Origin of the sequence: Micromonospora sp. NBC_01655, assembly GCF_026339755.1 — a bacterium.
Taxonomy (GTDB): domain Bacteria; phylum Actinomycetota; class Actinomycetes; order Mycobacteriales; family Micromonosporaceae; genus Micromonospora.
Genome location: NZ_JAPEQF010000001.1, coordinates 5,326,527 through 5,787,899, shown reverse-complemented (window position 1 = coordinate 5,787,899; position 461,373 = coordinate 5,326,527). Strand labels below are relative to the sequence as shown.

Sequence of the window (461,373 nt, the reverse complement as noted above, 5' to 3'; positions counted from 1 at the left end):
GGTGCGATGCCGAAGATCGCGACCCACGAACGACTGCCTCGTCGCGCCGGGCAGGATGCTCATCCGCGAACCGTAGCCCGATCGCCCGTTGCCGAACCACCGGCTTTCTACGCGCTCACATGCGACGCATCAAGCGGCGCAGGACAGCCGGCCGCCGGCCTGTGTGGGAGGACTCTCTGTACGTCTATCAAGGCGGCGGGGTTTTCCTGCGAGGACTGAGGTCGACCGCCCAATGTGCGGGCGACGGCCGCGAACAGGGCTACTTTTCGTAGGTGCGTAGTCCGTTACCCATCGCGAAGAAGGTCGGGGCCCACTCGCCGATAAAGATGCCCCACCGGTCTGCACGCTCGATGCCAGCATGTTCGAACCGCTTGGAAAGCAGCCAGCTTGTGAACGCCAGGCCGACACTCACCATGCCGGCCACGTAGCAGTGTTCAGCCTTCAACCCCGAGTTGTGCAGATGTTCCAACATCGGTGACCAGTCCTTTCTCTGGTTCGTCCGCGCGGCACGACACCGCTTGAGCGCAGGCGGGTTACCCGGCGAAACCAGAGCTACACGCCTCAGGGGCACGGCGGCTCGTCCGGACCCATCCGACGAGAACCGTCGGGCCAGGCAGCGGCTTCCTCCTGGTCGCGTTTCCTCTTCTGCCCTACGGGTTCGTTGGAAGCGAATGGAACGGCGCGCCCGGGTCGCGGCGAGAGGTGGCTGTCGACAGCAACGCTGACAGCAACCGGCCGGGACCAGGGCAGCCGTCGACGGCTAGGCCCGGACAGCCGCCCGAGGTCGCGGATGTGCATGAACGCCGCCGGACGAAGCGCCAGAACTTACAAGCGAAGGATCGAAGACGCTTTGCGCTGACGACGGACATATGTGTGGCAGTATGCGCTGTGAGTGAGGTTCGGTGTACCGTCCGATGTGGCTGCTGGTCGGCTAGAGGCCGGCGAGGACGCCGGTCAGCCCTCTACCTGGGGAGCGCCGCTGATGTCTCGTCGCCCCATACCTGCTGATCCGTCGATCGGTGATCGCATCCGGGCCCGTCGTGAGCTGCGTGGCTGGAGCATCCGGCATGCGGCCAGTCGTGCGGGCATCTCCCACACGTCGTGGTCGCGTATCGAGCGTGGCCAGCAGCGTACCGACCGGTACATGGTCGTGGACCTGGCCGCTGCTCTTGAGTGCTCGGTGGTCGATCTGACCGGGCAGCCGTACACGCCTGCCGATCGGCAGCTCGACGCTGCTCGGATCGACGCGGAGCGGGTGTGGCGGATCATGATGGACACGCCGATGGCCGCCCGGCGGGGTGTGCCGGCCACCGTCGAGCAGGTGCGTCGGGAGGCCGGACTCGTGCGCGCCCTGTACGGCCGGTGTGACTATGCGGGTGCCCTGCGTCGGCTCGTTGACCTGGTGCCGGCGCTGCATGGTCTGATCGACCGGCGCGCGGCGTTGGTGGAGATGGTGCCGGTGTACGGCGTGGCGATGGGTTCGCTGCTCAACGTCAGCTATCCGGCTCACGCGTGGCTCGCGGCGGAGCGCTGTGCGGAGGCGGCCGGGTTGCTCGATGATCCGGTGGCGGCGGGGGTGGCGGCGGCCAACCGGGCGCGGGTGTCCGCCTACTCGGGGGCGTACGGGCCGGCGCGGGCGCTGTGTGACTCGGCGGGTGCCGACCTTGCGGGCAGCGGGGCGGATGGCGCTCTGGATGTGCTCGGCTTTCTGTATCTGGCGCGGGCGCATCATCTTGCCGGCCTGCATGACCAGGCGAGCGCCGAGAATCATCTTGCCGAGGCGGCGCGGATCGCCGCGCATACCGGGGAGACGGAGAGCTGGGATCTTGCCTGGGGTCCACGGAACGTGGCGCTGTGGCGGATGGCCTTTCAGCTCGACACGGGTCGTCCGGAGGCGGCGATGCAGACGGCCGCCGGTGTGGAGTTGGCGGGGCTGCCGGCGGTGCGCCAGGTGTACTTCTGGCTCGACATGGGCCGGGCCGCCGAGGCTGTCGGTCGGGACCGGGATGCGGTGCGGATGCTGCTCGCGGCGGAACGGGTCGGCCCGCAGCACGCCCGGTCGTCGACGTCGGCCCGGGAGACGGTGCGGTCGCTGCTGCGCCGGGGGGCGACCTCGCCGGAGCTGCGGGGCCTGTGCGAGCGGATGAGCATGACCGCACAGTAGCCGAGCGGTAGTGGTGCGTAGGCGTTCCAGTCCCCGCATGTGCTGTCCGTAGCGTCCTGATCACGGGCATGGCCGCACGAATCTGACCTGGTACGACTGCCGCCGCGCCCCTGAGCCGGCGCGGCGGTGGCGGTCCTTCCAAGAGCCCACCGCCGCGCCCCTTTCCGAAGGGGTTACAGGTGAGCGATACGCAGCGCGATCCAGGATCGAGCCGGGGTGAGCAGATCGAGGCGGCCGAGCGGGAGTCGGCGAAGCAACGAATCCTCGCGCAGGCCGAGGCGGATCGGATACCGGTGGAGGAGACGACGCGGGCGGTGCCGGATCGGCGGTGGCGTCGTGGACAGCGGTGAGCTGCCGATAGGTCGGCGGGTGGCGCAGTGGCGGGCACGGCGGCGGATGACGCAGCAGATGCTCGCCGACCGGTTGGGTAAATCCAAGAGTTGGGTGGACAAGGTCGAACGCGGGGTCCGTGCCCTGGACAGGTTCTCGGTCATTCAGGATCTCGCCGAGGTGCTGCGCGTGGACACGACGGCCCTGCTGGGTAGGGACGCGCGGCCGGCGACGAGCACCGGCGTCGAGGGCGTGGACGGCGTGTGGGCGGCGCTCGGCTGCTACGACATGTTCCCGGCGGGGCAAGGCCGGCGGCCGATGGTGCCGGTGCGTGAGTTGGGCCGGCGGGTGGAGCACGCGTGGTTGACGTACCAGCACGCGCACTACCCGCAGTTGGTGCGGCTGGTGCCTGACCTGATCGGCGGTGCCCGATCCGCACACACCGCCGCCGGGGACGAGGTGACGGGTCTGCTGGTGCAGGTGTACCGGGTCACGGCGTCGGTGCTGGTGAAGCTGGGCGAGCCCGACGTGGCGTGGCTGGCGGCCGACCGAGCGGTGACGGTGGCCGCCGGTGACCCGGTGTGGACGGCGGTGGCGGCGGTGCCACTCGGGCAGGCGCTGCGCGGGGCGGGGCGGGGCCGGCTGGCGAGCGCGGCGACGATCGCCGCCGCGCACCGGATCACCGCGACAGTGCCACACGACGCCTCACCGACCGAGTTGGCGTTACGCGGGACGCTGTGGGTCGAGGCGGCCCTTGCCGCCGCCTCTTACAGGGACGCGCGCAGCGTGGCGGAGTGGATCGGCCAGGCTGCCGAAATCGCCGAGCGGGTCGACGACGGCCAGGACCATCACCGCAGCGGGTTCGGGCCGGCAGCAGTGCAGGTGGCACGGGTCGCGGCAGCGGTCGAGTTGGGCGACGGCGGCGAGGCGGTCGTCCGGCACGAGGAGGCCGTCAGGATGAACGGGTGGCGGCGGCTGCCGGTCGAGCACCGGGCGGCACACCTGGTCGACGCCGCGCGGGCGTACCTCCAGGTCGGTGACCTGCTGCGGGCGGGCCGCGTCCTGACCGAGGCCGACCGCATCGCGCCGGCCGAGGTCCGGCTACGGCCGTTGGCGCGTACGGTGATTGCCGAGGTGGCCCGGTGCCGGCCGGTGCCGGCCGGTGTGGCGCACCTGGCGACAGCGATCGGCCTTACCCGATGACCGCGCCGTTCCTCTCCCTGGCTCAGATTCGCAACCGGCTGATCCTCACCGCCCGAGCGGTCCTCCGCGACCACCGATCCGGCCCCGACGGCCGCTGTCCGATCTGCCGGGTCCCAGACTGCCCGGTGGCCACCGCCGCCCATGACGTCCTCTGCACAGCCAAGGAAGTACAGCTGTGGAGTACAGCAACCGAGCCGACCACACCCGAGGGCGACGACCCTTAGAAGGCCGGATGACCTCGGACGCCACCCGATCCGACCGCCTCGCCGAGAGTTCGGGACGAAGAGGTCGCCGTTGCACCTCTAGGCGGGCTTCATGCCGGCCCGATCGTTCGAGGCGACCAGGCCGGAGTTGTGCTTGGGTATGTGGGTGATTCGCGCACAGGTGGTCCGGTGGGTGAATCCGGGACGGGCGGAGTGGTTCCTGCTCCTGGTCGCCCTGCTCGCTGGGGGGCTTGCCTGGAAAGCGGGTGCACCCATGTGGGCGGGCCTAACCTTGTCGCTCGCTATCGCCCTGTTGGTCCGGTGGATGCGGCAACGGGGACGCATCGAACGCGTTCTCATGCGATGGCTTCACCGCTATGAGGAACCACCCGGACCTTAGGTGCGTGCCGGTCGCGTGCCCGATAGAGCGGTCAACGAGGGGCAACATGGGTGGGTCGAGGGGCCAAACGATCACGCCCGTAGTTCACACCCGTCGATAGCCATCACTCATCGTGCAACTTGAACCGGTTCCCTTAGGGCAGGATGCGTCGACCGCGCACCATCACTAGCGACGTTGACCCTGTTGCTGTCGACAGCAACGGTGGCAGCAACCAGCCGGGACGAGGACAGCCGCCGGCGGCCGAGCGTGAGCCTTCGCCCGAGGTCGCGTACGCGGACAGACGTTGCCGGACGGAGCGCCCAGAACCTAAAAACGAGGGTCAGCTCGCCGGTTTCGGCGTCGGTGTGAGCCAGGCGAGGGGTTGGCCGGTCAATGCCGCGTCGGCGAGGTGGTGTGCGGAGTTGGTCTTGAGCGCGGCGCGGCTGCTGTCGATCCAGCGTTGGACGTTGTCGATGCCCTGGTGGCGGTATTCGACGGCCTGGACGAGGCATTCGAGTTTGTCGGCGTCGCGGGCGACGATGGCTTCGAGGGTTTCGCCGGCTTCGTACTCGGTGACGGCGGCGGTGATGGTGTCGGTGACGGCGGGTGGGCAGTCGGCGACCTGGTCTGCGGTGATAGTGGTGTTGGGTGCGGCGGTGAGGTAGCGCTTGGCGATGTGGGGCAGGTCGGTGGTGCGGGTTTCCTGGGTGTCGTGCAGGACGCAGAGCATGGTGACCCGGGCGGGGTCGGCTCCTTCCATGGCGGCGAGGATCATGCCGATCAGGGCCGTGCGGTGGGAGTGTTCGGCGATGGTTTCGGGGTGCTTGACTCCGGCGAACCACCAGCCGGTGCGAGCGGCGCGTTTGAGGACGCCGGCTTCGAAGATGAACCTCATCGCGGCGGCGTGCTGGTCGTCGCTCATCTGCCCGTCCCTGTGCCGGTGATGCCCTCTGTCCGCAGGCTGTAGACGATAGAGGTTAGTTCCTGGCGGGACTGCGCGGAGATCCGGTCGCTGTCGAGGATGGCGACGGCGCAATCGGCGAGGGCTTGCCCGGTGGCGAAGTGGTCGTGGACGAGTCCGCGCCGGGCGGTGAGCAGTGCCCACAGGTTGTGGATGTTGAGGTCGATGAACGGGTGGTTGGCGTCGAGGCGTTCGACCAGGTGCCGCAGAAGACGGGTGCCGCGCCAATCCTGACCGAGGTCAACGAGGTGCCGATCATCCTCACCGGCGTCGAGGAGGCGCTGGAGGAGGCCCGCGACGACGTACGGGCCGAGTTGTCGGAAGTCGCCGACCGGATCGCGGCAGGATGCGGCCGGCGCCGCCGGGTGGGTCAGATGCGATCGATGCGGCTCACCTCGCGGGCGTGATCGCCAGGCGAGCCAGGCTGGCGGCCTCTGCTGATGACCCACTCGGGGACCGGTCAACCGGCCCCGGGCGGCTGTCGGATCACGGTCAACGGGGCCCGCCGACACGAAAGAACCCTACGCTCTTGGTAGCGATCCCGGCACGCGTCGAAGCCGGGCCGGCGACCCCGTCATGGAGGTGTCCATGTCCCCGTTCGCCTCCCGTCCCCGCCGTCGTCCAGCCCTGCTTCTGATCCTCGGGCTGGTCCTAGGCCTGGCCGCCCCCACGGTGGTGGCGGCCCCCGCGTCCGCCGGGCCCAGCGCGCTGGCTCGTCCCTTCTGCACCTCCAGCGGGTTCTTCGAGCCGAACCCCGCCGACCCATCGATCGCCACGACCTACACCCTCATCGGAATCCGAAACAACGAAGGCTTCGCCTACCGGTACTGGATGGTGCAGGCGGGGACCAGTTCCAAGCCGTACTACCAGAGCAGCCTGGTGGCCAAGTGCAACGGCGTCAGCCTGGTCTCCAGCACGACGCTCACGACGACCAGCGCCTCCGGCACCATCCACTGCACCAGCAGCTCCGACATATCGTCACCGTTTCAGGTGTACACCGAGCGGTACGTCGGGCAACGCCAGGTCCCCACTCAGGGGGGAGTCTTCCCGACCGCCATGATCCGGTACTGGCATCGGGAGCAACTCCCCCTCGGCACGGCGATCTGGATCTACCACTCCAGCTACGTGGTGCGGTGCTGAACTCCCGTCCGCTCGCCCGGAAAGCACGATGCGGCCCCGACCTCCACCAGGGAGATCGGGGCCGCAGTGTGTCCAGGGCTACTCGTCGTCCGGGCCGGGCTCCACGACCACCGGCTCGTGCTCGCTGCTGCCAAGCCGGCGGCCGTTTGTCGCCTGCCCGACACCCGCCGCCACCGCCGATCGGTACGGTGCCGACGGTGCAAACCCTCACAGTGAGTCACCCGTGAGTCATGATCTTGAAATGGCATGTTGAACGCGCCTATTTCTGCCTACGTTCGTCAGGGCTCCTGCGCAGGTCAGAACGCATTTGGCCAGGTCAGGGCATAGGTCCGGCATTCATTCACACCGGAGAGGCCACTGTCACCGGGTCAGCAGTGCCAACCCACCCTAGTGATGAGTTGTCGCGCCCGCACCCGTCACACCTACGACGGGACACGACGAGGCGGAAGGATGACGTGATGAGCGCGGACACGCGGCTGGAGAGGCTGGGCGTGAGCGGCCTGGGCGAGGTCGACGAGCCGGCGTTCTCGGGGCTGGCGGAGCGGCACCGGCGGGAGCTGCACGTGCACTGCTACCGGATGCTCGGGTCGTTCGAGGACGCCGAGGACACCGTGCAGGAGACGTTCCTGCGTGCCTGGCGGCGGCGGGAGACCTTCGAGGGGCGGTCGACGTTCCGGGCCTGGCTGTACCGGATCGCCACCAACGCCTGCCTGGACCTGCTCGCCAAGTGCCGCCCGGAGCCTGCGACCGGCGGCGAGGTGCTGTGGCTGCAGCCCTACCCGGACCGGCTGCTCGACGAGCTGCCCGCGGGCGACGCGGACGAGCCGGAGACCGTCGCCGTCGCGCGGGAGACGATCGAGCTGGCGTACCTGGTCGCAGTCCAGCACCTCGCGCCGCGCCCGCGGGCCGTGCTGATCCTGCGGGACGTGCTCGGCTGGCCGGCGAAGGACGTCGCGGAGCTCCTCGGGGACTCCGTCAACTCCGTGAACAGCGCACTGCAGCGGGCCCGCGCCGGCATGCGGGAGCACCTGCCCGCCGAGCGGCAGGACTGGACCGGCGGTGAGGAGGACGCCGGGACGCGCGAGCTGGTGCGCCGCTTCACCGACGCCAGCGTGGCCACGGACATCGACGCGCTCGCCGCAATGCTGCGGGACGACGTCCGCTGCTCGATGCCGCCCGCGCCAGGCCTGGACGTCGGCCGCGACGCGGTGGTGAACAGCTGGGTCGAGGATGGATTCGATGGCATGAAGGGCCTGCGCGCGGTCCCCACCTCGGTGAACCGGCAGCCGGCCGTCGCCTTCTACCTGTGGCGGAAGCGGGAGGGCGCGTACCTGCCGCTGACGATCGACGTCCTGCGCGTCACCGGCGGCGCGATCACCGAGATCGTCATCTTCCACGACGACCAGTTCCCGCGGCTCGGGCTGCCGGAGCGACTGCCGGCCGACGGCACGGAGTAGTCCTGGTGTGGACGCTCGCGCTGCGCGGTGGCGCGGGTGTCGCGGTGGCCGCGGCCCAGCGGTGCGACGCGTTCGGCGTCGTCACCCGCGGGCGGGTGCAGCTGGAGTAGCGCGACGGCGAGCCCGGGCCGGTCCTCGGACGCGACGCCGGGTTCTGGCACACCCCCGTACGCCAGTTACCGAATGACGGAGGAACGACATGAACAGCACGAATGACACCGGGGTCGTCGCAGGCCCGGCATCGGGCCGGACCAGCCACACCCACCGACTCCGCAGGCTCGCCGGCACCGGCTTCATCGCCACGCTCGCAGCGATGGTGGCCACCACCCTCGCCGCCGCGCTTGCCCAGGCCGTTGGCGTCGACTTCGAGATCCCCGACGGTGGCGAGACGATCCCGTTGTCCGGGTTCGCCGTGGTGACCGGCTTCTTCTCGGTCGTGGGCATCGTCATTGCCGTCGCTCTTCTTCGTTGGAGCGCTCGCCCTGCCGCACGATTCGGGTGGGCGGCAGTGTCGCTGACCGCGATCTCGTTGGTCCCGCCCCTCCTCTCCGGGGCAAACACCGCCACCACCGCCGCCCTCCTCGGGCTACACCTCGTCCCTGCCACGGTGATGATCCCCACCCTGGCGCGGAGCCTCCGCACCCGGACCGATTGACGATCCCGCAACGGGACAACGCGCGGCGCAAGGGCGTGCGCGAAGAAGCACAGGGCACCGTGCGGGATGAAGACCGAACGCCATCCGCTTCGGCCGGGGCGCACCGCGTACCTACGCCTGAGGAGGGCTGCCACGCCGTAGCCGGCGGGGCAGGGAGCGTTCGGGGGAGGTTGGAAAAGGCTCAGTACTTCATGACGCAGTAGACGACAGTCGGGTTCGTGAACCGGTACCAGCGATTCCATTTGCGGTCCCGCGTACACCTGTTGCCGTTGGAGGCGCCGGGGACTATGTCAATGATGTGGACGGTGCCCTTGGCCTTGCATTTCGTCGCACCGACGACCCAGCCACTGCCCTTCGGGAACTTGTAACAGTAGTAGCGCACCAGGTGAAGTTCCAGACACAGCCGATAGCCGGCTTCGGTGATGTAGGCGGAATCAGGGTCAGCGCATTCGCCTTGGGAGTAGTCCATCGAGACCACCCGGTAGGTGCCACGGGTGCCGTTGCAGTTGCCGATGCCCTGAAAGCTGCCAGCCTCGCTGACTACGACGCACTGCCCGATCTTCGCCGGCGGCGGTGGTGGAGCCGCCTCGGTCGTGGGGGCAACCTGGGGCGGCGAGTCCGTCGGCTCAACCTGCGGAAGTGCCCCAGTCGTCGCTATCGGCCAGGGCGAGGATCTGGCCGCGGACTGGCCCTGCGGGCCGCTCCTGGACTTGAAGATGGACACCCCGACCACTGCGGCCCCGCAGACTCCGAGCAGGCACAGTGCCAGCGCTGCGGCGACCACACCGATGATGAGAGGCGTGTTGCTCTTCGCCGGCGTCGGTGGTGGTGCTGGCGGCTGCGGCGGTGCCGCCCCGGGGTTTGGTGGAGTCGCACCCGGTTGGTCGGGCATGCTCGGCGGCGGAGGCAACGTCACTCGCAGAGTGTCACATAGATCGGTTTCGGGTTCGCTCGCAGATGCCTCAAGTGGTGGGTGACCTCGGTCGGCGGGGGCCTGGCCGTCGTGGGGGTGCTGCTGCGCGCCGCCGACTACCGGACGTCACCGCCGTCGAGCGGTGCGGACGGGACGTCCAGCCCGGCGGCAGGGCGCCTGCGGGTCAGGGTGCTCCACCCCGGTAGCTGGCATCAGGGCTAGACCAGTATGGGCGACCCGGCGGCTGGCCCTGGGCGATGCCTGTGATCAGCGGAAATCGGGTGACGATCGGGATGCCTGTCGGGTTCGAGGTGTGGCCTCGACGGCCCGTACCTGGCCGGTGAGGTCTTGACGTAGCCAGGAGCAGCATGGATTCTCGTTACTGGCATAGACCAATCCTCAGACCCCGACCCGGGCTCCGGCCCCGACGGCCCGATCGGCTCCCTGTCGACCCGACGGACCGGCGGAGCTTGTGCCGGTCAGCCCCCGCATGCCACACCATCGCGCTCCGAGCCGGCGCGCACCGGCAACAGCTACCGACCTGGACCAACAAGTGGAGGTCGCGTGTTCCTTTCACGCTCATCCCGCGGCTGTCGCCGCGCTGTCACATTCGCCGCATCGGTCACGCTTGCCGTGGGCGTGCTGGCCCCCCTGCCCGCCAGCGCCGAGCGGCAGGCTCCCGGCCCCGCGGCTCGGATCCTCCCGGTGCCGCAGCAGATCGACTCGCGGCCGGGAGCCGTGGTGCTACCCGACAACATCGATGTCGTCGTGGGCGAGGCCGCCGACCCGGCGGCACAGACGGCACTCGTGGAGTTGCTCTCCGCGCACGGCGTCACCGCCCGGCTCGTGCGGCACAGTGACCTGGCGGCACGCGCACCGATGATCATCCTGGGCGGACCGCGCGAGACGCCGGCGAGCACCGATGCGCTGCGCGCCCTCGATGTCGCGGGTCCGGAGTCGCTGCCCGGCCAGGGGTACGTGTTGGCGGCTGGCCGCGACGAGCGCGGCCGGTCGCGGATCGTCCTTTCCGGTGTGGATGGCGCCGGCACCTTCTACGCGGTCCAGTCGCTCCGCCAACTGCTCGTACCCAAGGGCTCCCGGGTGTCCGTCGGCGGCGTGCAGATCCGCGACTGGCCGGGGTACCAGGTCCGTGGCGGTATGGAGTCCTTCTACGGACAGGTCTGGTCGCAGGACGACCGGCGCTCGCAGGTCGAGTTCCTGGCGCGGCACAAGATGAACCAGTTCTTCTACGGACCGGCGAACGACCTGCGCACCGGTTCCAACTGGGACTCGTTGTACGACGCGGCGGAACTGGCCCTGATGAGGGAGATCGTCGACCTGGCGAGGTCGCGTCATGTCGACTTCGTGTACCGGATCTCGCCGGAGGCGCCGATGGCGCCCAGTAGGGGGATCTGTCACGTGCGCGAAACCGATCGGGCCAAGCTGCTGGCGCGCTTCGAGCAGATGTGGGAGATCGGTGTCCGAAGCTACGTCATCGCCTGGGACGACGTGTCGGGCGACTTCGCCTGCCAGGAGGACCGGGACGCCTACCGTGGCGACCGGTCACCGCTCGCGGTAGCCCAGTCCGAGGTCACCAACTTCGTGCAGAAGGAGTTCATCGAGAAGCATCCCGGCGCCAGCCGCATGGTGACCGTGCCGACGGAGTACTGGGGCATGACGAAGACCCCGTACACGGACCGCTTCGACGAGTTGCTGAGCACCGAGGTCGACCTCTACTGGACCGGGCCGGCGGTGGTCTCGCCGAATATTACCGAAGCGGACCTCCAGGCCGCCCAGGACGTGTGGTCGCGGCACCGGATCATGATCTGGGACAACTACCCGGTCAACGACTACGCCACCAACCGGCTGCTGCTGGGCCCGCTGAAGAACCGCGCCGCCGGCATGGCGGACAAGACGATCGGCATCTCGTTCAACGAACTCGTCGGTTTCCAGGACGCCTCGCAGATCGCCCTCGGCACCCAGGCCGACTACGCCTGGAACCCGGGGGCCTACGACGCGGAACGCTCATGGACACACACCCTGCGGATTCTCGGCGGCGACGCGTACGAGGAGCTGAGGCTCTTCGCCGAGAACAACCGGGCCAGCGTCCTGGACGCCACCGCCCGGCCGGAGTTCGCGGCGCTCATCAAGTCTCTCATCGCTGACTACCGGGCCGGCCGACCCGTGAACGCCCAGCTCGACCAGGTCGACCGTGAGCTGCGCCGCCTTGAGGAGCTTCCCGCCTCGCTACGGGCAAAGCTCGACAACCCGGTTCTGCTCAAGCAGATCGGGCCCTGGCTGGACCGCGTCGGCGTGACCGGCCAGGCGGGCCGGGCGGCCCTGCGAATTCTCCGGGCCCAGGACAAGGGCTCCAGCGAAGCCGCCTGGCTGGCCCGACGGGACCAGTCGAGCGCCCGCCTCGTCCTCGACCGCACCTGGCACCAGATCAGTCCCGGTCCGGTCGACGATCTCCTGAGCTTCGCGGCGTCCGAGAGTGACGCCTACATCGGTGACCACTGGTACGGGGACCTCGGGGCCCCCTCCGGTGCGCCGGCCGCCGCACCGGGTTCCGGGTTGGGCAATCTGACCGACCGGCGCGACGACACGGCCTACGTGGCCGCCGGCGAACCACAGGCCGGTGACGCGATCACGGTCCCGATCACCAAGCCGCACCGGCTGTCGGCGGTGACCGTGGTGCAGGACGCGACCGCGCCCGCGGACGGCATGATCCAGGCGCTCGTCGACGGCACCTGGGTGGACCTCGGACAGCTCGCCGACGGATTCACCAAGGTGCGGGCCAAGGACGTCGCGGCCAGCGCGGTACGGATCCGGTGGACTCCCGGTAGCGTCGCGCCGCGCGTCTACGAGATCGTCCCGCACTACTCCGACGTGCTGCGCGGTCGAGTCTCGGTCGAACCGTCGGGCGCGCTCATCGCACCCGGGACGACCAAACGGTTCCAGGTCGCTCTCGAGGTGTTCGCCGAGGACCGGGTGCGGGGACGTGTCGTCGCCAGCGGCCCGGACGGCTGGACCGTCACCCCGGCGACGCAGGATCTCCGCGTGCGACCGGATGGTCGGACCATCGTCACGAGCGTGCCGGTTGCCGTTACCGTCCCGGCCGACGCGGCCCGGGGCCAGCACCAGGTGACGGTGACGTTCCACGACGACGCCGCGGCACCGGTGAGCCTGCCGCTGCCGATCATCGTGGGGGAGGGCAGCTATCCGGATTTCGTGACCCGGGCCAACCCGTCCGGCTACTGGAGGCTGGGCGACGCCGCCGATTCCAGGACAGCCGTCGACAGTTCCACCAGCGGGCAGAACGGAACCTACCTCGGCGCTTCGCCGGGTGCCGAGGGTGTGCTTGCCGGCGACGGCGCGGCCGACCTCTCGACCGGCTACGTCGACGTGCCGCGCGCCCCGCGTACGAACCTGACCGGCCCGTTCACGTTGGAAGCGTGGGTCAAGCTCGACACGCTCGTTCCGACGCCCGGACAGGCGATCATCGAGAGCTACACCGGGCCGGCCGTCAACGGGTACGCGCTGAGGGCGAGCAACGGTGTCCTGGAGGCGTGGTCGCTCGGCGCTCCGGGGAAGGGGTATGGCGTCGTGTCCGGCCGCACCCGGCTGACGCCGAACAAGTGGCACCATGTCGCTGCCGTGTTCGACGGATCGCGGCTGACCGTGTACCTCGACGGCCTCGCGGACAACAGTGTCGCGACGACGGTGGCCCCGGGCAGCGGCACGGCGAGCGTCAAGCTCGGTGGCCGGGGCGACGACACGTCCCAGCGGCTGCAGGGCGACCTCGACGAGGCGGCGATCTATGACCGCGCGCTGACGGCGGCCGAGATCCAGGAGCACTACTTCGCCGGAAACGGGTAGCCAGACCCTCCGGATGCGCGTCAGCCGCCCTGCGGCGGGGGGCTGACGCGCATCTGGATGGCGTAGCGGTCCCCGCGGTATAGCGACCGCCCGAACTCCACGACCTTGCCCATGTTGTCGACGGAAATGCGCTCTATCAGGAACGCCGGGCTGTCCTCGGCGACTTCGAGTCGTTTCGCCTCGGTGGCGGTCAGCCGCGCGATGGTGACGACCTGCCGTGCCGATTCGAGTCGCACACCGAAGGCGCGACCCAGGAGGTCGTAGAGCGAGTCGTCGCGCCCCAACACGTCGAGCAGGGTGGGGAACCGCGCTGCGGCGAGATTGGTCCGCTCCAATGCCATCGGGATTCCGTCCGCGGTACGGATCCGCTCGATGTAGTGGGTCGGCTCGCCCGGAGCGATGTCGAGGTTGGCGGCGACGGTGCGGGTGGCCGGGCGGGTACGACCGCGGTAGCTCTTGGCGCCCGGCGTCATGCCGCGCATTCGCATGTCCTCGCTGAAGGAGCGGAATATCTCCGAATGGGTCAGGGTCGGATGCTGCACGAAGGTGCCGCGTCCAGGGACCCGCCGGACCATTCCCTTCGTCTCCAGCGCGTCGATGGCGCCCCGGACGGTCATCCGAGCCACTCCGAACCGCTCGGCGAGGACCCGCTCGGAGGGGAGCAGCGCACCATCTCGTGAGTCCAGGACCAAGGCGGTGAGCACGTCGACGATGTGCTTGCCCTTGCCGCGGTTCTGCTCCGCCAGTAGCGACTCAAGCGCTCCGTCGCTCGGCTCGTGTCGCGTCCTTGGCACGAGTTCGTCTCCTTCCTGCGCGATTGACGCCATCGTACGGGCAACCGCGCCCACTTCGGGTGCGGTCGGCCTACCCGTTGACCGTTGGTCTATACCAGTATTACAGTCGAGCTCTCCGCCGGTCGGGTGGGGTGGCGACAACAACGATCGGAGATGTGGATGCCCAGGAAGTACGGTGTGTTGGGAGCGGCGGCGATGCTCGCCGTCACCCTCGCCGGGTGCGCACCAGACAGCGGCGACAGCGGCGGCGACGCCGTCAACCTGAAGGTCTGGGGATGGCGGCAGGAGGATGTCGCGGCCTACAACAAGATCTTCCAGAGCTATGAGGACGCTCACCCCGGTGTCACCGTGGAGTACGTCCCCTACAAGAACACCGAATACGACACAATTCTCAAGACAGGGCTCACCGACGCCAACGGCCCCGACGTGGCACAGCTCCGTTCCTATGGCCTCCTTCAGCCGCTGGTCGCCGCCAGCGGTCTGGTGCCCCTCGACGATCAGGTCAAGGAGTTGGCCGACTTTCCGAAACCGGTCCTCGACGGTGCCCGGGGCGAGAACGACGGAAAGGTCTACGGGGTGCCGTTCGCACTCCAGACCCTGCACGTGATCTACAACGAGAAGCTATTCGCCGATCACGGCATCACGGCCCCCACCACCTGGGCGGACATGATCGCGGCGTTCGAGAAGCTCAAGGGCGCCAACGTCATCCCGCTGGCGAGCACGGTCACCGACACCTGGATGCTGCCGATCCAGCACGAGATCTTCGGGGCCACGACGTACGGCGGTACCGACTACCTCAACAAGATGCTCACCGGCGGGGCGAAGTTCACCGACGGCCCCTGGGTGAAGTCGCTCGAGACCTGGAAGGGCACCAACAAGTACTGGCCACCGCAGTCGTCCGGGGTGAGCTACGCCGACGCACAGGCACTCTTCACCTCCGGCCGCGCCGCGATGTTCCCCGGCGGGATCTGGGAGCTCGGCGTGTTCGAGAAGGCCAACCCCGACCTGAAGATGGGCATCTTCAACGTGCCGCCCGCGCCCGGCGCGGCGGTCGACAAGACGCTCGTTCCTGGCTACGTCGACGGTTCGTTCGGGGTCTCGGCGAAGTCCCCCAAGCGGGAGGCCGCGCTGGGCCTGGTGCGGTGGATGGCGTCGGAGGAGTTCGGCCGGGCGTACTCCAACGAACTGCGTCAGATCTCCGCCGTACCCAATGTCCAGCCCCAGGACAACCTCCTGGCCCAGGCTCTGCGGGCGTACCAGGAGAACCCGAGCCCGTACGTCACCTACGCGTACTTCTCCGGTGGGTCACCCACGGGCTGGGACCTCGCCTCGGCGGCCTTCTCCGACTATCTGCTCGGGCGACGTGACGCCGCTGGCGCGGCCGGACACATCCAGCGAGGGGTCGATCAGTGGTTCCGGCCCAAGAACTGACTGTCCGTCCTGCCCGGCGGCGACGCCGCCAGGCAGGACGGACCTCACCGGGGTGGATCACGGCATTCTGCCTACCGGCGTTCGCTCTCTACGGCCTCTTCGTCGTGGTACCCCTGGTCACCGCCTTCTACTACGGGCTGTTCCGCTGGGAGGGCACCCGCCAGGCGGGCTTCGTCGGGTTCGGCAACTACCGGGAGATCCTCACCCGCTATCCGTTGAGCGAGGAGATAACCGCCGCGCTGGGGCACAACGTGCTCTTCTTCGTCGGCACCATGGCGATCCAGAACACCATCGGGCTGGGCCTGGCCGTACTCCTCCATCGAAACCCGTGGGGAAAGCGGTTGTTCCAGACCCTCTTCTCGCTTCCCTACCTGATCAGCCCGCTGATCGTCGGCTATATCTGGTCGCTCCTGCTGAGCCCCACCTTCGGCCCGATCAACCACGTGCTCAGAGCTGTCGGCCTGGACTCATGGGCCCGCCCGTGGCTCGGTGAGCCGGACGTCGCGCTGCCGGTACTGATCCTGGTCAACGCCTGGCAGTGGATCGGGGGGCCGCTGCTCATCTTCGGCGCCGCCCTGGCCGGTGTCCCCCGCGAGTTGGAGGAGGCGGCCGCCATCGACGGCGCGTCAGCCGCCCGGACCTTCTGGAGCGTCCGGTTCCCCCTTCTGATTCCGGCTGTCGGGGTGATCACCGTGTTGACGTTCATCGGGTGCTTCAACATCTTCGACCTCGTCTACGCGCTGGGCGGATCCGACGGCGGACCCGGAGGCGCCATGGACGTGCTGGGCCTGCTCTACTACCGGACCGCCTTCCAGGGCGGCAGCAACGCGATCGGAGAGTCCTCGGCGTTGGCCATGCTGATCTTCGTGCTCATCTTCGGGATCTCCGTCGCCCTGGAACGGGCGCTGCGCCGCCGGGAGGTCGCCTAGATGAACGCCCTGACGACCACCCCCCGTACGACGCCGGGAACCGCCAGCCGGTCCTCGGGACCGGACGGTGCCCGCCAGCGTTCGCTCCCCCGCGGCATCGGTGTCCAGGTCATTCTGTGGGCGTACGCCGGCATCGCCTTCGGCCCGCTGCTGCTGGTGCTGATCGGTTCGTTCCGTTCCAACTCGGAGATCCTTCGCGCTCCGGTCGGGTTGCCCGGTTCGCTTGACATGAGCAACTACATCCGCGCCTGGGAGACCGCGTCGATCTCGACGTACCTGATCAACTCCCTGGCGGTGACGGGCGCTTCGGTGGTGCTGTGTGTCGGCGTGTCGGCGCTGGCCGCCTACGCCCTGGCCAGGTGGAGATTCCGGGGACGCGCGCTGCTGGCGGCGTTCTTCCTGTCGGGTCTGATGATTCCCGCGAAGCTCGGCCTGCTGCCGGTGTTCTACATGTTCCAGTCGATGGGCCTGATCGACAGCCGGATCGGGCTGGTGCTGCTCTACGCGGCGAGCGGCGTCCCGTTCTCCGTCTTCGTGATCATGGGCTTCATGCGGGGGTTCCCCGGGGAACTGGAGGAGGCCGCGAGGATCGACGGAGCACACGAGGGACGCCTGTTCGTGTCGATCGTGCTGCCGCTGATGCGTCCGGCGCTCGCGGTGGTCACCGTCTTCCAGTTCGCGCCGACCTGGAACGACTTCTTCTATCCGCTGGTTCTGATGCGCAGCGGCGACAAGTACACGATCCCCGTCGGGCTGACCCGGTTCTTCGGTGAGTTCGCCGCCGATCGCGGCACCCTGTTCGCCGGGCTCGTGATCGCTCTGGTCCCGCTGGCCGTGGTGTTCGCACTGGCGACCAAGCAGATCGTCGCCGGCCTGACCGCCGGGATGTCCCGATGACAGCTACGATCACCATCGACGGCGGGAAATCACAGCTCAGGATGCTGCTGAGCACTCCAGAGGGTCGCCAGCTCGGGGTCGGGCCCGGCTTCGTCTACCGGCCCGGCGAGGACAGTGTCGCCCGGATCCTGGACTCCATCCGCGGCGCTGCGGACACCCTCACCCTCCCCGGCCAGGTGGCAGGGGTGCTCGCCGGGCTGACCGGCCTACCGGGGGAGCACGCCGAGCGTCGACGCCTCGCCTTCGCCATCACGAGGCTCCTCGGCGGTCCCGCCGCGGTCGTGGAGGACAGCGTCCTCGCCCACGCAGGCGCCCTCGGCGGTGCCGGCGTGGTCCTGTGCGTGGGAACCGGGACGACAGTCCTGGCGGTGGCCGCCGACGGAAACTACGCCCGGCTCGACGGGTGGGGTCCACATCTCGGGGACCGCGGCAGCGCGTTCGCCATCGGGCTGGCCGGGATGCGCGCCGCGACCGCGTCGTACGACCGGGTCGGGCCGAGGACCACGCTGGTCGACCGCCTCGTCGCGGCGCTCGGGGGTGGCGACCTGGCGGCGCTCCAGCGGTACTACCGGGACCCCGCCATGATCCCCCGCACGGCGGCCTTCGCCCTCGATGTTCTCGACGAGGCCGCCCAGGCCGACCCGGTGGCGAACCGCATCTGCGCCACGGCCGCGACTGATCTCGCTGACGCGGTGGAGGCGGCGACCGCCCGACTCCGCCTCAGCGGGGCGGAACGCCAGGTGTCGTACAGCGGACGGCTGCTGGCCCCGGGGAACGTTCTCCACCGGGCACTGTCCGCAGAACTCGACGCCAGGGGGCTGCCGCTGGTCAGCCCCAGGGCCGAGCCGCTTGAGGGCGGCCCCACGCTACTGCGCGGCGCCGGTCCCTACGCCCGCCTGCTGGCGGACCAGAACCCGGGTGGAGACGCGTGAGGGTCGGACACGGGACGGCCCGTTTCGCGGTCGTGCCCGGAGAACCCATGGGTGGTTACATCGACCGATCCCAGGGCGTCCAGGGCGTGCTCGACCCGCTCGAGGTCCACGTGGTGACCTTCGCCGACGACGGCCACCGGTTCGCGCTGGTGGTCGCGGACCTGATCTGCGTGAATGTCGACGTCGTCGACCGGATCCGGACCGCCATGCGGGGCATCGGTGTGTCGTCCTGCTGGGTCGCCGCCACGCACACGCACGCGAGCCCCGAGGCGGGCTGTTACCCCGGTGGTGGGGCCACCCCACGGCCCGTCGGCGACCGGCTCGTGGCCGCGTCACTCGGGGCCGCGCGCCAGGCCATGGCAGCCGAGCGGGCAGCCAGGCTCGGCGCCACCCGCACCCTGGTTCCCGGGCTCGCGGGTCGCCGAAACCTCGCGGACCCGCCACCGATGGACATTCCCGTCGACACCATCGTGGTCAGCGCGGGTACCGACGTGGTCGGCCTGATAGTGATCTCCCCGGTCCACCCGACCGTCCTGCCCGCCGACAACAACCAGGTGAGCGCGGACCTGAGCGGCGGCATCCGCCGGGCACTGTCCGCACCCGGCAGATGGGTGGTCGTCGCCACCGGCGCCGCCGGCGACATCAGTACCCGGCACACCCGCCAGGGACACGGGCGGCCCGAAGCGGACCGGCTCGGTGCCCGGGTGGCCAGCCGCGTGGAGCCGTCCCCACCTGCCGGCCACCACGCAGCGGTACCGGTGGTACGGCCACCGGTCTCGCGGAACGTCCGGCTACGGCCCAAACAGCCGGCAGAGCTCGACGTGCCCGACCGCCCGACCCCGCAGGTCGGAGACGATCGGATCCGCCTGGTCCTGCAACAGGGGCTGCGGATCGCGGAGGAGCAGGCCGCCCGCCAGCGCACCGAACCATATGTGGTCGAGGTCGCGGCGGTCGACCTCGACGGGGTCACGGTCGTCGCCGTGCCCGGCGAGTTGTTCCTGGAGCTGGGCGAAGCGATCCGCTCCGCGGCGGCGGACCAGGCTTCCGACGTCGTCGTCCTCGGCTACGCGAACGGCTACCTCGGCTACCTACCCGCCCGCGACACACCACCTTGCTACGAAACCTATGCCAGCCCGGTCAGCGCCGGCAGCGGCGAGATTCTCGTCGAGGCTGCCGTCGAGGCTGCCGTCGAGGCCGCCCGCGACCGTGACCGTTCCAGGAGGAACAGTGCCTGAACCCGCCTACGCCAACATCGCCCGAACCGCACTCGAACAGATCCTCGCCACCCAGCTCGGTGCCATCGAGTCGGCGGCCACCCTCGTTGCCGACGCGATCGCCGCAGGTGGTGTCCTGCAGGCGTTCGGGACCGGCCACTCGCGGATCGTCACCCTCGAACTCGCGGCGCGGGCCGGCGGTCTCGCGCCCGTCAGCATGCTGGCGGTCAAGGATCTCGTGATGTTCGGCGGCGCCGACCCGGGACCGATCCTCGACCCGACGTACGAGCGCGAGTCCGGCCTGGCCGAGCGGATCTACGCGCTCGCCGCGCCCGCCACGCGGGACGCCTTCCTGATCGTCTCCAACTCCGGCATCAACGCCGCCGTGACCGAGATGGCGGCGCTGGCCCGTGAGCGGGCGCATCCGATCATCGCCATCACCTCACTCGCGCACACCCGCTCCGCCGGGGCACGTACGACCCGGGGAGCCCATCTCGCCGACCTGGCTGATGTGGTGATCGACAACCAGGCCCCGGCCGGGGACGCGGCACTGGAGATCACCCCAGAGGTACGGATCGGGGCGGTCTCGTCGTTCACCGGGGTGCTCATCGCGCAGCTCCTCACCGAACTGGTCTGCCGCCGGCTGCTGGAGCGCGGCATCAACCCGCCGGTACATGTGTCCGCGAATCTCGCCTCGGGCGACGCGCGCAATGCCGCCCTTCTGGAGCGGTACCGCGATCGGGTCCGCCCGATCGAACCCTGACAGCAACTGCGTGGTCACGGAGGGGCGGGCATGCCGGAGGACCTGCCGGCGACGCCCCCCACGTCGGCTCGGCTGCTCATCGGGGGGCCGCGAGCGCGCGGAGGCCCGTCAGGTCGAGAACCGCGATCCGGCGGTACCCGGTGCGGATCAGTCTCTTTGCCCGCAGGGTCCGCAACGCCCGCTGGGTCGTGTCCGTCGCTGCTCCGACCAGGGTCGCGAGTTCGGCGTGGTTCAGGTCGACCCCGATGACGAGTTCGTCGTCGTCGGCCCGGCCGCAGTGCGCCGCGATGTCGGCGAGCACCCGGGCGAGCCTGACGTGCACCGGGTACGCGGCGAAGTCCACCCGACGGGTGTTCGCCCACCGTAGCCGCTCGCCCACGGTGGCCGTGACCTGTGCGGCCACCGTGGGATGGCAGCCGAGGTAGGCGAGGAAGTCCGCCTGCCTGATGACGGTGGACACCACGTCGCCGCACGCCGTCACGGTCGCGGTGCGACCCTGACCCGTCATGGCCCCGAACTCGCCGACGAGGTCGCCGGGCAGGCGGATCGCCAGCAGCCGCTCCGTCCCGTCCACGGCTGCGGTGACCTTGACGAAGCCGCGCCGGATCACCTCGACGTGGGTGTCCCGCGCCCCCTCGGTCAGCAGGCGCCGGCCGCCGGACACCGTTCGGGTGACGCCGAGGGCCAGCAGCTCCCGGCGTGTGCTGGAGGCGACCCGGTCCATGAACGACCCGGCGGACCAGGCTGCGTCGTCGTCCGGCGGTGCGGCAGACATGCGGTGTCCTCCCGATGTGTGGCGGGACAGATCCCGTCCTTTCCCGGAATACCGCTCGCCGGATGGGGATGCAATACCCGCATCGGACGGTCCGGCACGTCGAGGGGAGGGGACGTGGAGTCACATCGGGGGCGGTCCTGCCGCTGACAGCCTGTCGCACCTCAGCCCGCCGGTCACGGGACGCGCCCGACGACCGGCGGGCCGGCTGCGTGCGTCCGTCCGTCAGATGAGGGCGGGTGACGCAGGCCGGTGCGGCACGGATCGGAGGAGAGATGGCGACGACCGTCCGACCGCCCGGTCGAGCGGCCGGGCCCGCGGGCGCAGGCAGCCGGCGGGCGGCTGCGGGGCCGGGGTCACCGGCCGGCGGGCGGTGAGGCGGTGCGCCCCGACGATCCGACCAGCCCCGAACCCGCCCCGGTGCCTGGGAAGCTCTCGCCCGGGCAGCGGGAGAGCCTCCGGCGGCTCCTGGAGCGGGAGCTCATCGAGGCGTGGCGTGCCGCGAGGGCGGCGGGGGTGCCCCCGGCCGCCCTCGCGGCCCTGGTGACCGACCGGGCCCGGAGGCTCCGGCTACTGGTGGGCCGCACCGATGACGCGCAGCACCTCGTCGACGACGCGCCGGACGGCATCGGCGTCGGCGAGCAGGGTTGAGACCCACTCGTCGGGGCCCGGTGCGCCGTCGGGCGTCCGGTCGATCTCCTCGCTCCCGGTGCCCGTGCCGAAGACGGCGCCGAGGACCTCCACCACCGTGGCCACCGGGTCCGCTCCGGACCGCAGCCGTCGGCTGATCGCCGCCACGGCGGCGGACGCGAGGTCGGCCAACTGGGCCTCGGCGCGCTCCTGCGAGCCGACGGGCAGCAGTGGGCGGGGGTCCGCGACCCCGTCGCCCGGCGTGGCGAGGACCGGGGGGCGCTTGCCGCCGAGCGGACGCTCCACGTAGTCGGCGTACCAGCGCGGTCGCCGCCGCATGGCGGCCAGCACCCGGTCGACCTCCCGGGACACGGTCGGGCCGTCGCTGCCCGTCAGGTCGCCGGTCACCGACTCCCGCCGCTGCGCCCAACTGTCCAACGGCCAGAGCTGGGTGCCGGCGGTGGTGGCCACGCCGACCCAGGTGAGGATCTGCACGGCGAGGTCGGTCAGCCACGGGTCCCCGCCGAGTTCCGCGGCGAGCCACCCCGGCACCCGGGGGCGTTGCAGCGCGCCCCGGCGGCCGCGCCGGCGGCGGTGACCGTCGACGGTGGCGGCGGTGAGCCGGGCGGACACCCAGCGTTCCACGTCGATGATCGGCACCCTGGCGTTGGCGATCAGGTCGGTGACGACGGCCTCCACGTCGTCGTGGTAGCGGTCGAGGCAGTCGTCCGCGAGCATCTGGACCGCGCTCGCGCAGGCCCAGTGGCCCCGCCGGCGTTCGACCGGCCGGGTCACCCGGTTGAAGACGATCGGCCAGACGATGTCGTACGCGGCGCTGACGAGCCGGGCGCGGGCCGCGGGCGGCGCGGACGCCGCGCGGGCCGCCAGGTCTCCCCGGCGGGCCAGGTCGCGTAGCTCCCGCACCCCGGACCGTGGGCGAGCTGTCCCGCCCACCGCCACGGCATCGGCGGCGGCGCGTGGGGCTGGCAGTGCGGTCGTGCCATTCGCGTTCGTCATGACGCTCCTCCCGGAACAGGTACCGAGCTAGCGGGGTTGTGATCTGCAAATTGCAGATGGGTAAGGTTTTGCCGTTGATCGATACCAATGTGTCGGATGTGTGCACCGGGCGTTGCCCCCCGGCCGGTGGGGAGGCGGGTTCGTGGACCATGGACGGCGCTCCCGGACCGGTGGGGGCCGCCGCGACGTCCGGATTCGGCTGCGCCTGCCGGCCTTCCCGCCGCCCCGGCGTGTCCCCACGGGCGTCGGCGGTCCGATGTGGACACGACAGGTCGGCGGCCCGGGGCGGCGAACGGCCGGCGTGGCGGAACGCCTGCGGCGTCCGCCCGGGTGGCACCGACGATCTCCTCGCTCGAATACGACGTGACGCGCCCATACTCGTGCCGAGTACCGATCGGCACTGGCCAGACGATTGCCAATCTGCTGGCCAGATAAGGGTCGTGAAATGGACAGCCGGAGCCGGACGGGCCACGCCGCCGGCCGCGGACCGGTAGCCTCCCCACCGTCCTGACGGACCACCAGCAGAGAGGAGACGACCCTGCGTCCCGGGAGCGAACCCCGTCCCTCGTACGAGGACGGGCTCCGGCAGGAACTGCTCGAGCTGCGTCGGGGGCCCGGCCTGCAGAGCAGCCCCCTGCTGCGTCGCCTGGGGCCGCGACTGGCCGACCTGTGCGACATCTCGCCGGCGGAGCCGGACCCGGTGGTACGCGCGAAGGTGCGGGCCACCCTGCTGGCCCTGTCCGCCGACATGCCCACCGACCTGCGTCGGGCCCTCGTGCTGGCGTACGCGCTCGATCCCGAGCACTCCTACCTGCGGTTGGACCGGCGGACGGACCAACTGGCCCGCGAGCTGTCGTGCCAGCAGCGCACGGCGCGCCGCCGGATCGACGAGGCGGTGGCCCGGCTGGTGCGCGCCGCCGTCGCGGACGCCCCGTCCGACACGGGTCCGTCCTGGCACCTGCACGGCATGCACGCGCTGCTACGGCTCGACACGCCGTCACCCGAGCTCTACGAGACGCGGGACGTCGTGGCGATCCGGCCGGTCGGGGAGATCACCGTGCAGTTCAGCCTGCCCAGGCGGCCGGGCGACGACCGCCCGGAGCACGACGTCGCCGTCGACGTTCTCTACGGCGCCCGGATCCGGGAGGTGACCCGGCACAACGAGGGGCAGTTCTTCCGGCTCGTCCTCACCCTGCCCCGGATCCTGGCACCCGGAGAGCGGCACGAGCTGTGCCTGCACTACCGCATTCCGGCGGGCCAGCCGATCCGGGAGCACTACGTCTTCCAGCCGTTGGCGCCGTGCGCCCGCTGCACCGTGCGGCTGCGGTTCCCGCCCGGGGGCGGCCCCGCGCTGGTCTGGCGCCTGGACGGCGTGCCGCCGCGTTCCGTGGACGACCGCGCGCCGGGCGGGGACCGGCTCCGCCCGGACGGCGTCGGCGAGGTGTGGTCGAGCTTCGACGGCCCGCAACAGGGCTACGCGTACGGCGTGGCCTGGGCCGCCACGGGCGCGGACCGCTGACGGGGCGGCCGGGCGGCGACGACGTGCGGGCGGGACGGCGGCGCGGTCCGTCAGATAGGGACGTGGCGAGCTTCCCCACCCGGTCGCGGGCAGCCGGGTCCCGTACCCGAGACGTGGTCCGGCGGCCCACGCCACCGCCGAACCCGGCCGAGGGGACGACCCCCCGGTGAACCCCTTCGCGCTGTTCGAGGACGACACGGACGAGCCGGACGAGGTCGAGTTCGTCACCGACACGCACCGGCGCCGGTTCGTTGCCCTGCTGATCGACACCTCACGCTCGATGGGCGCCACCCAGAGCAACGGGGTGGTGGCCATCGACGCGCTCAACCGGGAGTTGTCCCGCTGGCTGCCGACGGTGCGCGCCGAGGGCCGCGGTCCGCTCCGGGACGTCGAGTTCGTGGTCATCACCTTCGGCGCGGGCGGGGTGGGCGTGGTGTCCGGCGACGGCACGCCGTCGGCCGAGGACGGCGGAGCCTTCGTACCCGCGTCGCGGCTGGAGCTGGCGCCGCTGGTGGCCGGGGGCGCGACGCCCATGGTGGAGGCGGTGGAGTTGGCGCTGTCACTCGTGGAGCGGCGGCGGCAGCACGTGCAGACGGTGCACGCCCAGCAGACCGGCGGCCCCCGGCTGATCCTGGTCAGCGACGGCGCGCCGACCGACGCGGAGGGCAACCCGACGGACGGCTGGCGGTCGCTCGCCCGACGGCTGGAACAGTGGCGCTCGACCGGGCGGATGCGGCTGTTCGCGTTCGGCGTGCCGGGCGTCGACGACGAGGTGATGCGGGCACTCGCCACCGCCAGCGGCTACTTCCCACTGGCGGACCTCGACCTGAGGAAGCTGCTCGACCTGATCCTCGTGGCCACGTCCGAACACGTCGACTTCGATCAGGTGCGCAGCCAGGTGTACGGGGACGAGTTCCGGTGAGGACGCGGTGGTCGGTCCTGGCCGGAAGCGTCGCGGGCGGGGCGCACGCCCGCGCCGGGGTGAGCGGCCAGGACGCGTACGCGGTGCGGGAGGTCGACGGGCTCCTGCTGCTCGTCGTCGCCGACGGGGCCGGCGGACGCCGCTGCGCCGCGGCCGGCGCGTCGTTGGTCGTCGCGCTGGCGACACAGGTGTTCGTCGCCCTCGTCCGGGACCGGCCGCCGGGGACCGCCGTCGCCTGGTCGGCCCTGCTGGACGCCGCGCGGGACCAGCTGTTCCGGCGGTTCCGGCGGGCGGCGCGGGCCCTGGCGCGGGCCGCCGGTGGGTTCCGTCCCGAGGATCTCGCCACGACGGTGACCGTGGTGGTCGCCCACCCGCCGTGGGTCGGCGTGCTCGCCGTCGGCGACGGTGTGGTCGTGGTCCGCACCGACGGCGACGACCTCGCCCTGCTGGCCGCCCCGCCGGACGTCGCCGGTCGGCCACCCGGCGCGACGGCGCTGCTGCCGACGGCACGGGCCGTGGCGGACACCCGCCGACTGGTCGCGCGGCTGCCCGATCTGACCGGGCTCGCCGTGTGCACCGACGGCCTGGACAGCCTCCTCGTCGAGTACGACGGGACCCGGCCCAGCAGGCCGGGCGCCGCCGCCTTCGGGCAGCTCTTCGCGCTGGCCGAGGTGGCCGACCCGGACCCGACGGCGCTGACCCGGCTGCTCTGCGGCCGGCGGGTCGGCGCGCTCACCGACGACGACCGGACCCTCGTGCTGGCGGTGCCCCGATGAGCCTCGACGTGTGGCTGATCGCCCCGGACGGCCGCCGGTCGGCCGCCACCCTGGGCGCGCCGGTCGGGTCGGCCGGCTCCCAGGGCCGGGTCTTCGGGCTGCGGGATCGGCCGGACACGGTGGTCAAGGTGCTGCACCGCGCGGACCGGGTGCACCTGGCCGACCGGCTGCGGATCATGCTCGCCGACCCGGCCGGATGGGCCGGGGGGGCCGGTCAGCCGCTGGTGGCCTGGCCGAGCGCCGCGGTGCACCGGCGCGACGACGGCCGGCTGCTCGGGTACGCCGCTCCCCGGCTCGCCCACCCGCGCTTCGTCCCGCTGCCGAGCCTGTTCAACCCGGCCGTCCGGGCCCGGATCCTGCCCGGCGCGACGTGGTCCTGGTGGCTGACCGTGGCGGAGGAGTTGGCACGTGTCGTGCACGTCGTGCACCAGCGCGGGCACGTGGTCGGCGACCTCGCACCGGCGAACGTCTTCGTCTCCGCGTCCGGGGGCGTCTGCCTCATCGACGCGGACGGCTGGCAGCTGCGCGACCCGGTGACCGGGGTGGACCTGACCTGCCCGTTCTCCCGGCCCGAGTACACGGCGCCCGAGCACCTGGCCGGGCCGTCGCGCAGCCGGGAGCCGGCCAGTGACCACTGGGCCCTGGCCGTGCTGGTGGCTCAGCTCACCTGTCTCGGCTTCCACCCCTTCGGGGGCGTGCCCCGCGAGACCGCCGGTCCGGTCGAGGAGGTCGACAACGTCCGGCTCCGCCGGTGCCGGCTGCTCGGCGCCGACGTCCGGGTGCCCGCCGCCGCCGTCCCGCCGGAGGCCCTGCCGGCGGTGCTACGCCGCCGGCTCGGCGATGCCCTCGACGCCGGGTACGCCGCGCCCGCCGCCCGTCCCGGCCCGCAGTCCTGGGCGGCGGCCCTCGCGTACGCCAGGGACAGCCTGGCGCCCTGCCCCGCGGTGGCGACCCACGTGTACCCGCGTGAGCGCCGTTGCTGCCCCTGGTGCCGGATGGTCGAGGCCGGGGCACCCGACCCGTTCCCCGGAGGTCAGCGATGACGACGACGATCGGGATCAGCCGGGTCGCCGACCGCACCGCCGTGCTCGGTCCCGGTCTGCGCGCGGTCGTCTGGGTCCGGGGCTGCCCGCTGCGCTGCGCGGGTTGCGTCGCGCCCGAGGACCTGCCCTTCACCGGCGGGACCACCCGCACCGTCGACGACCTGGCCGGCTGGCTCGGCGGCCTGCCGCCGGAGACCACCGGCGTGACGTTCTCCGGCGGCGAGCCGATGGCGCAGGCGGCGGGGCTCAGCGCGCTGGTGGACCGGATCCGGGCCGACCGCGACTGGTCGGTGATGTCGTTCAGCGGGTACCCGATCGAGCACCTGCGCCGGCACGGCGACTCGGACCAGCGGCGGCTGCTGGGGCAGCTCGACATCCTCGTGGACGGTCCCTACGTGGCGGCTCGCCACGCCGACCTGAGGTGGCGCGGCTCCGCGAACCAGCGGTTGCACTTCCTCACCGACCGGCACGCGCCGCCGGACCGGGACGTCTCGGCGGGGATCGAGCTGCACCTGACCGGCGACGGCGTCGAGTGGATCGGTGTTCCCCCGGTCGCCGACTTCCGCGCCGGGTTCGAGGCCGCCATGGCGGCCCGGGGAGTCGTGCTCGCGCCGTCCGGCGGTGCTGTGCCGCCGCCCGGCGATCCCGCGCCGACCGACGAGAGAGGCCGATGATGTCCGGAAGCCCGAAGTACACGACCGTCGCGCTCGACGCCGCCCGCCGGGCCCAGGTGGAGGCCGCCCGGCGGCGGCGCGAGGAGGAACGTCGGCGACGCCGGGAGGAGGCCCGCCGGCGGCGGCTCGACGCCGGCATCGCAGCCGCGACCGCGCGCAGGGACGCCCTGACGGCGCGGCTGCGCCACCTCGCCGACACGTCCCGGGCGCTGCCCCAGGGCGCCGAGGTGACCGCGGAGGCCGCCCGGGTCGCCGCGCTGCCCCGGCCCGCCGACGAGGCCGGGCTCACCCGGGCCAACGGGGAACTGCGTCGCGCGGAGCGCCGCGCGGACGCGTTGACCGCCGCCGTGGCGGGGGAGCTGACCCGCCGGGAGCACGGCCTTGCCCTGGACCTCGTCCTCGAACCGCTGCGCGAGCTGGTCGACGGCGAACGCCTCGACCCGGCCGGGCAGCGGGCCGTCGCGGCGCTGCGGGCCGAGGCGCAGGACCGTACCGGGGACACCCGGCGGTTCGCCGAGACCCACCGGCGGCTCGGCGAGGCCGTCGGGGCGCACCTGGAGACGGTCCGCGACCGGCAGGGCCACGTGCTGCGGCTGGCCACGGAGACCGACGAACTCGCCGGCCGGCTGACCGTCGTGCTGACCGACGCCGAGGCGGCGGGCGTCGCGGTGACCGAGGCGGCCGAGCTGCGCGCCGAGGTGGCCGACCTGCGCGGGGAACGGGACGCCGGGAACCTGAGCCGCTGGGAGCACCGGTTGGCCGGGCTGCGCCGCCGCGTCGAGGCCGTGACGGCCGACGTCGACGCCCGCCTCGACCGGCTGGAGCGGATGGCGGTCATCGTGGAGGCGGCCAGCGCCGCGCTGCCCGCCGCCGGCCTGCGGGTGGTGCCGGGCAGCCTGGCGGAGCGGGACGCCGCGGTGGTCTTCGTCGCCCAGCGCGCCGACGGTTCGGCCATCGAGCTCACCGTGCACGCCGATGACGGCCGGGGCAACCGGCTGGAGTACCGCGGCGACGGGGTCGACACGGTCGTGGAGACCTCGCCGGACGGCGCGAGTTCCCGCTGCGACCTGACCGAGGAACTGCTCGAACGCTTCCACGTCCAGCTCGGCCGGCAGGGCGTGGCCGCCGACGGCCTGTACTGGGAGGGCAAACCCGGCAGGCCCAGGCCACCCGCCCGGCAGGCCCAGGAGCGCGCCGGCCACGACGACCGGAGCCGGCAGTGAGCGACGCCTCGGCCGGTCGGCCCACGGCCCGTCCGGCCGCGGCCTGGCTGGAGCGGGTCACCGCGGAGATCGCCCGGGGCCGGCACGTGATCATCCACGGCAACGTCCGTGACCTGGTCCGCTGGGACCGGTCGTTCCAGCCGTTGCGTAACTCGGTCGCCGGGCTGCTGTCGGTCTTCGGCTACCAGCTGACCGGCTACTACGACCTGATCGACGGGTTGAGCTTCGCGGGCCCGGACGACGAGCGGGAGTTCCAGCGGCTGACCGCCGCGGGCGGCGAGCGGCCCGCAGCGCCCGAGCCGCCAACGTCGACCGGCCGGGCCGGCGCGGTCCGGAACCGGTTCGCCGCCGCGCTGCGCGACGCCCCGGCGCCGACGTTGAGCAACCCGTACGACGCGCTGGCCGCGATCCGCGCGGTGCTGCGGCAGGGCGCCACCTCGTCGGCGTTCATCGTCGACCTGGTCGATCTGATGCTCGCGCCGCCCGACCGCGGCGGGGACGCCGAGCGCCGCCTGTTGGGCACCATGGCAAAGGCGATGACCGAGGCGGCCCAGAACGGCCCGGTGCGCAATCTGCTCGTGCTGGTCGCCGACGACCTGGGCACCCTGCCGGCCTGGCTCTACCGGGACCGCCCGTACGTCCAGGTGATCGAGGCGGCGCTGCCGACCTTCGACGAGCGGCACGTGTACCTGCACCAGCAGGCCCGCCACTTCCACCAGGCGGCCGACGCCCGGCGGGCCTCCGACGACCTGAGGGTGCTGGCCAACCTCAGCGAGGGCATGGCGATCACCGAGCTGGACGGCCTGTGGCGGATGAGCAAGCTCCAGCGCATCCCGCTGGACGAGCCCCGGACGCTGATGAAACGCACCCTCTTCGGCCCCCGGCGCGACCCCTGGCGCCAGGTCCGGGACCGGCTCACCCGGTTCGCCCCCGCGGTCGAGGACCGGGTCGTCGGCCAGCCCGTCGCGGTCGAACGGGTCCGCCGGGCCCTGACGGCCGCCACCGTCGGCATCGACTTCGTGGCCGACCCGCACAGCTCCGAGTCGCGTCCCAAGGGCATCTTCTTCTTCGTCGGGCCCACCGGCGTCGGCAAGACGGAACTCGCCCGGGCCCTGAGCGAGTTCGTCTTCGACGACGAGACCGCGCTGGCCCGGTTCGACATGTCGACGTTCGCCGAGCCGCACTCCGCGGAACGGCTGACCGGAGCGCCGCCCGGGTACGTCGGCCACGAACGCGGCGGGGAGCTGACGAACCGGGTGAGCCAGCGCCCGTTCAGCGTGCTGCTCTTCGACGAGATCGAGAAGGCACACGCCTCGGTGTTCGACAAGTTCCTCCAGGTGCTCGACGACGGTCGGCTCACCGACGCGTTGGGCAACACCGCCTACTTCTCCGAGACGATCATCATCTTCACGTCGAACCTGGGGGCCGCCGAGACGTACGGCTGGCTGGACGGCGGTGAACTGCCCGACTACGACACGGTCACCGCGCACTTCGAACGCGCCGTGCGCGAGCACTTCACCACCAGGCTCGGGCGGCCTGAGCTGCTCGGCCGGCTGGGCGGCGGGATCACCGTCTTCGACATCCTGCGACCGGAGTTCGTCGATCGCATCGTCCGCAAGCTGCTGGCGCAGCTCACCGCCAGCGCCGGCCGGCAGGGCGTGCGGCTGACCGTCGACGAGGAGGCCGTCGTGCTGCGGGTGCAGGAGGTGATGCGCCGGCCGGAGGCGCTGCGGCTCGGGGTGCGCAGCATCCGCGACGTCCTGGACCGCCTGGTGCGGGACCCCCTGGTGGGGCACGTCTTCGACCATCCCGGGCAGGTGTCCCTGCACCTGTCGGTCGGGCCGCGCGGCACGGTGATCCGGGCCGCCTGACCTCGCCCGGTGGCTACGACCGCGCTGAGTCGCCGCCGTCGCGCAGCGGTGCCCAGAGCTGGGCGATGACGTGCGCGCCGCGCTGCCAGGCCGCGCCGACGACGCCGGTCAGGCCGTCCGAGAGCAGGCCGGCGACCAGCACGCCGGCCAGGGCGACGAGGATCGTCAGCCGCGCGGCGCGGTGGGCCGGTGGGAGCTGCTGCCGTCCGCCGTCAGTCAAGGCCGCCCCATTCCCGCGCCAGGATCCAACTCGCCGGCCCGTAACCGCCCTCCCGGCCCGGACATCGACCGGAGACCAGGAAGAAGCGCACCTCGCCGAAGTCGCGCTCGGCTGCCAGGACCAGGTTGTGCAGCCCGTTGTCCACCAGCCACGCCCGCACCCCGTCCGGTTCCCCCGGGCCGGCCGACAGCTCCCCGAGCAGGTCCGCCTTGGACACGACGAACGCCAGCCGGCGGCTTCGGGTGCGGACCCCGTACTCCTGCAACCGCTGCACGGTGGCGTTGTACGCGTCCTGCGGGTCGTGCGTCGCCGGGTTCGCCGCGGCGAAGACGTGCGGCGCGCCCTCGGCGTACTCGTCGCGCACCCGTTCTACCGAGAACGGGTCGAGGACGTAGATCAGCGAGCGGGCGTGGTCGAGGTAGGCCAGCCGGGCGTTCTGCTCCCGGTCGACGAGGTTCTCGCCCGCCGCGTCGAAGAGGTGTACCAGCACGACCCGCGACCGCAGGGCCAGCCGGAGCGTGACGGCGACGGGCGGGCCACCGGCATCCGTCTTCGCCGGTGACCCGCCGTCCCGCATGAGCCGGGCGTACATCTCGTGCCGCTGCCGGTCGCGCTCGTCGGGGAGGGACACCTCGGCACCGGCGTCCTGCCCGCCGTGGTGCAGCCCGACCAGCGCCGACATGATCAGCTGGGTCTTGCCGGCCGACGCGGGGCCGAACACGGGCATCCGGACGTCGGTGACCACTCCGGCGCCCGGCAGCAGGGCCTCCCCGCAGCTCGGGCAGTGGGCCTCCAGCCGGCGGCTGGAGGCGGCACGCAGGACGGTGGTCGGCAGCCGCCAGCCGCAGCCGCAGCGCCGCCACAGCACGCCGAGCCGGCCCGGCCGCAGGTCCCGGTGCAGGTCGTCGCCCGCCAGCCGGTCACTGGTCGGGTGCGGCCCGAGGCAGCGGTACGCGGGCACGACCGCCAGCTGGTAGCAGTGCCGGCAACTGGCCCGGGAGTGCCGCACTGCCTGCCAGCCCGCGTCCGCCCCCCGCAGCAGCCGGACCGCTGCCCCGCCGACCAGCCAGGCAGCCGCCGTGAGACCCGCCGTGACCAGCGCGACGCCCAGGACCCCGGCGGCGGCGCCCAGCGACACGCCGAGCTGGCCGGCGACGACCGGTACGTACAACGGCCACCAGGCCCGGTGGGCCCGCGCCCACGCCGCCGGCCGGGTCCAGACCCGACCGGTGATCGCGAGGGTCTGGTCCGCCACGGCGTGGACGTCGAGCAGCACCTGGGCGGCGAAGTACTGTGGCCAGGCCCGGTCGCGGCGGACGAAGGCCGGCGCCACCCGCCCCGGCAGGGCGCCCTGGCGGACCTGCTCGGGGGTGCGCACCGGGGCCCAGGACGCCCGGCCGAGCAGGACGACGCCGGCGAGCCCGAGCGCCAGGGCCAGGCCGCCGACCAGTCCGGCGCCCGCCGCGACGATGGCCAGCGGTGCGGAGACGAACACCAGGCACGCCACGCAGGCCGCCACGTAGATGAAGAGCCAGATGTACGGCATCGGTCACCGGCGCCCGAACGGGTGGGTCAGCCGGTAGCGCCGGCGCCGGTGGCGGTACGCCTCGGCGTGTCGCTGCCAGCCGTCCCGCCAGGCGCTGTCGAGTTGGCCGAAGTGCCGGCCGGCACGTTCGATCTGCTCGTCCTGGGCCCGGGTCAGCCAGTGCCCGAGGGCTCGTTCGAGCAGCGTCGCCTGTGGGGCCGCGGGCGGACCCGCGCCCGCGAGCAGGTAGTAGGACAGGACGGCGGGCGGCACGGCGTCCTCGTGGTGCAGCGTCTCGGCCAGCCGGGTGACGAGGGGCACCAGCAGGGTCGGGTGCCGGTCGAGCACCGCGTCCAGGGGCTGGAAGGCGACCAGCCGCGCCAGCACCGAGGCGACGTCGGCCTGCCGCATCTCCACGAGGCGGGGCGAGCACCCGCGCAGGCGCCGCAGCAGCGTCGCGGCGCGCTCACCGTCCGGGACCCGGCGCAACTCGGCGACGACGGCGGTCAGGGTGTCGTCGTCCTCCAGTTCCCCGCGCACCTGCGGGGTGGCCGTCATCAGCCCCTGGGCGAGCAGCGCCCGGCAGAGGTCGAGCAGCCGTGGGGTCGGCGGCGCGCTGCCGGTGACCTGCGCGACGAGCCGCCGGAACACCCACGCGCCCGGCCGGGCGCCCGCCGGCGCGAGGTCCCGCACCAGTTCCAGCTCGGCGGTCGTGGGCGGGGCCTGGCCCCACAACGCCCCCACCGTCCAGGAGAACCACCCGGGGTCGTGCCGGGCCTCGCGGAGGTGGCGCTCGACGACGGTGGCCCGGTTCTCGCCGCGTCGTACCGTCGCGCCCAGCACCGCCTCCGCCAGTTGCGGCGGCAACGTGCCGACGTGGGGGAGCAGCGGCTCCCGCCAGGTGTCGCCGATCTCGGCCTGGGCCGCCTCGCCGAGCAGGGCGCGTTCGCCCAGCAGGGCGATGAGCCGGTCGTGCAGCATGCCGGCGCACGGCCAGCCGCGAGGGCGGACCGCCCGGGGATGGTCCGCCCAGTACCCGACGAACGGCTCGGCGGCGTCCTGGATGTCGTCCCACCGCACGTCGACGCGGAACCGGGTGGCCACCCGCAGCAGGGCGGCGAACCGCAGCGGCGGCACCCCCGAGGTGAGGGCCTCGGTGAGGATCTGCCGAGCCTGGTCGTCGTGGTCCGCGTTCCACTCGCCGTTCGGCAGCGCGGGCAGTGGCCGATCCGTCACCACGCCCCGGGTCCGGGCGGCCTCGACCTCGCTGATCATGAGAGCGAGCCGGACCTCGGCGGCCCGACCGGGCACGAGGCCGTCGCAGCCGACCTCGTCGAGCAGCACCAGCACCTCCTGCGGCCACCGCTCGGGGGTCTCGGCGAACAGGTCGGCGACGTCGACGCCGTACGCGCGGCGCATCCCCGCCGGCCCGGTGCGCAACCAGCCCACGATGGCCTCGGCGTGCCGGGGGTCCGGTCGGCGGTGCAGGATGGCGGCCAGCCCGAGCGCGGCGGCGGCCTCGTCCGGCTGCCCGCCGCCGCCGGTGATCCCGGACTCGGTCGCGACGTGCAGGGCGTCCACCACGTCCCGGGGGTCCTCCGTCAGGAACAGGTCCACCCAGCGGCGGGCGGCGGCGGTCGGCGCGACCGGGGTGTGCGCGTGCCGGCAGAGGTCGAACACCACGTAGCCGAGTTCGTTGTCGACCCGGCCGGCCGAGCCGGCGAACTCCGGCAGCACCGCGACGATCGGCAGCGCGGAACGCGCCGGGTCGGTCGAGAACACCTTGAACCCCAACTCCAGCGCCCGCTCACGCGGCACGAGGAGGGTACCCGCGACGATCCACGACACGACCGACGCCGCGTCGTCGCCGACGAAGAGGACCCGGCGCCGGCCGGGCTGCCCGGCCTCGCCGAGGGCGCAGACCAGGGCGAGCAGCGTCACCGGCCCGTCCGGCTGGGCGAGCACGAAGTCCCGCGCGTGGGCGGGGGAGAGGGCGGCCCCCACCCCGTCGGTGAGCTCCACCGGCGCGCTGCGGGTCGTCGGCGCCAGCTCGGTCGACCAGAACGGCGCGCGGAACAGCTGCGCCGGCCGCAGGTCGTCGTAGCTGGCGGGGTCGGTGGTGACGATGGCGTGGGTGAGCTGGTTGCCCTCCCGGGTGCCGTTGGCCTCGCGACCCAGGTAGACCCCCGACGCCGTGGCCAGGAGGCCGCCGGACCGGATGTGCGCGAACGAGGGCGGGTACTGCGCGACGGGCCGTCGGTCGGCCATCCACGGCGACGGCGGCTCGTAGAGCAGGTTGTTTCTGACCAGGTCCTCCCCCGCGGCGGCCTCGTCGGAGGACCGGGCCTGGAACTGCAACCCCGCGCCGCCCTTGAGCCCCTGCCCCGGGCGGCAGTCGGTGTAGACCAACGTCTCGAACCGACCTGTCATCGGGCGGTCCTGGTGCGCGGCACCACGTTGAACTCGCTGAGCAGCCACAGCAGCGGCTCGTCCACCCGGAACGGCTGGACCCCGCGCGCGTCGACCCTGTTCTCGTCGTAGTCCGGCTCGGCCCCGAGGGCCGAGACGGTGAAGTAACGGAAGTTGCGGTAGTTGAGGGTGAGGTGGGTGTCGATGTCGTCCGCCCCCCATTCGTGCAGCAACGCGCGGACGTGCTCGTGGGTGACCCGCCCGGCCTGCTCGTCGTAGCGGGGACCGGGCACCGGACGGCGGACCAGGGGATGGTCCGGGCCCAGCACGTCGAAGAACGCGTCGATCTTCGCGAACGCCACCGCCACCGGGATCGTGATGTTCCGGCGGCCACCGAGCCGGTGGCTGATCCGCAGGTTCTCGGTCACCCGGCTGACCACGTCGACGGTGCTGGCGTGCGTGTCGACCGCCGACGCCGGCAGCCGGATCCGGTCCCGCGCCTGCGGGATCATGAACGGGTCGAGCAGCAGGATGAGGGCGTCGGCCGCGCCGAGGTAGCGCAGGTTGTCGACCGTGTCCTGGTCGATCAGGTCCTCCCCGGCGGTGTCGAAGAAGGACAGGAAGGTGGTCTCGTAGCCGGTGATCCCGCGGTTCTGTCGCCAGGCGAACACGATCGGCTCGCGCCGGCCGAACTCCGCCTGGCCGGTGCGCTGGTAGAGCCCGCCGTCGGGGAAGAGCTCGCCGGCCGGGTCGAGGAAGTCCCGGCCGCCGCCGGTCTCGGCCCGGAACTGGCTGTCGCCGACGAGCCGGACGTCGGCGCCGAAGCGCTGCCCCATGCCGTGTCGCAACTGGTACGACAGCACCTTGAGGTACACGCTCTTGCCGGTGTGCCGCGCGCCCGCCATGGCGATGAGCGGGCTGCGCCCCTCGCCGAACGTCGCCGGCAGCCGGCTGTGGCAGGTCGGGCAGACCTTCACCGCGGACTCGGCGCCGCAGTGCGGGCACGTCGAGGCGGTCACCGCCCGCAGGGCGCGACGGGGCCCCGGGAACGACGGCAGCACCAGTTCCTTGATGCCGATCTCCCGGTCCCTGGCCTCGTCCCACTGGGGCTTGCAGGGGTCGTTGCCCGGCGACCGGCGCCCCGTGCACCGGAACCACGGCGCCCGCAGGTCGATCTTGGCGTAGCAGTACGGGCAGGAGGGGGTGGTCATGTCAGGACACCTTCATCTCGTGGATCGGGTCGGTGACCCGGGCCCCGCTGGGCTGGATCACGAAGCACCGCAGCCAGTACGGCCTGGCCAGGCCGGAGGGCATCGCGAAGGGCATCTGCCACGGCGCGTCCGGCTGGAGGCAGAGACCGGTCACCCGGGCCACCACGGTGCCCTGCTCCGGTCGTACCGGCATGGCCAGGCCGGACGCGGCCACGAGGATCAGCTCTACCCCCTCGCACGGCTGGTCGACGTCGACGCTCAGCAGCCGCTTGCGGCTGAAGGGCCCGCCGGTGCGCTGGAGGTGGTACCCGATCGCCACGGGAACGCGGTCGACCGGCACGGACTCGGGCACGGAGAACGTCTCCCCGGCCGGGCCGCGCTCGACCGTCCGGACGGAGACCCGGCCGCCGGCGGAGGGGACCGGGATGCGGCAGCCCGACTCGGTGAACTGCCCACGGGTCAGTCGCCGGACCACCGGCGGGCCGTGCGGCGCCGTGAACGTGACCTCTGCCAGGTTCACCGAGGACGGCCACACCCAGGCGACGTTGACCTCGTCCCCGGTGCGGCGGGCGACGAGCTGCCGGACCGGTTCGGTCACCCCGAGCAGGACCGGCTCGCCCACCACGGCGGTACCGGTCGCCGCGTCGACGGTGAACGGCACGTACACGAACCGCCCGCTCGGGACGGTCACCTCCAGCAGGGTCTCCGCCCCCTGCTCCAGCCGGTCGCTGACCAGCGCCTCGCCGTACCCCTCCAGCTCCTCGCGGCGGATCCGCGCTCCCGCCGACCACGACGGGGGCAGCTCCGACCTGCGGACCGACACCGTGCCACCGGTGGGGGTGAGCCAGGCGAGGTGGACGGTCGCGGTCTGCGCGTCGACCGCGGTGACGTGGGCCCGCAGCCGCTCCACGTGCGGCGGGGCCGTGTCGCGCAGCGCCGCGTGGGCCACCACGAGCGGCGAGGCGACCTCCTCGCCGTGTTCGTCGCGGTACACCGTGACGATGCCGTAGTACCGGTCGGTCCTGCCGTCGCCGGTGTCGTCCGAGAGGCCGGTGCGGCCCGCGGCCACCGGCTCCCCGTCCTGCGGGGAGACCGGCGGCCGGCCGAGGGTGCGCCGCACCCGCACGCCCGCCGCGGCCGGGTGCGCCCGCCAGGCGCAGGAGATCTCGTCGGGGCGCACCCACACCTGCACGGCCACCACGGGCGGCACCACCAGGGTCCGCACCGTCGCCGGTCGGGACCAGTCCCCGCCGGTGCTGGCGAAGACGCCGTAGTGCAGGGGCCGGGCGGGCGGCGGGGCCCCGTCCGTCGCTTCCGTCAGGGGGCCCTCGGCGACCACCTCGCCGTCCGCGGACGAGCGGGGCGGCCGGTCGGCGCGGACCACCCGGTAGCGCACCTCCGCCGCCGGGGTGGGCGGCGCCGTCCAGGTCAGGCGGACACCGGTGTCCACGGCCCGCGCCGACAGGTCGCGCGGGGGCGGCGGCGCGAGCGCGCCCAGCCGGTCGGCGAGACCGTCGTCGTCACCGGCGATGCGCAGGGCCGAGCGCAGCAGTCGGGCCGCCTCCTCCTCGCGTTCCGTGCGGGCCGCCTCGTCGGCCGCCCGCCGTAGCGCCTCGACCTCGCCCAGCAGGGCGTCGACCTGACCGCGCAGCTCGTCGCGGTGCGGGTCGTCGGCCGGCAGCACCGCCAGGGCCTGCCGGGCCGCGAGAAGCCGCCCGTCGGCGACCAGGTCACGGATCCTGTCCGCCGGGCTGGCCTCGGGGTCCGCGTCGACCGGCAGGCTGGCGACCACCGACTGGGCGTCGCCCTGCGCCAACCCGGCGTCGGTGGCGATCGGCACCAGCATGCCGTCCGCGATTCCCCTGGCCCGTCCGGCCCGGAGCCGCTCGACGACCTGGAACACCGCGAGCGCCCGCAGGTCCACGCCGTCGCTGACGGCCCGCTCCAGCAGACCCAGGGCCTCCTTGCGGGTCCGGACCGCGGTGGTGTCGGCCAACCGGTTCGCCTCCTCCGCGCGGGCGCGCACCGTGGCCGCGTCGAGCGCCACCGCGTCCGGGCCGAGCAGCCGGAACGGCGCGCCGTCGGGGTGCACCACCTGGACGACGGTGGGCGCGCCGATCAGGTCCTGGAGCCGGACCAGCGCGCGGTACGCCGTGCGTTCCATGCCGGAGCCGGTCGGCAGCTCGACCGGATCCACCACCGCCAGGCCGGCGCGCCGGACCGCCTCGTCGACCTGACCCGGGTCCAGGCCCGGCCAGTGCCCGGCGATCTCCTTGAGCTGGCCCTGGGTGATCCGGCCCAGCGCGCCGTACGCCCGGGCGAGGTCCCGGGCGAAGCGCTCGGACTCGGCGCGGGACCCGCGGTCGTGCTCCTCGATCCGCTCCCGCCACCACCGTGGCTCGAACATGTCCTCGCCGTGCTCGGCGCGCAGTTGCTCGTCCCGACTGAACAGCTGCGCGCAGACCCGGGCCCCCGCGTCGACGCCGCCGGAACGCTGGTTCCACAGCCGCCGGATCGTTGTCAGGTGCTCGCAGAGCTGTGCCCGTGACATGTCCGGGGTGACCGCGTAGTGCCGGGCCAGGTCCGTGGGCGATAGCCCGCCGGGCCGGTCGCGCAGCGGCATGATCACGTCCCGCAGGTACGCGCGCTGGTCGAACGCCATCAGCTCAGCCCCGCACCGTGAGCGCCGCGACGACCTCCCGGGCCTGGTGCACCTCGTCCTCGCTGAGCACGCTGACCTGGACCTCGATGGTGAGTTCCTGCCCGGAGCCCGGCTCCACCGCGTGCAGCCTCAGCTCTCCCCCCACGCTCACGCCCATGCTGATGGCGATGGGCGAGTGCCTCGGCAGCGGGGGCAGGCCGCCGATGACGCCCGCGCCCCGGTCCACCGGCTTGTTCGCCGCCAGGTCGGGGCTCTCGGCGGCGCCGGCCTGCTCGTAGATCTCGATCCGCACGGCGGTCTGGCCGTCCTCGATGGTGCGGGCGTCCAGCTCGCGGCCCTCGATGGGCAGCGCCTCGTTCGCGTGGATGAGGTGCTCGACGTACATCCTGTCCGGCTGCGACCGCCAGTCGGGCGCCGAGGTGTCCTGCAACTTCACACCGAAGGACTTCGGCAGGACGGTGACGATCCGCCTGCTGGCGCTGGCGGCCAGCGACTCCTCGTCCACCCCGAGCGCCAGCGCCAGCGCCGACGCCCGCTCCTGCTTCTCCTCGGCGGTCGGCGCCGCGCCCTGCCCGTCCCACGCCCACAGCGCCCGGCTGAGCGCGAAGCGGGCCGCGCCCTTGGCCACCGCCAGGTCGGGGTCGTGCAGGCGCGGCGTCCAACCCCACTTCTCGGTCAGTCGCCGGGCCACGGCCGGCATCTTGCTGGAGCCCCCGACCAGCAGCACCTCGTCGATGGCCGCCGCCGGCTCGGCGATCCCCAGCTTGTCGCCCAGCGTGTGCAGGGTGCGCTCGGTGTACTCGACGGTCCGGTCGAGCAGGTCCCGCGTGACCTCCTCGAACGTCTCCCGGGTGACCTCCACGGACGTGGACGCGCCCGCGTAGCGCATCGGCACCCGGCGCGACGTCACGGTCGACAGTTGCCGCTTGACCTCCTCCGCGGTCAGCGCGAGGTCCTGCATGAACTCCTCGTCGAGGGTCGGATCGTCGGCCGGCCCGGCGTGGCCCACGAACTCGTCGACCAGGTACTGGACCAGGCGCGCGTCCCAGTCGGCGCCGCCGAGCTGCTGGTCGCCGTCGGTGCAGAGCACCTCGACGGTGTCCGCGTCGATCCGGATGACCGTGGTGTCGAAGGTGCCGCCGCCCAGGTCGTACACCAGCACCGTCCGGGTGGTCTCGCCGTCGAGGTCGTACTGCAGGGCGGCGGCGACCGGCTCGGGCACGACCTCGACGACGTCCAGGCCGGCGATCCTGCCGGCGTTGCGGGTGGCGTCCCGCTCCAGCAGGCCGAAGTACGCCGGCACGGTGATCACCACCTGGCGCACCGGACGCTTCGTGTAGTACTCGGCGTCCTGGGCAAGCTGCTTGAGGATCAGCGCGGAGATCGACTCAGGGGTGTACGTGGTGCCGTCGAACTCCCACTGCGCCTCCCTGCCCATGCTCCGCTTGACCCGTTCGACCACCCGGGACGGGTAGAGCCGGGACACGTTCTTGGCGGCCTCGCCCACCACCACCTCGCCGCTGCCCTCCTCGAAGTAGACGACCGACGGGGTGGTCTCGTTGTTGGTGATGACGTTGCGGACGACGGCGGGCCGGCCGGTCTCGTCGATGTACGACACGACCGAGTACGTCGTACCCAGGTCGATGCCGAAGAAGGTCAGGTTCTCGTCCGACATGGTGCTCCTGTCCGCTGGTCCGCTCGGGCTGTCACGGGTTGGGCGTGGGGTGGGTGGTGCTCGCGGGCTCCGGCCCGGTTGCGGCCGGGGCGGGATCCGGGTCGGGGAGCCAGCGGTGGACCCGGACCGCGGCGGGCACGACCGTGCGTCCGGCCTCGACGTCGTGATAGCCGTCCAGGACGACCTCGGCGACGGTCGCCTCCTGGCCGGGGTCGACGGCCGGCACCGTCCCGGTGGCCCGCTGCGTCGCCGGGTCGAACGCGGCGCCGGGCACCGGGGCCAGCACGGTGACACCACCCCGTTCGAGGGTCAGCTCAAGGCTGGCGGCATAGCTGCGCAGCATGTCCGCCGCCGCGGCGGCGTCGAACCCGGCGGGCAGTCCCGCGGCGGTGCGTAGCAGGTCGTGGCGCAGCCGCTGGAGGTCGGTCAGCAACGGGCGGAGCAGAAGCAGCCGTTCGCCGGCCCGCAGGCGCTGGTTCTCCTCGTGCAGCCGGTCGATGACCTGCTCGCGGGCCGCCGCGCGGTGGTGTTCGCGGGCGACCTCGGCCCGCAGCCCGGCGAGTTCGTCGCCCAGCCGCTGCGCCAGTTCGTCCAGCCGGTCCGGGCCCGTGGCGGGCTCCGGGGCGATCGCCTGCGGGCCCGTCGTCCCGACGGCGGGTTCCTCCTCGGCGGGACCCTGCGGTTCCTCGTGCACCCCGTGCTCCCTCCCTGGTCCCCTCCGCTGTCGCGGCGGGCGTCTCGGTCATGTCTGACGGACCGCGTCCGCCGGCGTCGGGCGGTCCCGTCCGTCAGGCACAGTCGACGGACGGCACGGGCGGAGGACGATCAGGTGGGCAGTGTTCGACGTACGGCCGCGGGTTTCCTGGCGACGCTCGCGGCGCTGGCCGCCGTGGGTCTGCCCGGCGGCCCGGTGACGGCGGCCCCGGCGACCGGCGACGAGGTGTACGCGGCGCTCGGCGTCAACCGGGTGGCGGGCGACTACGTGGTGCTGGTGGACGTGTCCCGTTCGATGCGCGAGGGCCGGCGGTACGAGCGGGTGAAGGCGTCGCTGCGGTCGTTCCTCGCCGCGCTCGCGCCGGACGACCGGATCGCCCTGGTGACCTTCGCCGACTCGGCGCGGGTGGTGCACGACGGCCCGGCCGGCCGTTCTCCCGACCAGGTCGTCGGCAAGCTGCCGCGCACCGCCGACGGGCGGCACACCGACATCGGCGCGGCGATCGAGACGAGCCTGCGGCTGTTGAACCGCCAGGGCACGCCGCAGATCGCCACGGTCGTCCTGCTCACCGACGGGCGGCACGACCCGCCGGCCGGCAGCGCGTACCCGTTCGAGCAGGGGTACGCGTGGAACCAGCTCGCCGGGGCCGGCCGGTCGTTGCGGAAGACCTCCCTGAACGCGTACGCCGTGCCCCTGGCGGGGTCGACCGGCGCGCCGCTGCTGGCCAGGGTCTACCCGGGCGCCCGGATTCTCGCACCCGCGTCGATCGACCGGCTGGGCGCGCAGCTTGAGCAGCCCAAGTCCGCAGCTCGCGCGGCGAAGGCCCGCAGCGTGCTCGGCGACGACGCGGCCCACGGCATCCAGGTGACCTGGCCCGCCGCCACCGGCCGGCTCGACGGTGGCCGGACCCGGCTGGAGGTCCGGCTCCGGTCGACCGCCACGAGAATCCCGCTGGTGGTCGATCACCTCGCCGTGCGCAGTGACCGGCCGGACCTCCGGGTCACGGTGCCGGCCGGCCCGGTCGAGCTGCCCCCGGGCGGCACCGCGACCGTGCCGGTGACCGTCGAGTGGGACCCTGGACCCCGCCGGGTGGCGCCACTGTCCGAGGTCACGGCGAGCACGACGCTGAGCCTCAGCGGTGACGTGGGTTCGCCGTGGGCGGACGTGCTGACCGGCGATCTCGGGCTGGCCTTCCCGCCGCGACTGGACGGCGGGGTGACGAGCGTGTCCCTCTCCGCCCAGCGCGGCAGCCTCGGGTGGTGGGTCGCCGGCGGCGTCCTGCTGCTGGCCCTGGCCGGGGTCGGGTGGTGGGGGCGCCGGCGGCGGCTGAGCCCGCCCCTGGCCGGGACGCTGCGGGTACGCGCACCCGGCGGAGAGGAGCGCGAGCTGCCGCTGGCGGGCCGTCGGGCCGCGCTCACCGCCGGATCGGCGGGGCTGCCCGGGTACGGCGAGGTGACCGCGTCGCGTTCCTCCGCCGCGTCCGCCGAGATCCGCCTGGTGATCCGCTACTCCCCGGACGGCTCGGCCGCCGGCCGGCAGGCCGGCACCTGCGGCCCGGGCGAGACCGTGGAGCTGGGCGGTGCGGCGTTCACCTGGCGGCCCGCCGCGCCCGGGCGACGCGGCGGGGTGGCGAGCGTCTCGGGGACGGCACGGTGACCGGCGTGGACGCCCGGCGCGAGGACGCGGTCGACGAGTTGCGGGAAGCCGACCTGCTCGCCCACGGTGAACTGGTCCCGGCCGGGGAGCGGGCCCCGGACGGGGGGTTGGCCGCCGCCCCGATCCCGGTGCGCTGCGGGCGGCCCCTGCTGTACCCCGTGCCCGTCGGGGACCTGCCGGTGTACCTGCGCCGCCGGGCCGAGGCGACGGGCGGGTCGTACGTCGGGGCCCTGTTCGCCTTCGACCTCGACGCCCTGCCGAGGGGGCAGCGGTACACGGCCGCGTGGTTCGAGGTGACGCTGGCCGACCTGCGGGCGCTGGCCGCGCGGCTGGACGGCGACGGCGGTGCCCTCGGCCTGACCTACCTCGCCGACGACGCCGAGCCGGCGTCGGCGACCGCGGCACACGTCGTGGCGGCGACCCGGACCCGCCCGGGCTGGTTGCGCAGGCTGGCGAGCCGGGCGGGAACGCCCCGCGCCCACGTCTTCGGGATCCACCGTCACGAGTTCGGCTGGGCGTACGAGGACCCGCGCGGCGAGCTGCTGGTGCCCCGTGCCCACGGCATGCACGCGCTGCTGGAGTTGCCCGCCGGGACGACCCGGGTCGCCGGGACCCTCGACGTCCGGGTGCGGGTCGCCGGTGGCCGGGAGCGGTACGGCGCGGGCCTGCGCGAGTCGGTGCGGTTCGACGAGACGCTGTCCCCGGGCTGCCCCGTGGACGGCGCGGCGGTCCGGCTGTGCATGGCCGCCGACGTGTCCGGCTACAGCAGGCGCAGCACCACCGCCGCGGAGCAGGTCCAGCGGGACCTGGTCGCACTGCTGTCCCGGGTGCGGCGGGCGGCCGGGGTGCCGGACTCCGACGTCGCCCCCCAACCGCAGGGCGACGGCCAGTTCACCGTGCTGCCGGTCGGCATCGACGAGGCCGTGGTGATCTCCCGTCTGGTGCGCGGCCTGGAACGGCACCTGCGGGAGCTGAACACCGGCCGGGCACCGGCGGACCGGCTGCGGCTGCGGGTCGCGCTGCACCGGGGGCTGGTCAAGGCGGCTGCCAACGGCTGGGTCGGCGTGGCGGCCGTCGCGGTGCACCGCATCCTGGACAGCCCGCCCCTACGCGAGGCGTTGGCCGCCCGGCCGGCGGTCGACTTCGTCCTCGGCCTGCCCGACGTGCTGTTCCAGGACGTCATCGCGCACGCGACCCAACCGCCCCTGCCGGCGGACTTCGCCCCGGTCACGGTGGACCTGCCGGCCAAGGACTTCGTCGAACACGGCTGGTTGTACGTCGGCCCGGGGGCGGCCGGATGAGCACCCTGTACGCCCTGCTGGTCGGCATCGACAGGTACCGCTCACCGGGGGTGCCGGACCTGCGCGGGTGCCGGACCGACATCGACGACGCCCTGGCCTACCTACAGAGCCGCACGGCCCCCGGCGTCGACCTCGACGCGCTCGTGCTGTCCGACGGGCAGGCCACCCGGGCGGCGGTGATCGGGGCGCTGCGGTCCCACCTCGGTCGGGCCCGCTCCGCGGACACCGCCCTGTTCTGGTTCAGCGGTCACGGGTCGCAGGCTCCCGCCCCGCGGTGGTGGTACGCCGAACCGTCCCACCTGGTGCAGACCCTGGTCTGCGCGGACAGCCGGCACGGCGGCGTGCCCGACCTGCTGGACAAGGAGCTGTCGATCCTGCTCGACGACGTCGCCCGCCGGGCGGGACACGTGGCCGTGGTGCTCGACAGCTGCCACTCCGCGGGCGCCACCCGGGAACTTGAGGACCGGGAACCGGGCGCGCGGGCCCGCGCGGTGGAGCCGATGCCGGCTCCGCCGGCGCGGGAGCTGCTGCCGGAGCTGACGGGCGGCGAGCCCGCCTCGCCGCCCGCGCCGGAGCACGTCGTCCTGGCCGCCAGCCGGTCGCACGAGGCGGCCCAGGAGATGGACCTGGGCGGCCGGCGGCGAGGGCTGTTCAGCTGGGCGCTGCTGCGCGCCCTCGGCCGGCTCGGCCCGACGGCGACGTACCGGGACCTGCTGATCGCCGCGCAGGCCGAGGTGGAGCGGAACGCGTACCGGCAGGTGCCGCAGCTCGTTCCGCCCGGTCGCGGCATCGCCGACCGGCCCTTCCTCGGTGGCCGCCTCGCGCCGCCGCCGTCCGGCCTGGTGTTGCGGTATGCCCGCGACGGGTGGGAGGTCAACGCCGGGAGCTGTCACGGTCTGCCCCCGGCCCCCGACGCCACGGCGGGCGCGGTCCGCGTCGCCGTCGTCGGCGGGCCACCGGCGCGGGAGGCCGAGGTCGTCCAGCTGCTCGCCGAACGGAGCCTGGTGGAGCCGGTGGGGTGGCGGCCCGAGCCGGACAGGCAGTACCGGGTGGTGCTCAGCCGGGTGCCGCTGCCGGCGACCACCGTGGCGGTGGACGGCGCGGACCAGGACCGGGCCACCGCCGCCGCCCTGCTTGCCGCGCTCGGCACGGCCGGGCCGGACGGCGGGCCGTCACCGCACCTGCGTCCGGTCGACCCGGCGGGCACCGAGACGGTCCCGGAACTGCGGGCACGGACGCCGAGCCCGGGCGTGGTTCGGGTGGAGGACCAGCACGGCGTCCGGTTGACCGGGGACCTGACCGGCGTCGTCGGCGGCGGGGCGCGGCGGGCCGTCCGGGCGCTGGAGCACATCGCCCGGTGGCGGCAGCTGCGCGACCTCACCAACCCGGTGACCGGGTTGGCAGGCGCGGTGGCCGTCGAGGTGGTCGCGGCGCGACCGGGGGAGACGATCGCGCCGCTCACCCGCCCGCCGGTCGAGGCGGACGCGGACGGCGTGGTCAGGCTCCGCTACGAGCCCGGCCCGGCCGGGTGGGTGCCGCCCACTGTCTTCGTCCGGCTGCACAACCGCAGCGACCGGCGGCTGTTCTGCGTCCTGCTGGACCTGACCGAGCGGTTCCGGGCCCACGCGAACCTGTTTCCGGGCGATTACGTCGCCCCGGGCGGGCGCACGGCGGCCCGGCGGGGACGCCGGGTGGTGGCGTCCCTGCCGGCCGGCTCCGTGGTCGAACCGGGGAGGCGGGCGCGGGACTGGCTGAAGTTGGTGGTGGCGGAGGAGCAGTTCAGCGCGGAGCCGTTCGAGATGCCGGCGCTGGACGACCCGCGCGGCACGGCCCGGGGGCCGCTCGCCGTCCAGGGCTTCCTCGGTCGCGCCGTCCAGCACCGCGACCTGGTGGCGTCCGCCGAGGACGGCGCGTACGACTGGGCGACCGTCACCGTCCCTCTCGTGATCGAGGTGCCCGGACCCGGGGACTGAGCCGGCGGCGCCGGCCGGCTCAGAGCCCGTGGTAGACCATGGCGCTGCGGTACTCCGGGTCGGCGAGGGCCGGGCCGGTGACGTCCATGGGGGCCGGTGTCAGCCCGGCCGGCGTCCTGCGGTCCGGGGACGCCAGCCACCGGCGCACCGCGCGGACCGCTGCGGCCGGCCGTAGCCCGCCGCGGACCAGCCCGGTGTGCAGGACGGCCAGCATCAGCGTGGCGACCGGGCGGGGCACCGGCCGGGCCCAGCCCACCACTCCGGTGAAGCCGGCAGCCAGGAACGCCTCGGCGAGCGGCCCGGACCCGTCGCCGGCGGGCGGCAGGATGACCAGGCCGCCCTCGGTCGCGGTACGCGTCGTCCGCCCGGTGATCGCGGCGGGGTCCAGGTCGGCCGGCCCGGCCAGCTCCAGCGCCCCGGTGACGCTGACGCCGCAGGTCAGGTGCAGCATCGACGCGTCGAGGCGGCGGCGTACCTCCTCCGGCGTGCCGGGGCCGTCGCTGCCTCCGTCGGCGCGGCCCAGGACGACCGCCCGGGGGTAGAGGCGGCGGCACAGGCGCACCAGGCCGGCCTCGTCGTGACCGCCCCGGGGGTCCACCACGAGCACCGGGGCCTCGGTGACCCGGAGTGGGACCCGCCCGGCCAGCTCGCCCGCCTGCCGGGCGGAGGCGACGTGGGAGATCACGGCGTCGTCGTCGGGCAGGGGCTCGGCGCCGACGACCACGACCCGGGGCGGCAGGGCCCCGTCGGGGCGGCCGTCGCGGAACCTGCCGTCGTCGGTGTGCAGCAGCAGGCGCGTCCCGTTCGGCCGGGACCAGGCCAGCGCCTGGACCCGGACGCCGCGCAGCGCCCGCGCCACCGGGACGAACCGGTCGTGGAGGGCGTCGCCGACCCGCCCCTCGGGGTTGCGCCCGTCGAGGAGCCTCGCCAGGTCGACGGCGAGCGGAACGGCGCCGGACGGGTCGGCGGGCAGGGCGTCCGCGGCGGTCGACAACGTCACGGCGGCGGCCCGGACGTCGTCGTCGACGTCCCCCCACCCGTCGTCGGCGTCGTCGCGCCCGCGCAGGTACAGCGCCACGGCCAGCACGGTCCGGTCGGCGGCGGTGGCGGCGGCGCCCGCCGCGTGGGTGACGGAGGTGGCCAGTCCCACCAGGTCGTCGACCAGCCCGGCCGGTGGCGGCGGCGCGTCCGGGCGCAGCAGGGCCGCGAGGGCGGCGTGCGGGTCGCCGCCGCCCGCCACCCGCTCCCGCAGGGCACGCCGCAGCGCCGCCAGGTCGACGGGCGCCGCCGACCGCCGGGCGCGGTCGCCGGCGCTGGGCACCGGCTCCGGCCCGTGCAGGACCGTGACGGGGAAGTCCAGCGGGTCCACGGTGGCCGTCGCCCGAGCGCCGGGGAGGTTCGGCAGCCGCGGCATCCTGCCGGCTTCCACCCCGTCCGCCATCCGTCGCTGTACCTCCTGCATCGTGGCCATCGCCCGCATCACCGGCCCGAAGTCGATCGCGGTGCCGGTGAGGAGGCCGGCGTCGAGCCCGCCGAGCAGGTCCCGTACCGTCTCGGCGCACGTCAGCATGGCCCGCGCTCCCTCGGCGATCTCCGCACCGAGCAGGTCAGCGGCCAGCACCTGCTGAAAACAGTCGATCGCCCGTTCCGCCTCCGCGCGGGCTGGCCGGTGGTCCGCTCCCGCCAGCAGGGTCGACGTTTCGAGCGACTGCAACCCGCGGACGACCGCGGCCAGGTAGAGCTGGCCCAGGTTCAGCCGCGCGACGCACGTGAACACGGGTGGCAGGTTGGTCGCCGCGACCCCTTCCTCCAGCAGCCCGATCGCCCGCTGCCGGTCGCTCTCCGGCCCGCCGTGCATGGCCTGCCGGGTGCCGAGGAACCAGCCCAGATGGCTGGCGACCTGTGCCCGCATCGGGTCGCCGGGCCGGAGATGGCCGTACGCCTCGGCCAGGCAGTCGATCGCCTCGTCGAGCGCGGGCAGGCCGACCGGCTGCCCGGGCCCGGCACGCCAGTACCGGTCGGCGAGGATCTGGAAGAGCTCGAGCAGCGGGCGCGTGCGGGCGGTTCCGGTCAGCCGGGTCAGCCGGGCCCTCAGCTCCTTCTCGGTGTCCTCTGCCACGGTCTCCCTCTCCTGCACGGAGCCACCATCCGGCGGCTCACCATCCCCAGTGGACGAAGCCGGCCCAGGCGGCGACATGGGCGAGCTCCTCGTGGTGCAACTGCTGGCGTAGCCGCGCCGGCATGCGGTCCGGGAACGACCGGTCGGGGTCGAGCATCCAGATCTGCGCCCGCCGCAGCGCCTCCCACACGGGCAGCCCCTCGGCCATCACGTGGTGGTGGAACATGTACATCAGCACCGAGGTGGCCCGGTCGGGGATCGCCCACTGGGTCGACAGCACCGACCGGACCCCGCCGGCGAGGAACGCGGTGCCCAGGCTGTACGCCTCGTCGTACCCGTTGATCGCCAGGCCGGTGCGGCAGGCGGCGAGCACGATCAGGCCGATGTCGCGTTCCGGGGACCGTGCCGTCAGCTCGACCAGTTCCTCGGCGGTCAACCGCCCGCCGCCGTCGAGCAGCAGGTAGGAGGTGGCGGACTCCGGGTCGGTGTTGATGACGCCGTGGCAGGCGAGGTGCAGCACGGCGCCGGAGCCCGGGCCGGTGCTGGTCAGCCAGTCCCGGACCTCGTCGACGCTGCCGGGCCCGGATCTGCTCGTCGAGCCGTCCACCCGCCGGCCGACGTACCTTCCGCCGGGGTAGAAGGACCGGTGGATGGCGTACGCCTCGGCCCGGGCAGCGGCCAGGTCCGGCGCCACCCCACCGGTGTCCGGGTCCCCCACCACCAGGCCGACCGGCGTGGGCGGCACGGGGGCGAGGGCGGCCGAGTGGCAGAGCATGCGCGCGGACGCGGCCTGCGAGAACGCGACCAGTTGCACCGCGTAGGTGCCGTCCGACCGGCGGGCTGCCTGCCACGGGAACCGGGCGAGTTCCCCCATCGGCACCAGGACCACCCGTGGCGGCCGGCCGGCGTCGGGACGGGCGAGCGTGGGCAGGTACCGCTCCACCAGCGGGCCGATCGCCGCCCGCCAGGCCCAGTCGCACATCGAGTCGAGGCTGGCGGCGAAGTCGGTCGGGTCGTCGAGGGCGGTCAGGTCCCGGCCCGGGTCCGCGATGACCGCGTCCCGCCGGGCCAGGGCCGTGAGGTACCGCTCGACGTCGAGGTCGTTGCGGACGTGCAGGTTCGGCAGGGCGATGTAACCGGTCGGTCCCCGCTGTGGTGCGATGACCGCGAAGCCCGGCACCGGCCTGTTCCCCGGCACCAGGTAGACGAGCGCGTCGGCGTCGAGGGCGGCCAGGGCGGTGCGGATCTCGTCGAGACCCGGCGCGTCCAGCAGCGCCGCGCCGCCACCCGGGGCGGCGAGCACGCTCAGCACCTCGTGGCGCAGGCCGGTCGGGAGGCTCTCCGCCGAGCCGGACGCCGTAGCCTCCCGCCAGCGGCGCGCGAGGTCGGGCCGGTCGGCGTCGTCGAGGCGGCGGGGGATGTTGCCGACCTCGGTGGCCGCGTGGAGGGCGAGTCCCCGGCCGGCGTCGAGGGCCCGGATGGCGTTGTCCGGGTCGTTGAACATGAGGCACTGCCGGGCGACTTCGACCGCGTCCCGTGCCGCCCGGCGCGCGGCGAGGTTCGCGGCCGGCAGGTCGGACTGGAGCAACACCTTCCAGGCGTGTTCCTGGAGCCCCTCCAGGGCCGCCTTGTGCGGGTCCGGCACGGCTCCGCGCCGCCGCCGGGTGTACGACAGCATCTCGTTGATGGCCGCCCACATCGGGTGCGCCGGCCCGCCGGCCAGCGTTCGCGCCTGTTCGAGCAGCCCGTCCGCCTCCTCGACGTCCCGGGTGGAGCTGGTGAGGTCGCCGCGGTGGTACAGGGCGACCGCGAGCCCCAGCAGGTGGCCCGCGCGCTTGGGGCTGTCGGGGTCGGCGAGGGCCACCGCTGTGCGGAGATGTTCGATGCCCTGCTCGACGCGGGCCAGGTCGGCCCCCCAGCCGGAGTAGACGGCCGCGCCGCCGACGCCCCCGTGGTACGACGCCCGGCCCTCCGCGCCGAGTTCCGGCCGCAGCGTCAGGTCTGTCATGGCGGTGAGTTGCTCGTCGGTGAGGGCGGGTGCCGGGGCGTTCGGGTCATCGCGGTACATTCCGGCCAGCGGACCGAAGAAAGTCGTAACCTCCTCGAAGGCGTCCCGCAGCGGGTCGTCCGGTGGCAGGTGCTCGACGGCCTGCCGGAGCTGGTCGATGGACGGCCGCAGGTCCTCGTCCCGATGGCTCGCCCCGATGACGTCCACGATTCCGGCGAAGGCGTCCCCGAGGTGCGCCATGGCGGGGATGCTGGCCAGTTGGTCCCGGAGCCGGCGCGCCTCGTCCGGGAAGCGCCGCAGCACGGCCTCGTCGCCGTTGTCGAGAGCCCGCAGGTACGTGAGCATGGTCCGGACCGAGCCGAGCAGCGGCGCGGTCGCCGGGTTGTCGTCACCGCCGACCTGGTCGAGGAGGGTGCCCAGCTCCGTGAGCATCGCCCGGTCGTCCACCACCTCTCCGTCGGCGCCGGCCCGCAGCAGCGCGATGGAGCGGGCGGCCGCGCGCACCTGTGGCCAGTCCGCCGTGTCGGGCGGGTGTCGTTCGGCGATCTCCAGCAGGCCGGCGATCTGCCGGATCCGGTCCCGGTCCGTAGGCGAGACGGACCTCAGGACCGCGGGCAGCAGGTCGGCCGCCAGGACGCCCCGGACGGCCAGCCCGGCGGGGAGCCGGTGCAGGTCGGCGATCGCCGCGTCCAGGTCACCCCGCCCGAAGGCCGCCCGGCTGATGGCGACACACCGTTCGGTGATGCCGGCCGCCTCGTCCACGGTTCCCCCTCGCCACGCTCCGCCCCGACTACCGGACCTGACGGACGGCAGGCGTCGGACGGGCTCCCGGACGGAGTCGAATCCGTCCGGGAGCCCGCTCGGTGACATATCGGTGGTGGGGCGGAAGCACCGGTTGCTGACCGGCAGCCGGCCGGTCAGGAGAACTTGATCGAACCCGCCCGGTTGCCCCACCCGTCGCCGATGTTGGCGAGCTTGGGCGACTGGTCGATCCAGGTCGACGAGGCGCCGGTGAAATTGATCCCGTCGAAGAGCTTGACGTCGCACTGGTGGTAGGTGTGCACCGAGCTGATCTTGTTGTTCAGGTCGCCCACCGCGGTGCTGCGCAGGTCGTCCCACTGCCACTCGGCGTCGTAGGTCGGCGTGCACTCCCGGGCCTGGCTCCAGGCCAGCACCGTGCCGGTGTAGTCCGCCCCGGTGTAGGTACGGGCGATGACCAGACTGGCCTGGGCGCCGACCGCGCGCAGCGCCCGGTCCTCGCTGCTCGCGCAGGTCATCGCCCCGGTGTCGAGGTTGACCGCGCAGTTGCGCTGCGGCGCCGCGGCGGCCGGTGCGGCGAACACGCCGAGCAGGCCCAGGGTGCCGAGGGCCGTACCGGTCGCGGTGACCATTCGTGCCTTCATTGTCTTTCTCCCTCGTCTCGGAACGGGTGCGGATCGTCGGACGACGCCCCGTGTCCATTGCTAGTCGCCGGTCCGTTTGACCAGGACGCCCACGGGCCTGGGTCAATCAACTCCGGACAATGCGTGTCCACCGGCGGCCACCCGACAGCCGCCTGGCCAGGCTGGACAGCGTTGGTAACGATGAATCGGATTGCTCGGAGAGCTGGGTGAAGGGGAGTTGAGTGGCTCGTCAGGAGAGACCCGTCGATCCGACCGCCGGCCCGGTGCAGGCCCTCGCCTACGAATTGCGCAAGCTCCGCGCCGAGGCGGGCAACCCCACCTACCGTCAGCTCGCCAGATCCGCCGGCTACGGCGCGACGACCCTGTCGGAGGCGGCCGGCGGAGCCCGTCTGCCGACCCTGGAGGTGCTGCTGGCCTACGTGGGCGCGTGTGGGGGCGACCCCGACGAGTGGCGGCGGCGTTGGCACGAGGCGGCGGCGCGGGCGCGCCCGACGGAGCCCGTTCGGCAGGCGGCCGGGGAACGGGACGGCCACCCGGAAGAGGGCGGCGGCGCGGGCGCGCCGGGCCCGGACCGGCCGGCGGTTGCACCGTCCGCCGGGCGGCAGCCCGGGAGCGGGACGCCCCGGCCGCGCCGGAGGTGGGTCGTACCCGTCGTTGCCGTCGCCGCCGCGATCGGCACCGTCGTCACGGTGGTCGACCTGCCGGACGACGTCCCGACGGCACCCGGCGCGGCGCGCTGTCCCGCCGTGCCGGACGGGACCGCCTTCACCGCGGTGACCTACGGGGGCGGCGCCCACGTGCGCGCCGGGGCCGCCCGGGACGCGTCCGTGCTGACCACCATCCCGCCGGACTGCACGGTCGGGTTCACCGGCTTCTGCGTGGGCGAGAAGGTCTACGACAACACCGGCGGCATGCCGGACGTGCGCTGGTTCAAGGTGGCCGGCGGCGGGGTCGTCTCCTCCGCGGTGTTGCACGGCAACCCGCCGCGTGACCTGCGGGCGTCGGACTGTCGCCAGGGGCGTCCGACCTCGACCGGCCTCGAACTGTCCGTCGTCACCGGGGCGGGCCGCTCCGGGGCCGTGACGTTGCGGGCCACCGGCAGGGACCTGTACGTCGTGGGCTTCACCACCTCCGCGGGCGACCCGGCGTCGCCCGGCGAGCGCACCTGGCGACAGGTCGCCCTGGCCGACGTGCGGGACCCGGCCGTCGGGGCGAGCGCCCGGCTCGACGCGCTGCCCGGCCCCTCGGCCCGTGGGCCGGTCGTCCTGGTCGCGGCCGCCTGCCTGGGCGGGGACAGCCCGACCGGCCTGGTGCGGGCCCGTCAGGTTCGGCCGGAGGATCCGCGCGAGGCGGTGCCGGTGACGCTCGACCAGCGGCAGCAGGCCGAGGCGGCCCGGTCCGCCTGCCGCTATCCCAGCCGGGGGTGAGGGGCGGCGGGCGTCACCGGGCTGTCACCGGCGGCCCACAGTTCCTGGCACACCGTGACGCTGGGGTGACGCAAGGCCCCGCAGACTCCATTCGCACAGGGCCGGCGAAGGAGACCTCATGATCGGAATGCGGCGGGTGCCCGGAGGCATGGGATGACGGGCGTACGCACGGTGCTCGCGATGCGCACCAGGGAAGGCTGCGAGGAGCGGTTCGAGGCCGAGTGGCTCTCGGCCGCCGAGCAGATCCGCACGCTCGACGGGTGCCTGCGTCAGGACCTGGTCCGCGACGCCGAGGACCCGCGCAGCTATCTGATCATCAGCGACTGGGCGGACCGGGACCGGTTGGACGCCTTCGGCCGCAGCGAGCAACGGGACCGGCTGCTGCGCGTGGTCCGTGAGCTTCGCGAGTCCGCGCAACGGCACACGTACCAGGTCCTGCACGTTCTGCGCAGCGATCCCGAGGAGTCGCGATGACCGAGAACCTCGTCCCCGCGGCGGAGCTCTACACCGACGAGTTCGCCGCCGACCCCTATCCCGCCTACGCCCGGCTGCGGGCGGACAAGCCCGTCTGCCCGGTCAGCTCGCCGCGGTTCGACTCGTACCTGATCAGCAGGTTCGACGACGCCCGGACGGCACTGACCGACCCGAGGCTGTCCAAGGACCTCTACGGCCCCGGCCAGCACTACCTGCGGATCTTCGGGCCGAACTCGGAGGGGTTGAACAAGAACATGCTCAACTCGGATCCGCCGGAGCACACCAGGCTGCGGCGGATCGTGTCGCAGGCGTTCGCGCCGCGCCGGATCGAGGCGCTGCGCCCCCGCGTGGCGGAGATCGTGGACACGCTGCTCGACCGGATCGTTCCGCGGGGCGGGTGCGATCTGATGCGCGACTTCGCCATTCCGTTGCCGATGCTGGTGATCAGCGACCTGCTCGGGATCCCCGAGTCCGACCACGAGCGGGTCCTCGACTGGACACAGGTGATCAGGACGTCCGGGTCCGCCAACCGCAGCCCCGAGAAGGACCGGGCCGCCGTGCAGGAGGCCCAGCTACGCCTGCACGACTACCTCGCCGACCTGGTGCAGGCCAAGCGCGCGCGCCCCGCCGACGACATGATCAGCGCGCTGATCGACGCCTGCGACCGCGACCGGGAGCTGTCCGAGCAGGAACTGGTCACCACCACCTTCCTGCTGCTGTTCGCCGGGCACCAGACCACCGCGGACTTCATCGGCAACGCGACGGTGGCCCTGCTCACCCACCCGGACCAGCTCGAACTGCTGCGGGCCAGCCCGGAGCTGCTGCCGTCGGCGATCGAGGAGCTGCTCCGGTTCGACGGCCCGCTACCGGTGGCCAGCCCTCGGATCGCCACCGAGGACGTCGAGTACCAGGGCGTGTGCATCCCGCGCGGGTCGGTCGTCGGCGTGGTGATCAACGCGGCGAACCACGACCCGGAGCACTTCGCCGACCCGGACCGGCTGGACCTCCGCCGCGAGCGCGCCCCGCACATCGGCTTCGGCTACGGCGTGCACTACTGCCTGGGAGTCTCGCTGGCCCGGATGGAGGCGCAGATCGGCATCGGGACGCTGCTGCGCCGGCTGCCGGGACTGCGGCTCGGGGTGCCGGTCGCCGAGCTGCGCCGGTTGCCGGCGGCGTCGCCGTTCCGTGGCCTGCTGGAGTTGCCGGTCCGGTTCGCCGCCTGACGCGCCCGGCGCGCCGGTCCGCCCGACCGGACCGTGCCCGGTCCCACCTCCACCCGGCCACCGTCCACCGGCCATCCGGTCACCGTCCATGGGGTTCACCGTCCACCGGGTCACCCGTCCACCCGGTCCACGTCCATCCACCTGAGGAGCAGCCATGATTTACCGGTCCGTGATCGTCTGCCACATCGTTCCCGGCAGCGAGGGCATCGTCGGCGACGTCTTCGGCTACTACGACAAGACGACCCGACCGCAGGATCTCGGGGTGATCGGCCGCACCCTGCTGTCGCTGGACGACCTGTACATCCACGTGATCGAGCGCAACGTGGACCCGAAGGCGTCGCTGGGCAAGGCCCGGGGGCTGCCCGCGTTCCAGCAGATCGCCGAGGCCATCGCCCCGTACGTGACGCCGTACCCGAGGAACTGGCAGAACCCGTCCGACTCCGTCGCCAAGGAGTTCTACAGCTGGGTACCGGCCGAGGGCTCGGTGCCCGCGTCGGAGTCGCCCGACGGGAACCTGACCGTCATCGTCGCCCGGATCAAGCCCGGGGCGGAACCCAACGTCGCCCGCGTCTTCGCCGAGTCCGACGCGGGGTCGCTGCCGGTCGAGCTGGGCGTCACGGGGCGCTGGCTGTACTCGATCGACGACGTCTACCTGCACCTGCTGGAGCGCACCGACGCGGCGTTCGCCGAGGCCATGCGGGAGAGCCACGCCAAGCCGGCCTTCGCCAAGATCATGGAGGACCTGAGCACGTTCATCACCCCGTACAGCCCGGAGACCTGGCGCGGCCCGGAGGACGCGGTGGCCAAGGAGTTCTACCGCTGGCGGGCCGAGGACTGAGACCGCGACCCGGGTGGCGTCCTGGCGTCGGCCCGGACGCCGACGCCACGGCGCGCCGGCCGAGCGGTGATCGCCGGCACGGCCTTGAAGAGTGGTTGGTTACTCACCAGTAAAGGGGGCGTGGCGGGGTCGGGTGCGCCGTGCCGGTCAGGGTCGTAGGCCCGCCGACAGCGTCCTGGCCCACGGCGCGTCGACCTGCTCGGCGCCCATGGTCACCACCGCGTTGCACAACGCGCCCCGGGCGAAGAGTTCCTGCACCTGCGCCTGGCTGCCGCCGGAGACGCTCCGGGCGTACTCGACCAGGCGGGCGTAGCCCCGCTGGACGGCCTGGCGGATCTCCGGCACCGAGACCGCCGCGCACTGGGCGTGCAGCTGCACCAGCAGCAGCTCCTGGTCCCGGATCAGCAGGACGTACGCGCCGGCCATGGCGGACAGGACGGCCTCGGGCGAGCTGCCCTCGGCCGTAGCCGCGCCCTCGCTCAGGCTCTCCCGGAACCGCTCGAAGCAGCGCTCGACGACCGCGGCGAACAGCGACTCCTTGTCCGGGAACAGCCGGTACAGGTACGCCTGGGAGATGCCGGCACGCTTGGCGACCTCGACGGTGGTGGTGCCGAAGTAACCCCGGGCCGCGAACGCCCCGATGGCCGTGGAGAGGACGTCCTCCCGCCGGTCCTCGGCGGTGGAGAGCGTCCTGGTGCGGGTGGTCAGTGACATGTGAGTAGCCAACCACACTCATCGTGCCCCGGCAAGCGGGTGCGGGTTCAGGGCCGTACGCAGTCCGTCGCCCCGTGCTGCCAGGAGTGGTCGTAGCGGCCGGCGACCTTCGTGACGAACTCGGTGACCGCCCGCTCGTCGAGGGTGTCGAGCCGCTGGAACCGTTGCCAGCCGCTGAGCCCGATGCCGTGGTCCAGGGCGGGGTAGGGCGCCACCACCACGTCGCGGGGATACCGGCGACCGAGGCGTTCCAGGGCGCGGACGTCGGCCGGGGAGACGTCCGGGGCGTACTGGACCAGGACGTGCCCGTGCTCCAGCGCGTGCACCTGCAACTCCTCCAGCACCGGCTCGCGGTAGATGCCGGGGGTGACCACGCGGGGGGAGTGCGGGCCGGAGGTCGGCGGCACCGTCCGGTACGCCGCGTGCGGCGCCCCCTCGTACGCTATGTGCCGGTTGCCCTCGAACGGCGCCGGCGTGCCGGGCACCCGGTCGCAGGAGAGGGCCTCGGTGTCGTCGGCCAGCCCGAGGACCACGCCGAGGCCGAGGCTCGACATGGTCAGCACGCTGAGGGTGGTGACCACGACGCTGACCAGCGTCCCGAGCCAGCGGCGGCTCACGCGGCGGCCCTCCTCGCCCGGACCCGGTTGCGGACGACCACCCCGAGCGGCAGCAGCACGTTGAGCGAGGTGAACAGCAGCAGCGCGATCCCCTCCCACCAGTAGGGGCTGGCGAACGGCGCGCCGACCAGCACGCCCGCCGCCCAGCCGAGGGTGACCTTCGCGCTCGGCCACAGGAAGTGCACGACGAACCAGGCCATCCAGACCAGCCCGGCGACGTAGAGCAGCCGGTACCAGCGGGACACCCGCAGGTCCCGGGCGTGCGCGTCGCGCAGGATCGCCGCCTCCCCGTCGTCGAGCCGGCGGACCAGGCGCTTGAGCGACAGCCGGGTGATCTGGTGCAGGTTCCGGCAGCCGGTCGCGGTGGCCATCACCAGGTACATGTCGGTGCGCAGGTAGGCCAGCGTCTGGAAGGCCAGCTTCACCGCCTGGCTGAACACCACCATGGCGAGGAACCGGACCATCCCCGGGGGCAGGTCGATCCAGCCGCGCGACCAGGCGAACCGGGGCGCGACCGCGCCGAACAGCAGCACGCAGTCGATCGCCATGCCGGCGAGGAACGGGCCGTAGCGACGCTCGGGCGGCAGCGCCCACAGCCCCGACAGGTCGGTCTCCAGCACCGGGAAGATTCCGCGCCGCTCGACGCGCAGCCGCGACGGCACGCCGACGGCGGCCCCGGCGAGGGCGTGCCAGACCTCGTGCACGATCGTCAGGACGATCACCACCACGTTGGTGATCAGCAGGCTGAGCACGATGTCGGGGAAGATGAAGGTGTCCTCGTACGTGGGCAACAGCGACGGCTCGGCGGCGAACATCGCCACCGTCGCGACGAGGCAGCCGACGTACCCCGTCCAGGCGGCCCGGCCGAACAGCGGCCGGACCACCCGGGCCGGGATCCGCGAGACCGACCAGTGCCGGGCGGTGGCCGGCGCGGCCTCCCCGGCGGTACGCCCGTCGATGATGCCCGCGTCGAGCAGCACCTCGACGAAGTCGAGGGCGTCGACCGCCTCCCCGGTCTCGCGTTCCACCTCGTCGGCAGCCTCGGCGACGGTCCGGCCGGCGGCGAGCAGCCGCACCAGCCGGGCCCCGACCTCGGGTACGACCACGAAGTTGCCGGTGGCCGGGTCGCCGACGACGTACTCGTCGGTGTCCTCCTCGCGGACGACGAGGTGGGCGACCCGGGGCCGGCTGTCGGCGTCGAGGGTGATCACCGCTCCTCCCCGATCCAGCCGCAGGTCCCGCACTTGTGCCCCGGAGTCGGGTTCACCACGTAGTGGTAGGTCAGGTCGGTCAGGCTCAGGTGGTACATCCGGCCGAGCGTGCTGGCGGGGATGCCGCCGAGGTGGTGCACCGCGTCCAGGGCGGCCAGGTGGCCGGTGAGGTTGGCCGACGGTGCGATCACCGCGTGCCCGGTGAACCCGAACAACTCCTCCGGCTCGGCGCCGTGCCGCTCGCGGAGCCGGTCGCCGACGCTCGGCAGGCAGGCCTGGCAGCAGGTGCGGCCCGGGACGAACAGGCCGACGACGGCCATCGGGCCGGCGTACTGGGCGATCATCCACGGGGTACCGGTGCGCAGGGCGGCGGCGTTCGTCCAGTCGCGGATGGTGTGCAGGGGTTGGTCGGCGCAGAGCACCAGCAGGTCGCGCCCGCGCATCAGCGTCATTACCGACTCGGTGGAGTCGACCCGGGTCTGCTCGCCGGTGACCGTCACGTAGGAGTTCATCCGGCGGAGGCGGTCGACCGCGACGGCGAGCTTCGGCGCGCCGATGTCGTCCTCGGTGTAGAGGAGCTGACGGGTCAGGTTGCCGGGCTCGACCACGTCGAAGTCGACGCAGTGCACGGCCCCGACCCCGGCGGCGACGAGGGATGCCGCGACGGCCGAGCCGGTGCCGCCCAGTCCGACCACGACCACGCGGCTCGCCTTCAGCCGGGCCTGGACGTCGAAGCGGGACGGGCGCGGGGTGAGGTCGACCCACGCGTGGTAGGTCAACGCCCGCTCGTAGCGGTCGATCTCGGCGGGGCTCAGGGTGGGCGGGGGCGGCGCGGCGGCGTCCTCGACGTATCCGGCGTCGATGATCGTCCGCATCGCGTCGGTCGTCTCGTCGGCGGTCAGGTCGGGTCGTTCGGTGAGCAGGGCGTCGACGATCTCCGCCCGGGTGCGGGTGCCGTCCATCAGGCGTAACAGCGACCAGAGAAAGCCGTCCTCGTCGTCGATCTCCGCCCCGATACCCATTTGTCGACCGCCGATGCTGATGAGCGTCGGAGTCAGTCGCAATGGTTTGTGAATGCCCTTGATCCGTGGTCGCAGCATGCCCGGAAACTCCTCCGCCAGGCCGGCCGGGACGCGAGGTGCCGCGCCCCGGCCGGATGTCCGATCAGCCGCAGAGGTCGTTGCGGCAGCCCGGTTCGATGATGGCGACGGTGGTCTCGAGCTTCTCAAGCTTGCGCACGAGGACCTTGGCCGGCTTGCGCTTCGTCTCGATCTTCTTGTCCATGGGCGGCCTCCAACGAATTGAGAGGGACTGACGCGGCGATCCCGCTCGCGTCGCCATCATTAGAGCACCCGCAAAAACCTTTGACAATATTTAACTGCGTCGAACTAATGTGATCGAACTGGGCTCAAACGGAGGTCTGCCGCCGCGTTCGGCGAATAGTCAGCTAAAGGCCCCGCGGCTGTCGGTGTCGGCGGTAATTCATGGTTTCCGGACAGGTCGTCCAGGTGGGACGAATGGAATTATGGGTGGTTGGCGGTCGGCAAAGGGTGAATGGCAGAGTTGGTCCACTGGAGCCCTTTTGCGGTGGATGCTGTGGACGGGGCGGCTGGTCGACGGGATTCCCAGCGGCGGCCCGAGTCCCTGCCGAAATCCGACGCGGTTGTCCGATCACGGGCAGCTACCAGGGCGTATTGATGACTACCATCAGTGGTGTCGCTCGTCCCGGGCCGGCTCGACGGCCGGCTACCTCGGGGAAGGTGTGCGCGATGCCGACAGAACCCGCCCGCAGCCCTTCGCTGAGCCTCACGCGGTCCAGGCTGATCACCGCGCTGGACGTCCGGCCCCGCTCCCTCGGCCTGGTCGTCGCCCCCGCCGGGTCCGGCAAGACCACCCTGCTCGCCCAGTACGCGGCCACCGGGCCCGGGTCCGTGGGCTGGCTGCGCGTCGTGCCGTCCGACGCGGACCCGGCGCGGGCGCTGCGCCGGGTGGAGGCGACGCTGCCCGACGGCGGTGCCGGCCTGCTGGTCGTCGACGACCTGCACCTGGTCGAGGGAACGCCGGGGGAGTCCGTGCTGCTGGACCGGGCCCTCGCCCTGGTGCGCGAGGGCGTCCGGGTGCTGGTCGGCACCCGCCGCATGCCGCCGCTGATCCTGACCCGGCACGAGTTCTCCGACAGCGTCGTCGTCGACGCCGAGCAGCTTCGGTTCCGCACCTGGGAGGTGGAGCGGCTGCTGCGCGACGTCTACCGGGAGCCGCTGCCGGCCGACGACGTGGCGGCCCTGGCCCGGCGGCTCGGCGGCTGGGCGGCCGGCCTGAAGCTCTACTACCTGTCCACCCGCAGCCAGCCGCTGGCCGACCGGCGCCGCGCGGTGGCCTCGCTGGGCGTGCGCTCGGCGCTGTCCCGGGACTACCTCACCCGTACCGTGCTGGCGGAACTCGCCCCCGACCTGCGCCGGTTCCTCGTCCACACCTGCGTGTTCGAGGTGCTCACGGCCCAGCGGTGCGACCGGCTGCTCGGCGGCGGCGACGGGCAGGCCGCGCTGGAGGAGCTGGAGCGCCGGCAGGCGTTCACCGTCTCCCACGACGGTGGCCGGAGTTTCGCGTACCACGAGGTGCTGCGCGCCCACCTGATCGCGGCGCTCGCCGAGGAGTTGGGGGAGCATGCGGCGCGGGCCTGGCACGCCCGCGCCGGCCGGCTGCTCGCCGCGGAGGGCGCGGTGCTGGAGGCGGCCCGGTGCTTCGCCCGCGCCCAGCAGTGGCCCGACGTGCACCGGCTGCTCGACACCGCCGGGGGCGACGTCGCCGTGCGGGGCCTCGACCCGTGGTCGGACGTGCTGCCCGCCTGGTTCATCGCCGAGGACCCGTGGCTGGTGCTCGCCGACGCCCGGCACCGGATCAACGAGGGCCAGCTCGCGGCGGCGGTGCCGCTGTTGCGCCGGGCCGAGGAGATGTTCGACGGCGAGCCGGCCCGGGCGCGGTGCCGCTCCCTGCGCGCCGACGTGACGGCCTGGCTGCCCGACGGCCCGCACTGGCGCGGGCACTGGTCCGGCTGGCTGCGCACGGCCACCCGGCGGCACCCGATGGTGGTCGTCGGCGAGGCGGAACGGCTGACCGGGGCGGCCGACCCGCTGGTGCGGGCGGGCGCGCTGCTGCTGGCCGGGCACGCCGGCGAGGCGGCGCGCGTGCTGGACCGGTGGACACCGTCCGACGCCGGCATGGTCGGGCTGGCCTGCCGGCTGCTGCGCGCCGCCGTCGCGCTGGCCGGCGGGGACCCGCAGGCGCCCGCCGCGGTCGCCGCCGTCGGCCTGGACGCCGACCGGTCCGGCCTGCCCTGGCTGGCCCGGCTGGCCCGGGCGGTGCCCGCGCTGTCCGGGGCGGAGGCCGACCTCAAGGAGGCCGCCGCCGTCGTCGAGGAGTGCGACCGGCTCGGGGACCGGTGGGGCGCCCTGCTCGCGGCCGGCTGCGCCGCGCTGGCCCGCTCCCTGCGCGGCGGGCCGGAGCCGGAGGAGGCCGGCCGGCTGCTCGACCGGGCGCGGGAGGTGGACAGCGGGGTGCTGGCCGCCTGGGCGCAGTCCCTGCTCGCGCTGGCCGCCGTGCGCGGCCGGCTGCCCGACGCCGATGTGGAGGTCCGTCGCGCGGAGAGCACCGCCCGGGCCGCCGGAGTGCCGGGGGCGCGGGTGCTCGCCCTCGCCGCGGGGGTGCCCGCCGGCCCCGGCCGGGCGGTGGGCCTGTCCGCCGTCCACGCCGCCGCCGAGCACGCCGGGCTGCCCCGTCCGGTGGTGACCGCCTGGGTCACCCCCGAGCGCGGTGCCGCACCGGCCGTGCCGGACACCGCCCCGCTGACCGTACGCTGCTTCGGCGGCTTCCGGATCTGCCTGGACGGCGAGCCGCTGAACTGGTCGCCACTGCGCCCCCGGGCCCGCGCCGTGGCCCGGATGCTCGCCATGCACGCCGGCCGGGCCGTGCACCGCGACCGGCTCCTCGACGCGCTCTGGCCCGACACCGACCCGGCCACCGCCACCCGCACCCTGCACGTCGCCCTGTCCAGCCTGCGCCGGTTCCTCGACACCCACCTGCCCACGGGCGACGGGGAGAGCATGCTGCACCGCGACGGGGACGCGTACCTGCTGGCGCTGCCGCCGGGGAGCTGGTGCGACGTCACGGAGTTCCGGCTCGCGCTGGAACGGGCGTCCCGCCCCGGGGCGACCCGGGACCCGCGCGCGCTCGCCGACCTGCGGGTCGCGGTGGCCGCGTACACCGGCGAACTGCTGCCCGAGGACGGCCCGGCGGAGTGGGTGGTGGCCGAGCGGGAGACGCTGCGCCGGCAGGCCGCGGACGCGGCGGCCCAGCTCGCCGAGGCCGCCCTGCGCGCCGCCGGCGCCGACGGGGCGGTCGCGACGGCGGCCCGGTGCGTCGAGATCGACCCGTGCCACGACGCTGGCTGGCGGCTGCTGATCGCGGCGCACGACCGGGCCGGCAACGCCGCCGCCGCCGAGCACGCCCGCCGCCGGTACGCCGACGTGCTCGTCTCCCTCGGCCTCGACCCGGCACCCGCGGAGACCGCGCCAGCGGGAACCACCGTCAGCGTCGACCGAAGAATTCCGCCTCCCCGATCGCCACGGCCGGATCCAACCCGGGCCCGTACGTCGAGCGGACCACCAGCCTGATCCGCACCACGTTCGCCGCCTCGACGGGGAACTGCTGCTCCCCGGGCTCGTCGCGCAGCTCGATGTCGGTCTTCTCCTGCTTGCCGTCGGCGTCGACGGTGACCACGGTGAGCCCGCGCGGCCGGCCGGCTTCGAGGAACGCCTGCCGCCGCTCGCCGACGCCCGGGGTGATGATGACGGTGAGCAGCCGCACGGGCTCGGTGAAGCGGCCCTCCACCCAGGCGCCGGCGGCCGTGCCGGTCGGCGCCCAGTAGCGGTTGCTCGCCCCGTCGGTGAGCCGGGCCGCGCCGGCACCCAGCTTCTCCGACGACGCGCTCACCGCCGCCGGGACGAGCGACGCCGGGTCCTCGGTGCGGTCGCGCACCGCCTCCACGGCCCGCCGCGCCAGGGGCGGCCCGGCCACCGCGAGCACGCCGACGAGGCAGAGCCCGAGCACGAGCAGCAGCAGCCGCCGGGCCGCCCCGGCGGCCCGGCGGTCCTTCCGGGCGGGGCGGCGGGGCCCCCGGCGGCGCACCCGGTCCCACAGCCGTCGCCACCGGTCCCGCAGCCGCTCCCACCAGGTGGCGCGCTCCGGCGCCGGCCCGACCGGGGCGGTCAGCGACTCCCCACAGAACCGGCAGATCCGGCGGTTCGGCGGGTTGCCCCGGCCGCAGTGGGCGCAGGTCAGCTCCGGCTCCGGCGGGCGGGACGCCGGGTCGACCGCAGCGGCCGGCCCCGGCGCCTCCCGGGTGGTGCTCGGTGCCCCGGGTTGCAGCGGCTGGGGCGTGCCGTCGCCCGCGCGGACCGGCTCGTGTCCGCCCGGCTCGTGCCCGCCCGGGCCGGGCGGGTGCGCTACGGGGGCCGGCGGGCCGGCGGTGGACGGCCCGGGGCCCGGCGGGGCCGGCACGGCCGGATCCGTCCGCGCGTCGGTGCTCCGGTCGGTCACCGGCCGGTCCCGGGTCACGGCCGGCCCCGGGGCGGGCGGCGGGCTGCCCTCGTCCCACAGGTACTCGCCGCAGGCCGCGCAGAACTGCCTGCCGTCGGCGTTGGCGGCGCCGCAGCTCGCACAGGTGATCATGACTCGATCTCCAGCGTCAGCCGGACGTGGGCCGGTACGGCGGACGCGACGACCTGCCGCACCAGCGCCTCGTCGGCCGCCCCGGTGACCCGGACCAGCACCCGTGGGGCCTCGTCCGGCGGCGGCCCGCCGGTCGGCGTCGCCGACCAGGTCACCCCGCCGTTGTCGGTGACCTCCACCCGCGCCCCGGTGGCCACCCGCACCGCCAGCTCGACGCCCCGGGCGGTCCCGCGCCACCGGTGCGCCTGCACCGCGTGCCGGACCACCTCCCGGCGCACGTCCGGCGCCCGGTCCCCGTCGACCGGCGCTGCCACCCAGCCGGCCAGCCAGTCCAGGAAGTCCGGCGGGGCCAGGTCCAGGTCGAAGTACGCGTCCAAACAGTCGAGCGTCAGCAGGACCGGTGCCAGCACCTCGTCCAGCCCGGCGGTGAACCGCTGCGCGAAATCGTCCTCCAGGTACACCGCGGGCAACTCCTGCCCGATCGGGTGAGGGCTCGCCAGCCCCGGCACCGCACCCCGCATGATCCCCTCCTGACCTCGACGACCCGCCCGTTCACCCGGTGACCCGCACCTGGTGGGCGTACGAGAAGGCGATGGCGTTGACGTCCAGCTCGATGCGCTGCACGGCCTCGCCGCGTTCCCCGGTGGTCGGATCGGCCCCGAACAACCGGACCTCCTCCACCAGGTCCACCCCGTCGACCCGCTGCAACACGGCGTGCAGCTCACCCGACTGGATCGGCCGGCCGAAGGGCCACCCGTCGCCGTCGGGCCCGCCCCGCACCGGGTCGAGGTAGTCGTACAAAGCGCGCAGCGCCCGCCGGCGCAGCTCCGCGTCGGACCCGCTCGCCCGAGGCCGGGAGCGGACCCGGGCGACCACCGTCACCCCCTGGTAGAACGGCGGCTCCACCAGCACCCGGGCACCCACGCAGCGGCGGGCGTCGAGGAAGGCCCGGATCCGGTCCAGCACCTCGTCACGGGGCCGCAGGGCGGCGAACCGGGCCGCGTCGTCCTCGGCGTCGCCGTGCTCACCCAGCGCCGGCACCACCAGCACCCGCACCGCCGCCGAGCCGTCGCCCGCCGGCACGCACTTCACCCGCAGCACCTCCGGCGCCGCCTCCCGGGCCAACTGCTCGTAGTCCTCGGCGGTGACCGCCCGTTCCCGGGTACGCAGGCTCAGCGGCCCGCGTACCGACGTCTCGGCCAGCGACTCGCCGTCGACGCCGCCGGTGGCCGCCGCCCGGTTGGTCACCGTGGACACGAACGGCACCGGGTCCCGCAGCACGCTCAGCGTGCGGGCGGCCACGTTGCCCCGCCGCCCCCCGCCCGTGCGGTAGGTCGGGATCCGGACCACCGCGCCCTTCGGCGGCACCGCCCCGTACCGGCGTACCGTGCCGTCGGCCTGCCGGACGGCCGGGCCGAAGCCGATCTCCCCGCTGGACCGGTCGACGCACACGTGCCGGTCCTGGGGCCCGGAGCCGGCGAAGCTCGCCACCTCCCGCCAGGTCTGCCAGCCCTCGGCGGCGCTCACCTCGATCCCGATCGCGCCGTCGGCGGCCACGATCGGCGCCCGCTGCACCGTGAACCGCTGCCCCGGCACCCCCTCGGACGCGCCCAGGGTCTCGCCGCTGATCAGCTCGGCGTGGCAGGCGCTCACGGTGCCGCCGATGGTGACCGCCTCCGCCCGGCCCAGTCGGGGCGGGGCGTGGAAGAACGGCTGCCCGGCGACGGCCTCGCGCAGCCGGCAGCGCAGCCAGCCGGCGCGGTGCCGGGCCTCCACCGACGCGGCGTGCCGCGCCGGGACGTGCACGACCACCTCGCCGGCCCGGTTCAGCGCGCCCGTGGTGTCCCGCTCCACCGGGCACTCCTCCCAGCCGCCCTCGGTCCACGCCTCCCACACCAGCGGCGGGTTCGTCGGGTCCACCCCGCGCCCGGCGACCACCCAGTCCATGGTGAGCAGCACGGCGCAGCCCGGCACCGCCCTGTCGAGGCCGAACAGCACGGCGTCGCCGGCCACCGGCGGGTCCGCGAACGCCGGGATCCGGTCCGCGCCGCCCAGGTCCCCGGTCCGGTCCGTCGGTCGCCCCCCGGCCGGCACGGTCAGCACCCGGACCAGCCGGCACGGCGGCACGGTCAGCTCGTGCAGCGTCTCGAAGGTCACCGGCTCCGCGTTCTCCGCGCGTACGGTCGCCACGTGCGTGCCGGCCGGGACGACGACCGGGGCGTCGCGGGGCGCGGACAGCCAGAACGTCACGTCCGTCGACGCCACCGCCGGCGGGAACGGGGCGATGCCGAGCAGGTCCAGGAACTTCACGTAGTGCCGGTCCGGCACCCGGTTGAGCCGGTACAGGAGCTGGTCCACCATGTACGCGAACGTCTCGATCAGGGTCACCCCAGGATCGGACACGTTGTGGTCGGTCCACTCCGGGCAGCGCCGCTGCACCAGGCGCTTCGCGTCGTCCACCAGGTCCTGGAAACGGCGGTCGTCGAGGTGCGGGGCGGGCAGGGCCATCACTCGGCTCCCGGTTCGTGCGCGGGGATGACGTAGAACGGGAAGACCAGGTTGCGCGGGTCGTTGTCCTGGCGCAGCCGGTACCGGATGTCGATGTAGAGAGTGCCCCGGGCCGCGTCGGCGAAGTCGACCAGCACGTCGTCCAGCTCGACCCGCGGCTCCCACCGCTCCAGCGCCAGCCGCACCTGGTACGCGACCTGGCCGGCGGTGGACGGGTCGGCCGGGGCGAACGCCAACTCGTGGATCGCGCAGCCGAACTCGGGGCGGCCCGGGCGCTCGCCCGGCGCCGTGCCGAGGATCAGCCGGATGCTCTCCACCACCTCCCGGTCCCCCCGGACCAGGGCGATCCCCCCGGTGGGATCGGTGCGCAGCGGGAACGCCCACCCGGCGCCGACGAAGTCGGTGGCCATCGGCGTCACCCGCCGATCAGCACGGTCGGGCAGCCGGCGAGGATCGGCGCCCCGCAGCCGGCCAGGTCGCCCATGCGGGCGGCGGGCCGGCCGCCGATGAGCACCGTCGGGCAGCCGGGCGGCAGCAGCGGGGACGGGGGGTGCGGCGGGGTGCCCGGGAAGGAGCAGGCGTGCAGGGTGCCCACGGTGGCGGCGGGCTGCCCGCCGATGAGGACGGTGGGCACCCCGGGGCCGCCGACCGTGCCCGGATGGGCGGTGGGGTCACCGACGCGAGCTGCTGGTGGCACGGCACACTCCCTTCACTCACGTACCGTCAGTTGATCCGGACGACGCCGCCGCGGACGGTCACCGGGCCGCTGGCGGTCAGCTCCGCGCCGCCCTGCCCGGCGACCTTCACCGTCGCGCCCTCCACGGACGCGCCGGCCGTGCCCTTCACCCGCACCTGGCCCTGGCCCTCGATACCGACGTCGCTCTTCGAGGTGACGGTGACCCGCTGCCCGGCCAGCTCCAACGACCCGGAGCCGGCGTCGAGGACGATCCCGTCCCTGGCCCGGACGCTCACCTTGCCGTCGCTGACGATCTCGATCTGCCGGCCGGTGCGGTCCAGCCGCAGGGTGAACTTCCGGTCCCCGGTGGCGAGCAGGATCCCGTCCGGGCCGCTGCCGGCCTCCAGCAGCTCCAACCGGTGCCCGGTACGGGAGACCAGGGCCCGCACCGCGATCCGGCCGCTGCTGCCGTCCACCGGGTCGGTGTCCAGCTTCGGCGGCGCGTCCGTGCCGTTGTGCAACCCGCCGAGGACGTACGCGGCGTCGAGGCTGCCGCCGGTGAACCCGACCAACACCTCGTCGCCCACCTCCGGCAGCAGCACCGCCCCCCGCTCCGCGCCCGCGCCGGGCTGCACCACCCGCGCCCAGCCGGTGGTGTACCTCCCGTCCAGCCACGGCAGGGTGAGCCGGACCCGGCCCAGCTTCTTCGGGTCCTTCACGTCGCTGACCACCGCCGGGACCAGTCCGTCGCCGACCCGGTCGGTCGCCGCCGCGCCGGCGGTCAGCCCGTACAGCGAGCGGTCGGAGCGGCCGGAGACGGTGAACGCCGTGGTGTAGCCGGCCTGCTCGCTGAACACGTGCCGGGTGCTGGTCAGCACGTACCTGCCCTGGAACGGCTCGCCGACGTTGGCCAGCGCCACCGCCGCGCCCGCCCGCAGCTTGGCGTTGCCCTTCGCCACCCCCTCGATCTCCGCGCAGCCGCCGCCGAGGTCGCCGGCCAGCGCGCCGGCCACCGCCCGCACCGCCGCGTCCGAGCCCAGGGTCGGGTCGGCGAGCAGGTACGGCGGGCTGCCCACCTTCCTGCCCAGCTCGGCCGGATCGGCGCCGATGCCGTCGGCGCCCGGCACCTTCGGGGTGGCGGTCGCGCTGACCGCCCGCTTCGTCGCCGGGTCCCAGCCCCGGACGGCCACCTCGGGCACCTGCGCGGTGGCGGTCACCCCGGCGCGCAGCGCGATCAGGTTCCGGTTGACCTCCAGCACCAGCTGGTCCTGGGTGGCCCGCGCCGACGGGTCGGGCGCGCCAGCCGGGGGCTGCGGCATCCGCAGGTGCAGCGCGCCGTCGAGCACCATCACCTGCGCGCCGACCAGTGCCGCGAGCCGGTGCAGGAACGCCCAGTCGCTGACGTTGTCCTGGCTGAGTTGCGCCTCCGGCTCGCCGCCGATCCCGCTCACCGGGTCGATCCGGCCCGCCTTCAGCCCGGCCCGCTGCGCCACCTGCCGCACGATGTCCGGCACGCTCATCCCCGGGTACGCGGCCACCCGCCGGCCGCGCAGCAGCCGGTGGGCCAGGTCCAGGCCGCGGACCTCGGTGAACGTGCCGGTGGCGTCCAGCTCGCACTCCACGGCGGTGACCTCGCCGGTGAGCAGCGGCGCGGGGCCGCCCGGGTCGGAGGTCTGCACGGTCAGCTTCACCGTGGCGCCGATCGTGAAGCCGCCCTTGGCCAGCACCGTCCGGCCCGGGTCCCGGTACCGCAGCACGAACCGGTCGGGCAGGTTGCGGCTGTCGTCGACCGCCGCGTACGTCAGCAGCGCGGCGATCTCCGCGGGCAGCGGGCTGCCGCCCACCTCGACGAGGAGCGCGTTGGCGAACTGCTCATTGGCCACGGGCACCGTCCGGGGCGGTCAGCTCCTCGAGGGCGGGCACCAGCAGGGTGGTGCCGGGGCGTAGCCGCATCGGGTCGTCGATGTCGTTGGCCTCGGCGATGTGCCGCCACAGCCCCGCCCGCCCGTATGCGTGGTGGGCCACCGAGTGCAGGGTGTCCCCGGCGACGACGACGTGGATGTCCCGGACCGCGAGGGCCCCGGAGGTGGGGTTCTGCCCGGGCTGCTCGCCCGAGATCTCCTCCAGGGCGACCGTGCACAGCGCCCGCACCGGCGTGCCGCCCGGGGTGAACAGGGTGTACTTCGCGTTGACGCTGGCCACGAACGCCGGGAAGCCAACCATCCCGCCCCAGTGGAACACCACCCACGGCGGGGAGCCCTTCTTCTGCTGCCGGCTCGCGTCGGTCGGCACGCAGCAGGCGAACAGCTCCTCCACCCGCTTCACCACCGAGCTGTCCATCGTGGCGGTGGCGTCGAAGAACATCTCCAGGGTCAGCTTGGCCGGGTCCGAGCCGGTGAACTCCGGCACGCCGCTCTTCTTCGCGTTGCGCTGCGCGTCCCGCTTCCACTTGGCGGTCTTCGTCAGCGCCAGCTCCTTCGGGTTGAACTGGAACGGGATCTGGCCCAGCTTCGGGCCGGGTGCGGCGGTGCCGCCGTTGCGGGGCGGCTCGTGCAGTTGCAGGTACGCGTGGGTGAGCTGCGGCGGCGCGCCACCGCCCCGACCGGCGGGGCTGCCGGCGGCGCTGAAGGTGACCGGGGAGGCGCTCACCGGGTCACCCCCCGGTCCCGGGGCCGAAGAAGCCGTGGTGGGCCAGTTCGAGGGTCTCGACGGCCACCTTCGGACTGTCCGGGCTGAGCTGCGGCCCCGTCCACTTGACGGGGATGACGTCGAGCAGGCCCCACCGGGCGATCACCGTGCCCTCCAGGGTGCGCGCCTCGATGGTGGCGGTCTTGCGGGTGATCCCGTTCGCCATCCCCGAGAACCAGCGCATCAGCTTCGTGCTGTCGGCGGTCACCGGGCGGGACAGCTTGACGTTGGAGAACTTCATCCGGGTCGGGAGCTGCCACACGTGCCCGTTGTTGCCGCCCTCCTCGCGCTGCTCGACGACGACCTCGCAGCCCAGCCCGTCACAGGTGTTGAACGCGCCGAGATCCTGGTCGTCGATCCTGACGACGAAGGCGATCGCGACGGCGACCTCGTCCTTGGCCATTCGTCCCTCCTGGTCCTGCGCGTGTCTCCCGGTCCCGGGCCCTTCTCCGGCGGTTCTCCCGGCCTCGTCAGCCCGGCCCGCCGAGCGCCCCGTGCCGCTCCCGGTCGAGGCGCAGCTCGGTCTTGAGCCGGCGCAGCAGCGGGTCGTACAGCTTTTTCAGCAGTTCCTCCGGCTCGGCCCCGCCGCCCGCGGCCCGCGGAGCGCCCGGCACGGCCGGCTGACCGGCCGCCGCCCCGCCACCGTCGGGCGGCGGGGCCGCCGCAGGCGGCGCGGGCGCGTCGACCGGGGGCGGCGGGGCGGCGTCGTCGACCGGTTCGGCCCGCTGCACGACCGGACCCGACAGCTCACCCATGGCATACGCGGACAGCGGCGGCCCGGGTGGCGCGGTGTCCCGCCCCGGGGGCCGGCCGGCCGACGGCGTGCCAGGAAGCGCGCCCACCCACCGCTGGACGGGCGGGAGCCCGCCGCCGGCCGCCGCGCTGGTCGAGCTGGCTGCGTCGGTCGACGCAGCCGTCCCCGGCGCGGTGGCCGGGTACGGGGCGGCCGGGGTCGGGGTCGGGTACGGGGCGGCCGGGTTCGGGTACAGGTCCACGGGGACGGCCCGCTCCGGGTCGGGTGTGGTGGCGGCCCGCCCACCGGCGGCCGTCGCCTCGTCCCGCTGCCAGGTCACCCGCTGCACGGTCGGCCGGTCGGGCAACGGCGCGACCGGGCCGGCCCCGGTCAGCAGCGGGGTCGGACGGTCACCGACGAGCCGGGCCACGACCAGGGGCAGGGGAGGGGGCGGGCTCCCGTCCGGGTCCACCCCTGCGGGGCCCGCGTCGCCGGTGGGGTCCGCCATGCCGCCGTCTCCGCCGACGAGGCCGGCGACGCCCGGTCCGCCGTCGGTCTCCCCGCCGGTCGTGGCGCCACCGACCGGGCTTGTTCCCCCGTCGTACGGGGCACCGGTGCCGGTCGACGCCTCGGCGTGCGGGACCGGTCCGGTGCCGGTCGTCGGCCCCTCGACGCGGGGGCCGGTCGAGGTGGCCGGCGTCGTCAGGCGGGCCACCACCGGCAGGTCGGGGCCGCCGGAGCCCACGTGTCCCGCCCCCGGGCCGCCGGCCGGATCCACGGCCTGAACGCCCGCCGCCGGCCCGCCCTGCGAGGAGGCGACGCCCGGGGGCGTCGACGTGGCCGGCCCGCCCAGCAGCGCGGCCACGCCCGCCTCCGCCGGCACGTCCCCGCTGGCCGTCGCCTCCCCACCGGGCGGCGGCCCCCCGGCGGACGGTGTCTCTCCGGCGGGCGGTGTCCCCCCGGCGGACGGCACGAACGTCTGGACGGGCGCCGGTGCTCCCGCACCCGGGTCTGCCGCGCCGCCAGCCCAACGGGCGGGCGGCGCGTCGCCGCGCGGCGTACCGGCGAGCGGCAGGCCCTCGGCGGGCGGCGGGGGACCGCCGGCGAGGTGCTCGCCCCCGCCGGCGGTCCCCGGCTCGGCCTGCGGCCCCACGGGGGAGGGGCCGAGACCGGTGGGGAATGCTTCCGTTCCGAGCCGGGAGACGGTGCCGGCCCCCTCGCCCAGAAGCGTGGCCGAGTCTCCCGCCGGCGTCACCTCTGCCGCGTCGGCCGGTCGACCGGCGGCCCCGGGCCCGCTGGCCGGCCCGCTGCCGCCGGCCGGCGACCGCTGGGCCAGCGGCGCGGCGGCCATCGACTGGCTGCCCGCCCGGCCGTCTCCGGCGGCGGCGTGCACCTGCTGGGGAGCCTCCCCGGCGGCGGTGCGTCGCACCTGCTCGGGACCTTCCCCGGCGGCGGAGCGTTGCACCGACGGGAAAGCGGCGTCGCCGGCCGGGCGGGACACCGGAGGGAGCACGGGGGACACGATCGGCTCGCCCAGCCCGAGCCGGCGGGGTGGCCTCGGGCCGGCCCCGACGAGTCGCTGCACGGGCAGGTCCGGTGCGGCCGGTCCGGTGCCGCCGGGGGTGCGGGGCCCGGCTGCCGACGCCGCGTCCGCCGTCGGGCCCGGGACGTCACCGCCGAGGGGTGATGTCGTGCCGGCCAAGGTCGTCACGTCGGCGTCGCCCGCCGTCGGGTCGTCCCGCCCGAGGGTGGGTGCCTCGGGTGAGGCGTCGTCGGGGCGGGCGGCCTCCGCCGTCGGGTCGGCCGGGCGGTCGACGGCGGGCAGGAGCAGCTCCTCCGGCGGCGGGGGCGCGGTCAGCAGCCGGCTGACCGTCACCGGCTCCACGGGCACCGCACGGCCCCGGGTCGGCACGGCCAGCGGGTGTTCCGGCGTCGGTGGGGTTCCCGGCGCGCCGGCGACCTGTCGTTGCAGGGCCGGTGCCGGCGTACGGGCGCCCGCCGACGGCGCCGCGAGCGGCAGCGGCCCGGGGTCGCCGCCACGCGCCCGGCCGACGGGCTCCGGGGCGGGCCGGGGCGGCTCGCTCACCGGCACGGCCGTCTCGTGCAGGACCCCGGCCGGCTCGGCGGCACCGACGAGGTGACCGAGGGGCGCCAGGTACGACGGGTTGCGCCAGGCGGCCAGCGCCCCGGTGAACGTGTCGGGCAGGTTCAGCCGTGGCTCGTCCGGGGTGACCCGCTGGAGCGGCGGGAGGCTCTGCCACGCCGGTGGCCCGTTCCGCAGGTGGGCCGGGGAGCCGTCCCCGGGCGATGCGCCTTCCCGTGATGCGTCTTCCCGCGATGCGGTCGCCTGGGACGCGTCAGAGGTCGTTGCGGCGAACCGCTCGACGGTGGGTGGCGCGGACGCGTCCGCAGTGGACCGTTGCGCGGTCCCCTGCGATCGCCGGCGCCACGGCCACATCGGGTCACCGTCCCTGGCTGATGCGGGTGTTGATGCCGGCGATCTCGGCCACGTAGCGCAGCCGCTCGCCGTGTTCGAGGTCGAGGATCTCGTCCAGCGACCAGTGGAAGTGGTAGGCGACGTACGCGACCTCGGAGTAGATGCGGTCGGCCGCGTACGTCACGATTCCCCCAGGCGCCCACCGGCGAGGTCCACGGCGAACCGGTGCCGGCACTCCGGACAGACCACGCTGGCCCGGGTGTGCCCCTCGCTGTTGATCCGCCGGTACATGTCCTGGAGGAACGCCAGGTCCGAGGCGAACAGGTCCTCCACCACGCCCGGGTGCACGTCCACCAGCGTGCCGATCCGGGTGATCACCCGGCTGAGCAGCACCACCGTGAGGTACGGCGGGTTCTCCCGCACCCGGTCGTCGCGCAGCGGCACCAGCTCGTCCCGGGCGGTCGCCAGCCGCATCACCCCGTCCCGGTGCACCGTGCCCGAGCCGTCGACGTAGCCGCGCGGCAGCTCGAACGGGAACTCCGTGCGCAGCGTCTCGCGGCGGGCGGCGACGGCGGGCGGCTCGGCCGGCTCCGAACCGGGCGGCGGGACCAGGGACGACGTACGGCGCATGGGGTTACTCGACCTCCATCGACTCGTACGTCACCACGAGCTTCTCGGTGAGCACGCTGGTGTCGCCGGCCTTGAGCGAGCTGATCTCCAGGCTCTTCGCCCACGCGTTGGTCAGCCGGTACCGCTTGATCGGGAAGCCCTCGTAGTCGAACACGATGATCGCGCCGCCCTTGCGGGCGTCGCTCATCTTGCCGAAGCGGCAGTCCTTGACCCACCGCTCGAAGCTGTTGTCCGCCGTCAGGCCCCGGGTCAACGTGACCTCGCCGGCCTTCGGCGCGCCCGGCGCCTTGCGTACGACGAACTTGCCGTCGGCGGTGTTCGACTTGTACTCGATGACGTCCTGTTCCATCTTGAGGCCGCTGACCTCGGTGATCTGGCGGATGATGATGCTGTCCACCTCTAGGCCGAACGAGTGGCCGACGGCGGAGTCGAAATCGGGGAGCGGCACGACTGCCTCCTGACGCTGCGGGGACTACTCGTTGACCAGGCTGGTGCCGCCGGACATCTGCGCCAGCTGGAAGATGACGAACTCGGCGGGCTTGACCGGGGCCACGCCGATCTGGCAGACCACCTGGCCGGCGTCGATGCCCTCGGCCGGGTTGGTCTCCCGGTCGCACTTGACGTAGAACGCCTCGTCGGGGGTGAGCCCGAACAGCGCGCCCCGCCGCCACTCGTTGACCAGGAACGCGCTGATGGTGCGGCGGATGCGGGCCCAGAGCGCGTCGTCGTTCGGCTCGAACACCACCCACTGGGTGCCGTTGAGGATCGACTCCTCCAGGTAGTTGAACAGCCGCCGCACGTTCAGGTACCGCCACGCCGGGTCCGACGACAGCGTGCGGGCGCCCCACACGAGAATGCCCCGGCCCGGAAACGCGCGGATGCAGTTGACGCCGACCGGGTTGAGCAGCTCCTGCTCCGCGCGGGTGAGCTGCGTCTCCAGGGCCACCGCGCCCCGGATCACCTCGTTGGCGGGAGCCTTGTGCACGCCCCGCGCGCCGTCGCTGCGCGCCCACACCCCGGCCAGGTGGCCCGACGGCGGCATGAACCGGTTGGTGCCGGTCACCGGGTCGAACACCTTGATCCACGGGTAGTACAGCGTGGCGTACTTCGAGTCGTAGCCGGCCTGGTCGGTGCGCCACTCCTTGACCTGCTGCGGGGACAGCCCCGGCGGCGGGTCCAGAATGGCCATCCGGTCGCCCATCAGCTCACAGTGGGCGATCACCGCGGACTGCACGGCCTTTACCGACTCCAGGTCGATCGCGCCGCGCTGGTAGGCCCCCATCAGGTCGGGCACCGCGACCATGGTCACCTCGTCGACCGCCTCCAGGCCGCCGAACCCGGTACGCTCCGCCGCGTCGCCCACGTACTCGTCGGCTGACACGGACTCGGGGGCGCCGCCGGTGGCCGGCGGGGCGGTCAGCGCCACCTCGCCGCCGCGCGGCCGGGCCAGTTGGCCGGTTGGGGCCGCCTCCTCGATGGTGATCAGCTTGGACCGCTCGCGGACCACCGTCACCACGTTGTCCTTGCCGCGCTTGGTGGTCACCGACTCGAACGTCTCGACCACCTGGCCGCCGCGCTTGACGACGAGGTTGAACCGGTCCTCGCCCGCGCCCTCCGGCGGGTCGGCGACCTCGACCGTCAGGTCGTCCGGGGTGCCCTCGGGCAGGGCGCGGGCCACCACCCGGTACGTGCCGAGGATCGCGGTCGGCTCGGGCGCCGCAGGCAGCGCCTCGTCGCTGGCCCGGTCGCCGCCCACCCGCACGATGTACGCGGCCCCGCCGCCCTGCATGAAGTACCCGTACACGGCGTGGCCGAGGTAGCAGTCCGGGGCGAACTCGCCGAAGATCTGCGAGTACTGGCTCCAGTTCGTCACCAGGGTCGGGGTGTTGAACGGCCCCTGCGCGGCGAAGCCGACGAACGCGGCGACCGCCGTGCCGACGCCCTCGATCGGGCGGGAGCCGGACTCCACCTCCTCGACGTACACGCCCGGCGCCAGGTAGTTGGGCATCACGCCTCCTCGTCCCTCGGGGGTCGAGTCGAGCGTCCCGCGTACGAGCGGGGGTTCACACGTCCGGCGGGCCGCTTGATCGGGTATCAGAAGGTGCACTTAAGGGCAGCCAGGTGGCGCTTTGGCCGTGGGAGACAACACCTGCGATGCGCAGGTGCCGGCAGCGCCGCGATAGCGGCTAGGTCGGACGGGGCGGACCAGAACCCTCACCCCCGTAGGCCCGTCGCTATCCCGCCGACCTGTCGTTATATACACGCCACTTCGCAGGGGGTGCGGAAGCGTACTCACGCCGCTACTCTCGGTGAGTTAGTTACTAGCCCTAGGGCGGTTCGATGACGGCGATTCGGCGGTGGAAATCCCGGGGAGTCAGGCCCTTTGGCAGGCATGGCCACCGCCCTCGCCTAGGGGAGGAGGACGACATGCGTCGTTGCCAACTATTCGGGCTTGCGGCCCCAGGGGTCGCTCGGGCAGCCCGTTCCGTGGTGGAGCCCGTTCCGTACGGCGAACGCCAGCCCTTCGCCGTCGCCCCCCTACACGAACTCGCCACAGCCGGCTAAGGGGCCCGAGATGGTTACGCACGCGGAACTGGTGTCGGCATTCGGCTCCCTCTGGGTCGAGACGATGCCGCCGGAGGTCGCCGAGCAACATTTTGCCAACCCCGACGACCGGCGGCTACTGACCGAGGTCGGCATGCCTCAGTCACTCCTGGGCCAGCTGTATTTCGGTAACGTCCGGACCGACTCGCCGCAGACCATCAGCCAGTTCCTCGACACCGGGACTCCGGACATGTTCCCGACAGAGGTCCGGGACGACATCGTGATCGCTGCGGGCATGGGCGGCGTCGCCTGTATGTCGCGGGCGGACAACCGCATTTACTGGTACGAGCCGGGCAGCAGTGAGAGGAAGTTCGGGCTGGTCAATACATCCCTTGAGCGCTTCCTTGAGACGGCGTACCAGCTCCGGCTGAAGTTCAAGGGCCTCGACCTGCTTTACAGCGAGGACGAGGACGAGATGGCGGAAGAGATCGGGGATGCGGTACGCCGCCTGGTAGGGGAGATCCGCGACATCGAGCCGGCGTCCTTCGACAGCCCGGCCATGTTCTGGCAGCACGTGGTGCTCTTCGCGGTGGAGACCCTCGCGTCGCAGGGGTGATTGTGGATTGGTCAGCGGCCTCCGACGTAGCCGTGGTTGACCACCCAGGAGTCGTCCTTCTCGCTCACGCCAGCGTTGTCCACCCTCGCGAGCACCTTGAGCAGCTCGTCGTTCTTCCTCTTCAGCACCTGGAGGAACAGCTTGCGAGCCACCTGGTCCTCCTCGGTCATCGCCTTGTTCTCCTCTTCGGTCAAGGGCCGGTCGACACCAGCTTCCGCTGCGGTGAGTGCCTTGATCGTGATCCCGTGGGCCCGCAGGATCGCCAGACCCGCCATGCCATGGGACTCCATCGGCCTGATCCGGAACCATTCGCGCCGCACGTCGTCGGGTACCGTGACCTTGTCCCACTTCGCGGTCCGGCGCGTGGTCTCCTCGCCCATCGCCTTCTGGGTACGAGGGACGCCGGAGAACATTTTCTTCTTATCGAGTTCCTTGGCCTCCTTGCCCTTCTCGGCGGCCTTCGCCTTCTGGATCTCCTCGAACTCCTGGAAGGTCTGTACGGCCTCCGCGGAGATGAGCTCATCGAAGATCCTCCGGTATCGCTGCTTGATCTCCCCGGTGAAGACCACGGCACCCTCGTATAGCGCGCTGGCCAACACCACCGTGGACAGGTTCTGCGTCCTCGGCCTCAGGTCCCGTTCGACGAAGTCGGCGATGTAGGTGGCGCAGTTGACGCAGGGGCTCCGGTTGATCTCGTAACGCAGCGACATCGACGGGACGGACTGTTTGTCGGTCGGGATGTCCGGCAGGTCCGTGTTCTTGTAGTAGAGCGTCAGGTGCTCTTCTGCGTGTGCGCCCCGCACCTGGTGTGCTTCGCTGTGATCCTTCAGCCGTCGAGAGCTTGCCGCCTTGACCACCGAGACGTCGTCCTTGTCGTAGGCAGTCCACTTGAACACGCCGCGGGCCACCGTCGGCGGGTCCGGCTCCCTCTTCGGCTTCTTGTTCTCCAAGATGTTCTTCAGCTTATCGGCCGTCTCGTTGCTGGTCTTCTTGGCCGTTTCCTGGGCCCTGGTCCAGACCCGTAGTTCCTCCCGGGTCCAGCCCAGCGCGTGCTCGTCTCCTTTGACCCTGGCGGGCAGGTGGATCAGTTCACTCTCGCCCTCCGGGTTGACCTTGGCGGACACGCGGAACTGGTGCTCGCCTGCGCGTTCCATGCGCAGGGATTTCAGGCCCTGTGGCGCGTACTTGCGATGAACCTGCTCCAGGATGCCGTGCATCTCGTCTGGGGTCGCGCCAGCGATCAGCCTGCTTCGGGCCTCGGCAGACGCCGCCTTCGCGGTCTTCGCCTTCTGCTCCGGGGTGCCGCCGTCTTTGCCGGGCTTGTTCTTGTCCTTGCCCTTGAGCTTGGCCCAGAGCTTCCTGCCCAGCGCGACGATCTTCCCGACCACCCAGTCGACGGCCTTCATGACCGGCTTGCTGAGGGCCTTGAAGAACTTCTGGACCTTCTGTGCGATCCCGCCGACGCCCAGCACCGCCGCGAGCACCCCGATGAGCACGGGCACCGACCGCGCCAGGGCCTTCTCGATCAGGGCCGGCACCCCGCCCGTCCCGCCGCCCGCGATCGCGATGATCGCGTCGAGCACGGAGTTGACGAATTCGATGATCTGGGCGCCCTGGGTCACGATGAACGTGACGAAGTCGATGATCATCTTGACCGCGCGGACGAACGCCGAGGCGGGGTTGAGCAGGCTGATGATCCAGGTGATGCCGGCCATCAGCACGGTCGGGATCAGGTACTCGCTGATCTTCGAGAACAGGTTGGCCTTGAGGTCGCCGACCTTGTCCTGGATCTCCTCCCACAGCCCGCCGAGGCCCTGCGCCTGCACCTTCTGCACCAGGGGCACGGACTTCTCGACCGCGCCCATCGCCGGCTCGGGCACCCCGCGCTTGATGATCAGGCCCCGGATCGACGCCCAGGTCAGCCCGAGCAGTGAGCCGATCATCATGACGATGCCGCGCAGGTCGAACTTCGCGGGTAGTTCCAGCCCAGCCCCTGCCATCGCCCCGGTGAGCCAGCCGACCAGGCCCTTCTTCAGGTGCTCGCCGATGTTGGCCATGAACTGCCGCAGCCCCGCCCCGACCGCGGAGACGAGGTTGCCGAGGAAGCCGATCGGGTCCTTGATGATCGCCATGACCGCCTGCGCGGCCTTGGCCAGGACGCCGAGCAGCATGTCCTTGAGCTGCATGATCGTCTTGATGACCCCGGCGACGGCGTCGACGGCCTTGGCCACAAGGCCCTTGTTCTTCTCCTTCTCGGCCGCGATCTCCTCGTCGACCGACTTGAGCGCCTCGTTGTACTTCGACGCGAGGGTCTGCACCAGCTCGGTGCCCTTGCTGTTCACCGACTCGGTCAGCTCGTCGAACTTCCCGGCGAACTCGCCGGCCGCCTCCTTCCCGATCGCCTGGAGATCGGCGGGGAGTTTCTTCACCTCGGCCTGCAACTGGTCCCGGCCGGTGGCGATCCGCTGCTTGGCCCGGGTCAGCTCCGCGCCGATCACGTCGGCGACGCCGGAGATGACCTGCTGCATCCGGTCGACGTAGCCCTTGCGGGCGGTGACGAAGATCTGGTTGGCCTCCTCGGGCAGCCCGGCGAACTTGTCCTTTATCCACCGGCCCTTGCCGAGCAACCCCGAGTACCGCTTGTCCTTGTAGGCGTCCATCAGCCGCGTGTGCTCGGCGGTGAACGCGTCCCGGGCCGCCTTCTCGCCCGTGCTGAACTTCTCGTCGACCTTCTTGTCCAGGCCGGACAGGATCTCCTCGACGTCTTTCTTGGTGGCGTCGAAGACCTTCTGCAGGGTCGCGGTGACCTTCTCCCGCTTCGCCTCGTCGGCGGACTTGGCCTGCTCCTTGCCCGCCCCGACCGACTGCCCCGCCTGCTTGCGGTCCCCGGCGAGGGCGGTCATCGCCGTCGCCCCGGCGGCTCCCGCAGCCGCCTTCGCCCCGGACAGCGTCTGCGCCTCGGCCGCCCGCACCTGGCCCGGGGCGGTGGCCGCGTGCTGCTCGACGGCGTCCTTCTCCTTCAGCGCCCCGGTGAACTCCGGCTCGTTGGACTTCGCGAGCTGCTCCTCGGTGACCTGCGCCTCGGCCATCTGCTGGTCGACCTGCTTCGGCCCGCCGGAGAGGTCGGTCGCCGCCGGCGGCGCCTTGTCCGGTACGGCCTTCGCCGGGTCCGGTGTCCCCGGGGTGGCCGGTGGCTTGTCCGCCACCAGGGGGGTGACCTGCTTGTCCTTGGCCTGGGAGGTGTCCGGTGGGGCCTTCGTGGTGGTCTCGATGGCGTTCGCCGACGCCTTCTTGCCGTCGGTGACCTGACCCTGCACCTGGCCCTTGACCGCGTCGGCCTTGCCCGATTCGCCGAACTTGTCGGCCTCGTCGAGGTTCTTCGGCGCCTGCGCCGCGATCGCCTCGTTGACGGCCCGCACGAACGCGGCCTTGTCGAACTCGCCCGGCTTGGCGGCGTTCATCTTCTCCGCGTTCGCCGCCTTGCCCTGGGCCTCCCGGTCGTCCTGCGGCGCCTTCGCCGCGCCCTGCGCCTTCGACGCCTCCGCAGTCGCGGGCGGGTGCGCGCCGAGCACCTGCTGCTTGCCCCGCACGTCCGCCTTCAGCGCGGCGAACTTCGGGTCGGCCTGCGGCCCGGGGCGGTGCACGGGGCCGGCGTCGGTCGCCAGCCGCTGCACCGGTACGTGGACCGACGGGTCGACAACCTCCGGACCGGTACCACCGGTCGCTGGTGCCGTCGTCGGCTGGACCGTTGCCGAGGAGGACGACGATGTCGAACCCGTCTTCGATGCCCTGCCGCTGGAAGTCGATCGGGCGGTGGTCGCCGATCGACGCGCGGTCGATCCAGCCGCCCTGCGCTGCGCCACCAGGGCGGACACCGCCCGGTTGCCGGCTGCCGCCTGCAACCGCTGAGCCACGGCCGGGCTCAATGGGCGTGCCCCGGTGCCTCGGTGTGTTGCGGTCGTGGCGTCCGAGTCATCAGTCGGCCGGGTCGGTGCAGGCGCTGCCGGGCGTACCGGAGCGCGTTCCGCACCTCGTTCCTCGGCCGGCGCCTTCACGCTGCACCTCCCGGGCCGGGCATGCCACCGTCAGTTCACCGTGAAAACGAGTGTCCGATACTTGGAGTCACTGGTCACTGACCGTGCGGCTTCCTGGGAGTGCCGCGAAAGTTGCCCGATGGGGCAGCGCTTGCGTGGTGGAACCGCGGCGATTCGCGAGGCATGGTCGACGGCCAAAGGCGTGGACGACGTAACCGAAGATCCCTAGCATCGTCGATGCGCTGCGTCATTTCGGGGTTCGCAGGCATACGGGGAGAGGTCTGTCGCTATGGATTGGTCATTAATGGGCCGGAGGTTGGCTACCGCCGTGGTGGCGGTGGTCGGTGCCGGCGGACTCGCCGTCGTGTCGGCCGCTGGAGCAGTCTCCGCGGCTCCCCACCATGAGACTCAGCTACCGATGCAGATCGGCTACACCGACTCCAGCGACGCGCAGGTCGCCTACGAGTGGGAGGGCGACACCAACGCCCCGCTGGGTACCTGGCAGGACGGGGCGAGTCAGCTCCACACGTCTCGGGTCTACGCCACCTTCGACCTGACCGGCTTCACCGCCCGGCGGACGATCGGCGGCAAGCTGTACCTCCGCGAGCAGAGCGCGGCGGAGTGCCCGAGGCGGGCCATCGAGGTCTGGCGTACCGCAGCGGTGACGCAGACGCCGACCTGGGCGGGTGCACCGGCGGAGATCGAGAAGCTGGACGAGGCGGGTGACTCGCCGTACTGCCCGGTCGATCTGGCGTTCGACATCTCGGCGGCGGCCCTCGACGACGCCCGTGAGGACGACGGGCGGATCACCATCGAGCTGCGGGTGTCGGCGCAGTACGAGAGCGACCTCAGCTATGGCCGCCAGCTCAACTGGTACAAGCGGTTGCAGTTGAGCGTCACCTACAACTCGTTGCCGGCGGTTGACGACGACCACCTCTACAACGGCGGCTTCCCGTGTCGGGAGCAGGCCCCCTACCCGGCGCTGCCGGCCCAGCGCGCGACCCTCCAGGCCGTCGGAAACGACGCCGACGACTTGGACAGCCTGCGGCTCGACGTCGGTGCCTGGCCGGTCGGCGACCCGGCGGCACGGGTCGAACTGAGCCAGGAGCACGGTCGGTCCGGCCGGATCATTACGGTCCAGGTGCCGGACACCGCGCTGGTCGACGGGACGACGTACGCCTGGCAGGCCCGGACCTCCGACGGCCTGGACACCTCCGCCTGGTCCCGGACCTGCTACTTCACGGTCGACCGTACGGTGCCGCCGGCTGCCCAGGTGACGTCGGCCAACTATCCGACCTCGGACACCGGCCTGACCCCGCTTGGCGAGCCGGGGGTGTTCACCCTCTCCGGTGGCGGCGACCCCGACGTGGTCGGCTTCGCGTACGCCTGGGAGTCGATTCCCGTGTCCGGGTGCAGCTATGGCGACCTCGGCCAGCTGGTCTGCCCGGACCCGCTGACCGTACCGGGCACCGTGCAGACCGACGTTCCGGGCGGTTCGGCGACGCTGACGCTGAACCCGCCCCGGGACTTCCTCAACACGCTGGTCGTGCGTTCGCTCGACCGGGCGGGCAACCGGTCGGCCGAGACCCGCTACGAGATCCGGGTGCCGGACACCGACCCGACCGTGACGGTGGTGGGCGACCAGCCCGACTGGGGTGACGAGGCGACCGTCCGGATCACGCCGCACGCCGGGGTCGCTCCGGTCACCGAGTACGAATACCTGCTGACCGGGGGCACGAAGCAGACCGTCCCGGCCGGCCCGGACGGCAGCGCCACGGTCACCTTCACCGCCGACGAACCGACGGGTTACCAGCTCACGGTACGCAGCCGCAGCGCGAACGGTTGGGTGTCCTCGGAGGGGTCGTGGTCGTTGCGCTTCAACCACCAGCCGCCGGGCGTCTCCTCCACGGTCTACCCCGGCCTGCAGGCCTCCGGCGGCATCGGTGTGCCGGGGACGTTCGTCTTCTCGCCGCCGTCCAACTGGGACGAGGTGAGCGAGTACCGGTACAAGTTCACCGGTGACTCGGCGTACCAGACGGTGGCGGCGGGCCCGGACGGTACCGCCTCGGTCACCTGGACCCCGCTGTCGAGGGGGATCAAGACCGTCAGCGTGTACGCCGTCCGCCCCGACGGGAAGCAGAGCTACTTCGCGAAGTCGTACGCCTTCCGGGTCGCCTGACGGGCCTGCCCCGATCGGCACGATCGGCGTGACCGGGACGGCCGGCGAGGTCAGGAGGTCGAGGGCTCCTCTTCCTCCTCCTCGCCGGCCTCCTGCCGCTGCACGTACGTCTGCGCCGACTCGTCCTCCTCGGACATCTCCTCGGCGCGCTGCACCTGCGGGTGGTCGTGCCCGTCGTGCTCGACCGCCCGCTGGACGGGGGCGGCGGCCGCCGGGGCGGGGGTGGCCGGAGTGGACATCAACCGGTCGGCGTTGGTGACGGCCTCGCGTTCGAAGCGGTCGGACGGGTCGCTGACCTTCACGCCGCCGCCGTTGTCGGTGCCGTCCACCGGGCCGCTGCGCTGCTGCACGACGTGGGTCAGCTCGTGGGCGAGCATGTGCTGCCCGCCAGGCGATGCCGGGTCGTAGCTGTCGCGCTGGAAGACGATGTTCGACCCGACGGTGTACGCCTGCGCGTTGACCGACTTCGCCGACTCGTGCGCCGCGCCGTCGGTGTGCACCCGGACGTCGCCGAAGTCCTGCCCGCCGAACCGGGCCTCCATGTCGGCCCGCACGTCGGGCGCGAGCGGCGTCCCGCCGCCGGAGTTGACGACGTTGTGCACCGGAGAGCGTTCCGGCTCCAGCAACTCGCCGACGGCCTGGTTGCCGACCGCCCGTTGCAGCCCGAGCAGCCCGGACGCGCCGAGCACGTCGGGCCGGCCGGCGGTGGCGGCGGAGTACGTCAGGTGGTCGGTGTCGCGCTCGGGGCCGGACGGCCGATCACCGGCCGGGCGTACCGACGCCTCGGAGTCGAATTCACGGTGTCCGCGCATGGTTACCCCCTGTGGCCGGGTGTCCCTCGACCGTGCCCCGAGGCCGTTCACTGCGACAGCGTCAGCCGGACCCGACAGAAGGGCAGGTCCCGGTGCCCGAAAGGGCAGGACGGCCGGTCAGAAGCCCGCGGGCGGCAGAGACCGGTCAGCCCACCGCGAGGGGCAGCCAGCGGCCGAACTCGCTCTCCAGGGTCAGCCGGCCGAGCTTGCGGTACTCCCGCCCGACCGCCCCGATCAGCTCGGCCATCCCCACCGGCCGGCCCGCCCCGGCGGCCAGGTACCCGGCGGTCACCGCGGCCGAGCGGATGTGCCCGCCGGCCAGCTCGAACGCCTCGGCCAGGAAGCCCAGGTCCACGTCGGGGGCGCGGGGCACCCGGTCGCCGAGGCAGCGGTCCCACAACGCCTTCCGGGCCGCCTCGTCGGGCACCGGGAAGTCGACCACCACGTCCAGCCGGCGGGTGAACGCCTCGTCCAGGTTGGCCCGCAGGTTCGTGGCGAGCACCGCCAGCCCGTCGAAGGTCTCCATCCGTTGCAGCAGGTACGCGCTCTCGATGTTGGCGTACCGGTCGTGGGCGTCGCGGACCTCCGAGCGCTTGCCGAAGATCGCGTCGGCCTCGTCGAAGAGCAGCACCCCGTTGACCCCGGCCGCCTCGCCGAAGATCCGCTCCAGGTTCTTCTCCGTCTCGCCGACGTACTTGTCCACCACCGTGGCCAGGTTGACCGTGTACAGGTCCAGCCCGAGGCTGCCCGCCACCACCTCGGCGGACATCGTCTTGCCGGTGCCCGAGTCCCCGGCGAACAGCGCGGCCACCCCGTGCCCTCGCCCGCCGCCCGGGCGCATCCGCCACTCGCGCAGCACCCGGTCCCGGTGCCGGGCCCGCCCGGCCAGCTCGTGCAGCAGCGACAGCGTCGCCGGCGGCAGCACCAGGTCGTCCCAGCCGACCTCCGGGACGATCCGCCGGGCCAACCGCTCCAGGCCGGCCGCGTTCTGGGTACGCGCACCCGCGCGCAGGTGCGCCGCGCCGACCGGCTCGTCGGTGGCGGCGGCGAGCTGGACGGCGACCGAGGCGGCCCGCCGGATCGCCGGGGCGCCGAGGACGAAGTGGGCGGTGGCGGCGGCCGGGTCGAGCCCGTCGGCGAGCTGGCCGGGCAGGGCGGCCCGCCACACGGCGGCCCGCTCGGCGGCGCTCAACGGCACCACGTCGACCTGCACCGGTGCGACGGCCGTCCACGCCGGGTCCCAGGGCTGCGTCCCGTACGCCAGCACGGGGACGGTCCCGGCGGTGAGCCGGGACCAGAGCGCCCACGGCTCGCCGCCCCGCACCGGCCCGACGACCAGGCCCGCCCCGGTGAGCAGGGCCTCCCGGACCAGCACGGTGGCCAGCTCCGCCGCCTGCGGGTCGGCCGCGAGCCGGGGCAGGTCGACGGAGAGCGCGCCACGCCCGGCGAAATCGAGGGCGGCCACCGCGAGCGCCAGGGCGCTGCCGCCGGGCTGCTCCCGCAGGTACGCCAGCCGCGCCCCGGCCCGGCCGAGCTGCCTCGCGCCGGGCGGCGGCGGCCCGACCGCGTCCACCGGCTCGGCGAGTCCGGCGAGGGACGGCTCCGGGGCGTCGGCGCCGAGCAGCCAGCCGCCCACCCGGTCGGGCACCCACAGTCCCCGGCTGAGCACCGGCCGGTCGGGGGAGTCCACCCGCAGCAGCGCCACGTCGATCAGCGGCGCCCCGGCGGCGAGCCGGAGCCGGGCCGGCGCGGCGGCCTCGGGCAGCCCGCACAGCCGCAGCGCCAGCCCGACCGAGGGCCGGCGGCGGGTCACGTCGTCGTTGAGGTACCCGTAGAACAGCTCGAACCGGCTGTCCACGTCCGGGGCGAGGGCCACCAACAGCAGCGCCTCGTCCAGCGGGGTCAGCCCCGCCGCCCGGGCCAGCGCCGCCAGCCGGTCCGGGCCGGGCTCCCGCCCGGTTCCGCCGGTCCCGCCCGGGGTCGGCCCAGGCCCGGCCGGCGCCGTCTCCTCGGGCCCAACTGTCGGCCCCGATCCGGCCGACGCCCTTGCCGAGGCGTCGGCCGGATCGCCCGGCCACGGGGCGAAAGGCTCCCGGCCGGCGGCGAGGGCGGCGTCGACCGCCTCGTCGGACAGGTACAGCCCCCGGAACGGGTCGTCGGGCTGCGGGTCGGCCTCCCGGCGGGCCGCCACCGCGGCGCGTACCGCCAGCTCCACCCGCTGGAGGCGGCGCAGCAGTGTCGGCGAGTCCCCGGCCACGGCTCTCAGCCCCCGGCTCGGGCCGGCCGGTGCCCGACCCGGTCCCCGGCGGCGTCGTCGCGGGTGTTGTCGGCGACCTCGGCGACCAGGCCCTCGCGGGCCGGCGGGCCGGCCTCCACCACCCGGCCGCTGTCGACGGGAGTGCTGATCACCACGTCGAGCGAGGGCTTCAGCTCCCCGCCGAGCGCGGTCCACACGTCGGCGAACGCCCGGTCCTCCGGCGGCGGCAGCGCCACGGTCATCGGCACCGGCATGCCGATCGCGGCCACCGAGCCGGTCAGCACCGCCGGGGGCAGCGCGTCGAGGCGCAGGAAGCACAGCAGCAGCGAGGAGAGCAGCCGGTGCTCGTCCTCGGGGCGCTGCGTCCACGCGGTGACCAGGTAGGACAGCTTGACGTAGCGGGGCGGGGCGACCCGGCGGGCCACCTGGCCGCGCTCGTCGTACTCGTTGACCAGGCCCCGGGACCGGCGGCGCAGGTCCTCCCGGATGTCGTAGAGGTAGACGTTGACGGTGGGGGCGTTGCGCCGGGCCGCCCACTCCTTCGTCGGCGCCTCCAGCACGATGTCCACGCCGGACCCGGGCAGGGCCTCGTCGCGGACCAGCCGGCGCAGCGCGTCGTCGATCTCGTGGATCACCAGGTCACCACCTGCCACGGAAGGGCGGGTCTAGCCCGCGCGGCACCACCAGGAACGGCTCGGTGGCGCGCACCGACCCGAAGGCGGGGCCCCTGTCCCGCGCGGCGGCGAGGTCGCGCGGGCCCAGCTCGTCCTTGCGCAGCACCAGCACCTGGGTACGGAAGCTGCCGTCCGCGTCGACGGTCACCGTGTCGGGAGTGGCGGTGATGCCCGGCTGCCAGCGCAGCCGCACCGTCGCCCCGGGCGGGAAGCCGGTGCCCACGGCGGCGGTCACGAACCCGGGCGGCCCGATCGCCGGGTCGACGCGCAGCCGCGGCGCGACCACCTGCACCGGCGCCTGCGCCGTGCGGGTCGCCGACACCTCCCGTACGCTCGCGGTCAGCCGGCCGGCGACCGTCGCGGTGACCGCCGCCTGCGCGGGCAGCACGACTCTGACCACCTGCTGGCCGCCCGGGCCGAGCGTGCCGAGCAGGCAGAGCCGGCGGCCGGCGCCGCAGCGCGGGTCGGCGCTGACCGGCGGCAGCAGCGGGGCGGGCGGGGTGACGTCCAGCCAGACGTTGTCGGCCGGCAGGAGGCTGGCGTTGCGCACGGTGAAGGTGACGGGGACCGGGTCGCCGCCCACGTAGGCCGGCTGGTTGCCGACGGAGACGGTGAGCGCGAGGTCCGGCGCGGGCAGGCGCTGGAACGCCGGCTCCGAGCCGACCTGCCGGACGACCGTCGTCGGCGGGCCGCCCGCGCCGGGCAGCACGACGATGTCCGGCGGCTCCTCGGACCCCTGGAGGGTCACCGCGATCCGCCGGCCGTCCGGGGACCACGCCGGGTCCGCCACCGAACGGCCGTCCCGGTCGCCGGCGGCGAGCGGATGCCGGGCGGCGGAGCCGTCGGGCGCGACCACGCACAGGTCGGCGGGGCGGCTGCTGTCGGCGAACGCGATCGCGGTCCCGTCCGGGGACCAGGCCGGCGACCGGTCCGTCTCGCGGGCCGGGCAGCCGTCGCCGATCCGGGCGCTGAGGTCGGTCTGGTCGGTGACGGTCAGGGTGCCGGTGAGGCCGCCGTCGAGCCGGGCGAGCCAGATCCGGGTGCCGGTGAGCTGCGGGTCGGACACGATGATCAGTGCCGTGTCGGCGCCGGTGCGGCCGGCCCGGTCGGTGGCCCGGCAGGTCACCACGGTCTGTCCGATCGGGAACCGCGAGCCCGACGGCGGCTCGCAGCGCACGGGCAGCGGCCGGCCCGCCGCGTCCACGGCCGTGGCCTGGTAGGTCACCTGGGCGCCGGTCGGCCCGGTCGGGGCGACCTGCACGTCGTCTACCCGGACCAGCGGCAGGCCGGGCTGCGTGACCCGGACGATCAGCTCCTGCACGGCGTCGGACCCGGCCTCCGGCGGGTCGAGGTCGAAGCGCAGCGTGCAGCGCAGCACGGAACCCGGGACCGCCCCGGGCGAGACGGAGACGGTCTCGGTGAACCGGGCCGGCGTGCCGGCGTCCACCCGGGCCGGGTCCGGGTCGAAGGCGACGGAGAGACCGTCGTCGCAGGTGGCGCTCGGCCTGACGGTGACCTTCAGCTTCCCGATGGCCTCGATGATGGCCGTGATCATCTGCCCCGGGTCGCTGTTGGCCGTGAGCAGCCCGCCGGTGGCCTCGGTCAGCCGGCCGGCCGCGCCGTCGTAGTTCAGCCCGCGCTCGAAGTCCGCGCCGGCGATGGGCACGCCGATCAGCGCGATCCCGGCGGCCTGGAGGGCGCGGGTGAGGTCGCCCTCGTCGATCGTGCCCTCCGCGGGCGGCAGGAGGGTCTTGTCCACGCTGTCGGTGTCGCTGATCAGCACGACGATCCGGCTGCTGTCCGGCCGGAACCCGATCCGGTCGTTGCCGGCGAGCTGCCGCAGCGCGTAGAACCAGTTCTCCGTGCCGTACGGGCTCTGCGCGGTGAGCCGCCGCACGGCGGCGTCCACGGCCGCGTCGTCGGCGGTCACCGGCTGGCGGGGCAGGTACATGTCCGGGTCGTACTCCCCCTCGCTGCCGCGCCCGCTGAACGTGGCCAGGCCGAACCGGGCGTCCGGCTGGCTCGCCCGCACGCTGTCGACCACCTCGGGCAGCCGGTCCTTGAGCTGGTCGATCACGCTTGCCCCGCCCTCCCCGGGCTGGGACATCGAGGCGGTGTCGTCGACGAGGAAGACGATGTCCGGTCGGGGCGGGATCGGCGGGGTGGGCAGCGACTGCTGCACGGTGAACGAGGTGCCCGGCAGCGCCGGCCGGTCCACCCGCGGCACCGCCAGGTCGCTGCGCCGGGGGGTGGCCAGCCGGGAGAACGCGAGCCGCCGGCCGTCCGGCGACCAGGCCGGCTCGGTGTCGCGGCCGATCAGGTGCGGGGGCATCGGCACCTCGGCGAGCAGCCGCCCGTCGGCGACCGCGACGACCAGGATCCGCGAGGGTTCGTCGGTGTCCGACGGCTGCCGGGTGAACGCGACCGCCTCGCCGGTCGGGGACCAGGTCGGGTCGGTGTCCCGGTCCTCCTCGGCGGTGCCCGGCGGGGCGAGGGCGCGCGGGTCGGCGCCCGAGGCGTCGGCGACGACGATCCGGGCCCCGCCGCCGGGCTGGTCGGCGCTGTAGGCGAGCCGGGTGCCGTCGGGACTGAACGCCGGCCCGGTCTCCGACAGGCCGGGCCGGGCGGTGTGGTCGCGGCGGTCCCCGCCGGTGGCGTCGGCGGTCCACACGTCGCTGGTGTCGGCCCGCTCGGTGGCCGTCCAGATCAGGTCGCCACCCCGCCAGGCGGGCTCGTGCTCGGGCAGCGGACCGGCGGCGACCGGGGTCACCCGGCCGGCCCGGGCGACGTACACGTCCCCGGCGGGGTCGTCGCGGGCGGAGGTGAAGGCGATCCGCGCGCCGTCGGGGGACCAGGCCGGCTCAGCGGCGTCCCGGGGGCCCGGCACCGCGCGGGTCACCGGGCCGCCGCCGGGGGCCACGGTGGCCACCGTCCGGAAGCCCGGGGCGCCCGCCGGCGCGAACCGGGTGGTGGTGAAGGCGATCCGCGCGCCGTCCGGGGACCAGGCGGGCTGCCCCTCGGCGGCCGGGCCGTCGGTCACCCGGACCGCGGCACCGCCCCCGGCCGGCAGCACCCAGACGTCCCCGGCGGGGTCGGCCCGGGTGCTGCCGAAGGCGATCCGGACCCCGTCCGGCGACCAGGTCGGCCAACTGTCCTCGGCCGGGTGGTCGGTGAGCCGGCGCAGCCCGGAACCGTCGACCCGGACCACCCAGATGTCGGCGTTGCCGGCCCGGTCGCTGGTGAACGCGACCTGCCGGCCGTCGGGGGACAGGGCGGGGTGGGCGACCGTGCCCGGGCCGCCGACCAGCCGCACCGGCGACCCGCCCGGGCGGCGCAGGTAGAGCCCGCCGCCCCGGTCGGCGCCGCCGGGGGCGGCCCGCCGCCCGACCCAGACCAGCTCGCCGGCGCGCGCGTCGACGTCCTGCTCGGCGTCGCCGCGCTCGCCCCCGGACAGCAGCGGACGGGGCTCGGCGCTGCCGGCCACGCTCACCACCAGGGTCGGGCGCTCCTCGCTGCGGTAGCCCAGCCGGTAGCCCACCTCGGCGGCCGGCGGGGCCGGCGCCGGTGCGGGCGGCGTGGGCGCGGGCGGCGCGGGTGGCGCGGGCGCGGCGAACGCCGGCCCGGCCACCAACCCGAGCACCATGACTCCCCAGCGGCGGTTGCCCCAGCGCACGACACCTCCCCGTGGTCACCCCTGTCCCCACCGTGGCCACCCCCGGCGGGGCGGGTAGCGGCGGTCGGTGCCGGTCTGTGGGCAGCACGGCCTGCCCGATGGGGCAGCGCGGCTCAGATCAGGCCGTTGCGCAGCGCGTACGCCACCGCGTGGCAGCGGTTGCGCAGGTGCAGCCGGTTCGTCACGTCGTGCAGGATGTTCTTGATCGTCCGCTGCGAGTAGGACAGCTTCGCGGCGATCTCGGCGGTGTCGAAGCCGTCGGCGACCAGGCGCAGCACCTCCACCTCCCGGTCGGCCAGCCCCGAGAAGGTCAGCCCGCGCGGCCCGAGCACCTCCCGTTGCAGCGCCCCGACCTGCTGGAGCAGCCGGCCGAGCAGGTCCGGCGGGACGGCGCCCTCGCCCGCCGCGGCGGCCCGGACCACCGCGACGAGGCGGTCCGCGCTGGCCTCCGACCGGCGGACGATCCCCGCCACACCGTGCTCCACCGCGGCGACCAGCCCGGCGTCGTCGACCTGGGTCACCACCAGCACCAGTGCGGGCGTGCCCCGGCTGCGCGTCGCGCGCAGGGTCCGCAGGGACGATTCGTCGATGCCGTCGGTGATGATCACCGCCACCTCGGCCCGGTCGGCCTCGGCCTCGTCGAGCAGCAGCACCTCCGGACGGGGCCGAAGCTGACTGACCACGCCGGCGCGCGAGATGACGTCGGTGGAGGACAGGTGGACTGGTACGCGTCGCATGAGCACCCCCGAGTGCGCTCGGTCGGACGATCGGTGACGCCGAGTATCGCCCCCGGCACCAATCGTGCAGTCAACGTGGGCTCAACGGCCCTCCCGCGTTGCCCCAAGGTCTTCCTCCACGGCGGATTGAGCGGGCGGGCACGCACCTAGAGTCGCGCCATGACCACCGACGCGAACCTGGACACCGACCTCGTCGAGGTCAGCCCGGGCAGCGAGGCGAGCTGCCGGCTGGAGGTCCGCAACACCGGCCCGATCGTCGAGTCGTACGTGCTGGAGCTGCTGGGCGACGCCGCCGGGTGGGCCCACGCCGAGCCGGACACCATCTCGGTCTACCCGGGCTCGGCCGAGACGGTCGCGATCCGCTTCCAGCCACCCCGGTCGCCGCAGGTGGTGGCCGGTGAACGGCCCTTCGCCGTGCGGGTCACCCCGGCCGAGAACCCGGACGGCCAGGTCGTTCCGGAGGCCACGGTGCGGGTGCTGCCGTTCGCCGAGATCGCCCCCGAGATCCTGCCGCGCACCTCGCGGGGGCGCTGGGGTGGCCGGCACGAGCTGTCGGTGTCAAACCTGGGCAACACGCCGCTCGGGCTGGCGTTGGCCGGCAGCGATCCGGACAACCGGCTGCGCGTCGCGGTCCGCCCCTCGCAGCTCGCGGTGGCCCCCGGCGAGGCGGCCTTCGTCCAGGTCCGGGTCCGCGCGCGCCGGCTGCGGTGGCGGGGCCATCCGGTGACGCTGCCCTTCCAGGTCGCGGTCGCCTCGGAGGAGACGCCCCCGGCCGCCCTGGACGCGGCGACCGTGCAGGAGCCGCTGCTGCCGCAGGGGGTGGGTCGGATCCTCGCCGCGCTGGTGGTCCTGGCGCTGCTCGGCGCGGGCCTGTGGTACGCGCTGCTGCGGCCCACGGTGAAGTCCCTGGCCGAGGAGGTCGCGCAGGAGCAGGTGGCCCCGGTGGCGCAGCAGGCCAGCGCCGCTGACAGCCGGGCCCAGCAGGCCGACGACAAGGCCCAGCGGGCGCTCGGCGGCGCGTCCGCCAGCCCACGGCCGTCGGGGCCGACCCCGAGCAACCCGCCGCTGCCGCCGTCGCCCAGCGCGACCGCGCCCGTGCCGGGCATCCCGGCGGGCGGGCAGTCGTTCAGCCGTCGGCTCTCGGTCACCGCCGCGGGCGGCGCCACCCGCACCGACCAGTACACCGTGGCGTCCCGGCGGGTCTTCGTGCTGACCGACATCTTCCTGCAGAACCCGCAGGGCGACGAGGGGCGGCTGGAACTGGTGGTGGACGGGACGACGGTGCTCACCGTGGCGCTGAACAATTTCCGCGACCTCGACTACCACATGGTGTCGCCGATCGAGGTCCGCGCCGGCCGGGTGATCAGCCTGCGGGCCACCTGCCGGAAGGCGGGCAGCACGCTCGACGGCGCCGGGGGCGGCGGTGGCCAGTGCCGCGACTTCGCCCTGCTCAACGGCTACACCCGCCCCGCCGGCTGACGACACCGGGTCGACCGGCGCGCCACCGGTCCGCCAGCGGGCAGGTGGCGGACTTCGACCCGGCTTCGGGACGCGTCGGCTAGCGTCGCGGCATGGAGCAGATGCTGGTCACCGGCGGTGCGGGGTTCATCGGTGCCAACTTCGTCCACCGGGTGTTGGCCGTCCGGCCGGATCTGCGGCTGACCGTCCTCGATGCGCTCAGCTACGCCGGTAACCGGGGCAACCTCGCCGAGGTGGCCGACCGGATCACCTTCGTCCGTGGCGACGTCTGCGACGGCGACCTGGTCGACGCCCTCGTCCGGGACTGCGACACGGTGGTCCACTTCGCCGCCGAGTCCCATGTGGACAACTCCCTCCAGGACCCCACCCCGTTCCTGCGGACCAACGTCGAGGGCACTTTCGTGCTGCTCGAGGCGGTCCGCCGGCACGACCGGCGGCTGCACCACGTCTCCACCGACGAGGTGTTCGGCAGCCTGCCGCTGCACGGCGGCGGGGCGTTCACCGAGGAGACCCGGTACGACCCGTCGAGCCCGTACTCGGCCACCAAGGCGGCCTCGGACCTGCTGGTCCGGGCCTGGACCCGGTCGTACGGGGTCCGGGCGACGCTGTCGAACTGCGCGAACAACTACGGGCCGTACCAGAACGTGGAGAAGTTCCTGCCCCGGCAGATCACCAACGTGCTGCTCGGGCAGCGGCCGAAGCTCTACGGCACCGGCGAGAACGTGCGGGAGTGGACCCACGTCGACGACCACAACGACGCGGTGCTGGCGATCCTCGACGCCGGCAAGGTCGGCGAGACGTACCTGATCGGCTCCGGCGCGCAGTGGAGCAACCGGGCCCTGGTGGAGCTGACCCTGACGCTGCTCGGCCGGCCCGCCGACGACTTCGACAGCGTGCCGGACCGCCCCGCCCACGACCTGCGCTACGCCTGCGACAGCGGGAAGATCCGCCGGGAGCTGGGCTGGCGGCCCCGCTGGGCGGAACTGCCCGACGGGCTGGCCGCCACCATCGACTGGTACCGGCGCAACGAGTGGTGGTGGGGGCCGCAGAAGGCCGGCACCGAGGCCCGCTACGCGGCCATCGGGCGCTAGCCGGCCGACGGCCCCGGCCGGCCTCGATCGCCCGGTTCTGCCGGGGAGCCAGGACTGACCTCAGCGCAACGACCGATCGCGTCGACCCCGCAGGCCGATCGCGCCACCGACGCGCTGCGCGAGGCGGGCGAGGGCGACGGCCCGGCCGAGGTGAGGAGCTGGCGCAACCGGTGGACCATCGGCAGCGACGTCCAGGTACGGTACGGCCGGGACGACCGCTGGTACCCGTTCCGGAAGCGGTCGGGGCAATGGAGGCCGGCGGGGCCACCCGGCCCGGACCCGGCGGACGCCCTGCTCGACCTGCCCCGGGGCTGACGATCGGTGACGAGAACGGGCGCGGCCCGACGAGGAAAGGGACAGGCGGACGCGTCCGCGCCGGTCAGGCCGGGAGTACGCGTTCGAGTTCGGCCTCCAGCGGGTGCCCGAAGGCGTCGCGGTGGTCGTCGCCGAGCGGTCGGCCGAGGCTGCGGGTGCACCCCGTCGCGCAGCGCCTGGGCGTGCCGCGCCGCCGAACCGACCGGTACACCGTGGCGTCCCGGCGGGGCACCGCCCGGTCGGATACCGGACATGGTGCGGCCCACCCCCCGGCTGCTCTGCCATCCTGGATCTTCTCTCCGGTGTCCATCCGCGCCGGCCAGGCCCGGGCCGGCGAGCTGGAGGTGGCGCGGGCGGGGCGGACGGGGGCGCGGATGACCGTAGGTGTGGAAGTCGGCCGCAGGGCCGAGGCGTCGACCGCGACGCTGACCGGGAGCGCGGCCCAGCCGGACCGGGGCGGCCCGGCGCGCTGGCGGGACCCGCTCCGGACGACCCCCGCGCGGATCGTGGTCCACGGGCTCCTCCTCGCGGCCCTGCTCGTCGCCACGGCCGTGGTCGCGCTGCGCGCGGGCGGGCCGGCGACCACGCTGGGCGAACGGTCCGCCGCGACCGCCGCGCGGACCGGCACGAGCGCCCGCCAGATCTACGTCGGCCTGGCCGACGCCGACGTCGCCGCCAGCGCCGTCTTCCTGCTGCCACCCGGCGCGGACCGGATGGCCGGGCTGAAGGCCGACTACCAGCGGAAGATCCACGAGGTCGAGCACGCGCTGAACGCCTCGATGGGCGCGGCGGTCGACGACCCGGACCGGCTCGCGAAGCTGGCCACGATCGCCGCCCGGTTGCAGGTCTACCAGCGCATCATCTCCGACGCGCTGGCGGTGGCCGAGGCCCGGGGAACGGTCGCCAGCCAGGGGGTGCTCGCCTCCGCGTACGCGCGGGAGGCGTCCTACTACCTGTCCACCCAACTGCTGACCGCCGCCCAGACCCTGTGGGACTACGACACCAGGCTGCTGCGGGAGGCCCGGGTCGACGCCCGGTGGTGGGCGGCAGCCTCCCTGCTGATGCCGTTGCTGACCCTGGCGGCGCTCGGGGCCGTCCAGTGGTGGCTGTGGCGGCGCACCCGCCGCCGGCTCAACGCCGGCCTGCTCGTCGCCTCGGCGGGCGTCGCGGCCGTCCTGGCCCTGGCCGTCGCCTCGTGGTCGCACTGGCCGGCGGCCGACAGCCGGTTCCCCGAGCTGGAGCGGGCCGTGGCCGAGCAGAGCGCCACCCAACAGCGGCTCGGCACCCTGCTGGCCGGCCGCGCGGACGTCTACCTCGGGCTCGGCGCCAGCGTCGACCCGGTGGGCCACCACGAGGACTTCGACGGCCGGAAGCTCTGCGACGTCCCGGACGGGGTGGACTGCGCCACCCTGACCGACGTGTGGACCGCCCGGCAGAGCCAGGAGCCGGACGCGTTCCGCCGGGCCATGGACGCGGTGCTGGACGCCGGGCCGGCCGGGAGGTCGTTCGACGCGGCGACCGCCACCCTCACCGCCCGGCTCGACGAGGGCGACAAGGTGGTCGCCGGGTACGTCGACCGCCTGCCGGCGACGCCGCGCCAGTTCGGCGGGCTCGCCGCGTGGGTCACGTTGCTCGCCGGCGCCGCGGTCGTCGGCGGGTTGCGGCAACGCCTGGCCGAGTACCGGTGAGACGGGCGGGGGAACCGATGACGACACAGGTGACGACACGATCGGCGGCCCGCCGCGGCGGCGGGCCGGTGGCCGCCCGGGCCGCGCGGGCCGGCGTCCTGCTGCTGGCGGTGGCGGCGTGCACGGCGGTTCCGCCGGACTCCACCACCGTCCCCGCCGCGGCGCCCTCGGGCGTGCAGCAGATCGCCGCCGGTGGTGAGCCGGCCAACGCCATCTGCACGGTGCGCAGCAGCTTCGCCCCGAGCAGCACCCCGCCGCGGGCGATCCTCGGCCGGGCGCCGGGGCAGGGCCTGGTCGCGGGCGTCGACCCGTCGGACGCCACGATGAGCCACTGGAACGCCGTGACGCAGCAGTTCGAGGGCTTCAACATCGACCTGCTGCTGGCGGTGGTCCGGGCCATCTGGCCGGGGGAGGAGCCGCGCAAGCGGCTCACCTTCAAGGTGGTGCCGCCCGGGCAGGGCGCCTTCGAGATGCTGGCGCCGGACCACCCGGACCGGGTCGACGTCATCGCCACCTCGCTGACGGCGAGCTGCGAGCGGGCGAAGCAGGTCGTCTTCTCCAACGACTACCTCGACTCGGGGCAGACGGCGCTGGTCCGGCGTGTCGACGGGCGGCCGGACGGGCCCCCGGAGTACACGGGCATCGAGCAGCTCGGCGGCCGTCGGGTCTGCGCGGCGGCGCGGACCACCTCACTCGCGGCGATCGCCAGCTACCGCACGGCCGACGGCGCGCACCCGGTGCCGGTGCAGGCCGCCCACGCGATCGACTGCCTGGTCATGCTGCGCCAGGGCCAGGTCGACGCGGTCAGCACGGACGAGAACATCCTGATCGGCTTCACCCGGATGGCACCCGACACCGTGTTGGTCACCGAGTCGCCCCGGGACAACGCCCCGTTCTGCCGCTACCACGACGGCAGGCGGCCGTGCACCTGGTTCACCGACGAGCCGCACGCCTTCGCGTTCGCCCGGGACAACCCGGACAGCGTCGAGCTGGCCCGGTTCGTCAACCACGTCCTGGAGTCCACCCGCGCCTCCGGGGCGTGGTCGGCGGCGCACCAGCAGTGGCTCGCCGACCACCCCGACCGGGGGCAGCCGACACCGGGCCCGCCGGTCACGTCGTGGCCGCCCGGCTGAGGGGCGGAACGTGATGCCGGACGGCGAACGGCTCGACGCGGTGCGGGCCGCGCACGGCCTGGTCGCCGAGTGGCTGCTGGAGGCGCAGGGGTTGATCACCGGGGAGTTCCACGCCCCGCTCGCCGGGGTCACCGCCGGGACGGAGAGCGCGGCCTGGGACGAGCTGCACGTGCTCGGCTGCCTGTCGCTGGCCCTCGACCCGATGGACGACGGCGCCGACCCGCCGGGCGCCGACCCGGCCGACTCCGGTGCCGTCCCCGACCCGGCCGGCCCCGGTGTCCGCCCCGGCCCGGCGGCGCTGCGCGACGACCGCCTCGCCCGGCTGCTCACCGACCCGATCGAGGTCACGTTCACCTCCGCGACGGGGGAGGCGGCCCGGGTCGAGTGGTTGCCCCTCGACGAGATCGTCGCGGCGGCCCGGGAACGCCGGGCCACGATCCGCCGGCTCGTCGACGCGTACCGGACGGCCGTGCGGTTCGTGGAGGCCGACCTCGACCGGCTGCGCAAGGAGGTCGCGGACCTGCGGCACCGGGCCGGGGTGGCCGGCCGGGGCGCGGCGCTGGACGTACCCGCCGCGCGGCTTGCCGGGCTGGAGCGGGAGGCCGCGGCGGACCCGGTGGGCTGCGCCCGCCCCGGCCCCTGGCGGGACGCGCTGGCCGGCCTCGCGGACGACCTCGCCGCCGTGCGCCGGGCGCTCGCCCCGGCCAGCGACGACCCGGACCGGCGGACGGCCGGGGAGCGGCGGCTGCGCTCGTCGGTGCGGCGCCTGCGGGAGCTGGCGGCCGAGGCGGCCCGGGAGGGGCTGGGCGACGGCGGCGACCCCCTGGCCGCCCTCGACGTCGACGGGCTGCTCGCCCGCGCCGCCGGGGCCCGCGCCGCGTCGCCCGGCGATCCGGCGGGCCCCGCCGCCGAGCTGGAGGCCGCCCTCGACCGGGCCGCCGACCTGGTCGACGCCGCCCGGCGGCGGCTGCGCGCCCGCTGCCACCTGGAACTCGGCGGGCGGCTGGAGGCGTACCGGCAGCGCGCCGCCGACGAGGACCGGGCCGAGCATCCCGACCTGGAACGGAGCTACCGCGAGGCGCGGGACAGGCTGCGCCCCGACCGCTTCGCCGTGACCGCTGCGAGCCGGGCGGTCCGCGCCTACCAGCAGGCCGTGAACGAGGTGACGCGATGACGCCGACGAGCCGTTCCTGCGCGGAACGCAACTGCCCCGGGGCGGTGGACCAGGACGGCTTCTGCCGGCTGTGGGGCCACCCGTGCGGCGGCGGCCCGCCGGGCGCGGACCCGAGGCCGCCCTCGGCCGTGGCCCCGCAGCCGTCGTCCCGGGTCCACCGGCCCGTCCCAGGGCCGCCCCGTGAGCTGTGGCGCCCCCGGGCCCGGCCGTGGGAGAGCCCGGCGTTCATCCCGTCGGCGCGGGCCCGGGACCCGCTGGAGGCGGTGCTGTCCCAGGCCGTCGTGCCCGAGCACTCCCGGTACTGCCCGCAGACGACGTGCCGGCGCCGGGTGCCCCGGGTCAGTGGGTACTGCCCGAACTGCGGCTCCCGCTACTCGTTCACCCCGCCGCTGGCCAAGGGCGACGTGCGGGCCGGCCGGTACCGGATCGAGGGCTGCCTGGGGCACGGCGGGGTGGGCTGGGTGTTCCTCGCCCGCGACGAGGACATGGACGGTAGCTGGCGGGTGCTGAAGGGGCAGCGCAACCCCGAGGACCGGGAGGCCGCGGCGGCGTTCGTCGGGGAACGGCAGGCGCTGATCGCGCTCAACCACCCCCGCATCGTCACGATCACCCACGCGCTGCGCCCCGAGTCCGACTCCGACGTCGGATACCTGGTGATGGAGTACGTCAACGGCGGCACCCTGGAGGACGCCCGCCGCACCATCGGACCGGACGGCGGCCCGTCGGCCGTCGACGTGCCGCAGGCGCTGGGGTACGGGGTGCAGATCCTCGACGCCTTCGAGTACCTGCACGACCAGGGCTGGCTGTACTGCGACCTCAAGCCCGAGAACGTCATGCTGATCGGCGGGTACGGCCCGGACGGCCCGCTCAAGCTCGTCGACTTCGGCGCGGCCCGGCGGATCGACAACACCGTCAGCCCGCCCTGGGGCACGGCGGGCTTCGAGGCCCCCGAGGTGCAGCGGCTCGGCCCGGCGGGGCCGAGCGTCCGCTCCGACATCTACACCGTCGGCCGTACCCTCGCCGCGTTGACCCTGGCGGTCAGCTCGGCGGACCTGCGTCCCCTGCCGGTGGGGCGGGACCTGCTGCGGCTGCCGCTGCCCGCCCCGCTCGACCCGTTCGCGCGGCTGCTGGCCCGGGCCACCGCGGTCGAGCCCGAGGAGCGGTTCGGCTCCGCCGCCGAGATGCGTGAGCAGGTCAGGGGGGTGCGGCGGCAGGTCCGCTCGGCCGCCGACGGCATCCCCCGGCCGACCCGGTCCACCCTGTTCAGCCCGGCGGCGTGCGCGTTCGCCCTGCACGCCGACGTCGACGCTCTCGACGTGGTGGAGATCGTGCTCGGCCTGCCGATGCCGCTGGTCGACGGCAACGACCCGGCCGCCGGTTTCCTCGCCTCGCTCGGCCCGGCCACCCCCGCCGAGCTGATCGCCCTGCTCGGCACCGCGCCCGAGCACACGGCCGAGGTCACCTACCGGATGGTCCGGGCGTACCTCGCCGCGGGCCGGGCGGACGAGGCGGGTCCGCTGCTCGCCGCCTTCCCCGACGACCTGCGCGACTGGTCGCTGTGGTGGCACCGGGGCCTGGTGGCCCTGGTCGGCCGGCACGGTGCGACCGCCCGGGACTGGTTCGGGCGGGTGTACGGGTGGCTGCCCGGCGAGGTGTCCGCGCGCCTGGCGTACGCGGTGGCCTGCGAGATCGCCGGCGACCACCCGACGGCCGCCGCGCACTACCGGGGGGTGTGGGAGACCGACCAGGGCGTGGTCGCCGCCGCCTTCGGGCTGGCCCGCTGCCTGTTCGTCACCGAGGGCCCGCGCCCCGCCACCGCCGTCCTGCTCACCGTGCCGGAGTCCTCCCGCGCCTCGACGGTGGCGGCGACCTGCGCGGTACGGATGCTGCTGGAGGCGCCGGAGGACGGCCACCGGCTCGACGCCGCCCTCGACGCCGCGGCCGTCGTGGAGAAGCTGCCCCCGTTCGCCGAACGCGACCTGGTCGAGGCGCACATCCTGCGGATCGCCCTCGGCAGCGACCTGGCCGACGGGCGGTACGCCGACCGGCGCCTGTTCGGCCACCGGCTCGACCCGGACACCCTGCGCCGCGCCTTCGAACGCACCTGCCGGTCCCTGGCCGGCCGCACCGGCGACCGGCGGGAGCGGATCGCGCTGGTGGACCTCGCCAACGCGCACCGGCCGGTGACCTGGTGGTGACCCGCGGCGCGCGCGCCGAGCCGGGAGCCGGCCGGGCCTCGGCCGGCGGACCCGACGAAAGGAGCCCCGCGTGACGGCACCGGACGGGCTGCGGCTCGACCTGACCGCCCACCACAGCGAGTACCTGCCGACCGACGGCGGGATCGTCGACGTCGTCGCCGCCGTGCGGGCCGGACCGGCCGGGGGCGACGCGCGTCACCACGGGCTCGCCGAGGTGATCCTGCTCGACTGCTCCGGTTCGATGGGCGCGCCGCAGACCAAGATGCGGGCCGCCCGCGCGGCCACCCTCGCCGCCGTCGACGCGCTGCCCGACGGGGTGGCGTTCGCCGTGGTGGAGGGCACCAGCAGGGCCACGATGATCTACCCCGGCGAGCGGCGGCTCGCGGTCGCGGACGAGGGCACCCGGGCCGCGGCTCGGCGCGCGGTACGCCGGGCGTCGCCGCACGGCGGCACCGCCATCGGCAAGTGGCTGCTGCTGGCCCGGGATCTGCTCGGCACCCGGCCCGACGCGATCGGGCACGCCATCCTGCTGACCGACGGCCGCAACGAGTCCCAGCAGCCCGCCGAGCTGAGGGCGGCGGTGGAGTCCTGCGCGGGCCGGTTCACCGTGGACTGCCGGGCCATCGGCTCGGCGGACGGGGTGCACGACTGGGACGGCCCGGAGTTGCTCGGCATCGCGGACGCGCTGGGCGCCAACCCGGTGGTGCCGGTGGAGGACCTCGACGGCCTCGCCGCCGAGTTCGCGACCGTGCTGGCCCGCGCGCTGGCCCGCCGGGCCGCCGACGCCCGGCTGCGGGTGCGCACCAGCGCGCTGGCCCGGATCCGCTTCGTCAAGCAGGTGTACCCGACCATCGCCGACCTCACCGGCCGGGGCGTGGCCGCCGGCGACCTCACCACCGACTTCCCCATCGGGGCGTGGAGCCCGGCCGACCGGCGCGACTTCCACGTCGCCCTGGAGGTGGACCCGATGACCCCGCAGGCCCGGCGGCGGATCGGCTGGCTGGGTGTCCGGGTCGACGCGGCCCCGGACGCCGCCGAGGTGCCCGTCGACGTGGAGTGGACCGACGAGATCGAGCTGTTCTCCCAGGTGCACGAGACCGTCGCCCACTACACCCACCAGCAGGGGTACGCCGAACAGGTGGGGCTGGCGCTGGCCGCGGCGAACGTCGGCCGGCTCACCGACGCGGAGCACCACCTCGGGCGGGCCGTGGCGCTCGCCCACGCCGGCGGCCACGACGACAAGCTGCGGCAGCTCGACCGGATCGTGGACGTGCGGGACGCCGCCACCGGCGACGTGCGCCTCAAGCCCCACGTCGACCTGCGGCGGTGGCAGTACTCGGCGGCGGTCGCGCCGCAGACGTCCTCCTGGGTGTCCGGGGAGCCGGGGGACGGCCCCGGGCGGTCGGATCCGCCGCCGTACCCGGCCCCCGAGCAGCGGGTGCCGCCGTGGGAGCACTGCGGCGAGCTGCACACCCGCCCGTACTGCGGTGAGTGCGGCAGCCACCACGAGTCGCCGGGCGGGCCGGCCCCGGTGGGCACGTGACCTGGGACTTCTTCGACAAGGTGGCCAGTGTGGTCAGCGGTTCGCTGGCGCTGGCCGCCGCCGTCCTGGCGGTCCGCCGCCACCTGCGCGGGCGGCCCGGGCGCGGCTGGTGGGCCGCCCTGAACCCGCTGTGGAGGGCCCAGTCGGAGGAGGCGATCGTCCACCCGCACCGGATCGCCGGTGGCTACGTCCGCCCCCTGTCGGAGGTGTACGTCGCCCGCCGGGCGGTCGCCCGGCTCGACCCCGCCGCCGGCCCCGTCGACGTCGGGTCGCTGCTCACCGGCCCCGGGCACGTGCTGCTGATCGGCGAGCCGGGCAGCGGGAAGTCGGCGCTGGTCCGGCAGGCGTGCGCGAACTCGGCGCGGTGGTGGCTCGCCGGGCGGGGCCGGTTGCGCCGGACCCCTCCCGGGCCGGTGGTGGTGGGCCTGCCGGCGACCGCGCTGGTGCACCAACCGCTGCCCGCCGCGCTCGCCGAGGCGTACCGCGACCAGGCACCCGGCCTGGACTTCGCGCGCGAGCCCGCGCCGGACCGGAGGTGGCTGGTCTGCGTCGACGGGGTCGACGCGGTCGCGGACCCGGACGACCGGGCGGAGGTGCTCAACCGCCTCGCCGCGCTGGCCCGTGCCACCGCGCCCCCGGCCGCGCCGGGAGCCGGGCCGTGGCGGGTCCTGGTGACGACCCGCCAGCTCGCGGAGAACGAGCTTGCGGTCCTGGACCCCGGGTACGCCGCGTACCACCTCGCACCGTTCACCGACCCGGACGTCGGACGGTTCGCGCACCGCTGGTTCCCGGACGCGGTGGCCGCGCGGCGCTTCCTGAACTGGGCCGACCAGCAGCGGGCCCGCCCCGCGCTGCGCAACCCCCTCACCGCCACCATCGCCGCCGCCCTCTGGCAGGCAGGGCTGGCCGGCCCGGACCCGGTGGCCGACCCGGCGGTGCTGCTGGACCGGTTCGTCGGCGCCCTGCTCGGCGGCGGGCGGGCCAGCTTCGACGCTACGTGCGACGCGCTGCGCCGGGCGGTACGCGGCGGGCCGGTCGCCGACTGGTTGACCGAGCGGCACACCGAGCTGGTCGAGGTGGCGGCGGTCGCCGCGGTGACCGGCGCCGACCCGGTCGCGGCGGTGGTCGACTGGTCGGCGGCACAGGCGCCGTACCAGCCGGACCGGGTGCTGCCGGACTGGGACCGGCAGGTGCGGCTGGTCCTGCTCGCCACCGGCCTGTTCTCCGACGCCGGGGCCGGCCGCGCGCCGGCCGCCCGGTCGGGCGCGGTGGGCGGGCCCGTCCCGGCCCCCGGCGCGCTGGCCGCGACCTGGCCCGGCCTGGTCGAGCACCTGGCGGCGGGCCCGCTCGCCCGCGACTGGAGCGCGCAGCGCTGGATCAGGGCGATGGCCACCACCTCCCAGCGGGGCGTCGGGCTGTGGGCGATGAGCCGGGCCACGGTCGCGCCGGGGTTCCTCCGGGACGTGGCGCGGGACCCGGCCGGGGCGATCGCCGCCGGGCACTACCTGGCCGCGGGCGGCGCCGCCGACCCGGTGGTCCGGTCCGACGTGCTGGCGGCGCTGCTGGCCCACTGGTCGCCCCGCCCGGGCCCGGTGGACGGCGTCGCCCCGGCGCTCGCCGCCGGACCGCCGCCGGTGCGTGACGTGCGGCAGGAGTGCTTCGCGTTGCTCACCACGCTGACCGCCGCCGCAGTGAACCGGGAACTGCTCCGGGAGGTCGCCGTCGACCCGCGCCGGCCCACCGTCGTCCGGCGGGCCGCCGCGCTGTTCTTCGCCACCCGGCGGCGTCAGCGGCCGTCCCGCACCGGGTGAGCCGGCGCCGGTGGTTCGTCCCGGCCCAGGTCGGTCAGCTCCCGCTCCGGCAGGCTGGCGAGGTGGGCGAACGTCGAGCGGCCCGCAGTCGCGCACCTCGCGCCCTGGACCAAGCTACGGTCGGCGGGGTGCCGGGCCGTAGGATTGCCGCACTATGCCCAGTGAGCGCCGAGGAAAGCCGGACCCCGCCCGCAGCCTGGCCATCCTCTGGCGCACCGCCGAGCCGACGAGCCGCAGCGTGGGCCCCGGGTTGAGTGTGGACCGGATCGTCCGGGCGGCGATCGAGATCGCCGACGCGGAGGGCATCGACGCCCTTACCATGCGTCGGGTCGCCGAGGCGCTGGGCGTCGGGACGATGTCGGTCTACACCTACGTACCCGGCAAGGCCGAGCTGCTGGACGCCATGGTCGACACCCTGTACGGCGAGATGAGCCGCCCGCCCGACGTCGCGGGCGGCTGGCGGGTCCGGCTGGAGCGGATCGCCCGGGAGAACCTGAGTCTCTACCGTGGCCACCCCTGGCTGCTGCGGGCCGAGACCAGCCGGCCGGTGCTCGGCCCGAACCTGATGGCCAAGTACGACTACGAGCTGACCGCCGTCGCCGACACCGGCCTCACCGACGTGGAGATGGACGCGGTGCTCACCCTCGTCCTGGGGCACGTCCGCAGCGCGGCGCGGGCCGTCCTCGACGCGGTGAACCTGGAGCGGGAGACGGGCCTGACCGACGGCCAGTGGTGGCAGGTGCACGCCCCCTGGCTGGCGCGGTTCGTCACCCCGGGCAGCTTCCCGACCGCGTCCCGGGTGGGCACCGCGGCCGGGGCGGCGCACGGCACCGCCCACGACCCGGAGTACGCCTTCGAGTTCGGCCTCCAGCGCGTGCTCGACGGCATCTCCGTGGTGGTCGCCGAGCGTGCGGGCGGGGCCGGCCCGGCCCGCTGACCCCGCCTGCACGGCATGGACGTTGCTCGACGTATTGAACCGGGCGGGCGGAGCGCGGATGCTGTAGGGCATCTACTCTCACCGATGTGTGGAGGCCCGGATGCGTCGCTTCCCCCTGCTCGCCCTCCTGCTCGTCGTCCCCCTGCTGGCGTCGCCGGCGGCTGCCCGGGCCGCCGAGCCGACCGTCGCCCCGCCGATCGCCGCCGCGCCGATCGCCATGGCCGCCACCGCTCCGGCCGGCACCGTGTGGGCCGTGGACCCGGCCACCGGCCGGACCACCGTGGCCGTGGACGACACCGTGGGCGAGAGCCAACTGGCCGCGTTGCGCACCCGGCTGGCCGGCACCGACGCCGTCATCCGCCGGGAGCGCGGCCGGCTCAGCACGCTGATCGCCGGTGGGCAGGCCATCTACGCCGGCGGGGGGCGCTGCTCGCTGGGCGCCAACGTCCGCAGCGGCAGCACCTACTACTTCGTCACCGCCGGCCACTGCACGTCGACCGCCGCCACCTGGTACGCCGACGGCGCCGGCAGCACGGTCCTCGGCTCCCGCGCCGGCACCAGCTTCCCCGGCAACGACTACGGGATCGTCCGCTACACCTCCTCGACGATCCCGCACCCGAGCGCCGTCTACACGTACCCCGGGACGCTGACCATCCTCGGCACCGCCACCCCCGTCGTCGGCATGGCCGTCTGCCGCAGCGGCTCCACCACCGGCGTGCGGTGCGGCACGATCACCGCCCTCAACGCCACGGTCAACTACGCCGAGGGTTCGGTCTCGGGGCTGATCCGCACCAACATCTGCGCGGAGCCCGGCGACAGCGGCGGCCCGCTCTACGTCGCCGCCACCGGCCGGATCCTCGGCATCCTCTCCGGCGGCAGCGGCAACTGCACCAGCGGCGGTACCACCTACTACCAGCCGATCAACGAGATCCTGGCCGCGTACGGGGTGACGATCCCGTGAGCCCGGGGCCGGGCGGCCGTACGCGGTGAAGTGCGGGTTCCCCGCGGTCAGCCTGGCCGCGCTGTTCCGGTCGAGGTTGATCCTGAATGCCCCGACGGGTCAGCGCCCGCGTAGGGGGCGCAGCGCGCCGCCCCACGCGACGACCTGGTCGAGCATCTCGCCGACCGCCTTGGCCTGCGCCGGGGCGGGCCGGAACTCGCGGAAGTCGACGAAGTCGGTGACCAGGGACAGCGCCACCTGGGACCGGACGTCGGCGACCTCGACCTGGGAGAGGACCAGCCGCAGGTGCTCCGCCGCCCGGGTGCCCCCGTGCACGCCGTAGCTGACCAGCCCGGCCGCCTTGTTCGTCCACTCCCGGTACAGGAAGTCGATCGCGTCCTTGAGCACCCCGGGCACCGAGTGGTTGTACTCCGGGGTGACGAACACGTACGCGTCGAACGCGGCGATCCGGGCGGCCCAGCGACGCACCGCCGGGTCGCTCGACGGGGCCATCGACGGCGGCAGCGGCGTGTTCAGGTGCGGCAGGGCGTGGTCGGCGAGGTCCACCAGCTCGGCGGTCGCGTCACCCCGCTGGGCGGCGATGTCGCGCACCCAGCGGGCCACCGCCTCCGCCTTGCGGCCCGGGCGGGTGCTGCCGACAACGACACCAATGCTGATCATGCTGGTTTCCTCTCGGAGAAGCGGCGGCCCGCGATCCGGGCCGACTCAGGGGGACGCGGTCAGGTTCCGGGCCGGTTCAGGGGGACGCGGTCAGGTTCCGGGCCAGCGCCACGGCGCCGTGCAGCGAGGAGAGCCCGCCCAGCGCGGCGGCCCGCACGGCCGGCGCCGGGCGGCCGGGCCGGGCCAGCCGGGCCACCTCCCGCGCGACCAGCCCGACGAAGCCCGGCAGCCCGGCGGCGAACCCGCCGCCCAGCACTGCCACCGACGGGTCGACCAGCTCGCCGAGGCTGACCACGGCCGCCGCGAGGGCCGTACCGCTCGGCTGGACCGCGTCGTGGGCCCACCGCCGGTCCTGCTCCAGCCCGTCGCGCAGCTCGGCGAAGCTCACCGCGGCGCCCCGCACGGCGGCGGCCCGGCGCAGTGTGGCCGGGCCGGAGGCGATCGCCTGGAGGCAGCCGTGCCGCCCGCAGTCGCAGCGCGGCCCGTCGACGGCGACGACCATGTGCCCGACCTCGGGCGAGCCCCGGCCGGCCCCGGGCAGCGGGCGCCCACCGAGCACCACACCCCCGCCCACCCCGGTCCCCACCCCGAGGTAGACGACGTCGTCCGCGCCGAGGTGCCGGGCCTCGGCGAGCGCCGCGAGGTCACCGTCGTCGGCCCAGGCGGTCCGGCTGCCGGGGAAGATCCGGCGCAGCGCCTTGTCGAGCCGCAGCCCGGCCCAGCTCGGCCGGCCCGGCCAGACGGTCACCCGGCCGGTCGGGTCGGTGGTGCCGGGCATCGCCACCCCGACCGCCGCCAGCCGCCAGCCGGACTCCGCGCGCAGCGCGTCGACCGCGTCCGCCAGCGCCGCCACGTCCGCCTCGGCGCCGCCGGCGGGCCAGGTCAGGGTCCGCTCGTACGCCCGCGACGCGACGGTCCCGGGCTGCTCGTACGCCCCCGGGTCGACGACCGGCGCGGACGCGGCCCGCTCGGCCCGCAGCGCGACCTTGGTGCCCCCGATGTCGACCCCGAGCACGCCGGTGTCGGTCCGTCCCGGCACCGGCGGTCAGCCCCGCAGCACGTGCAGCACCGCGACCGCGGCTGTCGCCAGCCCGAACACGGCGGGCATCGCCGCCACCGAGATCGGGTCCCGGGCGCGCAGGTGGAAGATCACCGCGCCGATCATCTGGAGGGTGAGGCCGATCGCCGCCGCGATCCCGGCCGGCGCCCAGTACAGGCCGAAGATCAGGCCGACGACCGCGGCCAGTTCCAGGTTGCCGATCACCTTGGTCAGCCCGGGGGAGACGCCGAGGTGGGCCATCCGCTCGCGCATCTGCGCCTGGCCGGTGAGCTTGGGGTAGGCCAGCGCGGCGAAGACCGTGGCCAGGATGACGCTGAGGACGATGATGGGAATCTGCACGTTCACTTCCTTCTCGGAGGGGGTCAGGGCCCGGCCGACCCTATCGGCCGGACGGCCGGCTGGCCCGGTACGCGCGGCGCCGGGCCGGGCCGGGCGGCGTCCTCAGTCGACGGTGGCGACCAGCGCGCGGGCGGCCAGCCGGTAGCCCAGCGAGCCCAGCCCGACGATGATCCCGCTGGCCAACGGGGCGAGCACCGAGTCGTGCCGGAAGCTCTCCCGGGCCCACACGTTGGACAGGTGGACCTCCATCCACGGCCGCGGATAGTTGGCCAGCGCGTCGCGCAGGCTCCAGCCCGCGATCATCAGGGCGCCCGGGTTCACGATCGCGCCCACCGTGTCGTAGTTCTCCTGCACGGCGCGGACCAGGGCGCCCTCGCAGTCGTGCTGCACCGCGACCACCCGCCAGCCCCGCGCCGCGACCTCCTCGCCGACGGCCCGCTCGATGTCCGCGAGGGTGTCGGTGCCGTAGATCTCCGGCTCGCGTCGGCCGAGGATGCCGAGGTTCGGACCGTTCAACAGCAGCACGTCGGACACAGCTCACCTCGCGGGAAGCGGCCCGGGTACGGCCACCTCGCGTGGCTGGCCCCCGCCGGGCCGGCGACAGATTCCCCGCAGTCTTACTACGCCGCCGGCCCCGCCCGCGCCGACCGCCCCCGGCCCGCCGTCGAACTAAGGGGTGGGTAGGGGCTGTTAGGGGAGGTGAGCCTCCTGCCGGGTCGGTTAGCGTCCACCGCGAGCCGATGACGCTGTCCGCTCAGACGGCGGCGTCCCCGCTCGACCGGCCGACCGGCGCAGGCCCGCCGCGGCGGGCGAGCCCGGGTCCGCGGGATGCGCGAAGCCGCCGCGGGACGGTCGGGAACCGCTGGTCATCCTGGATTGGGAAGTGGGAAGTCATGAGTGGTCAGCCGTCAACGGTGCCGGAGTTCCCCGAGTGGCCGCAGTTCGGTGACGAGGAACGAGCCGGCCTGGTCCGCGCCCTGGAACAGGGTCAGTGGTGGCGGATGGGCGGGAGCGAGGTAGACACCTTCGAGGCGGAGTTCGGCGCGTACCACGGCACGCCGCACGCGCTCGCCGTCACCAACGGCACCCACGCCCTGGAGGTCGCCCTGGAGGTGCTCGGCGTCGGGCCCGGCACCGAGGTGATCGTCCCCGCCTTCACCTTCATCTCGTCGTCGCTGGCCGCGCAGCGCCTCGGCGCGGTCGCGGTGCCGGTCGACGTCGACCTGGACACCTACTGCGTCGACCCGACCGCCGTCGCCGCCGCGATCACCGACCGCACCAGGGCCATCATGCCGGTGCACATGGCCGGCCAGTTCGCCGACATGGACGCGCTGGACAAGATCGCCGCAGATGCCGGGGTGGCGCTGCTCCAGGACGCCGCGCACGCCCACGGCGCCCAGTGGCAGGGCAAGCGGGCCGGCGCGCTCGGCTCGGTGGCCGCGTTCAGCTTCCAGAACGGCAAGCTGATGACCGCCGGCGAGGGCGGCGCGGTGCTCTTCCCCGACGAGGAGACCCGCGAACGGGCGTTCGTCGTGCACAGCTGCGGCCGGCCCCGCACCGACCGGGACTACCTGCACCGCACCACCGGCTCCAACTACCGGATGAACGAGTTCAGCGCCGCCGTGCTGCGCGCCCAGCTCGCCCGCCTCGACGGCCAGATCGAGGTGCGCGAGCAGCGGTGGCCGCTGCTGTCCAGCCTGCTTGCCGAGATCCCCGGCGTGGTGCCCCAGCGCACCGACCCGCGCACCGACCGCAACCCGCACTACATGGCCATGTTCCGGATCCCGGGGATCACCCTGGAGCGGCGCCGCGCCGTGGTCGACGCGCTCATCGCCCGGGGCGTACCGGCGTTCGTGGCGTTCCGGGCCATCTACCGGTGTGAGGGCTTCTGGGAGGCCGGCGCCCCCGACGAGAGCATCGAGGCGATCGCCGCCCGCTGCCCCAACGTCGAGCAGATCCACTCCGACTGCGTCTGGCTGCACCACCGCACCCTGCTCGGCACCGAGCAGCAGATGCACGACATCGCCGCCGTGCTGGCCGACGTCCTCGCCGAATGACCGGCCTGCCCCCGGCCGCCGCGCCCGACCGTCCGGTCCGGGTCGCGGTGGCCGGACTCGGCTGGGCCGGGCGGGAGATCTGGCTGCCCCGGCTCGCCGCGCACCCGGCCTTCGAGGTGACCGCCCTGGTCGACCCGCAGCCGGCCGTCCGGGACACCGCCCGCGACACCCACGCGGTGCCCTTCGCGTACGCCGACGTCGACGACCTGCCCGCGGGCGCGGTCGACCTGGTGGTGGTGGCAGTCCCCAACCACCTGCACGCCGCGGTCGCCGCCCGGTTGCTGCGCCGGGGCGTACCGGTGTTCCTGGAGAAGCCGGTCTGCCTCACCTCCGCCGAGGCGGAGCTGCTCGCCGCCGCAGAGCGCGACGGCGCCGCGGTGCTGCTGGCCGGCAGCGCCGCCCGGTGGCGGGCCGACGTGCGGGCGCTGGCGGAGGTGGCCGGCGGGCTGGGCCCCGTCCGGCACGTCGACGTGGCCTGGGTCCGCGCCCGGGGGGTGCCCGACGCGGGCGGCTGGTTCACCCGCCGCGACCTCTCCGGCGGCGGCGCGCTGGTCGACCTCGGCTGGCACCTGCTCGACACCGTCCTGCCGATGCTCGGCCCGGACACCCGGGTCACCCACGCCATCGGCAGCGTCTCCGACGACTTCGTCAACGACAGCGCCGCGCACGCCGCGTGGCGCAGCGAGGCCGGCACCGGGGGCCGGTCCCGCGGCGACGTCGAGGACACCGCCCGGGGGTTCCTGATCACCGACGGTGGCGCCTCGGTCGCCCTGCACGCCTGCTGGGCGTCGCACGAGGCCCTCGACCGCACCACGATCACCGTGCAGGGCGCCACCGGGTCGGCCACGCTGCGCTGCACGTTCGGGTTCAGCCCGAACCGGGAGCCGGCGCCGGTGCTCACCCGCACCCGCGCCGGCGAGACCGTCCGGCTGCCGCTGCCCGAGGAGGCGATCGGCGCCGAGTACGACCGCCAGCTCGACGCCCTGCCCGGGCTGCTCGCGGCCCCGGCCAGCCGGGGCGTGGCCGTCGCCGAGGCCCGCCGGACCATCGACATCATCGAACGGATCTACCACTCCGCCCGGCCCACCGAGCCGGAGCGGGAGCACGTGCTGGCGGGCCAACGCGACCGGTGAGAACCACCGGCGACCTCACTCGCTCCGGGGAGCAGCCATGAGCCATCCACCGTCCACCGTCGACGTGACCCGCCCGACGCCCGGCCGGGGCCCGATCCGCGCGGTCGTGTTCGACCTCGACGGCGTCATCGTCGACAGCTCCGCCGTCATGCGCGAGGCGTTCAGCATCGCGTACGCGGAGGTGGTGGGCGACGGACCGGCGCCGTTCGAGGAGTACAACCAGCACATGGGCCGGTACTTCCCGGACATCATGCGGCTGATGGGGCTGCCGCTGGAGATGGAGGAACCGTTCGTCCGGGAGAGCTACCGGATGGCCCACCTGGTGCCGCTGTTCCCCGGCGTCCGGGACACCCTGGAGGAGCTGCACGCCAGGGGCATCCGGATGGCCATCGCCACCGGCAAGAGCGGCCCCCGGGCCCGCTCGCTGCTCGACACGCTCGGCGTGCTGGGCCTGTTCGACCAGGTGATCGGCTCCGACGAGGTGGCCCGCCCGAAGCCCGCCCCGGACATCGTGCTCCAGGCGCTCGGCCACCTCGACGTGCCGCCGGCCCAGGCCATGATGGTCGGCGACGCGGTGATCGACCTGCTCAGCGGCCGGGACGCCGGCGCCACCACGGTCGCCACCACCTGGCACGGCGGGGACATCGCCGCGCTGCTCGCCGCCGGCCCGGACGTGGTCGCGCACGCACCGACGGACCTGCTGGCGTACTGCCCGGCGGCCCTCGTCCCCTGACTCGGCCGGGCTCGTGGCAGTCCAGCTCGTACCGGCCGACGTTCCCGGCACCGGGCGGGAGGTGATCGCCTTCGTCGACGCACCATGCTCCCGGGAGACAGGTTTGCCGGTCCTGCTCCTGCGAGAATGGGAGCCGCTGTGCGTGGAGGAGGTGAGCCGTGATGTCGAGCAACGCCGAGCAGATTCCCGAGAGCGCGGCACCCACTCGGGTCGGGCCTCACTCGACTCGTCAGGGCATGCCCGCATATCGGGGCGGAAGCGCGGGTCGGGGCCGGCGCCATGCGGCGTAGGCCATGATGCCGAACACGATCGGAAGTACCACCCCGACGACGGGGAATAACCACATGGAGTGATCGCCGGATTCGCGCACTCTCAGGCAAGGGCTGCTCCTGGCGTAATGAACGCCGACGTGCTCGCCAGTATGCACAGCACGGTTCGCATCGACCGTGACGCGCACGCGGGATTCACACGCTTCGCCGCTGTTCGTCGTGAACCGAACTGTCAGGAAGGTCCTGGCTCCGCTGTGCTCGACATCGACCACCTCGGCGGCTGTCTCTGATCCGCGAAGGTCGTCGGCGATCGACCAGATGGCCATCGTCATCCACACAATCGCGAAGATCAGACCGAAGGTCGAGAACAGCCCCAGGAGGGTCTTCCCTGGCAGCCGACGCTTCATGGCCGAGATCCTAGAACGTGTCCAACAGGGCACGTTCGTACGGCGTTCGACAAGCTTCTCCGCAGCCGGAGACCGACTGGCGGAGCGGGTCAGCCGAGCGGTGCCGGCCGGTTGACGCCGAGGAACCCCAGTGGCTGTTGACAGCAACGGCACTGGTCAGAGCCGGCCGAGGCAGGCGAACCGGCGAACGCAGGATCGATGTTGATCCACGCCGACGGAGTCGGGTGATGTCCTCGGCGCGGATCGTTACGCTCCCGAATCTGGCCGATGTACCGTCCGTGGTGGCGGTCCGTCCGGGTGAGGCGGCCACCGCCCCGGTCCGCTACCTGGGAAGTGGGCGAAGCCATGGCCATGAAGACCGACACCATCGGTGCCCGGATCCGGTACTGGCGGATGCGCCGTAGCGGGATGACGCAAGCTGTCCTCGCCGGACTCGCCGGCGTCAGCCAGTCCTACATCTCGCAGGTCGAGTCCGGCCGGAAGACCATCGACCGTCGTTCCACTCTCGTCGCCGTAGCCGCCGCTCTCCAGGTGACGGTGGCGGACCTGCTCGGCCAGGGCACGGAACCCGGCGACCCGGCGCGGGACAGCGCGGCCGAGTGCGTTCCGGCGATCTGGTCCGCGCTGATCGAGATCGAGGATGGTGAGCGCCGGCCGTCGACCCGTGGCAGGGACGAGTTGGCCGGCGACATCTCCCGTAGCGATCAGCTCCGTACCCGATCCAACTATCCGGCGATGGCCCGGCTGCTCCCCGGCCTCCTGCTCGACGCCGCCGCTGTCGACGGCGCCGTGCTCGCCCAGGTGGCCTACCAGGCTTCGACGTTCCTGCGGCACCTCGGCTACCGGCATCTGGCGCTCAACGCCGCACGGGTCGCGGTGTCGGCTGCCGAGGAAGTCGAGGATCCGGCGTGGATCGGGGCGTCCCGGTTCGCGTACGCGCAGAGCCTGCCGATCGAATCCGCGCCACTCGCGGCCCGGGCCGCCGACCGGTCGCTGGTCGGGCTCCAGGCCGATGCGGCCGACGAGCGGGTCCGACAGATGCTCGGCCAGCTCCACCTCTCGGCGGCGCTGACCTCGACCGTGAGCGGTCGTCCGGACGTCGCGCGGGACCATCTCGCCGAGGCGGCCCGGGAGGCGGCGACCCTCGGAGACCCGCCGGACGGGGCCGGCTTCAACGGGTGTGGGTTCGGGCCGACCAACGTGAAGCTGTGGGAGATGTCCATCGCGGCCGAGTCGGGTGAGCCCGGCCGGGTGATCGAGCTGTCCCGGACGGTTCGGCCGCAGGTCCTGGTGGCGACGAACCGCCAGATGTCCTACTGGCTCGACCTCGGCCGCGCGTTGGCCGACACCGGTCGCCGGGATGCCGAGGCGCTGGCCGCGTTCGTGCGGGCTGAGCAGGCCGCGCCGGTGCCATTCGCCCTGAACCCCCTCGCTCAGGGCGCGGTCGTGGCGATGGCGCAGCGGGCGAGGCGCCGCGCGATCCCGGACGACCTGCGGGTGCTGGCCGGCCGGATGGGCATCAACCTGCCGCCATAATCCTTGTTGGAGCAGGCCGAGGCGGATCGGATACCGGTGGAGGAGACCACTCGGGTGGGGGCGGCTGCCGGTCGAGCACCGGGCCGCGCACCTGGTGGACGCCGCGCGGGCGTACCTGCACGTCGGTGACCTGTTGCGGGCGGGGCGCGCCCTGGTCGACGCCGAACGGACCGCGCCGGCCGAGATCCGGTGCCGGCCGCTGGCGCGTACGGTGATCGCCGACGTGGCGCGCGGCGGCCCGATGCCGGCCGGCGTGGCGCACCTGGCCGCCCTGGTCGGCCTGACCCGGTGAGCGCGCCCTTCCGCTTTCCGGCCCAGATCCGCGACCGGCCCGCCAACGTCGGCGTGACGATGGCGGGCCGGGGCAGCGTCCGGCGGGACCGCTCAGCGAGCGTGGTCGACGCCCTCGGGGCCGGCTTCGAGGAAGCGCAGCATCTCGGCCGCCAGCATCTCGGCGACGGGGGCCGGGACCAGGTCGGTGCGGACGGTGACGCGCAGGAGGACGTCCCCGTTGCCGGGCAGCACCTCGACGAGGCAGGCGCCCGACCACTCCCGGGCGTACGGCTCGACGATCTCCTCGGTCCGGCAGCCCGGCAGCTCCAGCGGAAGGACGACGTTGTCCTGGTAGGCGAAGGAGGGCATGCTGTTGGCCACCTCGCGGGACATGTCGAGGACCGGGTCGGTGGTCATCTCCAGGAACGCGACGTCCTGGGCGGCCATCAGCTCGTCGACGGTCCGCTGGACGGCCCGGATCAGGTTCTTCTCCGGCCCGTCGAACCGGACCCGGAGGCAGTTGGAGCTGATCCGGCTCGTGAAGGTGGAGTCGAGGATCCGGCTGCCGCGCTGGGCGACGATCATCAGCAGGGCGATGTCGTCCTGCTGGTGGATGGCGCGGAGCGCGGTGGCGTAGGCGGCGGCGAAGTAGCTGGAGCGGCTGAACCGGTGTTCCCGGGCGGCGCGGTCCCAGCGTTCCAGCACGTCGGGGGTGACGGTGGCGATGTGCCCGGCCTTGGGGCCCCAGGTCGGGGTCTCCACCAGCAGCTCCTGGGGCCGGCCCTCGCCCTGGCGGGAGAGCCCGCGCAGTTGCCTGCGCCAGTAGGCCCGCTGTGCTTCGAGGTCGGCGGCCTCGCGTAGGCGGGTGTGCTCGTCGTAGAACTGGCGCAGGGTGGGTGCGGGTCGGTCCCATTCGGGGGTTTTGCCGGCCGCTCGGGCGGTGTAGGCGTGGCTGAGGTCGCGGACGAGGAGGGCGTGTGACCAGCCGTCGAAGGCGATGTGGTGGATGCCGATGCCGAAGAGGATGCGGTTGGTGGATTTTTCGCGGATGAGGGCGGCGCGCCAGTTGCGGCCCTGGGTGTAGTCGAGGGGTTGTTGTAGTGCTTCGGTGAGTTGGTTGAGTGCGTCTTGTTCGGTGGTGGCGTCGGTGAGTAGGCGGAGCTGGGGCATGCCGGTGTTCGGGGGGATGATGGCGACGGGGGGGTCGACGCGTCGGTAGCGGGCGCGCAGGGACTCGTGTCGCTTGTGGACGTCGCCGAGGGCGGCCATCAGGGCGCGCGGGTCCAGCTCACCCTCGATCCACCAGGTGGTCGGGCAGACCAGGTCGAAGGGGAGCCAGACGAACTTGCCGACCGACAGGGTCAGCGGGACGGGCTTGGCCGGGCCGGGGCGTCCGGTGACGGGCGGTTCCGGTTCGACGCTGGGGCGGCGGGGTGCGGTGGTGAGCCATTGGGCGAGTTGGTGTGGGGTGGGGGTGCGGTGGATTTGGGAGACGGGGACGATGACGTTGGCGGTTTCGTCGATGGTGGTGGCGGTGGTGGCGGATTGTAGGGAGGTGCCGCCGAGGTGGAAGAAGTTGTCGTGGGTGCCGACTTTGTCGAGGCCGAGGATGGTGGCGAAGATGTTGGTGATGAGTTGTTCTTCGTCGGTGGTGGGTGCGGTGTAGGCGACGTCGAGGTTGGGGCGTTGGGTGCCGGGTTCGGGGAGTGCTTTTCGGTTGATTTTGCCGGTGCCGCCGACGGGGAATCGGTCGAGGATCATGATGACGGCGGGGACCATGTAGGCGGGTAGGACGGTGGCGGCGTGTTCGCGTAGGTCGCTCACGGCGGGGGTTCGGCCGTTGTGGGTGGTGATGTAGCCGACGAGGCGGGCGATGCCGCGGTCTTCGCGGCGGATGACGACGGCGGTGTTGACGTCGGGGTGTTGTTCGAGGACGGCTTCGATTTCGCCGAGTTCGATGCGGATGCCGTTGACTTTGACCTGGTGGTCCATGCGGGCGAGGATTTCCAGGGCTCCGGTGGTGTTCCATCGGCCGAGGTCGCCGGTGCGGTAGGCGGTGCCGCCGCCGTATGGGTCGGTGACGAATCGTTGGGTGGTCAGTTCGGGGCGGTTGAGGTAGCTGTCGGCGACGCCGGCTCCGGTGATGAGGATTTCGCCGGGGATGCCCATGGGGACGAGGTTGAGGTGGTTGTCGACGATGCGGATCTGGCGGTTGGGCATGGGCCAGCCGATGGGTACGTATGCGCCGGCCCAGCCGGCTTTGGCGTCGTACCAGGTGCAGGCGACGGAGGCTTCGGCGGGGCCGTAGGCGTTGATGAGGCGGGCGCCGGCGGTCATCCAGCGTTGGGCCATGCGGGGTGGGATGGGTTCCCCGGCGAGGGTGACGCAGGACATGCTGGGGCAGTCGGCGGGGTCGATGGCGGCGAGGTTGGTGGGTGGGCAGAACGCGTGGGTGGTTTGTTCCTTGGCGATCAGGTCGGTGAGGCGGCGGGCGTCGAGGAGGTCGTCTCGGGAGCAGACCACGACGCGGGCGCCGGAGGTGAGGGCGGTGTAGATCTCGCCGAGGGCGACGTCGAAGACGGGGGCGCAGCAGTGCAGCATGCGGCTGTCCGGGCCGACGGCGCATTCGTCGCGCATCCAGGTGACGAAGTTGGTCAGTTTGTCGTGGGTCAGGACGACGCCTTTGGGGGTGCCGGTGGATCCTGACGTGTAGATGACGAACGCCGGTCCGGTGGCGTCCACCACCGGCAGGTCGGCTGTTTCGGCCGTCTCGATGGTGGGCCAGTCGTTGTCGAGGGCGACGACCCTAACGCCGTCGGGGGCGGGGATGCGGGGGGCGACGTCGCCGATGGTGAGTACGACCTGGGCGCCGTGGTCGGCCAGGAGCATCCGCATCCGTTCCGCCGGCCAGGACACGTCCATGGGCGTGTAGGCCGCTCCTGCCCGTAACACCGCCAGGGTGGCGATCAGGGTCCACATGCTGCGGTCCAACGCCAGCGACACCACGTCACCGACCCCGACACCGGCTGACCGCAGGTAGCGGGCCAGAAGTTCCGACCGGCGGGCCAGTTCCCCGTACGTGACGACCTCACCGTCGGCGACACCCGCGACCGCGTCCGGGGTGCGCCGTGCCCATTCCAGCACCAGTTCGTGGAGCGGCTGATCCGGCACCGGGCGCACCGGACCCCGACCCCACGCGAGTAGCCGCTCCCGCTCCGCATCGGACACCAACGGCAACCGGGACAGGGCAACCTCAGGCTCCCGCACACCTGCCCCGGTCAACAACGCGACCTGATCCACCAGGCCCCGCACCCAGTCCGCGGAGAACCCCTCCACCGCATAGTCCACCCGCACCCCGGAACCGTCCGAGGCCACACTCACCACCAGATCGACATCCACCACCGCCGGCCCCACCACGGCCACCGGACCGTCCACCAGACCCACCACCACCGGACCCACCACACCCGCACCCACCACCGGCGCAGCCCACGCCACACCCACCCGAGACACCAACTCGGCAAACCCCGGGTCGCCCGCCACCCCCATCCGCACCACCGATCCGCCCGAGGACAGGCCCAGTGCCACCTCCTCCTGGCCGGTGTACCGGGCCAGCACCCCGACGAGGCCCGCCAGCACCACCACCCCGGCCGGCTCCGGGCCCGCCAGCTCGGGCAACTCCAGCGTCCGCAGCTCCGACGCCGCCCGGGCCGGCCACACCAACGGCCGCCGCAGGTCACCCATCAGGTCGAGGGCCTCGAAGTCGGCACCGGGCCCGGCGACACCCGCAGCCTGGGCCTGACCACCAACGAACCCGACAGACATGAGCCAACCTCCGAATCAAAACCGGCGTCACCCGCACGGGTACGGCCGGGTCAGGAAATCCAGGAACTCCGTGGGCGCGGACGGCCGCGCCCACGGCACGAGGGGTACGGGTGAAACGTTCAGCCAGCGAGGTGGGCCGGCGCGGGCCCGGCTTGAAGGAAGCGCAGCATGTGTCCGTTCAGCTCCTCGGCGAAGCTGTACGGCAGGTAGTCGGTGCGGATGGTGACGCGCAGGAGGGCGTGGTCGGCGCGGGGCAGCACCTCGACCGTGAGGCCGTTGGGCACCTCCCGGGCGTACGGTTCGACGATCTCCTCGGTCCGGCAGCCGGGCAGTTCCAGCGGGTGCACCACGTTGTCCTGGAAGACGAAGGTCGGCAGGCTGGCCACCACCTCACCGGAGATCCCGGCGGACGGGTCGTTGGCGGTCTCCGCGAACGGGACGTCCTGGGCCCGCATGAGGTCGCTGATCGTCTCGTGGACCCGCAGGACGAGGCTGCCGTCCTCCGGCCCGTCGAACCGGACCCGGACGCAGTTGAGGTTGAGCCTGGTGGTGAAGGCGGAGTCGAGGACGCGGCTGCCGCGCTTGGCGACGACCATCAGCAGGGCGATGTCGTCCTGCTGGTTGACGGCGCGCAGTGCGGAGGCGAACGCGGCGGCGAAGAGGCTGGAGCGGCTGAACCGGTGTTCCCGGGCGGCGCGGTCCCAGCGTTCCAGCACGTCGGGGGTGACGGTGGCGATGTGCCCGGCCTTGGGGCCCCAGGCCAGCGCCTGTTCCAGCGACGCGTCGGCCGGGGGTTCGCCCTGGCGGGGCAGGCCGCGTAACTGCTCACGCCAGTACGCCCGTTGCGTCTCCAGGTCGGCGGCCTCGCGCAGGCGGGTGAACTCGTCGTACACCTGACGCAGGGTGGGTGCGGGTCGGTCCCATTCGGGGGTTTTGCCGGCTGATCGGGCGGTGTAGGCGTGGCTGAGGTCGCGGACGAGGAGGGCGTGTGACCAGCCGTCGAAGGCGATGTGGTGGATGCCGATGCCGAAGAGGATGCGGTTGGTGGATTTTTCGCGGATGAGGGCGGCGCGCCAGTTGCGGCCCTGGGTGTAGTCGAGGGGTTGTTGTAGTGCTTCGGTGAGTTGGTTGAGTGCGTCTTGTTCGGTGGTGGCGTCGGTGAGTAGGCGGAGCTGGGGCATGCCGGTGTTCGGGGGGATGATGGCGACGGGGGGGTCGACGCGTCGGTAGCGGGCGCGCAGGGATTCGTGTCGTTTGTGGACGTCGCCGAGGGCGGCCATCAGGGCGCGCGGGTCCAGCTCACCCTCGATCCACCAGGTGACCGGATTGACGACCTCCAGGGGCGACATCAGGCACTTAGCCACCTGCTGCGCGAGCGGAACCGGGCCGGGGCGCTGGCGGGCCTGACCGGCGGCCGGGCCGGTCTCGGTACGGCGGGGTGCGGTGGTGAGCCATTGGGCGAGTTGGTGTGGGGTGGGGGTGCGGTGGATTTGGGAGACGGGGACGATGACGTTGGCGGTTTCGTCGATGGTGGTGGCGGTGGTGGCGGATTGTAGGGAGGTGCCGCCGAGGTGGAAGAAGTTGTCGTGGGTGCCGACTTTGTCGAGGCCGAGGATGGTGGCGAAGATGTTGGTGATGAGTTGTTCTTCGTCGGTGGTGGGTGCGGTGTAGGCGACGTCGAGGTTGGGGCGTTGGGTGCCGGGTTCGGGGAGTGCTTTTCGGTTGATTTTGCCGGTGCCGCCGACGGGGAATCGGTCGAGGATCATGATGACGGCGGGGACCATGTAGGCGGGTAGGACGGTGGCGGCGTGTTCGCGTAGGTCGCTCACGGCGGGGGTTCGGCCGTTGTGGGTGGTGATGTAGCCGACGAGGCGGGCGATGCCGCGGTCTTCGCGGCGGATGACGACGGCGGTGTTGACGTCGGGGTGTTGTTCGAGGACGGCTTCGATTTCGCCGAGTTCGATGCGGATGCCGTTGACTTTGACCTGGTGGTCCATGCGGGCGAGGATTTCCAGGGCTCCGGTGGTGTTCCATCGGCCGAGGTCGCCGGTGCGGTAGGCGGTGCCGCCGCCGTATGGGTCGGTGACGAATCGTTGGGTGGTCAGTTCGGGGCGGTTGAGGTAGCTGTCGGCGACGCCGGCTCCGGTGATGAGGATTTCGCCGGGGATGCCCATGGGGACGAGGTTGAGGTGGTTGTCGACGATGCGGATCTGGCGGTTGGGCATGGGCCAGCCGATGGGTACGTATGCGCCGGCCCAGCCGGCTTTGGCGTCGTACCAGGTGCAGGCGACGGAGGCTTCGGCGGGGCCGTAGGCGTTGATGAGGCGGGCGCCGGCGGTCATCCAGCGTTGGGCCATGCGGGGTGGGATGGGTTCCCCGGCGAGGGTGACGCAGGACATGCTGGGGCAGTCGGCGGGGTCGATGGCGGCGAGGTTGGTGGGTGGGCAGAACGCGTGGGTGGTTTGTTCCTTGGCGATCAGGTCGGTGAGGCGGCGGGCGTCGAGGAGGTCGTCTCGGGAGCAGACCACGACGCGGGCGCCGGAGGTGAGGGCGGTGTAGATCTCGCCGAGGGCGACGTCGAAGACGGGGGCGCAGCAGTGCAGCATGCGGCTGTCCGGGCCGACGGCGCATTCGTCGCGCATCCAGGTGACGAAGTTGGTCAGTTTGTCGTGGGTCAGGACGACGCCTTTGGGGGTGCCGGTGGATCCTGACGTGTAGATGACGAACGCCGGTCCGGTGGCGTCCACCACCGGCAGGTCGGCTGTTTCGGCCGTCTCGATGGTGGGCCAGTCGTTGTCGAGGGCGACGACCCTAACGCCGTCGGGGGCGGGGATGCGGGGGGCGACGTCGCCGATGGTGAGTACGACCTGGGCGCCGTGGTCGGCCAGGAGCATCCGCATCCGTTCCGCCGGCCAGGACACGTCCATGGGCGTGTAGGCCGCTCCTGCCCGTAACACCGCCAGGGTGGCGATCAGGGTCCACATGCTGCGGTCCAACGCCAGCGACACCACGTCACCGACCCCGACACCGGCTGACCGCAGGTAGCGGGCCAGAAGTTCCGACCGGCGGGCCAGTTCCCCGTACGTGACGACCTCACCGTCGGCGACACCCGCGACCGCGTCCGGGGTGCGCCGTGCCCATTCCAGCACCAGTTCGTGGAGCGGCTGATCCGGCACCGGGCGCACCGGACCCCGACCCCACGCGAGTAGCCGCTCCCGCTCCGCATCGGACACCAACGGCAACCGGGACAGGGCAACCTCAGGCTCCCGCACACCTGCCCCGGTCAACAACGCGACCTGATCCACCAGGCCCCGCACCCAGTCCGCGGAGAACCCCTCCACCGCATAGTCCACCCGCACCCCGGAACCGTCCGAGGCCACACTCACCACCAGATCGACATCCACCACCGCCGGCCCCACCACGGCCACCGGACCGTCCACCAGACCCACCACCACCGGACCCACCACACCCGCACCCACCACCGGCGCAGCCCACGCCACACCCACCCGAGACACCAACTCGGCAAACCCCGGATCGTCCGCCACCCCCACCCGCACCAGCCCACCCGGCAGGAGACCAACCACGATCTCCTCCTGGGCCGTCCAGCGGGCCAGGACCGCCACGAGGCCCGCCACCACGACGGTACCGGCCGGCCCGGCACCCGTCGGCGCCGAGGACAGCGTCCGGTGCACCGAGGCAGCCCGGGCCGGCCACACCAGCGGCCGGCGCAGATCGCCCACCAGGTCCAGAGTTTCGACGGTCGCGGCCGGTCCGGCGTCGGCCGTGCCGTCTGCGGCCTGAGCACCAGTGAACCCGACAAACATGAGTCAACCTCCGATCGAAAGGGGTGACCGGGAGGCGCGTGGCCGGAACGGCCGGTCAGCCGAGGTGCCGTACGGCGGACGGCAGGTGGTGGACGCGGGGGTGCGGGCCGACGCGCAGCGTGGCCCCCGTGCGCCGGGATGCCCGACCGGCACGTGCTGGGCCCCGGTGGGCCGCGGACGGTCCGTGCGGCGGGCAGGCGACCGCCGGCTGGCTGGCTGTGCTGGTGGGTGTGCCGGGCCGCGCCGGTCCCGGCGCCGCGCCGTCGGGTGGACTCTGGACGGCTCGGAGGCCGGCGCCGGGCGTCCCGGCCGGAGCGTGCGGTCGTGGGGCACCGGCACCTCCCGTCCATCCGGGCGCCGCGCACCCGCGTGCGTCCCCGATCCGGTGCGGTGAAGGGAAACGACGACCCGACGGTGCCCGACCCTACGAAGACCGGCGGAGCGGCGTACACCCCTAGATGCACAGGTCGACCCCTAGTGGGGGCGGTGGCGAACGGGGGGTGCGTACTCGGCCGATCGGCTAATCCGGGTGCGAAGTATGCTGACTATGATCTTTCCGATCATGACCGCATCATGACGCAGTCGGTGACTGGTTAATCACACACCGCCTGCTTGGTGTGCATCGCGCCGAGGCAGCGCTGACCACAAGCCAGTTGCTACCTGGCCGGTCCAGCCTCGAACCGTCCGGCCGGTGCACACGGCCCGCCCGACTCTCGCGGCCGAGCGGACACATCAGGACCGGGACGCCACGCATTCGCCCACGTTCCCCGCTGCTCGTGGTGGTGGTGTACCCGGACTTCGTGCCATCCCCGAGGCCCCCTGTGGGCCGGCATGTCAGGAGATCCAATGGATGCGCCAATCCAGGTACCGGTGTTCGCTCACGACGGGGTGGTCCTAGCCCGGCCCCCAAGTCCGGTGGCGACCGCCGGTAGCCGTTATCTGGCCGGCGCGGGCGCCGGACTGCACAACGGGCTGGACATGATCACCGGTCTTCATCTCAGCCTGCCGCACCAGGCGGCGACCATCGCCAGCTCCGGAGCCAGCGCGGACAAGTCGCTACGCCTGCTCAGCCGCAGCGGCCTCAAGACGCCGAGCGACCTGCGTGAGTTCCGCAACGGCGAGCAGGCGGTACAGCTCGCCCGGGAAGCCGCCGAGCGGGGCGAGATGCTGGAGTTCCAGTTCCCCCCGCACGACCCGCAGTTGCGGGCCGCGTCGGTCCGGGTCTCGGCGGACCTGCTGGCCCGCCTCAACAACAAGACCGTGCTGGAAACCCTGGTCGCACCGGAGTACCTGCCCCGCCGGCAGGTCGCCACCCCCGCGCAGGTGCGACAGATCGTGCAGCAGGACCGCCGGCCGGCGGTCATCAAACCGGCCGGCGCCGAGGTGTACAGCGGGATCGCGATCTTCACCAGACGGTTGCGGGAGCGGCTCAACCGGTCACTGTTCAACCAACTGGAGCAGGTGAGTGATCAGTGGATCGTCGAGGAGGAGGTTGCCTTCCGGACGGTCTGGGGCCTCCAGTTCGGCGTGACCGAAAGCGGATCGGTGGAGTACTTCGGTGCGTCCGTGCACCTGCCGCAGCCCACCTCGACGTGGGTCGGATGTGTGATGGACGATGACCAACCGCCGGCGGAGCTGATCGAAGCGCTGACCGCAGGGGTCCGAAAGGCCAGTGCTCTCGGGTACCGGGGGTACTGCTCGTTCGACGCGGGGATCAGCCGGGACGGCGAACTGCGGGTCATCGACCCGAACTTCCGGGTCAGTGGGGCCACCTCGTCGCTGCTGCACCGCAGCTCGTTGCTGGGCCAGCACCCGTGCGCGATGACGACGTTCTTCTCCCTCGCGCCCGGAGTCGACGCCGAGCCGATCCTCGCCCCGTTCATCGATCGTGGGCAGCTCGTCGTGTTCATGCACTACGACCCGGCGGAGACGGACAACGGCCCGCATCCGGCGACCATCGTCGGCATGGTCGGCGCCGCGGACCGGTACGCCTGCGGCGTGCTGATCGCGCAGGTCCAGCGAGCGCTGGGTAGCTGACGGGTCACCCCCGGGCCGCGCCGGCGGCCCGGGGGCGCCCCTCCGGCGTGCGGGCCCCTTCCTACATCCGCGCGAGCGCGGCGCGGACGGCCGGTTCCGGGACGTCGGCGACCAGGTCGGGGCCGGCCGCGCCGTCCAGCACGAAGGACAGGCCGGCGGTGGCCTTCTTGTCCCGCCGCATCAGCGCGATCAGCTCGTCGTGGTCGACCCCGGCCGGCAGCGCGGTGTCCAGGCCGTAGCCGGCCACCACGTCGTGGTGTTCGGCCACCCGGTCGGCCCCGATCCGGCCGAGGACGCCGGCCAGCCGGCCCGCGAAGACCGTGCCGACGCCGACCGCCTCGCCGTGCCGCAACGCGAAGTCGGTGGCCCGCTCCAGCGCGTGCCCGAGAGTGTGGCCGTAGTTGAGGATGTGCCGCAGCCCGGCGTCGCGCTCGTCGGCGGCCACCACCCGGGCCTTGAGCGCCACGCAGGCGGCGATCTGCTCGGTCACCGGCCGGTCGCGCAGCTCGCCCGCGCCGATGAAGTGGGCCCGGGCGATCTCACCGTAGCCGTTGCGCCGCTCCCGCTCCGGCAGCGTCGTCAGGTACTCGGTGTCGCAGAGCACGGCGCGCGGCTGCCAGTACACCCCGACCAGGTTCTTGCCCTCCGGCAGGTTCACCGCCGTCTTCCCGCCGACACTGGCGTCCACCTGGGCGAGCAGCGAGGTCGGCAGGTGGATCACCGCGATCCCCCGGTGGTAGAGGCCGGCGGCCAGCCCGACCACGTCCGTGGTGGTGCCGCCGCCGCAGGAGACCACCGCGTCGGCGCGGGTCAGCCCGAACTCGGCGAACGCCCGGCAGAGCTGCTCCACCGTGGCCAGGTTCTTGTCGTGCTCGCCGTCGCGGGCCGGCACCACCCGGTGCGGCACGCCCGGGTCGGGCGTCCACTGCGCCGGCCGGGCCGAGACCACCACGACCCGCCGCGCGCCGATCCGCGCCACCTCCGCCGGCAGCCGGTGGCGCACCCCGGGGCCGATCAGCACCGGGTACGCGCGCTCGCCGAGCGGCACCTCGATGCGGGCCGGCTCGGTCCGGTCGGGTCCGGAGCGGTCGGACCGGGCCGGGGCGGGACGGTCGGTGCGGGTCGGGTGCATGCGGCTGCTGTCTCCTCTACGGGCCGGCGGGCGGGGCGGGTACGGCGGCGGGCGCCGGCGGGGTCGCCGCAACCGTGGCGGCCACCGGGTGGTCCCGGGTCATCGACAGCCGCAGCGCCAGCGCGGCCAGCGCGTCGACGTCCGGCCCGATGCCCCACCGCTCGTGGGTGAGCTGGGCGTGGTACGCCAGCAGGAAACCGGGCGGCGTCACCGGGTGGTCCCGGCCGACCACGTCCGTCACCCGGTCCAGATACCGCCGCCAGGCGGCGGCCACCTCCCCGGTCAGCGGCAGGTCACCGGCCGCCAGGACGATCTTCTCCGCCCCGGCGTCCGCCTGTGCGGCCAGGTCCCGCCGCTGCGCACCGGTGAGCAGCCGGCCGCGGTCCTGCCAGTGCAGGAACAGGAAGGTCAGCCGGTCGGCCGCTGGCACCAGCCCGGTCAGCTCCCGCAGGTGCGCCACGGCCAGCGGCAGCTCGACCCCGGCCAGCCAGGGGATGTCCCCACCGAGCAGGGCAAGGGCCAGGTCGCTGCCCGCGTGCGCGAGCGGGCCGCCCCGGGCGGCGTCGCGCACCGGGTACGGATCGGCGGGGCAGGCGCCCCGGCCGTCCGCCGGCAGCAGCCGCCGTACCGCGTCGAGGCCGGCACCGGTCGCGTGGAAGCCGAGCCGCAGCCGCGTCCCGGCCGGGGCGCCGATCCGGTCGAAGAACCAGTCCGCGGGCGGGTCGGCCCGGCGGGCGGCGGCGACCAGCTCGGCGACCACCGTTCCGAGCAGCTCGGCCACCCGGGCGTCCGGGCACCCGCCGGCCGGCACGGCCAGGTGGGTGAACAACCACGAGCGTTCCAACGACGGCACCTCGACTGACGGCGGACGGAGCACGAGCACGACGGTCTGCGGGGGTCGCCCCATCATCGGCCTGCGGTGCGTCCCGCCAGCGGATCGGCCCCCGGAACTGGGGACGACTTAGGGGGTGACAGGGGTAGGTCGTCGGCAGGGTGCTCGGAAGACTTGGGCCGTTACGGCGAGCGAGGTCTACGCCGCGGATGAGGAGTCTCGCCGACGGACGGAATGTGGTGACATGCTTCGGAGCGACCTGGTCCAGCCGTTGCCCGATCTGCTCAGGGCCCACGCCGACAGGTTCGGGGACAAGGTCGCGTTCCGCGACGACCGCCGCGCGGTCGGGTACGCCGCCCTGGAGGCGCGGACCCGTCGGCTCGCCGGACACCTGGCGGCGGCCGGGGTCGGGCGCGGCGAGCGGGTGGCCTTCTGCCTCGGCAACCGGGTGGAGACGGTGGAGACGTGGCTCGCCGTCACCCGGGCCGCGGCGGTGGGCGTACCGCTGAACCCGCGCAGCACCGACGCGGAGCTGGCCCACCTGCTCGACGACTCCGGCGCGGTGCTGGTGGTCATCGACCCGCAGCACCTCGACCAGCTCGTGCGGCTGCGCGCGGACCGCCCCGGCCTGCGGGTCTGGGTCACCGGGGACGGGCCCGCGCCCGACGGCGTCACCGCCTGGCGGGACCTGGCCGACGCCGAGCCCCCCGTCGACGCCCGGGACGACCTGGGCCTCGACGAGGTCGCCTGGATGCTCTACACCTCCGGCACCACCGGCCGGCCCAAGGGCGTGCTGTCCACCCAGCGCACCTGCCTGTGGTCGGTGGCCTCCTGCTACGTGCCGATCCCCGGCCTCACCGCCGAGGACCGGGTGGTGTGGCCGCTGCCGCTGTTCCACAGCCTCTCCCACATCGGCTGCGTGCTGAGCGTGACCGCCGTGGGCGCCACCGCCCGGCTCATCGACGGCTTCTCCGCCGACGACGTGCTGCGCGCCGTCGACTCCGACGCCGCGACCATGCTGGCCGGGGTGCCGGCCATGTACCACCACCTGGTCACCGCCGCCCGGGACACCGGTTTCCGGGCCCCGGCCCTGCGGATGTGCCTGGTCGGCGGGGCGATCACCACGGGCGCGCTGCGCCGGGCGTTCGACGAGGTGTTCGACGCGCCGCTGCTCGACGCGTACGGCAGTACCGAGACCTGCGGTTCGATCGCCATCACCCGGCCGGACTCGCCCCGGGTCGAGGGCTCCTGCGGGCGGCCCGTGCCCGGCGTCGAGGTGCGCCTGGTCAGCCCGCAGACCGGCGTGGACGTCCCGGTCGACGCCGAGGGCGAGGTGTGGGTACGCGGGCCGAGCGTGATGCTCGGCTACCACGGCCTGCCCGACGTCACCGCCGCCGCGCTGCGCGACGGCTGGTACCGCACCGGTGACCTGGCCCGCCGGGACGCCGACGGCAACCTGTTCGTCACCGGACGGCACCAGGAGCTGATCATCCGGGGCGGGGAGAAGATCCATCCGTCCGAGGTGGAGGAGGCGCTGCGCTCGGTGCCCGGCGTCGCCGACGTGGCCGTCACGGGCCGGCCGCACGACGTGCTCGGCGAGGTGCCGGTGGCGTTCGTCGTTCCCGGGCCGGAGGGCTTCGACCCGGCCGCCGGGTACGCGGCCTGCCGGGAGCGGCTCTCCTACTACAAGGTGCCCGACGAGCTGTACGAGATCGGCCAGGTGCCGCGCACCGCCTCCGGGAAGGTCACCCGGCGGCTGCTGCTGGACCGACCGGCCCGGCTGCGCGCCGTCAACGGCAGCCACCACGACCCGCTGAGCACCGTCACCTGGCGACCGCTGGACCTGACCGCCGTGCCGCCGGCCGCCCCCGCCGCGACGGCGGACCCGGCCGACCCGACTGCGGACCCGGCCGACCCCGCGCGAGCCCGCCGCTGGGCGGTCGTCGGCGCGGGCGGGGAGTCGCTGGTCGAGCCGCTGCGTGCGGCGTCGACGGGGGACCGGTTCGACGCCTACCCCGACCTCGCCGCCCTGCGCCGGGACCCGGCCGTGCCGGACGTGACGCTGCTGCTCACCGACGCCGCCCCGGTGGACCTGGCCGACCCCGGTGCCGTGCTGGGCCTCGCCGACCGGCTGCGCGAACGGCTCGACGACGACCGGTCCGCCGGTGCCCGGCTGGTGTTGCTGACCACCGGGGCGGTGGACGCGTCCACCCCGGACCGGGCCGACGACCCGGACCTCGTCCCGGCCGCCGCCGTCGCCTGGGCGGTGGGCCGCTGCCTCCAGGCCGCGTACCCGGACCGGGTCGTGCTGGTCGACGCGGACGCCGCCGCCGAGTCGCTGGCCCTGCTGCCCGCCGCCGTGGACACCGGCGCCGCGCAGGTGGCGCTGCGCGCCGGCACCGCCCGGCACCCGGTCCTCGGGCCGGCCCCGGCGCGGGCCCCCGCGCGGCCGACGCGGGTCGTCGACCCGGCCGCCCCGGTCCTGGTCGCCGGGGCCGACACGGTGACCGGCACGGCGCTGGCCCGGCACCTGGTCGGCGCGCACGGCGCCGGCCGGCTGCGGCTGCTGCCCGCCGGCTCCCCGGACGCCGCCGCCCTGGCCGCCCTGGTCGCGGAACTGACCGTCGCCGGTGCGGCGGTCACCGTGCAGCGCCCCGCCGACGCCGCCCCGCGCCCGGCCCACGCCGCCCCGGATCCCGCCGCCGCCCCGCACCTCGCCGACGTCGGCGCGTCCGGCGGCGGAACCGGCGCGCGGCACGCCGCGCCCGCCGCCGCCGACGAGCCGGTCGACGCGGTCTTCCTCTGCCCGTCCGCCGCCGACCTCGCGGACCCCGCCGGGGCCGCGCGGCTGGTCGCCCTGGCCGAGGCGCTGGACGCCCACGCCCGGCACGCCGCCGTCACCGCGTTCACCGTCCTCGTCCCGGCGGCCACGCTGCTCGGCGAAGCCGACCGGGAGCGGGCGGCGGCGGCCGTCGGTGCCCTGCACACCCTGGTCGCCCGCCGTCGCGCTGCCGGACTGCCCGCCCGGCTGGTCGGCACGGCGGCGGACCCGGCCGGCCCGGACCCGGCGGCGAGCACCGTCGCCCGGACCGACCTCGCCGCGTTCGACGTCGCGCACGACGGCGACGACCTCGTCCTGCTCGCCCACCCGGCCGACGCCGCGCACCCCGCCTGGCGGGGCCCCGCCGGGACCGGCCCCGCCGCCGAACGGGACGCCATCGAGCTGCGCCGCCGGGTGGCCGCGCTGACCACCGTGGAGGGTGACCGGCTCCTGCTCGACCTGGTCCGCGCCGCCACCGCCGAGGTCGCCGGCCTGCCCGGACCGGGCGCGGTCCGTCCGGGGCGGGCCTTCAAGGAACTCGGCTTCACCTCCGTCGGCGCGGTCGCGCTGCGCGACCGGCTGGCCCGTGCCACCGGGGTACGGCTCTCCGCCACCGCCGCCTTCGACCACCCGAGCCCGGACGCCCTCGCGCGGCACCTCGCCGCCCGGCTGCGCGGCGCCACCCCGGCCGCCGCCAGCGCCCCGGGCGGACCGGCCGGCGGGGTGTCGGACGACCCGGTGGTCGTCGTCGCCATGGCCTGCCGGCTGCCCGGCGGGGTCTCCTCCCCCGAGGAGCTGTGGGACCTCGTCGCCCAGGGTCGGGAGGGACTCACCGGGTTCCCCGCCGACCGGGGCTGGGACCTGGCCCACCTGTTCTCCGACGACCCCGACCAGACCGGCACCTCGTACGTGCGGGTCGGCGGGTTCCTGCCCGACGCGGCGGACTTCGACGCCGCCCTGTTCGCGATCAGCCCCCGCGAGGCGCTGGCGATGGACCCGCAGCAGCGGCTCCTGCTGGAGACCTCCTGGGAGCTGTTCGAGCGGGCCGGCATCGACCCCACCTCGCTGCGCGGCAGCGCCACCGGGGTCTTCGCCGGCGTCATGCACCACGACTACGCCGCCAACCTGCGCCAGGCCCCACCCGGTACCGAGGGGTACCTCGGCGTCGGCACCGCCGGCAGCGTGGTCACCGGCCGGGTCGCGTACGCGCTCGGGCTGGAGGGCCCGGCCGTCACCGTCGACACGGCCTGCTCGTCGTCGCTGGTGTCGCTGCACCTGGCCGCCCAGGCGCTGCGCGCCGGGGACTGCTCCCTCGCGGTGGCCGGCGGCGTGGCGGTGATGGGCACCCCGCAGGCGTTCGTCGAGTTCAGCCGGCAGCGCGGGCTCGCCCCCGACGGCCGGTGCAAGGCGTTCGCCGAGGGCGCCGACGGCACCGGCTGGTCCGAGGGCGTCGCCCTGCTGCTGCTGGAACGCCTCTCCGACGCCCGCCGCAACGGGCACCCCGTCCTCGCCGTGCTGCGCGGCAGCGCGATCAACTCCGACGGCGCGTCCAACGGGCTCACCGCCCCCAGCGGGCCCGCCCAGGAGCGGGTGATCCGCCGGGCGCTGGCCGTCGCCGGGCTCACCCCTGCCGACGTGGACGCCGTCGAGGCGCACGGCACCGGCACCCGGCTCGGCGACCCGATCGAGGCGCAGGCGCTGCTCGCCACGTACGGGGCGGACCGCGGCGACGCCGCCGCGCTGCGGCTGGGCTCGCTGAAGTCCAACCTCGGCCACACCCAGGCCGCCGCCGGCGCCGCCGGGGTGATCAAGATGGTGCTGGCCATGCGGCACGGGACGCTGCCGGCCACCCTGCACGTGGACGCCCCGACGTCCGAGGTGGACTGGTCGGCCGGCGCGGTCGAGCTGCTCACCGAGGCCAGCCCCTGGCCGGCGGTGGACCGGCCCCGGCGGGCCGGCATCTCCTCGTTCGGCATCAGCGGCACCAACGCCCACGTCATCGTCGAGGCGCCGCCCGCCGACCCGGAGCCCGCGCCCGGCGCGCACCGGGCCGGGCCGCGCGCGCCGAGCGCCGCCGAGGACCGCCGGCTGCCCGTGCCGTGGCTGCTCTCCGCCGCCACCGGCGAGGCGCTGCGCGACCAGGCGGCCCGCCTGCTGGGCTGGCTCGACGGCCCCGGCGCGGACGCCGACCCGGCCGACGTCGGGCACGCCCTGGCCACCACCCGCGCCGCCCTGGAACACCGGGCCGTGGTGCTGGCCGGCGACCCGGCCGCCACCCGGTCCGGGCTGACCGCGCTGACCCGGGGCGACGCGGACCCCGACCCCGCCGGCGCGCTGACCGGCCGGGTCGCCGACGGGCAGCTCGGCCTGCTCTTCGGCGGGCAGGGCGGCCAGCGTCCCGGCATGGGCCGGGGGCTGCGCGCGGCGTACCCGGTGTTCGCCGGCGCGTTCGACGCGGCCTGCGCCGAACTCGACCGCGCCCTCACCGGTCACGCCCCGCACCCCGTCGCGGCCGTCGCCCTCGCCGAGGCCGGCGGTGAACTGGCCGGCCTGCTCGACCAGACCCTCTACACCCAGCCGGCCCTGTTCGCGTTCGAGGTGGCGCTGTACCGGCTGCTGGAGTCCTGGGGCGTGCGCCCCGACGCGGTGCTCGGCCACTCCGTCGGCGAGTTGGCCGCCGCGCACGTGGCCGGGGTGTTCTCCCTCGCCGACGCGGCGGCGCTGGTCGCCGCCCGGGCCCGGCTGATGCAGCAGCTCCCCGGCGGGGGCGCGATGGTCGCCGTCGAGGCGGACGAGGCCGAGGTGGCCCCACACCTCACCGACCGGGTCGGGCTGGCCGCCGTCAACGGGCCGACCAGCGTGGTCCTCTCCGGTGACGCCGACGCCGTGCTGGCCGTCGCGGCCACCCTGCGCGCCGCCGGCCGGCGGACCAGCCGGCTGCGCGTGTCGCACGCGTTCCACTCGCCGCGCATGGAACCGATGCTCGACGCGTTCCGCGCGGTGGCCGCCGGCCTCACCTACCGCACCCCGCACCTGCCGGTGGTGTCCAACCTGACCGGCGAGCCGGTCGACCCGGCCCGACTCTGCTCGCCCGACTACTGGGTGGCGCACGTGCGCGGCACCGTCCGCTTCCTCGACGGGATGCGCGCCCTGCACCGACAGGGGGTCAGCACGTTCCTGGAGGTCGGCCCCGGTGGCGTGCTCACCGCGATGGCCCAGGACTGCCTCGCCGCCGACGCCGACGAGTTGGCCTTCGTTCCCGCCGTGCGGACCGTCGACGACGAGCCGGACGCGCTGCTGGCCGCCGTGGCGCGGCTGCACGTGCGCGGCGCCGCCGTGGACCCGGCCGCTCTCGCCGGCCCCGGCCCGCGCCGCCGGGTCGAGCTGCCCACGTATGCCTTCCAGCGCCGGCACTACTGGTTGCCCTACTCGGCGGTGGCCGGCGGCCCGACCGACGTCGGGCTGACCGACGCCGGGCACCCGCTGCTCGGCACGGTGCTGCCGGTCGCCGGCACCGGGCAGGTCGTCTGCACCGGCCGGATCGCCGCGGCCACCCACCCGTGGCTGGCCGCGCCCGCCGACGGCGTCCCGTTGCTGCCCGCCACCGCCCTGCTGGACCTGCTCACCCACCTCGGTGAACTCCTCGACCTGCCCACCGTGGCGCGGCTGCGGGTCCCCGAGCCGGTGCCGCTGCCCGCCGAGCTGACCGTCGACGTGCAGGTCACCGTCGCCGGGCCGGACGAGCACCTGCGCCGGGTGGCGCGTTGCCACGTGCGGGCCGCCGACGACCAGCCGTGGCGGGAGGTCGCCGAGGCGGTGCTCGCCCCGGCCGACCCCGCCGCCGGCCCGGCCACCGTCGTACCGGCGTGGCCGCCCGCCGGGGCCCGCCCCGTGGACCTGGACGCCCCGCAGCGCCGGGCGCTCGCCGGCGAGCTGGCCCGGGCCGCGTGGGTCGCCGCCGACCGGCTCTTCGTCGACGTCCGGCTGCCCGAGGACGCCCGGGACTCCGACGCCGACCGGTACGGCGTGCACCCGCTGGTGCTGGACGCGGCCCTGCGGCTGCTCCCGCTCGCCGACTTCGCCACCGTCGGAGCCGACGCGGACGCCGGCCCCGCCGCGCGGCCGATGGCCGTCGACTGGGCCGGGGTGCGCCTGCACGCCACCGGCGCGCACGCGCTGCGGGTCTGCCTCGCCCCCGCCGGGGCGGACGCGGTCACCCTCAGCGCCGTCGACGACTCCGGGGCGTCGGTGCTCGACGTGGACCGGGTGGTGCTGCGCACCGTGCCGCCGCCCGCCGACGGCGCGCCCCCGCCGGCCACCCCCGCCGGCCTGTACGCCGTCGACCGGCTGCCCGCCACCGCCCCGGCCACGCCGGTGCCCGCCTGGACCCTCGCCGACGGCACGCCCCCGGACGGGCCGCTGCCGCCGGTGCTGGTGCTGCGGGTCGGCGACGGCGACCCGGGGCGGCCGGTGCCCGACCGGGCGCACGCCGTCGGCCTCGACACCCTCGCCGTGCTGCGGCGCTGGCTGGACGACCCGCGCGCCGAGACCACCCGGCTCGCCCTCGCCGTGCGCGACGGCGACCCGGTGCACGCCCCGGTCGCCGGGCTGGTCCGGGTCGCCCAGGCCGAGCACCCCGACCGGTTCCTGCTGCTCAGCCTCGACGCGGGCGACGACGCGGCCGTCCGGGTGGCCCTGGCCGCCGGCCCCGACGAGCCCGAGGTGGCCGTCCGCGACGGCCGGGCCCTGCTGCCCCGGCTGCGCCCCGTCGAGCATCCCGCCGCCGGGCCCCTGCCGGCGCTGGCCGGCGGCACCGTGCTGGTCACCGGCGGCACCGGCGGCGTCGGCCGGCACGTCGCCACCCACCTCGCCACCGTGCACGGGGTCACCGAACTGGTGCTGCTCAGCCGCGCCGGCCGGTACGCCGACTGGATGGCCGCGCTCACCGACGCCGGGGTGACCGTCCGGGTGGTCGCCGCCGACGTCGCCGACCGGGCCGCGCTCGCCGAGGTGGTCGCCCCGCTCGCCGACCGCCTCGTGGCCGTCGTGCACGCCGCCGGGGCCACCGACGACGCCCTGCTCACCGGCCTCGACGAGGCCCGCTGGGAGCGGGCCCTGCGGTCCAAGGTGCACGGCGCGTGGCACCTGCACGAGCTGACCGCCGGCCTGGACCTGGCCGCGTTCGTGCTGTTCTCCTCGGCGTCGGCCATCTTCGGCAGCCCCGGCCAGGGCAACTACGCCGCCGGCAACGCGTTCCTCGACGCGCTCGCCGGGCACCGCCGCGCCCGGGGCCTGCCCGCCACCGCGCTGGCCTGGGGCCTGTGGGCCGAGGCGGACGGGATGGCCGGCCGGCTCACCCCCGCCGACCTGGCCCGCCTCGCCCGGGGCGGCACCCGCCCCCTGGACACCGCCGCCGGGCTGGCCCTGCTCGACGCCGCCCTGCACGCCGACCGGCCCGCGCTGGTGCCGATCGGGCTGGACCTGGCCGCCGTCCGGGCCTCCGGCGAGGTGCCCGCCCTGCTGCGGGCGCTGCTGCCCCCGCCGCCCCGCCGGGCCGTCAACGCCGACCCCGCGCCCGCGTCCGCCGCCGGATTCGCCGACCGGCTGGCCGGGCTCGGCGAGCCGGAGCGGGCCGCCCTGCTGCTGGACCTGGTCCGCGCCCGCAGCGCCACCGTCGTCGGGCACGCGGGCCCGGAGCAGGTCGAGCCGCGCCGCCCGTTCAAGGAACTCGGCTTCGACTCGCTGATGGCGGTGGAGCTGAGCAACCGGCTCTCCGCCGTCACCGGCGTCCGGCTCGCCCCGCACGCCGTGTTCAACCATCCCACCCCGGAGCTGCTCGCCGCGCACCTGCACGCCCGGCTGCTCGGCACCGCCGCCACCGAGGTCGCCGACGCGAGCACCGTCGCCCTCGACGAGCCCGTCGCGATCGTCGCCATGGCCTGCCGGTTCCCCGGCGGCATCGGCTCACCGCAGGAGCTGTGGCGGCTGCTCGACGGCGGCGGCGACGTCATCGGCGACCTGCCCACCGACCGGGGCTGGCCGGACCTGTACGACCCCGTCCACGGCACCCCCGGGCGGACGTACGTGCGCTCCGGCGGGTTCCTCACCGGCATCGCCGACTTCGACGCCGCGTTCTTCGGCATCAGCCCCCGCGAGGCCCTGGCCATGGACCCGCAGCACCGGCTGCTGCTGGAGACCTCCTGGGAGGCGCTGGAGGGCGCCGGCATCGACCCGGGGACGCTGCGCGGCAGCCGGACCGGCGTGTTCGCCGGCACCCACGGCCAGGACTACGCCGACCAGATCGCCCCGGGCGCCGTCGCCGACGACGGGGAGACCATCGCCGACGAGGGCCACCTGCTCACCGGCACCGCCGGCAGCGTGCTGTCCGGCCGGATCGCGTACTCCCTCGGGCTGGAGGGGCCGGCGGTCACCGTCGACACCGCCTGCTCGGCGTCCCTCGTGGCGCTGCACCTGGCCGCCCAGGCGCTGCGCCAGGGCGACTGCGACCTGGCCCTGGCCGGCGGCGTGTCGGTGCTGTCCAGCCCGGCCGGGCTGACCGGGTTCAGCCGCCAGCGGGGCCTCGCCGCGGACGGCCGGTGCAAGGCGTTCGCCGAGGACGCCGACGGGTTCGGCATGTCCGAGGGCGTCGGGATGCTGGTGGTGGAGCGGCTCTCCGACGCCCGTCGCCGGGGCCACCCCGTCCTCGCGCTGGTCCGCGGCACGGCGGTCAACCAGGACGGCGCGTCCAACGGGCTGACCGCCCCGAACGGGCCGTCCCAGGAACGGGTCATCCGGGCCGCGCTGAACGCCGCCGGGCTCACCCCCGCCGACGTGGACGCCGTCGAGGCGCACGGCACCGGCACCGCGCTCGGCGACCCGATCGAGGCCGAGGCGATCCTCGCCACGTACGGCCAGCGTCCCGCCGACGCCCCGCCGCTGCTGCTCGGGTCCGTCAAGTCCAACCTCGGCCACACCCAGGCCGCGGCCGGCGTCGCCGGGGTGCTCAAGATGGTCCTCGCCATGCGGCACGGGCGGCTGCCCCGCACCCTGCACGCCGAGCGGCGCACCTCCCGCGTCGACTGGGACTCCGGGTCGGTGGAGCTGCTCACCGAGGCCCGCCCGTGGCCCCGCGCCGACCGGCCCGCCCGGGCCGGGGTGTCCTCGTTCGGCATCAGCGGCACCAACGCCCACGTGGTCGTCGAGGCCGTGCCCGCGCCGGAGCCGGTCGCGGCGCCGGGGCCCGAGCTGCCCGGGGAACCCGGGGCGCTGCCCTGGCTGCTGTCCGCGCGTACCCCCGAGGCGCTGGCCGGGCAGGCCCGCCGGCTGCGGGACCACCTGGCCGAACGGGCCGACCAGCGGCCGCTCGACGTGGCCTGGTCGCTGGCCAGCACCCGGGCCGTGTTCGACTCCCGGGCGGTGCTGGTCGGCGCCGACCAGCACCGGATCGCCGCCGCCCTCGACGCGCTCGCCGACGGCCGGCCCGCCCCCGAACTGGTCCGCGGCGACGCCGGGACCACCGGCAGGGTCGTGTTCGTCTTCCCCGGCCAGGGCTCCCAGTGGCTCGGCATGGGGCTGGACCTGCTCGACCAGGCCCCCGTGTTCGCCGAGCGGATGGCCGCCTGCGACGCCGCGCTGCGGCCGTACCTGAACTGGTCGCTGCTGGACGTGCTGCGCCAGGCCCCCGGCGCGCCGAGCCTCGACCAGGTCGACGTGGTGCAGCCCGCCCTGTTCGCGATGATGGTGTCGCTGGCCGAGCTGTGGCGCTCGTACGGCGTGCGGCCCGACGCCGTGGTCGGCCACTCGCAGGGCGAGATCGCCGCCGCCTGCGTCGCCGGGGTGCTCTCGCTGCCCGACGCCGCCCGGGTGGTGGCGCTGCGCAGCCGCGCGATCCGGGCCCTGGCCGGGCACGGGACGATGGCCTCCGTGGCGCTGCCCGCCGAGGTGGTCCGCGAGCGGACCGCCCGGTACGGCGACCGGGTCGCGGTGGCCGCCGTCAACGGCCCGGCCGCCGTGGTGGTCTCCGGCGAGGAGGCCGCCGTGGAGGAACTCCTCGCCGAGCTGGCCGCCGAGCAGGCCCGGGTCCGCCGGATCGCCGTGGACTACGCCTCCCACTCGGCGCAGGTGGAACGGATCCGGGCGGAGCTGGCCGAGCTGCTGGCCGGCATCGCCCCCGGCCCGGCCGCCGTGCCGCTGTTCTCCACCACCGACCTGCGCTGGCTCGACGGCGAGGAGATGGGCCCCGACTACTGGTACCGCAACCTGCGCCAGCCGGTCGAGCTGCACCGGGCGGTGCTGGAACTGGCCGCCCACGGCCACGACACGTACGTCGAGTGCAGCCCCCACCCGGTGCTCACCGTGGGTATCTCCGAGACCCTCGCCGAGCACGACAGCCCGACCGTGGTGGTCGGCTCGGTACAGCGCGACCAGGGCGACCGGGGCAGGTTCCTGCTCTCGGTGGCCCAGCTCCACGTGCGCGGCGTCGGCGTGGACTGGCAGCCCGCCCTGGCCGGCGGCCGGCGGGTCGACCTCCCCACGTACGCGTTCGCCCACCGCCGCTACTGGCCCCGGCGGAGCGCCAACCCCGGCGACGTCGGCGCGGCCGGCCTGGACGCCGCCCGGCACCCGCTGCTCGGCGCGTCCGTGGCGCTGGCCGAGGCGAAGGGGCACCTGTTCACCGGCCGGCTCTCGGCCGCCGCCCAGCCCTGGCTGGCCGACCACCGGGTGCTGGACAGCGTGCCGGTGCCCGGCACCGGCCTGGTGGAACTCTGCCTGCGGGCCGGCGACGAGGTCGGCTGTCCCGTCCTCGACGAGCTGGTCATCGAGGCCCCGCTGACCCTGCCGGCCGACGGGGCCACCCAGGTCCAGGTGACCCTCGGCCCGGCCGACGACGACGGCCGCCGCCCGGCCACCCTGCACTCCCGGCCCGCCGACGGCCCGGCCGACGCCCCGTGGACCCGGCACGCCAGCGCCACCCTCTGCGCCGACCGGTCCGCCGGGTCGGACGCGGCGGGGGAGCTGACCGAGTGGCCGCCGCCACACGCCCGCCCCGTCGACCTGTCCGGCTTCTACGCCGGGCTCGCCGCCGACGGGTACGCGTACGGGCCGGCGTTCCAGGGGCTGCGCGCGGTGTGGACCAGCGGCGACGAGGTGTACGCCGAGGTGGAGCTGCCCGCTGACCAGCGTGCCGACGCCGACCGGTACGGCCTGCATCCGGCCCTGCTCGACGCCGCCCTGCACGCCGCGCACTTCGGCGGGCTCGCCGAGGCCGGGGCGGGGCAGCTCCTGCTGCCGTTCGCCTGGAACGGCGTCACCCTGCACGCCAGTGGCGCCGCTGCGCTGCGGGTCCGGCTGACGCAGGTCGCCCCGTACGGCATCGCGCTGACCGTCGCCGACCCGACGGGCGCCCCGGTCGCCGACGTGGCCGCCCTGACGATGCGGCCGATCGCCGCCGGCGAGCTGACCCGCGCCGACGACCGGGCCACCCGGGACGCCCTGTTCCGCCTCGACTGGACGCCCCTGCCGCCCGCCGACGACGCTCCGCCGGTCACCGCCGTGGCGCTCGCCCTCGACCCCGACGGCGTCGCCGTGCGTCCCGGCCCCGACGGCTTCGCCGTGCACCCCGGGCTGGACGCCCTCGCCGTCGCCGTCGACGCGGGCCTCGACCTGCCCGCGGCGGTGCTCGCCCCGCTGGGCGCGGCACCCGGCGCGCCCGTGCCGGCGGCGGCCCGACACGCCGCCGTCCACGCCCTCGAACTGGTCCGGCGCTGGCTCACCGAGCCGCGCTGGGCGGCGGCCCGGCTGGTGCTGGTCACCCGCGGCGCGGTCGCCGTGCACAGCACCGCCGAACTGGTCGACCCGGCCGCCGCGGCGGCGTGGGGCCTGGTCCGCTCGGCCCAGTCGGAGCACCCCGACCGGCTGGTGATCGTCGACGTCGACCGGGACGGGCTCGGCGCCGACCAGCTCGCCGCCCTGCTAGCGGCGGGTGAACCGCAGGCGGCGCTGCGCGGCGGCGTCGGGTACGTCCCCCGGCTGGCCCGCGCCGGCTCGGCGGGCGAACTCACCCCGCCCGCCACGCCCGCCTGGCGGCTGGACGCGCCGGTGCGCGGCAGCCTGGAGAACCTCACCCTGGTCCCGACCGACGCCGCCGACGCCGTCCTCGGCCCCCGCGACGTGCGGGTCCGCGTCCGCGCCGCCGGCCTGAACTTCCGCGACGTGCTCAACGCGCTCGGGCTGTACCCCGGTGACGCCGGGCCGCTCGGCGGCGAGGGTGCGGGCGAGGTGGTCGAGGTGGGCGCCGAGGTCACCGACCTGCGCCCCGGCGACGCCGTGTTCGGGGTGTTCGTCGGCTGCTTCGGGCCGCTCGCCGTCACCGATCGCCGGCTGCTCGCCCCGATGCCGGCCGGCTGGTCGTACGTGCAGGCCGCCTCCGTGCCGGTGGTGTTCCTGACCGCGTACCACGGCCTGGTCAACCTGGCCGGGCTCCGCCGCGGCGAGTCCGTGCTGGTGCACGCCGCCGCCGGCGGGGTCGGCATGGCCGCCGTGCAGCTCGCCCGCCACCTCGGCGCCGAGGTGTACGCCACCGCCAGCCCCGCCAAGTGGGACGCGCTGCGCGCGCTCGGCCTCGACGACGACCACCTGGCGTCGTCGCGCACCCTCGACTTCGAGGCCCGGTTCTTCGCGGCCACCGGCGGCCGGGGCGTCGACGTGGTGCTGGACTCGCTGGCCCGCGAGTTCGTCGACGCGTCGCTGCGGCTGCTGCCGCGCGGCGGCCGGTTCGTCGAGATGGGCAAGACCGACATCCGCGACCCCGGGAAGGTCGCGGCCGACCACCCGGGCGTCGACTACACCGCGTTCGACCTGACGCTGGAGAATCCCGACGAACTCCAGCGGATGCTCGTCGACCTGCTCGGGCTCTTCGAGCGGGGCGTGCTCGCTCCGCTGCCCACCCAGGTCTGGGACGTGCGCCAGGCGCCGGAGGCGTTCCGGTACGTCAGCCAGGCCCGGCACGTCGGCAAGGTGGTGCTCACCACCCCCCGCCCGTGGGACCCCGACGGCACCGTGCTGCTCACCGGCGGCACCGGCACCCTGGGCCAGCTCGTCGCCCGCCGGCTCGTCGAGACCCACGGCGCGCGGCGGCTGCTGCTGGTCAGCCGGCGCGGCGCCGCCGCGCCGGGTGCGGCCGACGCGGCCGACGAGCTGCGCGCGCTGGGCGCCGACGTCACCCACGTCGCCGCCGACGTGGCCGACCGGGACAGCCTGGCCCGGGTGCTGGACGCGGTGCCGCCCCGGCACCCGCTGACCGCCGTCGTGCACCTTGCCGGGGTGCTCGACGACGGGGTGGTCACCGCCCTCACCCCGCAACGCGTCGACACCGTCTTCGCGCCCAAGCTGGACGCCGCCTGGCACCTGCACGAACTCACCCGCCACCTCGACCTGGCCGGGTTCGTGCTGTTCTCCTCCGGCGCCGGGGTGTTCGGCGTGCCCGGCCAGGGCAACTACGCCGCCGCCAACGCGTTCCTCGACGCCCTCGCGCTGGCCCGGCGCGCCGCCGGGCTGCCCGGCCGGTCACTGGCCTGGGGCCTGTGGGAACAGGCCAGCGAGATGACCGCGAAGCTGGACCGCGCCGACCCCCGCATCACCGCCCGCGACGGGCAGCTTGCTATCCCCTCGGACCTGGGGATGGCCCTGTTCGACGCGGCGCTGCGGGCCGCCGAGCCGGTGCTGGTGCCGACCCGGATCGACGTCGCCGCCCTCACCGAGCGGGTCGCCCGTCCCCCGGCCCTGCTGCGCGGGCTGGTGCGGCGGGAGCGGCGCAGCGCCCGGTCGGCCACCCCGGCTACCGGCGGGCGGACCCTCGCCGACGAACTGGCGGCGCTGGCCGCCGACGACCGCCCCGGCCTGGTCGTCGACCTGGTGCGCGAGCAGGCGGCGAGCGTGCTGGGGCACGGCAGCCGGGCGGCGGTGGCCCCCAACCGGGCGTTCAGCCAGATCGGCTTCGACTCGCTGACCGCCGTCGAGCTGCGCAACCGGCTCGGCGAGGCGACCGGCCTGCGGCTGCCCGCCACGCTGATCTTCGACTATCCCGACCCGACCGCGCTGGCCGGCTACCTGCTCGCCCAGCTCGCCCCGGACAGCGGCCCGACGCTGCCGCCGGTCCTCACCGACCTGGAGAACCTGGAACGGTCGCTGGCCGAGGCGACCATCGAGGCGGAGCTGCACGCCCAGATCGGCTCCCGGCTGGAGGTGCTGATGGCCAAGTGGCGGGCCATGCGCACCGGGCCGGGTGACGACCCCGGCCTCGACCTGGACATCGACGGCGCCAGCGACGACGAGATCTTCGACCTCATCGACTCCGAGCTCGGGCTCTGACGACCTGCCGGCGGTCCGCCCGGACCGCCGGCCGGCCGGAGTCCCCGCCCCGACACCCGACCGACCACGCGAGGAACCGATACCGATGCTGATGACCGACGTCCTGATCGTGGGCTACGGCCCGGTGGGCGAGATGCTCACGATCCTGCTGGCGCAGCGAGGTCTCACCGTCACGGCCGTCGAACGCTGGGAGACCCCGTACGACTTCCCGCGCGCCGTGTCCTACGACGGCGAGGCGAGCCGGATCCTGGCCGCCGCCGGGGTCGCCGACCGCCTCGGCCCGGTCGTCGAGTCGTCCGGGGAGTACACGTTCCGCAACGGCTTCGGTCGGACCCTGCTGCACGTCAAGGTCACCGGCGACGGGCCGATGGGCTGGCCCGACTCGGTCTCCTTCTACCAGCCGGGCCTGGAGGCGGTGCTCGCCGAGCGGGGCACGGAGCTGCCCGGGGTCACCGTGCTGCGTCCGTACGTGGTGACGGCGCTGACCGAGCACGACGACCGGGTCGAGGTCACCATCGACGGGCCGGAGGGCCCGCAGGTCCGGGCGGCCCGCTGGGTGGTGGGCTGCGACGGCGCCAACAGCTTCGTCCGGGAACACCTGGGCAGCACGGTGACCGACCTCGGCTTCACCCACGACTGGCTGGTCTGCGACGTGGTGCCGAACGAGGCCCGCGAGTTCAAGCCCAACAACCTCCAGGTCTGCGACCCGGCCCGGCCCCGCACCGCCGTGTCCGCCGGCCCCGGGCACCGGCGGTGGGAGTTCATGCGGGTGCCCGGGGAGAGCCGGGAGGAGTTCGAGAGCGTCGACAGCGTCTGGCGGCTGCTCGGCCTGTTCGACATCACCACGGACAACGCCACCCTGGAGCGGTACGGCGTCTACACCACCCAGGCGTGCTCCGCCGACCGGTGGCGCTCCGGCCGGATCCTCATCGCCGGCGACGCGGCGCACGTGATGCCCCCGTTCATGGGGCAGGGGATGAGCTCCGGGTTCCGCGACGCGCTCAACCTCGCCTGGAAGCTGGACCTGGTGCACCGGGGCCTGGCCGACGAGGCGCTGCTCGACACGTACCAGCAGGAGCGCTGCGCGCACGTGCAGCACGCCATCAAGATGTCGATGGACTCCGGGACGGTGATCTGCGAGACGGACCGGACCGCCGCGGCGGGCCGGGACTCGATCATGCTGGCCGAGCTGCGCCGCCGGACCACCCGGGCCCGGACCCGGTCCCTGCTGGAGGCCCTGGTGGACGGCGTGCTGCACCGCCCGGACGGCGCCGCCGGCCCCGGCGCCGGTGAGCCGATGCCGCAGGGCCACGTCGAGGTCGACGGCCGCACCGGGCTCTTCGACGACGTCGTCGGCACCGGCTTCGCCCTGATCTGCGCCGAGGACCCCGCGGAACTGCTCGACGCGGACGCCCGGGCGTTCCTGGACTCCCTCGGCACCCGGGTCGTGCGGATCGTTCCCGCCGGCGCCCCCGGGGCCGCCGACGGGATGGCGGTCGAGGACCTCGACGACGTCTACCTGTCCCACCTGAAGCGGCACGACGCGGCGGCGGTGCTCGTCCGGCCCGACTTCTACGTCTTCGGCACGGCGGCCGACCCGGCCGCCGTGCCCGCTCTCGTCGACGACCTGCGTCAGCAGGTCGGGCGCGGCTGAACAGCAGCCGACCCACCCGGAAGGAGCACCATGCTCGACAACTTGAAGATCGCGGCGAGGGCCATCCGAACCGTCTTCACCGCCGACCCCGTCACTCGGGTCCGGCGTTTCTACGAGATCCAGTCCCCCGACGTGGAGTTCGCGGCCCGCCGCACCCACTACATGAACGTCGGCTACTGGTCGGACGGGGCGACCGACATCGACGACGCGGCCGAGGCGCTGGCCGGCAAGCTCGCCGACGCCGCCGGCCTCAAGCCGGACGACACCATCCTCGACGTCGGGTTCGGCTACGCCGACCAGGACTTCAGCTGGCTGCGCTCGGGCCGGGTCGGCAAGGTCGTCGGGCTCAACATCACCCCGCACCACGTCGAGTCGGCCCAGCGGCGGGCGCAGGAGGAGGGGCTCGCCGACCGGACCGACTTCCGGCTGGGCAGCGCCACCGAACTGCCGTTCCCCGACGGCACCTTCGACCGGGTGGTCGCCCTGGAGTCGGCCTTCCACTTCTACCCGCGCAGCGCGTTCTTCGCCGAGGCGCTGCGGGTGCTCAAGCCGGGCGGCGTCCTCGCCACCGCCGACATCATCCCGGTCAGCGAGAACGTGGTCCGGGCCGCCATCCAGTCGGGCCCGCTGAGCTTCGTCAAGTTCAGCATCCCCAAGGAGAACTGGCACGACCGGGAGACGTACGCCCAGCAGCTCGCCGACGCCGGCTTCGACCGGCCCGAGGTGCAGTCCATCAAGGACGACACCTGGGAGGGCTGGCGCAGCTACATGGCCGACCGGACCAACGACCCGGAGTTCCGCGCGGTCGTCAAGCCGGCCGTGCGCAAGAGCATGGCCGCGCACTGGAAGAACCAGGACCTGATGAAGCGCGAGCTGGCCAACCTCGACTACGTGATCGCGGTCGCCCACAAGCGCTGAGCGCAGCCACCGACGAGGGCCCGCCGACCGACCGGTCGGCGGGCCCTCGTCGTGCTGTCGAACCGGGTACGGCCGTCGGTCAGCGGGCCGGCGCGGAGGTCAGGGCCGTCGAGATGGAACGCAGCACCGCGGCCTGCTGGTCGGCCAGGAAGAAGTGACCGCCCGGGTAGACCTTCAGGTCGAACGGGCCGGTGGTGTGGGTCGACCAGGCGCGGGCCTCGTCGACCGTGGTCTTCGGGTCGTTGTCGCCGGTGAAGACGGTGATCGGGCAGCTCAGCGGCGGCCCGGGCCGGTAGGCGTACGTCTCGGCGGCCCGGTAGTCGCTGCGGATCGCCGGCAGCGCGGCACGCAGCAGCTCCTGGTCGCCGAGGATGGCGGCGTTGGTGCCGCTCAGCTTGCGCACGTCGGCCAGCAGGCCCTCGTCGTTCAACAGGTGCACCGTCTCCTCCCGGGGGCAGGACGGCGCGCGGCGGCCGGACGCGAACAGGTGGGCGGGCGAGCCGCCGTCCTGCTCGATCAGCCGGGCCAGCTCGAAGCCGACGCTCGCGCCCATGCTGTGCCCGAAGATCGCCACGGGCTCGTCGAGCCACGGCCGGAGAACGGCGTGCACCTCGCGGGCGAGTTCGTGGATGTCACCGATGCACTTCTCCAGGCGCCGGTCCTGCCGCCCCGGATACTGGATCGCCAGCACCTCCACCGTGGGGGAGAGGCTGCGGGAAACGGGGAAGTAGAAGCTGGCCGAGCCACCGGCGTGGGGCAGGCACACCAGCCGCCGGGCGCCGCCCGGCGCGGGGTGGAAGCGTCGCACCCACAGGCCGTTGTCGGTATCTGGCGTGGTCATCCTCTGCGGTCCTTCCGGCGGTGAAATCGCTGACGGGATCGGCGCGGACCCGGTCGAGGCGACGCTAATGCGGTGGACCGGGGCCGGACACCCCTAGCTGCCGCTACGCACGGTTAGGGGTTGTCCCACCTTACGCGCAGCCAATAGCTTCTCCCCGCAGATGGGGATCCTCGTGGCTCTCGGCCGAGCGAGCCGAACGACAGATACAGGTGTCGCCTGAGAACGACTGCGCATTCGTACCGTCGCCTACGTCGAGGCTCCGCCGTGCATCGCGATGGGCTGGGTTGATGGACACCGAAGACAAGCTCCGGGAGTACCTGAAGAGAGTCACCGCCGATCTGCGGCGAACCCGGCAACGCCTGCGCGACGTCGAGGCCGAGGCGCAGCAGCCGATCGCCATCGTCGGCATCGGTTGCCGGTTTCCCGGCGGGGTGCGCTCGGCCGAGCAGCTCTGGGACCTGGTCGCCGCAGGCGGTGACGCGATCACCTCGTTCCCAGCCGACCGGGGCTGGGACCTCGGGGCGCTCTACGACCCCGAGCGCGCCCGGCAGGGCACCTCCGCCGTCCGCGAGGGGGGATTCCTCCCCGACGCCGCCGACTTCGACGCCCGGCTGTTCGGGGTGTCCCCCCGCGAGGCCCTGGCGATGGACCCGCAGCAGCGGCTGCTGCTGGAGACGTCGTGGGAGGCCATCGAGTCGGCGGGCGTCGACCCGACCAGCCTCAAGGGCGGCCGGGTCGGCGTCTTCGCCGGCATGACCCACAGCGGGTACGCCCAGCCGCCCGAGGCGCCGCCCGCCGGGGTGGCGGACTACCTCGGCCTCGGGAACGTGGGCAGCATCGCCTCCGGCCGGGTGGCGTACACGTTCGGCTTCGAGGGACCGGCGGTGACGCTCGACACCGCCTGCTCGTCGTCGCTGGTCGCGCTGCACCTGGCGGTGCAGGCGCTGCGGTCCGGGGAGTGTGACCTGGCGCTGGCCGGCGGCGTGACAGTCATGCCGACCCCGGCGGTGCTCGTCGACTTCTCCCGGCAGGGCAACCTCTCCCCGGTGGCCCGGTGCCGGGCCTTCGCCGAGGCGGCCGACGGCACGGCGCTCGCCGAGGGCGTCGGAGTGCTGCTCGTGCAGCGGTTGTCGGATGCGCGGCGGGAGGGTCGGCCGATCCTGGCGGTGGTCCGGGGTACGGCGGTGAACCAGGATGGTGCGTCGAACGGGCTCACTGCGCCGAATGGTCCGTCGCAGCAGCGGGTGATCCGGCAGGCCCTTGCGAGTGCCGGTCTCTCCCCGGCGGATGTGGATGTGGTGGAGGCGCACGGCACGGGCACCACGTTGGGTGACCCGATCGAGGCGCAGGCTCTGCTGGCCACCTACGGGCAGGGTCGGGATGTGCCGTTGCTTCTGGGGTCGGTGAAGTCGAACATCGGTCATACGCAGGCCGCCGCCGGTGTTGCGGGGATCATCAAGATGGTCCTCGCCATGCGGCACGGGGTGGTGCCGGCGACTTTGCATGTGGATGAGCCGTCGTCGCACGTGGACTGGTCGTCGGGTGCGGTGGAGTTGGCGACGGAGCCCCGGGAATGGCCGGGGGTGGGGCGTCCGCGTCGGGCTGGGGTGTCGTCGTTCGGCATCTCCGGCACCAACGCGCACGTGGTCCTGGAACAGCCCGGGGACGAGCCCGAGGCCGAGTCGGCTTCGCCGGCGCGGGTGGTTCCCGGGGTGCCGGTGCCGTGGGTGGTGTCGGGGCGTTCGGAGCGGGCGTTGGTGGGTCAGGCGGCGCGGTTGGCGGCGTTCGCGCGGGGTCGGTCCGATGTGTCGGCCGTGGACGTGTCGTGGTCGTTGGTGTCGTCGCGGGCGGCCCTGGAGCACCGGGCCGTGGTGTGGGGCTCGCGCGTAGACGATCTCGTGGCGGGTCTGGACGCGGTGGCGGCCGGTGGCGCGGCGGTGGCGGGTGTGGTGTCGGCGGGTCGTCGGGCGGTGCTGTTCACCGGTCAGGGTTCGCAGCGGATCGGGATGGGCCGGGAGCTGTACGACCGTTTCCCGGTGTTCGCGGAGTCCTTCGACCGGGTGTGCGAGCTGATCGACGGCGAGCTGCCGGGCTCGCTGCGGGACGTGGTGTGGTCCGGCGGGCCGTCGGGCGCGCTGGATCGGACGGTGTTCGCGCAGGCGGGGTTGTTCGCCGTCGAGGTGGCGTTGTGGGAGTTGTTGCGGTCGTGGGGGGTGCGGGCGGACTTCTTCGCCGGTCATTCGGTTGGTGAGGTGACGGCGGCGTATGCGGCGGGGATGTTGTCGTTGGAGGATGCGTGCACGCTGGTGGCGGCGCGGGGTCGGTTGATGCAGGCGTTGCCGGCCGGCGGAGGCATGCTGGCGGTGGGCGCGCCCGAGGAGCGGGTGCGCGGGCTGATCGACGAGCTGGGCGCGGCCGTCGACGTGGCGGCGGTGAACGGTCCGGCGGCGGTGGTGGTGTCCGGCGCGGCCGACGAGGTCGGGACGGTGGCCGCGGCCTGCCGGGACCGGGAGTGGCGGACCAAGCCCCTCGCCGTGTCGCACGCGTTCCACTCCCGGCTGATGGAGCCGATGCTCGACGAGTTCGCGTCCGTGCTGGCCGGGCTGTCCTGGCGGCCACCGGCCGTGCCGATCGTGTCGAACCTGACCGGCGCCGTGGCGGACCCGGCGGAGATCGGCGACCCCGGCTACTGGGTGCGCCACGTCCGGCAGCCCGTGCGGTTCGCCGACGCGGTCCGCTGCCTGCGGGAGCAGGACGTCACGCTGTTCCTGGAGGTCGGCCCCGACTCCGTGCTGACCACGATGGCGCGGGACTGCGTCGAGGCCGGCGACGACATCCGGTTCGCCCCCACCATGCGGGCCGGGCGGCCCGAGATCGACACGGTGCTCGCCGCGCTGGCCGACCTGCACGTCGCGGGCGCGCGCGTCGACTGGGCCGCGTACCTGACCGGTACGGGGGCCCGCCCCCGGCGGACCGAGCTGCCCACGTACGCCTTCGACCACCAGCGGTACTGGCTCAACACCACCGACCCCGCCGACGTCGGGGCGCCCGGGCTCGGCGTACGCGCCGTGGACCACGCGCTGCTCGGCGCCGCCGTCACGGTGGCCGCCGACGACGCCCGGATCTTCGGCACGGAACTGTCCGCGCAGACCCACCCGTGGCTCACCGAACACGTCGTCTGGGACTCCGTGGTGGTCCCCGGCGCCGCCCTGGTCGAGCTGGCGCTGCACGCCGGCACCCGGGCCGGCTGCGCCGCGCTGGACGAGCTGACCCTCGAAGCGCCGCTGGTCCTGCCCGAGCAGGGCGCCCGGGCCGTGCAGGTGCACCTCGGCCCCGCCGACGACGAGGGCCGCCGGCCGGTCACCGTCCACTCCCGGGCCGCCGACGCCCCCGACGCGCAGTGGACCCGGCACGCCACCGGCTTCGTCGCCCCCGAGCCGCCGGACCGGGCCGAGGACCCGGCGCCCTGGCCGCCGGCCGACGCCACCGACGTCGCCGTCGACTCCGTGTACGCCGAGCTGTCCCGGCTCGGCGTCGAGTACGGCCCGCTGTTCCAGGGCCTCCGGTCGGTCCGGCGCTCCGCCGACGAGGTTTACGCCGAGGTGGCGCTGCCCGACGGCACGGAGACCACCGGATTCGGCGTACACCCGGCGCTGCTGGACGCCGCGCTGCACGTCGTCGGCCTGCTCGACGACGACCCCGACGCGACCGGGGCCCGGCTGCCCTTCGCCTGGACCGGCGTCACCCTCTCGGCGGTCGGCGCGACCGCCCTTCGGGTCCGGGCCCGGCGCAACGGAGGCGGGGTGAGCCTGACCCTGACCGACCCGTCCGGCGCCCCGGTCGCCCGCATCGCCTCGCTGGTGTCCCGCCCGGTCACCGCCGACCAGGTCCGCGCCGCCGGCCCGACCACCGACGCGCTGTACGACCTCGCCTGGCGGGACGTCCCGCCGGCCGACGCCACGCCGCACCGGGCGGTGCTGCTCGGCGGCGGCCCGGTCGGCCCCGCCGGCCTGCCCCGGTACGGCCTCGGCGAACTGGCCGAGGCGGTGGCCGACGGCCGGCTCGACCCGGACCTGGTGCTGCTGCCCGCGTACCGCGACGACGCGCCCGACCCGGTCCCGGCCGCCACCCGGGCCCGGCTGGCCGACGTGCTGGCCACCGTGCAGGGCTGGCTCGCCGACGAGCGCCTCGCCGACCGGCGGCTGGTCGTGCTGACCCGCGGCGCCGTCCCCGCCGGCGAACCCGGCCGGGTGACCGACCTCGCCGGCTCGGCGGTGTGGGGCCTGCTGCGCTCGGCGCAGGCCGAACACCCCGACCGCTTCGTCCTCGTCGACGCCGACGCCGACCTCCCGGTCGAGGCGCTGGCCCGCGCCGTGGCCACCGGCGAACCCCAGCTCGCCGCGCGCGGCGACCGGGTGCTGGTGCCCCGCCTCGCGCCCGCCGAACTCGACCCGGCGCTGGGTGCCGAACTACGCCCCGACGGGACGGTCCTGGTCACCGGCGCGACCGGCGCCCTGGGCGGCCTGCTGGCGCGGCACCTCGTCGCCGCCCACAAGGTCCGCCACCTGCTGCTGGTCGGCCGGCGGGGCACCGCCGCGCCCGGCGCGGCGGAGCTGCTCGCCGACCTGGCCGGGATGGGCGCGCAGGCCCGGCTGGTGGCCGGCGACGTGGCCGACCGGGACACCCTCGCCGCGCTGCTCGCCGGCGTGCCCGCCGAGCACCCGCTCACCGGGGTGGTGCACGCCGCCGGGGTGCTCGACGACGCGGTGGTGTCCGCGCTCACCACCGACCGGATCGGGTCCGTGCTGTCCGCGAAGGCCGACGCCGCCTGGCACCTGCACGAGCTGACCCGGCACCTGGACCTGCCGGTGTTCGTGCTGTTCTCCTCGGTCGCCGGCACCCTCGGCGGCCCGGGTCAGGGCAACTACGCCGCCGCGAACGCCTTCCTCGACGGCCTCGCCCACCACCGGCGGGCCGCCGGTCTCGCCGCGACCTCCCTGGCCTGGGGCCTCTGGGCCGAGGCCAGCGGGATGACCGGGAACCTCGACGCCGCCCAGCGCCAGCGGCTCAGCCGCAACGGCCTCGGCCCCCTCGGCACCGGCCAGGCGCTCGCCCTGTTCGACGCCAGCCTGCGGGGCGGCCGGCCCCACCTGGTGCCCGCGCTGCTCGACGTCGCCGCGCTGCGCCGCCAGTCCGCCACCGGACACCTGCCGGCGCCGCTGCGGGGACTGGTCCGCGCCCCGCGCCGGGCGGCCGGCGCCACCGCCTCCGGCGGCACCGGGCCGTCCTTCGCCGAGCGGCTCGCCGGCACGCCCGACGCCGACCGCGGCCGGCTCGTCGAGGACCTGGTCAAGGGGCAGGTCATCGAGGTGCTCGGCTACCCGTCGTCGACCGTCATCCCGTCCGGGCAGACGTTCACCGGCCTCGGCTTCGACTCGCTCACCGCCGTCGAGCTGCGCAACCGGCTCACCGCCGCCACCGGCGTCCGGCTGCCCGCGAGCCTGATCTTCGACTGCCCCACCCCGGCGGCCCTGGCGGACTTCCTGCTCGCCGACGTCGCGCCGGCCGCCCCGGCGTCGACCCTGCTGGCCGAGCTGGACCGGTTGGAGGCCGCGTTCGCCGCCGCCGGGCCGGACGACCTGGAACGGCTCGCCGCCGACGAGGAGACCCGCACCGCCGTCGCGACCCGCCTGAAGGCCCTGGCCGCCCGCTGGAGCGACGCCACCGGGGGACCCGGCGACGTCACCCAGGCCATCGACGATGCCTCGGACGACGAACTGTTCGACTTGATCGACCAGAAGTTCGGCCGCTCCTGACCACGAATCCGCCGCTTGCCCCTTAGCGACAGGTGATCTACCGATGGCGAACGAAGCCAAGCTCCGCGAGTACCTCAAGCGCGTCACCGCTGACCTGCACGAGACCAGCGAACGCCTGAGGGCCGTCGACGAGCAGAACCACGAGCCCATCGCGATCGTGGGGATGGCCTGTCGCTACCCGGGCGGGGTGCACAGCCCGGAGGCGCTGTGGCGGCTGGTCGAGGCCGGCGGGGACGCGGTGACGCCGTTCCCCGCCGACCGGGGCTGGGACGTGGAGAACCTCTACGACCCCGACCCGGAGGCGCACGGCAAGTCGTACACCCGCGAGGGCGGCTTCCTGCTCGACGCCGGCGAGTTCGACGCCGGCTTCTTCGGCATCTCACCCCGCGAGGCCCTGGCGATGGACCCGCAGCAGCGGCTGCTGCTGGAGGTCGCCTGGGAGGCCGTCGAGCGGGCCGGCATCGCCGCAGAGTCCCTGAAGGGCAGCCGGACCGGCGTCTTCACCGGCGTCATGTACCACGACTACGTCTCCCGCCTCAACGGCGTGCCCGACGAGGTCGAGGCGTTCGTCGGCACCGGCAACCACGGCAGCGTCGTCTCCGGCCGGATCGCCTACACCTTCGGCTTCGAGGGCCCGGCCGTCACCGTCGACACCGCCTGCTCCTCCTCGCTGGTCGCCCTGCACCTCGCCGCGCAGGCGCTGCGCTCCGGCGAGTGCACCCTCGCCCTGGCCGGCGGCGTCACCGTGATGTCCAGCCCGGACACGTTCATCGGCTTCAGCCGGCAGCGGGGCCTGTCCCCGGACGGCCGGTGCAAGTCCTTCTCCGCCGCCGCCGACGGCACCGGCTGGAGCGAGGGCGCCGGCCTGCTCCTGCTCGAACGCCTCTCCGACGCCCGGCGCAACGGGCACCCCGTGCTCGCCGTGGTCCGCGGCACCGCCGTCAACCAGGACGGGGCCAGCAACGGCCTCACCGCCCCGCACGGCCCCTCCCAGCAGCGGGTGATCCGCCAGGCCCTCGCGAACGCCCGGCTCACCCCCGCCGACGTGGACGCCGTCGAGGCGCACGGCACCGGCACCCGGCTCGGCGACCCGATCGAGGCGCAGGCGGTCATCGCCACGTACGGCCGGGACCGGCCCGCCGACCGGCCCCTGTGGCTCGGCTCGATCAAGTCCAACCTCGGGCACACCCAGGCCGCCGCCGGGGTCGCCGGCGTGATCAAGATGGTCATGGCGATGCGGCACGGCGTCCTGCCCCGCAGCCTGCACCTCGACGAGCCGTCCCCGCACGTCGACTGGACGGCCGGCGCGGTCAGCCTGCTCCGCGAGGCCCACCCCTGGCCGACCACCGCCCGCCCGGCCCGGGCCGGCGTCTCCTCCTTCGGGGTGAGCGGCACCAACGCCCACGTCATCGTCGAGGCCGCCCCTGTGGCGGAGCCCTCGGCCGGCCCCGAGGCGGAGCCACCGGCCGGCGACGTCACCGGCCCCGACCCGCTGCCCTGGGTCCTCTCCGCCCGCAGCGCCGCCGCGCTGACCGCCCAGGCGCGACGGCTGCGGTCCTGGCTCGCCGAGCACCCCGACGTCCCGCCGGCCACGCTGGGCCGGGCCCTCGCCACCGGCCGGTCCGCCCTCGAACACCGGGCCGTGCTGCTCGGCGCCGACCCCGACGACCTCCTCGCCGGGCTGTCCGCGCTGGCCGACACCGTCTCCGCCGGCACCGTCCCCGCCGGCACCGTGCGGCGCGGCGTCGCCAGCCCCACCCGCCTCGCCGTGCTCTGCACCGGCCAGGGCGCCCAGCGCGTCGGCATGGGCCGCCGGCTGTACGCCGCGTTCCCCGCCTTCGCCACCGCCTTCGACGCCGTCCGCGCCGAACTGGACCGGCACCTCGACCGGCCCCTCGACGCCGTCCTCGACGGCCCCGCCGAACTGCTCGAACGCACCGGGTACGCGCAGGCGGCCCTCTTCGCCGTCGAGGTGGCCACCTACCGGCTCGTCGAGTCCTGGGGCGTCGTCCCGGACTTCCTCACCGGCCACTCCGTCGGCGAGGTCGCCGCCGCGCACCTGGCCGGCGTGCTGTCCCTGCCCGACGCCGCCCGGCTGGTCGCCGCCCGGGGCGCCCTCATGCAGGCGCTGCCCTCCGGCGGCGCCATGGTGTCCGTCCGGGCCGGTGAGGCGGAGGTGCGTGCCCACCTGGCCGCCACGCCCGACGCGGCCGGCGCGGAACTGGCCGCCGTCAACGGCCCCGACTCCGTCGTCGTCTCCGGCGCCGAGGCCGCGGTGCTCGCCGTCGCCGGGCACTTCGCCGCACTGGGCCGGAACACCCGGCGGCTGCGGGTCAGCCACGCGTTCCACTCCGCCCGGATGGACCCGATGCGTGATGCCTTCGCCGCCGTGCTCGGGCAGCTCACCTTCGCCGCGCCCCGGATCCCGGTGGTCTCCACCGTCACGGGCACGGTGCTCACCCCGGAGGAGATCTGCTCCCCGGCGTACTGGCTGCGCAACGTCCGCGACACCGTCCGGTTCGACGCCGCCGTGGCCACCCTGCGCGAGCACGGCGTCGGCGCGTTCGTGGAGGTCGGCCCCGGCGGCGTGCTGTCCGCGCTGGCCCAGGAGATCGCCGGCGCCGACCAGGCCGCGTACGCGCCGGTGCTGCGCGCCGACCAGGACGAGGCCGCCACCGCCCTCGCCGCCGCCGCGACCCTGTGGACCCGTGGCGTGCCGGTGCGGTGGACCGCCCTGTTCGCCGGCCCGGCCGCGCCGGTGGACCTGCCCACGTACGCGTTCCAGCGCGACCGCTACTGGCTGCTGCCGCTGCCGCAGCCCGCCGACGTGACCGCCGCCGGGCTGACCCCCACCGGTCACCCGCTGCTCGGCGCGGTGTTCCGCTCCGCCGACGGCGACGAGGTCACCCTCACCGGCCGGTTGTCCGTCGAGACGAACCCCTGGCTGGCCGAGCACGCGGTGCGTGGCACCGTGCTGTTCCCCGGCACCGGCCTCGTCGAGCTGGCGCTGCGCGCCGGCGCGGAGGTCGGCGCCGACGTGCTCACCGAGCTGACCCTCCAGGCCCCGCTCACCCTCCCCGACACCGGCGGCGTCGACGTGCAGGTCGCCGTCGAACGCACCGGGGACTCCGGCGACGCGTGGCAGGTCACCGTGCACGGCCGCCGGTCCGGCACCGACGACCTGTGGGTCCGGCACGCCACCGGCCTGCTCGCCCCGGCCGACGACGCGCCGGCCGGCCCGGGCCTGGCCGACTGGCCGCCGGCCGGCGCGACGCCCCTGGACGTGGCCGAACCGGCCGCCCGGGCCGCCGAGGCCGGCTTCGCCTACGGCCCGGCCTTCCAGGGGCTGCGCGCCGCCTGGCGGGCCGGCGCCGACGTGTACGCCGAGGTGACGCTCCCCGAGCCGGCTGCCGACGAGGCCGACGCGTACGGCCTGCACCCCGCCCTGCTCGACGCCGCCGTGCAGGCCGTCGGGCTGGGCATCGTCGAGGCCGGCGAGGCCCGGCTGCCGTTCGCCTTCGTCGATGTCGCCGTCAGCGCCCACGGCGCGGACACCCTGCGGGTCCGGCTCACCCCGACCGCCCCGGACACCGTCGCCATGCTGGTCGCGGACGCCACCGGCGCGCCGGTCGCCCGGGTCGGCTCGCTGGCCCTGCGCCCCCTGCCGGCCGGCGACCTGACCCCCGCCGGGTCCCCGTGGCGCAACTCCCTGTTCCGCCTCGACTGGCCCCGGCACCCGCAGACCGGCGGCCCCGCCGACGGCCGCACCTGGGCGGTGCTCGGCGACCGCCCCGCGCCGCTGCCGGCCGACACCGCCGCCACCCGCCACCCCGACCTGCGCGCGCTGCTCGACGCCGGGGTGCCGGACGTCGTCCTGCTCCCGGTGGCCGGCCCCGCCGACGCCGACGCGGCCGGGACGCACGAACTGCTCGCCGACACCCTCGCCGTGCTCCAGGGCTGGCTGGCCGGGGACCGGGACACCGGCGGATCCCGGCTGGTGGTGCTGACCAGTGGAGCCGTCGCGGTCTCCGACGACGAGGACGTCGCCGACCCGGCCGCCGCCGCCGTCTGGGGCCTGGTGCGCTCCGCGCAGGCCGAGCACCCCGGCCGGTTCCTGCTCGTCGACGTCGACGACCACGACGCGGCGCGCTCCGCGTCCGCCCTCGCCGGCCTGCTCGACGGCGACGAACCGCAGGCGGCCGTGCGGGCCGGCGAGGTGCGGGTGCCCCGCCTCGCCGCCGCCGGCGAACCGGCGGCGCCCGCGCCGGCGCTCGACCCGGCCGGCACCGTCCTCGTCACCGGCGGCACCGGCGCGCTGGGCGCGCTGCTCGCCCGCCACCTGGTCACCCGGTACGGGGTCCGGCACCTGCTGCTCACCGGCCGGCGCGGCGCCGACGCCGACGGCGTCGCGGACCTGCTCGCCGACCTCGCCGACCTGGGCGCCACGGCGCGGGTCGAGGCGTGTGACGCGGCCGACCGCGCCGCCCTCGCCGCGCTCCTGGGCGGGATCGACCCGGCCCACCCGCTGACCGGGGTCGTGCACACCGCCGGGGTGCTTGCCGACCGCACCCTGACCTCGCTCACCCCCGACACGCTGGCGCAGGTGCTGCGGCCGAAGGTGGACGCCGTCCAGCACCTGCACGAGCTGACCGCCGGCCGCGACCTGGCCCTGTTCGTCACGTACTCCTCGGCGGCCGGGGTGACCGGCAGCCCCGGACAAGCCAACTACGCCGCCGCCAACGCCTTCCTCGACGCCCTCGCCCACCGCCGGCGGTCCGCCGGCCTGCCCGCCCTCTCCCTGGCCTGGGGGCCGTGGGCCGAGTCGGGCGGCGGCATGACCGCCGCCCTCGGCCGCGCCGACACCGACCGGCTCGCCCGCTCCGGCGCCCACCCCATCGCCCCGGCCGACGGCCTCGACCTCTTCGACGCCGCCCTGCGCACCGGCCTGCCGGTGGCGGTCCCCGTGGCGCTGAACGGCCCGGCCCTGCGTTCCCAGGCCGAGGCCGGCACCCTGCCCGCGGTGCTGCGCGGCCTGGTCCGGTCGCCCCGGCGGCGGGCCGCCCGGTCCGGCCCCGCCGAGGCCCGCACGCTGACCGAGCGGCTCGCCGGGCTGGACCGCGACGAGCGGGCCGCCGCCCTGCTGCGGCTCGTCCTGGACCAGGTCGCGGCGGTCCTCGGGTACGCCGACGCCGCAGCCGTCGAGGCCGGCCGCCCGTTCACCGAACTCGGGTTCGACTCGCTGACCGCCGTCGAGCTGCGCAACCGGCTCGGCGCGGAGACCGGGCTGCGGCTGCCCGCGACCCTCGTGTTCGACCACCCCACCCCGCTCCGGCTCGCCGACCACCTCGACGCCGAGACCGGGGGCGACGCCGGCTCGCAGCCGGCGCTGCCCGGCACCGCCGCCGCGCCCGACGAGCCGATCGCGATCGTCGGCCTGAGCTGCCGGTTCCCCGGCGGCGTGCGCTCACCGGAACAGCTCTGGGACTTCCTCACCGCCGGCGGGGACGGCATCACCGGTTTCCCGACCGACCGCGGCTGGGACCTCGGCGACCTCTACGACCCGTCCGGCGCCCGGCGCGGCAGCAGCTACGCCCGGGAGGGCGGCTTCCTGGTCGACGCCGGTGACTTCGACGCCGGCCTGTTCAAGATCTCCCCGCACGAGGCCCTCGCGATGGACCCGCAGCAGCGGCTGCTGCTGGAGACGTCCTGGGAGGCGATCGAGGACGCCCGGATCGACCCGCTCGCCCTGCGCGGCCGTCCGGTCGGGGTGTTCGCCGGCATGATGTACCACCACCACGCGTCGAGCCTGGTCGACGTCCCCGAGGCCCTCGACGGCCACCTCGGCGTCGGCACCGCCAGCAGCGTGCTGTCCGGTCGGGTGGCGTACTCGTTCGGGTTCGAGGGGCCGGCGGTGACGGTCGACACCGCCTGCTCGTCGTCGCTGGTGGCGCTGCACCTGGCGGTGCAGGCGCTGCGGTCGGGGGAGTGCGACCTGGCGCTGGCCGGCGGCGTGACCGTGATGGCCACCCCCGACACCTTCATCGACTTCTCCCGCCAGCGCGGCATGGCCCCCGACGGGCGGTGCAAGTCCTTCGCCGAGGCGGCGGACGGGACGGGTTGGTCGGAGGGCGTCGGTGTGCTGCTGGTGCAGCGGTTGTCGGATGCGCGGCGGGAGGGTCGGCGGGTTCTGGCGGTGGTGCGGGGTTCGGCGGTGAATCAGGATGGTGCGTCGAACGGGTTGACGGCGCCGAATGGTCCGTCGCAGCAGCGGGTGATTCGGCAGGCCCTTGCGAGTGCGGGTTTGTCGCCGGTCGACGTGGATGTCATCGAGGCGCATGGCACGGGTACGACGTTGGGTGATCCGATCGAGGCGCAGGCTCTGCTGGCCACCTACGGGCAGGGTCGGGATGTGCCGTTGTTGTTGGGTTCGGTGAAGTCGAACATCGGTCACACCCAGGCCGCCGCCGGGGTCGCGGGGATCATCAAGATGGTCCTCGCCATGCGGCACGGGGTGGTGCCGGCGACCCTGCACGTGGACGAGCCGTCGTCGCATGTGGACTGGTCGTCGGGTGCGGTGGAGTTGACGACGGAGCCCCGGGAATGGCCGGGGGTGGGGCGTCCGCGTCGGGCGGGGGTGTCGTCGTTCGGCATCTCTGGGACGAACGCGCACGTGGTCCTGGAGCAGGGCGACGACGAGCCCGTTGCCGCGACCGCCGGGGACGCGCCCGTCGCCGTGCCGGTGCCGTGGGTGGTGTCGGGGCGTTCGGAGCGGGCGTTGGTGGGTCAGGCGGCGCGGTTGGCGGCGTTCGCGCGGGGTCGGTCCGATGTGTCGGCGGTGGACGTGTCGTGGTCGTTGGTGTCGTCGCGGGCGGCGTTGGAGCACCGGGCGGTGGTGTGGGGTTCGGGCGTGGACGATCTTGTTGTGGGCCTGGATGCGGTGGCGTCGGGGCCGGCGTCGGCGGGTGTGGTGTCGGCGGGTCGTCGGGCGGTGTTGTTCACCGGTCAGGGTTCGCAGCGGGTGGGGATGGGTCGGGAGTTGTGTGACCGGTTCCCGGTGTTTGCCGCTGCCCTGGATGAGGTGTGTGCGCGGTTGGATGGGTTGTTGCCCCGGCCGTTGCGGGAGGTGGTGTTTGCGGAGGTGGGGTCTGTCGATGCGGGGTTGCTGGATCGGACGGTGTTTGCGCAGGCGGGGTTGTTTGCGGTGGAGGTGGCGTTGTGGGAGTTGTTGCGGTCGTGGGGGGTGCGGGCGGACTTCTTTGCCGGTCATTCGGTTGGTGAGGTGACGGCGGCGTATGCGGCGGGGATGCTGTCGTTGGAGGACGCGTGCACGCTGGTGGCGGCGCGGGGTCGGTTGATGCAGGCGTTGCCGGCCGGCGGGGGCATGCTGGCGGTGGCCGCGTCCGAGGCCGACGTGCTGGCCACCCTGGAGGGGCTGGCCGACCGGGCCGGGATCGCCGCCGTGAACGGGCCCACGGCCGTCGTCGTCTCCGGAGCGGTCGAGGCGCTGGACGAGGTGGAGCGGACCTGGCGGGAGCGCGGCGTGCGCACCCGCCGGCTGGCGGTGAGTCACGCGTTCCACAGCCCGCTGATGGAGCCGATGCTCGACGAGTTCGGCTCGGTGGTGGCCGGGTTGTCGTGGCGGGCTCCGGTCGTGCCGGTGGTGTCGAATGTGTCGGGTGCGGTGGCGGATCCGTTGGAGTTGGTGGATCCGGAGTACTGGGTGCGGCATGTGCGGCGGCCGGTGCGGTTCGCCGATGGGGTGGGTGCGTTGTGTGCTGCTGGGGTGGACACGTTCCTGGAGGTGGGTCCGGATGCGGTTCTGACGGCGATGGTGGCTGAGGTTGCCGGGGGTGTCGGGGTGCGTCGGGTGGCGACGTTGCGTCGGGATCGTTCGGAGGTGGAGTCGCTGTTGTCGGCGGTCGGTCGGTTGTTCGTGGCCGGAGTCTCGGTGGACTGGGGGGCGTACCTCGCGCAGGCGGGTGTCCGGCCGGCAACGGTCGACCTGCCCAGCTACGCCTTCGACCACCAGCGCTACTGGCTCAACGCCGCCTCGCGCTCCCACCGCCCCGCCGGCACCCGGCGCACCGCCGAGGACGACGCCTTCTGGCGGGCCATCGAAGCCGAGGACGTGACCGCCCTCGCCGAGAGCCTGGCCGTCGACGCGGACACCCCGCTCGCCGAGGTGCTCCCGGCGCTGTCCACCTGGCGACGCCGCCGGGAGACCGAGGCGACCCTCGACTCCTGGCGGTACCGGGTGGCCTGGCAGCCGGTCGTGGTCGACCCCACCCGGGCCGAGGCCACGGACTTCCTGCTGGTCGTACCCGCCGACGCCGACCCGTCCGTGGGCGACTGGGTGGCCGCGCTCGACCCCGCCCGGACCCGCACGGTCCAGGTCGCGGCCGGCCGCGACCGCAAGCGCCTCGCCCAGGACCTGAGCGACGCCCTGCCGGAACGGGACCGCGCCGGCACCGCCGTCCTGTCCCTCCTCGCGCTCGACGACCGGCCGTACCGGGAGACCGGGACCGTACCGGCCGGCCTCGCCGGCACGGTCGTGCTCGCGCAGGCCCTCGGTGATGCCGGGCTGGCCGCCCGGCTCTGGATCGCCACCCGGGGCGCGGTCTCCGTCGGCTCCCGCGACCCGCACGCCGACCCCGCCCAGGCGATGACGTGGGGCTTCGGCGGCGTGCTGCGCGCCGAGCACCCGCACCGCTGGGGCGGACTGGTGGACCTGCCCGAACGCCCCGACCAGGCGGCCGTCCGGACCCTCCGCACGCTGCTCACCGGCTCCGGCGCGGAGGACCAGGTCGCGCTGCGCCCCGCCGGCTGCTACGCCCGCCGGCTCGTCCGGGCCCCCTACGGCGACGGCGGCCCCCACGACTCCTGGACGCCGCGCGGCACGGTGCTGATCACCGGAGGCACCGGCGCCCTCGGTGGACACGTCGCCCGCGCCCTGGCCGCTGCCGGCGCCGAACACCTCCTGCTCGTCAGCCGCCGGGGCACCCAAGCACCGGGTGCCGGGGCGCTCGTCGACGAGCTGACCGCGCTCGGCAGCCGGATCACCGTGGCGTCCTGCGACGTGGCCGACCGCGCCGCGCTCGCCGACCTGCTGCGGTCGGTCCCCGACGACCTTCCCCTGACCGCCGTCGTGCACACCGCCGCCGCGCTCGACGACAACGTGATCGACGCGGTGACCGTCGACCAACTGGCCGCCGCGCTCCGGGCCAAGGTGGCCGCCGCCACCAACCTCGACGAGCTGACCCGCGCTGCGGACCTGTCGGCCTTCGTGCTCTTCTCCTCCCTCGCCGGCATCATGGGCGGGGCCGGCCAGGCCACCTACGCGCCGGGGAACGCCTTCCTCGACGCGCTGGCCCAGCGCCGCCGCGCCGAGGGACTCCCGGCGACCTCCCTCGCCTGGGGCCTCTGGGCCGACGGCGGGGTGAGCGCCGGTGAGTTCGAACGGCGCCTGGCCCGGGACGGATTCGGGGCCATGGCGCCCCGGACCGCCGTCGAGGCCCTGCCCGCGGCGCTCGGGCGCGACGAGACGTACCTCGTGGTGGCCGACATCGACTGGGCCCGGGTGGCCGCCGTCGCCGGCACCCGCCCCGACCCGCTCACCCGGGACCTGGTGGCCGACGCCGCGCCGGCCGCGCTCGCCGTCGCCGGCCCGGCGCCGACGTCCGCGCTGCTTGCCCGGCTCGCGGCGATGTCCGCCACGGAGCAGGTGCACGCGCTGCGCGACCTCGTACGCGGCGAGGTCGCCGCGGTGCTCGGCCACGACTCCGCGGACCGGGTGGCACCTGACCGGGCGTTCCAGGACCTCGGCTTCACCTCCCTGGCTGCCGTGGAACTGCGCAACCGGCTCGACGCGGCCACCGGCCTCACGCTGCCCAGCACCCTGGCGTTCGACTACCCGAACCCGACCGCCCTCGCCGGCCACATCCACGCCGAACTTCTCGGCGGGCAGGCCCTGCCCGCGCCGACCGTGGTCGGCGGGCCGGTCGTCGCCGACGACCCGATCGTCATCGTCGGCATGGGCTGCCGCTTCCCGGCCGGAGCCGAATCCCCGGCCGAGCTGTGGAACCTACTGGTCGGCGGCGTCGACGCGATGTCGGAGTTCCCGACCAACCGGCACTGGGACCTGGAGTCGCTGCGCGACTCCGCCGAGTCGTCGTACGTGAGCCGGGGGGCGTTCCTGCACGACGCGGGCGCGTTCGACGCCGAGTTCTTCGGCATCTCGCCGCGCGAGGCCCTCGCGATGGACCCGCAGCAGCGGCTGCTGCTGGAGACGTCGTGGGAGGCGTTCGAGGACGCCCGGATCGACCCGCTCGCCCTGCGCGGGGCCCGGGTCGGGGTGTTCGCCGGCACCAACGGCCAGGACTACGAGACCGTGGTGCGCCAGGCCGGTGAGGCGCTCACCGGGTACGGCGCCACGGGTGCCTCTGCCAGCGTGCTGTCCGGTCGGGTGGCGTACTCGTTCGGGTTCGAGGGGCCGGCGGTGACGGTCGACACCGCCTGCTCGTCGTCGCTGGTGGCGCTGCACCTCGCGGCCCAGGCGCTGCGGTCGGGGGAGTGCGACCTGGCGCTGGCCGGCGGCGTGACCGTGATGGCGACCCCGGGCGCGTTCATCGAGTTCTCCCGGCAGGGCGGACTGTCGGCCGACGGGCGGTGCAGGGCGTTCGCCGAGTCCGCCGACGGCACCGCCTGGGGCGAGGGCGTCGGCGTCCTCGTGGTGCAGCGGTTGTCGGATGCGCGGCGGGAGGGTCGGCGGGTTCTGGCGGTGGTGCGGGGTTCGGCGGTGAATCAGGATGGTGCGTCGAACGGGTTGACGGCGCCGAATGGTCCGTCGCAGCAGCGGGTGATTCGGCAGGCCCTTGCGAGTGCGGGTTTGTCGCCGGTCGACGTGGATGTCATCGAGGCGCATGGCACGGGTACGACGTTGGGTGATCCGATCGAGGCGCAGGCTCTGCTGGCCACCTACGGGCAGGGTCGGGATGTGCCGTTGCTTCTGGGGTCGGTGAAGTCGAACATCGGTCACACCCAGGCGGCGGCGGGTGTTGCGGGGATCATCAAGATGGTCCTCGCCATGCGGCACGGGGTGGTGCCGGCGACTTTGCACGTGGATGAGCCGTCGTCGCATGTGGACTGGTCGTCGGGTGCCGTGGAGTTGGTGACGGAGTCGCGGGAGTGGCCGGGGGTGGGGCGTCCGCGTCGGGCGGGGGTGTCGTCGTTCGGCATCTCCGGGACGAACGCGCACGTGATCCTGGAACAGCCGGGGTCGGATTCCGGGGTGGAGTCTGTCCCGGGGGTGGAGTCTGTCGTCGGGGTGCCGGTGCCGTGGGTGGTGTCGGGGCGTTCGGAGCGGGCGTTGGTGGGTCAGGCGGCGCGGTTGGCGGCGTTCGCGCGGGGCCGGTCCGACCTGGCGGCCGTGGACGTGTCGTGGTCGTTGGTGTCGGGCCGCGCGGCCCTGGAGCACCGGGCCGTGGTGTGGGGCTCGGGCGTGGACGATCTCGTTGTGGGTCTGGATGCGGTGGCGTCGGGTGGCGCGGCGGTGGCGGGTGTGGTGTCGGCGGGTCGTCGGGCGGTGTTGTTCACCGGTCAGGGTTCGCAGCGGGTCGGGATGGGCCGGGAGTTGTACGACCGGTTCGGAGTGTTCGCGGAGTCCTTCGACCGGGTGTGTGAGTTGGTCGATGCGGAGTTCGGTGGTGGGTTTGCGCCGTTGCGGGAGGTGGTGTGGTCCGGCGGGTCGTCGGGCGCGCTGGATCGGACGGTGTTTGCGCAGGCGGGGTTGTTTGCGGTGGAGGTGGCGTTGTGGGAGTTGTTGCGGTCGTGGGGGGTGCGGGCGGACTTCTTTGCGGGTCATTCGGTTGGTGAGGTGACGGCGGCGTATGCGGCGGGGATGTTGTCGTTGGAGGATGCGTGTGTGCTGGTGGCGGCGCGTGGTCGGTTGATGCAGGCGTTGCCGGCGGGTGGGGTGATGGCGGCGGTGGCGGCGTCGGAGGCTGTTGTGTGTCTGGTCATCGAGGTGACCGGTGCGGCCGTGGACGTGGCGGCGGTGAACGGGCCGGCGGCGGTGGTGGTGTCCGGGGCGGCTGACGAGGTCGAGATGGTGGTGGCCACCTGCCGGGGCCGGGGTTGGCGGACCAGGTCTCTCGCTGTGTCGCATGCGTTCCACTCCCGGTTGATGGAGCCGATGCTGGACGGGTTCCGCGCGGTGGTGGCGGGGTTGGACTGGCGGGTTCCGGCGGTGCCGGTGGTGTCGAATGTGTCGGGTGCGGTGGCGGATCCGTTGGAGTTGGTGGATCCGGAGTACTGGGTGCGGCATGTGCGGCGGCCGGTGCGGTTCGCCGATGGGGTGGGTGCGTTGTGTGCTGCTGGGGTGGACACGTTCCTGGAGGTGGGTCCGGATGCGGTTCTGACGGCGATGGTGGCTGAGGTTGCCGGGGGTGTCGGGGTGCGTCGGGTGGCGACGTTGCGTCGGGACCGTTCCGAGGTGGAGTCGCTGTTGTCGGCGGTCGGTCAGTTGTTCGTGGCCGGAGTCTCGGTGGACTGGGGGGCGTACCTCGCGCAGGCGGGTGTCCGGCCGGCAACGGTCGACCTGCCCAGCTACGCCTTCGACCGCACCTGGTACTGGGCCGAGCCGTCGACCTCGGCCGAGGTCGACACCCCGGCCACCGCCCTCGACGGCCGGTTCTGGGCGGCGGTGGAGTCGGGCGACCCGGGCCTGCTCGGCGGCGAGCTGGGCGTGGGCGCGGACGAGCCGTTCGGCGCGGTGCTGCCGAAGCTCGCCCAGTGGCGTCGGGACGCCCAGCGGCGTTCGACCGTCGACGGTTGGCGCTACCGCGTCGGGTGGCGCTCGCACCAGGTGGACGGGCGTACCGGCCTGACGGGCTCGTGGCTCGTGCTGATGCTGCCCGGCCAGGAGGAGCACCCTGCGGTCGCCGCGTTGGCGGCCCGGGGCGCCCGGGTCGTCCCCGTGGTGATCGACGCCGTGGACCGGGACCGGATCGCGCGGCAGCTCGCCGGCGCGGTGGACACCAGCGAGACCGTCGCCGGGCTGCTGTCCGTGATCTCCCTCGCCGGGGCCGGGGTGGCCGAAGCGTTGACGGTGGCCCAGGCGATGGCCACGACCGACATCGACGGTCGCCTGTGGTGGCTGACCAGCGGTGCGGCCTCCGTGGGCGGCTCCGACGACACGGAAGTCGACGCCACGGCCAGCTCCGTCTGGGGTCTGGGACGGGTGGTGGCGTTGGAGGAGCCGGGCCGTTGGGGTGGCCTGGTGGACCTGCCCGGCGTGGTCGACGAGTGGACGTGGGACCGGTTGTGCGGGGTGTTGGCGGGTGGCGATGAGGACCAGGTGGCGGTGCGGCCGTCCGGGGTGTTCGTGCGGCGGCTGGTGCGGGCCGGTGCGGACGCTGGCGGTGGCGGTGTGCGGTTGTCGGGAACCGTGTTGGTGACGGGCGGCACGGGCGCGTTGGGTGTACGGGTGGCCGAGTGGGCGGTGGGCGTCGGCGCGGAGCATGTCGTGCTGGTGTCCCGGCGCGGCGAGAGCGCGCCGGGGGTGGACAGCGCGGTGGCGGGTCTGCGGGGCTCGGGTGCGCGGGTGTCGGTGGTGGGGTGCGATGTGGCCGATCGTGCTGCCGTGGCGCAGTTGCTGGCGGGATTGGCCGAGCGTGGTGATCGGGTGCGGGCGGTGGTACACGCGGCCGGGGTGGCGCAGATGACGCCGTTGGGCGAGGTGGGCCCGGCAGAGCTGGCGGAGGTGCTGCGGGCGAAGGTCGGCGGCGCGGTGGTGCTGGACGAGCTGTTGGCGGGTGCGGACCTGGACGCGTTCGTGGTGTTCTCGTCGATCGCGGGCGTGTGGGGCAGCGCGGGGCAGGTGGGGTACGCGGCGGCGAACGCGTTCGTCGACGGGTTGGTGGTGTCGCGGCGGGCCCGGGGCCTGGCGGGAACGTCGGTGGCCTGGGGCCCCTGGGCCGAGGCGGGAATGGCGGTGGGTGAGGCCGGTGAACAGCTGAGCCGGCGGGGCCTGGTGAGCATGGCGCCGGAGCTGGCGGTGGCGGGGCTGGAACGGGCGCTCGCGGTGGGTGACGTGTCGGTGGTGGTGGCGGACGTGCGGTGGGACAGGTTCGCGTCGTCGTTCACGGCAATGCGGCCGAGTCCGCTGCTCACCGAGATCCCCGAGGCCCAGGCGGCACTCGCGGCGGCCACCCCGAACCCGGATGCCACCACCGACGGGACGTCCGCGCTGCGTGGGCGGCTCGCGGGCCTGCCGGAGGCGGAGGCCGAGGCATTCCTGCTCGACCTCGTACGGTCCCAGGTCGCCGCGGTGCTCGGCCATTCCGGCGCGCAGGCCGTCCCGGCGGACCGGGCCTTCCAGCGCCTCGGGTTCGACTCGCTCACGGCCGTCGAGCTGCGCAACCGGCTGACCGCCGAGACGGGCCTCACGCTGCCCACCACCCTCGTCTTCGACCACCCGACCCCGGCGGCCCTGACGGCCTTCCTGCGCGACACCGTGATCGGAGCGTCGGGCGACTCGCCCGCCGCCCGCCGCACCGCCGCGCTGGACGACGATCCGATCGTCATCGTCGGGATGGGCTGCCGCCTGCCCGGCGGCGTCGGCACGCCCGACGAGCTGTGGCAACTGCTCGCCGCCGGCCGGGACGGCATCTCGGAGTTCCCGCTCGACCGGGGGTGGGACGGCATCCTGGACAGCGGCATGTCCGACACGTCCTTCGTCCGCAGGGGCGGCTTCGTCTACGACGCCGGCGAGTTCGACGCGGAGTTCTTCGGCATCTCGCCGCGCGAGGCCCTGGCGATGGACCCGCAGCAGCGGCTGCTGCTGGAGACGTCCTGGGAGGCCATCGAGTCGGCGGGCCTCGACCCGACCAGCCTCAAGGGCGGTGCCGTCGGCGTCTTCGCCGGCGCCAGCTTCCAGGGGTACGCCAGCGGATCCGTCGGCCGGGCCCAGGAGGTCGGCGGGCACCTGCTCACCGGCAACGCGACCAGCGTGCTGTCCGGTCGGGTGGCGTACTCGTTCGGGTTCGAGGGGCCGGCGGTGACGGTCGACACCGCCTGCTCGTCGTCGCTGGTGGCGCTGCACCTCGCGGCCCAGGCGCTGCGGTCCGGCGAGTGCGACCTCGCGTTGGCCGGCGGCGTCTGCGTCATGGCCTCCCCGGCCACCTTCGCGGAGTTCTCGATCCAGGGCGGGCTCTCGGCCGACGGGCGGTGCAAGTCCTTCGCCGAGGCGGCGGACGGGACGGGTTGGTCGGAGGGCGTCGGTGTGCTGCTGGTGCAGCGGTTGTCGGATGCGCGGCGGGAGGGTCGGCGGGTTCTGGCGGTGGTGCGGGGTTCGGCGGTGAATCAGGACGGTGCGTCGAACGGGTTGACGGCGCCGAATGGTCCGTCGCAGCAGCGGGTGATCCGGCAGGCCCTTGCGAGTGCGGGTTTGTCGCCGGTCGACGTGGATGTCATCGAGGCGCATGGCACGGGTACGACGTTGGGTGATCCGATCGAGGCGCAGGCTCTGCTGGCCACCTACGGGCAGGGTCGGGATGTGCCGTTGCTTCTGGGGTCGGTGAAGTCGAACATCGGTCACACCCAGGCCGCCGCCGGCGTCGCGGGGATCATCAAGATGATCCTGGCGATGCGGGAGGGCGTCGTGCCGGCGACGCTGCACGTGGACGAGCCGTCGTCGCATGTGGACTGGTCGTCGGGTGCGGTGGAGTTGGCGACGGCAGCGAGGCCGTGGCCGGGGGTGGGGCGTCCGCGTCGGGCGGGGGTGTCGTCGTTCGGCATCTCCGGCACCAACGCCCACGTGATCATCGAGCAGCCCGGTCCGGAGTCGGTGGTGGAGTCGGTTCCGCCGGCGCGGGTGGCTCCCGGGGTGCCGGTGCCGTGGGTGGTGTCGGGGCGTTCGGAGCGGGCGTTGGTGGGTCAGGCGGCGCGGTTGGCGGCGTTCGCGCGGGGCCGGTCCGACCTGGCGGCCGTGGACGTGTCGTGGTCGCTGGTGTCGGGCCGCGCGGCCCTGGAGCACCGGGCCGTGGTGTGGGGCTCGCGCGTAGACGATCTCGTTGTGGGTCTGGATGCGGTGGCGTCGGGTGGCGCGGCGGTGGCGGGTGTGGTGTCGGCGGGTCGTCGGGCGGTGTTGTTCACCGGTCAGGGTTCGCAGCGGGTGGGGATGGGTCGGGAGTTGTGTGACCGGTTCCCGGTGTTTGCCGCTGCCCTGGATGAGGTGTGTGCGCGGTTGGATGGGTTGTTGCCCCGGCCGTTGCGGGAGGTGGTGTTTGCGGAGGTGGGGTCTGTCGATGCGGGGTTGCTGGATCGGACGGTGTTTGCGCAGGCGGGGTTGTTTGCGGTGGAGGTGGCGTTGTGGGAGTTGTTGCGGTCGTGGGGGGTGCGGGCGGACTTCTTTGCGGGTCATTCGGTTGGTGAGGTGACGGCGGCGTATGCGGCGGGGATGTTGTCGTTGGAGGATGCGTGCACGCTGGTGGCGGCGCGTGGTCGGTTGATGCAGGCGTTGCCGGCGGGTGGGGTGATGGCGGCGGTGGCGGCGTCGGAGGCTGTTGTGTGTCTGGTCATCGAGGTGACCGGTGCGGCCGTGGACGTGGCGGCGGTGAACGGGCCGGCGGCGGTGGTGGTGTCCGGGGCGGCTGACGAGGTCGAGATGGTGGTGGCCACCTGCCGGGGCCGGGGCTGGCGGACCAGGTCTCTCGCCGTGTCGCATGCGTTCCACTCCCGGTTGATGGAGCCGATGCTGGACGGGTTCCGCGCGGTGGTGGCGGGGTTGGACTGGCGGGTTCCGGCGGTGCCAGTGGTGTCGAATGTGTCGGGTGCGGTGGCGGATCCGTTGGAGTTGGTGGACCCGGAGTACTGGGTGCGGCATGTGCGGCGGCCGGTGCGGTTCGCCGACGGGGTGGCGGCGCTTCGGTCCGCGGGGGTGGACACGTTCTGCGAGGTGGGTCCGGACGCGGTGTTGACGGCGATGGTGGCCGAGGTGGCCGGTGACGGCGAGGTGCGCCGGGTCGCGGTGCTGCGTCGGGACCGTTCCGAGGTGGAGTCCCTGCTGGCGGCGGTCGGTCAGTTGCACGCGGCAGGGGTGTCGGTGGACTGGTCTGCCTATCTGGCGCAGGCGGGTGTCCGGCCGAGAGTGGTCGACCTGCCGACCTACGCCTTCGACCGGCAGCGCTACTGGCTGGCGGACCCCGAGCCGGCAACCGCCCCGGCCGCCGCGGGCGGGCCGTCGGACGAGCGGTTCTGGGCGGCGGTCGAGTCCGGCGACCTCGGCGTCCTGGGCGACGAGTTGGCGGTGGCCGCGGGCGAGTCCTCCGCGGCCCTGCTGCCCAAGCTGGCGCGGTGGCGCCGGGACGCCCAACGGCGATCGGCCGTCGACTCGTGGCGTTACCGGGTGGTGTGGCGTACCGCGACCCTGCCCGCCGCCGGCGCGCTCACCGGAACCTGGCTGGTGCTCGCGTCGCCGGGGCAGGAGGACCACCCGGCCGTGGCCGCGCTGGCGGCCCGGGGCGCGCGGGCCGTCCCGGTGGTGCTGGACAGCGTGGACCGGGACGCGGTGGCGCGACGACTGCGCGAGGCGGCCGGGCCCGACGGCCGGGTCGACGGCGTGCTGTCCCTGCTGTCCCTGGCCGCCACGGCCGAGCCGGGCGTGACCCCGGCCGCAGCCGAGCCGGGCGTGACCCCGGCCGCTGCCGCCGTGTCGGCGGCGCTGACGGTGGTCCAGGCCCTGACCGTGGCCGGCGTCGGCGGTCGCGTGTGGTGGCTGACCAGTGGTGCGGTGGCGGTGGGTGGTTCGGAGGCTGTCGAGAACGTCGACGGCGCTGCCGTGTGGGGTCTGGGCCGGGTGGTGGGTCTGGAGGAGCCCGGCCTGTGGGGTGGGCTGGTGGATGTGCCCGGTGTGGCGGAGGGGTGGGTGTGGGACCGGTTGTGCGGGGTGCTGGTGGGTGGCGCGGAGGACCAGGTGGCGGTGCGGTCGTCGGGGGTGTTCGTGCGGCGGTTGGTGCGGGCCGACGTGGGTTCCGGCGCGGGTACCGGCGTGCGGTTGTCCGGCACGGTGTTGGTGACGGGTGGCACGGGCGGCCTGGGGTTGCGGGTGGCGGAGTGGGCGGCGGAGGTGGGCGCGGAGCACGTGGTGCTGGTGTCCCGGCGGGGTGAGGACGGGTTGGGTACGGACGGTGCGGGCGTGGTGCAGCGGTTGCGGGGGTCGTCGGTGCGGGTGTCGGTGGTGGCGTGCGACGTGGCGGACCGGGCCGCGATGGCGGCGCTGCTGACGGGGTTGGCGGGGCGTGGTGATCGGGTACGGGCGGTCGTGCACGCGGCGGGGGTGGCGCAGATGTCGCCGCTGGGTGAGGTGGGCAAGGAGGAACTGGGCGAGGTGCTGCGGGCGAAGGTCGGCGGCGCGGTGGTGTTGGACGAGTTGCTGGCCGGTGCGGAGTTGGACGCGTTCGTGGTGTTCTCGTCCATCGCCGGGGTGTGGGGTTCGGCGGGTCAGGCGGCCTACGCGGCGGGGAACGCGTTCGTGGAGGGGCTGGTGGCGTCGCGGCGGGCCCGAGGGCTGGTGGGTACGTCGGTGGCCTGGGGCCCCTGGGCCGAGGTGGGAATGGCCGTCGGTGACGTGGGCGAGCAGCTCAGCCGGCGCGGCCTGGTGGCGATGGCGCCGGAGTCGGCGGTGGTGGGGTTGGCGCGGGCGCTGGAGGTGGGCGACGTGTCGGTGGTGGTGGCGGACGTGCGGTGGGACCGGTTCGCGTCGTCGTTCACGGCGTTGCGGCCGAGTCCGCTGCTCACCGAGATCCCCGAGGCGCAGCCCACGCCCGAGGACCAGCCCCCCGGCGACGCCGGGGGCGCGCCGTCGGCCCTGCGCGAACGGCTGGCCGTCGCGTCGGCGGCCGAGCGCGAGCGCATCCTGCTCGACCTGGTACGCGGCACCGCCGCGACGGTGCTCGGGCACGCCACGCCCGCCGCGATCAGGCCGGGCCGCGGATTCCTCGAACTGGGCTTCGACTCGCTCACCGCAGTCGAGCTGCGCAACCGGCTGACCGCCGAGACCGGTCTCGGCCTGCCCGCGACGCTGATCTTCGACCACCCCACCCCCGGTGCCCTCGCCGAGCACCTGCGGGCCGGGCTGGTGCCGGAGCAGCCGGCGCTGCCGATCGCCGCCGAGGTCGAACGACTCGACCAGCTCCTCGGCGAGGCGGCCGACCAGGTCGACGAGGCGGTCATCGGTCGCCTGGAGAACATGCTGGCCAAATGGCGGACCCGCCGGCCGGGCGGCACCGCCGTCCCCGCGCCGGCGGAGACCGCCGGGGAACTCGACACGGCCAGCCGGGAGGAGCTGTTCGACATCATCCAACGGGAGTTCGGCAAGTCCTGAGCACAGGGCGAGGACCACCGCCGCCCCGGGGCGGCGGCGCGGGCGGACCGGCACACAGGGCCGGCCCGGCGTAGGCCCACGTCAGCCCTAGGGGTGCCGACCTGCCGGCTAGGGGTGTGCCTGGCCGGGGCGGGCTTCGTAAGGTCGGACCACGTCAGGCCGTCTCGTCCTGCCTCGCGGCGGCCGATCGGCACGGATGTGGGTGCGCGCGGTACCCGGAATGGACGGAGGTCCGGGTGGCCGGATCGGGCCTGCCTCAGTTGCTCGCCATCAGCGACCTGCACGTGGTCTACAAGGAGAACCGGGCCGTCGTCGAGGGGCTGCGGCCGGAGGCCGACGGCGACTGGCTGATCGTCGCCGGCGACGTCGGGGAGTTCCTCAGCGACATCGAGTGGGCGCTGGGCCTGCTCAGCCGCCGCTTCGCGAAGGTGGTCTGGGTCCCGGGCAACCACGAGCTGTGGACGCCCCGCGAGGACCCGGTCCAGCTCCGGGGTGAGGCCCGCTACCAGCACCTGGTGGAGCTGTGCCGCAGCCTCGGCGTCGTCACCCCGGAGGATCCCTACCCGATCTGGGACCCGCAGGGCGATCCGGTGCTCGTCGCCCCGCTCTTCGTGCTCTACGACTACACCTTCCGGCCGCCCGGAACGTACACCAAGGAGCAGGCCCTCGCGCGGGCCCACGAGGTCGGCGTGGTCTGCACCGACGAGATCCTGCTGCACCCCGACCCGTACCCGACGCGGGACGCGTGGTGCCGGGCCCGGCTGACCCACACCGAGCGGCGGCTCACCGAGGAACGGAACGGGCTGCCCACCATTCTGGTCAACCACTTTCCGCTCGTTCGGGAACCCACCCGGATTCTGCGCTACCCGGAGTTCGCGCAATGGTGCGGCACCGAGGCCACGGCCGACTGGCACGTGCGCTTCGACGCCCGCGTGGCGGTGTACGGGCACCTGCACATCCCGCGGACGACCTGGTACGACGGGGTCCGTTTCGAGGAGGTCTCGGTCGGCTACCCACGGGAGTGGCGGCGCCGTGCCACGCCGCCCGGACGGCTCCGCCAGATCCTGCCGCCGGCCGTCCAGCACCGCGTCTGACCGGCCCCGTTCGTGCCGATTCCTGCGCTGGTACGCCCACCGCGACGGCCCGTCCGGGCCGGCCGATGAGGGGTCCGTTAGGGGTTGGGGGCGAGGTCGGCGCTCAGTACCGTCCACTCACGGTGGCGGGCATGGGTCGGCAGGGTGGTCGGTGCGGTGCCGCGGCGGGCGCTTGAACAGGTACGACAGGAAACAGAAACTGAAATAGGAATTGCGTCCATACGCCGAATGGTCATGTCTCCACCGAAGTGTGCGCGGAGTCGGGCCGACGGCGGTGGTGTGGTCAGCGAATCGGCAGATTCTGATCGATAGCAAGCTCTGGGCGGGTGGGTCATGGCGGACGAAGACAAGCTCCTCGAACACCTGAAGTGGGTGACCTCCGAGCTCCGCCTGGCGCGCCGGCGCCTGAGCGAGCTGGAGAACGAGGATTCGGAGCCGATCGCGATCGTCGGCATGGCCTGCCGGTTCCCCGGCGGGGTCGCCTCGCCCGAGGACCTGTGGGACCTGGTCGCCGGGGGCGTGGACGCCACCGGCACGTTCCCCGAGGACCGGGGCTGGGACCTGGACCGGCTCTACGACCCGGACCCGGACCACCAGGGCACCACCTACAGCAACCGGGGCGGCTTCCTGGCAGACGCCGGCCTGTTCGACCCGTCCCTGTTCGGGATCTCGCCGCGCGAGGCGCTGGCCATGGACCCGCAGCAGCGGCTCCTGCTGGAGGTGACCTGGGAGGTCTTCGAGCGGGCCGGCATCGACGCCGCGTCGCTGCGGGGCAGCCGCACCGGCGTCTTCGTCGGCACGGCCGGCCAGGACTACACGACCGTCCTGCGGCAACTGCCCGAGGGCACCGAGGGGTACGTCCTCACCGGCACCGCGGCGAGCGTCATGTCGGGCCGGCTGGCGTACTCCTTCGGCCTGGAGGGACCGGCCGTCACGATCGACACCGCCTGCTCGTCCTCCCTGGTGGCCCTGCACCTGGCCGGCCAGGCGCTGCGGGACGGCGAGTGCTCCCTCGCGGTGGCCGGCGGCGTGACCGTGCTGGCCACCCCCGGTGCCTTCGTCGAGTTCTCCCGGCAGCGCGGACTCGCCTCCGACGGCCGGTGCAAGGCGTTCTCGGCCGACGCCGACGGCACCGGCTGGTCCGAGGGCGTCGCCATGCTGCTCGTCGAGAAGCTCTCCGACGCCCGGCGCAACGGCCACCCCGTCCTCGCGGTGATCCGCGGCAGCGCCGTCAACCAGGACGGCGCCAGCAGCGGCCTGACCGCCCCCAACGGCCCCGCCCAGCAGCGGGTCATCCGGCAGGCGCTGGAGAACGCCCGGCTGACGCCGGCCGACATCGATGTCGTGGAGGCGCACGGCACCGGCACCCGGCTCGGCGACCCGATCGAGGCGCAGGCGCTGCTGGCCACCTACGGCCAGGGCCGGACGGCCGACCGTCCGCTGTGGCTGGGGTCCCTGAAGTCGAACATCGGCCACCCCCAGGCCGCCGCCGGCGCCGGCGGCGTCATCAAGATGGTGATGGCGATGCGGCACGGCGTGCTGCCGCCCACCCTGCATGTGGCACAGCCGTCCCCGCACGTCGACTGGTCGACGGGGACGGTGTCCCTGCTCGACACCGCCCGCCCGTGGGCCGGCGACGACCATGTCCGGCGGGCGGCCGTCTCGTCCTTCGGCATGAGCGGCACCAACGCCCACCTCGTCCTGGAGCAGGCCCCGGCCCCCGAGACGCCGCCGGACGCCCCCGCGCCGTCCCGCCGGCTCCCGGTCGCCCCGGTCCTGCTCTCCGCCGCGCACCCCGCCGCGCTCGCCGGCCAGGCCGGCCGCTGGGCCGACTGGCTGGCCGGCGCCGGGGACCTGCGCGCCGAGGACATCGCCTGGTCGTCGGTCACGTCCCGGTCGACCCTGGACAACCGGGCCGTGCTGGCCGCCGCCGATCGGGACGGCCTGTTGGCCGGGCTGCGTGCCCTGGCCTCAGGCGAGTCGTCGGGCGTGGTGGTGGCGGGTCAGGCGGCGGACCGGGGTCCGCTGGCGGTGCTGTTCTCCGGTCAGGGTGCGCAGCGGGCCGGGATGGGCCGGGAGTTGTCCGGTGAGTTCCCGGTCTTCGCCGCCGCGTTGGACGAGGTGTGTGGGCTGCTGGATCCGCTGCTGCCGCGCCCGTTGAGGTCGGTGTTGTTCGCGGCGGAGGGTTCCGCCGAGGCGGGCCTGCTGGATCAGACGGTGTTCACGCAGGCGGGGTTGTTCGCGGTCGAGGTGGCGTTGTTCCGGCTGGTGGAGTCGTTCGGTGTGGTGCCGGACTTCGTGGGTGGGCATTCGGTCGGTGAGATCGTGGCCGCGCATGTGGCGGGGGTGTTGTCGCTGGCGGATGCGTGTGTCCTGGTGGCGGCGCGGGGTCGGTTGATGCAGGCGTTGCCGGCGGGTGGCGGGATGCTGGCGGTGGGCGGGTCTGAGGCGGACGTGCTGTCGAGCCTGGACGGTTTCGCCGGCCGGGTTGGGATCGCGGCGGTGAACGGGCCGGCGTCGGTGGTGGTGTCGGGCGAGGTCCTTGCCTTGGACGAGTTGGAGGAGCTTTGGCGGGGCCGGGGGGCCCGGACCCGTCGGTTGGCGGTGAGTCACGCGTTCCACAGTCCGTTGATGGAGCCGATGCTCGACGAGTTCCGGTCGGTCCTCGGTGGCCTGAGTTTCGCCGCGCCGTTGGTGCCGCTGGTGTCGAACCTGACCGGTGGGCTTGTCGAGGATGATGAGCTGTGTACGCCGGAGTACTGGGTGCGGCACGTGCGGGAGGCGGTGCGGTTCGCCGACGGGATCACCGCCCTGAAGACCGCCGGGGTGGACACGTTCCTGGAGGTCGGCCCGCAGAGTGTCCTGACGGCGCTGGTGGCTGATGTGCTGCCGGCCGGCGGGGACGTGTTGGCGGTGGCGGTGCAGCGCCGGGACCGGTCGGCGGCGCAGGCGCTGCTGGCGGCCCTGGGCGAGTTGCACGTGCAGGGTGTGCCGGTGAGCTGGTCGAAGTGGTTCGCCGGCGCCGGGGCGTCCCGGGTCGAGCTGCCGACGTACGCGTTCCAGCGGGAGCGGTACTGGCCCGACGCGGTGTCGTGGCGGTCCGGCGACGTGTCCGGCGCCGGGCTGGGCGTCGCGGGCCACCCGCTGCTCGGCGCGGCGGTGCGCCTCGCCGGGGACGACGAGGTGCTGTTGACCGGGCGGCTCTCCGCCGCCACCCACCCGTGGCTGGCCGACCATGTGGTTGCCGGTTCGGTGGTGGTGCCGGGGACGGCGTTGGTGGAGTTGGCGGTGCGGGCCGGTGACGAGGTGGGCGCGTCGCGGGTGCGGGAGCTGACCGTGCTGACGCCGCTGGCGTTGCCGGCGTCGGGCGGGGTGCGGGTGCAGGTGCGCGTCGGCGCGGCCGACGCCTCCGGCTCGCGGTCCCTGACCGTGCACTCGCAGCCGGACGAGGAGGCCGACGGGGCCTGGGTCCGGCACGCCGAGGGCGTGCTGGAGGCCGCCTCCGCGGACGAGCCGGTGCTGGGGGAGTGGCCGCCGGCCGGCGCGTCCGAGGTGGACCTGACCGGGTGGTATGCCGCGCTAACCGGGCACGGTCTGGCGTACGGGCCGGTGTTCCAGGGCCTGCGCCGGGTGTGGACCGCGGCCGGTGAGGCGTACGCCGAGGTTGCCCTGCCGGAGCAGGTGGCGGGCGACGCGGCGGCGTTCGGGGTGCACCCGGCGCTGCTCGACGCGGCGTTGCACCCGGTGGCGTCGCTGCTGGCCGGTGAGGGCGGCGGGGCGCGGGTGCCTTTCGCGTTCGAGGGCGTGCAGGTGCACGCGTCGGGCGCGTCGGTGCTGCGGGTCCGGCTGACCCGCGAAGGCTCCGGCGTGCGCGTGGTCGCGGTGGACGAGTCGGGCGCGCCCGTGGTGTCCGTCGACTCGCTCGTGCTGCGGGAGGTGACCGGCGTGGCCGCCCCGGGCGCGGCGGCGCGGTCGCTGTTCGAGCTGGCGTGGCTGCCGGAGGAGATCACCCCGGCGGACGACCTGTCCGGCTGGGCGCTGCTCGGGCCGTCGGTCGCCGGGCTCGACCTGCCGGCCTTCCCCGACGTCGACGCGGTCGCCGCCGCGCGGGCCGAGTCCCCCCGTACCCTGCTGTGGGCGCCCGCCGCGGCCACCGGCGCCGACGTGCCGGCCGTGGTGCGCGCGACCACGAACGCCGCCCTGACCGTGGTGCGGTCCTGGCTCGCCGCCGACGCCCTCGCCGACGCGAAGCTCGTCGTGGTCACCCGGGGCGCCGTGGTCGCCCGGGACGAGGACCGGGTGACCGACCTGGCGGGCGCCGCCGTGTGGGGCCTGCTGCGCTCGGCGCAGTCGGAGCACCCCGACCGGATCGTCCTCGCCGACGTCGAGGGTCCGCTCGACCCGGCGACCCTCGCGGTGTTGGCCGGCGTCGCCGCCGACCCGGCGGCGACCGGCGGCCAGCTCGCCGTCCGCGCCGACGGGACGTTCGTGCCCCGGCTGGTCCGGCCCACGGCCGACGAGCTGACCCCGCCGCCGTCTGGGGCGTGGCACCTGGCGGCCGTCGCCCCCGGCACCCTCGACGGGGTCGCGCTGGTGCCGGCCGCCCCGGCCCCCCTCGACGCGGGTCAGGTGCGGGTCGCGGTGCGGGCGGCCGGGGTGAACTTCCGGGACGTGTTGATCGCGTTGGGGATGTACCCGGATCCGTCGGCGGTGATGGGTAGCGAGGGCGCGGGCGTGGTGGTGGAGGTCGGTCCGGGCGTGACCGACCTGGCCCCCGGCGACCGGGTGATGGGCATGTTCGAGCTGGGCTTCGGCCCGCTCGCGGTCGCCCCCCGGCAGCGCCTCGCCCGGATGCCCGCCGGCTGGTCGTTCGCGCAGGCCGCCTCGGTGCCCCTCGTCTTCCTGACCGCGTGGTACGCGTTGCGGGATCTGGCGGGGTTGCGGGCGGGTGAGTCGGTGCTGGTCCACTCGGGTGCGGGTGGGGTCGGTATGGCGGCGATCCAGTTGGCGCGGCATTTCGGTGCGACGGTGTTTGCGACGGCGAGTCCTGGTAAGTGGGGGGTGTTGCGGGGTCTGGGGGTGGATGCGGAGCGGATCGCGTCGTCGCGGACCACGGAGTTCGAGCGGGTGTTCGGTGCGGTGTCGGGTGGCGCCGGGGTGGATGTGGTGCTTGATGCGTTGGCGGGTGAGTTCGTCGACGCGTCGTTGCGGTTGCTGCCGCGTGGTGGCCGGTTCGTCGAGATGGGCAAGGCCGACGTCCGCGACCCGGAGACGGTGGCGGCCGAGCACCCGGGCGTCGCGTACCGGTCGTTCGACCTGAACGAGGCCGGCAGCGCCCGGATCGGGGAGATGCTGGCCGAGCTGCTGGCGCTGTTCGAGCAGGGCGTGCTGCGTCCGCTGCCGGTGCGGGTGTGGGACGTGCGGCAGGCCCGTCAGGCGCTGCGGCACATCAGTCAGGCGCGGCACGTGGGCAAGGTGGTGCTGCGGATCCCCGCCCCGGTGGACCTGGACGGCACCACGTTGATCACCGGCGCGGGCGGGACCCTGGCCGGGGTGGTGGCCCGGCACCTCGTGGCCAGCGGCCAGTCCCGGCACCTGCTGCTCGCCTCCCGCCGGCACCCCGACGACGCGGGCCGGGACGACTACGCCGCCCTGGTCCGCGAGCTGACCGACGCCGGCGCGCGGGTGTCCGCCGTCGCGGTCGACGTCAGCGACCCCGCGCAGGTCAGGGAGCTGATCGACCGGGTCGACCCGGCGCACCCGCTGACCGCGGTGGTGCACACCGCCGGGGTGCTCGCCGACGCCACCGTCACCTCGCTGGACGAGCGGGCCATCGCCACGGTGATGGCGCCGAAGGTCGACGCCGGGTGGGCGCTGCACGAGGCCACCGCCGACCTGGACCTCGCCGCGTTCGTGACGTTCTCCTCCCTCGCGGCCACGCTCGGCTCGCCCGGGCAGGGCAACTACGCGGCGGCGAACGCGTTCCTCGACGCCCTCGCCGCGCACCGCCGGCAGCGGGGCCTGGCCGCGACGAGCGTGGCCTGGGGCCTGTGGGCCACCACCAGCGGGATGACCGCCCACCTCGACGGCGACGACCAGCAGCGGCAGCGGCGGGTCGGGATGACCGGCCTGTCCGCGACCGAGGGCGCCGACCTGTTCGACGCGGCCCTGCCGGCGGTGTCGCCGCTGGTCGTGGCGGCCCGGTTGCAGGTCACCGGCGGCGCGTCGCAGGTGCCGCCCCTGCTGCGGCAGCTCGTGCGTGCCGGTGGCCGGCGGCGGGCCGGCGGTGCCCCCACGGCGGGGACCTCGTGGCGGGACCGGCTCGTCGGCCTGCCGGAGGCGGACGCCCGGCGGCTGCTGGTGGAGCTGGTCTGCGGGCAGGCCGCGGCCGTGCTGGGCCACGCCTCGGCGCAGGCCGTGCCGGCCGCCCGCGCGTTCAAGGAACTGGGTTTCGACTCGCTGACCTCGGTGGAGCTGCGCAACCGGCTGGGCGCGGCGACGGGGCTGCGGCTGCCCGCCACGCTCGCCTTCGACCACCCCACCCCCGCCCGGCTCGCCGAGTACCTGTTCGGGCAGCTCGGTCTCGCCGCGACCGACGCCGCCACGGCCGTGCGCGCCGTCGGCGCCGGCGCGACCGACGAGCCGGTGGCGATCATCGGGATGGCCTGCCGCTACCCGGGTGGGGTCGCCACCCCGGAGCAGCTCTGGCAGCTCGTCACCTCCGGCGCCGACGCGATCGGCGGGTTCCCCACGGACCGGGGCTGGGACCTGGACCGCCTGTACGACACCGGCAGCACCGTCACCGACCAGGGCGGCTTCCTCTACGACGCCGCCGACTTCGACGCCGGCTTCTTCAACATCAGCCCCCGCGAGGCCCTCGCCATGGACCCGCAGCAGCGGCTGCTGCTGGAGACCGCCTGGGAGGCCTTCGAGTACGCCGGAGTCGACCCCGACGGCGTCGCCGGCACCGCGACCGGCGTCTTCGTCGGCGCGGCCTCCTCCGGCTACGCCACCGGCGGGCGCGAGGACCTGGACGGCCTCGAGGGGCACCTGCTGACCGGCACGGCCGGCAGCGTCGCCTCCGGCCGGGTCTCCTACACCTTCGGGCTGGAGGGGCCCGCCGTCACCGTCGACACCGCCTGCTCGTCGTCCCTGGTCGCCCTGCACCTCGCCGCCCAGGCGCTGCGCGGCGGCGAGTGCGACCTGGCGCTGGCCGGCGGCGTCGCCCTGATGGCGCTGCCCGGCATGTTCTCGGAGTTTTCCCGCCAGGGCGGCCTGGCCCCCGACGGCCGGTGCAAGGCGTTCGCCGCGTCCGCCGACGGCACCGGCTGGTCCGAGGGCGTGGGCATGCTGCTGGTGGAGCGGCTGTCGGACGCCCGGCGCAACGGGCACCGGGTGTTGGCGGTGCTGCGGGGCAGCGCCGTGAACCAGGACGGCGCGTCGAACGGCCTCACCGCGCCGAACGGTCCGTCGCAGCAGCGGGTGATCCGGCAGGCCCTGGCCAACGCCCGGCTCGGCGTCGCCGACGTGGACGCCGTCGAGGCGCACGGCACCGGCACCATGCTGGGCGACCCGATCGAGGCGCAGGCGCTGCTGGCCACGTACGGGCAGGGCCGGCCGGCGGACCGGCCGCTGTTCCTCGGGTCGATCAAGTCGAACATCGGGCACTCCCAGGCCGCGGCCGGGGTGGCTGGCATCATCAAGATGATCATGGCGATCCGGTACGGGCTGCTGCCGTCCACCCTGCACGTGGACCAGCCGTCCCCGCACGTCGACTGGGCCGCCGGAGCGGTGGCGCTGCTCACCGAGCCGCAGCCGTGGCCGGCCGTCGACCGGCCCCGCCGCGCCGCCGTGTCCTCGTTCGGGATCAGCGGCACCAACGTGCACACCATCATCGAGCAGGCGCCCGACGACACCGCCCCGGCCGCCGCCCGGCCGAGCCACGCCCCGGAGCTGCCCGGCCTGGCCGGCCCGGTCGGCGTGCCCCTGCCGGTGTCCGGGCGCAGCCCGCAGGCCCTGCGGGAACAGGCCGCCCGGATCCGGGGGCAGCTCGCCGAGGACGCCGACCTGGACCTCGTCGACCTGGGGTTCTCGCTCGCCACCCGGCGGGCCCACCACCCGTACCGGGCGGTCGTGGTGGCCGGTGACCGGGACGCCGCCCTCGCCGAGCTGGCCGCGCTCGCCGGCTCCGAGGTGCCACCTGCCCCCGTCGACGGCGCGCCGAAGGTCGTCTACGTCTTCCCCGGCCAGGGCTCGCAGTGGGTCGGGATGGCGCTGGACCTGCTGGAGTCGTCCCCGGTCTTCCGGGACGGGATGCGGCAGTGCGCCGAGGAGCTGTCCCGGCTGGTGGACTGGTCGCTGGAGGACGCGCTGCGGCAGGCGCCCGGCGCGCCGCCGCTGGAGCGGGTCGACGTGGTCCAGCCCGCCCTGTTCTCCGTCATGGTGTCCCTCGCCCGGCTGTGGAAGGCGTGCGGGATCGAGCCGGACGCCGTCGTCGGCCACTCGCAGGGCGAGATCGCCGCCGCGTGCGCCGCCGGCGCCCTCAGCCTCCCGGACGCGATGCGGCTGGTCGTGGCGCGCAGCCTCGGGCTGCTGGCGATCTCGGGTCGGGGCGGCATGCTCTCCGTGCCCCTGTCGGCCGCCGACACCGGGCAGCTCATCGCGCCGTGGGCGGACACCCTGTCCATCGCCGCCCTCAACGGCGCCGCCGTGACCGTCGTCTCCGGCGCCGCGGAGTCCGTCGACGCGCTGCTGGCGCACTGCGCCGAGCGCGAGATCCGGGCCCGGCGGATCGCCGTCGACTACGCCTCGCACAGCGCGCACGTCGAGGCGGTCCGCGACGACGTGGTGGCGGCGCTCGGCACCGTCGACCCCCGGTCGACCGGCGTGACCTTCTACTCGACGGTGACCGGCGACCTCATCGACACCGCCCAGCTCGACGCCGACTACTGGTACCGCAACCTGCGCGAACCGGTCCGGCTCGCGCCGGTGGTCGACCGGCTGATCGCCGAGGGCTTCCGGGTCTTCGTCGAGGTCAGCCCGCACCCGGTGCTCAAGGTGGCGGTCCAGGACGCTCTCGACCGGGCCGCCGACCGGGGCGGTCCCGGCGTGGTGGTGGGTTCCCTGCGCCGCGACGAGAACGGCCCCCGGCAGATGCTGTCCGGCCTGGCGGAGCTGCACGTCGCGGGCGTCGGTGTGGACTGGGCGGGGGTGTACGCCGGGTCCGGCGCCGCCCCGGTCGACCTGCCCACGTACGCGTTCCAGCGGGAGCGGTTCTGGCCGGCGGTGGACCGCTCGTTCGGCGGCGACGTCTCCGGCGCGGGCCTCGGCGCGGCCGGCCACGGCCTGCTGGGCGCGGCGGTGCGGCTGGCCGGCGGCGACGAGGTGCTGTTGACCGGGCGGCTCTCCGCCGCCACCCATCCGTGGTTGGCCGAGCATGTGGTTGCCGGTTCGGTGGTGGTGCCGGGGACGGCGTTGGTGGAGTTGGCGGTGCGGGCCGGTGACGAGGTGGGCGCGTCGCGGGTGCGGGAGCTGACCGTGCTGACGCCGCTGGCGTTGCCGGCGTCGGGCGGGGTGCGGGTGCAGGTGCGCGTCGGCGCGCCCGGCGCGTCGGGCGCCCGGCTGGTGACCGTGCACTCGCAGCCGGAGGAGGACGACGACGCGGGCTGGGCCCGGCACGCGGAGGGCGTGCTGGAGGCCGCCTCCGCGGACGAGCCGGTGCTGGGGGAGTGGCCGCCGGCCGGGGCGTCCGAGGTGGACCTGACCGGGTGGTATGCCGCGCTGGCCGGGCACGGTCTGGCGTACGGGCCGGTGTTCCAGGGCCTGCGCCGGGTGTGGACCGCAACCGGTGAGGCGTACGCCGAGGTTGCCCTGCCGGAGCAGGTGGCGGGCGACGCGGCGCGGTTCGGGGTGCATCCGGCGCTGCTCGACGCGGCCCTGCACCCGATCGGCCTGCTGCTGACCGAGGGCTCCGGTGGGCCGCGGGTGCCGTTCGCGTTCGAGGGCGTGCAGGTGCACGCGTCGGGCGCGTCGGTGCTGCGGGTCCGGCTGACCCGCGCGGGCACCGGGGTACGGGTGGTCGCGGTCGACGGCGCGGGCGCGCCGGTCGTGTCGGTGGACTCGCTCGTGCTGCGGGAGATGACCGGCGGCGCGGCCTCGGGCGCGGCGGCCCGGTCGCTGTTCGAGGTGAGCTGGCAGGCCGAGGAGGTCACCCCCGTCACGGATTCCGCCGGCCGGGTGCTGCTGGGCGACGCGGCCGGGACCGCCGGGCCGGGAGCGGCCGGGTACCCCACCGTGGCCGACCTGGCCGCGGCCGTGGCCGCCGGAACGGCCGGCCGGCCGCGCCTGCTGCTGCTGCCGGTGACGATCCCGCAGCCGCCGGACGCCGAGGTGCCGGCGGTCGTGCGGACGGCCACCGCGCACGTGCTCGGCGTGCTCCAGTCCTGGCTGGCCGCCGGGGAGCTGGCGGACACCCGGCTCGTCGTGGTGACCCGGGGCGCCGTGACGGCCCTTCCCGCCGACGAGCTGCGCGACCCGGTGGGGGCGGCGGTGTGGGGCCTGCTGCGCTCGGCGCAGTCGGAGCACCCCGACCGGATCGTCCTCGCCGACGTCGACCGGGACCTCTCACCCGAGCTGTGGGACCTGCTGGCCGGCGTCGCCGAGGACCCGTCGACCACGGGCGGGCAGGTCGCGGTGCGCGGGGGCGAGATCCGCTCCCCGCGCCTGACCCGCACCGGCGCCTCGGCCGGCGACGACCTGACCCCGCCGGACGGGCTGTGGCACCTCGCCGCGACTGCTCCCGGCACCCTCGACGGGATCGGCCTCGCGCCGGCCGCCCCGGCCCCCCTCGACGCGGGCCAGGTGCGCATCGCCATGCGGGCGGCCGGGGTGAACTTCCGGGACGTGTTGATCGCGTTGGGGATGTACCCGGATCCGTCGGCGGTGATGGGTAGCGAGGGCGCGGGCGTGGTGGTGGAGGTCGGTCCGGGCGTGACCGACCTGAAGCCCGGCGACCGGGTGATGGGCATGTTCGAACCCGCCTTCGGCCCCCAGGTCACCGCGACCCGGAAACTGGTCGCCAGGATCCCGGCCGGCTGGACCTTCGCCGAGGCCGCCTCCGTGCCGGTGGTGTTCCTGACCGCGTGGTACGCGTTGCGGGATCTGGCGGGGTTGCGGGCGGGTGAGTCGGTGCTGGTCCACTCGGGTGCGGGTGGGGTCGGTATGGCGGCGATCCAGTTGGCGCGGCATTTCGGTGCGACGGTGTTTGCGACGGCGAGTCCTGGTAAGTGGGGGGTGTTGCGGGGTCTGGGGGTGGATGCGGAGCGGATCGCGTCGTCGCGGACCACGGAGTTCGAGCGGGTGTTCGGTGCGGTGTCGGGTGGCGCCGGGGTGGATGTGGTGCTTGATGCGTTGGCGGGTGAGTTCGTCGACGCGTCGTTGCGGTTGCTGCCGCGTGGTGGCCGGTTCGTCGAGATGGGCAAGACCGACATCCGTGACCCCCGCCAGGTCGCCGAACGCCACCCGGGCGTGACCTACCGGGCGTTCGACCTCAACGAGGCCGGGCACGACCGGATCGGGGAGATGCTGGCCGAGCTGCTGGCCCTGTTCGAGCAGGGCGTGCTGCGTCCGCTGCCGGTGCGGGTGTGGGACGTGCAGCACGCCCGGCGGGCGCTGCGGTACATGAGCCAGGCGCGGCACGTGGGCAAGGTGGTGCTGCGCATTCCCGCCCCGGTGGACCCGGACGGCACCACGTTGATCACCGGCGCGGGCGGCGCCCTGGCCGGCGTGTTCGCCCGGCACCTCGTCGCCACCGGCCAGTCCCGGCACCTGCTGCTCGCCTCCCGCCGCGGCCCCGAGGCGTACCGCGACCTGGTGGCGGAGCTGACCCGGCAGGGCGCCCGCGTCACCACCGCCACCGCCGACGTCGCCGACCCCGACCAGGTCGCCCGCCTGCTGGCGCAGGTGGACCCGGCGCACCCGCTGACCGCGGTGGTGCACACCGCCGGGGTGATCGCCGACGCCACCATCGGCTCCCTCGACGAGTCGGCCCTCGACAAGGTGCTGACCCCGAAGGTCGACGCCGGCTGGGCGCTGCACCGGGCCACCCGCGACGCCGACCTGGCCACCTTCGCGGTGTTCTCCTCGGTGGCGGCCACCCTCGGCTCGCCCGGGCAGGGCAACTACGCGGCGGCGAACGGGTTCCTCGACGCCCTCGCCCGCCTCCGCCAGCAGCAGGGGCTGCCCGCCACGAGTCTCGCCTGGGGACTGTGGGACACCGCCAGCGCGATGACCGCCCACCTCGGCGGCAACGCCCACCGCCGGGCGATCCGGGCCACCAGTGCCCCGCTGACCGAGGTCGAGGGCACCGCCCTGTTCGACCTGGCGCGGCAGTACGGCGGCGTGCACCTCGTACTCATGAACCTGCCGCCGGCCGCGGCCCGACCGGCCGCCGGCGCGGTGCCCGGCATGCTGCGCGAGCTGGTCCGCCCCACCGGACCCGTCCGGCGGACCGCCGGGCAGGCGGCCACCGACACCGCCTCGGAACGCGGGCGGCTGGCCACGCTCAGCCCCGCGCAGCGCCGCAGCCACCTGCTCGACCTGGTCGCCGCGAGCGTGGCCGCCGTGCTGGGGCACCGCTCCGCCGACAGCGTCGACGCCCATCGGGGCTTCAAGGAGCTGGGCTTCGACTCGCTGACCTCGGTGGAACTGCGCAACCGGCTGGCCACCGCCACCGGGCTGCGGCTGCCCGCCACCGTGGCGTTCGACTACCCCACCCCGGTCGTCCTCGCCGAGTTCCTCGACCGGGAGCTCGGCGGCGCGGCGGCGACCGCCCCCGTGGCCGTCGGCACGGCCACCGCCCTCGACGAGCCCATCGCGATCATCGGCATGGCCTGCCGGTTCCCCGGCGACGTGCAGACCCCCGAGCAGCTCTGGGAGCTGGTCACGGCCGGGGCCGACGTCATCGCGCCGTTCCCCACCGACCGCGGCTGGGACCCGGACGACCTGCGGATCGGCGACGACGGCAACGCCCCCCGCCAGGGCGGCTTCCTGCACGACGCGGCCGAGTTCGACGCCGGCTTCTTCGGGATTTCTCCCCGCGAGGCGCTGGCCATGGACCCGCAGCAGCGGCTGCTGCTGGAGACCTCCTGGGAGGCCTTCGAGCGGGCGGGGATCGACCCGCACACGGCCCGGGGCAGCAGCACCGGCGTCTACGTCGGCCTCATCTACCACGACTACGCGTCCCAGGCCGCCGACACCACGGACGAGCTGGACGGCTACGTCGGCAACGGCAGCGCCGGCAGCGTCGCGTCGGGCCGGATCTCGTACCTGTTCGGCCTGGAGGGCCCCGCCGTCACCGTCGACACCGCCTGCTCCTCCTCGCTGGTCGCCCTGCACCTGGCCACCCAGGCGCTGCGTCAGGACGAGTGCCGGCTCGCGCTCGCCGGTGGCGTCAGCGTGATGTCCACCCCCGGGATGCTCACCGAGTTCTCCCGGCAGCGCGGCCTCTCGCCCGACGGGCGGTGCAAGGCCTTCGGCGCGGGCGCCGACGGCACCGGCTTCGCCGAGGGCATCGGCATGCTGCTGCTGGAACGCCTCTCCGACGCGCAGCGCAACGGGCACCGCGTCCTCGCCGTGGTGCGGGGCAGCGCGGTCAACCAGGACGGCGCGAGCAGCGGCCTGACCGCCCCCAACGGCCCCGCCCAGCAGCGGGTGATCCGGCAGGCCCTGGCCAACGCCCGCCTCACGGCGGCGGACGTGGACGCCGTCGAGGCGCACGGCACCGGCACTCCGCTCGGCGACCCGATCGAGGCGCAGGCGCTGCTGGCCACGTACGGGCAGGACCGGCCCGCCGACCGGCCGCTGCTGCTCGGCTCGATCAAGTCGAACATCGGGCACGCGCAGGCCGCCGCCGGCGTCGCCGGGGTGATCAAGATGGTGCTGGCGATGCGGCACGGGATGCTGCCGTCGACCCTGCACGTCGACGAGCCGTCCCCGCACATCGACTGGGACGCCGGGGCGGTGGAGCTGCTCACCGAGACCCGCCGCTGGCCGGCCCTGGACCGCCCCCGCCGTGCGGCAGTGTCCTCCTTCGGGATCAGCGGCACCAACGCGCACACCATCCTCGAGCAGGCGCCGGCGGCGGCCCCCGCGGCCACTCCGGCGGCGACGGGCGAGGTCCCCGGCGGTCTCGTCCCCTGCGTCCTGTCGGCGCGCGACGCCGCCGCCCTGCGCGGGCAGGCCCGCCGGCTGCACGGCCTGGTGGCCGACCGGCCGGACCTGACCGTCGCCGGGATCGGGCGCGCGCTGGCCACCGGCCGGTCCGTCCTCGAACACCGCGCCGTCCTGCTGGTGCCCGACCGGGTCGGCCTGCTGTCCGCCCTGGACGCGTTCGCCGACGGGCAGCCCTCGCCCGCCGTCGTTGAGGGCACCGCCCGGGGCGGGCGCACCGCCGTGGTCTTCTCCGGCCAGGGCGCGCAGCGCGCCGGCATGGGCCGGGAGCTGTCCGCCGGGCACCCCGTCTTCGCCGCCGCGCTGGACGAGGTGTGCGCCCACCTCGACCCGCACCTGCCCCGCCCGCTGCGGGACGTGCTGTTCGCCTCGGCGGGCTCGGCCGACGCCGAACTGCTCGACCAGACCGTCTTCGCCCAGGCCGGCCTGTTCGCCGTCGAGGTGGCCCTGTTCCGCCTCGCCGAGTCGTACGGGATCGTGCCGGACTTCGTCGCCGGCCACTCGATCGGCGAGGTGACCGCCGCGTACGTGGCCGGGGTGCTCTCCCTCGACGACGCGTGCGCCCTGGTGGGCGCGCGGGGCCGGCTGATGCAGGCGCTGCCGGCGGGCGGCGGGATGCTCGCCGTCGCCGCCGACGAGGCGGCGGTCACCGAGTCGCTGGCCGGCCTGACCGACCGGGTCGGGATCGCGGCGGTCAACGGGCCGGCCGCGGTGGTGGTCTCCGGGGCGCTGGACGCCCTGGACGCCCTGGAGCGGACCTGGTCCGCCCGGGGGGCGCGCACCCGCCGGCTGCGGGTCAGCCACGCCTTCCACAGCCCCCTGGTGGAACCCATGCTGGCCGAGTTCCGGACGGTCCTCGACGGGCTCACCTTCCGCCCGCCGCTGCTGCCGGTGGTCTCCAACCTCACCGGCGGGATCGCGGACGCCGAGGAGATCAGCACCCCCGACTACTGGGTGCGGCACGTCCGGGAGGCCGTCCGCTTCGCCGACGGCGTCGCCTGCCTGCGGCAGCGCAACGTCGGCACGTTCCTCGAACTCGGCCCGGACGCGGTCCTCGCCGGCATGGTCCGCACCTGCCTGCCGGACGACGACCCGGCCACCTCCTCGGTCGCGGTCGTCGCGGCGCTGCGCCCCGGCCGGCCGGAACCCGTCTCGCTGCTGCACGCGCTGGCGGAACTGCACGTCCACGGCGTGCCGGTGACCTGGTCCACCCTGCTGCCCGAGGCCGGCGGCCACCCCGTCGACCTGCCGACGTACGCGTTCCAGCGGCAGCGGTACTGGCCCAACGTCGGCCGGCTGCGCGCCGGTGACGTGGCCGGCGCCGGCCTCGGCGCGGCCGGGCACGGGCTGCTCGGCGCGGCCGTCGACCTGGCCGGCGACGGCGAGGTCGTGCTGACCGGCCGGCTGGCGCTCGCCACCCTGCCATGGCTCGCCGACCACGCGGTGTCGGGCGCGGTGCTGCTGCCGGGCACCGCGCTGGTGGAACTCGCGGTGCGGGCCGGCGACGAGGTGGGCGCGTCCCGGGTACGGGAGCTGACCATCGCCGCGCCGCTGGTGATCCCGTCCTCCGGCGGCGTGCGCATCCAGGTCCGGGTGTCGGCGCCGGGGTACGCGCCGCAGCGCACCGTCACCATCCACTCCCGCCCCGACGACGCCCCCGACGCGGGCTGGACCCGGCACGCCGACGGTGTGCTGGAACCGGCGTCCGCCGACGAGCCGGGCGTCGGCGCGTGGCCGCCCGCCGGCGCCGACGAGGTCGACCTGACCGGCTGGTACGCGGCGTTCGCCGAGCGCGGCGTGGCGTACGGGCCGGTGTTCCAGGGCCTGCGTCGGGCCTGGACCGGCGGCGGCGAGGTCTTCGCCGAGGTCGCCCTGCCCGACGACGCGGCCGGCGACGCCACCCGGTTCGGCGTGCACCCGGCGCTGCTGGACGCCGCCCTGCACCCCGCCGCCCTGCTGTTCGAGGAGTCCGCCGCGCCCCGGGTGCCGTTCGCGTTCGAGGGTGTGCAGGTGCACGCCTCGGGTGCGCGGGTGCTGCGGGTGCGGCTGACCCGCGAGGGCACCGGCGTGCGGCTGGTCGCCGGCGACGAGGCCGGCACGCCGGTGGTGTCCGTGGAGTCGTTGACCCTGCGGGAGCTGATCGGCCGGGCCACTCCGGACGCGGCAGCCCGGTCGCTGTTCGAGGTCGACTGGCGGGCCGCCGAGGTCACCCCGGTCGTGACCGTGCCGGCGTGGGCGGCCCTCGGCGGGCCCGTCCCGGCCGACGCCGTAGGGCGGGCCCAGCGCACCGTCGCCGACCTGCTCACCGCGCTCGACGGCGGTGCCGAACCGCCGGGCCTGCTGCTGCTCCCGGCCACCGCCGGGCAGGAAGGGGCGGTGCCCGACGCGGTCGACGCCCTCGCCTCGGCCGTACTGGCGGAGCTGCGGGCCTGGCTGGCCGCCGAGGCTCTCGCGGAGTCGAGGCTGGTGGTGGTGACCCGGGGCGCGGTGGTGGCCCGGGACGGCGATGCGGTGACGGATCTGGCGGGTGCGGCGGTGTGGGGTCTGCTGCGGTCGGCGCAGTCGGAGCACCCGGGCCGGATCGTGCTGGCCGACGTCGACGGCGACGTGGACGCGGGCCTGGTGGCCGTCCTGGCGCGGGTCGCCGAGGACGCCGCGGGCGCCCAGGTGGCCGTCCGGGCTGGGCGGGTGTTCGTGCCGCGGCTGGTGCGCGCGCCGGCGCCGTCGATGCACGCCCCGCTCGTGGCGGACGCCGGCACCGTCCTGGTGACCGGCGGCACCGGCGCGCTGGGCGCCCTCGTCGCGGAGCACCTCGTCCGGACGCACGGCCTCCGGGCGCTGGTGCTGGCGTCCCGGCGGGGTCCGGCTTCCGCCGGTGCCGACGAGCTGGTCGAACGGCTGGCCGGGCTGGGCGCGACCGCCCGGGTGGTGACGTGCGACGTCACCGACCGGGAGCAGGTGGCCGGGCTGGTCGCGGACGTCACCTCGACGGGCCGGCTGGCGGGCGTGGTCCACCTGGCCGGTGTGCTCGACGACGGCCTCGTCGAGGGACTGACGGCCGACCGGTTGGCGGGCGTCCTGGCGCCGAAGGTGTCGGCGGGCTGGCACCTGCACGAGGCGACGGCCGGCCTGGACCTGGACCTGTTCGTGCTGTTCTCCTCGATCGCGGGGGTGCTCGGCTCGCCGGGCCAGGCGGCGTACGCGACGGGTAACGCGTTCCTGGACGCCCTGGCCGCGCAGCGCCGGCAGGCCGGCCTGCCGGCGGTCAGCCTCGCGTGGGGGATGTGGGACACGGCCGGGATGGCCGCGTCCCTCGGCGAGGCCGACCGGGCCCGGTCGGGGCGGGCCGGCCTGACCGCGATGAGCGCCGACATCGGCCTGGCGCTGTTCGACGCGGCGGTGGCCGTGGACCGGCCGACCCTGGTGCCTGCGGTGATCGACGTGCCCGCGCTGCGGGCCGCCGCTGTCGGCGGCGTGGTGCCGCCGATGCTGCGGGCGCTGGTCGGCACGACCACGGCGCGCCGCCAGGCGGGGCAGGGCGGCGACGGTCTGGCCGACCGGCTCGCCCGGCTCACCGAGGACGAGGGCCGGGCGCAGGTCGCCCTGCTCGTCCGGGGTCTGGCCGCGCAGGTGCTGGGGCACGACGGCGTGGAGGCGGTGCCGGCGGACCGGACGTTCCGGGACCTCGGCTTCGACTCGCTGGGCGCGGTCGAGCTGCGCAACCGGGTCAACACCGCGACGGGGCTGCGCCTCGGCTCGACCCTGGTCTTCGACTACCCCACCCCGCAGGCGCTGGCCGAGCACGCGTACGCCGAACTGGTCGGCACCCGGGCGGCCGAGGTCGAGCCGGAGTCGCAGGCGACGGTCGGCGGCGACGAGCCGATCGCGATCGTGGGCATGGCCTGCCGGTACCCGGGTGGGGTGGAGACGCCGGAGCAACTGTGGGCGTTGCTGGCCGGTGGCGGGGACGGGATCGGGGAGTTCCCGGCCGACCGGGGTTGGGACCTGGAGACCCTGTTCGACCCGGACGTGGACCGTCCGGGCACCTCGTACACCCGGCACGGCGGTTTCCTGTACGGGGCGGCCGAGTTCGACCCGGCCTTCTTCGGGATCTCGCCGCGCGAGGCCCTGGCGATGGACCCGCAGCAGCGGCTGCTGCTGGAGGCGTCCTGGGAGACCTTCGAGTCGGCCGGGGTCGACCCGCAGTGGTTGCAGGGCAGCCGGACGGGCGTGTTCGCGGGAGCGATCTACCACGACTACGCGACGCGGCTGATGGAGATGCCGGGGGAGACCGAGGGGTACATCGGCACCGGCAACTCGGGCAGCGTCCTGTCGGGTCGGGTGGCGTACACGTTCGGCCTGGAGGGTCCGGCGGTGACGGTGGACACGGCGTGTTCGTCGTCCCTCGTCGCGTTGCATCTGGCGGCGCAGGCGTTGCGCAGTGGTGAGTGTGATCTGGCGTTGGCCGGTGGTGTGACGGTGATGGCGACGCCGGGGACGTTCATCGAGTTCTCTCGGCAGCGTGGTCTGTCGCAGGATGGTCGGTGCAGGTCGTTCGCGGCCTCCGCCGACGGGACCGGCTGGTCCGAGGGCGTGGGTGTGTTGCTGGTGCAGCGGTTGTCGGATGCGCAGCGGGACGGCCGGCGGATCCTGGCGATCGTTCGGGGCACCGCGGTGAACCAGGATGGTGCGTCGAACGGTTTGACGGCGCCGAATGGTCCGTCGCAGCAGCGGGTGATCCGGCAGGCCCTGGCCAACGCCCGGCTCAGCTCGCAGCAGGTCGACGTGGTGGAGGCGCACGGCACGGGCACGACCCTGGGTGATCCGATCGAGGCGCAGGCCGTGCTGGCCACCTATGGTCAGGATCGGCCGGCGGACCAGCCGCTGCTGCTCGGATCGATCAAGTCGAACATCGGCCACACCCAGGCTGCGGCCGGGGTGGCGGGTGTGATCAAGATGATCATGGCGATGCGGCATGGTGTGGTGCCGGCGACCCTGCACGTGGACGAGCCGTCGCCGCACATCGACTGGTCGGCCGGTGCGGTGGCGCTGGCCACGGAGGCGATGCCGTGGCCGGCGGTCAACCGGCCGCGTCGGGCGGCGGTGTCGTCGTTCGGCATCTCCGGCACCAACGCACACGTGATCATCGAGCAGCCGCCCGCCGAGGTGGTCGAGGGCGAGGCGGCCGGGGACGCCGTGCCGCCGGTGGTTCCGGTGCTGCTGTCGGCGCGCGACGAGGCGGCGCTGGCGGCCCAGGCGGACCGGTGGACCCGGTGGCTCTCCGCCGACCAGCACCTCGGAGCGGTCGAGGTCGCCTGGTCATCGGTAACCACCCGACCGGCCCTGGAGCGCCGGGCCGTCGTCGTCGCGGCGCACCGCGACGACCTGCTGGCGGGGCTGACCGCCCTCGCCGCCGGGAACCCCTCCGGCGCGGTGGTCACCGGCTCCGCCGTGGAACGCGGACCGCTGGCGGTGCTGTTCTCCGGTCAGGGTGCGCAGCGGGCCGGGATGGGCTGGGAGTTGTCCGGTGAGTTCCCGGTCTTCGCCGCCGCGTTGGACGAGGTGTGTGGGCTGCTGGATCCGCTGCTGCCGCGCCCGTTGAGGTCGGTGTTGTTCGCGGCGGAGGGTTCCGCCGAGGCGGGCCTGCTGGATCAGACGGTGTTCACGCAGGCGGGGTTGTTCGCGGTCGAGGTGGCGTTGTTCCGGCTGGTGGAGTCGTTCGGTGTGGTGCCGGACTTCGTGGGTGGGCATTCGGTCGGTGAGATCGTGGCCGCGCATGTGGCGGGGGTGTTGTCGCTGGCGGATGCGTGTGTCCTGGTGGCGGCGCGGGGTCGGTTGATGCAGGCGTTGCCGGCGGGTGGCGGGATGCTGGCGGTGGGCGGGTCTGAGGCGGACGTGCTGTCGAGCCTGGACGGTTTCGCCGGCCGGGTTGGGATCGCGGCGGTGAACGGGCCGGCGTCGGTGGTGGTGTCGGGCGAGGTCCTTGCCTTGGACGAGTTGGAGGAGCTTTGGCGGGGCCGGGGGGCCCGGACCCGTCGGTTGGCGGTGAGTCACGCGTTCCACAGTCCGTTGATGGAGCCGATGCTCGACGAGTTCCGGTCGGTCCTCGGTGGCCTGAGTTTCGCCGCGCCGTTGGTGCCGCTGGTGTCGAACCTGACCGGTGGGCTTGTCGAGGATGATGAGCTGTGTACGCCGGAGTACTGGGTGCGGCACGTGCGGGAGGCGGTGCGGTTCGCCGACGGGATCACCGCCCTGAAGACCGCCGGGGTGGACACGTTCCTGGAGGTCGGCCCGCAGAGTGTCCTGACGGCGCTGGTGGCTGATGTGCTGCCGGCCGGCGGGGACGTGTTGGCGGTGGCGGTGCAGCGCCGGGACCGGTCGGCGGCGCAGGCGCTGCTGGCGGCCCTGGGCGAGTTGCACGTGCAGGGTGTGCCGGTGAGCTGGTCGAAGTGGTTCGCCGGCGCCGGGGCGTCCCGGGTCGAGCTGCCGACGTACGCGTTCCAGCACCAGCGGTACTGGCCCGAGTCGGTGGCCCGGACCCGGCGGACGGCCGGCGACGGCGCGGACGCCGAGTTCTGGACGGCCGTGGAGAGCGGCGACCTCACCGCCCTCGCGACCCAGCTCGGCGGCGACGGCAGCGACCTCGACACACTCGCCCCGGCCCTGCCGGTCCTGTCGACGTGGCACCGGGCCCGCCGGCAACGCGCCCTGGTCGACGGCTGGTCGTACCGGGTCATGTGGAAGCGGACCGACCTGGCCGCCACCCCGGCGGGCACCTGGCTGCTGGTGTCGCCGCAGGACGACGACCCGGTCACCGGCGCGCGGACCGAGGAGGCCGCCAAGGCCCTGGCCTCGGCCGGCGCCGACGTGCTCCGGCTGACCGTCGACCCGGTCCGCACCGACCGGGACGACCTCGCCCGGCGGCTCGCCGAGACGCTGGCCGACCGGACGGTCACCGGCGTGCTCTCCCTGCTCGGCCTCCGCGACCAGCCACACCCGGACAGCCCGGCGGTGCCCGTCGGCACGGCGGCCACCCTGCTGCTGCTCCAGGGGCTGCACGACACCGGGACGAAGACCCGGCTGTGGTGCCTGACCCAGGGCGCGGTCGGCACCGGGGACGGCGACGCGGTCCGCCGGGTCGCCCAGGCCGGGCTGTGGGGCCTCGGACTGGTCGCCGGCCTGGAACACCCACACCTGTGGGGCGGCCTCGTGGACCTGCCCGACGACGTCGAACCCGCCGGCTGGGACCGGCTGGTCCGGGTGGTCGCCGGCGCCGGGGACGAGGACCAGATCGCCGTACGACCCACCGGCGTGTTCGTCCGGCGGCTCGGCCGGGCGGCAGCCGCCGCCCCGGCCGCCGGGGAGCGCTGGCAGCCGTCCGGCACGGTGCTGGTCACCGGCGGCACGGGGGCGCTCGGCGCCCACGTGGCCCGCTGGGCGGTCGCCAACGGCGCCGCGCACGTGGTGCTGACCAGCCGCCGTGGCGAACGGGCCGCGGGCGCGGCGGAGCTGCGGGAGGAACTGGCCGCGCACGGCGCCCGGGTCTCGATCGTGGCCTGCGACGTCGCCGAGCGGGACCAGGTCGCGGCCCTGCTGGCCGAGCTGGACCAGGACCCGGCGCCGCTGACCGCGGTGGTGCACGCCGCCGGGGCCGGTGACGTCGGCCTGCTGGCCGAGACCGACCTCGCCGGCTTCGCCGCCGTCCTCGCCGGCAAGGTGGCCGGCGCGGTGCACCTGGACGAGTTGCTGGGCGACCGGCCGCTGGACGCGTTCGTGCTGTTCTCCTCGATCGCCGGGGTGTGGGGCAGTGGCGGACAGGGCGCCTACGCGGCGGGCAACGCGTTCCTCGACGCGCTGGCCGACCAGCGGCGGGCCCGGGGCCTCGCGGCGACGTCCGTGGCCTGGGGGCCGTGGGCCGACGGGGGCATGGCCGGCGTCGAGGCCCAGCAGGCGCTGGCCCGGCGTGGCCTCAGCGCGATGGTGCCGGACGACGCCGTGCACGCCATGCGGTACGCGGTCGGCCAGCCCCGGCCCACGCTGACCGTGGCCGACGTCGACTGGGCGGTGTTCGCCCCCGCGTACGCCTCGGCCCGCCCCCGGCCGCTGCTCGACGACCTCGCCGAGGCCCGGGAGGCGCTGCGCGCGCCCACCGACGAGCAGCCGGGCGGCGCCGCCGACGGGCTCCGGGAACACCTGCGCGGCCTGCCCCGCACCGAGCAGGCCCGGCACCTGATCGACCTGGTCCGCACCCACGCCTCGGCGGTGCTCGGCCACCCCGGCACGGACCGGGTCAAGCCCCAGCGGGCGTTCAAGGAACTCGGGTTCGACTCGCTGACCGCGGTGGAGCTGCGCAACCGGCTCAGCGCCGCGAGCGGGCTGCCGCTGCCGGCGACCCTCGTCTTCGACTACCCGAACCCCACCACCCTCGCGGAGCACCTGCTCGACGGGCTGCTCCCCGAGGCGCGGCGGTCGGACGGCGCGGACCCGTCGGAGTCGACGGTCCGGCAGGCTCTCGCGACCATCCCGCTGGCCCGGCTCCGCGACGCGGGCCTGCTGGAACTGCTGCTGAACCTCACCGACGCCGAGACCGGCGCCGCCGCCGAGTCCACCGACGAGAGCCTCGACCTCATCGACGAGATGGACGCCGACACCCTCGTCAAGTTGGCGCTTGACGGATCCGATTCCTGACCGTTGTCCCCAGTACGGAGCTTGTGATGTCTACGTCCGCAGACAAGGTCGTCGAGGCGCTCCGCGCCTCGCTCAAGGAGACGGGCCGCCTCCGTCAGCTCAACCAGCAGCTGACCGCCGCCGCGCGCGAACCGATCGCCATCGTGGCGATGTCCTGCCGTTACCCGGGGGGCGTCGCCACCCCGGAGCAACTGTGGGACCTGGTCGCGTCGGGCAGCGACGCCGTCGGCGGCTTCCCCACCGACCGGGGCTGGGACCTGGACAACCTGTACGACGCCGACGCCGACCGGGCGGGCCGCTCCACCACCCGCGAGGGCGGCTTCCTCTACGACGCGGCCGAGTTCGACGCCGGCTTCTTCGGCATCTCGCCCCGCGAGGCGGTCGCCATGGACCCCCAGCAGCGGCTGCTGCTGGAGACGTCGTGGGAGGCGTTCGAGTACGCGGGGATCGCGCCCGCATCCATGCGTGGGCAGAAGGTCGGCGTCTTCGTCGGCACCGCCGCCAACGGGTACGGGATGGGCCCGCAGACCGAGCTGGAGGGCACCGACGAGGGCTACCTGCTGACGGGCACGGCCACGAGCGTCGTCTCCGGCCGGATCGCGTACGCCCTCGGGCTGGAGGGCCCGGCGGTGACCGTCGACACCGCCTGCTCGTCGTCGCTGGTGGCCCTGCACCTGGCCTGCCAGGCCCTGCGCCAGGGCGACTTCGACCTCGCCCTGGCCGGCGGCGTCTGCATCATGGCCACCCCCAGCCCGTTCGTCGGCTTCTCCCGGCAGCGCGGCCTGGCCCCGGACGGCCGGTGCAAGTCCTTCGCCGCCGCCGCCGACGGCACCGGCTGGGCGGAGGGCGTCGGCCTCCTGCTGGTGGAGCGGCTGTCGGACGCCCAGCGCAAGGGCCACCACGTGCTGGCCGTCGTCCGGGGCAGCGCGGTCAACCAGGACGGCGCGTCCAACGGCCTGACCGCCCCCAACGGCCCCGCCCAGCAGCGGGTCATCCGGCAGGCCCTGGCCAACGCCCGCCTCACCACCGCCGACGTCGACGCCGTCGAGGCGCACGGCACCGGCACCGTCCTCGGCGACCCGATCGAGGCGCAGGCGCTGCTGGCCACGTACGGGCAGGACCGGCCCGCCGACCGGCCGTTGCTGCTCGGCTCGATCAAGTCGAACTTCGGACACAGCCAGTCGGCCGCGGGCGTCGCCGGGATCATCAAGATGGTGATGGCGATGCGGCACGGCGTCGTCCCGTCGACCCTGCACGTGGACTCCCCGACGCCGAAGGTCGACTGGTCGGCGGGCGCCGTGTCGCTGGTGACCGAGGCGCGGCCCTGGCCGGCGACCGGACGGCCCCGGCGGGCCGCCGTCTCGTCCTTCGGCATCTCCGGGACCAACGCGCACACCATCCTCGAGGAACCCCCCGCCCCGGACACCGACGCCGCAGCCGCCCCCGAACCGGCCGTCACCCTGCCGGTGGTGCCGGTGCTGCTGTCCGCCCGCTCCGACGCCGCGCTCGCCGGCCAGGCCGGCCGCTGGGCCAGGTGGCTGGCCGCCGACGAGGACCTGCGTCCCCTGGACGTCGGGTGGTCGTCGGCGGTGTCCCGGTCGGCGCTGGACAGCCGGGCCGTGGTGGCCGCGACCGACCGGGACGAGCTGCTGGCCGGGCTGCGGGCCCTGGCCTCGGGCCAGTCGTCGGGCGTGCTGGTGGCGGGCCAGGCGGCGGACCGGGGTCCGCTGGCGGTGCTGTTCTCGGGCCAGGGCGCGCAGCGCGCCGGCATGGGCCGGGAGTTGTACGGGGAGTTCCCGGTCTTCGCCGCCGCGCTCGACGAGGCGTGCGGGCACCTGGACGGCCTGCTGCCGCAGCCGCTGAAGCCGGTGCTGTTCGCCGAGCCGGGCACCGCGGAGGCTGGCCTGCTGGACCAGACGGTGTTCACCCAGGCCGGGCTGTTCGCCGTCGAGGTGGCGCTGTTCCGGCTGGTGGAGTCGTTCGGGATCGTGCCGGACTTCGTGGGTGGGCATTCGATCGGGGAGATCACGGCCGCGCATGTGGCCGGGGTGCTGTCCCTGGCGGACGCGTGTGCCCTGGTGGCGGCGCGGGGTCGGTTGATGCAGGCGCTGCCGGCAGGTGGCGGGATGCTCGCGGTCAACGCGTCGGAGGCGGAGGTGCTGCCGACGCTGGAGGGGCTGGCCGACCGGGTCGGTGTCGCGGCCGTGAACGGTCCGTCGTCCGTCGTGGTCTCCGGTGCGGTGGACGCTCTCGACGAGGTGGAGCAGCTTTGGCGGGGCCGGGGGGTGCGGACCCGCCGGTTGACGGTGAGTCACGCGTTCCACAGTCCGCTGATGGAGCCGATGCTCGACGAGTTCCGCAGCGTGCTGGCGGGTTTGACGTTCGCCGCGCCGGTGCTGCCGGTGGTGTCGAACCTGACCGGCGCGCTGGCGACCGCCGAGCAGCTCCGCACCGCCGACTACTGGGTGCGGCACGTCCGCGAGGCGGTCCGCTTCGCCGACGGGATCACCGCCCTGAGGACCGCCGGGGTCGACACGTTCCTGGAGATCGGCCCCCGCAGCGTCCTCACCGCGATGACGCAGGACGTCCTCGGTTCGCAGCCGGTCGACCCCGCCGACGACGCGACCCCGGTCGTCGCCGTGCCCGCGCTGCGCGCCGACCGCCCCGAGGCCCGGGCGCTGCTCGCCGCCCTCGCCGAGCTGCACGTCAACGGCGCGGCCGTCGACTGGCCCCGGATCTACGCCGACACCGGCGCGACCACGGTCGGCCTGCCCACGTACGCGTTCCAGCGGCAGCGCTACTGGCCGGAGCAGCTTCCGGTCTCCGTCGCCGGCCCGGTCAGCCCCGACGTCATCGACGTCGAGTTCTGGTCCGCCGTGGAGCGCTCCGACGTGGCGGCGCTGGCCGCGCAGTTCGGCGACGACGGCCTGGACGTCCTCGCCCCGGCGCTGCCGGTCCTGTCGTCCTGGCGTCGGGCGCGGCTGCGCGACGCCGTCGTCGACGGCTGGTCGTACCGGGTGGTGTGGAAGCGCACGGCGGCGCCCGTCGCCGCCGCGCCGATCGGCGACTGGCTGCTGCTGGAACCCGCCGGCGAACCGGCGGTGACCCAGTGGGCCGACGCGCTGACGGCGGCGCTCGGCGCCGCCGGCGGGACGGTCCACCGCCTGCCGGTGGATCCGCTGACCGACCGGGAGGGGCTGGCGGCCCGGCTGGCCGAGCTGCCGGCGGACCGCCGGTTCGCGGCGGCGGTGTCCCTGCTCGGCCTGCTGGACCGGCCGCACCCCGGCCACCCGGCGGTGCCCACCGGCACCGCCGCGACGGCGACTCTGGTGCAGGCCCTGCACGACGCCGACGTCGCGCTGCCGGTGTGGACCCTCACCCGGTGCGCGGTCGGCACCGGCGACGCCGACGGTGTCCGCAGCGTCGCCCAGGGCGGCCTGTGGGGCCTGGCCCGGGTCGCCGGGCTGGAACACCCCCAGCTCTGGGGCGGCCTGGTCGACCTGCCGGAGCGGCCCGACGCGGCCGGCTGGGACCGGCTCGTGGGCGTGCTGGCCGGGGCCGGCGACGAGGACCAGATCGCCGTCCGCCCCTCCGGCGTGTTCGCGCGCCGGCTGGTCCGCGCCGACCCCGCCGGGGTGGGGACCCTCGAACGCTGGCAGCCCTCCGGCACGGTACTGATCACCGGCGGCACCGGGGCGCTCGGCGCCCACGTGGCCCGCTGGGTGGCGGCCAACGGCGCCGCGCACGTGGTGCTGACCAGCCGCCGCGGCGAGCGGGCGCCGGGCGCGGCGGAACTGCGCGACGAACTGGCCGGGCTCGGCGCGCGGGTGTCGCTGGTCGCCTGCGACGCTGCCGACCGGGCGCAGGTCGAGGCGGTGCTGCGCGACATCGACGCGGACGTCGCGCCGCTGACGGCGGTCGTGCACGCCGCCGGCGTGGGCCAGCTCGCCATGCTGGCGGACACCGACCTGGCCGCGCTCGCCGCCGTCCTCGACGGCAAGATCACCGGCGCGGTCCACCTGGACGAGTTGCTGGGCGACCGGCCGCTGGACGCGTTCGTGCTGTTCTCCTCGATCGCCGGGATCTGGGGCAGCGGCGGCCAGGCCGGCTACGCCGCCGGCAACGCCTTCCTGGACGCGCTAGCCGAGCGGCGCCGCGCCCGCGGTCTCGCCGCCACGGCGGTCGCCTGGGGCCCCTGGGCGGACGGCGGAATGGCCAGCGGGGAGGGCCAGGAACTGCTGGCCCGTCGCGGCCTCACCGCGATGTCCCCGGCCCAGGCCGTGTACGCGCTGCGCAGCGCCGTCGGCCGCTCCGTGCCGTCGTTGACCGTGGCGGACGTCGACTGGTCCCTGTTCACCCCGGCGTTCGCCGCCGCGCGGCCCCGGCCGCTGCTCGACGACATCGCCGAGGCCCGGGCCGCCCTGCGCGGCACCGACGAGGAGCCGGCCGACGGGGCCGGCGGCGGCCTGCGGCAGCAACTGCTCACCCTGCCCCGCGCCGAGCAGGACCGGCACCTCACCGACCTGGTCCGGACGGTCGCCGCCACGGTCCTCGGGCACACCGGCCCCGAGCTGGTCAAGGCGAACCGGGCGTTCAAGGAGCTGGGCTTCGACTCGCTGACCGCGGTGGAGCTGCGCAACCGGCTCAGCGCCGCCACCGGGCTCTCCCTGCCCACCACCCTCGTCTTCGACTACCCGAACCCGGCAGCCCTCGCCGACCACCTGTCGGCCGCGCTGCGCCTGCACGAGGTCGACGCCGTGACCACCTGGGGACCCACCGGGCCGGTCGACGACGACCCGATCGTCATCGTGGGCATGAGCTGCCGGTACCCCGGCGGCGTGACCAGCCCCGGCGAGCTGTGGGACCTCGTCGCCACCGGCCGTGACGGCATCACCGGCTTCCCCGAGGACCGCAACTGGGACATCGCCCGGCTGCTGGCCGTCGACGCCGAGGGTCGGCCGGTGTCGCACACCCGCGAGGGTGGCTTCGTCCCCGGCGCCACCGGCTTCGACCCGGGCTTCTTCGGCATCTCGCCGCGCGAGGCCCTGGCCATGGACCCGCAGCAGCGGCTGCTGCTGGAGGCGTCCTGGGAGGCCCTGGAGCAGGCGGGCGTCGACCCGGACCTGCTGCGCGGCAGCCGCACCGGCGTCTTCGTCGGCGCCTCCCCGTCGGGCTACGGCACCACCGACACCCCGGAGGAGCTGGCCGGCTACCAGCTCACCGGGGGCGCGCACAGCGTCATCTCCGGCCGGGTCTCCTACACCCTCGGGCTGGAGGGCCCCGCCGTCACCGTCGACACCGCCTGCTCGTCGTCGCTCGTGGCGGTGCACCTCGCCGCCCAGGCGCTGCGCGGCGGCGAGTGCGACCTGGCCCTGGCCGGCGGCGTGACCGTCATGGTCACCCCCGGCGCGTTCGTGGAGTTCTCCCGGCAGGGCGGCCTCGCCCCCGACGGGCGGTGCAAGTCGTTCGCCGCGTCCGCCGACGGCACCGGCTGGTCCGAGGGCGTCGGCGTGCTGCTGGTCCAGCGCCTGTCCGACGCGCGGCGGCAGGGCCGGCAGGTGCTCGCCGTGCTCGCCGGCAGCGCCGTGAACCAGGACGGCGCGTCCAACGGCCTCACCGCGCCGAACGGGCCCGCGCAGCAGCGGGTCATCCGGGCCGCCCTGGCCAACGCCCGGCTCACCGTCGCCGACGTGGACGCCGTCGAGGCGCACGGCACCGGCACCACGCTGGGCGACCCGATCGAGGCGCAGGCGCTGCTGGCCACCTACGGGCAGGGCCGGCCGGCGGACCGGCCGCTGTTCCTCGGCTCGATCAAGTCGAACATCGGGCACGCGCAGGCCGCCGCCGGGGTCGCCGGCATCATCAAGATGATCATGGCGATGCGGTACGGGCTGCTCCCGTCGACCCTGCACCTCGACGAACCCACCCCCCACGTGGACTGGTCGGCCGGCGCCGTGTCGCTGCTGACCGAGGCGCGCTCCTGGCCCGACGTGGACCGCCCCCGCCGGGCCGCCGTGTCCTCGTTCGGGATCAGCGGCACCAACGTCCACCTGATCCTCGAACAGCCCCCCGCCCCGCCGGCCGGGGACGAGGCGGACGCCGGGGAGCCGACCCCCGCCGCCGCGCGGTCGCTGGCCCCGGTGCTGCTGTCCGCCCGCGACGGCGCCGCGCTGTCGGCCCAGGCGGACCGCTGGGCGGCCTGGCTCGCAGCCGACGAGAACCTCCGCCCGCTCGACGTGGCCCTCTCCTCGGTGGTGTCCCGCGCGACGCTGGACGAGCGCGCGGTCATCGCCGCGACCGACCGGGACGACCTGCTCGCGGCGCTGACCGCCCTCGCCGCCGGAGACCCCTCCGGCGGAGTGGTCGCCGGCACCGCCGGCCCGCGCGGCCAGTTCGCGCTGCTGTTCTCCGGCCAGGGCGCGCAGCGCGCCGGCATGGGCCGGCACCTGTGCGCCGAGTTCCCCGTGTTCGCCGCCGCGCTGGACGAGGTGTGCGGGCACCTGGACCCGCTGCTGCCGCGTCCGCTGCGGGAGGTGCTGTTCGCCGCCGAGGGCTCGGCGGAGGCCAACCTCCTCGATCAGACCGTCTTCACCCAGGCGGGTCTGTTCGCCGTCGAGGTGGCGTTGTTCCGGTTGGTGGAGTCGTTCGGTGTGGTGCCGGACTTCGTGGCCGGGCACTCGGTCGGTGAGATCACTGCCGCGCACGTGGCGGGGGTGTTGTCGCTGGCGGACGCGGCTGCCCTGGTGGCGGCGCGGGGTCGGTTGATGCAGGCGTTGCCGGCCGGCGGCGGGATGCTGGCGATCAACGCGTCGGAGGCCGAGGTGCTGCCGACGCTGGACGGGCTGACCGACCGGGTCGGCATCGCGGCCGTGAACGGCCCGTCGGCCGTCGTCGTCTCCGGAGCGGTCGACGCCCTCGAAGAGGTGGATCGGGCGTGGCGGGGCCGGGGCGTGCGGACGCGCCGGTTGACGGTGAGTCATGCGTTCCACAGTCCGTTGATGGAGCCGATGCTCGACGAGTTCCGCAGTGTGCTGGCGGGGTTGAGGTTTGCCGCGCCGTTGCTGCCGGTGGTGTCGAACCTGACCGGGGCGTTGGCCGACGGCGACGAGATCCGTACGCCCGGCTACTGGGTGCGGCATGTGCGGGAGGCGGTCCGGTTCGCCGACGGGGTCACCGCCCTGCGGGCGGTCGGGGTGGACACGTTCCTGGAGGTCGGGCCGCAGAGTGTGTTGACCGCGATGGCCGGCGACGTCCTGCCGGCCGGTGACGGTGTGTTGGCCGTCGCCGCCCAGCGCCGGGACCGGCCCGAGGCCCATGCCCTGCTCGCCGCCCTGGCCGAGCTGCACGTGCACGGCGTCCCGGTGACCTGGACCCAGTGGTTCGCCGGCACCGGGGCGACCCGGGTCGAGCTGCCGACGTACGCGTTCCAGCACCAGCGGTACTGGCTGTCGCCCGTCGGGCAGGCGGCCGACGTGTCCGGAGCGGGCCTCGGCGTGGCCCGCCACCCGCTGCTCGGCGCGACCGTGTCGGTGGCCGGCGAGGACATGGTGGTGCTGACCGGCCGGCTGTCGCTGTCGTCCCACCCGTGGCTGGGCGACCACGTCGTCTCCGGCGCCGTGGTGGTGCCGGGCACCGCCCTGCTCGACCTCGTGGTCCGGGCCGGCGACGAGGTGGGCGCGTCCCGCGTCCGCGACCTCACCGTGCTCGCCCCGCTGGTGCTGCCCGCCAGCGGCGGCGGAATGCGGGTGCAGGTCCGGGTCGGCCCGGTCGACGCGACGGGCGCCCGGCCGGTCACCGTGCACTCCCAGTCCGAGGAGGACCCGGAGGCCGGCTGGACCCGGCACGCCGACGGCGTCGTCGGCCTCCCCACCACCGACGAGCCCACCGTGGGCGCCTGGCCCCCCGCCGGCGCGGCCGAGGTGGACCTCACCGGCTGGTACCCGGCCGTGGCCGGGCACGGGCTCGCCTACGGGCCGGTCTTCCAGGGCCTGCGGCGCGCATGGACCGCCGACGGCACGGTGTACGCCGAGGTGGCCCTCCCCGACACGGTGATCGGGGACCCGGCCGGATTCGGCGTGCACCCGGCGCTGCTGGACGCCGCGCTGCACCCCGTCGGGCTGCTGCCCGCCGAGGCCGCCGGCGACGGCCCCCGGGTGCCGTTCTCCTTCGAGGGGGTGCAGGTCCACACCATCGGCGCGCGGACCCTCCGGGTTCGGCTGACCGCGAGCGGGTCCTCGGTGCGGCTGGTCGCCGTCGACGAGGCCGGCACGCCGGTGGTGTCGGTGGACTCCCTGACGCTGCGGGAGATGACCGCGGCGAGCACTCCGGACCAGGCGCACCGCTCGCTGTTCGAGGTGTCGTGGCAGCCCGAGCAGGTCGTCCCGGCCGACGCCGGGTACGGCTGGGCGGTGCTCGGCGGCGACGCCACCGACGGCACGCCGCTGACGTCGGGGTACCGGGACGTGGCGGCGGTGGTCGAGGCGGTGACGGACGCGACCGCCCCGGCCCCGGCGGCGCTGCTGCTGCCCGTGTCCCCAGCGACCGAGGCCGACGTGCCCGACGCCGACGTGCCCGACGCGGTGCGCGCCGCGACCGCGGCCGTGCTGCGCGAGGTGCAGGGCTGGCTGGTCGCCGACGCCCTCGCGGACTGCCGGCTGGTCGTCGTCACCCGTGGGGCGGTCGCCGCCCACCCCGACGACCGGGTCACCGACGTGGCGGCGGCGGCGGTCTGGGGCCTGCTGCGGTCCGCGCAGTCGGAGCACCCCGGCCGGATCGTGCTGGCCGACCTCGAACCCGACGCCGACCTCGGCCCGGAGCTGCTGGCCCTGCTGGCCGGGTTCGCCGCCGACCCGGGCGCGGGCGGGCAGCTCGCGGTGCGCGCCGGCACGGCGTACGTCCCGCGACTGGTCCGCGCGGCCGGCGGCGCGCAGGCCGCGCCGGTGGTCGGCACGGGCACCGTCCTGGTGACCGGCGGCACCGGCTCACTGGGCGCCCTCGTGGCCGAGCACCTCGTGACGGCGTACGGGGTGCGGTCGCTGGTGCTGGCCTCCCGCCAGGGCCCGGCGGCCCCGGGCGCGGCCGACCTGGTGGAGCGGCTGACCGGCCTCGGCGCCGCCGTCCAGGTCGCCACGGCCGACGTGACCGACCGGACGCAGGTCGACGCGCTGGTCCGCCGGATCACCGCCGACGGGCGGCTGGCCGGCGTGGTCCACACCGCAGGCGTCCTCGACGACGGCGTCGTCACCGGGATCACCGTGGACCGGCTGACGGACGTGCTGGCGCCCAAGGTCACCGCGGGCTGGTGGCTGCACGAGGCGACGGCGGAGCTGGACCTCGACCTGTTCGCGCTGTTCTCGTCCATCGCCGGCGTGCTCGGTTCCCCCGGCCAGGCCGCGTACGCCGCCGGCAACGCCTTCCTGGACGCCCTCGCCCAGCTCCGCGCCCAGCGGGGCCTGCCGGCGGTGAGCCTGGCGTGGGGCATGTGGGACACCGACGGCATGGCGGCGGCGATCAACGACACCGACCGGGCCCGGGTCAGCCGGGCCGGCCTCACCCCGATGACCGCCCCCGTCGGCCTCGGGCTGTGGGACGCCGCGCTGGCCCACGGTGGCGCCGCGCTGGTGCCGGCCGTGGTCGACCTGCCGGCCATGCGGGCGCAGACCACCGCCGGCCGGGTGCCGCCGATGCTGCGCACCCTGGTCGGCTCCACGGCGAACCGGCGGCGTCCCGCCGCCGGGGGCTGGGCCGACCGGCTCGCCGGGCTCGACCCGCAGGAGGCGCGCACCCAGGTCGCCCTGCTCGTCCGGGGCCTGATCGCGCAGGTCCTCGGGCACAGCGGCGCCGACCAGGTGCCCGCCGACCGGGCGTTCCGGGAGCTGGGCTTCGACTCGCTGACCGCCGTGGAGCTGCGGAACCGGATCAACACCGCGACCGGGCTGCGGCTGACGTCCACCCTCGTCTTCGACTACCCGACCCCCGGCGCGCTGTCGGACCACCTCTACGAGGAGCTGTCCGGGCAGGTCGCCGAGCAGCGCGACGCCGTGGCGACCGCGAACGTCGACGAGCCGATCGCGATCGTGGGCATGGCCTGCCGGTACCCGGGCGGCGTGACGAGCCCGGAGCAGCTCTGGCAACTGGTCGCCACCGGCGCCGACGGGATCGGCGAGTTCCCGGCCGACCGGGGCTGGGACCTCGACCGGATCTTCCACCCCGACCCGGACAACCCCGGGACGTCGTACACCCGGCATGGCGGCTTCCTGTACGGGGCGGCCGAGTTCGACCCGGCCTTCTTCGGGATCTCGCCGCGCGAGGCGGTCGCCATGGACCCGCAGCAGCGGCTGCTGCTGGAGGCGTCCTGGGAGTCGTTCGAGTCCGCCGGGGTGGACCCGGTGCGGCTGCGGGGCAGCCGGACGGGCGTGTTCGCCGGCCTGATGTACCACGACTACGCCTCCCAGGTGCAGGATCTCCCCGAGGGGGTGGGCGGCTACATCGGCACCGGCACGTCGGGCAGTGTGCTGTCCGGTCGGGTCGCGTACACGTTCGGCCTGGAGGGGCCGGCGGTCACCGTGGACACCGCCTGCTCGTCCTCGCTGGTGGCGTTGCACCTGGCGGTGCAGGCGCTGCGTTCCGGTGAGTGTGATCTGGCGTTGGCCGGTGGTGTGACCGTGATGGCGACGCCGGGGACGTTCATCGAGTTCTCCCGGCAGCGGGGCCTGTCGCAGGACGGTCGGTGCAAGTCGTTCGCGGCGTCGGCGGACGGCACCGGCTGGTCCGAAGGTGTGGGTGTGCTGCTGGTGCAGCGGCTGTCCGACGCCCGGCGGGACGGCCGGCGGATCCTGGCGGTGGTGCGGGGCACGGCGGTCAACCAGGACGGCGCGAGCAACGGACTGACCGCGCCGAACGGGCCGTCGCAGCAGCGGGTGATCCGGCAGGCCCTGGCCAACGCCCGGCTGACCACCGCCGACGTGGACGCGGTCGAGGCGCACGGCACGGGCACGACGCTGGGTGACCCGATCGAGGCGCAGGCGTTGCTGGCCACCTACGGTCAGGACCGGCCCGAGGACCGGCCGCTGTGGCTGGGGTCGATCAAGTCGAACATCGGCCACACCCAGGCCGCGGCCGGGGTGGCCGGCGTGATCAAGATGATCATGGCGATGCGCCACGGGACGATGCCGCGCACCCTGCACGTCGACGAGCCGTCCCCGCACATCGACTGGTCGGCGGGCGCGGTCGAACTGCTCACCGAGGCCCGCGAGTGGACCGCCCCGGGCCGGCCGCGCCGGGCCGCCGTGTCCTCCTTCGGGGTCAGCGGCACGAACGCCCACGTGATCATCGAGCAGCCGCCCGCCGAGGACCGGACGGAACCGGCGGACGCCGCCGTACCGCCGCTGGTCCCGGTGCTGCTCTCGGCCCGGACCGAGGCCGCCGTGGCGGCCCAGGCCGACCGCTGGGCCCGCTGGCTCGCCGCCGACGAGCCCCCGCGCCCGTCGGACGTCGGCTGGTCCTCGCTGGTCAGCCGGTCGACGCTGGAACACCGCGCGGTCGTCACCGCGACCGACCGGGACGAGCTGCTGGCCGGGCTGCGGGCCCTCGCCGCCGGCTCGCCGTCGGGCACGGTCGTCACCGGTACGGGATCGCCGCAGGGCCCGCTCGCCGTGCTGTTCTCCGGCCAGGGGGCGCAGCGCGCCGGGATGGGCCGGGAGTTGTCCGCCGAGTTCCCCGTGTTCGCCGCCGCGTTGGACGAGGTGTGCGGGCACCTGGATCCGCTGCTGCCGCGTCCGCTGCGGGAGGTGCTGTTCGCCGCCGAGGGCTCGGCGGAGGCGGACCTGTTGGACCAGACTGTGTTCACCCAGGCCGGTCTGTTCGCCGTCGAGGTGGCGTTGTTCCGGCTGGTGGAGTCGTTCGGTGTGGTGCCGGACTTCGTGGCCGGCCACTCCGTCGGGGAGATCGCCGCCGCGCACGTGGCCGGGGTGCTGTCCCTGGCCGACGCGTGCGCCCTCGTCGCCGCCCGTGGGCGGCTGATGCAGGCGCTGCCCGCCGGCGGCGGGATGCTGGCCGTCGCCGCCCCCGAGGCCGACGTGGCCTCCAGCCTGGACGGACGCACCGACCGGGTCGGGATCGCCGCCGTGAACGGCCCGTCCGCCGTGGTGGTCTCCGGCGACGTCGACGCCCTCGACGAGCTGGAGCAGGTCTGGACGGACCGGGGAGCGCGCACCCGCCGGCTCACGGTCAGCCATGCGTTCCACAGCCCGCTCATGGAGCCGATGCTCGACGACTTCCGGACGGCCCTGGAGGCGCTGACGTTCCGCGCGCCGCTGCTGCCGGTGGTGTCCAACCTGACCGGGACGGTCGTCGACCCGCAGGAGATCACCCGCCCCGACTACTGGGTGCGGCACGTCCGCGGGACCGTCCGGTACGCCGACGGGATCACCGCCCTGCGCGACGCCGGAGTGCACACGTTCCTGGAGGTCGGCCCGCAGAGCGTGCTGACCGCCATGAACGCCGAACTGCTGGCCGAGGGAACGCTGACGCTGGCCACCCAGCGGCGGGACCGGCCCGCCCCGCAGGCGCTGCTGCACGCACTCGCGGAGCTGCACGTCAACGGCGTGCCGGTGACCTGGCAGCAGTGGTACGCGGGCACCCGCCCGGAGCTGGTCGACCTGCCCACGTACGCCTTCGAGCACGAGCGGTACTGGCTCGGCGCCGGGCGGCCCCGCACCGGGGACGTCTCCGGCGCCGGGCTGGGCGTCGCGGGCCACCCGCTGCTGGGCGCCGCGGTCACCGTGGCCGGCGAGGACGTCGTCGTGCTGACCGGGCGGCTGTCGGTGTCGACGCACGAGTGGCTGGCCGATCATGCGGTTGCCGGTTCGGTGGTGGTGCCGGGGACGGCGTTGGTGGAGTTGGCGGTGCGGGCCGGTGACGAGGTGGGCGCGTCGCGGGTGCGGGAGCTGACCGTGGCCGCGCCGCTGGTGCTGCCCGCCTCCGGTGGGGTGCGGGTGCAGGTGCGCGTCGGCGCGGCCGACGCGTCGGGTTCCCGGGCCGTGACGGTGCACTCCCAGGCCGAGGGCGACCCGGAGGCGGAGTGGGTCCGGCACGCCGATGGCGTGCTCGAAGCACCCCTCCCCAACGAGCCGACCATCGGCGCCTGGCCGCCGGCCGGTGCGTCCGAGGTGGACCTGACCGACTGGTACGGCCTGTTGGCCGGGCACGGCCTGGTGTACGGGCCGGTGTTCCAGGGCCTGCGGCGGGTGTGGGCTTCCGGCGGCGAGGTGTTCGCCGAGGTGGCCCTGCCGGACGAGGCGGCGGGGGTGGCGGCGTCGTTCGGGGTGCATCCGGCGTTGCTGGACGCGGCCCTGCACCCGGTCGGGCTGCTGCTTTCCGGCGCGGAGTCGGGTGGTCCTCGGGTGCCGTTCGCGTTCGAGGGTGTGCAGGTGCATGCCTCGGGGGCGCGGGTGTTGCGGGTTCGGTTGAGCCGCGAGGGTTCCGGAATGCGGCTGGTTGCGGTGGACGAGTCGGGTGCCGCGGTGGTGTCGGTGGACTCGCTGGTGTTGCGGGAGATGACCGGCTTGGCCGCCCCGAACCCGGCCGCCCGGTCGCTGTTCGAGGTCGCGTGGCAGGCCGAGGAGGTCAGCGCGGCCGGCGACGCGGCCGGCTGGGCGCTGCTCGCCGTCGACGGGCTCCCGGCGGGCCTGGGCCTGCCCACCTTCCCGGACGTGGACGCGCTGCTCGCCACGGCCGCCCCCGCGCCGCGTGCGCTGGTGCTGCCGGTGCCCGCCGACGCCCCCGGCGTGGGGGTGCCGGAGTCGGTCCGGTCGGTGACGTCCGACGTGCTGGCGGTCGTGCGGGCCTGGCTGGCCGCCGAGGCTCTCGCGGAGTCGAGGCTGGTGGTGGTGACCCGGGGCGCGGTGGTGGCCCGGGCTGGCGATGCGGTGACGGATCTGGCGGGTGCGGCGGTGTGGGGTCTGCTGCGGTCGGCGCAGTCGGAGCACCCGGGCCGGATCGTGCTCGCGGATGTCGACGGTGACGTGGACGCGGGCCTGGTGGCTGTCCTGGCGCGGGTCGCCGAGGACGCCGCGGGCGGTCAGGTGGCCGTCCGGGCTGGTCGGGTGTTCGTGCCGCGGTTGGTGCGGGCGTCGGTGCCGGCGTCGGAGTCCTCGCTCGTGGTGGGTGAGGGCGCGGTACTGGTGACCGGTGGCACGGGTGCGCTCGGTGCGCTGGTGGCGGAGCACCTGGTGGTCGCGCACGGGGTGCGGTCGTTGGTGCTGGTATCGCGGCGGGGTCCTGACGCTGCGGGGGCGGGCGAGTTGGTGGAGCGGTTGGCCGGTCTGGGTGCCGCCGCCCGGGTGGTGGCGTGTGACGTGACCGACCGGGAGCAGGTGAGCGCGCTGGTCGCCGAGGTCGCCTCGGCGGGTCGGCTGGCGGGTGTGGTGCACACGGCGGGTGTGCTCGACGACGGTGTGGTGTCGGGGATCAGCGCGGAGCGGTTGGCGGGGGTGTTGGCACCGAAGGTGTCGGCGGGTTGGTTCCTGCACGAGGCGACGGCGGGCCTGGATCTGGACCTGTTCGTGGTGTTCTCGTCCATTGCCGGGGTGTTGGGTTCGCCCGGTCAGGCGGCGTACGCGGCGGGCAATGCGTTCCTGGATGCCCTTGCGGTGTATCGGCGGCGGGCCGGTCTGCCGGCGGTGTCGCTGGCGTGGGGGATGTGGGACACGGCCGGGATGGCGGCGTCGGTTGGCGAGGTGGATCGGGCGCGTTCGGCGCGGTCGGGTCTGCCGCCGATGAGTGCCGAGACCGGTCTTGAGTTGTTCGACGCCGGGTTGTTGACGGGGCGGTCGGCGTTGGTGCCGGCGGTGGTGGACGTGCCGGCGTTGCGGGCGGCGGCTTCTGGTGGTGTGGTGCCGCCGATGCTGCGGGCGCTGGTCGGCACGACCACCACGCGCCGCCAGGCGGGACAGGGCGGCGACTGGGCCAACCAGTTGGTGGACCTGGCTCCCGAGGAGGCCCGGGCCCAGATCGACGTGCTGATCCGGGGGCTCGTCGCGCAGGTGCTTGGTCATGGTGGGGCGGAGTCGGTGCCGGCGGAGCGGGCGTTCCGGGAACTCGGGTTCGACTCGTTGACGGCGGTGGACCTGCGTAACCGGTTGAACGCGGCGACGGGGTTGCGGTTGGCCTCGACGCTGGTGTTCGACTACCCGACCCCGGCCGTGCTCGCCGACCACCTCTACGAACTGGTCTCCGGTCAGATCACCGCCCGACGGTCCGCGGTGGTGACCGCGGGCACCGACGAGCCGATCGCGATCGTGGGCATGGCCTGCCGGTACCCGGGTGGAGTGGAGACGCCGGAGCAACTGTGGGCGTTGCTGGCCGCCGGAGGCGACGGCATCTCCGAGTTCCCGACCGATCGGGGCTGGGACCTCGGCAACCTCTTCGACCCGGACCCGGACCGCAGCGGCACCTCGTACACCCGACACGGTGGCTTCCTGCACGGCGCGGCGGACTTCGACCCGGCCTTCTTCGGGATCAGCCCGCGCGAGGCGGTCGCCATGGACCCGCAGCAGCGGCTGCTGCTGGAGGCGTCGTGGGAGTCGTTCGAGTCGGCCGGGGTGGACCCGCAGCGGCTGCGGGGCAGCCGGACCGGCGTGTTCGCGGGCGTGATGTATCACGACTACGCGTCCCGGTTGGAGGACCTTCCGCCGGACGCCGAGGGCTACGTGGGCACCGGCACGTCGGGCAGTGTGCTGTCCGGTCGGGTGGCGTACACGTTCGGGCTCGAGGGTCCGGCGGTTACGGTCGACACGGCGTGTTCGTCGTCGCTGGTGGCGTTGCATCTGGCGGCGCAGGCGTTGCGTTCTGGTGAGTGTGATCTGGCGTTGGCCGGTGGTGTGACGGTGATGGCGACGCCGGGGACGTTCATCGAGTTCTCCCGGCAGCGTGGTCTGTCGCAGGATGGTCGGTGCAAGTCGTTCGCGGCCTCCGCCGACGGGACCGGCTGGTCCGAGGGCGTGGGTGTGTTGCTGGTGCAGCGGTTGTCGGATGCGCAGCGGGACGGCCGGCGGATCCTGGCGATCGTTCGGGGTACCGCGGTGAACCAGGATGGTGCGTCGAACGGTTTGACGGCGCCGAATGGTCCGTCGCAGCAGCGGGTGATCCGGCAGGCTCTGGCCAACGCTCGGCTGACCACCTCCGACGTGGACGCGGTGGAGGCGCACGGCACGGGTACCACCCTGGGTGACCCGATCGAGGCGCAGGCGTTGCTGGCGACCTACGGTCAGGACCGTCCGGCGGACCGGCCGTTGTGGCTGGGGTCGGTGAAGTCGAACATCGGGCATACCCAGGCTGCGGCCGGGGTGGCGGGTGTGATCAAGATGATCATGGCGATGCGGCATGGTGTGGTGCCGGCGACGCTGCACGTGGATGAGCCGTCGCCGCACATCGACTGGACTGCCGGTTCGGTGGCGCTGGCCACCGAAGCGACGCCGTGGCCGGTGGTGAACCGGCCGCGTCGGGCGGCGGTGTCGTCGTTCGGGATTTCCGGTACCAATGCGCATGTGGTCATCGAGCAGCCGCCTGTCCCGGTGGTTGTGGGTGAGGTTGTTGGTCGGGTGGTGCCGCCGGTGGTGCCGGTGGTGTTGTCGGCGCGTACGGATGGTGCGTTGGCGGGGCAGGCGGGCCGGTGGGTGCGCTGGTTGTCCGCCGATGCGGCTGTGCGTCCGGTGGACGTGGCCTGGTCGTCGATCACCACCCGACCCGCCCTGGAGCACCGTGCCGTGGTCACGGCCGCCGACCGGGACGACCTGATCGCGGCGCTGGCCGCTCTCGCCGCCGGGGACCCCTCCGGCGTGGTGGTCACCGGCGCCGCCGGCCAGCGCGGTCAGTTGGCCCTGATGTTCTCCGGTCAGGGCGCGCAGCGCGCCGGCATGGGCCGGGAGCTGTCGGAGGCGTTCCCCGTGTTCGCCGCCGCGCTCGACGAGGTGTGCGGGCAGCTTGATCCGCTGCTGCCGCGTCCGCTTCGTGAGGTGCTGAACGGCTCACCGGGCTCCGAAGAGGCTGGCCTGCTGGACCAGACGGTGTTCACCCAGGCCGGGCTGTTCGCCGTCGAGGTGGCGCTGTTCCGGCTGGTGGAGTCGTTCGGGATCGTGCCGGACTTCGTGGGTGGGCACTCGATCGGGGAGATCACGGCCGCGCATGTGGCCGGGGTGCTGTCCCTGGCGGACGCGTGTGCCCTGGTGGCGGCGCGGGGTCGGTTGATGCAGGCGTTGCCGGCAGGTGGCGGGATGCTCGCGGTCAACGCGTCGGAGGCGGAGGTGCTGCCGACGCTGGAGGGGCTGGCCGACCGGGTCGGTGTCGCGGCCGTGAACGGTCCGTCGTCCGTGGTGGTCTCCGGTGCGGTGGACGGCCTCGACGAGGTGGAGCGGCTTTGGCGGGGCCGGGGGGTGCGGACTCGCCGGTTGACGGTGAGTCATGCGTTCCACAGTCCGTTGATGGAGCCGATGCTCGACGAGTTCCGTACCGTGCTGGCGGGGTTGAGGTTTGCCGCGCCGTTGCTGCCGGTGGTGTCGAACCTGACCGGGGCGTTGGCCGACGGCGACGAGATCCGTACGCCCGGCTACTGGGTGCGGCACGTCCGGGAGGCGGTCCGGTTCGCCGACGGGATCACCGCCCTGCGGGCGGTCGGGGTGGACACGTTCCTGGAGGTCGGGCCGCAGAGTGTGCTGACCGCGATGGCCGGCGACGTCCTGCCCGGTGACGACGGTGTGTTGGCCGTCGCCGCCCAGCGCCGGGACCGGCCCGAGGCCCATGCGCTGCTCGCCGCCCTGGCCGAGCTGCACGTGCACGGCGTCCCGGTGACCTGGACCCAGTGGTTCGCCGACACCGGCGCGCAGCGCGTCGACCTGCCCACGTACGCGTTCCAGCGGGAGCGGTACTGGCCGGCGGCCGGCCGCCCGAGGGCCGGCGACGTCTCCCGGGCCGGCCTGGGAGACGCCGAGCACCCGATGCTGGGTGCGGCGGTGGACCTGGCCGGCGACGACGAGATGGTGCTGACTGGCCGGCTGTCGCTGGACACCCATCCGTGGCTCGCCGACCACGCGGTCTCCGGCGTGACGCTCGTCCCCGGCGCCGCCCTCGTCGAACTGGCGGTACGCGCCGGCGACGAGGTGGGCCTCTCCCGGCTGCGGGAGCTGACCGTGGCCGCCCCGCTGGTGGTCCCCGACGCCGGAAGCGTGCGGATCCAGGTACGGGTCGACGGGCCTGCCGGCTTCCCGGAGCGGACCGTGACCGTCTACTCGCGCCGCGACGACGACGCCGAGGCGGGCTGGACCCGGCACGCGGACGGTGTGCTCGAAGCAGCCCTCCCCAACGAGCCGGGCATCGGGGCCTGGCCGCCGGCCGGCGCGTCCGAGGTGGACCTGACCGACTGGTACGCCGCCCTGGCTGGGCACGGCCTGGCGTACGGGCCGCTGTTCCAGGGACTGCGACGCGCCTGGACGGCCGACGGTGCGGCGTACGCAGAGGTGGCCCTGCCGGACGACGCGGCCGGCGACGCTGCGCGGTTCGGCGTCCACCCGGCGCTGCTGGACGCCGCCCTGCACCCGATCGGGCTGCTGCTTTCCGGTGCGGAGTCGGACGGCCCCCGGGTGCCGTTTGCGTTCGAGGGTGTGCAGGTGCATGCCTCGGGGGCGCGGGTGTTGCGGGTTCGGTTGAGCCGCGAGGGTTCCGGGGTGCGGCTGGTCGCGGTGGACGAGTCGGGTGCCGCGGTGGTGTCGGTGGACTCGCTCGTGTTGCGGGAGATGACCGGCCTGACCGCCCCGAACCCGGCCGCCCGGTCGCTGTTCGAGGTCGCGTGGCAGGCCGAGGAGAACGCCCCGGCAGGACAGGTCGCCGACTGGGCGCTGCTCACCGGTGACGGTGGGCTGGCCGATGAGCTGGCGGCCCGGAGTGGGCTGGTGACGTACCCGGACGTGGCGGCGGTCCTGGCCGCGGTCGCGGCGGACACGGCGACGCCGGCGGCACTGGTGCTGCCGACCCGTACCGTCCTCGGCCCGGCCGGTGACCTGCTGCCGGAGTCGGTCCGGTCGGTGACGTCCGACGTGTTGTCGGTCGTGCGGTCCTGGCTGGCCGCGGATGCTCTGGCGGGTTCGAGGCTGGTGGTGGTGACCCGGGGCGCGGTGGTGGCCCGGGACGGTGACGAGGTGACGGATCTGGCGGGTGCGGCGGTGTGGGGTCTGCTGCGGTCGGCGCAGTCGGAGCACCCGGGCCGGATCGTCCTCGCGGATGTCGACGGTGACGTGGAACCCGCGCTGCTCAGCGCGCTCGCCGGTGCCGCCGCTGCGGGCGGTCAGGTGGCCGTCCGGGCTGGTCGGGTGTTCGTGCCGCGGCTGGTGCGGGCGTCGGCGTCGGGTTCCTCGCTCGTGGTGGGTGAGGGCGCGGTGCTGGTGACCGGGGGTACGGGCGCTTTGGGTGCCCTCGTCGCGGAGCACCTCGTCCGGGCGCACGGGGTGCGGTCGTTGGTGCTGGTGTCGCGGCGGGGTCCTGACGCTGTGGGCGCGGTCGAGCTGGTGGAGCGGTTGGCCGGTTTGGGTGCCGCCGCCCGGGTGGTGGCGTGTGACGTGACGGACCGGGAGCAGGTGAGCGCGCTGGTCGCCGAGGTTGCCTCGGCGGGTCGGCTGGCGGGTGTGGTGCACACGGCGGGTGTGCTCGACGACGGGGTCGTCGAGGGGTTGTCGGCGCAGCGGTTGGCGGGGGTGTTGGCCCCCAAGGTGTCGGCGGGTTGGTTCCTGCATGAGGCGACGGCGGGCCTGGATCTGGACCTGTTCGTGTTGTTCTCGTCCATTGCCGGGGTGTTGGGTTCGCCCGGTCAGGCGGCGTATGCGGCGGGCAATGCGTTCCTGGACGCGCTGGCGGCGCACCGGCGGCAGGCCGGTCTGCCGGCGGTGTCGCTGGCGTGGGGGATGTGGGACACGTCGGGGATGGCGGCGTCGGTTGGTGAGGTGGATCGGGCGCGTTCGGCGCGGTCGGGTCTGCCGCCGATGAGCGCGGAGACCGGTCTTGAGTTGTTCGATGCTGCGCTGGCGGTGGGCCGGCCGGTGTTGGTGCCGGCAGTGGTCGACGTGCCGGCGCTGCGGTCGGCGGTCGCCGGTGGTGTGGTGCCGCCAATGCTGCGCGCGCTGGTCGGCACGACCACCACGCGCCGGCAGGCGGGACAGGGCGGCGACGGTTGGGCCGGACGGCTCGCCGGGCTCACCGAGGACGAGGGCCGGGCCCAGGTCGCCCTGCTCGTCCGGGGGCTCGTCGCGCAGGTGCTTGGTCATGGTGGGGCGGAGTCGGTGCCGGCGGAGCGGGCGTTCCGGGAACTCGGCTTCGACTCGTTGACGGCGGTGGACCTGCGTAACCGGTTGAACGCGGCGACGGGGCTGCGGTTGGCCTCGACGCTGGTGTTCGACTACCCCACCCCGGCCGTGCTCGCCGACCACCTGTGGTCCGAGCTGGCCGGCGTACGCCAGTCGACGGCGCAGCCGACCGCCAGCACGGTCGCCGGACTCGACGAGCCGATCGCGATCGTGGGCATGGCCTGCCGGTACCCGGGCGGGGTCGAAAGCCCCGACCAACTGTGGGAGCTGCTGGCCGGAGGCGGGGACGGGATCGGGGCGTTCCCGGCCGACCGGGGCTGGGACCTGGAGTCGCTGTTCGACCCGGACCCGAACAACAGCGGTACGTCGTACACCCGGCACGGCGGCTTCCTGTACGGCGCGGGGGAGTTCGACCCGGCCTTCTTCGGGATCTCGCCCCGTGAGGCCCTGGCGATGGACCCGCAGCAGCGGCTGCTGCTGGAGGCGTCCTGGGAGACGTTCGAGTCCGCCGGCATCGACCCGCAGCGGGTGCGGGGCAGCCGGACCGGCGTGTTCGCGGGCGTGATGTACCACGACTACGCGTCCCGGCTGATGGACGTGCCCGGCGAGGTGGAGGGTTACGTCGGTACCGGCACGTCGGGCAGTGTGCTGTCGGGTCGGGTGGCGTACACGTTCGGCCTGGAGGGTCCGGCGGTCACCGTGGACACCGCCTGCTCGTCGTCGCTGGTCGCGTTGCATCTGGCGGCGCAGGCGTTGCGTTCTGGTGAGTGTGATCTGGCGTTGGCCGGTGGTGTGACGGTGATGGCGACGCCGGGGACGTTCATCGAGTTCTCCCGGCAGCGTGGTCTGTCGCAGGATGGTCGGTGCAGGTCGTTCGCGGCGTCGGCGGATGGCACGGGCTGGTCCGAGGGCGTCGGTGTGTTGCTGGTGCAGCGGTTGTCGGATGCGCAGCGGGAGGGGCGGAACATTCTGGCGGTGGTGCGGGGCACTGCCGTCAATCAGGATGGTGCGTCGAACGGTTTGACGGCGCCGAATGGTCCGTCGCAGCAGCGGGTGATCCGGCAGGCCCTGGCCAACGCCCGGCTGACCACGGCCGACGTGGACGCGGTGGAGGCGCACGGCACCGGCACCACCCTCGGTGACCCGATCGAGGCGCAGGCGTTGCTGGCGACCTACGGTCAGGACCGGCCGGCGGACCGGCCGTTGTGGCTGGGGTCGATCAAGTCGAACATCGGGCATACCCAGGCTGCGGCGGGGGTGGCGGGTGTGATCAAGATGATCATGGCGATGCGGCATGGTGTGGTGCCGGCGACGCTGCATGTGGATGAGCCGTCGCCGCACATCGACTGGTCGGCCGGTGCGGTGGCGCTGGCTACGGAGGCGATGGCGTGGCCGGTGGTGAACCGGCCGCGTCGGGCGGCGGTGTCGTCGTTCGGGATTTCCGGTACCAATGCGCATGTGATCATCGAGCAGCCGCCTGTCCCGGTGATCGATGGTGAGGTTGTTGGTCGGGTGGTGCCGCCGGTGGTGCCGGTGGTGTTGTCGGCGCGTACGGATGGTGCGTTGGCGGGGCAGGCGGGCCGGTGGGTGCGCTGGTTGTCCGCCGATGCGGCTGTGCGTCCGGTGGACGTGGCCTGGTCGTCGATCACCACCCGACCCGCTCTGGAACAGCGGGCCGTCCTTCTGACGAACGACCGGGACGACCTGCTGTCCGCGCTTCGGGCCCTCGATCGGGGCGAGCCCTCCGGCGCGGTCGTCGCGGGTGCCGCCACCGGGCGGGGGCGGCTCGCGCTGCTGTTCTCCGGTCAGGGCGCGCAGCGCGCCGGCATGGGTCGGGAGCTGTCGGAGGCGTTCCCCGTGTTCGCCGCCGCGCTGGACGAGGTGTGCGCCGAACTGGACGGTCGGCTGCCGCGCCCCCTCCGGGAGGTGCTGAACGCCGCACCGGGGTCCGAGGCGGCGGGCCTGCTCGACCAGACCGTGTTCACCCAGGCGGGTCTGTTCGCCGTCGAGGTGGCGCTGTTCCGCCTCGTGGAGTCGTTCGGGATCGTGCCGGACTTCGTGGGCGGGCACTCGATCGGGGAGATCACTGCCGCGTACGTGGCCGGGGTGTTGTCCCTGGCGGATGCGTGCGCTCTTGTTGCCGCCCGTGGTCGCCTGATGCAGGCGCTGCCGACCGGCGGCGGAATGCTCGCCGTGGCCGCGGACGAGGCGGCGGTGGTCGAGTCGATCGCCGGACTGGCCGACCGGGTCGGTGTCGCGGCGGTGAACGGGCCGTCGTCCGTGGTGGTCTCCGGTGCGGTCGACGCCCTCGACGAGGTCGAGCAACTCTGGCAGGGCCGGGGCGTTCGGACTCGCCGGTTGACGGTGAGTCATGCGTTCCACAGTCCGTTGATGGAGCCGATGCTCGCCGAGTTCCGTACTGTGCTGGCCGAGCTGACGTTCTCGGCCCCGCTCCTGCCGGTGGTGTCGAACCTGACCGGGGCGTTGGCTGACGGCGACGAGCTGCGCACGGCCGACTACTGGGTGCGGCATGTGCGGGAGGCGGTCCGGTTCGCCGACGGGGTGACGGCCCTGCATGCCGCTGGGGTGGACACGTTCCTGGAGGTCGGTCCGCAGAGTGTGCTGACCGCGATGGCCGGCGACGTCCTGCCCGGTGACGACGGTGTGTTGGCCGTCGCCGCCCAGCGCCGGGACCGGCCCGAGGCCCACGCGCTGCTCGCCGCCTTGGCCGAGCTGCACGTCCACGGCGTCCCGGTGACCTGGACCCAGTGGTTCGCCGACACCGGCGCGCAGCGCGTCGACCTGCCCACGTACGCGTTCCAGCACCAGCGGTACTGGCCCGAGGCCCCGGCCCGGCAGCACACCGTCCCCGACGGCGGCGACGCCGACTTCTGGACCGCCGTCGAACGGGGCGACCTCACCGCCCTCGCCACCCATCTCGGCGACGACGCGGCCGTGGACGCCATCACCCCGGCCCTGCCGGTGCTCTCCGAGTGGCGCCGGGCGCGCACCCGCGACACGGCGCTGGACGGGTGGTCGTACCGGATCGGCTGGGAGCCGGTCCGGCCGGCACCGGCGACCGGACTGTCCGGGCGGTGGCTGGTCGTCACCGTCGGCGGCGGCGCCGACGCGGGCGTGGCGCAGACGCTGACCGAGGCCGGCGCCCACGTCGACACCCTGACCGTGCCACCGACCCAGACCCGGACCGAACTGGCCGAGCGGCTGCGCCGGATCGGCGCCGAGGGCTGGGCGGGGGTGCTGTGCGTCCTGCCCCGGCAGGACCGGCCGCTGCCGCACGCGCCCGGGGTCCCCGCCGGAACCGCGGCGCTGCTCACCCTCACCCAGGCGCTGACCGACACGGGCCTGCCGGGCCGGGTGTGGGCGCTCAGCCGGGCCGCCCTGCCGGTCTCGGCGGCGGAGCGGGTCGGCGACGTCTGGGCGGGGCTCGCCTGGGGCCTCGGCCGGGCCGTCGCCCTGGAGCAGCCCGACCGCTGGGGCGGGCTGGTGGACCTGCCCGCCCGAGCCGACCGCAGCACCCGCGCCGCGCTCGTCGCGGTGCTCGCCGACGGCACCCTGGACCAGGTGGCGGTACGCCGCAACGGCGTCTTCGCCCGCCGCCTCGTGCCCGCCGCCCCGCCCACCGGGCCGGGTTGGCGGCCGTCGGGCACGGTGCTGGTCACCGGCGGCACCGGCGCGCTGGGCCGGCACACCGCCCGGTGGCTGCTGGCCAACGGCGCCGCCGAGGTGGTGCTCGCCTCCCGGCGCGGCCCCGCCGCCCCCGGCGCCGCCGCGCTCGTCGCCGACCTCGCCGACCTGGGCACCGTGCGGGTGGTCGCCTGCGACGTCGCCGACGCCGAGGCCGTCACCGCGCTGGTCGGCGGCCTGCCGGAACTCACCGCCGTCGTGCACACCGCCGGCGCGTCCGGCGGCACCACCCCGGCGTACGGGCTGACCGACGGCGAGCTGTCGGCGACCCTGGCCGGCAAGGTGCTCGGGGCCGTGCACCTGGACACCGCCTGCTGGGGCCGGGACCTCGACGCGTTCGTCGTGTTCTCCTCCGTCGCCGGGGTCTGGGGCGGCGGCGGGCAGGCCGGGTACGCCGCCGGCAACGCCCTGCTCGACACGCTGGTCGCCGCCCGCCGGGCCGCCGGGCTGCCCGCCACCGCCCTCGCCTACGGGCCGTGGGCGTCCGACGGCATGGCGGCCGGGGAGACCGCCGAGGGCCTGCGCCGACGCGGTTTCGTCCCGCTCGCGCCCGAGGCCGCCGTGGCGGCGCTGGGCCGCTGGGTCAACGCCCCGGAGGCGGCGCCGGTGATCGCGGACGTGGACTGGTCCCGGTTCGTCGCCGCGTTCACCGCGGCCCGGCCGAGCGGCCTCTTCGACCGGGTCGCCCCGGCCGGCCCCGCACAACCGGACCCGCAGCCCGAGGACACCGGCGTCACCACCGCGCTGCGGTCCCGGCTCGCCGGGCTGCCGGCGAACGGCCAGGAAACGCTGCTGGTCGACCTCGTCCGGGCGGAGGCGGCGGCGGTCCTCGGCCACGGCTCCACCGACCAGGTGCCGGCCGGCCGCGCCTTCCGGGAGTTGGGCTTCGACTCCCTCGCGGCTGTGCAGCTACGGGACCGGCTCGGCCGGGTCACCGGGCTGACCCTGCCGTCGACCGTGGTCTTCGACCACCCGTCGGCGCTGGAACTGGCCCGCTTCCTGCGTACCGGACTGGTGGCCGGCGCGGCCGACGGCCCGGCCGACGGCCCGGCGGCCGGCGGCACCGTGGTCCGGCCGGCGGCCGACGAGCCGATCGCGATCGTGTCGATGGCCTGCCGCTTCCCCGGCGGGGTGTCCTCCCCGCAGGAACTGTGGCGGCTGCTGGCCGACGGGACGGACGCGGTGACGCCGATGCCCACCGACCGGGGCTGGGACCTGGACTCCCTGTTCGACAGCGACCCCGAGCGGGTCGGCACCAGCTACACCCGCAGCGGCGGCTTCCTGGCCGACGTGGCCGGGTTCGACGCCGCGTTCTTCGGCATCAACCCGCGCGAGGCCCTGGCCATGGACCCACAGCAGCGGCTGCTGCTGCACACCACCTGGGAGGTGTTCGAGTCCGCCGGCATCGACCCACAGCGGGTACGCGGCACCGCCACCGGCGTGTTCATGGGCACCAACGGCCAGGACTACGCCACCCTGCTGCTCGGCGCCCGGTCCCAGGTGGAGGGCTACCAGGCCACCGGCAACGGCGCCTCGGTGGTCTCCGGCCGGCTGGCGTACTCGTTCGGCCTGCACGGGCCGGCGGTCACCGTCGACACGGCCTGCTCGTCGGCGCTGGTCGCCCTGCACCTGGCCGCCCAGGCGTTGCGCTCCGGCGAGTGCGACCTGGCCCTGGCCGGCGGCGTGACGGTGATGTCGACGCCGGGGGCGTTCCTGGAGTTCTCCCGGCAGCGCGGCCTCGCCGAGGACGGCCGGGTCAAGGCGTTCGCCGCCGGCGCGGACGGCACCGGCTGGGGCGAGGGCGTCGGCGTTCTGCTGCTGCAACGGCTCTCCGACGCGCAGCGCGACGGTAACCGGATCCTCGCCGTGGTGCGCGGCAGCGCGGTCAACCAGGACGGCGCCAGCAACGGCCTGACCGCCCCGAACGGGCCGGCGCAGCAGCGGGTGATCCGGCACGCGCTGGACGTCGCCGGCCTGACGCCCGGCGACGTCGACGCGGTGGAGGCGCACGGCACCGGCACCACCCTCGGCGACCCGATCGAGGCGCAGGCGCTGCTGGCCACGTACGGGCACCAGCGGCCGGCGGACCGGCCGCTGTGGCTGGGCTCGGTCAAGTCGAACATCGGGCACACCCAGGCGGCGGCGGGCGCCGCCAGCCTGATCAAGATGGTGCTCGCCCTCCAGCACGAGCTGCTGCCGGCGACGCTGCACGTCGACGCGCCGACCCCGCACGTGGACTGGTCGTCGGGCGCGCTGGCGCTGCTCACCGAGGCCCGGCCGTGGACCGGGACGGACCGGCCCCGCCGGGCCGGCGTCTCCTCGTTCGGGATCAGCGGCACCAACGCCCACGTCATCATCGAGGAGGCGCCCGCGCCGCAACCGGCCACCGACCCGGACCGGTCGACCGACCCCGCCGCGACGGACGGGCACCGGGTCGACCCGGAGTCGGCCGCGGGCCGGTCGGCGGACCCCACCGGGCTGCGCGACCAGGCTGGCCGTTCGGCCGACCCGACGCCCCTGCCGTGGCTGCTCTCCGGGGCGGACCTGGCCGGGCTGCGCGGCCAGGCCGGCCGGCTGGCCGACCTGGTGGCGGCCGGTACGGGCGACCCCGCCCGGATCGCCTGGGGCCTCGCGGCGGGACGGGCCCACCTCGGCCACCGCGCGGTCGTGGGCGCGGCCGACGGGCCGACCCGGTCGGCGGCGCTGCGGGCGCTGGCCGCCGGCGAGCCGCATCCCGCGCTCACCACGGCCCGGCGCCGCTCCGGCGGCCTCGCCGTCCTCTTCTCCGGCCAGGGCGCCCAGCGCGCCGGCATGGGCCGGGACCTGTACGCCACGTTCGGGGCGTTCGCGGCGGCGCTGGACGAGGTGTGCAGGCACCTGGACGCGTTGCTGCCGCAGCCGCTGAAGCCGGTGCTGTTCGCCGAGGAGGGCACCGCCGAGGCGGGCCTGTTGGACCAGACCGTGTTCACCCAGGCCGGGCTGTTCGCCGTCGAGGTGGCGCTGTTCCGGCTGGTCGAGTCGTTCGGCGTGGTCCCCGGCCAGGTGGCCGGCCACTCGATCGGCGAGATCACGGCCGCCCACGTGGCCGGGGTGCTGTCCCTGGCCGACGCGTGTGCCCTGGTGGCGGCGCGGGGTCGGTTGATGCAGGCGTTGCCGGCCGGCGGCGGGATGCTCGCGGTCAACGCGTCGGAGGCGGAGGTGCTGCCGACGCTGGACGGGTTCACCGACCGGGTCGGTGTCGCGGCCGTCAACGGCCCCACCTCGGTCGTCGTCTCCGGGGCGGTCGACGCCCTCGACGAGATCGAGCGGGCGTGGCGGGACCGGGGCGTTCGTACCCGCCGGCTGACGGTGAGTCACGCGTTCCACAGTCCGCTGATGGAGCCGATGCTCGCCGAGTTCCGTGCCGTGCTGGCCGGGCTGACGTTCGCCGCACCGATCCTGCCGGTGGTGTCGAACCTGACCGGCGCGCTGGCCGAGGGCGACGAACTGCGCACGCCCGAGTACTGGGTGCGGCACGTGCGGGAGGCGGTCCGGTTCGCCGACGGGGTCAGCGCCCTGCGCGCCGCCGGGGCGGACACGTTCCTGGAACTCGGCCCGCAGGGCGTGCTGACCGCGCTCACCGCCGGCCTGCTCCCCACCGACTCCGACGGGACGGCCGTGGCGGCGCTGCGGGCCGGCGCGGACGAGCCGGCCGCGCTGCTCGCCGCCCTCGCCGCGCTGCACGCCAGCGGGCGGGACGTGGACTGGTCGGCGGTGCTCGACCCGCTGGCCGGGCCCCGCCCGACCCCCCGCGACCTGCCCGACCTGCCCACGTACGCGTTCCAGCCGCAGCGCTACTGGCCGACGCTGACCGTGGCCCCGGCCCCGGCCGCCGACCCGGTGGACGACGAGTTCTGGCGGGCGGTCACCGACGGCGACCTCGGCCGGCTCGGCATCGACCCGGACCAGCCGCTGCGCCAGGTGCTGCCGGAACTCGACTCGTGGCGGCGACGCCAGCACCGGGACGGCACCCTCGACGGGTGGCGGTACCGGGTCACCTGGCGGCGGCGGCCGATGACCGTCGGCAACCCGGGCACCTGGCTGGTGGTGACCCCACGGCAGCAGGACCCGGGCGGGATCGTCGCCGCGCTCACCGCCGCCGGGGCGACCGTGCACGTGCTGCCGGTCGACCCGGCCACGGTCACCCGCGACGCCCTGGCCGCCGACCTCGACCGGCTCGGCGCGGAGCACGGGCCGACGGGGCTGCTGTCCCTGCTGGCGCTGGACGACGCCCCGCACCCCGAGCAGACCGCCCTGCCGACCGGCCTCGCGGCGAACCTGCTGCTGGTGCAGGCGCACACCCTGCGGCCCGGCCCGGCCGTGCCGCTGTGGCTGGCCACCACCGGCGCCGTCGCCGTCGACGACGAGCCGGTCGCGCGGCCCACGCAGGCGACCACCTGGGGTCTCGGCCTGGTCGCGGCGCTCGAACACCCGAGGCACCTCGGGGGCGTCGTGGACCTGCCCGGCAGCCCGGACGAGGCGGCGTACGCGGCGCTGGCCACCGCGCTCACCAACGTCGAGGGGGAGGACCAGCTCGCGGTCCGGGGCACCGAGGTGCACACCCGGCGCCTCGTGCGGGACACCACCCGGCCCGCGGACACCGGTCGGGGCTACACCCCGCACGGGACCGTCGTGCTCACCGGCGGGGCGGGCGAACTGGCCCGGCACGCCGGCGCGTGGCTCGCCCGGCAGGGCGCCGAGGTGCTGCCGCTGGAGGAGCCGGCGGCCGGCAAGCTCACCGACCTGATGGAGCAGCTCGCCGCCGAGAGCCGGCCGGTCACCGGGCTGGTGCACGTCCCGGCGGAGACCGGGTCGGTGCCGCTGGCCGAACTCACCGTCGCGGCCCTGGCCGCGGACCTCGTCGCGACCGTGGGCGACATCCCCCGGTACGCCGACGAGCTGGCCCACCGGCCGGTCGACGCCTTCGTCCTGTGCACCTCCACCTCGGGGGTGTGGGGCTCGGGCGGCCGGGCCGGCCAGGCGGCCGGCGACGCGCTGCTGCACGCCCTCGCCGCGAACCGCCGGCACGGCGGGCTGCCGGCCACCGACGTGGCGTGGGGGCCGTGGCAGGACGACCCGGCGTCGCCGGAGCTGGAGCAGCTTCGTCGGCGTGGGCTGCCCGGCCTGCCGCCGGAGCTGGCCGTCGAGGCCCTCGCCCGGGCGGTCCGCGACGAGGCGACCGTCGTGGTGGCGGACGTGCGCTGGGAACGGTTCGTGCCGACGTTCGCCGCCATGCGCCCGTGCCCGCTGCTGACCGAGATCCCCGAGGCGCGCGAGGCGTTGCCCGCCGACGACGTCCGCCAGCCGGCGGACGACGAGGCGGCGGCGGCGCTGCGGGAGCGGCTGCGCCCGCTCGGCGCGGGGGAGCGCGAGGTGATCCTCGTCGACCTGGTGTGCGCGCAGGCGTCCAGCGTGCTGGGCCACGCCGACGGCGGGGGGCTGGAACCCGACCGCGCGTTCCGGGAGGTCGGGTTCGACTCGATGACGGCCGTGGAGCTACGCAACCGGCTCCGCGCCGCCAGCGGGGTGCAACTGCCCCCCAGCGTCGTGTTCGACTACCCGACGCCGATGGCGCTGGCCCGGCACCTGCGCGACCAGCTCGTCGACGACGGCACCGCGACGGCCGCGCCGCTGCTGGCCGAGCTGGAGCGCCTCGACGCCGTCTTCGCGGCTGACGCGCCGGACCGGCTGACCCGGCAGAAGCTGCTGGTCCAGCTCCAGGCGTTCGTAGCCCGGTGGGGCGACGACCGGGCGCCGGCCGAGGAGAAGCCCGTCGCCCAGACCCTCGACGATGCGACGGACGCCGAGATCTTCGACTTCATCCGGCGCGAACTCGGCGGCCCCGGAGGTGAGGTGCCTTTCGGCGAGACGCGCTGAGCACGGAGAGGAACGGGGCGGTCATGTTCAGGCCACCCCGAGGGTGGCTGCGAGTTGGATGATTGTGGCCGGGGCGTGCGGCAGCAGGACGACCTGTCGGGTGCGCGTACGCGTCCGGCGGGTCGCACGTCCCGGCCGAGCAGCACCGCCGTGTCGATGTGCAGAACGGCTGCGACGTCCCGGAGGGTGGATACCTTGCCTGGATCTGATCGCCCCGGCTCTGCGCCCCACCGTCCACCTGCTTCTCCTTCGATAGGGCGCGGCGGTGGTCGGCCTTGAGAGCACCGCCGCGCCGAAAGAAGGGCACGGCTTCCTGGCCGGAGCGGCACTTGCTCCATTGAGCCACGCCCTTACTGGACGTTTGTTTCGCGTTCGAATCAGTAACGACGGATTCACCTTGCGGTCCCGGTAGTACACGATGCCCGACCCAACCCGAAATAGACGTATCCCGTCCTGCTTGACCCTGACCGGAATCGGAGCATCTCACCCCGGGATCGTGTCTGGTTCACTTCCACCCGACATCGGCGGACAAGACGTCCGTTGAGGCAGCGCCCGAGCATCGTACGCATGGATCATGACCGCACGGCGAGCCTATCCGTCCGACCTGTCCGACGCCCGGTGGGCCCTGATCGCGCCCAGTCTGACCGCCTGGCGACAGGCCCGCACCGACGCCGGCGTCAGCGGCCGCGCCCCCACCCACGACCTCCGCAAGATCCTCAACGCCATCCTCTACGTCAACCGCACCGGCATCGCCTGGCGCTACCTGCCCCACGACTTCCCACCCCACGCGACCGTCTACGGCTACTTCGCCGCCAAGAGCAAGCAAGGCATCTTCACCGAACTCAACTACCACCTCACCGGCCTCGTCGGTGACCACGACGGCCGCACCACAGAGCCCACCGCGTCCATCATGGACAGCCAGAGCGTGAAGACCTCCACCAACGTCCCACTGTCCACACAGGGCACCGACGCCAGGAGGAAGATCGTCGGCCGCAAACGCGGCATCATCACCGACACCCTCGGCCTGCTCCTCGCCGTCACCGTCACCGCCGCCAGCGCCAGCGACAACACCATCGGCGCAAACCTGCTCGACCAGGCCACCGCCGCCTACCCCCAGCCTGGCCAAGACCTGGGTCGACGCCGGCTTCAAAAACCGTGTCATCGAACACGGTGCATTTCGGTATTGTCACATCCGTCCACCATCGTCGTTACGTTCGCCCTTCGCCAAACGCCCAGGTTTATCTCTCCGTGACGATCCGACTATCGTGAGTGAGAATTCCCGAAGAAAGAGAGGACCTCTCATGCCGTTGTCAGTGGCGGACCTCGCGGCGCCCGGAAACACACCGATCACGATCCTGTCGACGACCTTTCCGAACGTGTATTTGCGCATGGACGGCACCGGGGTGACGACCTGGAACGGGTCTGGCAGTGGGATCGTCAACTGTCAATTTGGCGCGGGACCCTACGAGAAGTTCAAGGTTCTCCCGCAGGCCGACGGCTCGTTCGCCTTCGCGTCGGCGACCTTTTCGAACGTGTATCTGCGCATGGACGCCGCCGAGTTGCCGCAGATCCCCGGGGGGCCGGGCGGTGGGACCGTCAACTGCCAGGTCCACGTGGGTACCCACGAGACGTTCAAGCTTCTCCCGCAGGCAGGTGGCTCGTTCTCCTTCGAGTCGACGTTGTTTCCGAATTCGTTTCTGCGCCTAGTCGGCTTCGGCGTGACGGCCTCCACCAACGGTGGCGGTGGGATAGTCAACTGCCAGTTCGGCGCCCCGGGTGGCGATCACGAAAAGTTCTTTCTCAACGTCGCCTAGCCACGGCCCCGTCAAGTCCCTGGAATACCTTGACTAAACGGCCCTGACCGGGCATGCCTGGTGTGGTGATGAGCGGATAGGGCTAATACTTCAGCAGGAGAACCCTTCTGACCTGCTGTGACGGTGTGGTTTTGCCCGTCGACAGTGAGCAGCCACCGTCGAGCCTGAGGTTGTTTGGACCAAACAGGATGCGGCGGTGGCTGCCGCTAAAGAGTAGACGTTCAGCGATGGGCCGCGTTGTTTGACGGGCTGATGGACACGGTCGGATCACGCTTTTCCCGGCCGGAACCACGGCGCCGGGTCCGGGACTTCGTGGCCGGGCTGCTGGCGCCGTTCCCGGTAAAGAACTGCTGGACGATCGCGGAACACGCGGGCGACACCGGTCCGGGCGGTATGCAGGAATTGATCGGCCGGGCCAGTTGGGATGACGCGTTGGTGCGTGCCGACGTGCGTGGCTTCGTTGCTGCTCGGCTGGGGCATCCGGACGGGATGCTGCTGGTCGATGAGACCGGTGATCTGAAGAAAGGTACGCACACGGTCGGGGTGCAACGGCAGTATTCCGGCACCGCCGGGAAGATAGAGAACTGCCAGCTCGCGGTGCACCTGTCGTATGCCTCACCGCTCGGGCACACCCTGCTCGACGTCGCCCTCTACCTGCCGAAATCCTGGACCAAGGACCCCGCACGACGGGCGGAAGCAGGAGTGCCCGACACCATCGGCTTCGCCACGAAACCGCAGCTGGCACGCCGCCTGATCGAGACAGCTGTGGCCGGCGGCCTGCCGTGCTGGTGGGGCGCCGGTGACGCTATGTCCAGGAGGCGATAGCCCTGCTCAGCTTGGCAGCCGACGACCTGGACACCGCGATGCGACGCATCCGGCTGCTGGCGTACGCGATCCTGGACGGCACGCTGATCCCGATCGACCGATGCCCTGGCCAGCGCGGATGTGATGACATTCGCCGACAAGGGCTACCAGGGCGCCCGTGGCAGCGTGCGCACCCCGTTCAAGCGGCACCGCTTCCGGCCGAAACTGTCACGCAGGCAGAAGGTCGTGAGCCGGGGCCCACGCGAAGATCCGCGCCCGCGGAGAACGAGCGATCGCCATGCTCAAGGCCTGGAAAATCCTGATCAAGCTGCGCTGCTGCCCACGCCGAGCCACCGCGATCGTCCAAGCCATCCTCGTCCTGCACCACGTCGAAACTAACCGCTACGCAGGATGAAAATGGCTCAGTGCACCCTCCCGATCATGTCGGAACCGAGCATATCGAGCAGGCGACCGACGCGCTGCGGGACCTGCTCGCCGTTGCTCAGGTGGTCCCGAGTAGCCCGGACTACAGAAAAACCCCAGGCCACCTCTGGTCGGGTGACCGGGGGTCTTTTGTCGTGCTGGTCAGCCGACCGGCCCGATCTGCTTGGCCAGGTTGACGAACGACTGCCAGTCGCCCGGCGTGAAGTTGAGGGTGCCGCCTTCGCGGTCCTTCGTGTCCCGGACCAGGACGATGCCCGGCAGATTGTCGGCGACCTCGACGCACGAACCGCCGTTGGAGCCGCTGCGGCTGCTCTTGCGCCACTTGGCGTCGGTCATGTCCATGTCTGCGCTGCTTCCTTGATCAGGTTCAGTGACTGCTTACGGGAGAACGCTTCGCCCCTGATCGCCTCCCACGTTTGCTGGAGGGTAACAAGGTCCTCTGCTTGGTCCACCACCTGCGCTCGCACCTGGTGATCGAGGTGGGCGACCACCGAGCCGTCGCCCAGTGTGCCCAGGATAAATCCACCCTGTAGGCCAGGGTAGAGCCCTGCGTCTTCACCCACCACGAGAATCTGTACGTGTGCCAGCTCGGCCATCTCAGCCAGGTGGGCGAGCTGCTCTTTCATCGCGGCGGGGTGACTCTTCATGGGTCGGCGCAGCACCATCACGTCGATGACGGCGACGAGCTGCACGGGCTTGTTGCTGAAGAGGATGGCGCTTCGTTCGGCCCTCGACGCTACGCGCTCCTCGATCTCGTCCGGAGCCAGCAGGTTGTGAGCCAGCGTGGCCCGCGCGTACGCCTCGGTTTGGAGCAAGCCGGGCACCCAGGCGTGCTCAAACCACCGTAGCGCGACTGCTTCGCGTTCCCAGTCAACCCATTTTCTCAGCCACTGCGGCTCGCGTCGCTTCAGGACATCGGGCCATAGGTCATTTATGTCCCGGCCCAGGATCGCGGCCACCGCCACACGTCGACGCGGTTGCGGTACACGTCCTGGGGAGATCCACCGCGCTGCGGTCTTCGGATCTACCCCCGTCTGAGCTGCAAGACTCTCTGCCGTCTCGCCGGCCTCGATCATGGCCGCTTGAAGTGCCTGGTTCATCCTGCCTCCAACATGGACGTCCCGAACAATCCTGAGCATATGGCAACGTCGTGTACTGATCCCGTCGCTGTCGGCAAGGTGTCGGGTAGTAGGCCCACCCCCAGGGGGAGGGCGTGGATGCCTCGTCGGACCCCGCCCACCCGACCCGGGTCGTTCCAGCGGCCGGGCCGCCCAGCCATTTCGACAGCGCAGGACGGAGGCACATGGGGCCCAGAAAAGACGAACCCGCCGAGCCGGTCGGGGGCGGGCCTTCTATCGGTGTCGGCGGCACCGGCGAGGGCGGTGCGATCTATCAGTCCCGGCGGAACCTGCTGACGCCGGCCGACGTCCGGTGGCAGGACTTCCCGCTGACCAGGTTCGGTTGCCGGGGCCTCGACCCGGAGGCCGTCGGCAGGTTCCTCCGCCGGGTCGAGGCCGACCTGGACGCCCTCTACCAGGAGGTCGTCGCCGCTCGGGACGAGGCCCGCCACCACCGCGACGCCGCGACCAAGCTGCAAGCAGAGCGCTGGCGTCCCCGCGAGCCGGGGGCGCAGCGGCCCCGCGGTGAGTACCGGCGTCCGCCCATGTGGCCGCCCTACTCACCCCGCCGGCAGGGCTGCCACCGCCAGCCGGGAGACGGGGGCGGCGATGGCTGACTACCCGGCGATCCACGGCCCGTCCAGACCGGACTGGAACTGTCTCGTCTGCGGCGGCCCCTGGCCCTGCCTGACCCGCAAGCGCCAGCTCAAGGAGCTGTGCCAGTGCAACATTCGCACGCTCGTGCGCTACATGGCCTCGTACCTGCCGGACGCCCACACGGAAATCACCGGCATGAGCACCACTGACATCACCGAACGCATTGTCGGATGGTGCGGCAGACCGTTGGAGATGTGGGCGGTCCAGGAACATCCGGCTGGCTCGGGAGATCAAGACCGGCACCGACGCTACCTACCCAATCAGAAGGCAGGCAGATATGGACGCCACGGATAGCGGCCCGGCCCAGAGCCGCAGTGAGCAGGCCGAGGCCGCCGAACGGGAGGCCGCGAGGCAACGCCTGCTTAAGCAGGCCGAGGCGGACCGGATACCGGTGGACGACACGACCAGGGCGGTGCCCGACCGGCGGTGGCGTCGTGACCACCCATGATCTGCCGATAGGACGCCGGATCGCCCAGCTGCGGGCCCGACGGCGGATGACTCAGCAGATGCTTGCCGACCGGCTCGGCAAGTCGAAGAGCTGGGTCGACAAGGTCGAGCGGGGTGTCCGTGCCCTCGACCGGTTCACGGTCATCCAGGACCTCGCCGCCGTGCTCCGCGTCGACCCGGTGGCGCTGCTCGGCCGCGATGCCCTACCGTCGCAGGCCGCCCGCGCCGCCGTGCATGGCGTCGACGGGGTACGGGCCGCCCTCGCCCGCTACGACACCGCCCTGACCGGGCCGCAGGTGCGGGCGGCACCGCCGGCGGGCGAGCTGGGCCGGCGGGTGCGGCACGCCTGGCTGACGTACCAGCACGCCGACTACCCGCAACTGCTGCGGATGCTGCCGGAGTTGCTCGGCGACGCCCAACACGCCCACTCCGCCCACGCCGACGGCGGGGACGGGGATGGCGCGGCGGAGCTGCTGGTGCAGGCGTACCGGATTGCGTCGTCGGTGTTGGTGAAGCTCGGCGAGGGCGACCTCGGCTGGCTCGCCGCTGACCGGGCCATGTCCGTGGCGACCGGCGACCCGCTGCTGGTGGCGGCGGCGGCCGTGCCGCTGGGGCAGGCGCTGCGCGTTCTGGATCGTCCCCGGCCGGCCCTGTCGGTCACGATCGCCGCCGCGCACCGCATCTCCCCCCGGGTGTGGCGCGACGGCCCGCGGCGGGACCCGGCGCTGCGCGGGACGCTGCTGGTCCAGGCCGCGCTGGCCGCCGCCGGGTTCGGCGACGAGCGCAGCGCACGGGAACTCATCGACCAGGCCGCCGGGATCGCCGACGAGACCGGCGAGGGCCACGGCCGGCACTGGACCAGCTTCGGGCCCACGGCGGTGGAGTTGGCCCGGGTGGCTGCCGCCGTCGAACTGGGTGTCGGCACCGAGGCGGTGATCCTGCACGAGCGGGTCGTCGGCGCGGACGACTGGCGACGGTTACCGGCCGAGCATCGGGCGGCGTACCTGCTCGACGCCACCCGCGCGTACCTCCAGCTCGGCGACCCCCTCGCGGCCGGACGCGCGCTGGTCGACGCGGACCGGACCGCACCGGCCGAGGTCCGGTTGCGGCCGGTGGCCCGTACGCTGCTCACCGACCTGACGCGCCACGGACCGGTCCCGGCGGACGTAGCCCGGCTCGCCATGGTCCTCGGCATCGGGTGATGACCGCCCGGCCCCTCCTCCTCCACTGGCCGGCAGGGTGATTGCGAAGTCGGGCGTGAGCGCTTTGATCAGGGAGTCCGGAGGGTCCTGGCGTGGGCGTCGCTCCACCACAGGTATGCCTACCGGCTCCTTTGGGGCTGAGTCGAATACGACATCACCCACGCCCGTCGCGATCGGCGATCGCAGGCGAACGGCCCGACGGGGTGGTGGGTGACGCGACGGCGGTGGCCCGCCCGGCGGTGATGACGTGGACGACTCAGCTCCATAGGCGGCGTACCACGGCATCGAGCCGCCGCGCCCACGGCTCCGCCCGGGCCACGGTCCCCGGCCGACCGGGGACCGCACCCGCGACAACGCAATGACCCTGCACCGGCCGGGCCGGACAGTGGTCTGTGAGAGGAACACTTCGTAGCAGAGTTCCACGTTCTCAGCACAGAGCGCTTCGTGCTCAGAAAATTGTGCGAATGGCTCACTGCACGACGTCATGCATCGTTACGCGGAATGGTTCAATGTGCCACAGTGGAAAGGCCGGCGGGCGCGTGGTGTCGACGAGAACGGCGAAGCCGGCCGGGGCGGGTGTCGCACCCGCCTGGCCGCCGGTCGACGGGCACCGGCCGGTGCCCGTCCGAGGGGCGCTTCGTCCCAGCCTGCAGCCCTGCTGCTAGGGGCACCGGTAGGGGCCCGCTAGGGGTTGGCAGCGCTGTCCGGGGCCAAATACCTTCCTCCGGTAAGTAAGACCTGGTGTGCGCTGCAGCGCTGTTTGTCTGGCAATTCGTGGTCGGCTTTGTGGGCTCTGGTCTTCGCGGCTTGAGGCGTCTGTGGACGGTATTGGGTCGCCTGGTTGTTCCGGCCCGAAGAGGTGGCGCTAATGGCGAATGAAGATACGCTACGGGAGTACCTGAAATGGGTGACGGCGGACCTTCACCAGACCAGGAGGAAGCTCGGCGAGCTTGAGGCTGCCAACCGTGAGCCGATCGCGATCGTCGGCATGTCCTGCCGCTTCCCCGGCGGGGTGCGCTCCCCGGAGGACCTGTGGGACCTCGTCGCCTCGGGCGAGGACGCCATCTCCGGTTTCCCGGCCGACCGGGGCTGGGACCTGACCCGGCTGTTCCACCCCGACCCCGACCACCCCGGCACGTCGTACGCCTCCGAGGGCGGCTTCCTCGACTCGGCCACCGACTTCGACGCCGGCTTCTTCGGCATCTCCCCGCGCGAGGCCCTCGCCATGGACCCCCAGCAGCGGCTGCTGCTGGAGACGTCGTGGGAGGCGTTCGAGCACGCCGGCATCGACCCGTCCGCGCTGCGCGGCCACCAGGTCGGCGTCTTCGCCAGCACCACCGGCCAGGACTACGTGTCACTGCTCCAGCAGCCGCCGCCCGGCACCGAGGGATACATCCTCACCGGCACGGCGGCGAGCGTGGTGTCCGGCCGGATCTCGTACGCCCTCGGCATCGAGGGCCCCGCCGTCACCGTCGACACCGCCTGCTCCTCGTCGCTGGTCGCCCTGCACCTCGCCTGCCAGGCCCTGCGCCAGGGGGAGTGCACCCTGGCGCTGGCCGGCGGCGCCACCATCATGTCCACCCCGTCCGCCTTCATCGGCTTCAGCCGGCAGCGCGGCCTCGCCGCCGACGGGCGGGTCAAGTCGTTCGCCGCCGCCGCCGACGGCACCGCCTGGGGCGAGGGCGTCGGCCTGCTGCTCGTCGAGCGGCTCTCCGACGCCCGCCGGCACGGGCACCCCGTGCTGGCCGTGGTCCGGGGCAGCGCCGTCAACCAGGACGGCGCGTCCAACGGGCTCACCGCCCCCAACGGCCCGTCCCAGCAGCGCGTCGTCCTCCAGGCCCTGGCCAGCGCCCGCCTCTCGCCCGAGCAGGTCGACGTGGTGGAGGCGCACGGCACCGGCACCACGCTCGGCGACCCGATCGAGGCGCAGGCGCTGCTCGCCACGTACGGGCAGGGCCGGCCGGCGGACCGGCCGCTGTGGCTCGGCTCGGTGAAGTCGAACATCGGCCACACCCAGGCCGCCGCCGGCGTTGCCGGGGTGATCAAGATGGTGATGGCGTTGCGGCACGAGACGGTGCCGGCGACGCTGCACGTCGACGAGCCGACCCCCAACGTGGACTGGACGGCCGGCGCGGTGTCGCTGGTGACCCGGGCCCAGCCGTGGGCCGCCGGGGAGCAGCCGCGCCGGGCCGGCGTGTCGTCGTTCGGGATGAGCGGCACCAACGCCCACGTGATCATCGAGGAGGCGCCGGCCGAGGCCGACCCGGCGGCGGACACCGCCCCCGACGGGGACGCCGGGCGCGGCGCGGCCACCACCGGCGCGGCCACGGCGGCCGGCGACGGACCCGCCCCGGTCACCGGCGCCGGCCTCGTGCCGGTGCTGCTCTCCGCCCGCGACACGGCGGCGCTCGCCGAGCAGGCCACCCGCTGGGCCGACCTGGTCGACGCCCGCCCCGAACTGCGGCTGCCCGACCTGGGCTGGTCGTCGGCCACCACCCGGGCCCGGCTGGAGCACCGGGCCGTGCTGCTCGCCGCCGACCGCGCCGACCTGCTCGCCGGGCTGCGAGCGCTCGCCGCCGGCCACGACGCGCCCGGGCTGGTCACCGGCGCCGGGCCGCGCGGCGGCCAGCTCGCGTTCCTCTTCTCCGGGCAGGGCGCGCAGCGCTGCGGCATGGGCCGCGACCTGGCCGACGCGTTCCCGGTCTTCGCCCGCGCGCTGGCCGAGGTCTGCGCCGAACTGGACCGCCACCTGCCCCGGCCGCTGGCCCCGGTGCTCTTCGCGCCCGAGGGCGACGAGGCCGCCGCGCTGCTCAACCAGACCCTGTTCACCCAGGCCGGGCTGTTCGCCGTCGAGGTGGCGCTGTTCCGGCTCCTGGAGAGCTGGGGGATCGTCCCGGACGTCCTGCTCGGCCACTCGATCGGCGAGCTGTCGGCGGCCCACGTCGCCGGCGTGCTGACCCTGCCGGACGCCGCCGTCGTCGTCGCCGCCCGGGGCCGGCTGATGCAGGCCCTGCCGGCCGGTGGCGCGATGCTGTCCGTCCAGCTCCCCGCCGAGTCGGTCCGGGCCGCCCTGACCGGCCTGGACGACCGGGTCGCCGTCGCCGCCGTGAACGGCCCCACCTCCGTGGTGGTCTCCGGCGCCGCCGACGCGGTGGAGGACCTCGAACGGCGCTGGGCCGACCAGGGGGTACGGACCAAGCCGCTGCGGGTCAGCCACGCCTTCCACAGCCCGCTGATGGAACCGATGCTCGACGAGTTCGCCGCCGTGCTGCGCGGGGTGGAGCTGCACCCGCCGACCCTGCCGATCGTGTCGAACCTGACCGGCGAGGTCGTCGACCCCGACGCCGTGCGCACCCCCGAGTACTGGGTGCGGCACGTGCGGGAGGCCGTCCGGTTCGCTGACGGCGTGGACCGGCTGTGCGCCATGGGCGTACGCACCTTCCTGGAGGTGGGCCCGAGCGGGGTGCTCACCGCGCTCACCCGCGACGTCCTCGCCGCCACCGGCCGGGACGAGGGCCGGGCCGCGACGGCCCTGCTGCGCCGCGACCGGGGCGAACCCGGCTCCGCGTTCGCCGCCCTCGCCGAGCTGCACGCCGGCGGGGTCGACGTGGACTGGGCCGCGCTGTTCGCGGGCACCGGCGTCGCGCGGGTGCCGCTGCCCGGGTACGCCTTCCGCCGCCAGCGGTTCTGGCCCGAGCCGCCGCCCGCCGCCGTCGCGGACACCGCCGCCGGCGACGACGACGGGTTCTGGGCGGCGCTGGAGGGCGCCGACGCCGAGACCCTCGGTGGCGAGCTGGGCGTCGACCCCGACGACGACGCCGTGCGTACCCTGCTGCCGGCCCTGCCGGTGCTCAGCTCGTGGCGCCGGTCCCGCCGGGAGCGGTCGCTGGCCGACGAGTGGTCGTACCAGGTGACCTGGAAGCCGGTGCCGGTCGCCGACCGGGACTCACCCGCCGGCCACTGGCTGGTCGTGCTGCCCGCCGCCGACGCCCCCGCCTGGGCCGCCGGGCTGGCCGACCTGCTGCCCGACGCCGCACCGCTGACCGTCGGCGCGGCCGACCTGGACCGGGCGGCGCTGGCCGCCCGGCTGCGGGAGGCCGCCGGGGAGCGGCCCGTCGACGGCGTGCTGCTCGTCGTCGCCGGCCAGGACCGGCTGCTGCCGGAGCACCCGGGCGTCACGCTCGCCGCCGCCACCGCCCTCGCGCTGGTCCAGGCCCTGACCGACCTTGACCTGGTCGCGCCGCTGTGGTGCGTCACCAGCGGCGCGGTCGCCGCGGCCCCCGCCGACGCGCTGGAGCACCCGCTACAGAACCAGGTCTGGGGCCTCGGCCGGGCCGCCGCCGTCGAGCAGCCGCACCGCTGGGGCGGCCTGGTCGACCTGCCGTCCACCGTGGACGCCGCCGTCGCCCGCCGGCTGGCCGCCGTGCTCGCCGACGGCGGCGAGGACCAGGTGGCCGTCCGCTCCGGCGGCGTCTGGGCCCGCCGGCTCGGGCCCGCCCCGGCGGCCGTGGACGACGTGCCCGCCGTCGACTGGAGCGCCGGCACCGTCCTGGTCACCGGCGGCACCGGCGGGCTCGGCGGCCACGTCACCCGCTGGCTGCTGGACCGTGGCGCCCGGCAGGTGGTGCTGGCCAGCCGCCGGGGCGCCGCCGCCCCCGCCGTGGCCGACCTGCTCGACCGGTACGGCGCGGACGGGCGGGTCACCGCCGCCACCTGCGACGTGACCGACCGGTCGTCGGTGGCCGCGCTGCTGGACTCGCTGCCCGGGCTGACCGCCGTCGTGCACGCCGCCGGCACCGACCAGCTCACCCCGCTGACCGACACCACCCTCGACGAGTTCTCCCACGTCGTCGCCGGCAAGGTGCTCGGCGCCCTGCACCTCGACGCCTGCCTCGCCGACCGCCCCCTCGCCGCGTTCGTGCTGTTCTCCTCCATCTCCGGGGTGTGGGGCAGCGCCGGTCAGTGCGCGTACGGGGCCGGCAACTCGCTGCTGGACGCCCTCGCGGTCAACCGGCGCGGCCGGGGGCTGCCGGCCACCGCCGTGTCCTGGACCGCCTGGGGCGGCGAGGGCGGCATGGCCGCCGAGAACGCGGCCACCGCGCAGCTCAACCGGATGGGCCTGCCCCCGATCGACCCGGAGCGGGCGCTCGTCGCGCTGGACCGGGCCACCCGCCGGCCCACCGGATGCGTCACCGTCGCCGACGTCGACTGGACCCGGTTCCACCCGGCGTTCACCGTGGCCCGGCCCAGCCCGCTGCTCGGCGACCTGCCCCAGGTGCGGGCCCTGCTCGACGCCGAGGAGTCCGCCGCGCCCGCGTCGGGCGGCGTCGCCGAGCCGCTGCGCCACCTGGCCGGCCTGTCCGCCGCCGACCAGGAGCGCGACCTGCTGCGGCTGGTCAACGAGCAGACCGCCGCCGTCCTCGGCCACGCCACCCCGGACGAGCTGCGCGGACGCCCGTTCAAGGACCTGGGCTTCGACTCGCTGACCGCCGTGGACTTCCGGGGCCGGATGAACACCGCCACCGGCCTGCGCCTGCCCACCACCGTCGTCTTCGACTACCCCACCCCCGCCGAGCTGGCCGCGCACCTGCGCGAACTGGTCTTCGGGGGCGACGCGGCCGACGCCGTGGCGGCCACCGTCGTGGACGCCGACGAGCCCGTGGCGATCGTCGGCATGGCCTGCCGGTACCCGGGCGGCGTCGGCGGGCCGGAGGAGTTCTGGCGGCTCGTCGCCGACGGCGTCGACGCCGTGTCGGCGTTCCCCACCGACCGGGGCTGGGAGATTCCCGAGGGCCTCGACGGCACCCAGGCTCCGGCCGGCGGCTTCCTCTACGACGTACCCGACTTCGACCCCGCGTTCTTCGAGATCTCGCCCCGCGAGGCGCTGGCCATGGACCCGCAGCAGCGGCTCACCCTGGAGGCGTCCTGGGAGGCGCTGGAGCGGGCCGGGATCGACCCCGGCGCGCTGCGCGGCACCCGCACCGGCGTCTTCGTCGGTGCCTCCACCTCCGGGTACGGCACCGGGCTGACCGAGGTCCCCGAGGGCGTCGAGGGGTACCTGATGACCGGCGCCGCGCACAGCGTGATCTCCGGCCGGGTCGCGTACACCCTCGGGCTGGAGGGTCCGGCGGTCACCGTGGACACCGCCTGCTCGTCGTCGCTGGTGGCGCTGCACCTGGCCGGGGCGGCGCTGCGCCGGGGCGAGTGCGACCTGGCGCTGGCCGGCGGCGTGGCCGTGATGGCCACCCCCACCGCGTTCCAGGAGTTCTCCCGGCAGGGCGGGCTGGCCTCCGACGGCCGGTGCAAGTCGTTCGCCGCCTCCGCCGACGGCACCGGCTGGTCCGAGGGCGTCGGCATGCTGCTGGTGCAGCGCCTCTCCGACGCCCGCCGCGAGGGCCGGCGCATCCTCGCCGTGGTCCGCGGGTCCGCGGTCAACTCCGACGGCGCGTCCAACGGGCTCACCGCCCCGAACGGCCCGTCGCAACAGCGGGTGATCCGGCAGGCCCTGGCCAGCGCCCGGCTCACCACCGCCGACGTGGACGTGGTCGAGGCGCACGGCACCGGCACCGTCCTGGGCGACCCGATCGAGGCGCAGGCCCTGCTGGCCACGTACGGCCAGGGCCGCGACGGCGGCGAGCCGCTGCTGCTGGGCTCGGTGAAGTCGAACATCGGGCACTCCCAGGCCGCCGCCGGGGTGGCCGGCGTGATCAAGATGGTGCTGGCCATGCGGGAGGGACTGGTCCCGGCGTCCCTGCACGCCGACGAGCCGTCGCCGCACATCGACTGGTCGGCCGGGGCGGTGGAGCTGGTCACCCGGAACCGCCCCTGGCCGGCCGTGGACCGGCCGCGCCGGGCCGCGGTGTCCTCGTTCGGGATCTCCGGCACCAACGCCCACGTGCTCGTCGAGCTGCCCGCCGCCGACGACCCCGACGCGACCCCCGCGCCCGCCCCCGACCCCGGACTGCTCGCCGCCGACGTGGTGGCGTGGCCGCTGTCGGCGCGCTCCACGGCCGCCCTGGCCGCGCAGGCCGCCCGGCTGGCCCGGCACCTGCGGGAGCACCCCGGGCTCGACCCGGCGGCGGTGGCCTGGTCGCTGGCCACCACCCGGTCGGCGTTCGACCGGCGGGCGGCGGTGCTCGGCGCGGGCACCCCGGACCTGCTCGCCGGCCTGGACGCGCTCGCCGCCGGCGCCCCCGCAGGCAACCTGCTCACCGGCGCCGTCGCCGGCCACGGGCCGGGCCCCGTGTTCGTCCTCCCGGACGCCCGCGCCGCCCTCGACGCGGCGGCCGGGCTGGTCGGCCGGTGCGCGGTCCTCGACGACGCGCTCGCCGACTGCCGCCAGGCCCTCGCCCCCTGGCTGGACGTCGACCCCGCCGCCCTGCTGACCGGCGCGGACCGGTCCTGGACCGACCGGCCGGAGCTGGCCCAGCCCGTCGCCTTCGCCGTCGGCGTGGCCCTGGCCGCCGTGTGGCGGCACGCCGGGGTCACCCCGGCCGCCGTGCTCGGCCACGCCGACGGGGAGGTCACCGCCGCCTGCGTGGCCGGCGTGCTGTCCCTGCCCGACGCGGCCCGTGTGGTCGCCCTGCGGGCCCGGGCCGTCGCGGACCCGGCCGACGGGGCCGCCGACCGCCTCCGCGCCGAACTGACCGGCCTCGCCCCGCAGCCGGGCACCGCCCGCCTGCTGTCGACCGTGACCGGGGACTGGGCCGACCCGGCGTCCCTGGGGGCCGACCACTGGGCCGACGGGGTCCGCCGGCCCGGGTCCCTCGACACCGCCGCGCGGACCGCCGTCGCGGCCGGCCACGTCACCTTCGTCGGGCTGTCGCCGGACCCGGCGTCGACCGCCGAGCTGACCGGGGCCCTCGCCGCGGCCGGCGCCGCCGCTCAGGTGCTGGACACCCTGCGCGGGGACGGCGACGGGCCCGCCCGGCTGCTGGCCGCCCTCGCCGCCGCCCACACCGTCGGGCTGCCGGTCGACCACCGCCGGGTCCTCGCCGGGGCCGACCCGGTCGACCTGCCCACGTACGCGTTCGAGCGGCACCGGTTCTGGCTGGAGCGCACCGGCGCGCACCGGGCCGTCCTGCCCGCCGTCGGCCTCGACGTCGTCGACCACCCGCTGCTCAGCGCCGTCGCCGAACTGCCCGGCGACGAGGGGCTGCTGTTCACCGGCCGGATCTCCCTGACCGCCCAGCCGTGGCTGGCCGACCACGCCGTGCTGGGCACCGTGCTGCTGCCCGGCACCGCGCTGGTCGAGCTGGCGTCCTGGACGGGCCGGCACGCCGACGTCGCGTCGGTGGCCGAACTGAACCTGGAAGCGCCCCTGGCGATCCCCGCCGAGGGCGGCGTCGACCTGCGGGTCCGGGTCGGCCCGGCCGACGACACCGGGCACCGCCCGGTCTCCGTGCACTCCCGGCCCGACGACGCCGCCGACGGGGCCCGGCAGTGGCAGCGGCACGCCTCCGGCCTGCTCGCCGCCACCGAGGACCCGGCCGACGCCCCGGCGGCGGTGTGGCCGCCCGCCGACGCCGAGCCGATCGCCCTCGACGGGCTCTACACCCGCCTCGCCGAGCAGGGCTACCACTACGGCCCGGTGTTCCGGTCCCTGCGCGCCGCGTGGCGCTGCGGCACCGACATCCTCGCCGAGGTGGCCCTGGACGCCGACGCGGCGACCGACACCACCGCCTTCTCGGTGCATCCCGCGCTGCTGGACGCGGCGCTGCACGCCATCGGCGCCAGCGTCGCCGGCGCCGACCCCGACGCCGCCCCGCCGCCCGCGACGGGCGGCGCCGACATCCGGCCGGGCCTGCCGTTCACCTGGACCGGCGTGACGATCCGGCCCACCCGCGCCCGGGAACTGCGGATCCGGCTCACCGCCACCGGCTCCGGGGCGGTCGCGCTGACGGTCACCGACACCGGCGCGGCGCCGGTCGCCGCCGTCACCGGCCTCGTCCTGCGGCCCATCTCCGGCGAGCAGCTCAGCGCGGCCCGTCGCGCCGCCACCCGGTCCCTGCACCGCCTCGACTGGGTCACCCCCGACGCGGCCCGCGTCGACGGCCCGTACCGGCTGGCCGTCCTGGGCGACGACTGGCCCGCCGCCGACCGGTCCCCGGACCTCGCCGCCCTGGTCGCCGGGGTACGCGCCGGCGCGGCCGTCCCCGACGCGGTGGTCGTCACCTGCGTCGGCCCGGAGCCGGACGAGCCGAACCCGGCCCGGCTGGCCCACCGGGTCAGCCATCGTACGCTCGCGCTCGCCCAGCAGTGGCTGGCCGAGGACACCCTCGCCACCGCCCGGCTGGTGGTGGTCACCCGCGGCGCCGTCCGGGTCGACGCGGGCGACCGGATCGCCGACCTGCCCGCCGCCACCGCGTGGGGGCTGCTGCGCAGCGCCCAGTCGGAGAACCCCGACCGGATCGTGCTCGTCGACGCGGACGACGACCGGACCGCCGCCGACCTGCTGCCGGCGGCGCTCGCCACCGGCGAGCCGCAGCTCGCGGTGCGCGCCGGCCAGCTCCGCGTCCCCCGGCTGACCCGGCTCGGCCCGCCGCCCGCCGACCGGCCCGACCCCGACCTGGCCGCCGGCACCGTCCTGGTGACCGGCGCGACCGGCGCGCTCGGCCGGCTGGTGGCCCGCCGGCTGGCCGACCGGCACGGCGTACGCCACCTGTTGCTGGTCAGCCGCACCGGCGGGGACGCCCCCGGCGTGGCGGCGCTCGTCGACGAACTCGCCGAGCTGGGCACGACCGCCCGGGTGGCCGCCTGCGACGTCACCGACCGCGACGCGCTGGCCCTGCTCGTCGACCAGCTCCCCGCCGACCGGCCGCTCACCGGCGTGGTGCACGCGGCGGGCGTGCTCGACGACGGCATCCTCGGCGCGCTCACCCCGGACCGGTTCGACGCCGTGCTCCGGCCCAAGGTCGACGCCGCCTGGCACCTGCACGAGCTGACCGAGAAGCTGGACCTGGCCGCGTTCGTGCTGTTCTCCTCCGCCGCCGGCCTGTTCGGCGGCCCCGGGCAGGCCAACCACGCCGCGGCCAACTGCTTCCTCGACGCCCTCGCCCAGCACCGGCACGACCGGGGGCTGCCCGCCACGTCCATGGCCTGGGGGCCGTGGGCCAACGACACCGGCGAGGGGCAGCCCGGGCACGTCGACGAGGACCGGATGAACCGGGGCGGCTTCGTCCCGCTCGCCGCCGAGGAGGGCATGGACCTGTTCAGCGAGGCGCTGCGCCTCGCCGACCCGGTGGTCGTACCGGTCAACCTCGACCTCGCCCTGATCGGCCGGCACGGGCCCGCCGCCGTGCCGCCGGTGCTGCGGTCGCTGGTCCGCCCGGCGACCACCGGTGCGGCCCGCGCCGCCGAGCGCGACCCGGCGGCGGCGCTGCGCGACACCCTCGCCGCCACCCCGGAGGCCGACCGCGACCAGGTGCTGTCCGACCTGGTCCGCACCCACGCCGCCGCCGTGCTCGGGTACGCCTCGATCCGGTCCATCGACGTCGAGCGCGGCTTCGTCGAACTCGGCTTCGACTCGCTCACCGCCGTCGAGTTCCGCAACCGCCTCAACGCGGCCACCGGCCTGCGCCTGCCGTCCACGCTGATCTACGACCGGCCCACCACGGCGGCCCTCGTCGAGCACCTGCGGGGCGCGCTGCTGGCCGAGCGGAGCACGTCCGCGCTGACGGTGCTCGGCGAGCTGAACAAGCTGGAGCACGTCATGCGGACCGTGGCCGACGGCGACGCCGACCGGGCCGCCGTCGGCGACCGGCTGCGCGAACTGCTCTCCCTGTGGACCTACACCGGCTCCGCCGCCCAGGACGCCACCGACGACGGCGAGAGCCTGTCCTCGGCGTCCGCCGAGGAGATCTTCAGCCTGCTGGACGAAGAACTCGGCGCGGCCTGATCCGGCATGTTCCGCACCCCGATTCCCGATACGGAGTGGCCCGATGCCCACTGAGGCTGAGTTCCTCGACTACCTCCGGCGCGCGACCGCCGACCTGCGCGACGCCCGTCGGCGGGTGCGTGAGGTGGAGGCCAAGGACCGCGAGCCGATGGCCGTCATCGGGATGGCGTGCCGGTTCCCGGGCGGGGTGTCCAGCCCGGCGGAGCTGTGGGACCTGGTCGACTCCGGTGGCGACGGGGTCGGGAACTTCCCCACCGACCGGGGCTGGGACCTGGAGCGGCTGTTCCACGTCGATCCGGACAATCCGGGCACCTCGTACACCAGCCAGGGCGGGTTCCTCTACGACGCGGCGCAGTTCGACCCGGGCTTCTTCGGCATCAGCCCGCGCGAGGCGCTGGCCATGGACCCGCACCAGCGGCTGCTGCTGGAGACCTCGTGGGAGGCGATCGAGCACGCCGACCTCGACCCGCAGCGGCTGCGCGGCAGCCGCACCGGCGTCTTCGCCGGGGTGATGTACCACGACTACGCGTCCCGGGTGCTGGACCTGCCCGACGGCGTCGAGGGGTACATCGGCACCGGCAACTCCGGCAGCGTCGTGTCCGGCCGGGTGGCGTACACGTTCGGCTGGGAGGGGCCGGCCGTCACCGTCGACACGGCGTGCTCGTCGTCGCTGGTGGCCGTGCACCTCGCCGTGCAGGCGCTGCGCCAGCGCGACTGCGACTTCGCGCTGGCCGGCGGCGTGACCGTGATGTCCACCCCGGGCACCTTCGCCGACTTCTCCCGGCAACGTGGCCTCGCCTCGGACGGGCGGTGCAAGTCGTTCGCCGCGTCGGCCGACGGCACCGGCTGGTCCGAGGGCGTCGGCGTGCTGCTGCTCCAGCGGCTCTCCGACGCCCGCCGCGACGGCCGCCGGATCCTCGCCGTCGTGCGCGGCAGCGCCGTGAACCAGGACGGCGCCAGCAGCGGCCTGACCGCCCCCAACGGACCCTCCCAGGAACGGGTGATCCGGCAGGCCCTGGCCAACGCCCGGCTCTCCCCGGCGGACGTGGACGTGGTCGAGGCACACGGCACCGGCACGACCCTCGGCGACCCGATCGAGGCGCAGGCGCTGCTCGCCACGTACGGGCAGGACCGGGGCGAGGGCGGGCCGCTGTGGCTCGGCTCGATCAAGTCGAACCTCGGCCACACCCAGGCGGCGGCGGGCGCCGCCGGCCTGATCAAGATGATCGAGGCGATCCGGCACGGCTCGATGCCGCGTACCCTGCACGTCGACGAGCCGTCCCCGCATATCGACTGGACCGCCGGCCAGGTCTCGCTGCTGACCGAGGCCCGCCCGTGGCCGGCGTCCGACCGGCCGCGCCGGGCCGCCGTGTCGTCGTTCGGCATCAGCGGTACGAACGCCCACGTCATCCTGGAGCAGGCCCCGGTCGACGACGCCCCGCCGCCAGCCGACGCCGCCCCGCCCGCCGGACCCGTGGCGCTGCCGCTGGCCCCGGTGCTGCTCTCCGCGCGCACCGCCGAGGCGCTCGCCGGGCAGGCCGCCCGGTGGGCCGAGCACCTCGCCGCCGCCGACGCCCCGCGACCGGTGGACGTCGCCGTCTCCTCGATCAGCCGCTCCGGCCTCGAACACCGGGCCGTCGTCCTGGCCGAGGGCCCCGACGACCTGCTCGCCGGGCTGCGTGCCCTGGCCGGCGGCGAGCCGAACGGCACCGTCACCACCGGATCGGCGTCCCCGCGCGGCCGGGTGGCGTTCCTGTTCTCCGGCCAGGGCGCGCAGCGTCCCGGCATGGGTCGCGAGCTGTCCGCCGCGTTCCCGGTGTTCGCCGCCGCGTTGGACGAGGCGTGCGGGCACCTGGACCCGCTGCTGCCACGCCCGCTGCGGGAGGTCATGTTCGCCGCGCCGGGCACGCCCGAGGCGGACCTGCTGGACCAGACCGTGTTCACCCAGGCCGGGCTGTTCGCCGTCGAGGTGGCGCTGTTCCGCCTCGTCGAGTCGTTCGGCCTCGCCCCGGACTTCGTCGCCGGGCACTCGATCGGGGAGATCGCCGCCGCGCACGTGGCCGGGGTGTTCTCGCTGTCCGACGCGTGCGCCCTCGTCGCCGCCCGTGGGCGGCTGATGCAGGCGCTGCCCGCCGGCGGCGGGATGCTTGCGGTCGGCGCCGACGAGGCCGCCGTCACCGCGTCCCTGGCCGGGCTGGCCGACCGGCTGGACATCGCCGCCGTGAACGGTCCCACCGCCGTCGTGGTCTCCGGGGACGCCGACGCCCTCGACGAACTCCAGCGGACCTGGACCGACCGGGGTGCCCCGACCCGCCGGCTGCGGGTCAGCCACGCCTTCCACAGCGTCCGGATGGACCCGATGCTGGCGGAGTTCGCGGCCGTCGCCGACAAGCTGACCTACCACCCGCCGACCATCCCGGTGGTGTCCAACCTGACCGGCCGGCTCGCCGAGCCGGAGCAGCTCCGCGACCCCCGGTACTGGGTGCGGCACGTCCGGGGCACCGTGCGCTTCGCCGACGCCGTCGACAGCCTGCACGCCGAGGAGGTCGGCACCTACCTGGAGCTGGGCCCGAACGGCGTGCTGACCGCGATGGCGCAGGGCTGCCTCGCCGACCGGCCCGGCGACGAGCCCGCGCCCCTGCTGGTCGCGGTGTCCCGGCACGACCGGCCCGAGCCGCAGGCCGCCCTGGAGGCCCTCGCCCAACTCCACGTCCACGGCCTGGCCGTCGACTGGACCCGCCTCCTCGCCGGAGCCGGCGGCGAGCGGGTCGACCTGCCGACGTACGCCTTCCAGCACCAGCGGTACTGGCTGGAGCCCGCCGGCCGGTGGACGGACGTCTCCGGGGCCGGCCTCGGCGCGGCCGGGCACCCGCTGCTCGGCGCCGCCGTGTCGGTGGCCGGCGAGGACATGGTGGTGTTGACCGGGCGGCTGTCGGTGTCGACGCACGAGTGGCTGGCCGATCACGCGGTTGCCGGTTCGGTGGTGGTGCCGGGGACGGCGTTGGTGGAGTTGGCGGTGCGGGCCGGTGACGAGGTGGGCGCGTCGCGGGTGCGGGAGCTGACCGTGGCCGCGCCGCTGGTGCTGCCCGCCTCCGGTGGGGTGCGGGTGCAGGTGCGCGTCGGCACGGCCGACGCGGCCGGCCTGCGGTCGGTGACCGTGCACTCCCAGCCGGAGGAGGACGCCGACCCCGAGTGGGTCCGGCACGCCGAGGGTGTGCTGGAGCCGGTGTCGGCCGACGAGCCCGTGCTGGGGGAGTGGCCGCCGGCCGGGGCGTCCGAGGTGGACCTCGCCGGCTGGTACCCGGCGGTGGCGGAGCGCGGCCTGGTGTACGGGCCGGTGTTCCAGGGCCTGCGCCGGCTCTGGACGGCCGGTGGCGAGGTGTTCGCCGAGGTGGCCCTGCCGGAGCGGGTGGCGGGCGACGCGGCGGCGTTCGGGGTGCACCCGGCGCTGTCGGACGCCGCCCTGCACCCGATCGCGCTGCTGTTCGAGGAGACGGCCGCGCCCCGAGTGCCGTTCGCGTTCGAGGGTGTGCAGGTGCACGCCTCGGGGGCGTCGGTGCTGCGGGTGCGGCTGACCCGCGAGGGCTCCGCGGTACGGCTGGTCGCCGTGGACTCCTCGGGCGCGGCCGTCGTCTCCGTCGACTCGCTCGTGCTACGGGAGATGAGCGGGGTGGCCGCCCCGAACCCGGCCGGGCGGTCGCTGTTCGAGGTGGCCTGGCAGGCGGCGGAGACCGCCCCGGCCGGGCAGGTCGTTGGGTGGGCGCTGCTGGCAGCGCAGCCGGGTCAGCTCCACAGCGCCGGCGACGAGGGCGTTGCCGGGCTGGCCGGCGAGCTGGCGGATCGGGGCGGGCTGGCCTCGTACCCGGACCTGGCCGCAGTGGCGGGCGCGGTCGCGGCGGGCGCGGCGGTGCCGCCGGCGCTGGTGCTGCCGGTGTCCGTCGCCCCCGGGGCGGCGGTCCCGGACGCGGTGCGCGAGGTCACGTCCGGCGTGTTGTCGGTCGTGCGATCGTGGCTGGCCGCCGACGCCCTCGCGGAGTCGAGGCTGGTCGTGGTGACCCGGGGCGCGGTGCCCGCCCGGGACGGCGACGAGGTGACGGACCTGGCGGGTGCGGCGGTGTGGGGTCTGCTGCGGTCGGCGCAGTCGGAGCACCCGGGCCGGATCGTCCTCGCGGATGTCGACGCCGACGCCGACGCGGCGGTGCTGGGCCTGCTCGCCCGGGTGGCGGACGAACCCCTCGCCACCGGCGGCCAGGTCGCGGTCCGGGCCGGCGAGGTCCTCGCGCCGCGCCTGGTGCGGGCGTCCGTGCCGGACCCGTCGCCCGTGGTGGGCGAGGGCGCGGTGCTGGTGACCGGTGGCACGGGTTCGCTCGGTGCGCTGGTCGCGGAGCACCTGGTGGTCGCGCACGGGGTGCGGTCGCTGGTGCTGGTGTCGCGGCGGGGCCCGGACGCTGCGGGCGCGGCCGAGCTGGTGGAGCGGCTGGCGGGTCTGGGCGCGTCGGTCCGGGTGGTGGCGTGTGACGTGACCGACCGGGAGCAGGTGGCCGGCCTGGTCGGCGAGGTGACGTCGGCGGGCCGCCTCGCCGGTGTGGTGCACACCGCCGGCGTGCTGGACGACGGCGTCGTCGAGACGTTGACGGCCGAGCGGCTGGCGGGTGTGCTGGCCCCCAAGGTGTCGGCCGGTTGGTTCCTGCACGAGGCCACCGCCGGGCTGGACCTGGATCTGTTCGTGGTGTTCTCGTCGGTTGCCGGGGTGCTCGGTTCGCCGGGTCAGGCGGCGTACGCGGCGGGCAACGCGTTCCTGGACGCCCTGGCCGTGCACCGGCGGCGGGCCGGTCTGCCGGCGGTGTCGCTGGCGTGGGGGATGTGGGACACCCCCGGGATGGCCGCGTCCCTCGGCGAGGCCGAGCGGACCCGTTCGACGACCAGGGGTGGCCTCGCCGCGATGAGCGCCGAGACCGGCCTGGCGCTGTTCGACGCGGCGGTCGCGGGGGACCGGTCGGCCCTCGTGCCGGCCGTGATCGACGTGGCCGCCCTGCGGGCCGCCGCCGGCACCGGCATGGTGCCGCCGATGCTGCGCGCCCTGGTCGGCGCGACCACCACCCGCCGCCAGGCGGGACAGGGCGCGACCTGGGCGACCCGCATCGCCGGCCTGGCCCCCGAGGAGGCCCGCGCCCAGGTCGACGTGCTGATCCGGGGGCTCGTCGCGCAGGTGCTCGGCCACGGTGGGGCGGAGTCGGTGCCGGCGGACCGGGCGTTCCGGGAGTTGGGCTTCGACTCGTTGACGGCGGTGGACCTGCGCAACCGGGTGAACGCGGCCAGCGGCCTGCGGCTGCCCTCGACGCTGGTGTTCGACTACCCGACGCCGCAGGCGCTGGCCGCCCACGTGCACGCCGAACTGGCCGGGGCCGGCAGCGGCGTCGCCGCGTCGGGCGCGCGGACCACCACCGGACTCGACGAGCCGATCGCGATCGTGGGCATGGCCTGCCGCTACCCGGGCGGGGTGGAGACGCCGGAGCAACTGTGGGCGTTGCTGGCCGGTGGCGGGGACGGGATCGGGGAGTTCCCGGCCGACCGGGGCTGGGACCTGGAGACCCTGTTCGACCCGGACCCCGACCGCCCGGGCAGCTCCTACACCCGGCACGGTGGCTTCCTGTACGGGGCGGCCGAGTTCGACCCGGCCTTCTTCGGCATCTCGCCGCGCGAGGCCCTGGCGATGGACCCGCAGCAGCGCCTGCTGCTGGAGGCGTCCTGGGAGTCGTTCGAGTCGGCGGGCATCGACCCGCAGCGGTTGCGGGGCAGCCGGACCGGCGTGTTCGCGGGCGTGATGTACCACGACTACGCCTCCGTCCTGATGGACGTGCCCGGCGAGGTCGAGGGGTACATCGGCACCGGCAACTCGGGCAGCGTCCTGTCCGGCCGTGTCGCGTACACGTTCGGCCTGGAGGGCCCGGCGGTCACCGTGGACACCGCCTGCTCGTCCTCGCTGGTGGCGTTGCACCTGGCGGTGCAGGCGCTGCGTTCCGGTGAGTGTGATCTGGCGTTGGCCGGTGGTGTGACCGTGATGGCGACGCCGGGGACGTTCATCGAGTTCTCCCGGCAGCGGGGCCTGTCGCAGGACGGTCGGTGCAAGTCGTTCGCGGCGTCGGCGGATGGCACCGGTTGGTCCGAGGGTGTTGGTGTGCTTCTCGTGCAGCGGTTGTCGGACGCGCAGCGCGAGGGTCGGAACATCCTGGCGGTGGTGCGGGGCACGGCCGTGAACCAGGATGGTGCGAGTAACGGCCTGACGGCGCCGAATGGTCCGTCGCAGCAGCGGGTGATCCGGCAGGCCCTGGCCAACGCCCGGCTCACCGCCGCCGACGTGGACGCGGTCGAGGCGCACGGCACCGGCACCACCCTGGGTGACCCGATCGAGGCGCAGGCGTTGCTGGCGACCTACGGTCAGGACCGTCAGGCGGATCGGCCGCTTCTTCTCGGGTCGGTGAAGTCGAACATCGGTCACACGCAGGCTGCGGCGGGTGTGGCGGGTGTGCTCAAGATGATCATGGCGATGCGGCACGGCCTCGTTCCGGCGACGTTGCATGTGGACGAGCCGTCGCCGCACGTCGACTGGGCTTCCGGCGCGGTCACCCTGGCCACCGAGGCCACCCCGTGGCCGGCCGTGAACCGCCCCCGTCGGGCCGCCGTCTCGTCGTTCGGTATCTCCGGCACCAACGCGCACGTGATCATCGAGCAGCCGCCCGCCCCCGTGATCGAGGGCGAACCGGTCGCGGCGCCGCGCACCGGCGTCGTACCCCTGGTGCTGTCCGCCGCCGACGGGCCGGCGCTGCGGGAGCAGGCCGCCCGGCTGCACGCCCACCTCGCGGCGCACCCGGAGATCGAGCCGGCTGACGTCGCGCACGCCCTGGCCACCACCCGGGCCGCGTTCCCGCACCGCGCCGTGCTGCTCGGCCGGGACACCACCGACCTGGTGCGGGCGCTGGACGCGTTCCGCCTCGGCGAGGACGTCCCGGCGGCCGTCACCGGCACGGCGCTGCGCGGCGGCGACCCCGTCCTCGTCTTCCCCGGCGACGCGGAGCAGTGGCCCGACGCGCTGGCCGACCTGCTGGACCGGTCGCCGGTCTTCGCCGAATCCGTCGCCGAGTGCGAGGCCGCCCTCGCGCCGTGGGTGGACTGGTCGCTCACCGCCGTGCTGCGCGGCGCGGACGCCCCGTCGCCGACCCGTCCCGGGGTGGCACAGGCCGCCCGGTGGGCCGTGGCGGTCGCGCTGGCCCGGTTGTGGCGTTCCCTCGGCGTACGACCCGCCGCCGTGCTCGGACACGGCGACGGGGAGGTCGCGGCGGCCTGCGTGGCGGGGGCGCTCTCGCTGGCGGACGCCGCGAAGGTGATCGCCCTCGGCAGCCGGCCCCCGGCCGCCGCCGACCCCGCCGACCCGGACGCCGCGCCGGACCGCCCGGCGGCTGGCCTGGCCGGGATCACCCTCCGGGCGGCCGAGGTGCCGCTGCACTCCGCGTCCACCGGGGTACCGGTCGACACCGCCGGCCTCGACGCCGCCGACTGGTACCCGGGCCTGCGCGCGGACGCCGACCCCGACGCCGCCGCGCGGGCCCTGCTCGACGCGGGGCACCAGGTCTTCCTGGAGGTGGCCCCCGGCCCGGCGCTTGCCGCCGGCCTCCGGCGCGCCGTGGCCGCCGCCGGGCACGACGCCGTCGTGGTGGACACCCTCCCCGCCGACGCCGCCGGCTGGCCCGCCCTGGTCGCCGCCCTCGCCGAACTGCACGTCCACGGCGCGCCCGTGGACTGGACGGCGGTCCTCGGCGCCCGCCCCGGCCCGGCCGTGGAACTGCCCACCTACGCCTTCCAGCGGCAGCGGTACTGGCCCCAGCCGACCGGCCCGGCCGGGGCCGCCGTGGCGGCCGGCGGGGACGACGCGGACCGGCACTTCTGGGCGGCCGTGGAACAGTCCGACCCGCGGGCGCTGGCCGCCGCCATGCGGATCGACGAGACGGACGCCCGGTCGCTCGACCCGGCGCTGCCGCTGCTGTCCTCCTGGCGGCGTCGCCGCCGCGACGAGTCCACCGTGGACTCCTGGCGGTACCGGGTGACCTGGAAGCCGCTGCCCACCCCCGCCGACGCGGCCCTGTCCGGCCGCTGGCTGCTGGTGGTGCCGGCCGGCCGGGCCGACCACCCGCTGGCCGTCGCTGCCGCCGCGGCCCTCGCCGAGGGCGGCGCGGACGTCGTCCGGGTCCCCGTGGCCGACCCGGACCGGGCGGCGCTGGCCGACCAGCTCGGGCGATCCGCCGGGGACGCCGCACCGGTCGGCGGGGTGCTCTCCCTGCTCGCGCTCGACGACGACGCGCACCCGGCGCAGCCGGTGCTGCCCGCCGGCCTGGCCGGCACGGTCGCGCTCGTCCAGGCCCTCGGCGACGCCGGCATCGCCGCCCCGCTGTGGTGCGCCAGCACCGGGGCCGTCTGCACCGGCCGGGCGGATCCGCTCGACCGCCCCGGCCAGGCGGCGGTCTGGGGCCTCGGCCGGGTGGTCGCCCTGGAACACCCCGACCGCTGGGGCGGCCTGGTGGACCTGCCCGCCGAGCCGGACGCCCGGGACCGGGCCCGGCTGGTGGCCGTGCTGGCCGGCGTCGACGCCGAGGACCAGCTCGCGCTGCGCCCGTCCGGGGTGTTCGCCCGCCGGCTCGTCCGGGCCCGCGTCGACTGGGCCCCCGCCGACGGCTGGCGCCCCCGGGGCCGCACCGTCCTGGTCACCGGCGGCCTCGGCTCGATCGGGGCGCAGGTGGCCCGCTGGCTGGCCCGGGAGGGCGCCGCCCGGCTGGTGCTGACCGGCCGTCAGGGCCCGGCCACCCCCGGCGCCGCCGAGCTGGCGGCCGAACTCACCGCGGCCGGCGCCACCGTCACCGTCGCCGCCTGCGACGTCGCCGACGCCGACGCGCTGCGGGCGCTCGCCGCCGAACTCGCTGCGCAGGGCGTCCGTGTCGACGCCGTGTTCCACACCGCCGGGGTGGCCCACGCCGGCCCGGTCGCGGCCCTCGGCCCGGCGGAGCTGGCGGACGCGCTGCGGGCCAAGGTGTCCGGCGCGGTGCACCTCGACGAGGTGTTCGGCGACGACCTGACGGCGTTCGTGCTGTTCTCCTCCGGCGCCGGCGTCTGGGGCGGCGGGCACCAGGGCGGCTACGCCGCCGGCAACGCGTTCCTCGACGCGTTCGCCGAGGACCGGCGCCGCCGGGGCCGGCCCGCCACCGCCGTCGCCTGGGGCGCCTGGGACGGCGGCGGCATGGTCGACGCCGAGGGCGCCGCGGACCAGATGTTCCGCTCCGGCGTCCGGGCGATGCGCCCCGACCTCGCGGTGTCCGTGCTGGCCGACGCGCTCGCCCACGACGAGACCACGCTCACCGTCGCGGACATCGCCTGGGACCGGTTCCTGCACACCTACACGCTGGCCCGCCCCCGGCCGCTGATCGGGGACGTGCCGGAGGTGGCACGGCTGCTCGCCGCCGCCCCGGCCGGCGACGCCCCGGCCGCCCACTCGCCGCTGCGCGCCCGCCTCGCCGGGCTCGCCGCACCGGACCGCCGCCGGGTGCTGCTGGACCTGGTCCGGGTGCACGCCGCGGCGGTGCTGCGGCTGCCCTCGGCGGAGGCCCTGGCGGCGGACCGGTCGTTCCGGGAGATCGGCTTCGACTCGCTCAGCGCCGTCGAGATGCGCAACCGGCTCGCCGAGGCGGTCGGTGAGACCCTGCCGGCGACGCTGGTGTTCGACCGGCCGACGCCCGGTGCCCTGGCCGACCACCTGGCGAGCCGGCTGACCGGCGACGACGCTCCGGCGGTCGCGCCCACCCGGGCCGCCACGGCCCTCGACGAGCCGATCGCCGTCGTGTCGATGAGCTGCCGGTTCCCCGGCGGCGTCGCCAGCCCCGAGGACCTGTGGCGGCTGGTCAGCGAGGGGCGCGACGGCATCGCCGAGTTCCCCGCCGACCGGGGCTGGGACCTGGAGGCCATCTACCACCCCGACCCGGACCGGCCCGGCACCTCGTACGTCCGGGAGGGCGGCTTCCTCGCCGACGCCACCGGCTTCGACGCCGCCCTGTTCGGCATCTCCCCGCGCGAGGCGCTGGTGATGGACCCGCAGCAGCGGCTGCTGCTGGAGAGCGCCTGGGAACTGTTCGAGCGCGCCGGCACCGCCCCCGCCGACCTGCGGGAGACCAGCACCGGGGTGTTCGTCGGCACCAACGGGCAGGACTACGCGACCCTGCTGCTCGCCGCGCGGGTCGAGACCGAGGGCTACCAGGCCACCGGCAACGCCGCCGCCGTCATCAGCGGCCGACTGGCGTACCACTTCGGCCTGCAGGGCCCCGCCGTCAGCGTCGACACCGCCTGCTCGTCCTCCCTGGTGGCGCTGCACCTGGCCTGCCAGTCGCTGCGGCAGGGCGAGTGTGAACTCGCCGTCGCCGGAGGCGTCACGGTGATGGCCACCCCCGGACCGTTCCTGGAGTTCGCCCGCCAGCGGGGGCTCGCCCTCGACGGCCGGTGCAAGTCGTTCGCCGGGGCCGCCGACGGCACCGGCTGGGGCGAGGGCGTCGGCCTGGTGCTGCTCCAGCGCCTCTCCGACGCCCAGCGCGACGGCCGACGCATCCTCGCCGTGGTCCGCGGCTCCGCGATGAACCAGGACGGCGCCAGCAACGGCCTCACCGCGCCCAACGGCCCCGCCCAGGAGCGGGTCATCCGGCAGGCCCTCGCCAACGCCCGGCTCGCCGGCGCCGACGTGGACGTCGTCGACGGGCACGGCACCGGCACCCGGCTCGGCGACCCGATCGAGGCGCAGGCGCTGCTCGCCACGTACGGGCGGGACCGGCCGGCGGACCGGCCGCTGTGGCTCGGCTCGGTGAAGTCGAACATCGGCCACACCCAGGCCGCCGCCGGCGTCTCCGGCGTGATCAAGATGATCATGGCGATGCGGCACGACCTGCTGCCGCCCACCCTGCACGTGGACGAGCCCTCCCCGCACGTCGACTGGTCCGCCGGGGCGGTCGCCCTGCTCACCGAGCCGCAGCCGTGGCCCGAGGTGGACCGGCCCCGCCGGGCCGGCGTGTCGTCGTTCGGGGTGAGCGGCACCAACGTGCACGTCATCCTCGAACAGGCCCCCGCCGAACCGGCCGCGCCCGCCGCCACCGCCCGGCCTGCCGACGGGGCCCCCGCCGGGCTGCCGGTGCTGCCCTGGGTGGTCGCCGCCGACGGCGCGGAGAGCCTGCGCGCCCAGGCCGCCCGGCTCGCCGACTGGCTGCCGCACCAGCCGACCCCCGACGTCGACGTCGCCCGGGGCCTGGCCACCGGGCGCTCCCCGCTGCGGCACCGCGCGGTGCTGCTCGCCGCCGACCGGGACGCCGCCCTCGCCGGGCTGCGGGCCCTCGCGGCGGGGCAGGACCACCCCGGCCTCACCCGGGGCGTCGCCGAGCCCGGTGGGGCCCTGGCGGTGCTGTTCTCCGGGCAGGGCGCCCAGCACGCCGGGATGGGCCGCCGGCTGTACGACACCTTCCCCACCTTCGCCCGCGCCGTGGACGAGGCGTGCCAGCACCTCGACGCGTACCTGCCCCGGCCGCTGCGCCCGGTGCTGAACGCCGAGCCCGGCACCGCCGACGCCGACCTGCTCGACCAGACCGTGTTCACCCAGGCCGGGCTGTTCGCCGTCGAGGTGGCGCTGTACCGCCTCCTCGAACACTGGGGGGTCCGGCCCGACTTCGTGGCCGGCCACTCGGTCGGCGAGATCGTCGCCGCGCACGTCGCCGGGGTGCTGTCCCTGCCGGACGCCTGCGCGCTCGTCGGCAACCGGGGCCGGCTCATGCAGGCGCTGCCCGCCGGCGGCGGCATGCTCGCCGTCGCGGCGGCCGAGGTCGAGGTCACCCAGGCCCTCACCGGGTACGCCGGGCGGGTGGCCGTGGCCGCCGTGAACGGGCCGACCGCCGTCGTCGTGGCCGGGGAGCTGGACGCGCTGACCGAACTGGCCGACCACTTCACCGCCCTCGGCGTGCGGACCAAGCGGCTTCGGGTCAGCCACGCCTTCCACAGCCCGCTGATGGAGCCGATGCTCGCCGACTTCGCGGCCGTCGCCGCGACCCTGGAGTACGCCCCGCCGGCGGTGCCCGTCGTGTCGAACCTGACCGGCACGGTCGTCGACGCCGACGAGCTGTGCACCCCCGACTACTGGGTCCGGCACGTCCGCGAGGCCGTCCGGTTTGCCGACACCGTCACCCACCTGCACTCCCACGGGGTGACCCGGTTCCTGGAGGTCGGCCCCGACACGGTGCTGACCGCCCTGACCGCCGACGCGCTCCCCGCCGACGCCCCGGTCACCGTCACCGGCGTGCAGCGGCCCGGCCAGGACGAGGTGTCCACCCTGCTCGGCGCCCTCGCCCGGCTGCACTGCCAGGGCACGGCCGTACGCTGGCCGGCGCTGCTGCCCGGCGCCGGCCCGGTGGACCTGCCCACGTACGCGTTCGCGCACCAGCGGTTCTGGCCCACCCTCCACACCGCCCCGGCCGACACCCCCGGCGCGGCCGGCGACGACACCGACTCCGCGTTCTGGCGGGCCGTGGTGGACGGCGACGGCGACGCGCTCGCCGGCCGGCTCGGCGTGGACCCGGACCGGCCGCTGCGCGACCTGCTGCCGGACCTCGCCGCCTGGCGTCGCCAGCAGCGGGAGGACACCCTCGTCGACGGCTGGCGGTACCGGATCACCTGGCGCCCCCAGCCGCTGGCCGCCGGGGCCCCCGGCGGCGACTGGACGCTGGTGCACACCGCCGCCGGCCAGGACGTCGCCGACCGGCTCGCCGCGCTCGTCGCCGCGCGCGGCGGCACGCCCCGGCTGCTCCCCGTCGACCCGGCCACGGCCGACCGGGCCGCCCTCGCCGGGCTGCTCGACGGCGTACCGCCGACCCGGGTCGTCTCCCTGCTCGCCCTCGACGAGCGCCCGCACCCCGACCGGCCGGCCGTCCCCGTCGGCCTGACCGCGAACCTCGCCCTGATCCAGGCCGTCACCGACGCCCTGCCCCCGGTGCCGCTGTGGCTGCTCACCCGGCAGGCCGTCGGCACCGGCGCCGACGATCCGGTCGCCAACCCCGCCCAGGCCACCACCTGGGGGCTCGGCCTGGTCGCCGCGCTGGAGCACCCCCGGCACTGGGGCGGCCTGCTGGACCTGCCGGCCACCCTGGACGATGCCGCCGCCGAGCACGTCCTCGCCGCGCTGACCGGCGCCGGAGGCGAGGACCAGATCGCCGTCCGCACTACCGGGGCGTACCTGCGGCGGCTCGCCCGCGCGCCGCGCGCCGACCGGACGGGCAGCCCCGGCTGGCAGCCGCCCGGCACCGTCCTGGTGACCGGCGGCACCGGCGCCGTCGGCCGGTACGCCGCCGGGTGGCTGGCCCGGCACGGCGCGCGCCGGCTGCTGCTGGTCAGCCGGCGCGGCCCCGACGCCCCCGGTGCCGACGAGGCGGTGGCGGAGCTGGCCGCGCTCGGCGCGCAGGCCCGCGTCCTGGCCTGCGACCTCGCCGACCGGGACGCGGTCGCGGACCTGGTCTCCGGCCTGAACGCCGACGGCGAGACCGTGCACGCGCTGGTGCACGCCGCCGGGGTGGGCCGGCTCAACCCGATCGCCGCGGTCAGCGGGGCGGAACTCGCCGACGTGGTGTCCGGCAAGATCGCCGGCGCCCGGCACCTCGACGAACTCCTCGACCCCGAGCCGCTGGAACTGGTCGTGCACTTCTCGTCCATCGCGGCCGTCTGGGGCGTCGGCGACCACGGCGCGTACGCCGCCGGCAACGCCTTCCTGGACGCGTTCGCGCAGTCCCGACCCGCCTCGGGCGCCCGGGTCCTCTCCGTCAACTGGGGACCGTGGGCCGGCGGGGGCATGGTGACCGACGCGCACGCCGCCGCGATGAGCCGGCGCGGGGTGTCCCTGCTCGACCGGGAACCGGCGATGGCCGCCCTGCGCGCCGGAATCGAGGGCGACGACGACGTTCTCACCGTCGCCGACGTCGACTGGGAGCGGTTCGCGCCCGTCTTCGCCTCCGCCCGGCCCCGCCCGCTGATCGGCGACCTCGCCGAGGTGGCCGCCCAGGCCGCCGCCGACCGGGCGGACGCCTCCGACGGAGACCAGGTCGCCGCCGAACTGCGCAAGCGGCTCGGCGAGCTGACCCAGGCCGAGCAGAACCGGGTGCTGGTCGACCTGATCCGCACCGCCGCCGGCGAGGTCATCGGCCACGACAGCCCGTACGCGGTGGAGAGCAGCCGGCCCTTCCGGGACCTCGGCTTCGACTCGCTGACCGCCGTCGAGCTGCGCGGGAAGCTGGCCCGGCTGACCGGGCTGAACCCGCCCAGCTCGGTGGTCTTCGACTACCCGACCCCACTGGCCCTGGCCGAGCACCTGCGGTCCGAGCTGCTCAGCGAGGCGTCGGTGGAGGCGCTGCCGACCCTGGCCGAACTCGACCAGTTGGAGAGCGCCCTCGCCCTGCGCGACCCGGACGACACCGGCCGGGTCCGGATCACCATGCGGCTGCACCACCTCCTCGAACGGCTCGGCGCCGCCGCGCCGCGCCGGGAGGAGGCCGCCGAGGTGGCGGACCGGCTGCGGGTGGCCAGCAACCAGGAGCTGTTCGACCTCATCGACCAGGACCTCGGGCTGTCCTGAGCCGCCCGGCACGGACCTGTGGGTGTCACGAGAAAGCGAGAAGTCATGGCGGACGAAGAGCGGCTGCGCGAATACCTGACGCGGGTCGTCGCCGAGCTGCAGCAGACCCGCCAACGGCTGCGCGAGGTCACCGCCGAGGAGTCCGAGCCGGTGGCGATCGTCGCGATGAGCTGCCGCTACCCGGGCGGCATCGCCTCGCCGGAGGACCTGTGGTCGTTCGTCTCCACCGGCGGGGACGCGATCGGCGGCTTCCCCACCGACCGGGGCTGGGACCTGGAGCGCCTCCAGCACCCCGACCCCGACCGGCCCGGCACCTCCACCACCAGCTCCGGCGGGTTCCTGCACGACGCGGGGAAGTTCGACGCCGCCCTGTTCGGCATCTCCCCCCGCGAGGCGGTCGCCATGGACCCCCAGCAGCGGCTGCTGCTGGAGGTCACCTGGGAGCTGTTCGAGCGGGCCGGCATCGCCCCGCTGTCGCTGCGCGGCAGCCGCTCCGGCGTCTTCGTCGGCACCTCCGGCCAGGACTACGCCGCCGTACTGCACCGCGCCCCCGGCGTCGAGGGGTACGTGCTCACCGGCACCGCCGCCAGCGTCGTCTCCGGCCGGCTCGCGTACACGTTCGGCCTCGAAGGCCCCACCGTCACCGTGGACACCGCCTGCTCGTCGGCGTCCGTCGCCATCCACCTCGCCTGCCAGGCGCTGCGCCAGCGCGAGTGCGGCCTCGCCCTGGCCGGCGGCGCGACCGTGCTGGCCACCCCCGGCCCGTTCGTCGAGTTCTCCCGCCAGCGCGGGCTGGCCGCCGACGGCCGGTGCAAGTCGTTCGCCGCGTCCGCCGACGGCACCGGCTGGTCCGAGGGCGTCGGCATGCTGCTGCTGGAGCGCCTCAGCGACGCCCGCCGCAACGGCCACCCCGTCCTCGCCGTGATCCGGGGCTCCGCCGTCAACCAGGACGGCGCGTCCAACGGCCTCACCGCCCCCAACGGGCCCTCCCAGCAGCGGGTGATCGGCCAGGCCCTGGCCGGCGCGCGACTGTCCACGGCGGACGTGGACGTGGTGGAGGCGCACGGCACCGGCACCGTCCTCGGCGACCCGATCGAGGCGCAGGCGCTGCTGGCCACGTACGGGCAGGAGCGGGGCGACGCCGCACCCCTGCTGCTCGGCTCGATCAAGTCGAACATCGGCCACACCCAGGCCGCCGCCGGCATCGCCGGGGTGATCAAGATGGTGCAGGCGATGCGGCACGGGACCGTACCCGCCACCCTGCACGTCGACGAGCCCACCCCGCACGTCGACTGGTCCACCGGCGCGGTCACCCTGGTCACCGAGCCGACCCCGTGGCCGGCCGTGGACCGGCCCCGCCGGGCCGCCGTCTCCTCGTTCGGGATGAGCGGCACCAACACCCACCTCATCCTCGAACAGCCCGAGGAACCCGCCGCCACCGACGAGCGGCCCGAACCGCCCGGCCCCGCGCCGGTGCTGCTCACCGGGCGCACCCGCACCGCGCTGCGCCGCCAGGCCGAGCGCTGGGCCGCCCACCTCGCCGCCGACTCCGGCCCGCGCCCCGCCGACGTCGCCTGGACCTCGGCGGTGTCCCGGTCCCCCCTCGAACACCGCGCCGTCGTCCTCGCCGACGACCCCGCCGGCCTGCTCACCGCCCTGACCGCCCTCGCCGACGACCGGCCCGCCCCCGGCCTGGTCACCGGCGTCGCCGCCGACCGGGGCGGCGTCGCGTTCCTGTACTCCGGCCAGGGCGCCCAGCGCGCCGGGATGGGCCGCGAGCTGGCCGAGGCGTACCCCGTCTTCGCGGCGGCCCTCGACGAGGCCTGCGCCCACCTCGACCCGCACCTGCCCCGGCCGCTGAAGCCCGTCCTGTTCGCCTCGCCCGGCACCGACGACGCGGCGCTGCTCGACCAGACCGTGTTCACCCAGGCCGGCCTCTTCGCCGTCGAGGTGGCGCTGCACCGGCTGCTCGGCTCCTGGGGACTGGCCCCCGACCTGGTCGCCGGGCACTCCATCGGCGAGATCACCGCCGCCCACGTGGCCGGCGTGCTCACCCTCGCCGACGCCGCCGACCTGGTCGCCGCCCGGGGCCGGCTCATGCAGGCCCTCCCGGCCGGCGGGGCGATGCTCGCCGTCGCGGCCGGCGAGGCCGACGTCGCCGCCTCCCTGGCGGGGCTCACCGACCGGGTCGCCGTCGCCGCCGTCAACGGGCCCGCCTCCGTCGTCGTCTCCGGCGCCGGCCCGGCCGTCGACGAGCTGGCCGAACTCTGGGCCGGGCGGGGGGTGAAGGTCCGCCGGCTGCGGGTCAGCCACGCCTTCCACAGCCCGCTGATGGAGCCGATGCTCGCCGAGTTCGCGGCCGTCGTCGCCCGCCTCGACCTGCGCGCCCCCACCCTGCCGATCGTGTCCAACCTGACCGGCGCGCTGGCCGACCCGGCGCTGCTGCGCACCCCGGAGTACTGGGTGCGGCACGTCCGCGAGGCCGTCCGGATCGCCGACGGCGTCCGCGCCCTGCGGGCCCACGGCGCCGGCACGTTCGTCGAGGTCGGCCCCGACGCGGTCCTCACCGCCGCCACCGAGGAGACGCTCGCCACCGTCGAGACCGCCCCGGACGTCGCCCCCGCCGTGGTCGTGCCGGTGCTGCGCCGGGACCGCCCGGAACGCCGCACCCTGCTCGCCGCGCTCGCCCGACTGCACGTCGCCGGCACGCCCGTGGCCTGGGCCGACCTCCTCGCCGACCGGCCCGGCCGCCTCGTCGGCCTGCCCACCTACCCGTTCGAGCAGCAGCACTACTGGGTGCCGGCCGAGGAACCGGCCGACCCGGCCGCCGCCGCGACCGGGCTGCTCGACCGGCGCTTCTGGGCCGCCGTCGAACGGGCCGACCTCGACGCCCTGCGCGACACCCTGGCCGTCGACGACGAGGCCACCGCCGAGTCCCTGCGCACCCTGCTGCCCGTCCTCACCGACTGGCGGCGGCAGCGGCAGGAACACTCGCTGCTCGACGGCTGGCGGTACCGGGCCGACTGGCAGGTCACCGCCGAACCGGCCGCCGGCCGACTCACCGGCACCTGGCTGCTCGCCCTGCCCGCCGGCCTCGACGACGACCCGTCCGCGCAGGCCCTCCGCGCCGCGCTCACCGCCGCCGGCGCCGAACCGCTGCCGCTGACCATCGCCCCCGACACCGACCGGTCCGCCCTCGCCGCCGCCCTCGCCGGCACCGACGTCGCCGGGGTCGTCTCCCTGCTCGCCTGGGAAGCGCCGACCGCCGACCGGGCCGCCCTGCCCGGCCTGGCCGCCACCCTCACCCTGGTCCAGGCGCTCGGCGACGCCGGGATCGACGCCCCGCTGTGGCTGGTCACCCGGGGCGCCGTCGCCGCCGCCTCCTACGACCGGCTCGCCGACCCCGCGCAGGCCGCGATCTGGGGCCTCGGCCGGGTCGTCGGCGTCGAGGCACCGCACCGCTGGGGCGGCCTGGTCGACCTGCCGACCCACCCCGACGACCGCGCCGCCGGCCGGCTCGCCGCGATCCTCACCGGCGCGGGCGGCGAGGACCAGCTCGCGGTACGCGGCCCCGGCGTCTTCGCCCGCCGCCTGGTCCGCGCCGCCGTCGGCGACCGCCCCCCGGTACGCCGGTTCACGCCCACCGGCACCGCGCTGATCACCGGCGGCACCGGCGGGCTCGGCGCCCGCGCCGCCCGCTGGCTCGCCGCCGCCGGCGCCGAACACGTGGTGCTGGCCAGCCGGCGCGGGCCCGCCGCCCCCGGCGCCGCCGAGCTGGAGGCCGAGCTGACCGCCCTCGGCGCCCGGGTCACCGTGGCCGCCTGCGACATCGCCGACCGCGCCGCCCTCGCCGCCCTGCTCGACCGGGTCGAGGCCGACGGCCCGCCCGTCCGCGTCGTCGTGCACACCGCCGGCGTCGCCCAGGCCACCCCGCTGGCCGCCATCACCCCGGCCGAACTGGCCGAGGTGACCGCCGGCAAGACCGCCGGCGCCACCCACCTGCACGACCTGCTCGCCGACCGGGAACTCGACGCCTTCCTCGTCTACTCCTCCATCGCCGCGACCTGGGGCAGCGCCGGCCAGGCCGGCTACGCGGCCGGCAACGCGTACCTCGACGCGCTCGTGCAGCAGCGGCGCGCCGACGGCCGGGCCGGCACCGCCGTCGCCTGGGGCCCGTGGGCCGACGGCGGCATGCACGGGGCCGACTCCGACCAGGGGCTGCGCCGCCGTGGCCTGCCCGCGATGGACCCCGCCGTGGCGATGGGCGCCCTGCAACAGGCCCTCGACCACGACGACGTCGCCGTCACCGTCGCCGACGTCGATTGGTCCCGCTTCGCCCCCGCGTACGCGTCGGCGCGGCGGCGACCGCTGCTCGACGGCGTACCGGAGGCACGGGCCGCCCTCGACGGCGGCGCGCCCGTCGACGACGGCGACGAGGGCCCCGCCGCGACCCTGCGTCGCCGGCTCACCGGGCTGACCGCCGCCCGACGCGAGGAGACCGTCACCGACCTGGTCCGGGAACTGGCCGCCGACGTGCTCGGCCACGACGGCGGGGCCGCCGCCGTCCCGGCCGGCACGGCGTTCCGCGACCTCGGCTTCGACTCGCTGACCGCCGTGGAACTGCGCAACCGGCTGGTCGCCGCCACCGGGCAGCCGCTGCCCACCACCCTCGTCTTCGACCACCCCAACCCGGTCGTGCTGGCCCGGCACCTGCTCACCGGCCTCCTCGGCGCCGCCGCCGCGCCGGCCCCGACCGCCGCCGCGACCACCGCGGACGACGACGAGCCGATCGCCATCGTCGCCATGGCCTGCCGCTACCCGGGCGGCGCCGACGACCCGGACCGGCTGTGGCAGCTCGTCGCCGACGGCGTCGACGCCATCGGCGACTTCCCCACCAACCGTGGCTGGGACCTCGACCGCCTCTACGACCCCGACCCGGCGCACCCCGGCACCACGTACTCCGACCAGGGCGGATTCCTCTACGACGCGGCGGATTTCGACGCGGCCTTCTTCGGCATCTCGCCGCGGGAAGCCTCGGCGATGGATCCGCAGCAGCGGTTGTTGTTGGAGGCGTCGTGGGAGGTGGTGGAGCGGGCAGGGGTTGATCCGGCGGGGTTGCGGGGTTCGCGAACAGGGGTGTTCGTGGGGACGAATGGTCAGGACTATGGGGCCCTGTTGATGGTGTCTGCTGCGGATGAGGTGGAGGGGTTCGCGGGGACGGGGAATGCGGCGAGTGTGGTGTCGGGTCGGGTGGCGTACGCGTTGGGGTTGGAGGGGCCGGCGGTGTCGGTGGACACGGCGTGTTCGTCGTCGCTGGTGGCGTTGCACCTGGCGGTGCAGTCGCTGCGCCGGGGCGAGTGCGATCTCGCCCTGACCGGCGGCGTCACCGTCATGGCCACCCCCGGCACGTTCGCCGAGTTCTCCCGCCAGCGGGCCCTCGCCGCCGACGGCCGCTGCAAGCCGTTCGCGGAGGCGGCGGACGGCACCGGCTGGGGTGAGGGCGTCGGTGTGCTGCTGGTCGAGCGGCTGTCCGACGCGCGCCGCAACGGGCATCACGTGTTGGCGATCGTGCGCGGCAGCGCGGTCAACTCCGACGGCGCGTCCAACGGCCTCACCGCGCCGAACGGGCCCTCCCAGCAGCGGGTGATCCGGCAGGCCCTCGCGTCGGCGCGGCTGTCCACGGCGGACGTGGACGTGGTGGAGGCGCACGGCACCGGCACCACCCTGGGTGACCCGATCGAGGCGCAGGCGCTGCTGGCCACCTACGGCCAGCAGCGGGGCGATGCCGCCCCGCTGCTGCTCGGCTCGATCAAGTCGAACATCGGCCACACCCAGGCCGCCGCCGGCATCGCCGGAATCATCAAGATGGTGCAGGCGATGCGGCACGGGACCGTACCCGCGACGCTGCACGTCGACGCGCCGTCGTCGCACATCGACTGGACGGCCGGGGCGGTCGCCCTCGTCACCGAGGCCACGCCGTGGCCGGAGACGGGCCGGGCGCGGCGGGCGGCGGTGTCGTCGTTCGGCATGTCCGGCACCAACGCGCACGTCATCATCGAGCAGGCCGACGAGCCCGCCGGTCCGAACGTCGTCGCCGTGGCCCCGGGCCTGGTCGACGCGGACGTGACGGTGTGGCCGGTGTCGGCCCGGTCGAAGGCCGCCCTCGCCGGCCAGGCCGCCCGCCTCGCCGCCCACCTCCGGGGACGCGGCGACCTCGACGCCGCCGCCGTGGCGTGGTCCCTCGCCACGACCCGGTCCGCGTTCGACCAGCGGTCGTCGGTCGTCGGGGCGACCGTCGAGGAGCTTCTGGCGGGCCTGGAAGCGCTCGCGGGCGGCCTGCCGGCCGCCGACGTGGTGACGGGCGTGGCCGCGTCCCACGGTGCCGGTCCGGTGTTCGTGTTCCCCGGGCAGGGCGCGCAATCGGCGCGGATGGCCGCCGGCCTGATCGGTCGGACGCCGGTGTTCGACGCGAAGCTGGCGGAGTGCCAGCGGGCCTTGGCCCCGTTCCTGGACGTGGATCTGGTCGCGGTGCTCACCGGCGAGGACGAGTCGTGGTTGGACCGGGTCGAGGTGGTGCAGCCGGTGCTGTGGGCCGTCGGGATCGCCCTGGCGGCGGTGTGGCGGCACGCGGGCGTCGCCCCGCAGGCGGTCATCGGTCACTCGCAGGGTGAGATCGGCGCGGCCTGCGTGGCGGGCATCCTGTCGCTGGACGACGCGGCGCGGACGGTGGCTCTGCGTTCGCGTGCCTTGGCGGTGCTGCGGGGTACGGGGGCGATGGCGTCGGTGGACCTGTCCGCGCAGGCGGTCGCCGAGCGGCTGCCGGGCTTCCCGGGGGTCGGGGTGGCGGCGGTCAACGGTCCCGGGACGGTGGTCGTCTCCGGCCCGCCGCAGCCCGTGGCGGACCTGGTGCAGGCGTGCACCGACGACGGCATCCGCGCCCGGCTGATTCCGGTGGACTACGCGTCGCACTCGGCGTCGGTGCAGGAGGTCGCCGAGCAGTTGCGGGCGGACCTGGCCGACGTGATCCCGCAGGCCGGCGACGTACGGCTGGTGTCCACGTTGACCGGGGACTGGGTGGATCCGGCGAGCATGACCGCCGACTACTGGTACGACAACCTGCGCCGGACCGTGCAGTTCGACGCCGCCGTGCGGGTCGCCATCGCGGCGGGGCACTCCACGTTCGTGGAGATCAGCCCGCATCCGGTGTTGACCATGCCGGTGACGGCGATCCTCGACGACACCGGCATCACCGGGCACACCCTGGGCAGCCTGCGCCGGGGCGACGACGACGCGACCCGGCTGCTGACCAACCTGGCCACCGCGCACGCCGTCGGCCTGCCCGTCGACCTCACGAAGGTCCTCGCCGCCACGGCCACCGTCGACCTGCCCAGCTACGCCTTCCACCGGGGCAGCTACTGGCTGGAGCCACCCGCCCACCGGGTCCGGGACGTCGGCTCCGCCGGCCTCCAGGACGCCGGCCACCCGCTGCTCAGCGCGGCGATCCCCGTCGCCGACGACCAGACGGTGGTGCTCACCGGCCGGCTGTCGGTGCGTACCCACCCGTGGCTGGCCGACCACGCCGTCGGCGGGGCGGTGATCGTCCCCGGCACCGGCGTCGTCGACATGGTGGTCCGGGCCGGCGACGAGGTCGACGCCGGCCACGTGGGCGACCTGACGCTGATCAGCCCCCTCGTGCTCCCGCCCGGCGGCGCCGTGCAGGTGCAGGTGCGCGTCGGCGCGCCGAGCGACACCGGCGAGCGGGTCGTCACCGTGCACTCCCGGCCCGAGTCCGACGGCACGGGCGAGTGGACCCGGCACGCCGAGGGCCTGCTGCTCCCGCAGCTTCCCGCCCCGATGGTCGTTGCGGGGCAGTGGCCGCCGGCCGACGCGGTCGAGGTCGACGCCGACCTCGACGCCTGGTACGCGACGATGGCCGAGGGCGGCCTCGGCTACGGCCCCGCCTTCCGGGGCCTGCGCCGGGTGTGGCGCGGCGCCGACGAGGTCTACGCCGAGGTGGCCCTGCCCGACTCCGCCGCCGCCGAGGCCCCCCGGTTCGGGCTGCACCCGGCCCTGTTCGACGCGGCCCTCCAGGTCAGCGGGCTCACCGCCCTGCTGGGCGAGGACGCCGCCGCCGGCACCGGCTGGATGCCGTTCGCCTTCCGCGCGGTCGGCCTGCACGCCCACGGCGCGACCCGGCTGCGGGTGCGGATGCGGTCGCTGGGCCCGGACACCGTCTCGGTCACCCTCGCCGACACCGCCGGCCAGCCGGTCGCCACCGTCGAGTCGCTGACCTTCCGCCCGGTCGCCGCCGGCCACGCCGACGAGGCCGCCGCGCTGCGCCGCAACGCGCTGTTCCACCTGGACTGGACGCCGCTGCCGCCGGCCGACGCGACGGCGGCGGCGACCCGCTGGGCGCTGCTCGGCGACGACACCCCCGGCCTCGGTGACGCGCTCGCCGCCGCCGGTCACCCCGTCGCCGGCCACCCCGACCTGGCGGCGCTGGTCGCCACAATGGAGCGCGGCGGGGACGTACCCGACGTGGTGGTGGACCTGGGGACCGACACGGACCCGGCGCGGGCGGCCGAGGCCGCGCACGACGCGGCCCGGGACGCCCTCGCCCTGGTGCAGGCGTGGCTCGGCGAGCCACGGCTGGACCGGGCCCGGCTGGTCCTGCACACCGCCGGCGCGGTCGGCGCGGCCCCCGGCGAGGCCCCCCGCCACCTGGCCGGCGCCGCCGTGTGGGGGCTGGTCCGGTCGGCCCAGTCCGAGCACCCGGGCCGGTTCACGCTGCTCGACACCGACGGGGCCGCCGCCTCCCTCGCGGCCGTCCCGGCGGCGGTCGCCTCCGGCGCGCCGCAGCTCGCGGTCCGCGACGGCGCGCCGTTGGCACCCAGGCTGGTCCGGGCCCGCGACGCCGGGGTGCTGCCGCTGCCGGCCGACGGCACGCCGTGGCGGCTCGACGTCACCGAGCAGGGGACGCTGGAGAACCTGGCCCTGCTGCCCGCCCCGGCGCAGGGCGACCTGCCGGCCGGGCACGTCCTCGTCGCGCTGCGCGCCTCCGGGCTGAACTTCCGCGACGTGGTGCTGGCGCTGGGCATGGTGCCCGACCAGGAGGTGCTGGGCAACGAGGGGGCCGGCGTGGTGCTCGGCGTCGGGCCGGGGGTCACCGACCTCGCCCCCGGCGACCGGGTGATGGGCATCTTCTCCGGCTCGTTCTCCTCCGTCGCGGCCACCGACCGCCGCCTGCTCACCCGCATCCCCGACGACTGGTCGTACGCCGACGCCGCCGCCGTTCCGGTGGTGTTCCTGACCGCCTGGTACGGCCTGGTCGAGCTGGGCCGGCTGACGGCGGGGGAGTCGGTGCTGGTGCACGCGGCGGCCGGCGGCGTCGGGATGGCCGCCGTGCAGATCGCCCGCCACCTCGGCGCGGAGGTCTACGGCACGGCCAGCCCCGGCAAGTGGCCGGCGCTGCGCGCCACCGGCCTCGACGACGCGCACCTCGCCTCCTCCCGAACCCTCGACTTCGCCGAGGAGTTCCGCGACCGCACCGGCGGGCGGGGCGTCGACGTGGTGCTCAACGCGCTCAGCGGCGAGTTCGTCGACGGGTCCCTGCGGCTGCTCGCCCCGGGCGGCCGGTTCGTCGAGATGGGCAAGACCGACAAGCGGGACCCGCAGCGGGTCGCCGCGGCCCACCCCGGAGTCAGCTACCAGGTCTTCGACCTCATCGAGGCCGGGCCGGACGCCATCGGCCGGATGCTCGGCGAGCTGATGGCGCTGTTCGCCGCCGGCGCGCTGCGCCCGCTGCCCCGGCGCACCTGGGACGTGCGGCGGGCCCCGGAGGCGTTCCGCTTCCTCAGCCAGGCCCGGCACGTCGGCAAGCTCGCCCTGAGTATCCCGCAGCCGCCCCGGCTCGACGGCACGGTCCTCGTCTCGGGCGCCACCGGCACCCTCGGCGCGCTGCTCTGCCGGCACCTGGTCACCGCGCACGACGCCCGGCAGCTCCTCCTGGTCAGCCGGCGCGGCCCGGACGCCGAGGGCGCCGACGAGCTGCTGGCCGACCTCAAGGCGCTCGGCGCGGACGTGTCGATCGTCGCCGCCGACCTGGCCGACCCGGACGCCGTCGCCGACGTGCTGTCCATGGTGGACGCCCGGCACCCGCTGTGCGCCGTCGTGCACGCCGCCGGGGTCCTCGACGACGGCACCGTCTCCTCGCTCACCCCGGACCGGCTCGACGCGGTGCTGCGGCCGAAGGTCGACGCGGCCTGGAACCTGCACCGGGCCACGTTCGGCCACGAGCTGACCGCGTTCGTGCTGTTCTCCGCCGCCGCCGGGGTGTTCGGCGGCCCGGGGCAGGGCAACTACGCCGCCGGCAACGCGTTCCTCGACGCCCTCGCCGAGCACCGCCGGGCCCTCGGCCTGCCGGCCGTCGCCCTGGCCTGGGGCCGGTGGGCACAGGCCAGCGGCATGACCGGGCACCTCGACGCCGCCGACATCCGCCGGCTCGACCGGGGCGGCATGGCCGCGCTGTCCAACGACGAGGCCCTGGCCCTGTTCGACGCCGGCTGGCGGTCCGAACGCCCCGTCCTCGTGCCGGCGAAGATCAGCACCGGGGCGGCGACGCCGGGCGCGCCCGTGCACCCGCTGCTTGCCGGGCTGGTCCGCGCCGCCGGCCGCCGGGTCGCCGCCGGGGAGGCCGCCGACGGGCAGGCGTTCGCCGCGACCCTGGCCGGCCTCTCCGACGACAAGCGGGTACGCGCCCTGCGCGACCTGGTGCTGTCGAACGTGGCCGTCGTCCTCGGCCACGGCGACCCGGCCGGCATCGAGCCGACCCGCGCGTTCCGGGAACTCGGCTTCGACTCGCTCACCGCGGTCGAGCTGCGCAACCGGCTCGGCGCGGCCACCGGGCTGCGGCTGCCGGCGACGCTGGTCTTCGACAACCCGACGCCGGCGGCGCTCGCCGCGCACCTGGCCGGGCAGTTCGCCCCGGCCGAGACGGCGGACCGGTCGGCGGTGGCCGGGCGGGAACTCGACCGCATCGAGGCGGCGCTCGCCGGCCTCGACCCGGCCGACGACGAGTTCCGCCGGATCACCGACCGGCTGCACGGCCTGCTGGACCGGCTGGCCGAGCGGCAGTCGGAAGCGGACGGCGACGACGACGACCTGGAGTCGGCCACCGCCGAGAACATCTTCGACCTGATCGACCGCGAGCTGGAGACGTCGTGACCACCAGCCGCAACGACCACGGCATGCCGAGTGAGGTGGGTCCACGGTGAGCAACGAGGACGAGAAGTACGTCGAGTACCTGAAGCGTACGACCTCGGAGCTGCGGCGCACCCGGCGGCGGCTGCGCGAGCTGGAGGACCGGGCGCAGGAGCCCATCGCCATCGTGGCGATGAGCTGCCGCTACCCCGGCGGCGTCTCCTCACCGGAGCAGCTCTGGGAGCTCGTCCGTGACGGCGGGGACGGCATCGGCCCGTTCCCCGCCGACCGGGGCTGGGACCTCGACCGGCTGTTCCACCCCGACCCCGACCACCCGGGCACCAGCTACGTCTCCGAGGGCGGCTTCGTCTACGACGCCGCCGACTTCGACGCCGACGTGTTCGGCATCTCGCCCCGCGAGGCCGTCGCCATGGACCCGCAGCAGCGGCTGCTGCTGGAGACGTCCTGGGAGGCGTTCGAGCGGGCCGGGCTGCCGCTGCCGGCGGTGCGGGGCAGCCGTACCGGCGTGTTCGTCGGGGCCGCGTCGCACGGCTACGACGGGATGATGGCCCAGGCCCAGGCCGAGAACGGCGAGGGGCACCTGCTCACCGGCAACGCCACCAGCGTCATCTCCGGCCGGGTCGCGTACACCCTCGGCCTGGAGGGGCCGGCGGTCACCGTCGACACCGCCTGCTCGTCGTCGCTGGTCGCCGTGCACCTCGCCGCGCAGGCGCTGCGTAACGGCGACTGCGAGCTGGCGCTGGCCGGCGGCGTGACGGTCATGCCCACCCCGGCGGTCTTCGTCGGCTTCTCCCGGCAGCGCGGGCTGGCCGCCGACGGCCGGTGCAAGGCGTTCGCCGCCGGCGCGGACGGCACCTCCTGGTCCGAGGGCATCGGCATGCTGCTGCTCGCCCGCCTCTCCGAGGCCCAGCGCCACGGGTACCCGGTGCTCGCCGTGGTCCGGGGCAGCGCCGTCAACCAGGACGGCGCGTCCAACGGGCTGAGCGCCCCGCACGGCCCCTCCCAGGTGCGGGTCATCCGGCAGGCGCTGGCCAACGCCCGGCTCACCCCCGAACAGGTCGACGTGGTGGAGGCGCACGGCACCGGCACCCGGCTCGGCGACCCGATCGAGGCGCAGGCGCTGCTGACCACGTACGGGCAGGACCGAGGCGACGCCGCGCCGCTGCTGCTCGGCTCGGTCAAGTCGAACATCGGCCACACCCAGGCCGCCGCTGGCGTCGCCGGGCTGATCAAGATGGTGCTGGCCATCCGGCACGGGATCGTCCCGCCCACCCTGCACGTGGACCAGCCGTCCCCGCACATCGACTGGACCGCCGGGGCCGTCAGCCTCGCCACCGAGGCGACCCCGTGGCCGGCCGTGGACCGGCCCCGCCGGGCGGCGGTGTCGTCGTTCGGGGTGTCCGGCACCAACGCGCACACCATCGTCGAGCAGGCGCCCGCCCCCGAGGCGGGCGAGGACGCCCCGGCTCCGACGGCCGACCGTCCGGTCGTACCGGTGCTGCTGTCGGCCCGGTCGCGGGCCGCGCTCGCCGCGCAGGCCGGCCGCTGGGCCGGGTGGCTGGACGCCGCCACCGACCCGCGCCCCCTCGACGTCGCCTTCTCGTCGGTCGCCTCCCGGTCCGCCCTGGACACCCGCGCGGTCGTCGCCGCCACCGGCCGGGACGACCTGCTCGCCGGGCTGCGGGCCCTCGCGGCCGGCTCGCCGGCCGGCACCGTGCTCACCGGTACGGGCTCGACCCGCGGCCAGCTCGCGGTCCTCTTCTCCGGCCAGGGCGCGCAGCGCGCCGGGATGGGCCGGGAGCTGTACGAGACCTTCCCCGTCTTCGCCGCCGCCCTCGACGAGGCGTGCGGGCACCTGGACCGGGCCCTGCCGCGCCCCCTGCGGGAGGCGCTGTTCGCCTCGCCGGGTTCGGCGGCGGCCGGGCTGCTGGACCAGACCGTGTTCACCCAGGCCGGCCTGTTCGCCGTCGAGGTGGCCCTGTTCCGGCTCGTCGAGTCGTTCGGGATCGCGCCCGACTTCGTGGGCGGTCACTCGATCGGCGAGATCACCGCCGCGTACGTGGCCGGGGTGCTCTCCCTCGAACACGCCTGCGCGCTGGTCGCCGCCCGGGGCCGGCTGATGCAGGCCCTGCCGGCCGGCGGCGGGATGCTCGCCGTCGCCGCGACCGAGGCCGACGTCCTGGCGTCGCTGGCCGGCCTGACCGACCGGGTCGGGATCGCCGCCGTCAACGGGCCCACGGCCGTCGTCGTGTCGGGCGACGCCGAGGCCCTCGACGAGGTCGAGCGGGCCTGGCGGGACCGGGGCGCGCGTACCCGCCGGCTCACCGTCAGCCACGCCTTCCACAGCCCGCTGATGGAGCCGATGCTGGCCCGGTTCCGCGCCGTGCTCGACAAGCTGACGTTCGCCGCGCCGACGCTGCCGGTGGTGTCGAACCTGACCGGCGCGCTCGCGGATCCCGACGAGATCCGCACGGCCGACTACTGGGTGCGGCACGTCCGCGAGGCAGTCCGGTACGCCGACGGCGTGCGGGCGCTGCGCGCCGCGGGCGTCGACACGTTCCTGGAGGTCGGGCCGCGCAGCGTGCTCACCGCGATGACCGCCGACGCGCTGTCCGGCGCCGAGGGCGTGCTCGCCGTCGCCGCCCAGCGTAAGGACCGGACCGAGGCCGCAGCCCTGCTCGCCGCCCTCGGCGAGCTGCACGTGCACGGCGTCCCGGTCACCTGGCAGCCGTGGTTCGCCGACACCGGCGCGACCCGGGTCGACCTGCCCACGTACGCCTTCCAGCACCAGCGGTACTGGCCCGATTTCGGCCCCGCCGCCGACCAGGCCGGGCCGGCCGACGGCACGGAGGGCGACTTCTGGGCGGCCGTGGAACGCGGCGACCTGCCCGCCGTGGCGTCCCACCTCGCCGTGCAGGACGACCCGGCCGCCGTCGAGGCGCTCGCCCCGGCCGTGCCCGTGCTGTCGTCCTGGCGCAGGGCCCGCCTCCGCGACGCCGCCCTGGACGCCTGGTCGTACCGCGTCGACTGGGAACCGGTCCGCCCCACCCCCGCCCCGGCCCTGACGGGCCGCTGGCTGATCGTCACCACCCCCACCCCCGCCGATCTTGCCCTTGCGGCCCCCGAGACGGGTGTTACGCGGCTCTCGTCGGGGCCCGAATCGCAAGATAGCGCGGAGCCGTCGGGGGTGGCGGGCGTGCTGGCCGGGGCGGGGGCGCGCGTTGACCGGCTTGTCGTCAGCCCCGACACGGCGCGGGGCGAGCTGGGCGAGGCGCTGCGGGAGTTCGGGGAGTCGGGGTGGGCCGGGGTGGTGTGCGTGCTGCCCGAGGGCGACGCGACGCTGCCGGCCGCGCCGGCCGTGCCCGCCGGCACCGCGCTGCTGCTCACCCTCACCCAGGCCCTCGCCGACACCGGCCTGCACGGCCGGCTCTGGTGCCTCACCCGGGGCGCGGTGGCCGTCGGCGGGGTTGAGCAGGTCGCCGACCCGGCGTCGGCCGCGGCCTGGGGGCTCGGCCGGGTCGTCGCCCTGGAGCAGCCCGACCGCTGGGGCGGCCTGATCGACCTGCCCGACCGGCCTGCCGACGGCACCCGGACCGGCGGGGCCGACCCGACCGGCGGGACCGCCGACCGCCTCGACCGGAGCACCGGCGACGCGCTGCTCGCCGTCCTCGCCGACGCCGGCCACGACCAGGTCGCCATCCGCCCGCAGGGCACCTTCGGCCGCCGGCTCGTCCCGGCCGCCGCGCCCGCCGGCCCCGGCTGGCGGCCGTCGGGCACGGTGCTGGTCACCGGCGGCACCGGCGCGCTGGGCCGGCACACCGCCCGGTGGCTGCTGGCCAACGGCGCCGCCGAGGTGGTGCTCGCCTCCCGCCGGGGCCCGGACGCTCCCGGCGCCGCCGAGCTGACCGGGGAGCTGGCCGAGCTGGGCGCCGCCCGCATCGTCGCCTGCGACGTGGCCGACGCCGACGCCGTCGCCGCGCTGGTCGCCGGCCTGCCCGGGCTGACCGCCGTCGTGCACACCGCCGGGATCGTCGACGACGGCGTCCTCGACGGCCTCGACGCGGCCCGGATGCAGGCCGTCCTCGCCGGCAAGGTCCGCGCCGCCCGGGTGCTGCACGACGCCACCGCCGGCCGGGACCTCGACGCGTTCGTGCTCTTCTCCTCCCTCGCCGGCGTCGTCGGCAGCGCCGGCCAGGGCAACTACGCGGCGGCCAACGCGTACCTCGACGCGTTCGCCGCCTGGCGGCGCGGTCAGGGGCTGCCCGCCACCGCGCTCGCCTGGGGCGCCTGGGCCGCCGACGGGATGGCCGCGGCCAGCGCCGCGCTGACCGCCCGGCTCACCCGCGGCGGCGTCAACCCGCTGTCCCCCGCCGAGGCGGTCACCGCGCTCGGCCGGCTCGTCAACTCCGCCGAGCCGGCCCTCACCGTCGCCGACGTCGACTGGGGACGCCTCGCCGCCTCCTGGGGCCGGCCCACCCCGCTGATCGCCGCCCTGCCCGGGGTGCCCGCCGCGCCCGCCGGCCCCGTCCGCGCCGTGGTCGTCGGCCGGTCCCTGCCGCAGCTCACCGAGCTGGTCCGCACCCAGGCCGCCGCGGTGCTCGGCTACCCGGCCGGCCAGCCGCTGCCCGAGCGCACCTTCCGCGACCTCGGCTTCGACTCGCTCACCGCCGTCGAGTTGCGCAACCGGCTCACCGCCGAGACGGGCACGACCCTGCCCGCGACCCTCGTCTTCGACCACCCCACCGTCGCCGAGTTGGCCGCTCACCTGCACGACCGTACCGCTGGCCACGCTCCCGGCGAGGTGGTCGCCGACGGCACCGACCTGCACCGCGAGCCGATCGCCATCGTCGCGATGAGCTGCCGCTTCCCCGGCGGGGTGTCCTCGCCCGAGCAACTGTGGGACCTGGTCTCCGGCGGCACCGACGCGATGACCCTGATGCCCGGCGAGCGCGGCTGGAACATCGCCGAGCTGTACCACCCCGACCCCGAGCACCTCGGCACCAGCTACGTCCGCGAGGGCGGTTTCGTCGCCGGGGCCGGCGAGTTCGACCCCGCCTTCTTCGGCATCAGCCCCCGCGAGGCCCTGGCCATGGACCCTCAGCAGCGGCTGCTGCTGGAGACCACCTGGGAGGCGTTCGAGCGGGCCCGGATCGACCCGACCGCGCTGCGCGGCAGCCGCACCGGCGTGTACGTCGGCACCAACGGCCAGGACTACGGCTCGCTGCTGATGGCCGCCGGGGGCGTCGACGAGAACTACCTCGCCACCGGCACCTCCGCCAGCGTCATCTCCGGCCGGCTCGCGTACTCCTTCGGGTTGCACGGGCCCGCCGTCACCGTCGACACCGCCTGCTCGTCGTCGCTGGTCGCCATGCACCTCGCCGCGCAGGCCCTCCAGGCGGGGGAGTGTGACCTGGCCCTGGCCGGCGGCGCCACCGTGATGGCCACCCCCGGCATCTTCGTCGGCTTCTCCCGGCAGCGCGGGCTGGCCGCCGACGGCCGGTGCAAGCCGTTCGCCGGGGCCGCCGACGGCACCGGCTGGGGCGAGGGCGTCGGCCTGCTGGTCCTCCAGCGGCTCTCCGACGCCCGCCGCGACGGCAACCCGGTCCTCGCCGTCGTCCGGGGCAGCGCCGTCAACCAGGACGGCGCGTCCAACGGGCTCACCGCCCCCAACGGCCCCGCGCAGCAGCGGGTCATCCGGCAGGCCCTGGCCAACGCCCGGCTCACCGCCGACCAGGTCGACGCCGTCGAGGCGCACGGCACCGGCACCACCCTCGGCGACCCGATCGAGGCGCAGGCGCTCATCGCCACGTACGGCCACGAGCGTCCCGCCGGCCGGCCGCTGTGGCTCGGCTCGATCAAGTCGAACATCGGCCACACCCAGGCCGCCGCCGGCGTCGCCGGCGTGATCAAGATGGTCCTCGCCATGCGGCACGGGGTGCTGCCGCCCACCCTGCACGTGGACGAGCCCACCCCGCACGTCGACTGGTCCGCCGGCAGCGTCGAGCTGCTCACCGCCGCCCGCCCCTGGGAACCGGCCGACGGCGTCCGCCGCGCCGGGATCTCCTCGTTCGGCATCAGCGGCACCAACGTGCACACCATCCTCGAACAGGCCCCCGCCGACGAGCCCGCCCCGGCCGCCGGCGGGCCGACCGGCGCCCCGACCGGGGAACTGCCCTGGGTGCTGTCCGGGCGCACCGCCGCCGCCCTCGCCGCCCGCGCCCGCGACCTGACCGCCCACCTCGCCGCCCTCGCCGACGCCGGGCCTGCCGACGCCACGCTCGCCGACGTCGGCTGGTCGCTGGTGGCCACCCGGGCGTCCCAGGACCACCGGGCCGTCGTCTTCGCCGCCGACCGGGCGGGCCTGACCGCCGCGCTGGGCGCGCTCGCCGACGGCCGGCCCGACCCGCAGACCGTCACCCGACCAGCCGGTACGCCGGGCGAGGTCGCCTTCGTCTTCCCCGGCCAGGGCTCCCAGTGGATCGGCATGGCCGCCGAGCTGCTCGACACTGCCCCCGTCTTCGCCGAGAAGTTCGCCGCCTGCGCCGAGGCGCTGCGCCCGTACGTCGACTGGTCGCCGACCGACGTGGTGCGCGGCGGGCCCGACGCCCCCTCCCTGGACCGGGTCGACGTCGTGCAGCCCACCCTGTTCGCGGTCGGCGTCTCCCTCGCCGCGCTCTGGCAGTCGTACGGCGTCCGCCCGGCCGCCGTCGTCGGCCACTCGCAGGGCGAGATCGCCGCCGCGCACGTCGCCGGCGCCCTCACCCTCGACGACGCGGCGGCCGTGGTCGCCCTGCGCAGCCGGATCATCGCCGGCATCGCCGGGGACGGCGGGATGGTCTCCGTCGCCACCACCGCCGACGAGGCCACCGGCACCATCGCCCGCTGGGACGGCCGGGTCGCCCTCGCCGCCGTCAACGGGCCCACCTCCGTCGTCGTCTCCGGCGACAGCGCAGCCCTCGACGAACTCGTCGCCCACTACGAGTCCCGCGAGGTGCGGGTCCGCCGGATCCCCGTCGACTACGCCTCGCACTCCGCGCACGTCGAGCCGCTGCGCGAGCAGCTCCTGGAACTCCTCGCCGGGCTGACGCCGCGCACCAGCGAGATCCGGTTCCGGTCCACGGTGGAGGGCGACTGGCTCGACACCGCCGGCCTCGACGCCGACTACTGGTACCGCAACCTGCGGCAGACCGTCCGCTTCGACGACGCCGTGCGCAGCCTGGTCACCGCCGGCTACCAGACCTTCGTCGAGGTCAGCGCCCACCCGGTGCTCACCATGGCCGTGCAGGAGAGCGTCGAGCTGGCCGCCGCCGATCCGGGCGCGGTGACCGTCACCGGCACGCTGCGCCGCAACGAGGGCGGCCTCGGCCGGTTCCTCCGCGCCGCGGCCGAGGTCTACGCCGGGGGTACGCCCGTCGACTGGCGGCCCGCGTTCGCCGGGCTCGCCGCGCGCCGCCGCGACCTGCCCACGTACCCGTTCCAGCGGCAGGTGTACTGGCCGCAGCCGGCCCCGGCGTCCGCCCCGTCCGCCTCCGCCGGCCCGGTCGAGGTCGACGAGGTCGACGCCCGGTTCTGGGCCGCCGTCGAGGCCGAGGACCTCAACGCCCTCGCCGCCGAACTCGCCGCCGACGCGGCCGACCCGCTGCCCGAGGCGGCCGTCGCCGACGTGCTGCCGGTCCTCGCCGCCTGGCGCCGCCGGCACCGTGACCAGGCCACCGTGGACTCCTGGCGGTACCGCGACGCGTGGCTGCCCGTCCCCGTCGACGGGACCGGCGAGCCCACCGCCGCCGGCACCTGGTGGCTGGTCACCGGCCCCGACGACACCGCCGTCGAGCAGGCCGCGTTCTGTCGGGACGCCCTCGACCGCCGCGGCGGCACCGTCGTACCCCTGACCCTGGCCGCCGAGCGGACGGACCGCGCCGCCCTCGCCGACCGGCTGCGCGACCTCGCCGCGGCGGGGCCGGTCGCCGGGATCGTGTCGCTGCTCGCGCTCGACGAGACGCCCGCCCCGGCGCACCCGTCCGCGCCGGTCGGCTTCGCCGGCACGGTCACCCTCACCCAGGCCCTCGGCGACGCCGGCGTCCGCGCCCCGCTGTGGACGCTGACCTGCGGCGCCGTCTCCACCGACCCCGCCGACCCGCTGCCGCACCCGGTGCAGCAGCTCGCCTGGGGCTTCGGCCGGGTCGCCGCCCTGGAACACCCCGACCGCTGGGGCGGCCTCGTCGACCTGCCCGACGAGCTGGACGACGCCGCCGGCCGGCGGCTGGTCCGCGTCCTCACCGGCGTCGACGGGGAGGACCAGGTGGCGCTGCGCCGGGTCGGCGCGTTCGGCCGCCGGCTGCTGCGCGCCCCGCTCGGCGACACCCCCGCCACCCGCACCTGGCGGCCCTCCGGCACCGCCCTGGTCACCGGCGGAACCGGGGCCCTCGGCGGGCACATGGCCCGCTGGCTCGCCGCCAACGGCGCGTCCCACCTGGTGCTGCTGAGCCGGCGCGGCCGGCAGGCCGAGGGGATCGCCGAGCTGGAGGCCGAGCTGGTCGGCCTCGGCGCCCGGGTCACCGTGGCCGCCTGCGACGCCGCCGACCGCGACGCGCTCGCCGCCGTCATCGCCGACGTGCCCGCCGAGCACCCGCTGACCACCGTCGTGCACACCGCCGCCGTCCTCGACGACTCGGTGATCAACTCGCTCACCCTGGAACAGGTCGACTACGCGCTCAGCGCCAAGGTCACCGCCGCGCTGAACCTGCACGAGCTGACCCGCGACCGGAACCTCGACGCGTTCGTCCTGTTCTCCTCGATGGCCGGGACCGTCGGCAGCTCCGGCGTCGGCAACTACGCCCCCGGCAACGCGTTCCTCAACGCCCTCGCCGAGCACCGGCGCGGCCTCGGCCTGCCCGCCACCTCCATCGGCTGGGGCGCCTGGGGTGGCGGCGGCATGGCCGAGGGCGACTTCGGCCGGATGCTGCACCGCCACGGCGCGCCCGAGATGCACCCCCGGCTCGCCGTCGCCGCGCTGCACCAGGCCGTCGAGCACGACGAGACGTTCCTGACCATCTCCAACATCGCCTGGGACCGGTTCTACGTGGCGTTCACCGCCACCCGGCCCGGGCCGCTGATCGCCGAGATCCCCGAGGCGCAGCGCCTTGCGGCCACCAAGGGCCTCGTCGAGGCGAAGGAGGCGGAGGAGGCCAGCCCGGCCGGGGCGTTCACCCGGATGAGCGCCGCCGAGCGCCAGCAGGCGCTGCTCGACCTGGTCCGCGACCAGGCGGCCACCGTCCTCAAGTACGACGGCGGCCAGGCCGTCGACCCGCACCACGCGTTCCGGGACCTCGGCTTCGACTCGGTGACCGCCGTGGAGCTGCGCAACCGGCTCGCCACCGCCACCGGGCTGCGCCTACCGGTGACCCTGGTCTTCGACTACCCCACCGCGACCGCGCTCGCCCGGCACCTGCACGAGGAACTGGGCGGCGGGGCCGAGGCCCCGGTGGAGACCGCCCCCGTCCCGCTCGGCGACGACGAGCCGGTGGCCATCGTCGCCATGTCCTGCCGGTTCCCCGGCGGCGCGACCGACCCGGAGCGGTTCTGGCAGATGCTGCACGCCGGCCGGGACGCCGTCTCCGACCTGCCCGGCGACCGGGGCTGGGACGTCGAGCGCCTGTACGACCCCGACCCCTATTCCACCGGCACCTCCTACGTCCGCAGCGGGGCATTCCTGTACGAGGCGGCGGATTTCGACGCGGGGTTCTTCGGCATCTCGCCGCGTGAGGCGTTGGCGATGGATCCGCAGCAGCGGTTGTTGTTGGAGGCGTCGTGGGAGGTGGTGGAGCGGGCAGGGGTTGATCCGGCGGGGTTGCGGGGTTCGCGAACAGGGGTGTTCGTGGGGACGAATGGTCAGGACTATGGGGCCCTGTTGATGGTGTCTGCTGCGGATGAGGTGGAGGGGTTCGCGGGGACGGGGAATGCGGCGAGTGTGGTGTCGGGTCGGGTGGCGTACGCGTTGGGGTTGGAGGGGCCGGCGGTGTCGGTGGACACGGCGTGTTCGTCGTCGCTGGTGGCGTTGCACCTGGCGGTGCAGTCGCTGCGCCGGGGCGAGTGTGACCTGGCGTTCGCGGGCGGCGTGACGGTGATGGCGACGCCGGGGCTGTTCGTGGAGTTCTCCCGGCAGCGGGGACTGGCCGCCGACGGGCGGTGCAAGGCGTTCGCGGCGGGCGCGGACGGTACGGGCTGGGGTGAGGGTGTCGGCGTGCTGCTGGTGGAGCGGCTTGCCGACGCGCGGCGCAACGGGCACCGGGTCCTGGCGATCGTGCGGGGTAGCGCGGTCAACCAGGACGGTGCCAGCAATGGTCTGACGGCGCCGAACGGTCCGTCGCAGCAGCGGGTGATCCGGCAGGCCCTCGCGTCGGCGCGGCTGTCCACGGCGGACGTGGACGTGGTCGAGGCGCACGGCACCGGCACCACGCTGGGTGACCCGATCGAGGCGCAGGCGCTGCTGGCCACCTACGGCCGGGAGCGGGGCGACGCCGCGCCGCTGCTGCTGGGCTCGGTGAAGTCCAACATCGGGCACACCCAGGCGGCGGCCGGCGTCGCCGGCGTCATCAAGATGGTGCTGGCCATGCAGGAGGGCGTCGTCCCGGCGACCCTGCACGTCGACGAGCCATCGCCGCACATCGACTGGTCGTCGGGCGCGGTGGAGCTGGTCACCGAGTCCCGCCCCTGGCCGGGAGTGGACCGGCCGCGCCGGGCGGCGGTGTCGTCGTTCGGCATCTCCGGCACCAACGCGCACGTGATCATCGAACTGCCCGAGGACCCGCCCGCCGAGCAGGCGGTCGAGGAGCCGGTCGGGTCCGGGTCGGGCCCGGGGCTGGTCGCCTCGGGTGCGACGGTGTGGCCGGTGTCGGCCCGGTCGCGGGCCGCCCTGTCCGGCCAGGCCGCCCGCCTGGCCCGGTACGTCCGCGCCCACGACGGCCTCGATGCCCCGGCGGTGGCGTGGTCCCTGGCCACCACCCGTGCGGTCTTCGACCAGCGGGCCGCCGTGGTCGGGTCGACGGTCGAGGAGTTGCTGGCCGGTCTGGACGCCCTGGGTGCGGGTTCCCCGGCGGGGAACGTGGTTTCCGGGGTGGCGGCGGGTTCGGGTGCCGGCCCGGTGTTCGTGTTCCCGGGTCAGGGTGCGCAGTCGGCGCGGATGGCGGCTGGTCTGGTGGGCCGGACCCCGGCGTTCGACGCGCGGTTGGCGGAGTGTCAGCGGGCACTGTCCCCGTACCTGGATGTGGATCTCGTTTCCGTCCTGACGGGTGAGGACGAGTCGTGGTTGGACCGGGTCGAGGTGGTCCAGCCGGTGCTGTGGGCCGTCGGGATCGCGTTGGCGGCGGTGTGGCAGCACGCGGGCGTGTCCCCGCAGGCCGTTATCGGCCACTCGCAGGGTGAGATCGGTGCGGCGTGCGTGGCCGGCATCCTGTCGCTGGAGGACGCGGCGCGGACCGTCGCCCTGCGCTCCCGGGCCCTGTCTGTGCTGCGGGGTACGGGGACGATGGCGTCGGTGGACCTGTCCGCCGACGCGGTCGCCGAGCGTCTGCCGGGTTTCCCGGGGGTCGGGGTGGCGGCGGTGAACGGTCCGGCCACGGTGGTGGTGTCGGGGCCGCCGCAGCCGGTGGCCGATCTCGTGCAGGCGTGCACCGATGACGGCATTCGGGCCAGGCTCATCCCGGTGGACTACGCGTCGCATTCGGTGTCGGTGCAGGAGGTCGCGGAGCAGCTTCGCGCCGACCTGGCCGACGTCACCCCGCGGGCCGGTCACACCCGTCTCGTGTCGACGTTGACCGGGGACTGGGTGGACCCGACGTCGATGGGCGCGGACTACTGGTACGACAACCTGCGGCGGACGGTGCAGTTCGACGCGGCGGTGCGGGTGGCCATCGCGGCGGGGCACTCGACGTTTGTGGAGATCAGTCCGCATCCGGTGTTGACGATGCCGGTGACGGCGATCCTGGACGACGCCGGGGTGGCCGGGCACACGTTGGGCAGCCTGCGGCGGGGGGACGACGATCCGACCCGGTTGTTGACGAATCTGGCTGCCGCGCACGCGATCGGCCTGCCCGTCGACCTGACGAGCGTGCTCGCCGGGACCGACGTGGTGCCGCTGCCCACGTACGCCTTCGACCGGGACCGGTTCTGGCCGACCGCCGCCGCCGGACAACCCGGGCAGGACGACGCGCCCACCGGCGTCGACTCCGCGTTCTGGGCCGCCGTCGAGCGGGAGGACCTCTCCGCGCTCGCGGAACTCACCGCGCAGAGCGCCACCGAGTCCCTCGAACGGCTGGGCGCGGCCCTGCCGGTGCTCGCCTCCTGGCGGCGCCAGCAGCGCGAACGGTCCACCCTCGACGACTGGCGCTACCGCAGCGTCTGGCAGCCGTACACCGGGACGCCCGTGAGCTTCCTCCCCGGCGCCTGGTGGGTCGTCGCCGACGAACGGCACGCGGCCGACGGCGAGACGGCGGTCGCCGAGCTGACCCGCCGGGGCGCCGAAGCCCGGCTGGTGGTGCTGCCCGAACGGCTGGCCGACCGGGCCGCCGTCGCCGAGCACCTGACCGCCGCCACCCGCACCGCCGACGGGGACACCGCCCCGGCGGACGGCGTCCTGTCGCTGCTCGCCCTCGCCGACGGCGCGGTCGACGACACCCAGCCGGTGCCGCCGTTCCTCGCCCGCTCGCTGGCCCTGATCCAGGCCCTCGGCGACCTCGACGTGTCCGCGCCGCTGTGGTGCGTCACCCGGGGCGCCGCCGGCACCACCCGGGGCGGGACCGTCGACCGGCCGGAGCAGTCGCTGCTCTGGGGCCTCGGCCGGGTCGTCGCCCTGGAACACCCCGAGCGCTGGGGCGGCCTGGTCGACGTGCCGGCCACCCTCGACGACCACGGCTGGGACCTGCTCTGCGCCGCCCTCGCCGGCCTCGACGGTGAGGACCAGCTCGCGGTCGACGGGGCCACCGTCCTCGTCCGCCGGCTGGTCCGGGCCCCCGCCGGCGCCCCCGCCGCCGACGCGCCCGACCACCCGGGCACCACGCTGGTCACCGGCGGCACCGGCGCGCTCGGCGCGGAGGTGGCCCGCTGGCTGGCCGCCCGGGGCGCCGAGCACCTGCTGCTGGTCAGCCGCCGGGGCGCGGACGCGCCCGGCGCCACCGAACTGGTCCGGGAACTGACCGAGGCGGGCACCCGGGTCACCGTCGCGGCCTGCGACGTGGCCGACCGGGCCGCGCTGGCGAAGCTGCTCGACGACGTGCCCGCCGACGCGCCGCTGACCGGTGTCGTGCACGCGGCGGGCGTCCTCGACGACGGGGTCCTGGACGGCCTCACCGCCGACCGGATCGCCACCGTGCTACGTCCCAAGGTGCTCGGCGCACTGCACCTGCACGAGCTGACCGTCGACCGAGAGCTGCGCACGTTCGTGCTGTTCTCCGCGATGGCGGGCCAGCTCGGCGCCGCCGGCCAGGGCAGCTACGCCGCCGCGAACGCGTACCTCGACGCCCTCGCCGAGCAGCGGCACCGGCAGGGGCTGCCGGCCGCCTCGGTCGCCTGGGGTCCCTGGGCGGCCGGCGGGATGGCCGCCACCGACCCGGCCGTGGAGGAGCGCCGCCGCCGTACCGGCGTGGCCCGCCTCGACACCGCGCCCGCCCTCGCCGCCCTGGAGCGGTGCGTGGCGCGGCGCGAACCGGCCACGCTGGTCGCGGCCATCGACTGGGCCCGGTACGTGCCGGGGTTCGTCGCCGTCCGGCCCAGCCCGCTGCTCGGGGGCGTCGCCGAGGCGCAGCGGGCCGTCGCCGAGCGGGCCGACGACTCCGGGGCGTCCCCCGAGTCGCTGGCCGCCCTGCTCGCCGGGCAGACCGACGCCGAGCGGCGCAAGACCCTGCTGGAACTGGTACGCGGCCAGGCCGCCGCCGTGCTCGGGCACGCCTCGATGGACGCCGTCGAACCGGACCGGGCCTTCCGGGAACTCGGCTTCGACTCGCTGACCGCGGTGGAACTGCGCAACCGGCTGGCCGCGGCCACCGGCGTCCGGCTGCCCGCAACGGTCGTCTTCGACTACCCGACCGCCGCCGGCCTCGCCGAGTACGTCCGGGCGGCGATCGTCGACGGCGGGGTGGTCGGTGTCGCGCCGGTCTTCGGCGAACTGGACAGGTTGGAAGCGGCGCTCACCGGCTCGGCGCCGGACCGCAGCGCCCGGATTCGGATCACCGAGCGGCTGCGGGCGCTGCTCGCCTCCCTCAACGAGGACGACGCCCCGGCGGGCGGCGGCGGGGACACCGTCGCCGAGAAGCTCCAGGACGCCACGCCGGACGAGGTCTTCGACTTCATCGACCGGGAGCTGGGGGTGTCCTGACGTGATCGCTGCTGCGTCGACGGGTCAACACAAGGAGTGCGCGGTCCATGGCTGACGAGGCGAAGCTTCTCGACTACCTCAAGCGGGTCACCGCCGACCTGCACCAGGTGCGGCAACGCCTGCGCGAGGTGGAGGCCGGCGAGCAGGAACCGGTCGCCATCGTCTCCATGAGCTGCCGCTTCCCCGGCGGGGTGCGGACGCCGGAGGACCTGTGGGAGGTCGTCGCGTCCGGCCGGGACGTGATCACCGACTTCCCGGCCGACCGGGGCTGGGACCTCGGCTCGCTGTACGACACCGACCCCGAGCGGGCCGGCACCTCGTACACCCGGCAGGGCGGCTTCGTGCCCGACCTGGCCGACTTCGACCCGGGCTTCTTCGCCATCTCCCCCCGGGAGGCCCTGGCGATGGACCCGCAGCAGCGGTGGCTGCTGGAGGCCTCCTGGGAGGTCCTGGAGCGGGCCGGCATCGACCCGCACTCGCTGCGCGGCAGTCGCACCGGCGTCTTCGCCGGCAGCACCGGCCAGGACTACGGCGGCGTGCTGATGGGCGCCGCGCAGGGCCTGGAAGGCCACCTGATGACCGGCAACGCCGGCAGTGTCGTCTCCGGCCGGATCTCCTACACCTTCGGGCTGGAGGGCCCGGCGGTCACCATCGACACCGCCTGCTCGTCCTCCCTGGTCGCGCTGCACCTCGCCGGCCAGGCGCTGCGCCAGCGGGAGTGCACCCTGGCCATCGTCGCCGGGGTCACCGCCATGTGCACGCCGGCCGCCTTCGTCGAGTTCTCCCGGCAGGGCGGCCTCGCCGAGGACGGCCGGTGCAAGGCGTTCGCCGCCGCCGCCGACGGCACCTCCTGGTCCGAGGGCGTCGGCGTGCTGCTGCTGGAGCGGCTGTCGGACGCCCAGCGCAACGGCCACCCGATCCTCGCCGTGGTGCGGGGCAGCGCCGTCAACCAGGACGGCGCGTCCAACGGCCTGAGCGCCCCCAACGGGCCGTCCCAGCAGCGGGTGATCCAGCAGGCGCTGGCCAACGCCGGCCTCGCCGCCGGCGGGGTGGACGTGGTCGAGGCGCACGGCACCGGCACCCGGCTCGGCGACCCGATCGAGGCGCAGGCGCTGCTGGCCACGTACGGGCAGGACCGGGGCGACTCGGCCCCGCTGCTGCTCGGCTCGGTGAAGTCGAACCTCGGGCACACCCAGGCCGCCGCCGGCGTCGCCGGGGTGATCAAGATGGTGCTGGCGATGCGGCACGGCGTCGTCCCGCCCACCCTGCACGTGGACGCCCCGACCCCCCAGGTGGACTGGGACGCCGGTGCCGTCGAGCTGGTCACCGAGACCACCCCGTGGCCGGCGGTGGACCGGCCGCGCCGCTCCGCGGTGTCGTCGTTCGGGGTCTCCGGCACCAACGCGCACATCATCGTCGAGCAGGCCCCCGCCGTCGAGGCCGCGCCGGCCGACGCCGCGCCGGCCGACGCCGCGCCGGCCGTCGAGCGGCCGGTCGTGCCGGTGCCGGTGTCGGCCCGGGACGCCGCGGCGCTCGCCGCGCAGGCCGGCCGCTGGGCCGCGTGGCTGGCCGCCGACCCGGACCTGCGCCCGCTCGACGTGGCCTTCTCGTCGGTCACCTCCCGGTCCGCCCTGGACAGCCGCGCCGTGGTGCTGGCGACCGGCCGCGACGACCTGGTCGCCGGGCTGCGGGCGCTGGCGGCGGGGGAACCGTCGGGCGCGGTGGTCACCGGCCAGGCGGCCGACCGGGGCCCGCTCGCGGTGCTGTTCTCCGGCCAGGGCGCGCAACGCGCCGGCATGGGACGGGAGCTGTACGGATACTTCCCCGGGTTCGCCACCGTGCTGGACGAGGTGTGCGTCGGGCTGGATCCGCTGCTGCCGCAGCCGCTGAAGCCGGTGCTGTTCGCCGAGCCGGGCACGGCCGAGGCGGAGCTGCTGGACCAGACCGTGTTCACCCAGGCCGGCCTGTTCGCCGTCGAGGTGGCGCTGTTCCGGCTCGTCGAGTCGTTCGGGATCGCGCCGGACCTGGTCGGCGGCCACTCGATCGGCGAGATCACCGCCGCCCACGTGGCCGGCGTGCTGTCCCTGGCCGACGCGTGCGCCCTGGTGGCCGCGCGGGGCCGGCTGATGCAGGCGCTGCCGGCCGGCGGCGGCATGCTGGCCGTGGCCGCGCCGGAGGCGGACGTGGCGGCCAGCCTGGCCGGGCTGACCGACCGGGTCGGCATCGCCGCCGTCAACAGCCCGTCGGCCGTCGTCGTGTCCGGCGCGGCCGACGCCCTCGACGAGGTCGAGCGGGCGTGGCGGGACCGGGGCGTCCGCACCCGCCGGCTGACCGTCAGCCACGCCTTCCACAGCCCGCTGATGGAGCCGATGCTCGCCGGGTTCCGGGCCGTCCTGGACACGCTGACGTTCGCCGCGCCGACGCTGCCGGTGGTGTCGAACCTGACCGGCGCGCTCGCCGCCGCCGAGGACATCCGCACCCCCGAGTACTGGGTGCGCCACGTCCGGGAGGCGGTCCGCTTCGCCGACGGGGTCACCGCCCTGCGGGCGGCCGGCGCGGTCACCTTCCTGGAGATCGGCCCGCAGAGCGTCCTGACCGCGATGGCCGGTGACCTCCTGCCCGGCGACGAGGACGTGCTCGCCGTCGCCACCCAGCGCAAGGACCGGCCCGAGGCCCACGCCCTGCTGGCCGGCCTGGCCGAGCTGCACGCGCACGGCGTCCCCGTCACCTGGCAGCCGTGGTTCGCCGACACCGGCGCGCGGCGGGTCGACCTGCCGACGTACGCGTTCCAGCACCAGCGGTACTGGCCGGAGGCCGGCGCCGGGTGGACCGGTGACGTCACCGCCGTCGGCCTGCGCCCCGCCCAGCACCCGCTGCTCGGCGCCGCCGTCGGCGTCGCGCACGCCGAGGGCTTCCTGTTCACCGGTCGGCTGGCCCGGCGCACCCACCCGTGGATCTCCGACCACGTCGTCTTCGACACCGTGCTGCTGCCCGGCACCGGCTTCGTCGAGCTGGCCCTCCAGGCCGGCGCGCACGTCGGCGCGGACCACGTCCGCGAGCTGACCCTGGAGTCGCCGCTGATCCTGCCGGAGACCGGCGGCGTCGACATCCAGCTCTGGATCGGCCCGGCCGACGAGACCGGCTGCCGGACCGTCTCCCTGCACTCCGCCGCGGACGGCGAGCCCGCCGAGGGCACCGGCGAGCGGCCCTGGACCCGCAACGCCAGCGGTGTGCTGGCCGGCGGACCGGCGACCCCGGGCGGCCCGCAGGGCTGGTCCGACCTGACCGCCTGGCCGCCCCCCGGCGCCACCGAGGTCGGCACCGACGACCTGTACCTGAACCTCGCCGCCCAGGGCTACGACTACGGCCCGTCCTTCATCGCGCTGCGCTCCGCCTGGCGGCGCGGCGAGGAGCTGTTCGCCGAGCTGGCCCTGCCCGAGACCCCGGCCGCCGAGGCCGGCGGGTACGGCCTGCACCCGGCGCTGCTCGACGCGGCCCTGCACACCCTCGGCCTCACCACGCCCGCCGGCGAGCCGTCCGGCGCGGACATGCCGCCCGGCTACGGCCGGCTGCCGTTCTCCTGGAACGACGTCGCCCTGCACGCGGCCGGCGCGGCGGCGGCCCGGGTCCGCGTCTCGCACACCGGCACCGACAGCGTCTCCCTGCTGCTCGCCGACGTCACCGGCGCGCCGATCATCTCCGTCGGTTCCCTCGTGCTGCGGCCCGTCTCCGCCGACCAGCTCCGGGTCGCCGGGGGTGGCGGCACCGAGTCGCTGTTCCGGATCGAGTGGGCCCCGCTCGCCCTGCCCGCCGGCCCGTCGACCGCCGGCTGGGCGGTCGTCGGCGACGCCGCCGGCCTCACCGACGCCGTCGCCGCCACTGGTACGGCCGTCGCGGCGTACCCCGACCTGACCGCCCTGGCCGCCGCGCTCGACGAGGGCGCGGACGCGCCCGCCGTGCTGGTCGTGCCGTTGCTCGACCCGCCCGCGTCGGCCGACGTGCCCCGGGTCGTCGCCGAGGTCACCCACCGGGTCCTCGCCATGCTCCAGCAGTTCCTCGCCGACGACCGGTACGCGGACTCCCGGCTGGTCGTGCTCACCCGGGGCGCCGTCGCCACCGCCACCGACGCCGACCTGACCGACCTGGCCGGCGCGGCCGTCATCGGCCTGCTCCGCTCCGCCCAGTCGGAGAACCCCGACCGGTTCGTGCTGGTCGACGTCGACGACGTGGCCGGCTGCGCCGCCGCCCTGGTCGCGGCCGTGGGCACCGACGAGCCGCAGGTCGTGATCCGCTCCGGCGTCGCCGCCGGGTCCCGGCTCACCCGTGTGCCGGCCCTCGCGGAGCCGCCCGCCGCCCCGTTCGACGGGGACGGGACCGTGCTGATCACCGGTGCCACCGGCACCCTCGGCCAGCTCATGAGCCGGCACCTGGTGACCGTGCACGGCGTCCGGCACCTGATCCTCACCAGTCGGCGCGGCCGGTCCGCCGGCGGCGTCGCCGAACTCTGCGCCGACCTGGAGGCGCTCGGCGCGACCGTCACCGTCGCCGCCTGCGACGTCGCCGACCGGGCCGCGGTGGCCGAGCTGCTCGCCGGCATCCCGGCGGAGCACCCGCTCACCGCCGTCATCCACGCCGCCGGGGTACGCGACGACGGCGTCATCTCCTCGCTCACCCCCGAGCGGATGGACGGCGTGCTGCGGCCCAAGGTCGACGCCGCCTGGAACCTGCACGAGCTGACCGTCGGCCTCGACCTGAAGGCGTTCGTCTCGTACTCGTCCCTCGCGGCCACCGCCGGCGGCCCCGGCCAGGGCAACTACGCCGCCGCCAACGCGTTCCTCGACGGGCTGGCCCAGCACCGAAAGGCGCGCGGCCTCGCCGCCCTCACCCTCGCCTGGGGTCTGTGGGCCGACCGCAGCGGCATGACCACCGAGCTGGACGACGTCCACCTCAACCGGATCTCCCGCTCCGGCGTCGCCGCCATGGAGGCGGAGGAGGGCCTGGCCCTCTTCGACGCCGCCTGCCGCACCCCCGACGCCGCGCTCGTCCCCGCCCGCCTCGACCTCGCCGCGATGAAGGCGCAGTTCGCCGGCGGCACCATCCCGCCGCTGTACCGGGCGCTGATCCGCACCCCCGCCCGCGCCGCCGCCGCGGCCGGCACCGGGGCGTCCCTGGTCCAGCAGCTCGCCGCGCTCGGCGACGCCGACCGGGTCACCGCGCTCGTCGAGATCGTCCGGGGCCAGGCCGCCGCCGTGCTCGGCTACCCCGACCCGGCCGCGATCGAGCCGCGCCGGGCGTTCAGCGAGTTCGGCTTCGACTCGCTCACCGCCGTGGAGATGCGCAACCGGCTCAACAACGCGTTCGGCATGCGACTGCCGGCCACCCTCGTCTTCGACTACCCGAGCCCGCACGACCTGGCCGTCCACCTCGGCACGGAGATCGCCGGCACCCCCGTCCCGGTCCGGCCCACGACCAGCACCGTGGCCGTCGGCGACGACGAGCCCCTCGCGATCATCGGCATGGCCTGCCGGCTGCCGGGCGGGGTGTGGTCGCCCGACGACCTGTGGCGGCTCGTCGCCGACGGCGTCGACGCGATCACCGACCTGCCCACCGACCGGGGCTGGGACCTCGACACCCTCTACAGCCCCGACCCGGACGCCAGCGGCACCTTCTACGCCCGGGGCGGCGGCTTCCTGGGCGGCGTCGACCGGTTCGACCCCGGCTTCTTCGGCATCAGCCCCCGCGAGGCGCTGGCCATGGACCCGCAGCAGCGGCTGCTGCTGGAGACCACCTGGGAGTCGTTCGAGTCCGCCGGGATCGACCCGGCCACCGTGCGGGGCAGCAGCACCGGCGTGTTCGTCGGCACCAGCGGCCAGGACTACGGCTCGCTGCTGGCGTACTCGCCGGAGGCCGCCGAGGGCTACATGCTGACCGGGATGACCAGCAGCGTCATCTCCGGGCGGGTCGCGTACACGTTCGGCCTGGAGGGGCCCGCCGTCTCCCTCGACACCGCCTGCTCGTCGTCCCTGGTCGCCCTGCACTGGGCGGGCCAGGCGCTGCGGCGCGGCGAGTGCGACATGGCCCTCGCCGGCGGTGTGATGGTGATGGCCACCCCGACCGCGTTCGTCGAGTTCTCCCGGCAGCGCGGCCTCGCCACCGACGGGCGGTGCAAGTCGTTCGCCGCGTCGGCCGACGGGACCGGCTGGTCCGAGGGCGTCGGCATGCTCCTCGTGCAGCGGCTCTCCGACGCCCGCCGGCAGGGCCGCCAGGTCCTCGCCGTGGTCCGCGGCTCCGCCATCAACTCCGACGGCGCGTCCAACGGCCTCACCGCCCCCAACGGCCCGTCCCAGCAGCGGGTGATCCGGCAGGCCCTGGCCACCGCCGGGCTCACCACCGCCGACGTGGACGTGGTCGAGGCGCACGGCACCGGCACCACCCTCGGTGACCCGATCGAGGCGCAGGCGCTGCTGGCCACGTACGGCCAGGACCGGCCCGCCGACCGGCCGCTGCTGCTCGGCTCGATCAAGTCGAACATCGGCCACGCCCAGGCCGCCGCCGGCGTCGCCGGGGTGATCAAGGTCGTGCAGGCCATCCGGCACGGGATCGTGCCCGCCACCCTGCACGTCGACGAGCCGTCCCCGCACATCGACTGGGCGGCGGGCGCCGTCGCGCTGGTCACCGAGGCCACCCCGTGGCCGGCCGTCGACCGGCCGCGCCGGGCGGCGGTGTCGTCGTTCGGCATCTCCGGCACCAACGCGCACGTGATCATCGAGCAGGCCGACGACGCGCCGGCGGAGCCGGTCGCCGCCCGGACCAGGGCCCCGGGGATGATCGACTCGGACGTGACGGTGTGGCCGGTGTCGGCCCGGTCGAGGGCCGCCCTCGCCGGTCAGGCCGCCCGCCTGGCGTCGTACGTGCGGGAGCGTGACGGCCTCGACCCGGCGGCGGTGGGCTGGTCCCTGGCCGCCACCCGGTCGGCGTTCGACCAGCGGGCCGCCGTGGTCGGGTCGACGGTCGAGGAGTTGCTGGCTGGTCTGGACGCCCTGGGTGCGGGTGCCCCGGCGGGTAACGTCGTCTCGGGTGTGGCCTCGGGTCACGGTGCGGGTCCGGTGTTCGTGTTCCCGGGTCAGGGTGCGCAGTCGGCGGGGATGGCCGCCGGTCTGGTGGGTCGTACGCCGGTGTTCGACGCGAAGCTGGCGGAGTGCCAGCGGGCGTTGACCCCGTACCTGGACGTGGATCTCGTCGCGGTGCTCACCGGTGATGACGAGTCGTGGTTGGACCGGGTCGAGGTCGTCCAGCCGGTGCTGTGGGCCGTCGGAATCGCGATCGCGGCGGTGTGGCAGCACGCGGGCGTGTCCCCGCAGGCCGTTATCGGCCACTCGCAGGGTGAGATCGGTGCGGCGTGCGTGGCCGGCATCCTGTCGCTGGACGACGCGGCGCGGACCGTCGCCCTGCGCTCCCGGGCCCTGTCTGTGCTGCGGGGTACGGGGACGATGGCGTCGGTGGACCTGTCCGCCGACGCGGTCGCCGAGCGTCTGCCGGGTTTCCCGGGGGTCGGGGTGGCGGCGGTGAACGGTCCGGCCACGGTGGTGGTGTCGGGGCCGCCGCAGCCGGTGGCCGATCTCGTGCAGGCGTGCACCGATGACGGCATTCGGGCCAGGCTCATCCCGGTGGACTACGCGTCGCATTCGGTGTCGGTGCAGGAGGTCGCGGAGCAGCTTCGCGCCGACCTGGCCGACGTCACCCCGCGGGCCGGTCACACCCGTCTCGTGTCGACGTTGACCGGGGACTGGGTGGACCCGACGTCGATGGGCGCGGACTACTGGTACGACAACCTGCGGCAGACGGTGCAGTTCGACGCGGCGGTGCGGGTGGCCATCGCGGCGGGGCACTCGACGTTTGTGGAGATCAGTCCGCATCCGGTGTTGACGATGCCGGTGACGGCGATCCTCGACGACGCCGGGGTGGCCGGGCACACGTTGGGCAGCCTGCGGCGGGGGGACGACGATCCGACCCGGTTGTTGACGAATCTGGCTGCCGCGCACGCGATCGGCCTGCCCGTCGACCTGACGAGCGTGCTCGCCGGGACCGACGTCGTGCCGCTGCCCACGTACGCCTTCGAGCACCAGCGGTTCTGGGTCGACCCGCCCGTGCACCGGGTGCAGGACGTCGCCTCCGCCGGCCTCCAGGACGCCGGGCACCCGTTGCTCAGCGCCACCCTCACCTTCCCCGACAGCGAGCGGATGGTGTTCACCGGGCGGCTGTCGGTGCGTACCCACCCGTGGCTCGGCGAGCACCGGGTGATGAACAACATCCTGCTGCCCGGCACCGCGTTCGTGGAGCTGGCGACGTACGCCGGCGAGCAGGCCGGCTGCCCGACCGTGGAGGAGCTGACCCTGCTCGCCCCGCTGGTCCTGCCCGAACTCGGCGCGCTCCAGGTGCAGCTGATGGTCGGCGACCGGGACGACGACGGCCGGCGCGGCGTGCAGCTCTACTCCCGGCCCTACCGGGACGGCTCGGACGAGATCCTCGCCGACGTGGCCTGGACCTGCCACGCCACCGGCCTACTCGCCCCGCAGTCGGCCGACGCGCCCGCCTTCGACCTGGGGGTGTGGCCGCCGCCCGGCGCGACCCGCGTCGAGTCCGACGACTTCTACTCGGGCATCGAGGCGACCGTCTTCGGGTACGGCCCGGCGTTCCGCGGCCTGCGCGCCGCCTGGACCCGCGGCGACGAGGTCTTCGCCGAGGTGGAACTGCCCGCCGACCACCACGCCGAGGCGGGCCGGTTCGGCGTGCACCCGGCGCTGCTCGACGGCGCGTTGCAGGCCATGTCGATCGGCGGCTTCCTCGGCCGGATGGGCGACGGCGCCGACGCCACCGTGCCCCGGCTGCCGTTCGCCTGGACCGGGGTCTCCCTGCTCGCCGCCGGGGCCACCGCCCTGCGGGTGCGGGTCGCCGCGGCCGGCGAGGTCGGGGTGGCCTTCCAGGTGGCCGACGCCACCGGCGCGCCGGTGCTGCACGTCGACTCGCTGATCATGCGGCGGGTCTCCGGCGACTCCCTCGGCGCGGCCCGCTCCGGCCGGCACGAGTCGCTGTTCCAGGTGGACTGGCCGGCGCTGCCGGTGCCCACCGGCCCGGTGCCGGCGGCCACCCGCTGGGTGGTGCTCGGCGGCGACGACCTCGCCCTCAGCGCAGCCTGCGAGTCGGCGGGCGCGCGGGTGCGTACCGACATCGACCTGGACTCCCTCGGCAAGCTGCTCGCCGGGGGCGAGCCGGCGCCCGAGGCGGTCGTCGTCCCGGTCGGCGGCCCCGACGACGACGAGGTGGGCCCGGTCCTCGCCACCCAGACGCGGGCCACGGCGCACCGTACCCTCGCCGCGTTGCGGACCTGGCTCGCCGACGACCGGTTCGCCGGGTCCCGGCTCGTCCTGGTCACCCGCGACGCGATCGCGGCGGGGGAGCAGCCGGCAATCAACCTGCGGCAGGCCCCGGTGTGGGGTCTGCTGCGCACCGCCCAGCTCGAACACCCCGACCGGTTGCAGCTGATCGACCTCGACGACGAGCCGGACAGCCGCGCCGCGCTGGCCGCCGCGATCGCCTCCGGCGAGCCGCAGCTCGCCGTGCGGGCCGGACAGGTCCGCACCCCGCGCCTCGGGCGGGTCCCGACCGGGACGGAGCCGCTGCCCGGCGGCATCGACCCCGACGGCACCGTGCTGATCACCGGCGGCACCGGCGTGCTCGGCCGGATCCTGGCCCGTCACCTCGCCACCACCCACGGCGTGCGGCACCTGCTGCTCGCCGGCCGGCGGGGCGCCTCGGCGGAGGGGATCGGCGACCTGGTCGCCGATCTCGCCGGCCACGGTACGGAGGTGACCGTCGCCGCCTGCGACGCCGCCGACCCGTACGCCCTGGCGGCGCTGCTCGCCGGGATCCCCGCCGCGCACCCGCTCACCGCCGTGGTGCACGCCGCCGGCGTCCTCGACGACGGGGTGCTGGAGTCGATGACCCCCGACCGCGTCGACGCGGTGGCCGTGCCGAAGATCGACGCGGCCTGGCACCTGCACCGGCTCACCGAGGGGCTCGGCCTCGCGGCGTTCGTGCTGTTCTCCTCGGCGGCGGCCACGCTGGGCAGCGCCGGCCAGTCCAACTACGCGGCGGCCAACGCCTTTCTCGACGCCCTCGCCGCGCACCGGCGGGCCCGGGGCCTCGCCGGCGTCTCCCTCGCGTGGGGCCTGTGGGAGCAGGCCAGCGGCATGACCGGTCACCTCGCCGACGCCGACGTGCGGCGCATCACCGAGCAGGGCGCCGCCGGCCTGGCCACCGCGCAGGCGCTGGACCTCTTCGACGCCGCCTGGCGGCTGGACGCGGCGGTGGTCGTACCGATGCGGCTGGACGTTCCGACGCTGCGGGCGCAGGCGGAGTCCGGCGCCCTCGCGCCGATGCTCCGCGCCCTGGTCCGGGTGCCGCTGCGGCGCTCCGTCGACGCCACCGGCGCCCGCGCCGGCGGGGTGTCGCTCGGCCAGCGGCTGGCCGGACTGGCCGGCCCGGAGCGGCTGAAGGTGGTGCTCGACGTGGTCCGGGCGAACATCGCCGCCGTCCTCGGCCACGCCAGCGCCGACGCGGTCGACCCCGGCCGGCTCTTCACCGACCTGGGCTTCGACTCGCTCACCGCCGTGGACCTGCGCAACCGGCTCAACGCCCTGTCCGGGCTGCGGCTGCCGGCGACGCTGGTCTTCGACTACCCGACGCCGACCGCGCTCGCCGAGAAGCTGACCAGCGAGATCGCCGCCGACGAGGCGCCCTCCACGCAGCCCATCTTCCAGGGCATCGACACCGTCGAGAGCCTGCTCAACTCCATCCCGCTCGATCCGGTGGCCCGGGACCGGTTCACCGCCCGGATGCAGGACCTGCTCGCCAAGGCGTCCGACGTGGCCGCCGGGCCCGCCGCCGCCGAGGACCGGCCCGATCTCGACTCGGCCAGCGACGACGAGATCTTCGACTTCATCAGCAAAGAGTTTGGAATCTCCTGAGATGACCGAGTTCCGGATCGAGGCAGGTGCGACCTCATGAGCGACGACAAGCTGCGGTACTTCCTCAAGCGGGTGACCGCCGACCTGCACGACACCAAGCGCAGGCTGCAGACCGTCGAGGCGCGCGACCAGGAGCCGCTGGCCATCGTCTCGATGAGCTGCCGCTTCCCCGGTGGCGTCCGGTCGCCTGAGGACCTGTGGGAGCTCGTCGCCGACGGCCGGGACGCCCTCACCGAGTTCCCGGGCGACCGGGGCTGGGACCTGGAGGCGCTCTACGACCCGGACCCGAACAAGCCGGGCAAGAGCTACACCCGGGTCGGCGGGTTCCTCGACGGCGCCGGTGACTTCGACCCGACCCTGTTCGGCATCTCGCCGCGCGAGGCCCTGGCCATGGACCCGCAGCAGCGGCTACTGCTGGAGACGTCCTGGGAGGCCGTCGAGCGGGCCGGCATCGACCCGCTGTCGCTGCGCGGCAGCTCCACCGGCGTCTTCGTCGGGCTGAGCACCTCCAACTACGGCATCGGGCTGCCGCACGTGCCCGAGGGCGTCGACATGTACCTCGGCACCGGCAACACCACCAGCGTCGCGTCCGGCCGGATCTCGTTCACCCTCGGCCTCAACGGCCCGGCCGTCACGGTGGACACCGCCTGCTCGTCGTCCCTGGTCGCCCTGCACCTCGCCGTGAACGCGCTGCGCCGGGGCGAGTGCGACCTCGCCATCGCCGGCGGCGTCACCGTGATGGCCACCCCCGGCGTCTTCGTCGTCTTCTCCCGACAGCGCGGCATGTCCGTCGACGGCCGGTGCAAGGCGTTCGCGGACGGCGCCGACGGCACCGGCTGGGGCGAGGGCGGCGGCGTGCTCGTCGTGGAGCGGCTCGCCGACGCCGAGCGCAACGGCCACCCGGTCCTCGCCGTGATCCGGGGCAGCGCCCTCAACCAGGACGGCGCGTCCAACGGACTCACCGCCCCCAACGGCCCCTCCCAGCAGCGGGTCATCCGGCAGGCCCTCGCCAACGCCCGGCTCGGCGCCGCCGACGTCGACATGGTCGAGGCGCACGGCACCGGCACCACCCTCGGCGACCCGATCGAGGCGCAGGCGCTCATCGCCACGTACGGGCAGGACCGCCCCGCCGACCGGCCGCTGTGGCTCGGCTCGGTGAAGTCGAACATCGGCCACACGCAGAGCGCCGCCGGCGTCGCCGGGATGGTCAAGATGGTGATGGCGCTGCGCAACGGCGTCATGCCGGAGACCCTGCACATCGACGCGCCGTCGCAGCACGTGGACTGGACCGCCGGGGCGGTGTCGCTGCTCACCGAGTCGAAGCCGTGGCCGGAACTGGACCGGCCCCGCCGTGGCGGCGTCTCCTCGTTCGGGGTGAGCGGCACCAACGCCCACGTGATCCTGGAGGAGTACCGGCCCCGCGTCGCCGGCCCGGACACCGTCGACGGGGAGGGGGCCGTCGAGGCCACCACCGTCGAGCCCGCGCACCGGCCCGGTCTGATCGCCTCCGACGCGACGGTCTGGCCGGTGTCGGCCCGGTCGAAGGCCGCCCTCGCCGGCCAGGCCGCCCGGCTCGCGCGGCACGTGCGCGAGCACGGCGACCTCGCCCCGGCGGCGGTCGGCTGGTCCCTGGCCACCACCCGGTCCACGTTCGACCACCGCGCCGCCGTCGTCGGCACGGCCGCCGAGGAACTGCTGGCCGGGCTGGACGCCCTGGCCGCCGGCCAGCCGGCCGGCAACCTCGTCACCGGTACGGTCACCGGCTCCGGCGCCGGTCCCGTCTTCGTCTTCCCCGGCCAGGGCGCCCAGTCGGCCCGGATGGCCGCCGGCCTCGTCGGCCGGTCCCCCGTGTTCGACGGCAGGCTCGCCGAGTGCCAGCGGGCCCTCGCCCCCCACCTCGACGTGGACCTCGTCGCGGTGCTCACCGGCGACGACGAGTCGTGGCTGGACCGGGTCGAGGTCGTCCAGCCGGTGCTGTGGGCCGTCGGGATCGCCCTCGCCGCCGTGTGGCGCGCGGCCGGCGTCGTCCCGGACGCCGTCGTCGGCCACTCGCAGGGCGAGATCGGCGCCGCCTGCGTCGCCGGCATCCTGACCCTCGACGACGCGGCGAAGACGGTCGCCCTGCGCTCCCGCGCCCTCGCCGTGCTGCGCGGCACCGGGACGATGGCGTCGGTGGACCTGTCCGCCGACGCGGTCACCGCCCGCCTGGCGGCCTTCCCGGGAGTCGGGGTGGCGGCGGTCAACGGCCCGGCCACCGTCGTGGTGTCCGGCCCGCCGCAGCCCGTCGCCGACCTGGTCGAGGCATGCCAGGCCGAGGGCGTCCGCGCCCGGCTCATCCCGGTGGACTACGCGTCGCACTCCGCGTCGGTGCAGGAGGTCGCCGAGCAGTTGCGCACCGACCTGGCCGACGTGTCACCGCAGGCCGGGCACACCCGTCTCGTGTCCACGCTGACCGGGGACTGGGCCGACCCGGCGTCGATGACCGCCGACTACTGGTACGACAACCTGCGCCGGACCGTGCAGTTCGACGCCGCCGTGCGGGTCGCCATCGCGGCGGGACACTCCACGTTCGTGGAGATCAGCCCGCATCCGGTGTTGACCATGCCGGTGACGGCGATCCTCGACGACACGGGCACCACCGGGCACACCCTGGGCAGCCTGCGCCGGGGCGACGACGACGCGACCCGGCTGCTGACCAACCTGGCCACCGCGCACGCCGTCGGCCTGCCCGTCGACCTGGCGAACGTCCTCGCCGAGACCGGGCTGGCGCCGCTGCCCACGTACGCCTTCGACCACCAGCGGTTCTGGCTGGACGGCAGCGGCGGCCCCGACCTGGAGAGCCTGCTCCAGCAGGCGGCGGCCGACCCGAGCGACGCCAGCTTCTGGGCCGCCGTGGAACGCGGTGACCTCACCGCCCTCGCCGAGACCATCGCCACCGAGGACACCCCGGCGGACCAGGCCCTCGACGCGCTGCTCCCGGCCCTGCCGCTGCTGACCTCGTGGCGCCGGCAGCGCCGCCGGCAGTCCGACATCGACGGCTGGCGCTACCAGGACACCTGGAAGCCGCTGACCGGCGTCGCCAATCGGGGCATGACCGGCACCTGGGTCGTCGTCCTGCCGACCGGCGACATCGTCGAGCCCTGGCAGGACGCCTGCGTCGAGGCGTTCACCGCGGCCGGCGCGACCCTCGTCCCGGTGCCCGTCTCCACCGCCGACGTCGACCGTGACCTGCTCGGCAAGTTGCTGCGGGAGGCGCTCGCCGCCGCGCCCGGCGGCGACGGCGGGGCCGCCGAGGTGGCCGGCGTGGTCTCGCTGCTCGCCTTCGACGAGCTGATCCACCCGCTGTACCCGTCCGTGCCCGGCGGCTTCGCCGCCACCGTCGCGCTGTTCCAGGCCCTCGGCGACGTCGGCCTGCGCGCCCCGATGTGGAGCGTCACCTCCGGTGCCGCGTCCGTCGGCCGGGCCGACCTGCTGCGCTCCCCGGTGCAGTCGCTGGTCTGGGGCTTCGGCCGGGTCGCCGCGCTGGAGCACCCGCAGCGCTGGGGCGGCCTCGTGGACCTGCCCGAGGCCGTCGACGAGCGCTCCGCCGGCCTGCTGGTCGCGGCCCTCACCACCGCCGGGGAGGAGGACCAGATCGCGGTACGCCCCGGCGGCGTGCTCGCCCGCCGGCTCACCCGGGTCCCGCTCGGCGACAGCCAGCCCGCGAACCCGTGGCAGCCGTTCGGCACGGCCCTGGTCACCGGCGGCACCGGCGCGCTCGGCGGGCACGCCGCCCGCTGGCTGGCCCGCAGCGGCGTGGAGAACATCGTCGTCGTCAGCCGGCGGGGCATGGCCGCGCCGGGCGCGCGGCAGCTCGTCGACGACCTCACCGAGCTGGGCGCCCAGGCCACCGTGGTCGGGTGCGACGCCTCCGACCGGGACGCGCTGGCCGACCTGATCGACGCGATCCCCGCCGAGTACCCGCTCACCACGGTCGTGCACGCCTCCGCCGTGCTGGACGACGCCATGATCAACGACATCCGGCCGGAGCAGATCGAGCGGGTGCTCCAGGCCAAGGTCGACGTCGCGTACAACCTGCACGAACTGACCCTCGACCTGGACCTGTCCGCGTTCATCATGTTCTCGTCGTTCGCGGGCAGCGTGGCCAGCTCCGGCGTCGGCAACTACGCCCCGAGCAACGCGTTCCTCGACGCGCTCGCCCAGCACCGGCGCGGCCTCGGCCTGCCCGCCACCTCCATCGCCTGGGGTGCCTGGGCCGGCGGCGGCATGGCCGACGGGCCGCTCGGCGAGCTGCTGCACCGGCACGGCGTACCGGAGATGACCCCCGAGGCGGCCATCGCCGCGCTGCACCAGGCCGTGGACCACGGCGAGGCGTTCCTCACCATCGCCGACATCGCCTGGGAGCGGTTCGCCGTCGCGTTCACCGCCACCCGGCCCGGCCCGCTGATCGGCGACCTGCCGGACGTCCGCCGGCTCGCCACCGCCGAGACGGTCGCCGGCGTGGCGGCCGGCGACGGCCCGGACACGTTGCAGGACCGGCTCGCCGGGCTGCCCGCCGCCGAGCGGCTCGCCGTGCTGCTCGGCCTGGTGCGCAGCCAGGTCGCCGCCGTGCTCAACTACGCGTCCGCCGAGTCGGTGGACGAGCACCGGGCGTTCCGGGAGCTGGGCTTCGACTCCGTCACCGCCGTCGAGCTGCGCAACCGCCTCGGCACGGCCACCGGGGTGGCCCTGCCGGTGACCCTGGTCTTCGACTACCCGACCCCGACGACGCTGGCGGAGTACCTCTTCGCCGAGGTCGCCCACGACGACGTGGTCACCCCGACCGCCCTCCTCGACGACCTCGACCGGATCGCCGACAGCCTCGACGTGGTGGCGCGCGACGAGGCGGCGCGGGTGCGGGCCACCGTACGCCTCCAGGCGATGCTCTCCCGGCTCGGCCAGGACAGCGGCGGCGCCGACATCGGCCGGCACCTCGACGACGCCACCGACGACGAACTGTTCGCGATGGTGGACAAGGACCTCGGCATTTCCTGACCCCGCTCCGGCTCTCTCCCGTCCCTCCCGAGGAAGCGGCACTCCGATGGCCAATGAAGACAAGCTCCGCGACTACCTCAAGCGGGTCATGGCGGATCTCCACGACACCCGCCGCCGGCTCAGCGAGGTCCAGTCCCAGGAACTGGAGCCCGTGGCGATCGTGGCGATGAGCTGCCGGCTGCCCGGCGGGGTGCGCAACCCCGACGAACTGTGGGACCTGCTGCGGGACGGCCGGGACGCCGTCGCCCCCTTCCCCGCCGACCGGGGCTGGGACCTGGAGCGGCTCTACCACCCCGACCCCGACCACCCGGGCACCTCGTACGCCCGGGAGGGCGGGTTCGTCGACGGGGCCGGGGACTTCGACTCCGCCTTCTTCGGTATCTCGCCCCGCGAGGCGCTCACCATGGACCCCCAGCAGCGGCTGCTGCTGGAGACGTCCTGGGAGGTGGTCGAGGCCGCCGGGATCGACCCGGCCACACTGCGCGGCAGCCGGACCGGGGTGTTCGTCGGCACCAACGGGCAGGACTACGGCACCCTGCTGATGATGTCGCCGGACGGCGACGAGGGGCACTCGATGACCGGCGGCGCGGCGGCCGTCGCGTCCGGCCGGGTGTCGTACACCCTCGGGCTGGAGGGCCCGGCTGTCTCCATCGACACGGCCTGCTCGTCGTCGCTCGTGGCGCTGCACCTCGCGGTGCAGGCGCTGCGGGCGGGGGAGTGCGACCTGGCCCTGGCCGGCGGGGTGACCGTGATGGCCACCCCGGGGCTCTACATCGGCTCCAGCCGGCAGCGCGCCCTCTCGCCGGACGGGCGGTGCCGGTCCTTCGCCGCCGCTGCCGACGGCGCCGGGTTCTCCGAGGGCGTCGGCTGGCTGATGGTCGAGCGGCTGTCGGACGCCCGCCGCAACGGCCGGCGGGTCCTCGCCGTGGTCCGCGGCTCCGCCGTCAACCAGGACGGCGCGTCCAACGGGCTGACCGCGCCGAACGGGCCGGCGCAGCAGCGGGTGATCAGCCAGGCCCTCGCCTCGGCCCGGCTGTCCACGGCCGACGTGGACGTGGTCGAGGCGCACGGCACGGGCACCACGCTGGGCGACCCGATCGAGGCGCAGGCGCTGCTGGCCACGTACGGGCAGGACCGGGGCGACACCGGCCCGTTGCTGCTCGGCTCCGTGAAGTCGAACATCGGCCACGCGCAGGCCGCCGCCGGGGTCGCCGGGGTGATCAAGGTCGTGCTGGCCATGCGGCACGGGATCGTGCCCGCCACCCTGCACGTCGACGAGCCGTCCCCGCACATCGACTGGACGGCCGGCGCGGTGGAGCTGACCACCGAGGCGCGGCCGTGGCCCGAGACGGGCCGGGCCCGGCGGGCCGCGGTGTCGTCGTTCGGCATCTCTGGCACCAACGCGCACGTGATCATCGAGCAGGCCGACGACGCGCCGGCGGAGCCGGTCGCCGCCGGGTCGGCTCCGGGGCTGGTCGCCTCGGGCGTGACGGTGTGGCCGGTGTCGGCCCGGTCGAGGGCCGCCCTCGCCGGTCAGGCCGCCCGGTTGGCGTCGTACGTGCGGGAGCGTGACGGCCTCGACCCGGCGGCGGTGGGCTGGTCCCTGGCCGCCACCCGGTCGACGTTCGAGCAGCGGGCCGCCGTGGTCGGGTCGAGTGCCGAGGAGCTGCTGGCCGGCCTGAACGCCGTCGCGGCCGGTTCCCCGGCCGGCAACGTGGTCTCCGGCGCGGCGGCGGGTCCGGGGGCGGGACCGGTGTTCGTGTTCCCCGGGCAGGGTGCGCAGTCGGCGCGGATGGCGGCCGGCCTGGTCGGCCGGACGCCGGTGTTCGACGCGAAGCTGGCCGAGTGCCAGCGGGCCCTGGCCCCCTACCTGCACGTGGATCTCGTCTCCGTCCTGACCGGCGACGACGAGTCGTGGCTGGACCGGGTCGAGGTCGTCCAGCCGGTGCTGTGGGCCGTCGGCATCGCCCTGGCGGCCGTCTGGCGGCAGGCGGGGGTGGTCCCGCAGGCGGTCATCGGGCACTCGCAGGGCGAGATCGGCGCGGCCTGCGTCGCGGGGATCCTGTCCCTGGACGACGCGGCGAAGACGGTGGCGCTGCGGTCCCGTGCCCTGGCGGTGCTGCGGGGCACGGGGACGATGGCCTCGGTGGACCTGTCCGCCGAGGCGGTCACCGCCCGCCTCGCGCAGTTCCCCGGCGTCGGGGTGGCGGCGGTGAACGGCCCGGCGACCGTCGTGGTGTCCGGGCCGCCGCAGCCGGTGGCCGACCTGGTGCGGGCGTGCACCGACGAGGGGCTCCGGGCAAGGCTGATCCCGGTGGACTACGCGTCGCACTCCGCGTCGGTGCAGCAGGTCGCCGAGCAGTTGCGCGCCGACCTGGCCGACGTGGCCCCGCGGGCCGGCGACGTCCGGCTGGTGTCCACGCTGACCGGGGACTGGGTCGACCCGGCCTCGATGGGCGCGCAGTACTGGTACGACAACCTGCGGCAGACCGTGCAGTTCGACGCGGCGGTGCGGGTGGCGATCGCCGCCGGTCACCGCGCCTTCGTGGAGATCAGCCCGCATCCGGTGCTGACCATGCCGGTGACGGCGATCCTCGACGACACCGGCGCCACCGGGCACACCCTGGGCAGCCTGCGCCGGGGCGACGACGACGCGACCCGGCTGCTGACCAACCTGGCCACCGCGCACGCCGTCGGCCTGCCCGTCGACCTCACGAAGGTCCTCGCCGCCACGGCCACCGTCGACCTGCCCACGTACGCCTTCGACCACCACCGGTACTGGCCGGCGCCGCCGCTGTTCCTCGCCCGCGCCGACGACGAGCCGGACATCGACCGGTGGCGCTACCGGGTCACCTGGAACGCCCTGCCCGACCTGCCGCTGGACCGGCTCGCCGGCACCTGGCTGGTCCCGGTTCCCGCCGGGCTGGACGAGGAGCCGCTGGTCCAGGACGTGCTCTCCGCGCTCGGCAGCGTCGGCGTGGACGCCGTACCCGTCGAGGTGGACACCACCGCCGACGCGGCGGCACTGGCCGACCTGCTGCGCGACGCGCTGCCCGACGAGGGACCCGCCTCGGTGCTGTCGCTGCTCGGCCTCGACGAGCGGGCGCACCCCGACCACCCCGCCACCACGCTGGGCGTCACCGGGACGGTCCTGCTGGTGCAGGCGCTCGGATCGCTCGACGTCGAGGCGCCGCTGTGGTGCGCCACCCGGCGGGCCGTCGCCATCGACGCCGGGGACCCGGCGCCGAGCCCGGCCGCCGCCGCCGTCTGGGGCCTCGGTCGCGCGGTCGCCCTCGAACACCCCGGTCGTTGGGCCGGCCTGGTCGACCTGCCGGACCTCCTCGACCCCTGGACCGGGGTGCGGCTCTGCGCGGCGCTCGGCGACAACGGCGGCGAGGACCAGCTCGCCGTCCGCGACTCCGGGGTCTTCGCCCGCCGGCTCACCCGGATCACCGAGCCCGAGCCGACCGCGTCCGGCGAGCCGACCGACGACGGCTGGCGGCTGCGCGGCACCGTGCTGATCACCGGCGGCACCGGCGGCCTGGGCGGGCACCTGGCCCGCTGGGCGGCCCGCTCCGGTGCCGCGCACGTCCTGCTGGCCAGCCGGCGCGGCCCGGACGCGCCGGGCGCCGCCGAGCTGGAGGCGGAGCTGACCGACCTCGGCGTACGGGTCACCGTGGCCCGCTGCGACGTCGCCGACCGGGCGCAGCTCGCCGACCTGGTGGCCACGGTCGACGGGGACGCCCCGCTGAGCGCCGTGCTGCACACCGCCGCCGTCCTCGACGACGGCATCGTGGACACCGCCACCGCGCAGCGCCTGCACACCGTCGCCGCCCCCAAGTGCCTCGCCGCCGCCCACCTGGACGAGCTGACCCGCGACCTGGACCTGGACGCCTTCGTGCTGTTCTCCTCGGTCGCCGGCACCACCGGCAACGCCGGGCAGGGCGCGTACGGGGCCGCGAACGCCTACCTCGACGCCCTCGCCGAGCGACGCCGGGCCGAGGGCCGGCCCGCCCTCTCCGTGGCCTGGGGCGCGTGGAGCGGGGCCGGCCTGCCCGCCGACAACGAGCGCGCCCAGCAGCGGCTGCGCCGGGGCGGCATGGTCGGCATGGACCCCGACCTGGCCGTCGAGGCCCTGGCCCGGGCGCTGCGCCGGGACGAGACCACCACCCTGATCGCCGACATCGACTGGGGCCGGTTCGCCCCCGCGTTCACCCTGGTCCGGCCCAGCCCGCTGATCGGCGACCTCGCCGAGGTGCGCGAGGCGGCCCGGGAGGCCACGCCGGAGGCCACCGAGGAGGAGCCGGCCGCCCCGTCGGGGGCGCTGGCCCGCCGGCTCGCCGGGCTCACCCCGGCGGAGCGTGCCGAGGCGCTGCTGGAACTGGTCCGCCAGTGCGCGGCGGCCGCGCTGGGCTACGGCGCGGCCGACGACATCCCGGCCACCCGGCCCTTCCGGGACCTGGGCCTGGACTCGCTGACCGCGGTCGACATGCGCAACTTCCTGGCCACCGCCACCGACCTGCGGCTGCCCGCGACGCTCGCCTTCGACTACCCGAACCCGACGGTGCTCGCCACGCACCTGGACGAGCTGCTCACCGGGGCCGTGTCGGACGTGGCCACCCCCGCACCGGCCGCCCCGGGCGTCGACGACGACCCGATCGCCATCGTGGCGATGAGCTGCCGCCTCCCCGGCGGGGCGGACGACCCGGAACGGCTGTGGCAGCTCCTCGCCGCGGGCGGCGACGCGATCGGCGAGTTCCCCACCGACCGGGGCTGGGACCTCGACCGGCTGTTCGACTCCGACCCGGAGAACGAGGGCACCAGCTACGCGAGCGAAGGCGGCTTCGTCACCGGGGTCGCCGACTTCGACGCCGGCTTCTTCGGCATCAGCCCCCGCGAGGCCCTGGCCATGGACCCGCAGCAGCGGCTGCTGCTGGAGGCGTCCTGGGAGGTCATCGAGCGGGCCGGCATCGACCCGCAGGCGCTGCGCGGCAGCCCCACGGGGGTCTTCGTCGGCACCAACTACCAGGACTACCGGAACCTGATGTACAGCGCCGAGGGCGCCGAGGGGCACCTGATGACCGGCAACGCCGGCAGCGTGCTCTCCGGCCGGGTGTCGTACACCCTCGGCCTGGAGGGGCCCGCCGTCTCGGTGGACACCGCCTGCTCCTCGTCGCTGGTCGCGCTGCACTGGGCCTGCCAGGCGCTGCGCCAGGCGGAGTGCTCGCTCGCCCTCGTCGGTGGCGTCACCGTGATGTCCACCCCCGGGGTGTTCGTGGGCTTCAGCCGGCAGCGGGGGCTGGCCCCGGACAGCCGGGTCAAGGCGTTCGCCTCCGCCGCCGACGGCACGAGCTGGGGCGAGGGCCTCGGCGTGCTGCTGGTCGAGCGGCTCTCCGACGCCCAGCGCAACGGCCACCCCGTGCTCGCGGTGATCCGGGGCAGCGCCGTCAACCAGGACGGCGCGTCCAACGGCCTCACCGCCCCGAACGGGCCCTCGCAGCAGCGGGTGATCCGGCAGGCCCTGGCCAACGCCGGCCTCACCCCCGCCGACGTGGACGCCGTCGAGGCGCACGGCACCGGCACCAGGCTCGGCGACCCGATCGAGGCGCAGGCCCTGCTCGCCACGTACGGCCGGGAGCGGCCGGCCGACCAGCCGCTCTGGCTCGGCTCGATCAAGTCGAACATCGGGCACACCCAGGCCGCCGCCGGGGTCGCCGGCATCATCAAGATGGTCCTGGCCCTGCGGTACGGCTACCTGCCGCAGACCCTGCACGTCGACGAGCCGACCGACCAGGTGGATTGGAGCGTCGGCGCGGTCGAGCTGCTCGACGAGGGCCGGATCTGGCCGGTCACCGGCCGCCCCCGGCGGGCCGCCGTCTCCTCCTTCGGGATCAGCGGCACCAACGCGCACACCATCCTGGAGCAGGCCCCCGAACTGCCCGTCCCGACCGAGCCGGCCGGGGACCCGGACCGGCTGCCGGTGGTGCCGGTGCTGCTGTCGGCGCGCACCGCGTCCGCGCTGGCCGCCCAGGCCGGCCCGTGGGCCGACCGGCTCACCGGGCCGGAGGCGCCGCCGCTGGTCGACGCCGGCTGGTCGTCCGTGGTGTCCCGGGCCGCCCTGGAGCACCGGGCCGTCGTCCTCGCCACCGACCGGATCGCGCTGCGCACCGGGCTGCGCGCCCTCGGCGCGGGCGAGGAGTCGCCGCTGGTGGTCACCGGCGCGGTCGCGCCCCGGCCGAAGGTGGCGTACCTGTTCTCCGGGCAGGGCGCGCAGCGGCCCGGAATGGGCCGCGAGCTGGCCGCCGCGTTCCCGGCCTTCGCCGCCGCCCTCGACGAGGCCTGCGCCGTCCTCGACCCGCACCTGCCCGGGCCGCTGAGGCCGGTGCTGAACGCCTCGCCCGGCACCGCCGACGCGGAGCTGCTGGACCGCACCGAGTACACCCAGCCGGCGCTGTTCGCCGTCGAGGTGGCGCTGTTCCGGCTGTTGCAGGCGTGGGGCGTGCGTCCCGACGTGGTCGCCGGGCACTCCATCGGCGAGTTCGCCGCCGCCCACGCCGCCGGGCTGCTCACCCTGGCCGAGGCCGCCGAGCTGGTCGCCGCCCGGGGCCGGCTCATGCAGGCGCTGCCGGACGGCGGGGCGATGCTCGCCGTCGCCGCCGCCGAGGCCGACGTGCTGGCCTCGCTCGGCGACCGCGCCGACCGGGTCTCCGTCGCCGCCGTCAACGGCCCTGCCGCCGTGGTGCTCTCCGGGGCCGGCGACGCCGTCGAGGAACTGGCCGCCGAGTGGTCCGCCCGGGGCGTACGCATCCGGCGGCTGACCGTCAGCCACGCGTTCCACAGCCCGCTGATGGAGCCGGTGCTCGACGACCTCGCCGCCGTCGCCGCCCGGCTGGAACCGCGGACCCCGACCGTGCCGATGGTCTCCACGGTCACCGGCGCGGTGGTCGACCCGGCCGAACTCGCCACCCCGGCGTACTGGGTGCGGCACGCCCGCGACGCCGTGCGCTTCGCCGACGCCGTCACGGCCCTGCGGGCCCAGGGCTGCACCGGGTACGTCGAGATCGGCCCGGACGGGGTGCTCACCGCCCTCACCCAGGCCGTCCTCGCCGAGGACGCCCCGGCCGGCGGCCGGGCCCCGCTGGTCGTACCCACCCTGCGGCGGGACCGGCCGGAGCCGGCCGCCCTGCTGCGGGCCGTCGCCGCGCTGCACACCCACGGCGTCTCCCCGGACTGGTCCGTGCTGTACGAGGGCACCGGCGCCCAGCCGATGGACCTGCCCACGTACGTGTTCGACCGGCAGCGCTACTGGCCGCAGCCGCCGGACTGGGCCGCCCTGGCCGCCGTCGAGGACGACAGCACCGAGGTCGAGCGCCGGTTCTGGGCGGCGGTCGAGGCCGAGGACTTCGAGTCGCTGACCCGCGAGCTGGACGTGGACCGCGACCAGCCGTTCGGGGCGGTGCTGCCGGCCCTGTCCGCGTGGCGGCGGCGCGGCCGGGAACGCTCCCTCGTGGACGGCGCCCGGTACCGGGTGGTCTGGGAACCGCTCGCCGGCCCGCCGACGGAGCAGGACAGCGGCCCCTGGCTGGTGCTGCTGCCCGCCGACCGGGCCGACGACCCCGACCTGAACTCCTGCACCTGGACCCTCGGCGGTGACGTGACCACCGTGCCCGTCGACACCGCCGCCGACCCCGACGAGCTGGGCGGCCAGCTCGCCGACGTGCTCGGCGAGGCGCTCGACGGGGCCACCGGGACCCTGTCGATCCTGTCCTTCCTCGGCCTGGACGACGCCCCGCAGGTCGAGCACCCGGCGCTGCCCCGCGGCCTCGCCGCGACCGTGCAGCTCCTCCAGGAGCTCACCGACACCGACGCGGCGGCCCGGTTGTGGTGCGTGACCCAGGGCGCGGTCGGCGTCGGCGACGGCGACGTGCCGGTCAACCCCCGCCAGGCGATGCTGTGGGGGCTGGGCCGGGTGGCCGCGCTGGAGCAGCCCGCCCGCTGGGCTGGGCTGATCGACCTGCCCGCCACCCTGGAGAGCTGGACGGCGATGCGCCTCGGTGGCATCCTCACCGGCGGCGTGGCGGAGGACCAGCTCGCCGTCCGCGACTCCGGCGTGCTGGTCCGCCGGCTCGCCCCGGCCGTCACCGCCGGGGAGCCCGCGCCGTGGCAACCCCGGGGCACCGTGCTGATCACCGGCGGGACCGGGGCGCTTGGCGGGCACCTGGCCCGCTGGGTGGCCGGCGCCGGCGCGGAGCGGGTGGTGCTGACCAGCCGGCGCGGGGCAGACACCCCCGGCACGGCAGAGCTGCTCGCCGAGCTGGAGGCCCTCGGCGTCTCCGGCCGGGTGGCCCGGTGCGACGCCGCCGACCGGGTCGCCATGACCGACCTCGTCGCCGAGCTGCGGCGGGAGGGCCCGCCGCTGCGCGCGGTGGTGCACGCCGCCGGGGTCAGCGAGGTGGTGCCGCTGGCCGACACCACCCTGGAGGACCTCGCGTACGTCGTCGCCCCGAAGCTGGTCGGCACCGAGTTGCTCGACGAGTTGCTCGACGGCGTCGAGCTGGACGCGTTCGTGCTCTTCTCGTCGATCGCGGCGGTGTGGGGCAGCGGCGGGCAGGGCGCGTACGCCGCCGGCAACGCGTACCTGGACGCGCTGGCCGAGCAGCGGCGCGGCCGGGGCCTGCCGGCCACCTCGGTGGCGTGGGGGCCGTGGACCGAGTCGGGCATGTTCGACGACGGGGCGCCGGAGCAGCTTCGCCGCCGGGGCCTGCGGGTGATGCCGCCGGGCGTGGCGATGGCCGGGCTGCGGCACGCGCTCGCCGCCGGGGACGTCTGCGTCACCGTCGTCGACGTCGACTGGGCCACCTTCCAGCCGCTGTTCACCGCGCTGCGGCCCAGCCCGCTGCTGGCCGACCTGCCGGCCGTGCGGGCTTTGACGGAGACCGTCGCCGACGGCCCCGCCCCGGCCGCGCCGGCCACCCGGGACCTGCTCGCCGGGCTGCGCGCGCTGCCCGGCGAGGAGCGACGGGCGGCACTGCTGGAGATGGTGCGGGTGGACGCGGCGAAGGTGCTCGGCCACTCCTCCGGCGACGTGATCGAGACCGACCGGGGCTTCCTCGACCTCGGCTTCGACTCGCTGACCGCCGTGGAGCTGCGCAACCTGCTCACCGCGGCGACCGGGCACGAGCTGCCCACCACGGTCGTCTTCGACTACCCGACCCCGGCCGGCCTGGCCGACCACCTCCACGAGGAGCTGTTCCCCGACGCCGGCGCGGCGGCCGGCGACGGCGACGGCGACGAGGCGTCCGTCCGCCGGGCGCTGGCCGCGATCCCGCTGGACCAGCTACGCCAGGCCGGGCTGCTCGACCAGCTTCTCCAGCTGGCCCACGCCGCGGGACCGGTCGCCGGCACGCCGGTGGCCGTCCCGGCCGCGCCGGAGGCCGAGATCCGCGAACTGGACGTCGCCGGTCTGGTCCGGATGGCCCTGGAAGGCTCCGACTCGTGACCCGGCTGGCCGCAAGGAGTCCCCGATGAGCGTCTCACTGGACGAGGTCGTCAGCGCGCTGCGCGCGTCCCTGCTCGACAACCAGAAGCTCAAGCAGCAGAACCAGCAGCTCGCCGCCGCGCTCAGCGAACCGGTGGCGATCATCGGGATGAGCTGCCGGTTCCCCGGCGGCGTGCGCTCGCCGGAGCAGTTGTGGGACCTGGTCGCCGCCGGGGCCGACGCGATGGCGCCGTTCCCCGACGACCGGGGGTGGAACCTCGACGCCCTGTACGACACCGACCCGGACAGCCGGGGCACCTCGTACGTGCGGGAGGGCGGGTTCCTCTACTCCGCCGGCGACTTCGACCCCGCGTTCTTCGGCATCAGCCCCCGCGAGGCGCTGGCCATGGACCCGCAGCAGCGGCTGCTGCTGGAGGCCGCGTGGGAGGCGTTCGAGCGGGCCGGGATCGACCCGACCACGCTGCGCGGCGCGCCCACCGGCGTGTACGCGGCGACCAGCAGCCAGGGCGACTACGCGGCCCTGCTGTCCGGGGTCGGCGGCGGCGTCGAGGGGTACCTCGGCACCGGCAGCGCCGCCGCCGTGGCCAGCGGCCGGATCTCGTACGCGCTCGGGCTGGAGGGCCCGGCGGTCACCGTGGACACCGCCTGCTCGTCGTCGCTGGTCGCCCTGCACCTGGCCTGCCAGGCGCTGCGGCTGGGCGAGTGCACCCTGGCGCTGGCCGGCGGGGTGTCGGTGATGGCCACCCCGACGGTCTTCGTGGAGTTCTCCCGCCAGCGCGGCCTGTCCAACGACGGGCGGTGCAAGTCGTTCGCCGCCGCCGCCGACGGCACCGGCTGGTCCGAGGGGGTCGGCATGCTGCTCGTCGAGCGGCTCTCCGACGCCCGCCGCAACGGCCACCGGGTCCTCGCCGTGGTACGCGGCAGCGCGGTCAACCAGGACGGGGCCAGCAGCGGGCTCACCGCCCCCAACGGCCCCTCCCAGCGCCGGGTGATCAGGCAGGCCCTGGCCAACGCCGGGCTGACCGCCGACCAGGTCGACGTGGTGGAGGCGCACGGCACCGGCACCACCCTCGGCGACCCGATCGAGGCGCAGGCGCTGCTGGCCACGTACGGGCAGGGTCGGCCGGCGGACCGGCCGCTGCTGCTCGGCTCGGTGAAGTCGAACATCGGCCACACCCAGGCCGCCGCCGGCGTCGCCGGCATCATCAAGATGGTCCACGCCATGCGGCACGGCATGCTGCCACCCACCCTGCACGTCGACCGCCCCACCCCGCACGTCGACTGGTCCGCCGGGGCGGTGTCCCTGCTCACCGAGGCGACCCCGTGGCCGGCGACCGGGCAGCCGCGCCGTGCCGGGGTGTCCGCGTTCGGGGTCAGCGGCACCAACGCGCACACCATCATCGAGGAGCCCGACCCCGCCGACGTGCCGCCCCCCGTCCCGGCCGGGACGCCCGCCCCACCGGCGCCGTGGATCGTCTCCGCCCGCTCCGCGCCGGCCCTCGCGGGGCAGGCCGGGCGGCTGCTGGAGCACCTGGCCGCCCACCCCGACCTGGCCCCGGCCGACGTGGCGTACTCGCTGGTCACCACCCGGGCGGCGCTGCCGCACCGGGCGGCCGTGACCGGCGCCGACGCCGACGCGCTGCGGGCCGGCCTGCGGGCCGTCGCCGAGGACCGGCCCGCCGCGGGCGTGACCCGGGGGGTGGCCCGCCCGGCCGGCAAGCTCGCCTTCCTCTTCACCGGCCAGGGCGCGCAGCGCCCCGGGATGGGCGCCGAGCTGCACCGCCGGTTCCCGGTGTTCGCCGCCGCCTTCGACGAGGTGGCCGCCGAACTCGACCGGCACCTGGCCCGCCCGCTGCGCGAGGTCGTCTTCGCCGACCCCGGCTCGCCCGAGGCGGCCCTGCTGGACCGCACCGAGTTCACCCAGCCGGCGCTGTTCGCGTACGAGGTGGCCGCGTACCGGTTGGTCACCGCGTGGGGGCTGCGCCCGCAGCAACTGCTCGGGCACTCCGTCGGCGGGCTGGCCGCGGCGCACGTCGCCGGGGTGCTGTCACTGGCCGACGCGGCGACCCTGGTGGCCGCCCGGGGCCGGCTGATGCAGGCCCTGCCCGACGGCGGGGCGATGCTGGCGGTCCGGGCGTCCGAGGCCGAGGTGGCGCCCCTGCTCGACGACCGGGTCGCCCTGGCCGCCGTGAACGGCCCCGCGTCGGTGGTGCTCTCCGGCGACGCCAACGCCGTGCTCGCGGCCGGCGAACGCCTCGCCGCGCAGGGCAGGCGGACCCGCCGGCTGCGGGTCAGCCACGCGTTCCACTCCGCCCGGATGGACGCCATGCTGGCCGACTTCCGGGTGGTCGCCGAGAAGGTCACCTGGCACCCGCCGAGGCTGCCGGTCGTCTCCGACCGCACCGGCGACACGCTCACCGCCGAGCAGGCCACCGACCCCGGCTACTGGGTCGACCACGTCCGGGACACGGTGCGCTTCCACGACGGCGTGACCACCCTGGCCGTTGCCGGGGTGGGCACCTTCCTGGAGCTGGGCCCGGACGCCGCGCTCACCGCGCTGGGCCGGGAGTGCCTGCCCGACGCCGACGCGGCGGCCTTCGTGCCGGTGGCCCGCCGGGACCAGCCGGAGGCGGCCGGGCTGCTCGCCGCCCTCGCCGCGGTGGACCTGCGGGGCGCGGCGGTGGACTGGCCCGCCCTGTTCACCGGCACCGACGCCGCCCGCGTCGACCTGCCCACCTACGCCTTCCACCACGAGCGGTACTGGCCGGAGCCGCCCGGGTTCCGCCTCGCCCCGCCCCCGGCGGCGGACGCCGTGGACGGGGACTTCTGGGCCGCCGTCGAGGCCGACGAGCCCGCCGCGCTGGCCGCTGTCCTCGGCCTCGACGGAGACCGGAGCGACGCCCTGGCCGAGCTGCTGCCCGTCCTCGGGGCGTACCGGGGCCGGCAGCGCCGCCGCACCGAGCTGGACGGCCTGCGGTACCGGGCCGGCTGGGCGCGGATCGCCCCGCCAGCCGCCCCCGCCCCGCCGGCCGGCCCCTGCCTCGTGGTCGCCCCGACCGGCGCGGACCCGGACGCGGTGCTGGCCGCGCTGCGCGCCGAGGGCCTGTCGCCGGTGCTGGTGCCCGTGGGCGACGACCCCGGTGATCTCGTCCTGCCCGCCGGGGACGCCCCGTCGGCCGTGGTGTCGCTGCTCGCGGCGGGCGGCTCGGCCGGCACCGCCGCGCTGGCCGGCACCGCCGCGCTGGTCCGGGCCCTGGGCGCGGCCGACCTCGGCGCGCCGGTGTGGTGCGTGACCCGGGGCGCCGTCGCCGTCGACCCGGACGACCCCGCGCCGGACGTCGCCGGGGCGTACGTCTGGGGTCTGGGCCGGGTGCTCGCGCTGGAGATGCCTCGGCTGTGGGGCGGCCTCGTCGACCTGCCGGCTGCGCCGGACGACGCCGCCCTCGCGGCGCTGGCCCGGCTCGTCGCGGCCGGGGGCGACGAGGACCAGCTCGCGGTCCGGCCCGCCGGGGTGTACGCGCGACGGCTGGAACCCGCACCGACCGGTCCCGCCGCCGCCGACGAGGACTGGCGTCCCAGGGGAGCGGTGCTGGTCGACGGCGCGGCCGGCGCGCGCGGACCGCACGTGCTGCGCTGGCTCGCCGACCGGGGCGCGCCGCACCTGCTGCTCACCGGGGCGGCCCTGCCCGCCGAGGCGGCGGCCGAGCTGACCGCACGGGGCGTCGAGGTCACCCCGATCGGCGAACCCGCCGCGCTGCCCGACCTGCTGGACCGGCTCGCCGCCGCCGGCCACCCGGTCCGCACGGTCGTCCACGTCGCCGACGCCGGCGGAGCGGGCGAGCCGGTCGCCGGCCTGGATCCGGCGGAGCTGGCCGCCGCCGTCGCCGCCCGCGTCGCCGCCGTGGAGCTGCTCGACTCCGCCTGCGCCGACCGGCCCGTCGACGAGTTCGTGGTCTTCACCTCCACCGCTGCCACCTGGGGTGGCGGCGGCGCGGCGGTCACGGCCGCCGTCGGCGCGGGCCTGGAGGCGCTGGCCGCGCGCCGCCGGGCCGCCGGCCGGCCGGCCACCGTGCTGGCCTGGGTGCCGTGGGCCGACGAGGTCGCCGAGCCGGGTCAGCTCCGCCGCCGGGGCGTCCGGCCGCTCGACGCCGAGCTGGCCGTCGCCGCGTTGCAGCAGGCCGTGGGCCGGGGCGACGACCAGGTCGCCGTCGCCGACATCGACTGGCCCGCGTTCGTGCCGGCCTTCACCGCGGTACGGCCCAGTCCGCTGCTGCGGGGCGTCCCCGAGGCGACGGCCGCCGCCGTGGCGGACGGGCCGGCCGGTGGCGACGCCGGCGACCCGGCCCGGGCGCTGCTGACCCGGCTGACCGGCAGCACCGCCGCGGACCGGCAGCGGATCCTGCTGGACCTGGTCCGGGCGCGGGTGGCCACGGTGCTCGGGCACGCCTCGCCCGGGGCGATCGAGGCCGATCGGGACTTCCTGGAGCTCGGCTTCGACTCGCTGACCGCCCTAGAGCTGCGCGACGCGCTGCGCCAGGAGACCGGGGCGGAGCTGTCCGCCACCCTGCTGTTCGACCACCCCACTCCGACGGCGCTGGCCCGGCACCTGCTCGGCCAGCTTCTCGGCGCGGGCGCGGCGGGCGACGCGGGAGAGGGCGCCGGGGAGGGCGGCGGCGGGTTGCTCGGCGGGCTGTTCAGCCAGCCCAAGGCCCGCGCGGACTCGGCCGGTTACGCCGAGCTGCTGGTCAAGCTCGCCCAGTTCCGGCCGTCCTTCACCGACCCCGGGCAGCTCTCCCGGCCGGCCGGGATCCTCCGGCTGGCCGAGGGCGGGGCCGGCGCGCCACTGGTCCTCTGCTGCACCATGTCGCTGCTCTCCGGCGCGCACGAGTACGCCCGGCTCGCGTCCGGCTTCCGTGGCCTGCGCGACGTGTGGGCGCTGCCCAATCCCGGCTTCGGGGTGGGCGAGGAGTTGCCCGCCGACCTGGCCGCCCTGCTGCGGGTGCACGCCGACACGGTGCTGCGCGTCGTCGGCGACGGCCCGTACGTGCTGGGCGGGCACTCCGGCGGTGCGATGGTCGCCAACGTGCTCGCCCGCGAGCTGGACCGCCAGGGCCGGCCGCCGGCCGCGGTGATGCTGATGGACACCTACCCCGCCGACAGCGAGGTGCTCGGCGGCTGGGTGCCCGAGCTGCTCGACGGGATGACCGACCGGGACAGCGCGTACACCCCGATGGACGACTGGCGGACCACCGCGTGGGCCGGGTACCTGCCGCTGTTCCTGGACTGGCAGCCCGCCCCGATGACGTCGGCGACCCTGCTGGTGCGGGCCAGCGAGCCGCTGGGCCAGTGGACGGGGGAGCCCGACGGCTGGCGGTCCCGGTGGCCGTACCCGCACGAGACGGTGGACGCGGTCGGCGACCACTTCAGCATGGTCGCCGACCGGGGCCCGGAACTCGCCGCGACCCTGCAGGGGTGGCTGACCGGGCGTGACCTCTGAGGGCGCCGTGCCCCTGCCGCCCCCCTAGCGCCCCCTATTCAAAGATAGATATCTGTCCCACAGATGACCCGGACGGGAGCATGACGAAGTGGACGAGGCAGTGGTGGTCACGGAGCTGGTCAAGCAGTACCAGCCCAACATGCCGCCGGCGGTTAACGGACTGAGTTTCGCTGTCGCCGCCGGTGAGGTCTTCGGTCTGCTCGGGCCGAACGGCGCGGGCAAGACGACGACGATCGGGGTGCTGACCACGCGGGTGCGGGCCACCTCGGGTCGGGCCACGGTCTGCGGTGCGGACGTGATCGGCGCGCCGGCCGTGGCCCGGCAGTTGCTGGCGGTCGTGCCGCAGCGGGTGAACCTGGACCGGGCGTTGACCGTCCGGCAGAACCTGGTGTTCCACGCGGCGTACCACCGGGTGCCGCGGGCCGAACGCAACCGGCGGGCGGACGAGCTGCTGGAGCAGATGGGCCTCAAGGAGATGGCCAACGCGCGCACCGACTTCCTCTCCGGCGGCCTGGCGCAGCGCACGATGATCGCCCGGGCGCTGATGCACTCGCCGAAGGTGCTCTTCCTCGACGAGCCATCCGGCGGCCTCGACCCGCAGTCGCGGCTGTTCGTGCACGACCGGATCGCCGAGCTGAAGCGCGAGGGGGTCACGGTCGTGGTCACCACCCACGACATGGACGAGGCGGAGAAGCTCTGTGACCGGGTCGGCATCATCGACCACGGCAAGCTGCTCACCCTGGACACCCCCGCCGCGCTGACCCGTACCCTGCCCGGCAGCAGCACGCTGACCCTCGTGGTCGGCGCCGGCGCGCCGGCCGAGGAGGTGCAGGCCGCGCTCGGCAACATCGCGGACGTGGAGCGGGTGGAGCAGTTGCGCGGCGGGGCGGGCGGCGGTATGCCGGCGTTCCCCGGGATGCCGCCGATGCCCATGCCGATGCCCGAGGCGCCGGCCGACCCGGACGCCACCCTGTCCTTCCGGGTCTACACCGGCACCCAGCCGGCCCACGCCGTGCCGATGGCGCTGAAGATCCTCAGCGACCTGAGCTGCGAGGTCCGCGACCTCAGCATCGGCCAGCCCAGCCTGGAAGACGTCTTCATCCACCTGACCGGAAGGGAACTTCGGTGAGCGTCACCGCCCCCGCCACCCCGTCCGCGCCGACGCCGGCGTTCGTGCCGCCCCGCTCGGTGCGCGGGCTGGACCAGCTCGCCACGTTCCGCGCGGTGCTGGCCCGCGACCTGTTCGTGACCGGCCGCGAGCTGGGCGCGTTCCTGGCCCAGGTCTTCATCCAGCCGCTGTTCATGCTGCTGATCTTCGGCAAGGTGCTCGGCGAGCTGGGATATGCCAGCAACGACTTCGCCAACGTGCTGCTGCCCGGCGTCATCGCGCTGAACGCCTTCCTGATCGGCCTGGAGAACACCGCCCTGCCCCTGGTGATGGACTTCTCCTTCACCAGGGAGATCGAGGACCGGCTGCTCTCCCCGCTGTCGATCCCCCTGGTCGCCTTCGAGAAGATCATCTTCGGGGCCATCCGCGGCACGATCGCCGGCCTGGTGCTGATCCCGATCGGCATGCTCATGCTGGGGGTCACCTGGCCCGTGCTGACGGCGCTCAAGGTGATGGTGGTGCTGGCGGCCGGCGCGCTGGTCGGCGCGGCCCTGGGCCTCACGTTCGGCACCCTGGTCCCGCCGCACCGCATCCAGATCATGTTCACCGTGATCATGACGCCGCTGATGTTCACCGGCGCCACCCAGTTCCCGCTGCGGGCCCTGGACTCCCTGCCCTGGTTCCAGGTGATCTGCTCGGTCAACCCGCTCACCTACGTCAGCGAGGCCACCCGGTCGCTGGTCGCCCCGCCCGGCGTCGAGTCGGTGCCGCTCTGGCTGGACCTGACCATCCTCGCCGGCGTGTTCGTCGTCGCCACCGCAATCGGGACCCGTGGCTTCATGCGCCGTTCGATGGACTAGCCACGCCGATGACAGCCGAGTACCTCACCGCAACGAGGGACGCGCTGCTGATCATCAGTACCGGCAGCTCCGGCCTGTTCAACCCGCTGGTCACCCTGGCCGGCGAACTCAAGCGCCGCGCCGTGCGGCGGATGTGGTTCGCCTGCACGGACGAACGTCGAGCCGACATCGAGGCCGTGCCCGGCGACGGGGAACTCCACTTCCTGTCGCTCGGGCCGGCCCGGCCCGAGGCGCGCCCCGACGACTGGGACGACGAGACCCGTCAGCGCATGACCACCGGTTCCCGGGCCGACAACTTCGCGGCCTACGTCGACGCCTCCACCGACTACGACTACCTGCACCAGCTCTACGAGCGCTGCCTGGACCTGGTCGACGAGGTGACCCCGGCGCTGGCCATGGTCGACTCGTTCGCCACGTTCGGCATGGACGCGGCGACTGTCCGGGGGGTGCCGTACGTCATCGGCGTCTCGGTGCCCCCGTCGAACTTCCTGCCCGACACCGTCCCGCCGACGTACCCGATGCCGCTGTCCGGGCTGCCGCTGAACATGGGCCCGAGCCAGCGGGCGGCGAACGCCCGCCACCGGGCGGCGATCGCGCGGGCCCTGACGGCACCGGAGCGGCTGGCCCGCAACACCGGCGAGGCCGACCGGCGCCGGGCCGCGGGCATCAGAAACCCCGAGCTGCGGCCCGCGCAGTACGCCGAGGCGGCCGAGGCGCTGGTCGCGTACACGGTCTTCGGGCTGGAGTACCCGTTCGTCACCGCGCCGGCGAACCTGCGGATGGTCGGCACGATGGTGCCCCGGGAACTCACCCCGGGCCCGGACGGCGCCGAGGTGCGCGCCTGGCTGGATGAGCACCCCTCGGTGGTGTACATCGGGTTCGGCACCATCATGCGGCCGTCGGAGGCCCAGGTGGCCGCGCTGGTCGAGGTCGTCGCGCGGCTCGCGCCGGAGCACCACGTGCTGTGGAAACTGCCCGCCGCCAGCCAGCGCTTCCTGCCACCGGCCGGGCAACTGCCGGCGAACCTGCGCATCGAGGCGTGGCTGCCCTCGCAGCTCGAGGTGCTGTCCCACCCGCACGTGCGGGTCTGCTTCAACCACGCCGCCGCGAACGCGATCCACGAGGCGGCCTGGTTCGGGGTGCCACAACTGGTGATGCCGTTCTGGCTCGACTGCTACGACGGCGCGGTCCGGGCCGTCGACGCCGGCGTCGCGCTCGCCGTCGAGCACGCCGACGTCCTCGACGTCGAGGACATCGAGGACAAGCTGCGCCGGCTGCTGGCCGAGCCGTCCTTCCGGGACCGGGCCGGCCTGTGGCGCGGGCGGTTGCACCGCGCCGGCGGGGTCGGTGCCGCCGCCGACCTGGTGCTGCGGCACCTCGACCGGCGGGCCGCCGAGGCGGCCACCGGCTGACCCGGGTACGCGGCGAAGGGGCGCCGGGCCGGGACGGCCCGGCGCCCCTTCGACCGTCCGGTCAGGACGCCGCGCCCTGCGTCTCCTCGGCCAGCGGCTCGGCGAACGCGATGAGCCGGGCCGGCAGGTCGGTGCGCCGCTTGACGTCCAGCTTCCGGTAGACCCGGGTCAGGTGCTGCTCGACGGTGCTCACCGTGATGAACAGCTTGCTGGAAATCTGCCGGTTGGTGTGCCCCTGGGCGGCCAGCGCGGCCACCCGCCGCTCGGCCTCGCTCAGCCCGTCGTCGGGCTCCTGCGCCTCGGGGCTCGCCTGGTACGCCGGCAGCCCGCCGCCCGGCTCCCGCCGGATCAACCGCTGCGCCAGCACCGACGCCCCGCAGTCCTGGGCCAGCTGGTACGCCCGGCGGACCAGCAGCCGGGCCCGCGCCGAGTCCCCGGCCCGTTGCAGGGTCTGGCCGGTGTCGCCGAGGGCCCGGACGAGTTCCAGCCGGTCCCCGCAGGCCTGTAGCAGGTTCACCGCCTCGGAGAGCAGCTTGCGCCGGTGGTCCGGGGCAGCGGTCGTGGCGAGCAGCCGCAGCGACCGCCCCCGGGTCCGGTCGTCGACCCCGTGGGCGACCCGGAGCTGCTCCTGCAACAGCTGGGTGGCCTGCGTCTTGTTGCCGACGCTGAGCTGCACCCGGGCCAGCTCCAGCCGCCACGGCGCCAGCCCGGCGACGTCGACGCCCCAGGCGCGCATCAGCTCGCCGCACCGGCGCAGGTCGGTGGTCGCCGCGTGCGGCCGGCCCATCGCCAGGTGGTGCCGGCCCCGGGCGGCCAGGTAGTGCACGCCCAGCGGGGTGCGGAGCATGCCGGTCGGCACGGGGTGGGCCAGCCACCGGTCGGCCTCGGCGAACCGGCCAGCCTCGGTCGCGCAGCCGATCAGCGTGGCCAGCGGGCCGGCGACCGCCACCCCCCACGCCGGGGCGGGCAGGTCCGCCAGCGCCGTGCGGGCCTGGTGCTCCGCGCCCGGCAGGTCGCCCAGGCGCAGCGCCGCCTCGGCCCGTACCGCCCGCACGATCGCCCGCCACACCGGGGCGTGCCGGGCCGCCGGCCGGTTGAGCAGTACGTCCCCCCAGACCGCCACCCGGTCGGACCGGCCCGCCCAGAGCAGCGCCAGCAGCGGGGCGGTGAGCAGGCCCAGCGCGCCGTCGTCGGTGTGGTGCCGTTGCAGCAGTTGCTCGGCGGTGGCCACGGTGTCGTTCTCGACGGTCGGCATCAGCGCCGTGCCGAGCACGGTCACCGCCTGCAACTGCGGGCTGATCGTCGTCGGCGCGGTCGCCGCCCGGCTCCAGGTGCTCGGGGTCTCCCGGACGGTGGCCAGGTGGTCGGGGTGGGAGAGGGAGACCAGTAGCTGCATCGCCCGCAGCCGGCCGGCGGTGCCGGTGGCGGCGCCGTGGTCGTCGTCGGGAGAGAAGCCACGGACCGCCTCGGTGGCCTCGTCCACCCGGCCCTGCCAGAGCAGGTACGGCACGGTGGACAGGGCCGCGGTGGTGGACCATCCGGCCGCCCGCGCGGTCTGCACCAGCTCGTTGAGGTGCCCGTTGACGGTCAGCGGGTTGACCTGCCACCGGGCGTTCACCAGCATCGCGGTGGTGGCGCTGCGCTGCTGCTCGTCCACCTCGGCGCGGCCGACCAGGCGCAGGCAGGCGGCGGCGAGGTCCGGGCGGCCCGAGGCCAGCGCCTGCCCGGCGGCGTCCTGGAGCACCGGCACCACCCAGGCGGCGTCCGCCCAACCGGCGGCGACCAGGTGCTCGGCGATCACCCCCGGCTCGGCGCCGTGCTCGTGCAGCACCTCGGCGGCGCGCTGGTGCAGGGCCCGGCGCTCCTCGGGGGACATGTCGGCCAGGATCGAGCGCAGGATGCGCGGGTGGCGTAGCTGGTCGGTCTCCATCAGCCCGGACGTGCGCAGCACCCGTACCGCCGGCACGGCGGACTCGGGCACCACGTCGAGGAGGTGACCGAGCAGCTCCGTCGGGGCCGGGCGGTTCAGCACCGCCAGCGCCTGGGCGACCCGGCGCACCCCCGGCTCGTGCCGGTAGAGGCAGCCGAGCACGGCCTGGTCGAACCCGTCGCCGGCGGCCGGGTCGGGGGTCGGGCCGTCAGCCGAATCGGCCCGGCACCGCTCGTCGATCAGGGCCCGGGTGAGCAGCGGGTTGCCGCCGGTCATGCTGAGGTAGCGCTCGGCCGCCTCCCGGGCGGGCGCGGCATCGGTGCCGTCGCCGACCAGCCGGGCGATGGCGTCGACGGTCAGCGGCGGCAGGCTGATCCGGGAGAAGTACGGCTGGCTGAGCAGCTCCGCCCGGAACAGCGGGTGCGACGGGCGCAGCGTCGACGCCTCGGCGAGCACGATCATGATCCGTGCGTGCCGCAGCCGGCGGGTGACGTAGAGCAGGCAGTGCAGCGAGGCCGGGTCCGCGTGGTGCACGTCGTCGACGGCGAGGACCAGCGGCCCGGACCTGGTCAGGTCGAGCAGCGCGGTGAACAGGCCGTGCAGCAGTGGCGCCCAGACCTGCTCCCCGGAGGCGACCCCCTCGGCCGCCTCGCCGCCGGGCTCCGGCAGCGGGACGGCGAAGGTGGCGTCCCGCATCAGCTTCTCGACCCGGTTCGCCGACTCCTGGTCCAACCGCGCGCTGTGGAACAGCTGCCCCAGCACCCCCAGCCGGAGACCGCGCTCCGCCCGCGAACCGGCCGCGTTGAGCACCCGCCCCCCGGCGGCCACCACCCACTCGTCGAGCGTCTCCAGCAGACTGGTCTTGCCGCTTCCCACCGCGCCCGTCACCAGCGCCACGTGTCCGCGTTGCTGCTCCTCACAGGCGCGGAACGCCCTCCGGAGCAAGGCGATCTGTTCGTCCCGCTGCACCAGCAACACTCGTGTCAGCCTCTCTCGTCTGCGATGCCGAACCGGATCACCGGTGCTGACCGACATCGCCCCCCCCAAGCCGAACAGCAGCCCCCTCACCGCGCCCACCCGTCGCACCGGGTAGGGGTGGGGTGGCACCGGGCCGCCGTGCCGGGTGGACCTCTGAATTCTCCTGCCGGACCGCGCTCCCCAGCGAGCGATCCGGAATGCTCAGGCGAGTCTGACAGCGGGGCGGGTGCGCGACAACGACCTTGAGACCCCATCGTTCGCGGCGTAAACCTACGGATCTCAATTGTTGTTAGGGGTTGCGGAACGGCCGTGAGGGGGTGTTCCCCGCCGGGGTGGGGAGATGGTGTCGCGACATGATGGACGGTCCGCGACGACACTGTGGCTCGATGTTGCCACACCGCCGCCGGCGCCTGCCAGACGTGACCCGTGGGCGAACGGCAGGGGTCGACGGGGCGACGAGCGATGCGCCGGCGCGCGGCGGGCCGGCCGACGAGAAAGGGGGGAGGGGCGGCGGGCTAGCGCGGCGGCTCGTCCGGGGTCGACGGCGCGGCGCCGTGCCCCGTCGGGGCCGGGCCCGGTCGGCCCAGGCGCAGCCGGACGGCGAGGTCGCTGCGGGAGCTGACGTCGAGCTTGCGGTAGATCCGGGTCAGCCGCTGCTCGATGGTGCTGACCGTGAGGAAGAGCTTCTCGGCGATCTCCCGGTTGGTGTGCCCCTGCGCGGCCATCGTGGCCACCCGGGACTCCGCGTCGCTGAGCCCGTCCACCACCGCAGCCTCGGAGGCTGCCTCGCCGGGCCCGCCGCCCCCGGCGGTGCGGCCGGGCCGCAGCAGCGGGATGCCGCACTCCTGGGCGAGGGCGCGGGCCGCGCGGGTGGCGTCGCGCGCCTGGCGCAGGTCGCCGGCCTCCTGGTAGACGTGGCCGAGGTCGCTGAGGCTGTGCGCGAGTTCCGCCCGGTCCCCGCACTGGCGCTGCAGCCGGACGGCGGCGCGCAGGTGCTGGACCCGGTCCGGCCCGTCCCCCGCCGCGGCCAGGACGCGCAACGCGAGCCCCCGGTACCGCACGTGCGTGGGCCGCAGCCGGGCCAGCTCCTCGCGGACCAGCTTCTCGGCCTGCGCGCGGCGACCCATCCGCAGCAGCGCCCGGGCCGACTCGGTCCGCCACGGGACGAGGGCGGGCAGGTCCAGCCGCCAGGACGTCATCAGCTGACCGCAGAGTTGGAAGTCGGCGAGGGCGGCCTCCGGGCTCCCGGTGGCCAGGGCGTACAGGCCGCGCGCGTGCAGGTAGTGCAGCCCGAAGGGCGTCTCGAACATCGTCTGCGGCACCGGGACCTGGAGGCAGCCGCCCGCGGCGTCGAGTTCCTCCATCAGGGTGAGGGCCCGCAGCCGGACGGCGAGCGGTATCCCGATCACCACGCCCCAGCCCTTGTGGGAGAGCTGGGTCAGCGCGGCGTCGGCGAGGTCCCGGGCCCGGGACAGGTCGCCGAGGCGCCCGGCGACCGCCGCCTTCACGGCGGCGATCATCGCCGCCGGGGTGGGCTGCCGGTGCGCCGCCGGGGTGCCGCCCAGCTTCTCGGACCAGTCGCCGGCCAGCTCCAGCCGGTCCGCGTAGACCGTCGCGACGAGGGCGCAGATGGCGGTCCACATGTTGCGCTCGTCGTCGAGCCTGTTGGTGGACAGCAGCCGCTCGGCGTCGTCGATCACCCCGGCGTCGCCCCGTTCGAGCACGGCGGTCAGCAGGCTCACGCCCTGGAGCCGCCGCTTGACCTTGGCCAGGGTCAGCGGGTCCCGGATGGCCGGCGCGGGCATCGGCCGGTTGGCCCCCACCCCGGGGTAGAGGGTGGACATCCACCCCTTGGTGATCGCCAGGGCCGCGGCGGAGCCGGGGTCGGCGCTGTCGGCGCGTTCACCGAGGTGGTGGACGAGCTCGACGGCCTTGTCGATCTGGCCGTGCCAGAGCAGGTACTGGATGGGGCTGGCGGCCTGCCGGCTGCTCAGGTGCCCCGCCCGGACCGCCGAGGCGACGCTGAGCAGGTGGGGGACCGCGGCCTGGGGGTCGAGCCGCCACTCGGCCCGGGCGAGGGCCGAGCGGATGCGGGCCCGCAGGCAGGCGTCGGTGCAGTCGCGGTTGGCCCGGCGCAGGTAACGCAGGGCGGTGCCCGGGTCGCCGTCGACCAGCGCCTGCTCGCCGGCGTCCAGCAGGGTCTGGGCCATCCACGGCTCGCCCAGCTCCTCGGTCCTGACCAGGTGGCGGGCGATGCGCTCCGGCGCGGTGCCGTCCTCGTGCAGCAGGCAGGCGGCCTGCCGGTGCAGTCGGGCGCGCTCCTCGGCCGTCATCCCGTCGAGGACGGCCTGGGCCACCACCGGATGGCGCAGCCCGTCATCGGTGATCAGGCCGCCGCTGGTCGACCCGTCGATCGCCCGCAGCGCCGACTCGGCCCGGACGTCGACGAGGTGGGACAGCAGGTTGCCGTGCAGCGGCTCCCCGGTCACCGCGAGCGCCCGGGCGGCCTTGAGCACCAGGTGCTCGCAGCGGTAGAGGCAGCTCAGCACGGCCTCCCGGAACGCCTCGCCCACCACCGGCCGGTCCAGTGGCCGTTCGGTGGCGGCCAGGTGGTCGTCGCCGAGCGCCTGCACCAGCAGCGGGTTGCCGGCGGTGACCTCGTGGCACTCGTCGGCGATGCTGCGGGCGACGGGCGCGCCGAGCCGGGCGGCGAGGAGCCGGTACGTCCCGTCGGCGGTGAGCAGGGGCAGGCGGATGCGGTGCAGCCGCGCGGGTTGCAGCAGCTCGGCGTACACCTCGGGATGCCACGGCCGGGTGCGGGGCGACTCGGTGAGCACGATCAGCACGGGGAGGCCGGCGATCCGCCTCGCCACGAAGTCCAGGCAGCGCAGTGACGGCATGTCGGCGTGGTGGACGTCGTCGACCGCGATGACCAGGGGGGCCCGCCCGGCCAGTTCGACCAGCGCGCCGCCGAGCGCGGCGGTGGTCCGGGCGGGGTCCTCCAGGTCCTGGTCGTCGGCGTCGCCCCAGGCGAGGGTGCCCCGGTCGAGCAGCCGGCCGAGGCGGTCGCGGTCGCCGTTGCCCAGCGGCGCGGCCCGGACGAGCTGACGGATGACCTCCAGCGGGACGGTGCGCTCGGCACGGGACGCGCTGGCGGCGAGGAAGCGGACGCCGGACCCGGCGACCCGCCGGGCGAACGCCTGTAGGAGCGTGGTCTTGCCCCCGCCGACCGGGCCGGTCAGCACGGTCAACGGCCGGTCGTCGGCGAGCCGGCCGGCTGGCCGGAGCAGGTCGGCGAGCCGGTGCTCCAGGAGGGCGAGCTGGGTGCACCGGTCGGTCAGCTCCATGGTCGTGGCCTCGGCAGGAGCGCAGGCTCCGCCGGCACCGGGTGCGCCACCTTCCCCGGGCTGCCGAGGGGCCTGACGAAATCGGAGACCGGCAATTTTCGACCCATTCCCGTATTGGCGAATATAGACGATCATCTCAGGCAGTGGGCGGGTCATCGACTAACCTGACTGTCCGGCGCCACCGAATCATGGCCCCACCAGCGTCATCGACAATTCTCGCCCCCTCGGACCCGTCCCCTCGCTATCGACCGCCGTGCATGCTGGGAGTATGGCAGTCCCAGAATTGGTCGGCAAGCCGGAAGTTGTAAAGGATAGGCAAACATCGGTTTGGCGTCGATGGCGGGGCGGCCCCCGTCATCGACGCGTCAACCGCGACGGAAAGTCGCCGGTCAAATTCGTAACGTGATGTGGTTCGCGGAAGCGGGTCGGTCGCGGGCGCTTTCGGCGCTTGCCGAAATTGCTGGGGAAGGTGTCGCGGCGTTCGGTGTCGGGGCCCACGTGGCCGTCGGGTCGGCTGGCCCGGCGTCCCGCCCGCCGGGCGCCGGCGCGGGGCGGGCGGCTCGCGCGAGGGGTGGCCGGCCGGATCCGCGTCCCGTATCTCGGGCGGCCGGCAGTGGTCCGAGCCGGCTGGCCCCCCGGCCCGGCTCGTCGTCGAGCGCGAAGTAGGCACAGTTCAGCGCCCCGATGGCGGGCTGCGGCGACGGCGGGGCGAGGCGGGCGGCGGATGCGGGCCGGGTCGGGTGCGCCGCTCGCGGACGCCGGTCCGGCCCGGGCTGACGGTGGTCGGCGTGCCCCTCGCCGCCGCTCCCGGTGCGCCTGTCGCGGTGCGGGACGACCCGCGCCCCGCCGACAGAAGGCTAAAAGAATTCGCATTCCGGTCGGCCGCCAGCCGCCTCGCGAGTGTGCGGTGGGTGCCGGTCGGCCCGCGTTCGAGGGTGGGGCGAACCGCGGGTGGAACGGAAGGATCCGCATCGGCGACGTCGCCGCGTCCTTGCCCGATTCGAACCTTTAACAGCGGATAGGTGAGATTGACGTTAATTAAGAATTATGTGGCCTCAATGGTTGTCCGCGCGCCGTGTTCACGCGGTTACCGGAGTTGCGGGCCGAGGCATTCCGTCAGTCGTCCCGGATCAACATACCGAATTTTGGCCGAACCTGATTCACGGATTCCACTGTGGCATTCGTCGCCAATTATTTCCCACCCGGTCCGGATCGCGCTCTCTTGGCCGTCCGTCGCGACGGAATACGTCACCGTCGCGTCCTCGCCCCGTCGCCGCCCGGCCCCGGCCCCGCCGCCGCCCCCCGGGCCGGCGCGGATCGCGTCCTACCTGGCCCATCGGCCCCTCAACCCCCGGCCACCCCGCCCGCCAGCGACGCATCGGACCGGCGCGGCTAGGGGTTGTGTTAAGCGAAAGGGCAGCCTAATTTCGGAGCACCCGCGCGGACGGCGGGGAAGGCCGGATATGGGGCTACGCGCACCCATGACGCGAAGGGTTCTGTGGCCGTGATGTCCCAGCCACTGCCGAGACTCCACCACGTCCCCGACAGGGGTTAACGGAGATGACACTGCTGCCGGCACTGTATGGTCACGGTGCCGATCGGGCCGACGCGGTCAGGGTTGCCGGGCGGAGCCTCTCCAGTGAAGCGCTGCTCGGCTGCGTGAACGCGGTCGCCGACCGGATCCGGGGCGCCGGCGCGGTCGCCGTCGACGCGACCCCCAGCCTGGAGGCGGTGGTCGGCATGGTCGGCGCCGTCCACGCGGGAGTGCCGCTGGTGCCCGTGCCGCCGGACGCCGACGAGCGGGAGCGCCGTCGCATCCTGCGCGAGGCCGGGGTGACCGTGGTCCTCGGCCCGGCCCGCCCCGGTGCCCTCGGCCTGCCGGCCGTCCCGGTCGACCTGCGGCAGCGATCCTCGACCCGGCAGCCCGAGCCGGAACCGGACGCCGACGCGGTGATCCTCTACACGGGAGGCACCAGCGGCCCGCCGCGCGGCGTGCGCATCTCGCGCCGGGCCGTCGCCGTCGGCCTGGACCTGCTGGCCGACGCGTGGCGGTGGACCGGGGACGACGTCCTGGTCCAGGGCGCCCCGCTGTTCCGGGCGTACGGCCTGGTGGTCGGGCTGCTCGGCGCGCTGCGGGTGGGCAGCCGCTTCGTCCACCTCGACCGGGAGGCCGTCGCCGGCCCCGGCGGCACCCTGTACCTCGCGGTGCCCGGGCAGTGGGCGAGGATCGCCCGGGACCGGCCCTTGGCGCGCGCCCTCGCCGGCGCCCGGCTCCTGGTCTCCGGGGACGCCCCGCTCGCGCCCGCCGTGACCGAACGTCTCCGGCTGCTCACCTCGCACTCGCTCGTCCAGGGCTACGGCACCACGGAGACCCTCATCGCGCTGGCCGGGCGGGCGGACGCCCCGACGGCCGCCGGCGCCGTCGGCGCCCCCCTGCCCGGGGTGGAGGTCCGGGTCCTGGGCCGGGACGACCTGCCGGTGCCGGCCGACGGCGAGTCGGTCGGCGAGCTGAGCATCCGTGGGCCGACCCTGTTCAGCGGGTACGTCGACCGGAGCGGGCAGCGCACCGGCACCGACGGGTGGCACGCCACCGGCGACCTGGTGAGCGTGACGCCGGACGGGTCGCACCGGATCATCGGACGACGCCGCACCGACGTGGTGCACGGCCGGGTCCGCAGCGTGTACGCCGGCCAGGTCGAGGAGGTGCTGCTGAGCTACCCCGGGGTCCACGACGCCGCCGTCGTCGGCATCCCGCACCGGCTCCTCGGCGAGCAGGTCACCGCGTACGTCGTCGCCGCCGAGGGGCTCACCGCGCAGGCGCTCATCGACCACGTCGGGCGGTACCTGTCGGCCTGCCAGCGGCCCCGGCGGGTGCACTTCGTCGACGAGCTGCCGCGCAGCGTGCAGGGCCGGATCAGGAAGTCGCTGCTGATCGCCGCAGGCTGAGCGCACCCGCGCCCCGGCCGGTGCGACGGACCGTCAGCCCTCCACCCAGCCGTGCCGCCGGGCCAGCGCCAGCATCCGGGCGCGTACCGCCACGATCTGGGCGCCAGTCAGGTCCGGCACGGCGGTCAGCAGGGCCTCGGTGGTCTCCGCGAAGAAGGTCCGCTCGGAGAGCACGTCGCACAGGCCCTCCTCGTCCTCCGTGCCCGCCGCGACCTCCCGGGCGCGCCCGGCGCCGGCCGTGGTGCTCCGCTCGGGAGCGCCGCCGGTCACCCGCACCGTGAGCGCCTTCGGACCGCGGTCACTGTCCACCGCCTCGTACTCCACCGGTACGCCGGGCACCATCGTCCACTTGTCGCCGTCCACGGTGTTCGCGTGGACGAACACGTCGTCACCGCCGTCGTCCGGGGCGATGAACCCGTAACCCCGCACCTCGTCGAACCGCACCACTTTGCCTCTGAGCATCGCTTTCCCGCATCCGTCCGACCACTCCGCACGCCTCGGCCACCGGGGCCGGTATCCCACAGACTGGCAGCCGACCCGGGCGGCGGGCACCCGTACCTTACCCCTATCGACCGCCCGAGGGGCGGCGCGGCGATCCGGCCCACCTACCATCGGCGGGTGATCGAGCAGATCCTGCCCCCCTCCGTGGCCGTGGCCGAGTCCTTCGACGATCCCGCCGGACTGACCCTGTTTCCCGAGGAGGAGGCGCTCGTCGCGAACTCGGTGCAGAAGCGGCGCCGGGAGTTCACCACCGTGCGGCACTGCGCCCGCCGGGCGCTCGGAGAGCTGGGCGTCGCGCCGGCGCCGATCGTCTCCGGCGCGCGCGGCGCCCCGGTCTGGCCGGCCGGGATCGTCGGCAGCATGACCCACTGCGACGGCTACCGGGCCGCGGTCCTCGGCCGGGCCGCGGCGCTCGCCACCCTCGGGGTGGACGCGGAGCCGCACGCGCCGCTGCCCGAGGGGGTGCTCGACGCGATCGCCCTGCCGGCCGAGCGGACCCGCACGGCCGCGCTGACCGCCGCCCGCCCGTCGGTCTGCTGGGACCGCCTGCTGTTCAGCGCCAAGGAGTCGGTGTACAAGGCGTGGTTCCCGCTCACCGGCCGGTGGCTGGACTTCGCCGAGGCGGACATCGTCGTCGACCCGGCCGGGACCTTCGTGGCCGAGCTGCTGGTGCCCGGCCCGGTGCTGGGCGGCGTACCGGTGACCGCCTTCACCGGCCGGTTCCTGGTGGGCCGGGGTCTGGTGCTCACCGCGATCGGCATCCCGGCCCCCACCGCCTGAGCGGGGCCGCCCGCCCGGCCGGTCAGTCGGCCGTCAGCCTCGTCTTCTGCACCTTGCCGAGGGCGTTGCGGGGCAGCGCGTCGACGAGCCGCACCTCGCGGGGACGCTTGTGTGCGGACAGCTGGCGGGCCACGAAGTCGATCAGCTCGGACCCGTCCACCCCGTCGCCCACCACGTACGCCGTGACCTGCTGGCCGAGGTCCGGGTGCGGGGTGCCGACCACGGCGGCCTCCCGGACGCCGGGGTGCGCCAGCAGGGCGTCCTCCACCTCGCCCGCGCCGATCCGGTAGCCGCCGCTCTTGATCAGGTCGGTGGCGGCCCGACCGACGATCCGGTGCCAGCCGTCCGGGTCGACGGTGGCCACGTCCCCGGTGCGGAACCAGCCGTCCGGGGTCCGGGTCGCCGCGTCGGCGTCCGGCCGGTCGAGGTACCCGTCGAAGAGGGTGGGCCCGCACACCTGGAGTTCGCCCATCGCGGTGCCGTCGGCCGGCAGCGGCGTGCCGTGCTCGTCCACCAGCCGGGTGCGTACCCCGGGCAGCGGCACCCCGACCGTGCCCGGCCGGCGGGGCCCGTCCGCGCGGGCGCTCACCGTGATCAGCGTCTCGGTCATCCCGTACCGCTCGACCACCCGGTGTCCGGTGAGCGTGGCGAGGTCGGCGAAGACCGCCGCCGGCAGGGCCGCGCTGCCCGAGACGAGCAGCCGCGCCGGGCGCAGCGCCCGCGCCGCGTCGGCGTCGGCGGCGATCCGGGACCAGACGGTGGGCACGCCGAAGTAGACGGAGCCGGCCGCCGCCGCGTACCGGTCGGGGCGGGGCCGACCCACGTGGTGCAGCCGGCTGCCCAGCCGCAGCGGCCCGAGCACGCCGAGCACCAGCCCGTGCACGTGGAACAGCGGCAGGCCGTGCACCAGCAGGTCGTCCGGGGTCCAGGACCAGGCGTCGGCGAGGCCGTCCAGGCAGGCGGCGACCGCTCCCCGGGAGATCACCGCGCCCTTCGGGGCCCCGGTGGTGCCGCTGGTGTAGAGGATCAGTGCCGTGCCGGCCGGGTCCGGCTCGGGGTGGACGGTGTCCGACTCCCGGTTCGGGTCGACCGGGACCACCGGCGGGCCGGCGGCGGCGACCGGCTGCGCACCGCCCGCCGGGACGAGCAGCGCCGCCGCGCCCGAGTCGCGCAGGATGTGGTCGCGCTCCATCGGCCCCGCGTCCGGCGGCACCGGTACGACGGCCGCGCCGGCGGACAACGCGCCCACCACTGCGACCACCGTCTCCAGGGTGGCGGTGGCCTCGACGGCCACCCGGTCGACGCCGCGCAGCTCGTCGGCCACCGCCGCGGCCCGGCGGCGCAGCTCGACCCAGGACACCGCCCGGTCGTCGACCCGCACCGCCCCCGGGCGCTCGTCGTCGGACTCTGCCAACCAACGCAGCAACGGCATGCTCTGGCCCCTCTCCAGCGGCTCGGATCCGGCGCCGACGCCACGCCGGACCGGCTCCGGTCCGCCGGCCCGGCCGGGTCGCCGGTAGGGTTCGCGTGGGCGCCGGTGCGGTGCGCGTCGTCGCCGGAGGCCCGGCACGGCGGGTCCCGGGACGACCCGACCGTAGTCGGGGTGCCCCCGGCCCGGCCACCCCTACCGGCCGCTGCCGGCCGTGTCGTCGACGTCCCCCGGGAGGTGCCGCCGGTGACCGGTGCGGCGGGAGGCCGGCGGAACGCGTCCGACCCGGTCCGGGCGGTCGTGTTCGACCTCGACGGCGTGCTGGTGGACAGCCTGGCCGTGGCCCGGGAGGCGTTCGTCCTCGCGTACGCCGAGGTGGTCGGCGACGGGGTGGCGCCGGTCGAGGAGTACTGCCGGCATCCGGGCCGGTACCTGCCCGAGGTGCTGGCGTTGCTGGGCCTGCCGGCGGCGATGGCCGGCCCGTTCGTTCGGGAGAGCAACCGGCTGGCGCACCGGGTGACCCCGGTCGACGGGGTGGTCGAGCTGCTGGGCGTCCTGCGCGGGCGGGGGCTGGGCCTGGCCGTTGCCACCGGCCGCAGCGGGGTGCGGGCCCGGGACCTGCTCGGCGCGCTCGGCCTGCTGCCGCTGGTCGATCACGTCGTCGGCGCGGACGAGGTGGCCCGGCCGAAGCCCGCCCCGGACACCGTGCGGCGGGCGCTGGAGCTGCTCGGGGTACGCCCCGGCGAGGCGGTGCTGCTCGGCGACGCGCCCGCCGACCTGGTCAGCGCCCGGGCCGCGGGAGTGACCCCGGTCGCCGCGCTGTGGGGCGAGTCCGACCCCGACGTCCTGCTCGCCGCCGGCCCCGACGTCGTGCTGTCCCGCTTGGCGGACCTGCTGCCGCTCTGCCCGCCGCCCGGTCCCGGGTCGCCCACCGGCCCGACCGGCGGCCGGTCCGGCGCGGCGACGGACACGTGCGGTGACCGTCCGGCACCCCTGTCGGGCGGGCCGGTCCCGTCCGACACCCCGGTTCGTCAGCCGATGGGTTGATTCGTGACTCAGATCCCCGGATGATGTCCGGCGTCGGTCGTCCGCTGGGCGGACCGACTTCGCGTACTGCAAGACACGCCGCGATCCCAGAGGGTCCCGCCCTCCCGACGGCAACCCGCACGTGACGGAGGACGACGCCCATGCCGGTCATCGAGGTGGAGCACCTGCACAAGCGGTACGGGGAGAAGGTGGCCGTCGACGACGTGTCCTTCACCGTCGAGCAGGGCGAGATCTTCGGCGTGCTCGGGCCGAACGGGGCGGGCAAGACGACGACCGTCGAGTGCGTACAGGGGCTGCGCCGCGCCGACGGCGGCTCCGTGCGGGTGCTCGGCCTGGACCCGATCCGGGACCGCACCGAGGTACGGCAGCGCGTCGGCGCCCAGCTCCAGGAGAGCCAGCTCCCCGACAAGCTGCGGGTCCGCGAGGCGCTGGACCTCTACCGCTCCTTCTACCGGCAGAAGGCCGACATCGACGAGCTGCTCGCCGACCTGGGCCTGACCGAACAGCGCAACACCGCCTTCCACAAGCTCTCCGGTGGGCAGAAGCAGCGGCTCTCGGTGGCCCTGGCGCTGGTCGGACGCCCCGAGGTGGCCATCCTCGACGAGCTGACCACCGGCCTGGACCCGCAGGGTCGGCGGGACACCTGGGACCTGGTGGAGCGGATCCGCGACCGGGGCGTCACCGTCGTGCTGGTCACCCACTTCATGGAGGAGGCGGAGCGGCTCTGCGACCGGCTGGCCATCATCGACACCGGCCGCATCGTCGCCATCGACACCCCATCCGGCCTGCTCACCCGCGTCGGCACCGAGCACCGGGTGCACTTCCGCCCGCTCGACGAGCTGGACGACTCGCTGCTCGCCGCCCTGCCCGAGGTGACCGGGGTCAGCCGCAGCGGCGACGAGGTGACCGTGACCGGCCCGGAGCAGGTGCTCCAGTCGGTGCTCGCGACGCTGGCGGAGCACAAGGTCCGGTACGCCGCCCTCCGGGTCGAGCAGCCCACCCTGGACGACGCCTTCGTCTCGCTCACCGGTCGCCACGCCGGTCGGGCCGCCGCCACCCAGCCGCCGACCGACAAGAGGTCCTCGTGAACGCCCTGACCAAGCTCATCGCCGTCGAGACGAAGCTGTTCCTGCGCGAACCGGTGTCGCTGTTCTTCGTCTTCGTGCTGCCGATCGGCCTGATGCTCGTCTTCGGGCTGCCCCAGCGGGAATCGGACACCGGCAGCGCCGGGCAGCACGGCGAGCTGACCTTCCTGCCGGCGCTGGCCCTGGCCCTCACCATCGGCATGCTGGCGCTGTTCACCCTGCCGATGGCGCTGGGCATCTACCGCGAGCGGCGGGTACTGCGCCGGCTCGCCACCACCCCGGTCCACCCCGGGCTGCTGCTGGTCGCGCAGGTCGTGGTGAACCTGGTGATGGGCGTGGCCGGCGCGGTGGTCACCGCGATCGGCGTCCGGTTCCTGCTGGACCAGTCGTCCCCGGCGAACGTGCCCGGCTTCGTGCTGGCCTTCCTGCTCGGCGTGGCCTGCCTGTTCGCCATCGGCCTGCTCATCGCGGCGCTCGCGCCGTCGGCAAGGGCGGCCCAGTCCATCGGTCCGGCGCTGTTCTTCCCGCTACTCTTCCTCGCCGGGGCCTGGCTGCCCCGCGACCAGATGCCGACGGTGCTGGCCCGGATCGGCGACTACTCGCCGCTGGGGGCCACGGTGGACACCCTCGCCGCCGCCTGGGCCGGCGAGAGCCCCGCGGTGCCGCAGCTCCTCGTCCTGGCGGCCACCGCCGTGCTCGGCTCCGTGCTGGCCACCCGCTTCTTCCGCTGGGAGTGACGAGCGCCCGGCGGAGTTGACGCGAGCGAGGGCCCTTCCCGCCCGGATGGCGGGGAGGGCCCGTCGTCTGTGCCCGCGCCGTCGCCGCCGACCCGGATCCCGCCCCGCCCCCGCTAGGGGTCGCTAAGGGTGTTCGGAAAATGTGACCTGGATTACGTTCGACGGGAACGGGGGCCGTCACCGGGGCTGCGGGAGGGCGTTCTCCCGCGAGCCGTTCCGTTGCCGCGGAACGGGGCGTCGCCCCCGTCGGTGACCCGCGCCGGCGACTGACGCGTCCGGGGCGGAGCGACAAGCGACGGAGGTCGTGCGATGACAGTTTCTTCCGATTCCGCCACCGGTGTCCGGACGGCGGACCGCATCGTCAACGAGGACGACCGGAGCACCTGGTCGGCGCAGGCGCCGATCGGCGGGGACGCCGCCAGCATCATCGACGTGGTGCTGGAGGGCGGCCCGACCAACCTCCCCACCGAGCTGCGCAGCCGCCGGATCTCCCCGGCGGAGGACAAGATCAAGGTACGCCACTACGGCGGGTACGAGCACTTCGAACGGGACTCCGTCAGGGTCGCCGACGAACTGCCCGTGGTCTTCCGCTGGACCGGCCGTACCAGGATCGCCGAGTAGCGGAAGGCAGCAGTTCCGATGGGCGTTCAGGATTCGCGGCTCGGCCCGCTCGTCACGGTCAGCGGCACGGCCGAAGCCCTCGCTTTCTACACCGACGTCTTCATCGCCCCGACCGATCCGCAGTTGGTGCTCAAGCGGGCCCCGGCGGCCGGGGCCGAGGTCGAGCCGGCCACCGAGTCGCCGGAGGTGGTGCTGCGGGACCCCGCCGGGCAGCGCTGGGCGCTCGTCGGCGCGACCCGCACCGGGTAGCGCCGGGCGGCGGCCGGCACCGCCCGGCCGCCGCCCGGCCCGCCCGCGACTCAGGGCCGGTCGGGGGAGAGCCGGTGGGTGAGCGCGGTGTGCCGCCGTCCGGTGCCCGCGGTCCGCACCGCGATGGCGAGGGCCTTGCGCGACCCGGCCAGCACCACCAGCTTCCGGGCCCGGGTGACCGCGGTGTACAGCAGATTGCGTTGCAGCATCGTGTACGCGCTCATGGTCACCGGCAGCACCACCGCCGGATACTCGCTGCCCTGCGACCGGTGCACGGTGATGGCGTACGCGTGCTGCAACTCGTCGAGTTCGTGGAACTCGTAGCCGATGTCCTCGTCCTCGTCGGTGCGCACGGTCAGCGTCTGGTCGTCCAGGTCCAGGGCGGTGACCACCCCCACCGTGCCGTTGAACACCCCGGCGGCGCCCTTGTCGTAGTTGTTGCGGACCTGGATCACCTTGTCGCCGATCCGGAACACCCGCCCGCCGTGCCGCCGCTCCGGGGCGCCCTCCCGGTGCGGGGCGATCGCCTGCTGCAACAGGGTGTTCAGGTTGCCGGCGCCGGCGGGGCCGCGCAGCATCGGGGTGAGCACCTGCACGTCGCGGGGGCGCAGGCCGAACCGGCGTGGGATCCGCCGGGCCACGATGTCGACCACCTGCTCGGCGGTGACCTCCGGCTCGTCGCTGGGGAACAGGAAGAAGTCGGGATGCTCGCCGAACACCGGGGCCTGCCCGGCGTTGATCCGGTGGGCGTTGACCACCACCCCGGACTCCTGCGCCTGCCGGAAGATGCGGGTGAGGCGGACCCGGGGCACGGTGTCGGCGGCCAGCACGTCGCGCAGCACCTCGCCGGCACCGACCGAGGGGAGCTGGTCGACGTCGCCGACGAGCAGCAGGTGCGCGCCGGGCGGGACCGCCTTGACCAGCTTGTTGGCGAGGATCAGGTCGAGCATGGACGCCTCGTCGACCACCATCAGGTCGGCGTCGAGCGGGTTGTCCCGGTCGAAGGTGGCGTCCCCGCCGGGGCGAAGCTGGAGCAGCCGGTGCACGGTGGTGGTCGGGTGCCCGGTCAGCTCGGTGAGCCGTTTCGCCGCCCGGCCGGTGGGCGCGGCCAGCACGATCTTCGCCTTCTTCGCCGCGGCCAGCTCGATGATCGATCGCACGGTGAACGACTTGCCGCAGCCGGGGCCGCCCGTCAGCACGGCCACCCGGGAGGTCAGCGCCAGCCGCACCGCCTGCTCCTGCTCCGGCGCCAGCTCGGCCCCCGTGCGGGCCCGCAGCCAGGCCAGCGCCCGGGTCCAGTCCACCCGGCCGAACGCCGGCATCCGGTCCACCGGGTCGCGCAGCAGCCGGACCAGGCTCGCCGCAAGGGCGGACTCGGCCCGGTGGAACGGCACCAGATAGACCGCCGGGATGATGCCGCCCTCGCTGCTCGGGTTCGGCACCGCCTCCCGGACCACGCCGTCCTCGGTGGCCACCAGGTCGGCCAGGCCGGCGGCGACCAGTTCCGCCGGCACCTCCAGGATCGCGGCGGCGTCGGCGACCAGGTTCGGCCCGGGCAGGTAACAGTGCCCGCCGTCGGCCGCCTCGGAGAGGGTGTACCGGATGCCGGCGCGCACCCGCTGGGGGCTGTCGTGCGGGATGCCCACGGCCTGGGCGATGCTATCGGCCGTCCGGAACCCGATGCCCCAGACGTCGGCGGCCAGCCGGTACGGGTCGTCGCGCACCACCGCGATCGACGAGTCGCCGTACTGCTTGAAGATGCGCACGGCGTGCGAGGTGGAGACGCCGACGCCCTGGAGGAAGACCATCACCTCCTTGATGGCCTTCTGCTCCTGCCACGCCAAGCCGATCGCCGCGGTGCGCTTCCTGCCCAGGCCGTGCACCTCGACCAGCCGGCCGGGTTCCTCCTCGATGATCCGCAGGGTGTCCACCCCGAAGGCGGTGACGATCCGGGCGGCCATCTTCGGGCCGATCCCCTTGATCAGCCCCGAGCCCAGGTAGCGCTCGATGCCCTGCACCGTCGCCGGCAGCACGGTGGTGCAGTGCTGCACCTCGAACTGCCGCCCGTAGCGCGGGTGCGAGCCCCACCGGCCGACCAGCCGCAGCCGCTCCCCGGGCTGCGCGCCGGGCAGCGGGCCGACCACGGTGAGCAGGTCGTCGCCGGAGCGGTCGGTGGCGACCCGGGCGATGGTGTACCCGGTCTCCTCGTTGGTGTAGGTGACGCGTTCCAGCACCGCCTCCAGCACGCTGCCCCGTGCCGGGGCGCCCGCGGTGTCGGCGGTCGGCGCGGACGGGTTGGCGGGCACCGGACGATGATGGCAGATCTCCCGTCCGGGGTGCCGTGGCGGCCCGCCGGCCCGGCCCGGGCCCGCGCGGGCGGGTCAGCGGCGGGCATCGCCCTGCTGGTGATGGGCCTGCGGCCGGCCGCGCCGGTCAGGGCAGCGGCCGGCAGACGCCCCGGGCGTGGTCGGTGACCGCCGCGCCGACCACGGTCGCCTCCAGCGGCAGCACCTCCAGGCAGCGCCGCACCGCGGCGGCCATCAGGGCGTTGGGCACCCGCATGGACAGCGTGCAGTGCGGCACCCAGCGCCCCGGCCGGTAGTGGTCGGCCAGCCCGACCTCGGCGGCGGCGAGCCGGTCGTGCACCAGCGCGTGATGGGCCAGCAACTCGGCGGTGGGGGCGGGCCCGAGCCACAGCACCCGCCCGACGAACTGCCCGGCGTGCTGGAACGTCAGCCGCAGCGGCGCCGCCACCACCGTGCCGGCGAGGGCCGCGACGACCCGCTCCGGGTCCAGCCGCGGGGCCACCGCCAGCGACACGTGCGGCCGGTGCCGCCGCTCCAGCAGGGAGCGCATGCTCTGCACCCCCTCGGACTCCAGCGCGTCCCACAGCACCCGGATGCGCCGGGTGGCGTCGGTGTCCAGATACAGCTCCAGTGCCGCGACCACGCCGTTCACCCTAGGGCCGAGGTTTGCCGGCCCGCTGACGCGGTACTGCGCCTGGGGAGTCCAGCGTCGAGGAGGACCGGGTGGACGTGAGAGATGTGCTGACCGAGACCTACGACCGGCTGCCCGGGCTGGTCCGCGGCGCTGTGGACGGCCTGTCGCCGGAGCAGCTACGTCGGGCGCCGACGACCGGCGCGAACCCGGTGGGCTGGCTGGTGTGGCACCTGACCCGGATCCAGGACCACCATGTGGCCGGCCTGCTCGACGTGGAACAGGTGTGGGTCACCGGGGACTGGGCGGGCCGGTTCGGGCTGTCCCCCGACCCGGACGACGTCGGCTTCGGGCACACCCCGGGGCAGGTCGGCACCGTCCGGCCGGAGAGTGCCCAGGCGCTGCTGGACTACTTCGAGGCGGTCGCCCAGCGGACCCGGGGACTCCTCGCCGGGCTGCGGCCGGCCGACCTGGACCGGGTGGTCGACGAGGCGTGGGACCCGCCGGTGACCCTCGGGGTCCGGCTGGTCAGCGTCGTCGAGGACGACCTTCAGCACGTCGGGCAGGCCGCCTACGTGCGCGGCCTGCTCGGGGCGGGCTGACCGGTCGGGGCCGCGCGACGCCGTGCGGCCCGACGCCGGTCACGGCACGATGACGGCGCGGCCCTCCAGGGACCCGTCCCGCATCTGCCGGTACGCGTCGACCGCGGCGTCCAGCCCGAACGTGGTGATCTTCGGCCGGACCAGTCCGCGCGCGCCGAGGTCGAGCACCTCGATCAGCTCGGGTCGGCTGCCCCAGTACGTGGTCTGGATGCTGACCTCGTACGGCACGGAGAAGAACGAGACCGGCAGGGTGCCGCCGCCGATGCCGACGATGGTGAGGTCCCCGACGGTGCGGGCGGCGGCTGCGCCGAGCGCCAACGTGGCGTCCCCGCCGACGAAGTCCAGGACCACGTCCGCGCCCCGGCCGCCCGGGGTGGCCTGCCTGATCTCCTCGGCGGTCCGCTCGCCGGAGCGCAGCGTCAGGTCGGCCCCGTACCCCTCGGCCAGCTTCAGCGCGTCGGCCCGGGTGTCCACCGCGATCACCCGGGCCGCCGTGGTGGCCTTGAGGATCTGCACGCCGACGTGCCCGAGTCCGCCGACGCCGATGACCACGGCGGTGCTGCCCGGCGGCAGCTTGTGCCACGAGCGCCGGATGGCGTGGTACGGGGTGAGGCCGGCGTCGGTCAGCGGTGCCGCCTGCACCGGGTCGAGCCCGTCGGGCAGCGGCACCACGTGCCGGGCGTCCGGGACCAACTCGTACTCGGCCATCCCGCCGTCCAGGCCGAGCCCTCCGCCGCCGCCCGGCACGGGCGCCCCGGCCAGGTTCTCGCAGTACGGGTCCACGCCGACCCGGCAGCGGGCACAGGTGCCGCAGCCCCACGGGCCGTAGACGGCCACCGGCTGGCCGACCTCCAGGCCGGTCACCCCGGCGCCGAGGGCGTGCACCCAGCCGGCGTTCTCGTGGCCGAGGGTGAACGGCGGGTTCCAGGGCACCGCGCCGGCCTCGAAGTCGTGCATCAGGTGCAGGTCGGAGTGGCAGGCGCCGGCACCGCCGATCCTCACCACCACCTGACCGGGGCCCGGCGTGGGCTCGGCCACCTCGACCAGCTCGGGTTCGGACTTCCAGCCCGGCAACCGCAGCGCGCGCATCCGTGTCTCCTGTTCCTCCGCTTCGGTCTTCCCGGGTCGGCTGCCCGTTCAGCGTCCGGGCAAACGACCGCGACCGCCCGGTGTGCGGCGGCCCCGCCGGTCCCGGCCCTGGTCCCACCGGGGCGAGCCGCCCGGGGCCGCTCCGGGCCGGGCGGGATTCACCCGGACCGGGTGAGTCCCGCTCACCCCCGGTCGGGGGACGCTGCGGTTGACACGTGCTGTGCGGGAGGGGGGGCGGCCGATGACCGCAACTGCGGCGGACTACCTGAGCCGGTGTGTCGCGGGCCGGCACGGCGACCTGCCGGAGACGACCAGCGGCACCCTGCGTCTCGACGTGCGCGACGGCGCCAGCACCGAGCACTGGTACCTCACCATCTGCGACCAGCGGGTCGAGGTGACCCGGTCGGGGGAGCCGGCGGACCTGGTCGTGGCGGGGGCGCGGGCGGCGTTCGACGCCCTCGCGGCGGGGCGGTCCCACATCGCCTCGGCGCTGCTGCGCAACGACGTCACCGCGCAGGGGAACCTGCGGCTGCTGATGACCCTGCGCCGGCTGTTCCCGGGCCCGCCCGGCGCCCACCACCCCCGGCACCTCCCGCCGGCCGGCCGGGACTGGCTCGACGGGGGCAAGTCCCGATGATGCAGGAATACGTGTACGTCATGGCCGGCAACGCGTTCGCGCTCGGCGACGCCCAGGGCGACATGACGGCGGACCCGCGGGTGCCGGTGGGCCTCTTCTCGTTCGACACCCGCTTCCTGTCCCACTGGGTGCTCACCGTCGACGGGCAGCGGCTCCACGCGCTGTCCCGCGACGACCTGACCTACTTCGAGACCCGGTTCGTGCTCGTCCCCGGCACCGCCAGCCACTACGTCGACGCCGACGTGTCGGTCATCCGGCACCGGTCCCTCGACGACAGCTTCAACGAGCGGATCACCGTGCTCAACCACTCGGCCGGGCCGGCCGAGTTCACGGTGCGGATGGAGATCGCCTGCGACTTCGCCGACACGGCCGAGATCAGGCAGCCGAGGCCCCGCCGGGTGGAGATCACCCCGCTTGGGCAGGAGGGCGAGCTGCGGCTGCGCTACCAGCGGGACCGGTTCTGCCGGGAGACGGTCGTCTCCTCCACCGCCCCCGTCGAGGTGGACGAGCGCGGGATGACCTTCCGGATCCGGGTGGAGCCGAACGGCTCGTGGACCACCAACCTGCACGTCGGCATGCTCATCCGGGGGGCCGTCGCCCGGGACCTGCGGGCCAGCCTGGAGGCGCACCGCAGGCGGGTGAGCCGGGACATGCGGGAGGACCTGGAGCGCTGGCGGGCCCGCGCCCCGGAGTTGGTCGCCGAGCACGACGACCTCCGCCGGGCCTACGAGGGCAGCCTGGCCGACCTCGCGGCGCTGCGGTACACGCCGCTGGCGCACGACGCCCCGCTGCCGGTGGGCGGCCTGCCGTGGGCGATGACCCTGTACGGCCGGGACGCCCTGATCACCTGCCTGGAGACGCTGCCGTTCACCCCCGAGCTGACGCCGGCCACCCTGCGCACGCTCGCCTTCGCTCAGGGCGGCCAGCTCGACGACCAGCACGACGAGGAGCCGGGCAAGATCCTGGTCGAGAACCGGTACGGCGAGAACGGTGTGTTCGGCGAGGCGGCCACCTCGTTGTACTTCGGGGCGGCCGACACCACGCCGCTGTTCGTGATCCTGCTCGACGAGTACGAGCGCTGGTCCGGCGACGTCGAGCTGGTGCGCGAGCTGCGCCACCCGACCCGGATGGCGTTGGACTGGATCGACGAGTACGGCGACATGACCGGCGACGGCTACCTGCGCTACCAGCGGCGCAACACCCGCAACGGGCTGGTCAACCAGTGCTGGAAGAACTCCCCGGAGGCGATCGTCGACCGCACCGGCCGACAGCCGGCCTTCCCCCGGGCCACCTGCGAACTACAGGGGTACGCGTACGACGCGAAGCTGCGCGGGGCGCGCCTGGCCCGCGAGTTCTGGGGCGACCCCGGGTACGCCGACCGGCTGGAACGGGAGGCCGCGGAGCTTCGGCAGCGGTTCAACCGGGACTTCTGGCTGCCCCACCGGGAGTACTACGCGCTGGCCCTGACCCCCGACGGCGAGCCGGTCGACGCGCTCGCCTCCAACATGGGGCACCTGCTGTGGAGCGGCATCGTCGAACCCGACCGCGCCGAGGCGGTGGCCCGGCACCTGGTCGGGCCGCGGTTGTTCTCCGGGTGGGGGGTGCGCACCTACGCCGAGCAGCAGCGACCCTACAATCCCGTCGGCGCGCACCTCGGCGCCGTGTGGCCGTCGGACAACGCGATCATCGCGGCCGGGCTGCGCCGCTACGGCTGCGACGAGGCGGCGGCCCGGATCACCACCGGGATCTTCGACATCGTGCGGCTGCTCGGCAGCCCGATCCCGGAGACGATCGCCGGCTACCGCCGCGACCTGACCCGGTACCCGGTCCAGCTACCGCACGCCGGCCGGCCGCAGGCGTGGTCGTCGGGGGCGCTGCTGATGCTGCTGGGTACCGTCCTCGGGCTGTCGCCGTGCGGGGACAACCTGTTGGTCGACCCGGCGCTGCCGCAGGGGTTCGGGCGGATCGAGCTGCTCGACATCCCGGGCCGCTGGGGGCACGCCGACGCGTACGGCCGGGACCGGGCGCTCGCCGGCCGGGGCAGCCGCCTTCGGCCGGGCTGACCCAAAGCGGGCCCCGTCGACGCCCGGGGCCCGCCGTTACCCGGAGAGGCGGCCGGCCGGCACGGTGGCCGGCGGCGCGCCGCCGGGGGTGTCGCCGCGGGGTCGGGCCCGCCGGGACAGGCCCCGGTCGACGCACACGAAGAGCAGCCCGAGCAGCCAGAACGCGAACGCGAAGAGCAGCGAGTTGAGCGCGACGCCGCCGTAACCGAGCTGCCCGGCGTCGACGAACGGGTACGGGTACCGGTGCACCACCAGGCCCCGGATCAGCGCGAACCCCAGGTACGCCAGCGGGAAGGCCAGCCACCAGGCGGCGTACCGTGCTCGCAGCCGGCCGCGCGGGTCGAACAGCGTCCAGTCGGCGACCGCCAACAGCGGCACGACGGTGTGCAGGAACTGGTTGCCCAGCGCCTCGCCGAGCGTGCGGTCCGGCTGGACCATGGCGAACGGGCTGGCCGGGTTGGCCAGCACCAGGTGGTACACCACCCCGGTGATGGTGATGTACAGCGTGACCGCGCCCTTGAGCACCGACGGTGGGTCGGGTCGGCCGTGCCCCGCCCGCCAGGCGGCGTAGCCGGCGAGGACGCCGACCGCGACGTTGCTCTGGATCGTGAAGTACGGCAGCAGCCCGGTGACCGTGGCCGGGCCGAGGGCGGTGAGCACGACACCGGCCAGCACGCTGAGCACGACGGCCAGCCGGAAGGCGACCGCCACGCGTCGACGCCGCAGACTCATCGGGGCAAGTCACCAGCAGGGAGCCCGGCCGGCCCCGTGCTCGCGGCCGAATCGGCCGGCGGCGAGGGATCGGCCGGCCGCGAGGGGCGGGCCGGCAGCGAGGGATCGGCGGGGACCGCCGGCACGGACGGCCTGCCCGGCAGCGGCGGCGTCGCCGGCAGTGCCGGCGACGCCGGCAGGGACGGGACCGCTGGCGGCGACGGGTGCTCCGACGGCTGGCCGGGAGGGCCGTCCGGCTGCCCCTGCCCACCCGGCGGGGCGGTCGCCGTGCCGGCCGGCCCGGTCGATGCGTCCGGCCCCGCCTCCGCCAGCGCCTCGGCGCACCAGCCCGTCACCCGGTCCCGGCCGCCGGCGGCTTTCACCAACTGCGCATACCGGGTCTGGGTCAGGGCCCGGTCCTGCGTGGCCTCGTCCCGCAACGCTCGGCAGAGGGTGAGCAGCCGGGCGGGCGGCACCTCCGGGGCGCGGGTGCCGGCCGGGGACGGCCGGGTGGTCGGTCCGCCGTCCGGCACGGGTCGACCGGTCGCCGGTGCGGGGGCCGCCGGCCGGTCGACCGTCCCGGCCAGCGGGGGCAGCGCCCCGTGCACGGCGGCGAGCGTGACCCCGCCGGTCGCGGCGACGGCCAGCGCAGCGAGGACGGCCTTCACGCCGAGCAGGCCGGTGAGCACGGTGCGCCGGGCACCCCTGGCGGGAACCGGTACGGCCGGTGTGCCGTGGGCCACCCGGAAGGCGCGCAGGGCGGCGTCCTCGCCGCGCAGTTCCTCGGGGCGGGGGGCGGCGCGGACGGCCGCCAGGAGCCGGACCAGCGCCTGGGGGCCCGCCTGGGGGCCGACGGCGGAACCGGCGAGCAACCGCTCGACGGTTTCCTGGTCCATCCGGTGTGCGTTCATCTCGTGTCCCTCAGCGCCACGGGCCGGCCGGGCGTCACATCGGAGCGCCCGGCCGGCCCGTGGGTCAGCGTGAGCCCGGCGGCTCAGCCCATCGTCTTCGCGCCGTCGATCGCCTCGCGCAGGATGTCGGCGTGCCCGGCGTGCTGGGCCGTCTCGGCGATCACGTGCAGCAGCACCTGGCGCACCGACCAGCTCGCCCCGGGCTCGAACCAGGGCGCCTCCGGCAGCGGGTGGGCCGCGTCCAGGTCCAGCGTGGCCACCAGCTCGTCGGTCGTGGCGGCCACCCGGGAGTAGTCGTCGAGCAGGGCGGCCAGGGTCTCCCCGTCGGCCATCCGGAAATGGTCGACCCAGTCGATCGGGGTGGCCTGCATCGCCTCGGCGCCGCCGACGGCGAACAGCATCCACCGCTGCTCGGTGACCGCGACGTGCTTGACCAGGCCACCGGGGCAGAGCTCGCTGACGGTGCTGCGCCCGGCGGCCTGCGCGTCGGTGAGGCCGTCGACGGTCTGCCGCAGGAACGCCCGGCGCTGGCGCAGGGTGCGCAGCAGGTCGGCCCGCTCGCCGGCGGGAAGCTGCTCGGTACGGGTCATGCCACCGTCCTTCGTGGTGAGGTCGGTGCCACCATAGGCCCGCCCACCGACAGCCTCGGCCCACGCGCCCGGTCGCGGGCGGTCCCGGCCCGGCTCCGGTTGCCGATCCGGCCGGGGCGCGGTCCACTGATCCCATGGGCGAGATCAGGGTGGGCACGTCGTCGTGGGCCGACCAGATGCTGCTCCGCTCCGGCTGGTACCCCCGCTCGGCCAACACCCCCGCCGGCCGTCTCCGGCACTACGCCGAGCGGTTCGGACTGGTCGAGGTGGACACGTCGTACTACGCGGTGCCGGCACCGGAGACGACCGCCGGCTGGGTGGCCGCCGCCCCGCCCGGGTTCACCTTCGACGTGAAGGCGTTCAGCCTCTTCACCGGCCATCCCACCCCGGTCACGACGCTGCCCCGGGACCTGCGGCCGGCCGGCGGCCCGGCCCGGATCCGGTGGCGGGACCTGTCCGCCGGGGCGTACGACGAGCTGTGGAGCCGGTTCCGGGCGGCGCTGGAGCCGATCGCGGCGGCTGGCCAGCTCGGCGCGGTGCTGCTCCAGTTCCCACCGTGGCTGGCCCGCAGCGCGGCGGCCGAGCGGCGCATCGTCGCCACGGCCGCGCGGCTGCGGCCCTGGCGGGTGAGCGTGGAGCTGCGGCACGGCTCGTGGTTCACCGAGGACGCCGTCCTGGGCACCCTGGCCCTGCTGCGGGAGCACGACCTCTCCTACGTCTGCGTGGACATGCCGCAGGGGTTCGTCTCGTCGGTGCCGCCGATCCTGGTCGCCACCGCCGACCCGGCCGTGGTCCGCTTCCACGGCCACAGCGCCGCCTGGGAGCGCGGCGACAAGCGGGACAAGTTCCGGTACGCCTACGGCGAGCGCGAGCTGCGGAACTGGTCGAAGCTGCTGGTCGAGCTGGCCGGCACCGCCGACGAACTGCACGTGCTGTTCAACAACTGCTGCGGCGACCAGGCCCAGCGCGACGCCGCCCGCCTGGTGGAGATCCTGGCGGAGGCGGGCGTGCCGGCCGGCGGGGCGCGGGTCAGCCGCGCCGGCTGATCCCCTCCGGGTGCATCCCGGTCGCCTCCTCGAGCGCGTTGTCCGGCAGGTCCCCGCCGGCGCTGTCGTTCGGGAACGCGCGCCGTGCCGGCGCCGGGTCGGGCGGCGCCGTCGGGCCCGCCTCGGCGACCGGCCGCTCCTCGACGGTGCCGAACCCGTGGCGTCCCGCGGGCGGGGTGGGTTCGGCGGGCGCGCCGGCCCGCCGGTCGCCGAGGCTTCCCTGCGGCACGGCGGTCTCCTCGCTGCCCTCGTCCATCGGGGAGTCCTCGCCGGCACCCCACGGCGGATCGGCGTCGAACCCGTCACTGGTGCCGAACGGGGCGGCGGACTCCGGTCCGCGTCCGTCCCCGCCGGTCGTCGATCCGTCCCTGCTCGTCATGGCCACCTCGCTGGTCGGGTCGGTGCTACGGGCGCTGATTGCCCGCCTGCGCGCCGCCCATGCCCCACCGGTCCGGTCGGGCACGGGCGGCGCGGTGGTCAGCGGCCGGACATGGCCATGTGCCGCCTGGCCGCGCCCAGGGCGGCCACCTTCCCCATCGTCCTGGGCGCGCTGGCCAGCCCACCGACGCGCCCGAGCATGCCCCGCAGGACCTGCCCCGGCTTCTGCTGCTCACCCATGTACGCGGTGACCACCACCAGCGCGCCGGTGAGCGCCGGGATGGCCCACTGGAGCATCTTCATCTGCCGCTGGCAGGAGGCCACGTTGGCCGGCGTCTGCGGATTCGGTTCGGTCGTCCCCTCGACGGACTGGCCGCCCGCCCGCTGTAGCCGCATGCCGAGCAACCGGCTGTACCCGGTGACCGCGAGCGCGCCGACCGTGAGAGCCGTCTTCACCGCGCTCATCCGGGCCACCCCGGACTGGGTGAGCACCCGGGGACTCTCGGTCGTCAGCTCGCCGACGGCGCCGGCCAGGTGCGCGCCGATCGCCGCGGCGTTGACCGGGGTCCACCGGGCCCACCCGGCCGAGGCCACCGGCAGTCGCTGGGTCGAGTCGTTGATCTGTGTCGCCGCGCCGTTGACGCCGAGCGCCCCCATCAGGGAGCCGCCGAACCAGGCGGCCAGGCCCAGGTCGTGCATCGAGCGCAGTGCGGTGTGCCGTTCGGACATCTGATCCCCTTCCACCGTACGGGTGCTGCGGCATACCCACCGATTCCGCAGGTACGCCCGGGATCGGGTGAACGGTGGCGCGGGAATCCCAGCGGACGCAGGACCTCGTCGAGCGGGGTCACCAGGTTGGCCGGCGGGTTCCAGCCGGTGCCGGGCGCAGCCCGGGCGGGATCAGCCGCGGCGGGGGAGCCCGGCGGCGAAGGCGGCCACCCGGGCGGCCACCGGCGCGGCGGCGCGTACCCAGACGAAGTGGTCGAGCGGGGCGCCGGCCTGCGCGGTCGTGTAGCGCTCGCGCGCGACGGTGGCCGCGGCGAGCTTGCCGCAGAGGTGGTCCAGGGTGGCGTGCGGGGTGTACTGGTCGTCGTCCACGCTCACCGCGAGGACCGGGACGTCCAGCGTGCGCAGCGCCGCCTCGACGTCCACCCCGTCGAGGGCGGGGAAGCGGCCGGTGCGGGCGGTGTGCGCCCAGTCCCGGATCACCCCGCGCGCCTGCCGGCCGCCGAAGCCCCAGCCCGGCCAGACGCCGAGCAGCCGGGCGGTCGCGGCGATCGCCTGGGTGTACGGCAGCACCCCGTACCTGCGGGGACTCGGGTACTCGCGCCAGTGCGGCATGCCGACGGCGACCAGGGCCAGCCCGTCCACGGCGTCCGTCCCGCGCAGGGCCAGGTGCAGCAGGGCGGCCTGGCCGCCGAGGGAGTGCCCGAGCAGGACCGTGGGCCGCCCGTCCAGCCTCGGCTTCAGCGCCGCGAGCACCGCGCCGACGTCGGCGGCCAGCTCCGCGTAGCCGTACCGGCAGGCGCGGCTCGGGGTCGGGGTGCTCGCGCCGGTGCCCCGCAGGTCGGCGACGACCACGGCGAGACCGGCCGCCCGCAGCGCGGCGGCGAACGGCCGGTAGTAGCGGGCCCGCACCCCCATCGCGGGCCAGATCACCACCACCGGGGCGTCCGCCGGGCCGGCGGGCTCGGGATACACCTGCACCCCGAGCCGGGCGCCGTCGACGTCGACGAACTCCTGCGTGTACTCCTCGGTCGCGCTCACCGGCCCAGCGTACGGCCGCAAGCTACCGGCGGGTAGTAAGGGTGCGCCGGGCGGGTCGCCGGTCGTCAGGCCGCCGCCGGAGCCGGTCGCGGAGACGACCAGGGGCACCGCGTCCACGGACGCGGTGCCCCTGGTGCCGGCCGGCGGTCAGCCGACGCTGATCGTTCCGTCTCCCGCGCGGACGCAGGCCACGGCGCGGGCGCTGGTGGCGGCGGCCCCGGTCAGGCAGCGGCCCAGCGCCTGGTGCCCGGCCACGTTGGGGTGCCACGACTCCTGGCAGGTCTGGAAGTAGCTCACGCAGGTGTTGGCGATCCGCTGGATGGCGATCTTGTCCTTGCCGGCGAGGCTGGTGACGAAGGTGCCGGTCGCGCCGTCCTGGAGCCGGATCGGCGTGGCGAGCGAGCCGGACGGGCTGGTCGGCTGCTCACAGAGCCGGGCGCCGTCGAACGCCCGCTGCACGTTCAGGTAGACCAGGTCGGCGCTCGGGAACTCACTGGCCAGCGTGGTGCGCACCGAACTGACCAGGCTGCCCAGCCCGGAGGAGAAGTGGTGCCCGGGCAGCAGGCTGGCCCGGTGGATCGGGCAGCCGGCCGCGTACCGCTCGGCCCCGAGGTCCCGGAACTTGTCCCGGTCGTCCTGCCGGCCGTCCTCCTCCCAGTAGTTCGAGGCGAGGTCGAACGGCAGCGGGTTGGTGTAGTCCTGGAAGACGATCCGGTGCTGGCCGTCGGCGTCGATCTGGTCGAGGGTGGTGAGAATCTGCCGTACGGCCGCGGTGGTCTCCGCGGTCGCGGCGCTGAGCTGCGTCGGGGTGGCCAGGTCGGCGTCGCTGCACGGCTTCTGCTCCACCGGCCCGCCGAGGTACGCCCAGAACTCCCACCAGCCGGTCCACGCGTCGGCGATGAACCGGTTGGCGCACTTCTCCGCCACGCTGCCGAAGGTGAACGAGCTGTTGTTCGAGCCCAGGCCCACCAGCACCAGGTCGATGTCGTGGGTCTGGCCCACCGCGCGGAGCTGGTCGAGCTGGGAGGCGACCGAGCGCCCCTTGGTCCGGTTGACCGACGCGTTGGCGATGTCGTACGGCTGCCCGCCCGAGCAGGCCAGGTTGAACCGGTCCTGGATGCCCGGCAGGTTGGCCTGGAACAGCGAGGCGTTGGGGGACCGGTGGCAGAAGTAGGCGTTGCTGTTCGGCGCGGTCCAGCCGGGGAAGCCCTGGCTGATGCCGTTGACGTCGACGACCGGGGAGTACGCCCCGGCCCCCTCGCCGCTGATGAAGCTGTCGCCGAGCGCCACGGCGGCGGTGGGGAGGCCGGCCACCGCCGGGGCGGGTGGCGCGACGGCGGTCGACAGCGCCGCCGCCGCGACGGTCAGCGCCGCCGCGAGCGCGGTACGACGGAACACGGACATCAGCGTCCTCCATCCATCCATGGAAAAATATGAAACTTTCTTCGAGACGGTGATCACATCACGGGCGTGTGACGGGCGTCAACGCCCAGCCATGCCTCCGCGGGTCGGACGGGGGCGCTCGCGGGTCCGGTCGGGCCAGGGGCCGGGCCCGGGGCGGGCGGGCCCGGGGCGGGCGGGCCCGGGGCGGGCGGGGCCGGGCGGGATGATTCCCGGGGCCGGCGGCGTTGGCGCAGGCGTGGGTGTCCTCCGGGTCGCCCGCGGGCAGGGCGGCCGGCAGCGGCGGAGCGACCCCGCACTGCGGGGTGCCGACGTCCTGTCCCACCTCCCGGTTAGGCTCGCTGCGGCGCGCCACGCGAGGTGATCGAGCCGGTGAGCGGCACCACACCGCCGAGACCTGGGAGTACGACCAGTTGACCGCACAGCCTGAGACGCTCTACGGGGCCGACGACCTGACCCACCTGGAGGGCCTGGACGCCGTCCGCAAGCGCCCCGGTATGTACATCGGCTCCACCGACAGCCGTGGCGTGGGTCACCTCGTCAACGAGATCCTCGACAACTCCACCGACGAGGGTGTCGGGGGTCACGCCACCCGGATCGAGGTGATCCTGCACGCCGACGGCTCGGTGCAGGTCGACGACGACGGCCGGGGCATCCCCACCGACGTGCACGCCAAGTCCGGCATCTCGGGCGTCGAGCTGGTGCTCACCCGGCTGCACGCCGGCGGCAAGTTCGGCGGCTCCGGCTACAAGACCTCCGGCGGCCTGCACGGCGTCGGCGCCTCCGCCGTCAACGCCCTGTCCCGGCGCTTCGACGTCACGGTCCGCCGCGCCGGCAAGACGCACACCATGTCGTTCCGGCACGGGGTGCCGGGGGTCTTCGACGGCCCCGGCCCCGACGCCCCGTTCACCGCCGGCCCGGGCCTCCAGGTCTCCGGCGCGATGAAGCGCGGCGCGCGCACCGGCACGTCGATCCGCTACTGGCACGACGCCCGGTACTTCGAGACCGGCGCGGCACTGGACACCGAGGCCGTCCGGCTCAAGCTGCGCAACACCGCGTTCCTCGTCCCCGGCGTGAGCTACCTGCTGCGCGACGAGACCGGCGAGGAACCGGTCGAGGAGTCCTTCCACTTCCCCGCCGGCCTGACCGACATGGTGGAGTTCCTCGCCCCGGCCGGCGACCGGCCGGTCTCCGGCACCCTGCTGGTCACCGGCGAGGGCACCTACCGGGAGAACGCCGCCGACGCCAACGGCGTCATGCAGTCCAACGTGCAGCGGCGCGCCGAGGTCGAGGTGGCGTTCCGTTGGGGCACCGGCTACGAGCGCACCGTGGAGTGCTTCACCAACACCATCCGCAACGCCCACGGCGGCACCCACCGCAAGGGCTTCGAGCGCGCCCTGGCCCGCACCCTCGCCGACGCGGCCCGCAACGCCCGGGGGCTGCTCAGGCCCAAGGAGGACACGCCCACCCTGGACGACGTCCTGGAGGGGATGACGGCCGTGGTGCACGTGCGGATCCCCGAGCCGCAGTTCACCTCGCAGACCAAGGACGAGTTGTCCACCGCCGGCATCACCAAGGTGCTCCAGGGGCTGATCGAGGCGCACCTGAAGGCGTGGCTGGAGGACCGCCGCACCAAGGCCGAGGCCCGCACGGTGCTCCAGAAGATCGTGGACGCGGCCCGGGTCCGGCTCACCCAGAAGCAGCAGAAGGACGCCGCCCGCCGCAAGACCGCCCTGGAGGGCGCGTCGATGCCGGCCAAGCTGGTCGACTGTCGCGCGGCGGGCATCGACCGCAGTGAGCTGTTCATCGTGGAGGGGGACAGCGCACTCGGAACGGGGAGACTGGCCCGGTCCGCCGAGTACCAGGCGCTTCTCCCCATTCGTGGCAAGATCCTCAACGTGCAGAAGGCGAACCTCCAGCAGGTGCTGGACAACGCCGAGTGCGCGGCGATCGTCCAGGTGCTCGGGGCCGGCTCCGGGCGCACCTTCGACCTGTCGGCGATGCGGTACGGCCGGGTCCTGATCATGGCCGACGCCGACGTGGACGGCGCGCACATCCGCACCCTGCTGATCACGCTGTTCGCCCGGTACATGCGCCCGCTGATCGAGGCCGGCCGGCTCTACGCCGCGATGCCGCCCCTGCACAAGATCACCACGAAGGGGCGCAACCCGCAGACCGTCTACACCTACACCCAGGCGGAGATGGAGGCGACGGTCCGGAAGCTGGAGAAGTCCGGCAAGCAGATCGTCACCCCGATCCCCCGGTTCAAGGGCCTCGGCGAGATGGACGCCGACGAGCTGTGGGAGACCACGATGAACCCGGCCACCCGGGCGGTCCGCCGGATCACCCTCGACGACGTCGACGCCGCCGAGCGGATCCTGGAACTGCTGATGGGGGAGAAGGTCGAGCCGCGCCGCAACTGGCTGATCGAGTCCGCCGACCGGGTCGACCGGGAGGCGATCGACGCATGAGGACCGCCCGCCGCCCGCCCGCTGCCCCCCGGGGACAGCGCCGCCCGACCGTGGCCCGCCGAGGAGAGAGCTGAACCATGGCACGCCGTAAGAACACCGGTCCCCGGGCGGACCTGGCCGCCTTCGACCAGGCCGGCGCGCGGGTCTTCGACAACCCGCTGGTCACCGAGGTCTCCGACTCCTACCTGGAGTACGCCTTCTCGGTGATCCACTCCCGGGCCCTGCCCGACGCCCGGGACGGCCTCAAGCCGGTGCACCGGCGCATCCTCTACTCGATGCACGAGGCGGGGCACCGCCCCGACCGGGCGCACGTGAAGTCGGCCCGGGTGGTCGGCGACGTGATGGGTCGGTACCACCCGCACGGCGACACCGCGATCTACGACGCGATGGTCCGGCTGGCCCAGGACTTCTCGCTCAACGTCCCGCTCATCGACGGGCACGGCAACTTCGGCAGCCCCGACGACGGCCCGGCCGCCGCGCGCTACACCGAGGCCCGGATGTCCCGGGAGGCGATGCTGCTCGTCGGCGAGCTGGGCGAGGACACGGTCGACGTCGAGCCCAACTACGACGGCTCGCTCACCCAGCCCACGGTGCTGCCGGCCGCGTTCCCCAACCTGCTGGTCAACGGGGCCTCCGGGATCGCGGTCGGGATGGCCACCAACATGATCCCGCACAACCTGGGCGAGGTCGTCTCCGCCGCCCGGTGGCTGATCAACCACCCGGACGCCGACCTGGACAGGCTGATGGAGTTCGTCCCGGGGCCGGACCTGCCGACCGGCGGCGTGCTGCTCGGCCTAGACGAGGTGCGCCGGGCGTACGAGACCGGGCGCGGCGTGGTCCGGATGCGCGGCCGGGTGGAGATCGGCCCCCTGGAGGGCAGCCGGGGCCGGCAGGCGATCACCGTCGTCGAGCTGCCCTACGGTGTGGGGGCCGAGAAGGTCATCGCCGCGATCACCAACGAGGTCAACAAGACCAAGCGGCTGACCGGCATCGCCGACGTGAAGGACCTCACCGACCGGGAGAACGGCACCCGGCTGGTCGTCGAGTGCAAGGTCGGGGTGAACCCGCAGGCGCTGCTGGCCGACCTCTACCGGCTCACCCCGCTGGAGCAGTCCTTCGGCGTGAACAACCTGGTGCTGGTGGACGGCCAGCCCCGGACGCTCGGGCTCAAGGCGCTGCTGGAGGTGTTCCTGCGGCACCGCTACGACGTGGTGACCCGGCGCAGCGCGTACCGCAGGCGCAAGCGTGAGGAACGGCTGCACCTGGTCGACGGCCTGCTGATCGCGCTGCTGGACATCGACAAGGTGGTCCGGCTGATCCGGGGCAGCGACGATGCCCAGGCCGCCAAGGACGGCCTGATGCGGCAGTTCAAGCTGTCCGAGATCCAGGCCGGCTACATCCTGGACACGCCGCTGCGCCGGCTGACGAAGTTCGACCGGATCGAGCTGGAGGCCGAGCAGGAGCAGCTCCGCAAGGAGATCGCCCAGCTCTCCACCATCCTCGACGACGAGAAGGTGCTGCGGAAGGTCGTCTCCGACGAGCTGGCCGCCGTGGTGAAGCAGTTCGGCACCGAGCGGCGCACCACCCTGGTCGACGGCGACCTCAAGGAGGTGCTCGCCGCGTCCGCGCCGGCCGGCCCCCTCGAAGTGGCCGACGACCCGTGCCAGGTGATCCTCTCCGCCACCGGGCTGGTCGCCCGGACCGCGGCCGAGTCGGAGGAGGCGTCCGAGGGGCGCCGCCGCAGCGGCCGGGTCAAGCACGACGCGGTACGCGCGGTCGCGCACTCCACGGCCCGGGGCCGGGTGCTGCTGGTGACCAGCGCGGGCCGGGCGTTCAAGATCGACGTGCTGCCGCTGCCGGTGCTGCCCGAGCAGGCGGGCACGGTGTCGCTGCGCGGCGGCATGTCCGCCGCCGAGCTGGTGCCGCTGGAGCCCGGCGAGACGGTGGTCGGCCTGGCCCCGCTCGGGGCGACGGCCGAGGGGGCGCCGGGGCTCGCGCTGGGCACCCGGCAGGGCGTGGTGAAGGTGTGCGCGCCGGACTGGCCGGTCCGCTCGGACGAGTTCGAGGTGATCGGCCTGCGCGAGGGCGACGAGGTGGTCGGGGCGAGCTGGCTCGCCGACGGCACCGAGACGCTCGCCTTCGTCTCCTCCGAGGCGTCGCTGCTGCGTTTCGCCGCGTCGCTGGTGCGCCCGCAGGGGCCCAAGGGCGGCGGCATGGCCGGCATCAACCTGCCGGAGGGGGTCCGGGTGGTCTTCTTCGGCGCGCTCCGCACCGACGACCCGGGGCACGGCGAGCCGATGGTGGTCACCTCCACGGGCGCGACGGTGAAGGTGACGCCGTTCGGGGCGTACCCGGCCAAGGGACGGGCGACCGGCGGGGTGCGCGCGCAGCGGTTCCTCAAGGGCGAGACGGACCTGGTGGTGGCCTGGGTCGGGTCGCGCCCGGTCGGCGCGACGGCGACCGGTGACCCCGTGGAGCTGCCCCCGGCGGACCCCCGCCGAGACGGCAGCGGCTTCGCCGTCATGCTCGGCCCCTCGGTAATAGGCCACCAGATCGAACGCGACTGACCCCCACCCCCGCACGTCCATGTTGATCAAGAGGTTTGCGTCGGCCCGGCGTTCCCGGGCGACGCGAACCTCTTGATCAACTTTGCTTGTGGGGGTGGCGCGCGGCCGGTCACGGGTGGGGTCAGAGTTCGGGTTCGGGGGCTTGGCGGGGCTGCGGGGTGGTGCCGCGGAGGCGGGCGATCAGGCGCATGCCGTGGTAGATGACCAGGGCGGCGGCGGTGCCGAGGGCGATGCCGTTGAACGAGAGGTCGCCGGCGGTGAGGGTGTAGTTCGCCGCGCCGACGATGAGGGCCACGGCGGCGGTCATCAGGTTGACCGGGTCGTGGAAGTCGACCCGGCTCTCGATCCAGATCCGGGCGCCGAGGACGGCGATCAGGCCGTACAGGGCGGTGGTCGCGCCGCCGAGCACCCCGGCCGGCACGGTGAGGATCAGCGCGCCGAACTTGGGGCTGAGCCCGAGCAGCACCGCCGCCACCCCGGCCACCCAGTACGCGGCGGTCGAGTACACCCGGGTCGCCGCCATCACGCCGATGTTCTCCGCGTACGTGGTGGTGCCGGAGCCGCCGCCGGAGCCGGCGAGCACGGTGGCCAGGCCGTCGCCGAGGAACGCCCGGCCCATGTCCCGGTCCAGGTTGCGGCCGGTCATCGCGGCGACCGCCTTGACGTGTCCGGCGTTCTCCGCGATCAGCACCAGGATCACCGGGATCACCAGCACGACCGCGCGCAGGCTGAACTGCGGCGCGTGGAAGTCGGGCAGGCCGACCCAGGCCGCCTCGCGCAGGGTGTCGACGGCCTTCGGGTCCAGGTCGCCGAGGGCGGCGGCGAGCAGCCAGCCGACCACCACGCCGAGCAGGATGGACAGCCGGGCCAGGAAGCCCCGGAACGCCACCGTGGCGAGCAGGATCGCCACCAGGGTGATCACCGCGATCAGTGGCTGCGCCTTGACGCCGGTGCCGCTGCCGCCGCCGTCCCAGGCCACCGGGGCGAGGTTCAGCCCGATCAGGGCGACGATCGCGCCGGTGACCACCGGCGGCATCAGCGCGTCGATCCAGCGTGCCCCGGCGAGCTGCACGACCAGGCCGACCACGGCCAGCGCGACGCCGGCGACCACGATCCCGCCGAGCGCGGGGCCGATGTCACCGCCGGCCTTCGCGGCCAGCACCGGGGCGATGAAGGCGAACGACGAACCCAGGTACGACGGCAGCCGGTTGCCGGTGAGCAGCAGGAAGAGCAGGGTGCCGATGCCGGAGAAGAACAGGGTGGTGGCCGGCGGGAAACCGGTGATCAGCGGCACGGTGAAGGTGGCACCGAACATCGCCACCACGTGCTGCACGCCGACCCCGAGGGTACGCGGCCAGGAGAGCCGCTCGTCGGGGTGGACCGCCGGCCGGACGGCGTATCCGCAGGGCACCCGCCCGGTGGCCGCGGGCGCGCCGGCCCCGGCGGTGCGCTGTCCGCCGTCGGGACCGGCCCGGGTCAGTCACCGGCGAGCACCGGATCCGGGGCGGTGTCGGGCTGGTCGGGGCGGCCGGTGGCGGGCAGCGCCGGATCCCGGCGGCGCTGCCGCACGGTGGTCGGCGCCGGGTGCGTCGGGCGGAGCGTGAGCAGGCTGCCGACCAGCCCGGAGAAGAGCACCACCACGCCGAGCGCGATGGCGGTGGCCGACGGCAGCACCACCCGGAGGGTCGCGAGCGGGTTCAGGTCGCCGAACCCGTCCAGCCCCCAGTGCCAGACGGCCGCGCCGGTGCCGGCGCCGCCCGCGGCGAGCAGCAGCAGGCCGACGGTGGCGCTGGTCTCCAGCCGCAGCAGGCGGACCCACCGGTCGGCGGCGCGCGGCGGGACCAGTCCTTCCTGCCGTCCGTAGATCTCGGCGAGGCCGCCGAAGAGCACGAGCTGCGCCCCGACCAGCACCATCAGGCAGGCGTAGACCAGGGAGGCGACGTCGAACCGGACCGGGCCGAGGGCCAGCGGGCCGGGGGTGAGCGCCCCCACGCCGACCAGCCCGAGCAGGGCCAGCGCCCCGCCCGGTCGGATCAGGGTCTTGCGCGGGGCGAACACCAGCAGGAAGCGCAGGTGCCGCCAGCCGTCCCGCCAGGTGCGCAGGTGCGGCGGGCGGGACCGGCCGTCGGGCGACAGGGTGGTCGGCACCTCGACGATGTCGTACCCGGCCAGCGCGGCGCGCACCACCAGCTCGGAGGCGAACTCCATGCCCGGCATGCAGAGGCCGAGGGCACGGATCCGCTCGGCGTTGAAGCCGCGCATGCCGCAGTGGAAGTCCCGTACGCCGGACAGCCCGAACAGCAGCCGCCCGAGCCAGCTCAGCACCGGGTTGCCCAGCCAACGGTGCAGGGGCGGCATGGCGCCGGGGGCGATCCCGCCCCGGAACCGGTTGCCCATCACCACGTCGTGCCCGGCGCGCAGCTTCGCGATGAACGGGCCGAGGTCCGACAGCGCGTACGAGTCGTCGGCGTCGGCCATGATGACGTACCGCCCGCGGGCCTGGTCGATGCCGTTGAGCAGGGCGCCCCCGTAGCCCCGGATCGGGGCGTGCACCACCCGGGCGCCGGCCCGCTCGGCGAGTTCCTGCGAGCCGTCGGTGGAGCCGTTGTCGGAGACCAGCACCTCGCCGACGACGCCGCACTCGTCCAGCGAACGCAGCGCCTTGCGGACGCAGGTCTGCAGGGTCTCAGCCTCGTTGAGGCACGGCAGCAGCACCGTGACCTCGATCTCCCGTTCGTTCGTCATGCTTCCCGTTGCTCTCTGCCGTGGTGGGTGCGAGCCGGTCCGGCTCGCGGTCGGCCGGCGTGCGCCGCTCCGGCCGGGTGGGGGTCGACCGCAGCCGCTGCCAGCCGGCCGCTGCGGCGATCGGCAGGAACGCCAGCGCCGGCAGCCCGTAGCGGAGGTCGAACATCGAGGTGGCGACCGAGAAGACCATGATCCCGACGCCGATCCCCGCGTACAGCAGCGCCACCATGGTCAGCCGCAGCCCGCCCCGGCGCGGCCACGCCGCCCCGACCAGCGCGAGCAGGACCATGGCGGCCACGGCTGGCGGCGGGGTGACGGCGTGCCGGCCGTAGGCGTGCAGGAACCGGCTGGCCGCGTTGGGCTCGACGTCCCGCGACGGCGCGGGCTGCCACTGGTAGCCGTCACCGGCGGTGCGCGGCACGCAGTCGTAGTCGGCCGCCCAGTCGGTCGGGGCGGGCTGCGGGCGCCACAGACTGGCCAGGCACGCCTCGGTCGGGCCGAGCCGGCTCGGCCAGAAGTAGCGGCCGGTGTCGGACGCCACGGCGGCCAGGTAGTCGCCCGGCTGCTGCCGGAGCACCTCGCGGGCGAACTCGTCGAGGTCCGCCGGCCGCTCGGCGGCGTGGATCGGGCTGGCCCGGTTCCAGATGAACCAGTCCGGCCGGTCGGGTCGCTGGCCCAGCGGCTGTGTCGGGCAGAGCTTGCGCAGCCCGGCGCGCAGCTCCAGCCGGTCACAGTCGGCTATCTGCGCGGTGCGTCCGTACAGGAACTTCCCGCCCTCCGCGCCGAACGCCTCCTTGACCGTGCCGGTGGCGGCGAAGGCCGTCCCGAACACGGCGACGATGCCCAGCAGGTACGCGGTCGGGGCCCGCCAGCCGCGCCAGGGCAGCAGGAGGAACAGCAGCAGCGCGCCGACGGCGACCACGCCCGTGGGGCGGGTGGCCATGCCCAGGGCGACCGCCACCCCGGCGCCCAGCGCGGCGAGCGGCCCGGGCCGCTCCCGCCGGACCAGCAGCAGCGCCGCGACGGCCAGCGTGGTGATGAAGAGGGTCTCGGTGAGCAGGTACTGCTCCAGCGTCAGCTGGGTGGCGTCGAGCAGCACCGGCGCGGTGGCCAGCGCGGCGACCCACGGCCCCACCCCGAGGCGGCGGCGCAGCAGCAGGTACGCCGCGACGCCCAGGGCGACCCCGGCGACGTGCTGGAGCGCCACCACCGAGGCGAAGGTTCCCGTCCACTCGAAGCCCTTGAGCAGCCACGGGAACGTCCAGCGCGGGGGCATGGCGGGCCACTCCCCAGACATCCGGACGTAGCTGCCCGAGTCGCCCTGGAACCACAGCGCCGGCGCGTAGGCGACCATGGCCGTGACGCGCAGTGCGATCCCCGCGGCCAGCAGGAGGACCAGCCCGACGTGGCGACGCAGCAGGGCGGCGAGGGCGCGGGCGGCTCCCACCCGCCGCGCGGTCGGGCGTCCAACGAGCACGAAAAGCTCCAGAGAAATGCGGAGAGTAACGAACGCGGCCAAGCTAGCACGGCCCGGGACGCCCATGGTTACTCGCAACCGGGCGACCACGTTACGTTTCTGGTCCGCCCCACCGGCCCGGGCGCCGGCGGAACGCGCGGGCCCTGCGACCCCTGGCCCGAACGGTCGCCACGGCGGGACCGACCCGGTACTCTCCGCTCCCTGTCCGGCCGGCGGACCTGGCGACGTGGGCACCGGGCCCGGCCGCGCGCGGGCGGACCCGGGCGGCACCGGGCGGACCCGGCGCGACGGCGTCGGACGCGGCCGGCGGTTCAGGCGACGCCGGCGGGGCGGAACTGGACGCTGACCCGGGGCCCGACGGGCCGGCTGGTCTTCGGGATCGCGTGCTCCCAGGTGCGCTGGCAGGAGCCGCCCATCACCACCAGGTCGCCGTGCCCGAGCGGGAAGCGCAGGCTCGCGCCGCCCCCGCGCGGGCGCAGCAGCAGCGGCCGGGGCGAGCCGAACGACACGATGGCCACCATGGTGTCGGTGTGCGCGGAGCGGCCCTGGGTGTCGCCGTGCCAGGCGACGCTGTCCCGCCCGTCGCGGTAGAGGCACATTCCCGCGGTCACGAACGGCTCGCCCAACTCGGGCGCGTAGTGCGCGGTCAGGGCGGCCCGCGCGGCGGTGAGCACCGGATGGGGGAGCGGCCGGTGGGCGGCGTACCAGCAGAGCAGCCGGGGCACGGCGACCTCGGCGTCGTACATCGTGCGGCGCTCGGCCCGCCACGGCACCTCGGCGAGCAGGGTGTCCAGCACCCGGTCGGAGCCGAGGACCCAGCCGGGCAGGTGGTCCACCCACGCGCCCCGGTCGAGCCGGTGCCGGCGCAGCCGCCCGGCGAGCGGGCCGAGCGCGGGCCCGTCGGCGGTGAGGTCGAGCATGGACGGCTGGTAGGCGGCACCGGACATGCTCCCATCCTAGCGGTGCGTTCGTACACCCGTACGAGTGTGGCGTCCCGTCACCTGCCGGTCACCTGCGGCACACGTGTCCGTCGCCGTCCGTCGCCGGAACGGCCCTAGCGTGGGTCCGCTCCGTCCGGCACCGGCCGGGCACCACCGGCGCCGCGAGGAGACCGTCCGTGCCGAGCCAGCTCACCACCGCCCCGGCCGCCGCGCCGGAGGGGGCCGCCCCGCCCCGTCGGCCGGCCCGGCCCGCCCTGCGGCTGGCCGGGTGGCTGGCACTCGCGTGGCTGGGGCCACTGCTGGCGTACGCCGTCGGCGCCGCCGGGGTGCTGCCGGTGGTGGTGTTCGGGCTGGCCGCCGGGCTGCTGCGGGCCGGCCGTACGCTGCTGGACCGGCTGGTGCTGGCCGGCGCGTTGCTGTTCGGCGCGGTCTGCGCCGCCGGGCTGCTCATCTCGGCCTGGCCGTGGGGCCTGCATCCGGTGCCGGTGGCCGGCGCGGCGCTGACCGGGCTGCTCGGGGTGGCGGCGGCGACCGGCCGACGGCCCCGGCTGCCCCGCCCGGAGGCCGCCGACCTGCTGGCGGTCGGGGCGGCGGTGCTGGCCGCGCTGGCCATGGCCGGGCCCTACCTGCGCGCCGGCGACCTCGCCGGGCGGCTCGCGTACGCGATGACCGGCGAGGACAACAGCCGGCACCTGGCCGCGGTGCAGGGCATCGGGGCGGTGGGCGGCTACCTCTTCACCGATCCGCAGGCGGCGGCCCGGACCACGCCGGAGGCGATGGTCTGGTACCCGCAGGGCTTCCACCTCACGGCGGCGCTGCTGGACGGCTTCCTGCGCTCCGGTGCCCCCGCGGACCCGGTGACCGCCCTGGACCACTACCTCGGCTGGGCGATCGGGGCGTGGGCGGCGCTGGTCCTGGCCGTGCTCTGGGCCGCCCTGCGGCTCGCCGGCCGGTGGCTCGACCTGCCCGGGACGCTGGCCCTGACCGGCGCGGTGACCGCCGCCTGCCTCGGCTCCGAGCTGGCCCGCTTCGTCGTCTACGGCTACCCGGGCGAGAGCGTCGGGCTGGCCGCGACGGTGGTGCTGGTGGCGGTGACCTGCCGTCCGCTGGCCCGCACCCGTACCCAGTTGTGCGTCGTCGGGGCGCTCTGCGTCGCGGTCGGCTTCGCGTACCTGATGTTCCTTCCGGTGGTGGCGGCGCTGGTGCTGGCCTGGCTGGTCCGCGACCGGGGCCGGCTGCGCCACCACCCGCTGCTGCTGGCGGCGGTGGCGCTGGCGACCGTCGCGCTGACCCCGCTGCCCGCCGTCGGCGGCCTGCTGCACACCGACCAGGTGGACAACGTGGCCACCGGCGGGGGCGTCTTCCCCCGCTACGACGCGTTCCTGGCGCTCGGCGGCCTGGTCGCGGCCGGCCTGGCCGGCGGCGGGCTGCGGCTGCCGGTGTGGCGGCGTTACGCCGGCGCGCTCGGCGCGGCCGTGGCCTTCGCGGCCGGTTTCCTGATCTACTTCCGGGCGCTGGGCACCGACCCCCGCTACTACTACGGCAAGACCCTGCACCTGCTGCTGGCGGTGCTGCTCGTCGGCGCGGGCGCGCTGACCCTGCTGCTGCCGGCCGGATGGCGACGGCCCCCCGGACGGGCCGGTGCCGCAGCGGCGGGGCGGGCCGGTGCCGGCGGGCGGCCCGGCCGGCGGTGGCACCGGCTCGACCGGCCGGCGCGGTTCCTGGTCGCGGCGGCGGTGGTGGCGGCCTGCGCCGGGCTGGCCGGCCTGCCCCGGGGCACCGGGATCTTCGCCCAGCCGTTCGGCGACCGGACCACCACCTGGTCGGCGGCCTGGTGGAGCGGGCTGCTGGACCGGCCGCGTCCGGCCGACGTGACCGCGCGGGCCCTGGCCCAGGCGCCGCCGCGCCCCGGCGCGGTCACCGTCGTGGTCAGCACACACCGGCGCGAGGGCTACCTGGCCACCCTGTTCCTGTCGACCCTGCAGGGCACGGCGGGGGCGTCCGGGCCGGCGGTGTACCAGCTTCCGCTGTCCGAACCGGCGCGCTCCGCGGCCCTGGTCGAGGCGGTGCCCGGCCCGGTCCGGTTCGTCGCCGCCGACCCGGCCGCCGCACGGATCGTCGAGGACCTGCTCGCCGCCCGCCCCGACCTGCGCCCCCGGGTAACCACCCAAACCCTGCACTGACCCACCCACCCCACCCCCGTTGCTCCGCCCCGGTGGCTCAGGTGATCAAGAGCTGTGTGTCATCACCAGGCCGGTTTCCTGACGCAAACCTCTTGATCAACGCGGGATGGTGGGGTGGGAGGGGAGGGGAGGAGGGCCAGGAGGGTGTCGGCTACGCGGGAGCGGCCGTGGCCGTCCACGGTGGACCAGGCGCGGGCGGCCAGGGCGGCCCGGCGCTCCGGGGAGGCCAGCAGGGCGCGCAGGGTCCGCGCGGCGTCGGCCCGCGCCGCCCGTCCGGGCAGGCCGGCGGCGGCCAGCGCGGGCAGCTCGCCCAGGCCGGCCACGATTCCCTCGGCCACCACCCGGTGGTACGACTCGCGCTGGTTGTCCACCACGCAGACCAGGGCCGCGGGCGCGCCCAGGCAGCACAGCTCCCAGGTGGACGTGCCGGCCGCGCTGACCACCAGGTCGGCGGCGGTGATCAGGGCGGGCAGGTCGTCGGTGGGCGGGATGGGCCGTAGTGCCTGCCCCCGGCCCGGGATCAGCGCCGCCAGCTCCGCCTCCACGTCGGCGCGGCCGACGACCACCGTCAGGTCCATCGGGTGGCCGGTGGCGAGCAGCACCCGGGCCAGCACCGGCGCAGCCCCGAACGCGTCGGTGCCGCCGAAGAAGGCGAGCACCCGGGGCCGGCCGGCCGGCGTCGGCGGGCGCGGCGCCGCCGGCCGCGCGGCCACCACGGCGTCACGCAGCAGGGGGTACGCCGTCCCGGCGAGCAGCCGGCCGGGCAGCGCCCCGTGCGTCGCCCCCAGGTTCTGGTCCAGGTACACGTCGGCGTCCTGCCCCCGGGTGTCGCCGTCGACGACCGCGAGGGTGACGACCCCCGCCGCCCGCAGCGCCCCCGCCCCGGCCGGGTCCAGCTCGTACGAGTCGAGCACCAGCACGTCCAGATCGTGCCGGCGCGCCGCCGCCACCAGGTCCTCGGGGCGTTCGGGGCCGGGGTGCAGCGGGACGCCCCGGTCGGCGAGCTGCCGCCGCGCCCAGCCGACCCCCTCGACCGTGCCGAAGAACTCGACCCGGGCGCCCCGGGCGAGGAACTCCTCGGCCAGGGCGAGGCAGCGCACCAGGTGCCCGACCCCCCGGGTCGGGCCGGCGTCGCAGCGCACCCCGACGCGTACCGTGCTCAGGACTCCTCCAGCCGCTTCTGCCGTACCGAGGCGTTCAGGGCGCGCAGGGCCGGTTGGCCGTCCAGCCAGTCGGCGAGCTTGGCCAGCGGGACGCTGACGTCGCCGAAGTGGTCGGTCACCGCCCGAACCAGCGCCCAGTCCTCCTCGGTGTCGAGGGTGAGCCGCAGGGCCGACCGGTCCGGGGTGAGCGTCACCCCGAGCACCCGGAACAGCTCCGGGTGGGTGTACGCGTACGAGGTTACGTGCACCCGGTGGTGGTCGGTGGCGATCCGGTGCAGCGTACGTAGCGTGTCGGCCCGGATGATCTCCACGTCCAGCCCGCGCGGCAGGGTACGGGCGATCGAGGTGCTGGCGTAGTCCAGCCCGGGCACGGCCCGGTACACGTCGGCGACCAGCCGGACGACCTCCGGGTCCAGCAGCGGACAGTCCGCGGTGAACCGCATGACCGCGTCTGCGGGGTGCGCCGCCAGCGCCCCGGCGAACCGGTCGAGCACGTCGTCCACGGCCCCCCGGTGGCAGGCCACGCCGAGCCGCGCGCACTCGGCGGCCACCGCGTCGTCGACCGTGTCGGTGCTGGTGGCCACGACCAGGTCGGCCAGCACCCCGCCGTCGGTGGCGGCCCGTACCACCCGGCCGAGCACCGAGCGCCCGGCCAGCAGCCGGAGCACCTTCCCGGGCAGCCGCGACGAGCCCATCCGGGCCTGCACGATCCCCACGATCCGGGTCACCGCTGCTCCTCCCCGGTGGGTCGTGGCCGCAGCGCGTCCGCGGCCCGCCGTCTCGCCGCGCGGGCCCCCCGCCTGGCCAGCCGGGCCGGGGTGACGGCCAGCCGGCCGACCCGGTAGCTGAGCGACCCGCTGAGCAGGTTGATGGTGGCGTCGGCCCGGCGCAGCGCCCGCTCCCGCGAGGTGAGCAGGTCCTCGGTCCAGCGCATCAGGGCCTGCAACCGGGTCAGCTCGGCCCGCTGGCGCAGCCACGCCTCGCGTAGCTGCTGGTGGCTGTCCGACCCGGGCGGTGGCGCGGTCGGTTCGACCGCGCGCAGCTCGTCGGCGAGCGCGGTGCGGGCGGCCCCGTCCAGCCCGCGCAGCGCGGCGGCGACCGCCGCCTCCGCGTCCACGGCCGCCGCCACCGTCGCCCGGTCCAGGTCGTGGCCGGCCGCCCCGGCGAGCACCACGGTCAGCCCGGCCACGTCGAGGGTGGACGACCACGGGTGGGCGTATCCGCCGGTGGCCAGGGCGGCGGCGAATCGCCACAGGCCCCGGGCCAGCGTCACGTCGACGGGCCACGGGTCGCTGGCCCGCCAACTCGCGTCGAGCACCGCGAAGGCCGGGGCCGCGCCGGCGACCACCACGTCGGTGTCGGCGACCACCACGTTGTCGGGGCTGGCCAGGGCGGTCGCCCCGGCGAGCCGGCCGGCGGCGTCGGCGTGCCCGGCGAGCCAGTCGGCGTAGCCGCGCAGCAGCCGGCGCAGGGTGTCCAGGTCGCGGCGCAGGCAGGCGTCGAGCAGTACGGTGCGCAGCAGCCGCCCCTCGGGCACCGGGCCGGTGTGGGCGGCCGGGTCCCGCCAGGCCGCCTCGCGGGTGGCGAACGGGGCGCCGGCCGCCGGCTCGACCGGGTCCGCGACCCGCCACCGCCAGCCGTCCGTCGCCGCCGTCACCTCCACCACGCCGAGCCCGGGTGGCCCGGTCTGCGCCAGCGCCACCGGCAGCCCGCCCGGCCCGCCCGGTTCAGCCGGTTCGGCCGGTTCGGCCGGTCCGGGCCCGGCCGGCCGGCCGGCGTCGGCGGGGGCCCGGTGGGCCAGCGCCAGCCAGCCCGGCGCGAGCGCGCCGGCCAGGCCGGAGTGCAGCGCGTCGACCGCCAGCCGGGCCGGGTCCTGGAGCACCGGCCGGCCGGCGTGACCGCCGGCGCACGCGCCGTGCAGCATCGCGTCGAGCAGCCCGCTGGTGGGCCGCCCGTCCAGCGCGGCGACGTCGACCAGCGCCGTCGGCGCCGCCGCGTCCGGGTACGCGGCGAAGCAGCCGCCCGGGCGCAGCCCGACCCCGGCCAGCCGGCCCCGGAGCTGGTCCAGGTTGGCCGGGCGGCCGACGTCCAGCGCCCCGCCGACCGCCCACTCGGCGTCGCCGCGCCCGGCGTACCAGGGGGTGGCGGAGACCATCCGGGTCAGCCCGGCCGGGTTGTCCAGCCGCAGCAGCAGGGTCCCGCCCGGGGCGAGCACGCCCACCAGCCGCTCCAGCAGCCCGTCCCAGCCGATTCGGGGCCCCTCCACCGACTCCACGGCGTCCAGCCCCGAGGCGGCCACCACCACGTCGAACGTCTTGCCGGTGGGCAGCCCGCCCGGGCCGCCGACCAGCACGCCGACCGACCGACCGCCGGCCCGCTCGGCCAGCGCCACCCCGTCCGGCAGGCTGCGCAGCAGCCAGGTCACCTCGGCGTGGGCCAGCCGGTCGAGCAGGGCGGGGTCGTGCGGGCCGGCGAGCAGCACCCGCGCGCCGGCCGGCACCAGCCGCGCGACGAGCGCCACCAGCGGGCCGCCGTCGGGCAGCCGCCGCTCGGGCAGGTCCGACCAGGCCAGCATCTCCCCGCCGGGCAGGGCGATCCGGGGCGGGGTCTCAGTGGTCAACGGGTTTCCTCCTGGAGGTTCGCCCAACCCAGCAGCTCGCGCAGCTCGGCCGGCGTGCAACGGTGGTCGGTGCCGAGTTCGGCGCGGGCGATCTCGACGGCGGTCGGCAGGTGCACCGACTCGCCGTGCAGTTCCGGCCACTGCCGGCGGATGCGGGCGGTGCCGCCGAACGTCGGGTCCTCGTCGGCGAGGATCATCGGGTCGCCGTAGACGGCGGGCTCGCAGCCGGCCGCGATTCCGTAGAAGATCGCGCTGGTCAGCCGGTTGGACGCCACCCGGCGGTGCCGGCGCAGCTCGGTGAGCTGCCTGTCGAGGAACAGCGGGTCGGTGTCGGACCACCAGTGGCCCCGGTAGCCGTGGCAGATCACCCGGAACCCGGCCCGCTCGTAGAGCCGGCGTACCCGGCGCATCCGGTGCTCGTGCCAGTAGAGGCAGACGGTGACGGGTCCGGGCTCGGTGTCCAGGATCCGGGCGATCAGCTCCCGGTGGTCGCCGCGTACGTGCTGGCCCTCCCAGCCGTGGAACGGGTACCAGATGGTGCCCTCCCGCTCCTGCGCCGGCGGCTCCTCGGGGCGCAGCGACAGCAGGTAGCCGAAGGGCGCGCCGGTCACCACGACGTTGCGCCGCCCCACCGACCAGGCCCGCCGCCGGGTCTGCTCCGACCACAGCAGGCTCGGCGTGCCCTCGACGTACGGGTGGCCGGGGGCGAGCCCGTCGCCGATGTTCCAGCCGTGTTGCAGGTACCCGTTGATCCGCGGCGGGTGCCCGTCGCCGAGCCCGCAGTAGCGGGCCAGTACGTGCGCGTGGCCGTAGAAGTGGTTCGCGTGGTGCATCCGGTCGGCTCCCCTCAGGCGGCGGCGCGCGCCGGGGCGGCGTGCAGGGCGGCGGCCAGGGCGTCGACCACCCGGTCCTGGTCGGCGTCGCCCAGGTCGGGAAAGAGCGGCAGGGAGAGCTGCTCGGCGTAGAACGCCTCGGCGACCGGGCAGGAGCCGCGCCGGTAGCCCAGGTCGGCGAAGGCCGGGTGCCAATGCGCCGGGAGGTAGTTGACCTGCACGCCGATCCCGGCGGCCCGCATCGCGTCGTACACGGCGCGGCGACGGCCCTCGCGCACCCGGACCGGGTACAGGTGCCAGGCCGGGTCCGCCCAGGCCCGCCGGCCGGGGACCGAGACGCCGGGCAGGTCGGCCAGGGCCTCGTCGTACCGGGCGACCAGCCGGGCGCGGCGGTCGAGGAAGTCGCCGAGCCGGCGTAGCTGGCTGCGGCCCAGCGCGCAGAGCACGTCGGGCAGCCGGTAGTTCAGCCCGAACTCGTGCACCTCCTGGTGCCAGCCGCCCTCGTCCGGCCAGCGCTGCCCGGCGCGGTCGCGTACCAGGCCGTGGTTGCGGAACCGACGGGCCCGCTCCAGCAGCGCCGGGCTCACGGCCGCGACCGCGCCGCCCTCGGCGGTGGTCAGGTTCTTGGTCGGGAAGAACGAGAACGTGGTCAGGTCGGCCAGCGACCCCACCGGCCGGCCGTGGTAGGCGGCGCCGATGGAGTGGGCGGCGTCGGCGAGCAGCAGCGCGTCGTGGCCGCCCAGGGCCGCGCGCAGCGCGTCGTAGTCGGCCGGATGGCCGGCGTAGTCGACCGCCGTGACCGCCTTCGTCCGGTCGGTGAGCGCGGCGGCGACCGCCGCCGGGTCCAGCGTGTACGTCTCCGGCTCGACGTCGGCGAAGACGACCCGCGCGCCGAGGGCGACGGCGGTGCTCGCGGTGGCCACGAAGGTCGTCGGCGGCACCACCACCTCGTCGCCCGGGCCGACCCCGGCCGCCGCGTACGCCACGTGCAGGGCGGCGGTGCCGTTGGACACGGCCGCGCAGCCGGCCCCGCCGGTCCAGCCGGCGAGGTCGGCCTCGAACGCGTCGACCTGCGGGCCGGTGGTGAGCCAGTCGCTGCGCAGGGCGGCGACCACGGCGGCGACGTCGTCGTCGGTGACGGACTGCCGCCCGTACGGGAGCATCGCCATCACGCGGCGATGCCGAGCATGTCGCGAAGCTGCTCTACGCCGAGCCACTCGTCGTTGCCGTCCGACTGGTACGCGAAGCCGTCCGGCACCGGCTCGCAGTGCGCCGGCGGCTGGTAGCCCCAGGTGGCGATGGTCGGCTGGACGATGAACCGGTCCGGGGTGCGCAGGGTCCGCCGGCTGTCGTCCGGGGCGATCATCTCCTCGTGCAGCTTCTCGCCGGGCCGAATGCCGATCTCGTGGGTGGTGGCGTCCGGGGCGACCGCCTCGACCAGGTCGAGGATCCGCATGCTCGGAATGCGTGGGACGAACAGTTCCCCGCCCTGCATCTGGTCGAACGAGTCCAGCACGAACTGCACGGCCTGGTCCAGGGTGATCCAGAACCGGGTCATCCGCTTGTCGGTGACCGGCAGGCTCTTGCCCTCGGCGGCGAGCCGGCGGAACAGCGGGACCACCGAGCCGCGGCTGCCCACCACGTTGCCGTAGCGCACCACGGAGAAACGGGTGGGGTGGTGGGCGGCGTAGTGGTTGGCCGAGACGAACAGCTTGTCGCCGACCAGCTTGGTGGCCCCGTACAGGTTGATCGGGCTGGACGCCTTGTCGGTGGAGAGCGCGATGACCTTCCGTACCCCGGCCTCGATCGCCGCGTCGACGACGTGCTGCGAGCCGGTGATGTTGGTGGCGATGAACTCCGAGGGGTTGTACTCGGCGGTGTCCACCTGCTTGAGTGCGGCGGCGTGCACCACGTGGTCCACCCCGTGCATCGCCCGGGTGAGCCGGTGCCGGTCCCGGATGTCACCGATGAACCAGCGCAGCCGCGGGTCGTCGCCGAGTTGCTGGCGCAGCTCGTACTGCTTCAGCTCGTCGCGGGAGAACACCACCACCCGGGCCGGGTCGGCCGTGGTGAGGACGTGGCGCAGGAAGGCCCGGCCGAAGGAACCCGTCCCGCCGGTGATCAGAATGGACGAACCATTCAGTTCGCTCAATTGGTGCTCCCGTGGTGAGTGGTTTTTGGCGCAGACCTCGGCCAGCGGTCGGATCGAGACGCTAGGCGCGGCGGGTTAACTCCCTGACGCCGCCCGGTGAACTCGCCAGGCGCAGCCGGTGAATGCCGAACGCCCTGCCGGGAAACAGTTTCCGAGCACCTCACGGCCCCGCGACCGCCTCCGGATCTTCGGCTATGCTCGCCGGGCACCGCTCTGGTGCCGACGAAAGACGGAGGAAGAAACGGTGGATCTGGAAGGGCTCGGTGTCGTTTTTCGGACGGCACTGGAACTGCCGGATGGCGTCCAGGTGAACAGCCTGGAATACCGCGGTGTCGAGCAGTGGGACTCCCTCGCGCACATGTCGCTGGTGGCCGCGATCGAGGACGAGTTCGGGGTCATGCTGGACACCGACGAGGTGATCGACCTCAGCTCGTTCGAGCGGGCGCGGCAGATCCTGGAGAAGCACGGTGTCGTCCTCACCGACTGACCCGGCCGGGGCCGGGCCGGTCCCCGCCGAGGACCGGCCGCCCCGGCACGTGCTGGTGACCGGGTCCAGCCGGGGCATCGGCCGGGCGGTGGCCCGCCGGCTCGCCGCCGTGCACGGGCGGCTGCCCGGCTCCGCCGACGAGGTCGCCGCCGCCCTGCCCGGCGGGCCGCACCTGGCCGTGCACGGCGACGTCGCCGACCCCGCCGGCGCGTCCCGTCAGATCAGGTCCCAGTCCAGCGCGGTGCCGCGCGGGACGTCCCGGCGGAACGTCCGGCCGAGCACCCGGTCCAGGTCGGCCGGGGGCAGCCCGCCCGCCGGCCGGATCGACCGGACGTTCGCCGCGGTCACCGGGTCGCCGGCGCGGACGTCGGCCACCACGTACAGCGACCGGCGGAAGCGCAGCCCCTCCCGCTCGGTGGGGGTGGGGCCGATGGTCGTGGTCCCCATCGCCGCCCACGCCCGCTCCGACTCCACCCGCAGCCCGGCCAGCTCGGCCGGCTCCAGCGAGAAGTCCGAGTCCACCCCGCCGTCGGAGCGGCGCAGCGTCACGTGCTTCTCGATCAGGCAGGCGCCCAGCGCCACGGCCGCGACCGGCACCCCGATGCCGGGGGTGTGGTCGGACAGGCCGACCGGCACCCCGAAGGTGTCGGCCAGCACCGGCAGCCGGCGCAGGTTGCTGTCCCGCGGCGGCGCCGGGTACGACGCCGTGCAGGCCAGCAGCACGATGCCGCCGGCCCCGGCCGCGCGGGCGGCCGTGACCGCCGCGTCGATCTCGCCGACCGTGGCCATCCCGGTGGAGATGACCAGCGGCTTGCCGGTGGCGGCCACCAGCCGGATCAGCGGCAGGTCGACCAGCTCCGACGAGGCGATCTTGTACGCCGGGGCGTCCAGCTCCTCCAGCAGCTCCACCGCCGTACGGTCGAACGGCGACGAGAAGACCGTCAGGCCGTGCCGGCGGGCCCGCTCGAAGATCGGGGCGTGCCACTCGTACGGGGTGTGGGCCCGCTCGAAGAGCTGGTACAGCCGCTCGCCGCCCCACAGCTCGTGGCCGCCGGAGATGCGGAACCCGGGCGTGTCCACGTCGATGGTGATCGTGTCCGGCGTGTACGTCTGGAGCTTCAGCGCGTGCGCGCCGCTGGCCGCCACCGCGTCCACGATCGCCAGCGCCCGGTCCAGGCTGCCGTTGTGGTTGCCGGACATCTCGGCCACCAGGAAGGGCCGCTCACCGGTGCCGACCGCGTGCGGGCCGATCTTGACTGTCGTCATGTTCCCCTGCTCAGTTCCGTCCACACCACCTGGTGCGGCGTGCCGTCGACGTCCCGCTCGTAGCGCCGGACGATCGCGAATCCGAGGCGCCGGTGCAGCGCCAGCACCGGCCGGTTGGTGGCCAGCGTCTCCCCGCCGAGGGTGCGCGCGCCGAGCACGTCGAAGGCGTACGCGACGGCCGCCCGCTCCAGCGCCAGCCACGCCGGCATGAGCTGCCGCCGCGCGTCCAGGCCCTCGACGTCCAGGTAGAAGCCCCAGGCCAGCGCCCTGTCCGGGGTGGTCACCCCGGAGAAGGTGACCACCCCGCAGGGCACCCCCAGGTGCTCGTGCACCAACAGCCGGCGATCCGGGTCGGCGCGTACCGCCGTCCACCAGGCGGCGTGCTCGGCCGGCCCGATTTCGTGCCGGGTGAAGCTGACCGCGCGGACCCGCGGGTGGTTGCGCCAGCGCCGGAGGGTCTCCAAGTCGGCGTCCCGGGGCTCGCGCAGCCCGCCGTCGGCCCGGTTCGCGGCCCCGCTCATCCCTTTCCCGCCAGCGCGCTGCCCTGCTCGGCGGCCTCCGGTGTGCCGCCGTGGCCGGGCGGCGTCGGCCCGGCCCCGGCGGGCTCCCCGACGGTCGCGGCCGGGCGCAGGGCGCCGGCGATCCGGTGGGCCCGGCGCAGGGTGGTGTACGCGACGTAGCTGTCCCGGGCGACGAGCCGGTGCTTCAGCCCGGCCACCCCGCCCGGCCGGGAGTAGCCGCCCGAGGGCAGGTACCGGCGGTAGTGCGCGGCCACCCGGCGGAAGAAGCCCCGGCGCAGCCGCGGGTGCACCCGGCCGTCGTTGCCCACCACCACCAGGTAATGGTTGATCATCAGCCCGAACAGGTCGGTCCTGATCCACTCCTCGGTGGCGTGCCGCCGCATCCACTCCTGCAGCCGCTCGTACTGCACGAAGGCGTCGAAGTGCCGGCCGCTGCGGGTGGAGGTGATCGCGCCGAGCCGGCCCTGCCGGTAGTGGTAGCAGACCCGGTCCAGCACGGCGATCCGGTCCGCGCCGATCAGCAGCGGGTGGCTGAACGGGATGTCCTCGTACCAGCCGGGATGGAAGCGCAGCCCCAGCTCGTCGAGGAACGCGCGGCGCACCACCTTGTTCCACGCGGTGTGCTGCACCCGCAGCAGCTCCGGCCGGTCGGCCAACCGGACGCAGCCGTCGACGCCGTGCAGCAGGTGGCTGCTCGCGTCGACCTCCGCCCGGCCGGTCTCGTGCATCCGCAGGTGGTCCACGAGCAGCACGTCCGGCTCGTCGCGGCGCAGCCGCCCCAGCACCGCCGGCAGGGTGCCCGGGGGCAGCCAGTCGTCGCTGTCGACGAACCAGACGTACCGACCCGTCGCCACCTCCAGACCGGCGTTGCGGGCCAGGCCGAGCCCGACGTTGCGGGTCAGTTCGACGACCCGCACCTGGGGGCGCCCGGCCGCGTACGAGCGCAGCATCTCCCCGCACCGGTCCGGGGAGGCGTCGTCGACGGCGACCAGCTCGACCTCGTCCGCCACCCCGGCGGGCAGCCCGCCGAGGACCGACTCCAGGCACTGGTACAGGTACGCCTCGACGCCGTGCACCGGGACGACGATGCTCAGCAGTGGGCTCCGCGTCGGCTCATTGACCACGCCCGACACGATCGACCGCCCGGATGGCCGGCCCCGGAACCTGACGTATCCGGCGGGCGTGGGGTCGCTGAACAGCCCCTGACGCAGGGTTAACGGTTGAGAATCTTGCGCATCCGGCCGCCCACCGCCGCCCGTACCCGGGTTCGCAACCGCTGGGCGTTCAGCTCCTCGACGTTCTCCCTGAGCTCCTGGTTCCGGTCGCGCAGCCACTGGATCCGGGTGATCAGCTCGTCCGGGTCGGTGGCCGTCTGGGGGCGGACCGCCGGGGGATAGCTCGTCTCGGCGACCTGCCGGTCGAAGCGCGCCGCGCTGTCGCCGTCGGCGAAGGAGTGGCCGAGGTCGTGCCGGGCCAGGAACGACATCATCGTCTCGAACCGGGCCTTGTGCCCGTTGTTCAGCGCGGTGTAGTCCGCCTCGTCGTAGAGCGCCACGGCGTCCACGTCGGCCGACACGTCCTTCATGATCCGGTGCGGGATGTCGAAGTACCGGGCCAGCTCCAGCGTCCGCGAGTCGTGCGCGAACAGGTAACCCGGAGTGCCGGCGATCAGCGCCGTGATGGTGCCGTGGATGCGGGTGCCGAAGTTGAAGTCGAACCCGGACAGGTAGTCCATCCAGGTCCACGGGTCGACGAACATCCGCACCTTGTCCTCGACGAAGAGCGGGTGCGAGGTGTGGATCGGGATGGCGGCCTTCTTGCCCCGCTCCTCCGGCAGGTCGCCGTAGAGCAGGGTGCCGAGGGTCTTCAGGTCCTGCGGGAGGTAGCGCAGGTTCGGGTAGCGCTGGTGGTGCGAGGTGATCACCTTCGCCATCGACTTGACGTACGGGGACACGGTCAGCGCCACCCGGTCCTCGACGGTGAGCGTCGCCTTGCGCTTCTCCACCCGCAGGCTGTCGCCGTGCAGGAACATCGACGGGCAGCCGATCACGTCGACCGCGGAGAAGCCGAGGCTGCGCAGGTACCCCTCGGTGATCTCGCCGCGCACGCCGATGCTGTGCGACCGGTCGAGCACCGCCTTCACGAACGCCTTCACCGCGTCGTCGATTGGCCGCAGGTACTCCCGGTCGCCCTTGACGTCGGTCTGCGCGCCGACGCCCAGCACCACCACCGGGATCTTCAGCCGTTCGATGAGCCGGGTCATGGTGACCAGCCGGTGGGCGTAGCTGCGCCGGAACGCGTTCGCCAGCGGCACCACGAAGACGTCGTAGCGCTCGTTGATCTCGTCCGCGTCGCGCGGGTTGGCCCGGAACTCCGACGAGGTGATCCGCGCCGTCGAGGTCTGCAGGATCTTGTGCGCCGAGTGGCTGAACACCAGGTTGCCGGTGTTGTCGCCGATCCAGTTGCGGTCGAACGTCTCCTCCGGCGAGTAGACGTCGAACGGGCCCTTCTTGGCCCGGAGCAGGATCCGCTGGTGCATCGGTACCGTCCTTCTCGTGGTGTCCGCCCCGTCGGGGGTGCGCCGGCGGGCGCCGACCCGGCCTGGCCCGACATGGTCGGGAGGCACGCATGTTGGTTCCGAGACCGCGATATTAGGCCATCGGACATCCGCGCTCGGCATTCGCGTCACCGGGCCGCCGCCGCCGCGGGGGCCGGGCGGGCACAGCGGGTAGGGTGCCCGGCGGGCGGCACCCACCGGCCCGCCGCGCCGCGGCGGCGCCGGCCGCCCCGGCGCGACACGAGGCGAGGAGGCACGGTGCTGGTGACCCTGCGGACGGACGGGCCGCCGGCATGACCAGCGCACCGACCGTCGTACGCCCCGAGCCGCCGGCCCGGCCCGCGAGCCGGCTGCCGTCGCTGACCGGGCTGCGGTGGGTCGCCGCCCTGCTGGTCTTCGGGTACCACGTCGGCACCATGCGGATCGTCGGCGAGCCCGACTACCAGGCGGTCGTCGACTGGCTGTTCACACTGGGCCTGTCCGGGGTGGAGTTCTTCTTCATCCTCAGTGGCTTCGTGCTGGTCTGGTCGGCCCGCGACGGGGAACGCCGGCGCGACTTCTGGCGCCGCCGGCTCGCCAAGATCTACCCCAACCACGTGCTGATGTGGGCGGTGGTGCTGCTGACCGGCGGCTGGGTGTTCGCCGACCCGGTCAACGTCCGTGCCGCGGTGGAGAACCTCCTGCTGCTCCAGGCCTGGGACCCGACCCCCGGCTACTTCTACAGCGTCAACTCGGTGAGCTGGTCGCTCTCCTGCGAGCTGTTCTTCTACTTCTGCCTGCCGTTCGCGCTGCCGCTGGTACGCCGGGCGCGGCCCGGGGCACTGTGGGCGGTGGTGGTCGCGGTGCCCCTGCTGATCGTGGCGCTCTGGCCCGGCCAGCGCCTGGTGCCGCAGGAGAGCACCTGGTGGTTCACCCAGATCTTCCCCGTCGTGCGGTCCCTGGAGTTCTGGATGGGCGTCGCCGCGGCCGAGCTGCTGCGCCGGGGGCGCTGGCGGGGCCCCGGCCTCACCGGGGCCAGCCTGATCTTCGTGGCCACCTGGGTCGTCGCCGCGCAGTGGATCCGCGCCGAGCTGTGGGCGGCGCTGCTCGCGGCGGCGTACCTGCTGGTCATCGCCGCCGCCGCCGACGCGGACGTGCGGGGCGCGCGGACGCCGTGGCGGTCCCGGCCGATGGTCTGGCTCGGCGAGGTCTCGTTCGCCTTCTACCTGGTGCACGTGTTCGTCATGGTCACCGTGCTGCGGCTGGCCGACCGACTCGGCGCGGGGCTGCCCGGCTGGTGGGGGCCGCTGGCGGCGGTCGGCTTCCTGCTGGTGAACCTGGGACTGGCCGGGCTGCTGCACCGGTGGGTCGAGATGCCGCTGACCCGCCGGCTCGGGCCGCCCCGCCGACCCCGACCGCCGGCCCCCGACGGCGGGACGACCCCCGGCGATCCGCCCGGGCCGGCGACGACGGCCGCCCCCACGCCCGAGCGCCCCCGCGAGTACGTCACCATCCCCGAGCCGCGCTGACCGGCCCGGCCCCCGACGGCCCGTCCCCGCGCCGAGCCGCGCTGACCGGCCCGTTCCCGCGCCGCCCCGCCGTTCGGCCGGGGCGCGGCCCGCGTGCCGGCGGCGGGCGGCCGGCGGGCCGGGGAAGAATCGGACGATCGGGGCGTCGCGACACGCCCCGGCAGCGGTGCGTCGTGCGGCCGGCTTCGGTAGCGTGAACGGGTGCTCTCCGTCGCGCCGACCTGTCCCCTGTGGTGGGTCGCGCGCTGGACCGCCCGGATGCTGACCAGCCTGGCCGTCGCGGTCGCCTTCTCGCTGGGCGCCGGGTCGCTGTCGTTCGACGCCGTGTCGCCCGCCGGGGCCGCCGCCGCTGGCGTGCCCGCGGCGGCCTGGTCCCCGGCCGGCAGCCCGCCCGTCCTCGGGGCACCCGACCCCGGCCCGGTCGGTCCCGGCCGGGCCGCAGTCGACACCCCGGCCGCCCCCGCGCACACCGACGCGGTCCCGGCCGGCCCGGCGGGGTGGTCCGTGGTCCACCCGGCCCCGGCGCACCGGATGCCCCTCGGCCCCGCCCCGGCGACCGCCGGTTCGCGCGCGCCGCCGCGCGGCTGACCCCGCCCGCGACACCGCCGTCCCGCGAACCTCACCACCGCACCCGTCCGTCCGGCCCCAGTGGCGCGCCCGCGCCCCGCCCGGCGGCGCGCGGAGCCCGCTTCCCGCATCCACCCCCGTGAGGTGCCGACCATGGACATCGTTCTCTATCAGTTCCTCGTCGAGGTGCCGCTGGCCGTCGCCATCTGGTCGGTGCTGCTCGTGGTGGCCCTCGGCGTGCTCACCTTCCTGGTCGCCCGCCCGCAGCGGGACCGGCCGGCGGTCGACCCCGCCCCGCCCGCCGCCGACCCGGTCGTCGAGGAGGCCGCCGACCTGCGCCGGTACGCCGAGGAGGTGGCGGTGGCCGCCGCCGGGGCGGCCCAGACCGCCCGCCGGCGGCGCGACGCGTGGCTGGTCGCCCAGGGCGCCCTGGACCGGGCCTGGCAGGCGTACGACGAGGCGGAGGCCGCCGCGCGGCGGTTCTCCGGCGGGTGGGCCCTGCCTGCGCCGCGCACCCCCCGCACCCCCGCCGAGTACGCCGCCCGGGAGCGCTGGCTGCACCACGCTGCCACGGTCGCCCACCTGCGCGGCGAGCTGTCCATCCGGCAGCTCTGCGACGTCTTCGCGCACCGGGGCGGCTGGGACCCCCGGCTGCACCCGGTGCAGCAGGAGGTCGTGCTGGCCCGGGCGGTGCGGGACGGGAAGCAGGCCGGCCACCGGGCGGCGGTGGCCCGGGAACGGGCCGCCTGGCGCGACGCCGAGCTGGCCGCCGAGGCCGCCCGGGCACTGGCCGCCGAGGCGTACGCCGCCGCGGAGCGGGCCAACCCCGTCCGGGTGCCCGCCCCCCGGCCCGCGACGGCGGCGGCCCGCCGCACCGTCCCGGCCGCCCGCTGGCGCCCGGCCCGGGTCGGCTGAACCCGGTCCAGCCCGGTAGCGAGAGCCGCCCCGAATTTCCTCGTGACGCCGGTCACGTCGCCGCGCAAACGGGCAGTCGACCCATTGCGTCCGATCGGCCGACACAACTCACCGACGATCACGACCGATCGTCCGGTTGTCGACCTCCGGCACCGGGGCGGCCGGCAATCCCATTGAGTCGCATCAGCTCCGAATGTGCTGCAAGAAAGTTGTTCGGGGAGGGTTTAAGCAGGTGGGACGGTGTTGGCAGGGCTCAGGCCGGCCAGTAATGTCGGCCCGTCCGGTGCGGTACCCGTTCGCAACAAGGCGACGCCGCGCCGACCCGCTCAATCGTGACCATCACGAACCGGGGACCCAGTGCACGTGTGGGGTGAATCCGCGGGCCACGGCCCGTGGTAGGGCGATCTTCCCGCCCGAATCCGTCAGCTAACCCGGTAGGCGGTGTCGGAAGGAGTGCCATCCTCGTGCAGCATGCCCCCACCCCTCGGTTGTTCCTCCACCACGGTTCCGTGGTGCCCGCGTCCGTAGCCCCCGGGCTGACGAGCTGACCGGCGCACCCACCCGTACGCCCGGCTGACCGGGCGTCTTCCCAGAGCGGTCCCCACCGGCCGCGGGCGTCTCGCCCGCACCGCCGTGCGACGACGCATGCCCGGGTGCCCCCGCTCTCCCCCATCCCCGTGGAGGAACACGTGAACGACCACCTCAAGCGGCAGTTGCGACGTCTCGCCACCGAGCGTCCGTACCAGGTCGTCGCCGGCTCGGCCGCGGCGCTCCTGCTGGCCTCCGGCACCGGCGTGTTGCTGGCCGGTGCCGACGACACCCCCGCCCCGCGGCAGACCACCAACGCCGCCGTGGCCGAGATCGCACCCCGCCTCGACGGCGCGGCCAGCCGCGCCCAGGCCCGGGTCGGCGCGACCGGGTCGCCCAGCGCCTCGCCGTCGCCGAGCGCCGCCTCGGCCGCGCCGAACCCCGACCTGACCACCAGGGCGGCCCCGAAGCAGACCGCCCCGAAGCCGGCCGCCCCGAAGCCGCCGTCGTCGAAGCTCCTCGACTACGACTACCAGGCGCAGACCACCTACTACTACTGCGGCCCCGCGGCGGTGCGCAACGCGCTCTCCGCCACCGGCGTCGCGAGTAACCAGGACGGGCTGGCCAGCCGCCTCGGCACCACCGAGATGGGCACCAACTCGGCCGCGGACACCACCCGGGTGCTCAACGAGATGGTCAAGGGCGACCCGTACCGGACCCGGATGATCCCGGGTGGCGCCGCCAACGCGGCCCAGATCGACCGGCTCCAGGCCGACGTGGTGCAGGCGGTCGGCGCCGGGCGCGGTGTCGTGGTGAACATCGCCGGCGACGCCACCGACGTCGACGGCGGCTGGCACTCCTTCCCCGGCGGCCACTACATCGCCGTCGTCGGCTACCGCAACGACGGCCGCACCGTGCGGATCGCCGACTCGGCCGACCCCGCCGTCCCGGCGTACTGGATCAGCACTGTCGCCCTGGCGCACTGGGCGGCGACCAGGGGCTACTCGGCCTGATCACCCTCCCCCCACCGGGCCCCGGCTCTCCCCGTGAGCCGGGGCCCGGTGCCGTCCCGCGCCGGCCCGGCACCGCCGCCGCCCGCCGCCCGCCGCCCGCCGTCGCCCGTCGGTATCGTCCGCCGGTGTCGTCTCCCGGTCCGGACGCTCGCCCGGCGGGCCGCGCGGTGCGACACTGCGCCGCATGACCGACGACACGGGTACCCGGCGCGTGGCGCTGCTGCTGCACGGCATGGGCGGCACGGGAGAGGTGTGGCTGCCCTGCGCGCCGCTGCTGGAGAGCCGCTGGCCGGGCCGGTGGCTGGCACCCGACCTGGCCGGCCACGGCTGGTCGCCGGCACTGCCGGCCTACACCTTCGCCGGCCTCGCCGACCGGGTCGCCGAGGTGCTGCGCCCCGGCGACCGGCTCGTGGTCCTGGGACACTCGCTGGGCGGCGTGGTCGGCCTCGCGCTGGCCGCGCGCGGCCGGGGCCTGCCCGTCGACGTGGTGGTCGGCCTCGGGATCAAGGCCGCCTGGTCGGCCGCCGAGCTGGACCGGGCCCGCGAGCTGGCGGCCCGCCCCGTGGCCTGGTTCGCCTCCCGGGACGAGGCGGCCCGCCGCTACCTGCGGGTGTCCGGCCTGGCCGGGCTGGTCGCCCCGGACGATCCCGTCGTGGACGGCGGGCTGCGCCGGGAGGGCGGCCGGTGGCGGCTGGCCATGGACCCGGCGGCCTTCGGGGTCGGCGCACCAAACCTGCCCGCCCTGCTGTCCGACGTTGACGTCCCGGTCGTGCTGGCCAGGGGCGAGCGCGACCCGATGGTCAGCGACGCCCAGCTCGGGGCGCTGGGCGTCCCGACGGTCACCCTGCCCGGCCTCGGCCACCACGCGCACGTCGAGAACCCCGCCGCCGTCCTGACCCTCCTGACCCCCCACCTCTAATGGGGAGGATCGTCGCGTTGATCAAGAGGTTTCCGTCGGCTCTGGGCGTGCTCCTGCGGCAAACTTCTTGATCAACGCGACGGGGTGGGGTGGGTGGCGCGGGGGGACGGGGGGGGTCCAGGCTGGGTTCAGCTCTCGGCGGGCCGCCGCCAGGAACGCCTCGGCGTACTGCTGCGCGGGGAAGTCGCCCAGGTAGCGGGAGCGGGTGGCCCAGCGGGCCGATGCCCTCGGGTCGGTGTCGAGCAGGTTGCCCAGCACCTCGTCGAGGTTGGCCGCGTCGCGGCGCAGCACGTAGCCCGAGCCGGCCAGCGGGAACCGCTCGACGAACCGGTCGCCGTCGCCGCCCATGTCCGTGACCGCGTACGGCTTGCCGGAGTAGAGGTAGTCCGAGATCACCCCGGAGACGTCCGAGACCAGCGCGTCGGAGCGGTTCACGCAGTCGACCAGGGACATCTCCCGGCTGGCCGCCGCGCCCCAGACGTGCTGCCGCCCGGTGCGGGCCCGGTCCGCGGCGAGCAGCTCCGTGAGCCGGGCGAGCTGCCGCGCCGACGCCGGGTTCTGCCCGGTGTACGGGTGGGCGCGCAGGATCACCGTCGCGCCCCGGGCCAGCAGGCCGCGCACGATCGTCTCGCCCACCGGCAGGGAGCAGTAGTTCGCGTCGGCGTGGTGCCCGGTCCAGGTCGGGGTGTAGAGGACCGTCGGATTCGCCAGGCCGGGGGTCGACTCCCGGCGTACCTCGATCGACTCGACCTGCGGGCGGCCGACGACGACGAACTTCTCCGCCGGGATGTCCACCCCGGCGCGGGCGTACCGGTCGATCGCGGCCGGACCGGCCACGAAGATCCGGTCGAAGATCGCCGAGACCGGGTTGGCGCTGGGCGCCTTGTCGCTGTCGCCGTGGTGGATCTGCACGTGGGTGAGCTGGGTGAACCGGATGCAGTGACTGTTCTTCGCCCCGTGGTTGACGTAGAACGCCACCTTGAGGCTCGGCACCAGCGCCTCGTCCATCGCCTTCAGGGTGGGGCAGTACACCACCGGGGCCGTGGTGGCCGCGGCGATCGGGGCGAGGAACTCCGGCTCCCGCACCATCACCAGGAACGGCCGGCCGATCCGCTCCAGGTACGGCAGCCACATGGTGACCTGGTACTCCGACCCCGGCGGGGCGGAGAAGTGCAGCAGGAACTCCGGCCGGTGCGCCCGCAGCGCCCCGGCCACCGCCCCGCCCCCGGCGCCCGGCCGGAGCCGCCGGCGGGCCAGGTCCAGCGCCACCGCGCCGGCGCCCGCCCCGACGGCCAGCGCCAGCAGCAGGGCGACGAACGCCGGCAGCACCAGCGCGGCGGCCAGCGCCACCGCGGCGAGCAGCACCAGCAGGGCGTCGCCCAGCCGGCCGGCGACCAGCGGGGTCCACGCCCGGACCGGGAGGTTGGCCGCCCGGATCTCCAGGTCCCCGGCCTGCCGCAGCGGCCCCACCAGCAGCACCAGCCCCAGCAGCACCAGGGCCGTGGCGGCCAGCGCCGGGTCGAAGCCGGCATCGAGCCGGCGGGCGTACCCGACCAGGATGCCGGCCGCGAGCAGCACCGACTCGGCGGTGCTGTCGGCGGACGGCCGGACCCGGCGCTCCCAGCCGGCGGCGGCCAGCGCCGCCACCGCGAGCGCCAGCCCCCAACCGGTCGCCCCGGTCAGCGCGAGGACGAGGAACGCCAGCACCGCCAGGCCGGTGGTCGCCGCCCGGGCGATCAGCTTCCTGACCAGGTCACCACGCATGTCGCTTCCGCTTCTCCCGCCGCGCCGGTGCCCGCCGAACCCGTCAGCCGGCCGTCGCCGGGGCAGCCGGCCTGCCGACCTGGCCGGGGACGGTCGCGGCGGGCAGCTCGCCCGGCGCCCGGCGCACGTCGATGACCTGCCCGGTCAGCTCGGAGACCAGCACGTCCAGCGAGGACTGGGCGACGGCCTCGGCGGCGAGCAGGGTGTGCTCCGGCTCCTCGCCGAACGCCTTGGTGCGCATCGGGGTGGCGGTGCGCTCCGGGTTGATGCAGTTGACCCGTACGCCGAACTCGGCCCACTCGTCGGACAGCGCCTGGGTCAGGTTGACCAGCGCGGCCTTGGTGGCCGAGTAGAGCGCGTAACGGGCCCGGCCCCGGGTGTACGAGCTGGAGGTGTAGAGCAGGAGCTGGCCCTTGGTCTGCTGGAGGTACGGCAGGGACTGCCGGGCGATGGTGACCGGGCCGACGAAGTTGACGTGCAGGACCCGGTCCATGGTCTCCTGGTCCATCTCCGCCAGCTCGCCCTTCTCGAGGATGCCGGCGGTGACCACCACGTGGTCGATCCGGCCGGTGGCCTCGAAGGCGGTCTTCAGCGCGGCCTCGACGTCGGCGGCCCGCTCGACGTGGGTGCCGGTGGTGGAGCGGCTGAACGGGAAGACCTGCGCGCCGTAGCTTCGGGCCAGCTCGGTCAGCTCGTGGCCGATGCCGTAGCTGCCGCCGAAGACGACGACGGTCCGGCCGGTCAGCTCCTCGGTGTAGCCGCGGTGGTCGGTCAGCCGGGGCGCCTGCGCGGCGGCGAGCTGGAAGAGCTTGTCCGCGAGGTGCACGTCGACCGGGTGGGTGACCTTGATGTTCTCGTCCGAGCCGTCGATCACCTTGATCGGGGTGCCGGGCAGGTAGCGCAGCACCACGCCGCAGTCGTCGGTGGCGGCGAAGTTCGCGTCGCCCTCGGCGATCCGGTACGCCTCCCGGATGGTGCCCGAACGGAACGCCTGCGGGGTCTGGCCCCGGCGCAGGGTGGAGCGGACCGGGATGTCGGTGATGCAGTCGTTCTCGTCGACCTGGACGATCGTGTCGGCCGAGGGGATCGCCACGTCCACCGCCGCGTAGGTCCAGAGCGCGTTCACGCACTCCCGGACGATCCGGCCGCTGAGCAGCGGGCGCACCGCGTCGTGGAAGAGGATGTTGACGTCGCCCTCGCCGACGGCGTCCAGGGCGATCCGGGTGGTGGCGTTGCGGGTGTCGCCGCCCTCGATGACCTTGCTGACCTTGCGGAAGCCGGCCTTGTCGACGATCTGCTGGGCGTCGGCGACGTGCCCGGTGGCCATCAGCACGATGATCTCGTCGATCTCGGGGGCGGCCTCGAAGACCGCCAGGGTGTGCTCGATGATCGGCTTGCCGGCGATCTTCAGCAGTTGCTTCGGGATACCCAGGCCGAGCCGGGTCCCGGTGCCGCCGGCCAGCACCACCGCCACTGTCCGCGAGGGCCGCCAGGGCACCGGGGTCTCCGGTGCGGCGTCCGGGCCAGTGGTGTGGTCCTGCGTCATTGCCGATCCTCACTCTCGGGGAATGCCAGAACAATGGGTGACGGCCGCGTGGCGGCCCGGTGAACCATAACGCGTCCACCGCGTCGCCCCCCAGGGACGACGCGGTGGGTCGGCACCCGCACGACGCCGTACGGATGCCGGAACCCTACTTGCCGTTGGAGAAGTCCTCGTACGCGCGCAGCACCTCGTCGGTCGGGCCGTCCATCCGCAGCTCGCCCGATTCCAGCCAGATCGTCCGCTCGCACGTGTCCCGGACCGAGGAGAGCTGGTGGCTGACCAGGAACACCGTGCCGGCGCTCTCCCGCAGCTCGCGGACCCGCTGCTCGCTGCGCTTGCGGAACCCCTTGTCGCCGGTGGCGAGCGCCTCGTCGATCAGCAGCACGTCGTGCTTCTTGGCCGCCGCGATGGAGAACCGCAGCCGGGCCGACATGCCCGAGGAGTACGTGCGCATCGGCAGCGAGGCGAAGTCGCCGCGCTGGTTGATCCCGGAGAACTCGATGATCTCCGGGGTCAGCCGCTGCACGTCGTCGGGGTGCATGCCCATGGCGAGGCAGCCCAGCGTGACGTTCCGCTCACCGGAGAGGTCGTTGAGCAGGGCGGCGTTGACGCCCAGCAGGGACGGCTGACCCTGGGTGTAGACCGCACCCCGGTTCACCGGCAGCAGGCCGGCGATGGCCCGCAGCAGGGTGGACTTGCCGGAGCCGTTGCTGCCGATCAGCCCGACCGCCTCGCCCCGGTACGCGGTGAAGCTGACCCCCTTGACCGCGTGCACCTCGCGGATGTTCGGCGCCGAGGCGCGGGACGCGATCCGCCGCAGCGCGGCCACCGGGCTGGTGCCGCCGCTGGCGCCCTTGTGCACCCGGTAGATCACGTGCGCGTCGTCGACCACCACGGTCGGGATGCGCTCGGTGATCCTGGGCAGCGTCACGGTGACGTCGTTGGACGCCTCGATGTGCTCAACCACGGCCGTACTCCTGTTCGCCGCGCCAGAAGTAGATGAAACCACCCACACCCATCACGACCGCCCAGCCCACCGCGTACGCCCAGAGCTGGGGCATCGAGGAGTTGAGCAGCGGCGCCCCCTCCAGCAGGGCGTGCCGGGCCAGCTCGATGTAGACCAGCATCGGGTTCGCCTCGACCAGCCTGGTCGCCCAGCCGGGCAGGTTCTCCTCGAACAGCGCCACGTTGTAGAGCACGCCGGAGCCGTACATCCAGGTGCGCAGCAGGAACGGCATCACCTGCTTGAGGTCGGCGACCTTGGCCCCCAGCCGGGCCACCGCCATGGTGAGCCCGGCGTTGAACAGCGCCTGGAGCAGCACCACCGGCACCAGCAGCAGCCACTCGACGGTGAGCGGCTCGCCGGTCACCAGCACGATGCCGACGAGCACCACCAGCGAGGCCAGCAACTGCTGGAACTGGGTGAGCATGACGGCCAGTGGCAGGCAGGCCCGGGGGAAGTGCAGCGCCCGGATCAGCCCCAGGTTGCCGGTGATCGACTGGGTGCCGTTCTGCACCGCGGTCTGGGTGAAGTTGAAGATGAACAGCCCGGCGGTGAGGTACGCGATGAAGTTCGGGATGCTGTTCTGCTTCAGCACCAGCCCGAAGATCAGGTAGTAGACCGCCGCGTTGGTCAGCGGGGTGAGCACCTGCCAGAGCTGCCCGAGCCGGGCGTTGCTGAACGAGGCGACCAGCTTGGCGTTGGAGTACGCGGCGATGAAGTGCCGGTACGCCCACAGGCGGCGGGTGTACTCCGCCAGGGACGGCCGTTCGCCGGCGACCCGCAGCCCGTGCCGGGCGGCCAGCTGTGCCTGGGACAGGCCGGCGTCGGGGTCGGCCAGCGCGGTGTTGGCCATGGGATGGGCGCTCCGATCTTGTCGTACCAACGGGATGCGCGCGACGACGGGATTCGAACTCATCGAGCGTGGCCGGTGCGTGGAGCGCCGCCTCGTCGCTGCGTGGAAGGTAGTCCATAAACACGTCGGGACGCAACCGTAGCGTCGTTGCGGTACATTGTCCCACGTGACCGCCGAGAAGAGTCTCCTGTGACACCCGAGAAGAGTCTGCCGTGAGCACCGAGAAGAGGCGGGCGCCGGCCGGCGCGGCGGTGCTCCGGGGCGAGATCACCACGGCCATCCGCCGGGCGCTGATGCAGGAGCTCGCCGCGGTCGGCTACGGCCGGCTCTCCATCGAGGCGGTCGCCCGCCGGGCCGGGGTCAGCAAGACGGCGATCTACCGGCGGTGGAGCTCCAAGCTGGAACTGGTTCTGGAGATCGTCGTCGCGGCGGCCGGCAGCAAGCTGCCGGCGCTGGACACCGGCACCCTGCGCGGCGACCTCACCCTGCTGTTCAAGCTGGTCACCCACGCCCTGAGCCACCCGCTGGCCTCGCAGATCATCCCGGACCTGCTGGCCGAGGCGGCCCGCAACCCCGAGATCGACGAGACCCTCCAGGTGGTGCTGCGGGCCAAGCAGCAGGAGATCGGCGGGTCGCTGGTCGCCCGGGCCGTCCAGCGCGGCGAGCTGCCCGCCGGCACCGATCCGGGCGCGGCCGTGGACCTCGTCGTCGGGCCGCTCTACTGGCGGCTGGCGATCGCCCGGTCCACCCCGACCCAGGCGTACCTCGACGTGCTGGTGGAGGCCGTGGCGGCCGGCCTCGGCGCGGCACCGGCCGTGCCGAGGCAGCGGGACGCCGCCCTGCCGGCCACCCCCGCCTGAGCCGCCCCGTGCCGCCCCCGGTCGCCGGCCGCGAGCCCGCCGGAGCCGGCGGCGCGGGTTCCGGCGGGCCGGCGGCACCCGGTCGGCCGACGGTGTGGGATTCCGGCGGGCCGGGCGGGGGTCAGCGGCCGGCGTCGAGCGGGAGCCGGGAGACGATGTGCCGGGCGATCTCCAGCGAGCTGGTCGCGGCGGGGGAGGGGGCGTTGAGCACGTGTACCTGCCGGTCCGCCTCGACGATCAGGAAGTCGTCGACCAGGCCGCCGTCGGGCAGGATCGCCTGGGCGCGCACCCCGGCGCCGGCCGGGACGATGTCCGCCGGGGTCAGCTCCGGCACCAGCCGGGCCAGGCTCGCGGCGAACTTCTTCCTCGACAGCGACCGGGCCACCTCGGTCAGGCCGTACCGGTAGTGCCGGCGGGCCAGCGCCCACAGCCCGCGGTAGGACAGCTCGTCCCAGACGTCGCGCGGGCTGACCCGGCCCCACGAGTAGCCCTCCCGGGCGGTGGCCAGCACGGCGTTGGGACCGGCGTGCACGCTGCCGTCGATCATCTTGGTCAGGTGCACCCCGAGGAACGGGAACTGCGGGTCCGGCACCGGGTAGATCAGCCCCCGCACCAGGTCCCGCCGCCGCAGGGTCAGCTCGTAGTACTCGCCCCGGAACGGCACGATCCGCACCGGCGTGGGCACCCCGGCCAGTCGGGAGATCCGGTCGGCGTGCAGGCCCGCGCAGTTGATCAGCACGTCGCCGACCACCTCGCCGGTGGTGGTGGTGACCACCACCCCGTCGGGCCGGTTGGCCACCCCGGTCACCTCGGTACGGGTACGCAGGTCCGCCCCGCCGGCGGCGAGCAGCTCGGCGAGCTTGCGGCAGACCGCGCCGAAGTCGACGATGCCGGTCGAGGCGACGTGCAGGGCGGCGACGGCGGCCACGTGCGGCTCGTGCTCGGCGGCCTCGGCCGCGTCGACCAGCCGCACCGGCAGGCCGTTGGCGCTCGCCCGCTCGTGCAGGGCGTGCAGCCGGGGCAGCTCCGCCGGGTCGGTGGCGACGATCAGCTTGCCGCAGATGTCGTACGTCAGCCCGTGCTCGGCGCAGAACTCGACCATCGACGCGCTGCCGGCCTTGCACATGGTGGCCTTCAGGCTGCCCGGCTTGTAGTAGACGCCGGCGTGGATCACGCCCGAGTTGTGGCCGGTCTGGTGCGCCGCCCAGCCGGGCTCCTTCTCCAGCACGGTCACCGAGTCGCCGGGGCGGTCGGTCACCAGCCGGTGCGCCACCGCCAGGCCGACGATGCCGCCACCCACGACCACGAACCTTGTCATCTCATCTCCCCTGCCGGGCGCCGGCCACAGATGGTAACGAAGTCGCCCGGCGCGCCCGATTCGCGTCCGACCCGTACAGGTGGCCTAGACTGCTGCGGGTCCAATTTCTCGGGGAGTCACATGTCTGAGGTCATCGCGCTCGGTCAGCCCACGGTCGGTGAGGCCGAACTCGCCGCCATCGCCGAGGTCTTCGCCTCCGGTTGGCTCGCGGGCTCCGGTCCCACCAGCCGGCGGTTCGAGGAGCGTTTCGCCGCCGCCGTCGGCACCCGGCACGCGCTCGCCACCAGCAACTGCGGGTCGGCGCTGCACCTGGCGCTGCTCACCCTCGGCGTCAAGCCCGGCGACGAGGTGATCGTCGGCGACTACACGTTCCCGGCCACCGGCCACTCGGTGATGTGGACCGGCGCGAAGCCGGTCTTCGCCGACGTCCGGCCGGACATCTGGACCGTCGACCCGGCCGCGGTCGAGGCGGCGGTCACCCCACGCACCGTCGGCATCATCGCCGTCGACGCCTTCGGCCAGCCCGCCGACTACGACGAACTGCGCGCCGTCGCCGACCGGCACGGGCTGTTCCTGGTCGAGGACGCCGCCTGCTCGGCCGGCGCGACCTACAAGGGCCGCCCCGCCGGCAGCCTGGCCGACGTGGCCACCTTCAGCTTCCACGGCCGCAAGGGCATCACCGCCGGCGAGGGCGGGGCGTACGTCACCGACCGCGAGGACCTCGCCGCGCACGCCCGCAAGCTGCACACCTACGGGGTGGAGGGCGCGCTCACCCGCGCCGAGCTGTCCCACCTGCCGATCCCGACCTTCACCGAGCTCGGCTACAACTACCGGCTCTCCGACGTGGCCGCGGCGATCATGATCGCCCAGCTCGACCGGCTGCCGGACCTGCTGGCCGCGAAGCGGCGCACCGCCGCCCGCTACGGCGAACTGCTCAAGGACCACGAGCTGATCACCACCCCGTATGAGGCGCCGGACCGCGAGCACCCGTGGCAGTCGTACGTGGTCACCCTCGACCCCTCGGTGGACCGCGGCGCGGTCGCCCTCGCGCTGCGCCAGCGCGGCGTGCAGTGCACCTTCGGCACGTACGCCTCGCACCTGCAGCCGCTCTACGGCCAGACCGACCCGTGCCCGGTGTCGGCGGACCTGTTCGCCCGGCACCTGGCCATCCCGATGCACGCCAACCTCACCGACGCCCAGGTCGAGACCGTCGCCGCCACCCTGGTCGACGTCGTCACCAGCGCGGCCACCGGCCGCTGATCCCCCCAGGAAGGACACTGTCCGCCATGTCGAAGCAGACCGTCTTCATCACCGGAGGCGCGGGCTTCATCGGCCTGCACGTGGTGCCGTTGTTGCTGGAGAAGGGCTACCGGGTCCGCATCTTCGACAACATGTTCCGGGGCGACCGGGACCGCGTCGCGGAGCTGGTGGCCACCGGCGACGTCGAGCTGATCGACCAGGACGTCCGCTACGGCGGCGCCGTGCACGCGGCCATGAAGGGCTGCGAGTACGTCATCCACCTGGCCGCCGTCTCGATCAACAAGAGCCAGGCCGACCCGCACGAGTCGATCGACATCAACATGGTCGGCAACCACAACGTCTTCGCCGCCGCCGCCGACCACGGGGTGAAGCGGCTCGTGTTCGCCTCCTCCGCCTCGGTTTACGGCGACCCGCAGAAGCTGCCGATGCACGAGGACGACCGGCTCGACCCGCTCACCCCGTACTGCATCTCCAAGCGGGCCGGCGAGGACCTGCTCGCCTTCTACCAGCGCAGCAAGGGCCTCAACTGGATCGCCCTGCGCTTCTTCAACGTCTACGGGCCCGGCCAGAAGCCGACCGCCTACTACACCTCGGTGATCAACCACTTCGTCAAGCGGCTGAAGAACGGCGAGCCGCCGGTCATCGACGGCAAGGGCGAGCAGTCGATGGACTTCATCCACGTCCACGACATCGCCCGGTCGGTGGTGGCCGCGATGGAGGCCGAGCAGGGCAACGTGCCGGTCAACATCGGCACCGGCCTCGACACCTCGGTCGCCGCCCTCGCCGAGATCCTGATCAAGGCGGTCGGGGTGGACGTGGAGCCGCAGTTCAACCCGCGCGAGGTGCTGGTCAGCCGCCGGGCGGCGGACATCACCCGGGCCCGCGAGGTGCTCGGCTGGGAGCCGACCATCGCCGTCGGGGACGGGATGACGGACCTGATCAAGACCGAGGTGGCGTGACCCAGCCGCCGTCCGCCGGGGGCCTGTCGTCGCACGGGCTCCCGGCGAACCCGTTCTGCGGCGGCGTTCGATGCCCGGAGACCGGTGCTTGGACCGGCGCGTCCATGGGTCGCGCGTCGACCGCCGGGCTGGCCTGAAGCGGACGGGTAGGCCGCCGTACGCGCGCCGCCGCCGCGTCCCGTGTCGATCAACCTCGACCGGAGCCCGTCGCCGATCCCTCCAGAGCTGCGGTAGCGTAGGCCGGCGTCGCCTCCCGGCAGATCCCCCAGCCCGCCCGTACCATCCACCGGTGGGCCCGGACCCCCCGCCCCCACACCGACCTCGACAGGAGTTACCGCTGTGCGGATCGCGGTCGTCAACAACTTCTTCCCCCCTCGACCAGGCGGGAGTTCCCACCTCGCCGCGGCGTTGGCGGAACGCTACGCCGCCGCCGGGCACGAGGTGCTCGTCCTGACGGCTGCCTACCGGGACACGCCGGCCGAGGAGGTGCGCGACGGTTACCGGGTTGTCCGGCTGCCGGCGATGCCGATGCCGAAGCTCGGTCTGTCCATCGACTTCGACATGGCCTTCGCCCTGGCCCGCCCCGGCAACCTGCGCCGGGTTTCCCGGCTGCTGGCCGAGTTCAAGCCGGACGTGATCCACCAGCACGGGCAGTTCTTCGACCTGAGCTGGATCTCCGGCTGGTACGCGCGTCGCCACCGGGTCCCGGTGCTGCTCTCCATCCACACCCGCCTGGAGAGCCCGGACCCGAAGTACGCGGCGCTGTTCCGGATGCTGGACCGGTTCATGGTCAAGCCCATCATCCGCCGGTTCCGGCCCCGCTACGTCATCATGGACGAGCTGGCCGCCCGTTACTGTGCGGAGCGTTACGGCGCGACCACGGCGGATTTCGACTACATTCCGGTCGCGGTGGAGCCGAGCCGCTTCGACAGCAGGCCGGAGACCGACGTGCGTGCCCGGCACGGCGTTGGCGATGTGCCGCTGATCGTCTCCCTGGGGCACGTGATCCCGCTGCGGGACCGGCTGGCCCTGGTGGAGGCGCTGCCGACCGTCCTGGCGAAGCACCCGGACACCAAGGTCATGATCATTGGTCGGGTCTACTTCGACGCGTTCGCGAGGAGGGCCGCGCAGCTGGGGGTCAGCGACGCGATCATCACCACCGGCGCGGTGCCGTCGGCGGACGTGCCGGCGTACTTCGCCGCTGCCGACGTGGTGGCCCACGACCTGCAGGGCGGTGGCTTCGGCACCGCCAGCCTGGAGGCGATGGCGGCGGGCCGGGCGACGATCGGCACGGTGACCGAGACCAACTTCCCGGCCGTGCACCTGCGCAACTGGGAGAACTTCGTGCTGGTCCGTCCGAACGACCCGGCCGACCTCGCCGACGCCGTGATCCGGCTGTTCGACGAGCCGGAGGAGCGGGAGTGGATCGCCAAGCGCCAGCGGGACCTGGTGTACTCGCACTTCACCCTGGACGTGGTCACTCGCAAGCACCTGGACGTGTTCGAGCGGATGGTGGGTGAGCGCGCGTGACGATGTTCTCCGACGACGAGCGCAGCAACCGCCTGCGCACGGCCATCCTCAACGACTTCGTCGGCGGCTTCCTCAACGACGTGGAGCGGGCCCGGCACCTCGGCCTGCCCGAGACCACCCGGATCCGCGAGCGGACGAAGATCGTCAGCCCGGAGAACCTGGTGATGGGCGAGCACTGCTGGATCGGGGAGAACACGGTCCTCGACGCCAGCGGCGGCCTGGAGATCGGCGAGCACACCAGCATCGGCCTGAACTGTCTGGTGTTCACCCACTCCAGCTGGCTGGCGAACATGATGCTGGAGAACCACTCCGGCAGCGACCTCATCGAGCGCAAGCCGGTGCGGATCGGCAAGGGTTGCTTCATCGGCGGCAACAGCGTGATCATGATGGGGGTCACCATCGGTGACTGCGCCACGGTCAGCCCGCTGTCGGTGGTGACCAAGGACGTTCCGGCATACAGTCTGGTATCGGGTAACCCGGCCCGGGTCTTCCAGCGGTACGACGAGAAGCACATCCAGGCCGAGGCCGAACGGGTCCGGGCGGAGAACGCCGCCCGTCGCGCGGAGGCGCAGGCGCGCGGAGAGACCCCGGTCTGGGGCTCGCCGGCCGGGCGCCGCGACGGGCAGTGACGACAACCCTCACTGATTCAACGGAGAAAATGCGATCATGACCCTCAACGACCGCCTGCGCACCGTCTTCGTGGACGCCCTGGAACTGCCCGAGGGCACCGACGTGGAGAACCTCAACTACCGCGGCATCGAGCAGTGGGACTCTCTGGGGCACATGACCCTGGTCGCCGCCATCGAGGACGAGTTCGACGTGCAGCTCGAGACCGAGCAGGTCATCGACATGAGCAGCTTCAAGGTCGCCCTCGACATGCTGCGGGGCCTCGGCGTCGATGAGTGAGCTGACCGGCCGGGTGGCCCTGGTCACCGGTGGTACGCGCGGCATCGGCCTGGCCACCGCCCGAGCGCTCGCCGAGGCGGGCGCCACGGTCGTCGTCACCGGCCGCGACGCCGCTCGGGCCGAGCAGGTGGGCAAGGAGTTCGGCGGGCACGGCGTAGGGCTGGACGTCGCGGACTTCGACGCGGTCGGCGCCACCGTCAAGCAGGTCACCGCGGCGCACGGCGGGCTGGACGTGCTGGTCGCCAACGCCGGGATCATGGAGAGCGGCCTGCTCGGGATGATGCGCGCCGACGACGTGCGCCGCACCCTCGACGTCAACGTGGCCGGAACGGTCGCGGCGGTCCAGGCCGCCGGCCGGGCGATGGCCCGCAAGCGCAGGGCCGAAGACGGCACCGAGCGGCGGGGCGGTTCCATCGTGCTGCTCGCCTCGGTCGTCGGGACGTACGGCGCGGCCGGTCAGTCGGTCTACGCGGCGTCGAAGGCCGCCGTGGCCGCGCTGGCCCGCTCCGCCGCTCGGGAGTTGGGCAGCCGGGGGATCCGGGTCAACGCCGTCGCGCCCGGGGTCATCCGCACCGACCTCACGGCGGCACTACCGGCGGAGGTGCTGGACCGGCAGGCGTCAGCCGCCGCGCTCGGCCGCCTCGGCGACCCGAAGGAGGTGGCGGACGTCATCCGGTTCCTCGCCGGCGACGCGGCCCGGTATGTGACGGGTCAGGTGCTCGGCGTCGATGGAGGGCTCGTGCCGTGAACCTGATCGCCCCGACCGCTCGGCTGATCGACGCCGCCACCGGAGGCGTCCTCGGGGGTGACGACCTCGCCGCCCAGGTGGAGCGGCACGCCACCGCGTACGCCGGTCTTCCGCCCGGGGTGGTCTTCGCCCGCAGCGGCACCTCGGTGGCCGCGGTGCTGCGGTATGTCGGTGCGCTGCGCGCCGACCGCCCGGTGGCGCCGCTGGACCCGTCGCTGGACCCGGCCGTGCTGGCGGACTTCGTCCGGCGCTTCGAGCCGGCCGTGGTGGTCGGCCTGGCCGAGGGCGGCGCCGGTGCCACCCCCGGTGAGCGGCCCAAGCAGTACCGCCACGTCGACGACCCGGCCCTCGGGTCGGTCTGGGTCCGCGAGCGGCCGTCGACCGACCAGCCCCACCCCGACCTCGCGGTGCTGCTGGCGACCTCGGGCTCGACCGGGGACCCGAAGTTCGTCCGGCTCTCCCGGGGCGCGGTGGAGTCCAACGCCGCCGCGATCGGGCGGGCGTTGGCCATCGGCCCGGCCGAGATCGCCCCGACCAGCCTGCCGCTGTATTACAGCTTCGGCATGTCCGTGCTGAACAGCCACCTGGCGGCCGGCGCGACGGTGCTGGTGGTCGACGGCGGGGTGCTGGCCCGCGAGTTCTGGCAGGCCGTGCAGACCCACGGCGCGACGTCGCTGGCCGGGGTGCCCTACAACTACGAGATGCTGCACCGGATCCGGTGGAGCCCGGCGAAGTACCCGTCGTTGCGTACCCTCACCCAGGCCGGCGGCAAGTTGCGCGACGAGATGATCCTCGCCTACCACGAGAAGATCGCCGCGGTCGGCGGCCGGTTCCACGTCATGTGGGGCTGCACCGAGGCCGCGCCGCGGATGAGCACCCTGCCGGCGGATGCCCTGCCCGACCGGGTCGGCTCGGTCGGCCCGGCCCTGGACGGCGGGTCGTTCGCCGTGCTCGGCGAGGACGGTGTGGAGACCGACCGCCCCGGTGTGGTCGGTGAGCTGGTCTACCGCGGCCCGAACGTGATGATGGGTTACGCCGAGAGCTCGGCCGACCTCACCCGGGGGGACGAGCAGGGCGGGACGCTGCGTACCGGTGATCTCGGCCACCTCGACGAGGACGGGTTCGTCTGGCTCCGCGGTCGTCTCAAGCGGTTCGGCAAGATCTTCGGCATTCGGGTCAACCTGCACGACATCGAGGAGATGGCCCGCGAGCAGGGACCAGTGGTGGCGGTCTCCGGTCCCGACAAGGTCGTCGTCTTCGTCGAGCAGCTCACCGACGACGCGGCCAGGGCGCTGGCCGGCCGGTTCTCCGAGCGGCTCAAGCTGCACCGGTCCGGCTTCGACATCCGTGCCATCGAGCGGTTGCCGCAGCTGCCCAACGGCAAGATCGATTACCGCTCCCTGGAGGCGCTGGTATGACTCTGTTCACCCTCGACCAGGCGGCCCGTGAGGCGAAGCTGCTGCCCGAGCTGGTTGAGCTGACCGAACACCACCGGGCCAACAGTCGGGAGTACGCCCGGCTGCTCGCCGCCCTGGGTCATCTGCCCGGCCGTCGGTACGACCGGATCGCCGACCTGCCCTGGCTGCCGGTGCGGCTGTTCAAGCACCACACGCTGAAGAGCATCCCCGACGACCAGGTCTTCAAGGTGCTCACCTCGTCCGGCACCACCGGAGACGTGAGCCGTGTCTACCTGGACAGGGACGCCGCCGGGGTCCAGCAGAAAATGCTCTCCGCCACGTTGAGCACGGTGATCGGGGCCAAGCGGCTGCCGATGCTGCTGGTCGACACGAAGGCGCTGTTCAAGAACCGCAACTCGTTCTCGGCCCGCGGCGCCGGAGTGCTCGGCCTGATGAACTTCGGCCGGGAGCACACCTTCGTCCTCGACGAGCAGGAGCAGCCCGACCTGGACGCGGTGCGTGTCTTCCTGGACAAGCACGGCGACCAGCCGTTCCTCATCTTCGGCTTCACCTTCATGACCTGGCTCTACCTCTACGAGCTGGCCCGGGACAACAAGTTCGACCTGAGCAACGGCATCCTGATCCACAGCGGCGGCTGGAAGAAGCTGGTCGACCGCGCGGTGGACAACGCCGAGTTCCGCCGCCGGTTCACCGAGGACACCGGCCTGACCCGGATCCACAGCTTCTACGGAATGGTCGAGCAGATCGGCACGACCTTCCTGGAAGGGCCGGACGGCGGCGGGCTCTACTGCCCCGAATTCTCCGACATCATCGTCCGGGACCCGCGCACCTGGGAGGAGGTGCCGGTCGGCACCCCGGGCGTGGTCCAGGTGATCAGCACGATGCCCCGGTCGTACCCGGGGCACATCCTGCTCACCGAGGACCAGGGCGTCATACACGGCATCGACGACGGCGTCTGGCCCGGCAAGCGCTTCTCCATCCTGGGCCGGCTACCCCGTGCCGAGGCCCGTGGTTGCAGCGACACGTTCGCGGAGGCGGCATGAGCAGCAAGGTCATCGAGCGGTTCCCGGCCGGCGGCGCGGTCGCCGTCGACGACCTGGTCACCGCCCTGCGCGCGGCCCCGGCCGGTGGTCCGCTGACCGTCGGCGACGAACGGGTGGTCGACTTCCTGGTGGCGTTCGCCCGGCGGCTGCTCCGCCCGGCGGTCGCCCGCCGGCACCCGGAGTTGGCCTCGCTCGGCTTCTTCCTACGTCGAGGGGAGATCGCCAAGGCACTCCACCGGGTGGCTGACGAGCCGGGTCAGCTGCGTTTCCCCCGGGGACTGGTCTTCCACGTCCCACCGGCCAACGTGGACACCATCTTCGTCTACTCGTGGGCGTTGTCCGCGCTGGCCGGTAACGCCAACGTCGTCCGGATCTCGTCCCGCTCGGCCGGGGCAGCCGACGTGGTGCTCGACGCGCTCAACGACACCCTTGCCGACGCCGCGGAGGCGGTCCGGCAGAGCCAGCGGATGATCACCTACGGCCGCGACGACGCGGTGACCGCCGCGCTCTCCGCCGCCGCAGACCTGCGGGTTGTCTGGGGCGGCGACCGTTCGGTCACCGAGATCCGCCGGCACCCCCTCGCCCCGCACGCCCGGGACCTGACCTTCCCGGACCGCTCCTCGTTCACCGTGATCGGTGCGGCGGGCTGGCTCACGGCGAACGAGCGGGACCGCGCCGCCGCCGCCCTCGGCTTCTACAACGACTCCTACTGGTTCGACCAGGCGGCCTGCGCCTCCCCCCGGACGGTGTACTGGGTCGGCGACCCGGCGACGGCCGAGGCCGCCCGCGCGGACCTGCTGGCCCGCCTGCGGACGGTGCTGAACGACAAGCGGCCGGAGGTCGACGCCGCGATGGCGGTGGAGAAGCGGGTGGCCACCTATGGCCTGGCCGTCGAGGGAGCGGCCACGGCCATCCACTTCGACGGCAACGACCTGGCGACCGTCGACCTGGCCGAGCCGGGGGCCATCCCGCGTCGCTGGCTCGGCATCGGGACGTTCCCGCAGGCGCGGGTGGAGGCCCTCGTGGACCTCGCGCCGGTGGTGGTCCGGCGGGACCAGACCGTCACCCACTTCGGGTTCAGCAGTGCGGAACTGGTCGCCTTCGCCCGGGCCCTCGGCGGTCGCGGAGTGGACCGGATCGTCCCGGTGGGCGACGCGCTGAACTTCGCCGCCACCTGGGACGGGTACGACCTGATGCGGGAGTTCACCCGCATCACCAGCGTCGTCACTCGCTGAAGTCCGCCGGACGACGAACGGGCCCGATCACGCCGGAGTGATCGGGCCCGTTCGTGCGTGCGTCGTGCTACTCGGTGGCTGGTGCCACCTGCGCCGGGGCACCCTGGCGCAGCTGACGCACCCCGGACAGGGCGGCCAGGCCGGCGGCGATGACGTCGGCGATGGTGAAGATGAGCCGGGACGCCAGTGCGATGCCCATGGCCGCGCCGACGCCGCCGCTGCCGACCAGGAACGGCGCCAGCGCGGCGACCAGCACGGCCTCCCGCACACCGAGCCCGGAAGGGGAGAGGAAGGCGAACATACCCACGGTCATCGCGATCGCGAAGGAGCCGATGCTGCGCAGCAGGCCCTCCATCCCCGGGGCGGCCTGGGCGTTGGCCAGCAGCCACAGGTGCACCCCGAACAGGCTGTAGCCCAGGGCGCTCCAGCCGACCACGCGCAGCACCCCCGGCCAGGTGAGCCGGTTCTCCAGGGGCGGCCGGCGCAGCACCTTCAGGGCGAGCTGGACGAGCATGGTGAGCACCCGTGGCACGGCGCAGACCAGCGCGATCGGGAACAGCCCCGCCACGATCCAGAGCGCCACCCGGACCGAGTCGGCGTAGCTGGAGTCGGTGGCGCCGGCGGCGTTCCGCAGCGCCGGCAGGCTCAGCAGCCCGAGGCCGAGCGCGGCGGTCACACTGAGGCCGACGGTGACCAGGGTGGCCAGGAAGGCCCGGGCCCGGGGCAGGCCGGCCCGCTTGCTCAGCTCGATCTGGAGCACGTACGCCCAGACGCTGCCCGGGACGTACTTGCCCAGCTGCCCGACCAGGCAGATCCGCAGCGCGGCGGTGACGGACACCCGGTGCTCCAGGTCGTCCACGGCGGCCCGCCAGGCCATCGTGTTGGCGACCATGCCCAGCAGGGCCGCCAGGACGGAGAGCGCCACCGACTGCCAGGCCAGGCCGAGCCAGGTGGAGCGGACCTGGGGCCACTGGTCGACGACGCTCCAGACCATCCCGGCGGCGATGGCCCCGATGACGACCACCCGTACACCCAGCGACAGCCAGCGCTTCAGCGGGCTGACCGGGACCGACGGGGCGGGGGACGCCGGCGCGTTCGTGACGGCGGCGTCCTTCCGCGCGGCGGTCTCTACCATGCGTTACCTGCCTCCGCGTCGCATTCACCCGTTGCCGGAATGGGGTGGTCAGAGCAAGGCACTACACTAGCCCAGGCTGCGCGCCCGCAGGCACCCGGCGCGCTCGATGCGGAATCCGTCGACGACGGACCACCTGTCCCGTCGAAGTCCGCCGCTGTTACCGTCTGCTCGCTGCCACCGATCCCCCAAGGAGAGACGCTGTGATCCCCATTTCCGTCGTCAAACTCGACGAGGCGGCCGAACAGCTGGCGGTCGAGGTGATCCGTTCAGGAGTGTTGGCACAGGGTCCGATGGTCGCCCGGCTGGAGCGCGAGTTCGCCGACGTCGTCGGAGTGGAGCACGCGGTGGCCGTCAACAACGGTACGACCGCGCTGGTCGCGGCCCTGGAGGTGCTCGACCTCCAGCCCGGTGACGAGGTCGTCACCAGCCCGTTCACCTTCGTCGCCACCTTGAACGCGATCCTTGAGGCCGGTGCCACCGCGCGCTTCGCCGACATCCGCGAGGAGGACTTCTGCCTCGACCCCGAGGCCCTCGGCGCCGCGATCGGGCCGCGGACGAAGGTCGTGATGCCGGTACACCTGTACGGCCAGCCGGCCGACATGGGTGGGATCGTGCCGCTGGTCGAGCGGCATGGGCTGGGCCTGGTCGAGGACACCGCGCAGTCGCTCGGCGCGACGATCGACGGGCGCGGCGCCGGCAGCTTCGGTCTGGGCACCTTCTCTCTCTACGCCACGAAGAACCTCACCACCGGTGAGGGCGGGATGATCACCACCAACGACGCCACCCTCGCCGACCGGCTGCGCGTGCTGCGCAACCAGGGCATGCGGCAGCGTTACCAGTACGAGGTGGCCGGCCACAACTACCGGCTCACCGACCTCCAGGCGGCCCTCGGCATCCCGCAGCTTGCCAGCTACGGGGACAACGTCAAGCGCCGCAAGGACAACGCCACCCGGCTCTCCGCCGGTCTGGCGGACGTGCCTGGCCTGCGGCTGCCGACCGAGCTGCCGGGCCGCTCGCACGTCTGGCACCAGTACACCGTGCTGGTCACCGACGCCGCGCCGGTCACCCGGGACGAGGTGGTCGCCCGGCTGACCGAGCAGGGCGTGGGCTGTGGGATCTACTACCCGAAGACGGTCTACGACTACGACTGCTACCGCGAGCACCCCCGGGTGGTCGCGGACCCGGCCCCGGTCGCCGACCGGGTGGTCCGGCAGTGCGTCTCCCTCCCGGTGCACCACCACCTCGCCGACGGCGACGTGGACCGGGTGGTCGAGGCCGTCCGCAAGGCGGTGGGAGCGTGACCGCCCCTGTGCGTTTTGCCCTGGTAGGCACGGGTGTGATGGGTTCCCTGCACGCCCGGGTCATCTCCCAGTCCTCCCGGGCCAGGCTGGCCCGCGTGATCGAGCCCCGGGAGACGGTAGGCCGGGATATCGCCGACCGGTACGGCGCCTCCTGGGCGCCGGACCTGTCCGACCTCTCCGACATCGACGCGGTGATCATCGCCGCCCCCACCGAGTTTCACCGTGGCCTCGCCGAGGAAGTCCTCGGCGCGGACAAGCCGCTGCTGATCGAGAAGCCGGTCTGCGGCAGCCTGAACGAGACCGAGGACATCGTCGCGATCGCCGAGAAGCGGCGACTGCCGCTGCTCTGCGGTCTGCTGGAGCGCTTCAATCCGGCCGTGCTGACCGCGTTCGCGCTCATCCACCGCCCGGTGCACCTCACCGTAACCCGGCACTCCCCGTACGCTCCCCGCATCCGCACCGGCGTGGCGTGGGACCTGCTGGTGCACGACGTCGACCTGGCGATCCAGGCGTTCGGCGGCCAGGAGCCGACCTCGACGCGGGGCGCGTTGGGATACTTCCACCCGGACTCCGTCGCGGGCGCGGAGGACGTCGCCGAGGCGGTGCTGACCTTCGGCAACACCGCACTGGCCAACATCTCGGCGAGCCGGATCGGTCAGCGCAAGGTGCGGACGCTGGTCATCAGCGAGGTGGACCGGCTGATCGAGGCGGACCTGATCCGCAAGGACGTCACGATCTACCGGCACGTGTCGCTGGACGCGGCGACGCCGGACGGCCGCGGATACCGGCAGCAGAGCATCATGGAGGTGCCCGAGCTGGTGTCGAACCGGGAGCCGCTGGCCGCCCAACTCGACCACTTCCTCGACATCCTCGACGGGCGCCTCGACGCGGACGTGGAGCGCCAGCGGCTGCTCCCCGCCCACCGCGCGGTGGCCGCTGTCATCGGGGACAACAAGGGTCACTGAGCGGTCCCACGCTGAAGGGCGTCGCCGACGACGTCGGCGACGCCCTTCAGCACGTCTGGGGTGGCGACGGTGACCCCGGCCGGGCCGGGGTCACCGGCCGGTCATCCGCCGGGGTTGGCGCAGGCGCGTCCCTCGTCGGTGACCTGGTAGATGTTGATACTCCCGAACCTCTGGACCAGTTTCACCCGGCCACTGGCGTCCAGCCGGGCCGGGGTGTAGTGCTTCTCCCAGCCGCCCGGTAGCACCCGGCCACCGCCGACGACCACGTACTCGACGCCGAACCGGTCCACCTCGCACCCCGCCGGGATGGCCGCCTCGTTGTCGACCAACCAGTTCCAGGCGTCCCAGCGGCGCTTGTAGTTCTGTACGTCAAAGACGGGCAGAGGAGGCAGCCCGAACAGCACCGGCGTGCCGTAGTCCACGTACGACCAGGTCATGAACTGCCGGTGCCGGTCATACGCCACGACCTTGCCCTGCGGCGTGTTCGCCGCCAACCACTCGTACGTGCGGACGTAGTTCTCGCCGACCGGGGCGCGGCGCTTGAACTCGCCCCGGATCGGGTGCCAGGTCTCCGGCAGCACGGCGAGCACGCTCAGCGTGACCAGCAGGACCGAGGCGGCCACCGCGGCCGGCACGGTCGACCCACGCAGCGTTCTCGCCCGCGTCACCAGGCGGGTCGCCAGCCACTGGATCGCCAGGCCGATGGCCACCGCGCCGGCCACCGCCAGCAGGCCGTACACCGGCAGGATCATCGAGCGCAACCGCTCCCGTACGCCGTACCAGAGGCCGGACACGAACATCGCGGGCGCCGAGTCGGAGCTGGTGGTCCACACCCCGACGGCGGTGAACAGGACACCGGTGAACAGCCACGGTCGGGCCCAGCGCAGCTGACGGAACACCAGGCAGAGCGGGGAGGCGATCAGGCAGGCAAGGGTGATGATCAGGCCGACCCGGATGGCCGGCACGCTGAGCTGGTAGTCCGCGCCCCCCGGGGGTGGAAAGCCCAGCAGAGCGTAACGCTGCTGGTCGGTGACCCAGTACTCGAACGCCTCGCCCCACCTGCCGAGCAGGGCGGGCTCGTTCTGCTCGCGTTCGCCGTTGGCGCTGGTCAATGCGTTGATGAACGGTATCAACGCGCCGATGCCGCCGACCACCGCAGCCACCACGCCGGCGGCCGCGTGGCGGACCGAGAACGGGTGGCGCAGCAGCACCAGCAGGCTCAGCGCCAGCACGGCGACGACGAGGACGTCGTAGGTGTGCGACATGATCAACCCGGCCCCGGACAGGCCGGCCAGCAGACCGAGCCGCACCGGGTGCGGGCCGCGCAACGCGAGCGCGCCGAGCAGGGCGATCCCGACCGCCATGGCCGGACCGGTCTGCTGGGTGATCCGGCCGGTGACCACCGAGTACCACAGCGGGCCGAGGAAGGTGGGGGCGAGCGCTGCGCAGGCCGCGACGACCGGGCGGCCGCCGAGCACCCGGACGCAGGCGTACACCCCGGCGACCAGGGCGAGCGGCCCGACCAGGATCGACCAGGCGGTCATCGCGACACTGATCCGACCGCCGGTCAGCTCCGTGGCCTGCGCCCAGGCGACGTTCGTGGCCAGCGGGTAGAAGGAACAGCCGACCGCTGGCTCGGTGGAGCCGGTGCTGCACGCCGACTCGATTGCCGCGTGGCCGGTGTCCAGGATGCGTCGGGTGAAGTAGCCGTGGTTCATCGCGTCCCAGCCGGGGGGCGCGATGAGCCGGCCGAGCAGCAGCCACCCGTACGCCACGCTGAGCACCGACGGGACCGCCATACCGAGCACGTCCGCCCAGCCGGGACGTGCCGGTCGCTGCCGGAGGCGGGCGAGCAGTGCGGCGCGGCGCGCGGACGCCGGAGCCGCCCCGCCGTCCTCGGCCCCGGTCTCCCGGCCCCCGGCGGGAGCGGGCCAGCCCCGGCCGAACAGCCGGGAGACCAGCACCGCCGCGCCGGCCAGCAGCAGTTCCACCACCAGCACTGCCGAGGCGCTGTCGGGCAGTCCCAGCTTGGGCAGCCACCCCATCGCGATCGTGGTCAGGCCGAGGGTCAGCGCCGGCGCCGTCGCCCACACCGCCCAGCGGTAGCGCCCGGGCGGCACGACGAAACCGAGCAGAGCCCCGGGTAGGACGGCCACGGCCAGGGCGACGAGACTGGTCAACACAGGTTCCCCTTCCGGCGGGCAGTCGCCGACGCCGATTTCGGCGGCAACACTATCGGAAAGAGCTGGAACCGACGTGCGGCCGACCGAGCGCCTCCGCCACGGATGCGGGGGCGGCGTCCCCGGCTGTGCCGGTTCGTCCCTCAGCGGACGGCTGACCGTTTTCGCGACGATGGGTCGGAAAGTCATGGGTTAACCCGAGCGAGGGCGTGCCGATCCCTCGCGTTAAGGTCGCAACGACGTTTCGGCTGCCGGCGATGACAGACTGGATCCAGGAAACCGAGATGGCACGTGACCTGAATGGTGGTGGACCGCCTCCCGTCAGGGCCGCGACCGTCCGACCGCGCGGTCAACCCGGGCGGGGCTCCCCGGAGCACTGCGGGACAGGCCCGTCAGGTGTCGCCGAGCGGGAACACGACCATGGCCCGCCGCCGGAAGCTCATCGGATGGGCCCAGTAGTGCCGCCGGCCAACGGGCTCCGCCCGTCGTTGACTTCATAGGGAGACTGATCCTTGTTCGGCTCGTTGCTCCAGCGGGTGGGGGTCGCTGCCCGCGGCGCCCTGCTCCTGTTGTCCTATCTGGTCATGCTCGCCGCCGGAACGTTGGGCTGGACCGCCGTGTTCGCCGTCTCCGGCGCGGCGGCGGCATTGGGCGAGTTCGCGCTCGCCCGATGGTCCAAGCCGTCGGAAGTCCTGTTGGAGAAGGTCGGCCTCGGCCTCGGCTACCGGCAGTTGGCCCGGGACCTGTCGGCCGTGCTGCTGGTGGCCGCCACGGTGGACCTCACCGCGGCGCAGCTCACCCTGGTCCTCCTGCTCCCGGCGGTGGTCTGGGTGATCTCGGTCTTCGCCGGGGCGCTGAACACGATGATCGACCGGCGTAACCCGGTCTCCGCGCTGGTGCGCAACATCGACCTCGGCCCCATGCGCTCGGCGCCGAGCCCGCCGCAGTGGGCGGCCGGGGTCGCCGGTGAGCGGCTCGCCATGGTCAACGTGCTGCTGGTGCCGGCGGCGCTGCTCTCGGCCGCCTGGGACGACGCCGCGCCGATGCTGGCCGGCGGCGCCGCCGCCGCGCTCTCCGCGGCGGTGGCCGGCGGCATCGTCGCGCTGACCTGGCTGCGCGGCCGGGGCACCGGCCAGAGCCCGCTGCTGCCCGCCGTGCAGCGGTGGCTGGACACCCACCGTCCGGAGGTGGCCGTCTACTTCGCCGGCCCGGCCAAGGACGTCTACCAGGCCAACATGTGGCTCGCCCCGACCGAGGCCCTCCAGCGGCGGGCGGTGGTGCTGATGCGCAGCCGGGAGGCGTTCGCGGAGCTGGCCGACACCCGGCTGCCGGTGATCTGCGTGCCGGCCGGCGTGGACTTCATGAACCTGGAGCTGGGCAGCGTCCGGGCGACCCTGTACGCGGCCAACGTCGGCGCCAACATCCACATGCTGCGCGAACCGGGCATGAAGCACGTCTTCGTCGGGCACGGCGACAGCGACAAGCAGGCCAGCGTCAACCCGTACAGCAAGGTGTACGACGAGGTGTGGGTGGCCGGCCTCGCCGGGCGGGAGCGGTACGCCCGGGCCGGCGTCGGGGTGCTCGACGCCGACATCGTGGAGATCGGCCGCCCCCAGCTCGCCGGCGTGCACACCTTCGGCGCGGAGTCGGTCGACCGGCCGTTCACCGTGCTCTACGCCCCGACCTGGGAGGGGTGGCTCGACGACGATCCGTACCACACCTCGCTGGTGCTGATGGGGGAGCGGATCGTCAAGGGGCTGCTGGCGGCCCGGCCGGCGGTGCGGCTGATCTACAAGCCGCACCCGCTGACCGGCACCCGGGCCAAGGAGGCCCGCGCCGTGCACGAGCGGGTGGTCGCGGCGATCCGGGCGGCGGGCGGCGACCCCGACGCCACCTCGCTGGACGGCACCGCCCACCTGGTGGTCACCGGCCGCACCCCGGCGCTGTTCGACTGCTTCAACCAGACCGACCTGCTGGTCAGCGACATCTCCAGCGTGGTCTCGGACTTCGTGCAGAGCCAGCGCCCGTACGTGGTGGCCAACCCGAGCGGGCTGCCGGAGGACGAGTTCCGGCGCAACTTCCCCACCTCGCGGGGGGCGTACCTGCTCTCGAAGGACTGCGGCGAGCTGGAGAAGATCGTCGCCCTGACCCGGGCCGGCGACGACCCGATGACCGAGGCGCGCCGCGAGCTGAAGATCTACCTGCTCGGCCCCGACGAGCCGAACCCGATGGAGCGGTTCCGGCAGGAGATCGGCCGGCTCTGCGGCTGACCCGCCCGCCGCACGAGGAAGGGGGACGGCACCCGCCGTCCCCCTTCGCCGTGCCGGCGCTCAGTCGCGGCGCGGCGGGTTGTCCACGTCGCGGGAGACGACCTCGCCCTTGGCGTCCACCCAGCCCTTGGGGCGGGCGGGATTGCCGGCGACCAGCTGGTACGGCGCGACGTCCCGGGTGACCACCGAACCGGCGGCGACCATCGCGTACTCGCCGACCTCGATCCCGCAGACCAGGGTGGCGTTCGCGCCGATCGACGCGCCCCGGCGCACGAGCGTCGGGGTGATGGTCCAGTCCGGGTTCTGCGCCCGGGGGCGGAAGTCGTTGGTGAACACGGCGCACGGGCCGACGAAGACCTCGTCCTCGATGGTCACGCCCTGGTAGACCGAGACGTTGTTCTGGATCTTCACGAGGTCGCCGACGGTGACACCCGCGTCGACGTACACGTTGCGACCGATCACGCAGCCGGCGCCGACCCGGGCGCTGGACCGGATGTGGGCCAGGTGCCAGACCTTGGTGCCGTCGCCCACCTGGGCACCCTCCTCCACGTCTGCGCTCGGGTGGACGAAGACGTCGGATCGGTCGGTGGTGTCAGTCATCGCTGCTCGCATCGCTCGGGGCGCGCCGTCGCGCCGGCGGGTGGCCGCGTCGGGCCGGCGGCGGGTGCCGGCCGCCCGAGCGGATCGGACTGCCGCGCCCGCCGGCGGGCTGCGCTCACCCCGGCCGGCGCGCGGACTCGGGTGAGCATAGCGATCCCTCAGCGGAGCAGTCGCGCCACCGCGTCGGCGGCCGGGACGTCCGCCGGCAGCGGGTGGGCCGCGGTCACGGCGGCCACCGGCAGCGTCCCGTACAGGTGCGGGAACGGCGCCCCGCCCCGGGACGGCTCCCAGCGCAGCGCCGCGCCGAGCGCCGCCGGGTCCACCGCGAGCAGGGTGAGCCCGGTGGCGCCGGCGAAGTGCCGCCGGGCGGTCTCGACGAGCTGGTCGGCGGCAGAGAGGTGGATGAAGCCGTCCTGGCGGTCCACCGCCGAACCGGCGAAGTGCCCGGCGTCCCGGGCGGCGTCCCACTCGGCCGTGGCCAGCAGCTTGTAGATCATCCCGGCAGCCTACGGCGACCGCGGCCCCCGCCGCCCGGGACCGGCCCGGCCCGGGCGCCCTCGGGACGACGGGGAGGGTCTGACCGGCCGGCCCTCCCGTCCGGGCGGCACTTCTGGGACCATTCGACGGTCGAGCACGAGGAACGGAGGTCCGGGTTGCGCATCCTGCTGGTCGAGGACGACCGACGGGTGGCCGCCGCCCTGTCGTCCGCCCTGACCCGCCGCGGCTACGAGGTGGAGCACGCCGCCACCGTCGACGCGGCGCTGTCCGCCGCGCCCTGCGACCTCGTGCTGCTCGACCTGACCCTGCCCGACGGCGACGGCACCGACCTGTGCCGGGCGCTGCGCCGGCGCAGCGCCCAGCTCGGCATCATCGCGGTCACCGCCCGGGGCGAGGAGCGCGACCGGGTCCTCGGCCTGCGGCTGGGCGCCGACGACTACGTGGTGAAGCCGTTCTCGATGGTCGAGCTCCAGGCCCGGATCGAGGCGGTGCTGCGCCGGGCCGCGCACGCCGCCCCGGAGCGGGACGTGATCCAGGCCGGCCCGGTCCGCATCGACGTCGCCGGTCGGACGGTCAGCGTGCACGACCGGGAGGTGACCCTCACCCGCAAGGAGTTCGACATCCTGCTCTCGCTGGCCCGGCAGCTCGGGGCGGCGGTGCCCCGGGACCGGATCCTGCTCGACGTGTGGGGCACCACCTGGGCGGACCGGCACACCGTCGAGGTGCACATCGGGTCGCTGCGCGGCAAGCTGGGCGACTCCCGGCTGGTGGAGACGGTCCGCGGGGTCGGCTACCGGCTGCGCGGGGAGTGAGGCGCCGGTGCGCCGTCGGTTGGTCATCAGCTACCTGCTGCTGATGGTGCTGGTGCTCATCGCGCTGGAGACGCCGCTCGCCACCACCCTGGCCACCCGGGAGACCGACGAGGTGCGCGCCGACCGGCTGGCCGACGCGACCCGGTTCGCCTCGCTGGCCGGGCCGGTGCTGCGCGGCGGCGTCCCCGGCCCGATCGGGGGCGAGCTGAGCAGCTACGACGAGCTGTACGGCATCGGCGCGGCCGTGGTCGACCGGGACCGCCGAACGGTGGTGGCCTCGCGCCGCTGGCAGGTCGGGCCGGGCACCGAGGCGGCGCTGGACAACGCGCTGTCCGGGCAGCAGTTCAGCGTCCCGGAGTCGGTGTGGCCGTGGACCGGCGGGCCGGTCGTGGTGGCGGTGCCCATCAACGACGGCGGTGAGGTGCTCGGGGCGGTGGTGATCGCCAGCCCGGCGGACGGGGTCCGGCGTACCGTCACCGCGTGGTGGCTGCTGCTCGCCGCGACCGGCATCTTCGCCGTGCTGGCCTGCGTGCTGACCGCGTTCGGGCTGGCCGGCTGGGTGCTGCGCCCGGTGACCGAGCTGGACGCGGTCACCCACGAGATCGCCGAGGGGGACCGGGGGGCCCGGGTGCAGCACCGGCTGGGCCCGCCGGAGCTGCGCCGCCTGGCGGTGAGCTTCAACGACATGGCCGACGTGGTGTCGGACGTGATGGACCGGCAACGGGCCTTCGTCGCGCACGCGAGCCACCAGCTACGCAACCCGCTGACCGCGCTGCGGCTGCGGGTGGAGGAGCTGGGGCCGAGCCTGACCGACCCGCAGGGGCGGGCCGAGCACCGGCTGGCGCTGGAGGAGACCGACCGGCTGGCCCTGCTGCTGGACGCCCTGCTCACCCTGGCCCGCGCCGAGCGCGAGGAGAACGAGCGGGTCACCGTGGACGCCGCGGCGGTCGCCGCGTCCCGGGTGGCCGCCTGGCAGCCGCTGGCCCGGCACCGGTCGGTCGCCCTGCGCCTGGCCCCGGTCGCCGGCCCGGTGTACGCCCGGACCGTGCCGACCGCCGTGGACCAGGCGCTGGACGCGCTGATCGACAACGCGGTCAAGTTCAGCGGCGCGGGCGGCGAGGTGACCGTGGACGTCGGGCCGGCCGACGACGGGGTGGCCCTGGAGGTCCGCGACACCGGCCCCGGCATGACCCTCGACCAGCTCGACCAGGCCACCGAACGGTTCTGGCGGGCCCCCGAGGTGCAGAACGTCGACGGCGCCGGGCTGGGGCTGACCATCGTCGCGGTCCTGGTCGACGCCTCCGACGGTCGGCTCACCATGCGCCCGGCGCAGCCGCGTGGCCTGGTGGCCGGCCTCTGGTTCCCGGCCGCCCCGGAGACCGAGGCCGCCCCCGCCCCCGCCCGGCTTCCGGGGGGCACCGCCGGGCCGGCCGGTGGGGCCGCGCCGGGCCGGGACGCCCCGCCGGCCGGCGGGGTGGCTGCGCCGGCCGGCTGACGGTCAGGGCTTGTTCGACCGGTACCAGTCGGCGGCCCCGGGATGCAGCGGCAGCGGGGCGGTGGCGATCGCCGAGCGGGGGCTCATCCGGCCCGCCGCGGGGTGCGCCGCGGCCAGCTCGGCCCGGCGTTCCATCAGCAGCCGGGTCACCTCCCGGACCAGCGGCGCCGGCAGGTCGGCCCGGACGACCAGGTAGTTCGGGTTCGCCACGGTGGTCACCGGCTCGACCAGGTACACCGAGCGGGGAATGTCCCGGGACACGTAGACCTCCCGGTAGCTGCGCCGCAGCGGCTCCGTCCACTCGCCCAGGTCGACGATCCGGGTGGCGCTGTCCGAGGCCAGCTCCTCGACGCCGCGCACCGGGAGCCCGCCGGAGAAGAAGAAGGCGTCGATCCGCCCGACGCGCAGCGCGGCGACCGAGCCGTCCAGCCCCAGCCGCTCCCTACGGACCGCGGTGCCGCCCAGTCGGGCGACCTCCAGCAGCCGGGTGGCGGTCACCTCGGTGCCGGAGCCGGGCGCCCCCACGGAGACCCGCCGGCCGCGCAGGTCGGCCACCGAGCGGACCGGGCCGTCGGCCCTGGTGACCAGGTGCAGCAGGTCGTCGTAGACCCGGGCCACGGCCAGCACCCGTGGCTGCTCCTCCCGGTCGGTGGGAAGCACGTCGGCCTGGGTGAAGCCCAGCTCGGCGTCCCCCGTGCCGAGCAGCCGCATGTTCTCCGCCGACGCGGCGGTGACCACCACGCTCGCCCGCACCCCGGGCAGTTCCCGGTTCAGGACGGCGGCCAGCGACTGGCCGAACGCGTGGTAGACGGCGGTGGGGCTGCCGGTGGCGATCCGGATCGGGATCGGCTCGCTCGGCGAATCCTGGCAGGCGGCGAGCCCGGGCCACGCCGCCACCAGCACCAACAGCAGCACCGCCACGCCGGCGGCGCGCGGTGGCACAGACCAGCTTCGGCTCACCCGGTGCACTCTGCGCCGTGCGGCGCTCCCGGCGCAAGCCCGCCGGCCGGCCGCGCTCAGCCGACCGCGGCCACCCCCGGCCCGGTCGCCGGGTCCAGGGCGACGCTGTGCAGGATGCGGTCCCGGTCCGGGCCGTCGGCCACGCTGACCACGAAGCAGCCCGCGCCGGGCCGTAGCAGCGCCGGCACCTCCAGCAGGGCGGCGCCCCGGACCAGCACGGCGGCCAGCTCCCGGTCGGTCAGCCGGATCCCGAGGATGTGCCGGCGCACGTGCCGGCCGCCGGCCAGCAGCGCAGCCCGCCAGGCCGAGGCGGCCAGCCGGGGACGCCACGTCCGGCGGGCCGTGGACGCGCCCGGGACGGGCCCGCCGAGCAGCTCCCGGCGGCCCTGCCGCCAGCCGGTCTCGACCAATGTCGCGTACGTCGCCCGGTGCTCGCGGGGCACCTGGAGCCGGTGCAGCTCGTAGCGGCGGCGCAGGCCGCCGGTGGCCACGTCGTGCCCGACGGGGATCTCCAGCCGGGCGAGGAGCAGGCGCATCCGGTGCGCCGCGTCCTCCCGGTTGAACTCGGCGGCCGGGCCGATGTGGGTGGGGCCCGGGGGCCGGCGTCCCGCCCCGGCCGGGGCGGCCGGCGCGGAGGTGCAGCGCAGCAGACAGGCCACCTCGAACGCGTCGGCGAGGGTCAGCCAGTCCAGCGGGGCCGGGGTCGCGCGAGGACGAGGCCGGTCGAGCAGCGTGGGTTCGGGGGCCACCACAGTCTCCTTGTCGGCGTCGGGGATCCCCTAACCGTGGCCTCCCGGGCCGTCCGGTGGTAGCCGTGGCCGCGAGCCTTGAGGAAATCTTGCGACAGTAGCCGACGACGACGTGTCCCGTGCGCGATCTGTCACAACTGCGTCACCACGAGGTCCACCGTCCGGGGCCGGCCGGCGGTCACCGACTGTTCCAGGACCGTGTACTTCAGGTCCCGCAGCGCGGTCACCAGCTCGCCGGCCCGGCGCGGCCGGGCGCCGGCGACGAGCAGGTCGCGGACCAGCCGGCCCTTGGTCGCCTTGTTGAAGTGGCTGACCACCGACCGGACCGGCCCGTCCGGGGTGTCCCGCTCGTGCAGCACCCGCACCGTCACCGTCCGTGCGGCCAGCTCGCCGCGCGGCGTCCAGGTCGCCGCGTACGCGCCCGAGCGCAGGTCCAGCACCGCGCCGCCGCCGGCCGCCGCGTCCAACGCCGGGGCCAGCTCCCGCCGCCAGTACGCCGACAGCGCCCCCACCCCGGGCAGCCGCGCCCCGATCGGGCACCGGTACGGCGGGATGCGGTCGGTGAGCCGCACCGCCCCCCACAGGCCGGAGCTGATCAGCACCGAACGGCGGGCCGCCCGCTGTGCCGTGGGGGGCAGCGTCGCCAGGTCGAGGGCCTCGTAGAGCACGCCGGTGTAGATCCGGCCCGCCGGGGCGGTGGCCGCCCGCTCCAGCCGGGCGTTGCGGCGCAGCTCACCGGCCAACCCCGGGGTCAGCCCCAGCGCGTCCAGGGCCGCCGCCTCGTCCGGCCCGGCGCAGAGGCCGACCAGTTCCGCCAGCACCCGCGCGCGGGCCGGGGCCAGCTCGGGCAGGGACAGCCGGGCCGGGTCCAGCCGCCGGCCCGTGCCGGCGTCGGCCTTCCCCTCCGAGGGCGGCAGCAGGATGAGCATCTCGGTACGACTCCTCGGTGCGGCGGCGCGCCGGCGAGCGCCGGTCCGGCCAGCGTACGGCCCGGGTCAGCGCCACGGCCGCACGGCCGTCTCCGGGTGGTACACGCGATAGCCACCCACCTCGGCGATCAGCGCCGGTGCGGCGCGCGCGCCCAGCAGCTCCCGCAGCCGCCGGTCGGCGGGGCCGTCGGCCGCCAGCACATACCCGGGGCGGTCGGCCTGCCCCACCTGCCGCCAGTACGGCCCGTACCGGTTCTGCCCCGGGGTCAGCTCCTCGTCGAGCACCCCGCAGAGCACCGCCTCGGCGGTGTTGAAGACCAGCCGGTTGCAGGTCCAGTATTCGCCGTACACCGCGCGCAGTCCGGCCCGGCGGACCGTGTCGGCCAGCTCCCGGGCCCGCCGCTCCTCGGCGCGCACCGGGCCGACGCCGGCGACGAACAGGCCGGTGGCGACCACCGCGGTGGCGGTCAGCCCGGCCAGCGCGGCGGTGGCCGACGCGCCGGCCAGCCGGCCGGCGGCCCCCGCCGTGCCCCGCCAGACGCCGACCGCCGCCAGCCACAGCGGCCACAGCACCACCGGCAGCGAGAGTTGGAGCACCGACAGGTAGCGGGCGTTGTTCAGCGGGTCGGTGGCGGCCAGCGGGCTGCGGACGTACGTCGCCAGGGTGAGGGCGGCACCCGCGACCAGGGCGAGCTGCGCGGCCGGCCCGGCCCGGTCGGCGGTCGGCCGACCCCGGTTGCCGGCGGTCGCGGTCGTGGAGGAGCCGGCGGCGGCCCGCCGGTACGCGACCAGGGCGAGCGCCCCGGCGGCGGCCAGCAGCGCCGGGTAGAGCAGCCCGAACCACTGCTGCCAGCGGGCGCAGCCGTCGGCCGGGCAGAGCCCGGTGGCCAGCGGCACCCCCTCCAGGAGCCCGCCGCGCAGCCGATCGAGCAGGGGCGGGGCCGCGCCGGTCACCGTGCTGATCCGCCGCAGCACCGACAGCGAGTCCTGCCCGGGCGGCGCGCGCAGGTTGTCGACGATCAACGGCGCCGTCCCGACGGCGAACCCGGCCGCCAGCAGCGCCCCGGACCAGCCGAACAGCTCTCGGCGCAGCACCCAGACCAGCAGCAGCCCGGCCACGGCCAGGTACGGCACGATCAGCCAGTCCGACCACACGGCCAGCCCGGCCACCAGTCCGGCCGCGCCCACCGCGAGCCGCCGGGCCCGGACCCGCCCGTCGGCCAGCCCCACGGCGACCAGCAGGATCAGCACCACCGCCGGTTTCACCTCGGGCCGCCCGCCCACCGCCATCAACTGGTCCCGGAGCACCCGCTCGGGGCCCAGCGCGAGCAGGCCGACGACCAGCACGGCGTGCCACGGCGCGCAGATCCGGCGGGTCAACCGGTACATCAGCCAGACGAAGACCGCCCAAAGCGCCAGCACCGGCAGCCGCAGCACCGGCCAGCTCGGGCCGGCGACGGCCACCAGCGGGGCCGCCAGGTACGACTCCGCCGTTCCCATGTAACGCTGCCCGTACAGGAAGACGGGGTGCTCCCGGCCGGCGGCGACGTGCAGCGCGGCCAGCCCGAAGGTCGCCTCGTCGCTGTTCGACACGGGCACGGTGAGCAGCGTGAGGAGCAGCCGGTAACCGAACCCGGCCAGCCCGAGCAGCAGCGCGACCAGCGCCGGCCGGTCGAGCGCCGGGCGCCGTCGCCCATGGAGTCGCACACGTGTCGACACGACCAACGCCCCCGTCGTCGTCCCGACCGGAGTATGTCACGTGTCGGGTGCAAGCGGGGCGAATCGGGCGGAGCCGGCAGCTCCTCGCCTTGCGTGGCCGTCTCCGCCGAGGTGTGGCAGGGTTGCAGCGTGCCACCGACACCCGCCGGCGAACTGGCCGTTCCGAACCTGCACCGGGCCGCGCGGATCGAGGATGCCGTGCACAACCTCGTGGAGCGCCGGCTGCGGCGCACCGGGTGGCAGACCAACATCGTCGCGTACGCCGGGTACGGCGCCCCCGGCTGGGCGCGGGTGCTGTGCCGGGTGCTGCTCGGCCGCCCCGACACCCGGTCCGGGCAGCGCCTGGAGAAGGTGCGCGGCTGGCGCAGCTTCGCCACCCTGCCCGCGAAGCACGTGACGGTCACCGTCGAGGCCGGCGGGGTGACGCACGAGGCGAAGGCCGACCGCAGCGGCTTCGTCGACACCGTGGTCGAGGCCAACCTGACGCCCGGCTGGTCGTCCGTGCGGTTGAGCGTCGCCGACGCCGAGCCGGTGGAGGCGCTGATCCGCGTCCTCGATCCGAACGTCCGGTTCGGCATCCTCTCCGACATCGACGACACGGTCATGGTGACGGCGCTGCCCCGTCCGCTGCTGGCCGCGTGGAACACCTTCGTCCTCGACGAGCACGCCCGCACCGCGGTGCCCGGCATGGCCGTGCTCTACGAGCGGCTGGTCACCGCCCACCCCGGGGCCCCGGTCCTCTACCTGTCCACCGGCGCGTGGAACGTCGCGCCGACCCTGACCCGGTTCCTGTCCCGGCACCTCTACCCGGCTGGGCCGCTGCTGCTCACCGACTGGGGGCCGACGGCCGACCGGTGGTTCCGCAGCGGCCGGGAGCACAAGCGGGCCACCCTGGCCCGGCTGTCCCGCGAGTTCCCCGACGTGCGCTGGCTGCTGATCGGCGACGACGGCCAGCACGACCCGGAGATCTACCGGGAGTTCGCCGCCGGGCACCCGGACAACGTGGCCGGGGTGGCGATCCGCCGCCTCTCGCCCACCCAGTCGGTGCTGGCCGGTAGCCTGCCCGCCCCGTCCGGCAGCTCGTCGTCCGGCCCGGTGGGGCAGAAGTGGCTCGCCGCCCCCGACGGCGCGGGGCTGTGGAAGCTGCTGCGCGACGCCGGCCTGGTCTGAGCTTCCTCGGCACAGCGGACGGGGCCAGCCCCGGCGCGCGCCGAGACCGGCCCCGGGTCAGAAGATCCGGGGTGGTATTCGGTCCCGCGCGCTCCGACGGGACCCGGCCGGACGGGCACGACTGGCGGTGTCGCGGGCGACGCCGCCGGCACCGTTGAGCTGTCAGGACTAATTGGTGATCAAGGTCCGGGCCGGGTCGGCGGCGAGGGTGCCGGTGCCGGGGGTGCCTGCGGTGAGGTTGGTGACCCGCCAGAGGACGGTGCTGCCACCGGCGCCGACGGTCCACAGGTCGGGCGTGCCGTCGTTGCCGACGTCGGCGGCGCGCAGGGTGAGGTTCGCGCCGGTGTTCCAGGACGTGGACAGCGCGTAGGGGGTGTAGCTGAGTGCGCCGGTGTCGGGGTCGACCGTGAGGTCGGTCCACAGGTGCAGGGCGCCGGTGGTGCGGTTCCACAGGAACATGGCGGTGCCGCCGGTGAGCTGGGCGGTGGCGATCGTCCAGTTGTTCCAATCGGTGCCGCCGGTGGGGGTGAGGGCGGTGGTGTGGAAGACGCCGAAGTATGCGGCGGGCGCACCGAGGCTGGGGTAATAGGTCAGGTGATGGCCGGTGGTGGCGTTGCCGCTGATGCCGATGAGGTCGGGGACCGGGGCGTCGATGCGGCGGGTGTCGCCGGCGTTGGCCAACTGGAGGGGTATGTTGCCGTCGGGGTCGAGGAGTTGGCCGGAGTAGATGCTGAACTGGTTGCCGCTGAGGTGGCTCTGGAGGACAGAGCCGTCGCCGTTGGCGGCCAGGACGCTGGCGCCGCCTGGATTGACGCCGGCGGGGTAGTAGACGAGGACGTCCTGGACCCCGGTGCCGGTGAACCGGCCGGTGAGGACCTGCGCCCCGTCGAAGTCGGCGGAGGTGTTGTTCCCGACCCCGTTGCCCAGGGCGCCGATGTCGGTCGCGGGGAGAGCGGAGCCGGCGGTGTTGCCGGGGGCCAGCCAGAGCCCGGAGGGCAGGCCGTGCGCCGCGCCCACGATGAGCAGGTCGGCGGCCCCGTCTCCGGTCATGTCGCCGTCGACGGCGGGGGGAGCGGGGTTCGAGTTGAACGTGACGTTGGTGGACTCGCCGAAGCTTCCGCCGGAGACGCCGGTCACGGTGAGGGTGTTGGTGAATCGGGTGGGTGCGATCACGATGGTGGCGTTGCCCTGGCCGTCCGCCGCGACATTGGCCGGCGGGCCGGCATTGAGTTGGTAGACGTACTGGCTCGGGGTGTCGCCGGTGGCGCTCTTGGCGACGGTGAAGGTCGCCGGCACGTGCACCGTCGTGGTCAGGTCTCCCGGGTGGGAGACGGTGGGTGCCCCGGGCGGGGTGGAGTCGAGGTTGACGGCGAGGGCCGAGCGCGCTGCCGCTACCGCCGGCCCGGCGGGAAGTGAGGTGGCCCCTCCGGCCGCGACGAGGCCGACGCCGATGCCGGCCGCGATGACCCTGATCCTGGACGTTCTCTCCCGAGGGATGCTTGCGGGCACGAAGGTTCCTCCCAGGTACGAGTCCGAGTGACGCGTTGACCTCGTTCGGTGGTCGCACCAGTGAACCACCTGACCCCGGTCGGTGAAAGTTGTGAAGGATACTTGCGCAACTGGCCGGCAGCATCGAACATTCTTTTCGTGCGCAGAGATTATGGTCGATTCCTTTCCGGCGCGGCGCTGACGGTGGCGCTGGCGCTCGGCGTGGCCGTCCCCACGGGCGCCCCCGCCTCCCCGCCCGCCACGCCGGACACCGTGCCGGTGGCCGCCCAGGCGGCCTGCGTGACCGATCCGGCCACCCCGAAACGGCAGCTCCGCGGCATGTGGATCGCGAGCGTCGCCAACATCGACTGGCCCAGCCGCACCGGGCTCACCGCGGCCGCCCAGCAGGCGGAGTACCGGGGCTGGCTCGACCTGGCCCAGCAGCGGCGGATGAACGCCGTCGTCGTGCAGATTCGCCCCACCGCCGACGCGTTCTGGCCGTCCACCTACGAGCCCTGGTCGCAGTGGCTCACCGGCACCCAGGGCGGCAACCCCGGCTACGACCCGCTGGCCTTCGCGGTGGCCGAGGCGCACGCCCGCAACCTGGAGTTCCACGCCTGGTTCAACCCGTACCGGGTCGCCAACCACACCGACCTGACCAAGCTGGCGGCCAGCCACCCGGCCCGCAGGAACCCGGGCTGGGCCGTCGCCTACAACGGCCAGCTCTACTACAACCCCGGCATCCCCGCCGTCCGCGCCTTCGTGCAGGACGCCATGATGGACGCCGTCAGCCGCTACGACATCGACGCGGTGCACTGGGACGACTACTTCTACCCGTACCCGGTCAGCGGGGTGGCCTTCCCCGACCAGGCCGCCTTCGCCCAGTACGGCGCCGGCTTCAGCAACATCGCCGACTGGCGGCGCAACAACGTCAACCTGCTGGTCCAGGAGATGCACGACCGGATCCGGGCGGTCAAGCCGTGGGTGAGGCTCGGCGTGAGCCCGTTCGGCATCTGGCGCAACGCCGGCACCGACCCGCTCGGCTCGCGCACCACCGGCCTCCAGTCGTACGACGCGATCTACGCCGACACCCGTCGCTGGGTGAAGCAGGGCTGGGTCGACTACATCGCCCCGCAGCTCTACTGGCACATCGGCCACCCCTCGGCCGACTACGCCGAGCTGGTCCGCTGGTGGTCGGAGACCGTGACCGGCACCGACGTGCAACTGCTCGTCGGGCAGGCCACCTACCGCGCCGGCGCGGCGGGGCAGGACGCGGCCTGGCAGGACCCGGCCGAGCTGACCGACCACCTGGCGCTGAACCGCACCCACCCGCGGGTCGCCGGCGACATCCATTTCAGCGCCAAGGACGTCCGCGCCGACCGGATCGGCGCCGTCACCCGGATGGCGGCCGACCACTACCGCCGGCCGGCGCTGGTGCCCGCCGGGCTGGGCGGTGTCGCGCCGGCCGCGCCGTCCCTCACCTCGGCCGTGCGTGGCACCGGCGGCGTGACCCTGACCTGGCAGCGCGGCGCGACCGGCAGCACGGCCGCGTACGCGGTGTACCGGCTCCCCGGCGACGGCGCGGTCGACCCCTGCGACCTGACCGACGCCCGTAACCTGCTCGGCACGGCCCGTGCCTCGGGCACCACCGGGACGTTCGTCGACGCCACCGCCGCGACCGGCTCGACCTACCGCTACCTGGTGACCGCCCTGGACCGGCTGCACCACGAGAGCCCGGCCAGCAACGCGCGGGTGGTCACCGGCACCGGCGGCACGTTCAGCGTGATCGTGGACAACGCCACCGTCGGCGGCTTCACCGCCGCCGCCACCTGGGGCACGTCGTCGTACTCCTCCGCGCGGTACGGCGCCGACTACCGGTTCGTCACCCCGCAGGCGGTCAGCGACCCGGCCTGGTTCAGCGCGACGCTGCCCGCCGCCGGCTCGTACCGGGTCGAGGTCTGGTACCCGTCCGACCCCGGCTACAACAGCGCCGCGCCGTACCTGGTGGCGACGGCCAACGGGACCGTGACGACCAAGGTCGACCAGCGGACCGGCGGCGGGCAGTGGCGGGTGCTGGGCACCTACGACTTCGTCGCGGGTACGCGCCAGGTCGTCGGGGTCAGCCGCTGGACCAGCACGTCGGGGTACGTCGTCGCCGACGCCGTACGGATCACCCGGCTCTGAGCCGACAGAGAAACTTCTCGTACGGTCAATTCCTTACCGGTCTGTTCGGCCGTAGGTGCCCTTCCGGGTGCCTACGGCCGAACGGCAGCAGCCGCGTAGGCGTCGACGAATTCGCGGGTGGTGGCCGTCGACCCTTGCGGCCGTCCCAGGTTCGACCGGAGCTGCGCGAGGTGACGGCTCACCCGCCCGGAGCTCACCTGGCCGATGGCGGGCAGCACGCTCATGCCGATGCGCGCTGCCTCGTTCACGTCGCCCTGTTTGTATGTCGCCTCCGCGAGCCGAGTCGTGTAGTAAAGCTGATTACGTCGGTGCGATGGGGAGAGATCCATCGTCATGGCGCGGAAGGACTGGGCGGCGCGTTCAGGGTTGCCCAGGACGAGGAAAGACGTGCCTTGGACGCCAGTCATCTCGTGGTCGGTCACGAAGCCAAGGAATGGCAGATCATCCTGATGAGTGCCGCGTTCGAACTCGCGGCGCGCCTTCGTCATCTCCCGGGTGAATCCGCTCGTATCGCCAAGGACCGAGTATGCGCGGGCCCTCCGCAGGTGCAGCAGCGTGGTCAGGCGGGGCGTGGCCCAGCCGGAGGACACCCGGAGGGCGGCCCGATTGCTGCGCCGCCCCGCCAGGGTCATTGCGTAGTCGGATTGCTCCTGGTCGCGGTGTCGATGAGGTCGTTGGGTCGTCGCACACCGCCACTGCAATGGGTAACCTGGGCGCGGGACCCGTCCGAAGGCGATCGGGTCGACCCCGTCAGGTTTCGCTGCCAGGTCCGGTCTGTCCTTCAGGGCCCGGCACCGGTCGGGCTCGACATCGACTGAGGAGACGGACATGGCGGTAGGAGTGTTTGCGGGCATCCCGGTGCGCGACTATGACAGCGCCCTGGAGTGGTACAAGCGGCTGCTCGGTGCTGAACCGGCCTTCTGTCCGAATGAGATCGAGGCGGTCTGGCAGTTGGCCGAGGATCGGTACGTGTACATCATCCAGGATCCCGACCGGGCCGGCGGAGCTGTCAGCATGATTTGGGTCGACGACCCAGTCGCCGAGGTTGCGAGGATCTCCGGACGGGGCCTGGAGCCGGTCGACGTTGAGAAGCACGACTCGGTCTGGAAGTACGTCTTCCACGACAGCGACGGCAACGAGACCGGAATCGGCGGAGACGTCTCGACGACCGGATGATCACCGGCTCCGCGCTGCAGGCGTGGTGACCTCGGACCACTCTTTCCCCGCCGCCGTTGGTGCGGTGGTAGCCGATCGCGGTTGTTACGGAGTGTGGCGATGGCGGCGGGCCCGGTGCCGGTCCGGGCTTGGTGTAGATCTTCACGGAACTTCATTCCGACCGGATTCTCGTGCCGTCAATGATTTTCCATGCATAGACATCTGGTGAAACTTCCCTCCAAGCGGGACAGTGAACGGCAACGATGCCTCACCCCTGTGGAGCTGCCATGGCCATGTCACCGCTGCGCGCCGTCGCCCTCGCGGGTGCCACCGCCCTCGTCCTCCTCGGCACCACCGCCCCCGCAGGGGCCGCCAGGTCGGCCGCCGGAGCCAGCACGGTCACCCACGACGAGCAGATCACCTGGCAGGGCTGGTCCGGCACCAACCTGTCAGCCGGCGTCACCGCCGGCACTACCGTCACCGCCGCCGGGCTCACCCTCGGCACCCCGGTCGGCACCACCGTCTACAAGGACCCGCACACCAGCATCAGGCGGACCTGGGCGTACGGCACCTGGACCTCGCCGCTGACCGAGGTCGGCTTCGGCGCCAGCGAGCTGGTCGCCTCCTGGAACGCCGATACCCCGGCCGGCACCTGGCTCCAGGTCGAACTCCAGGGCACCTACACCACCGGCACCCGCACCCCCTGGTACGTGCTGGGGCGCTGGGCCTCCAGCGACGCCGACGTCAAACGGACCAGCGTCGACAGGCAGAGCGACAGGACGTCCAGCATCTGGACCGACACCTTCGCCATCGACAACGCGAGTGCCGGGGTGCTGCTGCGGGCGTACCAGCTCCGGCTGACCCTCTACCGCGACCCGGCGCAGACCGCTTCCCCGCTGGTCCGCTCGGTCGGCGCGATGAGCTCGAACGTGCCGGACCGGTTCACCGTCACCCCCAGCGCCGGCCACATCGCCTGGGGCACCGAGCTGGCGGTCCCGCGCTACTCGCAGAACGTCCACGCCGGCCATTACACCCAGTACGGCGGCGGCGGTGAGGCCTGGTGCTCGCCGACCTCCGTCGAAATGGTGATCGAGTACTGGGGCCGGAAGCCCTCCGCCGCCGACACGTCCTGGGTGAACCCCAGCTATGCGGACCCGACGGTCGACCACGCCGCCCGGATGACCTACGACTACCAGTACAAGGGCACCGGCAACTGGCCGTTCAACACCGCGTACGCGGCCAGTTTCCCCGGGCTGGAGGCGAAGGTGACCCGGCTGCACTCACTCGACGAGATCGAGCACTTCATCGCCGCCGGCATCCCTGTGGTGACCAGTCAATCCTTCCTCGCCAGCGAGCTGACCGGGGCGGGCTACGGCACCGCCGGGCACCTGATGGTGATAGTCGGCTTCACCGCCACCGGTGACGTGATCGCCAACGACCCGGCCTCACCCAGCAACGACGCGGTACGGCACATCTACTCCCGGACGCAGTTCGAGCAGATCTGGCTGCGGACCAAGCGGACCACGGCCAGCGGCGGCACAAGCAGCAGCTCCGGCGGCATCGTCTACCTCGTCAAGCCGACCGGGGTGGCCTGGCCGCAGGTGACGGACTCCACCAACTGGTAGCGGCGGTCGGCGCCGTCGCCGTCGGGCACCGGCGCCGACCCTCCAAGGTAGCCACCGGGCTGGCTAGGAACGCCCGGCACCATCCGGTACCAAGCCGAACAACGGCGGCGCCCCGAGGCAGGCCATCTGGTGCTCAGTCGCGGCGCAGCCAGAGCACGCCGAGCGGCGGCACCCGCAGCGCCACGGACGCCGGCAGGCCGTGCCACGGCACGTCCTGCGCGTGCACCTCGCCCAGGTTGCCCACCCCGGACCCGCCGTAGTGGTGGGCGTCGGTGTTGAGCACCTCCGTCCAGGCGCCGGCGGCGGGCAGGCCGATCCGGTAGTCCTCCAGCGGCACGGCGGAGAAGTTCGCCACGCAGACCAGCGTCGCGCCGTCCGGGGCGATCCGCACGAACGACACCGTGTTGTGGGTGACGTCGTCGCCGGCGATCCAGCGGAACCCGGCCGGCTCGGTGTCCTGCGCCCACAGCGCGGGGGTGTCCCGGTAGACGCGGTTCAGGTCGCCGACGAGGCGTTGCACGCCGGCCCGCGCCGGGTCGTGCAGCAGGTACCAGTCGAGGCCGCGCTCCTCGCTCCACTCCCGGTCGTCGGCCAGCTCGCAGCCCATGAACAGGAGCTGCTTGCCCGGGTGCGCCCACATGTACGCCAGCAGCGCCCGTACGTTGGCCAGCCGCTGCCAGGTGTCGCCGGGCATCTTGGCCGCCAGCGAGCCCTTGCCGTGCACCACCTCGTCGTGGCTGATCGGCAGCACGTAGTTCTCGCTCCACGCGTACGCCAGCGAGAAGGTGAGCTGGTGGTGGTGGTGTTGCCGGTAGATCGGGTCCTTCGAGGTGTAGAGCAGGGTGTCGTGCATCCAGCCCATGTTCCACTTGAAGCCGAAGCCCAGCCCGCCGCCGGCCGTGGACCGGGTGACGCCCGGCCAGGCCGTCGACTCCTCGGCGACCAGTACCACCCCGGCGTGCCGCCTGTAAACGGTGGCGTTGACCTCCTGCATGAAGGCGATCGCCTCCAGGTTCTCCCGGCCGCCGTGCTGGTTGGGGACCCACTGGCCCTCGGGGCGGGAGTAGTCCAGGTAGAGCATCGAGGCGACGGCGTCGACCCGCAGCCCGTCGACGTGGAACTGGTCGCACCAGTACAGCGCGTTGGCGACCAGGAAGTTGCGCACCTCGCGGCGGCCGAAGTCGAACACGTACGTGCCCCAGTCGGGGTGCTCGCCCCGGCGCGGGTCGGGGTGCTCGTACAGCGGGGTGCCGTCGAACCGGGCCAACGCCCATTCGTCCTTGGGGAAGTGCGCCGGCACCCAGTCCAGGATCACCCCGATCCCGGCGGCGTGCAGGGTGTCGACCAGGTGCCGGAAGTCGTCCGGGTTGCCGAACCGGGAGGTCGGCGCGTAGTAGCCGGTCACCTGGTAGCCCCAGGAGCCGCCGAACGGGTGCTCCATCACCGGCATGAACTCCACATGGGTGAAGCCCAGCTCGGTGACGTACGCGGTGAGCTGCTCGGCCAGCTCCCGGTAGCCGAGGCCGGGCCGCCACGAGCCGAGGTGCACCTCGTACACGCTCATCGGCTCCTGGTGCGGCTGCCGCCGCGCGCGTCGCGCCAGCCAGTCGGCGTCGTTCCACTCGTACGTCGAGCGGTGCACCACCGACGCGGTGGCCGGCGGCACCTCCGCGTACGCGGCCAGCGGGTCGGCCTTGTCCCGCCAGTGCCCGTCGGCGCCCAGCACCCGGTACTTGTACCTCGCCCCGACCGGCGCGTCGGGGACGAAGATCTCCCACACCCCGCTGGAGCCCAGCGAGCGCATCGGCCAGCCGTCGTCCGGGCCCCAGCCGGTGAAGTCGCCGACCACCCGCACGCCGCGCGCGTTGGGCGCCCACACCGCGAACGCCACACCCCCGTCGCGGACCCGGGCGCCGAGCGCCTCCCACAGCCGCTCGTGCCGGCCCTCGCCGATCAGGTGCAGGTCCAGCTCGCCGAGGGTGGGCGGGTGGCGGTACGGGTCGTCGTGCACCGCGCCGTCGACCTCGACCCGGTAGTCGAGCACCGCACCGGGCAGGACGGCCGCGAAGACGCCGACGTCGTGCACCCGGGTCGCCGGGTGCCGCTCGTCGCCGACGAGCACGCTCACCGCCCGAGCGCCCCGGCGCATGGTGCGGATGGTGGTGCGCCCGTCGGCGGGGTGCGCGCCGAGCACGGCGTGCGGGTCGTGCACCGCGCCGGCGATTAGCTCGTCCATCGTGCGTCGTCCTTGTCAGCCGCAGCGGCGGGGGCGGTGCCCCCGGAGAGGTCGGCGGGCACGTCCCGCACGGTCAGGTCGGGCGCGGCCGGCGCGGCCGGCCGTTGCACGGTGAACACGTGCGCGGGTTGCAGGTACGGGTCGAGCCGGACCGCGTTGTGCTGCCCCCAGTCGTAGCTGGCGCCGGTCAGCTCGTCGTGCACGGTGAACCGCTCGTGCCAGTCGAGGCCCAGCGCCGGCATGTCCAGGGTGGTGTTGCCCCACTGCACGGCCTGCGAGTCGAACGAGCAGACCACGACCACCGTGTTGCCGGTCTCCGGGTCGCGCTTGGACCAGCACAGCAGCGCCGGGTTGTCGATGTCGTGGAAGACCAGGTTGCGCAGCCGGTGCAGGGCCGGATTGTCGCGCCGGACCCGGTTGAGGGTGGCGACGAACGGGGCCAGCGAGCGCCCCTGCGCCTGCGCGCCCGCCCAGTCCCGGGGGCGCAGCTCGAACTTCTCGTTGTCCAGGTACTCCTCCGCGCCGGGGCGGGCGGTGTGCTCGAACAGCTCGTAGCCGGCGTACATGCCCCAGGAGGGGGAGAGCAGCGCGGCCAGCACCGCCCGGATCTTGAACATCGGCGGGCCGCCGTGCTGCAACGTCTCGTGCAGGATGTCCGGCGTGTTCGGCCAGAAGTTCGGCCGCATGTGGTCGACCGAGGCGACCAGCTCCGCGCAGTACTCCCGCATCTGCGCCGGCGAGGTGCGCCAGGTGAAATAGGTGTACGACTGGGTGAAGCCGATCTTGCCGAGCCCGTGCATGATGGCCGGCCGGGTGAACGCCTCGGCCAGGAACAGCACGTCCGGGGCGACCCGCTTGACCTCCCAGATCAGCCAGTGCCAGAAGTCGAACGGCTTGGTGTGCGGGTTGTCCACCCGGAAGATCCGGATGCCCTCGCCGACCCAGTGCAGCACCACCCGCAGGATCTCCGCCCGGATGCCCTCGGGGTCGTTGTCGAAGTTCAGCGGGTAGATGTCCTGGTACTTCTTCGGCGGGTTCTCCGCGTACGCGATGCTGCCGTCGGCCCGGGTGGTGAACCACTCCGGGTGCTCGGTCACCCACGGGTGGTCCGGCGCGCACTGCAACGCCAGGTCCATCGCCACCTCCAGGCCCTGCTCGGCGGCGGCGACGACGAAGTCACGGAAGTCCTCCGGCGTACCCAGGTCGGGGTGGAGGGCGTCGTGGCCGCCCTCGGCCGCGCCGATCGCCCACGGCGAGCCGACGTCGTCCGGGCCGGCGGTGAGCGTGTTGTTGCGGCCCTTGCGGTTGACCCGGCCGATCGGGTGGACCGGCGGCAGGTAGAGCACGTCGAAGCCCATCGCCGCGACCCCGGGCAGCCGGTCCATGGCGGTGCCGAAGGTGCCGGAGCGGGCCGGCGCGTCGGCGGTCGCCGGGACCGCCCCCTCCGAGCGGGGGAAGAACTCGTACCAGGCGGAGAAGAGCGCCCGGGGGCGGTCCACCCAGAGCCGGTGCTCCTCGCCGGTGGTGACCAGCTCGCGCACCGGGTGCGCCCAGAGCAGGTCGGTCAGCTCCAGGGCCGGGGCGACCCGCCGGGGCAGCTCCAGCCGCTCGTCGCGCAGCGCCGCCACCGCCGCCGTCACCCGGTCGGCGGCACCGGCCGGGACGAGGCCCACGGCCGCCGTCAGCACCCGCGCGCCCTCGGCCAGGTCGTTGGCCAGCTCCGCCGCGCCCTGGCCGGCGGCGACCTTCTTGGTCACGGCGTTCTGCCAGGTCAGGTACGGATCCTGGAACGCCTCGACGGCGAAGGTCCACGCGCCGACGGCGTCCGGGCGGATGGTGGCGTGCCAGCGGTCCTGCCCGGGCTCGCCGGGGCGCATCCGGGTGAACGGCCGGGCCCGGCCGTCGGGGCCGAGCCAGACCACGTTGCAGCCCAGCGCGTCGTGCCCCTCCCGGTAGGCGCGCGCCGACACGGGCACCGCCTCGCCGACCACCGCCTTGGCCGGGTAGCGACCGCAGGAGACGACGGGGGAGACGTCTTCGATCGGAAACCGTCCAGTCACCCCGCCAACCTACTGTGCGAGATCGTCTCGCGCGCGGCCAAGCCGCCACCGGCACCCGCAACGGCTCACCCGGCCCGCGCCGGGAAGCGTCCGGGGCCGGCGACCGGATGCCCGGGCCGGAAGCGCGGCGCGGAAGCCCTTGGGAGGTTGGTCGACCTGGTGATCGGTGGCCGGCCGCCGATGGCGGCGGGTCCAATAGCAATGGCGACTACGCTGGCGTCAGCCGCTACCTCTCGCCGTAGTGGTACCGGCAGGCGATGATCCCGACATCCTCCTTGGTCACCCACTCGCCGACGTCCGCCGGCTTGCCGCGTCCGCCGATCGGCACGGCCAACTGCTCGACCCCGACTCCTTCGCGCCCCGGGCGATCTGCTCGTCGGGCAGCGGCGTGACGATGCTGCCGGGAGCGAGGACGTTGACCCGGATGCCGGCGCCGGCCCACTGCGGCGAGACCGCGCTGCGGCGCGCCCACCGCGTCACCGCCATCTTCGAGCTGGCGTACGCGAAGGGCGCCGAGCGTTTGCCGAAGCGCCCCAGCCCGGCAGCGCAGACCACGCCGTCGAGCCGGCCGCCTGCGGCCTGACGCCGAGACCGTCGGACGGGTACGCGAGGATGCGGCCATGTCGTACACGGACGGGTTCCAAGTAGACGTGGGACGGCTGGATCGCCGCCCGCGACGATCTGCTGGCGGATGCTTCGACCGTGTCCGGCACACCTGTCACTGCTGACCGACTCGAAAGGATCATGGCGATGGCCAAGGTTGTCTCCACGCTGTTCATCTCGGCCGACGGGGTGGCCGAGATCGACCCCGACTGGCACTTCCCGTACTTCGACGACAACATGGGCCGCGCCGTCGGCGAGGACTACGACACCGCCGACGTGCTGCTCATCGGCCGCGAGACCTACGACAGCTTCGCCGGAGCCTGGCCCGATCGCGAGGCCGCAGGAGGGGAGGACGCGGAGTTCGCCAAGCAGCTCGGAGACATGCGCAAGGTGGTCGTCTCCCGCCAGCGGCTGGAGTTCTCCTGGCGGAACTCCGAGCTGATCCAGGGCGATCTCGTCGATGCCGTAACCGTTCTCAAGGCCGACACCGACATCAGGGGCATCCTCATCCCCGGGTCGGTCTCCGTGGTGCAGCAACTGCTCGCCGCAGGGCTGGTCGACGAGTTGCGCCTGCTGGTGCATCCGGTGGCGGCGCGTAAGGGCCGCAAGCTCTTCGACGACGGCGACGTGCCGTACCACCTGCGGGTGGTGGCGACGGAGGCGTTCCCGACGGGCGCGATCCGCGTGATCTACTCGCCGACCGCCGCACCCGCGAAGGCCGGCTACGACGACGTCAAGGACCAGGTGCCCGCCGGGTAGCCCCCACCCCCTCGCGCTTGAGGCGTCCCCTTGATCGTCTGCTGAAAACTGACACGACACGCCGGCTGAGTTGTCGGTAAACAGCAGACGATCATGGACAGCCACGGGGCGGGCGGCGCCAGGCGGGGTCGCCGCCTAGCCCTTTCTTACGTCAGCGGCCCGTGCGGACTGCGACACGTATCATGTGTATTACGTATCAGGGAGGCCCGCGATGAAGTTGAACAGTAAAGGGCAGGTGACCGTCCCGGCCGAGCTGCGCGCCCGGCACAACCTGCACGAGGGTGACGAGGTCGACGTGATTGAGGAAGGCGGCGCACTGCGCATCGTGCGCGTCAGTGACGCCGAGACCCGTGGACGGCGCTTGGTCCGGCATATGCGCGGACGAGGCAGCGCACGAGAGGCGGAGAGCATGTCGACGGATGACCTGATGGACCTGCTCCGTGGCGAGTGAACGCATCCGGGCCGTCGCTGGCCGGGCGGCCGACACGGTCACCACCCTGGTCGACACCAACGTCCTGCTGGACATCTTCACCGAGGATCCGCACTGGGCTGACTGGTCGGGCGAGGCGCTGGCCGCCGCACGCGACGCCGGCGTCCTGGTGGTCAATCCGATCGTGTACGCCGAGGTGTCCGTGCGGTTCGCCCGCGTGGAGGAACTCGACGACGCCCTGCCCGCCACGGACTTCCTCCGCGAGGAACTGCCATACCCTGCGGGTTTCCTGGCGGGCAAGGCGTACGCGCGGTACCGCGGGCAAGGGGGCGCCAAGCGTTCGCCGATCGCCGACTTCTACATCGGCGCGCATGCTGCGGTCTGCCGCTACCGCCTGCTCACCCGCGACAGCAGCCGCTACCGTTCGTACTTCCCCACCGTGACGCTGATCGCGCCCGAGGAGTAGCCGGCGGTCAGCCGGTGGCCCTGACCGACCGGTAGAGGTCGAGGGTGCGGGCGGCGATGGCGTCCCAGGAGAAGTGCTCGACGGCGCGACGCCGCCCGGCCCGGCCCAGCTCGGCGGTCTTCGCCGGGTCGGCGAGCAGGGTGTTGATCGCGGCGGCCAGGTCGGCCACGAACCGGTCCTGGTCCAGCGGCCGGCCCGACCCGTCGGTGGCCTGGTCGATGGGCACGAGTAGCCCGGTCTCGCCGTCGGCGACGACCTCGGGGATGCCGCCCGTGGCGGTGGCCACCACGGCGGTCTCGCAGGCCATCGCCTCCAGGTTGACGATGCCCATTGGCTCGTAGACCGAGGGGCAGGCGAAGACCGTGGCGTGGGTGAGCACCTGGATCACCTCGTGCTTGGGCAGCATCTCGGCCACCCAGACCACCCCGGACCGGTTGGCCCGCAGCTCGGCCACCAGGCCCTCCACCTCGGCGGCGACGTCGGGGGTGTCGGGGGCCCCGGCGAGCAGCACGAGCTGGGTGTCGGCCGGCAGCTCGCGGGCCGCCCGTAGCAGGTAGGGCAGGCCCTTCTGCCGGGTGATCCGCCCGACGTACACGACGCTCGGGCGGGTCGGGTCGATGCCGAGCCGGTCCACCACGTCGGTGCCGGGGTCCGGGGCGTACTGGACGGTGTCGATGCCGTTGTGGACCACCCGCACCCGGTCCGGGTCCACCGCCGGGTACGCCGCCAGCACGTCCGCGCGCATCCCCGCGCTCACCGCGACGATCGCGTCGGCCGACTCGTACGCCGTGCGCTCGCACCAGGAGGACAGGGCGTAGCCGCCGCCGAGCTGCTCGGCCTTCCACGGCCGCAGCGGCTCCAGGCTGTGCGCGGTGACCACGTGCGGGACGCCGTGCAGCAGCTTCGCGGTGTGCCCGGCGAGGTTGGCGTACCAGGTGTGGCTGTGCACCACGTCGGCCCCGGCGCAGCCGGCGGCCATCTCCAGGTCGACGCCCATGGTGCGCAGCGCGGCGTTCGCGCCGGCCAGGCCGGCCGGTTCGGCGTACGCGGTGACGCCCGGCTCGGTGCGCGGCGCGCCGAAGCAGTGCACCCGCACGTCGGCGAGCCGGCGCAGTTCCCGGGCCAGGTACTCGACGTGCACCCCGGCGCCGCCGTACACCTCCGGCGGGTACTCGCGGGTGAGCAGATCGACGCGGAGCTGTGCCGTGGCCGGGGCGGAGTCGGTCATGCCCGCACCCTAGTGCAGAAGTCGGCCCGTACGAGTGGTGAAGTGGCACGCGGATCGCTAGCGTCTGTTCATGGCTGACAAGGTGCTCGCGATCGTCCTGGCCGGTGGGGAAGGCAAGCGCCTGATGCCACTCACCACGGACCGGGCGAAGCCGGCCGTCCCGTTCGGCGGGATGTACCGCATGGTCGACTTCGTCCTGTCCAACCTCGCCAACGCCGGCTTCATCAAAATCGTCGTGCTGACCCAGTACAAGTCCCACTCACTGGACCGGCACATCACCAAGACGTGGCGGATGTCGACCCTGCTCGGCAACTACGTCACGCCGGTGCCGGCGCAGCAGCGGCGCGGGCCGTGGTGGTTCGCCGGGTCGGCCGACGCGATCTACCAGAGCTTCAACCTGGTCCACGACGAGCAGCCGGACTACGTGATCGTCTTCGGCGCCGACCACATCTACCGGATGGACCCCCGGCAGATGGTGGACGACCACATCGCCTCGGGCGCCGGGGTGACCGTCGCGGGTATCCGCCAGCCGCTGTCGACGGCCGACCAGTTCGGGGTGATCGAGGTCGGCGAGGACGGCCGGCGCATCCGGGCGTTCCGCGAGAAGCCCACCGACGCGGCCGGGCTGCCCGACGCGCCGGACCAGATCTACGCCTCGATGGGCAACTACGTGTTCACCACGAAGGTCCTCCTGGAGGCCGTCGAGCGGGACGCGGAGGACAAGACCAGCAAGCACGACATGGGCGGCAGCATCATCCCGATGCTGGTCGAACGGGGCGAGGCGAACGTCTACGACTTCCGCGACAACGAGGTGCCCGGCAGCACCGACCGCGACCGTGGCTACTGGCGGGACGTGGGGACGCTCGACTCGTTCTACGACGCGCACATGGACCTGATCAACGTGCACCCGGTGTTCAACCTCTACAACTTCGACTGGCCCATCTACACCGAGCAGCCGCCGTACCCGCCGGCGAAGTTCGTCCACCAGTGGGGCGAGCGGGTCGGCCGGGCCGTGGCGTCGATGGTCTCGCCCGGCGCGGTGATCTCCGGCGGCCTGGTGGAGAACTCGATCGTCTCGCCGAAGGTGAAGGTGCACTCCTGGGCGCACGTCGACGGCGCGGTGCTGATGGAGGGGGTCGAGATCGGCCGGCACGCCGTGGTCCGCCGCGCCATCCTGGACAAGAACGTCGTCGTCCCCGAGGGGGCCGAGATCGGTGTCGACCTGGAGCGGGACCGGCAGCGCTACACGGTCTCCGACAACGGCATCGTGGTGATCGGCAAGGGCCAACGGGTCGAGCCCTGAGCCACGTGTGACCCCGGCGCTCGCCGGGAAAGAGTCAACGTCCGTCCCGTCCCTGGAGGTTGCGCAGTGGCCCACCCCCGTGCCGGTCAGCCCGCCGAGCCCGCCGACCTGGTCGACGTGCCCCGGCTGGTCACCGCCTACTACGCCGAGCACCCCGATCCGGACGATCCGGCGCAGCAGGTGTCCTTCGGCACCTCCGGGCACCGGGGGTCGAGCCTGCGCAACGCGTTCAACTCCGACCACATCCTCGCCGTCACCCAGGCGCTCTGCGACCACCGCCGGGAGCAGGGCCTCGACGGCCCGCTCTTCCTCGGCCGGGACACCCACGCGCTGTCCGCCCCGGCGGCCGTCGACGCGCTGGAGGTGCTCGCCGCCAACGGGGTCACCGTGCTGGTGGACAGCCGCGACGGCTACACCCCCACCCCGGCGGTGTCGCACGCCATCCTCGCCCACAACCGGGGCCGCACCTCCGGCCTGGCCGACGGCATCGTGATCACCCCGTCGCACAACCCGCCCGACGACGGCGGGTTCAAGTACAACCCGACCCACGGCGGGCCGGCCGACTCCGACGTCACGAAGTGGATCCAGGACCGGGCGAACGCGATCCTCGCCGCCGGGCTCAAGGAGGTGAGGCGGATCCCGTACGCGCGGGCCCGCGCCGCCGACACCACCGGTGAGTACGACTTCCTCGCCCGCTACGTCGACGACCTGCCCGCCGCGGTGGACCTCGACGCCGTCCGGGACGCCGGGGTGCGCGTCGGCGCCGACCCCCTCGGCGGGGCCAGCGTCGCCTACTGGGGGGAGATCGCGCAGCGGCACCGCCTCGACCTCACGGTGATCAACCCGACGGTCGACCCGACCTGGCGGTTCATGACGCTCGACGGCGACGGCAAGATCCGGATGGACTGCTCGTCGCCGAACGCGATGGCGTCGCTGATCGCCGCCCGCGCCGACTACCAGGTCTCCACCGGCAACGACGCCGACGCCGACCGGCACGGCATCGTCACCCCCGACGGCGGCCTGATGAACCCCAACCACTTCCTGGCGGTGGCGATCGGGCACCTGTTCCGCACCCGGTCGCAGTGGGGCCCGGCCGCCGCGGTCGGCAAGACCCTGGTCTCCTCCTCGATGATCGACCGGGTCGCCGGCGACCTGGGCCGGCCGTTGCTGGAGGTGCCGGTGGGGTTCAAGTGGTTCGTGCCGGGCCTGCTCGACGGGTCGGTCGGCTTCGGCGGCGAGGAGAGCGCCGGGGCGTCGTTCCTGCGCCGCGACGGGAGCACCTGGACCACCGACAAGGACGGCATCCTGCTCTGCCTGCTCGCCTCGGAGATCATCGCGACCACCGGCAAGACGCCCAGCCAGCACTGGACCGAGCTGGCCGAACGGTTCGGCGCCCCCGCGTACGCCCGGATCGACGCCCCGGCCAGCCGACAGGAGAAGGCGGTGCTGGCCAAGCTCTCCCCGGACGAGGTGACGGCGACCGAGCTGGCCGGCGAGCCGATCACCGCGACGCTGACCACCGCCCCGGGCAACGGCGCGGCGATCGGCGGGCTCAAGGTGACCACGGCCTCCGGCTGGTTCGCCGCCCGCCCCTCCGGCACCGAGGACGTCTACAAGATCTACGCCGAGTCCTTCCAGGGCCCCGACCACCTGGCCCAGATCCAGCAGGAGGCGCGGGAACTGGTCTCGGCGGTGCTCAGCCGGGCGTGACGGGCCGCAGCATCCTGGTGAACCGGGCGAAGCCGCCGGGGTCCAGCCCGTCCCGGACGGCCCAGGCCCGGGTGGCGCCGAGCGGCCCGGCGAGCGCCGTGGCGAGCCCGCCGGCCTCCGGGCCGGCGGGCACCCGCAGCGTCGGGCCGACCGCCCGGACGGTCACCGGGCCGGCGGCGGTGAACACCCGCAGGTCGCCGAAGCCGTAGGCGGCGCGGTGGGCGGCGAAGGCCGGCCAGTCGGCGAAGCGGAGTCCGGGGCCGGCTCCCACGGCGAGCGGCACCTCGGCCCAGGAGCTGTGCGACCGGCCGGCGAAGCCGAAGCGCCGGTACAGCCGGCGGGCGCCGACGTTGTCGCGCGACACGTCCAGGGCCAGCGCGGCGCACCGCAGCCGGCGGGCCAGCCGCAGGCCGTCGGCCAGCAGCGCGCCACCCAGGCCCGAGCCCCGCACCCCCTGGGCCACCGCGACCCCGTTGAGCAGCAACTGCCGACCGAGCCACCGCCAGTCCGCCACGGCCAGCACGTCGGCCCCGTCGCGCACGCAGCGCAGCAGGACGGTGCGGGCGCCGGCCGGCGGGGCCAGCGCGGCGGCCAGGAACGCGGCGTACCCGGGCGCGTGGTACGGCACCAGGCCCGCGCAGTCGGCCGGGATCGCCTCGGCCAGCAGCCGGGTGACCGAACCCAGTGCGGGGTCGGTGGGCCTGTCGAGGGCGGTGACCCCGACGGTGACCCCGGCGGCGGTCAGGAGGGCAGGCATGTGAGCTGCCGCTCCTGGTCGAAATCCAGCATGTGCGCGGACGGGTCGAGGACGACGCCGGTGCCCCGCAGCACCTTGCCGACTGTGCGGACCAGGATCCACAGGTCCAGCCGCAGCGACCACTCGTCGACGTAGCGGGTGTCCAGGGCGAGCCGGTCGTCCCAGCGGAGGGTGTTGCGTCCGCTGATCTGTTGCAGGCCGGTCAGCCCGGGCGGCATGAGGAAGCGGCGCCGTTCCTGGTCGGTGTACCACGGGTCGTAGCGGGGCAGCAGTGGTCGCGGGCCGACCAGGCTGAGGTCCCCGCGCAGGACGTTCCAGAGCTGGGGCAGCTCGTCGATGCTGAGCCGACGCAGGACGGGACCGACCCCCCGGCAGCGGACCCCGTCGGGCAGCAGGGCGCCGTCCGCGCCGCGCTCGTCGGACATCGTCCGCAGCTTGTAGATCCGGAACGGTCGCCCGTGCCGGCCGGTCCGAACCTGGCTGAAGAACACGGGCGAACCGAACTGGGCCAGCACGAGCAGCGCGGCGACCGCCACGACCGGCGTGGTGAGCACCAGCGCGGCCAGCACCAGCAGCACGTCGACGGCGCGCTTGACGCGCAGCCGGGCGGGCGAGGGCCGCCCGCTCACCGGACGGTGCCCGATCCCCGTGGTGTCGCCAGCTCCCGGTGAACGTTCACGTTCCGACCTCCAGGACTCGGGGGTGAACAGACCGAATCGTGTTTCTATCAGCCTTGGGAGGCTTTCATGTGATGTTTCCGATTTTTGCTCTCATGCCGGGTGCCGGTCCGGTATGCGCGGCGGGTTGTCGACCCCGGTGCGCCGGGCGGACGCGCGGGCGGCCGGGTCGTTGCGGGCCGCCGGGGCCAACCAGCGCCAGCACGCCGACCAGTGCCAACACGCCGGCGATCGCCAGCCGTGGGCCGCAGGTCGACCGGCCCGCGACGGTCACCTGGGGCGGGGAACGTCGTTGCAAGGTCGACGGGTCGGACGACGGCCGGCGTCGAGCGGACTCCGACGTCGGGAGGGGATGGTGGTGGGAATGCTCCGTGCGTTGTGGGCGTCGGTGCGGGACCGTCGGGCGGCGGCCCGCGACCCGGAGGGGTTCGCTAGGGCCATCGGCGTGGACCTGCGGGGCCGGGTCCGGTTCTACGGGATCAACCGGGCGATGTTCGGGTCCGAGCCGTGGCTGGTGTCCCTCGGCGACAACGTCTACATCACCGCCGGGGTGCAGTTCGTCACCCATGACGGCGGTACGCTCATCCTGCGCCGGGAGCATCCGGACCTGGAGTGGACGGCGCCGATCAGGGTGGGCGACGACGTGTACCTCGGGGTGCGCACGCTTGTCCTGCCCGGGGTGACGATCGGTGACCGGTGCGTGATCGGGGCCGGCTCGGTCGTCACCCGGGACATCCCCGCCAACAGCGTCGCCGTCGGCGCCCCCGCCCGGGTGGTGCGCACCGTCGACGAGTACCTGGACCGGATGCGGGCCAAGTCGCTGGGCTGCGGCCACCTACCCGCCCAGGAGAAGGCGGCGGCGATCCGGGAGATCTACGGTGTGCCGGCGCGCTGACCGGGCCGCCGCCGGGCGGGGGCGGGCCTGATGCGGCTGTCGGCCAGCCGTCCCGGCCCGGTCCTCGGCGGGCTGGCCCGTGCCCTCGACCGGCTCTGGACCCTCGGTTCCCGGGCCCGCCGGGCGGTGCGCGGCCTGGCGGTGGCCGGCCGGTTCGCCGCCCGGGGCGACGGCTTCGTCTTCGACCCGGACGGCGTCTACACGTACGAGACGATCGAGGTGGGCCGCAACGTCGACCTGGGACACCGGCCGGTCCTCATCGCCGCCCGGTCCCGGATCCGGATCGGGGACAACGTCATGTTCGGCCCGCAGGTCACGATCCGGGGCGGCAACCACCGGGTGGACCGGGTCGGCGTGCCGATGACCGCCGTGGGCAAGCAGCCCGGCGACGAGGCCCTGGACCGGGGCGTGACGATCGGCGACGACGTCTGGGTCGGCACCCGGGCCGTCATCCTGCACGGCGTGACGGTGGGCCGGGGCGCGGTGGTCGGGGCCGGTGCGGTGGTGACCCGTCCGGTGCCGCCGTACGCGATCGTCGCCGGCAATCCGGCGCGGGTGCTCCGGTTGCGCTGGCCGGTGGCGACGATCGCGGCGCACGAGCGCGCGCTCTACCCGCCCGGTCACCGGCTGACGCCGGACGAACTTGCCGCGCTGGCGGAGCTCGCCGGTGCTCCGTCGGCGGTGGACCCCGGGCCGGCGACGAACGCGCTGACGACCGGGGCCCACAACCGGTAGTCGAAGGACCCGGCCCGTTCCCGGGCGGCCCGGCTCATCGCCCACCAGGCGGCGTCGTCGAGGGCCAGGGCGCGGACCAGCCCGTCCCGGACGTCGTCGGCCGTGGGCCCGGCGAGCACCAGCCCCTCCCGGCCGTCCACGACGTACCGTCCCAGGTCGCTGGTGGAGTTCAGCAGCACCGGGCACCCGGCGGCGAGGCTCTCCGGCACCTTGGAGGGGAAGCCCGCCTGCGCGTACCCGGCCAGGGGCCGGACCAGCACGGAGAAGTGCGACCGGCGCAGCTCCTCAAGCACCCGGTCGCGGGGCACCCGGCCGAGGAAGGTGACCCGGTCGGCCAGCTCCGTCAGCAGGCCCTCGTCGAGGTCCGACAGGCTCGCGGCCCGGTCCCGGTCGAAGCCGGCGATCACCAGGCGGACCCGGTCCCGCTCGGCCCGGGGCAACCCCCGCATGCCCGCCAGCACCACCGACAGCAGGTCCTTCGGCCCGGCCGAGCCGGCGTAGAGCAGCCGGACCCCCTCGGCGATCGGGGGCGGCGCCGGCGCGGGGTGCTCGGCGAGGTCGACCTGCGGCGGCACGACCAGGGTCGGCCGGCCGCGCCGGACGAAGTGCCCGGCGATCGTCTCGGACACGGCGATCACCCGGTCGGCGAGCCGGCCGGCGAGGAACAGGCCCCACCGGTGCCGCAGGAAGTAGGGGGCGAGCCGGCCCCGGGGGAACTGCTCCGGGTCGTGGCGTTCCAGCACGTCCACCGTCACCCGGCAGCGTGTCGCGGATCGCAGCACCGCCCAGGTGGTGAGGTTCCACAGGCTCAGCGGCAGGTAGACGCCGGTCAGGTCGCGGGGCCGCACGCCGGCGCGCCGCAGCGCGGCCAGCATCCGCAGGGGCCGGGCGCGCCAGCGCAGCCAGCGCGTCAGCGGCCCGTGGGCGCCCCCGCCGATGGAGATCAGCCGTACGCCCGGCGGCAGGGGCGGGTCGGCGGGCGGCCGGGTCCCGTCGGCCGGCCAGTCGTTGACCACGAGGGTGGGCGTGCCGGGCGGGGTGGCGGCCCGGGCGAGCTGGAGCAGCCGATTGGACATCGCGTCGCCGTGCGGGAACCGGAAGGCGGCCAGCGCGAGCAGCCGTGGCGGCGCGGCACCGGGCGGCGGAGCGACGTCCTCTTCAGATGATGTCGGCATATTCCTGTCTTCGCGTGTCTGTAACTTGTGTCCCATAGGTCGGTTTAGTGTAGGCACTCCGGCGGCGCAGGGCCCGCCTCTTGCCTGGCGCGTCGATAGGAGCGGAAGTGGATCTGAGCACTGACCTCGCCGGTGCCGAGCGCGCGGGGCCCGGGACCCGTACCCGGCCCGTCGTCGTGCAGCACTCGGCCGGGACGCCGGGCGCCAACGGGCCGCTCACCGCCGTCGAACGGGTGCTCGGCTCCCGGCTGGCCGACCGGTACGACTTCGTCCGGATGCACCAGAGCAGCGGCAACGGCGCGCTCAACGTCGGCCTGCTGCGGGACTGGGTCGCCCTGCTGCGCCGGGTCCGCCCCGACCTGGTGCACGTACGCGGCCTGCAGAACGAGGGGTTCCACGGCGTCCTCGCCGCCCGGCTGGCCGGCTGCCGGCGGGTCCTGGTCACCGTGCACGGGACCGTGCGGGACCTGCGGCGGGTCGACCGCCCGGTGCGCCGCGCGCTGCTGGTGCGCGGCGCCGAGCCGCTGACCCTGCGGGCGGCCAGCCACGTCGCGACCGTCTGCGAGTACGCCGCCGGCCGGGACTTCCTGCGCGGCTGCGCGGACCGGTTCCTCGGCGTCATCCCGAACGGGGTGCCGGTGCCGGCCCGGCCCGAGGCGGCCCGGGACCGGGTCCGCGCCGACCTCGGGCTGTGCCCCGACGACCTGGCGATGATCGTGGTGGCCCGGCTGACCTGGGAGAAGGGCTTCGGTGTGCTGGCCGAGGCGCTGCGTCGGCTGCCGCCGGCCCCGGTCCGACCGGTGCTGCTGGTGGCCGGCGACGGCCCGGCCCGCGGCGACGTCGAGGCGGCCCTGCGGGCGGCCGGCACGGCGCGGGTACGGCTGCTCGGCAACCGCGCAGACGTGCCGGACCTGCTCTGCGCCGCCGACCTGTTCGTCTTCCCCACGCTGCACGAGAACCTGTCCAACGCCCTGCTGGAGGCGATGGCCCACGGGCTGCCGGTGGTGGCCTCGGCGGTGGGCGGCAACGTGGAGGTGCTGCGCGACGGCGGCGGGCGGTTGGTGCCGGCCGGCGACCCGACGGCGTTGGCCGACGCGCTCGCCGCGCTGCTGGGCGACGCCGGGACCCGGGCGCGGCTCGGCGCGCGGGCCCGGCGCACGGTCGTCGACCGGTACAGCCTGGACGCGATGCTCGGGGGGCTGGACTCGGCGTACCAGCGGATCCTGGCGGGCTGAGCGGTGCCGGCCGGCGACGCGGGTGACCGGGAGGCCCGGCCCGGGCAGCCGCCACGGATCGTCCTGCTCGGCTTCACGCTGTCCGACGAGGCGCTGGACCGGGCGATGGCCGGGGACGCCATCCACGCCACCCAGACCCACGCTTTCGCCTGGGGGGTGGTGAAGGCGTTGCGCGGCGCCGGCTGCCCGGTCCGGCTGCTGTCCGCCGCCCCGGTCTCCACCTACCCCCGCAACCCCCGGATCCGGTACCGGGCCGCCCGGTTCCGCCACGACGGGGTGGACGGGCAACTCCTCGGCTTCGTCAACCTGCTCGGCCTCAAGCACCTCACCCGGTTCGTCGCGGCCTGCCGGCGGGGCTCCCGGATGCTGCGGGAACAGCCCGCCGACGTGCTGCTGGTCCACGGGGTGCACACGCCGTTCCTCTGGGCCGGCGTGCTGCTGGGCCGGCTGCGCGGGGTCCGGGTCGTGCCGGTGCTGACCGACCCGCCGGGGGTGCCGCTGCCACACGAGGGCCGGCTGGTCCGGCTGCTGCGGTCCGTGGACGTCGCGTTGGTCCGGGCCGCGCTGCGCCGGTGCGCCGGCGTCGTCGCCCTGACCGGTCGGCTCGCCGAGGACTTCGCGCCCGGCCGTCCCTGGCTGGTGCTGGAGGGGATCTGCAACCCGCCGGTCGGGGTCCGGCCCCGGGTCGCCGTCGCCGCCGCCCGGCAGATCGGGTACGCGGGCGGGCTCAGCCGCGCCTACGGCGTGGACCGTCTGGTCGAGGCGTTCCACGGGCTGCCGGCGCCGGACCTGCGGCTGGGCGTCTTCGGCCGGGGCGAACTGGAGGGGTGGCTGCACGAGCAGGCGGCGCTCGACCCTCGGGTCGAGCCACCGCGGCTGCTGGACCGCGGCGACCTGGCCCGGTGGCTCGCCGGGGCAGCGGTGCTGGTCAATCCCCGGCCGGTCGACCAGCACTTCGTGCCGTACTCGTTCCCGTCCAAGCTCATCGAGTACCTCTCGGCGGGGGTGCCGGTGGTGACCACCCGGCTGCCCGGCATACCCGCCGACTACGACCCGCACCTGGTGTACGCCGACGACGACAGCGCCGCCGGTCTCCGGGACGCGATCCGGCGCGTGCTGGAACTGCCCCCGGCGGCGGCCGCCGCGCTCGGCGCGGCGGGGCGGACCTTCGTCGCCGAGACCCGGAGCCCGGCCGCGCAGGGCCGCCGGCTGCGGGCGTTCCTCGGCGCGCTCGGCCCCACGGGCGGCCGGATCGACGCCGGCGGCCACCGGGGCGGGCCCGCCGGCAGCCGACCGGCGGGCGCGGGACAGAGCGGCAGCCGCTGACCGTGCCCGCCCGGCGCGGGTGACGACCGCCGGCTGTCCCTTTTGCAGTAACTTGCCGGATCGGCGGTCGTTGTTCAGCGGGTGGCCCGGCTACGCGCCGGCCGCTCGGGGAGACCGACCAGTGGTGGGGGAGACCGTGAAGGTAGTGGTGACCGGCGGCGCGGGTTTCATCGGCGCCAACCTGGTTCGGGCGCTGTGCGAGGTACCGCAGGTGACCGAGGTGGTGGTGGTCGACGACCTCTCCACCGGCGCGGTGGAGAACCTGCTCGACGTGCCGGTCCGGCTGGCGCGGGGCACCGTCCTCGACCCGGACCTGCTCGACGGCGCCTTCGTGGGCGCGCAGAGCGTGGTGCACCTGGGCGCGCTGGGCTCGGTGCCCCGCTCCATCGACCGGCCGCTGCCCAGCCACCACGCCAACGCCACCGGCACCCTGATGGTGCTGGAGGCCGCCCGGCGGCACGGGGTGCCCCAGGTCGTCCTCGCGTCGTCCTCGTCGGTGTACGGGACGAACCCCGTCCTGCCCCGCCGGGAGACGCTGCGGCCGATGCCGGTCAGCCCGTACGCCGTGTCCAAGCTGGCCGCCGAGGCGTACGCCCTGGCCTACGCGTCCTGCTACGGGCTGTCCGTGCTGCCGTTCCGCTTCTTCAACGTCTTCGGCCCCCGGCAGGCGGCGCACCACACGTACGCCGCCGTGGTGCCGCAGTTCGTCGCCGCCGCGCTCGCCGGCCGGCCGCTGCGGGTGCACGGCGACGGCCGGCAGACCCGCGACTTCACCTACGTGGGCAGCGTGACGGCGGTGATCGTGGAGGCGGTGCTGCGCCGGGTGGCGGCGCCGGACGCCGTCAACCTGGCGTTCGGGGCCCGGGTGTCGCTGCTCGACCTCGTCGCCGAGCTGGGGGACGTGCTCGGCCGCCGGCTGCCGGTGGTGCACGAGCCGCCCCGCCCCGGCGACGTGCGCGACTCGCAGGCCGACTGCGGCCGGCTTCGGGAGCTGTTCCCCACGGCGCGCCCGGTGCCGCTGCGCGTCGGTCTGGAGGAGACCGTGGCCTGGATGGCCGGCCACGTGCTCGCCGAACACTAGTGCCGAACGTCCCGGCCGGACTCGCCGAGCGGAAGAGCCCCCCGCCCGGGGCCCACCGGCGCGCGCCCGACCGCACCCGCCGGCTCGTCACCGGGGTCTGCACCGCCGTGCTCGGCCGGCTGGCCGGGTTCGTGGTCCCGATCGTGCTGGTCCCGGTGACGCTGCCCTACCTCGGCATCGACCTGTACGGCCTCTGGATGGCCGTGGCCGCGCTCGCCGGGATGGCGGCCTTCGCCGACCTCGGCCTGGGCAGTGGACTGATGACCAAGCTGGCGCCCTGCCAGGCGGCCGGCGACCACGAACTGGCCCGCCGCTACGTCTCCAGCGCCTACCTGGCGCTGTCCCTGCTGGCGGTCACCCTCTGCGGCGCGCTCTGGCTGCTCGCCGACGCGGTGCCCTGGGCGTCGCTGTTCAACGCCACCGGCCAGGTCGCGCCCGGGCAGGCGAGGGCGATCGCCCTGATCTGCCTCACCGCGTTCGTGCTCAACGTGCCGCTGTCGCTGATCGTCCGGGTCCAGTACGCGTACCAGCAGGTCGGTCGGAGCAACCTCTGGCAGGCCGGGGCGGGCCTGGTCGGGCTGCTGGTGGTGCTCGGCATCGTCCGGGCCGGGCTGCCGCCGGTGGCGATCATCGCGGCCTCGGCCGCCGCGCCGCTGCTGGTCAACCTGCTCAACAGCCTCTGGTTCTTCTGGCGCGACGGCTCCCGGATCCGCCCCCGGCTGCGCTACGTCGACCCGCGCGCCGCCCGGGAACTGCTGAGCCTCAGCGGGCTGTTCTTCGTGGTGACCGTGGTGACGTCCGTCGCGACCAGCGTGGACACCCTGATCGTCGCCCACGCCCTCGGGCTGTCCGCCGTCGCCGCCTACGTGGTGCCGGCGAAGCTGCTCGGCCAGCTCGGCCAGCTCGTGGTGCTGGTGAACGTGCCGCTCTGGCCGGCCAACGGGGACGCCCTGGCCCGGGGCCAACTGGCCTGGGTGCGGCGGATCACCCGCCGGATGACCGTCGTCTCGGTGCTGGCCACCCTGCTGCCCACGGTCGTCCTGGCGGTCGCCGGGGAGCGGATCCTCGACGCCTGGCTGCCGGTGCCGATCGGGGGCGACCCGTGGCTGCTGGCCGGGCTGGGCGCCTGGTGGGTGGTGCAGGCGGCGCTCTCGCCGCGGTTCATGGTGCAGAACGCCGCCGGCGTGGTCACCCCGCAACTGGTCGGCTGGGCGGCGTTCGCCGTCCTGTCGCTGGTCGGCAAGTGGTACGCCGCCTCCTGGTTCGGGCTCCGGGCGGTCCCCTGGGTCGCGGTGGCCGGGTTCGCGCTCGCCGTCGTCCCCGCCGCCCTGTACGGCTACCGCAAGGCGCTGCGCCGGGCTGCGCGTCCGGCGCCGGAATGGAGATCCGATGGACAACTGGTGGGCTGAGGAGCATCCCCGGGTGCTGGTCGTCGGCGCGGCGGTGTTCGGCCGCGCCTCGGGCACCGGGATCACCCTGTCCAACCTCTTCGCCGGCTGGCCGGGGCAGCGGCTGGCCCAGCTCTACGCCGAGGACCGGGAACCCGCCACGGACGTCTGCCAGCGGTTCCTGCGGCTCGACCCGCGCTGCGCGCCCGTGGAGTACCACCTCTACCGCTGGCGGGCCCGGACCATCCGGGGGACGTCGTCGGGCGTGCCGGACCGGTCGGGCGTGGGCGGGGCGGGGGCCGGTGGGGCGGGCGTCGAGCCGGGGTCGCTGCGCGCCCGGATGCGGGCCGAGTTGCGGGCGGGCGTCGAGCCGGGGTCGCTGCGCGCCCGGATGCGGGCCGAGTTGCGGGCGGGCGTCGAGCCGGGGTCGCTGCGCGCCCGGATGCGGGCCGAGTTGCGGGCGTTCGTCGACCTCAGCCCGCTGCGGGTGCCGGCCGGGGCGCGCCGGTGGATGCGGGAGCAGCGCCCGCAGGTGGTGTACGCGACGCTGGGCAGCATCCGGCAGATGCGGCTGGCCGTGCTGGCGGCCCGGGAGTGCGGGGTGCCGCTGGTGCCGCACTTCATGGACGACTGGCCCAGCACCCTGTACACCGACCGGCAGACGCTCGGCGTCGCCCGGCGCGCGCTGCTCGCCGAGGTCCGGGAGGTGATCCGGCACTCGTCGTACGGCCTGGGGATCAGCGAGCCGATGGCGCGGGAGTACCAGCGCCGCTACGGGCTGGCCTTCGCGGCCTTCGGCAACTGCGTCGACCCGGCGGACTTCGCCGGCCGGCCGGGCCCGGCCCGCCCGGCCACCGACGGCGCGGTGCTGGACCTCGTCTACGTCGGCGGGCTGCACCTGGACCGCTGGCGGTCGCTGCGCCGGGTCGGCGAGGCCCTCGGCCGGCTCGCCGCCGACGGCCTGCGGGCCCGGCTGACCGTGCACGCGCCCGCGCAGGATCTGGACCGGTACGGCGAGCGGCTCGGGCTGCCCGGCGTCCGGCTGGGCCGGTCGCTGGCCAGCGACGAGGTCGCCGGGGTGCTGCGCCGCGCCGACGTGCTGGTGCACGTCGAGTCGTTCGCCGAGGAGCACTGCCACTTCACCCGGTACTCGCTGTCCACCAAGATCCCCCAGTATCTCGCCGCCGGTCGGCCGGTGCTGGGCTTCGGTCCGGCGGAACTGGCCTCGATGGCCCACCTGGACGCGGCCGGTGCCGGTGCCGTGGTCGGCGTGGACGATCCCGCCCGGCTGGCCCGGGAGGTCGCCCGGCTCTGCGCGGATCCCGCGCTGCGCGAGCGGCTGGGCCGGCAGGGGCTGGACTTCGCCGTCCGCCACCACCGGGCGGACCAGGTGGCCGCCCGGTTCGCCAAGACCCTGGCGCGGGCCGCCCGGGGGCCGGTCGGTCCCGCGCCGCAGCCCCGGCGCGACCCGGCCGGGCTGGCCCCGGGCGCCGAACGCGGCTGAGCGTTCGCGTCCCCCGATCCCGTCGGCCGGGGCGCGGGCCGGGCGGTGCCCGACGGCGGGTTCCGCCCGGGCTCACCCGCTGGCGGGCACCTCGGCTCTCGGTTGTCGTCCCGCGGTGGAGGCCTGCGGCGGCGCCGGGGCGCGGAGCGTGGGCAGCACGGTCAGCATGGCCAGGGCCAGCCAGGCGGCCGGCGACGCCTCCCACTGGCCGGTGAGCCAGATCGGCAGCATCAGCGCGGCGAAGCCGCAGACCAGCAGGCGGCCGACCGGCGCCGCGCGGGCGGTCGTCACCAGGGCGGCGGTGATCGTGCCGAAGTAGAGCAGCACGCCGATCAGCCCCAGGTCGTTGCCGACGGTCAACAGCAGGTTGTGCGGGCCGACGCCGTACGGGTTGGTCGCGATGAGCACTCCCGGCCCGGAGCCGATGAGCGGGTGCTCCGACCAGGTGGTGATGGCGTAGGGCCAGAGCCACAGCCGCCCGGAGATGTCGCCGGTGGCCCGGCCGTACATGCTGTCGAGCCAGGTCATCGTCCAGTCCGGGGTCCTGCCGAGCGGCACCAGGAAGAGGAGCCCGGGCCCGAGCAGGCCGAGGACGAGTACCGTCGGCCGGGGCCAGAACCGGGCCGCCAGCAGGGCGGCCAGGCCGAGCAGCACCCCGATCGCGGCGCCCCGGGAGCCGGTAAGCAGCATGGCCCAGAGCAGCAGCGCAGCGGCGGCCAGCGGCACCAGGCGCCACCGCCGGTGACGTGCCAGGGCGACGGTCACGAGCGCGGCGACCACGATCCCGGCGGCCAGCGTGTAGGCGGTGAGATTCACCTCCCGGCCCTCGACGCCGAACCGGTGGGCCACGTCGAGCACCTGTCCCCGCGAGCGGAGGTCCTCGGCCGCCCCGGTGACCACCTCCTGGGCGACGAACACGCACCCGGCGAGGAACGTCCCGCCCACCAGCAGCAGGTCCCGCCGGGTGCGCAGCACGTGCCGGCAGGCCACGAAGAGCAGGCAGACCGTCGCGTACCGGTAGGCCCCCATCACGGTGAGGTCCGGCCGGTCCGACCAGAGGTTGGTGTTGTACGCCCAGCCCGCGGTCGCCGCCGCCAGGGCATCCGCCCAGCGCGGCCGGGGCAGCCGGCCGCTGAGCAGCAGCGCCGCCACGGCCAGGGGGGCCAGCCAGTTGAACGACCACCAGGGCGGGCGGGCCGCCCAGAACGCGATCCAGCAGAGCAGGGCGACGCTGGGCAGGCCGCTCGGCCACGCGCGGAGCAGCCACGTGCCGGGTTGGCCCGCCGCCCGCCGCTGCCCCCGGCCGAACGGGACCGGGCCCGGCGGACGGTCCGCCGCCTGCGGCTGCCGTCCGGTGGCGGGGATGCGCGGGCCGAGTCGAGGTGGTGAGGTGGTCATCGGCGGGCGGACCGCCCCCGGGCGGCCACGGTCGGGCCCGCGCCGGCCGGGTGGCACCGGTCCGGCTGCGGTGGTCGAACTGGTGGCATGGTGCTCCTTACGCTGTCGGACCGCGCCGCCGCCCCGGTCGACTACTCCGCTGTGGAGCGTGACGTGACCTGGCGGGTCCGCATGGTCCGCGCCCTTTGTACCAGTTGCGACGCGACAAGGTGGGCGAATCGGGGGAACCGCCAGTGGTGGATGAGACCGCCGCGAACCCCGTTGGCGGGCTCGCCCGCGGCGAACTCGGAAGGTATTTTCCCTCCTTCTCATCCATTTAAGAGTGATTCGAGGATATAACCCGAAACGCGTACCTGTGGGTGTGGGGGCGTCGTTGACCCGGGTGCCGCACCGGAGCCGGCAGGCCCGGGCGGTCGCCCTCGCGGCCGACGCACCGCCGCGGCACGGGCGGGCGGGACGGGGAAAGCCGTCCGCCGGGCGTGACGAAAACGGGAGAGGCTATGGCTTTCACGACCTCGGGCCGCCGGGTGCTCATCACCGGCGGCACCGGTTCCTTCGGGCAGACCATGACGCGGCGACTGCTGGCCCGGGACGTGGGCGAGGTGCGCATCCTCAGCCGCGACGAGGCCAAGCAGGACGCGATGCGCCGGGCGCTCGGTGACGAGCGGGTCCGCTACCACGTCGGCGACGTCCGGGACCGGGACACGGTCGAGCGGGCGACCCGCGAGGTGGACTTCGTCTTCCACGCGGCGGCGCTGAAGCAGGTGCCGTCCTGTGAGTTCTTCCCGCTGGAGGCGGTCCGCACCAACGTGCTCGGCAGCGCCAACGTGATCGAGGCCGCCGCGCGCAACGGGGTCGGCTCCGTGGTGGTGCTCAGCACCGACAAGGCGGTCTACCCGGTCAACGCGATGGGCATGAGCAAGGCCCTGATGGAGAAGGTGGCCCAGGCCCACGCCCGTAACGACCCGCGCAGCGCCACCACGGTGTCCTGCGTGCGGTACGGCAACGTGATGTACTCGCGCGGCTCGGTCATCCCGCTCTTCGTCGAGCAGATCAAGGCCGGCCGGCCGCTGACCGTCACCGACCCGACGATGACCCGGTTCCTGATGTCGCTGGCCGACTCGGTCGACCTGGTCGAGCACGCCTTCCACCGCGCGCAGCCCGGCGACGTGTTCATCCGCAAGGCCGCCGCCGGGACGATCGCCGACCTCGCCGAGGCGGTCTGCCGGCTGTTCGACGTGCCGTGCAAGCTCGACGTCATCGGCGTGCGGCACAGCGAGAAGTGGCACGAGACGTTGGCCAGCCGGGAGGAACTGGCCCAGGCCGACGACTTCGGGGAGTTCTTCCGGGTGCCGGTCGACGGGCGGGACCTGAACTACGCGCTGTACGTCTCCGAGGGCGAGCTGGGCGAGGTGCCCCGGGAGGACTTCAACTCGGCCAACGCGCCCCGGCTCGGCGTACCGGAGATCATGGAGCTGCTGCGCACCCTGCCGGAGATCCGGGCGGAGCTGGCCCTGCGCGACCCGGTGCCGGCATGCTGAGGCTGGCCGTCACCGGCGCCGACGGCTTCCTCGGCTGGCACGTCCGGACGCTGCTGCGCGCGCTGGGCCGCCCGGAGCCCGTCGTCGTCACCCGGGCCGACCTGACCGACCCGGACGCCGTCGCCGCGAAGCTCGCCGGGGTCGACCGGGTGCTGCACCTGGCCGGTGTGAACCGGGGCGACCCCGCCCAGGTGGCCGCCGGGAACGTCCAGTTGGCCGCGCAGCTCGCGCACGGGCTGCGGCGCTGCCCCGCCCCGCCGGCGGTGGTCTTCGCCAACTCGGTCCAGGCCGGCAACGGCACCCCGTACGGCGACGCGAAGGCCACCGCGGCGGCGATCCTGGCCGACACCGGAGCCGCCCTCGACGACCTGCTGCTGCCCAACCTGTACGGCGAGCACGGCCGGCCCTTCTACAACTCCGTGGTCGCCACCTTCTGCCGGCTGCTCGCCTCCGGCGACCCGCCGCAGGTGCAGCTCGACCGGGACATGGAGCTGGTGCACGCCACCGACGCCGCCGCCCGGCTCGTCGGCGAGCCGGCCGGCGGGTCCTGGGACCCGGCCATGCCGGCGTTGCGGATCGGGGTGGGCGAGCTGGCCCACCGGCTGACCGGCTTCGCCGACGCCTACCGCCGGGGGGAGATCCCGCCGCTGCGGGACCGGCACGACGTGCGGCTGTTCAACACCTACCGCTCGCACGTCTTCCCGTCCGGCGTCCCGATGCCGCTGCCCCGGCGCTCGGACGCGCGGGGCGAACTGGTGGAGACGGTCAAGGTGCACGACGGCGGCGGCCAGAGCTTCTGCTCGGGCAGCCACCCGGGGGTGACCCGGGGGGAGCACTTCCACCTCGCCAAGATCGAGCGTTTCGTCGTGCTGCGCGGCTCGGCGGAGATCGCCCTGCGCCGGGTCGGCCACGCCGACGTCGTCCGCTTCGCGGTCGCCGGCGACGAGCCGGTCGCCGTGGACATGCCGACGATGTGGGCGCACCGGATCACCAACACCGGGCCCGGTGAACTGGTCACCCTGTTCTGGACCAACGAGATCTTCGACCCGGACCGGCCCGACACGTACCCCGAGCCGGTCGACCTGCCGGTCCTGGTGCCGAGCGCGGTGGTCGCCGGATGAGGGTCGGCCTGGTCAGCCAGTGGTACCCGCCGGAGGGCGCCTTCATCCAGGACAATCTCGCCGCCGAACTGGTCGCGCGCGGGCACGAGGTCAAGGTGCTCACCTCCTTCCCCAGCTATCCGTACGGCCGCCTCTACCCCGGCTACCGGCAGCGGTGGAACGACTGCGTCCGCACCGGCGGGCTGACCGTGCGCCGGGTGCCGTCGTACCCCAGCCACGACCGGTCCCCGGTGCGCCGGGCGGCCAGCTACCTGTCCTTCGCGGCGACGAGCACACTCGCCGGGGCCCGCTACCTCGCCGACGTCGACGTGACGTACGTCTACCACCCGCCGCCCACGTCCGTCGCCCCGGCCGCCCTCGGCCGGCTGCTGCGCGGCACGCCGGCCGTCCTGCACGTCCAGGACCCGTGGCCGGAGTCGGTGCGGCACTCGGGGATGGCCCCGCAGGGGCGCGCGGGCCGGCTGCTGGACGGGGCGATCGCCGCGGCCATGCGCCGGATCTACCGGTCGGTCACGGCCATCGCGGTGATCTCGCCGGCGATGGCCGAACTCGTCATCGAGCGCGGCGCGGACCCGGACCAGGTGCGGGTGGTCTGGAACTGGACCGACGACCGGCTGTTCCGGCCGGTGCCGGCCACCGACGCGGCCCGCGCCGCCATCGGCCACACCGGACGATGCACGATCATGTTCGCCGGGAACCTGGGGCTGCTCCAGGGGATCGAGACGGCGGTCCGGGCTGCCGCCGCGACCCGCGACCTCGTCGACCTGGTGCTGGTCGGCTCAGGAGTGCAGGAGGAGAGCGCCCGCCGGCTCGCCGCCGACCTCGGCGCCCACAACGTCCGGTTCCTCGGCCGCCGCCCGCCCGAGCGGATGGCCGAGCTGTACGCCGCGGCCGAGTACCAGCTCATCTGCCTGCGGGACGCGGCCGGCCTGCGGGGGACGGTCCCGTCGAAGCTCCAGGCGGCACTGGCCTGCGGCCGTCCGGTGATCGTCGCGGCGGGCGGCGACGCCGCCCGGCTGGTCCGCTCGTCCCGGGTCGGACTCACCTGCCCACCGGAGGACTGGCGGGCGCTCGCCGACCGGTTCGCGGCGGCGGCGGCCCAGCCCGCGGCCGAGCGGCTGGCGACGGCCGACCGCGCCCGCCAGGTGTACCTGGACCGCATGTCGCTACGGGTGGGAGTCGACCAGTTGGAGGACATCATGATCAAGGCCGCCGACCGGGGGAGGCGTCGATGACGCGCGTCATGACGGTGGTCGGTACCCGACCCGAGATCATCCGGCTGTCCCGGGTCATCGCCCGGCTCGACCGGACGGTCGACCACGTGCTCGTGCACACCGGGCAGAACTGGGACCCGACCCTCTCCGACGTCTTCTTCACCGAACTGCGGCTGCGCCAGCCCGACCGCTACCTCGGGGTGGACACCACCTCGCTGGGCAGCGTGCTCGGCGGCGTGCTGACCGGGGTGGAACGGGCGATCGAGGACCTTCGGCCCGACGCCCTGCTGGTGCTCGGCGACACGAACAGTTGCATCGCCGCGCTGATCGCCCGGCGGATGCGGGTGCCCGTCTACCACATGGAGGCCGGGAACCGCTGCTTCGACCTGAACGTGCCGGAGGAGACGAACCGGCGGGTGGTCGACCACGTGGCCGACTTCAACCTGGTCTACACCGAGCACGCCCGGCGCAACCTGCTGGCCGAGGGGCTGCACCCGCGGCGGATCCTGCACACCGGCTCGCCGATGCGGGAGGTGCTGGAGCACTACCGCGCCGAGATCGACAAGTCCGGCGTCCTGGAGCAGCTCGGGCTGACCCCCGGCGGCTACTTCCTGGTCAGCGCCCACCGGGAGGAGAACGTCGACGACGCCCCCCGGCTGGCCCGGCTCCTGGACTGCCTGCGGGCGGTCCGGGAGCACTGGGACCTGCCGGTGCTCGTCTCCACCCACCCCCGCACCCGCAAGCGGCTCGCCGAGCTGGCGCCCGATCCGGCCGATCTGGCCGGCATCACGTTCCACGAGCCGTTCGGCCTGTTCGACTACGTGCGCCTCCAGGCCCAGGCCCGCTGCACCCTGTCCGACAGCGGCACGATCAGTGAGGAGGCGGCGATCGTCGGCTTCCCCGCGGTGACGCTGCGCAACTCGATCGAACGCCCGGAGGCGCTGGACAGCGGCGGCATCCTGCTGACCGAGCTCGACCCGGACGCGGTCCGCGAGGCGGTGACGGTCGCGGTCGCCCAGGTGACGTCCGCGGGCGTGCCGTGCCCGGTGGACTACCAGGTCACCGACACCTCCCGCCGGGTCGTCAGCTTCATCCTCTCCACGGTGCGGCTGCACCACGGGTGGGCCGGTATCCGGCGCTGACGGCCCGATCGGGCCGGGGGCGGGTCAGCGCCCGCCGGCCCGGTAGGCGGGGAAGAACCCCCCGGCGCGCAGGTCGGCGGCCGGGCAGCCCAGGTGCTGGGCGCGGGCGGCGGTCAGCGCCGCGTACCGGTCCCGGTCGAGCACCGCCGCGCCCGTCCACCAGGGAACGAGGGCGCCGCCGAACGACGTCTTGAAGCGGAGCAGCCCGTCGTGGCCGCGCACCCCGCCGCCGAGGTGCACCCGGGTGCAGCCGGTCTCGGCGGCCCACTCCAGGATGCGCCAGACCAGCAGGTTGTTGGCGCCGTCGCGGGCCGCCGCCGGCTCCGAGCCGGCGAGGTGGTAGTGCGCCCGGTCCCCGTGCCGCAGCACGAGCGCCGCCGCGACGACCTCCCCGTCGGGGTCGCGTACCGAGACGAGCAGCAGGTTCTTGTCCAGGCCCGACGACAGCAGCCGGTAGTACCCGTCGGGGAACAGGTAGCGCTCGGCGCTGCCGATGCGGCGCATGGTCTGCTCGTACACCCGCCGGAACGGCGCGGCGGCGGTGAGGTCGAGGGCCGTGGCCGGCCGCAGCTCGACCGTCAGCCCCGCGTTCGCGGCCTTGCGGACGGCGGTGCGGGCCCGGCCCGCCATCGCCTCCCACACCCGGCGGGGACCCGCGTCCACGGCGACGGCCACGGTCTCGCCGTGCGGCGCCAGCCGCACCGTCCCGAGTGCCCGGACGGCCGCCACCGGCGCGGGATCCAGCGGCGAGAAGCGGAGGAAGAGGCTCACCAGGCCCTGGTCCCGCCAACAGGCCACGGCCCGCGCCCAGAACCGGGCCAGGTCGTCCGGCGGGCAGCCGGGTTCGACGTGCAGGCCGCAGTAGCCGTACGGGCTGATCCCGTCGGTCACCCCGTCGGCGACGGCCCGCAGCACGTACGGAAGCTGGATCCGCCGCCCCAGCCGGGCGCTGTACCAGGTGCCGCCCTGCGCCGCCGCGTCCGCCGTCCCGTAACCGGCGGTGAAGTAGACGTCGGGGCAGTCGGCGTCGAGCCGGCCGGCCCGCGGGCCCTGCCCGGTCAGCGTGAAGTCACCGGTCACCGGTGGTCCAGGAACCGTTCGACGGCCCCGCACACGCGGTCGATCTGCCGTTCGTCGAGCGCGGATCCGCTGGGCAGGATGAGGCCGGTGTCGAAGAGGCGCTCGGCGACGCCGGTGACCGACGCGGGCGCGTCGGCGTAGACCGGTTGCAGGTGCATCGGCTTGAACACCGGCCGGGTCTCGATCTCGTCGAGGGCGAGCGCGGCGCCGAGGTCCGCCGCCTGCCACCCCGCGCGGGCGGGGTCCACGACCAGCGTGGACATCCAGCAGTTGCCGCCGCCGTCGTCGTCGCCGAGCAGGCGTACGCCGGGCACCGTGGCGAACAGCTTCGCGTACCGTTCCCGCAGCAGCCGCCGCCGGGCCAGCATGCCGTCCAGGCGGTGCAACTGGCCGCGACCGATCGCCGCGAGCAGGTTGCTGGGGCGGTAGTTGTACCCGATCTCGGTGTGTTCGTAGTGGATCACCGGCTGGCGGGCCTGCGCGGCCAGGTACCGGCAACGCGCGACGAACGCCTCGTCGTCGGAGAGCAGCATCCCGCCGCTCGACGTGGTCATGATCTTGTTGTGCTGGAAGGAGAGGACGGCGGCGTGGCCGAACGAGCCGGCCGGGCGGCCCCGGTGGGTCGCGCCCAGGGACTCGGCCGCGTCCTCGATCACGGGCACCCCGGCCGCGGCGCACACCGGCAGCAGCGAGGTGTAGTCCGCGCAGGTGCCGAAGAGGTCCACGGACATGACCGCCCCGATGGGCCTTCCCGCCGCCCGCAGGCGGGCCAGCAGAGCGGCCAGCAGCGGCACGTCCAGGTTCCCGGTCTCCTCGTCGCAGTCCACGAAGACCGGCCGGGCACCGGTGTACGCGACGGCGTTCGCGGTGGCCGCGAAGGTCAGCGTCGGGACGATCACCACCTGCCCGGGGCCGACGCCGAGGCCGAGCATGGCCAGGTGCAGGGCGGCCGTTCCGGAGCTGGTCGCCAGCGCGGCCCGGATGCCGACCCGCTCGGCGGTGGCGTCTTCGAGGGCGGTGATGTCCGGGCCGAACGGGCCGACCTGCCGCGCCCGGAAGGCGGCCAGCAGGTAGGCCTCCTCCACCGGCCCGAGGTCGGGCGGGGACAGGTAGACGGGGCCGGCGGTCATGCCGCCACGGACCGGGCCGTGCGGGGCGGAAGGTCGGTACCGCTCCGCATTATACGGGAGGAATCCACGCTTTCTCCGTCTCTCGCCTGGACCGCATCAGAGTGGTCAGAACCGTTCTACCAAACGGGGGACCGGTGCCCGCCGCTTTCACGTATCGGCGAGCTCGCGCGGGTCGGACCGGCGGGCGGTAGAGTGCTGCCGGCCGCGCCGGGCGGTACCGGGCTAGGCGTGAGGGGACGGGCCGTGCTGCACCTCAGGGTGATCGCCCCGGCGGACCAGTCGTCGGCGGTGACCGACCTGCTCGCCGCCGATCCCGGCGTCACCCACCTGGTGGTGCTCCCCGGAACGGCCCGGCGGCCGAAGGGCGACCTGATCCTCTGCGACGTGGTCCGCGAGCGGGCCGACAACGTGCTGCACGAGTTGCAGCAGTTGGGCATCGAGGCGCGCGGCGGGATCGCCGCCGACGACGTGGAGCTGACCGTGTCCGAGGCCGCCGACCGGGCCGCCGAGGCCGCGCCCGGCAGCGGGGCGGACGCCGTGGTCTGGGACGAGGTGGCCGCGAAGACCGGCGAGCAGACCGAACTGTCCGCCACCTACCTGGTGCTCATCGTGGTGGCCACCATGATCGCCGGGATCGGGGTCCTGCTCGACCAGCCCATCCTGATCGTCGGCGCGATGGTGGTGGGCCCGGAGTTCGGCCCGCTGGCCGCCCTCTGCGTGGCCCTGCTGCGCCGCCGGCCGGCCGTCATCGGCCGCTCCGTGCAGGCTCTGGCGGTGGGCTTCCTGGCCGCCATGCTCGCCACCGTGCTCAGCACCTGGGCGCTGACCCTGGCCGGCCTGGTCAACCGGGAGCTGCTGCTCGCCGAACGGCCGCTGACCGACTTCATCTGGCGGCCGGACGCGCTGTCCTGGGTGGTCGGCCTGCTCGCCGGGATCGCCGGGATGCTGTCGCTGACCTCGAAGAAGTCCGGGTCCCTGGTGGGCGTCCTGATCTCGGTCACCACCGTGCCGGCCGCCGCGAACGTGGCCGTCGCCGTCGCGTACGGGGTGTGGCACGAGGCGGCCGGCTCGGCGCTGCAACTGCTGATCAACCTGTGCGCGATCGTGCTCGCCGGGCTGGCCACCCTGGCCGCGCAGCAGGCGTGGTGGTGGCACGTGGCCCGGCAGGTCCGGCGCCGCGCGGACCGGACCCGGCCGGCCGGCGGCTGACGGGTCCGCCCCGGGGCGGGTCACCAGTCGTCGCCGGCCGCCAGCCGCCGGGTGAGCAGGTCACGTAGCGGGACCGACTCGCCGTCCCGGCCTCCCTCGCCGACGATCAGGGGCGCCGGGCCGGGCTGCGGGTCGGCGCCGAGGAGCCGAGCCCGCAGGCCGGCCGGGACGGTCAGCAGGTACCACCGCCCGGCGGTGTCCACCGCCCGGGTACGGGCCCGGTCGACGTACCAGCCGGTGATCCGGGTGCGGTACCGACCCTGGCCCGCGTACGGCACGGCGGCGAGCCGGGTGGGCCGCAGCCCTCGTCGGGTCGCCTCGGCCGCGAACCAGGTCACGATCTCCGCTGCCTCGGCGCGCTCGGCCGCCCGCCGCCGCTCGTCCGCCTCGGCGTGCGCCCGCACCGCCCGCCGCTGCCGCTCCCGCCACTGGAGGTCGTCGTCCCCACCCATGCCGGCGACGGTACGCGCCGCGCCCGCCGCCCCGGCACCCGGCGGCGCCCGCCGGCCGCCGTCGCCGGGCGCTGCCGGGGCGGGCGGGTGTCGACGGCCCGTCGTCGGCGGCGGGCGCTGACGGGGCGGGCGGGTGTCGCCTTCATGTCACGCACATGGCGGTGTCCCGGCCCCGACAGCCCCCAATGTCACTGACCTGGAGTGGATCAAGGACGGGCGAGGGCCGGCGCGCGACCGGCGGGCCGGCGCGCGACCGGGCGGGCCGGCGGGCCGGCGGACCGGCGGCGCCGGATCGGGCCCCGCGACCGGTCAGGCCAGGCCGGCCCGGCGCAGCGCGTCGGCCATCGCCCCGTCGGCGGGCGGGGCAGTCCCGCCGCCCCGGCCCGGCCGCTGCTGCGCCCCGCCGCGCGCACCGCCCCGCCCCTGGCCGTCCCCCTGACCGCCGCGCCCCTGGCCGCCCCGGCCGCCGGAGGGCTCGCCCCGGCCGCCGCCCGACCGCTCGCCCCGGCCGCCGGAGGGCTCGCCCCGGCCGCCGCGCTCGCGCCGCGCGTCGTCCGGGCCGCGCCGCCCGGCCTCGGTCTCGTCCTCCAGCCGCAGCGTCAGCGAGATCCGCTTGCGCGGCACGTCGACGTCGAGCACCTTGACCCGGACCACGTCGCCCGACTTCACCACGTCGCGCGGGTCCTTGACGAAGGTCCGGGACATCGCCGACACGTGTACCAGGCCGTCCTGGTGCACGCCGACGTCGACGAACGCGCCGAACGCCGCCACGTTGGTGACCACGCCCTCCAGCACCATGCCGGGGGTCAGGTCGCCGATCTTCTCCACGCCCTCGACGAACGTCGCGGTCCGGAACTCCGGCCGGGGGTCCCGCCCCGGCTTCTCCAGCTCCGCCAGGATGTCGGTGACGGTGGGCAGGCCGAACGTGTCGTCGACGAAGTCGGTGGCCCGCAGGCCGCGCAGGATGGCGCTCTGCCCGATCAGCGAGCGCAGATCCTGGCCCGTGCGGGTGAGGATCCGCCGTACCACCGGGTACGCCTCCGGGTGCACGCTGGAGGAGTCCAGCGGGTCGTCGCCGCCGGGGATGCGCAGGAAGCCGGCGCACTGCTCGAACGCCTTGGGGCCGAGCCGGGCCACCTTCTTCAGCGCCGCCCGGGAGCGGAACGGGCCGTTGGCGTCCCGGTGCAGCACGATGTTCTCCGCCAGCCCGGCGCCGATGCCGGAGACCCGGGTCAGCAGCGGCGCGGAGGCGGTGTTGACGTCCACGCCGACGGCGTTCACGCAGTCCTCGACCACGGCGTCCAACGACCGGGACAGCTTCAACTCGGACAGGTCGTGCTGGTACTGCCCGACGCCGATCGAGCGCGGGTCGATCTTGACCAGCTCGGCGAGCGGGTCCTGGAGCCGGCGGGCGATGGAGACCGCGCCGCGCAGCGAGACGTCCAGCCCGGGCAGCTCCTGCGAGGCGTACGCGGAGGCGGAGTAGACCGACGCGCCGGCCTCGGAGACCACCACCTTGGTCAGCTTCAGCTCCGGGTGCCGCTTGATCAGCTCACCGGCGAGCTTGTCGGTCTCCCGGCTGGCGGTGCCGTTGCCGATGGCGATCAGCTCGACGCCGTGCGCCCCGGCCAGCCGGGCGAGGGTGTCGATCGAGGCGTCCCACTGCCGGCGCGGCTCGTGCGGGTAGATCGTGTCGGTGGCGACCACCTTGCCCGTGGCGTCGACCACCGCGACCTTGACCCCGGTGCGCAGGCCCGGATCCAGCCCCATGGTCGGCCGGGTGCCGGCGGGGGCGGCGAGCAGCAGGTCGCGCAGGTTGGTGGCGAAGACCCGCACGGCCTCCTCCTCGGCCGCCTGCCACAGCCGCGTCCGCAGGTCGGCGCCGAGGTGGATGAGGATCCGGGTGCGCCAGGCCCAGCGCACCGTGTCGGCCAGCCACCGGTCGGCGGCCCGGCCGTGGTCGGTGACCCCGAACCGGCCGGCGATCGCCGCCTCGTACCGGCTCGGGCCGGCCGGCGCCGCGTCGGAGTCGCCCTCGGCCTCCGGGTCCATCGTCAGGTCGAGCACGCCCTCCTTCTCGCCCCGGAACATCGCCAGGATCCGGTGCGAGGGCAGCTTCGGGTACGGCTCGGCGAAGTCGAAGTAGTCGGCGAACTTCGCCCCGGCCGACTCCTGGCCCTCGCGTACCCGGGCGACCAGCCGGCCCCGCGACCACATCTGCTCGCGCAGCGTGCCGATCAGGTCGGCGTCCTCGGCGAAGCGCTCGATGAGGATGGCCCGCGCGCCGTCCAGCGCGGCGGCGGCGTCGGCCACCCCCCGCTCGGCGTCGACGAATCCGGCGGCCCGCTCCCGAGGGTCCTGGGCCGGGTCGGCCAGCAGCGCCTCGGCCAGGGGCGCCAGCCCGGCCTCGCGGGCGATCTGCGCCCGGGTCCGCCGCTTCGGCTTGTACGGCAGGTAGATGTCCTCCAGCCGGGACTTCGAGTCGGCCGCCATGATCTGCGCTTCCAGGGCCTCGTCGAGCTTGCCCTGGCCGCGGATGGACTCCAGCACCGCGGCGCGGCGCTCGTCCAGCTCGCGCAGGTAGCGCAGCCGCTCCTCCAGGGTGCGTAGCTGGGCGTCGTCGAGCAGGCCGGTGGCCTCCTTGCGGTAGCGGGCGATGAACGGCACGGTGGAGCCGCCGTCGAGCAGCTCCACGGCCGCCCGTACCTGTCGTTCGGCGACGCCGAGCTCGTCGGCGATCCGCTGGTGCACAGACTGGGTCACGATCTGATCCGCCTTCTCGGGTGGGTTCCGTCCTGCATTGTGCCGCCCGCCCCCGACGCCGCCGCCCTGACCCGCCGCCCGCGCGCCGCCGCCCGGGTAGCGGGTGGCTGGTCCTGATCCCCACGGCTTCTTCAGCTTGGTCGTCAAGCTGAGCGGCGGGGTCGGTCAGGGCAGCGGGTCGGCGGTTCCGAGCGGCACCTGCGGCCGGCAACGGCGCAGCCGGGCCGCCGCGAGTCGCCCGCCGACGGCCAGCCCGTACCGGTCGACGGCGGCGAGTCCGTACGCGCTGCAGGTCGGGGTGTACCGGCACTGCCCCGGCCAGCGGTGCGACAGCCAGCGGCGGTAGCCGCGGATCGCGGCGAGACCGGCCCGGTCCAGCGGTCCGGGCCGAATACCGGCCGTCCGGCCCCGGCGGGCGGGTGCCTGGCCGCCGGCGGCGCCCGCGACGGCGGCGCCCAGGGTGAGCAGGGTGGAGTAGAGCCCGAAGTCGCAGCAGCCCGGGCTGCTGCTGCAAGGGTCGTCGCCACAGGAGTCCAGGGCCCCCTTGCGGCCCTTGCAGCCGGGTCCCTGACGACGCGCGCCGACCTCGCCGTGGCAGTGGCCCGTGGCATGGCAGTGGGTCGGCTTGCGGCAGGGGCAGGGCCCCCGGCCACCGGAGTCGCCGGCGCCGGTGATCTTCATGGGCGACATCATGCCTGGTCCGGGTAAGGCGTTCAGCCGGAGCCGCCCTGGTGGGCTCGCCCGACCCGTGCGGATCCACAAAACGTGACCGGAAACCCGGTGAACATCTGTGCACACCGCACTAGCGTGGTGATCATGGAACCTCCCGCTGACCCGCGGGCGCGGCGGCTGTTCGGCGGCAGCGCCCGGGCCCTCGGCGACCTCGCCGGCAGCCCGTTCCGGGCCGACCGGGACCGGATCGTGGCCTCGCCCTTCTTCGCCCGGCTGAACGGGGTCACCCAGGTGATCAGTCCCGGCGGCTCCGGGCTGCTGGTGCACAACCGGCTCACCCACAGCCTCAAGGTGGCCCAGGTGGCCCGGGCGATCGCCGAACGGCTCGCCGCCGACGAGCGCTGGCGGGACCTGCTGGAGAAGCTGGGCGGCTGCGACCCGGACGTGGTGGAGGCCGCCGCGCTCGCCCACGACCTCGGTCACCCGCCGTTCGGGCACCTCGGGGAGCGGGTGCTCGACCGGCTGGCCCGGCACCGGCTCGGCCTGGCCGACGGGTTCGAGGGCAACGCGCAGTCGTACCGGATCGTCACCAGCACCGAGATCCGGGGCGCGGCGACCACGGGCCTCGACCTGACCGCGGCGGTCCGGGCGGCCCTGCTGAAGTACCCGTGGACCCGGCTGGACCACCCGGACCCGCACCCCCGGCAGCTCGACCCGCCGCCCCGGGGCGCCGCCACCCCGCCCGACGACCCGGACAGCGGCTCGGCGAAGTTCGGCGCCTACCGCACCGAGCTGGACGACCTGCGGCAGGCCCGGGAGCCCTTCGCCGGGCGGATCGCCGACTGGCAGCAGACCGTCGAGGCGTCGGTGATGGACACCGCCGACGACATCGCCTACGCCATCCACGACGTGGAGGACTTCTACCGGGTCGGGGTGCTCCAGCAGGGCGCCGTGGCCGCCGAGCTGATGGCCTGGCAGCGGGAGAACGGGCACTTCCGCGCCGTCACCGGGCCGGCCCTGGCCGGGGCGGCCCGCCGGCCGGGGGCGGCGATCGAGCGGCTGCGCCGGCAACTGCACCGCAAGGACGGCTGGATCGCCGACGACGAGGCGTTCGCCGCCGCCGTGGAGCACGTCCGCGAGGAACTGGTCGAGGGGCTGCTGGCCATGCCGTTCGACGGCTCCATCGAGGCGGAGCAGTACGTGGCGCGGTTCTCCGCCCGGTGGACCACCCGGTTCGTCGACGCGATCACCGTTGCCGAGGACCCGTCGGTGCGCTCCGGGCACGTGCTGCTGGGCCCGGCGCAGTGGCACGAGGTGCAGGTGCTCAAGTTCGTCCACCACCGGTTCGTGCTGGCCCGGCCGGACCTCGCCCTGCACCAGCGCGGCCAGGCCCGGCTGCTGGACACCCTCGTCGAGGCGCTGTGGGAGTGGCTGCTCGACCCGGAGGAGGAGTCCCGGCTGCCGCGCCGGCTGCACGACCTGGTCGAGTTGGCCGAGGCGGAGTTGCATCCGCGCACCCCGGACCGGGTCGGCCGGGCCCGGGGGCGGGCGATCATCGACTTCGTCGCGCAGCTCACCGACGGCCAGGCGGTGGCGATGCTGGACGCCCTCTCCGGCCGCTCCGGGGCGCTGTGGACGGACGCCTTCGTGCTCTGACGGCGGGCGCGTCCCGCGCGGCGCGGGCGCTCAGGCGACCGACTGCCACCAGCCGTCGACCGCGGGCGGGTCGTCGACCACCACCCGCTCGCCGGGGCGGGGCACGGCCAGCCGCACGTCGCGGGCCTTCGCCTCGGCCCAGATCCGGTCCACCGGCTCCGACCAGTCGTGCAGGGCCAGGTTGAACGTCGCCCAGTGCACCGGGACGAGCAGCCCGCCGCGCAGGTCGAGGTGGGCGGCCACGGCCTCCTCCGGGAACATGTGGATGCTCGGCCACGCCCGGTCGTACGCGCCGATCTGCATCAGCGTGACGTCGAACGGGCCGCGCTCCGCGCCGATCTCGGCGTACCCGTCGAAGTAGCCGGAGTCGCCGGTGTAGAAGACCCGCCGGTGCGCGCCGGCCACCACCCACGAGCTCCACAGCGTGCCGTCCCGGCGCAGGCCCCGGCCGGAGAAGTGCTGGGCGGCGGTGGCGGTGATCGTCAACGGCCCGGCCCGGTGGCTCTCCGACCAGTCCAGCTCGACGATCCGGTGTTCCGGCACGCCCCAGCGCTCCAGGTGGGCGCCGACGCCCAGCGGCACCAGGAACGGCGCCGACTGCCCGGCCAGCAGCGCCCGCACGGTGGCCATGTCGAGGTGGTCGTAGTGGTCGTGGGAGATCAGGATCGCGTCCACGGCGGGCAACTCGTCGAGGCCGACCGGGGGCTCGTGCAGCCGCCGCGGCCCGACCAGCGCCGACGGCGAGCACCGGTCGCTCCACACCGGGTCGACCAGCACCCGGTGCCCCTCGATCTCGATCAGCGCCGACGCGTGGCCGTACCAGACGACGTTGAGTTCGCGCTCGGTCGCGGCGGGCGCGTCGGTCGGCCGCAGCAGCGGGACGGCGGCGGACGGCCGGCGCTTCTGCTTGCCGAAGATCAGCTCGCGGACCAGGTTGCGGTCGGGCGCGCCGGCCATCGTCCGGGTGCTCGCCGGGTTGTGGAAGGTGCCGTCGCGGAACTGCGGCGAGCGGGCCGCCCGCGCGGCGCGCGCCCCGGTCAGCCGCCCGCCCAGCGCCGCCGGCACGTCCCGCGCGACCCAGGCCAGGCCGGCGAGCGCGGCCAGCCCAGCCGCACCGCGCAGCCGCCGCCCGAGCGCCCGCTGCCCGGCCTGTTCCGCTGGTGCCCCCATCGTCGCCCGCCCCCTCCGCCGGTGTCCCGCCAGTACACGGTAGTCCGCCGCCGCACCCGCGCGCCGGGTGCCGGTCGGCTCGGCCGCGCGGGTGCTCGGGGGCTGGTCAGCCGCCGTTGCTCGGCCGCCGCACGGTCGGCCGGTAGCTGGCCCCGACGCCGCTCAGCCCGTCGATGGTGGCCAGGAAGCTGCGCCCCATCCGGGCCCGGGCCTGCACCGCCGGGTGGGTCGCGCCGAAGTTGTCCGCGTCGGCCTGCCCGTTGGCGAACAGGGCGTACGTCAGCACCGCCGCGCCGGCGGAGTCGAAGATCACCCCGGCCTCGTGCCGGGCGTCGCCGAACCAGCCCGCCTTGGTGGCGATCCGGGCCCGCTGCGCGGAGGACATCTCGCGCCGGATCCCGTCGGTGAACGCGACGGGGGAGCGCAGCAGCCCGAGCAGGAACGCCGTCGAGGACGCCGACAGCAGCGTGCCGGCGACCAGCGCCCGCAGCAGGTCGTGCGTTTCCCGGGGGGTGCTGGTGCCGAGGAAGAACCGGTTCGGGTTGGCCACCGGCTGCACCTGCGTGTTCGGGAAGCCCTTCGCCACCAGGATCTGGTTCAGCTCGACCGCCGGGCAGACCAGGCCGCAGAGCCGGACGGCGGTGTCGTCGGAGACGGTGAGCAGGTTGGCCAGCGCGTGCCCGAGGGTGACGCTGCTCGGGTACGCGCCGTCCAGGCTGAAGATCCCGTCCCCGCCGGGCACCACGATCGACGCCGTCACGTCGACCCGCTGGTCGAGCGTGAGCAGTCCCCGGTCGACCTTGTCCAGCACTGCCGTGGCCACCGCGATCTTGTTCACGCTGTACGCCTCGATCTGGGCGTCCGCCTCGTCGGCGACGGCCACCAGCGGGGCGCCGGACGGGTTGGCGACCGTCACGTACGCCTGCCAGTTGCCGCCGGCCCGGGCGGACTCCTGCGCGTACCTGGCAGCCACCCAGCTCGCGGCCTCGCTCGCGTTGGCCGCCTTCCGGGGGCGCAGGCCGGCGGCGGAGGCCGGCGTGCCGGCGCCGAGCACCGTGCCGGCGGTTGCCACCGTGCCGAGCCCCAGCGCGGCCCTGCGGTTCACCCTGATCGTCACTCGTCTCTCCCGTTGGTGGTCGCGGATCATCCGTCCCGCCACCCTAGGGGAAGAGATCGATTCCGGCAGGCCCCCGGAATCACTCATCATGACCGCCGGGTCACTGCCGAGCGGGCCGTGCTGGTCGGCCCGCCAACCGCCCGGAGCACCCCGGTCGAATCCGGTCGCCGCCCGTCGTGGGCGTCCCGCTCGCCCTGCCAGGTGGGTGCCGTCCCCCGGAGGCTCGCCCGGTCTGCTCGGCAGTCGGCGGAAGAGTTCCGGACATTGATCTATCGAGATGGAATATCTACGATCACTGCCGGCCGGTACCGGAGCGTCCGCCGGTCACCGCGCGTGAGCGAGCATCGGGAGACAACAATGAGCGACGATCCGGAAACGGGCCGCCTACTCGACGCGCCGGCTCGGCGCCGCACCCTTTTCACGGCGCTGGGCGTCGGGATCGGCGTCGGGGTCGTCGGCGTGCCCAGCCCGGCGCTGGCGGCGGTCGCCGGCTGGAGCAACCCGACGCTCGGCGCACTGACCTCCGGGTACAAGACTCCCAGCCGGCCCACCCACACGGGCTGGGACGTGGCGAACGACCAGGGCACCCCGGTCTACGCGACGGCGGACGGAACGGTCCGGGACATCAAGACCAACTCGTACCCGGGGGACACGTCGAGCGGTCCCCTGGCCGGTCGCACCGGCAACAGCGTCCACCTCAACCACGCCGACAGCTACTTCTCCTACTACGGCCACCTCCACCGGGTGCTGGTCGGCGTCGGCCAGCAGGTCAGCTGCGGACAGCTGATCGGCCTGATGGGCACCACCGGCAACTCCAGCGGCCCGCACCTGCACTTCGAGATCCACCGGCCCCGGCTGACCTCGACGGACCCCCGGGTCTTCCTGGCCAACCGGGGTATCACCCTCGGCGCGACGGCCCCCGTCGGCAGCACCGGCTACCCGAGCGTCAGCCAGGGCGCCTCGGGGTGGGTGCCCCGGGTGATCCAGTACCTGGTGCGGGCACGCGGCGTCTCCGTCGTCGTGGACGGCGTCTTCGGGCCGGCCTGTGCCTCGGCGGTCAGGTCGTTCCAGAGCGGTCGAGGACTCTACGCCGACGGCCTGGTCGGCCCGATCACCTGGACGGCCCTCGTCCTGCCCCTGCGGGAGGGCAACTCCGGCGACCTGGTCCGTGGCCTCCAGACCGCGCTCAACGCCCGGGGTGCGAGCCTCGTCGTGGACGGCGGGCTCGGTTCGGTCACCACCACCGCGGTACGCAGCTTCCAGAGCCGCAACGGTCTCGTCGCCGACGGTCTCGTCGGCCCGGTGACCTGGAGCGTGCTGATCTGAACCGCCGGTGACCGGCCGTCGCCCGCCGGGCCGGCACCGTCGCCCGCGGCCTGCCCGGAGACGGGCCGCCCGCCGGCCCTCGCTGGGTGCGGCGGTCGGCCCGTCGGGGCACGGCCGGGTCAGGAGCCCGAAGTGCCCCCGCCCTTGGCGGTGGCCGCGAGGTAGTCGCGGTTGAGCCGGCCGATGGTGTTCAGCGGGATGCCCTTCGGGCAGACCACCGTGCACTCGCCGGCGTTGGTGCAGCCGCCGAAGCCGGCCTCGTCGTGCGCGTCGACCATCCCGACCACCCGGGTGTACCGCTCCGGCTGGCCCTGCGGCAGCAGCGAGAGCTGGGTGAGCTTGGCGGCGGTGAACAGCATTCCGGAGCCGTTCGGGCAGGCCGCCACGCAGGCCCCGCAGCCGATGCACGCGGCCGAGGTGAAGGCGGCGTCCGCGTTGGCCTTGGCCACCGGCGTGGAGTGCGCCTCGGGGGCGCTGCCGGTCGGTGCGGTGATGTACCCGCCGGCAGCGATGATCTTGTCGAAGGCGCCCCGGTCGACCACCAGGTCCTTGATGACCGGGAAGGCGCGGGCCCGCCACGGCTCGATGTCGATCGTGTCGCCGTCGGAGAACTGCCGCATGTGCAGCTGGCACGCGGTGGTACCGCGCTGCGGACCGTGCGCGTCGCCGTTGATCATCAGGCCGCACATGCCGCAGATGCCCTCGCGGCAGTCGTGGTCGAACGCCACCGGCTCCTCGCCGGAGAGGATCAGCCGCTCGTTGAGCACGTCGAGCATCTCCAGGAACGACATGTCGGGGGAGACGTCGTCGACCTGGTAGGTCACCATCCGACCCTTGTCCTCGGGGCCGCGCTGGCGCCAGATGCGCAGGGTCAGGTTCACTTGTAGCTCCGCTGCGTCGGGTGCACGTATTCGAACTTCAGGTCTTCCTTGTGCAGCACGACCGGCTCACCGGTGCCGGTGTACTCCCAGGCCGCCACGTAGGCGAACCGGTCGTCGTCGCGCTGCGCCTCGCCGTCCGGGGTCTGGTGCTCGGCGCGGAAGTGGCCGCCGCAGGACTCCTCGCGGTGCAGGGCGTCGACGCACATCAGCTCGGCCAGCTCGAAGAAGTCGGCCACCCGGCCGGCCTTCTCCAGCGACTGGTTGAGCCCCTCGCCGTCGCCCGGGACCCGGACCCGCTTCCAGAACTCCTCGCGCAGCGCCCGGATCTCGTCGATCGCCTTGCGCAGGCCGGCCTCGCTGCGCTCCATCCCGCAGTGCTCCCACATGATCTGGCCCAGCTCGCGGTGGAACGAGTCGACCGTCCGATCGCCGTTCACCGCCAGCAGCCGCCGGATGCGGTCCTCGACGTCGGCGCGGGCCTCGACGGCCGCCGGGTGGCTGGCGTCGACCTTCTCCAGCGGCCCGGACGCCAGGTAGTGGGCGATGGTGCTGGGCAGCACGAAGTAGCCGTCCGCGAGGCCCTGCATCAGCGCGGAGGCGCCGAGCCGGTTCGCGCCGTGGTCGGAGAAGTTCGCCTCGCCGATCACGAACAGGCCGGGGATGGTCGACTGGAGGTCGTAGTCGACCCAGAGGCCGCCCATCGTGTAGTGCACGGCGGGATAGATCCGCATCGGGACCTGGTACGGGTCCTCGCCGGTGATCCGCTCGTACATCTCGAACAGGTTGCCGTACTTGGCCTCGATGGCCTTGCGGCCGAGCCGGTCGATGGCGTCGGCGAAGTCGAGGTAGACGCCGAGCTTGGTCGGCCCGACGCCCCGACCGGAGTCGCAGACGTTCTTGGCGGCCCGGGAGGCGATGTCCCGGGGGACCAGGTTGCCGAAGGAGGGGTAGATCCGCTCCAGGTAGTAGTCCCGCTCGCCCTCGGGGATGTCCCGGGGCGCGCGGTCGTCGCCCTCGGCCTTCGGCACCCACACCCGGCCGTCGTTGCGCAGCGACTCGCTCATCAGGGTCAGCTTCGACTGGTGGTCGCCGGAGACCGGGATGCAGGTCGGGTGGATCTGGGTGTAGCAGGGGTTGGCGAAGTACGCGCCCTTGCGGTGCGCCCGCCAGGTCGCGGTGACGTTGCAGCCCTTGGCGTTGGTGGAGAGGTAGAAGACGTTGCCGTACCCGCCGGAGGCGAGCACCACCGCGTCGGCCAGCTCGGTGCTGATCTCGCCGGTGACCATGTCCCGGACCACGATGCCCCGGGCCCGGCCGTCGGCGACGACCAGCTCCAGCATCTCGTGCCGGGCGTTCATCTCCACGTTGCCCAGGCCGATCTGCCGCTCCAGGGCCTGGTACGCCCCGAGCAGCAGTTGCTGGCCCGTCTGGCCTCGGGCGTAGAAGGTGCGCTGCACCTGCGCGCCGCCGAACGAGCGGGTGTCCAGCAGGCCGCCGTACTCGCGGGCGAACGGGACCCCCTGGGCGACGCACTGGTCGATGATGTTGACCGACACCTCGGCCAGCCGGTGCACGTTCGACTCCCGGGAGCGGAAGTCGCCGCCCTTGACGGTGTCGTAGAACAGCCGGTGTACCGAGTCGCCGTCGTTGCGGTAGTTCTTGGCGGCGTTGATGCCGCCCTGCGCGGCGATCGAGTGGGCCCGGCGCGGGCTGTCCTGGTAGCAGTACGACCTGACCCGGTAGCCCTGCTCGGCCAGCGTGGCCGCGGCCGAGCCGCCGGCCAGGCCGGTGCCCACCACGATCACCGTCAGCTTGCGGCGGTTGGCCGGGTTGACCAGCTTGGCCTCGAAGCGGCGACGGTCCCAGCGGGTCTCGACCGGGCCCTCGGGGGCCTTCGTGTCGGCGATCGGGTCGCCCTCGGTGAACAGATCCATGGTCAGGCCACCAATCCGGTGAGTACGGCGAAGGGGACCACCAGATAGCCGGCGCAGAGCGCGACGGCGAGGACCAGCGCGGCGGCGCGCGCCCGGCGCTCGCCCCTCGGGCTCTGCTGGCCGAGGCTGCGGAACGCGCTGAACGCGCCGTGGCGCAGGTGGAAGCCGAGCGCCACGATCGCCAGGGTGTAGAAGAGCGTGACGTACCAGCGCTGCGGGGCGAAGTCGGCGACCACGTTGCCGTACGGGTTGCCGGGAGCGCCCTGGGGGTTCAGGTGACCGGTGGTCAGGTCCAGGATGTGGTAGATCACGAAGAGCAGGATGATCACCCCGCCCCAGCGCATGGTGCGGGCCGCGTAGCTGCCCCGGACGGCCTTGCGGTGGGCGTACCGAACCGGGCGGGCGGCCCGGGCGCGCATCGCGAGCACGGTGGCGGCGGCGATGTGGCCCAGCACGGCCGCCAGCAGCACCGTGCGTTGCAGCCACAGGAACCAGGTCGACGGGAGCAGCGGCGTGCCGATGTCGCGCAGCCAGTGCGCGTAGTGGTCGAACGCGGTCTCGCCGGTGAAGATCTTCAGGTTGCCGAGCATGTGGGCGATCAGGAACAGCACAAGGAGGATGCCCGTCACCGCCATGACGGCCTTCAGGCCGACGTTGGAGCGGATGGGCGACCGAGTTTTCGTGAGTACCACCCGACCGACGCTAGGAGTACTTGGATTAGTCGTCCAATGCATCAACCTCGCAGTCTTGATAGCCATAGGCTATGTAGATGCAGCTCCATCAGCTCCGCTACTTCGTCGCGGTCGCAGAAGTGCGACATTTCACCCAGGCCGCCGACGTCGTCGGCATCACCCAGCCCTCGTTGAGTAAGCAAATTCACGCCCTGGAGACCGCCCTCGGGGCGCCGTTGTTCGAGCGGGTGCGGGGCAACATCGCCCTCACCGCCGCCGGCGAGGTGCTGCTCCCGCTGGCCAAGCGCATCCTCGCCGACGTCGAGACCGCCACCCGCGAGGTCCAGGAACTGGTCGGGCTGCGGCGCGGGCGGGTCCGCCTCGGCGCCACCCCGAGCCTGGCCACCTCCCTCGCCCCGCCGGTGCTGCGCCGGTTCCGCGACGCCCACCCCGGCGTCGACCTGCGGGTGGAGGAGAGTGGCTCGCAGGACCTGGTCCGCGACCTGCTCCGCGGCGACCTGGACCTGGCGTTGATCATCATGCCCGCCCACGGCGCGGATCCCGGGCTGCGCACCGAGGAGATCCTGCGGGAGAGCCTGGTGGTGGCCTCGCTGGACGAGGTCCCCGGCACCTCGGCGGCCGGCGACCTGCGCGTCACCGACCTGCGCGGCCAGCCGCTGGTCATGTTCCGCGAGGGCTACGACCTGCGCGACGCCACCCTCCAGGCGTGCCGGGAGGCCGGCTTCGAGCCCACCCTGTCCGTCGACGGCGGCGAGATGGACGCCGTGCTCAGCTTCGTCGAGGCCGGGCTCGGGGTGGCGCTGGTGCCCGGCATCGTGGTGGCCCGCCGCCCCGGCATCCGGGTCACCCGGCTGGCCCCGCCCGGGGTGCGGCGGACCATCGCGGTGGCCCGCCGGCGCGACGTCGTGCCCACCCACTCCGGGCGCGAGCTGCGCCGCATCCTGCTGGACTACGTGCACACCGCGATCGAGCTGGGCGACCTCCCGCCCGGGGTGGAACCGCGGTGAGCGACCTGGTCGGGGGAACGACCGCGACCATGCCGTCCGTTTGTGTCGCGCTTGAGTTAAATAGTCCTTAAGCGCGTTGTATGAGCCGCGTTGCTCCTGTTGGTCCCCTATGGTGAAGCCTTGCACCGGCTCGACGCCCCGTCGGCCTGTCGAAATCGAAGTCGAACGCGCGGGCTCGCGTGGCAGGGAGGCCACACCACATGAGGATCCTGGTTACCGGCGGTGCCGGCTTCATCGGGTCACACTTCGCCCGGAGCCTGCTCAACGGGCGGTACGTCGGCTTCGAGGACTGCCACGTTACGGTCCTGGACAAGCTGACCTACGCGAGCGACCGGAACAATCTGCCCGCCAGCCACCCCCGCCTGGCCTTCGTCCGGGGCGACATCTGCGACCGGCCGTTGCTCGCCGACCTGGTCCCCGGGCACGACGCGGTGGTGCACTTCGCCGCCGAGTCGCACGTGGACCGCTCCATCGACGACCCGGCCCCGTTCTTCGAGACGAACGTGATGGGCTCGCACCGCCTGATGGCCGCGTGCGCCCGCGCCGGGGTGGGCCGGGTGGTGCACGTCTCCACCGACGAGGTGTACGGGTCGATCACCGACGGCGCGTGGACCGAGCGCTGCGTGCTGGAGCCCAACTCGCCGTACGCGGCGTCGAAGGCGGCCAGCGACCACGTCGTGCGGTCGTACTGGCGCACCTACGACGTCGACGTGTCGATCACCCGGTGCGCCAACAACTACGGGCCCTACCAGCACGTGGAGAAGGTCATCCCGCGCTTCGTCACCAGCCTGCTCACCGGCGGGGACATCACCCTGCACGGCGACGGCGGCGCGGTCCGCGAGTGGCTGCACGTCGACGACCACTGCCGGGCCATCGCGCTGGTGCTGGGCAAGGGCCGCGCCGGGGAGGTCTACAACATCGGCGGCGACGTCGAGCTGACCAACAAGGCGCTGGCCGAGAAGATCCTGCTGCTCGCCGGGGCCGGCTGGGACCGGGTGCGGCACGTCGCCGACCGCAAGGTCCAGGACCAGCGGTACTCGCTCGACTACACCAAGATCTCCGACGAGCTGGGCTTCGAGCCACAGGTCCCGTTCGCCGAGGGGCTGTCCGAGGTCTTCCACTGGTACCGGGAGAACCGGGCCTGGTGGGCGCACGCGTACCCGGAGGCCCGCCCCGGCGGCCTGACCAACTCCGTGCGGGGGCTCCCGGTCGGCCGGGCGGTGCCGGCCCCGGTGCACTGACCCGGCAGCACCGCCGCCAGCACGCCGTCCCGCCGGCTCAGCGGCCCTCGGCGTCGTCCATCGCCCGGTAGATCCGCTGCTCGGAGACCGGATACGGGGTGCCCAGCGCCTGGGCGAACACGTTCACCCGCAGCTCCTCGATCATCCAGCGGATCTGCCGCACCGCCGCCGACCCCCGCCGGCTCGGCGGCAGCGCGGCGAGCAGGTCGGCGTACTCCTTCTGCACCACCGCGATCCGGTCCTGTTGCTGGCGGTCCCGCTGCGGGTTGCCCGGCAGCCGGTCCAGCCGCCGCTCGATCGCGGTCAGGTAGCGCAGCAGGTCGGGCAGGCGAGGGTACCCGGCCTCGGTGATGAAGCCGGCGTGCACCAGGCCGGAGAGCTGGGCCCGGATGTCGGCCAGGGCGGCCACCACGGCCAGGTTCTGGGTCCTGCCGAGCCGCTGCTCGACGGCGTACCCGGCGGCGAGGACCTGCCGGACCCGACCCATCACCTCGACCACGGTGTCCACCAGGTCGGCGCGGACCCGCTCGCGCAGCGCGCCGAAGCCCTCGGCGTCCCACGCCGGGCCGCCCGCGTCGGCGATCAGCTTGTCGATCGCCGCCCCGGCCGCGTCCTCGATGAGTTGCTGCACGCCGCCGTGCGGGTTGCGGCTCAGCGCCAGCTTCGCCTCGTTGGACAGCCGTCCCTGGAGGAACTTCGCCGGGGACGGCACGGTCAGCCGCAGCAGCCGCCGGGTGCCAGCCCAGTGCGCGGCGGCCTGCTCGGCCTCGGAGTCGAAGACCTTCACCCCGACCGTCGGCCCCTCGTCGACCAGCGCCGGGTACCCGGTCACCGCGTACCCCGCGCGGACC

The 461,373-nt window shown here is 74.7% G+C and carries 244 protein-coding genes, 5 pseudogenes and 1 riboswitch (2 of these 250 running past the window's edge); of the genes and pseudogenes, 135 read left to right on the top strand and 114 right to left on the bottom strand.

Annotation, left to right across the window (positions count from 1 at the left end; translation table 11 throughout):
* Both OOK41_RS32120 and OOK41_RS25380 read right to left on the bottom strand, forming a co-directional pair.
* On the bottom strand, positions 1 to 63 hold the beginning of the coding sequence (locus OOK41_RS32120; RefSeq protein WP_353962209.1) for a pentapeptide repeat-containing protein. 285 nt of this gene lie to the left of the window's left edge; 63 of the gene's 348 nt are visible here — the first part of the coding sequence; its start codon is at positions 61 to 63; its stop codon lies beyond the left edge, outside the window.
* Positions 64 to 259: 196 nt separating this feature from the next.
* Positions 260 to 472, bottom strand: coding sequence for a hypothetical protein (locus OOK41_RS25380; protein WP_266266973.1), 213 nt, complete (start codon positions 470 to 472; stop codon positions 260 to 262).
* A 543-nt stretch (positions 473 to 1,015) separates the two neighbouring features.
* Between OOK41_RS25380 and OOK41_RS25375 the strand changes: the two genes are divergently transcribed.
* The 3 genes from OOK41_RS25375 (at position 1,016) to OOK41_RS25365 (ending at position 3,697) form a co-directional block, all read left to right on the top strand.
* Positions 1,016 to 2,164, top strand: a complete 1,149-nt coding sequence (locus tag OOK41_RS25375; protein WP_266267976.1) for a helix-turn-helix domain-containing protein — start codon at positions 1,016 to 1,018, stop codon at positions 2,162 to 2,164.
* Between the two features lie 179 nt (positions 2,165 to 2,343).
* Positions 2,344 to 2,514, top strand: coding sequence for a hypothetical protein (locus OOK41_RS25370; protein WP_266266972.1), 171 nt, complete (start codon positions 2,344 to 2,346; stop codon positions 2,512 to 2,514).
* Positions 2,501 to 3,697, top strand: coding sequence for a helix-turn-helix domain-containing protein (locus tag OOK41_RS25365; RefSeq protein ID WP_266266971.1), 1,197 nt, complete (start codon positions 2,501 to 2,503; stop codon positions 3,695 to 3,697). Before OOK41_RS25370 ends, OOK41_RS25365 begins: the two co-directional genes overlap by 14 nt.
* A 922-nt stretch (positions 3,698 to 4,619) precedes the next feature.
* Here the strand turns inward: OOK41_RS25365 and OOK41_RS25360 are convergent.
* The gene (locus OOK41_RS25360) at positions 4,620 to 5,201 is read right to left on the bottom strand and encodes an HD family hydrolase (protein ID WP_266266970.1); all 582 of its coding nucleotides are present in this window, start codon (positions 5,199 to 5,201) and stop codon (positions 4,620 to 4,622) included.
* Positions 5,198 to 5,470 (bottom strand): annotated as a pseudogene (locus OOK41_RS31980) (transcriptional regulator); the annotation flags it as partial. The gene OOK41_RS25360 and the pseudogene OOK41_RS31980, both read right to left, overlap by 4 nt.
* A gap of 358 nt (positions 5,471 to 5,828) precedes the next feature.
* Between OOK41_RS31980 and OOK41_RS25350 the strand changes: the two are divergent.
* The 3 genes from OOK41_RS25350 (at position 5,829) to OOK41_RS25340 (ending at position 8,492) form a co-directional block, all read left to right on the top strand.
* Positions 5,829 to 6,380: a hypothetical protein gene (locus OOK41_RS25350; protein ID WP_266266968.1), complete on the top strand. Its 552-nt coding sequence runs from the start codon at positions 5,829 to 5,831 to the stop codon at positions 6,378 to 6,380.
* A gap of 458 nt (positions 6,381 to 6,838) precedes the next feature.
* Positions 6,839 to 7,837, top strand: a complete 999-nt coding sequence (locus OOK41_RS25345) for an RNA polymerase subunit sigma-70 (RefSeq protein WP_266266967.1) — start codon at positions 6,839 to 6,841, stop codon at positions 7,835 to 7,837.
* 313 nt (positions 7,838 to 8,150) lie between these two features.
* On the top strand, positions 8,151 to 8,492 hold the full coding sequence (locus tag OOK41_RS25340) for a DUF6069 family protein (protein WP_266266966.1): 342 nt from the start codon (positions 8,151 to 8,153) through the stop codon (positions 8,490 to 8,492).
* A 181-nt stretch (positions 8,493 to 8,673) separates the two neighbouring features.
* Here the strand turns inward: OOK41_RS25340 and OOK41_RS25335 are convergent, their stop codons facing one another.
* A complete protein-coding gene (locus OOK41_RS25335) occupies positions 8,674 to 9,276 on the bottom strand; it encodes a hypothetical protein (protein ID WP_266266965.1) in 603 nt (200 codons plus the stop codon).
* Between the two features lie 768 nt (positions 9,277 to 10,044).
* Between OOK41_RS25335 and OOK41_RS25330 the strand changes: the two genes are divergently transcribed.
* Positions 10,045 to 13,284 carry a beta-N-acetylglucosaminidase domain-containing protein gene (locus OOK41_RS25330; protein WP_266266964.1) on the top strand — a complete coding sequence of 1,080 codons (3,240 nt, stop codon included), beginning with the start codon at positions 10,045 to 10,047 and terminating at the stop codon, positions 13,282 to 13,284.
* Positions 13,285 to 13,304: 20 nt separating this feature from the next.
* On the opposite strand, the gene OOK41_RS25325 is transcribed toward OOK41_RS25330, so the two are convergent.
* On the bottom strand, positions 13,305 to 14,111 hold the full coding sequence (locus OOK41_RS25325) for a GntR family transcriptional regulator (RefSeq protein ID WP_117671990.1): 807 nt from the start codon (positions 14,109 to 14,111) through the stop codon (positions 13,305 to 13,307).
* A gap of 126 nt (positions 14,112 to 14,237) precedes the next feature.
* On the opposite strand from OOK41_RS25325, the gene OOK41_RS25320 reads away from it, so the two are divergent.
* The 6 genes from OOK41_RS25320 (at position 14,238) to OOK41_RS25295 (ending at position 20,244) form a co-directional block, all read left to right on the top strand.
* Entirely contained in the window at positions 14,238 to 15,509 is a 1,272-nt protein-coding gene (locus tag OOK41_RS25320) for an ABC transporter substrate-binding protein (protein ID WP_266266963.1), read from the top strand.
* Positions 15,510 to 15,613: 104 nt separating this feature from the next.
* Positions 15,614 to 16,438, top strand: a complete 825-nt coding sequence (locus tag OOK41_RS25315; protein WP_243640072.1) for a carbohydrate ABC transporter permease — start codon at positions 15,614 to 15,616, stop codon at positions 16,436 to 16,438.
* A complete protein-coding gene (locus OOK41_RS25310) occupies positions 16,439 to 17,335 on the top strand; it encodes a carbohydrate ABC transporter permease (RefSeq protein WP_117671994.1) in 897 nt (298 codons plus the stop codon). It begins immediately after the preceding gene.
* Positions 17,332 to 18,267: a BadF/BadG/BcrA/BcrD ATPase family protein gene (locus tag OOK41_RS25305; protein ID WP_266266962.1), complete on the top strand. Its 936-nt coding sequence runs from the start codon at positions 17,332 to 17,334 to the stop codon at positions 18,265 to 18,267. Before OOK41_RS25310 ends, OOK41_RS25305 begins: the two co-directional genes overlap by 4 nt.
* A 47-nt stretch (positions 18,268 to 18,314) precedes the next feature.
* Complete coding sequence (locus OOK41_RS25300) at positions 18,315 to 19,502, top strand: hypothetical protein (RefSeq protein WP_266266961.1); 1,188 nt, start codon at positions 18,315 to 18,317, stop codon at positions 19,500 to 19,502.
* On the top strand, positions 19,495 to 20,244 hold the full coding sequence (locus OOK41_RS25295; protein ID WP_207892880.1) for a sugar isomerase domain-containing protein: 750 nt from the start codon (positions 19,495 to 19,497) through the stop codon (positions 20,242 to 20,244). Before OOK41_RS25300 ends, OOK41_RS25295 begins: the two co-directional genes overlap by 8 nt.
* Before the next feature lie 76 nt (positions 20,245 to 20,320).
* Here OOK41_RS25295 and OOK41_RS25290 read toward each other — a convergent pair whose 3' ends face one another.
* The gene (locus OOK41_RS25290) at positions 20,321 to 21,019 is read right to left on the bottom strand and encodes a Crp/Fnr family transcriptional regulator (protein ID WP_117672002.1); all 699 of its coding nucleotides are present in this window, start codon (positions 21,017 to 21,019) and stop codon (positions 20,321 to 20,323) included.
* Between the two features lie 378 nt (positions 21,020 to 21,397).
* On the opposite strand from OOK41_RS25290, the gene OOK41_RS25285 reads away from it, so the two are divergent.
* Positions 21,398 to 21,667: a hypothetical protein gene (locus OOK41_RS25285; protein WP_266266960.1), complete on the top strand. Its 270-nt coding sequence runs from the start codon at positions 21,398 to 21,400 to the stop codon at positions 21,665 to 21,667.
* Here OOK41_RS25285 and OOK41_RS25280 read toward each other — a convergent pair.
* The gene (locus OOK41_RS25280) at positions 21,587 to 22,663 is read right to left on the bottom strand and encodes a hypothetical protein (RefSeq protein WP_207892881.1); all 1,077 of its coding nucleotides are present in this window, start codon (positions 22,661 to 22,663) and stop codon (positions 21,587 to 21,589) included. The genes OOK41_RS25285 and OOK41_RS25280 overlap by 81 nt on opposite strands.
* A 700-nt stretch (positions 22,664 to 23,363) precedes the next feature.
* On the opposite strand from OOK41_RS25280, the gene OOK41_RS25275 reads away from it, so the two are divergent.
* From OOK41_RS25275 to OOK41_RS25245, 7 genes are all read left to right on the top strand, one after another.
* Positions 23,364 to 24,182, top strand: coding sequence for a hypothetical protein (locus tag OOK41_RS25275; RefSeq protein WP_266266959.1), 819 nt, complete (start codon positions 23,364 to 23,366; stop codon positions 24,180 to 24,182).
* Positions 24,183 to 24,348: 166 nt separating this feature from the next.
* Positions 24,349 to 25,104: a hypothetical protein gene (locus tag OOK41_RS25270; protein WP_266266958.1), complete on the top strand. Its 756-nt coding sequence runs from the start codon at positions 24,349 to 24,351 to the stop codon at positions 25,102 to 25,104.
* Complete coding sequence (locus OOK41_RS25265; protein ID WP_266266957.1) at positions 25,101 to 25,880, top strand: protein phosphatase 2C domain-containing protein; 780 nt, start codon at positions 25,101 to 25,103, stop codon at positions 25,878 to 25,880. The genes OOK41_RS25270 and OOK41_RS25265 overlap by 4 nt, the downstream gene beginning before the upstream one ends.
* Positions 25,877 to 26,923: a hypothetical protein gene (locus OOK41_RS25260; protein ID WP_266266956.1), complete on the top strand. Its 1,047-nt coding sequence runs from the start codon at positions 25,877 to 25,879 to the stop codon at positions 26,921 to 26,923. The genes OOK41_RS25265 and OOK41_RS25260 overlap by 4 nt, the downstream gene beginning before the upstream one ends.
* Positions 26,920 to 27,597, top strand: a complete 678-nt coding sequence (locus OOK41_RS25255; protein WP_266266955.1) for a 4Fe-4S single cluster domain-containing protein — start codon at positions 26,920 to 26,922, stop codon at positions 27,595 to 27,597. The genes OOK41_RS25260 and OOK41_RS25255 overlap by 4 nt, the downstream gene beginning before the upstream one ends.
* Entirely contained in the window at positions 27,597 to 28,820 is a 1,224-nt protein-coding gene (locus tag OOK41_RS25250; RefSeq protein WP_266266954.1) for a hypothetical protein, read from the top strand. Before OOK41_RS25255 ends, OOK41_RS25250 begins: the two co-directional genes overlap by 1 nt.
* On the top strand, positions 28,817 to 30,691 hold the full coding sequence (locus tag OOK41_RS25245; protein WP_266266953.1) for an AAA family ATPase: 1,875 nt from the start codon (positions 28,817 to 28,819) through the stop codon (positions 30,689 to 30,691). The genes OOK41_RS25250 and OOK41_RS25245 overlap by 4 nt, the downstream gene beginning before the upstream one ends.
* Positions 30,692 to 30,704: 13 nt before the next feature.
* Here OOK41_RS25245 and OOK41_RS25240 read toward each other — a convergent pair whose 3' ends face one another.
* Genes OOK41_RS25240 through grpE form a run of 7 tightly spaced genes read right to left on the bottom strand, consistent with a single transcriptional unit; the run spans position 30,705 to position 41,087 of the window.
* Positions 30,705 to 30,911: a hypothetical protein gene (locus tag OOK41_RS25240; protein ID WP_266266952.1), complete on the bottom strand. Its 207-nt coding sequence runs from the start codon at positions 30,909 to 30,911 to the stop codon at positions 30,705 to 30,707.
* Positions 30,904 to 32,457 carry a hypothetical protein gene (locus tag OOK41_RS25235; protein WP_266266951.1) on the bottom strand — a complete coding sequence of 518 codons (1,554 nt, stop codon included), beginning with the start codon at positions 32,455 to 32,457 and terminating at the stop codon, positions 30,904 to 30,906. Before OOK41_RS25235 ends, OOK41_RS25240 begins: the two co-directional genes overlap by 8 nt.
* A gap of 3 nt (positions 32,458 to 32,460) precedes the next feature.
* Positions 32,461 to 34,866 carry a GTPase-associated protein 1-related protein gene (locus tag OOK41_RS25230; protein WP_266266950.1) on the bottom strand — a complete coding sequence of 802 codons (2,406 nt, stop codon included), beginning with the start codon at positions 34,864 to 34,866 and terminating at the stop codon, positions 32,461 to 32,463.
* On the bottom strand, positions 34,863 to 36,056 hold the full coding sequence (locus tag OOK41_RS25225) for a hypothetical protein (protein WP_207892882.1): 1,194 nt from the start codon (positions 36,054 to 36,056) through the stop codon (positions 34,863 to 34,865). The genes OOK41_RS25230 and OOK41_RS25225 overlap by 4 nt, the downstream gene beginning before the upstream one ends.
* A 1-nt stretch (position 36,057) precedes the next feature.
* Complete coding sequence (locus tag OOK41_RS25220; protein WP_266266949.1) at positions 36,058 to 38,718, bottom strand: fibronectin type III domain-containing protein; 2,661 nt, start codon at positions 38,716 to 38,718, stop codon at positions 36,058 to 36,060.
* Between the two features lie 4 nt (positions 38,719 to 38,722).
* Entirely contained in the window at positions 38,723 to 40,393 is a 1,671-nt protein-coding gene (locus tag OOK41_RS25215; RefSeq protein ID WP_266266948.1) for an Hsp70 family protein, read from the bottom strand.
* 31 nt (positions 40,394 to 40,424) lie between these two features.
* On the bottom strand, positions 40,425 to 41,087 hold the full coding sequence (grpE, locus tag OOK41_RS25210) for a nucleotide exchange factor GrpE (RefSeq protein ID WP_117672027.1): 663 nt from the start codon (positions 41,085 to 41,087) through the stop codon (positions 40,425 to 40,427).
* A gap of 135 nt (positions 41,088 to 41,222) precedes the next feature.
* Here grpE and OOK41_RS25205 point away from each other — a divergent pair, with 135 nt between their 5' ends.
* From OOK41_RS25205 to OOK41_RS25195, 3 genes are read left to right on the top strand one after another with little or no spacing between them, the layout of a single operon-like run.
* On the top strand, positions 41,223 to 42,764 hold the full coding sequence (locus OOK41_RS25205) for a vWA domain-containing protein (RefSeq protein ID WP_117672028.1): 1,542 nt from the start codon (positions 41,223 to 41,225) through the stop codon (positions 42,762 to 42,764).
* Positions 42,761 to 44,065, top strand: a complete 1,305-nt coding sequence (locus tag OOK41_RS25200; protein WP_266266947.1) for a hypothetical protein — start codon at positions 42,761 to 42,763, stop codon at positions 44,063 to 44,065. The genes OOK41_RS25205 and OOK41_RS25200 overlap by 4 nt, the downstream gene beginning before the upstream one ends.
* Positions 44,062 to 46,038 carry a caspase family protein gene (locus tag OOK41_RS25195; RefSeq protein ID WP_266266946.1) on the top strand — a complete coding sequence of 659 codons (1,977 nt, stop codon included), beginning with the start codon at positions 44,062 to 44,064 and terminating at the stop codon, positions 46,036 to 46,038. Before OOK41_RS25200 ends, OOK41_RS25195 begins: the two co-directional genes overlap by 4 nt.
* Positions 46,039 to 46,057: 19 nt before the next feature.
* On the opposite strand, the gene OOK41_RS25190 is transcribed toward OOK41_RS25195, so the two are convergent.
* The 3 genes from OOK41_RS25190 to OOK41_RS25180 all read right to left on the bottom strand — a co-directional run bounded on the left by OOK41_RS25190 (position 46,058) and on the right by OOK41_RS25180 (position 51,568).
* On the bottom strand, positions 46,058 to 48,175 hold the full coding sequence (locus OOK41_RS25190; RefSeq protein ID WP_266266945.1) for a hypothetical protein: 2,118 nt from the start codon (positions 48,173 to 48,175) through the stop codon (positions 46,058 to 46,060).
* A gap of 19 nt (positions 48,176 to 48,194) precedes the next feature.
* A complete protein-coding gene (locus OOK41_RS25185; protein WP_266266944.1) occupies positions 48,195 to 50,927 on the bottom strand; it encodes a CHAT domain-containing protein in 2,733 nt (910 codons plus the stop codon).
* 155 nt (positions 50,928 to 51,082) lie between these two features.
* Positions 51,083 to 51,568 (bottom strand): peptidase inhibitor family I36 protein, encoded by a 486-nt coding sequence (locus OOK41_RS25180; RefSeq protein ID WP_128763670.1) that lies wholly within the window; start codon positions 51,566 to 51,568, stop codon positions 51,083 to 51,085.
* 221 nt (positions 51,569 to 51,789) lie between these two features.
* Between OOK41_RS25180 and OOK41_RS25175 the strand changes: the two genes are divergently transcribed.
* The 4 genes from OOK41_RS25175 to OOK41_RS25160 all read left to right on the top strand — a co-directional run bounded on the left by OOK41_RS25175 (position 51,790) and on the right by OOK41_RS25160 (position 55,530).
* Positions 51,790 to 52,995, top strand: a complete 1,206-nt coding sequence (locus OOK41_RS25175; RefSeq protein WP_266266943.1) for a helix-turn-helix transcriptional regulator — start codon at positions 51,790 to 51,792, stop codon at positions 52,993 to 52,995.
* 153 nt (positions 52,996 to 53,148) lie between these two features.
* On the top strand, positions 53,149 to 53,469 hold the full coding sequence (locus OOK41_RS25170; RefSeq protein WP_117672041.1) for a putative quinol monooxygenase: 321 nt from the start codon (positions 53,149 to 53,151) through the stop codon (positions 53,467 to 53,469).
* Positions 53,466 to 54,692, top strand: coding sequence for a cytochrome P450 (locus OOK41_RS25165; protein ID WP_266266942.1), 1,227 nt, complete (start codon positions 53,466 to 53,468; stop codon positions 54,690 to 54,692). The genes OOK41_RS25170 and OOK41_RS25165 overlap by 4 nt, the downstream gene beginning before the upstream one ends.
* A 154-nt stretch (positions 54,693 to 54,846) precedes the next feature.
* Entirely contained in the window at positions 54,847 to 55,530 is a 684-nt protein-coding gene (locus OOK41_RS25160) for a TcmI family type II polyketide cyclase (protein WP_266266941.1), read from the top strand.
* A 147-nt stretch (positions 55,531 to 55,677) separates the two neighbouring features.
* On the opposite strand, the gene OOK41_RS25155 is transcribed toward OOK41_RS25160, so the two are convergent.
* From OOK41_RS25155 to OOK41_RS25140, 4 genes are read right to left on the bottom strand one after another with little or no spacing between them, the layout of a single operon-like run.
* On the bottom strand, positions 55,678 to 56,244 hold the full coding sequence (locus OOK41_RS25155; RefSeq protein WP_266266940.1) for a TetR/AcrR family transcriptional regulator: 567 nt from the start codon (positions 56,242 to 56,244) through the stop codon (positions 55,678 to 55,680).
* 47 nt (positions 56,245 to 56,291) lie between these two features.
* Positions 56,292 to 56,861 carry a DUF3105 domain-containing protein gene (locus tag OOK41_RS25150; RefSeq protein ID WP_266266939.1) on the bottom strand — a complete coding sequence of 190 codons (570 nt, stop codon included), beginning with the start codon at positions 56,859 to 56,861 and terminating at the stop codon, positions 56,292 to 56,294.
* On the bottom strand, positions 56,858 to 58,072 hold the full coding sequence (locus tag OOK41_RS25145; protein WP_128763671.1) for a PqqD family protein: 1,215 nt from the start codon (positions 58,070 to 58,072) through the stop codon (positions 56,858 to 56,860). Before OOK41_RS25145 ends, OOK41_RS25150 begins: the two co-directional genes overlap by 4 nt.
* Positions 58,069 to 59,094, bottom strand: a complete 1,026-nt coding sequence (locus tag OOK41_RS25140; protein ID WP_266266938.1) for a ThiF family adenylyltransferase — start codon at positions 59,092 to 59,094, stop codon at positions 58,069 to 58,071. Before OOK41_RS25140 ends, OOK41_RS25145 begins: the two co-directional genes overlap by 4 nt.
* A gap of 747 nt (positions 59,095 to 59,841) precedes the next feature.
* Here OOK41_RS25140 and OOK41_RS25135 point away from each other — a divergent pair.
* Positions 59,842 to 62,742, top strand: coding sequence for a BTAD domain-containing putative transcriptional regulator (locus OOK41_RS25135; RefSeq protein ID WP_266266937.1), 2,901 nt, complete (start codon positions 59,842 to 59,844; stop codon positions 62,740 to 62,742).
* Here OOK41_RS25135 and OOK41_RS25130 read toward each other — a convergent pair.
* From OOK41_RS25130 to OOK41_RS25070, 13 genes are all read right to left on the bottom strand, one after another.
* Positions 62,657 to 63,799: a zinc ribbon domain-containing protein gene (locus OOK41_RS25130; RefSeq protein WP_266266936.1), complete on the bottom strand. Its 1,143-nt coding sequence runs from the start codon at positions 63,797 to 63,799 to the stop codon at positions 62,657 to 62,659. The genes OOK41_RS25135 and OOK41_RS25130 overlap by 86 nt on opposite strands.
* Complete coding sequence (locus OOK41_RS25125; RefSeq protein WP_165878238.1) at positions 63,796 to 64,320, bottom strand: phage tail protein; 525 nt, start codon at positions 64,318 to 64,320, stop codon at positions 63,796 to 63,798. Before OOK41_RS25125 ends, OOK41_RS25130 begins: the two co-directional genes overlap by 4 nt.
* A 31-nt stretch (positions 64,321 to 64,351) precedes the next feature.
* Complete coding sequence (locus OOK41_RS25120; RefSeq protein ID WP_266266935.1) at positions 64,352 to 66,307, bottom strand: putative baseplate assembly protein; 1,956 nt, start codon at positions 66,305 to 66,307, stop codon at positions 64,352 to 64,354.
* Positions 66,307 to 66,717, bottom strand: coding sequence for a GPW/gp25 family protein (locus OOK41_RS25115; RefSeq protein WP_117672117.1), 411 nt, complete (start codon positions 66,715 to 66,717; stop codon positions 66,307 to 66,309). Before OOK41_RS25115 ends, OOK41_RS25120 begins: the two co-directional genes overlap by 1 nt.
* Positions 66,718 to 66,722: 5 nt before the next feature.
* Positions 66,723 to 67,004 carry a PAAR domain-containing protein gene (locus tag OOK41_RS25110; protein WP_117672060.1) on the bottom strand — a complete coding sequence of 94 codons (282 nt, stop codon included), beginning with the start codon at positions 67,002 to 67,004 and terminating at the stop codon, positions 66,723 to 66,725.
* Positions 67,005 to 67,030: 26 nt separating this feature from the next.
* Positions 67,031 to 68,866 carry a VgrG-related protein gene (locus OOK41_RS25105; RefSeq protein WP_266266934.1) on the bottom strand — a complete coding sequence of 612 codons (1,836 nt, stop codon included), beginning with the start codon at positions 68,864 to 68,866 and terminating at the stop codon, positions 67,031 to 67,033.
* A complete protein-coding gene (locus tag OOK41_RS25100) occupies positions 68,856 to 69,632 on the bottom strand; it encodes a LysM peptidoglycan-binding domain-containing protein (protein ID WP_266266933.1) in 777 nt (258 codons plus the stop codon). Before OOK41_RS25100 ends, OOK41_RS25105 begins: the two co-directional genes overlap by 11 nt.
* Positions 69,633 to 69,636: 4 nt before the next feature.
* Positions 69,637 to 70,074, bottom strand: coding sequence for a phage tail protein (locus OOK41_RS25095; RefSeq protein ID WP_117672064.1), 438 nt, complete (start codon positions 70,072 to 70,074; stop codon positions 69,637 to 69,639).
* 67 nt (positions 70,075 to 70,141) lie between these two features.
* The gene (locus OOK41_RS25090) at positions 70,142 to 72,862 is read right to left on the bottom strand and encodes a hypothetical protein (RefSeq protein WP_266266932.1); all 2,721 of its coding nucleotides are present in this window, start codon (positions 72,860 to 72,862) and stop codon (positions 70,142 to 70,144) included.
* Between the two features lie 4 nt (positions 72,863 to 72,866).
* Positions 72,867 to 73,025, bottom strand: coding sequence for a DUF6760 family protein (locus tag OOK41_RS25085; protein ID WP_117672066.1), 159 nt, complete (start codon positions 73,023 to 73,025; stop codon positions 72,867 to 72,869).
* Positions 73,022 to 73,471 (bottom strand): hypothetical protein, encoded by a 450-nt coding sequence (locus tag OOK41_RS25080; RefSeq protein WP_117672068.1) that lies wholly within the window; start codon positions 73,469 to 73,471, stop codon positions 73,022 to 73,024. The genes OOK41_RS25085 and OOK41_RS25080 overlap by 4 nt, the downstream gene beginning before the upstream one ends.
* A gap of 4 nt (positions 73,472 to 73,475) precedes the next feature.
* Positions 73,476 to 73,919, bottom strand: coding sequence for a phage tail protein (locus tag OOK41_RS25075; protein ID WP_117672070.1), 444 nt, complete (start codon positions 73,917 to 73,919; stop codon positions 73,476 to 73,478).
* A gap of 24 nt (positions 73,920 to 73,943) precedes the next feature.
* Positions 73,944 to 75,479 carry a phage tail sheath subtilisin-like domain-containing protein gene (locus OOK41_RS25070; RefSeq protein ID WP_266266930.1) on the bottom strand — a complete coding sequence of 512 codons (1,536 nt, stop codon included), beginning with the start codon at positions 75,477 to 75,479 and terminating at the stop codon, positions 73,944 to 73,946.
* A gap of 567 nt (positions 75,480 to 76,046) precedes the next feature.
* Here OOK41_RS25070 and OOK41_RS25065 point away from each other — a divergent pair.
* Positions 76,047 to 76,631: an SUKH-4 family immunity protein gene (locus tag OOK41_RS25065; RefSeq protein ID WP_266266929.1), complete on the top strand. Its 585-nt coding sequence runs from the start codon at positions 76,047 to 76,049 to the stop codon at positions 76,629 to 76,631.
* An 11-nt stretch (positions 76,632 to 76,642) separates the two neighbouring features.
* On the opposite strand, the gene OOK41_RS25060 is transcribed toward OOK41_RS25065, so the two are convergent.
* Positions 76,643 to 80,305 (bottom strand): hypothetical protein, encoded by a 3,663-nt coding sequence (locus tag OOK41_RS25060; protein WP_266266928.1) that lies wholly within the window; start codon positions 80,303 to 80,305, stop codon positions 76,643 to 76,645.
* Between the two features lie 778 nt (positions 80,306 to 81,083).
* On the opposite strand from OOK41_RS25060, the gene OOK41_RS25055 reads away from it, so the two are divergent.
* Positions 81,084 to 82,844, top strand: coding sequence for a hypothetical protein (locus OOK41_RS25055; RefSeq protein ID WP_266266927.1), 1,761 nt, complete (start codon positions 81,084 to 81,086; stop codon positions 82,842 to 82,844).
* A 50-nt stretch (positions 82,845 to 82,894) separates the two neighbouring features.
* Here OOK41_RS25055 and OOK41_RS25050 read toward each other — a convergent pair whose 3' ends face one another.
* The 5 genes from OOK41_RS25050 to OOK41_RS25030 form a co-directional block, all read right to left on the bottom strand.
* Positions 82,895 to 83,656 carry a DUF4157 domain-containing protein gene (locus OOK41_RS25050; RefSeq protein ID WP_266266926.1) on the bottom strand — a complete coding sequence of 254 codons (762 nt, stop codon included), beginning with the start codon at positions 83,654 to 83,656 and terminating at the stop codon, positions 82,895 to 82,897.
* A gap of 145 nt (positions 83,657 to 83,801) precedes the next feature.
* Positions 83,802 to 85,913 (bottom strand): ATP-binding protein, encoded by a 2,112-nt coding sequence (locus OOK41_RS25045; protein WP_266266925.1) that lies wholly within the window; start codon positions 85,911 to 85,913, stop codon positions 83,802 to 83,804.
* A 5-nt stretch (positions 85,914 to 85,918) separates the two neighbouring features.
* The gene (locus OOK41_RS25040) at positions 85,919 to 86,566 is read right to left on the bottom strand and encodes a DUF4255 domain-containing protein (protein ID WP_266266924.1); all 648 of its coding nucleotides are present in this window, start codon (positions 86,564 to 86,566) and stop codon (positions 85,919 to 85,921) included.
* Positions 86,553 to 90,260 (bottom strand): VWA domain-containing protein, encoded by a 3,708-nt coding sequence (locus tag OOK41_RS25035; RefSeq protein ID WP_266266923.1) that lies wholly within the window; start codon positions 90,258 to 90,260, stop codon positions 86,553 to 86,555. The genes OOK41_RS25040 and OOK41_RS25035 overlap by 14 nt, the downstream gene beginning before the upstream one ends.
* A gap of 113 nt (positions 90,261 to 90,373) precedes the next feature.
* Positions 90,374 to 90,997: a response regulator transcription factor gene (locus OOK41_RS25030; protein ID WP_117672083.1), complete on the bottom strand. Its 624-nt coding sequence runs from the start codon at positions 90,995 to 90,997 to the stop codon at positions 90,374 to 90,376.
* Positions 90,998 to 91,156: 159 nt separating this feature from the next.
* Between OOK41_RS25030 and OOK41_RS25025 the strand changes: the two genes are divergently transcribed.
* The 10 genes from OOK41_RS25025 (at position 91,157) to OOK41_RS24980 (ending at position 105,327) form a co-directional block, all read left to right on the top strand.
* Positions 91,157 to 92,476 carry a hypothetical protein gene (locus OOK41_RS25025; RefSeq protein WP_266266922.1) on the top strand — a complete coding sequence of 440 codons (1,320 nt, stop codon included), beginning with the start codon at positions 91,157 to 91,159 and terminating at the stop codon, positions 92,474 to 92,476.
* A gap of 92 nt (positions 92,477 to 92,568) precedes the next feature.
* Positions 92,569 to 93,567, top strand: coding sequence for a dTDP-glucose 4,6-dehydratase (gene rfbB / locus OOK41_RS25020; protein WP_266266921.1), 999 nt, complete (start codon positions 92,569 to 92,571; stop codon positions 93,565 to 93,567).
* Between the two features lie 617 nt (positions 93,568 to 94,184).
* Positions 94,185 to 95,570, top strand: coding sequence for a hypothetical protein (locus tag OOK41_RS25015; protein ID WP_266266920.1), 1,386 nt, complete (start codon positions 94,185 to 94,187; stop codon positions 95,568 to 95,570).
* Between the two features lie 29 nt (positions 95,571 to 95,599).
* Entirely contained in the window at positions 95,600 to 96,703 is a 1,104-nt protein-coding gene (locus tag OOK41_RS25010) for a transporter substrate-binding domain-containing protein (RefSeq protein WP_266266918.1), read from the top strand.
* A gap of 13 nt (positions 96,704 to 96,716) precedes the next feature.
* A complete protein-coding gene (locus tag OOK41_RS25005; RefSeq protein ID WP_266266917.1) occupies positions 96,717 to 97,877 on the top strand; it encodes a hypothetical protein in 1,161 nt (386 codons plus the stop codon).
* On the top strand, positions 97,874 to 100,075 hold the full coding sequence (locus OOK41_RS25000; protein ID WP_266266916.1) for a serine/threonine-protein kinase: 2,202 nt from the start codon (positions 97,874 to 97,876) through the stop codon (positions 100,073 to 100,075). Before OOK41_RS25005 ends, OOK41_RS25000 begins: the two co-directional genes overlap by 4 nt.
* Positions 100,076 to 100,145: 70 nt before the next feature.
* Positions 100,146 to 101,618, top strand: coding sequence for a VWA domain-containing protein (locus OOK41_RS24995; RefSeq protein WP_266266915.1), 1,473 nt, complete (start codon positions 100,146 to 100,148; stop codon positions 101,616 to 101,618).
* Positions 101,615 to 103,429, top strand: coding sequence for an AAA family ATPase (locus OOK41_RS24990; RefSeq protein WP_266266914.1), 1,815 nt, complete (start codon positions 101,615 to 101,617; stop codon positions 103,427 to 103,429). The genes OOK41_RS24995 and OOK41_RS24990 overlap by 4 nt, the downstream gene beginning before the upstream one ends.
* 154 nt (positions 103,430 to 103,583) lie before the next feature.
* Positions 103,584 to 104,366, top strand: a complete 783-nt coding sequence (locus OOK41_RS24985) for a TetR/AcrR family transcriptional regulator (protein ID WP_266266913.1) — start codon at positions 103,584 to 103,586, stop codon at positions 104,364 to 104,366.
* A gap of 100 nt (positions 104,367 to 104,466) precedes the next feature.
* On the top strand, positions 104,467 to 105,327 hold the full coding sequence (locus OOK41_RS24980; protein ID WP_266266912.1) for a S1 family peptidase: 861 nt from the start codon (positions 104,467 to 104,469) through the stop codon (positions 105,325 to 105,327).
* A 99-nt stretch (positions 105,328 to 105,426) separates the two neighbouring features.
* Here OOK41_RS24980 and OOK41_RS24975 read toward each other — a convergent pair whose 3' ends face one another.
* The 4 genes from OOK41_RS24975 to OOK41_RS24960 all read right to left on the bottom strand — a co-directional run bounded on the left by OOK41_RS24975 (position 105,427) and on the right by OOK41_RS24960 (position 107,920).
* Positions 105,427 to 105,987, bottom strand: a complete 561-nt coding sequence (locus OOK41_RS24975) for an NADPH-dependent FMN reductase (RefSeq protein WP_117672096.1) — start codon at positions 105,985 to 105,987, stop codon at positions 105,427 to 105,429.
* A 76-nt stretch (positions 105,988 to 106,063) separates the two neighbouring features.
* Positions 106,064 to 107,026, bottom strand: coding sequence for an ROK family protein (locus OOK41_RS24970; RefSeq protein WP_266266911.1), 963 nt, complete (start codon positions 107,024 to 107,026; stop codon positions 106,064 to 106,066).
* Between the two features lie 6 nt (positions 107,027 to 107,032).
* Positions 107,033 to 107,386 (bottom strand): DoxX family protein, encoded by a 354-nt coding sequence (locus OOK41_RS24965; protein WP_266266910.1) that lies wholly within the window; start codon positions 107,384 to 107,386, stop codon positions 107,033 to 107,035.
* A gap of 102 nt (positions 107,387 to 107,488) precedes the next feature.
* Positions 107,489 to 107,920, bottom strand: coding sequence for a type II 3-dehydroquinate dehydratase (locus tag OOK41_RS24960; protein WP_117672099.1), 432 nt, complete (start codon positions 107,918 to 107,920; stop codon positions 107,489 to 107,491).
* Positions 107,921 to 108,279: 359 nt separating this feature from the next.
* Between OOK41_RS24960 and OOK41_RS24955 the strand changes: the two genes are divergently transcribed.
* Genes OOK41_RS24955 through OOK41_RS24945 form a run of 3 tightly spaced genes read left to right on the top strand, consistent with a single transcriptional unit; the run spans position 108,280 to position 111,309 of the window.
* Entirely contained in the window at positions 108,280 to 109,443 is a 1,164-nt protein-coding gene (locus tag OOK41_RS24955) for a DegT/DnrJ/EryC1/StrS family aminotransferase (RefSeq protein ID WP_266266909.1), read from the top strand.
* Positions 109,440 to 110,576, top strand: a complete 1,137-nt coding sequence (locus tag OOK41_RS24950; RefSeq protein ID WP_266266908.1) for a Gfo/Idh/MocA family protein — start codon at positions 109,440 to 109,442, stop codon at positions 110,574 to 110,576. The genes OOK41_RS24955 and OOK41_RS24950 overlap by 4 nt, the downstream gene beginning before the upstream one ends.
* A 37-nt stretch (positions 110,577 to 110,613) precedes the next feature.
* Positions 110,614 to 111,309, top strand: coding sequence for an HAD-IA family hydrolase (locus OOK41_RS24945; RefSeq protein WP_266266907.1), 696 nt, complete (start codon positions 110,614 to 110,616; stop codon positions 111,307 to 111,309).
* Positions 111,310 to 111,538: 229 nt separating this feature from the next.
* Here OOK41_RS24945 and OOK41_RS24940 read toward each other — a convergent pair whose 3' ends face one another.
* Positions 111,539 to 111,985, bottom strand: coding sequence for a DUF3592 domain-containing protein (locus tag OOK41_RS24940; protein WP_266266906.1), 447 nt, complete (start codon positions 111,983 to 111,985; stop codon positions 111,539 to 111,541).
* Positions 111,986 to 112,336: 351 nt separating this feature from the next.
* Between OOK41_RS24940 and OOK41_RS24935 the strand changes: the two genes are divergently transcribed.
* Both OOK41_RS24935 and OOK41_RS24930 read left to right on the top strand, forming a co-directional pair.
* Positions 112,337 to 113,521 (top strand): helix-turn-helix domain-containing protein, encoded by a 1,185-nt coding sequence (locus OOK41_RS24935; RefSeq protein WP_266267974.1) that lies wholly within the window; start codon positions 112,337 to 112,339, stop codon positions 113,519 to 113,521.
* A gap of 94 nt (positions 113,522 to 113,615) precedes the next feature.
* Positions 113,616 to 113,813: a hypothetical protein gene (locus OOK41_RS24930; protein WP_266266905.1), complete on the top strand. Its 198-nt coding sequence runs from the start codon at positions 113,616 to 113,618 to the stop codon at positions 113,811 to 113,813.
* A 92-nt stretch (positions 113,814 to 113,905) separates the two neighbouring features.
* On the opposite strand, the gene OOK41_RS24925 is transcribed toward OOK41_RS24930, so the two are convergent.
* Together OOK41_RS24925 and OOK41_RS24920 are read right to left on the bottom strand one after the other, a co-directional pair.
* The gene (locus OOK41_RS24925; RefSeq protein ID WP_266266904.1) at positions 113,906 to 117,616 is read right to left on the bottom strand and encodes an amino acid adenylation domain-containing protein; all 3,711 of its coding nucleotides are present in this window, start codon (positions 117,614 to 117,616) and stop codon (positions 113,906 to 113,908) included.
* Between the two features lie 119 nt (positions 117,617 to 117,735).
* A complete protein-coding gene (locus OOK41_RS24920) occupies positions 117,736 to 121,440 on the bottom strand; it encodes an amino acid adenylation domain-containing protein (protein ID WP_266266903.1) in 3,705 nt (1,234 codons plus the stop codon).
* Positions 121,441 to 122,286: 846 nt separating this feature from the next.
* On the opposite strand from OOK41_RS24920, the gene OOK41_RS24915 reads away from it, so the two are divergent.
* A complete protein-coding gene (locus tag OOK41_RS24915) occupies positions 122,287 to 123,477 on the top strand; it encodes an ATP-grasp domain-containing protein (RefSeq protein ID WP_117673232.1) in 1,191 nt (396 codons plus the stop codon).
* A gap of 61 nt (positions 123,478 to 123,538) precedes the next feature.
* On the opposite strand, the gene OOK41_RS24910 is transcribed toward OOK41_RS24915, so the two are convergent.
* Together OOK41_RS24910 and OOK41_RS24905 are read right to left on the bottom strand one after the other, a co-directional pair.
* Positions 123,539 to 124,525 (bottom strand): 3-dehydroquinate synthase family protein, encoded by a 987-nt coding sequence (locus OOK41_RS24910; RefSeq protein WP_266267972.1) that lies wholly within the window; start codon positions 124,523 to 124,525, stop codon positions 123,539 to 123,541.
* A gap of 100 nt (positions 124,526 to 124,625) precedes the next feature.
* The gene (locus OOK41_RS24905) at positions 124,626 to 125,486 is read right to left on the bottom strand and encodes a hypothetical protein (protein WP_266266902.1); all 861 of its coding nucleotides are present in this window, start codon (positions 125,484 to 125,486) and stop codon (positions 124,626 to 124,628) included.
* 199 nt (positions 125,487 to 125,685) lie between these two features.
* Here OOK41_RS24905 and OOK41_RS24900 point away from each other — a divergent pair, with 199 nt between their 5' ends.
* From OOK41_RS24900 to OOK41_RS24890, 3 genes are all read left to right on the top strand, one after another.
* A complete protein-coding gene (locus OOK41_RS24900; protein ID WP_266266901.1) occupies positions 125,686 to 140,631 on the top strand; it encodes a type I polyketide synthase in 14,946 nt (4,981 codons plus the stop codon).
* 85 nt (positions 140,632 to 140,716) lie between these two features.
* Positions 140,717 to 142,285, top strand: a complete 1,569-nt coding sequence (locus OOK41_RS24895; RefSeq protein WP_266266900.1) for a bifunctional 3-(3-hydroxy-phenyl)propionate/3-hydroxycinnamic acid hydroxylase — start codon at positions 140,717 to 140,719, stop codon at positions 142,283 to 142,285.
* A gap of 30 nt (positions 142,286 to 142,315) precedes the next feature.
* Positions 142,316 to 143,203, top strand: a complete 888-nt coding sequence (locus OOK41_RS24890) for a cyclopropane-fatty-acyl-phospholipid synthase family protein (protein ID WP_117673238.1) — start codon at positions 142,316 to 142,318, stop codon at positions 143,201 to 143,203.
* A gap of 79 nt (positions 143,204 to 143,282) precedes the next feature.
* On the opposite strand, the gene OOK41_RS24885 is transcribed toward OOK41_RS24890, so the two are convergent.
* Positions 143,283 to 144,044 carry a thioesterase II family protein gene (locus tag OOK41_RS24885; protein ID WP_117673239.1) on the bottom strand — a complete coding sequence of 254 codons (762 nt, stop codon included), beginning with the start codon at positions 144,042 to 144,044 and terminating at the stop codon, positions 143,283 to 143,285.
* 287 nt (positions 144,045 to 144,331) lie between these two features.
* Between OOK41_RS24885 and OOK41_RS24880 the strand changes: the two genes are divergently transcribed.
* The 9 genes and pseudogenes from OOK41_RS24880 to OOK41_RS24840 all read left to right on the top strand — a co-directional run.
* The gene (locus tag OOK41_RS24880) at positions 144,332 to 149,860 is read left to right on the top strand and encodes a type I polyketide synthase (protein WP_266266899.1); all 5,529 of its coding nucleotides are present in this window, start codon (positions 144,332 to 144,334) and stop codon (positions 149,858 to 149,860) included.
* Positions 149,861 to 149,903: 43 nt separating this feature from the next.
* A complete protein-coding gene (locus OOK41_RS24875; RefSeq protein ID WP_266266898.1) occupies positions 149,904 to 169,241 on the top strand; it encodes a type I polyketide synthase in 19,338 nt (6,445 codons plus the stop codon).
* A gap of 236 nt (positions 169,242 to 169,477) precedes the next feature.
* The gene (locus OOK41_RS24870; RefSeq protein ID WP_266266897.1) at positions 169,478 to 170,335 is read left to right on the top strand and encodes a metallophosphoesterase; all 858 of its coding nucleotides are present in this window, start codon (positions 169,478 to 169,480) and stop codon (positions 170,333 to 170,335) included.
* Positions 170,336 to 170,668: 333 nt separating this feature from the next.
* Positions 170,669 to 193,252, top strand: a complete 22,584-nt coding sequence (locus OOK41_RS24865; protein ID WP_266266896.1) for a type I polyketide synthase — start codon at positions 170,669 to 170,671, stop codon at positions 193,250 to 193,252.
* 26 nt (positions 193,253 to 193,278) lie between these two features.
* Entirely contained in the window at positions 193,279 to 223,221 is a 29,943-nt protein-coding gene (locus OOK41_RS24860) for a type I polyketide synthase (protein WP_266266895.1), read from the top strand.
* A gap of 574 nt (positions 223,222 to 223,795) precedes the next feature.
* Positions 223,796 to 224,396: pseudogene (locus tag OOK41_RS24855) on the top strand (IS5 family transposase); the annotation flags it as partial.
* A gap of 126 nt (positions 224,397 to 224,522) precedes the next feature.
* Complete coding sequence (locus tag OOK41_RS24850) at positions 224,523 to 225,035, top strand: hypothetical protein (protein ID WP_266268071.1); 513 nt, start codon at positions 224,523 to 224,525, stop codon at positions 225,033 to 225,035.
* A gap of 252 nt (positions 225,036 to 225,287) precedes the next feature.
* Entirely contained in the window at positions 225,288 to 225,860 is a 573-nt protein-coding gene (locus OOK41_RS24845; protein ID WP_266267971.1) for an IS701 family transposase, read from the top strand.
* Positions 225,839 to 226,254, top strand: a pseudogene (locus OOK41_RS24840) (transposase family protein); the annotation flags it as partial. The gene OOK41_RS24845 and the pseudogene OOK41_RS24840, both read left to right, overlap by 22 nt.
* Before the next feature lie 170 nt (positions 226,255 to 226,424).
* Here the strand turns inward: OOK41_RS24840 and OOK41_RS24835 are convergent.
* Entirely contained in the window at positions 226,425 to 226,619 is a 195-nt protein-coding gene (locus tag OOK41_RS24835; protein WP_266267970.1) for a DUF397 domain-containing protein, read from the bottom strand.
* Positions 226,616 to 227,383, bottom strand: coding sequence for a DUF5753 domain-containing protein (locus OOK41_RS24830; RefSeq protein ID WP_266266894.1), 768 nt, complete (start codon positions 227,381 to 227,383; stop codon positions 226,616 to 226,618). Before OOK41_RS24830 ends, OOK41_RS24835 begins: the two co-directional genes overlap by 4 nt.
* 203 nt (positions 227,384 to 227,586) lie before the next feature.
* On the opposite strand from OOK41_RS24830, the gene OOK41_RS24825 reads away from it, so the two are divergent.
* The 14 genes from OOK41_RS24825 to OOK41_RS24755 all read left to right on the top strand — a co-directional run bounded on the left by OOK41_RS24825 (position 227,587) and on the right by OOK41_RS24755 (position 315,318).
* On the top strand, positions 227,587 to 228,018 hold the full coding sequence (locus OOK41_RS24825) for a DivIVA domain-containing protein (RefSeq protein WP_266266893.1): 432 nt from the start codon (positions 227,587 to 227,589) through the stop codon (positions 228,016 to 228,018).
* Positions 228,011 to 228,352: a hypothetical protein gene (locus OOK41_RS24820; RefSeq protein WP_266266892.1), complete on the top strand. Its 342-nt coding sequence runs from the start codon at positions 228,011 to 228,013 to the stop codon at positions 228,350 to 228,352. The genes OOK41_RS24825 and OOK41_RS24820 overlap by 8 nt, the downstream gene beginning before the upstream one ends.
* A 140-nt stretch (positions 228,353 to 228,492) precedes the next feature.
* Positions 228,493 to 229,707 carry a helix-turn-helix domain-containing protein gene (locus tag OOK41_RS24815; RefSeq protein WP_266266891.1) on the top strand — a complete coding sequence of 405 codons (1,215 nt, stop codon included), beginning with the start codon at positions 228,493 to 228,495 and terminating at the stop codon, positions 229,705 to 229,707.
* An 868-nt stretch (positions 229,708 to 230,575) separates the two neighbouring features.
* Positions 230,576 to 240,604: a type I polyketide synthase gene (locus tag OOK41_RS24810; protein WP_266266890.1), complete on the top strand. Its 10,029-nt coding sequence runs from the start codon at positions 230,576 to 230,578 to the stop codon at positions 240,602 to 240,604.
* A gap of 43 nt (positions 240,605 to 240,647) precedes the next feature.
* The gene (locus OOK41_RS24805; protein WP_266266889.1) at positions 240,648 to 255,293 is read left to right on the top strand and encodes a type I polyketide synthase; all 14,646 of its coding nucleotides are present in this window, start codon (positions 240,648 to 240,650) and stop codon (positions 255,291 to 255,293) included.
* A gap of 45 nt (positions 255,294 to 255,338) precedes the next feature.
* Positions 255,339 to 266,516: a type I polyketide synthase gene (locus OOK41_RS24800; RefSeq protein ID WP_266266888.1), complete on the top strand. Its 11,178-nt coding sequence runs from the start codon at positions 255,339 to 255,341 to the stop codon at positions 266,514 to 266,516.
* A gap of 46 nt (positions 266,517 to 266,562) precedes the next feature.
* Positions 266,563 to 280,881, top strand: coding sequence for a type I polyketide synthase (locus OOK41_RS24795; RefSeq protein ID WP_266266887.1), 14,319 nt, complete (start codon positions 266,563 to 266,565; stop codon positions 280,879 to 280,881).
* 47 nt (positions 280,882 to 280,928) lie between these two features.
* The gene (locus OOK41_RS24790; protein ID WP_266266886.1) at positions 280,929 to 291,908 is read left to right on the top strand and encodes a type I polyketide synthase; all 10,980 of its coding nucleotides are present in this window, start codon (positions 280,929 to 280,931) and stop codon (positions 291,906 to 291,908) included.
* A 36-nt stretch (positions 291,909 to 291,944) separates the two neighbouring features.
* Positions 291,945 to 296,942: a type I polyketide synthase gene (locus tag OOK41_RS24785; protein ID WP_266266885.1), complete on the top strand. Its 4,998-nt coding sequence runs from the start codon at positions 291,945 to 291,947 to the stop codon at positions 296,940 to 296,942.
* A gap of 46 nt (positions 296,943 to 296,988) precedes the next feature.
* Complete coding sequence (locus OOK41_RS24780; RefSeq protein ID WP_266266884.1) at positions 296,989 to 306,441, top strand: type I polyketide synthase; 9,453 nt, start codon at positions 296,989 to 296,991, stop codon at positions 306,439 to 306,441.
* A gap of 25 nt (positions 306,442 to 306,466) precedes the next feature.
* Complete coding sequence (locus tag OOK41_RS31975) at positions 306,467 to 311,938, top strand: type I polyketide synthase (protein WP_323136228.1); 5,472 nt, start codon at positions 306,467 to 306,469, stop codon at positions 311,936 to 311,938.
* A gap of 88 nt (positions 311,939 to 312,026) precedes the next feature.
* Complete coding sequence (locus OOK41_RS24765; protein WP_117669543.1) at positions 312,027 to 313,067, top strand: ABC transporter ATP-binding protein; 1,041 nt, start codon at positions 312,027 to 312,029, stop codon at positions 313,065 to 313,067.
* Positions 313,064 to 313,906 carry an ABC transporter permease gene (locus tag OOK41_RS24760; RefSeq protein ID WP_117669542.1) on the top strand — a complete coding sequence of 281 codons (843 nt, stop codon included), beginning with the start codon at positions 313,064 to 313,066 and terminating at the stop codon, positions 313,904 to 313,906. The genes OOK41_RS24765 and OOK41_RS24760 overlap by 4 nt, the downstream gene beginning before the upstream one ends.
* A gap of 8 nt (positions 313,907 to 313,914) precedes the next feature.
* Positions 313,915 to 315,318: a glycosyltransferase gene (locus OOK41_RS24755; RefSeq protein WP_266266883.1), complete on the top strand. Its 1,404-nt coding sequence runs from the start codon at positions 313,915 to 313,917 to the stop codon at positions 315,316 to 315,318.
* A 61-nt stretch (positions 315,319 to 315,379) separates the two neighbouring features.
* On the opposite strand, the gene OOK41_RS24750 is transcribed toward OOK41_RS24755, so the two are convergent.
* Together OOK41_RS24750 and OOK41_RS24745 are read right to left on the bottom strand one after the other, a co-directional pair.
* A complete protein-coding gene (locus tag OOK41_RS24750) occupies positions 315,380 to 318,226 on the bottom strand; it encodes an AAA family ATPase (protein ID WP_266266882.1) in 2,847 nt (948 codons plus the stop codon).
* A gap of 515 nt (positions 318,227 to 318,741) precedes the next feature.
* Positions 318,742 to 321,573, bottom strand: coding sequence for a LuxR family transcriptional regulator (locus OOK41_RS24745; RefSeq protein WP_266266881.1), 2,832 nt, complete (start codon positions 321,571 to 321,573; stop codon positions 318,742 to 318,744).
* A 1,560-nt stretch (positions 321,574 to 323,133) separates the two neighbouring features.
* Between OOK41_RS24745 and OOK41_RS24740 the strand changes: the two genes are divergently transcribed.
* Positions 323,134 to 324,519: an AMP-binding protein gene (locus OOK41_RS24740; protein ID WP_266266880.1), complete on the top strand. Its 1,386-nt coding sequence runs from the start codon at positions 323,134 to 323,136 to the stop codon at positions 324,517 to 324,519.
* 33 nt (positions 324,520 to 324,552) lie between these two features.
* Here the strand turns inward: OOK41_RS24740 and OOK41_RS24735 are convergent, their stop codons facing one another.
* Positions 324,553 to 324,981 (bottom strand): cold-shock protein, encoded by a 429-nt coding sequence (locus OOK41_RS24735; RefSeq protein WP_266266879.1) that lies wholly within the window; start codon positions 324,979 to 324,981, stop codon positions 324,553 to 324,555.
* Positions 324,982 to 325,137: 156 nt separating this feature from the next.
* Here OOK41_RS24735 and OOK41_RS24730 point away from each other — a divergent pair, with 156 nt between their 5' ends.
* Positions 325,138 to 325,800, top strand: coding sequence for a 4'-phosphopantetheinyl transferase (locus OOK41_RS24730; protein ID WP_266266878.1), 663 nt, complete (start codon positions 325,138 to 325,140; stop codon positions 325,798 to 325,800).
* Positions 325,801 to 325,822: 22 nt separating this feature from the next.
* Here OOK41_RS24730 and OOK41_RS24725 read toward each other — a convergent pair whose 3' ends face one another.
* On the bottom strand, positions 325,823 to 327,232 hold the full coding sequence (locus tag OOK41_RS24725) for an acyl-CoA synthetase (RefSeq protein ID WP_266266877.1): 1,410 nt from the start codon (positions 327,230 to 327,232) through the stop codon (positions 325,823 to 325,825).
* A gap of 243 nt (positions 327,233 to 327,475) precedes the next feature.
* On the opposite strand from OOK41_RS24725, the pseudogene OOK41_RS24720 reads away from it, so the two are divergent.
* The 5 genes and pseudogenes from OOK41_RS24720 to OOK41_RS24700 all read left to right on the top strand — a co-directional run.
* Positions 327,476 to 328,138 (top strand): annotated as a pseudogene (locus tag OOK41_RS24720) (HAD-IA family hydrolase); the annotation flags it as partial.
* A gap of 278 nt (positions 328,139 to 328,416) precedes the next feature.
* Positions 328,417 to 329,364, top strand: a complete 948-nt coding sequence (locus OOK41_RS24715; protein WP_117669535.1) for an ABC transporter ATP-binding protein — start codon at positions 328,417 to 328,419, stop codon at positions 329,362 to 329,364.
* Positions 329,361 to 330,098, top strand: coding sequence for an ABC transporter permease (locus OOK41_RS24710; protein WP_266266876.1), 738 nt, complete (start codon positions 329,361 to 329,363; stop codon positions 330,096 to 330,098). The genes OOK41_RS24715 and OOK41_RS24710 overlap by 4 nt, the downstream gene beginning before the upstream one ends.
* Positions 330,099 to 330,407: 309 nt before the next feature.
* Positions 330,408 to 330,719 (top strand): DUF5988 family protein, encoded by a 312-nt coding sequence (locus OOK41_RS24705; protein WP_266266875.1) that lies wholly within the window; start codon positions 330,408 to 330,410, stop codon positions 330,717 to 330,719.
* An 18-nt stretch (positions 330,720 to 330,737) separates the two neighbouring features.
* Positions 330,738 to 330,968 (top strand): hypothetical protein, encoded by a 231-nt coding sequence (locus OOK41_RS24700; RefSeq protein ID WP_266266874.1) that lies wholly within the window; start codon positions 330,738 to 330,740, stop codon positions 330,966 to 330,968.
* Positions 330,969 to 331,018: 50 nt separating this feature from the next.
* On the opposite strand, the gene OOK41_RS24695 is transcribed toward OOK41_RS24700, so the two are convergent.
* Both OOK41_RS24695 and OOK41_RS24690 read right to left on the bottom strand, forming a co-directional pair.
* Positions 331,019 to 333,274, bottom strand: coding sequence for an ATP-dependent RecD-like DNA helicase (locus tag OOK41_RS24695; RefSeq protein ID WP_266266873.1), 2,256 nt, complete (start codon positions 333,272 to 333,274; stop codon positions 331,019 to 331,021).
* A gap of 127 nt (positions 333,275 to 333,401) precedes the next feature.
* Positions 333,402 to 333,917 (bottom strand): 2'-5' RNA ligase family protein, encoded by a 516-nt coding sequence (locus tag OOK41_RS24690; protein ID WP_117669568.1) that lies wholly within the window; start codon positions 333,915 to 333,917, stop codon positions 333,402 to 333,404.
* 80 nt (positions 333,918 to 333,997) lie between these two features.
* On the opposite strand from OOK41_RS24690, the gene OOK41_RS24685 reads away from it, so the two are divergent.
* Positions 333,998 to 334,507, top strand: a complete 510-nt coding sequence (locus tag OOK41_RS24685; protein ID WP_266266872.1) for a DUF664 domain-containing protein — start codon at positions 333,998 to 334,000, stop codon at positions 334,505 to 334,507.
* A gap of 39 nt (positions 334,508 to 334,546) precedes the next feature.
* Here the strand turns inward: OOK41_RS24685 and OOK41_RS24680 are convergent, their stop codons facing one another.
* Positions 334,547 to 335,596, bottom strand: a complete 1,050-nt coding sequence (locus tag OOK41_RS24680; protein ID WP_266266871.1) for an NAD(P)-dependent alcohol dehydrogenase — start codon at positions 335,594 to 335,596, stop codon at positions 334,547 to 334,549.
* Positions 335,597 to 335,837: 241 nt separating this feature from the next.
* On the opposite strand from OOK41_RS24680, the gene OOK41_RS24675 reads away from it, so the two are divergent.
* Together OOK41_RS24675 and OOK41_RS24670 are read left to right on the top strand one after the other, a co-directional pair.
* On the top strand, positions 335,838 to 336,233 hold the full coding sequence (locus tag OOK41_RS24675) for an SCP2 sterol-binding domain-containing protein (RefSeq protein ID WP_266266870.1): 396 nt from the start codon (positions 335,838 to 335,840) through the stop codon (positions 336,231 to 336,233).
* Entirely contained in the window at positions 336,230 to 338,296 is a 2,067-nt protein-coding gene (locus OOK41_RS24670) for a glycogen debranching N-terminal domain-containing protein (protein WP_266266869.1), read from the top strand. The genes OOK41_RS24675 and OOK41_RS24670 overlap by 4 nt, the downstream gene beginning before the upstream one ends.
* 36 nt (positions 338,297 to 338,332) lie before the next feature.
* Here OOK41_RS24670 and OOK41_RS24665 read toward each other — a convergent pair whose 3' ends face one another.
* The 3 genes from OOK41_RS24665 to OOK41_RS24655 form a co-directional block, all read right to left on the bottom strand.
* Positions 338,333 to 339,028, bottom strand: coding sequence for a Pr6Pr family membrane protein (locus OOK41_RS24665; RefSeq protein WP_266266868.1), 696 nt, complete (start codon positions 339,026 to 339,028; stop codon positions 338,333 to 338,335).
* On the bottom strand, positions 339,025 to 339,918 hold the full coding sequence (locus OOK41_RS24660) for a hypothetical protein (RefSeq protein WP_266266867.1): 894 nt from the start codon (positions 339,916 to 339,918) through the stop codon (positions 339,025 to 339,027). Before OOK41_RS24660 ends, OOK41_RS24665 begins: the two co-directional genes overlap by 4 nt.
* Before the next feature lie 83 nt (positions 339,919 to 340,001).
* Positions 340,002 to 340,508, bottom strand: a complete 507-nt coding sequence (locus OOK41_RS24655) for a DinB family protein (RefSeq protein WP_266266866.1) — start codon at positions 340,506 to 340,508, stop codon at positions 340,002 to 340,004.
* Positions 340,509 to 340,642: 134 nt separating this feature from the next.
* On the opposite strand from OOK41_RS24655, the gene OOK41_RS24650 reads away from it, so the two are divergent.
* Positions 340,643 to 341,554: a DUF72 domain-containing protein gene (locus OOK41_RS24650; protein WP_117669524.1), complete on the top strand. Its 912-nt coding sequence runs from the start codon at positions 340,643 to 340,645 to the stop codon at positions 341,552 to 341,554.
* Here OOK41_RS24650 and OOK41_RS24645 read toward each other — a convergent pair.
* The 4 genes from OOK41_RS24645 to OOK41_RS24630 all read right to left on the bottom strand — a co-directional run bounded on the left by OOK41_RS24645 (position 341,538) and on the right by OOK41_RS24630 (position 345,103).
* Positions 341,538 to 341,933: a hypothetical protein gene (locus OOK41_RS24645; RefSeq protein ID WP_117669523.1), complete on the bottom strand. Its 396-nt coding sequence runs from the start codon at positions 341,931 to 341,933 to the stop codon at positions 341,538 to 341,540. The genes OOK41_RS24650 and OOK41_RS24645 overlap by 17 nt on opposite strands.
* A 98-nt stretch (positions 341,934 to 342,031) precedes the next feature.
* The gene (locus tag OOK41_RS24640) at positions 342,032 to 342,661 is read right to left on the bottom strand and encodes a hypothetical protein (protein WP_266266865.1); all 630 of its coding nucleotides are present in this window, start codon (positions 342,659 to 342,661) and stop codon (positions 342,032 to 342,034) included.
* Between the two features lie 171 nt (positions 342,662 to 342,832).
* Positions 342,833 to 343,699 (bottom strand): alpha/beta fold hydrolase, encoded by an 867-nt coding sequence (locus tag OOK41_RS24635; protein WP_117669567.1) that lies wholly within the window; start codon positions 343,697 to 343,699, stop codon positions 342,833 to 342,835.
* Between the two features lie 147 nt (positions 343,700 to 343,846).
* On the bottom strand, positions 343,847 to 345,103 hold the full coding sequence (locus OOK41_RS24630; protein ID WP_117669521.1) for a hypothetical protein: 1,257 nt from the start codon (positions 345,101 to 345,103) through the stop codon (positions 343,847 to 343,849).
* Positions 345,104 to 345,513: 410 nt separating this feature from the next.
* On the opposite strand from OOK41_RS24630, the gene OOK41_RS24625 reads away from it, so the two are divergent.
* Positions 345,514 to 347,571, top strand: a complete 2,058-nt coding sequence (locus tag OOK41_RS24625) for a type IIA DNA topoisomerase subunit B (RefSeq protein ID WP_266266864.1) — start codon at positions 345,514 to 345,516, stop codon at positions 347,569 to 347,571.
* Positions 347,572 to 347,648: 77 nt separating this feature from the next.
* Positions 347,649 to 350,138 carry a DNA topoisomerase (ATP-hydrolyzing) subunit A gene (locus tag OOK41_RS24620; RefSeq protein ID WP_266266863.1) on the top strand — a complete coding sequence of 830 codons (2,490 nt, stop codon included), beginning with the start codon at positions 347,649 to 347,651 and terminating at the stop codon, positions 350,136 to 350,138.
* A gap of 121 nt (positions 350,139 to 350,259) precedes the next feature.
* Here the strand turns inward: OOK41_RS24620 and OOK41_RS24615 are convergent, their stop codons facing one another.
* The 4 genes from OOK41_RS24615 to OOK41_RS24600 all read right to left on the bottom strand — a co-directional run bounded on the left by OOK41_RS24615 (position 350,260) and on the right by OOK41_RS24600 (position 355,307).
* Positions 350,260 to 351,549 carry a uracil-xanthine permease family protein gene (locus OOK41_RS24615; protein ID WP_266266862.1) on the bottom strand — a complete coding sequence of 430 codons (1,290 nt, stop codon included), beginning with the start codon at positions 351,547 to 351,549 and terminating at the stop codon, positions 350,260 to 350,262.
* Positions 351,550 to 351,614: 65 nt separating this feature from the next.
* A complete protein-coding gene (locus OOK41_RS24610) occupies positions 351,615 to 352,883 on the bottom strand; it encodes a glycosyltransferase family 2 protein (RefSeq protein WP_266266861.1) in 1,269 nt (422 codons plus the stop codon).
* Complete coding sequence (locus OOK41_RS24605; RefSeq protein ID WP_266266860.1) at positions 352,825 to 354,360, bottom strand: glycosyltransferase family 39 protein; 1,536 nt, start codon at positions 354,358 to 354,360, stop codon at positions 352,825 to 352,827. Before OOK41_RS24605 ends, OOK41_RS24610 begins: the two co-directional genes overlap by 59 nt.
* A gap of 311 nt (positions 354,361 to 354,671) precedes the next feature.
* Positions 354,672 to 355,307 carry an alpha-ketoglutarate-dependent dioxygenase AlkB gene (locus OOK41_RS24600; protein ID WP_117669515.1) on the bottom strand — a complete coding sequence of 212 codons (636 nt, stop codon included), beginning with the start codon at positions 355,305 to 355,307 and terminating at the stop codon, positions 354,672 to 354,674.
* Positions 355,308 to 355,477: 170 nt separating this feature from the next.
* Between OOK41_RS24600 and OOK41_RS24595 the strand changes: the two genes are divergently transcribed.
* The gene (locus OOK41_RS24595; RefSeq protein WP_266266859.1) at positions 355,478 to 357,484 is read left to right on the top strand and encodes a hypothetical protein; all 2,007 of its coding nucleotides are present in this window, start codon (positions 355,478 to 355,480) and stop codon (positions 357,482 to 357,484) included.
* Between the two features lie 62 nt (positions 357,485 to 357,546).
* On the opposite strand, the gene OOK41_RS24590 is transcribed toward OOK41_RS24595, so the two are convergent.
* The 6 genes from OOK41_RS24590 to pseB are packed head-to-tail and all read right to left on the bottom strand — an operon-like array spanning position 357,547 to position 364,252.
* On the bottom strand, positions 357,547 to 358,647 hold the full coding sequence (locus OOK41_RS24590) for a PseG/SpsG family protein (protein ID WP_266267967.1): 1,101 nt from the start codon (positions 358,645 to 358,647) through the stop codon (positions 357,547 to 357,549).
* Positions 358,644 to 359,375 carry a glycosyltransferase family protein gene (locus OOK41_RS24585; RefSeq protein WP_266266858.1) on the bottom strand — a complete coding sequence of 244 codons (732 nt, stop codon included), beginning with the start codon at positions 359,373 to 359,375 and terminating at the stop codon, positions 358,644 to 358,646. Before OOK41_RS24585 ends, OOK41_RS24590 begins: the two co-directional genes overlap by 4 nt.
* The gene (locus OOK41_RS24580) at positions 359,372 to 361,267 is read right to left on the bottom strand and encodes a class I SAM-dependent methyltransferase (RefSeq protein ID WP_266266857.1); all 1,896 of its coding nucleotides are present in this window, start codon (positions 361,265 to 361,267) and stop codon (positions 359,372 to 359,374) included. Before OOK41_RS24580 ends, OOK41_RS24585 begins: the two co-directional genes overlap by 4 nt.
* Positions 361,264 to 362,100, bottom strand: a complete 837-nt coding sequence (locus OOK41_RS24575) for a hypothetical protein (RefSeq protein ID WP_117669511.1) — start codon at positions 362,098 to 362,100, stop codon at positions 361,264 to 361,266. The genes OOK41_RS24580 and OOK41_RS24575 overlap by 4 nt, the downstream gene beginning before the upstream one ends.
* A gap of 14 nt (positions 362,101 to 362,114) precedes the next feature.
* Positions 362,115 to 363,263, bottom strand: coding sequence for a DegT/DnrJ/EryC1/StrS aminotransferase family protein (locus OOK41_RS24570; protein WP_266267966.1), 1,149 nt, complete (start codon positions 363,261 to 363,263; stop codon positions 362,115 to 362,117).
* A 5-nt stretch (positions 363,264 to 363,268) separates the two neighbouring features.
* Positions 363,269 to 364,252, bottom strand: coding sequence for a UDP-N-acetylglucosamine 4,6-dehydratase (inverting) (gene pseB / locus OOK41_RS24565; protein WP_117669510.1), 984 nt, complete (start codon positions 364,250 to 364,252; stop codon positions 363,269 to 363,271).
* Positions 364,253 to 364,496: 244 nt separating this feature from the next.
* Here pseB and OOK41_RS24560 point away from each other — a divergent pair, with 244 nt between their 5' ends.
* Entirely contained in the window at positions 364,497 to 364,739 is a 243-nt protein-coding gene (locus tag OOK41_RS24560; RefSeq protein WP_117669509.1) for an acyl carrier protein, read from the top strand.
* Positions 364,740 to 364,788: 49 nt separating this feature from the next.
* Positions 364,789 to 364,941 (top strand): annotated as a pseudogene (locus OOK41_RS24555) (3-oxoacyl-ACP reductase); the annotation flags it as partial.
* Between the two features lie 14 nt (positions 364,942 to 364,955).
* Here OOK41_RS24555 and pseI read toward each other — a convergent pair.
* From pseI to OOK41_RS24535, 4 genes are all read right to left on the bottom strand, one after another.
* Positions 364,956 to 366,005 (bottom strand): pseudaminic acid synthase, encoded by a 1,050-nt coding sequence (gene pseI, locus OOK41_RS24550; RefSeq protein ID WP_117669508.1) that lies wholly within the window; start codon positions 366,003 to 366,005, stop codon positions 364,956 to 364,958.
* On the bottom strand, positions 366,002 to 366,526 hold the full coding sequence (locus tag OOK41_RS24545) for a GNAT family N-acetyltransferase (protein ID WP_266266856.1): 525 nt from the start codon (positions 366,524 to 366,526) through the stop codon (positions 366,002 to 366,004). Before OOK41_RS24545 ends, pseI begins: the two co-directional genes overlap by 4 nt.
* Positions 366,523 to 367,650: a glycosyltransferase gene (locus tag OOK41_RS24540; RefSeq protein ID WP_266266855.1), complete on the bottom strand. Its 1,128-nt coding sequence runs from the start codon at positions 367,648 to 367,650 to the stop codon at positions 366,523 to 366,525. The genes OOK41_RS24545 and OOK41_RS24540 overlap by 4 nt, the downstream gene beginning before the upstream one ends.
* An 89-nt stretch (positions 367,651 to 367,739) precedes the next feature.
* Complete coding sequence (locus tag OOK41_RS24535; protein WP_266266854.1) at positions 367,740 to 369,065, bottom strand: polysaccharide pyruvyl transferase family protein; 1,326 nt, start codon at positions 369,063 to 369,065, stop codon at positions 367,740 to 367,742.
* 311 nt (positions 369,066 to 369,376) lie between these two features.
* Here OOK41_RS24535 and OOK41_RS24530 point away from each other — a divergent pair, with 311 nt between their 5' ends.
* The 5 genes from OOK41_RS24530 (at position 369,377) to OOK41_RS24510 (ending at position 374,533) form a co-directional block, all read left to right on the top strand.
* Positions 369,377 to 370,591 carry an acyltransferase gene (locus OOK41_RS24530; protein WP_266266853.1) on the top strand — a complete coding sequence of 405 codons (1,215 nt, stop codon included), beginning with the start codon at positions 369,377 to 369,379 and terminating at the stop codon, positions 370,589 to 370,591.
* Between the two features lie 201 nt (positions 370,592 to 370,792).
* Positions 370,793 to 371,179, top strand: coding sequence for a hypothetical protein (locus tag OOK41_RS24525; RefSeq protein WP_266266852.1), 387 nt, complete (start codon positions 370,793 to 370,795; stop codon positions 371,177 to 371,179).
* A gap of 132 nt (positions 371,180 to 371,311) precedes the next feature.
* Positions 371,312 to 372,073: a hypothetical protein gene (locus tag OOK41_RS24520; RefSeq protein WP_117669502.1), complete on the top strand. Its 762-nt coding sequence runs from the start codon at positions 371,312 to 371,314 to the stop codon at positions 372,071 to 372,073.
* Positions 372,074 to 372,386: 313 nt separating this feature from the next.
* Positions 372,387 to 372,529: riboswitch (cyclic di-AMP (ydaO/yuaA leader) on the top strand.
* Between the two features lie 233 nt (positions 372,530 to 372,762).
* Positions 372,763 to 373,614, top strand: coding sequence for a C39 family peptidase (locus tag OOK41_RS24515; RefSeq protein ID WP_266266851.1), 852 nt, complete (start codon positions 372,763 to 372,765; stop codon positions 373,612 to 373,614).
* 184 nt (positions 373,615 to 373,798) lie between these two features.
* Positions 373,799 to 374,533, top strand: a complete 735-nt coding sequence (locus OOK41_RS24510; protein ID WP_266266850.1) for an alpha/beta fold hydrolase — start codon at positions 373,799 to 373,801, stop codon at positions 374,531 to 374,533.
* Between the two features lie 21 nt (positions 374,534 to 374,554).
* On the opposite strand, the gene OOK41_RS24505 is transcribed toward OOK41_RS24510, so the two are convergent.
* The 4 genes from OOK41_RS24505 to OOK41_RS24490 form a co-directional block, all read right to left on the bottom strand.
* On the bottom strand, positions 374,555 to 376,297 hold the full coding sequence (locus tag OOK41_RS24505) for a CDP-glycerol glycerophosphotransferase family protein (protein ID WP_266266849.1): 1,743 nt from the start codon (positions 376,295 to 376,297) through the stop codon (positions 374,555 to 374,557).
* Positions 376,298 to 376,340: 43 nt separating this feature from the next.
* Positions 376,341 to 377,843, bottom strand: a complete 1,503-nt coding sequence (locus tag OOK41_RS24500; protein WP_266266848.1) for a bifunctional cytidylyltransferase/SDR family oxidoreductase — start codon at positions 377,841 to 377,843, stop codon at positions 376,341 to 376,343.
* Between the two features lie 145 nt (positions 377,844 to 377,988).
* On the bottom strand, positions 377,989 to 378,807 hold the full coding sequence (locus OOK41_RS24495) for an ABC transporter ATP-binding protein (RefSeq protein WP_207892787.1): 819 nt from the start codon (positions 378,805 to 378,807) through the stop codon (positions 377,989 to 377,991).
* Positions 378,800 to 379,696: an ABC transporter permease gene (locus OOK41_RS24490; protein WP_117669499.1), complete on the bottom strand. Its 897-nt coding sequence runs from the start codon at positions 379,694 to 379,696 to the stop codon at positions 378,800 to 378,802. Before OOK41_RS24490 ends, OOK41_RS24495 begins: the two co-directional genes overlap by 8 nt.
* Positions 379,697 to 379,947: 251 nt before the next feature.
* On the opposite strand from OOK41_RS24490, the gene OOK41_RS24485 reads away from it, so the two are divergent.
* Positions 379,948 to 380,556, top strand: coding sequence for a TetR/AcrR family transcriptional regulator (locus OOK41_RS24485; protein ID WP_117669561.1), 609 nt, complete (start codon positions 379,948 to 379,950; stop codon positions 380,554 to 380,556).
* A gap of 121 nt (positions 380,557 to 380,677) precedes the next feature.
* Here OOK41_RS24485 and lhgO read toward each other — a convergent pair whose 3' ends face one another.
* Positions 380,678 to 381,874, bottom strand: a complete 1,197-nt coding sequence (lhgO, locus tag OOK41_RS24480; RefSeq protein ID WP_266266847.1) for an L-2-hydroxyglutarate oxidase — start codon at positions 381,872 to 381,874, stop codon at positions 380,678 to 380,680.
* Positions 381,875 to 381,994: 120 nt separating this feature from the next.
* On the opposite strand from lhgO, the gene OOK41_RS24475 reads away from it, so the two are divergent.
* From OOK41_RS24475 to OOK41_RS24435, 9 genes are all read left to right on the top strand, one after another.
* Positions 381,995 to 383,134 carry a DegT/DnrJ/EryC1/StrS aminotransferase family protein gene (locus OOK41_RS24475; protein WP_266266846.1) on the top strand — a complete coding sequence of 380 codons (1,140 nt, stop codon included), beginning with the start codon at positions 381,995 to 381,997 and terminating at the stop codon, positions 383,132 to 383,134.
* Positions 383,135 to 383,160: 26 nt separating this feature from the next.
* A complete protein-coding gene (locus tag OOK41_RS24470) occupies positions 383,161 to 384,093 on the top strand; it encodes an NAD-dependent epimerase/dehydratase family protein (protein WP_117669496.1) in 933 nt (310 codons plus the stop codon).
* Between the two features lie 339 nt (positions 384,094 to 384,432).
* Complete coding sequence (locus OOK41_RS24465; protein WP_165878155.1) at positions 384,433 to 385,623, top strand: glycosyltransferase family 4 protein; 1,191 nt, start codon at positions 384,433 to 384,435, stop codon at positions 385,621 to 385,623.
* Between the two features lie 2 nt (positions 385,624 to 385,625).
* The gene (locus tag OOK41_RS24460; RefSeq protein WP_266267963.1) at positions 385,626 to 386,252 is read left to right on the top strand and encodes a DapH/DapD/GlmU-related protein; all 627 of its coding nucleotides are present in this window, start codon (positions 385,626 to 385,628) and stop codon (positions 386,250 to 386,252) included.
* Positions 386,253 to 386,289: 37 nt separating this feature from the next.
* The gene (locus tag OOK41_RS24455; protein WP_266266845.1) at positions 386,290 to 386,529 is read left to right on the top strand and encodes an acyl carrier protein; all 240 of its coding nucleotides are present in this window, start codon (positions 386,290 to 386,292) and stop codon (positions 386,527 to 386,529) included.
* Positions 386,522 to 387,277, top strand: coding sequence for an SDR family NAD(P)-dependent oxidoreductase (locus OOK41_RS24450; protein WP_117669492.1), 756 nt, complete (start codon positions 386,522 to 386,524; stop codon positions 387,275 to 387,277). Before OOK41_RS24455 ends, OOK41_RS24450 begins: the two co-directional genes overlap by 8 nt.
* Positions 387,274 to 388,695: an AMP-binding protein gene (locus OOK41_RS24445; protein ID WP_117669491.1), complete on the top strand. Its 1,422-nt coding sequence runs from the start codon at positions 387,274 to 387,276 to the stop codon at positions 388,693 to 388,695. The genes OOK41_RS24450 and OOK41_RS24445 overlap by 4 nt, the downstream gene beginning before the upstream one ends.
* A complete protein-coding gene (locus tag OOK41_RS24440) occupies positions 388,692 to 389,738 on the top strand; it encodes an acyl-protein synthetase (RefSeq protein WP_117669490.1) in 1,047 nt (348 codons plus the stop codon). Before OOK41_RS24445 ends, OOK41_RS24440 begins: the two co-directional genes overlap by 4 nt.
* The gene (locus OOK41_RS24435) at positions 389,735 to 390,973 is read left to right on the top strand and encodes an acyl-CoA reductase (RefSeq protein ID WP_165878154.1); all 1,239 of its coding nucleotides are present in this window, start codon (positions 389,735 to 389,737) and stop codon (positions 390,971 to 390,973) included. Before OOK41_RS24440 ends, OOK41_RS24435 begins: the two co-directional genes overlap by 4 nt.
* Positions 390,974 to 391,040: 67 nt before the next feature.
* On the opposite strand, the gene OOK41_RS24430 is transcribed toward OOK41_RS24435, so the two are convergent.
* Positions 391,041 to 392,108 carry a lysylphosphatidylglycerol synthase domain-containing protein gene (locus tag OOK41_RS24430; RefSeq protein ID WP_266266844.1) on the bottom strand — a complete coding sequence of 356 codons (1,068 nt, stop codon included), beginning with the start codon at positions 392,106 to 392,108 and terminating at the stop codon, positions 391,041 to 391,043.
* A gap of 200 nt (positions 392,109 to 392,308) precedes the next feature.
* Between OOK41_RS24430 and OOK41_RS24425 the strand changes: the two genes are divergently transcribed.
* The gene (locus OOK41_RS24425; protein ID WP_266266843.1) at positions 392,309 to 393,409 is read left to right on the top strand and encodes a DegT/DnrJ/EryC1/StrS aminotransferase family protein; all 1,101 of its coding nucleotides are present in this window, start codon (positions 392,309 to 392,311) and stop codon (positions 393,407 to 393,409) included.
* A complete protein-coding gene (locus OOK41_RS24420) occupies positions 393,406 to 394,374 on the top strand; it encodes a Gfo/Idh/MocA family protein (protein ID WP_117669486.1) in 969 nt (322 codons plus the stop codon). The genes OOK41_RS24425 and OOK41_RS24420 overlap by 4 nt, the downstream gene beginning before the upstream one ends.
* Before the next feature lie 101 nt (positions 394,375 to 394,475).
* Here OOK41_RS24420 and OOK41_RS24415 read toward each other — a convergent pair whose 3' ends face one another.
* Complete coding sequence (locus OOK41_RS24415; protein WP_266266842.1) at positions 394,476 to 396,554, bottom strand: DUF6541 family protein; 2,079 nt, start codon at positions 396,552 to 396,554, stop codon at positions 394,476 to 394,478.
* 512 nt (positions 396,555 to 397,066) lie between these two features.
* Between OOK41_RS24415 and OOK41_RS24410 the strand changes: the two genes are divergently transcribed.
* Positions 397,067 to 398,824 carry a CDP-glycerol glycerophosphotransferase family protein gene (locus OOK41_RS24410; RefSeq protein ID WP_266266841.1) on the top strand — a complete coding sequence of 586 codons (1,758 nt, stop codon included), beginning with the start codon at positions 397,067 to 397,069 and terminating at the stop codon, positions 398,822 to 398,824.
* Between the two features lie 60 nt (positions 398,825 to 398,884).
* Here OOK41_RS24410 and OOK41_RS24405 read toward each other — a convergent pair whose 3' ends face one another.
* Both OOK41_RS24405 and OOK41_RS24400 read right to left on the bottom strand, forming a co-directional pair.
* Positions 398,885 to 399,424 (bottom strand): acyltransferase, encoded by a 540-nt coding sequence (locus OOK41_RS24405; protein ID WP_266266840.1) that lies wholly within the window; start codon positions 399,422 to 399,424, stop codon positions 398,885 to 398,887.
* A 158-nt stretch (positions 399,425 to 399,582) separates the two neighbouring features.
* Entirely contained in the window at positions 399,583 to 399,921 is a 339-nt protein-coding gene (locus tag OOK41_RS24400) for a DUF952 domain-containing protein (RefSeq protein ID WP_117669483.1), read from the bottom strand.
* A 156-nt stretch (positions 399,922 to 400,077) separates the two neighbouring features.
* Between OOK41_RS24400 and OOK41_RS24395 the strand changes: the two genes are divergently transcribed.
* Both OOK41_RS24395 and OOK41_RS24390 read left to right on the top strand, forming a co-directional pair.
* A complete protein-coding gene (locus tag OOK41_RS24395; RefSeq protein WP_266266839.1) occupies positions 400,078 to 400,734 on the top strand; it encodes a response regulator transcription factor in 657 nt (218 codons plus the stop codon).
* A gap of 7 nt (positions 400,735 to 400,741) precedes the next feature.
* Positions 400,742 to 402,229, top strand: a complete 1,488-nt coding sequence (locus tag OOK41_RS24390; protein WP_266266838.1) for a HAMP domain-containing sensor histidine kinase — start codon at positions 400,742 to 400,744, stop codon at positions 402,227 to 402,229.
* 3 nt (positions 402,230 to 402,232) lie between these two features.
* Here the strand turns inward: OOK41_RS24390 and OOK41_RS24385 are convergent, their stop codons facing one another.
* The 4 genes from OOK41_RS24385 to OOK41_RS24370 form a co-directional block, all read right to left on the bottom strand.
* Positions 402,233 to 403,189, bottom strand: a complete 957-nt coding sequence (locus OOK41_RS24385; RefSeq protein ID WP_266266837.1) for a TAXI family TRAP transporter solute-binding subunit — start codon at positions 403,187 to 403,189, stop codon at positions 402,233 to 402,235.
* Positions 403,190 to 403,245: 56 nt separating this feature from the next.
* Positions 403,246 to 403,938, bottom strand: a complete 693-nt coding sequence (locus tag OOK41_RS24380) for a hypothetical protein (protein WP_266266836.1) — start codon at positions 403,936 to 403,938, stop codon at positions 403,246 to 403,248.
* Between the two features lie 131 nt (positions 403,939 to 404,069).
* Complete coding sequence (yaaA, locus tag OOK41_RS24375) at positions 404,070 to 404,867, bottom strand: peroxide stress protein YaaA (protein ID WP_266266835.1); 798 nt, start codon at positions 404,865 to 404,867, stop codon at positions 404,070 to 404,072.
* A gap of 66 nt (positions 404,868 to 404,933) precedes the next feature.
* Complete coding sequence (locus tag OOK41_RS24370; protein WP_323136227.1) at positions 404,934 to 406,592, bottom strand: hypothetical protein; 1,659 nt, start codon at positions 406,590 to 406,592, stop codon at positions 404,934 to 404,936.
* Positions 406,593 to 406,715: 123 nt separating this feature from the next.
* Between OOK41_RS24370 and OOK41_RS24365 the strand changes: the two genes are divergently transcribed.
* Positions 406,716 to 407,756, top strand: coding sequence for an App1 family protein (locus OOK41_RS24365; protein WP_266266833.1), 1,041 nt, complete (start codon positions 406,716 to 406,718; stop codon positions 407,754 to 407,756).
* 168 nt (positions 407,757 to 407,924) lie between these two features.
* On the opposite strand, the gene OOK41_RS24360 is transcribed toward OOK41_RS24365, so the two are convergent.
* A complete protein-coding gene (locus OOK41_RS24360; RefSeq protein ID WP_266266832.1) occupies positions 407,925 to 409,265 on the bottom strand; it encodes a hypothetical protein in 1,341 nt (446 codons plus the stop codon).
* 138 nt (positions 409,266 to 409,403) lie between these two features.
* Between OOK41_RS24360 and OOK41_RS24355 the strand changes: the two genes are divergently transcribed.
* Positions 409,404 to 411,428: a family 10 glycosylhydrolase gene (locus OOK41_RS24355; RefSeq protein WP_266266831.1), complete on the top strand. Its 2,025-nt coding sequence runs from the start codon at positions 409,404 to 409,406 to the stop codon at positions 411,426 to 411,428.
* Positions 411,429 to 411,499: 71 nt separating this feature from the next.
* Here the strand turns inward: OOK41_RS24355 and OOK41_RS24350 are convergent, their stop codons facing one another.
* Positions 411,500 to 412,060 carry a hypothetical protein gene (locus OOK41_RS24350; RefSeq protein WP_266266830.1) on the bottom strand — a complete coding sequence of 187 codons (561 nt, stop codon included), beginning with the start codon at positions 412,058 to 412,060 and terminating at the stop codon, positions 411,500 to 411,502.
* 196 nt (positions 412,061 to 412,256) lie between these two features.
* Between OOK41_RS24350 and OOK41_RS24345 the strand changes: the two genes are divergently transcribed.
* Positions 412,257 to 412,604, top strand: a complete 348-nt coding sequence (locus OOK41_RS24345; RefSeq protein ID WP_266266829.1) for a VOC family protein — start codon at positions 412,257 to 412,259, stop codon at positions 412,602 to 412,604.
* A gap of 266 nt (positions 412,605 to 412,870) precedes the next feature.
* The gene (locus OOK41_RS24340) at positions 412,871 to 414,208 is read left to right on the top strand and encodes a C39 family peptidase (protein WP_266266828.1); all 1,338 of its coding nucleotides are present in this window, start codon (positions 412,871 to 412,873) and stop codon (positions 414,206 to 414,208) included.
* A 133-nt stretch (positions 414,209 to 414,341) separates the two neighbouring features.
* On the opposite strand, the gene glgB is transcribed toward OOK41_RS24340, so the two are convergent.
* Complete coding sequence (glgB, locus tag OOK41_RS24335; protein WP_266266827.1) at positions 414,342 to 416,444, bottom strand: 1,4-alpha-glucan branching protein GlgB; 2,103 nt, start codon at positions 416,442 to 416,444, stop codon at positions 414,342 to 414,344.
* Positions 416,432 to 418,504 carry an alpha-1,4-glucan--maltose-1-phosphate maltosyltransferase gene (locus tag OOK41_RS24330; RefSeq protein ID WP_266266826.1) on the bottom strand — a complete coding sequence of 691 codons (2,073 nt, stop codon included), beginning with the start codon at positions 418,502 to 418,504 and terminating at the stop codon, positions 416,432 to 416,434. The genes glgB and OOK41_RS24330 overlap by 13 nt, the downstream gene beginning before the upstream one ends.
* Before the next feature lie 388 nt (positions 418,505 to 418,892).
* Between OOK41_RS24330 and OOK41_RS24325 the strand changes: the two genes are divergently transcribed.
* From OOK41_RS24325 to OOK41_RS24310, 4 genes are all read left to right on the top strand, one after another.
* Positions 418,893 to 419,087 carry a hypothetical protein gene (locus OOK41_RS24325; RefSeq protein ID WP_266266825.1) on the top strand — a complete coding sequence of 65 codons (195 nt, stop codon included), beginning with the start codon at positions 418,893 to 418,895 and terminating at the stop codon, positions 419,085 to 419,087.
* Positions 419,088 to 419,254: 167 nt separating this feature from the next.
* Positions 419,255 to 419,866 carry a dihydrofolate reductase family protein gene (locus OOK41_RS24320; protein ID WP_266266824.1) on the top strand — a complete coding sequence of 204 codons (612 nt, stop codon included), beginning with the start codon at positions 419,255 to 419,257 and terminating at the stop codon, positions 419,864 to 419,866.
* A gap of 211 nt (positions 419,867 to 420,077) precedes the next feature.
* On the top strand, positions 420,078 to 420,317 hold the full coding sequence (locus OOK41_RS24315) for an AbrB/MazE/SpoVT family DNA-binding domain-containing protein (RefSeq protein WP_266266823.1): 240 nt from the start codon (positions 420,078 to 420,080) through the stop codon (positions 420,315 to 420,317).
* On the top strand, positions 420,307 to 420,762 hold the full coding sequence (locus OOK41_RS24310; RefSeq protein WP_266266822.1) for a type II toxin-antitoxin system VapC family toxin: 456 nt from the start codon (positions 420,307 to 420,309) through the stop codon (positions 420,760 to 420,762). The genes OOK41_RS24315 and OOK41_RS24310 overlap by 11 nt, the downstream gene beginning before the upstream one ends.
* Positions 420,763 to 420,769: 7 nt before the next feature.
* On the opposite strand, the gene glgA is transcribed toward OOK41_RS24310, so the two are convergent.
* A complete protein-coding gene (gene glgA / locus OOK41_RS24305) occupies positions 420,770 to 421,990 on the bottom strand; it encodes a glycogen synthase (RefSeq protein ID WP_266266821.1) in 1,221 nt (406 codons plus the stop codon).
* Between the two features lie 70 nt (positions 421,991 to 422,060).
* Between glgA and glgC the strand changes: the two genes are divergently transcribed.
* Both glgC and pgm read left to right on the top strand, forming a co-directional pair.
* Positions 422,061 to 423,293 (top strand): glucose-1-phosphate adenylyltransferase, encoded by a 1,233-nt coding sequence (gene glgC / locus OOK41_RS24300; RefSeq protein ID WP_117669464.1) that lies wholly within the window; start codon positions 422,061 to 422,063, stop codon positions 423,291 to 423,293.
* Between the two features lie 66 nt (positions 423,294 to 423,359).
* Positions 423,360 to 425,003, top strand: a complete 1,644-nt coding sequence (gene pgm, locus OOK41_RS24295) for a phosphoglucomutase (alpha-D-glucose-1,6-bisphosphate-dependent) (protein WP_266266820.1) — start codon at positions 423,360 to 423,362, stop codon at positions 425,001 to 425,003.
* Here pgm and OOK41_RS24290 read toward each other — a convergent pair.
* Positions 424,990 to 425,760 carry an N-acetyltransferase gene (locus tag OOK41_RS24290; RefSeq protein WP_266266819.1) on the bottom strand — a complete coding sequence of 257 codons (771 nt, stop codon included), beginning with the start codon at positions 425,758 to 425,760 and terminating at the stop codon, positions 424,990 to 424,992. The genes pgm and OOK41_RS24290 overlap by 14 nt on opposite strands.
* On the bottom strand, positions 425,745 to 426,389 hold the full coding sequence (locus OOK41_RS24285) for a sugar transferase (RefSeq protein WP_266266818.1): 645 nt from the start codon (positions 426,387 to 426,389) through the stop codon (positions 425,745 to 425,747). The genes OOK41_RS24290 and OOK41_RS24285 overlap by 16 nt, the downstream gene beginning before the upstream one ends.
* Positions 426,390 to 426,801: 412 nt before the next feature.
* Here OOK41_RS24285 and OOK41_RS24280 point away from each other — a divergent pair, with 412 nt between their 5' ends.
* Both OOK41_RS24280 and OOK41_RS31970 read left to right on the top strand, forming a co-directional pair.
* Entirely contained in the window at positions 426,802 to 427,332 is a 531-nt protein-coding gene (locus OOK41_RS24280; protein WP_243639764.1) for an acyltransferase, read from the top strand.
* A gap of 30 nt (positions 427,333 to 427,362) precedes the next feature.
* Positions 427,363 to 428,067 (top strand): acyltransferase, encoded by a 705-nt coding sequence (locus OOK41_RS31970; protein WP_323136226.1) that lies wholly within the window; start codon positions 427,363 to 427,365, stop codon positions 428,065 to 428,067.
* On the opposite strand, the gene OOK41_RS24270 is transcribed toward OOK41_RS31970, so the two are convergent.
* Positions 427,953 to 429,242, bottom strand: coding sequence for a glycosyltransferase (locus tag OOK41_RS24270; RefSeq protein WP_266266817.1), 1,290 nt, complete (start codon positions 429,240 to 429,242; stop codon positions 427,953 to 427,955). The genes OOK41_RS31970 and OOK41_RS24270 overlap by 115 nt on opposite strands.
* 107 nt (positions 429,243 to 429,349) lie before the next feature.
* Here OOK41_RS24270 and OOK41_RS24265 point away from each other — a divergent pair, with 107 nt between their 5' ends.
* From OOK41_RS24265 to OOK41_RS24245, 5 genes are all read left to right on the top strand, one after another.
* Entirely contained in the window at positions 429,350 to 430,477 is a 1,128-nt protein-coding gene (locus OOK41_RS24265; RefSeq protein WP_266266816.1) for a glycosyltransferase, read from the top strand.
* Positions 430,478 to 430,480: 3 nt separating this feature from the next.
* Entirely contained in the window at positions 430,481 to 431,803 is a 1,323-nt protein-coding gene (locus tag OOK41_RS24260) for a glycosyltransferase (protein WP_266266815.1), read from the top strand.
* 136 nt (positions 431,804 to 431,939) lie between these two features.
* Positions 431,940 to 432,884, top strand: a complete 945-nt coding sequence (locus OOK41_RS24255; protein WP_266266814.1) for an NAD-dependent epimerase/dehydratase family protein — start codon at positions 431,940 to 431,942, stop codon at positions 432,882 to 432,884.
* Entirely contained in the window at positions 432,884 to 434,293 is a 1,410-nt protein-coding gene (locus tag OOK41_RS24250) for a lipopolysaccharide biosynthesis protein (RefSeq protein ID WP_266266813.1), read from the top strand. Before OOK41_RS24255 ends, OOK41_RS24250 begins: the two co-directional genes overlap by 1 nt.
* On the top strand, positions 434,274 to 435,776 hold the full coding sequence (locus OOK41_RS24245; RefSeq protein WP_266266812.1) for a glycosyltransferase: 1,503 nt from the start codon (positions 434,274 to 434,276) through the stop codon (positions 435,774 to 435,776). The genes OOK41_RS24250 and OOK41_RS24245 overlap by 20 nt, the downstream gene beginning before the upstream one ends.
* 72 nt (positions 435,777 to 435,848) lie before the next feature.
* Here the strand turns inward: OOK41_RS24245 and OOK41_RS24240 are convergent, their stop codons facing one another.
* Positions 435,849 to 437,174, bottom strand: coding sequence for an O-antigen ligase (locus OOK41_RS24240; protein WP_266266811.1), 1,326 nt, complete (start codon positions 437,172 to 437,174; stop codon positions 435,849 to 435,851).
* 500 nt (positions 437,175 to 437,674) lie between these two features.
* Between OOK41_RS24240 and OOK41_RS24235 the strand changes: the two genes are divergently transcribed.
* The 4 genes from OOK41_RS24235 to wecB are packed head-to-tail and all read left to right on the top strand — an operon-like array spanning position 437,675 to position 442,192.
* The gene (locus OOK41_RS24235) at positions 437,675 to 438,715 is read left to right on the top strand and encodes an SDR family NAD(P)-dependent oxidoreductase (RefSeq protein ID WP_117669453.1); all 1,041 of its coding nucleotides are present in this window, start codon (positions 437,675 to 437,677) and stop codon (positions 438,713 to 438,715) included.
* Entirely contained in the window at positions 438,709 to 439,836 is a 1,128-nt protein-coding gene (locus tag OOK41_RS24230; RefSeq protein WP_266266810.1) for an NAD-dependent epimerase/dehydratase family protein, read from the top strand. Before OOK41_RS24235 ends, OOK41_RS24230 begins: the two co-directional genes overlap by 7 nt.
* A complete protein-coding gene (locus tag OOK41_RS24225) occupies positions 439,833 to 441,071 on the top strand; it encodes a glycosyltransferase family 4 protein (protein WP_117669451.1) in 1,239 nt (412 codons plus the stop codon). The genes OOK41_RS24230 and OOK41_RS24225 overlap by 4 nt, the downstream gene beginning before the upstream one ends.
* The gene (gene wecB / locus OOK41_RS24220) at positions 441,068 to 442,192 is read left to right on the top strand and encodes a non-hydrolyzing UDP-N-acetylglucosamine 2-epimerase (protein WP_117669450.1); all 1,125 of its coding nucleotides are present in this window, start codon (positions 441,068 to 441,070) and stop codon (positions 442,190 to 442,192) included. The genes OOK41_RS24225 and wecB overlap by 4 nt, the downstream gene beginning before the upstream one ends.
* A gap of 24 nt (positions 442,193 to 442,216) precedes the next feature.
* Here the strand turns inward: wecB and OOK41_RS24215 are convergent, their stop codons facing one another.
* Both OOK41_RS24215 and OOK41_RS24210 read right to left on the bottom strand, forming a co-directional pair.
* Positions 442,217 to 443,272, bottom strand: a complete 1,056-nt coding sequence (locus OOK41_RS24215) for a GNAT family N-acetyltransferase (protein WP_117669449.1) — start codon at positions 443,270 to 443,272, stop codon at positions 442,217 to 442,219.
* Positions 443,269 to 444,402, bottom strand: a complete 1,134-nt coding sequence (locus OOK41_RS24210; protein WP_266266809.1) for a DegT/DnrJ/EryC1/StrS aminotransferase family protein — start codon at positions 444,400 to 444,402, stop codon at positions 443,269 to 443,271. Before OOK41_RS24210 ends, OOK41_RS24215 begins: the two co-directional genes overlap by 4 nt.
* A gap of 228 nt (positions 444,403 to 444,630) precedes the next feature.
* Here OOK41_RS24210 and OOK41_RS24205 point away from each other — a divergent pair, with 228 nt between their 5' ends.
* Positions 444,631 to 445,611, top strand: coding sequence for a DUF389 domain-containing protein (locus OOK41_RS24205; protein ID WP_243639762.1), 981 nt, complete (start codon positions 444,631 to 444,633; stop codon positions 445,609 to 445,611).
* A gap of 20 nt (positions 445,612 to 445,631) precedes the next feature.
* Here the strand turns inward: OOK41_RS24205 and OOK41_RS24200 are convergent, their stop codons facing one another.
* From OOK41_RS24200 to yidD, 3 genes are all read right to left on the bottom strand, one after another.
* A complete protein-coding gene (locus tag OOK41_RS24200; protein ID WP_117669446.1) occupies positions 445,632 to 446,063 on the bottom strand; it encodes a hypothetical protein in 432 nt (143 codons plus the stop codon).
* Positions 446,064 to 446,372: 309 nt separating this feature from the next.
* Positions 446,373 to 448,826, bottom strand: coding sequence for a Tex family protein (locus tag OOK41_RS24195; RefSeq protein ID WP_266266808.1), 2,454 nt, complete (start codon positions 448,824 to 448,826; stop codon positions 446,373 to 446,375).
* Between the two features lie 165 nt (positions 448,827 to 448,991).
* Entirely contained in the window at positions 448,992 to 449,507 is a 516-nt protein-coding gene (yidD, locus tag OOK41_RS24190) for a membrane protein insertion efficiency factor YidD (RefSeq protein WP_117669444.1), read from the bottom strand.
* A gap of 135 nt (positions 449,508 to 449,642) precedes the next feature.
* Here yidD and dgt point away from each other — a divergent pair, with 135 nt between their 5' ends.
* Positions 449,643 to 451,154 (top strand): deoxyguanosinetriphosphate triphosphohydrolase family protein, encoded by a 1,512-nt coding sequence (gene dgt / locus OOK41_RS24185; RefSeq protein ID WP_117669555.1) that lies wholly within the window; start codon positions 449,643 to 449,645, stop codon positions 451,152 to 451,154.
* Positions 451,155 to 451,184: 30 nt separating this feature from the next.
* Here the strand turns inward: dgt and OOK41_RS24180 are convergent, their stop codons facing one another.
* Together OOK41_RS24180 and OOK41_RS24175 are read right to left on the bottom strand one after the other, a co-directional pair.
* Positions 451,185 to 452,324 carry an MBL fold metallo-hydrolase gene (locus tag OOK41_RS24180; protein ID WP_266266807.1) on the bottom strand — a complete coding sequence of 380 codons (1,140 nt, stop codon included), beginning with the start codon at positions 452,322 to 452,324 and terminating at the stop codon, positions 451,185 to 451,187.
* A 106-nt stretch (positions 452,325 to 452,430) separates the two neighbouring features.
* Positions 452,431 to 453,441: a serine hydrolase gene (locus tag OOK41_RS24175; RefSeq protein ID WP_243639759.1), complete on the bottom strand. Its 1,011-nt coding sequence runs from the start codon at positions 453,439 to 453,441 to the stop codon at positions 452,431 to 452,433.
* Positions 453,442 to 453,798: 357 nt separating this feature from the next.
* On the opposite strand from OOK41_RS24175, the gene OOK41_RS24170 reads away from it, so the two are divergent.
* On the top strand, positions 453,799 to 454,767 hold the full coding sequence (locus OOK41_RS24170; RefSeq protein WP_266266805.1) for a peptidoglycan DD-metalloendopeptidase family protein: 969 nt from the start codon (positions 453,799 to 453,801) through the stop codon (positions 454,765 to 454,767).
* 119 nt (positions 454,768 to 454,886) lie between these two features.
* On the opposite strand, the gene OOK41_RS24165 is transcribed toward OOK41_RS24170, so the two are convergent.
* Genes OOK41_RS24165 through OOK41_RS24155 form a run of 3 tightly spaced genes read right to left on the bottom strand, consistent with a single transcriptional unit; the run spans position 454,887 to position 458,316 of the window.
* Positions 454,887 to 455,648, bottom strand: coding sequence for a succinate dehydrogenase/fumarate reductase iron-sulfur subunit (locus tag OOK41_RS24165; protein ID WP_266266804.1), 762 nt, complete (start codon positions 455,646 to 455,648; stop codon positions 454,887 to 454,889).
* A complete protein-coding gene (locus OOK41_RS24160) occupies positions 455,645 to 457,582 on the bottom strand; it encodes a fumarate reductase/succinate dehydrogenase flavoprotein subunit (protein WP_266266803.1) in 1,938 nt (645 codons plus the stop codon). The genes OOK41_RS24165 and OOK41_RS24160 overlap by 4 nt, the downstream gene beginning before the upstream one ends.
* Positions 457,583 to 457,584: 2 nt before the next feature.
* Positions 457,585 to 458,316 (bottom strand): succinate dehydrogenase cytochrome b subunit, encoded by a 732-nt coding sequence (locus tag OOK41_RS24155; RefSeq protein ID WP_266267962.1) that lies wholly within the window; start codon positions 458,314 to 458,316, stop codon positions 457,585 to 457,587.
* A 35-nt stretch (positions 458,317 to 458,351) separates the two neighbouring features.
* Here OOK41_RS24155 and OOK41_RS24150 point away from each other — a divergent pair, with 35 nt between their 5' ends.
* Together OOK41_RS24150 and rfbB (OOK41_RS24145) are read left to right on the top strand one after the other, a co-directional pair.
* The gene (locus OOK41_RS24150; RefSeq protein WP_266266802.1) at positions 458,352 to 459,281 is read left to right on the top strand and encodes a LysR family transcriptional regulator; all 930 of its coding nucleotides are present in this window, start codon (positions 458,352 to 458,354) and stop codon (positions 459,279 to 459,281) included.
* A gap of 200 nt (positions 459,282 to 459,481) precedes the next feature.
* Complete coding sequence (rfbB, locus tag OOK41_RS24145) at positions 459,482 to 460,522, top strand: dTDP-glucose 4,6-dehydratase (RefSeq protein WP_266266801.1); 1,041 nt, start codon at positions 459,482 to 459,484, stop codon at positions 460,520 to 460,522.
* Between the two features lie 37 nt (positions 460,523 to 460,559).
* Here rfbB (OOK41_RS24145) and hrpA read toward each other — a convergent pair whose 3' ends face one another.
* On the bottom strand, positions 460,560 to 461,373 hold the final stretch of the coding sequence (gene hrpA / locus OOK41_RS24140) for an ATP-dependent RNA helicase HrpA (protein ID WP_266266800.1). The gene runs 3,245 nt beyond the window's last position; 814 of the gene's 4,059 nt are visible here — the last part of the coding sequence; its start codon lies beyond the right edge, outside the window — the gene reads right to left on this strand; it ends in the stop codon at positions 460,560 to 460,562.

Excerpts from the sequence above, each read along its gene's own strand:
- OOK41_RS25380 (WP_266266973.1), bottom strand. The coding sequence starts at position 472 with ATGTTGGAACATCTGCACAACTCGGGGTTGAAGGCTGAACACTGCTAC.
- OOK41_RS25360 (WP_266266970.1), bottom strand. The coding sequence starts at position 5,201 with ATGAGCGACGACCAGCACGCCGCCGCGATGAGGTTCATCTTCGAAGCC.
- OOK41_RS25350 (WP_266266968.1), top strand. The coding sequence starts at position 5,829 with ATGTCCCCGTTCGCCTCCCGTCCCCGCCGTCGTCCAGCCCTGCTTCTG.
- OOK41_RS25345 (WP_266266967.1), top strand. The coding sequence starts at position 6,839 with ATGAGCGCGGACACGCGGCTGGAGAGGCTGGGCGTGAGCGGCCTGGGC.
- OOK41_RS25340 (WP_266266966.1), top strand. The coding sequence starts at position 8,151 with ATGGTGGCCACCACCCTCGCCGCCGCGCTTGCCCAGGCCGTTGGCGTC.
- OOK41_RS25325 (WP_117671990.1), bottom strand. The coding sequence starts at position 14,111 with ATGGCGTCAATCGCGCAGGAAGGAGACGAACTCGTGCCAAGGACGCGA.
- OOK41_RS25320 (WP_266266963.1), top strand. The coding sequence starts at position 14,238 with ATGCCCAGGAAGTACGGTGTGTTGGGAGCGGCGGCGATGCTCGCCGTC.
- OOK41_RS25310 (WP_117671994.1), top strand. The coding sequence starts at position 16,439 with ATGAACGCCCTGACGACCACCCCCCGTACGACGCCGGGAACCGCCAGC.
- OOK41_RS25305 (WP_266266962.1), top strand. The coding sequence starts at position 17,332 with ATGACAGCTACGATCACCATCGACGGCGGGAAATCACAGCTCAGGATG.
- OOK41_RS25300 (WP_266266961.1), top strand. The coding sequence starts at position 18,315 with ATGGGTGGTTACATCGACCGATCCCAGGGCGTCCAGGGCGTGCTCGAC.
- OOK41_RS25290 (WP_117672002.1), bottom strand. The coding sequence starts at position 21,019 with ATGTCTGCCGCACCGCCGGACGACGACGCAGCCTGGTCCGCCGGGTCG.
- OOK41_RS25280 (WP_207892881.1), bottom strand. The coding sequence starts at position 22,663 with ATGACGAACGCGAATGGCACGACCGCACTGCCAGCCCCACGCGCCGCC.
- OOK41_RS25260 (WP_266266956.1), top strand. The coding sequence starts at position 25,877 with ATGAGCCTCGACGTGTGGCTGATCGCCCCGGACGGCCGCCGGTCGGCC.
- OOK41_RS25255 (WP_266266955.1), top strand. The coding sequence starts at position 26,920 with ATGACGACGACGATCGGGATCAGCCGGGTCGCCGACCGCACCGCCGTG.
- OOK41_RS25250 (WP_266266954.1), top strand. The coding sequence starts at position 27,597 with ATGTCCGGAAGCCCGAAGTACACGACCGTCGCGCTCGACGCCGCCCGC.
- OOK41_RS25235 (WP_266266951.1), bottom strand. The coding sequence starts at position 32,457 with ATGCCGTACATCTGGCTCTTCATCTACGTGGCGGCCTGCGTGGCGTGC.
- OOK41_RS25230 (WP_266266950.1), bottom strand. The coding sequence starts at position 34,866 with ATGACAGGTCGGTTCGAGACGTTGGTCTACACCGACTGCCGCCCGGGG.
- OOK41_RS25225 (WP_207892882.1), bottom strand. The coding sequence starts at position 36,056 with ATGACCACCCCCTCCTGCCCGTACTGCTACGCCAAGATCGACCTGCGG.
- OOK41_RS25220 (WP_266266949.1), bottom strand. The coding sequence starts at position 38,718 with ATGGCGTTCGACCAGCGCGCGTACCTGCGGGACGTGATCATGCCGCTG.
- OOK41_RS25215 (WP_266266948.1), bottom strand. The coding sequence starts at position 40,393 with ATGTCGGACGAGAACCTGACCTTCTTCGGCATCGACCTGGGTACGACG.
- OOK41_RS25195 (WP_266266946.1), top strand. The coding sequence starts at position 44,062 with ATGAGCACCCTGTACGCCCTGCTGGTCGGCATCGACAGGTACCGCTCA.
- OOK41_RS25180 (WP_128763670.1), bottom strand. The coding sequence starts at position 51,568 with ATGAAGGCACGAATGGTCACCGCGACCGGTACGGCCCTCGGCACCCTG.
- OOK41_RS25170 (WP_117672041.1), top strand. The coding sequence starts at position 53,149 with ATGACGGGCGTACGCACGGTGCTCGCGATGCGCACCAGGGAAGGCTGC.
- OOK41_RS25165 (WP_266266942.1), top strand. The coding sequence starts at position 53,466 with ATGACCGAGAACCTCGTCCCCGCGGCGGAGCTCTACACCGACGAGTTC.
- OOK41_RS25160 (WP_266266941.1), top strand. The coding sequence starts at position 54,847 with ATGATTTACCGGTCCGTGATCGTCTGCCACATCGTTCCCGGCAGCGAG.
- OOK41_RS25155 (WP_266266940.1), bottom strand. The coding sequence starts at position 56,244 with ATGTCACTGACCACCCGCACCAGGACGCTCTCCACCGCCGAGGACCGG.
- OOK41_RS25140 (WP_266266938.1), bottom strand. The coding sequence starts at position 59,094 with ATGGGTATCGGGGCGGAGATCGACGACGAGGACGGCTTTCTCTGGTCG.
- OOK41_RS25135 (WP_266266937.1), top strand. The coding sequence starts at position 59,842 with ATGCCGACAGAACCCGCCCGCAGCCCTTCGCTGAGCCTCACGCGGTCC.
- OOK41_RS25130 (WP_266266936.1), bottom strand. The coding sequence starts at position 63,799 with ATGATCACCTGTGCGAGCTGCGGCGCCGCCAACGCCGACGGCAGGCAG.
- OOK41_RS25125 (WP_165878238.1), bottom strand. The coding sequence starts at position 64,320 with ATGCGGGGTGCGGTGCCGGGGCTGGCGAGCCCTCACCCGATCGGGCAG.
- OOK41_RS25120 (WP_266266935.1), bottom strand. The coding sequence starts at position 66,307 with ATGGCCCTGCCCGCCCCGCACCTCGACGACCGCCGTTTCCAGGACCTG.
- OOK41_RS25115 (WP_117672117.1), bottom strand. The coding sequence starts at position 66,717 with ATGGCCACCGACTTCGTCGGCGCCGGGTGGGCGTTCCCGCTGCGCACC.
- OOK41_RS25095 (WP_117672064.1), bottom strand. The coding sequence starts at position 70,074 with ATGGCCAAGGACGAGGTCGCCGTCGCGATCGCCTTCGTCGTCAGGATC.
- OOK41_RS25090 (WP_266266932.1), bottom strand. The coding sequence starts at position 72,862 with ATGTGGCCGTGGCGCCGGCGATCGCAGGGGACCGCGCAACGGTCCACT.
- OOK41_RS25080 (WP_117672068.1), bottom strand. The coding sequence starts at position 73,471 with ATGCGCCGTACGTCGTCCCTGGTCCCGCCGCCCGGTTCGGAGCCGGCC.
- OOK41_RS25070 (WP_266266930.1), bottom strand. The coding sequence starts at position 75,479 with ATGCCCAACTACCTGGCGCCGGGCGTGTACGTCGAGGAGGTGGAGTCC.
- OOK41_RS25065 (WP_266266929.1), top strand. The coding sequence starts at position 76,047 with ATGGTTACGCACGCGGAACTGGTGTCGGCATTCGGCTCCCTCTGGGTC.
- OOK41_RS25055 (WP_266266927.1), top strand. The coding sequence starts at position 81,084 with ATGCAGATCGGCTACACCGACTCCAGCGACGCGCAGGTCGCCTACGAG.
- OOK41_RS25050 (WP_266266926.1), bottom strand. The coding sequence starts at position 83,656 with ATGCGCGGACACCGTGAATTCGACTCCGAGGCGTCGGTACGCCCGGCC.
- OOK41_RS25030 (WP_117672083.1), bottom strand. The coding sequence starts at position 90,997 with ATGCGACGCGTACCAGTCCACCTGTCCTCCACCGACGTCATCTCGCGC.
- OOK41_RS25025 (WP_266266922.1), top strand. The coding sequence starts at position 91,157 with ATGACCACCGACGCGAACCTGGACACCGACCTCGTCGAGGTCAGCCCG.
- rfbB (WP_266266921.1), top strand. The coding sequence starts at position 92,569 with ATGGAGCAGATGCTGGTCACCGGCGGTGCGGGGTTCATCGGTGCCAAC.
- OOK41_RS25005 (WP_266266917.1), top strand. The coding sequence starts at position 96,717 with ATGCCGGACGGCGAACGGCTCGACGCGGTGCGGGCCGCGCACGGCCTG.
- OOK41_RS25000 (WP_266266916.1), top strand. The coding sequence starts at position 97,874 with ATGACGCCGACGAGCCGTTCCTGCGCGGAACGCAACTGCCCCGGGGCG.
- OOK41_RS24985 (WP_266266913.1), top strand. The coding sequence starts at position 103,584 with ATGCCCAGTGAGCGCCGAGGAAAGCCGGACCCCGCCCGCAGCCTGGCC.
- OOK41_RS24980 (WP_266266912.1), top strand. The coding sequence starts at position 104,467 with ATGCGTCGCTTCCCCCTGCTCGCCCTCCTGCTCGTCGTCCCCCTGCTG.
- OOK41_RS24975 (WP_117672096.1), bottom strand. The coding sequence starts at position 105,987 with ATGATCAGCATTGGTGTCGTTGTCGGCAGCACCCGCCCGGGCCGCAAG.
- OOK41_RS24955 (WP_266266909.1), top strand. The coding sequence starts at position 108,280 with ATGAGTGGTCAGCCGTCAACGGTGCCGGAGTTCCCCGAGTGGCCGCAG.
- OOK41_RS24950 (WP_266266908.1), top strand. The coding sequence starts at position 109,440 with ATGACCGGCCTGCCCCCGGCCGCCGCGCCCGACCGTCCGGTCCGGGTC.
- OOK41_RS24945 (WP_266266907.1), top strand. The coding sequence starts at position 110,614 with ATGAGCCATCCACCGTCCACCGTCGACGTGACCCGCCCGACGCCCGGC.
- OOK41_RS24940 (WP_266266906.1), bottom strand. The coding sequence starts at position 111,985 with ATGAAGCGTCGGCTGCCAGGGAAGACCCTCCTGGGGCTGTTCTCGACC.
- OOK41_RS24935 (WP_266267974.1), top strand. The coding sequence starts at position 112,337 with ATGAAGACCGACACCATCGGTGCCCGGATCCGGTACTGGCGGATGCGC.
- OOK41_RS24925 (WP_266266904.1), bottom strand. The coding sequence starts at position 117,616 with ATGTCTGTCGGGTTCGTTGGTGGTCAGGCCCAGGCTGCGGGTGTCGCC.
- OOK41_RS24920 (WP_266266903.1), bottom strand. The coding sequence starts at position 121,440 with ATGTTTGTCGGGTTCACTGGTGCTCAGGCCGCAGACGGCACGGCCGAC.
- OOK41_RS24915 (WP_117673232.1), top strand. The coding sequence starts at position 122,287 with ATGGATGCGCCAATCCAGGTACCGGTGTTCGCTCACGACGGGGTGGTC.
- OOK41_RS24900 (WP_266266901.1), top strand. The coding sequence starts at position 125,686 with ATGCTTCGGAGCGACCTGGTCCAGCCGTTGCCCGATCTGCTCAGGGCC.
- OOK41_RS24895 (WP_266266900.1), top strand. The coding sequence starts at position 140,717 with ATGCTGATGACCGACGTCCTGATCGTGGGCTACGGCCCGGTGGGCGAG.
- OOK41_RS24890 (WP_117673238.1), top strand. The coding sequence starts at position 142,316 with ATGCTCGACAACTTGAAGATCGCGGCGAGGGCCATCCGAACCGTCTTC.
- OOK41_RS24885 (WP_117673239.1), bottom strand. The coding sequence starts at position 144,044 with ATGACCACGCCAGATACCGACAACGGCCTGTGGGTGCGACGCTTCCAC.
- OOK41_RS24880 (WP_266266899.1), top strand. The coding sequence starts at position 144,332 with ATGGACACCGAAGACAAGCTCCGGGAGTACCTGAAGAGAGTCACCGCC.
- OOK41_RS24875 (WP_266266898.1), top strand. The coding sequence starts at position 149,904 with ATGGCGAACGAAGCCAAGCTCCGCGAGTACCTCAAGCGCGTCACCGCT.
- OOK41_RS24865 (WP_266266896.1), top strand. The coding sequence starts at position 170,669 with ATGGCGGACGAAGACAAGCTCCTCGAACACCTGAAGTGGGTGACCTCC.
- OOK41_RS24860 (WP_266266895.1), top strand. The coding sequence starts at position 193,279 with ATGTCTACGTCCGCAGACAAGGTCGTCGAGGCGCTCCGCGCCTCGCTC.
- OOK41_RS24850 (WP_266268071.1), top strand. The coding sequence starts at position 224,523 with ATGCCGTTGTCAGTGGCGGACCTCGCGGCGCCCGGAAACACACCGATC.
- OOK41_RS24845 (WP_266267971.1), top strand. The coding sequence starts at position 225,288 with ATGGACACGGTCGGATCACGCTTTTCCCGGCCGGAACCACGGCGCCGG.
- OOK41_RS24835 (WP_266267970.1), bottom strand. The coding sequence starts at position 226,619 with ATGACCGACGCCAAGTGGCGCAAGAGCAGCCGCAGCGGCTCCAACGGC.
- OOK41_RS24830 (WP_266266894.1), bottom strand. The coding sequence starts at position 227,383 with ATGAACCAGGCACTTCAAGCGGCCATGATCGAGGCCGGCGAGACGGCA.
- OOK41_RS24825 (WP_266266893.1), top strand. The coding sequence starts at position 227,587 with ATGGGGCCCAGAAAAGACGAACCCGCCGAGCCGGTCGGGGGCGGGCCT.
- OOK41_RS24820 (WP_266266892.1), top strand. The coding sequence starts at position 228,011 with ATGGCTGACTACCCGGCGATCCACGGCCCGTCCAGACCGGACTGGAAC.
- OOK41_RS24810 (WP_266266890.1), top strand. The coding sequence starts at position 230,576 with ATGGCGAATGAAGATACGCTACGGGAGTACCTGAAATGGGTGACGGCG.
- OOK41_RS24805 (WP_266266889.1), top strand. The coding sequence starts at position 240,648 with ATGCCCACTGAGGCTGAGTTCCTCGACTACCTCCGGCGCGCGACCGCC.
- OOK41_RS24800 (WP_266266888.1), top strand. The coding sequence starts at position 255,339 with ATGGCGGACGAAGAGCGGCTGCGCGAATACCTGACGCGGGTCGTCGCC.
- OOK41_RS24790 (WP_266266886.1), top strand. The coding sequence starts at position 280,929 with ATGGCTGACGAGGCGAAGCTTCTCGACTACCTCAAGCGGGTCACCGCC.
- OOK41_RS24785 (WP_266266885.1), top strand. The coding sequence starts at position 291,945 with ATGAGCGACGACAAGCTGCGGTACTTCCTCAAGCGGGTGACCGCCGAC.
- OOK41_RS24780 (WP_266266884.1), top strand. The coding sequence starts at position 296,989 with ATGGCCAATGAAGACAAGCTCCGCGACTACCTCAAGCGGGTCATGGCG.
- OOK41_RS31975 (WP_323136228.1), top strand. The coding sequence starts at position 306,467 with ATGAGCGTCTCACTGGACGAGGTCGTCAGCGCGCTGCGCGCGTCCCTG.
- OOK41_RS24755 (WP_266266883.1), top strand. The coding sequence starts at position 313,915 with ATGACAGCCGAGTACCTCACCGCAACGAGGGACGCGCTGCTGATCATC.
- OOK41_RS24745 (WP_266266881.1), bottom strand. The coding sequence starts at position 321,573 with ATGGAGCTGACCGACCGGTGCACCCAGCTCGCCCTCCTGGAGCACCGG.
- OOK41_RS24740 (WP_266266880.1), top strand. The coding sequence starts at position 323,134 with ATGACACTGCTGCCGGCACTGTATGGTCACGGTGCCGATCGGGCCGAC.
- OOK41_RS24735 (WP_266266879.1), bottom strand. The coding sequence starts at position 324,981 with ATGCTCAGAGGCAAAGTGGTGCGGTTCGACGAGGTGCGGGGTTACGGG.
- OOK41_RS24725 (WP_266266877.1), bottom strand. The coding sequence starts at position 327,232 with ATGCCGTTGCTGCGTTGGTTGGCAGAGTCCGACGACGAGCGCCCGGGG.
- OOK41_RS24715 (WP_117669535.1), top strand. The coding sequence starts at position 328,417 with ATGCCGGTCATCGAGGTGGAGCACCTGCACAAGCGGTACGGGGAGAAG.
- OOK41_RS24705 (WP_266266875.1), top strand. The coding sequence starts at position 330,408 with ATGACAGTTTCTTCCGATTCCGCCACCGGTGTCCGGACGGCGGACCGC.
- OOK41_RS24700 (WP_266266874.1), top strand. The coding sequence starts at position 330,738 with ATGGGCGTTCAGGATTCGCGGCTCGGCCCGCTCGTCACGGTCAGCGGC.
- OOK41_RS24680 (WP_266266871.1), bottom strand. The coding sequence starts at position 335,596 with ATGCGCGCGCTGCGGTTGCCGGGCTGGAAGTCCGAACCCGAGCTGGTC.
- OOK41_RS24675 (WP_266266870.1), top strand. The coding sequence starts at position 335,838 with ATGACCGCAACTGCGGCGGACTACCTGAGCCGGTGTGTCGCGGGCCGG.
- OOK41_RS24670 (WP_266266869.1), top strand. The coding sequence starts at position 336,230 with ATGATGCAGGAATACGTGTACGTCATGGCCGGCAACGCGTTCGCGCTC.
- OOK41_RS24665 (WP_266266868.1), bottom strand. The coding sequence starts at position 339,028 with ATGAGTCTGCGGCGTCGACGCGTGGCGGTCGCCTTCCGGCTGGCCGTC.
- OOK41_RS24660 (WP_266266867.1), bottom strand. The coding sequence starts at position 339,918 with ATGAACGCACACCGGATGGACCAGGAAACCGTCGAGCGGTTGCTCGCC.
- OOK41_RS24655 (WP_266266866.1), bottom strand. The coding sequence starts at position 340,508 with ATGACCCGTACCGAGCAGCTTCCCGCCGGCGAGCGGGCCGACCTGCTG.
- OOK41_RS24650 (WP_117669524.1), top strand. The coding sequence starts at position 340,643 with ATGGGCGAGATCAGGGTGGGCACGTCGTCGTGGGCCGACCAGATGCTG.
- OOK41_RS24645 (WP_117669523.1), bottom strand. The coding sequence starts at position 341,933 with ATGACGAGCAGGGACGGATCGACGACCGGCGGGGACGGACGCGGACCG.
- OOK41_RS24640 (WP_266266865.1), bottom strand. The coding sequence starts at position 342,661 with ATGTCCGAACGGCACACCGCACTGCGCTCGATGCACGACCTGGGCCTG.
- OOK41_RS24630 (WP_117669521.1), bottom strand. The coding sequence starts at position 345,103 with ATGTCCGTGTTCCGTCGTACCGCGCTCGCGGCGGCGCTGACCGTCGCG.
- OOK41_RS24620 (WP_266266863.1), top strand. The coding sequence starts at position 347,649 with ATGGCACGCCGTAAGAACACCGGTCCCCGGGCGGACCTGGCCGCCTTC.
- OOK41_RS24610 (WP_266266861.1), bottom strand. The coding sequence starts at position 352,883 with ATGACGAACGAACGGGAGATCGAGGTCACGGTGCTGCTGCCGTGCCTC.
- OOK41_RS24600 (WP_117669515.1), bottom strand. The coding sequence starts at position 355,307 with ATGTCCGGTGCCGCCTACCAGCCGTCCATGCTCGACCTCACCGCCGAC.
- OOK41_RS24575 (WP_117669511.1), bottom strand. The coding sequence starts at position 362,100 with ATGCACCACGCGAACCACTTCTACGGCCACGCGCACGTACTGGCCCGC.
- OOK41_RS24570 (WP_266267966.1), bottom strand. The coding sequence starts at position 363,263 with ATGCTCCCGTACGGGCGGCAGTCCGTCACCGACGACGACGTCGCCGCC.
- pseI (WP_117669508.1), bottom strand. The coding sequence starts at position 366,005 with ATGACGACAGTCAAGATCGGCCCGCACGCGGTCGGCACCGGTGAGCGG.
- OOK41_RS24545 (WP_266266856.1), bottom strand. The coding sequence starts at position 366,526 with ATGAGCGGGGCCGCGAACCGGGCCGACGGCGGGCTGCGCGAGCCCCGG.
- OOK41_RS24535 (WP_266266854.1), bottom strand. The coding sequence starts at position 369,065 with ATGCACCAGCGGATCCTGCTCCGGGCCAAGAAGGGCCCGTTCGACGTC.
- OOK41_RS24530 (WP_266266853.1), top strand. The coding sequence starts at position 369,377 with ATGACCAGCGCACCGACCGTCGTACGCCCCGAGCCGCCGGCCCGGCCC.
- OOK41_RS24520 (WP_117669502.1), top strand. The coding sequence starts at position 371,312 with ATGGACATCGTTCTCTATCAGTTCCTCGTCGAGGTGCCGCTGGCCGTC.
- OOK41_RS24510 (WP_266266850.1), top strand. The coding sequence starts at position 373,799 with ATGACCGACGACACGGGTACCCGGCGCGTGGCGCTGCTGCTGCACGGC.
- OOK41_RS24505 (WP_266266849.1), bottom strand. The coding sequence starts at position 376,297 with ATGCGTGGTGACCTGGTCAGGAAGCTGATCGCCCGGGCGGCGACCACC.
- OOK41_RS24500 (WP_266266848.1), bottom strand. The coding sequence starts at position 377,843 with ATGACGCAGGACCACACCACTGGCCCGGACGCCGCACCGGAGACCCCG.
- OOK41_RS24490 (WP_117669499.1), bottom strand. The coding sequence starts at position 379,696 with ATGGCCAACACCGCGCTGGCCGACCCCGACGCCGGCCTGTCCCAGGCA.
- lhgO (WP_266266847.1), bottom strand. The coding sequence starts at position 381,874 with ATGACAAGGTTCGTGGTCGTGGGTGGCGGCATCGTCGGCCTGGCGGTG.
- OOK41_RS24475 (WP_266266846.1), top strand. The coding sequence starts at position 381,995 with ATGTCTGAGGTCATCGCGCTCGGTCAGCCCACGGTCGGTGAGGCCGAA.
- OOK41_RS24470 (WP_117669496.1), top strand. The coding sequence starts at position 383,161 with ATGTCGAAGCAGACCGTCTTCATCACCGGAGGCGCGGGCTTCATCGGC.
- OOK41_RS24460 (WP_266267963.1), top strand. The coding sequence starts at position 385,626 with ATGTTCTCCGACGACGAGCGCAGCAACCGCCTGCGCACGGCCATCCTC.
- OOK41_RS24455 (WP_266266845.1), top strand. The coding sequence starts at position 386,290 with ATGACCCTCAACGACCGCCTGCGCACCGTCTTCGTGGACGCCCTGGAA.
- OOK41_RS24450 (WP_117669492.1), top strand. The coding sequence starts at position 386,522 with ATGAGTGAGCTGACCGGCCGGGTGGCCCTGGTCACCGGTGGTACGCGC.
- OOK41_RS24440 (WP_117669490.1), top strand. The coding sequence starts at position 388,692 with ATGACTCTGTTCACCCTCGACCAGGCGGCCCGTGAGGCGAAGCTGCTG.
- OOK41_RS24435 (WP_165878154.1), top strand. The coding sequence starts at position 389,735 with ATGAGCAGCAAGGTCATCGAGCGGTTCCCGGCCGGCGGCGCGGTCGCC.
- OOK41_RS24430 (WP_266266844.1), bottom strand. The coding sequence starts at position 392,108 with ATGGTAGAGACCGCCGCGCGGAAGGACGCCGCCGTCACGAACGCGCCG.
- OOK41_RS24405 (WP_266266840.1), bottom strand. The coding sequence starts at position 399,424 with ATGACTGACACCACCGACCGATCCGACGTCTTCGTCCACCCGAGCGCA.
- OOK41_RS24400 (WP_117669483.1), bottom strand. The coding sequence starts at position 399,921 with ATGATCTACAAGCTGCTGGCCACGGCCGAGTGGGACGCCGCCCGGGAC.
- yaaA (WP_266266835.1), bottom strand. The coding sequence starts at position 404,867 with ATGCTCATCCTGCTGCCGCCCTCGGAGGGGAAGGCCGACGCCGGCACG.
- OOK41_RS24350 (WP_266266830.1), bottom strand. The coding sequence starts at position 412,060 with ATGACCCTGGCGGGGCGGCGCAGCAATCGGGCCGCCCTCCGGGTGTCC.
- OOK41_RS24345 (WP_266266829.1), top strand. The coding sequence starts at position 412,257 with ATGGCGGTAGGAGTGTTTGCGGGCATCCCGGTGCGCGACTATGACAGC.
- OOK41_RS24340 (WP_266266828.1), top strand. The coding sequence starts at position 412,871 with ATGGCCATGTCACCGCTGCGCGCCGTCGCCCTCGCGGGTGCCACCGCC.
- glgB (WP_266266827.1), bottom strand. The coding sequence starts at position 416,444 with ATGGACGAGCTAATCGCCGGCGCGGTGCACGACCCGCACGCCGTGCTC.
- OOK41_RS24320 (WP_266266824.1), top strand. The coding sequence starts at position 419,255 with ATGGCCAAGGTTGTCTCCACGCTGTTCATCTCGGCCGACGGGGTGGCC.
- OOK41_RS24315 (WP_266266823.1), top strand. The coding sequence starts at position 420,078 with ATGAAGTTGAACAGTAAAGGGCAGGTGACCGTCCCGGCCGAGCTGCGC.
- glgA (WP_266266821.1), bottom strand. The coding sequence starts at position 421,990 with ATGACCGACTCCGCCCCGGCCACGGCACAGCTCCGCGTCGATCTGCTC.
- glgC (WP_117669464.1), top strand. The coding sequence starts at position 422,061 with ATGGCTGACAAGGTGCTCGCGATCGTCCTGGCCGGTGGGGAAGGCAAG.
- OOK41_RS24290 (WP_266266819.1), bottom strand. The coding sequence starts at position 425,760 with ATGCCTGCCCTCCTGACCGCCGCCGGGGTCACCGTCGGGGTCACCGCC.
- OOK41_RS24280 (WP_243639764.1), top strand. The coding sequence starts at position 426,802 with ATGCTCCGTGCGTTGTGGGCGTCGGTGCGGGACCGTCGGGCGGCGGCC.
- OOK41_RS31970 (WP_323136226.1), top strand. The coding sequence starts at position 427,363 with ATGCGGCTGTCGGCCAGCCGTCCCGGCCCGGTCCTCGGCGGGCTGGCC.
- OOK41_RS24270 (WP_266266817.1), bottom strand. The coding sequence starts at position 429,242 with ATGCCGACATCATCTGAAGAGGACGTCGCTCCGCCGCCCGGTGCCGCG.
- OOK41_RS24245 (WP_266266812.1), top strand. The coding sequence starts at position 434,274 with ATGGACAACTGGTGGGCTGAGGAGCATCCCCGGGTGCTGGTCGTCGGC.
- OOK41_RS24240 (WP_266266811.1), bottom strand. The coding sequence starts at position 437,174 with ATGACCACCTCACCACCTCGACTCGGCCCGCGCATCCCCGCCACCGGA.
- OOK41_RS24235 (WP_117669453.1), top strand. The coding sequence starts at position 437,675 with ATGGCTTTCACGACCTCGGGCCGCCGGGTGCTCATCACCGGCGGCACC.
- OOK41_RS24230 (WP_266266810.1), top strand. The coding sequence starts at position 438,709 with ATGCTGAGGCTGGCCGTCACCGGCGCCGACGGCTTCCTCGGCTGGCAC.
- OOK41_RS24225 (WP_117669451.1), top strand. The coding sequence starts at position 439,833 with ATGAGGGTCGGCCTGGTCAGCCAGTGGTACCCGCCGGAGGGCGCCTTC.
- wecB (WP_117669450.1), top strand. The coding sequence starts at position 441,068 with ATGACGCGCGTCATGACGGTGGTCGGTACCCGACCCGAGATCATCCGG.
- OOK41_RS24210 (WP_266266809.1), bottom strand. The coding sequence starts at position 444,402 with ATGACCGCCGGCCCCGTCTACCTGTCCCCGCCCGACCTCGGGCCGGTG.
- OOK41_RS24200 (WP_117669446.1), bottom strand. The coding sequence starts at position 446,063 with ATGGGTGGGGACGACGACCTCCAGTGGCGGGAGCGGCAGCGGCGGGCG.
- yidD (WP_117669444.1), bottom strand. The coding sequence starts at position 449,507 with ATGAAGATCACCGGCGCCGGCGACTCCGGTGGCCGGGGGCCCTGCCCC.
- dgt (WP_117669555.1), top strand. The coding sequence starts at position 449,643 with ATGGAACCTCCCGCTGACCCGCGGGCGCGGCGGCTGTTCGGCGGCAGC.
- OOK41_RS24180 (WP_266266807.1), bottom strand. The coding sequence starts at position 452,324 with ATGGGGGCACCAGCGGAACAGGCCGGGCAGCGGGCGCTCGGGCGGCGG.
- OOK41_RS24170 (WP_266266805.1), top strand. The coding sequence starts at position 453,799 with ATGAGCGACGATCCGGAAACGGGCCGCCTACTCGACGCGCCGGCTCGG.
- OOK41_RS24160 (WP_266266803.1), bottom strand. The coding sequence starts at position 457,582 with ATGGATCTGTTCACCGAGGGCGACCCGATCGCCGACACGAAGGCCCCC.
- OOK41_RS24155 (WP_266267962.1), bottom strand. The coding sequence starts at position 458,316 with ATGCATTGGACGACTAATCCAAGTACTCCTAGCGTCGGTCGGGTGGTA.
- OOK41_RS24150 (WP_266266802.1), top strand. The coding sequence starts at position 458,352 with ATGCAGCTCCATCAGCTCCGCTACTTCGTCGCGGTCGCAGAAGTGCGA.
- rfbB (WP_266266801.1), top strand. The coding sequence starts at position 459,482 with ATGAGGATCCTGGTTACCGGCGGTGCCGGCTTCATCGGGTCACACTTC.